The organism is Varunaivibrio sulfuroxidans (assembly GCF_029318635.1).
Lineage (GTDB): Bacteria > Pseudomonadota > Alphaproteobacteria > Rhodospirillales > Magnetovibrionaceae > Varunaivibrio > Varunaivibrio sulfuroxidans.
In genome coordinates this window covers 1851659-2313031 of sequence record NZ_CP119676.1, presented here as the reverse complement: position 1 = coordinate 2313031, position 461373 = coordinate 1851659, and the positions used below count along the sequence as shown (strand labels likewise).

The window sequence follows — 461373 nt, the reverse complement described above, 5'->3', positions numbered from 1 at the left end:
TCTGTTCCAAGGATAGGTCCCGCGGGGATGTGTTGAGCGGTATGTTTTTGACATATCCGCCCTTGATCAGGCCGTTGAGCGTTCCGGGCTGCATGCCTGCCGTGGTGCCGTTGGCGCGCGAGGTCATGGCGCCTTCCTGGCCGAAAATTTCCTGGAGGGTGTATTGCACCCGCTCGCCCAACCCTTTGTCGGCGCTCGTAACCTCATGGAACGCGTTCCAATTTTTTTCCTGGTGATGGCGGGCCATCCAATTCTTTTTATTGGCGGGCACGGGACACGCGGGCGTGGTGTCCGCGGATAGAGAATCCGAGGGATCAAGCGGCGGCGCGATCTTTTTCCGTTCGGACGGCGAGGGAGGGGTTATCCCCGCCCGGCGCACCAAATTCCCGCCCGTGGCGGGGGCGCGGCCGTCCTTCCGTTCAGCAAGGTTAAGAACCCCGGCGCGCCCTTTCTCGCCGAAACTCGGCGCGCCTTCGATGTGCGGCCTGGTCCCGGAATACTCCATGGTTTTGGCCGGACGACCGTTGACGGCATGTATCGCGTCCGCAGATTCGATCGGAGATGCGCCCACGCCGCCCCGACCCGCCGATTCCTGAAGCGCGCGCAAGGACGCTTCCGTCTCGCCCCCGGGCTTGATCACCCCGTCCACGCTCAGCCCTTGCGATTTTTGATAGCCCCGGATGGCGTCGAATAGGGCGCGGTCGGGATAGCCGGTCACCCCCCAGTCGGGCGGGGCGTAGAACCCGAGACCGGCCAACAGGGTTTTCGCATCCCGCACGTCGGTGCGATCGGCGGATGTATTGGCCGCGAGCGGGCGGGTAAATTTCAGCGGGCGGGGGAAAATGGCTTTCGTGGAAAAGCTCGGCGCGAATCTCGACAACGACATGGATACGTCTCCGTTCAGGGCGCGCGAGGTCGCGGCGGGAAGACGCCCGTCAGCCGGCCGCGCGCCGGTCAATACAAAGCCGAAGATAAAGTGTTATCCGCCACTCCGCCGTCCCATCCCCCTCCATCAAAAAGAGAGAAGCCCCCTCAAAGAGGGAGCCTGGAAAAAAACGGGTTATCGCCGAGCCCCCCGAAGAAACGAGGATGCGAAGAAACCGGACGGCCCGTTCACGCGTTTGAGCGTGGGCACCATGCGCGCGCATCCTAGGCCAACACACGCCAGATGTCAAGATAATATTCCTAATACGGCCTTCCCATACAACCGCCCCTTTGCCGGCGCCGAGGGGGAGCCCCGCACGCAGGGGCGGCGCGGGCTAGGCGTCCAGGTGTTTGTCGGCGAGGGCGTTTTCGATCAGGCTCAGGGTCTCGCCGATGCCGTACAGGGCGATGAACGAGCCCATGCGCGGCCCCTGGGATTGACCGAGCAGGATCTCGTAAAGCGCCCGGAACCACGCCTTGAGGTCGGAAAAACAGGCGTGGCGCTTGCCGATTTCGTAGACCTCGGCCTGGATGGCCTCGGCGCTGGCGTCTTCGGGCAGCGCCCTAAGGGCGTCGGCCAGTTCGCCCAGGGCCACCTTCTCCTCGGCCCCGGCGGGGCGACACTTCGCCGCGGGTTTGACGAAATCCTGATAATAGGTCACCGCGTAGCCCACCAAACGGTCCAACAAGGGCGCGTTTTGAGGCGTCGCATCGGGGCGGTAGCGCGTGATGTAGCGCCATAGCACATCCTTGTCCTCGGCATGGCAGACGCCGGCGAGATTGAGCAGGATGCCGAACGTCAGCCGGGCGTCTTCCTCGGGCGGGGTTCCGGCGTGAATATGCCAAACCGGATTGCCCAGCTGCTTGGCCTCGTCCTGGCCGGGAAAGGCGGCGAGGTGCGCCAGATAGTCGTCCACCGTGCGCGGAATGACGTCGAAGTACAGCCGCTTGGCGGCCTTCGGTTTTTGGTACATGAACAAGGACAGGCTTTCGGGCGGCGCATAGCGTAGCCATTCCTCCATCGACAGGCCGTTGCCCCGGGATTTGGAAATTTTCTCGCCCTTGTCGTCGAGAAACAGCTCATAGGTCAGGTTGACCGGCGGACGACCGCCCAAAACGCGGGCGATCTTGCTCGACAGTTTAACCGAATCGATCAAATCCTTGCCCGACATCTCGTAATCGACGCCAAGCGCCACCCAGCGCATCGCCCAATCGGCCTTCCACTGCAACTTGCAGCGCCCACCGGTAACCGGCGTTTCGACCCGGCGGCCGTCTTCGCCTTGATAGACGATGGTGCCGGCGTCTACGTTGCGTTCCAAAACCGGCACCTGAAGCACCCGTCCGGTCTTCTCGCAAATCGGCAAAAAGGGGCTGTAGGTGGCGCGTCGTTCCGCCCCCAGGGTCGGCAGGACGACGTTGAGCACCGCGTCGAAATGCGTCAGAACGCCGAGCAAGGCGGCGTCGAAAGCGCCGGATTTGTATTCCGCGGTGGCGCTTTTGAATTCGTAGTCGAAGCCGAAGTCGTCGAGAAAGGCGCACAGCCGGGCATTGTTGTGATGGCCGAAACTTTCATGGGTGCCGAACGGGTCGGGGATCGCCGTCAGCGGCTTGCCCAGGTGTTCGCGCACCATGTCCTTGTTGGGAATGTTGTCGGGCACCTTGCGCAGGCCGTCCATGTCGTCGGAAAAGGCGAACTGGCGGGTCGGAATATCGCTTAAGGTCATGAAGGCGTGGCGCACCATGGTGGTGCGCGCCACCTCGCCGAAGGTGCCGATGTGCGGCAGGCCCGACGGGCCGTACCCGGTTTCGAACAGGGCATAGCCTTTTTCCGGTGTTTTCCCGCCGATATGCTTAAGCAGGGCGCGGGCCTCGACGAAGGGCCAGGCGTTGGCGTTTTGCGCCAATTCGCGCAACCGGGGCGTGACGGAAAGGGGCAGAGAGGGCGACATGGGGCGAACCTACACAAAAAAAGGACCAAACAACACGCCGCACGCGGATGCATGCAAAAAGCGGACGCGGAAGGCGGAAGGTAGGCCGCCCCACGCCGCGCGTCAATACGAGCCGTGCGCCGATATCGTCATCGCACGGGCGGCGCATAGGGGCGGGAATAAAGAACCGGCGGTTATTTCCAGATCGGCTTGCCCGCCCCGGGCAGGCCGTAGGCTTCCCATTTGCGCGTCACCTCATCGACAACATCTTGATCCATGCGGATTTTCCGCCCCCACTCGCGGTGGGTTTCGGCCCCGATTTTCGCCGTGGCGTCGATCCCCATCTTCGATCCCAGGCCGCTTTCGGGCGAGGCGAAGTCAAGATAGTCGATCGGCGTGCGCTCCACCATGGTCACGTCGCGCACGGGATCGACGTTGGTCGATAGCGCCCACCAGACGTCGTTCCAGTCGCGGGCATTGATGTCGTCATCGACGACGATGACGAACTTGGTGTACATGAACTGACGCAGGTACGACCACACCCCCATCATCACCCGCTTGGCGTGACCGGGATAAGCCTTCTTCATCGATACCACCGCAACCCGATAGGAGCACGCCTCGGGCGGCAGCCAGAAATCGACGATTTCGGGAAATTGCTGCTGAAACAGGGGAATAAAGACCTCGTTGAGGGCCTCGCCCAGGACCGACGGTTCGTCGGGCGGCCGCCCGGTGAAGGTGGACATGTAAATCGGGTCCTTGCGCATGGTGATGGCGCTGACGGTAAAGACCGGAAACGGTTCGACCGCGTTGTAATATCCGGTGTGATCGCCGTAAGGTCCCTCGGGCGCGGTCTCATCAAGCGAGACATGCCCCTCGATCACGATCTCGGCCCCGGCGGGCACCTTCAGGGGTACGGTCTTGCAGTCCACCAGGGCAACCTTCTCGCCGCGCAGAAGGCCCGCGAATTGATATTCGGACAACGTGTCGGGCACCGGGGTGACCGCCGCCAACACCGTGCCCGGATCGGCGCCGATGACGGCGGCCAGCGGCATCGGGGTGTCGTATTTTTTCTTCCAGCGGGCGAATTGCTGCGCCCCGCCGCGATGCTTGAGCCAGCGCATGATGGTCGTGCGCGGCCCGGTAACCTGCATGCGGTAAATGCCCAAATTGAAATCGTCGCGCTTGTCGCCGCCCTTTTCGCCGCCCTCCGGTCCTCGCGTGACCACCAGGGGCCAGGTGATCAACGGCGCGGGTTCGCCCGGCCAGCAGGACTGTACCGGCAGTTTGGTCAAATCGGCGTCGTCGCCCAACAACACGACATCCTGGCACGGCGCTTTGGAAACCTTCTTGGGCTTCATCGACATCACCGTCTTGAGCAACGGTAACATGTCGAACGCCGCGCGCCAGCCGCCGGGCGGTTCGGGCTGGCGCAAGAAGGCCAAGACCTCGCCTACCTCGCGCAGCTCGGACGGCGCACGGTTCATCCCCCAGGCGACCCGCTCCACGGTGCCGAACAGGTTGACCAAAACGGGCATCCCCGCCGACGCCCCATCGGGGCCGAGCACGTTCTCAAAAAGCACCGCCGGGCCTTTTTCCGCCAACAGGCGGGTTTGAATCTCGGTCATTTCCAAAACGGTGGAAACCGGCGCACCGACGCGGACCAAACGGCCTTCCCGTTCCAGGCGTTCCATGAAATCGCGCAAAGAATCAAAAGACATTTTATGTACACCCGTCACCGTATAGAATCACTTAACCAATCATCGCTACAATATGAATCTGAAAATATATATTGAAATATTTTATTTTTTTATTTTTTTATTTTAAGAAAGAAATAAAAAAAGCATCGTATCTGGGCAGAGCCATAAGGTTGCTTTTTTAGATTCAGGACGTGTTGTCTGTAGAATAATTCTAACTATAATATATATTTCATTTTCCGAAGACCCGGGAACGAAAGAGCGCACCCAACCAACGACACAAAGCCGGGGATGACCTCCACGCCGAACGGTAGAAAATTTCATGGCGGCCTCAAAATCGAAATCCACCCAAGCCGAAGCCTCATACAACAAGGCCGATTTCGCCAAGTTGATCGAGATCGGCATCGCCTTGTCGGCGGAACGCGACCATCACCGTCTGATGGAACGCATTCTTCTCGAAACCAAGGCAATGTGCAATGCCGACGGCGGCACTTTGTATTTGCGCGGCAACCTGGACACCGTCTTTGACAGGGAGGGCGTCCCCAGCGAGGTCTTTAGCCCCACGCCGGACGGCGCGCTCCTAAAGTTCGAAATCATGCGCACCGATTCCCTCGGGATCGCCAAAGGCGGCACCACCGGCAAAGACATTCCCTTCCCCCCTCTTCCCCTATATGCTTCCGGCAGTGGCGCACCCAACCACGACATCGTCGCCGCCCACGCCGCCTTGACGGGCAAGACAATCAACATACCCGACGCCTATCAAACGACGCAGTTCGATTTTTCCGGACCACGAAGTTTCGACGAGGCGACGGGATATCGTTCTCAATCGTTTCTCAACGTGCCCCTAAAAAATCACCAAGGCAAGGTCATCGGCGTCCTGCAGTTGATCAATGCCCAGTCCCCCGACGGCGCATGCACGATTGCCTTCCCCACCGCAATCCAGCCCCTGATCGAGGCGCTGGCGTCTCAGGCGGCGGTGGCGCTCGACAACCGACTGCTGCTTTGCGCCCAACGCCGGCTTCTCGACGCCTTCATTCAAGTCATCGGCGGGGCGATCGACGCCAAATCCCCCTATACCGGCGGGCATTGTCAACGGGTCCCCGAACTGGCGAAAATGATCGCGCGCGCCGCCCATGAAAGCAGCGCGCCGCCGTTCGAGAACTTCACCATGACCGAAGACGACTGGTACGAACTGCACTTGGCGTCCTGGCTGCACGATTGCGGCAAGGTCGTCACGCCCGAATATGTCGTCGATAAAGCCACCAAGCTGGAGACCATCTACGATCGCATTCACGAAATCCGCATGCGCTTCGAAGTCATGAAACGCGACGCCGAGATCGATTTTCTCAAAAAAAGCGCGAACGGCGGCGACGTCGATGCGTTGCGCCAAAAATGCGACGACGAACTCCGCCGGCTTGACGAGGACTTCGCCTTCATCGCCGAGTGCAATGTCGGCGGTGAATTCATGGCCGCGGAAAAAATCACCCGCCTGGAGGCCATCGCCAAGCGCACCTGGATGCGCACCTTGGACGACCGCCTGGGCGTTTCCCACGAAGAACTGAGGCGCATGGAGCGCACCGCGCCCGCGCCATTGCCCGCCCGGGAATATCTCCTAGCCGACAAAGTCGAGCACATTTTCCCCCGGCGCGACGGCGATATCGTCGGCACGGACAACCCGTTCGGCTTTCGCATGACCTCACCCGAAAACGAGTACAATCGCGGCGAGATTTACAACCTCTCCATCCCCAAAGGGACTCTAACTCCCGAGGATCGCCACATCATCAACAACCACGCCGTGCAGACCATCGTCATGCTGGAACAAATGCCCTTCCCCAATCACCTGAAGCGCATCCCCGAATATGCCGGGGCGCATCACGAAACCATGCTTGGAACCGGCTATCCCCGCGGTTTAAAAAAGGAAGAAATGTCGCTTCCGGCGCGAATCATGGCGGTCGCCGATATTTTCGAGGCCCTGACCGCCGCCGACCGACCCTATAAGAAGGCGAAAACCTTGAGCGAGAGTCTCAAAATTTTGTCGTTCATGAACAAGGACGAGCATATCGATCCCGACCTGTTTTCTTTGTTCATTGAAAAACGGGTTTATCAGGATTACGCCGATAAATTCCTTAACCCGGAACAAATCGACGCCGTTGACCCGGACGACTACCTCGACACGTCTGAAACATAGGCGCTTACGTCGCGTTTATTTTTTCGTGGACTTTTTCTTTTTTGATTTTTTTGCGGACTTTTTCGCGGGTTTCTTTTTTTTGTCGTCTTTTTTAGCTTTTTTATCTTTTTTTGTTTTTTTAGGGTCTTTCTTGCTGGATTTGGTTTTTTTCCGCGCCGACGGGGCGTCACCGCGCAACGTCGCCGCGTCCTTGGCCCCGCCAAGCACGGCCTTCGCCGCCGCAATCGTCCGCGACGCGCGGACCGGACCAAATCCGTTCAACGCCGTCAATGCCGCCACCGTGGCGCCGGCGACCTGTTCGACGGTAAGAAACCCGCCCTGTCTCAGGACGTCCGCGGCGCTCGGCCCGATGCCCGAAATATCGCTCAGTTGTGCTCCTGCCATTTGGATATCCCTCCCGTTCTCGCACCCGTCTTACCGTCTTTTAAAAAAATCGTTTCCGCATGGCGCGTCCACCTATACGAATAAAGACGATACCCGCTTGAACGGCGCGACTAAAGTTTTATCCCACAAAGAGACCAAAGCTTCATAAAATTGTCACATTAATCCGGTTATCATGGTCGGATGCGTTGAGGGTTTCACCCCATGATCGATTCCCGCTCTCCGTCGGAGCGCGCCCGTCCCGAGGGCGGTTGTCGGCGCCCGCCCCGAGACCTTTACGATAAGGCGCGCGACGAAACACGCGATAGCGCGCGCGTCGCCCGCGCCCTGGGTTACCCCTATGCCATACCGGACGTTTCCTATCGGTTAACGCGGGCGGGATGGCGCCCTCTGGCCGTTTTGCCCAACCGCGACGCACACCCGGAGCTCAGCCCCGTCATCGCCGCCGGGTCGAACGCATCGCCGCAACAGCTCGAACGTAAATTCGACGCCGAAGCCTTAGGCGACGGCATTATCGTCACGCGCGCCGCACTCGACGATTACGACACCGTTCACTGCGCTCATTTTTCCCGCTACGGCGCGATTCCGGCGAACTTGTATCCCGCCCCGGGCGTGCGCGCAGAAATTTACGTCACCTGGTTGACGGCGGACCAACTCGCGCGCATGCACCTGAGCGAGGCGTTGGGCGTAAATTACACCTATCGGATTTTGGACGACGCCGTTCTTCACGATGCGGCGGGGCGGCGCATCACCGCCCCTGGCGCTTATATTTGCCGTCATGGGGCGCTCTCCTTGGACGGAGAGCCCGTCCCCCTGGCCGCCTTTCGGGCCCGGGGGCGGCGTTGGCCCGCACGCGATCAAAAAAGCGTCCTCGCGCGGATGCGCGATATGTTCGCCCCCGGCGCGGCGCTGGAGCATTTCATCTTGCGAATCATCGACGACGACGCCCTACGCGCCCGCTGCACGGCGGCCATGAAAGAAACCGCGCATCCGTTCTCCCCACCCGCCATCCGAGGCTGACCTCAGGAAAACATGCGCCCGGCAACGATAGCCGCGAACACGATGAGACCGAAATCGCGATTGGATTTAAACCGCCGCAGGCAATTTTTCGGCGCGTCGGTATCCAGCGTCGCCACTTGCCACGCCAAATGCAGGGCGGCCGCGACCAGCCCCACATAAAACAGCCAACCCAATCCGGCGAAATATCCCGCCACGCCAATTAATCCGATCGTCATGGCGTAAAAGCCAATCAACCAGCGCCCCGTCGCCTTACCCAGACGCAAGGCGGTGGACTTAATCCCAATAAGGATGTCGTCCTCTTTATCTTGATGGGCGTAAATGGTGTCGTAGCCTAGGGTCCAGAAGATTCCCGCCGCGTACAGCACCAACGGCGCGACGCCTAGACTTGCGCGTTCCACCGCCCAACCCAAAAGCGCCCCCCAGTTGAACGCCAACCCGAGAAAGAATTGCGGCCAATAGGTCACCCGCTTCATGAACGGGTAAATCGCCACCAACCCCAGTGACGACGCCCCCAAAGCGATCGCGAAGGCATTGAACTGAACCAGGACGACGAGCCCCAACAAGCACAACAGCGCCAAAAAAACACCCGCCTGAAAAACGCTTACCGCGCCCGACGGAATCGGCCGGGTGGCCGTGCGCGCCACCTTGCCGTCGAAATTGCGATCGGCGATGTCGTTCATGGTGCAACCCGCCCCGCGCATCACCACAGCGCCGACGGCGAACAACGCCAGAACAACAACATCCGGCGCCCCGCGCGAAGCCAGGGCGACACCCCACCAACACGGCAACAGCAAAAGCCACGCGCCGATCGGGCGATCCAGGCGCATGAGATGCAAATAGGGCCGCACCACCGTCGGAGCGAGGCGATCGACCCAGCCGCCGTCAATAATATCGCTTGCGCCGGAAGGCGCTTTCGGCGCGTGATGAGAGGGACCGTGCACGGTGTTTGACATGGCCTCAGTCATACGCCATCAAACGTCGTGTGAAAACCCCAACAAGTACATGTATGCTCACCATCATGGATCAAACGCCGCGCCCCAAATTCCGTCTTTTCGTCGATACCGCGCTCACCGCTGGGGCGCGGGTCGCCCTCGACCACGAACAGAGCCATTATCTTAAAAACGTCATGCGCGCCGGAAAAAACGCGCCGGTGGCGCTGTTCAACGGCCGCGACGGGGAATGGCTAGGCGAACTCGCCGCCTTGGGCAAGCACCACGGCGAGGTCGCGATTTTACGCCAAATGCACGGGCAACGACGCGAACCGAACGTTCGCCTGATTTTCGCCCCCCTGAAAAAGGCGCGCCTCGACTTCCTCGTCGAAAAATCCGTCGAACTGGGGGTCTCGCGGCTGTCCCCGGTGATTACGCGCCATACCGATGTCGGCCGCGTCAACGTGGCGCGCCTCCGGGCCCAGGCCCGCGAGGCGGCGGAACAATGCGAACGCCTGACGCTGCCCACCGTTGACGCGCCGATCGCCCTCGCGCAGCTTCTCGACCAATGGGAACGCCTGCCGGTCGGCGCCCCCCCCCTGTTCGCCGCCGTTGAACGCCTGTCCGCGCCCCCCATCGCCCAAGCTCTGCAGAACGTCGCAGAGGTGCAAGAACGCGCCTTCCTGATCGGCCCGGAGGGCGGTTTTTCCCGTGATGAAGTCGCCTTACTCGACAAAGCGCCTTTCGTCTTCCCGGTTAGCCTCGGGCCTCGTATTTTGCGCGCCGAAACGGCGGCGCTGGTCGCGCTCGCCTGCCACCTGATGTTGTCGTCCGGCGATGCTTGCATCGACGACGCCACCGACAATGCCCCTTCCTCCACATAAGGATTTGCGAACCATGGCAATCGACTCTGCGCCCCAGGGCGCACCCGTCACCAACAAGGAAACCCTAATCGCGTACATGGCCTCGGGCTGCAAGCCCAAGGAAAAGTGGCGGATCGGCACCGAACATGAAAAATTCGCTTACGACTTGCAAACCCTACGCCCCCTGGAATACGGCGGCGAGAACGGCATCAAGGCCCTGCTCGAAGGTTTGCGTAACTTCGGATGGCTTCCCGTTTTCGAGGACGGCCACCTGATCGCCCTGAAAATGGACGACGGCAGTTCGATCACCCTGGAGCCGGCGGGCCAGGTCGAACTGTCGGGCGCGCCCCTGGAAACGGTTCACCAGACCTGCAAGGAGGTCGGCCTGCACCTCAATCAGGTCAAGGCGATCGCCGCCAAGCTGGGGATCGGCTTCATCGGTTTGGGCTATCAGCCCAAGTGGTCCACCGATACCCTGCCCTGGATGCCCAAAAATCGCTACGAAATCATGCGCCGCTATATGCCGACACGCGGAACTCTGGGCTTGGATATGATGCAGGCGACGTGCACGGTGCAGGTCAACCTGGATTTCGACAGCGAAGCGACGATGGTCGAGATGTTCCGCATCTCCCTCGCCCTGCAGCCGATCGCCACCGCGTTGTGGGCGAACTCACCGTTTCGCAATGGCGCGCCCTCGGGCTTTCTCAGCTATCGCAGCCACATCTGGACCGACACCGATCCCGACCGCTGCGGCATGCTGCCCTTCGTCTTCGACGAAGGGTTCGGTTTCGAAAGATATGTCGAGTACATGCTCGATGTGCCGATGTATTTCGTCTATCGCGACGGCCACTACATCGACGCCTCGGGACAGTCCTTCCGCGATTTCCTGGCCGGCAAGCTGCCCGCCCTACCCGGCGAATATCCGACGCTCTCCGACTGGGAGGATCATCTCACCGTGGCCTTCCCCGAGGTGCGCTTGAAACGTTATCTGGAAATGCGCGGCGCCGACGGCGGTCCCTGGAACCGTTTATGCGCCCTGCCCGCCTTTTGGGTCGGCCTATTGTACGACGAGGCGGCCCGCGCCAAGGCCTGGGACATCGTCCACGATTGGAGCCGGGAAGATCATGCCTTCCTGCGCCGCGAGGTGCCCAAAACGGCCCTCGCCACGGCGTTTCGCGGCGGCGATGTCGGCGATATCGCCCTCGACGTTCTGGAAATCGCCCACGGCGGACTGGAACGCCGCGCCAAAATGGACGGTGTCGGACGCGATGAAACCCACTTTCTCAACCCGCTCTTTCAAATCGCCGAATCGGGTCTCACCCCTGCCGATGACCTGCTGATGGCGTTCGAGCGACGATGGAAGGGAAACATCGATCCTATTTTCAAGGAATATTCCTACTAATCCTTGCTAAGTCTCTGTATTCTCACATAATCAAAATAACTTTGGCGCTGGGTTTCTGGGGAATTCGGCGCCAAGGATCCCTCGTCCCGATTCGGGGCGAGGAAACCGCGCGCATGGCGCGACTGCCGCGCCGTGCGTTGGAAGTTTAAAACTCAAAGGCGCCTGCGACCCCGTCTGTGGGCCGAAAAATTTATAAGATTGATTTGGGAATGGCCCTATGCCCGAAAAGATAATACCGCACGACGACATTGAGCGCGCGCTGCACGGTGGAGAATTGTGCTTTTACTATCAACCTAAAATTTCATTTCTCGATGGAAAAATTTCCGGCGCGGAGGCTTTGTTGCGCTGGAAGCGCGCCGACGGGACTCTCGTCTCGCCCGATTCGTTCCTACCCGACGCCGAGAGCAGCGGTTTCATCACCACCATCACCGCCGTGATGTTGGTCACCCTGATCGACGATATCGAACGTATTCGCAAAACAAAGCCTGACATCCGCATCGCCTTCAACGTTTCGGCGCGGGATCTCTTCTCTCCGTATCTCGCCAAAATGCTGCGCAGTTTCGTCGGCGACAAGCGGATATCGGCGGACAATATTCAGATCGAAATCACCGAATCGGCGTTTCTCGACAAAGGTCCGCAAACCATGGCGACGCTGCGTGAGTTGGTGGCGATGGGCATCGACATCGTGATGGACGATTTCGGCACTGGGTATGCGTCACTCGATATTCTCAGCCAAATTCCGTTTTCGGCGCTGAAAATCGACCAGGGCGTCGTCCGGCGCATGACCGTGGACGCCAAAAACACCCATATCGTGCGCTCCAGCATTTATCTGGCCAGGGAAATGGGGGTAAAAACCGTCGCCGAAGGCGTGGAAAGCGCCGCCGCCTACCGTTATTTGCTGGCGTCGGGGTGCAACGAGGCACAGGGTTTTTGGATGAGCCGCCCCCTACCCCTGGACGATTTGACCGCCCTGATCGCCCGCCGACCGTCGTGGCCGTCGTCGGGGCTCGGCATTCTATATAACGCCTGGGTCAACCACTTATCATACCGACGTAAAATCCTGGAAAGCGTTTTCGCCCTAGCGATGGGCAGCGCCGATCCCAACAGCGATCGAGACGATTGGCGCGCCCTGCCGAGGCTCGGACTTCGGCACGCGCCCGAACATTGCCAGCTGGATCAATGGATTTCGAGCGAAGGCAGGCATTATTTCACCGTGGAGGATTACCAACGCCTGAAGATCCCTCATGCCCTGATGCACGAAACCGGCGAAAAATTAATCAAGGCCGCGCGCGCGCCATCGCCGCCGGCCCTGATTGCCGAAATGACCCAGGCCTTTCTCTGCCACTCCGAAGCCGTGGACGCCGTGGTTTCCAAAATCGTCGGGAAATCGTTCGCCCACGCCCTGACGCCGCCACCCCCCGAACAAGACCCGAAAGGCGATCTCGAAGCCGGTTCGGAATTCACCTCTGAAATCAGTCCGGGCCCGGGCGCGGCGTTCGATTCGCCCCAATCTCAATCGTGATCTTCAGGCCGCCGTCCCGCCCACCGTCAAGGCGTCGATCTTCAAGGTCGGCTGACCGACGCCGACGGGAACGCCCTGGCCGTCCTTACCGCAGGTTCCCACCCCGGGGTCCAAGGCCATGTCGTTGCCGATCATCGACACCCGGGTCAGCACTTCGGGTCCGTTGCCGATTAATGTCGCCCCCTTTACCGGCGCGCCGACTTTGCCGTTTTCGATACGGTAGGCTTCGGTGCAGGTGAAGACGAACTTGCCCGAGGTGATATCGACCTGTCCGCCGCCGAAATTGACGGCGTAAACGCCATCCTTGACCGAGGCCAGAATTTCGCCGGGATCGGCATCGCCGCCCAACATATAGGTGTTGGTCATGCGCGGCAGCGGGGCGTGGGAAAAGCTTTCCCGGCGTCCGTTGCCGGTCGGGGCCATCCCCATCAGGCGGGCGTTCATGCGATCTTGCATGTAGCCTTTCAAAATGCCGTCCTCGATCAGCACCGTGGACGACGACGGCGTTCCCTCGTCGTCGATGGTGATCGAGCCGCGGCGGTCGGCAAGGGTGCCGTCGTCGATCACGGTGACCCCGGGGGCGGCGACCCGTTGCCCCAAAAGTCCGGCGAACGCCGAGGTCTTCTTGCGGTTGAAGTCCCCCTCCAGGCCATGGCCGATCGCCTCGTGAAGGAGAATTCCGGGCCAGCCGGGGCCGAGCACCACCGTCATTTCACCGGCCGGCGCGGGTACCGAATCCAAATTCACCAGGGCCTGACGCAGAGCCTCATCGACCGCGCCGCGCCAACTGACGGGATCGATGAAACGCTCATAGGTGACCCGTCCGCCCGCGCCGTGGCTCCCGCTTTCCATGCGATCGCCCCGGCCGACCACGACCGAAACATTGACGCGCACCAGCGGGCGGATATCGCCCGCGCGCATGCCGCCGCCGCGCAAGATTTGAACCGCCTGCCAACTGCCCGCCAACGACACCGAGACCTGGCGCACCCGCTCGTCACGGGCGCGAGCGTAGGCGTCGATATCGGCGAGCAACTTGACCTTGGTTTCGAAATCGACCAGATCGAGGGGGTTATCGGCGATATACAGGCGGCGATTGGTGCCCTGGGGATTCGCCCCCTCGGTCCCACCGTGGCCGCGCCCCACCGCCTTGACCGTCTCTCCGGCGCGTTTCAGGGCGTCCTCGTCGATCTTGGAGGCATGCGAAAATCCGGTAACCTCGCCGCTTACCGCGCGCAGACCGAAGCCCTGAGTGGTGTCGAAGCTGGCGTTCTTCAACTGGCCGTCGTCGAAGACCAGACTTTCCGACTGGCGGTATTCCAAAAACAACTCGCCATCGTCGGCGCCGGCCAGGGCGTCATCGACGATTTTTTCGGCGCGTTCGCGGGCCAATCCGGTTTGCTGGAAAAAAAGATCATCGGTCGCGGCAAGATCGCTCATATGCTGGCACCTTCAGTTGACTGTGTGAACGCCCCGTCGTCGCCGTTTTCGCGGGCGGGGGAATCGGGGGATAATATGGGGCCAAACGCGGCGGATGTGAAACCCCCAAGGGCTTTTTTTCTGCTTTTGCCGCGCGCGCGCCCACAGGCGTCCCACGGGCATCCCACGGGCGTCCCACCCGCGATCGCGCGATCGCGACGATAAAGGCTTGACCCGCGTCGCGATCGGTTTCATTTTTTAACCATCGTGGTGATTTGGCCGGTCGGCTTGCGGCCACGTAAAACAACCCGCTAAAAGGCCGCGCTCGTTCAATGGGCCTGGCCACGCGGCAGGCTTATTTTTATTTGTCCGGAGCATACCCATGAGCAGCAGATCAAAAGACGAAACCTCCTGGCGTTCCGCCACCCGTCTGGTGCGCGGTGGCCAGCAGCGCAGTGAATTTTTCGAAACCAGCGAAGCGCTGTTCATGACCTCGGGCTATGTTTACGACAGCGCCGAGGCCGCCGAACAGGCGTTTACCGGAGAAAATCCGCGCTACGTCTATTCGCGCTACGCCAATCCCACCAACACCATCTTCGAGACCCGCCTGGCCGCAATCGAGGGGGCGGAATATTGCATGGGCGTCGCCAGCGGCATGGCCGCCGTGTTCGCCGCCCTGATCGCACCGCTCAAGGCGGGCGATCGCGTCGTCGCCGCGCGCGCCCTGTTCGGCTCGTGCGCCTACATCATCGCCGATCTTTTGCCGCGCTACGGGATCGAAACGGAATTTGTCGATGGCCCCGATCTGGATCAGTGGGCGCGCGCCCTGGGAAAACCCGCCGCCGCCGTGTTCCTGGAAACGCCGTCCAACCCGACCCTGGAATTGATCGACCTCAAGGCCGTCTGCGACCTCGCCCACGACGTCGGGGCGCGGGTCGTGGTCGATAACGCCTTCGCCTCGCCGGTTCTTCAGCGTCCGATGGATTTCGGCGCCGACGTCGTCACCTATTCGGCGACCAAGCATATCGACGGACAAGGCCGCTCGTTGGGCGGTGCGATCCTCACCAACGACAAAGCTTATTTCGAAGACCAACTGCGTCCGTTCGCCCGCAATACCGGACCGTCCTTATCGCCGTTTAACGCCTGGATACTGCTTAAGGGACTGGAAACGTTGGACCTGCGCGTTTCCCGTCAATGTGAAAATGCGCTTGAACTCGCCCGCCACCTGGAAACCTTCGCCGCCGTCGAGCGGACCGTCTATCCGGGCCTTGAAAGCCATCCTCAACACGCACTGGCCAAGCGCCAGATGAAAAAGGGCGGCACCATGATCGCCTTCGAACTGAAGGACGGCAAGGCCGGGGCGTTCCGCACCCTCAACGCCCTGAAAACCATCGACATCTCGAACAACCTGGGCGACGCCAAAAGCCTGATCACCCATCCGGCGACGACCACCCACCAGCGCCTCAGCGCCGAGGAACGCGCCCGGGTCGGAATAAGCGACGGTTTGGTCCGCCTATCGGTGGGAATCGAGGACATTAACGACCTCAAGGACGACCTTAGTCAGGCCCTCGCCTGACCGAGGAGACGACCGCGGGACGCGAAAGCGGCCCGGTCACCCTTGAACCCAAGGCAATCCCTCGACCTTCCAGCCATTAACCGTACCGCGATGCCCATGTGCGTCGCGGTCGCCCTCGAAACCGTGGGCGACGTTATAGCACCGCCGGTAACCCAGGGCGGCCATCGCATCGGCCGCCCTGGCCGAGCGTTGGCCGGAACGGCAAAGAAAAAACAGCGGGCGCTCATGGTCCGCGCCGACGGCCTCCGTAAGGGTGCGGGCGAAGTCGGGATTGGGCGCCATTTTCGGATAGGTCAGCCAGGGAACGTACAACGGGTCGCGCGCCAATCCGGCAAGATCGACGATCCCGACATAGGCCCATTCCTCGGGCGTGCGCACGTCGATCAGCACCGCACCGGCGCTATCTTCCAGGGTGGCCCAGCATTCCCGGGCGCTGACGTCGCCTGCGTAAACCAGCGCATTCATCGCATAAGGCCCCTTTCCGTCCGGTAACCCTTTCGTAAAGGGCGAATTTACTTTGTTTTTATGTGGAACCGGCTTTGCAAAAGCGCCGCCCTCCGCTATAAAACGCAACGATCATACCGTATGCCGGGCGACGCCGTCTGGCAAACAATCCGTTCGACCGAAGTTTAACGATGATGGGGCGATACATGACTGATCTCGCGCTGGCCCACGGGCTTGAATTTTCCGCACTGTACGACCGGGCCGGCCTTCACGCCATCGACGCTCTCTTCCTCGACCACCTGAAACAAGGCGACCCGGATCTCCACGGCGCCCTGCTCGACGCGCGTAAAAATCCAGCGGACCTCACCGCCAAGGACACCGCCGATTTGCTGGTCGCCGTCGGCCCCCATCTCGACGACTTTATCGCCGAGTTGTTCGCCATCGCCCCCGAGGTGCGCGCCCTCGCCGCCCGGCACCATGAATTGGCCCCGCTGTACGCCTGCAAACGCCTGTTCGTGCAGCGCCGCGCCGCCAAGGCGGTGCCCGCGGACGCGTTGCCCGACATCGACGGGACGGCCCTGGAACGCACCCTGGCCGAGAAGATCGGCGGGCCATTGACCCAGCTTTCCTTCGCCAAAATGGTGATGGGCTGGCTCGACGACGAGGCCGCCAATGCCGAAAACTTGGCCCTGGCGGCGCGCTACGCGGCGTGGGCGATGCAAACCCCCGCGGGCCGCGCCCGCCATGGCGACGACATCGTGTTCCGCGCCCCGGCGAAAACAAATTTCGATCACCTGGTCGAAACCGCCGCGCGGGATTTGAACGGCGTCCCGGCGATGGCCGGCCCGGACGAACATATCCACGACCGCCCCGGTTTCGCCCTTACCGATCCGGGATGCGATTTGACCGGCGCGCTGGACGAAGCCAATTACTGCGTCATCTGTCACGAACGGGGAAAGGATTCGTGCGCCAAGGGATTAAAGGACAAAAAGACCGGCGCGTTCACCGTCAATCCCCTAGGCATCACCTTGGCGGGCTGCCCGTTGGAGGAGCGCATTTCCGAAATGCACAAGACCAAGGCGGCGGGCCACGCCATCGCCGCCCTGGCGCTGATCACCCTGGACAATCCCCTGTGCGCGGGGACCGGCCACCGCATCTGCAACGACTGCATGAAGGCCTGCATCTATCAAAAACAGGACCCGGTCGATATTCCCCAGGTCGAAACACGAACCTTGAAAGACGTCCTCGATCTGCCCTGGGGCTTTGAAATATACAGCCTGTTGACGCGTTGGAATCCGCTCAACCTCGCCCGCCCCGTGCCCAAGGACGACAGCGGCTATAAGGTTCTCGTGGTCGGAGCCGGCCCGGCGGGCGTGACCTTATCGCATCACTTGATTAACGAAGGGCACGCCGTCATCGCCATCGACGGGGCCAAGCTGGAGCCTCTCGACCCCCAACTCGGTGGCGTGACTCCGTTAGGCGCCCGCGTTCCCTTCGCGCCGATCCGCGACATCGCCGACATCCGCGAGCCCCTCGACGATCGCATCATGGCGGGCTTCGGCGGCGTCGCCGAATACGGCATCACCGTGCGCTGGGATAAAAATTTCCTTAAAATAATGCGTCTTCTGGTTGAACGGCGAGAGAGATTCACTCTCATCGGAGGCGTGCGCTTCGGTGCGCAAATCACCAAGGAAAGCGCCTTCGCCATGGGGTTCGATCATATCGCCCTGTGCATGGGCGCGGGCAAACCGACCGTACTGGGCATTCCCAACGGACTGGCGCGCGGCGTGCGTCAGGCCTCGGATTTCCTGATGGCGTTACAGTTGACCGGGGCGGCGAAAATGAATTCGTTGGCCAACCTCCAGGTCCGCCTGCCCGTCGTCGTCATCGGCGGCGGCCTGACCGCCATCGACACCGCGACCGAGGCGCTGGCTTATTACGTCGCCCAGGTGGAAAAGTTCAAAAACCGCTACGACACCCTCGTCGCCGATCTCGGCGAGGAGGGCGTGCGCCAGGGTTGGAGCGCCGAGGAAACCGCCGTCGCCGAGGATTTCCTGCGCCACGGCGCGGCGATCGCCGAAGAACGCGCCGCCGCCGCCCACGAGAGCCGATCGACCCGCATTCACGCCCTGTTGGACGCCTGGGGCGGAGCGACCATCGCCTATCGCCGGCGCATGACCGCCAGTCCCAGTTACACCCTCAACCACGAAGAAATCGAAAAGGCGCTCGAACAGGGCATTCGCTTCGCCGAGTTGCTTTCGCCCAGCGCGGTCGAGATCGACGCGCACGGCTACGCCCGCGCCCTTAAATTGGCGCGCCAGGAAATCGGCGAGGACGGCCGACCCCGACCCAGCGGCGAAACCGTCGTGCTGCCCGCACGAACGATTCTCATCGCCGCGGGAACCCAACCCAACACCGTTTTGGCGCGCGAGGACGATCGCTTCGCCCGACTGGACGGCAAGTTTTTTCAGGCCGTGGGCGAGGATGGACAGCCCGTGACCCCCGAACGCTCGGCCAAACCCGACGCGGTCGAGGTCTTGATGGAAGTGCGCGACGACGGTCGGGCGATGAGTTTCTTCGGCGATCTGCATCCCTCGTTCGCGGGCAATGTGGTCAAGGCGATGGCCAGCGCCAAGCAGGGTTTCCCTGTGGTCGATACCGTCCTGCGCAAGCGTCCCGTCGAGGGCCCGGGCCCCGAAGACCTGGCCCGGCGTCTGAACGACGGCCTGCGCGCCCGGGTGGTGCGCGTCGAACGGCTGACCCCGAATATCGTCGAGGTCGTCGTCAAGGCGCCGATGGCGGCGGCGGCCTTCAAGCCGGGACAGTTCTTCCGCCTGCAAAATTTCGAGGTCCTGGCCGATGTCAAGAATTCAACCCACATGGCGATGGAAGGACTTGCCCTGACCGGGGCCTGGGTCGATGTCGATAACGGTCTGGTGTCGCTGATCGTTCTGGAAATGGGCGGATCGTCCTCACTGTGCCAGGACCTGAAACCCGACGAGCCGGTCGTCCTGATGGGTCCCACCGGGACGCCCACGGAAACGCCGGGCGGGGAAACCGTCCTGCTCGCCGGCGGCGGGCTGGGCAATGCCGTGCTTTTTTCGATCGGCCAAGCCCTGCGCAAGGCGGGCTCAAAGGTCCTCTATTTCGCCGGTTACAAAAGCCCCGACGACCGCTATCACGTACCCAATATCGAGGCCGCCGCCGACGCCATCGTTTGGTGCGCGGATACCGCCCCCGGGTTCACGCCCAACCCGGACCGCCCTCAGGACACGGCGTTCACCGGCAACATCGTCGCGGCGATGGCCGCCTACGCCAAGGGCGAGCTGGGCGCGCAGCCGATCCCCATGGGCGATGTCGATCGCCTGGTCGCGATCGGGTCGGACCGCATGATGCAAGCCGTCGCCCAAGCGCGCCACGGCGTGCTCAAGCCCTACCTGAAAGCCGATCACGTCGCCATCGGGTCGATAAACTCGCCGATGCAGTGCATGATGAAGGAAATTTGCGCCCAGTGCCTGCAATTGCACAAAGACCCCGAAACCGGCGAGGAAACCGTGGTCTTTTCCTGCTTCAACCAGGACCAAAACCTCGACCGGGTCGATTTTCCGTCGCTACACCAGCGCCTCGGCCTCAACGGCGTGCAGGAAAAATTGACGGCGAAGTGGATCGCCAAATGCCGGACGTCGTAAATCGGGTATCGTAAACCGGGTGTGGAGAAGCAAGAGGCGGTGGGACAGGCCGTTTTCGACCCGCCTCAATTTTTGAGAATCAGCCCTCGTGATGGCCGCTGGTGATCGCGTGCAGGTGCGCGACGAGACCGCGAAAGGCGGCGACTTCCGGTTTGGTACGGGTTTGATCGTCCATCGCGTCAACTTTGCTTGACCGTCGTCTTGGCCGCCGACTTGGTTTTTCTTACATTGGCTTCGCGCGCGATCGCCCGCCAACCGATGTCGCGACGGCAAAAACCTTCGGGCCAATCGATGCTGTCCACCGCTTCATAGGCGCGGACTTGCGCCTCCTTGACCGTTTTGCCCAGCGCCGTGACGCCCAGCACGCGCCCGCCGTTGACCAGGACCCGATCCCCGTCGAGCTTCGTTCCGGCATGGAAAACGACCACGCCCGGATGATGGGCGGCGGCTTTCAGGTCTTTAATCTCGCCGCCTTTTTCATAGCGCCCGGGATACCCCTTGGTGGCCATCACAACGACCAGCGCGCTTTCCTCGCGCCAACGCAAAAGCACCTTGTCCAAGGTCCCCTTGGCGCAGGCCTCCAACATGTCGAGGGCGTCGCTGTGCAACCGCGCCATCAAAACCTGGCATTCGGGATCGCCGAAACGAACGTTGAATTCCAATAATTTCGGGCCGTCCTCGGTGATCATGATCCCGGCGAACAGCACCCCCTTAAAGGGGTGTCCCTCCTTGGCCATGCCTTGAACGGCAGGGGTGATGATGGTGTCCATGATGCGCTGCTGCATCGCGGCGTCCACCACCGGCGCAGGAGAATAGGCCCCCATGCCCCCGGTATTGGGACCGGTGTCGCCATCGAACGCGGCTTTGTGATCCTGCGCCGAGGCCAGAGGGACGGCATGCACGCCATCGACCAGGGCGAAGAAGCTGGCCTCCTCGCCTTCGAGAAATTCTTCGATCAAGACGGTATCCCCGGCGGCCCCGAAGACCCGTTCGGTCATCATGTGGTCGATGGCGGCATAAGCCTCGTTGACGTTGTGACACAAGATCACGCCCTTGCCCGCGGCCAGGCCGTCGGTCTTGATCACGATCGGCGCGCCGTGGCGCATGATGTATTCCTTGGCCTCGTCCGGTTCGTCGAAACGGTCGTAGCGCGCCGTGGGGATTTCGTATTTGGAGAGGAAATCCTTCATGAACGCCTTCGAGCCTTCGAGGCGCGCGGCGGCGGCGCTGGGGCCGAACGCGGCGATGCCCAACGCCTCCAGGCGGTCGGCAAGACCGAGGACCAACGGGTCCTCGGGGCCGATCACCACCAGATCTATTTTGTGGCTGCGCGCAAACGACACCAGCGCGTCGATGTCGTCGGCGGCGATATCGACGCATTCGCCGACATCGGCGATCCCCGCGTTACCCGGCGCGCAATACAGCTTGGCGCAGCGCGGAGAACGCGTGATCGCCCAACACAGCGCATGTTCACGTCCACCCGATCCGACCACCAAAATATTCATTGCGTTCCCGTCCTTGAGTTTTTCCTGCGCCGCGCGGCGCGATAACATCGCGCACCATACCGCCGCACACCCCTTAAAGAAACCCGAGTAAAGAAATTCAAGGCTCACTTCAAGTTTGTTCTCCGCGCGTATCCTCTTCAAGGTATCATACATACACAATGCCCGGAGTGAATACCAAAGCATGAATGACATCGATCACAATCTTCCCGTCCTCTCGGTCGGCGAAATTTCCCAAGATCTGAAACGCACCGTCGAGGCGGCGTTTTCCCGGGTTCGGGTGCGCGGCGAAATTTCCGGTTTCAAGCGCGCCCCTTCGGGGCACCTGTACATGGCGCTGAAGGACGAAGACGCGGTAATCGACGCGGTCTGCTGGCGCGCCACGGTGGGGCGACTTTCGCTCGGCCCGGAGGACGGCATGGAGGTCATCGCCACCGGCCGCCTGACGACCTATCCCGGACGTTCGAAGTATCAAATCGTGATCGAGGCCATGGAACTGGCCGGCGAGGGCGCACTGCTCAAAATGCTTGAGGCGCGCAAGAAAAAACTCGCCGCCGAGGGGCTGTTCGACGCCGACGCCAAACGCCCCATCCCCTTCATTCCCGAGGTCATCGGGGTCGTCACCTCGCCGACCGGGGCGGTGATCCGCGACATTTTGCACCGCCTCGCCGACCGTTTTCCCCGGCGGGTCCTGGTGTGGCCCGTCCAGGTCCAGGGCGAGGCCGCCGCCGCCCAGATCGCCGCCGCCATCGACGGCTTTAGCGCCATCGACGCGGGCGGTCCAGTGCCTCGCCCCGATGTCTTGATCGTGGCGCGGGGCGGTGGATCGCTCGAAGACCTGTGGCCCTTCAACGAGGAAATCGTGGTCCGCGCCGCGGCGAACAGCACGATCCCCCTCATTTCCGCCGTCGGTCACGAAACCGACACCACCTTAATCGACCATGCCGCCGACCGGCGCGCGCCAACGCCAAGCGCGGCGGCGGAAATGGCGGTGCCGGTGCGCGCCGACCTGATCGCTCAGGTGATGGATGATGGCGGACGATTGGCCATGGCGCTTGGACGCGGTCTCAAGGAGCGCCGCCTGCGTCTGAAGGCCGTCGCCCACGGCCTGCCGAAACTGGATATAATCGCCGAGAACGCCCGCCAGCGCCTCGACGATTGGAGCGAACGATTGGCGCGCGCCTTGGGCGGTGGCGCGGCGCGGCGACGGGCGCGCCTGGACGGCCTCGCCGCCCGATTGCGCCCACCGCGCCACCAGATTGGATGGGGACGCGAACGATTGGCGCGCTTCGCCGCGGCGCTGCAAACGGCGATCGGCCACGCCGGCGAAGCTCGGCGACGGCAACTGACCCATGCCGCGCGCCTGCTCGAAAGCTATTCCTATCGCAATGTGCTCGGCCGCGGCTTCGCCCTGGTGCGCGGTCCCGAGGACACGCCCGTTTTCGCCGCCAAGGGCGTTGCCCCGGGCACCCCGCTCACGTTGGAATTTCACGACGGAAAGATCGGCGCGATCGCAGCCAAATCCATCCCGACCCCGGGCGGCGACGGGGCGGCGAAAAGGGCGAAAAGAAAGAAAAAAACCACCCCGGACCAAGCCCTCCCCCGTCAAGGAAACCTACTGTGAGCCCATACCGTTCTACATTCTCTCGGCATGTACGCCTTCACGCCGCCTTCCTTACCGCGCTCGGCATTTTGGTGGCGTCGCCCCTTCAAGCGGCCCGTCCCGACGTGCGCCTGAAGGGGACTTTCTCGCAGGGCGGCATGGTGATCGGCCATGCTCCGCCGGGAACCGCGGTGACGCTGGATGGGCGAACGCTTCTGGTCTCGCCGGGAGGAGACTTCGTCTTCGGTTTCGGACGCGACGCCAAGCCCACCGCCCATCTCGAACTGACGCTCGGGGACGGCGTCCGAGAAAGTCGCACCCTGAGGGTCGCCTCCCGGAAATATCGAATCCAACGCATCGACGGGCTGGCCAAACGCAAGGTCACGCCCAATCCCAAGGACATCGCCCATATCAAGGCCGACAACGCCAAAATCAAGAAAGTACGCACCCTGAACACCCCCGTCCCGTACTTTCTCCAGGGTTTTTCCTGGCCCGTGACGGGGCCGATCTCGGGGGTGTTCGGGTCGCAGCGGGTGCTCAACGGCATTCCCAAGAACCCCCATAACGGAGTCGATATCGCCGCCCCGCGCGGTTCGGTCATCACCGCGCCCGCCCCGGGGGTTGTCCGTCTCGCGGTCCCCAACATGTTTTACACCGGCAAGACGCTGATGATCGACCATGGCTTCGCGATTACTTCGGTCTATGCCCACATGGACAAAATTCTGGTTCATGACGGCGAAAAAGTCCGGCGCGGCCAGCCGATCGGCGTCGTCGGTCAAAGCGGGCGGGCGACGGGGCCGCACCTGCATTGGGGCGTGACGTGGTTTTCCACCCATCTCGACCCCCAGCTTCTGGCGGGACCGATGCCCAAAAAGGGCAAATAGCGCACCCACCGCATACCTTGACCCCCGTCAATCACCCCAGCGCTTGTGCACCCATAACCATTGCGCCGGGTGCTCACGCACCCAACCCTCGATGATGGCGTTGATGCGGGTCATCCCCGCCAGGACGTCGGCGCGCCGATCGGCGCTGCGCCGTAGTGTGATCGGCGGGTGCAAAATGGCGCGAAAGCGCGGCCCGCCGGTGCGCACAATCTGCACCGGGACGATCGGGCAGTCGAACTTAAGGGCGAACTGCGCCAATGCCGGGGCGGTCATCGCGTCGCGCCCGAAAAAGGGCACGGCGATGCCGTCGTTCATTTTCTGGTCGGCGACGATCGCCACGATTTCACCCCGCTTCAACTTTTCCAAAGCCCAGCGCGCACCCTTCGCGCCCTTGGGGATCAAGCTGCCCGCGCCGACCTGCCGGGACAGATAAAAATCCAGCATCAGCGGATTGCTCGGCGGGCGATAAATGCTATGCACGGTGATCCCGTGGCCGGACGCCACCAGCGGACCCAATTCCCAGTTCGCCTGGTGCGCGGTGACGATCAGGCCCGGCCCCTTACGGGCGGCGAGGGCGCGGAGATTTTCGATGCCGACGATTTCGACCGGGCCGTTTTCGGCGGTGACGTCGAGGCGGGAAAGGCGCGGGTATTCGAAAATGGTCCGCCCGAGATTGTCCCACATTTCGCGAATCAGGGCGTTGATTTGCGCTTCGGATTTTTCTGGAAACGCCCGCGCCAGATTATGCCGGGCATGGCGGGTGACGCCGACGCGCGGGCCAATCCGACGGCCAAGAAAGCCGCCGATGGCCGAGGCCGTGGAGAAGGGTAAAAGACCGACGACGGCGAAAAAAATATGAGCGAAAAAGGCCTCGACCCGGTCGCCGAGCGTCGCCGCACGCTCATAGCCGAGGCGCTGCCTTTGTCGCTCGTTTGGATCAATTTTCATCACCGCGCACACCGCATTTCGTCGAGCACATCATCCAGAAACCGCTCCAAGGCCGCGGGGGCTTCCCAGATCAAGTGTATATCGAGAACCCGGACTCTGTCGCGCCAATGCCGAGGGAGGCGCACCGCGTCCTTGGCCGTGGTCACCAAGATCGCGCTCTTCGCCCGCGCCGCCCGCGATAACGCCTCAAGATCATTTTCGCCATAAACATGATGATCTGGAAAGTCCCGTCCCCCCTGGAGAATCGCGCCGACATCGCGCACCGTGGCATAGAATTTAGCCGGGCGGGCGATTCCGGCGAAGGCGAAAACGGCCTTGCCGCGGAGGTCCTCACCGCCCGGCGACGGCGCGATCCGCGCCCGCAGCACCGGCGGCGCGCCATCGAGCGCATCCAACACGCGCTCGGAGCCGGTGGTATCGACCCCGATCAGAACGGCGGCGCGGGCGCGGGCCATGCCGTCCTCGATCGGTTCGCGCAGGGGCCCGGCGGGGATCACCCGCCCGTTACCGAAACCGAACCCACCGTCGATCACCACCAAGGCGGCATCCTTATACAGGGACGGGTTCTGAAACCCGTCGTCCATCACGATCAACTCGGCCCCCGCCTCGACCGCCCGTCGCGCTCCGCGCACCCGGTCGGGCGAAACCCACGTCGGGGCATGGCGGGCCAACAACAGCGGTTCGTCACCGACGTCGCGCGCCCCATGGCGCGCCGGATCGACGCGCACGCATCCCAAATGCGCGCCGCCATATCCCCGGCTGAGAAAATGCACGGCGATCCCTCGGGCGCGCAGCCGTTCGGCGATATCGATCGCCACCGGCGTCTTGCCCGCCCCGCCGGCGACCAAATTACCAATACACAAAACCGGGACAGGAATTTTACGCGAAGCGGTGAACACGGCGCGCAATCGCCCCGCAAGGGCGTACACCCCCGCCACCGGCAGCAGCGCCGCACTGGCAAGCCCGCCCCGCCCGGCTTGCCAAAATTTCGGGGCGCGTATCATGAGCCGCTTCCCTTTACCTCTAAGAACGGCGTTAGGGCTTCGAAGACCCGGTCGAGAACCTGTTCGTGTTCCTTCGCGATGGTCTGTGCGGCATCCCCCATCGCACACCGCGCCCGAACGTCCGCGAACAGAACGTCGAGCGCGCGCTCCAGATCCGCCGCGTCCCTAATGCGCCGCGCCGCGCCTCGGGCGAGGAGATCGGCGGCGATATCGGCGAAATTCTCCATCGCCGGGCCAAACACGATCGCGCAGCCGAACCGCGCCGCTTCGATCGGATTTTGCCCACCTCGCGCCATCAGAGATTTGCCGATGAATGCGATCGGCGCAAGACGATAGAACAGGCCCAACTCCCCGATCGTGTCGGCGAGATATATATCGCACGCGGCGGTCACGGCATCCCCTTGACTGCGCCGGGCGACGCGAAGCCCCATCGCGCGAAGGTCGCGGGCGATTTGATCGCCTCGTTCGGGATGACGCGGGGCGATCACGGTTAATAACTTGGGGTGGCGGTCCTTAAGCACCGCGTGGATGCGCGCCAAGGCGGCCTCCTCGCCGGGATGGGTGCTCGCGCCTAACCATAACGGTCGTCCCGCCAGACGCGCGGCGAGATCGTCGTAGTCCGCGGCGCTCACCGGCAGGGGCGGGGCGGCGTATTTCAGATTGCCGACGCAGCGGCTGTCCTGCGCCCCCAGGGCGGCGAGACGTTCGGCGTCCCCCACGCTTTGCCCCAGGCATAGGGAGAAAGCCCCCAGAAGACGCCCGATCCCGCGGCGCGCCAAAAAAACGTTCCAACGCCGGTACGAACGCGCCGAAACGCGCCCATTGATCAACACCTGAGGGATTGCGCGGCGCGCCGTTTCGCCCAACAGGTTGGGCCAAAATTCCGATTCCACCCAGATCGCCAGATCGGGTCGCCAATGATCGACGAAGCGATGCACATAATCGGGATGATCGACCGGCAGGTACTGATGAAATGCCCCTTCGGGCAAGCGTTCGGCCATGACCTTGGCCGAGGTCACGGTGCCGGTGGTCATCAAAACTTGCCCGCCGCCGGGGGCGTTCAAGATGCGTGCGACCAAGGGCAACGCCGACACCGCCTCGCCGACGCTGGCCCCGTGAACCCAAACCAAGCGGCCTTCAGGGCGGGGCCGCCCGGCGATCCCCAGGCGTTCGGCGAAACGCGCCGGATCTTCCTTGCCGCGCGCCAGACGGCGCCTTAGATAGACCCGCAGCAGGGGCGCGCCCATCCTCATCGCGGCGCGATAAAGCCCGAGGATCATGACCGTCCCTCCTCGTTGCGCGGATCATCCTCTGGAAGAATAGGGGCTGGAAGAATGGGGGCATGACCACATAGGCGATCGGCCTCGGCGGTTAACGCGTTCAGGCTTTCTTCCAACTTTAAACGCAGTCGTTCACGCCGGTCCCGGTCCGCGTCCGCGGGCACGACGATCGGATCGCCCCACATAAACACCCCTCGGGTAAACGGCAAAGCGATGATAAAGCGATCCCACGAAGCCACCACTTTACGCCGGCGCACCGCGTAGGCGGCGGGCAGGATCGGCGCGCCCGACAAGCGTGCGGCATCGATAATTCCCATCGCCGCGCGCATCCGTGGACCGCGCGGGCCGTCCGGCGTAATGCCGATATACGCACCGCGCTTCAAGGTGCGCACCATTTCGCGCAAAGCGCCCGCGCCGCCCTTGCCCGAGGAACCCGCGATCGCGCCGACCCCGAGATGGGCCACCGTGCGGGCGATGATCCGTCCGTCGCGATGGCGCGAAATCAGCATGGATATCGGTTTGGGCGACCGCCAGATATGGTGCATCAATAAAATGCGCTGATGCCAAAACGCGACGATGAAGGGCGCGCCGTCGTCCCAAAAGGATTGCGCGACGTCATCGCCCAAGCGCCGCCAACGGGTGGTGGCGCAGACAAAACGGATATATTGCGCGCCCAGCCAGCACAGAACGCCGCGAACCGTCTCGCGGGAGCCGATGGCCTTTATCAAACGGCGTCCAATTTTCACGCTTTATCCCTCGCCGCACCTTTCTTCGAAAAGCGCGCGTTACATCCCGGCGACGGTCATGGCGTCGATCCTGAGCGTCGGGCAATCGCTGCCGTAACGAAACTCCAAATCGTCGGCGGGCGTCGCCTGCATGAACATGTCTTTCAGGTTTCCGGCGATGGTGATCTCGCCGACCGGATAGGCGATGACGCCGTTTTCGATCCAGAACCCGCCCGCGCCCCGCGAATAATCGCCGGTGATGGCGTTGACCCCGAACCCGATCAGTTCGGTGACGTAAAGCCCGCTTGTGATCTCGCCGATCAGTTCGGCGGGGCTTTGCGAACCGGCCGCCATGTACAGGTTGTGCGATGACGGCGACGGCGGCGAGGACACACCGCGCGAAGCATGCCCGGTCGAGGCCAACCCCAACTGACGGGCCGAGCGCAGATCCAACAACCAACTCGTCAGACGGCCGTCGTCGATCAGCGCGCGCCGGGATGTGGCGACCCCCTCGTCGTCGAACGCCGCCGAACGCAGGCCCCGTCTGCGGTGCGGATCGTCAATAATTTGAACGCCTTTGGCAAACACGGGCGCATCCATTTTATCCTTCAAAAAGGATGTTCCGCGCGCCACGGCGGCGCCGTTGATCGCCCCCGAGAAATGACCCAGGATCGTGCGCGACACCCGAGGATCGAAAATCACCGGGAAGGTTCCCGACTTAACCTTGCGCGGGTTCAGTCGCCTGACCGCTTTCTCGCCCGCGCCGCGGCCGATTTCCGTCGGAGATTTCAGGTCCTCGGCATGCACCGCGGTGGTGTAATCGTAGTCGCGCTCCATGGCGGTGCCCTCACCGGCGAGCACCGAGACGCTGAGGCTGAACGACGAACGTTCGTAGGCCCGCGCGAAGCCGTTGGAGGCGGCGACGGCGATCGCGCTTTTGCCCCATCCCGCCTCGGCGCCTTCGGAATTGCTCACCCCCTTGACAGCGCGCGCGGCGTCCTCGGCCTCGCCCGTCCAGCGCAACAACAAATCGCTGTCCGGTTCGATGGCGTCGCACATGTCGAAATCGGGGAAATTCGTCGCCAACTGGGCCGGGTCGGCGATCCCGCCGAAGGGATCGGCGGGGGCGGAGCGGGCCATCGCGACGGCGCGCTCGACCAACGCGTCCAGGGCCCTGGGCGCGGTGTCCGAGGTCGAAACAATGGCCTGGCTTTTACCGACGAAAACCCGAAGCCCCATGTCCGAGCCCTCGGCGCGGCTGAGATTTTCCAGCGCGCCCAGACGTCGGGCGAGGGAAAGCGACACGCCTTCGGCGAAAATCGCATCCGCCGCATCGGCGCCGCGCGCCCGCGCCTTATCGATAACGTCTTGGATCAGTTCGAGCTTATTGGTCATGTCCGCCATGAGGCCCCCGTTGATTGGGTCAATGTTCGTATGGGTCGGTGTTTCTTTTAAGCGATGGCGCGACCCCGGACAAGGAGAACCCGCCTGCCGGGAACTCTTCCTCAGCGGCGCGCCTGAAAAAACCGGCGCAAAAGATCGCCGCCGCGCCGCTCGTCGATGCCGCCATAGACCTCGGGTCGATGGTGGCAGGTCGCCTGGTCGAATATCCGTGCGCCGTGATCGACACCGCCCCCCTTGGGATCATAGGCGGCGAAATAGACCCGTCGGATCCGCGCCAAGGAAATCGCCGCCGCGCACATCGGACACGGCTCCAATGTGACATACAGGTCGCACTGGGGCAGGCGCGGACTGCCGATAAGCGCGCCACCCCGGCGGATCGCCAGAATTTCGGCATGGGCGGTGGGGTCGGACAGTTCCTCGGTGCGGTTGGCGCATGCCGACAACAACCGGTCGTTTCGATAATCGACCAGGACCGCGCCGACGGGAACTTCACCGCGCGCGCCGGCCTTCGCGGCGGCGTCGAAGGCACGATCCATCCAGCAATTTCGCGAAGACATCATCCCCAACAGTGGCCTTTGGCGCCCCAGTGGTCAAGCCCCGACGCCGCGGTTGCCCATTGGCGCGCGCGGCCCTAAAATCACGGTCATGAAAACATCCCTTATCCCACCCGGACCTCCCCTGATCGCCATCACCCTGGACAGCGAAAACGCGGGCGGATATTCGAAATTTCCCTGGTACGCCCTGCGCCAAAATTACGCCGGGGCGATCGCGGCGGCGGGTGGCGTCCCGGTGGCGCTGCCCCACCGGAGCGCGCTTGCCGACGCCTACCTCGAACGGATTGACGCCCTGCTCGTCACCGGCGGCGATTTCGACATTGACCCCGCCATGTACGGCGCGGATCATCGCCACCACAAAGTCACCACCAAGGACGCCCGCACCGGTTTCGAATTGGCGATGCTGAGAGGAGCGTTGGCGCGCGACATGCCCGTGCTTGCGATCTGCGGCGGACAACAACTGCTCCACGTCGCCCTCGGCGGGGCGTTGGTTCAGCACATTCCCGACGAAATTCCCGGCGCGCTGGCCCACGAGCAACCCAATCCCCGCGACCAAGTCGGCCATAACGTGGACATCGTCCCCGGCACCCGGTTGGCGCAGATCATCGGCGCGGGAACGATCGGCGTCAACAGCGCCCACCATCAAGCCGCCCTCTTCAATGACAAGAGCGGCGAACCCAAGGCGCTGCGCGTCAACGCCCGCGCCCCCGACGGCGTGATCGAAGGCGTCGAGGCGGTCGGGCAAACCTTCTGCATCGGCGTGCAGTGGCACCCGGAATTCGAAATCACCCCCGCCGACAGCCGCCTGATCGCGGCTTTTGTTGACGCCGCCGGCAATTACGCCGATACCAAGGCTCGGCCCCCACATTTGGAAAAACCATGACCGCCTCACGCCCCCCCGCGAAGCCCGCCGCCGCCACGCCGGACGATACGCCCCCATCCGGTGTCACGGCGAAGCCCGAAGGCGAGCGGATCGCCAAGGTGCTGGCGCGCGCCGGCGTCTGTTCGCGCCGTGACGGCGAAAAAATGATCGCCGAGGGCCGGGTCAGCGTCGATGGCCGTGTCCTCGACACTCCCGCCGTCAGGGTCCTGCCTTCCAGCGCCATCCTGGTTGACGGCAAGCCCCTGCCCGAGGCCGACGTCACGCGATTGTGGCTCTACCACAAACCGACCGGACTGGTGACCAGCCACAAGGACGAACAGGATCGGCCCACCGTCTTCGACAAACTGAAGAAACGCCTGCCCCGGGTGGTCTCCGTGGGGCGGCTCGACCTCAATTCCGAAGGGCTTTTGCTGCTCACCAACGACGGCGCGCTGGCCCGTTCGTTGGAGCTACCCTCGCGCGGCTGGGTACGGCGCTACCGGGTCCGCGTCCTGGGCACGCCCAATCCCGAAAAAATCGCCGCCCTCGGTGGCGGCGTCACCGTCGAGGGCGTCACCTATGGACCGATCCAGGTCACCATCGACACCCAGACCGGGCGCAACGCCTGGCTGACGGTATCGCTGAGCGAGGGCAAGAACCGCGAAATTCGCAAGGTGATGGAGCACATCGGCCTACAGGTCAACCGCCTGCTCAGGATATCCTTCGGTCCGTTTCACCTGGGCCGGATCGCGCGCGGTGCGTTCGAGGAAGTGCCCCGGCGTCAATTGCACGACGCCCTGGGCGGCGCGATGCGCCCCGACAGCGCCGCGAAAGACAAAGCCGGGCGCACCGGATGGGCAAAACCGAAAGCCAAGAGCGGACCGCGCTATAAACTTAAATTGAAGCCCCCCGCCAAGGATGACGCCGCGCCGGCCTCTTCGGCGGCGCGCCAAGGCGCCGCCGGAACGAAGACCGCCGCCAAGCCCCAACGCCGGGAAGCCGCTAAAAGCGCACTGGGCGCGGACCGCCCCACGGCGCGCAAGACCACCCCCGACGGTAAGACCATGACCAAACCCGGGACCAAACCCGGGACCAAACCCGGGACCAAACCCGGGACCAAACCCGGAACAAAACTCGGATCAAAGGCCGGACCCAGGCCTGGGCCAAAGACTGCCGCCAAGACAAAACCCCGCGGCTCCCGGTCGTCATGAGGATTGTCGGCGGCGTCCACAAGGGCCGGGCGATTGCCCCGCCCAAGGGCTCCGGCACGCGGCCGACCGCCGATCGCGCCCGCGAGGCGATCTTCAATGTCATCGCGCACGGTTTGGGCTTGCCCGCGCCGATCCAAGAGGCCGCCGTGGTCGATGTCTTCGCCGGCACCGGGGCTCTGGGCCTGGAGGCGCTATCGCGCGGCGCGCGCTTCGCCACCTTCATCGAACACGACCGCCAGGCGGCGCGCATCATCGCCGGCAACGTCGCCACCCTGGGCGAGACGGCGCGCAGTTTGACCCTAAGCATGGACGCCCGGCGGATTTTCGCCCCGCCGCGCAAGGCCGCCGCGCCGTGCGCCATCGCTTTTCTCGACCCGCCCTACGGCGCTAATCTGGCCCCGCTTGCGGTGCAAAAACTCCAGACCCACGGCTGGCTCGCCCCCGGGGCGCTGTGCGTCGTCGAGGTCGCCGCCCAGGAAGAGTTCCCCCCACCGCAGGGCTTCACCCTGCTCAAGGACAAGACCTGGGGCGCCGCCCGCGTTCTCTTTCTACAGTGGAATGGGCGTTAATTATCCGCGGCTCTTTTGTTAAAGCATTATTTTTGCATATAATTTTTCCCTAATGTAGACGCCATAATTGCGTCTATCACAGGTCAAAACGGGACAATTTTACAATTTTTTTATGTGGAAATTGTCCCGATCTTCGGCTAGACAATGAATAGTCCAATCTACGATAAGGGGATATTCATGGCGACTTTGCCACTTTACATCTTGCTCTGTTCCGCCGAACGCGAACGCGTTCAAATGGCCGCGATGGTGGCCTCCATCGCCGCCGTGTCGGAACGCCCGGTCCATGTTTTCGTCTCGATGGGGGCGATCGAAGTTTTCGCCAAAGACCGCAAAGGCGCTGCGCGTTACGCCGAACAGGCCCCGTTTTCACAAACCCTGGGCAAAAAACAAGTGCCCGACCCGATCGACCTGTTCGGCCAAGGGAAAATGCTCGGCGAGATCGGCATGCACGCCTGCTCGATGGTGATGGATGTCCTGGGCTGGGACGACGACGCCCTGACAGACGGCCTGTTCGATGGCCAGATGGGCCTAACCAAGTTTCTTTCCGACGCCGAAACCGGGCAACTGATGACCCTGTGAACCCACCAATCACCGCCAACGGAGAAGACGACACCATGAGCGAACGCACGACCATAGACGCCCGCGGGGCCTTCTGCCCCGGTCCCCTGATGGAATTGATCGCCGCCCTGAAACTGGTGAACATCGGCGATGAAATCGAAATTTTATCGACCGACAAGGGCACCGCCAACGACGTCCCCGAATGGGTCGCCAAGGTCGGCCACGAGATGGTCGGCGTGACGCAACGGGACGACGACGCCTGGAGCGTCGTCGTGCGCAAGGCGAAATAAATTCGCCGCGCCGGACGGAATCCGGGGGGACTCCGCACGCTTACACACGGAAAAAACAGCAAAAACACCGCAAATAGGGAGACCAGCAATGTCAAAGAAAATTCTGATTGTCGGCGGCGGGCTCGCCGGCACGATCATCGCCAACGGGCTATGTCGCCAGTTGGGCGCGGAACTGAAAAGCGGCGCGGTGTCGATCGCCATGCTCGGCACGTCCGACCAACACATGTACCAGCCGGGTCTGCTCTATATTCCCTTCGGCAAAATTCGCGAAAAGGAATTGTTCCGCGAGCAACGCAAAGTCCTCGACCGGCGGGTGCCTTATCACATCGACCCGGCGAAACACATCGACGTCGAAAAACGCCAAGTCGCCACCCGTTCGGGCAAGATATACGACTATGATTATCTGGTGATCGCCACCGGGTCGCGCATTATGCCGCAGAACATCCCCGGAATGGCCGAGGGCGCGCACTGGTTTTACGACCTCGACGGCGCGCGCAAGATGCGCGAGGCCCTCGGCGCGTTCGAAGGCGGCAAGATCGTGATCAACGTCAACGCCCCGCACAAGTGCCCGGTGGCGCCGTTAGAAATCACCTTCATGCTGCACGATTATTTCCAGAAAAAGGGCATCGCCGACAAGGTCGAACTGACCTACACCTATCCGATCGGTCGCCTGCACGCGTTGGAGCCGGTCGCCCACTGGTCGAAACCGGAAATGGACCGCCTGGGCATCAAGTACGAAACCTTCTTCAACACCAAGGAGGTCGATCCCGCGGCCCACACCATCACCTCGGAAGAGGGCGTGACGCTGAACTACGACATGCTGGTCACCATCCCGCCCCACAGCGGGGCCGAGGTCATCACCGAATCGAACCTCGGCGCCGGGGGTTGGGTGCCCACCGATAAGAAAAGCCTGCTGCACGAAGGCTCGGACAACGTCTTCATCTGCGGCGACACCACCAATATTCCGATCTCGAAAGCCGGATCGACCGCCCATTTCGAGGCCGACACCATTATCGACAACCTGACCTCGCTGCTTACCGAGGGGCGCATGGCGCGCGATTACGACGGCAAGGTGTTCTGTTTCGTCGAAACCGGGTTGAGCAGCGGGACCTACGTCTGGTTCGACTACGCCACGCCGCCCAACCCGGGCGCGCCGTCGCAGATGATCCATTGGTTCAAACTGGCCTACAACCGGCTCTATTGGTTGTCCGCCAAGGGCCTGTTGTAAGGAGGGGATGACATGACCGACACAGCCACCGCCGCCATAGCGCAGAACGACCCCGACGGCCCGCTGCGCCTGATCCAGGCGGCCCAGGATTCGCTCAGCGACACCATGGTCGAACGCCTCGCCATCACCGGAAGCAACGTCCTTGAGGTGGTCGATAAACTCAACGACGAAGACACCAAGGACGCCGTGATCGCCCTTATCGAAGGGGTCGGCGAAATGCATCGCAGCGGCGCGATGACCACGCTTTTCGACCTTGTCGCCCTGCTCCACGGGGCGCGCGCGGCGATGACCGATTCGATGGTCGAACGCTTGTTCGTCTTCGTCGAACACATGATGACCAACCTCGCCACCGAGGAAATCGCGACCCTCGCCCACAACGCCAAGGAGGCGATGCAGGAAGCCGCCGACGAACTGGCGACGCGGCCCAGCGAGGGCGGCATGCTGGCCACCGTGCGCATGCTGAGCAAGCCGGAAACCCAGCGCGCGCTGACCTTCCTGCTCGGCTTCGCCTGCAAAATGCAGAAAAAATCCGTCGATCCCGCGTAAGCGGTTTTCATAAGCGGTTTTCAATGGGCGCGACGACGAACGCCCGTTCCCCTCAGCCCTCCCGCGCACCCATCATCCGATGGGTGCGTTTTTTTGCGCCGAACTTCGATTGGCTCCAGCCCCGATTGGCGATGGCCCCGATCAGCGCCGGCCGAACAATTTTTCGATATCCGCCAGTTTCAGTTCGACATAGGTCGGGCGGCCATGATTGCACTGCCCGGAATGGGGGGTCGCCTCCATTTCGCGCAAGAGGGCGTTCATTTCCTGCGCGTTCAGGCCGCGTCCGGCGCGCACGCTGCCATGGCACGCCATCGTCGCGCAGACATCGCCGAGGCGGTCCTTCAACGCCAAGGCGTCGTCGGTTTCGGCGAGATCGTCGGCCAAATCGCGCACCAGCTTTTGCACATCGACCGCGCCCAGCAAGGCGGGAGTTTCGCGCACCACCACCGCGCCGTCGCCGAACGGCTCGACGCCCAACCCCAGTTCGTCCAGCTCCCCGGCGCGCGCCAACACGCGCGCCGCGTCGTCCACGCCCAACTCCACCACTTCGGGAATCAGCAGGCCCTGGCGCTTGATCCCGCCCGACGCCAGCGCCTGTTTCATGCGTTCATAGACCAGGCGTTCATGGGCGGCGTGTTGATCGACAATAACGATGCCGTCTTTGGTTTGGGCGACGACGTAGGTTTCGTGCAGTTGGGCGCGGGCGACGCCCAAGGGATACGCACCGGGATATGCCTCCGCCGCGCCCCCTTCCATAGCCTCGTTAGGCGACGCCCCATCGGCGCGCGCGCTGGGCGCACCATCCAGGTTGGGCAACGGGGCGTGAAAGATCGCGGCGCGCTCGGAAAGTTCCCGGCTTTGCGTATTCGGCGAAAAGCTCCCCGCGCGCGAAAAAGTATTTCCGAACACGCCCCCGCCTTCGGCCTGGAACGCGCCGAGGGCGGTCTCGGACACCGAGGTCGCGGCGCGGTGCCCGGCTTCGGCCAGGGCGTGTTTGAGGGCGCTGACGATCAGGCCGCGGACCAGACCGGCGTCGCGAAAACGCACCTCGGTCTTGGCCGGATGGACGTTGACATCGACCATCTCGGGCGGCAGGTCGAGAAATAGGCTCAACAAAGGATAGCGGTCGTGGGCGAGGAAATCGCGGTACGCCCCGCGTACCGCGCCGAACAACAGCTTATCGCGCACCGGGCGGCCGTTGACGACCAGAAATTGGTGCTGCGCGTTGCCCCTGTTGAGGGTCGGCAGCCCGGCGTAGCCGGTCAGGCGCAGCCCCTCGCGCCGGGCGTCGATAGGCAGCGCGTTGGTGGCGAAGTCGCGCCCCATGATCGCGCCCAGGCGTTCGAGCCGGCCCGTCCACGGATCATCACCCACCGGCGGCAGTTTTATCAGCGTGCGCGTCCCATCGGAAAGGGAAAACCCGACTTCGGGATGCGCCATCGCCAAGCGATTAACGATATCTTGGGCGTGGGACAGTTCGGTGCGCGCGGTTTTCAGAAATTTCAGGCGCGCCGGGGTGGCGAAAAAGAGATCGCGCACCTCGACCCGGGTGCCCCGGCCCAACGCCGCCGGTCGCGCCGCGCCCTTGCGCCCGCCGTCCACGCGCAGCGCCCAGGCGGTTTCCCCCGCCGCCGTGCGCGACGTGATGCTCAGGCGGGCCACCGCCCCGATCGAGGGCAGGGCCTCGCCCCTGAACCCCAAGGTGTGGATATCGGTTAGGCTATCGTCGCTCAACTTCGATGTCGCGTGACGTTCCACCGCCAGGCTCATTTCTTCCGCCGTCATTCCTCGTCCGTCGTCGCTAACCGCGATCAGGGTGCGCCCACCATCGCGCAACACCATGTCGATCTGGCGCGCCCCGGCGTCGAGGCTGTTTTCCACCAGTTCCTTGAGCGCGCTGGCCGGACGTTCGACCACTTCGCCGGCGGCGATGCGGTTGATTAAATTTTCCGGCAGCAGACGGATCGCCGCCGCGCCGGTGATCGCAGTGGGCGTATCTCCGATCACGACATCTCCCCCAGGAAGCGACGCGCCAACTGCTTGCCCTCTTCGACCGCGGGTTGGTCGAAAGCGTTGATCCCCAGCATGTGCGCGACCAGGATCGTCTCCAACATGAAATGCATCAACAACGCCCCCAGCGTCGTCTCGTTCAATTGCGCCAATTGGATTAAGCGCGTCGGGCAGCCGTTGCGCGCCAGAGTGACGGCGGTGGCGTGCTGTTCGGCCTCCAACAAATCACCCATCCGCCTGCGGTTGAGGTAGCCCAGCGCGTCTTCCTTGACCAGGGCGGTGGAAATCAGGCGGCCTTCGCCGGCGACGTCCAGCGTCACCAGGGTGAACATTTTATCCTTCGGGCCATCCAGGTACAACTGCATCTGGCTGTGCTGGTCGCGCGTCCCCATGGCGCGCACCGGCGTCGTTCCGGTGCCCTCCTTGCCCAGGCTTTCCGCCCACAATTGTTGAAACCACAGGCCGAAATGGGAAAGCCGATCGACATAAGGCATCAGCACCGAACTGGCGACGTGACGGTTTTCGATAAACCCGACCTTCAGCGCCGCGCCCACGACCGGGGCGGCGGCGTTCATATCCGAAGCGTCCAGGGTCTGGCGCAAGACATCGCCCGCGCCCCGGCGTATCGCCAACGGATCCAGCCCGGCGATCATCGCCGGCAATATGCCGACCACGGAAAGCACGGAAAAACGCCCGCCGATCTCGGGGTCGTGATCGAGAACCGGCAAATTGAGACGATTGGCCAGCGAACGCAGGGGATTGCCTCCCGGCTCGGTGATCACCAGGGCATGTTCCGCCGCGCGGTCGCGCCCACATTGCATCATGAAGCGATCCAGGCAGGAAATAAATTGAGCCACCGTTTCCGCGGTGCCGCCCGATTTGGAAATGACGATAAATCCGGTGCGCTCCAGATCCATCAGGTCGAACAGGCTCTCGAAGGTATAAGGATCGACATTGTCGATAAAGTGGATCTTCGGGCCACCCCGGGTCGGGCCGAAACCGCTGTCGGCGAGGGCGTAAAGGGTCTGTCCGCCCAAGGACGAGCCGCCGGTGCCGAGCACGACGACATCGGAAAACCGCTTGCGGAAAGTTTCGGCGATGGGGCGCAAGCGGTCCAGATCGCCATGCTGTTCGGGCAGGTGCAGCAATGCCAGATCGCGGGCCCGATAGCGCTCGGACAGCCAAACGTGGGCGTCTTTTGCGCGCGTCATCGCGCCTTGGTACTCGTCCGCGCTCAGCCCCCGCTCTCCGATATGCTCGGCGAAACAGTCGCGAATGGTATGGCGGTAGTGCATGGGCGTGACGCTCTTGATTCTGTTGGGGCTCCGAGCGTGGACATTAGCATATTCCGCGCCCGGAAAAAGCCCAACCGATCGTCAGCGTACCTTGATCTTCCCCTTGGGGTCGCCGGCGACGACGAACGTCAGGGCATCCGCCTTCAGCAGGCGCTTGGCGACCCGGTTGACATCGGCCAACGTCACCTTTTGAATATAACCGTTGCGCTTGTCTAGATAATCGATACCCAAATGTTCCAATTGCATCGCCGTGAGGATCGAGGCGACTGCGTCGTTGGACGTGAAGCGCAGCGCGAACGATCCGGTAAGGTAGGTTTTCGCGTCCTTCAGTTCCCCGGCGGTGGCCCCATCGGTCCCCAGACGCCGCCACACGTCGCGCACGACTTTGATGGTTTCACCCGCCTTGGGACTGGCGGTTCCGGCGTTGCCCATGATTAGAGCGGCGTGGTCGAGGGGATACAACCCACTGCTCACCGAGTAGGCGAGGCCGCGCTTTTCGCGAACCTGGGAGAACAACCGCGATGTAAAGCCGCCACCGCCTAAAATATAGTTCATCACATAAGCGCTATAGAAATCGGGATCGCTGCGGCGCACCCCTTGTTCGCCAAAAACGATCGCGCTTTGCGCGACGTTTTTCTTGACCACCACGACGCGACCTTTGCCTTGCGCCCCGACCGTGGGCAGCTTGGTGGGAGCCCCGTGGGCGGGCAGCGCGCCGAAAATCCGATCCAACGCCGGTGCGAGTTCGGCGGGCGTGATATCCCCGGAAACGCCGATCACCAGATTGCCGCGGGTCATATACTTATCGTGAAACGCCTTCAGGTCGGCGATGGTGATCGCACGCACGCTTTTCGCCGTGCCCGCGACCGAGTGGGCGTAGGGATGGCCGCGAAAAACGGTGGCGAAGAATTTCTTCGTCGCCACCGTGTCGGGATCTTCGGACTCGTAGCGCAGTCCGGCCTCGACCTGAGCGCGGATGCGCGCCACCGCCGAACGATCGAAGCGGGGCGCACTCAGCGCCAGGCGGGTCAAGTCGAAGGCCCGATCGCGATGCGCGGTCAGCGTTTTCAGACTGCCCGCGAAGGTGTCGCGCCCGGCGTCGAAACGCAAGCTGGCCGAGATATCCTGGAGCCGACGTTGAAAGGCCTGACTTTTCAGTTTGCCCGCGCCCTCGTCAAGCAGGCCCGAAACCAGATTGGCCACCCCCGCCTTGCCCTTGGGATCGAGCGCCGCCCCGCCCCTGAAGGCGAAATTCATGGCGATGATCGGATTGGTGTGATCCTCCACCAACCAGGCGACGACGCCCTTGGGACTGACGACGCGCTCGACCGTGATCGCGTGGGCGTCGGAAGCGCCGAACCCCATGGACGAAGACAGCCCGATGACGAAAATGGCGGCATAAAAAAAACGTTTCATGGCGATCACGATCCTTTCTTAGGGGTCGGGGCGGGCGTGGCCCCGCCGCTTTGCGGAGGGGGCGGCGACGCCGTTTTCTTCGATTTGTGCGGCGCGCCCATCAGGCGTGAAACAACGACGTTTCGGCGCCCCAGCACCTCACGCGCGCCCCTCATGACCTGGCGGCGCGACACGCCGCGGATGCGGTCGGGCCAGCTTTCCACGTCGTAGACGCTGCGTCCCTGAACCAGGGCGCCGCCCAACGCCATCGCCCCCGCACTCAGGCTGTCGCGAGCGTAAACGGCGTTGGCGAGCAGGGAACGCCGGGCGCGCTCCAGTTCTTCGGGGGAAATGCCGCGCGCAAGCAGGTCATGGACCTCCTCCTTCAGCGCCGCTTCCAGACGGCTCAAGGGAACGCCCGGCTTGGGGCTGGCGTAGAGCACGAAACGCCCCGGTCCCAGGCTTTGCCCGTCATAGTAGGACCCGGCGTCCACCGCGATTCCGCGCTTCACCACCAAATCCCGGTACAGCCGGGAGGTCGGCCCGCCCGAGAGAATCTCGTTCAACACTTCCAATGGAATCACCGCGTCGCGACCGCCAAACGTATAACTGGGCGCGATGTACGTCATCGATAGGTTGGGTTGGCGCACGCGGGGGTCGGCCAGGGTGATCTCTCCCCCCTTGACCTTATGGGTCAGCGCCAGGGATGGCCGCGGCGGCACCTTGGCCGGCGGAATGACACCGTAATATTTCTCCGCCAGGGGTTTCAATTCGGCCATCGTGACATCGCCCTCGATCACGAGAACGGCGTTGTTGGGGGCGTAATGGCGATGGTAAAAGGTCAAAACGTCGGCCCGCGTAAGCTTGGACAGATCCTTTGGATAACCGATCACGGGGTGAGCATAAGGGCTGCCCGCGAACAAGCGTTGCTGGGTCTTTTCACGCAGAACCGCGGCGGGATTGTTGTCAACCCGCATATGACGTTCCTCGAAAACCACCTTGCGCTCGGTGCGCACGTCCTCGGGGGTCAGCGTCAGATGGGTCATCCGGTCGGCTTCCATCTTCATCACCAGGGGAAGGCGGTCCTTGGCCACGGTTTGAAAATAGGCGGTGTAATCGGCGGCGGTGAAAGCATTTTCCTGACCGCCGTTGCGCGCCACGGTCACCGAAAACGCGCCGCCGGGATACGCCTTCGTGCCCTTGAACATTAAGTGTTCAAGCAGGTGCGCGACGCCGGTCTTGCCCTTGGGCTCGTCGATCGCACCGGCCTTGTACCAGACCATTTGACGCACCACCGGCATGCGATGGTTGGGGATCAACACCACCTCCATACCGTTTTTCAAACGAAAAGTCTGTGGATTGAACACCCCGGCCCGCGCCACGCCCACGGCCATCACGATTCCCGCGAAAAGCACCAGAGATATGATCGCGCACCTGCGCGCAACACCCATAAACATGCCAGAATCCTTCATACAACCGGTTGAAAATCCCACTCAGATGCGCCGCAACCGCGGGCGAGGAGAGCGACGCCATGAAGGCGGTCGGATTGTCATAACGGAAAAATAAGGCGCGAACATGACGATATCGCGCCGAAGAAGTGGCGGGGCGATCGCCTCGACCCGGGTGTAGGTTTGATTGAGGTCGTCGATCGCTTGGGGTATCGTGTTCTTGGAGGTCGGATTATAATGTTACCAAGTTCTGCTTTCGTACCCAAGTGGCTCGGCGGTGTGGTCGCCCGTCTGGAAAAAACCGAAGACGGTGGCGTGCGCGTCGTGTCTTGGGATGCCGCCGGGCGCACTTGGTCACCAGAACCCGACGGTTCTCCTATCGACTTGGCCGCCGTCGCCGAGGCCCCCGGCGCTTCGCCCGACCCGGTCTCGCCGCGAATTTCCGTCGTCGGCTGATCCACGACCGCCTGGCGATTAATCTCCGCTTCGCGTCCTAGTCGTCTACCTCCAATGGCATCGAACGCAAAGGTTGAAATAACCCCCTAGTTGAAAATACCTTCGAGGAGGGCCTTGGGTTTTCTTTCGATGGAGGGGGTTTTACCGTCGGTCACCGGCTTGCCCAGCCCCGCGTTCTCGCGCAGTCTTTTTTCTTCCTTGGCGGCATCGACGACGGTTCCGAACGGCTCGGGCTTGCGCCAGAAAATAATTTTTTCGCCCCAGGTGTGATCCTGTTCGGCCAGAGTCGCGCTTTCGTTATTGACTTCCTGACGGATCAGCGGGTCGGCCTTATCGGCGCCGGTTTTTTGCAGAAGGTCGCGCAAGCCGGGGCTAATCGCCGCCTGCGCCATTTCGCCTTGAGGTTTCCCGCCACCCTGAGCGCCGAACAACGCGGCCTTCGCCGCGCCTTCCGGATTGATGCCGTCGGGGCGCGCCTCGCCGGGGCGAGGGGGGCGCAAGCCATAATCGGGCGGCAAAGTCAGGGGCGCACGCGAATAAACCGCGAATTCATCGGGCGGCGTTTTCGACGTCGTCAACGCCGTTCGCGCGCTGCTACACCCGCCGAGAAAAACAGCTCCCAGCAAGGTCAAGGCAACGACTGTTCGATTGTACGCCATGGTTCCAAACGTCTCTCATTAATCACAACTTCAATCACAACTTCGCCCAACGCCCCCCCGGCGGCCCCGCAAAAAGACGGGGCGACCCTACCGCGAGGCGCGCGGACCCCGGCTTCCCTGGGTATCGTTATTTGTAGGCGTTTCTTTGGGTGCAAACAAGGCGTCAAGCACCAAAATAATCGCGCCCAAGGTAATCGCGCTGTCGGCGACGTTAAACGCCGGCCAGTGATAGCCCGCGAAATGCACGTCGAGAAAATCGGCGACCGCCCCGAAACGCACGCGATCAACGGCGTTTCCGATAGCCCCGCCGATCACGAACGCCAGCGCCACCACCAACCGCACGCGTTTCGTACGGCTCATCCATATCGCGAGCACCCCCGAAATTCCAAGCGCCACGCCGGTCAACACCCAGGCCCCCCAATCGACGCCGGAATTAAATAGGCCAAAGCTAATCCCCCTATTCCAGCCCATCACCAGGTTGAAAAAAGGCGTCACCTCGATCACCCGTGGCGGCTGCATGACCCGGGAGACGATCACCCACTTGCTAAGCTGATCCAGCGCCAAGACAAGCGTCGCCAGAACAACGCCGAGAGCCATCCCCAACCGCACGTTCATCGCCGTTCCCCCGTTTTGTTTTTCATTCGCCCCGCGGCTATTATTCTTCCCATTACGCTTTCCGCCGCACCACGTCGGCGCAACGCATGCATAATGTCGGATGCGCATCATCCTGTCCGACCTCGGGGGTGATTTTCCAGCACCGTTCGCATTTTTCCCCATCGGCAGGGGCCGATACAACCCCGACACCGACGACGTCGGGCAGCGTGAACGCGCCCGCGGGCGGGGTCCCCGCGATCAATTCGGCCCCCGAAGTGATCGCGATCACCCCCAAGTCGATGCCGGTCATGGCGCGCACATAGTCCTCGACGGCAAACACCTGGGGATGACTGTGCAGACTGGAGCCGATGCGCTTTTCCGCCCGCTCGATCTCCAACGCGCCGGTCACGACGCGGCGCAGATCGCGCACCTTAGCCCACTTTCGCGCCAACGCCGGGTCGCCCCAGGCTTCGGGGACATCCGGGAAAAGCTGCAAATGGATGCTTTCCTTAACCTCGGGGTGGCGCGCTTTCCATGCCTCCTCGGCGGTAAAGCAGATGAACGGGGCCAACCAAACGGTCAGATGGTTAAAGAGGATATCCAAAACGGTGCGCGCCGCCCGTCGCACGGGGCTGTCCGACCCGTCGCAATACAAAGCGTCCTTGCGGATATCGAAATAAAATGCCGACAGGTCGGTGGCGCAAAAATTATGCAACTCCGTAAACAAACCGTGAAACTGAAAATTTTCGTTGGCTTGGCGCACACCGTCGGAAATTTCCCACAGGCGGTGCAGGACCCAGCGCTCCAATTCCGGCATTTCGGCGGGACCGACGCGCTCGGCGGCGTTAAAACCGCTCAGGTTTCCGAGAAGAAAGCGCAACGTATTGCGCAGCCTACGGTAGATATCGGAATGGCTTTTCAAGATATCGGGGCCGATGCGCAGATCCTCGGTATAGTCCGAACCGACCACCCACAGGCGCAGGATATCGGCGCCGTACCGTTCCTCGACATCCTTGGGCGACAGCGTATTGCCCTCGGACTTGGACATTTTATAGCCCTTCTGGTCGAGCAGGAAGCCGTGGGTCAACACCGCTTCGTAGGGCGCCCGCCCACGGGTGCCGCAGGCTTCCAACAAGGAGCTATGGAACCAGCCGCGATGCTGGTCCGAGCCTTCCAGATAGAGCGACGCCGGCCACTGAAGATCGGGGCGGTCCTCAAGGACGAAAGCGTGGGTCGAGCCCGAATCGAACCAAACGTCGAGAATGTCGGTGACCTGCTCGAAATCGTCGGCCCGGTGCGCGTCCCCCAGAAAGTCCTGGGCGTCGCGGGCGAACCAGGCGTCGCCGCCCTCTTGCTTGAAGATATCGACGATGCGCGCCATCACCGCCGGATCGCGCAATGGTTCGCCGGTTTTCTTGTTGACGAAAACGGTGATCGGCACCCCCCAGGCGCGCTGACGCGAGACGCACCAGTCGGGACGGCTTTCGATCATCGAACGCAGCCGGTTCTTACCTTTGGCGGGGAAAAACTTGGTGTTGTCGATGGCCGTCAGCGCGGTTTGGCGCAGATCGTGTTTTTCCATCGAAATAAACCACTGCGGCGTGTTGCGGAAAATCAGGGGCGCCTTGGAGCGCCACGAGTGAGGATAGCTATGCTCGATTTTTTCGGACGCCAACAGGCCGCCCCGCTCGCTCAGTTTTTCCATCACCGCGCGGTTGGCCGGGAAGCGCGATTTTTTCTTCTTAGGGTCGAATTCCAAAACCGGGATGCCCGCGAAGACCGGCACATGTTCAAGATAACGGCCATCGGGTCCGACCGTGTCGGGCACGGCGATGGCGTTGGCGATACCCAATTCCCAATCGTCCGCGCCGTGACCGGGCGCGATATGGACGAAGCCGGTACCGGTATCGACCTCGACAAAATCCGCTTCCAGAAGAGGCACGTCGAAATCGAAACCGTCGGCGTCCAGAGGATGGGCGCAAGCCGTCCCGGCAAGCTCCGCCCCTTTGAGATGGGCGACGACGTCGTGGCTTTCGATGCCGGACGCCACGCAGACCTGCGCCGCCAGCGCCTGAGCGAGAACCAAACGGTCGCCGGGACGCGCGGCGGCGGTATCGGACACCGCGCCGACCTCGATCACCACATAATCGATATCCGCGCCGAAAGCGATCGCGCGGTTGGCCGGGATCGTCCACGGCGTCGTGGTCCAGATCACCACGGCCGCGCCGTCAAGTTCTCCGCGGGCGGCATTGCGCACGGCGAAGCGCACGAAAATGGCGGGTGAAACGTGATCGTGATACTCGACCTCGGCCTCGGCCAGGGCGGTTTTTTCAACCACCGACCACATCACCGGCTTGGCCCCTTTATACAAGGAACCGTCCATCAAAAACTTGCCCAGTTCACCCGCAATTCGGGCCTCCGCGGCGAAATTCATCGTGGTGTAGGGATTGTCCCAGTCGCCGATGATCCCCAACCGTTTGAATTCCGCGCGTTGAATATCAATCCAGCGCGCGGCGAATTCGCGGCACTCCTTGCGGAATTCAACGATCGGCACCTCGTCTTTGTCCTTGCCCTCGGCGCGGTAACGTTCCTCGATCTTCCATTCGATCGGCAGACCATGACAATCCCAACCGGGTACATAATTGGCGTCCTTGCCCATCATCTGCTGTGAACGGGAGATCACGTCCTTGAGAATTTTGTTCAACGCATGACCAAAATGCAGATGGCCGTTGGCATAGGGCGGGCCGTCGTGAAGGATGAATTTTTCGCGCCCGCGCGCGGCGTCGCGACAACGCGCGTAAAGATCCACCGCCGCCCATTGCGCGAGTAATTCAGGCTCGCGCTTGGGCAGCCCTCCCTTCATCGGGAAGTCCGTCTTGGGCAAAAAAACCGTCGTTTTGTAGTCCACAGTCATGATCCATTTTTTTCATTATGTTTAGCGCCCGCGCGCCCACCTTCATAAAATCATCGCCGTACAAAGCGCGCCGCCATCAAACGCCGGGGTGGCGCGACAATATCCGTTTCGCTTTTTCGCAATCGCGCCCGATCTGCGCGCGCAACGCTTCCAGGGTATCGAATTTCCGTTCCTCGCGCAGGTAGTCGATCAGTTGAATGCGTAGATGCCGACCGTACAGATCGCCCGCGAAATCGAACAGATGCGCCTCCAGCACGATATCCTCACCGGCGAAAGTCGGGCGTTTACCCAAATTGGCGACACCGTTCAGCCACCGGGTGCTTTCCCCCGCATCGACGCCCGCGCGCACCGCGTAGACGCCGCGCGCCGGTCGAATGTATTCATCGAGATGAATGTTCGCCGTCGCGAAACCGATGGTCCGCCCCCGCGCATCGCCGTGCTCGACACGTCCATCGACCTCAAACGAGCGGCCCAACACGAACGCGGCCTCGCGGGGGTTGGCGTTCATCAGCGCATTGCGCACCCGGGTCGAGGAGTAAATCTCGCCCTGGGCGTCGGTCACCTTGCTGACGGCGGTAAAGTCGAACCCCTTTTCCTTACCCATGTGCAACAGCATATCGCAATCCCCGCCGCGACCGCGACCGAACACGAAATCGTAACCCGCGATGACATGGCGCGCGCCCAAACCATCGCCGAGGACGCGATTGACGAAATCTTCGGCCGGGCGCTGGGAAAAATCCTTGTCGAAATGCTGCACCACCAACACATCGACGCCCAGCGCCTCGATATGGCGGGATTTGGTGCGAAACGGGGTTAGGCGAAACGGCGGATCATTCGGCTTGAACACGCTGCGCGGATGGGGTTCGAACGTCAGCACCGCCCACGGAATGTTCGCCGCGCGCGCAATCGTCCCCGCCTCGCCGATCACCGCCTGATGGCCAAGGTGCACGCCGTCGAAGTTGCCGATGGCGACGGCGCCGCCCAAAACCTCGGGGGGGAGGTCGTTATAGTGTCGAAAAATTCGCATGACGGCGAAAGGTGTCAGCGCGCCCGTTCCGGGTCAAGGGGAAAGCGCATGCAAAAGGTGAAAAAAGCGGTTCCGAGGGACTTGATCAGCGCTTTAGGGACGGCGCCATGACCGTGGCCTCGCCGTCCAACACCACCCGCTCGCCCACCGTGCACACGCAGGCCAATTCCACGAAATGGCGTTCGGGGATCAGTTTGGTGATCGTCGCCCGGGCCACCACCGTGTCGCCGGTTTTGACCGGCGCCTTGAAGCGCAAACCCTGACTGATATAAATGCACCCCGGACCGGGCAACTTGGTGCCGATCACCGTGGAAATGAAACTCGCCGTTAACATGCCATGGGCGATCCGCCCCTCGAACGGGGTCTTGCTGGCGAATTCGTGGTTCAGGTGGACGGGATTGGTGTCCCCGGAAATGCCGGCGAACATGACGATGTCGGCATCCGTCACCGTCTTCCCATAAAAATCGCACATGCCGATTTCGAGTTCTTCGAAATAATAGCCGTGCATCGAATCCTCGCGACATGGAGTCGAGGTCGAGGCCGAGGTCGGGGTCGGGACCATCGCTGTCATCGTTCGGCGTCCTTAGTTTTGGCGGCGTCCTTGCTTTGGCGGCGTCCTCGCTTCGAACGGGCGCGAAGCCGATACGGCGCCGCGCACAACCACCTTGTATTGCGGCGCATCATGTTAACGATGCGAGAAAAGGTATCATCTTTCAGTGAGATGGGCCACGGCATAACAAAAAATTTTGCACTGCAAAAAACATTCTCTCTAAGGTTGTTTTTCGGGCCGCCTCGAAACCAGTCTCGGGCCGCGGCGCAGGGGGCGGCCTCGGGGCGTGGCGGGAGAGGGCGCATCTTCGCGCAACATCCTGGAAGATAACTTTTTCTTTCCCCCGCCCCGTTTTTTCGACACATCCGAAGGCGTCGCCAAAACGTCGGCGTCATCGAACAACGCCGAACGCGCCCCCGCGGTCTTACTTCGCGCCTTAATAGCGCCCAAAGTGCGCAGCACCAACGGGTGACGCTCGGGCGAGAACGACGAAACCATCAGATGACGATGAGAAATCACCCTCAAGTGGCGAAGCACCTGGGCATACCCATGGTGCGCCTCGACCCAGCGCAAATACGCCGACACCGTCCACGGGTGGGCAGGCAATCCCCTCAGGCCCCGCGCCCGACACCATGCGAGAAACGCGATCCATTCACGCGGGGGCGCGGAACGCTTCACGACCGACTCCTTAATCGCAGTAAAAAACGACCTCTAGTGGTTTGAGTTTAACATTTGAGTCCGATGCAATTGGACACAAATGTGTGAAGAAATCAAACTGCAACAAAAAGATAGATAGTGGTCGGCCCGATGGTTCGCGGGAGCGAAACGTCGGAGTCGATCCACTAGGGTCAGGCCCTCTTCATCTGATGCGTCTGGTTTGTGAAAAATGTCACAGACCTAGGAGAAGACTTGCCGGAAGTGCCGTTCACTTTCAAAAGTCTTCGACGACGTTCCTGGGGCATTTTTCACAACTTCCTGCGGGACGGGATGAAGAGGTCCTGACCCTAGTCTACGCGCCCAGTGTGAAAAATCCAATGAGATGACGGAAAAACCCAGGTGAGAAAACGGCGGGAATCGACCTATTGTCCGGACCTCAGGCGTAGATATTCATGTATTTCATGCAAATCACGCGCAAACACGACGACAAATTCTTGTCGTTCGCCACCAGGCATTGGTCATGAATACGCACCACCAGTTCGGGCAACGTCATGCCCATCTTGCGCGACATTTCTTCGAGAACAGTCCAAAACACCCGCTCCAGGCGGATCGTCGTGCTGTGCCCGTGAAGACGAAACCCACGTTTTTCAGGCACGAACTCGCTCACTTGATCCATCGTGCAGGCATTGAACATATGCAGTAGAAAATTATCCGCCGAAATTTCCGAGTATATGGACATCTTAACCGCGCTCCAACGGATCATGGACGAAGGGATGGGCCAGGGGCCCGGCGACGCATAGTCTACCATTATTTTATTAACAATATTAATTTGTATTTTATTAAAAATATCAATTTATCTTTGTGATATGTGCCGTCGCGCGTATAATCCCCATGAAAGGTCCCGGAAAGGCCCGGCAAAAACCCGAAAAATAAAAAAATGTGTTGGCAATAATTACTACCACCTGAGGAAACCCGAGGCTTACAGTTTCCATAATGAGCCGCCAATACCGTTGAACGGGAACATGCCCCCCATCAGGGAGGGCGCGCCAGAAGGACCCGACAACGACGAAAAGCCGAACCGGGGAGGTATCGGCGCGGCCCAGGCGTTCAGGCCCGGGCGTTCGAGGTGGCGTTTCTACAGTGGGGAGATATTGAGGCTATGGACTTTTTCAAAAAAACCCTCGATCCCGTGATCGCCCTGGCGGCAATTGCGATTTTAGATATTTTCCTCTTTCTCGTGGTCGGCGCATGGACGGTCGGCGGCGGCGAAACCATGATGACCGGACTGATCGCCAAGTTTTTCCTGGGCGACACCTTAAAACAGATTCCCTTCTGGGATCTCGTCTTCAAGCCCGATCCCACCTATTGGAAAATCTATATCAGCCTGGGCATGTTTTTCGGCGCCTTCGTGGGCGCCCTCCTCAGCAAAGAGTTTTACTTGCGCTTTCCCCGGCGCATTTCCGAGTGGGCGCTGATCACCATCGGCGGGTTGCTGATGGGCATCGGCATCCGGCTCGCCTTCGTGTGCAACGTATCGACCTTTTTCGGACTCACCCCGGAAATGAATCTGGGCGGCTACCTCGCGATCAGCGGGATTATCGCCGGAGCCTGGGTGGGGTCGATGATTTATAAAAAAATTCTGGAAGGATAAGCGGGATGAACCTGTCCCCTATCGGCGGCGACCTCGCCGCGTTCATTTTCGGTTCCGTCACTGGGCTTTTGGTGCAGCGTTCGCGTTTTTGCAACACCGCCGCTCTGCGCGACGCCATTTTGTTCAAAACCTATCGCAACACCAAGGCGATGCTGGTGGCGATGATGATCTTGACCTTCGGATTTACCTTGTTTTTGACCTTCGGCGAAGGCCATCCTATGCATTTCGATGTTGGGTTGAACACCTTCGCCGGGCTGTTCCTATTCGGTATCGGGATGGTTCTGGCGGGCGCGTGCACGGTATCGACGTGGGTCAAAACCGGCGAGGGCAACGTCGGCGCGTTGTGGGCGTTGTTGTTCACCTTTATCGGCATGTTCCTATTTTCATTAGCGTGGTCATCGAACTATTGGCCGCCCGCGCCGACCTCGATGACGGGCGAACCCAACTTGCCCGCGCTGCAATTGGGCTACGCCAACGCGGCGACATTACAAACCAAATTGGGGATTCCCGCTCTTGTCTTCGGTCTGGCGCAAATCGCCGCCCTGTTCGCCATCTACCGCGCCATCTTGCGCAAGGAAAAAGTTCAGGCCGAGCACCACAAGATAGTGGCCGCCGAACACCACCACGACGACGCCCAAACCAAGAATCACGCAGCCTGAACGACGCCGTCGCATTGCGATGGCGCGATTTAAAGGAGGGAATTTTCCATGGGCCTATTTGGCAAAACCAAGAAAAAAGACGTAGACGAACGCCACGACGTAACCTTGAGCGACGGCGCGACCTACGGTGTGGTGAAGTCCGTCGATTGCCTCGGCGACAGTTGCCCGCGACCACAGTTGATGACCAAAAAAGCGATCGGGCAAATCGATGTCGGCGAGGTCATCGAGGTGATGGTCGATAACCCGTCGTCGGTGGAGGCGCTGCCGCCACTGTGCGACGATCTCGGCGCGACCCATCTGGAAACGGTCAAGGATGCCCGTTGCTGGAAAGTTTACATCCGCAAGGATTAACCCTCGGGATTTGAGTGAGGTTTGGGGAGGAGAACGATCGTGGCCAAGATCTTCATGCGGATATACGCCGCCGCGGCATTGGTGATCACGGTGGTCGGTTTGGCGGCGATGTTTATCGCTCCACCGAAAAGCCTGCGCGCCGATCGCGACGGCGTTCCCTACTTTACGCCCGACGTGCTTAACCCGGCAACGGGAACCGCGGTGCCGATGGGCGCGTTGATCCGCCACTACAAGGGAAATTAAAACCCTCGTCCTCTCGGAGAGGGTCCGACACAAGGAAATGCGAACCATGGCGACACTCGATCTTGAAACGATTTCACAATTGATCTTAGCCGTCGTCGCGTTCGCCGTGATGTACGTCAGCTTTCTAAAGGACACCCTGTAGCCTTACCCAGAGGCGCAACAAAATCGCACGCAAACACGAGAGGAGGCGTTTTCAATGGACAGACCGAGCATCATCTTTTGTGTCGTCACGCTCGCCGTTTCGTTGGGCTTGGCGTGGCTGTTTTTTCCTTTGGCCTCGTTACCCAAAGGCACCCTGCAGGCCGCCCAAAAACCGCAACCGGCGGAAGCCATGGGCGCCGTCGATCTCGGTGACGGATTCGGCTCCGTCGCGGTGAGCGAGCTGATGAATTATTACATCGACAATCCCCCCCAACCGGCCAGCCCCGGCACGCCCGCGGCCCCGGTGGTCCATTTCGGCGGTTGCTGAGATGGACCACGCAATCGGCGCACGGCTCCGCACGATAACGAAGAAACAACGTCAAATCGCCCTGCTGCTTGTTTTCGGCGCCGTCGTCACGCTTTCGCATATCTTCGTCCTCGGGGCGGTGATTGTCCTTTCTCACGCCGAACGCGCATCCGGCGAGCCCCCGACAGCCAAACCCCATAAGAAACCCGAAACCTCGCCGCGCCTCGGCCTGTTCCAATCCAATTTATTTTATCTCACCGCGCTTCCCGCTCTTTCGACGCGGTCGGACCTGCGCATCATCGACACCCGCGCCACGGACCAGTGCGAAAAGGCCTCGCTGCCCGGCGCGGCCTGCCTTGCACCCCGCGACCTGTTCGGCCCCGGCGGGCGACTTGCGACCTTCTCCGATATTCGCTGGTTGCTGGGTGCGCTCGGACTCGACGGCACGCACGAGGCCCTGGTGGTCGGCGACGACGCCCGCGCCCGCGACATCGTCGCCGGGGCGCTTTATCTGGCGGGGCAAAATCGGGTCGCCGTCGTCAACACGCCGCTGCCGCACGCACGCCTGGGCGCGGGCGGCGACACCCGTTCAATGACCCGCGATGTCGTTTACACCGCCCCAATGCGCGATCGGGCGATCGTCACCCACGAGGAACTGCGCCGCCTGATCGCGGGCGGCGCCGCGCAAACCGCGCCACCCGCGTTGATCGACGGGCGCACGGAAGAGGCGTATTGGGGGCGGCGCTTCGCTACGCAACGGGGCGGCCATATTCCGGGAGCCGACAACGTGCCCGTCTCGACCCCGCGCCTGACCGGCCCCGGCGCGCCGATCCTCACCGCGCGCAGGCCCCTGATTGTTTACGGCGACGACCCGGCCCAAGGCCTCGCCCTATTGGCCCGTTTCAAGGGCGCGCCGACACCCGCCGACGCCCGTCCGCGCGATGCGGGACCGATCGCCGATATCGCCGTTTATCTCGACGGCTGGAGCCGCTGGGCGAGCGATCCCACGTTGCCGGTGGATGCCGCCGCCTATGGCGACGCCCCAACGCCTAAAAACGAACATACGAGGAACCCGGCATGACCGAAAACACCCTGGACGTCCTGCTTCACATCACGACCGCGAAAAGCGCCGCCGTCGCCGCCCCTCTGGGGCGCGCGCTCAGCGCCGCCGGGATCCGTTGGGCGTGCTTTCTCACCAATGACGGCGTGATGGGCGCGGATGACGCCGCCTTCGCCGACGCCCTTGAGGGGGCGCAACGTGTCGCGGTATGCGAACATTCCTGGGACATCCACATGAAAGACCCACACGCGAAGGTACGCTCCTGCCCATTCGAAAGGGCAAGCCAGACCGTCAACAGCGCCTTGATGGGCGAAGCCGGTCGTGTCGTCGCCCTGTAAGGACGCGCCCCCACGACCCAACGCGAGGAACCGCGCAGATGAGTGAAAGAAATATTCTGGTTTTGGCCCGACGCGATCATGCCGAGGCCATGCGCATCGCCGCCGGATTGACCATTTTCGGACATCGTGTGCGGCTGGTGTTCATGTCTCACGTGGTCGAGGACACGCCCGTCAACACCGAAATGGCCGAGCTTTTGGAACTGTCGGAGATTACGCCGCAAACCACCGTGGCCGAGATGGAAGGCGAGCTCGATCTCCTCTCTCCCACCGCATTGGCGGAGGCGATCACCCATAGCGATCACGTGATCTCGGCATAACGCCGACAATGAACGGAGGAACGCGCATGACAACCATACTTGTGCTCGACTGCGGCCTTTTCCCGGACGGCGAAACGCTCGATGCGGCGCTGGAGACGCTGGAGGGGATGCACGATATCCAGCGCGTGGATATCCGTAAACTGGCCCCCGACGACGACGCTTGGGCGGCGACGGTGCGCGCCATCATGGGGGCGGCGCATATCGTCACACGATAAAAACGGTAAAAAAACCACCGCCTAAGCGGGGAGCAAGCGCAAAAACAAAATTGAAAAAGAAGGGAGACAATCATGATACGTAAAGGTTCCGCGAAAATGATCAGACATTTGATAAAGGGCGTGGCCTCGGTCGCGTTCATCGCCATTTTTATCGCACTCAGTCCGGTCGCACGTGCGGCGCAGCCCTTGGTCGATGTCGCTTGGGCCAAGACCAACGCCGGCAAGGCGGGGGTCGTCTTCATCGATGTGCGCGCCAAAAGCGATTACCTGCGTGGCCACATTCCGGGCGCGGTCGATACCAACTACGCCAAGGACGGCTGGCGCGTCAGCGAAGACGGCGTGCCGGGGATGTTCCCCAAGGACACCGCGCCCCTGGCGAAGTTGATCGGCGGCCTGGGTATCGGCCCCGACACCCACGTCGTCCTCGTCGCGCCGGGAAATTCGGCCTCCGACATGGGCACCGCAACCCGCCTGTACTGGACATTTAAGGTCCTCGGCCACGACAACGTGTCCATTCTCGACGGCGGCATGAAGGCCTACTTAGCGAACGTGGACAAAAACGGAAAGCCCCTCAATCCATTGGCCCGCGGCATGGCCAAGGTGACGGCGCAAACCTTCCCCGTGCACCTGCAAAAGGCCATGCTCATCAACACCCAGGACGTCAAAAAGGCCGAAGACAGCGGCGTCACCTTGATTGATAACCGCACCGCCGATCAGTACATGGGCGTCAACCGCCACCCCAAATCGAAGGCCAGCGGCACCATCCCCGGCGCGCGCAACCTACCCGAAAGCTGGCTGACGGAAAACAACGGCGGCATGTTCCGTTCCGCCAAAGAACTCAAGGAGCTATACGCGGCGGCGGGCATCCCCACCACGGGCAAGCAAATTACTTTTTGCAACACCGGCCATTGGGCGTCGCTGGGCTGGTTCGCCTCGGCGGAAATTCTAGGCAACAAACAGGCCGAGATGTATGATGGTTCGATGACCGAATGGACCAACAAGCACATGCCGGTCGAACAGAAAGTCAAACTGCAATGAGGGACCGCACCCGGTCCTAAGCCCGAACGGGCCGCAACACGACGGGGCTTCGCGTCGATGGCATCATTTCCTATCTTCCCATCACCGGCGCGGCGCACCCATCGCGGTTTTTTAGGCCGCGCCTTTTCGGGCGCGGTCTTCGGCTGCGCCATTCTTCCGGCTCTTTGCGCCTTCTTTTCCGCGCCGCCCGACGCCCACGCCCAAGGCGACGACGCGCGGCTTTTGGGGGCGCACATATTGGTTATTCGCGGGGATCTTAGACGTTTGGATGAGGGTCGCTTGCCCGCCGCCCAGAAAAAAGGCCTAAGGCGACGCATCACCGGAATGCTGGGGTCCCTCGCCTGGCAGCTGCGCCTCAACGACGACGCGCCAAGCGCCCCTCAAGCGCGTGCATACGCCCAAAATTGGCGCGCCCCCGAGGCGAAAAACGACCTCACGCGATGGCTCGACGCCTTGATCGCGCGTCACCCCCTGGACACTTCACCGTACGATCCCGCCTTGGCGCGCCCCCAAGACCGCGCCAAGGCTTTGGCGCTGCACAACGCATACTGCGCGGCCTGCCACGGCGCCACGCCGCAAGACGCCCCCCCCGAGGACGCGGCGGTGGCGCGACCGGCGCGCAGCCTATATACGATGGTGCGCAACCAATCGCGCCGCGAGTTCACCGCGCGCATGGTTTCCGGCGTGCGCGGCGACCGCGCGACCGGCCTCGCCAACCCGCTTGGCAATGCCCAAATCGCGGCATTGATCGCCTTGTACCAAGACGCGAAACCGCATCCTTAGGCCGCGCGAAAAATACGCGCATCGCGGAATTTCCTGGGGATAAAAACACCCATGGGAACAATCGCTCTTTGTCGCCGTGTATATATTTTCTTATTTTATAACGTCTTGTAACGCATATGGGAATTGAACAAAACGTAATAAAATTACATTGCCCGGACCCTATCCCGGCGTTAACGTTTGAAGCTAGCAGGGCCGACCGGCCCACAAAACCATCACACGAACAGGGCCGCGCGACGAAGACCCTGGCGGGGAGCATAAAATGACATCACGCACAATCAAATGGGGCCGCGCGTTGGTCGCGGCCGTTATCGGCGCGACCGGCCTGCTTGCGGGTTTGGGCACGCTAAGCGCCCCTGCCCACGGCGAAAGCGTTCTGCGCGTCGCCAACATGGGCGAGCCCGCGACGCTCGACCCGCAACTGGTTTCGGGAACTTGGGAAAACCGCATCGTCGGCGACATGTTCTTGGGGTTAATGACCGAAGACGCCGCCGGCAAGGCGGTGCTCGGCGCGGCGCAAAGCTACAAGATCAGCAACGGCGGGCTGACCTACACCTTTAAAATTCGCCCCCACACTTGGTCGGACGGCGTGCCGGTGACGGCGGACGATTTCGTCTTCTCGCTGCGGCGTATCTTGAACCCGGCGACCGCCGCCGAATACGCCTCGCTGCTGTATCCGATCAAGAACGCCGAGGCGGTCAACACCGGCAAGATGAAACCGGACGCCCTGGGCGTCAAGGCGATCGACGCCAACACCTTGCGAATCGACCTCTCCGGTCCGACGCCGTATTTCCTCGGCCTGCTGACCCATTACACCGCCTGGCCGGTGCCCAAGCACGTTATCGAAAAATGGGGCAAGGCCTGGATCAAGCCCGGCCATATCGTCTCCAACGGGCCTTACGTTCTCGACAAGTGGGTGCCCAACTCCTATGTCAAACTGAAGAAAAACCCCAAGTTCTACGACGCCGCCAACGTTCATATCGACCGCGTCGTCTACTACCCGCAGGAAGACCGCGCCGCGGCGCAAAAACGCTTCCGCGCCGGCGAGATCGATGTCGATACCGATATTTCATCGGGCCAAATCAACTGGCTGCGCGCCAACATGGCGAGCGATATCCGCATCGCGCCCTACCTGGGGACCTATTACTACGTCGTCAACACGACCAAGAAACCGTTTACCGACGTGCGCGTGCGCCGCGCCCTGTCGATGGCGATCAATCGTAAGGTGATCGTCGATAAGGTGCTGAAAACCGGCGAGATCGCAGCCTACAGTTTCGTCCCTCCGGGGGTCGATAACTACGGTACGCCGTCCTATGTGACATGGAAGGACATGCCCTACGCCAAGCGCCTCGCCGAGGCCAAGACCTTGTTGAAGGCCGCCGGCTTCGGCCCCGATCATCCGCTGAAGCTCACGCTCAGCTACAACACCTCGGAAAATCACAAGCGCATCGCCGTCGCCGTCGCCGCGATGTGGAAGGGACTCGACGTTCAAACGGAACTATACAATGCCGAGGCCAAGGTCCATTACGCCAATCTCAAGCAGGGCAAATTCCAGGTCGCCCGCGCCGGCTGGATCGCCGACTACAACGACGCCCAGGATTTTCTCTACCTGCTCGACAGTCACACCGGGGCGCTGAACTATGGCCGTTACAAAGACGCCAGCTTCGACCGCTTGATGGCCCAGGCCGCCCAAACGGTCGATCTGAAAAAGCGCGCCGACGTCATGCGCCAGGCCGAGGCCATCGCCATGGCCGACCAGCCGGTAATGCCGATTTACTATTATATCTCCAAGGAGTTGGTCTCGCCCAGGGTCAAGGGATGGATCGACAACACCAAGGACATCCACCGCACCCGATGGCTGACGTTGACGAAGTGACGAACCCGGTCGGAACGGCGCGCAACCGCCGTTCCGGCTATTCTTTTTCCAGGCCGGGGATCGTCCCATGATTTCATACATCGTCCGGCGCACGCTGAGCGCCATCCCGACGCTGTTTATCGTCATTACCGTGTCGTTCTTCATCATGCGTCTCGCCCCCGGCGGCCCGTTCGACCGCGAACGCAACCTGCCGCCGGAAATCGAAGCCAACATGCTGCGGGCTTACAACTTGGATAAGCCGCTGGCCCTGCAATATGTCCATTATGTCGAAAGGCTGCTGGTCTTCGATTTCGGGCCGTCATACATGGTGCGCGATTTCACGGTCAGGGACCTGATCTTGGACGGCCTTCCCGCCAGCATGCAGTTGGGCGGCACGGCGATCGCGCTGGCCCTGGTCTTCGGGGTATTGTTCGGCGCGCTGGCGGCGCTGAGGCAAAACAGCGCCACCGACTACACCGTCATGGGAGTAGCCATGACCGGCATCGCCATACCCAACTTCGTGATGGCCCCGATCCTGACTTTGGTGTTCGGGGTTTATCTGTCGTGGCTGCCGGTCGCGGGGTGGGGAGGCGGCGCCTGGATCAACAAGGTTTTGCCCATCGTCACCCTGGCCCTGCCGCAGGTCGCCTATATCGCGCGGTTGTCGCGCGGCTCGATGATCGAGGTGCTGCACTCCAACTACATCCGCACCGCCCACGCCAAGGGCTTGGGCGGGCGGATCGTGCTGTTTCGCCACGCCCTGAAGGGGGCCCTGCTGCCGGTGGTCTCCTACCTGGGCCCGGCGACGGCGGCGATCATGACCGGCTCGGTGGTCGTCGAAACCATCTTCGAGGTGCCCGGCATCGGGCGCTATTTCGTGCAGGGCGCGCTTAACCGCGATTACCCCCTGGTGATGGGCGTGGTGGTGTTCTACGCCGCCTTGATTATCGTTCTCAATTTGCTGGTCGATGTGATCTACAGCTTCCTGGACCCGAAATTGAGGGCCAAAAAATGATGCAAAAAGACGCCATGGCCGGGGTCGCGGAAATCGCCGGGCGGTCCTTGTGGCAGGACGCCCGCCGCCGCCTGATGCGCAACAAGGCGGCCGTGACCTCGATGATCGTTCTCGCCGTCATTACCGCCATGGCGATTCTCGCGCCGTGGCTAAGCCCTCATCCCTATGACGAGGTTTATTGGGATTTCATCCAGGCGCCGCCCAATTTCGCCCACGGTTTTTGGTTCGGCACCGACGGCAACGGGCGCGATCTGTTCGTGCGCACCCTGTATGGCGCGCGGGTATCGTTGATGGTCGGCGTGTTGGCGACCACGGTCAGTCTGGTGATCGGCGTCACCTATGGCGCCGTGGCGGGCTATTTCGGCGGGCGCGTCGATAATTTCATGATGCGCTTCGTCGATATCCTCTATTCGCTGCCGTTCATGTTTTTCGTGATTTTGCTGATGGTCATTTTCGGGCGCAACATTTTCCTGATTTTCATCGCCCTGGGGGCCGTCGAATGGCTGACCATGGCGCGCATCGTGCGCGGGCAGACGTTATCGGTGCGGCGCAAGGAATATATCGAGGCCGCGCTGGCCGTCGGCGTCAAAAGCCGCGTCATCATTTTCCGCCACGTCATCCCCAACGTGCTGGGACCGGTCATCGTTTACATGACGCTGACCATCCCCCAGGTGATCTTGACCGAAAGTTTTCTCTCGTTCTTGGGGCTCGGCGTTCAGGAACCGCTGACCAGCTGGGGGGTGCTGATCTCCGAGGGCGCGCGGGTCATGGAAACCGCGCCGTGGATGCTGATTTTCCCCGCCGTCTTCCTCGCCGTCACGTTGTTCTGCTTCAACTTCATCGGCGACGGCTTGCGCGACGCCCTGGACCCGAAGGACCGCTAACGATGACGGCCATTCTCGACGTTCGGGACCTCAACACCCGCTTCACCACCCCCGACGGCGAGGTCGCCGCCGTCACCGATCTGAATTTCGCCATCAATCCCGGCGAAAGCGTCGGCGTGGTCGGCGAATCGGGATCGGGTAAGACCCAGGTTTTTTTGTCGATCATGGGCCTGCTCGCCAAGAATGGACGGGCCGACGGATCGGTCCTCTTCGAGGGCGCCGAGATCTTGAACCGCCCCGGCTCCGAACTGGACCGCGTGCGCGGCAATAAAATCGCGATGATCTTCCAGGACCCGATGACTTCGCTCAACCCGCACCTGAGAATATCGAAGCAAATGAGCGAAGTTTTGGTCGAACACAAGGGGATGTCCTGGGACGCGGCGCTGAAGCGGGCGGTCGAATATCTCGACCTCGTCGGAATTCCCCAGGCTGCCCAGCGCATCGCCATGTATCCCCACGAATTTTCCGGCGGCATGCGCCAGCGGGTGATGATCGCGATGAGCCTGCTGTGCGAACCACAATTGCTGATCGCCGACGAGCCGACGACCGCGCTCGACGTCACGGTGCAGGCGCAAATTTTGGAACTGCTCGCCCGCCTGCAAAAAGATCTGAACACCGCCGTCGTCATGATTACCCACGACCTTGGCGTGATCGCGGGCCTGTGCGAACGGGTGCTGGTGATGTACGGCGGGCGCGTCGTCGAGGAGGGCGGCGCCGACGATATTTTTTACGACGCCAGTCATCCCTACACCCAAGGGTTGCTGCGCGCCATGCCGCGCATCGATCTTGGCGCGCAAAAACACCTGTACGCCATCCCCGGCCAGCCGCCCAACCTGCAAAACTTGCCCACGGGCTGTGCTTTTCGCGATCGTTGCGCCCACGCGGTCGCGCCATGCGCGATCACGGTTCCGTCCCTGACGCCCTTCGATGGAGCCGAGAGTGGACGGGCGCGGGCGTGTCATGTCACCCGGGCGGAGATGACCATATGAACGACACCCTCCTCAGCGTCGAAAATCTCAAGGTTCACTTCGATGTCCCCACAAAAGGTTGGCTGGCCCGCCCGATCCCCCTCAAGGCGGTCGATGGCGTCAGTTTCGCATTGAAGGCAGGCGAAACGTTGGGGATCGTCGGCGAATCAGGGTGTGGAAAATCGACCCTCGGACGGGCGATCTTGCAGCTTGTCGCGCCCACGGCGGGCCGCGTCGTCTGGCTGGGCGAGGACATCTCCACGCTATCGCCGCACGCCATGCGCCCCCACCGGCGCGACATGCAAATCATTTTCCAAGACCCGTTGGCCAGCCTCGACCCGCGGATGACGATCGGGCAGATCATCGGCGAGCCGCTACGCACCCACAACCCCAAGATGTCCAAGGACGACCTGCGCGCCGAGGTCCGCGCGATGATGGACCGCGTCGGCTTGCTGGGGACCATGATCAACCGCTATCCCCACGAATTTTCCGGCGGCCAGTGCCAGCGCATCGGCGTCGCCCGCGCCATGATCCTGCACCCCAAGATGATCGTCTGCGACGAGCCGGTCTCGGCGCTCGACGTGTCGATCCAGGCCCAGATCGTCAATCTTCTGGAAGATCTCCGACGCGATTTCAACGTCGCCCTGTTGTTCATCAGCCACGACCTTTCCGTAGTGCGCCACATCAGCGACCGGATCATGGTGCTCTACCTGGGCAAGATCATGGAACTGGCCGATCGCGACGCGCTCTATGCCCGCCCGCGTCATCCCTATACCCAGGCCTTGATTTCGGCGGTGCCGATCCCCGACCCTAAACGCGAACGGGCCAAACATCGGGTCGTTCTCAGCGGCGATCTGCCCTCGCCCACCGACCCGCCGTCAGGCTGTGTTTTTCGCACCCGCTGCCCGCTGGCCGACGAGATATGCGCACGCGAAATTCCGACGCTCCGGGAGCTCGCGCCAGGCCACCGAGTGGCCTGTCATAAGGCCTAAGCCAAAAACACAAAACGCGCCCACCGAAATGCCGGGCGCGCCGCCGCTCATAAATGGGAAAAGAAAAATGGTGCCCCCGGGGAGAGTCGAACTCCCACACCCTTTCGGATAACAGATTTTGAGTCTGTCGCGTCTACCAATTCCGCCACAGGGGCCCTGCCACGAAGCGGCTCATCATAGCCAAGGTTTCGCCCCGGTCAACACCGATTAACGACTTTTCGCTCCCCGCTCGGTTACCCGTCCCGTTTGCCCGTTGCCCCCGCGGCTCGGCGCTGGTAAAGCTCAATTCGGCTTCCCGGGCGCGGCGCGCCCCTATACGAGGATATTTCTTTGCTCAGACACCTGTACGACTGGACCATGGACCTTTCGGCCAAGCCTTATGCGATGTGGGCGCTGGCCGCCGTCGCCTTCATGGAAAGCTCCTTCTTTCCGCTGCCGCCCGATCTTTTGATTATTTCAATGGTCCTGGCCTCACGCTCCAAGGCGTGGAAAATTGCCACCGTCAGCACCCTAGGGTCGGTCGTCGGCGGCCTGTTCGGTTACGCCATCGGGTATTACATGTTCGCAAGCATCGGCCGTCCGGTATTGGATTTTTACGGCTACGCGGCGAAATTTCAGGTTTTTCAGTCTTACTACAATCAGTGGGGCGCGTGGATCGTCGCCGGGGCCGGGTTTACGCCGATTCCCTATAAAGTGTTCACCATCGCCAGCGGCGTCAGCGGGCTCAATCTCGGCGTCTTCACCGTCGCCTCGGGGCTGTCGCGCGGGGCGCGCTTCTTTCTTGAGGCCGGATTGCTGTGGTATTATGGCGAACCCATCCGTCATTTCATTGAAGTGCATCTGGGAAAATTGGCCCTTTTCGGCTTCATCTTGTTATTCGGCGGCTTCGCCTTGATTAAATACGTATTTTAGGGCGGAGCAAGGCGGAACGAAGCGGAGACGTGCAAATATCCATAGGAGCCCTATGACAGACAAACGCAGCTTTCCTCTTTTTTTCGCCGTCGTTAGCGCGGCGGCGTTGATGGCGGCGTATATCGCCCAGTATGGCTTCGGCTTGGAACCGTGCCATCTGTGCTTGATCCAACGCGTTCCCTTCGCCGTGGTTGTCGTGTTGAGTGTCGCGGCGTTGTGGCGACCGACGTGGGCATGGCGGATTTTATACGCCATGGCGGCGGCCTTTTTCATCGGAACCGCGGTCGCGGTCTATCATGTCGGGGTCGAGCAGCATTGGTGGCAGTCCGCCGTAGGCTGCGCGGGGGGACTGCCGGCGCATATGACCCCGCAACAGTTGCTCGCCAGCCTGCACCACAAACCCGTCAAACCCTGCGATCAGGTCGATTGGACGCTGTTCGGCATTTCCATGGCGGGCTGGAATATTGTATTCTCTTTGTTCCTGGGGTTGGCGGCGACAAGCGCCGCCGGGCGGTTGCGCCCCTACCGGCGGCCCATCGACCCCCAATGATCGGACCCGACATGACGTCAAAACAAAAATCCACCTCCTCCCCCAAAGCGAACCCCAACACGCCCCCCCGAAACGGAAAAACGGCGCAGGACGCAAAAACGACGCCACGTGGCGGACGCCTTCCCGGCGACCCCACCCGCGCGCAGTTGGTCGAACGCATCATCCGCGTCGATCAAGCCGGTGAATACGGCGCGGTCAGGATATACGAGGGCCAGCTCGCGGTGCTGGGCGACGGTCCCAGCGGGGCCATCATTCGCCACATGGCGAAACAGGAAGAACATCATCTGGCGACCTTCGACGACTTGGCCCGCGCGCGTGGGGCGCGCCCGACGATGCTTACCCCGCTGTGGCATATTGCCGGGTACGCCCTAGGCGCGGGCGCCGCCCTGCTCGGCGAGAAGGCCGCCATGGCCTGTACGGTCGCCGTCGAAGAGGCGATCGACGAGCATTACGCCAAACAGATCGAGGCCCTGGGCGACGACGAAAAAGACCTGCGCGAGACCTGCCGGAAGTTTCGCGAGGAAGAACTAGAGCATCGCCAAACCGGACTCGATCACGGCGCCCGCCAGGCGCCAGGCTACGACCTGCTATCAACGGCGATCAAAAGAGGCTCGAAGCTGGCGATCTGGCTGTCGGAACGGGTATAAAATACCCGCTCACCCGGGACCGGCCCGGCGGCGGCGCAGCTCAGCGCCGCGTCAGGCTAGAGATGACGCCGCGCAGGGTGCGCACCTCCTGTTCGGTCAGCCCGGCGCGCACGAAAATGTTGCGCAGGTTGCGCACCATGGTCGCCCGCTTCGCCTTCAGGCGCAAAAACCCGCTGTCATCCAAGGCATCTTCCAATTGCCCGAACATGCCGACCATTTCATCGCGGGTCGCGGGCCGGGTGTCGGTGCGGATGGCGCGTTCGATATCGGGCTTTTGCGTCGCCGCCTGAAACCATTCGTAGCCGATCAACAACACCGCCTGGGCCAGATTGAGCGAACTGAACGCCGGGTTCAGCGGCACGATCATCAGTGCGTCGGCCAGCGCCACGTCATCGTTGTGCAGGCCCTTGGATTCGCGCCCGAACAACACCGCCGTCTTCAGGCCCTTTTGATGGTGCGTGCGCATTTGGGCGGCGGCGAAGCGTGGCGTCACCTCGTCCTTGTTCATGTCGCGCGGGCGCGCCGTGGTGGCGTACAGAACTTGCACGTCACCAACCGCCTCGGCGGTGGTGGCGAAGACCCGCGCCGTTTCCAACACCAAGGATGCGCCGGACGCCGTCTTGTTCGCGGTGTCGTTGGGCCAGCCGTCGCGCGGACGGACCAGGCGCAAGTCGGTCAGCCCGGCGTTGAGCATGGCGCGCGCCACCATGCCGATGTTTTCCCCCAGCTGCGGTTCGACCAGGACCACCGCCGGGCCGTCGGTCTTGCGCACCGTGGACTTGGCCGGTCGTCGCGATTGCGTGCCCGCCATCCGCTTACGCGTGCCCACTGGCGACGCCGTTCGAAAACAGCTTGTAAATAATGCTGTCGCGCAGCGCATCGTAGGAGGCGTCGATCACGTTCGCCGAAACGCCGACGGTCCCCCAGCTGCGCCCCGTGCTGTCGCTGGACTCGATCATCACCCGCGTCACCGCGGCGGTGGCGTCGCCGGGAGTCAGGATGCGCACCTTGTAATCGACCAGGCGCAAATCTTCGAGATCGGGATAAATCGGCATCAGCACCTTCCTGAGCGCCGCGTCGAGGGCGTTGACCGGACCGTTGCCTTCGGCCACCGCCATCGCCTTGCGCTTACCGATCGCCACCTTGACGGTGGCTTCGGACAACGTGATCAGTTCGCCGCGGGCGTTCCAGCGCCGCTCATCGATAACGCGAAAGCTGGTGCAATGAAAATAATCGGGCACCGATCCCAAAATGCGCCGCGCCAGAATCTCGAAACTGGCCTCCGCGCCGTCATAGGCGTAGCCGTCGAATTCGTTGCCCTTGACGGTATCAATCAGCTCGGCGAGTTTGCCGTCCTTGGGATCGACCTCGATGCCGATCTCGCGAAAGCGCGCCAGGATGTTGGACCGCCCGGCCTGATCCGAGACCACGATTTGGCGATGATTGCCGACCAATTCGGGATCGATGTGTTCGTAGCTGCGCGGGTCCTTTTCGACCGCCGAGACGTGCAACCCGCCCTTGTGGGCGAACGCGGATTCACCGACATACGGCGCGCGTTTGTCCGGCGCGCGATTGAGCCGTTCGTCGAGCAGGCGCGAGACATGGGTCAAGCGCCGCATCGACTGTTCCGTCACTCCGGTCCGATAGCCCATCTTCAGGACCAAGGTCGGGATGATCGAAATCAGGTTAGCGTTGCCGCACCTCTCGCCCAGGCCGTTCAAGGTGCCCTGGACTTGACGCACGCCCGCGCGCACCGCCGCCAGGGAATTGGCGATGGCGTTGCCGGTGTCGTTGTGGGCGTGAATGCCCAGGTGGGCGCCGGGAATTTTTTGCGCCACCTCACCGACGATGGCGCTGATTTCATGCGGCAGCGTACCGCCGTTGGTGTCGCACAAAACCACCCAGCGCGCGCCGCTTTCATAAGCCTTGACGATACAGGCCAGGGCGAATTCGGGGTTGGCCTTGTAACCGTCGAAGAAGTGTTCGGCGTCGAACAAAATTTCATCGACTTTGGCCGCGCCATAAGCCACCGAATCGCCGATCATGGCGATATTTTCCGCGTGGGCGATACCCAACGCGACATCGACATGAAAATCCCACGTCTTGCCAACCATGCAGACATGACGCACCTTGGCGGACAGCAGCTGGTTCAAGCCCGGGTCGTTATCGACGCCATGGGACGCCCGGCGGGTCATGCCGAACGCGGTCAGATGGGTGAATTTGGTTTCCGGCGGCGCGGCGAAAAAGGCGTCATCGGTCGGATTGGCCCCGGGCCAGCCACCTTCGACATAGTCTATCCCCAACGCGTCCAGGGCGCGGGTGATCGCAACCTTGTCGGCGGGGCCGAAATCGACTCCTTGTGTCTGCGCTCCGTCACGCAACGTGCTGTCGTACAAATAGACGCGCTTGTCGCTCATCGTCACCATCGTTTATCGGTTCAAATCATGAAAGCGCGAGAATGCCTAAAATGCGCCCAGGGCACAAGGTTTTCCCATACGAAAGACGCCCCCCGCACCGCTCCGGCGCGCAAAGGCGGCTTGGCGCGGAGAAAACAAACGTTTATTGTTATTCAAATTTAGAATTTTCGGGCCGGCACACGCCTCGCTGCATGGTACTATAGTCTTGTGTCGTTATGAAGATCGGCCACCATCCGCCGTCGCGGGTGGTCCCCGCAACAGAAAAAGTTCCGACGTCTCACCGGCGCGGACAAATTGAAACGATGCCATGATTGAACCGAGTCGCGACGATTTTGAAACCCCCGAGGAAATGGACCGTTTTCTAGAGTTGAAAGCCCGAGCCCATGGCACGAACGTCAATGAAGACACTCTCCTGGCGACAGACTATCTGAACCATTTCAATGAAGTCGTCATGGTTTTCGAAATGCTGGCGGACATGCCCGAACTGCTGGAGGAGGCCAAGCAATGGCAGCCCAAGCCATATCAGGAACACTTTCGCGACAGCACCATCGCCGACAAGGAATTGGCGATCGAAGCCTATGATTTCGTTCCCGCCAAATATAAAGTCCCGTTTGAAAAAAATATCGTCCAGATCAACCGTCTCCTCCTGACCAGCATCGAACGGCTCGAACACGACATCAACAATGGCGACATGGATTTGGTGCGCGCGAACGCCAGCGCCCTTTCGCAAACGATTCAACGCCTCCTCGATATGGCCAGCGCGAATATTCACGGCAGTGAAACCACCATGGCTCAGGCCGAAATTGACGCCATAATCGGCGCCTAATCCCCGGCGAAGCCTCCCGCGTTAGCGAACATCGACAAGGGAGGGGCGCCGTCTTCAGGCGTGCGGCCCGATTTCGTCCGCCGGCCCGCCTCGCGGGCGGAGGGTATCTGCGGGAGAATTGCGGAACAAGGGCCGCCCGTTTTTCAAAAGCGCCATGAAGGCGCTCAGAGGTAGCGGTCGGCTGTACAAGAAACCCTGGCCGATATCGCTACCCAGGGCGTGTAGGAAGGCGTTCTGGCGTTCGGTTTCGATTCCTTCGGCGACGACCTTAAAGCCCAAATTTTGCGCCATGCTGACAATCGCCTTGGCCATTGTCACGGCGTCGCCATCGTCCGGCAATCCGGTCACGAAGGCCCGATCGACCTTTAATGCGTCGAGAGGAAAACGGGTCAGATAGCTGAGCGACGAATAACCCGTTCCGAAATCATCAATGGATAGAGTAACGCCAATTTTTTTCAGTCGGTTGAGAGCCGCCACCGTTTCCTCGGCGTCATCGACCAACATACTTTCGGTCAATTCCAGGTCGAGGCACCCGGGCGGCAGGCCGACACTACTCAATACCTGCATGACTCGTCCGGCGAGGTCCCGTTCGCGAAACTGCACCGCCGACAGATTGACGGCCACATGCACATCGTGCCGTCCTTGATCGTACCAGTGTTTCGCTTGCCGGCAGGCGGTTTCCAAAATCCAATCGCCGATGGGAATGATCAGACCGCTTTGTTCGGCCACGGGAATAAATTCAACCGGAGAAACCGACCCCAGCTCGGAACTGGTCCAACGCACGAGAGCCTCCGCCCCGATGATCTCGAAGGAACCCATTTTGACTTTCGGTTGGTAAAGCAGTTCCAGTTCGCCGTTTCCCAACGCCTTGCGCAACCCGTTTTCGACCGCCATCCGGCGCAAGGCGTCCATGGAAAGCGAGGCATTGTAAAATTGATAATTATTGCGTCCACACTTCTTGGCGTAGTGGGACGCCGAGTACACATTTTTAACCATCTCTTCCGCCGTATAGGTCTTTGGCGGACACAAAATGATCCCAATGCTGCCCGAGGTGAAAACTTCGCGGTTCTTGACGTGAAAGGCGAGAGAAAGGGTTTCGAGCATTTTCTCGGCGATGGCCGCGGTATGCTGTTCATCGCGCACACCTTTCAAAATAACGGTAAATTCATCCCCCGACAGACGGGCCACGGTGTCCTCGGCGTCCACGCAGGACAGTAACCTTTCCGCCGCCAAACGGAGCACGGCGTCCCCCGTAGAATGCCCCATGGCGTCGTTGATGTTCTTGAAATTATCCAGGTCGATAAACATGACGGCGATGTTTTCGTTTTGATCCTTCGCGCGCACGATCGCCTGATGGAGGCGTTCTTCGAACATGTAACGGTTGGGTAAATGAGTCAAAGGGTCACGGGTCGCCAGAAAGCGCAGCTTGTCCTCGTTTTGCTTGCGCATAGCGATGTTGCGCGACACGCAAATGTAATGCGTCCGGTCCCGCAAATGAAAACTGCTAATCGAAAACTCCAAGGGAAATTTTTTCCCCTCGCTACGTTTTCCCTGGGTTTCCACCCATTGGGCGGGAATGATGACAAGCCCATCGCACAGGCTAAAAATCAACCCGGTTCCCACCTGCCCGGAAAATCTCAGTTCGGGAATCAGGGCGTCAATGCTCTTACCCAGAACGTCTTCCTCGGCGTAAGCGAAGATACGCTCGGCTGCGGGATTGGCGGTTTCGATTACACCGTGTTCATTAAATGTAACAATGCCGTCGCTAACGGCCGCCATAACGCCGCGCAGGTATTCTTCGCGATCGACAACCTCCTTCATCCGCGTGTTGCGGTCGGTCACATCACGAGCGACAATCAAAACCCCAGTGCGACTGCCGTCCTGCAACCGTCCGGCCGCCAGTTCGACCTCGACCCGGCGTCCCGATAAACCTTGCAAAACCAGGGAAATCCGCTGGTCGTGCTCGCAAAGACCGTGCACGCCCTTCTCGCCAAGCAAGGCGCGACTTTCCGGAAGCAAAAGATCGACAAACGGGCGCCCTAAAAGGGTGTCGCTGGGAAGGCCAACCATCGCCGCGCCGGCGGGGTTAATCCGCGTGATACACTCTTCGTGGCACACGCAAACCATGTCCGGGGCCAACTCTACGATATTATCGGCCCCGTCGTCGTCGCCCGAAGCAAAAGTTTCCAGCCTTTTCGCCTCAAGGAGTTCGTTCAACAGGCCGAGAAGCGTCTGGCCGCAACGGTAAATATCGCGCGCGTATTCCCGGTATTGAGGATGCGTCATCGGGCCCAAAATCTCCCGATCCATCATTTCCGAAAAACCAATAATGGTGTTCAGGGGGGTGCGCATCTCCCGACTCAGCGTTCCCAGAACGCCGCTGCCCGCATTCAGGTCCAAGCCAACCGGCGTCTCGTTATCATGCGCCGGGAGGTCAACCGCCTCGCCTTTAGCGGGCCTCACGCCCCGACGCTTCTTAACCATCTTACGCTTCATGCCAGACATCCAGCCCTTCGTGCGTGAAGGGAAATTCACTTCAAAGTTCCCGGCGCGCACATCCGCAACGTCGGGTCACCTCGTATATCCCCCTTTTTCAATACCCACGCTTCGCGCTCCTTGATATCGCGTCCCAAAGTTCGATTACCTTGGTCCGACCGCGCAAAGCCGCACGAAAACTCGAATCCGAACGAGAATTCGGGCCGAATCCCCCCCCCTTCGCCATGCAGCGATGTATCCCATGTCAAAGACGCATAAAATCATTCACGCCACAAATGCGCAATCGTTAAGTGTATTTTTTGCATTTTACACTACGGTTTCATGTTTGATCTCAACCCATGGCCGCCGTGACTTTACGTAGGACCCGCTCTCGCGACGTCTTTTCAGATATTGTCGCCGGCTCCGGCGATGTCAACCGCGCGCTTCAGTTGCGCCGCCAGGTCGTCGCGCCGTCGGCGTCCTCAAGCAGAATTCCGTGTGCCTTCAGTTCATCACGAATGGCGTCGGCCTTGGTGAAGTCACGCGCCGCGCGGGCCTGCAGGCGTTTTTCAATCATTTCTTCAATCCGCGCCGCATCCAATCCCACCTGCCCGGCGGGTTGCCAATCGAACCATTGGGCGGGACGACGTCCCAATATCCCCAGGAGCGCCCCTCCCATGAGAAGGTCGCCCTTGGCGCGCGCGCGGGCGCGATCGTCGCCGGCGACGTTCATCGCGTGGCGCAAGGCGTGCAGGTGGGCGATCGCCTGGGGCGTGTTCAGATCGTCGCAGAGGGCGTCGAGGATGTCCTGGGGGACCCCGCCGTCGAGATCGGCCTGAACGTCCCCACCCTGGCGTAAAGTGCGATAAAAATCGTCAAGCGTCTCCTTGGCGGCGCAAAGGGCGTCTTTACGGAAATCCAAGGGTTGGCGGTAATGGGTCTGCAACAAGGTCAGACGGATCGCCTCACCCGGAAAATCCTTCAGAAGGTCGTGGACGGTATAGAAATTACCCAGCGATTTCGACATTTTCTCACCCTCGACCATCACATAACCGTTGTGCATCCAGTACTTAACGAATGGCGATCCGCCATGGGCGCAGGTGCTTTGGGCGATTTCATTTTCGTGATGGGGAAAAATCAAATCCTGACCGCCCCCATGGATATCGAAAGTCACGCCGAGGTGCTTTTCGCTCATCGCCGAACATTCGATATGCCAACCGGGCCGCCCCCTTCCCCATGGACTGTCCCAGCCGGGCTGCTCGGCGCTCGACGGTTTCCAGAGCACGAAATCGGCGGGATCGCGTTTGTAGGGCGCGACCTCGACCCTGGCCCCGGCGATCATCTCGTCCGCGGAGCGTCGCGAAAGCCGCCCGTAGTTCCGCATCGTCTTAACGGCGAACAGGACATGGCCGTCGGCGGCATAGGCATGGCCCGCGGCCGTCAGCTTGCCGATCATCGCGATCATTTGCGCGATATGTTCGGTCGCGCGCGGTTCGACATCGGGGGCCGTCGCCCCCAAGGCCGCCATATCCTCGTGGAAGGCTTTTTCCGTGCGTTCGGTGACGTCGGCGATGGCTTCCCCGCCGCCGGCGGCGGCGGCGATAATCTTGTCATCCACGTCGGTGATGTTGCGTACGTAGCGCACATGGTCGTCCCCGTAAACATGGCGCAACAGGCGGTTGAGAACATCGAACACGACCACCGGACGGGCGTTGCCGATGTGGGCGTAGTCGTACACCGTCGGCCCGCACACATAAAGGCGCACATTGGCGGCGTCGATCGGTGTGAAAATTTCTTTTTCCCGCGCCAGGGTATTGTACAGGTGGATCGTCATCTTCGCCCCTCGTTCTTAGACTCCACGCAACCGCTCGAGGGCGCGCGCACGACCGATAATCGGCAGCAAGTTTTTCAATTCCGGACCATGGTCCAATCCCGTCAGCGCCAACCGCAGCGGCATGAACAGCGCCTTACCCTTGCGCCCGGTCGCGCCCTTCACCGCCGCGGTCCAGGTTTTCCAGGTCTCCGCGTCCCACGGTTCGCCGGGTAGGAGATCGGCGGCGGCGTGCAGGAATTCCCGGTCTTGCGTCGCGCCCGGATCGATCGCGCCGTAACACACCTTATGCCAGATCGCCGCGTCGCCTAGCCGAGACAGATTAGGGCGCACCGCGATCCAAAACGCCTCCGTCATCGGCTCCAGCCCCGCCAATCGCCCGCGAACCTCGGCGAACGCCATGGCGTGGATCACCTGGGTGTTGATCCGCGACAGGTGATCGGGGTCGAATTTCGCCGCGGCCCGGGAAAAATGCGAAAAATCGAAGCCTTCGGCCAGCGCGTCCAGAGAGCCGAGCGCCTCGATGTCATCGCTTGTGCCCAGGCGCGCCAAATACGACGCCAAGCCGGTCGCCTCGATGCCGTTTTCGCGCAGTTCCCGCAACGACAGAGAGCCGAGGCGTTTCGACAATCCCTGGCCGGAAAGATCGGTCATCAGGGGCAGGTGGGCGAACGTGGGCGCCGGGCTGCCCAGGGCCTCGAACATTTGAATTTGCACCGCCGTGTTGGCGACATGGTCCTCGCCGCGGACCACATGACTGATCGCCATGTCGATGTCGTCAACGGCGCTGGGCAGCATGTACAACCAACTTTCGTCGGCGCGGCGGATCACCGGATCGGACAAGTTGGCGCTGTCGAAGGTCACCGGGCCGCGCACCAAATCGTCCCAGACGATCGCGCCGTCGGACAGCTTGAAGCGCCAATGAGGACGGCGGCCCTCGGCCTCGAAGCGCGCGCGTTCGGCGTCGTCCAGCATGGCCCCGGCGCGGTCGTAGATCGGCGGCTTACCCCGCGCCATCAGACGGCGGCGCTTATAATCCAGTTCCTCGGGCGTCTCGTAGCAGGGATAAACCCGGCCCTGGGCCTTCAACCGCGCGAACGCCTCGTCATAGCGCGCCAGCCGCGCACTCTGGCGTTCCACGACGTCCCAGCGCACGCCCAACCAAGCGAGGTCCTCCTCGATCGCCTGGGCGAAGGCGACGGTCGAACGCTCCGCGTCGGTGTCGTCCAAGCGCAACACGAAACGCCCCCCGGATTTTCGCGCGAACAAATCGTTGACCAGCGCCATGCGCGCGTTGCCAACATGTAAAAGCCCGGTGGGGCTAGGAGCGAAACGAACTGTGCAAGTCATGGCGCCAATGGACCTTTATCGGATGGTGGGATGATGGTTCAAGCTGTGAAGCCGTTGGTGATCGGATAACGCCGATCGCGTCCAAAGGCGCGCGCGGAAATTTTTACTCCGGGGGGAGCCTGGCGGCGCTTATATTCGGCCCGATCAACCATCCGCCAGACGGTTTTCACCATCTCCAGGGGATGGCCGCGCGCGGCGATCTCGTCCTTGGACATGTCCCCTTCGATTAGGCACGACAAAATATCGTCCAGATCCGCATAGGGCGGTAGGGTGTCCTGGTCGGTCTGATCGGGTTTCAATTCGGCCGAGGGCGCCTTGGTGATGATCCGCTCGGGCATGACCGGCCCGCGCGGTCCCTTGAAAATCGCGTTGCCATGGGCGTTACGCCAGCGCGCCAGCGCGAACACGCTTGTCTTGTAGACATCCTTAAGCACCGAGTAGCCCCCGCACATGTCGCCGTAAAGGGTCGCATAACCCACCGACATCTCCGATTTGTTTCCGGTCGAAAGCACCATGTGCCCGAAGGTATTGGACAGCGCCATCAAGGTGACGCCACGCGCGCGCGCCTGGATGTTTTCCGCCGTGGTGTCGCCGCCTTGCGTATTGACCACGGCGCAGGGCGCGCGCTGTTTTTCGAGCATCCCGGAGAACGCCGTCATCGCCGGCTCGATCGAAATCACGTCATACGCCACGCCCAGCAGCGCGGCGGCCTGCGCCGCATCATCAAGACTATCGCGCGAGGTGTAGGGCGAGGGCATCATCACGCAATGCACCCGGTCGGCGCCCAAGGCGTCAACCGCTAGGGCAGCGCTCAGGGCGCTGTCGATGCCGCCGGACATGCCGATGATCACGCCGGGAAAATAATTTTTATTGACGTAATCGCGCAGTCCCATCACCAGGGCGCAATAGATATCCGCGAGAGATCCCGCTTCGGGAACGTCACCGTCAAGGCCGCCGGCGAGATCGCTTTCGGGCATTTCGAGCACGTCCCACCGTCCCCGGTCCGCGCGCCAACGCACGATCCCCAGCGCCTCTTGCCACGGGGCGAGGGACGGCCCCTCCTCGCCGTCGCCGCCAAGCAAAAACGAGCGCCCGTCAAAGACCAGTTCATCCTGCCCACCGACAATGTTCACATAGGCCAGCGCCAGACCGGTTTCCTGGACGCGCCGCTGGGCGAGGGCGCGGCGCACGCCGGACTTGTCCTGCTCGTAGGGCGAGGCGTTCAACACAACAATAAGCTGCGCCCCGGCGCGCTTCAGGGCGAGGGCGGCGTGCGCCGTCCACATGTCCTCGCAGACCATCACGCCCAGCGCCACGCCGCGAAACGAAAGCGCCTGGGGAGCGGGGCCGCACGCGAACACTCTTTTTTCGTCGAACACGCCGTAGTTGGGCAGATCGCGTTTCAACGCGACGCCTGCGATTTCCCCCTTGTCGAGCAAAAGCGCCGCATTGTACAGCACCCCGTCCACCAGCCATGGCGCACCGAGCAAAAGCGCGGGTCCGCCATCTCCGGTCTCTTCGGCCAAGGCGTTCACCTTGCGTATGATCTGGCTTTGAAAACTGCGTTTGAGTACAAGATCCTCGGGCGGATAACCCGCGATCGCCAACTCTCCGGCGACAACCAGATCGGCCCCCGCCAAATGCGCCTTCCCGCGGGCGTCGCGCAGCCGCGCCGCATTGGTGTCGATGTCCCCAACGGTGGGATTAATTTGCGCCAACGCGATGATCAGATCTTGCGTCATGAAATGGTTCAACCCAGCGGTCCCAAGTATTCGCCGGAGGGTATGCGCAGGGTCGCGCGCTGTCAACGTGAAGCCGCGACGGTCCAGAGCCGCGGGCCGTAAATCGGACTATATAATAATAAGTCTCGTTTCGGGACTTCCCGCTTTATACCCGAACCCGTTATCGCGTAGAGTCTATAAGACGTCATTTCGACGCACTGGGGTACAAAGGAACTCTCATGGTTGCGCCCACCGATCATGTCCAATCGTCCGCGCCAAAAGCCGCCACGACAAAAACCGACAGCGAAAAAAGCGGTACCGACATGTGCCGTCACCAGACCTTCATCTTGCTCGACGCCTTTGTCGATTTTTTACTCGCCGAGGCCCCGTCGGCGCAGCCGATCGACCGGGAAATGCTGTTGCGCCGAACGCGGCTTTTCAAAAAAGGCATCACCAAGGAACAGGATGCCCTTTTTCGCGATCAATTCGAGGCTTGCCAGGTGCTCCGCGACCAGGAGGTTTGGGACCGCGTGCGCAAGGACCCGTTCAAACGGCTGCTGACCCACCGCCTATCCCGTCTGTTCCCTCCCGAACACGGCTTCGACGCGCCTCTCGCGGACGGCTTAGTTTCACGCCGGATTTTGCCCGGCCTATTCCTCGCCTTGGAGAAAATGACCGGCAGTTTGGCGTTTCAAGATATCCAGGGGCGGTGCCGTGAAATGCTCCAAGACCTTTTCGGAGACAGCGGCCCCATTAACTGGCAAGTATTTTATGACAATGTCGAAGCCAACAACGCCGTTGACGGTTTCCTCATTGGCATCGTCCCCCACTTCGATGATCTCGCCAAGCGTACCGTCTGGCTGCGCGATCTCATCAATTTCGAGCTTGCGCCGTTTTCCCTATACGCCTTTGAAGGTGAGGGCGCTCACGACTGGGTCTTGGACACGCCGGGCGCCGTCAATATTTTGCGCGCCCTGTTTCACAATCTTCGCCAGCGTCTCGCCTTAGGCGATAGCGGGCGCAGTGCGAACCTCCGGGAAAATGCGCACTGCGAAACCCTGGAGGCTTTTCTTCGCACCCTTTATGCCCCCACCGCGACGCCCCCGCACACCTAAGACGATTTCGCCTTCCGCCCGCCCTCGCTATTGTTTGTTTTTCTCGGCATTCATGTCTATATACCTATGAACGCGGGCGCCCCGACGGCGCCGATCTCAACCGCAACATCCGAGTCAACCATGAGCGACGCGCCCCCCCGGACGGATGAAAAAAAACCACCTCGGTCCGAGGCCCAGGCGCGTAAAAGCCGCGCCTTGGCCGAAGCCGTGGTGACCACGTTCATCGACCGCCTGATCGCCGAGGCGAATCAGCGCGGCGGCGCTTTGACGATGCGCGATCTGGCGCAATTGAGCGACGAGTTCCGCGCCAAAACCGACGCCCTATCCAAGGTCTTCGAGCAGACCCTGGAAGAATCTTCACATGTCCAGAAGGTGATTCGCTGGCAAACGATCAATCGACCGCCCTTCGATCGCCTGATCGTGAAGCGTTTTGAAACCCTTTTTCCACGCCATGGGGAAGCGATCGGAGAGGGCCGGATATCCCGGCGCATGCTGCCGGGGTTTTTCCTGGCGGTCAACATCATGCTCGGCGCCGACGTTGTGAAAACATTCCAAGATAAATGCCAAGAGGTGGTCGATCGCTTGAAAGCGGACAACAACGGCGACATCGACTGGAATTTGGTCGATGCCGACCCTCGGGCGCAGCGGATCATTCTCGATGCGCAAATGCAGATGGTCACGCATTTTTCAGATTTGCGCACGCGCAAGGCCTGGTTCCTGCGCATCATCAACGATCAACTGGCGCCAACCGCCCTGGACGGCCCCGACGTCGGCTGGGAAATGACGCCCGACATGTTTGAAATTTTTCTACGTCGTCTTTTTTCCGATTTGATCGACGCCACCGATAGTGTCGAAGGTCGGCTCAAGGAGATGACCGAATACGGCGCCGACAAACTCGAAGCCGCGGTCGCCTTCCTGCATCAACTGCGAGAGCTGTCCGAAGACGAGCCGGTTTAGGCTCAGTCCTCGCCAATGGCGCGCAGGCGTTTTTTCTCCGCCATGCGGTCGTCTTTCAGCTGTTCCGCGAGCAGGAAGGCCAGCTCCAACGCCTGCGAAGCGTTCAGGCGCGGGTCGCAATGGGTGTGATAGCGGTCCGACAAATTCGCCTCGGTAATCGCGCGCGCGCCGCCGACGCATTCGGTGACGTCCTGGCCGGTCATTTCAAAATGCACGCCCCCCGCGTGACTGCCCTCGCCCTTGTGCACGGCGAAGAAGGCGCGCACTTCCGCCAGGATCGCATCGACATGGCGGGTCTTGAAGCCGTTGGAGCTTTTCACCGTATTGGCGTGCATCGGATCGCACGACCACACCACCTTGCGCCCCTCGCGCGCCACGGCGCGGATCAGGCCCGGCAACACGCGTTCGACATTTTCGCCGCCCATCCGCGTGATCAGGGTCAGCCGACCGGCCTCGTTCTTCGGGTTAAGGGCGTCGATCAGGCGAATCAATTCATCCGCGCCCACCGAAGGCCCGATCTTGCAGCCGATCGGATTGGCGATGCCCCGCATGTATTCGACATGCGCACCGTCGAGCTGGCGCGTCCTCTCGCCGATCCACAGCATGTGCGCCGAGGTATCGTACCAATTTCCGGTGGTGCTATCGACGCGGGTCATCACCTGTTCGTAATTTAGAAGCAGAGCTTCATGCGAGGTGAAAAAATCCGTTTCGCGAATTTGCGGCGTCGTTTCGGACGTCAGCCCGCACGCCGCCATGAACGCCAACGCTTCGTTCAGGCGCGAGCACAGATCGAGATAACGATCCGCCATTGGCAGGTCGGAGACGAAGCCCAGATTCCATTGCTGGACTTTCTGCAAGTCAGCGTATCCGCCCTGAGCGAAAGCGCGCAGCAAGTTTAGCGTCGCCGCCGACTGGTTGTACGCCTGGACCAAACGCGCCGGGTCGGGGATCCGCGCCTCGGGCGTGAACTCCATGGCGTTGACCATGTCGCCGCGATAGGACGGCAGGGTGACGCCGTCGATGGTCTCCATGTCGGCGCTGCGCGGCTTGGCGAACTGACCGGCCATGCGTCCCAACTTGACCACCGGACATGCCGCGCCATAGGTCAGAACGACCGCCATCTGCAACAAAACGCGAAAGGTGTCGCGGATGTTGTTGGGATGAAATTCGGCGAAACTCTCGGCGCAATCGCCGCCTTGCAACAAAAACGCCTTGCCCTCGGCGACCTCGGCCAATTGGCGACGCAGGCTGCGCGCCTCGCCGGCGAACACCAGCGGCGGAAAGTTGCTCAGTGTGGTTTCGACGCCTTTCAGGGCCTTCTCGTCCGGATACGTCGGCATCTGTCGCACCGGTTTGGAACGCCATGAATCGGGGGCCCACTTGATCGCCATCGCTAACCTCTTCACTGTATCACTACCGCCGAACGCACCTCGGGCGGAATAAAGCCTCAGGCTATACCCCCGTTGGGCTTCAAAAACCAGATTTTATTCCCCACCGCGCATAAAACCGCACTCGGCGCGTCGATCGTGACTCGGTGCACCGATCGTGACCATACCTAAAATTGCGACGTTCGGACTTAATCGCGATGATCCGGCAATTTTTCACGCATGGTGACGAATTCCTCCGCCGCCGTGGGATGAATGCCGACCGTGGCGTCGAATTGCGCCTTTGTGGCCCCGCACTTCATCGCTACCGCCAACCCCTGGATAATCTCCGGCGCATCGACCCCGACCATGTGACAACCCAGCACCCGATCCGAATCCCGGCACACCACCAGTTTCATCATCGAATGTTCGTCGCGCCCCGACAAAGTATGCTTCATCGGGCGGAAGCGCGACATGTAAATGTCCACGTTATAGGTCCGCCGCGCCTCGCTTTCGCCAAGCCCCACGCTCGCTACCGGCGGCATGCTGAACACGGCCGACGGGATGTTATCGTAATCCATGATCGTCGGACGATTGTTAAACAGGGTGTTGGCCAGGGCGATCCCCTCGTTGATCGCCACCGGCGTCAATTGAATACGCCCGGTGACATCGCCCAGGGCGTACACCCCGGCCACCGAGGCGCGAAAATAATCATCGACCTCAAGCGCGCCCTGTTCGTTCATCTTCACGCCGAGTTCGTCAAGCCCGATGCCTTTGGTGTTGGGGGTGCGCCCGGTGGCGTACATCACGCAATCGGCTTCGATGACCTCGGTGCCGTGCAGGCGTAACGACAAGGTGTCGCCGTTTTTTTCGATCGAACGCACGACGCACTCGCGCAAAATCGTCACTCCGCGTTTTTCCATTTCCTCGGCCAGGGTATCGCGAACGTCTCCATCAAACCCGCGTAGGATGTTTCCGGCCCGGATCACGACCGTCACCTTCGCCCCTAGGGCGTTGAAAATGCCCGCGAACTCGACCGCGATATACCCCCCACCGACGATCACGATATGTTCGGGCAGGGCGGCGAGGTCGAGCGCTTCGTTGGACGTAATGGCGTGTTCGATTCCGGGCACGTCGGGCAGCGACGGCCGACCGCCGGTGGCGACCAGGATGTTTTCCGTGGTGTAGGTCTTGTCGCCGACCGCCACAGTGTGCGCATCGACAACGCTACCGCGTCCCTCGAAAAGGGTGACGCCGTTTTCACGCAAAATCCGCTGATAGATGCCTTCCAGGCGATCCAATTCCTTGTTTTTGGCCGCGATCAAGGACGACCAGTCGAACCCGGGCGCGGCGACGTCCCAGCCAAAGCCCCGAGCATCGGCGAAATCGTCGGCGTAGTGGGCGCCGTAGATCAACAATTTCTTGGGCACGCACCCGCGCATCACGCAGGTGCCGCCGGTGCGGCTTTCCTCGACCACCGCGACCCGGGCGCCGTACTGCGCCGACATCCGCGAGGCGCGCACGCCCCCCGATCCGGCGCCGATGGTGATCAGATCGTAATCGTATTTTGACATGTGTATCCTTCGCCGCTGCGCGCCTTCTGAGTATCGCACGCTTTGTCTGGGGCCATTCAGGGCCGTTTTAGGGGATTATTTATCGATCCCGCCCATGCACAGGTATTTAATCTCGACAAAATCCTCAAGGCCGTATTTCGAACCCTCACGACCGATCCCCGATTCCTTGACCCCACCGAACGGCGCGACCTCGGTCGAAATGATGCCTTCGTTGACGCCGACGATGCCGTACTCCAAAGCCTCGGAAACCCGCCACACCCGGCCGACATCGCGGGCATAAAAATAAGCCGCGAGCCCGAACGGAGTATCGTTGGCGACGGCGATCGCTTCGCGTTCGTCGGAAAAGCGATAGAGCGGCGCGACGGGGCCGAAAATTTCCTCGTTGGCGCACGCCATTGTCGTCGTTACATCGGCGAGGATGGTGGGCTCGAAAAAGGTTCCGCCCAGGGCATGACGCTTGCCGCCGGTCACCACGCGCGCCCCCTTGTTAACGGCGTCCTCAACCAGCCGTTCGACCTTTTGCACCGCCGCCTCGTTGATCAGCGGACCTTGGGTGACCGGTTCCGCCCCCAGCCCGGGGCCGACCGTCAGGCCCGCCACCGCCGCGCCCAACCTTTCGGCAAAGGCGTCATAAACGCCGTCCTGAACCAATATCCGGTTGGCGCAGACGCAGGTCTGTCCGGCGTTGCGGTATTTCGACGCCATCGCGCCGGCCACCGCGGCGTCCAAGTCGGCGTCGTCGAAGACGATAAACGGCGCGTTGCCGCCCAGTTCGAGCGAAATCTTTTTCACCGTCCCCGCGCATTGGGCCATCAACAGCTTGCCCACCGCGGTCGATCCGGTGAACGAAACCTTGCGTACAACCGGGTTAGACGTTAGTTCACCGCCGACCTCGGCGGCCCCCGATTTGGCGCACGAAACGATGTTGATGACACCCTTCTCAATCCCCGCCCGTTCGGCCAGTTCGGCCAAGGCGAACGCCGAATAGGGGGTATCCTCGGCGGGCTTGATCACCACCGTGCAGCCCGCCGCTAGGGCGGGGGCGCATTTGCGCGTGATCATGGCGTTGGGAAAATTCCACGGCGTGATCGCCGCCACAACGCCGATCGGCTGCTTGATGACGACGATGCGCTTGTCCGGCCCGTGCTGGGGGATGGTGTCGCCGTAGACCCGCTTGGCCTCCTCGGCGAACCATTCGACGAAAGACGCCCCATAAGCGATCTCACCCTTCGCCTCGGCCAGGGGCTTGCCCTGTTCCGCGGTCATCAAGACCGCTAAATCGTCTTGGTTTTGCAAAATCAGCTCGTACCAACGGCGCAATAAATTGGCACGTTCCTTGGCGGTCTTGGCGCGCCATCCCGCCAGGGCGCGCCCCGCCGCCGCGATGGCCCGGCGGGTTTCACCCGCGCCCATGTCGGGAACGGCGCCCAAAACCGCGCCGTCGGCGGGGTTGACGACCTTAAACGTCGCACCATCATCGGCTCCGACCCAGGCCCCATCGATGTATCCTTGTTGGCGGAAAAGAGCGCGATCTTTAAGCTGCATGGCATCCTCTCGAATTTGCTGTTCGCTGTGACGTCGTGTACCCCGTCGCCGTGCGGCGCACCCGCGACGGAGCGCCGATTACTATAATCCTTTGGCTGCGGAACGCACGCCCCTTAGCCGATTTTTTTGCCCGGCCACGCCCCTATTGACCTTCCTGTTATGGTAAGCTTTACAGTCCGTCGCGGTTCCGGAAAAAACCTTCGCCCACGCCAAGGAGAACTCGAACGTTGCGCTGCAAACTTAAAACCCTGTCATTAAACATCGTTCTGCCTTTGGCGCTGGCCGCCTGCGGAGACGAGACCATCTCCCGCATGGACGCCACCAACGCCAAGGCGGTCAGTCGAGGCGAGGTCCTGTATGCGGCGAACTGCGCGTCATGCCATGGCGACAATTTGCAGGGGGAAAGCAAAAACTGGAAAATCCGCAAAAGCGACGGCCTGCTGCCCGCGCCGCCCCATGACGTCAGCGGACACACGTGGCATCATTCCGACGCAATGCTGTTTTCCTATACCAAGTTCGGTGGTGCGGCCATCGCGCCGAAGGGCTTTAAAAGCGGCATGCCCGCTTTCGGCGAAAAGCTTTCCGATCAAGACATCTGGTCGCTGCTTAGTTTCATCAAGAGTCAATGGCCCGCCCAAGCCCAAGCGCGCCAGGAACGCGCCAATCCCCGCAACTGAAGGCCGTCCCGAGGCGTCCTCTTAGAGATCGACGTTCAGCGCCTATTCAGGTTTCTCCCCCTAGGGTGATGATCGATTGATCATTAATGCTTGGCGTCGCCAATAAGGCCGACGTCGGCAGTTGGGCCGAGCATAACGCGCGGAAAATAAGAATAGGAGCACAGAATATGTCCCACACCTTACAGGTATCCCAGGCGACCTCACAAAATACGTCCTACAGTCGCATCGACGCCCAACGCCAAAAGCTCGGTGCGGCGCAAAGCGCCCAGAGCGTCAGCACCGACGGCGCCGACCGCGAACATGACGGCGACGGCGACGACCGCGCCTCCGTCACCCCGACGCGCGGTCAAAGCGTCAACACCGTGGCGTAATTCCGCACAAGCCCCCCGGCGCCGGCGCCGCCCTTCTCGATTAAAGGGCGGCGCCCAATCGGCTGCGCAAAAAGGCGAGATATTCGTTCCCAGAACATATCCCCGCCCCCGTTCGCGCTCAGTGTTTTGGATTCGAATATCACATAATCTTTATAAAATTAATATTATTCAATATATTAGGATATATTTTCATTAGGGTGAACAGAAGTTATCCACATTTTGTTCACAGAATAATATATTAATTTATAATTAACATCGCTCAAAACTGTGGACATGCCCTCTATCATTGCATACGATGATAGTCATGCATGGAATGGGGATTCCTGAGGAGGCTATCTAACAATAATAACGTTCTGAAAAAGGACAAAAGATGGCTTGGCAATTTCTTTCCCCCTCCCGCACCGAGCTTGTGTCCATGATGGAAGATACGCCCGACGTATTTTACCGCGCGGACGCCAATGGCCTACTGATTTTCATATCCGGTGGAATCGAGGATTTTCTCGGAATAAGCGCGGCGCAGGTTCGTGGCGCGGCCTTTTCGTCACTTTTCACCGATCCTCGCGAACATACAGAGTTCGTCCAGGACCTCCTCGCCAATGACGGTTTCCTTCCCACCTATGACATCACCCTAAAACATCGACGCGGACACAATGTCTGGGTGTCCGCCAGCGCCCAAATGCTGATCGACGCCAAGGGATACGTCACCGGCATTCAAGGCACCCTGCGCGACGGCGGACAAAAACGCCTGAAATTCGCTAAATTAAACGCGCAAAATAAAAATTTGAAAAGTCGCCTCGCCCTTAAGGACCGGGCTTTGCGTGAGAAATCCGAGATCATAGCCGATTTGGAAGAACGCCTGAACGAACTTCAGGAAAAATTCCGCGATTTTGCCTCGACCGCATCGAATTGGTATTGGGAAACGGGAATCGACCACAAATTCACATGGCTCTCGCATAGCCTACAGGATTCGTCCCTTCACGATCCCATGAACGCCCTGGGCAAATGCCGCTGGGACCTGGCGGTCGAGAAAAACGACAAAGAGCGCTGGGAAGTCCACATCGCCGACCACATGGCCCAACAACCGTTCACCAATTTCGAATACGAAGCCCAAATGCCCGATGGCGCCACCAAATGGATATCGGCGAGCGGTCGGCCCTTTTTTGGCAAGGACGGCGGCTTTCTCGGCTATCGCGGCGCGGCGCGGGATATCACCCAGACCAAGCTGGACGCCCAAAAAATTGAATTGCGCGAGCGCCAGTTGCGCGAAGCCGTCGAGGCCACGCCCGATGGATTTTCGATCTGGGATCATGAAGACCGCATGGTGATTTGCAACGAACGGTACCTGGACATGTACAGCACCATCTCCGACGAGCTTAAGCCCGGCGTGCCGTTTCAAAAAATCGCCGCCCTAAGCGCGCTGCGCGGGCAATATGAAAACGATACGGATCCCGCCGCGTGGCTTCACCAACGCCTGGAAAACAGGCGTAAATCCAAGGGAGGTTACGAGCAAACTCTGAAGGATGGACGCACCCTTCTGATCAGCGACACGCGCACCGCCGACGGCGGCATCGTCAGCGTGCGCACCGATGTCACCCGTTTGAAAATGGCCGAGAACCGAGTCCGCGATTTCGCCTTCATTTCGTCCGATTTATTTTGGGAAACCGGCCCCGATCATCGCTATACCTATGTCAGCAATGAATTGATCGACGTCACCGATTTCTCGCCCAACAATTTGCTGGGTCGGACCCGCTGGGAGGTCGCGCTGCAAGAGCCGGGCGGCGAACGGATGTGGGAAAATCACCGCAAGATCTTAAACGCGCACAAACCGTTTAGGGAATTCACTCACGCCTACATGCGCAAGGATGGCAAAAAGGAATACATTCGCGTCAACGGAATGCCCGCATTCGATAATAGCGGCGCGTTCCTGGGTTACCGGGGAACGGCGACGGTGGTCACCGGCCAGGTTCGCGCTCAGCGCGCGCTTGTCACCGCCTGCGAAACCGCCGAAACGGCGAACCGGGCGAAATCCGAGTTTCTCGCCAATATGAGCCATGAGTTGCGCACGCCGCTCAACGCCATCATCGGATTTTCCACGATGCTGCGTGAAGAGATCATCGGTCCCATTAGCAATGATAAGCAAAAAGAATACCTGAGCGATATTCTCGGGTCGGGCGAACATCTCCTGGAAATCATCAACGATATTTTAGATGTCTCCGCCATCGAGGTGGATGAGTTGAAGCTCGAAGAAGAAGAAATCGACATCGCCGACACCTTCGATACCGTCGCCCGCATGGTCGAATTGCGCGCACGCCAAAACGGCGTGACGATCGAAAAGCCCAAGCATTTCGACGCCGCGCGTCTGTTGGGCGACAGGCGGCGGGTTCAGCAAATTTTAATTAACCTGATGACCAACGCCATCAAATTCACGCCGGAAGGCGGGCAGATCGAGATGAGGGTCGCCTTGGAAGAGGACGGCGCGCTCGCCCTGAGCGTCCGCGACACCGGAATCGGCATGGATAGCGAGGGCGTTAAGATGGCTCTGTCGAAGTTCGGCCAAGTGGACAGCGGCCTGGACCGTAAAAATGAGGGCGCCGGTCTCGGCCTCCCCCTGGTCAAAGGGTTGGTGGAACTGCACGGTGGAACCATGGATATCGAAAGCAGCCCCAACGTCGGCACGACAATCCGGGCGCATTTCCCCCAACAGCGCGTTGTCCCCACAACATCGGAAAATATGCGCTAGCGAACGGTGGAAAACCGCCCAAACGGGTCGGTTTCGGTCTCCGTGAACACGGTGAAATGGTGAAATATCCACAAGACAGGGCGGCCCTCGTTCATACCGGGGCCGCCCTCGTCCGTGTCGGCGAGCCTTTTCTTGGGGAAAATCGCTTGCGGACGCACACTGATTTTTTCGCCGACCACCGAAATCACGACCCGACACGCCGTAACCGCATTCAGTCGCCGCGCATCATACGGCGCCCTCTCGCTAAGTTGGCCTTAAGTTGTTCCAGCTCCCGCCATACCTGCGTCCAGGAGACCGTCCTCGTGAGTAACGAAACCGCGGCGTACAACATGACCCCCAGGAGTGTCAGGACGGGGACCTTGATAAAGGTCACATCGGGTAAAAACGCGCGCACGCCATAGAGCACGCCATACATGAAAGCCGTATTTGCCGACACTTTGGCGACAAACATGAAATTGACGCGCAAGAGGCGATGCCTCCAAGCGATGGCGTATAAAATGACGAGGGCGAGAACAAAGGCCGACAGCGTCGCCAAAGCCGCCCCGACCGCCCCGAACACGGGGATCAACAACCAGTTGAGCCCCATATTCACCGCAGCGCAAAATAGATTAACCGCCGACGCTAAACCCGGTCCGCGGGACAAGGTGACCGCGGTGCCGAAGAATGCGGCCAGTATGTGAAACACATAAGCAAAGCAAATAAGGCCAATGATGGCGGATCCCGTCAGAAATTCGGGCGTCGCCATGGCGTGCGTCAGACGGTCGCCGACGATAAGCAGCCCCGCCCCCATAGGCAACCCGATGAGCAGAACGATTCCCGCCGTCGTTTCGAAGAAATATTGGCCGCCCTGCGTATCGTTCCGATTAAAATATTCGCTCGCCAAGGGCGAGTACATCGTCCATATCGGCCCGATGACGAGAGCGAAGATGATATAACCCAATCCGTAGCTGAAGGAATAAATCCCGACGCTGGCGATCCCGCTCATCTGAGCTAAAAACAACCGATCGGAAAGATTGATAACCAGTTCGCCATAAGCCGCCGGCAATGCGACGAGGCCGAATTTAACATATCGTCCCGTATCGCGAAAAACGGGCCGGCCCCAACTAAATTTTATAGTAAAGAGCAACATCATCGCGCTCAAAACCGCGAAATCGCCGACCACGACGGCGCGAACCAGGTCATAGATATCACCGCCGCCCACAACGGAAAGCACGACGATCAACACATACACGGCCGCCTGCGTGAACGAAACCAACACAAGCAACCAAACCTGATTTTGAAGGCGCGCCCAAAGGCGCAACGCGTTGATATAAATAACCGTGACGATATTCAAGGCGAGGAACGGAAACAGGATCAAAACCTGCTTATAATCTTTACCGAACAACAAATTGCTGATGGGGACATCCGCCGCCAAAACGACGAAAACGCATATAATCGCGCCGATACCGGCCAACATCAACCAGCCGGTGAAGAGCCGCGCCTGAAACGCGCGGGGCTCTCCGGGCAAGAACCGAACGAGCGCGTTCTCGGTCCCCAGCGTCGCGACCGGCGCAAAAACGGCGGCGAGCAACGCAATCTGAGACCACACGCCGAAATCATGCACCCCCAAATGACGGGTGAGCAACGGAAGTACGATCAGCCCTTTCAGGCGGATAAAAATTTCGGTGACCGCGAGAATGCCCGCGTTATAGAAAAAGCGACGTATCATATCTCGATCACACCGCCGTTAAAGCGATACACACCCCGAGTTGCTTTTTATAATTCAACGCTTGGCGTCAGCCGTCAAAGCGCGCCCCAGCCGCCGCTGTTTATCGCTTCGCCGACGCCGACTGTGACAAGCCGGTCACGCACCTTAAACAACTTTTCCATCAGGGCCGGTTCGGCGCGGGCGTAAGCCTCCTCGTCCGCGATCCTCGACACCACGATGCCCAGCAATTCGGTGATGGCGTTGCCGATGGAATTTTGGCTAATGGTCACGATAAACCGCCCTTCGTCGTCGCGATAGATAATCTGCTTGTAGGCCGGGCGCCAACGAATTTCGTTGGCGAACTGCGGATCGTCCTTGATGCGATCGCGAATTTCCTTGGCGACCGCGTGGAAGTGGTTATTGAACAAAAGAACGTTCTCCACTTGGTCCGGGAAATAAAGATCGGCGGCGATGGCGCCCTCGGGTTTGGCCACCAGAGTAAAAAAGGCCCGGTAGAAATCGAGAAAGCCTTTCAGAACATCATCGTATTCGCGCCAAAAACGAGCCTTCGCCAAACCGTCCACGCCGCCGCGCACCACCCAACTCGGCAGTCCCTGAGGGTAGCCGGTAGCGGCCAATGCACCCGTCTTTGGGGCCATTGGGCTCAGGACCTGCAAATCCAGGACGTCCAGGAACTCATGGTAGACATCGCTCAGGTTATAAGAAAACAGGCTGTTGTGGCCGCCATCGGTAAGGTTGGGATTTTCCGGGTCGGCGGCCGGCGCGTTCATCAAATCGGCCTGGGGAAAGGCGATGAAATGATTGTGGATCATGCGAATAGTGGGGACGCCCGGCTTGCACAGGGGCCATGTGGCGTCCAAGCTGGCCTCGCCGCACATGATCAGCGTTTCGCCCGGATCGGGATATTCCTCGGCCATGTACTGGATGATGGTGTGGCTCATCCGACTGAACACCTTGCCTTCGCGTTCGGACAGCTGATCGCGGCGCACCGGTCGGCCCAGGGGATCCAATATCCGCTGCGAGGTATCGAAAATAACGGAGGTGTCGAATTCGACGCTGTGACCGATCGCCTTGCGGTATAAAAGGAAATCTTCCGGCGTGCGCAACAGCCCGTTGTCATCGGCCAGATTGCGCAAGTTGGCGGCGCTGTTAAAGAACTCGACCGGCGTCATGCCCTCGGGAACGGAGAGTGGAATTTTACGGTGCGGGGTGACGACTTGACGTGGGAAGCCTGTGCTCATGAGGGCGAACCTTTGCTACTGATGGTATTGCCGTGGCGACAAAGAGTAATGCCTTCATCGTCCTCGACAAGGGGGGGTATCCCCCAGACGCATTGCAGAGCGCAGAAAACCCTTTGTTATAAAATAGATCGAGTTTCGCCACGCATCGCAAAATTAGAACCAAAAGAACCGAAAGAAACGGTGACAGCCTAAAACCATTTCCGACCAAGCGTGCGAATCCAACTCGGCGGCGCGGTCCTGTCAAACAATCCCCACGCAATTGCACCACGGCCCGAAGGGGCGACGCTCGGCAAGGTCGCGCGCCTAATCCAATTTTCGACGGCCCGGTTTTACATCGTGTCCCTTACCGTGGAAAAAGAACTTGGCCCGATCGCTTTCCTCGGTTTGAAGCTTGTAGCGTACGCGCATCAAATCCTTCCAACTGACGTATCCGACAAGACGCTTATCCTCACGCGATATCACGGGCAAGTGCCCAACATTTTCCTCCATCAGTCGATCGACAATGGCTTCCAGGTATTCGTCCGGATAGGCCGTCGTAAGCGGGCTTCCTTCAAGCAGCTCACCGAGCGTCGCATTGCGATATTTCCCCGCGCGCCGCCAATGCAGCACCGCGGGCGGATCGGCGATACCCAGGACATGCCCGCCCTCATCGACGACGGGATAGCTAGGGTGGGTCCGCTCCAAGGTGGTCAGGAAAACGGTGGCGGCGCTAAGCGTCATCGACGCGGGGACGGTCTCGACATCGTGGGTCATGACCTCGCTAACATGCGTCAGGGCGAAAGGATCGACGCGATACTCGCGAACAATATGGTGACCGCGCCGGGCGATTTTCTCGGTCAGGATCGAACGCCTCATCAAAAGCACGGTGACCGCATGCGCCGTCGCGCTCGCGGCGAACAACGGCACCAAAATATGCGTGTTGCCGGTCAACTCGGCGGCGAAGAACGTCGCCGTCAGCGGCACACGCATGGTGCCGCCCATCGTCGCCGCCATCGCCAACAACGCCCAAAAACCGGGGCTCGCCTCGGGCATGAACCCACTGATCGCGGCGCCCATCGCGCCCCCCATGATCAACAACGGCGCGAGCACGCCGCCCGACGTGCCGGACCCCAAGGCCACCGCCCAGATAATCGCCTTGACCGCAAGAAGAATGAACGCGGTCATGGCGATGGTCTGGCCGCTCAACATGCGCGTGATGTTATCGTACCCGACGCCCAGCGCGTGGGGCTCGATCAAACCGCCGAGGCCGATCACGACGCCGCCGATCATCGGCCACCACATCCAATGGATCGGCAATTTCAAGAAAGCGTCCTCGGCCCCGTAAACAAGCTGCGTCAACACCCATGACAAAGCCCCGGCGACAAGGCCGACGGCCATCCAGCTGGCGAGCCCGAGGAAGCTGATCGCCATCGTTCCTTCAAACGGGAAAAGCGGCGAGGGCATATGCAACGCCGTGCGCCCGACCTCGGCGATGACCGCGGCGACGGCGACGGGAATGAAGCTGCGGGGCGTCCACTCGAAAAGCAAAAGTTCGACAGCCATCATGACGGCCGCGATCGGCGTTCCGAACACGGTCGTCATGCCCGCGGCGGCGCCGGCCACAAGCAACGTTTTGCGTTCGCTATCGCTAACGGGAAGCGCCTGGGCGATCAACGATCCGATTGCCCCACCGGTCATGATGATCGGCCCCTCGGCGCCAAACGGCCCACCGGTGCCGATCACGATTGCCGATGACAACGGTTTGAGCACCGCGACCTTTGCGTCCAGGCGCGAACGACCGAGCAAGATCGCCTCGATCGCCTCGGGAATGCCGTGACCGCGAATTTTTTCACTGCCGAAACGGGCCATTACACCGACGATAAGGGCGCCGACGACCGGAATAAGCACCGCGATCAAGCCGAGGTGCGAATCCGCAATACTGACCTCTTCAAAGGAGAACCGCCAGAAATAGGCGATATTCGTGAACAGCCGAATCATTTGCAAAAAAGCGATGCCGACGAACAAACTCACCACGCCGACGACGACGGCGATGGCGGCGATCACAAGGACCCGCGTGCCCGTTGTAAAATCAGCAAGAGGGCGGTTGCCAGCGTTTTTGGTGCTCATTATCAATTCATCATGTGAGGAAAATGCCCGGAAGGGTGAGGATCTTAGGGGAACGCGACAAAAAAACCCGCACTCCGAGCGCACTTATATCGTCATATGAAGTAAAAAGACAAGTCGATCGACAATCTTGGCCAACGTGTTTTCCGTTTTTAGCACGGTTCGAGGCCACCGCCGATGACCATACGCGGACGTTTTTGGCCGGCAAGACATGCACGCAATGCGCCCGAAATCCTCTGGTTGACGCAATCATGGCATGGCGGCATGGCAGGGCGGCATGGCATGGCGGCGCGGTTTGGCGGTACGCGCAGACCGCTTAAGCCCGGTGCGCGCGCCTTAACCCCGAAAACGGCATACAAAACTATTCATCCGATGCGCCCGGCGTATTCCAAAAAGATCCTGGCGTATTCCAAAAAGATAATGGCCACCGCATCAAAATGCGCCCCAAGGCGACGCCCCCGCGCAACATCCCGCGCGCGACATCGTCGTTGGCGTTAAATTTAGCACACGCAACCACGACCTTAGGTTGAAATACATTCTGGTATATAGTAGCCTCACCGTGGTTATACGTTTTTGAAACACCTTGGGGGATCCCATGATGGATAAGACAGACGCCGCCACAAACCCGACCCATGATCTCTTGAAAATAGAAGTTGTTCAGTCCGAGCAATATTCCGGAAGCGACTGGTGCGCCGAGGCCTTCAATCCCGACGAAATGTTTCAGGTCGGCCCGGCCGATTTCTTCACCAACGTTTACGAAGGCAACGTCGCCAAACTCAAACGTCAGATCAACAAGGCGAATGTCGCGGATTACAAGACAAAGCACCGCGACACCGGCCTAACCATCGCCGCCATGCAAGGCCACAATGAAATCGCGCAAATGCTGATCGAGGCCGGCGCCGACATCAACGCGCGCAACAAAAACGGCGACACGGCCCTGACCATCGCCGCCCTCAACGGCAACACCGCGATCATCAAAATGCTCCTTAAGGCCGGGGCGGACACAAGCGTGCGCAACCGCCAAAAGATGCGCGCCGTGGATATCGCCACCCAGCGCCTGAAAGAGTTCACTGCCGCCGTCAAGGCACTCGAATAACGGGAAATGCATCCCGCAAGGAAGCACCGTTGCGGAAAAATCGCCACGGGCTTCCTTGGTGCGGCTTCGCCTGTTCATCCATACGCACGGCGCAGGCCATACGCACGGCGCGGGTTTGTTGATGCACGCCACGCGAGGTCGATACCCGAAGCGACGGGATCGCGCGGCTCCAAGGGGTGATTTGTCTATGTACGTTCTTGGTCTTTCGTTTGGCATGCACGATTGCGCGGCGGCATTGGTTGAAGACGGGAACGTGCTTTGGGCCATCGAGGAAGAACGCCTGGACCGCGTCAAACACAGCGGCGCTTTTCCCGAAAACAGCATTGCCTTCGTCCTCGAACGTCAAAATATCACGCTGGACGATGTCGATTGCGTCGCGTTCAATTTTTGCCCGGATATCATCCAACGCGAAATCGTCGAACGCGCCGCCGGGGCGAAGTTTCCTCATAATTTTGAATATTTCCGCGCCATGCGCCATTGGCGGCGCAGCGTCGAGGATGGCGTCACCCATCACCTACGCAAACGCCTCGCCTACACGGGCAATGTCATCGCGGTCGATCATCACATGGCCCATGCCGCGAGCAGCTATTATTGCAGCCCTTTCGCGGATGCCCTGATTTTAACGATCGATGGCGCCGGCGACCGCTATTCGACGGCCGTCTGGCGGGCGCAAGACAAGGATATAGCCTTCGTGATGGGCAATCGCCATCCGCACTCGTTGGGCACGCTGTACAGCGTCGTCACCGCCCACCTCGGGCTGGGCGACTTCGCCGAGGGCAAGACCATGGGGCTGGCCTCGTATGGAGAGGAGGAATTTCGCGAATTGTTCGACGCCCTGATCGTCGCCCCTCCGCGATCCCGACACGCGAACGCGAAGAGCAACTTTTTCGAACTCAATGACGCCTATATCCGTTTGCCCGAAGGGGCCTGGCGCATCGACCGAGCCTTCACCGACCGGGCCTTGGCGATTATCGGCCCACCCCGACCCCAAGACGCTCCGATCACGAAGCGCCACGAAAACATCGCCGCCAGCCTGCAAGGCGCGGTGGAACGCTTCATCTGCACCCGAGTCGCCGACCTGGGCGCGGAACATCGAACCCGCGATGTCTGTCTGGCCGGCGGCGTGGCGCTGAACAGCGTCATCAATGGAAAATTGATCGCGGACGGCTACTGCGACAATCTTTTCGTGCAACCGGCCGCCGGGGATTCGGGAACCGCACTGGGCAGCGCCCTGTTCGTGTCCTGCCAGGTCCACGGCGCGGCGCGCCCCCCCGCGATCCGCCACGTCTTTTGGGGCGCTGAATTCGACGATCGCGCCATCATCCGCGCCCTGGAGGCATATGACCTCGCCCATACCACCGCCAACGATCCCGCCGGCAAGGCGGCGCGGCTGTTGGGCGACAATTTGATCGTCGGCTGGTTTCAAGGCGCGATGGAATTCGGCCCGCGCGCCCTGGGCCATCGCAGCATCCTCGCCAATGCCCGCCATCCGGGCATGAACGATCGCGTCAACGCCGAAGTCAAACACCGCGAAGCCTTCCGCCCGTTCGCCGCCTCCGTTCCCGAACCGGACTGCGCCGCCTATTTCACCCTGCCGGTCCCCTCGCCTTATATGTTGATGGTTTGCGAAGTCCGCGAGGGAGCCTGTCTTCCCGCCGTCACCCATGTCGATAACACCGCCCGGGTGCAAACCCTGAGCGAGGACATCGACCCGTTGTTTTGGCGGCTCCACAAGGAAGTCGAGAAACACACCGGGGTCCCGGTCCTGCTCAACACATCGTTCAACGTCAAGGGCGAGCCTTTGGTGCACACTCCCGAGGACGCCATCCGCTGTTTCCTGGGAACCAATCTCGACGCCCTGGTCATTGGCAATCACATCGTGACCAAGAACGCCGGCGACGTCCTGCCGCCGAAAAACCCATATCGCGCCGCACGGCCCTTCGCCCCAAAGGCGGCCTCGACCAAAGAAACCCTGAATAAGGTCTGCGATTACACCAACTACTGGGCGACGTTCGTAAAATTGAAATTTTCTCCTCAGGGCGACGGCATGGAGAACACGACCTTCCACCGCGAACTGTAGCGCCGCAAAATGATGGGTGGACAAATGGAACGATTGCGCGAAATTTTGGACCGGCACGGCTATCGGATCGGCTGTCACATGGTGAACCCCTCGGCGGACCTGTCGCCGTGGCCAAACTACGACCTTGCGAAGAACAACGTCGTCCTGATGGAAGGCGCGATCAAGACGCTCCTCGCTTTGTTTTATCTGGGCGTCCCCATCGCGGAAGACACCCTCGCGCCTTTCCTTGATGACGTCCTCGTGGCCCGGCTCGACGCCGATGGCGTCCTTACGCGGCGAGGCGGCACGCTGGTCCCGCTAAAAATCATCATCCCCTATCGCGCCCTTTACCTCGTTGTCGATATTCCCCCCTTCTACCCCTCCCGGACGACGGGACGCGGCGATGTCTATCTTGGCGCGGATTCCTATTTGCTGGGCGGTTACCTCCCCAATCGACAGGGGTGCGACGTTCTCGATCTATGTTGCGGCAGCGGCATTCACGCCATCGCCATGGCGGCCCAAAACAATCGCGTCACAAGCGCGGACATCGACCCCGCCGCCGTCGCCCTAACCAACCTCAACGCTCGGCTCAACGGCGTCGCGCACAATGTGCGCTGCGTGCGCAGCGATCTTTTCGACGCCGTTGACGGCGCGTACGAACTGATCGTCACCAAGCCGCCCTGCCAGCCGGTGCCGGACTTCTTGACCGACTATCCGCGCGCCGGGCGGGGGGGCGACGACGGCCTCGCGATCATGCGCCGGGTCTTAGAGGACTGCCCGCGATATTTATCCCGGGGCGGGCGACTGCTGAGCATTTTGCAACTGCTGGGGGACGATCGTGGCGTTCCCTTCACCGAGGAATTGGCCGGCTACGCGCGCACCCGAGGACTTGGCGTGAGCCTCTATCTGACGGGACGCATGGCGGCGGCGCGGCACGTCGATCTCATGGCGGCGTACGCGCCAAACATCGGCGCCCAGGAAATCGCGCGCTGGAAAGACGACTACCGACAGGCCCATCACACCCATCTTTACGACGCCGTCATCACGATCGATAACGACGCCAGCGGATCGTTCGGCGTCACTTCGCGGTTCTTTTTATCCGACGACAGCGTCCTTAACAGCCAAGACAAAGGCCACATCGACGCGCACCTTCCACAGGGCATGGACATGCCCATCCTGCACGGAAAGTTCATCGACCTGTGCGACGGCGCGCGCACCGTAGGGGACATCAAGACCGCGCTAAAGGCCGAATTCCCCCAAAACGAGGAAGCCGCCGACGGCTTGATCCGCCGGATCGATTACTTCGCTCATTGGTTGGTTTCCAACGGGCTGGCGCGAATGGAAGGTCCGTAAATTGAACTCGAACACCTACACCGATCGCGAAATTTATCCTTCGTTTTGCGCGTATGTCGGCGTTCGCGACGCCGGCGGGCGGAACGTTATTTTTGACGCGGTCAGCGACCAAATAATTGCGATCCAACCCACTCTGGTCGAGCTTTTAGACCTGTGCGACGGGGTGCATTCCTTGGACGATATTTACCGCGCCCATGCGCGGCGGAACCGAGCGCGACGGGATCATGCCGACAGCCCGGAAGATGTCCGCGCGGCCCTAGAGACCCTCACCGACCTAAAGGTCATGAAATTCAGGACCTACCGCGAAACGAAGCACGCCAGGATATTGCTGATCAACCCCGGCCTGCCGTTTCCCAGATCGCGCTACACGTTTCAAAAGCTGACGCCGCCGCTGGGCCTGCTTCATATCGCGGGGCAATTGCACAAAGCGGGCCATGACGTCGATATCTACGACATGGCCCTGGAAGACGCCCGACCGGCCGACATCACCGCGTACATCGAGAAGAACGGGACGCCGTGGGATTTGATCGGGATCACCTTGAACATGACGCCAACCTCGGCCGAGGCCCTGCGCATCGCCCGCAACATCAAGGACATCCTGCCTGACACGCCCCTAATCATGGGTGGCAATCATGCCACGATGACCTACCGGGACCTGCTGCGCGACGCGGACGCCGATTTCGTGTGCGTCGGCATGGGGGAAAATTTGATGGTCTCGCTATGCGCGGCGCTGTTCGCCAAAAAGGGGCGGGTCGAAGACGTCGCGGGCCTCGCCTACAAAGTCGGCGAGGCTATTCGCCCACCGACGCCACAGACCGAACGGATCGATTTCGACGCCCTCGCATTCCCCGCCTATCACAAAATCGATTTATCCCGCTATGACACCAACGGCTATATCCCGATGATCACGAGCACCGGATGCCCGTTCAATTGCGCCTATTGCAGCACCTTCAAATTCCACGGTCGCCGCGTCAATTACTACGCACCGCATAGGGTCGTCGCCATGATCGAACGCCTGATCGATGCCTATGAGACCACCAAATTCAATTTTCTCGACGACGCCTTCACCTTCAACCGCAAGCGGATCGTCGCCATTTGCGAACTGTTGATCGAGAAGCGGTTGAATATTCAATGGATGTGCAACACCAGGATCGACATGGTCGATGAAGCCCTGTTGCACATCATGCGCGACGCCGGATGCGAAGGCGTGTTTTTCGGCGTCGAATCAGTCGAGCAGTCGGTCCTCGACAAGGCCAACAAGCGGGTCGATTTTTCCCAAGTCGAAGAGGTCATGAGATGGGCGAAGCAGGCCGGCCTGAAAATACGCCAGAGCTATATCATCGGCCTTCCCGGCGAGACCCGTGAAAGCATCGAACGCATCGGTCGTTTCGTGACCGAAAGCAACCCCGGCCAGGTGCAATTTTCGATGCTCAACATCTTTCCGGGAACCGATTATGCAAACGACCCGGCGGCCTATGGCCTGGAGGTGTTGCCCTTGGCGTGGCGTGAATTCAACATCAACATCCCGCATGTGCGCACGCAACACATGAACGAAGACGATATCCTCGACGCCTATATCGGCCTTCGCATGTCGTTGGGGGGGCGGTAAATGTCGATAACCGCCAAATGGGACATCACGTCGCGCTGCAATCTCAACTGCAAACACTGTTGCGTCGGCGGGGCGCATTATAAAAGCACGACGCCCGAATTGTCCGACGACGGCATCGAGAAAATCATCGACGACCTGCGCCGCAACGACGTGACGCACGTCCAATTCGTCGGCGGGGAACCGCTGCTGCGGAACAATTTTTCGGACATTCTCGCGCTGTCCAGGAAGGCCTTCGACACCGTCACGCTCAACACGAACGGCCTGTTCCTGACGCCGCGCTGGTTCGCGGAAAACCGCGCCCATCTGCCGGACGTCATCATCATCAGCCTGGATGGCCCCGACCGGGAAAGCCACGAATTCATTCGCGGCAAAAATACATACCGTCCCCTGATCGACAATATTCGCCGCCTGACGGCCTTGGTGCGCAAAAGCGACGCCCCGGTTCGCATCACCCTGAACGCCATCTTGTCGCACGCCGTGTTGACGCGGGCGCGCGACTTCGTGGACCTCGCCAAATCCCTGGGCGTTGACGCCTTCGGGATCACCAACATCATCGCCGTCGATAGCGCCCTGGAAAATCTGGACCGCATCGGCGCCGTGACCTGGGAAGAAAAATATGCCTTCCTGATCGACCTCGTCGGCCATGCCAAGGCGCACGATTTGCCTGTTAGCTTCGAGGCGACGCCGATGGGATACGCCTACATCAACGCCGTGTGCGCCACCAAGTACCCGACCGCCTTTCACTGCGGCGCGGGCAGCCACGGCATATACATCCAGGCCGACGGCGCGGTTTATCCGTGCATGCGCTGCAAGTTCGAGATGGGCGCGGCGGCGCAAACGACCGGGTCCGCGCCCCTTGGCGAAAATTCCCTGGATGGGTTTTTGACCTCGGGCTTTCGCGGCGATTTCATCGCCGCCAAGGATGGCGGGCGGGCGGACGACACTCTGTGCACGACCTGCAAATTCGGACCATATTGCACGCCGTGCATGTTCGAGGCCGACGACGACGGCCATGTCCCCGAATGCCTGTATATCCACGAGGCCGTAAAACAGTTGGGAGGCGAGACCTAAAATGCCCCTTCCTCATTTCACGCATAAGGGCCGGATTTTCCTAACCGACGAGTTTGGCTATTTGTATTTGCCCTTCCACGGCATGATCGTCGCCCTACCCTACGACGAGGCCGTTTTCCTGAAACGGTGCGAAACGCAAACACCCGATGCCCTTATCAAATCTGGAGAATACGACGAAACAGACGCCCAAATTTTCACCGAATATCTGGCACGGATTCAAAAAGAAAAAAATTGCTTCAACTATAAATACGACGAAAAATATTACATCAAGGACTTCCAAAACATCGACATCATCTTTAATTTCGTCCTGGACTGCGACGGTGTGTACGCGTTGAGCGACGATGCACGGCAGTTTCTCCACGATATCATTCTCACGCACGCTTATAAGGCGAACGCCGTTCACTTTACCCTGTTGGGCGGCGACGCGGCGGGGCAGGCGGAGGTCCGCGACGCCCTGGACCTGTTGTCCGCCCGGCTCGAAAAGCAATTTATCTATTCTTCGACGCAAGAAGAGCTTCGCCAACAGGAGACGCATATCATAGCGCAAAACGACACCGCCCAGGCGCGCGACGATGAGGCCGCGCCTTATGACCTGCTTGAGCGTTTCTTGACCTGGCTGCACATCGGCACGGTGGATGCGCCGCTCGATATCCCCCACGACCTCGGCGAACGCTTGGCCGCCGCCTTACCCGCCTTCATGGATGCGGCGGCGCACAGCCCGCGCAGGTTCAAGCGCCTGCTGCGCGCCGTGTTGCAATTCGCACAGAACCGGAAACGCTTCTTCAACTGCGCGGCGGGCATCAATAGCGTTTATTGCGACCTCGCGCACGGCGGGGTGCATGGCTGCAAAAAGGACCCCGCACGCATTGGAACGCTGTCGGAGGGGCTGCATGACGCCACCAGGAAAGCGTATTTCCGTGGTTCGGTCATCCACAAGGATAAATGTCTGGCGTGTTGGTGCCGCTATTTCTGCGCCGCCGGCTGCCGGTTGAACGCCGCCCCTCCGGATTGCACCGCCATTCGGGCGGTTTACGAACAAATCGGGCAGCTGAATTTCAAACTCCAAGAGACCAATCGGAAAATTCTAACATCGTCCCTGCGCAATGAAATACAATCATACCACGAATGTTTGTTTACTTTATATCATGATTCTTGTGTAATGGATAAGGTCCCGGAACGGTTGGGAGAACAGCCATGAAGATCGTCGTCGGGGCAAGCACCCCCGAGACCATTAGCGAACGTATCGACGTCGGCGCCGACGAGGTTTTTTGCGGCTATATCCCGGAATACTGGTTGGATGAATTTCAATTCTTCATGAGCCCGGGGCGCCGCTGGGGTCCGATGAGCAGCATGACGAACCTCGACGGCCTGAACGCCGCCGTCGCCGCCGCGCATGACCTGGGAAAAAAGTTTTCCCTGACGCTAAACGCGCAAAATATCACGAAAGGCCAGTTGGCGGTCATCGAACGACTGATCGAAGAGTTGAAAACCACCGATGTGGACCACCTGATCGTTTCCGATATCGCCCTGTTGCGCGTCCTGCGCCGGACCTGGCGCGACATCCCGATCCACCTGAGCACCGGCGGCACCGTTTTCAACGCCAACAGCGCCGCGTTTTTTCAGGATTTAGGGGTCAACCGGATCATCTTTCCCCGGGCATTGAAACTGACCGACGCCTACGACATCGCGGACGCCTACCCGGAAATGGAATTCGAAATCTTCACCAGCCATTCGCGCTGTTTGAACATCGATGGGTTTTGCTACTTCGAACATATGATCGTGTACATGTCCAACGAAGCGCCGCCTTTCATGAATTTCTCCATGTGCAACATCGACTACGACATCGGGGTGCTTAGCGCGCAAAGCCTAAGCGCCGCCGAGAGCGCCCGCATACGCCAAAACATGCAACAAAAATGGCGCTTCAGTTCAAACCCCAAGACATGCCGCGCCTGCGATATGTTCGATTGCGCCAATCATAACATTCGCTATTTGAAAATACCCGGGCGCGACTGCAACAGCGCCGATAAACGCACCATGATGCAGCAAGAGATTTCATTTCTGCGCAGACTCACCGACAGCCTCGACACCTTTCCCAATTCCAGCGCGTACCAGAGTTTCGCCCAGGACCAATTTCATCAAACCTTTCGTGAAAAATGCACGCTGCACGGCCCCTATTGTTTATAAGGAGACGGTCCCGTGGAAAAAGCCATCATCGTCTCGGATCCCGCCCAGATCGACGCCCTTGAGGGTTATGACCGCGTTTACTATGGGACCGAGTTTTGCGACCGCCTCATCCCGTCGAAACGCGACGTTTCACAGGCCATCGAGCACTGCCGTGCGCGCGGACTTAAATTCACCCTGGCCACGCCGTACATCGAACAGAGTGATTTCCAGAAGGTCGAAAATATCGTCGAACTGGTCGCCCATGCCGGAAACGAAAGCGAGGTCGTGATCAACGACCTCGGTCTTTTGCGCCATATCAACGCGCAGCGAGAAAAAGGGACCTCGGCCTACCGGGACCTGACCTTGTTGTTGGGTCGGTTGATGAACAAACTGCCCAGGGACCCGCGCTATATCAATGTCGTCGATCAGTTGAACGAACGCCAGCGCGAAGGAATCTCGTCCAACCACCTTTCCTACATCGGCGATTTCTGGCGCGCGCAGGGAATCGCCCGGTTCGAAATCGACAACGTGATGCACCCCATCGACCTTCCCGCCGAAAACGCCTATTCCCTGTATTATCCCTACTTCTATATCTCCTGCAGCAAAACTTGCCTGACGGCCCAATGCACGCGAGATCATGACATCCGTGAAAAAACGGAGAAGTGCCAGACGGAATGCGCCACATACGGATTCCAGCTGAACCATCCTTCCCTACCGGGGCCGATGTACTATCTAGGCAACACCTTCTATGGCTATAACGATAAAATAGACGAAAAAGTGACCGGCGCACTGTTCAGCCGCCTTGTCGAATACCGTCCCGACATGCGCCTGCAAGGCTCAAATTGAGATGATCAACGCCTTTAGGAAGGACGCGAACGCGTCCATGTCGTCACGGTTTATGTGCACCAAATCGTCTCTTCGGGTGTGCGCCCGTCGCCCCGCGCCCAGGGTCAGAAAATGATAGGTCGCGCCACCGACGATCCCGGCCTGGGCGGCGGCGTGTTCGACGTTGCCTTTTTCTCGGGAAAGTTGGATTTTATCGAACATTCCGCCAAGGTCGTGCGTTCTTAAAAAATCGGCGACCTCGTGCGGTTTATCGGTTCCATAACGCAACGTGCGCCCACATCCGACGGTATCGATTTCGATCATATGATCGGGCTGTTCGGTAACGGTCAACTGCGCGCCATCGCGCGCCGCGAATACCTTGGACAAGCCGTTCCACGATCGGCGCGCGCATTCCCCGTTCAAATCGACCAACAAGGACAGGGCGCCGAAAAGGAGATATTCCTCGGCGTCATAATAAACGAATTCCACATCGGGCAGACACGCGCCCTGTCGATGGAGGTCCTTGAGAACGGCGGTAAGAACGGCGACCCCCGAGGCGTTATCGGACGCCCCCGGAAGATCGGGCGCCTCGAAGGCGCTGTCGTAATGGCAAATCACCCGCACCCTTGGGCGCTTTCCCGCCTCCGCCGACCCCACGCCATGGGCATGACGGACGAACAAATTACGCGCTGTGGTCGGCCTCACCGAGACGTCGATATCCTGGCGCACGCAAAGCCCGCGGCGCGCGCGCGCGCGGAGCATTTCTCCCGTTCGCCGCGATACGCAGGTCACGGGAAAATCGTCCAATGCCGCAATTTCCTCCAGGTCCGCACTTGTGATCGGGGAAAATAGCCCAAGAAGTTCCGCGTCCGTATCCCGGTCGGAGATGAAAATGACGCCGCGATACCCCGCCGTTTTATGGGCAAGGATTTGTTCCACGAGCGCGCCGCCCTCGATATCCGCCAAAAGAACGCGGCCGTGCGGAGGCTCGCCCCCGGTGGACCCGGCGGCAAGCGGCGCTTCCAGTTTTATCTTCTGCCGATAGGGGTAAAACGGCGGACAGCCGAAATAAGGCAGCGCGCAAAAGACCTCGGAGCCGATGCGATGCTCAAGCGCGTCGATGTGCATGGCGCGCAACGGGAATGCCGCCTCGTCGGTGACGTAACCGCACGCGCGCACCTCTTCCCTCAAGAACGCGAACAACCGCCGGGCGCCGCAAGATCCCGCCTCGCGACATCCCACGCTTTCCACCTGATATCTTAGAATGCGCTCGATATCGTTCACGCTCATGAAATACGTTCAATCCCGGCTCGCCGCCCAAAGCGCGAACCCCCGCCATCGGGGCGGGGCATGTTATCATAGTGGTTTGAGTTTAACATTTGAGTCCGATGCAATTGGACACAAATGTGTGAAGAAATCAAACTGCAACAAAAAGATAGATAGTGGTCGGCCCGATGGTTCGCGGGAGCGAAACGTCGGAGTCGATCCAATAGGAACGGGCCGCCCCACCGGCAATTCGTTCCCCCTTGAACGCGAACGGTCCCGGCGGCGAACGGGTCAGCGCGGGGCGAGCGGCGTAATCGAGAGTGGCGTAGGGCCACGCCCCCCTGCGCCTCGGGAAACGAAACGAAAAGACAGGCGCTCCGCCGCCGCGATCGCCGATGACGACAACCCCCGACTTGCGGTTTGGCGCAATTGCGCCCCTTTCTTTTCGCCCAGGCGTTGCGCGACGATGGCCCAGGCCAGGGCGCTCACCGCGTTGCGCGCCACCCCCCGCCCTTCTCCATAGGCCCGGGCGAGGTCGATACAGGCCCCACCGTGACCCTGGCGGGCCGATTTTTCCAACCAAGCGACGCCCTCCTCGGGCGCGGCGACGACGCCGCGCCCATACAAAAGCATGCCCCCCAAGCTATGCTGCGCGTGCGCTTCGCCCTGAACGGCGGCGAGTCGGTACCAGTGCGCCGCCGTCTTCAGGTTTTGCCCCACGCCGAGGCCGCGTTCATACATTTCGCCCAAATTGTTTTGCGCCGCGGGGTATCCCGCGGCGGCGGCCCGGCGGTACAAGCGGACCGCCCCGGCATACCCCGACGGTCCGAAGCGCCTCAGTTTGTTGGCTTCACGGGTGATTTCCCCGGGAGTTTGAAGAGGTATTTCCCCGGGGGCGAGAAGATGCCCTTGACCATCGACGGTGGCCGCCCCGGCCCCGATATCCCCGTCGCCGTCGCCCCCCCAGCCGCAAGCCTGGGCGGGGGAAGAAAAGGTGAGGATCAGTATGAAAAAAAAACCGGCCACAAGACACCCCGGACGCATGAAGGGCGCCATGCCCCCGGGTGCGGGAGGGAACAGGACCTCCCCTTGGCACGTATACGGCATTTGAACGTATCCTTATCCTGTGGCCGGTTAACCGCACATCGCGAACGGCTTCGGCTACCGGTCGTTTACTCAACCGGCGCCTTTAACTGCTCCGATATTCTGGCTCTTTCATCCTTGAGAAAGGCACAGGTCAGGCGCGCGAGCTCGTCATAGAAACGATGCGCCGCCCGTCGTTCGACCTTATCCAAAAAATCGAACACCCACCTTTCGAGATGGCGGTTCAGGAAATCGTCCTGGAAGTGAAGGGCGTCGCGGACGCCCGCCCGGTCCTCCGCCATCCGGGAATTGTCCTCGTGTTCGCACAGATGGCCCAAAAATTCCAACTCGATGCTGATGTGGTCGGGCTCCATCGGCGTCACCGTGTCGATCGCGAAACCAAGGGCTTCGTAGTAGGTTTCGACGGCGGCGGTTTCCGGCCCGCGCAACATGGCGGAGCCACCGGGCATTTGCACCGATTCGTGCGGCGAAATCAGCGTGCCCGGCACCAAAAAAAGGGTGGAGAAGGCGACCGCGAGATCCTCGCCGAGCGCCTTGGGATCTTCCGTGAAAAAATCGTCTCCCAACACCATTCCGGCATCGATCAGGGCCTCCCGCAAGGGCGGCGAACGCAGGGCGGTGATGACCTCCACCGTCGCCTCGTCACGAAACAGCGATCCGAGAAGGCCGTAAAACGACGCCCGCGCGGGGCGCGCCGGACCGTGCGGTGAAGTGGCGGTGGCCTCACGGCCACCACCTTGCTCCATCCCATGCGTAAGGGCGTTCATGCCTTCCTCACTTGGACGACGGTGTCCATCCAACGCAGTTCCCCATTGATGGGATCGGGCGAGTTGGCGATCATCCAGTTGGGATGCACTCCCCGGTCATCCTTCCACCAGATCCGCTGCAGGTCCGGATCGTCGTCACGGCCTTCCGGCGCTTTGTGACCCGAAGCGTAACGACCGTATTGCCAATGACCGAAGTGGTGCGAGATCGCAACCACTCCGATATTGACCGCCGGGGTCACCTTGGCCTCGGTTTCGATCCCACCCACCGGCGACGTGATCTTCACCTTGTCGCCGTCCTTGATGCCGCGGCGCTGGGCATCCTTTGGATTGATCCAGGCGGGGTTATCGTGGTTGACCTCGGTCAGGAACTTGCAGTTCTGCGAACGCGAGTGGATCTGGGTCGCGACCTTGTAGGTCGTAAGCATCATATCGTCGGCCCCCATATTCTCGTGTTCGGGGACCCCCACCCAGGTTGGAAGCGGGGCCAGGCCCTTGTCCTCCATGATGCTGGAATAGATTTCGAAATAGCCCGAGGTATTGACCTTGTCGGGCTTAAATCCCGAGTAGACCTTATCGCCGACGCGGTGCCCGACATAGCCCTTGTAGGCATGTTTGGTATGGGTATAGCCCTTTTTAAGGGCCTCCTCCCGGGAGACGACATGGACCTTCTTCCAGTCCCAATAGACGCCGCTTTGCGGATCGTAGACCACCGTGTCTTTCTGATAGGCGGCGGGGCTCACCTCCACCTTGTAGCTGTGGTACCTGGGCTTCGCCTTTGGATCGTGATAGACGCCCTGCGCCTTCATGTATTCAAAGCCCCCGACGGCGGCGACTTCCGGCGTTTTTTCGCAGGACAGGCGGACGAACTCCTCCTTGGTCTTGAAGCCCAGGGGCGTCCCCAAACGTTCCGCGAGGTCGCAGGCCACGGTGGCGAAATCGCGGCAATCACCAAGCGGTTTGATCGCCGGCTGGCGAATGTAAAATTCGGCGACCTGGGTCGGAGAAACCATGTCCTCCCAATCCCAACGTTCCGTATAGGTCGGTTCGGGCAGAATCAGATCGGCCAGGGCCGCCGATTCGTCATAGAACGGATTGACGCTGACGAAAAACGGCACCAGGGTTTCATCCTTGAGGATGTCGATATTTTCTTGAACCTCGCCATTGGCGTAGACCGGCGTGTACATATAGGTCATGTAAATATCCGGTCGACCGTTGCTGCCGTCCTTGATCATCTTCAGGACGTTATGGCTCATATGATGGTTCGGCGAGACCGCCGCGCCCTTGGGCCCGTCGAGGATATCGAGCTTGCGCGCCTTCGGTTTTTCCGAAATGCCCTTGGGGTAATGCCATTTCGGGCCAACCGCCTTGCAGCGCCCGCCGGGGTTGTCGATGTTGCCGGTAATCGCCGCCAAGGTCTGGATCGCCCGCTCCGTGTCGTGGCCGTTATAATGGGCGATCGCCCCACGGTAGCTGATCACGCACGCCGGATGCGTGGTCGCGAATTCCCGGGCGATACGGGCGATGGTCTCGGCGGGAACGGCGCTGATCTTGGCCGCCCACTGTGGCGTGTAGGGGGCGAAGTGCGCCTTTAGGGACGCGATTTTTTCCGCCGTGGTGGCGTCGTGTTTGGCGGTCGCCTTGCAATACTGCAAGAAGGCCTCGCCGTCGCCTTTATAGAGATCCTCGTTCATCACCACGTTGCACATGGCGAGCACGACGGCGAGGTCGGCTCCCGGCTTAACCGGCACCCATTCCTTGGATTTGGCCGCCGTGTTGGACAGCCGCACGTCGAAGGTCACCAGCTTGACGTTGCGATCGGTGATCGCCCGGATCAACCTGTGCGATGTCGGAATATGGTTGGTTCCCGCCTCCAGCACATTCGAACCGAAGTTGAGCACATAGCGCGTGTTGTCGAAGTCCCAACTGTCGTAGTGGGCGCCCCATGTGTATTCCTGCGCCACCCATTTTCCGCCCTCGCAGATGGAGGTGTGGTTGCCGATGGTCCCGGTGCCGAAGGTTTTGAGGAACTCACCGACCATCTTGCTGGTCGAGGCCTTCATGCGCCCATAATGGAACATGAATTTCTCGGGGGTTCCCGCGTCCCGCAGTTTCTGAAGACGCGCGGTCACTTCGCCCAAGGCCTCGTCCCAGGAAACGCGTTTCCATTTGCCCTCGCCACGGGCGCCGACCCGCCTTAGGGGATAGAGCACGCGGTCGGGGTCGTTGGGCTGATTGACGCCGCCCTGTCCCTTGGCGCACATCACGCCTTCCGAGCGGATCGAGTTGGGTTGCCCTTCAATTTTGACCACGCGGCCATCCTCGACATAGGCGATGTTGGGGCAACGGGTGACGCACTGCAGGCACGCGCTGGGCACGGCTTTGCGTTGTCGTCCGGTCTTGTGGGAAAAATCCTTTCCCCCATTCCATGCCGGCAGGGCTTTGGCCTGTTTCAAAGTCATGGTTCCGGCGACCCCGGCGGCGGCGGACGCCGCGCTCAATTTGAAAAAGTTACGACGATTCAACATGGTTTCTTCCTTCAAATTCCAACCGGGCCGGTGATCTGGCCGGCCACGACGACGATGTAACGCAACATGAAGCCCCCGATCAGCACCAAGGTGCACACGGCGATCTCAATACTTCGCGGCATGACGTACTGTTTCTGATAAAGGAGCGTCGGGATGACGTATTTGAGCTCGATCGCCGCGGGGATGGCCAAGCCAAGAGCCACGAAACCAAGCCAGAACAACGACGTCAACCGACCGCCGAGAATAACCGCGACCGCGGCCTCGGTATTTCCGATCGTCAGGTGAGCGTACATGATAAATAGGAAAACAACGGCGATCTCGAAAGCGATCAGCAGAAGATCCGACGAGGTCATCAGGTACGTGCTTCTTGCGACTTCCTGGTGATGCGTGGCCTCTCTAAAAATGGCCCGCGCCAGCAAGATCGCCGCCACCCCGGTAGACAGCGCCGAAACCAGGAACAACAACGCCAAAATGGGTGAGTTCCAGAACGGACGGGCGGGAAGGGCGCCCAACAAGATACCGGTATACAGGGCGACGCCGACGCCGAGGGGAACCATCGCCCAGGCCAGCATCTTGCGCAGGGAATGGCGCGCGTCGCCGGGACGCGGGTCCTTCATGAAAAAGGTGTAAGCGTAGGCCAGACTGACGAGGATGAACAGCGACAGGAGCCAGGTTCCGATAGACATCGGAGACAGGTTAATCACCTTGAAAAGATTGACGAAGCGAAACCAGTTTCCGGCCTGAAAACTGCCCAGTTCGAAAACGATCATGCCGGTTCCCACGATCACCGGAAAAGGCGCGATCAGCGCGCCCCAGCGCGCGATATCGAAGCCCGACCCCGGACGGTCCCCGCCGCCCGAACGCAGCAGCACCGAGGCGCTGACCGCGCCGGCGCCGGCGCCCAGGCCGCCGAGAAACAGATACAGAATGACGGGAAGACCCCAATGTAACTCATGCATGACTAGACCCTCTCTTGCTGGCGACGGTTGGTTTCAATGCGCACATACGTTCCCAAACGCGCCGCATCGCGCGCATCGGTATGATCCGCATCGATATAAAAAACCATAGGACCCGTTCCCATCTCGGGGCGAAGGACCGTCAGCGCGTTGGCGCGCACGGCCTTCGAGACGACGCTGTCGGGATCGTTGAGATCGCCGAAAATGCGCGCTTTTCCCTGACAGGTATTGACGCACGCGGGAACGAGGCCGTTCTCCACCCGGTGCAGGCAGAAGTCGCATTTGTCGGCGGCCCCCGTCGTCGGGTTGATGAAGCGCATCCCGTAAGGACACGCCTGGACGCAATATTTGCAGCCGATGCACACGTTGCTGTCGATCACCACGATGCCGTCTTCTTTGCGCTTGTACGTGGCGCCGGTCGGGCAGACGGAAACGCACTGCGGTTTTTCGCACTGGTTGCACAGGCGCGGCAGGAAACTCCGCCGAACCTCGGGGAAATCGCCCTTCTCGATGTATTCCACCCAAGAGCGGGTTTCGCCCAGCGGGACGTCGTTCTCCGTCTTGCACGAAACGCTGCAGGCATGGCAACCGACGCACTTGCGCGTATCGATGACCATGGCGTAGCGTTTGGCCGGCGTAGCGCCGAGAGCGGCGGCGGGTGACGCCGCCACGGCAGCCGCGGCGGCGGCGCCGGTCCCCAATTGCTTGAGGGCGCTTCGCCGAGAGACTCCTTTATCTTGATTCATGCATCTTGCCTCGTTCATGGGTTTTTTCCCCCGTCATTGACGCGCGCCGTCCAAAGACTTAAGTGTTTAAGCGGCCCCGGACACAAACCGGAAGCGACCCGCGCCCCCGACAAATCGAGGGCCATCGCCGCGCAATGGTGTTAAGCTTCCATTTCCCACACCGCATCTTTCATGCCACTCGGCAAAAAATATTTATCCGTTTGAAAACAAACATAAAAATTACATTCATATCCAATCCACACAGGGGCCGGGGCGCGATCGCGTTACGCTTTCGAAACCGCGGCGAAAAAAGACGCCAGGGGTGTTACGAAATGGAAACATCGAAAGGAAAACGAGCCATGACGATGTTACGATGGCGAACCCGCCGCGGGTTCATCCGGGGCGCCGCGGCGCTGACGGCGATGGCGGCGATCCCCGGGGCGCTGGCCGCCGAGCGCCGGGACATCCGCTTCGGCGTGACCCCCGCCTTCCTGCACGATCAACATCTACTGCTCGAAAGGTGGCGGGTCTACCTGACCAAGCGATTGGGCCGAAAAGTGGTCTTCGTACAGCGCGACAGCTATCAGGAAACCATGAACCTGCTGCGCCTCAATCAACTCGATTTCGCTTGGATCTGCGATTATCCGTACCTGACGCTGCGGCACATCGTTCGCCTGATGGCGGTCCCCTTGTATCAGGGTCGGCCCACCTACCGGTCGTATTTGATCGTCGGCAGCGCCGATGGCACGACCCGGGGATACCCCGACCTGCGCGGCAAAATCTTCGCCTACGCCGACCCTTATTCGAACACCGGATATCTTTCGCCGCGCTTTGAAATCCGCCGCCAAGGCGATGATCCGGCGCATTATTTCCGCAAGACCTTTTTTACCTGGTCGCACCGCAAGGTCATCGAGGCGGTCGCCGCCGGGCTGGCCAACGGCGGCGCCGTGGACAGCTACGTCTGGGACACCCTGAACAAGGTCGAACCCGAACTGACGGCGAAGACGCGGATCGCCTGGCGCTCGCCGGAATACGGCGCGCCGCCCCTGGTGGCCTCGGACGCCACCGTTTCGGAATCTGATTTCACGAAAATGCAGGCGTTGTTAATGGACATGGCCGACGACCCCGAGGGCCGAAAAATCCTAGACGGCCTCAACATCGGGGGATTCAGCGTTCAAAATCCAGCCATTTACGACAGCGTCGCGCAAATGATGCGCGCCTTCGGGGAGTATTCTCCACGGTGATCCGGCGCTTGTTTGATCTCAGCTTGCGGCAAAAAATCCCCCTGTGGGGGGCGGGGTTGATTATTTTTTCGACCCTATCGGTCTCCGCCGCACTGATGTATCGGTCCTACGACAATTTAAAGGGCGCATTGGTCACCAGTTCCACCGGGCTTGGCCAGACGTTGTCCAAGACCCTTATCCCGACTCTTCTCCACGACAACGTCTGGCGGGCTTTCGAGATTATCCGCGCCCCGTTCAGCGAGACGGTCTCGAAAAGCGGCGTGCGCCCGGAAACCATTTTCGTCGTCAGCCCCGATCGGCGCATCTTCGTCTCAAGCGACCCCGTGCGCTTTCCCATGTTGAGCGACATCACCGAGCACGGCGGTGATTTTCGCGCGATTTTCAAGCATATCCCCGAAAGCGGACTGACCAAGACGGCGGTCTTCGAGCCGGAAAAATCCCAATACCTTTTCGTCGCGGTCCCGATCAACGACGGCGGCCTCAACCTCGGCACGTTGCTTTTGCGCCACTCGCGCTCGGACCTCAATGCGTCTTTTCTCAAGACGGCGTCGGGCGGCGCCGTCTGGGGAATTTTAATTCTCGCCATCCTGCTGCCCTTGAACTGGTATTGGGGGCAGCGCATGGCGGTCCCCCTGCTAAAGCTGGCGGCACGCATGGAAAACATCGAAAACGCCCCGCCGGAACGACTGGATGCGAAAATTTACGGCTATCGCGACGAGCTTGGCCGCATGTTCGAGGCCTATAACTCGATGGTCGATGTGTTGCAGGAAAAAGCCGCCCTCGAACGCGGCATGATCAGCTCCGAACGTCTCGCCGCCATGGGCCGGCTGACGGCGGGAATCGCCCACGAGATCAACAACCCCCTATCGGGCATGTTGACGGCGCTCGATACCCTGAAACGGCGCGGGGACCTCGATGAGCGCACCGGGCGCACCTTCGCCATCATCGAACGGGGGCTTTTGCAAATCCGCGATACGGTGGGGGCCCTTCTTGTCGAGGCGCGGCCCCAGAAACGTTGGCTGGAAAGCCGCGACATCGAAGATGTCCAAACCCTGCTGCGCCACGAAATCACCAAGGAGCACGTCAACTTCGTCTTCGAGTTCACGCTGCCCGGTCGCCTGCCGTTTCCCGCCGGGGCGGTGCGTCAGATTCTGATCAACCTGTTGCAAAACGCGGCGAAGGCCGCGCGCACGCAAGGCGACGGTTGGGTCCGCGCGTCGGTGGCCGTGATCGACAAGGCCTTGGAAATTCGCGTGCGCAACGCCGGCGAGCCCATTCCCCCCGAACGGCTGGAACGCCTGTTCGAACCCTTCGTTTCCTTCCAGGAGGGCGGCCACGGGCTGGGTCTGTGGGTGACCTACCAGCTTGTCGAGCAACTGGGCGGGCGGATCGACGCCCGCAGCGCCGACGGCGAGGTCGAGTTCAAGGTTCGCCTCGCCCTGCCCAAAAACGAGACCGAGAGCACCAACGAGGAGAGGCCATGACCTGCCGGATTTGCCTGATCGAGGATGACGAAATTATCGGCGAGGCCCTGACCGAACGCCTCGAAGTCGAAGGCATGGCCTGCGACTGGTTCAAGGAAGGGCTGAGTGCGATCCAGGCGCTCAAACAACGCAAATACTGCCTTGCCGTCAGCGACATCAACCTGCCGGACATGACCGGAGAGGCCCTATTCACCGCCCTCCAGGATAAGGGGATCGGTCTGCCGCCGTTCCTCTTCATTACCGGCTTTGGTTCCATCGATCAGGCGGTCCGCCTGCTCAAGATGGGGGCCGAGGACTACCTGACGAAGCCGTTCGACGTCGCCGAGCTAATCGAAAAAGTGCGCGGGCGATGCCGCTACGTGGCGCTGGGGGCCCCGGGCGCGCCCCGGCTCGGCGTCTCCGCCGAGATGAAAACCATCGAGGCGGCCTTGTCCAAGCTGTCCGAAAGCGCATCGACCGTCCTGATTACCGGCGAGTCGGGCGTCGGCAAGGAATATGTCGCCCGGGCCCTGCACCAGGATCACGAAGCCGGGACCACCCTGCCCTTCGTCGCCGTCAATTGCGGCGCGATCCCCGAACAGCTTTTGGAGGCCGAACTTTTCGGCCATGAGAAAGGCGCCTTCACCGGGGCCGTGCGCGAAAAACGCGGCCTGTTCGAGCAGGCCCACGGCGGCACCCTGTTCCTCGACGAGATCGGGGATATGCCGCTGGCGATGCAAGTCAAGCTGTTGCGGGCGATCCAGGAACGGCGCATCCAAAGGGTGGGCTCGGAACGCGGCATCGACGTCGATATCCGCCTGATCTGCGCCACCCATCGCGACCTCGATCAAATGGTGCGCGACGGCGAATTTCGCGAGGACCTGTTTTACCGCATCAACGTCGTCAACATCCAAATTCCCCCGCTGCGCGAACGCAAGGACGATATCCTGTGGTACGCCCGAGATTTCCTGCGTCAATTCGCCGGACAAAAGGACGATCGCCCGTTCACCCTGCACTCGAAAGCGGAACAGGCGATGCTTTCATACCCCTGGCCGGGAAATATCCGCGAACTGCGCAATTGCATAGAACGCGCCTGCGTCCTCAGCCCATCGTCGGTGATCACGCCGGAATTTCTGTTCGGCGAAAGCTGGCGCGCGACCCTGGCGCGGATGTCCGATCTCGGCGGCGAAACGTTGGCGGAGTACATCACCCAGTGCGAACGCGACTATGTCCGCCAGGCCTTGGCGGAAAACGAAAATCGCATCGGCGATACCGCCGCCACCTTGGGCATCAGCCGCAAAACCCTGTGGGATAAAATGCGCAAACTCGGCCTCAAGGACGAGACCTGAAGGCTCCCCGCGCGATCGCGCCCCTCGGAAAGCGCACCTTAATTTTTTATTGGAGCTCCTTTGGCGGCGGATAGCGCGCAAGGATCATGCGGTTTGGGATGACGAGGGATTCCTTCGATCGCCATAACGCACTCAACCATTCAAGAATGCCCGTCGGCGCGACATCGTTGATGGCGACATACGTATTGTTTGCGGATATGAACCGTATGGGGGCGCAATACGCATTCGGTTTTGTATCGATCTCGCAGTGCCCCGAAGCCTTCGCGAGGGCTTCTGTCAAGGCGTCATCCACCTTGCCGTCCAGCAACACCACCTGCTGCATGCCACCGCCTGCGCCCATTAAAAAAAGAGACGCATCGACAAAACGACCTCCACCGGGGAAAATAAAGACCATGAGAATTAAAACCCCAGTAGCGCGCCCCGCCATTTGCTGAAGATTTTTAGACGGCCAATGAAGGCTGATCCAGATTGGCAAAAATAGAATCCCGATGACCGTCGACATCATAACCAAGAGAGCGACCCACAATGGGACCTTTATTCCTGCGATACTGGGGACGGAGGAAAGCGCCTGAAAAATTACCTGCGTGACTGTTATAGCCAACACGAGTTGAGCGCATAACATGATCAATCCGTTGACTGATTTTCCGGAACGGTCAGTAAGTAGGCTTTTGATTTTCCGTGGGTTGCAGGCGACGACGCTCACCAAAAATAACCCCACCACCACCAGAATTGCGGCAAGAGGATAGATTCCCTCGCGCATCCCATTTTGTTTAAGAAAACCATATATGCCGGCACCGGATAAGAGGATCGCGAAGGGCGAGACCGCCAGTATCGCACTAGCCAAATTCGTGGTTTTCAATTCCTCTTGCATTTTTTTGACAGCTTCGACGGGAAGATAATAAAGAAAATACAACACCGTGAACCACAGCCCGGTCATCATGCCAAGGGTGAAGAGCCCGGCGCTAATCGACGAGACGAAATCGAAGTAATTGATGCCGCGCTTCACGCAATAAATGGCGATAAGAAATAAATAAACGCTCACCGCAAGGAATGTCAGGGTAGGCTTTTGATCGCATGCCTTGTACCACCCCCATGCGTCTTTCAGAGAGGTGGCGACATCTTTATTCTGATCCGTTTTTTCAGCAGCCATCTCACGCCCCCCCCGTGAATAATCGCCCAACGTCAACTTGCATGCAGACGATTTGACGCCCAAAGAGGATCGTAAAGAGTGCTCGGCATATATTCAAAGCGGGAATATTTCGGGAGGCGTAATTTTTAAAGCCAACCGCGGCGCTTGAAATACCAGAACGGCAGGATCGCAGAAACAACCATCAAGACCAGTGAAAGCGGATACCCGAAATGCCATTTCAATTCGGGGATAAAGGCGAAGTTCATGCCGTAGATGGAGGCGATCAGGGTCGGCGGCAGGAAAACAACGGCGGCGACCGAGAAAATTTTGATGATGGCGTTCTGTTCGATATTGATCATGCCCAAGGTGGCGTCGAGCAGGAAGGTGATTTTTTGCGACAGGAAGCTGGCGTGATCGGTCAGCGAATGGGCGTCACGCGAGAGCGTCTTGTGCCGGGCGCGAATATCCTTGTCGCTTTTACGCTGCGTCGTCACCTGGCCCAAAAAGCCGATCAAACGTTCCAGGGTCATCAGGCTGTCGCGGATGTTCGAGGTCAAGTCGCCCTTAAGGCCGATGTCTTCGAGGACTTTTTGAAAATCTCGGCTTTTCGTCGGGTTGTTCCCGTTGTGCTGAAAGACGACGCGGGAAATTTGGTCGATGTCCCGCCCGGCGCGCTCCAAAATATCGGCGAGGCGGTCGATGATCGCTTCCAGCAAGGCGATCAAGGTGTTCTCGCCGTTGGTGCATCCCATGGCGACGCGCGCCGCGCGCAGGGGGAAGGTTTGAAAGGCGCGCGGGTCGTGATAGCGCACGGTAATCAAACGTTTGCCCGCCAAGACGAAGGTCACCGGCGACATCTTCGGCGTGTCGTTGTCGGTTTGGGCGGGCAGCGTCGCGGTCATGAAGGCGGCGCCGTCTTCGTAATAAAGACGGCTGGAAATTTCGATTTCCTCCATCTCTTCGAGCGCGGGAATACCGATTCCGATGCGCGCTTCCAAAGCGCCCTTCTCCTCGCCGCTGGGATTGGTCAGGTCGGCCCAAATGACGTCGTCGATTTCTTTCAGCGGATCATCGGCGGCGCGCAGATGCCCTCGGTCGTTTACGTATCCCCGGATCATCGGTGTCTCCATCCCGATATTTTGGCTGGACGCCTTCCCCGGCCGAGCCGAGCGGATGGCAGGTGAAAAAAGCGGCGCGGCTCAAGTTATCCCTCGTCCGGTCGGCGATCAAGCCCTGATCGACCTCGCCTGTGCGCCCGGCCTTGCGCGCGCGCCCTCAGCGGCGCATCGCCGCCTGGACGACGACCTCCAAACGGTTGAGAAACGCGGAACGGTCGGCCTTGGAAAACGGCCTCGGCCCGCCGGTGACCGCGCCGGTTTCACGCAGGGTCTGCATTAGGGCGCGGTTGGCCAGCGCCATGCCTATCCCGTCCTCGGTGAAGGTCTCTCCATTGGGTTTGATCGCCAGCGCGCCGCGTTCCAAGCAACGGGCGGCCAGAGGGATATCATTGGTGATGCAGATGTCCGCGCCTTGGATGTGCTCGGCGATCCAGTCGTCGGCCGCGTCCGCGCCCTGGGTGACGATCACCAGCTTGACCGCAGGGCTGGGATAGGGGCGGATGCCGCCGTCGCTGACCATATGCACATCCAGCCGGTGGCGTTCGGCGACGCGAATCACCTCGTCTTTGACCGGACAGGCGTCGGCATCGACATATATTTCCGTCATGATTGAACCGCCACATCAAAGACCGTTTGGAAAGGGCGCGTCTTGACGCACTTTTACCCCGCGCCTTGACGGCGCGCAAGGCGCGTTAATTCGGCGCGCGAAATGACGAAATCCCAAGAGCGGCCCCGCCGTAGACGGCGAAATCGCTCTTGGGATCAAGCATACGATCGGCGTTTTATATTTTAGAACGATCGTATAAAAACATAGCCCTTCGTAAGATTACAGGCTCGCGGCTACCGTATCGACCGCCGCCTTGGTGATAGCGACAATGGTGTCCGCCTCTTCCCGCGTGAGGCACAACGGCGGTGCAAATCCCAAAATATCGCCCTCGGGCATGGCGCGGGCGATCAGCCCGCGTTCCAGGCAGGCCGCCGAAATTTGCGCGCCGACCTTCTTCGCCGGATCGAAAAAAGTCCGGCTGTCTCTGTCGGCGACGAACTCCAACGCCGCCATCAGGCCCTCGCCGCGCACATCGCCGACGATGTCATGATCGGCGAAGGTGTCTTTCAACGACCGATTGAAATAAGCCCCGGTTTCCCGGGCGTTGGTCACCAAATCCAGCTCGTCCACGAGCTTCAGATTGGCGACGCCCGCCGCCGCCCCGATCGGATGCGCGCTATAGGTCCAGCCGTGGCCCATCGCCCCCAAACGATCCGACCCCTGTTCGAGAACGTTCCACACCCGATCGCCGACGATGACGCCCGAAAGCGGCGCGTAGGCGCTGGTCAATCCCTTGGCGATGGTGATCAGGTCGGGCTTGATGTCGTAATGGAGCGCGCCGAACATGCTGCCCAAACGTCCGAAACCGGTGACCACTTCATCGGCGACCAAAAGGACGTCGTACTTTTTCAGCACCGCCTGGATTTTTTCCCAATATCCCGCCGGCGGCGGCACGATGCCTCCGGTACCCAACGCCGGCTCGCCGATGAACGCGGCGACGCTGTCCGGACCTTCCCTTAGGATCAATGCCTCCAAGTTATCGGCGCATTGTTGAGAAAATTCGGCCTCGCTCTGAGACAAATCCTGACGATGGAAATAATACGGGGCATCGGTATGCAAGATCGGCGTGCGCGGCAAATCGAACGTCTGATGGTACAATTCAAGGCCGGTCAAGCTGCCGGTCATCACGCCGGAACCGTGGTAGCCGCGCCAGCGCGAGATGATCTTCTTTTTCCGTGGACGACCGAGGATGTTATTGTAATACCAAATTAACTTAATGTTGGTTTCGTTGGCGTCGGAACCGGAAAGCCCGAAATAGACCCGCGCCATCCCCTCCGGGGCGCGGTCGATGATCATCTTGGCGAGATTGATCGACGCCTCGGTGCCATGGCCGACATAGGCGTGGTAATAGGCCAGCTTGCGCGCCTGCTCGGCGATCGCCTCGGCGATTTCTTGGCGGCCGTAACCGACATTGACGCAATACAGACCGGCGAACCCGTCCAGGCTTTTTTTGCCTTCGGTATCGGTGATGTAGACGCCCTTGCCGGTTTCGATCACCCGCTGCGGGACCTCGCCTCGGGAAAACTGCGCCACGTGCGTGGACGGATGAAAAAAACTGTCGCGGTCATTACGCTCCAATTCGGACATGTTGGCCCGTTCGGGCGCGCGTGCAGGGTCGGTCATTTGTTTTCTCCCAGGTTGATTTAAATATTCGTCGCCATGCAGACGTATTTCACGTCGCTGAAGGCGTCGATGCCCATCGCGCCGCCTTCGCGGCCCAATCCGGATTGTTTCATGCCGCCGAAGGGCACGGGCGCGCCCGTCATCTTGACGCAGTTGACCGCAAGCATGCCAAAGTCCAGGCCCACGGCGAGGCGCTGCGCCCGCGCGCCATTTTGGGTTTGCACATAGGCGGCGAGACCGTATTCGGTGGCGTTGGCGATGGCGATGGCCTCCGCCTCATCTTTGAAGGGCGTCAGGGCGGCGACGGGACCGAAGGTCTCCTCGCTGAAAATTTTCATTTCGGAGGTTACGTCCTTCAACACCGTGGGCTGGAAAAACAACCCGCCCAACGGATGACGCCCGCCGCCGGCAAGAAGACGCGCCCCCTTCTTCAAGGCGTCCTCGACATGGTCGCGGCATTTTTCCACCGCGCCCTCATGCATCAGCGGCCCGATCTCGACGCCCGGTTGCAGGCCGTCGCCGACGACCAGGGCCGCCGCTTTTTCAGCGAAGCGCTCGGCGAAAGCCTCGTAAACGTCGCCCTCAACCAAAATCCTATTGGCCGCCAGACAGTCCTGGCCCGAGGTCTGAAATTTAGCGGCAATGGCGTCGTCCACCGCCTTGTCGAGGTCGGCGTCGGCGAAAACGATAAACGGGGCGTGCCCCCCCAGCTCCATCGACACCCGTTTGACCGTCGGCGCCGCCCATTCAAGCAACAACCGCCCGACCCGAGTCGATCCGGTAAAGCTGAGCGCACGCACGCGCGCATCATCGCACAATACTTTCGCCAACATCGGCGCATCGCCGGTAATGACGTTGAAAATTCCCGGCTCGATCCCGGCTTTTTCCGCCAACACCGCCAACGCCAAGGCGGAAAACGGCGTTTCCGGGGCGGGTTTGACCACCACCGTACAGCCGACGGCCAGCGCCGCCGCCGCCTTGCGCGTGATCATCGCCGCCGGAAAATTCCATGGCGTAATCAAGGCGCAAACACCAACCGGGGCGCGGCTTAAAGCCGTCGCGCGATCTTTCAACGGCGAGGTTACGCCGCGGGGCGCGAGACGTAGCGCTTCATCGGCGAACCAATCGAGAAAACCGGCCGCATAGTCGATTTCCCCCACCGCCTCGCGCAACGGCTTGCCTTGCTCAAGAGTCATGATTAGGGCCAGGTCTTCGCGTTCGTCGCGCATCAATTCCGCCCAGCGACGCAGCTTTTGCGCCCGGACATTCGGCATCGTGCGCGCCCAATCGGAAAAAGCGTCGTGCGCGCCGTCGATGGCGTCCTTAGCCTGATCGGCGCTCAAGGCGGGGACGCTTCCCAAGAAGGCTCCGTCCGAGGGGTTGAAAACGCCGTATGACGCGCCATCACGGGCGGCGATCCAGGCTCCGTTCACGTAGGCGCGTTCGATAAGGAGCCCCTGGGCTTTGAAGTCTTCGATCAGGGCGTGATGCAATGGCGTGGGCGTGGCCTGCGTCCGGGTCATGGCGAGGTGTCCTCCTTGCGCGCGGATTGACGGTTTGCAAAGCGTAGGACAAAGCCCGGCGAAGGTGTTTTCGAAGTGTTGGCGATATTCGGGCCTTTTTTCTTCATAACCGCCCATACACAGAAACTTTTTCCGCCATCACCGATCTCCGGGGGGACGGTCTTCACCCAAAATCGCCGCGATTGGCAGCGTTCCCGGGCGCTTAACCGCCTTGGTGACAACGCAGGTCACGTAACGATCGATGCCGATATCGCTCGCCAGCAGGCGTTCCATCAAAACCTGATAGGCGTCGAGATCGGATGCGATGACGCGCATCAAATAGTCGATGGTGCCGCCGGTGGCCCAACATTCAACGATTTCGGGTTGGGCGAGGACGGCGCGCTCGAACGCCTCGAAATCTTCCTGATGATGACGTTTCAGGGAAATTTCGACCCACACCGTGGCCGCCTTGACGATCTTGGCGAGGTCGATTTCCGCCCGATATCGACTGATGACGCCCTGGCGCTCCAGACGGCGCAGGCGCTCCCAACACGGGCTGACCGAAAGCCCCACCGTTTCGGCGAGCTTCACCTTGGTCATGCGTCCTTCGCTTTGCAAAGCCTGAAGGATCTTAATATCGAGCGGATCGAGTTTAATCATGTCGGCTCCGATGGATGGCGGTCACGTGATGGGGGTCTCTTGCGCAATCACCGCGATACAGTCACCCGCCGCCACCTTTGAAGGGAAATGCCGTCCCGCCAAAAGACCGTCGATCCCGGCCCGGTAAGACACCGGCGCATGTTCGGGGTGGGTGACGTTCCAAACGCGGGCGACGACGTCGCCTTTTTTAAGCCGGTCGCCAAGACCGACGCACGGTTCCAACAAACCTCCGGCATCGGCGATCACGAAACCTTGCGGGTCCGTCATATCGAGGGGCGCGGTGGGCGCGCTTTTGATTTTACCGGATAAAACGCCCGCATGGCGAAGCACGTTGGCGACCCCCCTCTCGGCGATGGCGATGCTTTCGGGCCGCGCCGTTCCGCCGCCGCCCAATTCGGTGGTGACAAAGACCTTGCCTTGGGCCTCGACCGCGGTGTCGTACAACCCCGCCGGATCCATTTCGCGGAGCACGGCCGAATAGGGCGCGCCAAAGGCCGCCATCGCGGCGCGGCAACGTTCTTCCAAGGCCGCGTCGTCATGACGATGCACGGCGGCGAAGGGCAAAAATTCCAACGACTTCCCTCCCGAATGGATATCCAGGACGAAATCGGCCATCGGGATCAGGACGGTGCTGAAATAGTCCGCGATTTTTTGCGTCGCGGTGCCGTCGGGACGCCCCGGGAAGGCGCGGTTGAGGTTGCCGCCGTCAAGCGGCGACAACCGCCGTCCGGCATCGAAGGCGGGCGTGTTCATGGCCGGAACGATGATCACACGACCGGCCACGTCCTTGGTCTTCAGGCGTCGCGCCAACTTGACCAGAGCGATCGGCCCTTCGTATTCATCGCCATGATTGCCCCCGCTCAGGAGCACCGTCGGCCCGTCGCCGGCCTTGATTTGACTGATCGGAATCATCACCGATCCCCAGGCCGAGGCGTCGTGGGAATAAGGCAGACGCAGGTGGCCGTGCCGAACGCCGTCGCGCTCGAAATCAACCGTCGTGACAATCGGATTTTTGACCATGTTTCGCGCCTCAATCCTTGACCATCAGTCCACGTTCGACGTTCGCCAGACATTCGACCGCACCCTCGGTGATCAACAAGGTCTCGGTGATCTCCAGCCCCCAATCGTCGTACCAAAGCCCGGGCATGAAGTGCAACGTCATGCCGGGTTTAAGTTCCGTGGTGTCTCCGGAGCGGAGGCTGATCGTCCGTTCGCCCCAGTCGGGCGGATAACTGAGGCCCGTCGAATAACCGCATCGCGAAGATTTATCGAAGCCGAGCCCACGCAAGGTGGTGAAGAACGCGTTGGCGATATCCTCGCAACGGTTGCCGGGACGCGCCGCCTCCATCGCCCGTTCGGAGGCTTCGAGCAAAGCCTTTTCGGCGTCCAAAATATGTTGCGGCGGCTTGCCGAGGAAAATGCTCCGCGCCATCGGGCAGTGATAACGCTTATAGCATCCGGCGACTTCAAAAAAGGTGACATCGCCCTTTTTGATTTTCGTGCTATCCCAGGTGATATGCGGGGCCGACGCCTCGCGCCCGGTCGCAATCAAAGGCACGATGGCCGGGTAATCGCCGCCCTCCTCATCGACGCCGACAATTCCGCTGTAGGTCAGCTCGGCGGCCAGATCCTTCTTGGTCATCCCCGGCGCGACGATTTCGAAGGCGCGTTTGTGCATCGCCTCGACGATACGCGCCGCCTTCCTCATGTAGGCGATTTCCTGGGGCGATTTGACCAACCGCCGCCAATTCACCAGGGCGGCGGCGTCTTCGAGGCGCGCATCGGGCAAATGCGCGCGCAGCGAGGTGTAGCACTTCGCCGAAAAATAATAGTTGTCCATTTCCAACGCGATCACGCGCGCGCCCCAACCATAGCCCTTGATGATATCGGCTAGATGGTCCATCGGATGGACATCGGGGGACTGCACGTAACGATCGTCGTATCCGATCAACCTGCCGAACGGAAGATACGTCGTTTGTTTGGCGCCGTTGACGTCCATTTCCCGACCGAACCATAACGGCATGTCATCGACCGGCACCAAAACGCACTGGTGAACGTAAAACGACCAACCGTCATAACCGGTCAGCCAACACATGTTCGACGGGTCGGTGACGACCAAAAGTTCGATCCCGCGCCGCGCCATTTCCCGCTGCGTGCGTGCGACCCGATCTTCGTATTCGCCGCGCTCGAAATCGAGAACCGGGGCCTGGCTTTGCGAGGGGTCGAACCATCCCGAAGCCTTGACGTCGCCGGTTTCATGCGGATGGTCGTGACTTTGTCCACTCATGTAGCGCTCCTCATGTCAAAGATGCGTCTGTTGCGCACCGCTCCGGGCTTGGCAGCGGCGATAGGCGAAATCGGCGATGGCGGTGTCCTGCGCGCCGGTGCCGGTCAGATCGACGATGGTGATCTCTTCTTCGCAAGAGCGTCCCGGTTTTTCGCCCGAAATAACGTCGCCCAACGCGTCGAAATGTTGCGTTTCGAGGATCGATCCGTCCTCGATGGCATGGTGCAATTCGCCCAATCGGGCGCATTGGGTAAAACTGTCGGGAACGTACCGATCCGCAGCGGCGATAACGGCGGGCGCGATTTCGTTTTTGTTCGCCGCGTCGGATCCCATCGCCGTAATATGCAGGCCGGGGTGAAGCATGCCCACGTCAATCAACGGCGTCCGGCTAGGCGTCGTACTCACCACCACCTCGGCGGCGCGCACGACATCATCGGGGGCGCGGCAGGCGGCGACCTCGACGGCAAGATGCGCGGTCATTTCCCGAGCGAAGGCGCGCGCCTTCGCCTCGTCGCGCGCCCACACTCGAACCCGTTTGAAATCACGCACCAGTTTCAATGCCTCGATCTGGAGACGGGCCTGCGCACCGGCCCCCAAGACGCCCACGGTTTCAACGCGCAGCGGCGCGAGATGTTTCGCCGCCACCGCCCCCGCCGCCGCGGTGCGCACCGCCGTAAGGTAGCCGTTGTCCAACAAAACCGCCCGGACGACCCCGGTTTCGGCGCTGAGCAGCACCATCAGCCCGTTCAGGCTGGGCAGGCCCTTGGCCGGGTTGTCGAAAAACCCCGGGCTGATCTTGACGGCGAACCCGTCCAAGCCCGACAGGTAGGCTGTCTTGACGTCGAGCTCACCGTTTTTTTCGGCGATCGCCATCGAGAGAACGGGGGGCGTTACGCTCTCCTCGCTCGACAATCGAACGAAGGCGTCCTCGACGATCGCGACGGTCTCCAAGTCAAGCCCGACAGCCAGGCGCAATTCACTTTCACTTAAAATCACGGCTTCGCTCATGACGCTTCCCCGGGTTCGAGCGCACCGCTTAAAACGGCGCGCACGGTCTCGGAATCGACGTTGCGCCCGGAAATCACCAAGGCGACGCGCCGGGCATCCTTGACGCGGCCCGCCAGAAGAGCGCCAACGGGAACCGCCCCCGCGCCTTCGACGACAAGGCCTTCCGCCAACATCAGATGCGCCATCGCGGCGGCGATCTCATGCTCGCTCAACAACACCACGTCATCGACCCATCGGCGCGCCGCCGTGAATGTATAGCGGTTTTCGAGGCCTATTCCCCCGCCCAGGGAATCGGCCAAGGTCGGGACTTCATCGACATCCACCGGATGGCCCGCTTTCAGGCTCGCGGCCATCGCCGCCCCGCGCGCCATACAAACGGCGACGACCCGCACCTTGGGCTTGAGCGCCTTGGCGGCGATGGCCACCCCCGAAACCAATCCGCCGCCGGAAAGGGGAACCACGACGGTATCGACATCGGGCCAGTCTTCGACGATCTCCAGCCCCACGGTGCCCTGGCCGGCGATCACGTCACGGTGATCGAAAGGCGGGATCTCCGTCAGGCCTTCCTCGCGGGTCAGGCGCAGAACCTCGCGCTGGGCGTCATCCTGCCCGCGCCCGACGATCCGCACCTCACCGCCGAGACCGGTAATGGCGTCGATCTTGTTCTGCGGCACGAGGCGGGAAAGGCAAACCACCGCCCGCGTCCCGACCTCCGCCGCCGCATAGGCGACGGCGCGGCCGTGGTTTCCGGTCGAAGCGCAAACCACACCCGCGTCAAGCTCCGTTCGGCTCAACTGCAAGACGGCATTGAGCGCACCGCGCACCTTGAAGGCCCCGGTCGGCTGAAGGGTTTCCAGTTTGAGGCGGATGTCCGCCCCGCCCGCGCCACCCCGCGACAGGGCGTGACTTTTGACGAGAGCCCCGCGTCCGATGAATTTGGCGATGCGTGCAGCGGCGGACCGGATATCGTCCAAATCCGGCAAGGCGCCATCCGTGGGAAAGCGTTCAACAGGTTCTTTAGACATCGAAAAACACCCCGCCTTCCCTTCGATGGATACATTACCATTCCCCGTCTCCACCGCCCGAAGCGGTAAAAAAACGGCCTGAATTTGCAAATACGCCAATTTTGAGTTGTATACAACAGTTGATTTTAATGCGCAGTGATGTCATCGTATAGCCCTGTCGAAAGCCTGAGGCCCGTCGAGTATGGGGAGTATCGGACGCGCCTTTCGCTCTTCGGACCAATTAGGACATTCATTTCGAATGAGGGAGGTTTCTTGATGTCTACGTTTACCCGCCGCGCCGTAAGCGGCGTCATCGCCATCGTCGCCGCGCTTTCGTTCACGCCGTTTCTCGCGTCCGGCGCGCAGGCGCAAAACACATTGGAAAAAATCCGCAAACAGGGCTACATCCGCATCGGTTTCGCCAACGAGGCGCCATATTCCTACGCGACGGCGTCCGGCAAATTGACCGGCGAATCGCCCAGCGTGTTCAAGCATGTCATGAAAAAACTCGGCGTTAACGAAGTTGATGGCGTGCTTACCGAGTGGGGTTCACTGATCCCGGGCCTCAAGGCCGGGCGCTTCGACGCCATCGTCGCGTCCATGTACGTCACGCCGAAACGTTGCAAACAGGTCATTTTCGCCAACCCGACCTATGGCATCGGCGAGGCGTTCATTGTTAAAAAGGGCAATCCCGACGGCATCAATACGTTTGCCGACGCGGTCAAGAAAAAACTGAAAGTCGCCTTCATCGCCGGCACCGCCGAGGTCGGATACGCCGACATGGCGGGCCTCGCGCGCGATCAGCGCCTGATCGTGCCGGACTTCGCGTCGGGCGTCGCCGCGGTGCTCGCGGGGCGGGCCTCGGCTGTCGCGCTGACCTCACCGACGGCGAAGGGTCTCGCCGCCAAGAACGATAAAATCGAGCGCACGACGCCGTTCATCTTCACCCATGACGGCAAAGTTTACAAAGGCGAAGGCTCGTTCGCCTTCCGCAAGGAAGACACCGCCTTGCGCGACGCCGTCAACGCCCAGTTGGCGACCTTCATCGGCACCCCGGAACATCTGGCCATGGTCAAGAAATTCGGCTTCGATAAGACTAATCTTCCGGAGCATACGGCGGCCCAGCTTTGCGCCGGGAAATAATTTCCAAGCCGCCGGCTCGAAACGGGGCCGGCGGCTCTCTTGATTTTAAGCAACATCGTGGTCCAAACATATTATGAACAATGGACATAGCCGCTTGGCCGTCGTCACCATCGTCGGTTTCGCCGTCGGCATGGGCGTTCTCAACTTCACCGGACTGCGCCAATTCGTGCCCGGCCTCCTGCAAGGAGCCTGGGTCAGCGTGCAAATTACATCGGGCGGAGCGCTATTGGCCGTCGTCGCCGCGCTTACCGCGGCCATCGCCAAAGTTTACGGTCCCGCGCCGATCCGCTGGCTCGCCATAACCTATATCGAAATTTTTCGCGGCACCTCGGCCCTCGTGCAGTTGTTTTGGCTCTTTTTCGTGCTGCCGCAATTCGGTATCACCCTGCCCCCCTTCGCCGTGGGCATTACGGCGCTGGGCCTGAATATCGGCGCCTATGGCGCGGAGGTCATTCGCGGCGCCATCGCCGCCGTGCCCAGAGGCCAATGGGAGGCCTCGCGCGCGCTCAACCTGACCCGGATGCAGGCGCTTCGGCGGATCATCCTGCCCCAGGCCTTTGTCGCGATGATCCCGCCTTGGGGCAACCTGTTTATCGAATTGCTGAAAGCAACGGCATTGGTCTCGCTGATTACGCTTCCGGATCTCGCCTTCAAGGCTCAGGAAATGAACCAAAGCACTCTCAAGACAACCCAAATATTCACCATTGTTCTTGCGATGTATCTGGGAATTTCACTGCTTATCACCAGCGCGATGAAAGCCCTCGACCACCGTGTTTCACGCGGGCTGCGCCAGACGAGGACGCAGCGATGAGTTTCTCCTGGGACTGGGGATACACGTGGCAAATTCTGCCCATTTTGGGTCAAGCGTCGATCATTACCGTCGAGGCGACGGTGCTCGGCTTCATGATCGCCCTCGTTCTCGGACTCGCCTTGGCCCTCGCCCGCATGTCCGGCCCTTCGTGGTTGCGCTGGGCGGCGATCGGTTTCATCGAGGCGATCCGCTCGACACCGCTGCTGATACAGATCTTTTTCGCCTATTACGTCCTGCCGCAATTCGGCGTCAGCCTGAGCGCCATGCTCGCCGGCGTTCTGGCGTTGGGAATTCATTACAGCACGTATTGCTCGGAAGTATATCGCGCCGGACTGGAAAACGTCCCCCGGGGGCAGTGGGAAGCTTCGATCGCGCTTAATCTGTCCCCACTAACGACATTCAAGGATATCATTATCCCCCAGGCGGTGCCGCCAATGGTGCCGGTTCTCGGCAATTATCTGGTGGCGCTGTTTAAGGAAACGCCCCTGCTTTCGGCGATCGCCGTCCTGGAGTTGATGCAGACGGCGAAAATTTTGGGATCGGAAAGTTTCCAATACACCGAACCGATTACCCTGGTCGGAGTCTTCTTCCTGGCCTTTAGCTTGATTTCGGCGGCTTTAATCCGCCGCGTCGAATATGCCCTCAAAACCCGAAGGAGTGGCCACCCATGAACGCCGACACCGCCGCTGAAACCCCGATGGTGCGTTTTGAGAACGTCAGCAAGTGCTATGGCAGTTTGAAGGTCCTCGACCATCTTAATCTCGACGTCGCGAACGGCGAGAAGGTGGCGATCATCGGCCCGTCGGGATCGGGAAAAACCACGGTGCTGCGGATGCTGATGACGTTGGAGGAAATCGACGACGGGGTGATTTACGTCAACGGCGGGCCGTTGACCCACATGCCGAGCGGCGACGCCCTTGTCCGCGCCAATCGCACCCATCAACGGCGCATGCGCGCCAACATCGGCATGGTATTTCAACACTTCAATCTGTTCCCCCACATGTCGGCGTTGAAAAACTGCATGGAAGCCCCCGTCACCGTGCTTGGCATGCGCAAGGACGACGCCCGGGAGCGCGCCGTGGAATTGCTCGATATGGTCGGCCTAAGCGACAAGTTGGAACATTATCCCAGCCAACTTTCGGGTGGACAAAAACAGCGCGTCGCCATCGCCCGCGCCTTGGCGATGCGCCCCAAGGTGATGCTGTTCGACGAGGTCACCTCGGCGCTCGATCCCGAATTGGTCGGCGAGGTGCTTCACGTGATTCGCGATCTCGGTAAAGAGCACGACCTGACGATGTTGATGGTCACCCACCAGATGGGTTTCGCGAAAGCATTTGCCGACCGAGTCTGTTTCTTTTATGAGGGAAAGATCGCCGAACAAGGGAGCCCCGAACAATTATTGAACGATCCGCAAAATGACCGCACCAAACAATTCCTCAGCGCCGTCCTTGAAGCGAGTTGAACCGCGCGCCGCGCCGGACGCGCCCAAACGACCGGCGCGAAACGCCGACAGCCGGGGATCCGGGGCGAAGGAACGTTTCGAACGGATTTACCTCAAGATTCGCAGCCGTATTTGCCAGCTGGAATACGCGCCGGGAACCCGCCTTTCCGAAGAAGCGCTGGCGCGCGAGTTTACCGTCAGCCGCACGCCGATCCGCAGCGTCCTCAGCCGCCTCGAAGGCGAGGGTTTGGTTCAGAGCCGCCACGGCGTCGGCACCTTTGTCACCGATGTCGATTATGCCGCCCTGGCCGAGGTTTATCGCCTACGCCTGGAACTGGCGGCGCTGATCGGCAAGCTTAAGCCACGCCAACCCAACGCGCGCGATCTGAAAAAAATAGAAACCATCGCCCGAAAATGCGCCATGATTCCCGAGGCGAAAGCGCCCAAACGGGAATTTTCCAGAATTAATATCGATTTTTTCGAATCCTTGGTCGCAATGACCGCCAATCAGCCGATGCAAGACGTTCTCCGCCGGCTGTTCTACCAATCGGCGCGGATCTGGATGACGGCCATGCCCGAGCAGGAGGTGAACAGGGAAAGTAAGATTTTTCACCGGGAAATCAATGAGATTATCGACGCCGTCAAAGACGGTTGCTTGAAAAAAGTCGGCAAGCTACGGCGCAAGCACATATCGGAGGGCCTAGGCAGACTTCTCATGTACGTCGGCGAACCATCCGACTGAGCCTGCGCTCCCCCGGCGTCTTGCGGCGCCTTGTGGCGTCTTAGGGAGCGCAGGCAAACCGCATACGCCTAAGCGGGGAATAACCGTTCGATGGGCATTTCAGCGGCATCCCGCGCCGGGCGCGACAGGTAAAATTCGGCAAGAAGCTGGCCTTCCCGTTCTTTCGGCGAAGGCTCGACACCGCGTTCAGTCATAGATTCAAGCGCTTGATCACGCTCGTCCTTTGTCGCGAAACGGCGCTGATAAAAGGTTCGACTTTCCAATTTTTCAGTGACATAGCCCCAATCGTTCAGGCTTTCCTCGATGGCGTCGAAGGGAAACATCCTCAGCACGAAATTGGCGATCCAAGGTGGGCGCCCCTGCGTTACCGCCGGAAGCAATTGGTCGAAACTTTTCTCGGTCACGTAACCAACGCAGCCGGTGGACGTCACAAGATTGACCGAAGCCAGCGTCTCGCACGCCTGGGCGGGCAGCGCATCGTTTTCGAGGTTTACCGCCAGGCCTTCATCCAGCAAGCCAATATCTTCGGCAAATTCAATGGCGTGTTCCGCCTGGTCGAGTCCGATCACCTCGATATTTTCGGGTGCATCCAAATTGGCGAAGAAACGCTGATCTTTCTCGATGACTTCTTGGCTCGTAGCCTCCGTCAAACTTTTTTGCCCCCAATGGGCATATAGGTCTTTCAGGGAGAGTTCGTGTTTGAGCAACGCCGCGTTGACCCCGTAGGAGCAGCCCAAATCCAACACATGAAGCGTATCGTCCCGGCGACGTTGAAGATAGCGAATCAGTTTTTGAAAAACCGGCTTGGCGATTTGAGGAATGGCATAATCAAGCTTTTTCAATTCGCTGAAGTAAGCGCGTGGATCGGACTGATTGTAGATATGGTCCATATTCGCCTTGGATGCGTTAATGTCTTCGTAGGACTTCTCGGCGTTCATAGGTTCCTCCCTTGCATCGCCAGCAGGTTCATGATGCCAAACGCAAAAATACGGCGCAAAAAAAACATCACCGCGAAGATGCGGCGCCGCGCGCCAGCGTTGAACCTGTATTGAAAGTATGTCGGGACCCTAACACGGCTCTTGGCTAAAATAAACCAATGGTCATTATATTTTTTCTCAAACAACTCAAAAGATGTATTTTTCAACCAAAATCCGCAAGTCATAACGCACGATATTTCATTTTATAAACAAGGTATTATGATATTTTATCCGTACATTCGCAGTACGCCTCGCGTTCTTCGAAAACGGACGCCCATGGTCCGCCTTCCTTGCCAAACCCACGCGCTTCCCCACGGTTCGGGCGGTCAAAAGGTATAATTCAAAGAGACCATGGCCAGAGGCTGAATGCGTTTTTCGACAAGAGGACCGCGCCCCGCATCGCCAACGAGCCGCGTTATGGCCCCCGTCGCATCGATATTCCAGTGTCGGGTAAGCATCCACGTCAGATCCAAAGCCGCCTTGACAGCCCTTCTTGACCGCGCCAAAATGAGAACGACTATTCATTTTATTATTGATGGCGTTTTCTTTTGGCAATAAATAAAGAATGAGTGATCGTTCTTTTATAGACCGGAAAAGGTGAGGCGCCATGAGAACGGTTGATCAGAAGCTTAGGGATCGGCGGCGGCGACATATTTTAACGGCCGCGATCTCATGCTTTATCCGCGACGGCTTTCATCGCGCGAGCATGCAGGAAATTTGCAAGGAAGCGGGGATGAGTCCCGGCAATCTTTATCGCTATTTCGATAGCAAGGAAGCAATCATCGAGGCCATCGCGGAGGATGAGCGCAAGGAGAACGCCACATATTACGCCAAACTTTTCCGGGCCAAGAATTTCTTGAAAAGCTTGGGAAAGATGCTCGGGGCGTCGCTTAAAAAAGCAAGCGATCCCAACTATGAGCGGATCGCCCTGGAGGTGGCCGCCGAGGCGTCGCGCAACCCCAAGGTGGCCGCGATGTTCGCACAAAACGAAGCGGAAACGAAAGCGTCCCTCGTCCTCGCGTTGCGCGACGCGGCCGCGCGCGGCGAGATTGACGGACAATTGGATTTCGAGGCCGTCGCAACCATTTTAATCGCCGTTGCCGACGGTGCGATCGGACGCATGTCCTTGGATCCGGCGCTGCGAACAACCGCCCTGATGCCGACCATGAAAATCATGATCACGCGCTTCTTGCGCCCGCCCGACGGCCCGTGACAACCGCGTTCGGCTTCGTCGGACTTCATTGCATAGGACGTATCGGCATAGGACATATCGAATGACGCCTCGTTCTTCCTCTCGTATCCCGGCGCTTTCCCTGTCGGACCCATTTCGCCCGCCATGCCCGCCAAATTCGCCGTGCCTCGGAAAATTCGACGTGGCGCGACGCGGCGGCGTCATCCACCGCGCCGTTTGGGCGCGCGCCAAGGCCGCGCTGTTGTCCATCGCCGTATTGGTTTGCGCGGCGGACTCGGCCCTGTGCGCGCAGCCGTCCCTACAAAAATGGCTCGACGCGAAACGCGTCGCCTTGGGATTGCCGGCGATGGGCGCCGTCGTCCTCTCCCTCGATCGCATTCGCGCCCTGGCCGTGTCCGGCGTCCGTCGGCTTGGCGGGAATGACCGTGTCCGACGCGGGGATGCGTGACATCTCGGATCGATCGGGAAATCGATCACCACGACAATGATCGCCCGCCTCGTGGAAAAAGGCGTAATCGATTGGAACAGCAGCATCGCCGATATTTTCCCCGTCCTTACGCCCGACGGCAATCCGGCCGCGAAGATCACGCTTTCGCAGCTTCTTTCACACACCAGCGGATTGACCGAAAATATGGACGACGCGGATTTCGCCAAGTACGAAAAAAGTGGATACGTCGATTGCGAAACGGCGCGTCGGCAACGGCTCTCGATTGCAAAAAAGTACCTGAATGCCCCCCTGCTCGCGAAACCGGGGCAAAAATTCCTCTATTCGAACCTGGGCTACCTCATTGCCGCGGCGATGGTGGAAAAAGCCACGGGACAAAGCTGGGGGCGACTCATCCGCCGGCAGATTTTCGCCACGCTAAACCTGCGCAGTGCGGGATTGGGGCCTCCGGGGTACGCGCAAACACCCGGCGGTCAATCACGCGACCAGCCGCAAGGACATATGCCAGCCGCAAGGACATATGGATGACGCCGACTCCGGAAAGCTCAAACCGGTGGGAAATTTCGACAATCCCTCCGTGATGGGACCGGCGGGAACGGTTCACATGAACCTCCACGATCTCGCCCTCTATCTCCAGGCCCACCTCCAAGGCGCACGGGGCCTGGACAACATCCTAAAGGCGAAAACATACGCCACATTACACTCCCCGAAGCCAGGTACTCGGCAATGGCTCTTGGGGCGGAACGGCTATGGATACGGTTGGGTGTTTAAGCAAGATCTGTGGGGCGGCGACGGTCCGGTCATTTGGCATAATGGGTCGAACGGGGCTTGGTACGCCATCGTCGAGATCCGTCCCAAGATCGACACGGGCTTGATCTTGGCAACCAACGCCGGTTCCGAGAAAATCATGAACGATGTCGATGCCGCGCTTGAGGATTTGCTGGCCTTTTCACGGCGTGGGCCGAAATAGGTTTTTTCGCCTCCCGCACCGAAAAAACAAGGCGCGTTCCCGCTTAGTCCCGGCCTCCGGAATCATCCGGTTTACCCGTGCGAATCGCCGCTTCACGTTCTATCAGGGCGCGTTTGCGTTCGAGTCCCCAGCGATAGCCGCCGAGCGCGCCCGAACCCCGCACAATCCTGTGGCAAGGCACGGCGACGGCTATGGCGTTGGTGGCGCAGGCGCGGGCCACCGCGCGCGCGGCCGTGGGTTGACCGATCATCGTCGCAAGCCGGCTATAGCTCACGGTCTGGCCGCACGGTATCCGCCCCAGCGCCTGCCAAACCCGCTCCTGAAAAGCGGTGCCGCGAATATCGAGCGGCAGTGCGATATTTTGTCCGGGGGTGTCGATCAGCGCCACCACCAACGCCACCCAATCGGACAGCGCCGCATCCCCCGGCGCGCACTGGGCATGCGGAAAGCGCGCCTTCAGTTTTTCGACGCCCACGTCGTGCGTGGCGAACTCGACCATGCAAACCCCTCGCGCCGTGGCGGCGACGAAGATTTCTCCCAGGCTGGATTGCGCCGAGGCGAAACGTACGACCTCGCCTTTGGCGCCTTTTCGGTACGCGCCGGGCGTCAAACCAAGGGAATCATTATCGGCATAGGCCCGTGAACTGTTGGCGTACCCGGCATCATAAATCGCCCCCGTCACGGAGCGCGCCTGCTCCAGCGCGCCGCGCAGGCGCCGTTTACGCAGCGCCATCGCATAGCGTTTCGGAGATAGGCCGACGTGAGCCTTGAAAATGCGTTGGAAATACCCCGGGCTCAACCCCGCGTCGCGCGCAAGCGCCTCCAGGGTGGGTTCCTCTTCCGACCCCTCGATAGCTTGGCATGCCCGGCGAATGGCGTCGCTATGCGAGGGGGTTGACGGGCGTTCCGGTCGGCACCGCTTACAGGAACGAAACCCGGCGCTTTCGGCTTCCCGGGGCGTTTTAAAAAAACGTACATTTTCACGTTTCGCCCGACGAGAAGGGCACCCCGGCGCACAATAAACGCCGGTGGTGATCACGGCATAGACGAACGTTCCGTTCTGTGCGCCGTCTCGCGCGCAAACCATCCGCCATCTCCTCTCGTCGCTATCGGAAAAATCCACCGTTCAACTCCAGCGCACCCATGGCCACTTTTGTCCCCGCCCATAGCGTATCTGTCATCGTCGAGGCGTAGGAATTATCCACGCCCCGGCGCATTGCGGCTTCCCGTTTCTTGCGATCTTATACGAAAAAAGACCTCGCGAGCTCGTTCGAACGCCTTGCGATCCGCCCAAACGCCCGCGGTCCGCCCAAACGCCCGCGGTCCGCCCAAACGAATGGGGGCGGCGCTTACGCGCCGCCCCCATAAATCTCGTCAAGCCCTGGATACGTTAGAGGCTCTTCAAGTCAACCGCGGACATTTTACCGTCGCGGCCTTCTTCCAGCTCATAGCTGACCTTCTGGTTTTCCTGCAAGGAACCCAGACCGGAGCGCTCCACGGAAGAAATGTGCACGAACACATCCTTTCCGCCGTCTTCGGGCTGAATAAATCCGTAACCCTTCGTCGGGTTGAACCATTTCACTGTGCCATTAGGCATTGGTATTCTCCAATTCAAGCGTTGCCTCGAGCGAAAGTGCTAAAGGCGGCAAATTACTCAAAGACTACGCCAAAAGTGGTCCCCCGAAAGGATACTGCGGTCGAAGCGATGACGTATTTGGTTGCCCTAAAATGCCCTCACGCGAACGATTTGGCAAGAGGGTACGACGCATTTCACCGGTTTTTCAACATTTTCTTCACATTTTAAACGCTTCCAAACGGGACGCAAAAGCCCCCCGAACGTCGAGGGCGGTTTCTCTCCCGCGGCGTTTTCGCGCGCGCAAGGGGCGCCGAGGATAAATTTGCATTTTTTCATCCCAACGAAACGCCCCGAGAGAAGTAAAATAAAATATCAAAAACAATAGGTTGTTAAAGAAATATATATTTTTCCACCATCGCCATACTTGCATCGGCGTCGTTTTTGCGTTGCCCCCAAGGCGGATAGGACTTACGTCATTGGAGTTTTGGTCCCCAGGGGAAACATCCCGTTCAGACAAAGGCGATTCGGTATCTTGGCTATTGACGCACACGTCACGCAAGCGTCACAGGCGTCCCATGGTGGCACACTGTCTTTTTCGCGCTTTTTTTCCTGGATGCGAAAATGGCCATGGCGACGAGCGCCATCCTCACCCGGCCCCCGCCGCCGCAAGCCCCCTTCCACACAAGCCGAAAAACGTTCGACCCAATCAAAAAAGACACCCAAGGCGCAAACGCTGTGGCCGAACGAGCGCCTCTTTATTGTCGATCGTCTATGGGGGGATGATCATACCGTCCCCGGCGGGACCGCCTATATCAAGACCTTGCTGCCGTTGCTCAATCTGTCCAAGGAAAAAAGCCTCCTTTTGCTTGGGGCCGGCCTTGGCGGCATGGGACGCGCCATGGTCGAGGAAACCGGCGTATGGGTGAGCGGTCTGGAGCATGACCGTGAACTGGCGGCTATCGGCAAAAACATGGCGATTAGATCCGGCATGAAAAAACGCGCGCCGGTGACCTACAAGGATTTCAACGCCCTTAAGTTAAAACCAAGGTCCTTTAACGCCGTCGTCTCTTTTGAAAGTATGCATCCCGTCAGTGACAAGGCCGCCCTGTTCGCCGCATTGGGCACGGCCTTACGTCCCCAGGGCGAGCTTCTATTCACCGAACTGGTCTTGTCCGAAGCCACGGAGCCCAACGCCGCCGTGCTCGACTGGCTGCGCAGCGAGCCACATAGCCCGCACCCAAGCCGGGCGAGCGAGATTTTTCAACACCTCAAGGCTCTGGACTTTGACGTCCGCCCCCCGGAAAATATCACCGCCGATTACCGCCGCCGTGTTCTGCGGGGTTGGTCGGCTTTTTTGGGAACGACCAACAAGACCGAATTGCGCACGATATCCCAGGCCGTTATTGAAGAGTGCGCATTTTGGGCCAGGCGTATTTCGGCAATCGATAGCGGCGGACTTCACGTTTACAAGTTTCACGCCATCAAAAAGGCCGACAGGCGTCCGCCTCCCCCGCTTTAGGCGCCCCCCGCTTTAGGCGCACAGTGCCAATTTTATCCCTACGCGTCCCCGGGGCGTTCTCTTGCCGCAACACGAAACAATGAAATCTTGATCTTCGATCCGCCGCGCCCCAAGTGAATGAAACGCAACACATAAACTTGGGTTGAGTATATCCACTATGAGGCGCTCACGGGAAATATACAAAACCGGCATCATCCATGGCGCGTTTTTTATTCTTTTAGCGACCCTTATCGTCTCGGGCGCACTGCGGGCACACGCACAACAACTCGACGAGATCCGCTTGACCTTAAAGTGGAAGCATCAATTTCAATTCGCCGGATATTACGCCGCACAAATAAAGGGCTTTTACCGCAAGGCCGGGCTGGACGTCAAAATCGAGGAGGCGAGGCCGGGCGCCCTGCCCATCGACAGCGTGCTCGGCGGACGATCGCAGTTCGGCGTCGCCGGACCGGAATTGCTCAACGCCCGCGTTCACGGCGAACCCGTGGTCGCCCTGGCGCCCATTTTTCAACATTCCCCAACCATTATCATTTCACGCAAGAAATCGCATATTACCACGCCGTCGGACTTGATCGGGCGCACCTTGATGCTGTCCACGTCCAACCCCGAGGCTGAAGTGCGGTCCATTCTCTTCGCCCTCGCCATACCCCTGAATAAGATCAAGGTCGTCCCCCATTCGTGGAACCTAGAGGCCCTGATCAACGGAGACGTCGATGCGATGACCGCGTACAGCACCGACGCCCCTTATATTTTGCGCCGGCGCAACATGACCCCGGAAATTATCCGTCCTCAGGATTATGGCGTCGATTTTTACGGCGACACTCTTTTTACTTCGGAAGATTTCGCCACGCGCGCGCCCGAAGAGGTCGAGGCCTTTCGCCGTGCGTCTATTCAGGGATGGGATTACGCCCTGAAACACCAAGATGAAATCATCCGCTATATCCTGACCCTTCCCGGCGTCGTGGAACGGGGTTTCGACGCCGCACAATTGCGTTTCGAGGCCAATGCGACCCGCCAGTTGATCGATCCCATCAAGGTCGGCATCGGCCACCAAAACCCCCTACGCTGGCGCGCCATGGCCAATCAATACGTCGATATCGGCTTGCTTCCCTCCAATTATTCGCTCGATGGATTCTTTTTCAAGGGCGTTTCAACGGTTTCCAAAACCTATCTTTTTTGGGCCGTCGGGATTTTAGGAGGGCTTGGCGTTCTGCTTATCCTTTCCTATGTCTGGGCCTTTCAATTGCGCCGGGCGGTCTCTGAAAAAACCGCATCCCTCGCGCAAAGCGAGGAACGCTTCCGCGCCATCTTTGACGGCGCTTCGTCGGCAATCGTCACCACCGACCTGGGGGGGAGGCTCACCCGCTGGAACGATGCTTTTCGCACCATGCTCAACGACGATGGCGAATTTTCCCAACAACGCCATCAGGACTTGGTCCACCCCGACGACCTAGAGTCCGTCCAGAATATCTTCGATGCGATCGTCAGTGGACAAGTCCCAACGCAACGCACCGAAATTCGCTACCTGCGCAAAGGCGGCGGTCCGTGTTGGGGAGAGGTTCGACTCTCGGCGCTACGCGCGGAAAATAACGCCATCATCGGGTCCATCGCTGCGATTAACGACATAACCCAACGCAAGCAATCCGAAGAGCGTATCCGCGTCATGGGGGGGGCGCTCTTCAACAGCCCCAACATGGTGATCGTAACCGACACCGCCGGATCCATAGAATACGTCAACCCGATGTTCACCACACTGACGGGATACGACGCCAAGGAGGTGATAGGAAAAAACCCCCGCTTTTTACAATCCGGGGAAACCTCCAGCGAGGTTTATGCCGCCATGTGGCGGACCATCAAGGCGGGGCGCATTTGGCAGGGTGAATTGAAGGACCGGCGCAAGGACGGCTCCTATTTTTGGTCGTCCGTGTCATTTTTTCCGATCGCCGGAAACGACGGTCAAATTTCCCATTTTGTCGCCATGCATCAAGACATCAGCGCGCGCAAACGGGCCCAAAAAAGGGTCGTCGAGGCGCGCGAGCAGGCGGAAATCGCCAATCGCGCCAAGTCCGAGCTTCTCGCCAACATGAGTCACGAACTGCGCACCCCATTAAACGCCATCATTGGCTTCTCACAAATGATTCGAGAGCAGGTCTTCGGCGAGATCGGGCATCCGAAATATCTCGAATACGTCGCCGACATCCAAACCTCCGGACACCATCTATTGGATCTGATTACCGATATTCTCGACGTTTCCGCGATCGAGGCGGGGCGCCTGACGTTGCAGGAACACCCTTGCGACATGGAGAAAATCATATCCGCCGCATCGCGCCTCGTTCGCCCGCGCGCCCAGTCCGGCGGCATCGAGATGCGCACGCATGTCGTCGCCGACATTCCTCTCGTGCGCGGCGACGAGCGGCGGATCAAGCAAATTCTTCTCAATTTGCTCTCCAACGCCGTGAAGTTCACGGAACGGGGCGGCGTGGTCTCGGTCTCCTGCTCCGTCAATACGGATGGAGAAATGGTGGTCAGTATTTGCGATACCGGAATCGGCATGGACGCCCACGGACTGGCCATCGCAAAAAGTGAGTTCGGTCAGGTCGATAGCGGCCTCAACCGCAAGAACGACGGAGCCGGCCTGGGCTTGCCTCTAACCATTTCCCTGGTCGAACTTCACGGTGGCGTCTTTTCCATCGACAGCACCCTGGGTGTGGGAACGACAGCCCGGTTCACCTTGCCCCGGGAGAGGATAATCGCGCAACCCCACGCTCCCGACGCCCCGCAAGGCGGCGAAGACGCCCGTCGCCCCGACACGTCCGTCGGCGCGCCCAGCACGCCGACCGCCCCGATGGCCGTCAACGGCGCCGCCGGAGAATCCTGAATCGCCGCGAGAAGGATCCGCCCCGAGGGCGGATCAGCCCTTGGCCTGTTCGATGAGGTTGAAAAGGCCTTGGGCCGGCGACGCGGCCGGTTTATGTCGGTCGAGATAATATTCAAAAAAGGACGCAAACTCCCCGACGACGCCATTGGGATCGGGGGCGGTTTCGAAGGTGCGAAAAAAAGCAAACGCGGAAAAGTTCGCCGCTGCATGGCGCAGTCCAGCGGCGAGGTCCTGCGCGGAAGCCCCCTCCTCCATATGCGTGTTGGCCAAATCGATCAAAAAATTGGCGAAGGCGACGGCGGCGTCCTGGGGCGGAGCCTCCAAAGGCCGATCTTGCGGGTCTTGCGGGTCTTGCGGGAAATCATCCGAGGGCATAGTGATACCGTTTCCTGCGCGGAGGGAACACGCCGGCGCCGCGCCGCCGGTGACGCCACCACACGGCGCCATCGTTCAAGATATTAGGACAAAAAAGCGCGCTTTGCCTACCGCCGCACAATTATTATTTTTAAATTCACGGACGCCACACCCTATATCCAAATCAACCAAATCCCAACCAGGACCATCAGCGCGCCGGCAATCCGGTTAATCATCCGAACGTTGCCGCTTTTATCCAAAAAACGCCGAAGAGAGCGCCCACCCGAGGCATACAAGAGCAAACAAACAAACTCGGTCGCCAGGATAATTCCCAGTAGGATAGATAGTTGCGGGGCCAGCGCGCGCGCCGGATCGATAAAAGGCGGCAACAACGACACCATGAAAGCCCAGGCCTTCGGATTGGCGACCGCCGTCACAAATCCCTGCAGGACGAGCGCGCGTGCGGTGTAGACCCGAGGAGCGTCCTGCGGCGCCAAGTGAACCGCCATGCGTCCACGCGACAGCCCCAGCCGAACGCCGAGAAACACCAGATATCCGCCCCCCACATATTTAAATGCCGTGAAGGCCTCGGGGGCCTTCATCATTAGGGCGGCGACCCCGATCACCGCCGATGCCGAGACAAGACCGACCCCCACAAGCTCGCCGGCCATCATCCACAACGCCCGGCGCACGCCGACCGTCATGCCCAAGGTCAGCGATAAGGTCATACACATCCCCGGCGTCACCGAAACGAAAAAGAAAGTGGGGATGAAGATAGCCAAGATGGCGGGATCAATCATAAAGAGCGGCTTTCACCTTTTCCTAAATCTTCCTTCTGCGCCGTCGCGGCGGGCCGCTCGGACGGCGCATGACGTGAGACCCGAGTTCCCTCCAGTTATGGGTAGGGTCCGGTTTCAAAACATTGCCCTTTGTGAGCACTTTGATCAAGCTGATATGGGGCATGCCCCATATCAGCTTGATCGGCAAATTCCACCGGCGTTGCTCCGCCATGCGCGGAATGCGGCCGGACGTAATTATAATCATGCTTCCAAGTTGCCAGTACGGCCCTGGCATGGCGCACAGAGCTGAACAGCGTCTCATTAAGGCATTCATCACGCAGCCGCCCGTTGAAGCTTTCCACGAAGGCGTTCTGCGTTGGCTTGCCCGGCTGGGTGTAATGCCACTCGATCCGCCGCTCCTGAGACCACTTGAGGATTGCGATGGAGGTCAGTTCGGTGCCGTTATCGCTGACCACCATGTGCGGCTTGCCCCGCCGCATGATGATCGCATTAAGTTCCCGCGCCACACGCAGACCTGACAGGGATGTATCAGCGACAAGCCCTATACATTCGCGCGTGAAGTCATCGACGACACACAGAATGCGAAACCGCCGTCCGTCATCCAGGGCGTCCGAGACGAAATCCAGGGACCAACGTTGGTTCGGTCCCTGCGGCAGCAGCATTGGTGCCCGTGTGCCCAAAGCACGTTTGCGCCCGCCGCGTTTACGCACCTGAAGGCCTTCTTCTCGATATAAGCGCCTCAGCTTCTTCTGGTTCATGTGTACGCCTTCCCTGGACAGCATAATGTGCAAACGACGATAGCCAAATCGCCGCCGCTCCGCAGACAGCGCGCGTAGGCGCTCACGGATCGGCGCATCATCCGGCTTGATGGACCGATAACGCACTGAACTGCGGTCCGTTCCGGTGGCGTGACACGCCCGCCGTTCGCTCACCTCATATTGCCTACGGAGATAAGCGACGGCCTCTCGCCTGGCGGCGGGCGTCACCACTTTTTTGAATTGATGTCTTTGAGCATGGCGTTGTCCAACATCGTCTCGGCCAACAGCTTCTTGAGCCGGTTGTTCTCCGCTTCCAGCGCCTTCAACCGTTTGGCGTCGGAAATCTCCATGCCCCCAAACTTGGACTTCCATTTATAAAAAGTGGCCTCGCTGACGCCATGGCGGCGGCAAACGTCGACGGTCTTCTGCCCAGACTCCTGCTCGCGCAAAATGCCAATAATCTGCTCTTCCGTGAAACGTGAACGCTTCATTTCCATCTCCTTCTTAGGTGATGGACTCTACCCAAAAATGGAGGAGAAAACGGGGCTCACGTCAGTAGAAATTTTGAACGACCTGACCACCGTCCTTCACGATTGTATTGATCTGTGATCCCTGGTCCTGGGCTGTGATTTCATAGAAGTCCGAGACCCGTTGCAATTCCTTGTCGGAAGCCTCTGACTTGGTTTCACGCTTGCCAAGGTAATACTCCGAAATTTCCTGGATTTGAGTAACGAACCCACCCAAGGCATCAAGGTGGTCGGCCACGAGTGAAATCTGCTCCGCCAAGCTGATCAACTCGGCGATGATGCTGCCTGAGCGCATTTCCTGGACGTAAAGGCGAACGTTTTCACCCTTCACATCATGCCCTGTGCTACGCACGTAATCCTGATATTGGTTGGCGTACGCTTCCAGGCTTGCTGCCAACACAACGAGATCGACAGGCTTCTCGTTCTTGATCTCCAACGTAAGTGTTGGCCCCTCCAATGCGTCCATATGCCCCCCCGGCGTTAATGGCAAATCAAATCACCGCATCAACTATAGGGATACATAGGTGGGTTTACTAGGGGGGGTAGGGCGCGTCAAACAGAGGATTGATGTTGGTCGAGTGGGTAAGTGCCCAGGAGGCGAATACTGCGCTAAGTGTGCCTTGTCGCGCCTTGGGCGGTGCGTTGACGGAAAGAAAGGTCAATCCACGTACTGCACAACCCAATTTCCACCCTGATCCACGATGTCGTATTCATAGCTGGTCTTATTACATATCAGCGTATAGCCGCGCTTGAACGCCATTTTGCTCATGATGAGCACGCTGTCGCATCGGTATCCTCTAGCCCGGACAAGGTTCACGGCTTCCTGCACGGCTTGCATGGACGTGGCGATCTGCGCGTCTTTTTCCAGCTTAAACGTGTGGCCCGGAACACTTTTCGGCCTAGCCTCTGCCGCTTCAATGGCCTTGCGGTTGGCTTCGGCTTTGGCGCGTTCCGCCTTTCGCGCGACCTCCTGCTTGGCTTGTTCGTCCCGCCGCGCCATTTCTGCAACGTATTCGTCCGGACGAAGGTTTTTCATCGCTGCTAGCCATTCTTTGTTACGCCCCTGGGTTTTCAGTTCATCCAGGTAAGCAGCGGGATTGATGGTTTTCAGTATTTCCAGTTCCCGCGCCTGCTCGGCTTTTAATTCCGCATCCTGCAACGTGGAGACCGTTACGGCCCGCACCATGATGGTGAGGGTCAAGATTAACATGCCAAATACCAGGAGCTGGGAACGCATAAGCCGGTAGGGTGGTTTGAAGAACAGCGGGGTCAGCACCACAAAGGCGATGAACGTGGCGATCATAAGCATCGTTGGATAGATGCCCGCCAGCACATAAGCGATCAGCCCGACAACGAGCGTTCCGCCAGCAATGGTGCCCAGCTTTTTCAGCCGCGTCTGTTTTTCCGATTTCATGAGAAGTCCCCCGAGAGCCAGAGCCTGCGGTGCGCCCACCGCAAGGTAACTTCATCTTGATCCCTGGTGATCGGGGAGTTAGTAAGCCGAAACGAGACGGCCCCTGGGTTTTTAGCCGGAGGCCTGGACATAGCCCAGGCTCCCCGACCATAAGGTCAAGGGCACAAAATAACGGTCAGTGCAGACCGCTCGTTTCGGGGTTACTAAGCCCCAGAACCCTGCGTCGGGGTTCCAGGGAATACGTTAAAGGGGAATGCGACCAAAGTGAAGAGAGGAGATAGGTGTTTGTTTTTAGAGGGCTTCTGTTGACACCATCGCCGCATAGTTGATTATAGACAGTGAGATACAAGTCGAATGGCAGGGAGGCCCGCACATGTATCATGCGTTACCCAATAATCATGGGTTGTCAGGTGAAGTGGAAGCATCACCGCTTGTTCGGCGTGATGATGCCACAGGCACACCTAGCCTGACACACGCACAGTACGAAGGTCTGGCTCATGGTGTTGCACGCAGTGAAAGCATGCTGCTTGTCGCTCCAACATCAAGTGGCAAAACAGAAGTTGGCCTGATTGCAATTGCATCATGGCTCCGTGCCGATAGAAACTACATACGTAAAACCGTGTATCTTGTTAGCCATCGTGCCCTGGCCCGTCAAAAACACAAAGATTTGCTCAAGCCAGAAATGCTTGCGGCGTTTGGCATCGAGCCAGCAGATATGGTCATGTCTAACGGGGATTTGACAATCGACGGGAACGGGGCTGTTCCCGAAGCGCCACTAAACGCACGCGTCCTTATTGCCACATACGAGAAGTTCTTGGCGTTGCTCGCCAGTAATGGGCACCAACCGGATATGACGCATTATTGCGTGGTGGCAGATGAATGCCAATTGATTGGCGATAACCATCGTGGCCGAGAGGTTGAAATCCTTCTGACGCTCATCAAGCAAGCCAATTGTGGGCAGTTTGTTGGGCTATCGGCGGTTTTGAGTGAACTTGACGTCAATCATCTGTCAACTTGGTTGGAAATTACCCCCGTTGTTGTTGATACGCGCGAGGTGCCGCTATCGTATGAACTGCGCACTACCACGGCGAAATATGTCTGGCGAACCGATGGCCCTGAGCAAGTTGTAAATACTGGGGAAGCACTTCCACGCGGCACGCTTGATATATTGGCGGAACTATCCCAAGACCCTGCAAACAATCTCCCCGTTGCCGTTTTTTGCATGTCTAAACCACGCGTAAAAGCCCTTGCAGAGGGCTGGGCACAACGGTGTGGAGTTGCACCTGTAGAAGATGCCATTACCAGAGACTTGTTTGGTGAAACAACCTCGTTGGGTGAAAACTTGGCTGCCTTCCTTCCTCACAGCTTTGCAATGCACACCACTGATCTTATTGATACAGAGCGCGCACTTGTCGAAGATCGTCTGGAAAACAATCAAATAGCAGTGGTGTTTGCGACTTCAACTCTGGCGCAGGGCCTGAACTTTCCATTTAAGACCGTAGTGTTTGATCATTGGGCACGCTGGGATAGTGGGCAAGGTGGACGTGTTCCGATTACACGTAGCGAACTTCGCAATATGGCTGGTCGAGCAGGCCGTTTGGGAATGGGTGATACTGAGGGCCGGGTTATCCTTACGGCACAACAAGGATTTCCCGAAAACTTCCCGACGCAGTACCTGGGCAATTCTCTCGATGATCTGATCACCCCACGGCTTGTTCCTGAATGGTTTGATCTGATCGCGTTGCAATTGCTGGCAGCGAAAATTGCGGCCAATATGGATGAACTTCTTGCGTTTATGGATGCAAGCCTGAGCGGATATTTATTGCGCGACAACACACAAAATTTTGACGCGTATCTCCGCAACCATTTAACTGAGGCGCTCACTAAACTCATACAATGGGGATATGTGCTTGGTGCAGATGCACTCACCGTTACCGATCTCGGTCAAGCAGTTGCGCGGTCCGGTTTACAGCCAAAATCGGCGAACTTTTTCCAGAACTATCTTACCCAATACCGAGATCACTTGCTGGCACTCCTGCCCCCCAGCGTCCCCCTAGAAGGGCTAGAGCAACAACAGGAAATCCCTGATTGGAACGTGCAGGATAGTGACCTTGTATTTCTTCTTTCGCACTTGATTTCAACATCCCCAGAGTATGAGGACCGGGATACCACCCGCCGCTATCTCCCGTACCCTCTTGAGGTATGGCGGGAAAGCAATCGTGCAATTAGGCATCAGGCTATTCTTTCAATACAGCCATGGGACGCGGGAATAACCGCCGTCAATGGTTCAGATATTGTTGCGGATTGGGTGCAAGGCGGTTCGATGCGGGACTTTGAACTGAGTTTTGGCGATGACAGAAGGCCCCTAACGGGAGGCCAGATTGCAGGCATGTTGCGTGACCTTGCAGCATTTATGTCAGGTCTTGGTGATGTCTTGGAGGCCCTGACCGCGACAACAAATGCTCATCTTCCAGCACTCTTAACCCTTGTGCCGTCAGATGATGTTCGGCGGGAGTTGAGACGCCTGCTGCGCCGCATCCGTCAGTTGGCGAGACAAATTACAGTTGGCATTCCCGAAGAGGTTTTGTGGATGCTTGAACTCGATGACGCAAATGGCGAACCTTTGTTGAAAAGGTCTGAAATCCTGGCCCTTAACCAACACGACATCACATCTCTAGAAGACCTCTTGGGTGCTGGCAGGGCGGCAGACTTCAATGCGGCAATGACTGAGGTAAACGTGCCGCAAGAAAAACGTGCCGCTATTCGCGTAGCGGCAAGGGCATCTCGGGTTAAGCGGACAGATCAAATCAAAAACCGCCTGCTTAAAGACCTCGGGCCAATCCAATGCCAGGATTTGATTAATACATATTTCACCTCACGGGAAACCATATTCGAAGATGCTGTAGCTTCTTGTTTGGATTGCGTGGAAATTACAATTCTTGAAAGGGATGGAGATGCCCAACTGCGCTTCCCTGATTTCGTAGTGGACATCATTGAAAACTCACCTGTGGTCATGGAAAGCAAGTCCAAAGAGGGGGATCGCGAAGTACCCTTAGGTGAAGCAACGGATGTGGGTGGGAAGGCTGCGGCACATGGTCTAAACCGGCATCCAATGGTAACGATATGTCAGCCGTACGTCGCAACTGATGTTCCTGGTAAGATCAAACGGGCACAGGATTTATCAGTTGTGAATGCTGAGGATCTAGCCCAGGTTCTAGCTGCTTTGAAACTAGGCCGGATTACTAAAGAACGTTTTTACGATTGGATCACTACACCAGGACAGCCCCGGTTTGATGACTTATTCCGGCCCTAGGTCATGGCTGTATCGTGTAAATTAAAGGGAGAGGTGTGAATGGCACTGTCAGTATCCGAGTTTTTCGGCTTTACACCACTTGACCCTCAGGCATCAGAATACGTACAGAACGTGCAGTGCCCCTTTGTTGGGTCGGATTGCATCAAGCCTTCACATGGAGCCTGTGCGGTTCGTCAAATCACTTCTGATGAGGCCGTCATTTGTTGCCCTAACCGCATGTATGCCGAAAACTATGGAATGTTGGAAGACGTTGCGACGGAAGCCTTCGGCCCCGGCGTACAACTTGTTGCTCCTGATCAGGCGTCTATTTTACGCGGTGAAGGCAAATTAACGGACAAGCATGTATGTGTTTTCGGAAGGTATTTCGGTCGTGAACTTCCCCTGCCGAAACCAATGCAGGGTGCTGCGGGTCAACGCAATTATTACATGGACTGGATACTCGCCCGACTTTTGCCAAGTGGAGAGGTGCAAGACCTTACCGCGTTGGAAGTCCAAACCATTGACACAACTGGTAACTACTCTGATCAGGCTGGGTGCTATTTCAACGGACAATCGTTTACCGACCCCCAAGGCCGCACCCCTGGATACAGTAATGCTGGCCTGAATTGGGAGAATGTAAACAAACGCATCTTGCCGCAACTGATCTACAAAGGTCATGTACTCCGGCGTGAACGTCTCTGTAGCAAGGGATTGTTTTTCGTTTGCCCACATCAGGTTTATGAGCGTATCCGGGAAAGGCTTGGAAACCACCTGCATGAATACCAACCCGGTAACGGCACCATCACATTTAGAAGCTATGGGTTGGGAACGGAGCAAACATCTGGCTCTGCACCACTCGTATTTACAGGGCAATTGACGACGACTGTCGATCAGGTCGCTCTCGCTTTTACGGCCCCTATGAACCTTCCGGATCAGAATGTGTACGAGAGTGCTGTGAACAACGCGCTATCGAAGCTCATTTAACTAGGGTCAGCTTCACTGGCTCGTCAATTTGGCTGTCAGCGGAATAAGACGCCACACGTAAAATTTCTTCTGCCACATGTCGCGCAAGGCGAGGGGGAACAGCATTCCCCACTTGAACGTATTGCTCAGTTCTCGGGCCTTCAAAAACATAAAGGTCGGGGAACGATTGCAATCGTGCTGCTTCACGTACTGTGAGTGTACGGTCCTGGTTCGGATGAATACAGGCGCTCCAATGTAAATCGCATTTCGTCAAGATAGTGGACGACAGACCTGTTTTGACTAACCTACCATAACGCTTTGTGTGGTCGCTTCGTTTGGCACGCTTCATTCCGGCAGGCAGAAGGTCAAACGGAATATCTCGCCAGCTTCCACCTTCGGGAATATGTTTCATGCGGTCTAGATTTATCTGACCGAGTTTGGGGGCAACATGACAAGTTACAGTCTTTGCATTCCCGCGCATTTCACGCTGAAACTCATTGGTCGCTTGAGTGCGATATTTAGATGCCCCAGCATCTTCACCATTACCGATAGTGGGAAGGTCTGAAATAGCATCCCATACAGTAACAAAAGGCTTGTCATCATTGACGCCAAAGGTGGGAACAAACTCAGGAATAGGGCTGTTAATTCGATTGCCTACAAAGAAAATTCTCCGCCGTTCCTGAGGGACACCGAAGTCTTCCGCTTTCAAGATTGAGGTATCAACGTCATAGCCCAGTTTGTACAACTCACTCTTGATCTCTTGGACTGCTTGCCCATTTCCCGCAGACGTTATGCCAAGGACATTTTCCATCACCACCCACTCGGGGCGAAGTTCTTGAACGATCCTGAGGTAGTGGCGAAACAGTCCACTGCGGTCGTCATGCATTCCGCGTTGATGATTGTAAACGCTAAAGGCTTGGCAGGGTGGGCCTCCAACGAGGCAGGTGAGCTCACCTTGCTTTAAGCCCGTTTTTTCCATCAATTGCGATGCAGATACCTGCTCAATGTCCCGGCAAATCCCAACCGCGCCCGGATGGGTAACTTTAAATGTCTGAATTGCGTAGGGGTCGCTGTCTACTCCGACAAGTACATCAAAGCCAGCTTGGCGGAAGCCTTCAGATAAGCCACCTGCTCCACAAAATAAATCTACCGCCGTTAGCTTCATGGCCACCTACATCCGCGTTCAATTGAAACTGTAATCTACTACATACTGATTTTTCGACAAGACTGGTACGAAAGTTAAACTAAAATTCTTTAGGCCGTTTTAAGCCCCGTACAGCGCCATCATTTATCTCCCCTAGACGGGGCAGAGAGGGAGAGCCATTGACGCCATATGGGCCACTGCGTCAATTCTATCGATATGTAGCGGGTATGGCAATATGGTGTAGTCAGTGCAATTAATTGCACCAGATGTGGTGAAATTTTGGTGAAATACCCTACACCCCACAGAAACCTTAGAGTTTTGGGAAATTTCAATAAATTCGGGTTTATTACAGCAACACCCCAGCCGCGTTATCAACGAACAGTTCGCCATCGCGGATGTACCTCGACAACATGGCGTCCGAAGCATGGCCCGTTTGCTGTCGAATTTTCCATAACGATACGCCAGCCGTTGCCGCACTGGTCGCAAGGCCGGCTCTTAGGCTATGGCCTGAAAATTCTTGCTGGTTCAACCCGATGGTTTCGACACGCTCCTTGACAACCAACGCAACGGCTTCTCCGGATAAGCGTTGATTGCAAATCTTGCCATGTCGGTCTACCGGTCGAAATACTGGACCACTCTCAATGCCGGAACATGTTAGCCATTCTGTAAGGGCAGACACTGGGCAGCACCGGGATCGCCCATGGGGAATGCCAATCGTTCGACCCTCCCCGTCCTGATCGGTTTTTGAGCGGCGGATGTAAACGATGATGCCTTGGCGGACAGCTTCAATGTCATTGCAATTGATCGAGACAAGTTCGGATCGCCGAAACCCACCCGCGAACCCAATAAGCAGCATGGCGCGATCTCGCGTATCCTTCATGCCGTCGCCCAGCAATTGCGTGATCTGTATGAGGTCTTTGATTAGCAGGGGTCGTGCTGTTCGCTGTGAGGTCGTATGAGCACGCTTAATGCCCCGCAGGGTGGACTTGACCAACTCGGCCTTTGTGGGGCTGATGAGGCCCTTGGCAGAATGCGCCTTGCTGATGGAAGCCAGACGGCGGGTCAGGGTGGCAACGGACAGTGTATGGGCGTGAGCGGCAAGGTACTCGGCCACCACCACGTCGGTTGCAGGGATCGTTCCGCCCCAATTTGCAAAGTGCTTGAGGTCGGACTGATAGGCCCGTTTCGTGTTTGATGAAACCGAGTTGCGGACGTAATCCCTGACACTCCCTGTGGCCTCAACCAAGTCCGTCGACGACCTAGGCTGGGGGGTGTTTTTGGGTCGTGATAAGTGATGATTATCGCGAGTTAGAGTGTCCATCAAAATGTTCTCCTACCACCAAGGATCAAATCGCGTAAAACGGACCTATGGCATTCCTCAGGTCGGTGACACGAGCACAGCAGGGTTATGACCTGACCGACTTCATGCTGCCCTCTGAGTTCTGCGATCAGACCAGATTGCGCCTCCATCTCACCGATATAACGATCCCGCCAAATCTCATTGACCCGCAGTAGGTCATGTTCTTGTGATTGCTGTTGTCCCTTAACCCAGGCCAGAAGTTTCCTGGACGGGGCAAGGTCCGGCAGCCACATATCGAACTGATCCCTGTTGCATCCACGAGGCCAGTATCGCATGACTAACAAACGTGTGCCGTCCGTTGGCTCTGGGCTCAATCGGCAATGCTTTTGAATGCTGATAGGCATTGGGGTTCCCTAGGTGTTGTTTTGGTTGTTTTAAAACCATAACAACTAGAACACTCGGGAAACACAATTTTATTCAATAAAAACAACGCTCTATATGATTTTCAGGCAGCCCGGTCGTTTGGTTTGCGCGTTTTGTGATAATTGGTCCAGCCACGGCTGGAATTACCTACAGTTTTTGTAACTAAATTTTGATTATTACCTTGGAATTTCAACTGGATGGGCAAAAGTGATCTCTACAGCTTAAATGGTTAGTTTGAGAGACGTTTAGTAGTTTCAGTCAATGTCCTTACAGACAGTATTGCCCTAAGCATTTTCGGACATTCGCAGATAGTAATCATTTATGAAGTGATCGATTTGTTTGCTTAATTTCCACGGTGCCTCAGCATAAATAACAGTGGGGTTGTTGTAGTCGATCCGTTCCCTCAACAGGTCGAGCAGGTCGTCCACTTGCCAGGGTGGGATGCCAAACCCCCTGGGACCGGAAACATGAAAATCGGGGATAAACAAGCAGTGCCCGATTAAGTCGTCTGCATTGCCGTTCTCCAACACTTCCGACAGATCACTCATAGGCATGAACCGAACATTCCATTTCTTTTTCAGGTGCAATCGGGATGCAAGGGCAAGCAATAACCGTTCCGGGCAAAGCTTCGAGGGGGTTTGGTGTTCAGGGTCAAAGTCCTGAGCCGAAAAGCACAGACCCATCATGGACCTGTCTTCAAAGTTCTGAACGAAGCGTTTGATGATGGCTCTATGGCTTTTATCTGAATTGCCGGACAGGGGTACCTGCGCCAAACCCGCAAGCAAGCCCCGTTCAATTTCGGTTTTGTCTCTCATGCCCCCCACAGGGCCACACGAAATACGCACCTCATGCCCTGGATGGATTAGGGACGGCAGACGAACCTTGCCTGCTGAGTGATGTGCCCAGTCTCTCGGTTCATCTAACTCGAACGAAGTCCGGGGGAACCGATGCCCGCCATTGAGGGTCTTCAATTCCTTGCGCTCAGCCTCGGGGAGCGCCCCGTGGTTTATCAGTTTGAGGGACAGGTTCCACCAGCGGGTATTGTCCTTCCAGGACTGTGCAGTTGCACGTATATCCCGGAGAGCCTGTTCCTTATATTGCTCGGAAGATCGTGCAGGACGGCGGTTATTCGCCTGTTCCAGGGGCGTCGCCCACTGGATGTTGCCTTTTTCATAATGACCGTTAGGGTCTATTCGGTCTAAGGTCATGCCTTCTGGGCAAAGACCAATGTCTTCGACCAAATCCATCACCGTGATCCGGCATTCAATCCCCCTCCCTCCGTAATCCTTATATTGAGGATGGTTGGGGTTTTCGCAACGCTGTTGAGCATTGCGCCTGGAACCGTATGTAGGGGTGCCTGAAAGCCCATGCGTTGCAGGTCTGCCCTTCTTTGATCCCTTTGATCCTGTTTTCTTTTTTTGTGTTTTCTTTTTTGTCTTTTTCTTACTTATATCAACCTGTTCAAGAAGGTGCTTCCCGCCACCCTTGATAATTTTTATGCCGCCAGAGCCTTTGGTCGAGCTAGGTTTAGACATAGCCCCCCTCCGCGTACATTTTGTTCTGGGTGGTCAGCATATTCCCCGCCCTCCTTGGCTTGACCCTGTATCCTACTTCTTCTTTACATACAGGTGTGAAAGGTCCAGTCCTGGATAACCGATCCGCTTGACGTACTTGTATAAGTGATCGGCCTCGTGACCCTTACCGTATTTCTTGTGAACCGCCGTGTCCCCAGACGTCCAGCCCCCGAGGCGTTCGATGATTTCCACCGGGGCTTCAATGCGCCGCAGTTCATCTCGGAAATTATGGCGGAAGCTGTGAAACGAATAGCTGCGTTCGTTGGGGAAGGTGCCCACCTTACGCGGGATGCCAACACCCTTTTGAAAGCTGGCGAACCGCTTGGTGAAAACGTCACTCCTGTATCCCGACTTAGGTACGGGTATTTCAGGGAAGGCTTTTGTCTCTCCCTTTGCTCGCAGGTCTTCGATGTAATCGAGCAGTCCTATACGGATCAATATCGGGTGGACCGGAAACATGCGACGGCTGGACTTGTTCTTCACCCGCTGATCTTTGGTGTTGGGGAACACATGAAAGTAATGTGTGCCCGCTTCCGTGCATTTCAAATCGTCCAGATTGAACTGACAGACTTCATTCATACGCATGCCCGAGAACAGGCTGATAAGCGGCAACCAGAAGCGACTACGTTTAGGATGGTTCGGCCCCGGCTTGTTCAGCCCCCGATCATCGTCGACGCACCCGGTATAGATCGGGGCGTTGAAGATGGCCTGTAGCTGTTCCAGGGTGAATGGATCCCGCTTCTCTTCATCCGGGACCGAGATCGCAAGCGGCATCAAACCTTCCGCTGGATTGCTGTCGATGTAGCCTTCCATACGGGCAAAATCCAAGACCTTGTTGAGGGTCGAAAGATAGCTATTCTGCGTTTCCCACTTCATCGGCGACAAACCCTGCTTCTCAGCTTTTGCCAACACCTTTGCCAGTGGAAGCTTCTTGAACCGCTTCCTTCGGTTTGGCGGCAGCTTTGACAGGGCATCTACAAACTCACGGCACATCTTCCGTGTCACGTCTTGGATGGGCGTATCCTTGCCCATAACTTCGAGGATCAAATCAGCCCCGACGCGTTTGTCCCGACGACGTTTGTTTCTGATGTTCTTGGTCTCCGCCATACGTTCGTAGTCTTCGATGTATTCATCGCAGACCTTCGATAACGGCATGAGAGGCGTCGCCCTGGCCCCGTTGCTAGCTGATGGGGCGAACAGGGTATCGTAGTGTGACTGTGAGAAGTCCTGGTTATGACGAGCCTGGGCGCGGCGATAGACTTCGAGCAACGCTCGGCGCATAAACTCGAAGAACTCATCGTGAAACGGGTCGTTCAAATCCAATTCGATGTTGTGTTGGGCGAGCAACTTGTCACTGACATCACCAACCTTCAACAGCCCCTCTTCGTTGGAAGGGTCTGCCAGGGTTTGCTCAGAGATACCAAGGTCGATTTCAATGTCCCGCTGGATGCCCTCTGGCACGGGGCCGCGCTTGACCTCTTGTTTTTGAAACTTGAGATCGGTTTCGCGTACATACTCTCGGACAATTCGCAGTGCTTCGTGATGCGACAATGCGGCCCTTGACTGTTCCGGGTCATCGGATTGTCTGGCGGCTGCGTCAAAGCGGTCATTCCACTCGACGTCAAGTTCGTCGCGCATTCGTGCGGCCACTTTGAAGTCTTTGGTTTTGAGCGAAAACTGAACGACGGACTGGCCCACAGCCTTTTCCAGACCCTGGGGGACACGGCGGCGGTAGTACCAAACATCGCCACGCTTCGTCAGATTATGTTTCTTTGGCACCTTTGACATCCCTCATGTGTACCACCGTTGTGTACCAGTTGGGAATGCTAAGGCGTTGTGGGAGTTGGATGTTTAATAATTCCAGCCCCTTAGAGGGGAAATGGTGGGCCCGGCAGGACTCGAACCTGCAACCAGACCGTTATGAGCGGCCGGCTCTAACCAATTGAGCTACGGGCCCGGAAAAAGAATCCAGGCCCCGCTTATAGCAACGTTTTGTGTGGGGCGGAAGTCCGACGTGCGTTCCGGGGAGAAGATGCCGCTCAACGCGAGTCCACCGGGGCATCGACCTTGATGCTCGCGGCGATCTGGGCCAATCCCTCGTCTAGACTATCGACGGTTTCACGAATGATCACTGCCGACGGGGGCATCGGTCCGATTTTCTCGTCGCTGAACGATGTCAGGATTCCCACCGGCAGATCGCGCGTCACTTCCATGCTGCCCAATGCACGCGCCACGTCCAAGCCCCAAATATTAGGAAGCACCGCCGAGACGATTACCGCGTGGGGGCGCATCATCAAGGAAAGCTGCAAGACATCGAAGCCGCCCTGCGCATTAAAAAAACGATACCCCAAATTATGTAATTCCCGTTCGACCGAGGATTTTAACACCCTCGCGCTGATGGCCACCAGGACCTCGACGTTTCCCGGCCCGTCGCCCAGCGCCGGAGTCCACTTCGCCGGGAGTTTCTGTAGAACGATGTCGGAAATAGCCTCACCGGGGTCCTCGCCCTCCTTGAGGATTTCACGCAAGACATCGAAAAAATGATAGCAATCCGTAATGTGGCGCTCGCTCAACTCCTTCAATCCGCTCAGGTAGTCTTCCAGGCGGTGTCCAATCGCGGAGACCGCGGGGTAACCAAACGACCCCCCCATCCCCTTGATGGAGTGGGCTTGACGGCGCACTTCGGCGAGAACCTCCAATCCGGAGCAGTCGCCTTTGCTGCATCTTTCCAAAAGCCGCTCCAGATCTTCTACCCGATCTAGCGCGTCGGCGACAAATTCCACCTTTAGGCGGGCAAGAATGTCATCCACATTTGGGCTCATCGTTATCATGTACGCTCCTGCGGTCATTACGACCAGCCGCCACATCCGACCGTCACGCATCGGCCTTAAGCGGAAAATTTTCAATCTCCTTTCATGTGGGAGCCGACGCCACTTTTTGCTACTTTTTTAGCCGCCCTTAAAAAGGACCATTTCAATGGCGAAGACAGGATGACGAAACGTGGAGATCACGATGGCGATCTCGACGGATAAAGCAGCAAAAATTTGTAATTTTGGTCGCTTTTGCGTTTGCAATAGCGGCGCGAACGTACCGCAGAGGAGCGAAGTCCTAACGAAACGCGCGACTACGCCATATCGTGGCGTCGCCACCGGGTTTCAGGCGACGCCATCGCCGGACGGAGGAACATCCCGGCGATCCCGTTTTCGAGCGAAGAGACGCACGACCAAAGAGAAAAACAAGGGGACGAAGAAGACCGCCAAAATGGTCGCGGAGATCATACCCCCCATGACGCTGGTGCCGATGGCGATCCGCCCGCCGGCCCCCGCCCCGGTGCTGATCGCCAACGGCAAAACGCCAAGGATAAAGGCCATCGAGGTCATGACGATGGGCCGCAACCGCTGCCGGGCGGCCTCCTTTGTGGCCTCCAGAAGATCCATGCCCCCATCGTAAAGACGACGGGCGAATTCGACGATCAAGATGGCGTTTTTCGCCGACAGGCCGATGGTTGTCAGCAGTCCGACTTGGAAGTACACGTCATCGGGCAGGCCCCGGAACAGTGACGCCAGCACCGCGCCCAATACGCCGAGCGGCACCACCAGCATCACCGATACCGGTATCGTCCAACTTTCGTACAGAGCGGCCAAACACAAGAACACCACGATCAACGACAGGCCGTAAAGCGCCGGAGCCTGCGACGTGGACATGCGCTCCTCAAGAGACAAGCCGGTCCATCCATAACTGATGCCGGGCGGCAATTTTGCGGCGATTTGCTCGATTGCGGCCATCGCTTGCCCGGAGCTGACGCCGGGCGCCGGAGAGCCGAGAATTTCCATCGATGGCGTCCCGTTATAGCGCTCCAAACGGGGCGAGCCCGAACGCCACTGCACGCTGGTGAACGCCGAGAACGGCACCATCTTGCCGCGCGCGTTGCGCACGTACCACTTGTCCAGGTCCGCGGGCATCATTCGGGCCGAGGCCTCGCCCTGCATATAGACCCTCTTGATTTTACCATTTTCCATAAAATCGTCCACATAGGTCCCCCCCCATGCGGTTGACAGGGTGGCGTTCACATCGCTCAGGGAGACTCCCAGCGCGCCCGCCTTTTCCTGGTCGATCAGAAGATGGAATTGCGGCGTGTCGCTCATTCCGTTGGGCCGCACGCCGACCAACAGCGGTGAACGGGCGGCCATGCCCAGCATCTGATTGCGCGCCTTCAACAAGGCGTCGTGGCCGAGGCCGCCGCGGTCGAGCAATTGAAGGTCGAACCCGGTGGCGTTGCCCAACTGGGTGATCGCCGGCGGGGAAAAAGCGAAAGCGCGTGCATCCTGGATATGGGCATAGGCCGCCATGGCCCGCCCGATGATCGCTTTGATGCTGGTTTGCGGCGTCGTGCGCTGCGACCAGTCGCGCAATTTAACGAAGGCGATCCCCATATTTTGGCCGCTACCGGAGAAGCTGAAGCCCGATACCGTGAACACACCGGCGACCGTTTTCGCCTCGTCCTTGCGAAAATGCCGCTCGATTTGCGTCAAAACGGCGTCGGTGCGTTCCTGGGACGCCCCCGGGGGAAGTTGGACCATCGAAAACATGATCCCCTGGTCCTCGTTGGGCAGGAACCCCGTCGGCAACCGCATCAAGGCCACCCCCAGCGCCGACACAATCAAAACATAGACAATCAAATAACGCACCCGCCGTCCGATCACATGGCCGACGCTGTCGCGATAAAAACGGCTGGAGCGGTCAAAGGCGCGGTTGAACCAACCGAACGCCCCCCGTTTTCGATAGGCGTCACCGTGCACGGGCTTGAGCATGGTAGCGCACAACGCCGGGGTCAACGTCAGGGCGACGACCACGGACAAGAGCATCGCCGAGACGATGGTGATGGCGAATTGACGATAGATCGCTCCCACCGAGCCGCCAAAAAAAACCATCGGCACAAACACCGCGGACAGCACCAGGGCGATGCCGATCAGGGCGCCGGTGATTTGATCCATGGATTTGCGCGTCGCCTCGCGCGGCGAGAGACCATCCTCGCTCATCACCCGCTCGACGTTTTCCACCACCACGATGGCGTCGTCAACCAGAAGGCCGATGGCCAAGACCATGCCGAACATGGTCAAGGTGTTGATGGTGAAGCCGAAGGCGGAAAGAATGCCGAACGCGCCCAGCAAGACCACCGGCACGGCGATGGTCGGGATCAGCGTCGCACGAAGGTTTTGCAGGAAAAGAAACATGACCAAGAAAACCAGGACCACCGCCTCGCCCAGGGTTTTGAACACCTCGGTGATCGAAACCCTGACGAACGGCGTGGTGTCGTAGGGATAAATGACTTCCAGGCTTTTTGGGAAAAAGGTCTTCAATTCATCGACGCGCGCCCGTATCGCCTTGGCGGTATTTAGGGCGTTGGCCCCGGTCGCCAAGGATATCCCGAGTCCGGCGGCGGGCGCGCCATTGTACTTGGCATGAATCTGGTAACTTTCCGCGCCGACCTCGATCCGCGCCACGTCGCGCAGGCGTATTCGTGCGCCATCGGGGTTGACGCGGATCAGAATATTGCCAAATTCCCGCGCCGTCTTCAGACGGCTCAGGGCAATGATCGGGGCATTGATCTGCTGACCCTTAACCGCCGGGGCGCCACCCAACTGGCCGGCGGAAACCTCCGTGTTTTGGGCGCGGATCGCGGCCTCGACCTCGGTCGTGGTGAGGCCGAAGCTGAGCAGCTTATTGGGATCGAGCCAGATACGCATGGCGTGCTTGGCGCCGAACAGCCGCACTTCGCCGACACCATCGACTCGGCTCAGGGGATCGAGCAAATTGCTCGCTACGTAATCGGCGATATCGCCCTGGGTCATACCGCCGTCCGGCGAGACGAAACCGACCACCATAAGGAAGCTGTTGTTCGCCTTGGCGACCTTAATTCCCTGGCGCTGAACCTCGGCGGGCAGACTGGGGATCGCCAGTTGCAGTTTGTTCTGCACCTGGACTTGGGCGATGTCCGGATCGGCGTCGGGATTGAACGTCAGGGTAATCTCGGCAACCCCGTTGGCGCTGCTGGTGGACGACATATAACGCAAATGATCGAGGCCGTTCATCTGCTGTTCGATAACCTGTGTCACCGCGTTTTCGACCGTTTGCGCCGACGCGCCGGGATATGCCGCGGTAATCTTGACCGACGGCGGGGCAATCGCCGGGTACTGTTCGATCGGCAACCGCAACAGGGCCAAGCCCCCCGCCAACATAATGACAAGAGCGACAACCCACGCGAACACCGGGCGATCTATAAAAAACTTACCCATGCGACGATCCTATTGCGGCGCCGCACTCAGCGCGGCGTGAGGGTTGAGTGCGCGGCGGCGGACTCGGATGTGGGGGGCGTGAGCGCCTTGGTCGCCAGATCATGCACGGTCACCTTGGCGCCCACCGCGACATTCATCGCGCCATCGACGACGACCCTGTCCCCGGACGTCACGCCCCCGGTAACAAGCCAATTTTCCCCGATTGCCCGTTCGATGGTCACGTCGCGCCGCGCGATGGTGTCGCCATCGCCGACGACCCACACATAAGGAGATCCGTCCGGTGTCCGCACGACCGCTTTTTGCGGAATTAGAGCGCCCTTGGGGACGACCCCCCGGCTGACTTCGGCACGCACGAACATGCCCGGCAACAAAACATGGTCGGGATTGGGGAAAACGGCGCGTGAACCAACCGTGCCCGTACTCGGATCGACCACCGCCTCGGAAAATTGCAAAATGCCCTTGTGGGCGTATACCGTGCCTTGGCTGTCGAGAAGAAGGGTCACGGGAACGCTCGGCGTCTTTTCGACGATGCCGCGAGCGATCTTTTCTCTCAGGTCCAGCACCCTGGTGTTCGATTCGGTAAGATCGACATAAATCGGGTCCAACGCCGTGATGGTGGCCAGCGGCGTGGCCTGATCGGCCGTCACCAAACCGCCTTCGGTGACCTCGGAACGGCCGATCAGGCCGGTTATCGGGGCGGTGATGGTCGTGCGCCGCAGATTGATCTTTGCCGTCTCGAGATGCGCCTGGGCTGCATCAAGACCGGCGCGGTCCTGGGCTACCGCGGCGACGGCGTCATCATAGACTTGCCGACTGACGGCCTGGGTGCGCAGGAGCGATTTGTAACGTTCCAACTTTTTTTGGCTTGAGGCGTAGCTGGCTCGGGACTTGGCGACGTCCGCCTGCGCCACATCTACCGCGGCCCGGTATGTGTCCGGGTCGATGCGGTAGAGCGGCTGCCCGGCGTGCACGTTCGATCCTTCCTCGAACAACCTTTTTTGAATCAAGCCCGCGACCTGCGGGCGAACCTCAGCCCTACCGTATGCCACCGTTCGGCCCGGCAGGATATCGACCAGCGGCACCGGACGCACCTCGACGGTTATCACGGAAACCGGTGGTGGTGGCTTTTGGGGCATTTGAGCGGAGGATATCGCCGGCTCAAGGGCGAATGCGGAGGCGAGCGCGAGGACGAACACCGCGGCGAAACGTCGCGAGGAATCTAAAACCACGGCATCACCTTTCAAGAACCTGTGTTGCGGTACGGTACGTATATTTTTATGACCATATCAAGAGCTATTGACGGTCCGCATGCGCGGAAAACCGCTCTTAAGGGGCTGGTCCCGAGAAATTATTAATGTGATTGAGCGTGTTAGCAAAAAACACCACGGAAAGATACCTCGAATACAGGGGGATTCCGGATCAAATTCACGTGATCACGCCAAAATTTTTGGGGGCGCCCTCAGACGCCGCCACTGTGAACGATCTCGTAATAAAGCGCTTCGAGTTCGTTTTTGTGCTTGGTCTCTTCATTGGCTAAATAGGTGAACAGGTCCTGAACCGGGCCGCTTGGCGTGCTTTGCGCCAGGGCGTGATATTGCTCCATGGCGGCATGTTCGCGCATCAGGGCGTATTGCAACACCGCCTGATCGTCGGGATGTTCCCCCAGGTCGGGCAGATGGACGCAATCGGAGAATTTGCGGTCGCTGGCCGGGCGCTCGATTTGTGCGCTTAACGTCTGTTCCAGGTCGCTCCGCTGCGCCAACCCGGAAAACAGATCCAGGTGACGTTGTTCTTCCGCCGCCAGGTCTTCCACCAGATAGCGGAGGTTCTTGCCGACCTTGGGGATCAGATCGGCATAAAAATCCCGCGCGGTACGCTCAAACTCCGTCGCCACATCCAAAATATCTTTCAATTTTGTCAATGGCTTAAGCTTATCATATCCGTGACCGCCGGTCATATCTTGGCCTCCTGTCGCATGAGGGCGCGATCGATGCTTTTGGCGACGCGGTGGCCGTCGGCCACGGCGTGAACGACGTCCGGGCCGTTGACGCAGTCGCCGCCCGCCCACAACCAGGGTACGGAGGTCCGCCCGTCGCCGTCCACCGCGATCCGTCCCCGGTTCCATTGCAGCGCTTCCGTCAGGTCCTGTCCCAACAGGCTCACGTCGGAGGCTTGGCCAATGGCCTCGATGACCATCTCCCCTTCGTGGATTTTCTCGTCGCTTTCGTCGTAACTGGGGGCGAAGCGGCCCTGGTCGTCGAAGATGGCGCGCACCCGCCAGGTTTTTAGGCCGCGCAGGTTTCCGGCCTCGTCGATCACCATTTCCTGGGGACCGCGGGCATCGCAAATCTCTATGTCTTCTTCGCCGCACTCCTTCACTTCGTCCGGGTCGGCGAGGAAATGTTCCCGGTCTTCCAGGGCGGTGACCGTCACTTTGACGTCGCCGTAGTTCAGCTTTTGCAGCCGCGCGACGCTGCGCGCGATGTCCATGGCGACATTGCCGCCGCCGATCACCACGGCTTGGCGCGGCACGTCGATGGTCTCGCCGTCGGTGATGGCGCGCAACAGGTCCACCGCCTTGGCGACGCCGGGATGGTCGGCCCCGGGGATGCGGGTCGAGCGCCCCAGGTGCAGCCCGATCGACAGGACCACGGCGTCGTGGTTCCCATGCAATTGCGCCATCGAGATATCGGCGCCGATCCGGCTGTTGCAGCGGATTTCGACGCCCTGGGCGACGATCACGGCGATCTCGCGATCCATCGCATCATAGGGCAGGCGGTATTCGGGAATGCCGTAGCGCGGCATGCCGCCCGGCTTGTTCAGGGCCTCGTAGACGATCACTTTATGACCCAGGCGCGCCAGGTCGTAGGCCGCGGTCAAGCCCGCCGGGCCGGAGCCGACCACCGCGACGGTCTTGCCCGTCGTCGGCGCGGGGGGGCCGATGATATCGACGTATTTTTCGTACGGCACCTGATCGGTGATATGGCGTTTGAGCCAGCGAATGGCGATCGGATCGCCGTCGTATTGGGCGGCGCAAACCGTTTCGCATTTATGCGTGCAGACTCGCCCGCAGACCTGGGAAAACGGGTTGGTTTCATAAAGCAGTTTCAGGCCCAGTTCGTAATCGCCGGCGCGCACCGCGGCGATGTAGTCGGGAATCGACATGTGGGCGGGGCAAGTGGCGATGCACAGGCCGCAGGCGACGCAGCGGTCGGCCTCGAGCTTGGCCTCGGCGACGGAATAGCCATCGACGATCTCGGCGAACGACGAGATCCGCACATCGGGTTCAAGTTCGCCCATGGGGATGCGCGCGTGCAAATTGAGGCGATGGCCCTCGGGGCGGCGATAGCCCAGCGCGGCGTCGTCCCAGGGTTTTTTATCGACGCCCGGGGTAAAGCGGAAGGCGTCGGGGTCCGCATCCACCCACTGATAGGCGTTGGACATGCTCAGCGACCCGGTCATGCAAATATCGACGCACAACGCGCACCAGCAGCACCGGCCATAGTCGATGCGCGGACGCAATCCCGAATCGCCCTCTTGGGCAGCGATCCCCTCGACCGGAAGCATGTCGATGGCGCCGTTTTGACAGATCGCCTCGCATGTTCCGCAACCGATACACTTTTTGATGTCGTTTTGATGAAAACCGCGATAGCGCGGCGCGCCCGGGCGATCGTTGATCGGATCGGGGATCGTCACCGGATCGCGCAGCAGGTTTTTCCACGCGCTAAAGGGGGAGAGAACGTCGCGTATGCTCATCACTATCTCTCGATCTCGGGTGGATAGGTGTGCAGCGAGACCATCAGCCCCGCCACATCGGAAATGTTGACGTTGACGATCAACCGTTCGAGTAGGGCGACGGCGTGGGTGTACGACGGCCCGCGGACATTGACGCGGCGCGGATAGCCGCTACCGTCGGTGACCAAGTAATAGCCGTACTCGCCGCGCGAACATTCGCCGCGGATATAGGTCTCGCCGCGCGGGATTTTCCAATGCAGCACGTTGGGCAGTTTGGTCATCAGCGGCCCATGGTTGGGCATCTTGGCCATGATCTGGCGGATCAGATCGATCGACATCACGACATCGCGGCGGCGCACGTCGGCGCGCGCATAAATGTCGGAATCACGACCGACGACGGGCTCGAAATCCAATTCGGGATAGACCAGATAGGGCTGGTCCCTGCGCACGTCCTTGGCGACGCCGGCGGCGCGCGCATTGGGTCCGGTGACGCCATAAGGCTCGATCAGCACCGGGTCGATGTAGCCGACGCCGACGGCGCGCTTTTTGAATACGGCGTTGCGGAACATCACTTCGTGGACGTCCTTCAAGATCTCCTCGATCTCCCGCAGGGTTTCTTCGAGCCGGCCCGCGAATCCGTCGGGCAGGCCGTCGCGCACGCCGCCGGGCAGGATGAACATGTGGTAGATGCGCGCCCCGGTCAGTTCCTCGAAACGATCCAGCATCAGATCGCGCGCGTAGGTCGTCCACTGGCCGATGACGCCGAGGCCGAAACTGCCGGCCTGCCCGCCCAGGTACATCATGTAGCTGTTGACCCGCCCCATTTCGAGGATCAAGGCGCGGATCCAGTTGGCCCGCTCGGGGACCTCGATCCCGGCCAGTTCCTCGACCGCCGCGGCGTAACAGTATTCGTTGAAATCGGGTTCGGGAACGCAGATCCGGCAGACGATCGGAAAGCATTGGATGAAGGTGCGCCGCTCCATCAGCTTTTCGAAGCCGCGGTGCAGATAGCCGACGTGGGTTTTCGCCTCGACCACTTCGTCGCCGCAGACGGTCAGCTCCAGCGACATGTTGCCGGTGATGCCGGGGTGTTGCGGCCCCTGCCAAAGCTTCAGATACTTCCCCGACGCGAGATCGATGTCGAGCGTACCGTCGGCCTTGGGGACGGGGTATTGACTGCGGTCCGGCTGATAATAGGTCATATCAAGTCCCATCCGGATAAATTTGCTTTTTCATGTGCTGGGCCGGATCGTTCGTTGCCCGCCCGGGCCGATGGACGAAGGTCTCCTCGGCGAATTTCTTGGTGTCGAAATCGCGGCGATAGGGGGGCAGGTCCGTCCACCCCTCGAGGATAAAGGGTTCGTCCACCCGGGGACTGCCGGGGAAATCGATGCCGAACATCTCGTACAGTTCGCGTTGGTACGTCGCCGCGGTCGGCCAGACGTCGTGAGCGGTTTCCATCGTGGCGTTTTCACGGGGGATCATCACCCGCAATCCAAGGTCGCAGCGCGTTTCCCGGTTGCACAAAAGATAGGTCAGTTGGAAAAGGCCGTCCTCGATCCAGTCCACCGCCGTCAGGAGGACGAGATGGGTGAAACCCTCGCGGTCGCGCAGATGAACCGACAACGCGCGCAGGTGCTGGGGCTGCACGGTGATAAACGCCAGATTTTCGCGCTGAACCGTCAGTTCGCCCAGCTCGAAACGTTCGCCGAGATTGCTATAAAGTGCGCGCATCGTTTGCCTACCAGTTGTAATCGGGCATGTCCCAGTCTTGAATGACCTTCTTCTGGTTCGCCTTGTACCAGTCGAAGTTTTCGGCGTAGAGGTTGGCCCCCTCGGCCTTGCCGGCGCGGATGATCTTTTTCAAATCATCGAAGCCTTTCAGCAGGGCTTCGGGGCGCGGCATGCAGCCCGCCACATAAAGATCGACCGGCAAATATTGGTCGAGCCGCTTGATCGTGTTGTACGAATCCCAATACATGCCGCCGTTGATCGTGCACGACCCCAGGCCCATGACGTATTTCGGGCTCTGCATCTGCTCGTAGGATCGGATCACGCGCTTCAGCGTTTTCACCGAAAGATAACCCGAAATGATGAACAAGTTCGACTGGCGCGGGGTCGGACGCCACTGCACGCCAAAACGGTAGGCGTCGAAGCGCGGCGTCATCAGCGGGCGCATTTCGATGGCCCCGCAGCCGGTGCCGAAGCCCAGGATCCAGATCGATTCGGAGCGCGCCCAGTTGAACAAATCTTCGACGATCTTGACATAGACCGGCGGGTGAACCTTGGGCGCGGCGTCGCAATAATAGTCATTGATCGGATCGACTTCGAATTCGAAACCGTCCGGTCCCTTGACGATGCGTTTTTTCAGTTCGTCCTTCATCTCACCTCACGCCAGGAGCAGGCTCAAAATGCCCAACGGCACGGCCCATACCAAAAACCAACGGATCGATTGTTCGACACGGAAACGCGGGAAAACCACGCCGACGAAAGCCGCGAACAAATAAATCAGGAACGCCTTGAGGAAAAACACCGGCCAACTGGTGGCCCCGCCGAAGAACAGACTCATATAGATGACGATCTTGGCGATGGGAAAGATGGCGCGGTTGGCCTGCATCAAGGCCAGATAGGCGGAATGATACTCGGTCGGCGGGCCGATTGGAATTTCCTGGGGGGCGATGACGACGTCGAAGGGTGGGCGCATCATCGTGCCCAAAAAGGCGAGCATCGCCGCGGCGACCGCCACCGGGTTGGTGAACACGGTCCAATGCAGAATGCCGCCCTGCTGCGCCGCGACGATGTCCGTTATCGACAAGGTGTGATACTGCAAGGCCACCGCGAAGACCGCGAGGGCAAGGGGCAATTCCGCCATGGTGACCTGCGCCAGTCCACGCGAGACGCCGATCGCCGCATGGGGATGACCGCTTTCGCCCGCCCCCAACGCCATCCCTAAGGTGCTGAAGAACACGAAATAGAGCGCCAGGATCAAATCGCCCGCGAACGACAGGTTGGAAAACATCGCCGAGCCGTAGATAACCGGCACGAACATCAACAGGCCAATCCCCCCGGTCAGGCGGAAAACCGGCCCCAGATAAAACATGACGCCATGGGTGACCGAACTGCGCTGGGCGAAATTTTTAAGCAAATCGATATAGTTCTGGTAGATCGGAATGCCGTGGCGTCGCCCCGCCCGCGCCCCGATCTTGGCGATCAGCGCCGACAGCAACAGACCGTAATTGACGACGATGAACAAGGTTAAAAGCGCATAGGGAATTTTCATCCATTCGAACGTCATGACCCACCCCCCAAGACGAACAGATAAACGACCACGACGAAAGCCAGGAAGTGAAAGGCGTAGGTTTGCCCGTTTCCGGTATAAAACCGCCGCGTAAATTCGGCGACATGATGCAAGGTGCCGGCGACGGCGTCCCAGAACCGTGTCACGAAGGGTTGCACCAAGAAGCCCACGGCTTTGCGATAGGGCGCGAAGAAATTCCAGGCGAAGTGGGTGGTCTCGGGGCGATAGGGGCGTTCGGCGGCGAAGACGATATTGAACTGCTTCACCCTCTGGGCCTTGTGGTTAAGCAGCACCAGCCCCGCCAGCACCGTGGCGAAGATCACGACGACGATGATCATGATCGACACCGGACTCCAATAGCCGAAGCCGCTGGTGATCGTCAGCCCCTGCCAATCGAGGCCGTCCTTGGGAAAGAACGGGGCCAGATAGGCGTCTACGCGGCGCAGCGCCAGGCCCGGGAAAACGGCGAACGCCAGGAGGAATGCGACATAAATCATCTGCGGCAAGATAATCCAGAACGGCGCTTCCTTCAGTCGCCGGTGCTCGTCCTTCATCTGGCCGAGGAAGATCGTGTGGATCAGGCGGAAAAGATAGAGGAACGCGACCGGTCCGGATAGGAAGATGACGATCATCGGCAGGCGATAGTCGGCCGTCAGGATGGCGTTGTAAAAAATCCACCGCCCGCCGAAGCCCGACAGCGGCGGCACGCCGGAAACGGCGATGATGCCGACCAGGACCGCGACGAACGACAGCGGCATCAAGGTGATCAATCCGCCCATGCGGTACATGTCGCGCGTGCCGGTGCGCTTGGCCACGCCGCCGACCGAAAGGAACAGCATCGATTTATAGACGTAATGATTGATAACGAACATCAAGGCCATCAGCCAGCCCAGGTGGTTCATCATCGCCAAACCGAACAGGGCGTAGCCCATCTGACCGATCGAAGAATAAGCGAGCAGGCGCTTGGCGTCCTCTTGGAAAACCGCCATTAAATTGCCTAGCAGCGCCGACAGGGCGCCGATCCATAGCATCACATAGGTCAACTCGACGCCGTAAAGGCGGACCTTCCCCATGTTCAACAACAATACCATCAAGCCGAACAGGCCCGCCTTGAGCAAGATGCCCGAGACCATCGGCGAGACATCGGTCTCGGCCTCGGCATGGGCGCCGGGCAGCCAGACATGCAGGCCGATCGCCGCCGTCTTGGTCATGAACCCGATCGCCAAAAGGAGGAACACCCAAGGCGCCAAGACCGCCGGCGTCTGGCCCAGGGCGGCGATCGGAATTTGCATCGCGCCTCCCGCCGCCAGGGCGAACCCGAACAAGATGGCGAACGCGCCGCCCAGCGAGAAAACGATATACGACAGGGCGTGGGGCTCGGAGCGTTTGCCGCGCAGGATCAGAAAATACGAGCCCACCGTGAGCACTTCCCAGGCGGTGAAAAAGGCGAACGATCCCTTGGCGACGATCAACATCGCCAAACCGGCATACATCACCATCGCCGAGGGATAAAAACCGATCCGCCGCCCCCCGGTGGCGAAGCTCGCCAGCAAGATCACCGCGCCGCCGATCAAAATGATGGTGGCGAAGATCACCTGCAATGGGTTGTAGGCCGGATAGCTGACGATGAAAAAGGCCACCATGCCGACGATGGCGAGGGCGTTCTTCGCCCACGCGGGAAGCCCCTCCAAAAGCAAGAAGCCCAGGGCGAACAGCAGGGGTAGGGCGTGCAGCACATTGCCGAGGCCCGAAAGCGCTCCCCAAATATAGCTGACCCCCCACGCCGCAGCGACGGCGAACAGCACCACGCCCAGTTTATGGCGCGCAAAGCGGACGGGTTCGCGCGGCGGCGCGCGTTTGATGATGTAACCGAACCAACGGAACAGATAGCCCGCTTCGAGCAAGGCGGCGAACAAGATCATCCCGACGAGGGCGAAACGCCCTTCGCCGATGAGGATATGCGCCAATTGCCACTTGGCGTAAAAACCGGGAAACGGCGGCAGGCCGATCAACATGGCGATAAAACTGACAAAGGCGAAAATCAGGAGCGGGTTTTGGCGCAGCGCCGCCCAGGCGCTCAACTCGCGTTCGGCGACGAGGCCCGACAGCCAGTACAGACCGGCCTTGGCCACGCCGTGGGCGAGCAAGATCCCCCCGGCGATAAACAGGTAATGTTCCCCCAAGATATCGCGTTGGCCGATAACCGTTAGGACCAGGCCGATCTGCGCCACCGAGGAATAACCCAGCAAGCGCCGGTCGTTGCGCTGCGACAGCGCCAGGATATTGGCTCCGACAAAGGTCACGATGCCGACACCCGTCGCCACCTCCAGCCATGGCGCGCCGCCGATCACAAGCACCTTATCGACCGCGAACAGGGCCGCCGCGCCGGAAGCCGCGGAAAAAATGGCCGAAAACGCGGGATGTGCGGACTCGTAGATATCGAGCGCCCAGCCGTTGGCCGGGAACGGCTTCAGCTCCGCGATCAAGGCGACGATCACGAGGAAGACGGCCAGCGTCCCCCCCTTCATCAACACCGCCGAGGCCCCCGCCAAGCCGTCGATATTCAAGGTGCCGGTGGCGTGGTAGGCGAAAATGATCCCGATCAGCAACAAGATCGAAATGATTTGGGACACCATCAGGTATTTAAAGCCCGCCCCCAGGGCGCGCGCGTCGTCGGAAAGCAACACCAATCCGGCGGTGGAAATCGCCGTCAATTCGATAAACACGAAAAGGTTAAAGACGTCGCGGGTCAAAATGATTCCGCTTAGGGCCAAGATGGCGATCAACAGCACGGCCATCGCGCCGCGCCCAAGCCTCAGCAGAGGTTCCTTCAAATAGATCGCCGAGAGCAACCCCGTGACGCTGACCAGCAAGACCAAGACCGCTTCGGGCGGCGCCATGCGCAAGTTGATGGCGAAGGGCGGACGATGGCCCGCCGTGAAGACATCAACCCCGGCGGCCCCCTTGACGGCGAAAGCCCATACCCAGTCCGCCGCGATCCCGCTCATTAACGCCAGCGCCGCCAGCGTCACGCCATAGGCGAACCCGCGCCGGGTGTCGCGCAACAGCCCCAGCAGGAACGCCGCGCCTAAACCGCCGGCGATGATGAAAATGGGGTTTACCATTTCAGATCCGTATACTTCGAAATGTCGAGGGTGCGTTTGGTCTCATAAAGCTTGTAGGCGTAGGTCAGCATCAACGCCGTCACCCCGAGGCCGATCACGATGGCGGTCAGCACCAGGGCCTGGGGCACCGGATCGATAATCCGCGCGGCGGCGGTGGCGGCATCGACGACGCCACCGAGGATCGGCGCCGCGCGCCCGGGCATGTACCCGGCGGCGACCAGGACCAGATTGGTCCCCGTGCTGGCGATCGTGAACGATATGGTTATGCGCAAAATATTGCGGTTCGTCAGCGCGCCGTATAGCCCCATCAGGATCAAAACAAACCCTATGGTCATTGCGACATAGACCATCAGCGATCCTCCGTTTCCGACAGGCTAACCATCATCGAACTGAACTCGGCGCCGACTTTAAGCCCGATCACCGTGTAAATGACGGGAATCGCGCCGGCCGAAAAAAGCGTACCGAATGCGCCCAGTGGTAGAATGCGGTTGTCGAGAAAACCCCCGGCGAAAACGAGGCCGAGCACCCCAAGCGTGACGTAGACCAACCCCGAAATCGATTCTACGGCGCCGATCAGGCGGTGGCTAAAGCGCCGCAACGGGTTGCTTAACAACATCAAGAGCACCGCGGAGGCGACGATGGCCCCGCCCTGAAATCCGCCGCCCGGGGTCAGGTGGCCGTTGACAAAGACATAGGCCCCCAACAGCACGATCAACGGCGCCAGCAGGCGGCTGCCGGTTTGCAGCAGTTCGCCCGACGGCAGAGGGTTGCCGGGCGGCGCTTCCCCCGGGCGGCGCGCGCGCCTTAAAATAAGGGCGACGATGGCCGCCGTCAGGAACAACACGGTAACCTCGCCCAGGGTATCGAGGCCGCGATAGGTGACGATGATTGCGGTGACGATATTGGCGGCCCCGGTATCGGCCACCGTGTGATCGGCGTAATAGCGCGCGGTGGTGTTCAATTGGGCGTCCGGGCTAAAGCCCAGCAGCAACCCGGCGAACACCACGCCCAGGCCGGCCAACACCAATAGCGCCATGAATTTTTTAATCATTCCCGGCCCCCCGCACGCGCCCCAGCACAAAAAAGAACAAGAACGTGGTCAGGCCGCTGCCGATCGCCGCCTCGGTCATCGCCACGTCCGGCGCGGCGAGGATCAAAAACTGGACCGATGCGAATAGGCTCACCGCGCCGGCGGCAAGGATGGCGACCGCCGTCTTCTTGCTGCGCAGCGCCACGTACGCGCCGCCGGTCATGGCGGCGGCGAGCAATAGGGTCATGATGAACAGGAGCGGGCTCATGGCGTTTCTCCGTCGTCGCCGGCCAGACGATCGACGACCGTCGCCGCCGACTTCGCCGCACCGCTGCGGTGCGCCGCGCGGGCGAGCACTTGCGAGGACAGCGGGTTCGTGAACAGCAAAAACAGCCCGATCAACAACAGCTTCAGCGTCCAATCGGGGTGCAGGAACGCGATCCCGCTCAACGTCAGCATGGTCCCCAAAGTGGTCGTTTTGGTGCCCACCTGAATACGATTGAAAACGTCGGGCATGCGGATTAGGCCCAACCCGCCCAACAGGAGAAACGCCGCCCCCGCGACCAAGAAAAGACCGCCAACGATGCCCAAGCCCGCGTCCATCACGCCTCTCCTTCAAGATAGCGGGCGACGACGATCACCCCAAGGAAGGACAGCAACGCGTAGACGAGGGCGACGTCCAGGTAGATGGCGCGATTTTCGAGCCACGCCACCAGCGCCATGGCGGTAATCGCGATGATGGTCAGAACATCGAAGGCGACCACCCGGTCGGCGGCGGACGGCCCCTTGACGAAGCGCACGAGGGCGAGCAAGAACGCCGCGCCCGCCAACCCCGCCGCCAGATAAATCAGCGCCTCAACCATACATCACCTGCAAGTATTTTTCGAACCCGGCGACGATACTTTGGGTCGCGGCGTCGATATCGTCGGCCTCCACCGTGACCCAGTGAATGAAAAGCCATTCCCCGTCCAGGGCCACCGTCAGAGTGCCCGGGGTCAGGGTGATCGCATTGGCGAGCAGCAGGCGGCCCACCCGGCTTTTCAGGCGGGTGCGGACCTTGACGATACCGGGGCGGATCGGCAACGCAGGGGTCGAGACGATGACCGCGAGCCTAACGTTCGCGATGACCAACTCTTTGAGAAAATAAACGAAAAACAAGCCGCTCGCCCACAAGGACCGGGGCGTGAAGCGAAACTCGAACAAGAAGGAAAGGCCGTCGCGAAACAGCGCCGCGATAACAAACGCCACCAGCACGCCGACGGCCACAACATCGGCCCTCACCGTGCCATTGAGCAGGACCCAAAACAGGAGAAGGGTCGCGAACGCCTCGGCGAAATGCCGCGTCTTGCTCAAAATTTCACTGCCCAAGGTCTCAACTTTCATATCACCTCGACATCGCTCGCGACGCCCGGCCCACTTTCGCCCTTCAACAAGGGAAACCGGCAGGGAAATAGGGCTTAAGTCCGCCCAATGGTGCTTCTGGAAGAGTGTCTTGAAAGAGCGTCCAAGTCCATCCTAATCCGGACTTCTGAATGTTACATCTTGATGTATTATTTTTTACATTAGGGTTCGATGATATACTAAAATGTCATTAAACACACGCACAAAATTCACCTTTTGCATCTTCACCTTTTGCACCAAAAAAAACGGGAGTGACGCCGCGCGGCATCTGTTCCATGGCGCGCTCTTTCGATCATGGAAGAATAATGCGCCACGAAATGCCGGCGCTAAACATCTAGGGTTAGGACCTATTCGCTTGGCTGCTACAGCGGCCATACGATAAGGATCATCGGCACGCCGACCGCCACGACAATAATTTCGACCGGTAACCCCAAACGCCAGTAATCCCCAAATCGAAACCCCCCCGGCCCCAGGATCAGGGTATTGTTCTGATGGCCGATGGGGGTTAAAAACGCGCACGACGCGCCCACCGCCACCGCCATCAGGAAAGGGTCGGCGCTTGCGCCTAGTTTACCGGCCGTACCGATGGCGATCGGACACATCACCGCCGCCGTCGCGGCGTTGTTCATAAAATCCGATAGTGTCATGGTAACGATCAGGATCACCACCAGCGCGGCCACGCCATAGCCCTGGGCAACCCCGTCCAATAATACGCGCGCGATCATATCCGCCGCGCCGCTGGCGGCCAGAGCCCCGGCCACCGGAATCAACGCCCCCAGCAGCACGATCACCGGCCAGTCGATGGCTTCGTAAACCGAACGCCGGGCCACCACGCCGAACGCCATCATCGCCAGCACCCCGGCGGCAAAAGATATGGCCGCGGGCGCCAGTCCGAACGATGCGCCCGCAACCGCCGTCGCCATAATGGCCATGGCCAGGTATGCGCGTTTGCGGTCGGGAATTCGCACCTCCCGTTCCGCCAAGGGCACGCACCCGAATTCGACCGCGAATTCCCCAAGAGCGTCCGCGCCGCCCTGCATGAGGAGCACATCGCCTTCCTTGAGGATTGTATTTCGCAACCGCGCCATGGAGCGACGCCCCTGCCGGGACACGGCCAACAGATTGACGCCGTAACGCTCGCGCAGGCGAAACCCCGCCGCGGACCGTCCGGCCAGACGCGAACCCGGAAGCACGGCCAGTTCCGATAACAGAACTTCCTCGTTCTTGACGGCCTTGACCGCATCCCCGGCCTCGGTTTTCCGGTCCTCGGCCGTATCTGTTTCGGGCATGTCCACAAGCTTGAGGGCGAGATTGGTGAACATGGCGCCCAAGGCTTCCGGTTCGGCTCTGATCACCAGGATGTCGTTCGTGCGCAGCTTGCGCAGGGGATGGGGTGCGGGAATGCGCGACCCGTCGCGGATCAGACCGATGATCTGGGCATCTGCTTCATCGAGCAGAACTTCGGCGTCGCGTACGATCGCGCCGTCGAGCTTGCTTCCCTCCGTCACCTGGGCCTCGGTCAGATAGGCGGCCGTCTCGAAGCCTTCCGCGCCGGCCCGCTCGCGCACCGGGACCAGTCGCCAGCCAACCAACACGACGAACGCCACACCCGCCACGGCAACGGTGAGGCCGACGGGGGCGAAGTCAAACATGGCGAAAGTGTTTCCCATAGCGGCGCCGCGGAACCCGGAAACGATCAGGTTCGGCGGTGTGCCGATCAACGTGGTCATGCCCCCGAGGATGGAACCAAATGACAGCGGCATGAGCAATTGACCCGGTGGCAAGTCGCGATCCCGCGCCGCTTTGATGGCGACCGGCATCAACAACGCCAGCGCCCCCACATTGTTCATGAATGCCGACATCACGGCCGCAAGCGCGGTGAGGATCGCAATCGTCGTCAGCCTGCCGGCCGATTGGACGCGAATGTGTTGGGTCAAGACATCCACCGCGCCGGATGCCTGCAAGCCATAGCTCATCACCAACACGCAGGCGACGGTGACCACAGCCGGGTGGGAAAAGCCCGAGAAGGCCTCCAGGGGCGACGTCAACCCCGTCAGCACGGACGCCAACAACGCCCCCAGCGCCACCATATCATGACGCCAGCGCCCCCACATGAACATGGCGATGGTAGCGCCGAGAATGAGGATGATAACCGTTTGGTCTCGGCTCATGTTCTCCCCTCCCTCCACCTGAGGGAATAGGTTCAAAGGCGGAGCATCGAACTCCATCCTTCAGTGTCAGACAGCGGCCCGCCCGATACAAGGGAAATGCTCGTGTGGCGCGAAGATCCGTAATTTAAACCGGGGTCTCGTTGCCTTCTCCCGATCGGTGTTCGGCCCACGTCCCCGTCCACCACGGGCAATTTGCGCCGTTCAGACACCGGGCGCTTCCTTTCCGACGCCCGCCTTGGGTGTCTCTGGAAACTGGATATCGTTGATAACATACAGCGCATTCAGATAGCGCATCGCCTTCACCATTTGGCGCGCCATGCGCCGGATGTGACTGTTTCGTTCCACGAGCTCGATCAGCCCCGAAACGGGCGAGCGCAACTCCGCCCCCGCAATCAATAGGGCCGACTTAACGTCATCGTACGAACTTTGCACCTGTTCCAAGAGCGCCTCGCAGCCCGCAAGGGAAAAATCTTTGATCTCCGGGTTGGTCAACCCGATCAAACGGACAACTTCCGCACGATAGTGGTTGAGGCTGTTTTGCAGCCCCTCATCGTCCACGATGACGGGTTTAGCCTGCGCCTTGGCCACCACCAACGCTTGATCCGCGCAGGCAAGCAGATGCTGCTCGGCGCGCAGCATCTTCGCCAGTTGTGCGGAAACTTCATCGGTCAGCCGCTCCCTTTCCAACCGGGTAATAAAATCGGCCACGGCGAGAGACAGTTTATCCATGATCATGCGGTCCTTCGCCATCTGTCTGTCCGGTCCGGACTCGGCGCTTAATGCCGCCAGGGCCATGCGCCGCGATATGGTCGCAATGCGCGATATTTCGAGCGTTAAGGCGTTTAAGGCCAACATCGGCGAGACGGTAACGGTCTTGTCCAAATATTTCGCTCGTCCCTCGATTTCCTCCAAGGTGACGAAGCGTCGTTCCAGAAATTTCGCCAATCTGCGGGTTGCGGGCCACATCAGCAGAACGCCGAGGACGTTGAACATGGTGTGAAACATGGCCAGGGTAACGGCCGGAATGTCTTCCAATCCCAGAAATTTTCCCGTGACTTTCACCACCCAAAATAGGATTGGAAGAATCAGCAACGCCACCACGCCCGTACCAATATTGAATATGATATGCGCCGCCGCTACGCGCTTGGCATTGGGGGTCGCGCCGATGACAGCCAATGCCGCCGTCGATGTCGTGCCGATATTGGCGCCGATCACCATGGAGGCCGCGGCGTGAAGGCTCAATATCCCGCCGGTGGCCGCCGTTAGAGTGATGGCGATCGCGGCGCTCGACGATTGGGTGAGCACGGTCATGAGAAAACCGATCCCCACAAACATCAACACCCCCGGAACGCCCTCGACAGTCAGCCGCTGTAAATCAATGCCAACCGCCAAGCCCTCGAAAGCTTGCCTAAGCACATCGATACCCATGAAGAACAAACCGAAACCCGCCAAAGCCGTACCAAACTGCGCACGCCGGCTGTCGCCGCCGGCGAGGCGCAATATCATGCCAACGCCGATTAACGGCAGAGCGAAAGTTTCCACCTTGATTTTGAAACCGATGACGGCCACCAACCAGCCGGTCATGGTCGTGCCGATATTGGCGCCAAAAACGACCCCCAACGCCTGGGGCATGGCGAGCAGGCCGGCATTGACAAAACCGATGATGGCGACCGTGACGGCGCTGGACGACTGAACGACGGCGGTCATCGACATTCCCGTGACAATGCCGTGACCCGGGGAACGGGTCCACTTTCCCAGCATATCGCGCAACGCATTTCCGGCGGCCAGCTTAAGCCCCTCGGTAATCATCGTGACCGCCAGCAGGAAAAGCCCCAGACCTCCTGCCAGAATGCCTAGGGTTACAATACCTTGCCCCATATCATTGCCCTCACAACAGGTTCGACAACAGCGTTGCGACGCCCAAGAAGACAACAAAACCGACCGCGCCGGCGACCGTCGTAAGGAAGATGGACGGCGACGGCGTGACCCTAGGCGTCAAAGCATTATCGGAATAATAACCCCGGCAAGGGGCTGCGGCCACCATGGCGGTAATTATGGCGGAGCCAATGATGAGCCGACATCGTTATGAGCCGACCGATTTTGAGCGATCTGTTTTATCGCCCCCTTGCCGCGGGACAAACCCCGTGGCGTCGCTCAACGCCGCAGAGACCTCCGTCACCGGCACTCCCTCTCTGGATCGAGAATTTCACACAGGGCGTCGAAAAAAAGATAACAATCCTTGATGTGACAATCGTTCAGAGTCTCCAGGCCGCTTAGATAACCTTCCAAACGATAGCCGATCGCGGAGACTGCGGGATAACCGAACGATCCTCCCATGCCTTTGATGGCGTGCGCCTGACGACGAACTTCGGCAAGGACCTCGTCCCCCGACCGCGCGCCGCCGGAGCACGCATCGAGAAGCCGCTTCAGGTTCTCCACCCGATCCAGCATGTCGGCGGCGAATTCCACCTTCAGGCGGGCAAGAATTTCACCCACATTCGGACTTCGCGTTGTCATGCATGCTCCCACGGTTGTTTTGGCCGTGCGGCGCGCGTCGGCGCAACCGGCGCACGGCGAGGTCCTCATCTATGTGGAGGCGGGGTGCGCTTTTTGCTACTTTTTAAATCCCACCGAACGGAGGAGACTTCGATCCGGGCGCGATGCGCGGCGCAAAAAAAAAGCCGGCTGAAAACCGGCTTTTTTTGTAACGGCGACGCGCCCGCTAATAGTCGAGAAAGCTGCGCAACTTGCGCGACCGCGAGGGATGCTTCAATTTACGTAGAGCCTTGGCCTCGATCTGGCGAATACGCTCGCGGGTTACGGAAAACTGCTGGCCGACTTCCTCCAACGTATGATCGGTGTTCATGCCGATGCCAAAGCGCATCCGCAAAACGCGTTCTTCGCGCGGGGTCAGCGACGCCAACACCCGGGTCGTGGTTTCGCGCAGGTTGGCCTGAATAGCCGCATCCAACGGCTGAACCGCGTTCTTGTCCTCGATGAAATCGCCGAGGTGGCTGTCTTCCTCATCGCCGATCGGCGTTTCCAGGGAGATCGGCTCCTTCGCGATTTTCAAAACCTTGCGCACTTTTTCCAGCGGCATCGACAGGCGCCCGGCCAGTTCTTCGGGCGTCGGCTCGCGGCCGATTTCGTGCAACATCTGGCGTGACGTACGCACCAGCTTATTGATCGTTTCGATCATGTGCACGGGAATGCGGATGGTGCGCGCCTGATCGGCGATGGAGCGGGTAATAGCTTGGCGAATCCACCACGTGGCGTAGGTCGAAAATTTATAACCCCGGCGGTATTCGAACTTATCGACCGCCTTCATCAGGCCGATGTTGCCTTCTTGAATAAGGTCGAGGAACTGCAGCCCACGGTTGGTATATTTTTTGGCGATCGAGATAACCAAACGCAGGTTGGCCTCGATCATTTCCTTTTTCGCCTTGCCCGCCTCACGTTCGCCCTTCTGCACGGTCGCGACGATGCGCCGCAATTCGCTGATCTGCAAACCGGCCTCGGTGGAAATGGCGGCGATATTCGCGCGGCAAGCGTCGATATCCGTCGAATTTTTTTCGACATAGCGACCCCAGGCCTTACTTAGTTTGGAAACTTTTTCCATCCAAACGGGGTCAAGCTCGTAGCCGTAATAGTGCTCCAGAAAATCTTCGCGCTTGACCCGCACCGCCACGGCCATGCGCAGCAATTTGCCTTCCAAGCTGACCAAGCGGCGGTTGAGGTCGTACAAGTGTTCGACCAGTTGTTCGATCCGCGCATTGTTCAGGTGTACGGTGTTGACCAACTCATACAATTCGTGGCGCAGTTTGTCGTAGCGTTTCTCTTGGGTCGGCTTGAGCGCCTCGCCCTGGCGCAAGGAATCGAGTCGGGTATTTTGCAACTTGTGCAATTTTTTATAGGTCTTGGCGATATTTTCGAAAGTCTCGACCACCGCCGGCGTCAGCTTCGCCTCCATCGCCGCCAGCGACATATTGTTCTCGCCGTCATCGTCATCGTCGCCGTCACCGTCGCCTTCTTCGGCATCTCCGCTTTCGTCATCGTCGTCGTTATCGGACGCCGGACGCCCCGCGGGGGCGGTATCGCCATCGCCCTCGTCATCGCCCGACGCGGGGGCGACGGTTTCGCCGTTCTCCGCGGCCACCGCGGCGACACTGTGATCGATCCCCGGACCGCCGCCGTAAGTCGCGTCAAGATCAATGATATCGCGCAACAGCATGGTGCCGCTAACCAGGGCGTCGTGCCAATCGACGATGGCGCGGATCGTCAGGGGGCTTTCGCAAACCCCGCCGATCATCATTTCCCGTCCGGCTTCGATCCTTTTGGCGATCGCAATTTCGCCCTCGCGAGACAACAGTTCAACCGAACCCATTTCGCGCAGATACATGCGTACCGGGTCGTCGGTGCGGCCCAGATCGCTTTCACCGACGTTGCCGCTGGCCCCGCCTTCCGCGGCGTCCTCGGCGGGCTTGTCCTCGTCGCCTCCGCTTGCGCCGTCTTCCTTTTCTTCGTTTTCGACGACGTTGATGCCCATTTCGGAGAGCATGCTCATGGTGTCCTCGATCTGGTCGGTCGAGACCTGGTCGGGCGGCAAGGCGTCATTGAGCTCGTCATAGGTGACGAAACCACGCTCCTTGCCGCGCTGAACCATTTTTTTTACGGCGGCATTAAGGGTGTCGAGCAAGGGGCTATCGCCACTTTCTTCCGTACTGCCCTTGGTTTCCGCGGTATTCGCTTTAGTCGCCATCGTATGCCCTGTTTCCCGAAAGTCTCTGGAAATGTCCCGGAATATGAAAGAGGGTGGCCTTACGGCCCGACCTCATCTGTATTTTTTCCCGCCAACATTCGCTCCTGGTCCTGCAAAACCCGCAAGCGCTCAAGGAGCTCGCCCGTCGCCTCTTGTCCAAGCAGGCGCACTATTTCTTGAATTTCCAACGTTACGCTCTTGTGTCTCAATAGCGCGTATGTCTTTTCCCAACCCTCTAGCGCCGTCGCCGTATCCGTCTGAGGACGGGCGAAAAAGGCATGCTCAAAAACCTGCTCTCCCAAAACGGAAGTCAGAATTTGATCGAAGCCGACACCCCTGAGGTGGCGCTCAAGACCCTTAGAGTCAAGGCTTTCGTCCTCGGATAGGCTCTTTAAGACGTCTTGACGAAGTTTGTCAAGCAAAGGCGAGGAAAAGGCCATGCTCCCCAAGCGCTCATCAACCACCTCGGCGATGTCGGGATGGTTGATAATGGTCGCGATCAGGATCATTTCGCGGCGCATAGTCAAATCCGTCTCGTCGTCGCCCCGGTGTCTCGCCGGCCCCGCTTGCGCCGAAACCGGACGTAACGGACGCGGGCCGTCGGTATTTTTTTCCCGCCACCGCCCCCCTTGTGTCGTGGGCCGTGTTCGCGCCATCGTCGCCGCGCCATCGATGCGCGGCCAAATTTTTTCCTTGAAGGCGCGAACGAAATGGCTGCGCACCGTGGCGTCCTGAATTTGCCGCGATAACGCTTCGAGGCGGCTTTGCAACGCCGCGCGCGCTTCCGGGGTTTGGGGGATCGCGCCGCCGCTTTCCAGAGTCCACAAGACCTCGGACAAAGGACGGGCCGCCGCCAGAACATCCCGCATCGCCTGGATGCCGCCCCGGCGCACCAGGCTGTCGGGGTCGTCCCCCTCGGGCAGCCAGGCAAAATGCAACCCGAAGCCGGGTCTCAAAATCGCCAAAACCCGCTCGGCGGCGCGCCGCGCCGCGCGTTTGCCCGCCGCATCGCCATCGAAGCATAAAATCGGATCGGGAGTGATTTTCCATAATTCATGAATTTGATCCTCGCCAAGCGCGGTGCCCAGCGGGGCGACGGCCCCCGTGAGGCCGGCCTGGGCAAGCGCGATGACGTCCATGTAGCCCTCGGTGACGACGACCGTGCCGTGGTTGCGCGCCCCGACACGCGCCTGAGGCAGGCCGTAAAGCACCCGGCCTTTGTGAAACAACTCGGTTTCCGGGGAATTGAGATATTTCGGCTCGCCCGGGGCGATCAGCCGACCACCGAAAGCGATGATCCGCTCACGGCGGTCCACGATCGGAAACATTACGCGCCCGCGAAAACGGTCATACGGCGCCCGCCCACTCTCCTCGGGGCGAATGATCAGGCCGGCGGCGACCATTTGATCTTCGCCGACCCCCTGGCGGATCAAGGCGTTTTTCAGGCCATCGCGGGAATCTGGGGCGAGCCCCAAACGGAAAGCCTTGATCGTCGCGTCGTCTAGGCCGCGCCCCTTAAAGTACGCCAACCCCGCCGCGCCCTGAGGGGCGCGCAGGCAGGCCTCGAAATAGGCGCAAGCGGCCTCCATCACATCGTAAAGAGTGGCGCGGCGGCGCGCGCGAAGACGTTCCTCGGGGCTGTCTTGGGGAACTTCCATCCCCGCTTCGCCTGCCAAACGCTCGACCGCCTCGGGGAAGCTCATGCCCTCGCTTTGCATCACGAAATCGATCGCGGAGCCATGCGCCCCACAACCGAAGCAATGATAGAAGCCTTTTTCTTCGTTGACCGTGAACGACGGTGTTTTTTCTTTATGAAACGGGCAAAGGCCGTGATGCTCGCGCCCCTTGCGCACCAGTTTGACGCGCCGCCCGATAATGTCGGCGAGACCTATTCGCAGGCGGAGTTCATCGAGAAATTGAGGCGAGAACGCCATGCATTTTGCTCTTTAATCCAGGAGTCAAACCCTAGGGTTTGACTGAGGCAAAAGGGTCCGCCGACAGGCGGGTTGTTTTGTCGAAGCAAATCAAACCCTATCAAAAAGACAACCTTGTGGAGCGACCCGACGTTTCGGGATCGAAAAGTCGGAGTCAATCCACGAAGCGTCTACCGGGCCACGAAGCGTCTACCGGGCCACGAAGCGTCTGCCGGGCCACGAGCCGTCTGCCGGTGTCACTCGCAAGCGGACCTCCTCGCAAGCGGACCTCAAGGATAAATCCCAGGCGGCATACCGGCCATGCGAAAAACACCCCCGCGCGAACATTCCACACGCCGAAACCTAACCGGCGAGGTGGGACTTCGCCATCACCGACGCCTTGGCGAAATCCATTTGCCCGGCGAACCGCTCTTTAAGCGCGGCCATCACCCGGCCCATGTCTTTGAGGCCTTGGGCCTCCAATTCCCCGATCACGCCGCGCACTGCGGCGTCGATTGCGTCCGCGTCCATTTGGGCCGGCAAAAAACTCTCGATCACCGCGATTTCGGCGGCTTCGCGTTCGGCGAGATCGGGCCGCCCGCCTTTTTCATACATCTCGATGCTGTCGCGACGCTGCTTGATCATAGACTGCAAAAGACCTAGGATTTCGTCGTCGCGGATGCCGTCTTGGTTGCCCTCGGAGCGCGCCGCGATATCCCGGTCTTTCAACGCCGCCTGAATCAGGCGAAGCGAAGACACCGCGATTTCCGCCTTCGCCTTCATCGCATCCTTCAGGGCGCCGGTAATCTTCTCACGAAGCATGAAATGTAATCCTCAAGATTTTTTGGAAGCGCAGAGATTACCGCAAACATTCCCAAAAAGCAATGATCATCTTTATAGTAACCAATTGTAATAAAACGATTTTTTTATAAATATCATGACTTGACGTTGGCGCGGCTTTCCCGTAGATACTGCCCGACCTTATTGCTTGCCGCGCCCGCGGACGGTAGGGTTAAGCCACAAGAACGCAACATCCGACGAAAAGGACCCCGGCTATGGCCAGATCCTCCTCCGTGCACGCGCAGACGGCAAAGGGAGGGATTCCCGTCGGAGAACGTTCTGACGAAGCGGCGAAGATGCCCTTCGAGGACGCCCGGCCCGAGGGGGCGAACGCCGCCCTGGTGCTTGATGACGGCAGCATTTATTGGGGCCGTGGCGCGGGGGCGTTCGGGGTCGCGATCGGCGAGGTCTGTTTCAACACGGCCATGACCGGATACCAGGAGGCGCTGTCCGACCCGTCGTTCGCAGGCCAGATCATCACCTTCACGTTTCCCCACATCGGCAACGTCGGCGCCAATCGCGAGGACGACGAAACCCAAAAACCAGCGGCGCGCGGGTGCATCCTGCGCGCCGACATCACCGATCCCGCCAGCTGGCGGGCCGGCATGCATTTCGACGCCTGGCTGAAAGAACACGACCTGGTGGCAATTTCCGGGGTCGATACGCGCAAGCTGACCCGACGTATCCGCGACGGCGGCGCGCCGAACGGCGTTATCATTCATCTGCCTCCGGAAGACGCCGACGGCGACATCGATCTTGCCGCGCTGCGCACCATGGCGCAAAACTGGCCCTCGCTGGAAGGCGCGGACCTCGCCAAGGAGGTCACCTGCGAGGCCCCCTACGCTTGGGAAGAGGGCGTTTGGGCCCTGGACCGCGGTTTCGCCCGCCCGCCCGCCGCGCGCCATCATGTGGTCGCCGTCGATTTCGGGGCCAAGCGCAACATTTTGCGCTGTCTGGCCAGCGCCGGGTGTCGCGTCACCGTGGTGCCGGCCGAGACCACCGCCGAGGATATCCTCGCGCTGGCGCCCGACGGCGTATTTCTGTCCAACGGGCCGGGCGACCCGGCGGCGACCGGAACCTACGCCGAGCCGATGATCCAGGGAATTTTAAAAAGCGGCCTGCCCCTATTCGGCATTTGCCTGGGCCATCAGATGCTGGCGCGGGCGCTGGGCGCGACCACCCGCAAGATGCACCTCGGCCACCGCGGCGCCAACCATCCGGTTCAGGACCTGTTGACCGGCAAGGTCGAGATTACCAGCCAGAACCACGGCTTCGTGGTTGACGACGCCAGCCTGCCCGAGGGCGTGACGCAAACGCATATCTCGCTGTTCGACCGTTCGTGCGAGGGTATCGCCCTTGACGGCAAGCCGGTCTTCTCGGTGCAGTACCACCCCGAGGCCAGCCCCGGTCCCCAGGACAGCCATTACCTTTTCGCGCGCTTCGTCGCCCTGATGGATAAAAAATAAATCATGCCCAAACGCACGGATATCCAAAGCATTCTCATCGTCGGCGCGGGGCCCATCGTGATCGGCCAGGCGTGCGAGTTTGATTATTCCGGCGCCCAGGCCTGCAAGGCGCTGCGCGAGGAAGGCTACCGGGTGATTTTAGTCAATTCCAACCCCGCAACGATCATGACCGATCCCGACATGGCGGACGCCACCTATGTCGAGCCGATCACCCGGGCGATGTTGGAAAAGGTGATCGCCAAGGAAAAACCCGACGCCATCTTGCCCACTATGGGCGGGCAAACGGCGCTGAACGCGGCGATGGAGCTGTCCGAGGGCGGGGTTTTGGAAAAATACGGCGTCGAGCTGATCGGCGCCAAGATCGACGCCATCGAAATGGCGGAGGATCGTCAGAAATTTCGCGACGCGATGGACCGCATCGGCCTCAAGAGCCCGCGCAGCACCGTCGCCCACACCCTGGAAGACGCCCGCAAGGCGCTGGACGAGATCGGCCTGCCCACCATCGTCCGCCCGTCGTTCACCATGGGCGGCAGCGGCGGCGGCATCGCTTACAACAAGGCGGAGTTCGAGCAGATCGTCGCCGGCGGCCTGTCGGCCTCGCCGGTCCACGAAGTGCTGATCGAACAATCGGTGCTGGGCTGGAAGGAATACGAGATGGAGGTCGTGCGCGACCGCGCCGACAACTGCATCATCATCTGTTCGATCGAAAATATCGACCCCATGGGCGTGCATACCGGCGACAGCATCACCGTCGCCCCGGCGCTGACCCTGACCGACAAGGAATACCAGGTGATGCGCAACGCCTCGATCGCGGTGTTGCGCGAGATCGGCGTCGATACCGGCGGCTCCAACGTGCAATTCGCGGTCAATCCCGACAACGGCGAATTGATCGTGATCGAGATGAACCCCCGGGTGTCGCGCTCGTCGGCCCTGGCGTCGAAGGCGACCGGCTTTCCGATCGCCAAGATCGCCGCCAAACTCGCCGTCGGCTATACCCTGGACGAGCTGGACAACGACATCACCGGGGGTCTCACTCCGGCGTCGTTCGAACCGACGATCGATTATGTCGTCACCAAGATTCCCCGCTTCACCTTCGAGAAATTCCCCGGCGCCGCGCCATTGCTGAGCACGGCGATGAAATCCGTCGGCGAGGCGATGGCGATCGGACGGACCTTCGCCGAATCCCTGCAAAAGGGTTTGCGTTCGCTGGAAACCGGCCTCACCGGCCTGAATGAAATCGAGATTCCCGGCGCCAAGGCCGACGGCGACGGCGCCGTGCACAAGGACGCCGTCATCGCCGCGCTGGCGGTCCCCAGCCCTGATCGCATCCTGGTCATCGCCCAGGCCTTCCGCCACGGCCTCGGTCTCGCCGAGATTCACGGCGCCTGCAAGTACGAACCATGGTTCCTCGCCCAGATCGCCGCCATCGTCGCCAAGGAAGACGAGATCCGTACCGGCGGTCTGCCGCTCGACGCCGTCGGCCTGACGCGGATCAAGGAAATGGGCTTTTCCGACGAGCGCATCGCCGAACTTCTCGGGATCGAAACCAAGGCGGTCGTCGCGCGGCGCAACCTGCTCGACGTTCACCCGGTCTATAAGCGCGTCGATACCTGCGGCGGCGAGTTCCCCTCCAAAACGCCGTACATGTATTCCAGCTACGAAGGTAACGGCGTCACCCCCGCCGATTGCGAGGCCGACGTCGGCGCGCGGCGCAAGGTCGTCATCCTGGGCGGCGGGCCGAACCGCATCGGTCAGGGGATCGAGTTCGACTACTGCTGCGTACACGCCGCCTACGCCCTGAAAGACATCGGGATCGAGGCGATCATGGTCAATTGCAACCCGGAGACCGTCTCGACCGATTACGACACTTCCGATCGCCTCTATTTCGAACCGCTGACCGGCGAGGACGTGATCGAGCTGATCCGCAAGGAACAGACCCGCGGCGAATTGCTCGGCGTGGTGGTTCAATTCGGCGGTCAGACGCCGCTGAAGCTGGCGAACGACCTTGAGCGCGCAGGTATCCCGATTTTGGGCACCTCGCCGGACGCCATCGACCTTGCCGAGGATCGCGAGCGATTTCAGGACCTGCTGCACCGGATCGACTTGCGCCAGCCCAAGAACGGCATCTCGCGCAGCGTCGCCGAAGCCGAAAAAGTCGCCGCCGAGATCGGCTATCCTCTGGTGGTGCGCCCGTCCTATGTCCTGGGCGGGCGGGCGATGGAAATTGTCCACGACCACACCGCCTTGATGCGCTACATCACCACCGCCGTGAAGGTGTCGGGCGACACCCCGGTGCTGCTCGATTCCTATCTGCAAGGTGCGATCGAGATCGATGTTGACGCCATCGCCGACGCCGGCGGCGACGTTTTTGTCGCCGGGATCATGCAACACATCGAGGAGGCCGGCATTCATTCCGGCGATTCGGCCTGTTCCCTGCCGCCCTATTCGCTGTCCCTCGATCTGATCGAGGAAATCAAGGCGCAAACCCGCGCCCTTGCCCGCGCCCTCAAGGTCCAGGGTCTGATGAACATCCAGTTCGCGATCCAAGGCGGCGACATTTATATCCTCGAGGTCAATCCACGCGCTTCGCGCACGGTGCCCTTCGTCGCCAAGGCGAGCGGCGTCCCTCTGGCCAAGATCGCCGCCCGCGTCATGGCCGGCGAGACGCTGGCCGCGTTCGACCTGAAGGAAGGCGCGCTGATGGACCGCGTCGCGGTGAAAGAAGCCGTCTTCCCCTTCGCGCGGTTCACCGGCGTGGATATCCTGCTCGGGCCGGAAATGAAATCCACCGGCGAGGTGATGGGCATCGACATCGATTTTCCACGCGCCTTCGCCAAGTCCCAACTGGGCGCGGGCGTGCGCCTGCCCGAAGAGGGAACCGTCTTCATTTCGGTCAAGGACGCCGACAAGGACGCGATCGTTCCGGTGGCGCGCAAATTGTTGACGCTGGGCTTCAAGATCATGGCGACTTCGGGCACCGCCAGACACCTCCAAGGCGCCGGCCTCAAGGTTGCGCACGTCAACAAAGTGTTGGAGGGGCGACCCCATTGCGTAGACGCGATCTTGTCGGGCGATGTCCATCTGGTCATCAACACCACCGAGGGCGCCCAAGCGATCGAGGACAGTTTCTCGATCCGCCGCTCGGCGTTAACCGACAACATTCCCCACTACACCACGATCGCCGGGGCCGATGCGGCGGCGGGCGCGATCGGCGCGCTGAAATCGGGAAGCCTTGATGTCACTCCCCTTCAAGGGTATGCTGACGCCTAGGACATAACTGTTCCAGATGCGGGCGGATCGGAGCTAAGCGCCCGGTATTTTTTAAAGTTTTTTCAGAACGTGACCGGCTTATCCGCGGGTTGCGGTCTGTTTTTTTGTTCCACGCACCACGATTTCTCGCGCACCGGGAAGTGGGACGCAAAGGAAAATCACGATGGATAAAATCCCGATGACGCTCGAAGGCCTGAAACGCCTGGAAAGCGAGTTGAAGAACCTTAAAGATGTCGAGCGCCCTGCGGTTATTCGCGCCATCGCCGAGGCCCGCGAACACGGCGATCTGTCGGAAAACGCCGAGTATCACGCCGCGCGCGAACGTCAAAGCTTCATCGAAGGGCGCATCGTCGAATTGGAAAGCATCGTCAGCCATGCCGACGTCATTGACCCATCGACAATGTCGGGCGATGTCGTGCGTTTCGGCGCCACCGTGATGCTCGCCGATGAAGACACCGATGAAGAATCGGCGTATCAAATCGTCGGCGCCCATGAAAGTGACCTTGCGCGCGGGCGCATTTCCGTCGGCTCGCCGATCGCGCGCGCCCTGATCGGCAAGCAACTCGGCGATTCGGTCGAGGTCCTCACTCCCGGCGGGCAAAAATCCTACGAGATCATCAAGGTCGATTACGTTTGAACCCGGCGGTCCTTGCGGCGGGCGACCATCCACGTCCTTTGTCGGGCGTGCTTGCGCATCTCGTACACGGGCTAAAATCCACCAAATCGGCATTTGCGATGCGTGCCCGGCGAGGGTAAGCTAACGACCGCGTTTTTCACGGAAGGGTAAGGTGAGCGTACCGATATGCACGTCTCGGATGAAGGACCTCTTTGGGATCGAATGCATCGCCGCCGCCGATTCGGGCCATGAGCGCGCCCGCCCGGCCCCGCTCGATCCCGGTTGCGCAGACGGCCTTGGAGCATCTTTCCGGGGCGAATGATGACGCGCCGTTGCGGGCCTTCTTAAAAACCTACCCCCTCCACGGCGCGCCGCCGGGAACGGTTCTTTTCGAGCAGGGCGCGCCGGCCGACCGCTTTTTTTTCATCTCCGACGGCCTGGTTGAAACCACCATGCGCACCCACTCGGGCGAGGATACCATCATCGACGCCACGGCGCGCGGCGCGATCATCGGCGGGCTTGCGGTCCTCGGCGGCGCCCACTACCCGGTCAGCGCCCAAACCGTCATCGAAACCCACTATGTCGGCGTCCCTGCAGACCTTTTCCTGGAGAAACTGCGCGACGACGACGCCTTGTTCCTCGATACCCTGGCGCAGGCGGTACACGCCGTCGAGCGCATCGTCGCGGCGACCGGGCGGTTGAAGCTCCAGTTATTATCGCAGCGAATCGCCGGCTATTTGCTCAGCCTATGTCCGGACCGCGCCGATGGCCCGGCGCGGGTCCACCTCCCCTTTTCCAAGCGATCGTGGGCGGCCCATTTGGGTGCGACGCCGCAAAGCTTGTCGCGGTCCTTGCGCCAGTTACAAAAATACGGCGTCACAGTGCGTTCCGGCGCCGTCATGATCGAAAACATCAAAGAAATTCGTGGCTTGTTCGAAGAGGAGGGCGGCATATGAGCGCCTCGCAAGACATGCCGTCGGATAGCGACATTCCATGCGGCGCGCCCTGTCTGCACGGTGACATCGACCTGGCGGCGATCCGCGACGCCCCGCTGTTGCGCGCGGTCCCCGACGACGAGGTCAATCGCCTGCTCGCCCGTGCCCATTGCCGCGATCATCCCGCGGGACATCTGGTCTTTTCCAAAGGCGATAAGATCGACCATTTCTACCTGATCGTATCGGGCAGGGTGAAGCTATTCAACGTCACCCCGAAAGGCAAACAGGCGATCTTAAAGGTCTTCGAAGCGGGCGAGCATATCGCCCTGATCGCCCTGTTTTCGCGCACCGCCTATCCGGCGTCGTGCGAAACCCTGGAGCCGACCCGCCTGATGGGGGTATCGTACCAAGCGCTGAAACAATGTCTGCGCGATTCTCCGGGAATCGGTCGCTTCCTAATCGGCGCCTTGGTCCACCGGGAAAGCGAAATGCTGGCCCAACTGGCCGAAATTAAAACCAAGACCGTGATACAACAATTGGGCGGCTTTCTCATGGGACTGATCGATGCCGCCGACGGCCCCGCCGAGGTCACCCTGCCGTATGCGCGCAAGGAGCTGGCGGCGCAACTGGCCATCGCGCCGGAAAATTTGTCGCGCGCCTTCGCCAAGCTCGCGCAATATGGCGTTCAGGCCCACGGCTCCCGGGTCGAGATCGCCGACGTCGCGACCCTACGCGCGCTCTATCGCGACCGCGCATAAATCCATCGACGGGCCCGCCTTGGTCCTCGCGCGCGCCAATCCACCCCTCCTTGTGCGCCAGAATACCCAAGTAAAAAAATCGGATAAAATTACCCATCGTCATTTAGCCCCTTACGGGTGCGTGATAGACCTGATCCATCCGGACTGTTCGCCATTGGCTCAAGGTCTCGCCGTGGGCGAAAAGGGGGTCCGGGAACTCCTGAAAAAACGAGGAGCTCATGAGCGAAAGATTAACCAAAAACGCCGCGAGGAACATCTTCTTCGGCGGCACCATTTTCTTCCTGGTGATTTTCATCGCCCTGGTCGCCAATTCCGTCTTTTATGCGACCGGCGCGTCTTCCCATCACTCGGAAATCACCCCAAGCATCGCCCTGGGCAAGCGGGTATGGGAACGCAACGCCTGCATCGATTGTCACACCATTTTGGGCGAGGGGGCTTATTTCGCCCCCGAACTGGGTAACGTCTGGGCGCGCTACGGCGGTTTCGACGATCCCCAGGGCGCGCGCGAGGGCATTATCGGCTGGATCAAAAACCAGCCCACCGGCATCGAGGGACGCCGTCAAATGCCGCACTTCAATCTCAGCGACAAAGAATTGAACGGGCTGGTCGATTTCTTCGAATGGACCAACAAAATCAACACCCAACACTGGCCGCCCAACGACGCCGGCTGAGGACATGTGACCAAAAGGACAAGCTATGAAATATCCATCCCAAAAAGTCGCACTGTATTATTTCTCCGGGGCGCTGGTTTTGTTCATCGCACAGGTGTTGGGCGGGCTTCTGGCCGGCACCGTTTACGTGATTCCCAATCTACTGGCGGACATCGTGCCCTTTAACGTGATCCGCATGATCCACACCAACGCCTTGATCGTCTGGTTGTTGATGGGTTTCATGGGGGGAACCTATTACCTGTTACCCGAAGAAACGGAAAACGATCTCTATAGCACCAAACTGGCGATCGTTCAGTTTTGGCTGTTTCTGTTCGCCGGACTGGCCGCCGTCATCGGCTACCTGTTCGGCATCCACGAAGGGCGCGAATTTCTCGAGCAGCCCTTGTGGGTCAAGTTGGCGATCGTCGTCGTCGCCTTAATGTTCATGTTCAACTGCACCATGACCCTGTTGCGCGGCCGTAAAACCGCCGTCGCCAACGTTCTCCTGTTGGGCCTTTGGGGGATTACGGTGTTCTTCCTGTTCGCCTTCTACAACCCCACCGATCTCGTCCTCGACAAGATGTTCTGGTGGTTCGTGGTCCACTTGTGGGTCGAAGGCGTGTGGGAATTGGTGATGGCGGCGATGCTCGCCTTCTTGATGATCAAGATGACCGGCGTCGATCGCGAAGTGGTCGAAAAGTGGCTCTACGTCATCGTCGGATTATCCCTGTTCACCGGCATTCTCGGCACCGGACACCATTACTACTGGATCGGCACGCCGGGCTATTGGCAGTGGATCGGCAGCGTTTTCTCGACGCTGGAGGTTCTTCCCTTCTTCGCCATGGTGGTGTTCACCTTCTACATGGTTTGGAAGGGGGGGCGCGATCATCCCAACAAGGCCGCCCTGCTGTGGGCGCTGGGTTGTTCGGTGACGGCGTTTTTCGGAGCCGGGGTATGGGGCTTTATGCACACCTTGGCGCCGATCAATTATTACAGCCATGGCACCCAGGTCACGGCGGCGCACGGGCATCTGGCGTTTTACGGCGCTTATGTGATGCTCAATATCGCCATGTTCACCTACGCCCTGCCTTATCTGCGCCATCGCGCACCCTATAAGCAGGTCCTCAATATGTGGGCTTTCTGGGTGGTCACCGGGGCGATGTTCTTCATGACCTTCGCCTTGACCTTCGCCGGGGTCGTGCAAATCCAGCTGCAACGGGTGATGGGCGAATACTACATGGATGTCCAGGACCAACTCGGTATCTTTTTCTGGATGCGCTTAGGCGCGGGGGCCGTGGTGGTCGTTGGCGTCCTGATCTTGGTCTATGCCCTGCTCGTGGCCGACAAGGAAGCCCCCCAGCAGGCTTAAAAACCGTCTTTTCCATGTCGTCGCCCTGTGACATGGAAATAACTCGGCGGGCGGGATCGCCGCCATCGCGCGCGGCAATCTCGCCCGTTTTTTTCCCGCCCCGTAAAAATAATAAGCCGAGACAATCGTCGGCCTCGCGGAAGGAACCTCATTGATGAAGCCCCATCCCATCGAAAACGCTCCGCAAGAAATTCCGTACTACCGCCCCGTCGCCAACGAATGCGACCTGTTCGAACACGCGTTCAATCACCGTCTGGCGCTGTTGTTGAAAGGTCCCACGGGATGCGGCAAGACGCGCCTCGTCGCCCACATGGCGGCGCGCCTGGGACGACCGTTGTATACCGTATCGTGCCATGACGACTTGACCGCCGCGGACCTCACCGGGCGTTATCTTCTGCGCGGGGGGGAAACGGTGTGGTGCGACGGCCCGCTGACCCGCGCCGTGCGCACCGGCGGCATTTGTTATCTGGACGAGGTCGTCGAAGCGCGCAAAGACGTCACCGTGGTGCTCCACCCGCTGACCGACGATCGGCGTATTTTGCCGTTGGAACGGTCCGGCGAAACCTTGGTCGCACCCGACGATTTCATGCTGGTGGTCTCCTACAACCCCGGCTATCAGCAAATGATGAAGGCGCTCAAGCCGAGCACGCGTCAGAGGTTCCTCGCGATCACCTTTGATTTTCCCGCCTTCGACGACGAGGTTGCCATCGTCGCGCGCGAGAGCGGCCTCGCGGTCGAACAATGCGCCCCGCTGGTCCGCCTCGCCGCCCGTCTGCGCGCCATGAAGGGCCAGGATTTGGACGAAGGCGTATCGACCCGGTTGTTGATTTATTGCGCCACCTTGGTGCATTCGGGCATGCCCCTGGAGAACGCCGTCCTCGCCGCCATGATCGAACCGCTAAGTGACGAAGCCGACGTCAAGGAAGGTCTCCTCGAAGTCGTTCGCGTGACTTTGGGCTAATGGGAGCGCTATCGTCATGGGACTGTCCACGATCATGCAATTGCTCGAGGTCGAGGAGCAGGCCGGGCGCTATTGGCACCGCCTGGTGGGCGACGTCGCAAGCTATCCCAAATATTCCGACTGCGCCGTGCGCCTGGAAGATATCCGCGTTCAATTGGGCGTTTTCTTTCGCGCCCTGGGCGGTGCGCCGGGGGTCGCCCTAACGGCGGGTTCTCAACATACATCGACCCACCGCCTAACCTTTCTACAGCGCCTGGGCGCCGCCGCCGAGAGGATGGAACAGGCCCGTTTCGACGGTGAAACCTTGATGCTGCCCATCGAAATTGATCTTTTCCCGACGGCGGCGCTTAACCGCGACGCCTATTTCTGGCTGACCGCGTTTTTCACCGCCACATCCGTCGCCGCGGGCGACGTCCCCGAAACCGGCGTCCCGGACACCCCTCTACATCGAGACATCCGCCGCCTTCGCCGCGCCCACGACGCCACACGCACCGTGCTCGGCGAAATTCCCGGTCTTCGCGCCCGCTACCGCCGCCTGTGCGATGGCGTGCTGGCGGCGCGCCCCCAACGTAATTTACCCCCGGTGGAGGCCGCCGTGGAGGCGACCGTCGCCTACATGCTGGACGCGGGCGATCCGACCGCGCTGCTCGACCGCCTGGCGCAGGAAACAGCCCCTCGTGGATATCGGCCGTTCTTGCCGGTCCCACTTTGGGGTATCCCTTCGTCGCGCCGAGAGCAGAGCCGAGCGCAATCCCGGGACGACCCCGCCGCGGGCGGCGAGGGCGAGGGCGACGCGCGACGTCACAAGGCCCAACGCAAAACGCAAGATCAGGCGCAGCGTGACGATCCTATGATCCTCAACAACATGGAAAAAATCCTTTCTCTGGCGGAAATGGTCAACGTCAACCGGGCGATCGACGATGACGATCCCGATCAGGCGAAAAAGGCCGCCGACGATCTCGACGAACTGACCCTGTCCGAGCACAAGAGACGCGCCGCCAGCAAAATCAAGCTGGACCTCGACCTGCCGCCGGACGCCATCGACACGACCCGTCTGAAAGCCGCCGTGACCTATCCCGAGTGGGATTACCGTAGCGCCCGCCTGATGGCCGACCACTGCCGGGTGATCACCGCCACGGCCGAGGAAAATGACGACCTTTGGAAGCCCGACGGGGAAACCCGACGACGCATCCGGCGCATCGCCCGCCAGTTCGAGGCCCTGCGCCCACGCCGAGAAACCTGTTACCGACAGAACGACGGCGACGAATTGGACATGGACGCCCTTGTGCGCGCGCGCTGCGATCTGGCGGCGCGCGGAGAGGGATCGGACCGCATCTATACCAACGTTCGCCAGACGACCCGCGACCTGGCGGTGGCGATCTTGGTCGATGTTTCGCTATCGACCGACAGCTGGGTCGAAAACCGCCGAGTCTTGGATATCGAAAAGGAAGCCCTCAGTATTTTCGCCGCCGGCCTGAACGCCAGCCGTGACGATAACGCCATGTACACGTTCACCTCACGCCGGCGCGATTATGTGCGTATCAGCGAGCTTAAGGGGTTCGATGAGCCGTTCGGCCCCCGAGTGGGACGACGCATCGCCGGCCTGAAGCCGGGCTATTACACGCGCATGGGCGCGGCCATCCGCCATGTCGCCAAGCAGTTGGAGAAACGCGAAAATCGCCATCGCCTGTTGCTGGTGTTGACCGACGGAAAACCCAACGATATCGACCATTACGAGGGACGTTACGGCCTTGAGGATACGCGCATGGCGATCCGCGAGGCGCGGCGCGCGGGAAACGCCGTCTTCGGCGTCACCATCGACCACAAGGCGCGCGCGTATTTTCCCTTTCTTTTCGGCTCGGGGTCGTACCACATCGTCGGGCACGCCGCCAAGATCGCCCAGGCCCTGCCCAAAATTTACGCCCAGTTGGTGAATTGACCATGGATGGCGATCCCCTTTCCGTGGCGACGCACGACGCAAAACCCGCGCACGATACACATAGCGAACACGATACACATGGTGAAAGTGAAACGGGCGGGTGGGGTGCGCTCGATAACTTGCCGGGCAATCCGATGATGTGGATTTTGATCATCAGCGAGCTTTTGGTGTTCGGGGCTTTTTTCCTCGGTTACAGCGTCGCCCGCGCGCTCGACCCCGTCACGTTCGCTTACGCTCAAGATCAGGTCGATCGCTTTGTCGGCGGCCTCAATACCCTTGTTTTGATTACCAGCGGCTATGTCCTGGCCTTGGCGGTGCGCCTGCGCGCACGCGGTCGTGTCTCCTTGTCGCGGCGCCTGACCCTTGTCGCGATGGCCGTCGGATCGGCCTTTTTGGTCATCAAAATCATCGAATACGCCGACATGTTCAGCCACGGCATCTCCATCGAGACAAATACCTATTTCACCTTGTTTTTTCTGATGACCGGGTTTCATTTCATGCACGTCGTCGCGGGCCTCGTGGTGCTGGGTCTCGTGACCTGGAAGAACAGCCTGGAAAACATGGAAACCGGGGCCGCTTTTTGGCACATGGTGGACCTGATTTGGATCGTCATGTACCCCCTTTTGTATCTGATCCGGTGAACCGATGCACTTTCAATCCCCTTCCAACCGTCGTCTGACCTGGACTTGGCTTGTTTTGGTCGGCCTGACCCTAGCGAGCATGGTCGGCGGGCGCGCCACGGCAGGCGATCCCCATCCCCTCGGCGTTTGGGTCGTCGTTGTCGTGCTTGCAATCACGACAGTCAAGGCCGCTCAGGTCCTTTTGAATTTTCTCAACCTGCGCGCCGCGAGCGGTGGCTGGCGGCAGGGTTTTCTCGTCGCGGTCTTCTTGATCAACGCGACGATAGCCCTGATCTATGCCTTTACCCCCTAAAGCCACGCTCGGGCGGACGATTTCAGCCGACCCAGGCCTGTTTCCAAGATTGAAATTGCAAAATATTCCATAACACATACTGCGCATTGCATTTGCCCGAAAGATGGTCGGACCAGATTTTTCGTACCTCGGTCGGATCGAAGAAACCCTCATCGCGCAATCGATTCTCGCTCAGCATGGCCTCGGCCCAATCGCGCAGTTCATGGCGCAGCCAGCTGTCGATCGGCACGCCGAAGCCCATCTTCGGGCGCGCCATCAATTTTTTCGGCACATGGCGATAGAGGACCTGACGCAAAAGCCACTTGCCTTCGCCGCCGCGTATTTTTTGATGCTTGGGCAGGCCCCAGGCGAATTCCACCACCCGATGATCGAGAAGCGGCACCCGGGCCTCAAGCGACACCGCCATCGACGCCCGATCGACCTTGGTCAAAATATCGTCGGGCAGATAGGTCACCGTATCCAGGTACTGCATTCGCTCGACGAAATCGGGGACATCGTCATGCACGGTCTCATCCCACAAAAGGCCACGCGGCTCGCGCGCGCCCGGCACCAGGGCCGCAGGATCACCCCATTGGCTGACCAGACGCAAATACAGGGCCTGCTGGCTGTCCAGGGACAGGATATCGGCCAGTTTATGAATTTTATCGCCGACCTGGGGCGGGCGGATACGATCGGGTAAAACGCTTAAAAGCGTATTCCAGGCGCTCGGTGTCAGCGTCTTCAGGCCGCCCGCGACCAGACCCCGCAACGGCCCCGGCCAATGGCCGAAGCGCCGCCACAGCGCCGCACCCAGGAAATAACGGTTATAGCCGCCGAATAACTCATCTCCGCCGTCGCCCGACAACGAGACCGTGACGTGCCGGCGCGTCATTTCAGACACCAAATAGGTCGGAACTTGAGAACTGTCGGCGAACGGCTCGTCATACCAAGTGGCCATGCCCGCCAATGCATCCCGGGCGTGACCGGGATCGACGTACAATTCGGTGTGCTCCGTGCCCAGATGCGCCGCCACCGCCTTGGCGTGACGGGCCTCGTCATAGCCGTGTTCGTGAAAGCCGATCGAAAAAGTCTTTACCGGGCGGGCGCTTTGCGCCTGCATCAAGGCGACCACCGTCGAACTGTCGATCCCCCCCGACAGAAAGGCCCCCAACGGCACATCGGCGACCATGCGCCGCCCGATGGCGTCCTTGAGCAGGTCTTCCAGGGCGTCGGTGGCGGCCGCATCGGTGGTGGCGACAGGCAGGCCGCCTTCTCGCCGGGCGAGAGACCGCATGTCCCAATAACGCGTTTTGACGGCGGCCCCATCGGCGGCGATGTCCACCATCACGCCCGGTTCCAGTTTTTCAATCCCGCCGTAGATCGAGTGCGGCGCCGGAACGTAGCCATGGCGTACGAAGGCGCATAGCGCGTCGCGGTCAATTTCTCCCCGCCACCCGGGATGCTTGGTGAAAGGGCCGGGCTGCGATCCAAAAAACAGCACCCCCCGGTTCCAGCCCCAATAAACGGGCTTGATCCCCAACCGGTCGCGCACCAAGGTCAGCCGTCTTTCCCGGCGATCCCAAAGCGCCAAGGCGAACATCCCGAGCATCCGTTTCACCGTGCGCGCACCGCCCCACGCCGCCCAAGCCTCCAGGATCACTTCGGTATCGCTGTGACCACGAAAACAGACCCCCGCGCCTTCCAATTCGGCGCGGATTTCGGGAAAATTATAAATCTCGCCATTGTAGATGATGACATAGCGGCCATCGGCGGAGACCATCGGCTGACGGCCCATCGGCGATAGGTCGATGATCGACAACCGGCGATGGCCAAGCGCGACCCCCGTCTCGGGATCGCACCAACTTCCGGCGTCGTCCGGTCCCCGATAGGCGATGGTCTCGGCCATGGCCAAAACCAGCGCATCCATCTCGGCGGCGCTCTGCCCGCCTTTTGGATTTAAATACCCGACAAAACCGCACACGACTTAATGTTTCTCCATAAGATCCCGATAAAGCGCTTCGTACCGCTCGACGATGATGGGCAGCCCATACCTTTCTTCGATGTGGGAGCGTCTTTCGGCGCTCAGGCGGGTACGCCCGTCGTGCCCAAGGGCGTACGTATCCGCCAAGGCGCGGGTCAGCGCGTGGACGTCTCCTGGAGGAACGACACAACCGAAACGACCGACAATATCGCGGCAATCACCGACATCGGAGACGACCACCGGCGTACCGCAAGCCATCGCTTCGCCAACCACGTTGGGAAAACCTTCTGAGTGCGAAGCCAAAGCGAAAACGTCCAGCGCGGATAAGATACCTGAGATATCTTTTCGTTCCCCCAGCATGCGAACGTGGTTTTCCAAATTCCACTCCTGAATTTGGGACACCAAGGGACCGTCCTCCTCACATCCCCTACCGACGAATACGCCGATCAGATCACGTCCTTCCGCGTTTAAGCGCGATAACGCTGCGAGCATCCCGGCGTGATCCTTCATCGGGTCGACCCGCGCGACCATGCCAACGAGGAACGTATTGTCGTTGGCCCCGAGTTGTCGGCGAAGGGTCTTACGGCGCGCGGCATCCGGGCGAAACTGCGCAAGATCAAAGCCGTTGGGGATAACCTCCCAACGTTTAGGGCGATAACCCAAATTTTCATGTGCGCATTTCCCGGCCCGGGAGTTTACCACACACACATCCGGTCCACTCGAAAGCCGGGCGAGCAAATGCGGCATCACCCGTGACAATCGACCATAATGGCGCATGTCCATGTTCGAGCAGCGGATATTCCATGAAATCGCGGAAACTCCCGCCAATTTTCCCGCGATCAAACCGAGGAGATCCGCGTGGTAGAGCCACGTTTGCAAAACATCCGGGCGGATATCGCGCAACAAAGACACCAACCTGAAAAGAGCGAGCGGATTGGGCAGGCCGCGCGCCATGCCGAGATCGTAAACACGCACCCCCCGCTCGCGCAGAAGCGGCGCGAAAAAGCCTTCCGGGATCATGGAGACGACGGTATGGCGGACAGCCGATGTCTGCGTGCCCGCCAGTTTGTTGAGCATGCTTTCCGCGCCGCCGGGCCCTAAGCCTGTGATCAGGTGGCAAACGTCAATCACGGTTCTGTTTTTTTCCTATGCTTTTCAGAAGACATATTCATTGCAGCCATGCCGACGACCACACGTCTTTTCGTTAACTTTCCTCTCGTTCTCAAGCTACCGAATCCACCCCGAATCCTCGGCCCGTAATTCTTGAGCCACAATAGACAGTGAGCGCCATAACCTTCGCTATCGATGCACTTTTTTGACGCGCAATCCGCCTCATCGGTGCCCATCGAGAAAATTTCCGAAGCCCTCATCCCGTTCCACCCTGCAATCCACTTTAAATCGCATCGCACAAAATAGAGATCGGGTAACCGCGTCGCCCGGACACGTAAATCCCACTTGCGACATCATGCGTGTCCGCCGCCGAATCGAGGCTCTTTCATAGTCTCAAAGACCGGCGCCCCGCAACATCCAATCTTACGTCCGAGAATGGCAACGCTTTCCGAAGGCACCGATAAGGCGATTTACGCCGACGGCGAAAACGTTAACGGATGTACAGTCACAAAAATTCGTATAAGAGTATAAAATAAGCGTAGGACATAATAACGCCCGCAGAGAACGCGCCTCGTTTTTTACGTGATCGAGGCGCTTTACGTAGTCGAGATGCGCTCTCGCCGCGTTATTGAAGGGGAGTTTTTCGAGTTGGAGACGAGCGGCATTTCGGTGATCATCCCACACTACAATCATGGCGACGTTATTCGCAGACAACTGAACGCCATCCGCCGCCAGACTCTTGAGGCGGATGAAATTATCGTCGTCGATGATTTTTCCCCCGCCGACAAGCTTGCGGAGGTTATCGAGGCCGCCTCCGAAATACCTACGGCACGGGTTGTGCGAAAAGAAAAAAACGACGGCGCTGCGCGTGCCTGTAACGTCGGCCTTGCCGAATCGAGGGGCGCGTACGTTTGCTTTCTCGCCTGCGACGATGAAATCTTGCCGGATTTGTTTCGTACGGCGGTCCACTTCCTAGATACCCATCGCAAGGCGTCATTCGTGTTTTTCGATCCGGCAGTTATCAATCCGCACAACGGTGAGATTCGCACCTTTCCGCTATTTCTGTCCGACATACCGACATTTATCGATGCAACTGAAATGGAGCGTGTATTATCTAAGAATTTTTTCACGTTTTCGACGAATACGATTATCTTTCGTCGGTCTCGTCTCGATGGCGGAATGCCCGCGAACTTGGGATCCTTTGCGGATAATTTCCTCGATTTTCGCCTAGCACTTACTACGGGCGCCGTATACGTTCCAAAAGTAATGGGCTATTTTTACGAGTATCCAGATTCTTATTCTTCAAAAAAAACCCTTAACGCCACCGTGGTGCGTAAATTGACCAATTCGTTTCTCGAAACCTTAGAGGACAACGAAACGGCAGACCTGTACGCGCGTTTTCGTAACGTCGGTGTTTTACCCGAGCATAGCCTGCGCGCCATACTATGGTTGCTGACGACGCCCCGAGGCCGGCGATACATCACCAGTCGCTTAATCCTTCGGAACCTCACGCGGTCGGCTTGGCGCATCGCAAGGCCGCTCGCACCACACGGCATACGACAATTGATGCGACGCGTATCCGCGAGGCGGGTATAGGCCCAAGCAATTACCCCCCAGCCCGACGACGTTCCGCCCCGAGCGAAGAATTCATACTTTTCAGTTGTATCACTTTCTGCCCACGATAGTATGAAGGCCGCTTTCGGATTCTACCTTAACGAGGAACGGCCCTACGATGGATAGATACGGTATCGACAGCCACAAATTGGCCTATCACCCGCGACGCGTCGCCCAGTTCTTGGACGCCGGCGACAATTGGGAAAAGGCGAAAGACGTCTATCCGATCTATGTCGAGGTATCCCCGGTCGGCGCGTGTAATCACCGCTGCACATTCTGCGCCGTCGATTATATTGGTTACAAAAGCCGGATGCTCGACGCCGACATCTACGCCGAACGCGTGGTGGAGATGGGACGCCTTGGCGTTAAAAGCATTATGTACGCGGGAGAGGGCGAACCTCTTTTGCACAAGAAAATCAACCAAATTGTCAAATCAACGACCGACGCGGGGATCGATGTTTCCTTCACGACAAACGCCGTCGTTCTAAACGAAGCCTTCGTCGAACAGTCCTTGGCCCGGACGTCCTGGATCAAGGTTTCGATGAATGCGGGCACGGCGGAAACGTACTCGAAGATACATCGAACCAAGGCGCGCGACTTCCAAACCGTGGTCGATAACCTCAAGCACGCCGTTTCGGTCAAAAAGAAAGAAGGGCTATCTTGCACCATCGGAGCCCAAACCCTTCTTCTTCCCGAAAACGCCGAGGAAATAGAAACACTCGCGCGAATCTGCCGCGATGAGATCGGCCTTGACTACCTTGTCGTCAAACCATATTCCCAGCATCTGTACAGCAATACGGAAGTTTACAAGGATATTCGTTACGCCCAGTTCATGGACCTGGCCGACACCGTGCGCCAGTTAAACACGGATGATTTTCACGTAATTTTTCGCGAACACACGATGAAAAAGTACGACCAGCCCAATGATGCGCGCTACACCAAATGTAACGCCACCCCATTTTTTTGGGCTTACATCATGGCGGACGGGCAGGTTTCCGGGTGCAGCGCACATTTGCTTCATGAAAAATTTATGTACGGAAATATTAATGATCGAAGCTTTCAATCCATCTGGACGGGACCTGAACGCGAAGCGAGCTTCCAATACGTGCGTCACGATCTGGATATCAAGAATTGTCGGAAAAACTGCCGCATGGACGAGATAAATCGCTATCTTTTCGACCTTCGCGAAGGCCTTATCGAACACGTTAATTTTATTTAAGCTCGATCGTTCATAATATCTATCGACCCGGATATATGAGAGCAAACGCAAACTGCGGAAAGTAGAAACAAGGGGAGTGACCGTTGACAAAAGCACTGGTTACCGGGGGGGCCGGCTTCATCGGAAGCCATTTGGCCGAGTTACTGATTTCCGAAGGGTGCGAGGTCATCGTCGTCGACAACCTGACTTCCGGACGAATGTCGAACCTTTCTTCGATCGCGGAACACGCGGGTTTCACGTTCATAGATGCCGATATCCGGGACATCGCGTCGCTAAAGCCGGCTTTTAAGGATGTCGATTGGGTGTTTCATCTCGCCGGACTAGCCGATATCGTGCCCTCCATTGAAATGCCGGGGCAGTATTTCAGCACCAACGTAACCGGGACCTTCAACGTTCTGGAGTGCGCCCGCAACGCCGGGGCCGAACGTATCGTTTACGCGGCATCCTCGTCGAGTTACGGCATCCCGGAAGTTTACCCGACCCCCGAAACGTCCCCCATTCAGCCCCAATATCCCTACGCCCTAACAAAATACATGGGCGAGGAACTTACGCTGCACTGGGCTCAGGTGTACGGGTTAGATGCCATTTCCTTGAGATTATTCAATGTTTATGGCACACGTTCACGCACGAGCGGGGCTTATGGCGCCGTATTCGGTGTCTTCCTGGCCCAAAAATTGAGTGGGCGGCCGTTTACGGTTGTCGGCGACGGACAACAGACGCGCGACTTTACCTACGTCACCGACGTGGCGCAGGCTTTTTTAGCCGCCGCGCAATCGCACGTTTCCGGCGAGGCCATGAACGTTGGAAGCGGCGGAACGTTTAGTATCAATCGACTTGTCGAATTGTTGGGCGGAGAGGTCGAATTCATCCCCAAAAGACCCGGCGAACCAGATTGTACTTTCGCCGATATCAATAAAATAAACACCCTTTTAGGGTGGCGCGCGCGCATCTCCTTCGAAGAGGGAGTCGGGCACATGCTGGAACATATTACCGACTGGCGGGATGCTCCCGTTTGGGATCCCAAAAGCATAGACCAGGCGACGGAAGCGTGGTTTCAGTATTTGGGCGATTAGAAATTTTTATGACTGGAGATGAGTGAGATCGTGCTGTGTGATATGTCCATCGCCACCCGGGTGGCGGAATTTGGCGCTATATTGAAAAAAACGAACCTTACTAATCGTCGCGGGGAATTGCGCGATCTCGAACAGGCGATGAGCGACCTCGCCAAGCGCTTCATCACGCTCCGCGAAGCGGGGCGAAACCTGTTTCTAGTGGGAAACGGCGGCAGCGCCGGAGTCGCCGGCCATGCCGCGACGGACTTTTTTAATGTGGCGCGCCTAAAGGCCATAACTTTACACGAGGCGTCCCTCATGACGTGCATGAGCAATGATTTCGGCTATGAAAACGCATTTGCGCGAATGTTGTCACAATTGGTCGAGCCTAACGATATTCTGATCGCGATCAGCAGCTCTGGAAATTCCGCTAATATTACAAACGCGGCCAAGCGAGCGACGGAAAAAGGCGCCGAGGTGATCACGATGAGCGGATTCACCTTCGACAACGCCCTACGCGGGATGGGTGACGTTAACTTTTGGTTGGATTCGCACGACTATGGCTTTGTCGAGATCGGACACCAGTTTCTCCTCCACAATATCTCGGATCGGCTGAACGAAAAACTATGCGAAGTCTAGAATGGAAAGCGAAGATGGCCCGCAATGATAAATAACAAAATCGTTTCTCTGGAGGAGCTGTCCGATCGCACCGAATCTTTTCGGGGGGACGGTAAGACGGTTGTCCAATGTCATGGCACTTTCGACCTCATGCATACGGGCCATATTCGCTACCTCCAACGTGCGAAGCTGGAAGGTGATGTTCTTGTTGTCACCGTAACGGCCGATAAGTTTGTCAACAAAGGCCCTGGGCGTCCGGTCTTCAGCGAGCAATTACGGGCAGAAAATTTGGCCGCCCTTGAGTGTGTAGACCTTGTCGCCGTCAACCATGACGTTTCCGCCGTCAATGCGATACACAAGATAAAGCCGAACGTCTACGTGAAAGGCAGCGAGTATCGCTCGCACGGCGAGGACATAACGGGCAACATTCGCCTAGAGCAAGAGGCGACGACGGCCCATGGCGGCAGGGTCTTTTACACCGACGAAATCACCTTCAGTTCAACCAGCTTGCTTAACGAGCATTTTGGCGTTTTTTCCCCGGAAACAAAAGATTTCCTGATGTCTTTCCAAAAAAAATGGCCACAAAAGGACGTGTCCAAGCTCTTGGATTCCCTATCCGATCTTAACGTTCTGGTTATCGGCGACGCCATTATCGATCAGTATCACTACGTTTCTTCCCTGGGGCAAACGGGAAAAGGAAACGTCCTTGCGGTCAAATATGATACGGAGGAGCAATTCGCCGGGGGGTCCATCGCAATTGCAAACCATGTCGCCCAATTTTCCAATTCCGTGACCTTGGTTGCGGGACTGGGCGATCACGATAGCCACGAAGACTACATTCGCACCAAGCTAAACGACAATGTAACGCCTGTTTTTTCTTATTTTGTCAATGCGCCAACAGTGACCAAGCGCCGTTTCGTGGACAGCGATATGTCCAAGCTATTTGAGGTCTACTTTTTCCACGACCAACCCCAGCTTAAAAACAATGGCGCGGACACGTGTACTTGGCTGGAAAAAAGAGTCGCCGACTACGATGTCGTTATCGTTACGGATTTTGGAAACGGTTTCATCACCCGGGAAATGACAAAAATTATCTCGGACAGGGCGCCTTTTCTTGCCGTTAACACCCAGGTCAACAGCGGCAACCGCGGCTATCATGTCATCAATCGATATTCCCGCGCAGACTTTATTTCTCTCAACGAGCCGGAACTCCGTCTGGCTGCTCATGATCGCCATAGACCCCTGGAGACCATCGGTGAAATGATTGCCGCGAGGCTCGACTCTAAGTATCTTGCCGTTACGCGCGGTATGAACGGCGTTATGATGTACGAGGCGGAGCCTCAGACTTTTCATAAGATTCCCGCCCTGTCCTCACGCGTAGTCGACCGCATAGGCGCCGGAGATGCCTTTCTCGCCCTATCCGCTCTGGCCCTTAGCAAGGGATTGGGCGCCGACCTCTCCGCGTTCCTTGGTGCCGTTGCCGCCGCAATTGACGTTCAAATCGTATGTAATCGAGAGCCGATCGACCCTATCGCCATGAAGAAATACATCACGACCTTACTTAAATAACGGAAAAAACCGGTCACATGACAGATACGTCCCCAAGTCAATTGTTTCGTTCAATGCTCCGGATTCGGCGCATCGAGGAAGCCTTGGCCGAGCGCTACACCGAACAGGAAATGCGCTGTCCGATGCACCTGTGCATCGGACAAGAGGCGATTGCCGTCGGTGTTTGCGCATCGCTTAAACGCGAGGACCTCGTTTATAGTAATCATCGTGCGCACGGGCACTACCTTGCAAAGGGGGGAAATCTGAACGCAATGATCGCGGAATTGTATGGACGTGCGAGCGGATGTTGCGGGGGACGCGGGGGCTCGATGCACATGATCGACATGGATGTCGGCTTCATGGGCGCAACGCCAATCGTTGGCGGCACCGTTCCCTTGGCGGTGGGGACCGCTTGGGCGTGCGCACTGAAGGACACGGGACAGGTTACGGTGGTCTTCTTCGGCGACGGCTGTTTCGAGGAAGGTGTTGTTCACGAATCCCTAAACTTCGCCGCGCTGCATCGCCTGCCGATTCTTTTTGTCTGTGAAAATAATAATTTCTCGGTCTACACGCGACGTGAAGAACGCCAACCGGACCGCCCGATCCACCTATTGGCGGGAGCTCACGGCATAACTGCATATTCGGGAAACGGCAACGATGTCCAGGAGGTTCTGAACGCCTCGCGGCGCGCCGTGGAATCGATAAGATCCGGTCACGGCCCCCAGTTTTTGGAGTTTCACACCTATCGTTGGCGTGAGCACTGCGGTCCAAACTTCGACGACCAGCTTGGCTACCGCTCGAAACAGGAAATCGAAGCCGGAATGAACGACTGCCCTATCGCCAATTACGTTGAAAAAATAAACTTTAAAAACACCAGCATCACCCAGCAGGAAGCTGAGATTCGAGCGGAAATCACGGCCGCGTTCGAATTCGCGCTCTCTAGCCAAACTCCGACGATCAAGGACGCCGAAGGAAAAGTCTATGCCTGAAGCGCCATCACACGAGATCACGTTTGCTCAAGCCGTTCGGGAAGGCTTCGAGCAAGCAATGGAGCAAGACCAAAACGTGATTGTCATCGGTGAGGGGGTCCCCGATCCCAAAGCGATCTTTACGACGACGTCCGGATTGCGGGAAAAATTCGGGCATCGGCGCGTTTTCGACATGCCTCTTTCTGAAAACGGCCTGACGGGCGTTTGCATCGGGGCCGCACTGCAGGGAATACGCCCGGTCCTGGTGCATCAACGTATCGATTTCGCCCTTCTATCCATGGATCAATTGGTCAACAACGCGGCAAAGTGGCATTATATGTTCGACGGGAAAGCGTCGGTTCCTCTGGTCGTGCGGATGATTGTTGGGCGCGGATGGGGGCAGGGGCCACAGCACTCTCAAAGCCTACAATCCATGTTTGCCCAGGTTCCGGGGATGAAGGTTGTTATGCCAACAACGGGATACGATGCGAAGGGAATGCTTATCGCCGCCATCAAGGACGACAATCCCGTACTGATCATCGAACATCGATGGTTACATCAAATCAAGGACGTCGTTCCACTTGGTCCGTACGACGCGCCCTTACATAAAGCCAAAGTTTTGCATGAAGGCTCCGACGTCACCGTGGCGGCCTTTTCTTATATGACCGTCGAGGCGCTCGTCGCCGCAAAGGCTTTATTATCGACTATGGGCGTCAGCATCGAGGTTATAGATATGCGCAGCGTTCGCCCGCTGGATACCGAAACCGTACTGTCATCCGTCAAGAAAACGGGACGTTTGATCGTCGCGGACACGGCTTTTCGCACAGGAAGTATCGCCGGTGAAGTGATCGCTCAAATCGTCGAAAAGGGTTTTAACGCGTTAAAAGCGAAACCGGTGCGAATCGCATCCCCGGATTTTCCTGCGCCAACCTCTCAATACATGTCCGAACACTACTATCCCGACGCCCGCACCATCGCGGAGGCGGTTATCGACCTAGTGGAGGGACCGCGGAGCACGGGCGGATACGCCCAACTGAAAATCGACATCCACCCGCGGGGGCGCCACGATACGCCCAACCAGGAATTCACCGGTCCTTTTTAACCTTGATCCAGATCTGACGAGATAAACAACAATGAATCAACTGACCTACGCAAACGTCCCCACGCCGACCCCCGGAGACGATTGGCTGCGCCTGCGCGATGCGGAACGACGCGCCCGCGTTAACGCGGCACTGGAGGCCATGCCCGCATCCACGCGTAAGGCCGTAAACGTCGTGGAGTGCAAAGACGACGGACAAGTTATTTTAAGACTTCTCGAACCGCTCTCCCCGGACAAGCGCGGCACGCTTTTGCTCGATGTGGAAGACCACTTAAAAACTTCCCTCGATAACGCTTTGGTGGTGTGGTTGGAACCGCTCGGGGATAGAAGCTCATTGCGCAAACTGCGTGGAATCGAGGTAAAATCATGAGTGAAGCCATACAAACGCGCGAAGGCGCATTGATTTTAGATTCGCACAAGCTGTCCTATCACTTCGACCGAGTCCAAGCCTGGGAGGCCGGCGAACGGATCGCTCCGGTCAGCGTCGATATGTCGCTAACCAGATCGTGCAGCGCCATGTGTTCGTTTTGCTACGCCATGATGCAAGAATCACAGGCGCGCAGCAGCATCAAAACCGACAGCGCGCTTCATCTTCTCGATGACTTCGCGAGCATTGGCATCCGCAGTGTCTCGCTGGTTTCCGATGGTGAAAGCACACTATCCAAGGCCTATGTCCCCTTCATCCAACATGCCTCGGAACTGGGCATCGACGTCGGCAACGCCACGAACGCGTGGGAGTTCGGCGAAGACAAAATCGATCAAGTTCTACCGCACATGACCTGGATACGCTTTACCGTCGCGGCCGGGCGACCGGAGAGCTACGCCGACATCATGTACAAGGGACCCGAACATACCGAGGTGTTCGATCGCGCCATGAAAAATATCAAGTATGCGGTCGCCCTAAAAAAACGTTTGAATTTGCCGGTAACACTGGGCATTCAAATGGTGCTGATGCCTCACCTTAAGGATGAAATCATCCCCTTCGCCCAATTGGGACTCGATTTGGGCGTCGATTACGCCGTGATCAAACACTGTTCGGACGATGAGCAGCACACGCTTGGCATCGATTATTCTCAATATGAAGGGCTTCACGATCTACTCACCGCGGCCGAGGATATGAGCAACGAACAAACCAAAGTCATCGTCAAGTGGAGCAAAATCCGCGACGGCGACAAACCGACATATAGCCGCTTCTATGGGCCGCAATTTCTTCTCCAAATCAGCGGCAGCGGCCTCGTCGCCCCCTCGGGCATGTTCTTCAATGCGCGCTATTCAAAATTGCACATCGGGAATTTTGTCGAGGAGCGTTTCAAAGATATCTGGAAATCGGAACGCTATTGGAGAGCGATGAACTATTTGGCGTCCCCGTCCTTCGACGCCCAAACCATGATGGGAACTCTGCCGATCCAACACTACGTCAGCGCTGCGCTCGACAACCACGCGAAGGGCATTCAACGGATTCAACCCGGCCAGGACCCTAAGCCCATGCATGTGAATTTTTTGTAACGGGGACCGTCGCCTATATCCGGGGCATTTTTTACTAAAGAGCGTCTTCCCTAGAGGAACCGGTTAAAATGCCAAAGCACAAGTCTTTGCGTTTTTTGATTATGCCAAACGTCGCCAACGCCTATGACCAGCGCATGGTCAAGGGGTTGGCTGACGGCCTCAATGGCATCGGGCATTACGGCGCGGCCATGCCTACGCCGCTTTCGTCTGTGGAAATCATCAAACTGTGCGAGAATTTTTCCATCGATGTGGTGCTTCAAGTCAACCGTATTCGCGATCCCGATGTGCCGCTTCCTCCTCATATCCGCCATATTTCATGGTATCAGGACGTCTACCCGGAAACATTAGACGGTTTTTCAGAAAGTTTTCGTGATTTCGATCTTCTTTATGCGTTGGGAGATCCAGAGGTCCTTGGCATCAATGTCGAGGTTCCTTGTTTCGTGGGGAACCTTTTTACCGGCGTTGATCCGCAGACCTTGACCTTCACGCCACGTCTTTCCGAACAAAATATCGATTTTTCACTTTGTGCCGGACTGCCGGCTCCCGTAACCCCCGCGCCAAGCCCCAGACTGGACATGCTTTGGTTCCTGGACAACCTCATCTACAGCTTTCCGTTAATCGGACGTTCACGCCTGATTTGGCTGTTGAGAAGGATGTTTTTTGGAAAATATATTCCGGTCGATTATGTTCCGCTTGCGATCCTGCAGGTCATACAGCAGGTCGTCGATAGCTTTTACCGGCCCCTGCGCGGGGAACTGAACATCCACAAACTCGCCGCAGCCATGCTCGATCAAGCGGCATTGTACGACGACAAACTTTCCGCGCCGACACCGAAAAAACCGCGCCTGCGCAAAAAACGCGCCTGCGCGCATATCCTCACACCCTACGTCACACAGAGGTCAACATTTAGGGCGAAACTTCTCCGCTATATGACGGGACACGCCAGCATTCAGACGCGCGGCGGAATTTCACCCATTGCGGGCGCCATTAGTTATTTTTCTCAATCATACCCTCGTCTTATGGATCGCGTCGCCTTGGTTAAGCTTGCCGAACGCGTTTCCAGTTCTCTTGAACTATACGGGCCGGGACTGGAGTTGCACGAGTTTGCGCGCCCCTATCACAAGGGCGTTCTTACGACACAAAAAGACCTGCTAGATGTCTACGCACGCTCGAAAATTAATCTGTCGAACAACACCCACGGTTTAGGGCTGCACAGCCGAACGCTGGAGTGTATGGCCGTCGGTGGATTCTTGTTCATGCATGAGTCCCCTCACGACAAAACGGTCGGTGGAATGCTGTCTTCATTCGAACCTGGCGTACATTATGGCGCTTACACGCCTGAAAATTTTGAGGACGAAGCGCGCCGCTGGCTGCATGACGACGCCGGACGCCGTCAAGTAGGAGAGAACGCCAAACGGGTGATCCAAGAACGCCACTGCTGGCGCCACAGGGCGCAACAAATCGTTGACGACTTGGCGCGTTGACGCGCTGTCTTATACGCTATAAAAATTACACTATAACAATTTATAATAATCTAAGTTTCAGCGAGAGAAGGCTCTTCGGTTACCCCAGCGGGGCTAAGTTTTAGAACATCGGCCTCTAAAGATCAGCCTAACGTCAACGGACGGTTACTTTGAAACCGGAGATTTTCTGCAAACTAACGAAACAATGACGAGATACCCGTATCGGATGAAGGCTTGAAACGCATGCACATCTTGCTTGTTGTTCCCCGTTATGGCGATAACTGGGGAGAATTCTATCAGTTCCCGCTGGGACTCGGCTACATTGCGTCCGCGATGAAGCAAGCGGGGCACATGGTATCCGGCCTAAATCTCAATCACCACAGGGGGCGCATCGAGGACCTCGTTACTTCCAAAATCGCCGCGATACAGCCCGATGTTTGCGCGACGGGAGGGCTTTCTCCGTTCTTAAGTCTCGCACAGTCGATATTTTCGGCCGCGCGCAAAGCCAAACCGGGTATCATCAATATCGCCGGCGGCGGCATGGTCAGCGGCGAGCCCGGCGTTATTTTGGATGTCATGGACATTGATTACGGCGTGGTCGGCGAAGGCGAGATCACCATCGTCGAGTTGCTGGCCCGTATTCAAGGCGGCGGCGATCTTTATGAGGTCAACGGCATCGTGTTTCGCGATGAAACCGGACGGACTGTGGAAACCCTGGCGCGCCCCCAAGTCGGCGACTTGGGAACGATAACATGGCCCGATTACGATCTTCTGGAATGCGAAGACAATGTTTCCAATCAACGTGCGTTGGACAGCTATTTTTTTCAAAGACAACCCCATAGCAAGCCCCGCGCCATCGATATGATCACCAGCCGGTCCTGCCCGTTCAAGTGCACGTTCTGTTTCCACCCGACCGGAAAAACCTACCGCGAAAGGCCGCTCGACGATTTCTTCGCCGAGCTAGACACTCTGGTCGCACGCTACGATATCAACATGGTTGGCCTTATCGACGAGCTGTTTTCCTTAAAAAGGCGGCGTCTCCTTGAATTTTGTGCCCGGATCAAGCCGTATAATCTGCAATGGATGGTCCAACTCCATGTCAATAGCGCCACGGAGGAAACAGTCAAAGCCATGCGCGATTCGGGCTGCGCCTACATTAGCTACGGTATTGAGAGCATGAGTCAGCCCGTGCTCGAAAGCATGCAGAAAAAATCGAGAACGCATCGCATCGACGAAGCCTTGACGATGACCTTCGAGAGCAAGATCGGCATTCAGGGAAATCTGCTTTTCGGGGATAGCGCCGAGACATTGGACACGGCCAATGAATCCATGCATTGGTGGGCGCGCAATCGCCAATACCAAATAAATTTAACTCCCCTGATGGTTTTTCCGGGAAGTCCCGATTATCTGAAGTCCCTGGAAGACGGTTTAATCGTGGACCGTGCCGCGTACGTCCAAGACATCCCAAGTGAATTCAATATCTCTAAAATGAACGATAAGAATATGGGGATGGTCGGATTCATAGTGTGGGTCTTCGCCAACTCGCTCTTAAATGTGGCCCCCCTGACGTCCTTTGAGCGTTCGTCGGACCAATCCCCGGGGCGTGACACGGCCTATGACGTCGTCTGGAGCTGCCCGCGTTGTGGTAGTGAGAACGAATACATCGGCGTGATCTTACCGCCACACAGTGGACACACCATAAGGTTTACCTGCCGCGACTGCGCATCTCGATGGGATGTCGAAAACAGGGCGTTCACGCTCCCCGAAAACGGGATTGACGATGCGACCTGCCGCAAGCGACTGCAAAAAGCCGTCAAGTTGTTCGACAGAAAAAAATACGGAGAAAGCCACGCCATCGCCAATCCCCTGATGGGCGAAGCTCCAAGCTTTATCCCCGCCCGACTGTTCATGGCCGAATTCTATCGCCGCGTCGGACCAGCAGAACATATGCTGAAATCGTTCGGCTCCGCCCTCGGCATGGACCCGTTGAGCCCCGATAGACACAGCGATTTCGCGGAAGCCTTAGTCGAAGTCGGCGCACATGGCGCCGCGCGGCTACACTATGAGCAAGCGATTAACCTGAACCCCGACAACGAGAGAGCTCTCTCGGGCCTAGCGTACGTTGACGGACCCGAAGTTTCCGACGCGCAAAGACAAACTTATTTCGTTTCGTGGTCCGATGCCCCCGCTCCAGCGCGCAACAGTTCTTGCAGAGCTTCAGCCGGAGAACTCGTTGCTTGACATTCCATTGAAAGGTACGCACGGTTTCTCGGGTTTGGAGAGCGTGACTACCCGGCTGTGTGATATCGCACTCCTGCGCCCAGAGCAGAAACAGGCCAGGTAAAGAATCCGGGAATAAAAAACGGGCCATTAGACGTGTTACACGACCGCGGGTTTTTTTGAACAGGACATCAAGAGGCAATTTGCATGCATGTTTTACTCGTCGTTCCTCGTTACAACGACCATTGGGGCGAGTTTTATCAAATACCCCTGGGTCTGGGTTACATCGCATCGGCAATGAAAAATGCGGGACACCGAGTAACGAGCCTCAACCTGAACCACTGCCGCGGCAGCGTCAAAAGCCTAATTAAGGCTAAAATCGCCGAAACAAATCCGGATGCATGCGCTTCCGGGTCTCTCGCCCCATTCCTCTTCGCCCTAAAAGATATCTTCGCCGCGGCAAGAGGCGCCAAACCTGAGATTATTAACATCGCAGGAGGGGGCCTGGTCAGCGGCGAGCCCGAAATGAGCCTGAACGTTCTGGATATTGACGTCGGCGTCATCAGCGAGGGCGAGGGAACCATCGTCGAGTTGCTGACGTACTTGGAAAAATCCGGGGATCTGCACGATGTGAACGGCATCGTATTCCGCGATGCGAACGGAAAAATTGTCCAAACGCTCCCCCGTACGCAAATTCGCGAACTGGGCGATCTCGCATGGCCGGACTATGACCTCCTCGAATGCGACAAAAACATCGCCAACCAGCGACCGCATGACAGTTATTTTTTTCATACCCAGCCGGACAGCGAACCGCGTTGCGTTGACATGATTTCAAGTCGGTCTTGTCCCTTTAGCTGTACGTTCTGTTTTCATCCCGTCGGCAAAGTATACCGGGAACGACCGCTGGATGAGTTTTTTGCCGAACTGGATGTCGTCGTCGAACGTTACCAAATAAATATGGTGGCCCTAATCGATGAGCTGTTTTCGCTAAAGCGAAAGCGGCTTCTGGAGTTTTGCGAACGGATCAAACCTTACAACCTGAAATGGATGGTCCAACTTCACGTTAGCAGCGTCGATGAGGAAACGCTGAGCGCCATGTCGGAGGCCGGCTGCACATATGTCAGCTACGGCATCGAAAGCATGAGCCTTCCCGTCCTGCAAAGCATGAAGAAAAAAACCAAACCGGAACGCATCGACGCCGCCTTGGCCCTGACTTACAAATACAAAATCGGGATCCAGGGAAATTTACTTTTCGGTGACAAGGCCGAAACGTTGGAAACGGCCAACGAATCCATGCATTGGTGGGCCCATAACCGGCGGTATACGGTCAACCTCACGCCGCTTGTCGTCTTTCCCGGCAGCCCCGATTATTATCAGGCCTTAAAAGATGGCATGATCGAAGACCGGGAAGCCTACGTGCGCGATATTCCAACCCAGTTCAATATCTCCCTCATGAACGACGATAATATTGAAATGGTCAGGTTCCAGATCTGGGTCTTCGCCAACACCCTCCTGAATCTTGCGCCACTCACCTCGTTCAAAGTTTCGCAGGACCAAATTCCAGATCGCGACCCGGCATATGACATCGAATGGGACTGCCCGCGGTGCGACCATCACAATAATTACCGGGGCACCATCTTGCCTTATGGCGAAGGGCGCACCCTCCGGTTAACCTGCCGCGAATGTTTGACGCGATGGGATATTGAGAACAAAACCCATCTTAATGCAGAGGGCGTTAACGAGGATATCGTGCGGCCATCCCGGCGTCGGCTTGCCGAAGGTTTGCGCCTTGCCGGAGCGCTAAAACGTAAAATCCGGGAAGGAAAATTCCGCGACATCGCCAATAAGGCGTCGGCAATCGCCCTCAACGCCATGCCGTCACGTAAAAGCGCTTCCCCGTCCCAGGACACGCGACCGTCGAAACATGTTATTAAATCCGTCGGCGGCGCCCTCCAAGCAAGCCCCTTTGATCCCCAGAAACATTGCAATTTCGCCGAGGCCCTGATCGGTATCGGGGCTTATGGAGCCGCGCGCATGCACTATCAGCAAGCACTCTTGTTGAGCCCCGACAATTCCAGGGCGAAGGCGGGACTAGCCGTTATCGACGGGCCATCCGTCACCGACGCACAACGCAGGACGTATTTCGTTTCCTGGTCCGATGCACCCCCGCCCGTGCGCAAGGAAAATCCGGAGGCCGTGTCGTGCTCATCGTGACGGCGCCCCGAAAATGAACCCCAGGCAAACGCGCGCCGTTTCGCTCGCTCGGCAATGCAGGAGGGTCGCTTGATGTTAAACCCAATCAGTTCCAACACCGTGGACGACGCCACAAGCCACGTGTTTTACGTGACTTCGTGGGGGTATGGCGCAGACCATTGGTTTTCTTGGTTCGTAAAAGCATTAAACGCGAACCCAGAAATCATGACATATTTAGCGAATGAGGGGTCGAGGCCTAAATATTTTCCGGAAGAACGAACGCGCGCGCAACGTCCTGACCTTATTAAATTCACACGCTTCATGGCTGATGTCGGCATGACCTACCAGGCAATCGGTGACTGTTATTCGTACCGCCCGACGATGATGCATGCCGTCTTGGAGACATGGCCGGATACCGTTCCTGTTATTCATTTGACCCGCCATCCCTATGCATGGCTCTATTTTCACGTCCGCTGGCGCACGACAAACATGCGTATGCTCGGCGGCGAACAAGGACCGCTCGACCACGAGTGGCTGCATGGATGCGATCACGACCTCTTTAACAGTCTCGGCCTGAAACCCTACACCAAAGATGATATCGAAATTTGGACGACATATCAGGGCATGTGGAAGATGAACGACGTCGCTAGCGACGCAAAAATGCCCATTCGCCAAATCCCGATCGAAGATGTAACCAAAAATAGAGCGCTATTTCATGAAATCATTTCCTTTATTACTCATGGACGCGTCACGTACGATGAAAAGCTCTTAGACTTAATATACAGCTGGGTGCACACCCCATTTCGAGGAGAGGAAGAGCTGCGCGTATCGCCCAGGGATCTCCGCGCGCAGTGGCCGCAATGGAAAGCCTTAGCCTTTGAAAAACTCGTAAGCCCGGAAGCTAAACAAGCGTATAGACAGCTTGGTTACAAACTATAGGCGATCGTTATGAACTCCATTGTTCTCTCATCCCCCGTCCTATCGGGAGGAAATTTGATCCGCATTTTAATTTCCGAGATAACGGGATTAGAGCCCCACATTCCGCCGCCACCCCAAAAATATACGGATGAGAATTGGCATTTTGACGGCGAATTTGTAACCACGGAGATCACCCCCGGGGGAAAGCTCGCCGAGCGACTCCGAAGCGAAAATGTGCGGCCAATCTTTCTTGTTCGCAGCCTTTTCGATCTCGTCGTCGATCAGTACCGCTATTATGCCTCTGGGTCACCCAACCCACAAAACCATCACCTTAAGGACCTCCCTCCGGATGATGGCCTCGCCATAATAATCAACGGCGGCGATATCCGCGCCCATAACTTCCCGGGTTTGGGCGTATGGGCCCGCCAGCAGCAGGAAATGCTCCGTTTCGCCATGGAAAATCCCTGCTATGTCCTATCGTATGAAAAGCTTCTTGGCGATCCGCGCGGGCAAATAATCACCCTCGCCAGGTATCTCGACGTAAACGCCACGATGACCAAACGCGAAGAGTGGGCGACAATGTGCACTTCGTTACTCAAAGAAAAAACCACATTATCATTGCAAGGAAGTTCTCGGTTTAGGTACGGATTATCCGGTTGTTCCGATGGCATTTTAAAGGAAATGCACTATCGTATGGTCGATAGAATACTTGAAAAATACGCCCCCGACCTCGGTGGGATCGGCGCGGAACTGGGCTTTCATGAAATTACCGCAAAACCCCCGCGCGTTGTCCGCGAAAAACTGGACCGTTTGTTCGTGGCCACGATCTTTAAGTCCGGAACCAAGCTTCTGGAGCTTATCGTCGAGCGGTTAACGGGCTTGTCGCCCACGTACCTTGGAATGGAGGTTGGGTCCGATTACGAGGATCCAACACCGATACGGTTTGAAAAAAATGAATTCTTCATTTGGCATAATGTGCCAAGCCCCGCGGTCAAGGCCCGCCTACGCAAAGAATGCGCAAAACCGATTTTTCTGATTCGAAACATCTACGACCTCGCCGTCGCCCAGTATTTTCACTTTGCCAAGGACGTAGACAAGGAAATCGGACATGGCACAAAGACGGCTTCATATTTTACATCAATTGGGCAAGACGAGGGCATTTCCTCTGTATTGTGCGGCACTCGGTCCGAGAAGTTTACATGGCACGGTTTCGGCTATTATTTACGCCAAACGCAAGAAATTCTAAAATTCGCGAAGGAATATCCCTGCCACATTATCCTGTTTGACCGCTTGGTCATGTTCAAGAAAACCGAAATCCTCGAATTGGCCGCCTTTCTCGATATCCGCATTGAAGAACACGTGGTTGACGAACTTCTCGAAACGTCCAGCCTTGAGGCTATGCGGAAAGCCAGGACAAAACACGTCGGCTCTGGGAATCATTTTCGCAAGGGGCAGCCTGGCAGCCATATAAACGTACTAAAAGAGCACCATTATCACATGATTAATCATCTCGTTCACGAATACGCCCCTCTGCTGCCAGGGTTATGTCACGAACTCGGCTTTGGAGATCTCATTGACCCGCGCGGAACCAAGGAACGTTACCCTTCTGAAAGAGGAGTTTCGCATTTGACGGATCAAGCTAAGCTCGCCTCGAGGTGAACTCATAAAATTCGAGCTCTTGAAATTTTTCTGTTGATGGACTCGATACCGGCGATCGACCGCCGCGCTTGCTTGGTGGACGCTGGCGTAGGCCCCAAGTTCCCTCCAGTTATGGGTAGAGCTTTCTCAGTCGCCTGAAAGCGCCATATTGCGCATCACGTAGTCGACCAATATATCCAGACTCTCATCGACAGACAGTGTGCCGGTGTCAATCGTCAGGTCGGGTGTTTTGGGGACCTCGTACGGCGCCGACACGCCGGTAAGATTGTCGATCTCCCCTTTGCGCGCCTTGGCGTAAAGGCCCTTGGGGTCCCGCCGCGCGCAAATCTCCACATCGGCACTCAGGTAAATTTCGTGAAAATTATCCCCGACCGCCCTACGCGCCAACGCGCGATCGGCCCGATAAGGAGAGATGAAAGCACTAATGACGATCTGTCCGGATTCGGCGAACAACGCCGCGACCTCTCCTATGCGGCGAATATTTTCCTCGCGGTCATGCGCCGAGAACCCTAGATCGGCGCACAATTTTCGGCGCATGTTGTCGCCGTCCAAAACATAAACCTGATGACCCAGATCAAACAGACGCTGTTCCAGCCTTATCGCCAAGGTCGATTTTCCCGATGCCGAAAGCCCGGTAAACCATACCACCGCCGCCTTGTGTCCATTGCGCGCCCATCGTTGTTCCCGCGTAACCTTATGCTCGACCTCGAAAATATTTGTAGACTTCACAAACATTATGCCTCCTGGCGTGATCAATGCGCGCTGCCAGGCGACAAAATCCCAGCGGTCCCCAGCCGAACACGAAAAACAACGATGGCGCAACTTTTCCATCTCGCATCACGCGATCACGTAAGGACATGGGAGTGCGCTTAACTTTTAAAGGCGGCGCCACTTTCCTTAATAAGCGAATACGCCTATCGGCGAAACCCTTCTCCTCCACGCGCCGCTCTTTCGACGCCATCGCTCACGCCTCATAGTTTCGTAGCGGGAAAAATCGCCGGCGATTTAAAATATTGCACGGCGCGACCCGTGCCGCTAGACAAGACGAGCAAAGCCGTAAAATGGAGTATCGCCAATGAGCCACAATCGCCGAATATCCGTTATTGGGTTAGGCTATGTCGGCCTGCCGGTCGCCGTTGCGTTCGGCAATCTGGGACCGGTCGTCGCCTTCGATATATCGGCGCAGCGGATTAACGAGCTGAAGGCGGGCCATGACACCACCAACGAGGTTGGCGAGCGCGAACTGGCGGCGAGCGAGCTGCTGCTGACCACGAACCCTGACGATCTCGGTAAGGCGGATTTTCACATCGTCACTGTGCCCACGCCCGTCGATGCCGCCAACACGCCCGATCTTTCCCCTCTCGTTTCGGCGTCCACGACCTTGGGGCCGCGCCTGAAAAAGGGCGACATCGTGGTCTATGAATCCACCGTCTACCCCGGCGCCACCGAAAACGTTTGCGTTCCGGTTCTGGAAAAGGCGTCCGGCCTTGTTTACGGCGTTGATTTTTGTGTCGGCTATTCCCCCGAGCGGATCAACCCCGGCGACAAAGAGCATCGCTTCGAAACCATCACCAAGGTCGTTTCGGGTCAAGATCAAGCGACGCTGGATATTGTCGCCGCCGTTTATGGCTCGGTGGTCAGGGCGGGCGTGCACAAGGCCCCCACCATCAAAACCGCCGAGGCCGCCAAGGTGATCGAAAACACCCAACGCGACCTCAATATCGCCTTGATGAACGAATTGGCGCAAATCTTCGACCGGCTGAATATCGACACCAGCGACGTCCTGAAGGCGGCGGGGACGAAATGGAATTTCCTTAAATTTTCACCAGGATTGGTCGGCGGACACTGCATCGGCGTCGATCCTTATTACCTAACCTATCGCGCCGAGCAGGTCGGCCACCATCCCCAGGTTATCCTGGCGGGACGCAAAATCAATGATGGCATGGGTGCATTCATCGCCCGCAACACCATCAAGCTGATGCTGAAAAACACGTCGGCCACACCCGCCAAGGCGATTACGATCCTGGGGCTTACCTTCAAGGAAAATGTTCCCGACTTACGCAACACCAAGGTCATCGACATCATTGAGGAATTGTCCACGTATGGCCTTGGCGTTCAGGTCAGCGACCCCCAGGCCGAGGCCGGCGAGGCCCGCCGCGAGTATGGACTTGATCTTACCCCGATCGAAAAATTGGAGCCTGCAAGCGTCGTCATCCTCGCCGTCGCACACGATGCGTATGTCGAGGGGGGCTGGGATCTCGCGACCGGCCTGCTTGAAAGCGGACGCGGCGTGGTGGTGGACGTGCGCGGCATTCTCGATCGCGATCAAACACCCGAGGGCGTCACCCTGTGGCGGCTATGACGACATCACATCAAATTTTCCGGTCCAGTGGCGTCTCCATTAGTTTGCCTCTATCGTCCCTATTGGGCGCCCAAGACCCTCCGCTTTTGTGCGCCTCGCCGAGGTTTTTCACGCCGGCTCTAGAAATGGAACAAAAATTTCTCTACCCACAAAAATTGGGTTGTTTTTCTTTCTTATAACAAAAATATTGGACTCTCTCGCTTATCGTCTCCATGTTCATGCATCGAAGGCCCCGTTGTTGCGCGGTAACGGTTATTTTCCACGGCGCGCCATGACGGCGACGCGCAAAATCGTCCTGCGGAGTAATTGGGAATGCCCTTAAATAATACCCAGAATACGCAAGCAGCGCCCCCTATCGACACCATCACTATCGACGCCATGGGGCAACGTGGCCCCGTTCCCGTCCTTGCGCTAAAAAAGGCCCTAAAGACCGCCGGCGAGAACGCCTTGCTCGCCGTGCATTGCGACGACCCTCATGCTCACGCCAACATTCAGTCTTTTTGCGCCGCTAGCGGTCATCTTTATCGTGGTCGGCAGGACGGCGACGGCAGCGACGTTTTCATGGTTAAAAAACGCACGCTACGCTGTCAAACTTGCTCGCGCACTCGCGTCGCCCTTGGCGGCATCGCCATTTTAGCGACCTTGGTCTACACCGCTCCCCTCGTCGCCTATCATCAGCCCTCCCCGACCGTGATCGTCGCTTTCGCCATCGCCGTGGGATTCCTGCCTCCCGTGCTGTACAACGGGCTGTCTCTCGTGCGTGAAACCGTGCGGACTCGCGTCATGCCCAAAAAATGACTTCGCCCACCGCGAACCTACATGCTTCGCGGCAAATCGCTTCGTTCCAGCGTCGGGCGCAATTGGTCGGCCAACATCTCGCGCACCGCATCCAAATTACCCGACATCATTACCGCGAGCGGGGCGTCGCCGAGGCTTTCGTGGGGGGCCCGCAACCAAGATTGACGGGCGTCCATACTGTCGAACAGCCCGCGCAAGGCTCGTTGAATGGAGACGATATCCTTCAGGCGGGCGAGAACCGGCGGCGTGACATCATCGGGCGGATAGCGGAACCATTGGGAAATTTCGGCTTCGTCAATACCGGTCAAACACGCCTGCTCGGTTGCGCTCAAACCCAGGTCGTTGGCCGCGGTCAAAAAGAAATCGACAAACTGCTGCATCCCGATGGCGCGCCAAATTCGGTTGCGTTGCGCCGGTGTCAGGGCGTTGCCCAAGGGAGAGTTCGCCCGCAAATGGCCGCCCGCCGGGCTGTCCTCAAGAATGACTTCGGCAAGGTCGTCCAACGGCATCGCCAAAATGCTTTCCCAGCGCTGCCAGATCGACAGCGCGCGCGGCGTCTTCAGGCGCATTCGTTCGAGCTGTTCGCCCGCACGTTTAATGAGATCCGGCTGTGTGCGAAGCAAGCCAACCAGCGCACGGTGGTATTGCAACGCCCGCGTTTCATCGAGGGTAAAATTTGCCATTCCCTAGGCTCGGGAATTCAACGAAAAATGTCCAGCCCAAATTTCACTGAACCGCAAATAAGGTCGATCCGCCATGGCCGTCACCACCACCGCCGCTCCTTTATCCGTGAGGAACGCTTGACAGGCTCGTCCGCTATGGCCACATATGAAGCACGGTTCGCCTTGCCGAGCCGAAAAATGGCGGCGCCCGTTATGGGGCCGCTTTGGTGGGCGCTCCACACTGGAGGCCCGAACAATTCGGACTCGCTCACGTTTGCGAGGAGGACGCGACCATGTCCCGGCTTACCGGTTTTAATAGCCCGCTTTTGCTTGGCTTCGATCATTTGGAGCAAATTCTCGACCGCGTATCGAAAAATTCGGCCGAAGGCTATCCGCCTTACAACATTGAGCAACTCGACGAAAACAGGTTACGCATTACCCTTGCCGTCGCCGGTTTTGCGTTATCCGACCTGAAAGTGTCGATCGAAGACAACCAGCTGGTCGTGCGCGGGCGGCAATCCGAGGACGACAGCGAAAGGGTTTTTCTCCACCGTGGGATTGGGACTCGGCAGTTTCAACGCAGCTTCGTGCTCGCCGAAGGAATTGAGGTTTCCGAAGCGATGATCGACAACGGCCTTTTGCACATCGATCTCAATCGACCCATCGTCGAGCCTGAGGTGCGGACGATCGAAATCAAGGCCGCGCGAAAGAAAAACGGAACCTCGACCATCGAGATGGGTTGACGGCTCCCCCGTCCCCTTGGCGGGACGTCCGAAACCGCAATCTTAATCTCTTGTTCACCACCGCGTGCTTAAGCTTTAAGAAGGCGCGTAAGGAGCATAGAAAATGAACCACAACTCCAATTTTCCGTCCCTCGTCGATCCGACAGCCGCCCCCAAGCAAATGTCGAATCAAGACCTTGCCCTGCTGGGCATCGAAGACGTCGCCTACATCAAAACGGTGAAAGGCGATGACGAGACCCTTTTCGTCATCTGCGCCGCCGACGGCACGCACCTCGCCACGATTAACGATCGGGAAACCGCTTTCGCGACGGTCCGGCAGAACGACCTGGAACCGATCAGCGTTCATTAGGGTCAGGATCGGGGCCAAGGCGTCACCCGGCGTTCTTCGTGGGCGTTTTCGTCCGCTATCTTCCGGTTCGGGCGTCGTCCTCGCCCTTTTTCTGCGTAAAAACAGGCGCAATCCGGCCCTGCACTAAAACAGGCGCACCCCGGTGTGTTATGCCGCCCGGGTCGCCGAAGAATCGGTCAGCAAGGCATATAACGCCGCGGGGTCGTCGGAACCGCGCAATTTGTCGCACGTCGCCCCGTCGCGCAACAACCGCGACACCCGAGCCAGGGCCTTCAGGTGATCGGCCCCGGCGGTTTCCGGAGCCAACAACATGAAAATAAGGTCCACCGGCTGATCGTCGATCGCATTAAAATCAACGGGATTTTCAAGACGGGCGAAAACCCCGTACAAACGATCGAGATTCGCCAGTTTTCCGTGAGGAATGGCGATCGCGTTGCCGACGCCGGTGGTGCCCAAGCGCTCACGCTCCATCAGGACATCAAAAATCGCGCGTTCATGCAGTCCGCAAACTTCCGATGCTTTCCTTGATAATTCCTGCATCGCCTGTTTCTTGCTGGTCACCCGCAAGTTGGCGATTATGCTGGACTCACTCAAAAGATCGCTGATTTCCATGATCCCATCCTGTGGCTTATTCGGCAAGAAAGACGGCCCGAAGCGGCTCAAGGGGCGACATTCGTCGGATCGACCCAACCCACATTGCCGTCGTGGCGGCGATAAACAACGTTGACGCCCCCGTTCGCCCCATTGCGAAAAACAACGACCGGAAGATCGCCAAGATCGAGGCGCATCACCGCTTCGCTAACCGAAAGGGTGGCGATCTCCTGAACCATTTCCGCGACGATCGCGGGATGCGAATCTTCCACCGGTTCCTCGTCGGAGGTTTCCTGGGCGATAATCGCATACTGGGCGGAGGTTACCTCTGGAACACGTTTGTGGTGATCGGTCAAGCGCCGCTTATAACGGCGCAATTGCTTGGAGATTCGCTCCAGGGCGCCGTCGAAGGCGGTGTGTGCATCGGCGCCTTCGCCATGACCCTGCACCGATACTCCGCGCCCGGCATGAACCGTGATATCAACGGAAAAATCGTGCGTCGGCTTGGAAAATACGACCGTTGCGTCAATTGCCTTTTCAAAATACTTGACGACCCCACCGGTTAAATTTTCTTCGACGTATCCGCGCAGGGAATCGCCAACGTCGATTTGTTTGCCTTTAACTGTAATATCCATAAAAATCCGACATCCTGTTGATTGAGCGTCCCGCTCCAGGCGACCACACGAGGCGACCGCACGGGACGCCGTTCCGATTGCGAGGGCACTGCGGCGTCGAGTCCGCCCGATAACCATACCCCAGGGAAGACCGGGAAGGTAGTTCCCGTGCTTCACCAAGTCAAGTTACACATCCGTTCCCCTCCTGTGCGGAAGTTTGACTCTTCCGCGATTTTCCACCCTGAATTATTCAGCCCGTGACACCAGCCTATTATGATTGTTGCCTCTTTTCCCGACGACGCGTCACGGAAGATGGGATGCCCAAGGCGTCACGGTACTTGGCGACAGTGCGACGGGCGATGTCCATACCCTCGTCCTTTAACAGATCGACGATTTTGTCGTCGGATAGTATTTTGTGCGCCGGCTCGCCATCAACAAGGGATTTTATCCGGCTTTTCACCGCCTCGGCGGAGTAGGCGTCGCCGCCGTCGGCGCTGGAAATGGCGGACGTGAAAAAATATTTTAACTCGAAAATGCCCCGCGGCGTGGCGATGTATTTGTTCGACGTCACGCGTGAAACCGTACTCTCGTGCATCCCGATCGCATCGGCGACATCACGAAGGACCAAGGGGCGCAAGGCGCTGACGCCATGAACGAAAAAACCGTCCTGCATGCGCACGATTTCACTGGCGACTTTCATGATCGTCGTGGCGCGCTGATGGAGCGCTTTCACCAACCAACTCGCGGATTGATAACACTCATTGATATAACGCTTTTCCTCGCCCTTGTTTTTTCCCTTGGCCACGGCGCGCGAGACTTCGGCGTAATAGCTGTTGTTGATCAAAACCCGCGGCAAGGTATCACCGTTCAGTTCGATGATCCACTGTCCATCGGCCCCCGCGCGCATAAAGACGTCGGGCACGATCGCCTGGGTGATAGAATGATCGAAACGCCGCCCCGGCTTGGGGTCGAGCGCTTGCAGCTCATTTATCATTTCGCCGAGATCGTCGCCATCGACGCCGCAAATCTTTCGCAACCGCGCATAGTCGCGTCGCGCCAGAAGATCGAGATTGCCAAGCAGGGTCTTCATCGCCGGATCGAAGCGGTCCTTATCGATCAACTGCAAAGCCAGACATTCGCCAAGATCGCGCGCGAACAATCCCGCCGGATCGATCCCCTGCATCACCGTCAAAACCGCCTCCACCGCATCAACGCTTACCCCGAGACGCTCGGCGATATCGGCGAGATCGCCGCGCATATAGCCGATTTCATCCAGGGAATCGATCAGGCTGACGGCGATGATCTCATCACCCGGGGTCGAGACCATCAGACGGACCTGGCTCATCAGATAGTCGCGTAAGCTGACCTCGCCGGCCAAGGTTTGTTCGAGACTGGGCAATTCACCGCCATACTGGCCCGCGCCGCCGCCGCCCGCGCCGCCATTGGAGCGCGCGCCCCAGTCATCCCGATCGCCCGAGGTGCTGTGCCCTTCGGTTTGCGGCGCCGCCGCTTTCTCGCCGCCATCCTCGGCGCTGTTCCAGGTGTTGTCATAATCCACATCCAGCGCGCCCTCGCTGCGGGTATGCTCTCCCGCGGCCCCTTCGTCCAGGTTAAGGTCTCGAACCGCGCCGTGATCGTCTTCGCCGCCGCCGGATGCAGAGCCTCCGTCATCCGCCGGACGCGGGCCCTCGCCGCCGAGCGCACCGTCAAAATCCTGTCCGGAGGAAGAGAAATCGCCGCCCTCATGCGAGCCATCGCGATGATTGTCGCCACGATCGTCGTCGGCTAAAACACCGTCCTCGCGCTCCAACAGGGGGTTTTGCGTCATTTCCTGTTCGACATAGGCCGATAGCTCAAGATTATTCAGCTGCAACAGCTTGATGGCTTGCTGCAACTGCGGCGTCATCACCAAGGACTGGCTTTGACGCAAATCGAGCCGCGGCGACAGAACCATTATCCTCGACCCCTTTCCCCAAAAGTCGGACCCAAAGCCGAATTACAACCTAAAACGGTCGCCCAAGTAAACACGGCGCACATCCTCGTTGCCGACGATATCGGAGGGCGCGCCTTCCATCAGCATTCGCCCATCGTGAATGATATAAGCCCGCTCGATCACGTCGAGCGTCTCGCGCACATTGTGGTCGGTAATCAAAACGCCGATGCCCCGGTCCTTTAGATGTACGACCAACTCACGGATATCCCCAACCGCGATCGGATCGATTCCGGCGAACGGCTCGTCGAGAAGGATAAAATGGGGGTTGGACGCGAGGGCCCGGGCAATTTCGACACGCCGTCGCTCCCCCCCCGAAAGGGCCTGCGCCGGCGTCCGCCGAATATGGGTAATCGAAAATTCCGCAAGTAAGGTATCCAGGGTCGTTTCGCGTTTCTCCCAGGACGGTTCGACCGTTTCGAGCACGGCACGAATATTATTTTCCACCGTCAGCCCCCTAAAAATAGAGGCTTCCTGCGGCAGATAGCCGACTCCCAGGCGCGCGCGACGATACATAGGAAGATCCGTGATATCCTCGCCGTCGAGCACGATGGACCCATAGTCCGGCGAAATCAAACCGGTAATCATATAAAAGCATGTTGTTTTTCCGGCCCCGTTGGGGCCCAAAAGGCCGACCACCTCGCCGCGCTGGAGCGACAGGCTGGCGCCCGAAACCACGGGACGTTTCTTAAACCGTTTGCCCAGATTATGCGCGGACAGTCCACGATTATCGCGCACCAGACGGGGTGCGCCCGCGCCAAGGTCCCCGGTCGCGCCTCCGGGCCGACCTGAATTTGGGGACTTGGCCCCATCGGCTGTAGAGTTGGTCGTTTCAAGCGCCATTGTGGCGATATCCTTTCGGCCCCCAATCGGTCCGCAGGCGGCGGACTCACTTGCCTTGGGGCTTGGTTTTCAATTTAGAATTCGGTATCAAAACGCCATGGACACGCTCCCCCGACGGGCCCTGGCTCTGCGCGCCTCGCCGCCCGCCTTGCCCGTTCCCCATCCCCCCCGGGGCCGGTGCTTTCGCGGGTGCGCCGGGACAACTGAGCAATGTGCTAATACCGGTTTTGAGGTTAACGTCGGCGCGACACCCGTTCAAACGATTGGGACCACGCGTAATTGTAACCGATCCGCTAAGCCGAGCAACCCCGCTGGTCAGATTATAAACCCCGCGCGCCGCAGTGACCACATCCTGCTGGGTGTGAATGACGACGTTGTCAAAGGCCTCGACCTGCCAGATTTCAGTTTTTCCCTGGGCATTTTTGCGGATTCGCGCGGTGATGACGTCCCCCGAGAGCTTTTTGGCGTCCTGAATGACTTGGGCGCTCCCGCGCGCCACCGCAACCTGCTTTTTATCCCAGTACTCGATCTGCTTGCGGGCGGTGATCTCCGTCGTCGCCGTCAGCAGGCGCACCGGATTGCCTTCGGAAAGCACCAGAACGGCGTTATCGACATCGTAGACGGCATGCCCGCCATAGGCGGTTTCGCCGGGAGTCGTAACCTGGACGTGCCCCACGGCGTCAAGACGCCAAATCTCCGTCCCGCCGCCTTTGATCTGACGGTAATAAGCCCGCAGCTCGTCCGCACGGATGGTCACGTTTCCCCGGGTGGCGTGCGCATTGCCCCGCGCGATAAACATCAGGCTGCGCTGCTGCCATTCGATGCCGTTATCGGCCTCGATCTCGATCGGCGAATTTCCCCCGACGCCGTTAAAATTAAGACCTTGAGCATGGGCGGTGGCCACCGCGCTCAATACCACGACGGCGAGCCCGACCCACACGACCCGGAACGCTCTCGGTAGAACTCGATCGAATATTCTCATTGTTGCGTCCCCCCCGACACCCTTGGCCCCTTACGTGGCCCCGGATACAAGGTCAGATAGGTTTTTCCGGTGAAAACAATGGTTTTCCCCTTGTCGAACAGCGTCATCCCCTGAGAGCGAATTTCTCCGATCGGGCCTTGTCCGCGCACCGTGGTGTGGCTAACCACCGTCCCCTGTTTCAGGTTCAATTCGGCCGCATCGGTTTTTAACTCGTATCCCGAATCGTGAAACACGTTGACCTTTCCCTTAAGATCGAGCACCCCTTTTGCGCGCAGATAACGCCCGGTATCGGCGGTCAGCGCCACCCACGAGCCATCTTTAAGCGTAATGTCCGCCTTGGGCAATTCAAGATCGATCACCGCCGCCGACTTGTCGCTGGAACGGGCAAGATCCGCCGTGACGCTAAACGGCTGCCCCTTACCGTCGGTCCCGACATAGCGCACGTTGACCATTCCCGACGTCTCGGTGTCGCTCATGGTCAGGGCCGAAAAGCCGAGACGAAACAGGTTGTCTTTTCTTTGTAGATACGGCCACGCGGCGACCATCGCCAACAGCATCACGGCGATCAAGGGCAAGACGATCTTCATCCAGGCGACGAAACGCGAATACCCCGGCGTATAGGCGGCGCGCGCATGGGTGTCCGCGTAAACCGCATGCTTTTGCGCAAGGGGCGGTCGGCGCGCCGGCGGCGGAGGTTCGTCCCCCGGCGCCCCCGCGGTACGGCGGAAGGGAAATGGCGGCGGCGGGGGAAGGGGGGGGAGGCTCACATCTCACCTCACGCCAAACCCGCGCGCAAACAGTCGTGAATATGCACAATTCCGACGGGACGGTTATCATCCTCGACGAACAAGGCCGTGATGTTGCGCGCGTTCATCACCGCCAGGGCCTCGCTCGCCAACATCTTGGGGCGCGCGGTGACGCCTCCCGGGGTCATCACCTCGCGGGCGCTGAGACCGACCAACTGTGGGCTCATGTTGCGCCTGAGATCGCCGTCGGTAATCACGCCCTTAAGGCGTCCCCCCGCGTCGATCACGCCGACCGCGCCAAATCCCTTGGCCGACATATCGATAAGGACGTCGGCCATCAAAGTATCCTCGGTCAGCAAAGGCACCCGCATGCCGACGTGCATCAGATCCTCGACCTTCAAAAGCCGATTGCCCAATTTGCCGCCGGGGTGAAAATTGTAAAAATCGTCGGCGGAAAACCCCTTGCGTTCCATCAACGCCACCGCCAGCGCATCGCCCAGCGCCAACATCACCGTCGTCGATGTGGTCGGCGCCAGCCCAATGGCGCACGCCTCGGGGCTGGCGGGAATGACCAGAGCGACATCGGCGGCCTCGCTAAGGGTGCTGCCGGCCCTCCCGGTCATCGCGATCAAGGGGTGCCCATAACGTTTGGCATAGGCGACGACATCGGAAAGTTCCGACGTTTCACCCGAATTGGACAAAGCTATAATCGCATCGCCGTCTTGGATCATGCCAAGATCGCCGTGGCTCGCCTCGCCGGGGTGAACAAACTGTGACGGCGCGCCCGTCGACGCCAGCGTCGCCGCGATCTTACGGCCGATATGGCCGCTTTTCCCCATCCCGGTGATGATCACGCGCCCCCGGGTGCGTTCAAGCAGGTCGATCGCCTGGGCGAACGCCCCATCAAGGGCCCGGCCGAGGGCCGTGACGCCCGCGGCCTCGATCTCGAGCACCCGCTTGCCCGCCGCAATGGCTTGCGCATCGCCGGTCCGGGGCGCACGGGTTTCAGGGGCTGCGTATATGCTCTTCATTCTGTGTATTCCCGTCCCGGTCTTCAGGCCCTCTCGATCCGCTGGGCGGGATCGTCATGGCGAAAAATCGACACGCCGCCACGGCCCGGAGTCGACCGTCCGATCGCGTGATCCCAATATGGGCCAGTTGACTAAAATCGTCAACAATATCAAACTATTTAGGATGCGTTCTTAACGTCATCAGCCGACTTGGCGTTGTCAGTGCGCGAAAATATCACAGTCCGCCCAACCGCCAAGATCGAGATCGGCGCGCGTGGGCAAAAAGGCGAAGCACGCCCGCGCGAACTCGGTTCGTCCCTCACGCGCCAAACGGTATTCGAGAATGTCGCGCAAACGATGGAGGTAAAGGACATCCGTCGCCGCATAAACCTGCTGTTCGGGGCTTAGGGTTTCGCTGGCCCAATCCGAGGATTGCTGTTCCTTGGAAATTTCAACCCCGATCAATTCCCGGCACAACTCCTTCAAGCCGTGTTTATCGGTGTAGGTGCGGGTCAACCGCGAGGCGACCTTGGTGCAATAGATCGGCGCACAGGCGACGCCGAGATATTTCTTGATCACCGCGATGTCGAAACGGGCATAGTGAAAAATTTTGGTTACCGAAGGGTCGGCGAACAGAGCCTTGAGATTGGGGGCGTCGTACCCCCCCTTGGCGAACTGCACCAGATGGCACACGCCGTCACCGGCGGACAACTGCACGACACACAAACGATCGCGGTGGGGAAGAAGGCCGAGGGTTTCCGAATCGACGGCGACGCTTGCGCCAAAATCCAATCCGTCGGGCAGATCTCCCTGGTGAATATGAATTTGCGGTGTCTGCATGTGTCCTCGTCCCGTCGGCGGGTCGTTGCGCGACCGCTCGCCGCCGTTTCGCCCCGTCAATAAAGAGGGAAGAGTGGTGCCCAGGAGAAGACTCGAACTTCCACGACCTTGCGGCCACTGGCACCTGAAGCCAGCGCGTCTACCAATTCCGCCACCTGGGCAGGCTACGGGCGGACGCCACGAAACAACGACCGCGAGGCATGCATTTAGCGCCCGCAGCACGACGCGTCAACCGCCAATCCACAGTTTGGTCGGGAATTCACCGTTTTTTTCTCGTCACTCCGCCGCTCGTCTCCATCTCTTGTTCTTGATCCCGAAGGAAGGAGGGGGCTATGCTGACCTGCCGCTTTACGGACGAGGCGCACCATGGGTTTTTTCGACCGATACATCTTACCCACCGCGATCGATCTGGCGATGCGCTCGCCTACCGTGCGGGCCGAGCGCGAACGCTACGTTCCCCAGGCCCGAGGCGAGGTTCTTGAAATCGGGGCCGGGTCGGGACTCAACATGCCTTTTTACGACGCTGAACGCGTCAACACCGTCACGGCCTTGGAACCCCATCCGGGCCTACGCAAAAAAGCGGCGACGGCGGCGCGCACCATGCCCTTCGCCGTTCAGTTTTTGGATCTTGAGGCGGAAAAAATTCCCCTCGACGACAACACCATGGACACCGTGCTGAGCACCTGGACCTTGTGTTCGATCGCCGGCGTCACAACCGCCCTGGCCGAAATACGCCGCGTCCTCAAACCCGGCGGAACATTTATTTTCGTCGAGCATGGCCTCGCACCCGAAGCCGGCGTCGCACGCTGGCAAAATCGCCTCGACACGCCGTGGGGTTGGTGCAGCGGGGGATGCCACCTCAACCGCGACCCGGGCGCGCTAATCCGCGCCGCCGGTTTCGACATCGACATGCTCCACACCGGTTATGCCGACGGGCCGAAAATACTGACCTACATGTATAGGGGCGCCGCGCACACCACCTGACCGTCCGGCGCGGCGACATCCACGCCATCACCCGCTTTGGCCTGCTATCGTTCTTGCCACCACCATCTTCGATCGTAAGGAGAGCACCATGCAACGGCAAATTATCACCGTATTTGGAGGATCCGGTTTTCTGGGTCGGCACTTGGTTCGGCGTCTCGCGCGCCAGGGCTGGACGATTCGCGTCGCCGTGCGCGACGTCGAGGCCGCGGGTTTTTTAAAACCGTTGGGAAATGTCGGACAAATCTTGCCGATCCGGGCCAATATCCTCGACCCCGACAGCGTCGGCGCGGCCCTGAGTGGAGCCACCGCCGCGGTTAATCTTGTCGGTATCCTCTATGAGAAATCGAAGGGGGATTTCGAGCGCATCCACGTGCGGGGCGGAGAAACCATCGCCCGAAGCGCCCAAAATCTTGGGCTTGCGCGCCTGGTTCATATCTCCGCCTTGGGCGCCGACGCCCAGTCGAAAGCCCTGTACGCCGCCACCAAGGCCGCCGGCGAAGAGGCGGTCCGCGCCGCCTTCCCCAATGTGACAATCCTGCGTCCCTCGGTGATTTTCGGCCCCGAAGATCAATTTTTCAACACCTTCGCCGCGATGATGCTCTATCAACCCGTCCTGCCCGTCATTGGCGCAGCGCTGTTGTCCAACACCGCGGCACATGCCGGCGGCCCTCTTTTTCAGCCGGTTTACGTCGGCGATGTCGCCGACGCCATCGGCCACGCCTTGACGCGGGACAGCTGCCGGGGCGAGACTTACAGTCTCGGCGGTCCGCAGGTTTTTTCCTTCGCCCAATTGCTCGCCAAGATGGCGCGCGTGTGCCGCCGCGAACCGATCCTTCTTCCGGTTCCCCTCGCCGCCGCCAAGGCTCTCGCCTTTTTCCTCGAACGGTTACCCCATCCCCCGCTGACGCGCGACCAGGTCGAGTTGTTACGTACCGACAACATCATCCCACGCGGCGCGCCGGGATTGGCCGAACTGGCCGTCACGCCGCATGCGTTGGACACGATCTTGCCCACCTATCTGGCTCGCTTCCGCCCACCCGCACGCCAGCGCGTGCGCACCGACACCGGCACCGGCACCGACAGCGGCATGGAAGTTCGCTGAAAACGCCGCTTCGCAACCAAAAATAGACGCCGCGCCGGGAGGCTCGTTTATGCTTTTTTAGCCGCCTGTACGATTAATTCGCCATATTCGCGCAGGAAAACGGATCCCCGGACGGTGCGCTGAATAAAAACGCTTCTACGGTCGTGTTCATCGGGTTTACGGCGCACCATCCCCATATCGCTAAGACGATCGATGGCGCGCGTCACCGCCGGCTTGGAAATTTTCAAAATCTTCGCCAGGCCGCGCACGGTGTGGGGCGACGGCGTCAAGTAAACGCTGAGCAACAGGGCCATTTGGCGCGCCGAAAGATCCGGGGCGTCGAGACGAACGCTTTCCACGATCGCCCGCCGCCACATGTCCAGAGCCTGCAATTCACTGAGTTCGATCGTCATCTGGCAAAATCATCCCGCACCGAAATTACCGAGACCCCCGCGGGGCGTCCCCTCGTCCGCATTGTCCGCATTTCCCTAACTGCGCCGAGCCCAACAGCGCCGAGCAATGGCCTCGCGCGCATTTCATTTCGAAAGCGTTTTTATTAAATATCCCAGTCGGGGCGCATCGGCAATGCCTAATCCATCGTTTTTCATTCGAAACGATTTTTGAGATAGCGGAAGAACGCACGCAGTCCTTGCGCCTCGCCACCCACCGGGCGACCCGGTCGGCCAGCGACGTTCCATGCCATCTGATCGACATGGGTCCACGGCGTCCCCGACGCGACGAACGCCTGAAGGAACAGCGCCGCCGTAATCGCCCCGCCGTAAGACGAATCGGTATCGTTGCGCAGATCGGCGAGCAGGCTTTCGGTTTGACGCGCATATGGCTGCCACAGCGGCAACGCCCACAGGGGATCGCCTTCGGCGCGAGCGGCGTCAAGCACCGCCGCGACGATGGTGTCGTCGTTGCCGAACAGGGCCGGAATATCCGTTCCCAAGGCGACGCGCGCGGCCCCGGTGAGGGTGGCGAAATCGCAGACCAATTCGGGATCTTCGGCGCACGCCGCGAATAAGGCGTCGGCCAAAATAACGCGACCCTCGGCGTCGGTATTGCCGATTTCCACCGTTTTTCCGCTGCGCGTAAGGACAACGTCGGACGGCCGCAGCGCCGCCGCCGAAACGCTATTTTCCACGGCGGGAATCAAGACCCGAAGGCGCAGCTTCAGCCCCGCCGACATGATCATGTGCGCCAAGCCAAGGACATGGGCCGCGCCGCCCATGTCTTTTTTCATCAGCTTCATATTGCCACCGCTTTTCAGGTTCAGCCCCCCGGTGTCGAAACACACCCCCTTGCCGACCAGCGTCACCTTGGGATCGCTCGCGTTTCCCCAGGTCATATCGATCAAGCGCGGTGCAGCCGACGGCGCGGCGGCGCGACCGACGGCATGGATCGCCGGATAATCGGCGGCGAGGAGATCGTCGCCGACGATCACGGTACATGTCGCCCCATGGCGCGCAGCCAAGTCTTCGGCCGCCGCGGCCAGTTCGCCCGGCCCCATGTGCGACGCCGGGGTGTTAATCAGGTCGCGCACCAACGCCGTCGCCTCGATCTCACGGCGGACTTCCTCGCGCGCGCACCCCTCGGGCCAGATAAGAATCGGCGCGGAGGCATTTTCCCGGTGACGTTCATGGTGGTTCGTTCCCACACCGGGCGCACCCTTCATAGCGTCGAAACGATAGGCCTCCATCGCCCAACCCAATGCGGCGCGATGCGCCGTCTCTGCGGACAGGTCACCGTCCAAGGTGTAGACCCCGACCGGCAAGCCCGCGCGCAACGCCGCCCAATCTTCGATTTGTCCGGCGCCGACGCCGAATAGAACACGGCTCACGGCGCCGGGCGCCGGGGTGTCACCCTCGGTCGCCAAAAACGCTATCGTTCCCGGCTTGGCGTAAAACCCCGTCGTACGCAACCACGTTTGCAGCGCGGACGGTTGACGCAACACCCAATCGGCAAAAGTCTCCTCATCGAGGGCGGTGACCGCAACGGTCGGGGTGTCGGACGTAGCGACAAGACTGGACATGGCTAAGGACAGGGGCACGAAAAAATCCTTCACAGGGGCGGGCGAGGCCGCGGGGAAAATAGTGAGATGGCGATGGCGACCGCGATATCTGGACACCGACCCAACCAATTTACCCTTCCCCCGACCACCATGCCAGCGCCAATGACGCCCGCGCGACGAGGCGCATGACGGCGCGACGCGTACTGAAATTTTACCGCCCATGCGCCCTCTATACCCCCACCCCCCTTGACAGCATGGGGGAAAAACGTCCCAATGGCATTTCGAAACGCCCTAAAGAAACGTCATTGGGACACCTGCGGTCCGGGGTAGCAATGCCCAGAACCCGCAGCTTGGGGCTTAGTGGGGAAACGTCGTCACGTGAGGGTAGGACCGCTACGCCAGTTTTTGGCGATGTTCCGCCGGGCGGCGAACATTGGTTCGCGTCCTCGCGCGTGGACGGCGGCGACATCGGCCAAGTCGCGCCGCGCCGCGATGGCGCGGCTGACGCTGTGGGCGATGTGCCTCAACATCATCGCTTCGATGATTGTTCCCGGCGCGTCTGCAAACGGGGTGGAACGCGCAAAGCTAGACGCCGCCCTCAACGTCGTCGTCGCTTGCACCTCCGACGGATACAAACGCGTCGCCCTGAACCCCGGCGAAAAAATTCCGCCCAGCGATATCGCACAAGGCGGTTTTTGTCCGTTCTGCCTGCCAATTATCAAACACGTGGCCGATGTCCCACGCATTCCAAGCCTCGCCATCATCGGCGCCATCCATTTAAAGCCGATACGTCCGCCGGTATCGAACTTTAAACCCGTCCTCTCCCTTTCCTCCCCGCCTCGATTGCGCGCACCGCCTATCCACGTGTCCTAAATTCGTGGATTTCGGAACGTTCATCGGACGCCGTTCGCGTTTGTGAACGTGCGCCGGGCGCGCCGTTTTCGGCGCCATGACCCTTAATTTCGATACGACCAATATGAACTGGACGTCACCGGGGCGGTGCGCACATCGCGCGCCAGCGCCTCGGGCGCGGCGGACCGGTAACGGGAAAATGAATTATGCGTACTTTGAAGAAAACAGTTTATCTGGCTTGCTTGGTTTGGGCCTTCGCCCTGCCTGTTTTGGGATTTTCCGGCGTCGCCCACGCCCAGATCACCATCACCGACGTCCTGGGGCGCGAGCGCACCATCGCCGCACCGGCGAAACGGGTGTTGCTGGGCTTTTATTTCGAGGATTTTCTCGCCATCACCGGCCCCGGCGCCTACGACCGGGTCGTCGGCATCAGCAAGGCGGCCTGGCACGATTGGCGCAATTCGCAATGGAAAGCCTACGCCAAGGTCATTCCCCGAATTGAAAAGCTGGCCGATATCGGCGGCACGGACAACGCGTCGTTCAACCTGGAATTGGCAATTTCCCTGCATCCCGACGTGGCGATCCTCGCCACCTGGCAATTCAAGGCCCTGGGCGATACGGTCGGTCGGCTCGAAGCGGCGGGAATTCCCGTCGTCGTTGTCGATTATAACGCCCAGACCGTCCCCACCCATGTGTTGAGCACGCAAGTCATCGGCGCCGTGATGGGCGCGCCCAAACGCGCCAAGGAGCTGGCCGACGCTTACGCCGCCGCCGTCACCGACGTCGAGGCGCGGATCGTCAACGCCAACGATAAGCCGATGCGGGTCTATGTCGAGCTCGGCAATAAGGGCGCCGGCGAATACGGCAATTCCTACGGCAACGGCTACATGTGGGGCGGCGTCATCAATCTGGCCGGGGCGAAGAATATCGCCGACGGCAAGATTTCCAAGGTCGGTCCCTTGAACCCCGAATATGTCATCGCTCAGAACCCACAGTTAATCATGATCCCGGGATCGTACTGGGTACACAACGACAAAGCCGTGGTGATGGGGTTCGGCGTCTCGAAAAAGCAAACCGAGGACCGTCTGGCGGGCTACCTGAAGCGGCCCGGTTGGGCCGGACTGGACGCGGTCAAAGCGAAACGCGTCCTGGCCTTGTACCACGGCGGCGCGCGCACGCTGTATGACTACACCTTCTTGCAGTATTTGGCCAAGGCGCTGCATCCCACCGCTTTCAAGGATGTCGATCCCGAAGCCAACCTACGGCGGTTTTACGCGCGCTACCTGCCGATCAAGGCCGACGGGTCGTTCATGGCCACGGTTCATTAAAAAGGAAAGGGCCGGGACGCCGCATCCGCGGCGTCCCGGACAGCGCGCATGACCTCCCTTTCGTCCACCATCATCGTTTATCGCGCGCGGCAGTGGCGGCGCGTTCTCGCCCTGCTCGGCGGTTTTTTCGCGGTCATCGCCGCCGCCGTCGCCGACGTCGCCAGCGGGCCGTCGATGTTGCCCTTCGCCCAGGTCTGGGCGGTCTTGATCCACCCCGGCGCGATCACCGACACCGCCCTGCTGGCCATCGTGTGGGACATCCGCCTGCCGATGACCCTGACCGCGCTGGCCGTCGGCGCGTCATTGGGGGTGTCGGGGGCGGCGATGCAGACCATCTTACGCAACCCCCTGGCCAGCCCGTACACCCTGGGCATTTCGGCGGCGGCCGGTTTCGGCGCCGCCATCAGCATCCTGTTCGGCATTACTATCGCCTACGTCGAGTGGGCCAGCGTCGCGGTGATGGCCTTCGCCATGGCGTTCGTCGCCTGTCTCGGCGTTTGGGCGATGGGACGCGCGCGTGGGTTTTCCACCGACGTGCTGGTCCTCGCCGGGATCGCCATGCTGTTTTTGTTTCAGTCGCTGCAATCGTTGACGCAGTACTTGGCCTCGCCCGAGGTATTGCAGGAAATCGTCTTTTGGCTATTCGGCAGCCTGCTCAAGGCCAACTGGACCTCGGTCAAGGTTTCGGGAGGGATATTCCTGCTCGTGCTGCCCTGGATCGCCCGTGACGCCTGGAAATTGACGGCGCTGGGCCTGGGCGATGAAAACGCGCGCAGCCTGGGCCTCTCGGTCGAAGGACTGCGGCTACGCATCCTGGTTCTGACGTCTCTGCTGACCGCCGGAGCGGTCGCCTTCGTCGGCACCATCGGGTTCGTCGGCCTGGTCGCGCCGCACATCGCCCGCGCCTTCGTCGGCGAGGATCAGCGTTACCTGATCCCCCTGTCCGCCCTGGGCGGCGCGTTCATCATGGCCGGGGCGTCGATCCTATCGAAAATGATCTCGCCGGGGGCGCTGATTCCAATCGGCATCGTCACCGCCGTCATCGGCGTGCCGTTCCTATTCGTTTTGATCGTACGTAAAAAGAAGGTAGCGATATGAACATCGAAATTAGCGACCTTTCCGTGCGCTATGGCGCGACATGCGTGCTCCATCCGCTTTCACTGTCTTTCACCTCGGGCGAGGCGGTCGCCGTTCTGGGCCCCAACGGGGCGGGAAAATCGACCCTTCTGAAGGCCCTTTCCGGGCTTGTCCCGACGACGGGCAGCATTGTTCTCGAACCCGGCGACGGGGACAACGCCGACACTCCCGACAAGGCCACCATCGCCTATCTGCCTCAGGACGGCCTGGCGCGGGTCAATCTGACGGTGTTGGAGGCGGTTCTGCTCGGTCGTCACGACAGCCTCGGCTTGAGGGTCGGCGACGACGCCCTGACGGCGGCCCGGGACGCCCTGGAAACCCTGGGCATCGAACACCTCGGCCAGCGCACGCTCGACACCCTCAGCGGCGGACAGCGCCAATTGGCGGGCCTCGCCCAGGCGGTCTACCGGGCCCCCAGGATCTTGCTTCTCGACGAGCCGACCAGCGCCCTCGACCTGCACCGCCAAATGCTGGTGCTCGACGGCCTGCGCGATCTGGCGCGCCGCCGGATCATGACGGTCGTCTTGGTCACACACGATTTGTCCCTCGCCGCGCGTTTCGCCGAACGCGTTATTTTCCTGAAAAACGGTCGCCTCGTCGCCCACGGTCCCAGCGAAAGCGTGCTTACCGGGGCGCTTCTCGCCGACGTCTACGATATCGAGGCCGAGGTCCTACGCACCCGCAACGGCCACTTGCACATCGCCCCCCTGCGTCCATTGGGCGCGCCCCTCGGCGTGGGCGTGAATGTCGGCGCCGCATGAGCCCGGCGGCCCTTCACGTCTGCGGTCAATGCCGAGTGCGCGAAAAGGCCGGCGCCCGCGGCGTCTCCTCCGGCGCAGACCCGTTGCGGATGCGGATCGAAAGCCTGCTGAGACGCAGCGAGCTGAACGAAGAAATCCAAATCTCGCCCCAAACCTGCCTGGGCAACTGTAAACGCGCCTTGCGCGCTTCGGTCGCCGCGCCGGGTCGCTGGAGTTGGTTGATCGGCGATATCACCGACGCCCAGGACTGCGACGAACTTCTTGTCTTCATCCGCCAATGGCTTGCCGCACCCCAGGGCCTGATCGCCAAACAGGACCGCTCCGCCTGGCTGATCACCCACGCCCTGGGCCGCCTGCCGCCGGTCGGATAAAAAAGAAGAATGGGACCTCATGGGCGTCAGGGGCGCTCTTAATAATTTCCTCAGTGACTAATTTCCCCCTGTGACCCCCTACGCGAAAGAACCCCTAAAATTACGCTTCCGTGTGAAAGGGCTCGACGTCCCGTTTCAGCGCCCATCTTCAAGCGCGGCTTTTGCCAGACGATGGAGCAGATCGCGTTGCGCGGCTTCGAAGGCCTCTTCCTCTCCTGGCGGGCAGAGCATGTTGGCAAGCTGCGGCAAGGTTGACGGCCATGCGGCGAGCCCGATCAGCGTGAGCATCGCGGCGGCGGATTTTGCGCTATCTTCAATCCCGAAAAAAGTTTTCAGCCGTTCTGCCTTGCGCCGATAATGTTGGCGGCGGCGCTCTTCATCGGGCACCGGGCCACCGCCAAATTGCAAAGCCTCCCACAACATCAACCGCAGGAGATCGGGCGCTTGCTCGTGGGCTTGCCCCAGGCGATCGATCAGGGCTTCGGGCGACGCTCCCCATTGTCCAACCGTTTCGGCATGCGCCGCGAGCGTATCGCTCATGACCGCGTCGAAAAGCCCCTCTTTCGAGCCGAAGTTTGCATAAATTCGTTCCTTATTCGCGCCGGATGCCGCCGCGATCCGATTGATGCGCGCCCCGGCAAGCCCAAAATTTGAAAACTCGACGCGCGCCGCATCGAGGATCCTGCGGCGCGTTGCACCTGCATCACGCATGTTTTCTCCCCTTGCCAACCATTCAGTTGGATACTATAGATAGCCAACCGAATGGTTGGATGGAGCGCCGTGCAATGTCGGAACGATCGCCTCGACCCGCCCGTAAAGAAATCATTTTGCTTACAATAGCCGCCATCTTGGTCGTTGGGCAGACGTATATTGTCATTTCGCTGTTCGCGCCGATGGCGGTGGATTTCGCACGCCCGGCGGCAAGCCTCGCCGTCACCGTGACGGTTTTCGGCATTCCCTACGCCTTTGCCGGGCTGTTGGCGGGGCCGCTTGCCGATGTTTGGGGCGCGAAGAAGGTCATCGTCTTGTCCCTGGTCGCAAGCGCGCTTACGACGCTGATCGTGGCCGTCGCCCCTGGTTTCGCGATGCTGATCTTGTTGCGCGCCCTTCAGGGTTTCACCGCCGGTTTCTTCGCGGCGCCCGTGTTCACCTATATCGCCCGCGATCTTCATGAGGAGGTCCGCGCCTTCGCAACGACCGCCATACAGGCCGGAGCGTTGGCGTCGGCGGTGTTGATGCAGCTCTTTGGTCAAGTGATCGAGGTCCGGCTCGGCTGGCGTTTCGCATTTTTCATCCCGGCGCCGGTCATCTTGGGTCTCGCGTTGGCGGCCGAGCGGCTGTTGGCGCGCTCATCGGGCGCCGCCGAGAGGCACGTTGGTAAAGCGCTTCTGGCCTTGCCGGATCTCTTGCTACAATGGCGGCTCCTGGCGTTGTATGGCGCGGCGTTGACTTTGCTCGGCGGCTTTGTCGCCGTCCTATCGGGGCTTTCTTTATATGGTCCGCAAGACTTGCGGGCCGATCCGACGCGCTTGTTTCTGGTGAGGGCTTCGGCCTTACCCGTCATGCTCGCCGTGCCCTTCCTCGTCCTTCGCCTGGGGCGGCTGTCGCTGCGCGCGCGCATTTTTTCGGGATTGGGGCTATCGGCGCTCTCGCTCGCCGTCACGGCTTTGGCCGCGGAGCAAACATGGGCGCTGGCCGGCGGTCTTGCCGCTTGCGTCGCCGGCATCCTAATCGCCGCGCCGGCAATCGTGCAGGGCGTCGCCCAAGCCGCCCCCGAGTCGAGCGGGGCCGCCGTTTCGATTTATGCGTTCACCATTTTTCTGGGAGCAAGCCTCGGTCCGCAATTCGCCGCCCTGCTGGCGCCAACGGGGATGGTCGGTCTCTTGCTGTCGGTCGCGACGTTGCTTGCGGTCGGTTCGCTCTTTGGGGTTATAGGCGCCAAAACCACAAAGCAAAGCTAGGGTCGGGACCTATTCATCTAGAACTGAAATACGGTGCATATATGACACACGGAAAAAGGGCCCCGCACCTGCGGAGCCCTTTTTGAAGCTGGCGGAGGGAGCGGGATTCGAACCCGCGAAACAGTTTCCCGTTTACACGCTTTCCAAGCGTGCGCCTTCAGCCACTCGGCCACCCCTCCACGGGGTTTGCGGACGGCCCGAGTTTCCCCGCCTCGTCCGCGCTGCGCAACCTAACCGAGGGCGCGTCGTCGTGCAACGGTTTTACGTCGATTCGCGGCGACAAATTGTACGGCATGCGTTTTACAATGCGTCCTTGCCGTGCGGGGCGTCAAAGGGCATATCTACACCATGATCCTTTTTTTCAACATCGGATGGGTGCTCCTGATTTTAAGCTTTTTCGGCGCCGCCGCCGAAATTGCCGTGCATGCCGTGACGCCGGTGCGAAGCGTGTTCATTTCCGGCAACGACGTGTGGTACGTGCTGGCGCCCAACGGCCTCGCCCTCGCCCACTTCTGGGTCGAAAGCCACCTCGGGGCCGCATTTTGGGATGTCGTCATCCGCCCCGCCCTGACGCCACCGCTGTGGCTGACGTTCGGTCTCCCCGGCTTTATCTTGCTGTGGCGTTTCCGCCCCCGCCACGGCGACGGCCGCGACGCCAAACGCCAGGAAGAAGCGCTAGGTTTGTACGACGAGCTGGCTCGCGACGCCAAGGAAAACGGCTATGGCGACGGCGACGACATGATGCCCGGCCATGACGATGACGCTTTCGCCCACGATCGTCACGACCTGGAAGGCGACGACGTCTCCACGCCTCCACGCCCGCCCGCGCCTTAAAAAACTGTCGGGCGGGCAGGACAACGGCCTCAGTCATCACCCATTTTAAGGGCCGCGATGAAAGCCGACTGGGGGATTTCGACGCGCCCGAACTGGCGCATTCTCTTTTTCCCTTTCTTCTGCTTTTCCAGAAGCTTGCGTTTGCGCGTGATATCGCCGCCATAACATTTCGCGGTCACGTCCTTACGCATCGCCGACAGGGTTTCACGCGCGATGACCTTGCCGCCGATCGCCGCCTGAATGGGAATTTTGAACAGTTGTCGGGGGATCAGGTCCTTCAGACGCTCGCAGACTTGGCGTCCGCGATTTTCAGATTGCGAGCGGTGACAGATAAACGATAGGGCGTCAACCGGCTCGGCGTTGACCAGGATCGACACCTTGACCAAATCGTTCTCGGCATAGTCGTCCATTTCGTAATCGAAGCTGGCGTAGCCGCGCGAAATCGACTTCAAACGATCGTAGAAATCGAACACCACCTCGTTCAGAGGCAGGCGATAGACCGCCATCGCCCGCGTGCCCACATAGGTCAACTCGATCTGTTGGCCGCGCCGTTCGGTGCACAATCCCAGAACCGCGCCCAGAAATTCATCGGGCACCATGATCGTCGCCTTGATCCACGGCTCGGCGATCGCGGCGATCTGCGACGGGTCGGGCATGTCGGCGGGATTGTGCAGCTCCAGGTCGCTGCCGTCGGTCAGCTTCATCCGGTAAGCGACGCTGGGCGCGGTAGTGATCAGGTCGAGATCGAACTCGCGCTCCAGACGTTCCTGGATGATCTCCAAATGCAAAAGGCCGAGGAAGCCGCAGCGAAAACCCAGTCCCAGGGCCATTGAATTTTCCGGCTCGAAGGCGAAACTGGCGTCGTTCAGACGCAGCTTGCCCAAGCTGTCGCGCAGATCGTCGAAATCCGCCGCGTCGGATGGGAAAAACGAACAAAACACCACGGGAACCGATGGCTTGAAGCCCTTCAACGGCTCAAGGGCGGGGCGTTTTTCTTCGGTAATGGTATCGCCGACGTTGGTGTCGGACACGGTTTTGATCGAGGCGGTGATAAAGCCCATTTCCCCCGGCCCCAACTCGTTCACCTTGACCAGCTTGGGCGTGAAAATGCCGACCTGATCGACGCCGTGGGTGGTGCCCGCCGCCATCATGCGGATCTTCATGCCCTTTTTCAGCACCCCGTCCTTGACACGAACCAGAATCATCACGCCGAGGTACGAATCATACCACGAATCGACCAACAGCGCCTTCAGCGGGGCGTCTCTGTCGCCTTCGGGTGCGGGCAAGCGGGTGACCACCGCCTCCAGCACGCTGTCCATGCCGATGCCCGATTTCGCCGACACCTTGAGGGCGTCCGAGGCGTCCAGGCCGATAACGTCCTCGATCTGCTCGCAAACCCGTTCCGGCTCGGCGGCGGGCAGATCGATCTTGTTCAGGACGGGGATGATCTCGAGGTTGTTGTCGAGCGCCAGATAGACGTTGGCCAGGGTCTGCGCCTCGACCCCCTGGGAGGCGTCAACCACCAGCAACGCACCCTCGCAGGCGGCCAGCGATCGGCTCACCTCGTAGGCGAAATCGACATGCCCCGGGGTGTCCATCAGGTTCAGCTGATAGGTCTCGCCGTCCTTGGCCGTATAGGTCAGACGTACCGTCTGGGCCTTGATGGTGATGCCGCGCTCGCGTTCGATATCCATGCTGTCGAGGACCTGTTCGGTCATCTCGCGATCGGAAAGTCCGCCGCACATTTGAATCAAACGGTCGGCCAACGTTGACTTGCCATGGTCAATGTGGGCGATGATGGAAAAATTGCGGATGTGTTCGATGCTGCTCATGGCCGCGCTTTTAGCATTACGGCGGAAATTTTGCTATAGCCTGAATGCGCGTGAGACGTCCGGTCACGGCAAGGGCGAAACCCCGATCAGATAAACGTGTACGTGTAAAAAACCGACGTAAAAAAGGATGCCGAGCGCAGCCGTCACGGCATCGCGTCCGTCAAAAACCCAGTCGGCGCGCCCGCGCAACAGGGCGACAAAAGGCACGCTCGACGTTCGCCGCGTCAAGCGCTCCCAAGCTTCTTGGCCAAGGCGCTTTTTATACTTCGCGTCCAAAATTATGGGGCCGGCCAAGCCCAGGGCGCATAACAAACCAAAAAGCATGAGCGAGGCGACGTCCCCATTGGGCGCCATGTGCGCGCCTGCCCATAGGCTGACCGCCCACATTAAAGGATGGCGCGTTACCGCCAGCAATCCCGGGCGCTTGGGATCGAACCCCTTGGTGCGCACCGCCAGGGAAAACGGATTGGGCAAAATCAGGCTAGCGGCCAATAAGATAAACGCCACCGGCATGACGAGATTTGGAACCCATCGCATCCAGGGCGTCTGCGTCCATACCTCGACATATGGCGCCTGTGTGTAAGCGATGGCGACCCAAGCCAACAAAGCCAGCGAAAGCGCCATATACGCCGCCAAATACCCGCGCCGTCCCAACACGGCGATCAATTTTTCACGTAGCGGGCGATACGCGGGAATCACATGCGCGGCGATAAAAGCCAGAATTGCTAAAATCAGTGTGGGCATTGGCGTTCCTCAGCTTATGCGGCGCACGATCCCCTAAACCGGATCGCACCCGAGAGGCAAGCGCGAACCTTCCGGAAAGACGACGTCATCGAACGCCGGGGGAATTTTAAAGGTCGCGCCGGAAAAATCCACGGGATGGTAAAATTGGGTTTCGCGAAAAATCGCAGGCCCTTCGAAGCGGGTGTTGCGAAAGGACACCGGACCGCGAAAACGGGTTTCGCTGGCGTCGAAGCAACCGGCGATCAACGCGTCGTCGAAATCCACCGCCAGAAACCGCGCCACGATCAAGTCCAAGTCCCCCGCGAAATGCGCGCCGGTGAAGCGCGCCGGGCCGTCAAAATAGACCTCGGTCAAATCGAGATCCCCCTCGAACGAGGCGCCGGCGAAATCCACCCCCGGCAAGGGGTTTTCCGGGCAGGCGAAGGCGTCCAGGTCGAGATCGGCGGGAACGACAACCCCGCTGAAATTGATCGCCTCGCCCCGACTGCGGGCGATTTCAACCAATTTCAGAAGTTTTTCGGAAAACATGCGCATCGCTCGTTCCCCCGACCTCCGTCTTGCGGCCCTGTCCGGGCTACAGCTCCCGAGGGTCGGCGAGGCCGTGCTGGCGGCAACAAGCGACGACGGTGTTGCGCAACAACACGGCGATCGTCATCGGTCCGACCCCGCCCGGCACCGGCGTGATCGCACCCGCGACCTTGACCGCCTCGCCAAAGGCGACGTCGCCGACCAGACGGGTCTTGCCCGGACCCTTTTCCGGGGCGTCGATCCGGTTCATGCCGACGTCGATCACCACCGCGCCGGGCTTGATCCAGTCGCCGCGGACCATTTCGGGGCGGCCCACGGCGGCGACGACAATATCGGCGCGACGGCATTCGCCGGCCAGATCGCGGGTGCGCGAATGGGCCACCGTCACGGTGCAGCTTTGCTGGATCAGCAGTTGCGCCATCGGCTTGCCGACGATATTCGAGCGGCCGATGACCAGGGCGCGCAACCCGGAAAGGTCGCCCAGGCGGTCTTTCAGCATCATCAAGCAGCCCAGCGGCGTGCACGGCGTCATCGCGTTTTGTCCGGTCATCAGCCGTCCGGCGTTGATAACGTGAAAACCATCGACATCCTTGTCCGGCGAAATTGCGTTGATGACCTTCAGGGAATCGATGTGATCGGGCAGCGGCAATTGCACCAAGATGCCGTGAATATCGGGGTCTTTATTGAGGCCCTCCACCACCGCCAACAGATCCGCCTCGGGCGTCGCGGCGTCCATCTTGTGTTCGCGCGAGACCATGCCCGCCGCGACCGTCTGCTTGGCTTTGTTGCGCACATAAACTTGGCTCGCCGGATCCTCGCCGACCAGGACCACCGCCAGGCCAGGCGTCACGCCGTGGCCGGCCTTGAGCCGCGCGACCTCTTGGGCCACCCGTTCGCGCAAACCCTCGGCGAAGGCCTTGCCGTCAATTATCGAAGCGTCCGTCATGCGTATTTCCCATCGTCTTAAAGCGTCGTTAAAGCGTCAAAATCCAATTTTCCAGCCGCCGCGCCAAATCGGGTCCGTCACCGGCGCAGACGATCACCTTGTTGCGATCGGTGGCCCCGCCGACCACCGCGAGCGACGTCTTGGGCACCCGCCACGCCTTGGCCAGCATTTTCAACAGGTGCGCGTTCGCTTTACCCCCTTCGGGCACGCTTGTCACCTGTGCTTTCAAAACTACGCCCCCCTGGGCATTCTCGGCCAGGGGTCCGATGCGGTTGGCCGCCGCCTTGGGGGTCAGGCGAAGGTGGACCTTAAGCCCGTCCGGGTGGGGTTCGTAAAAAGACGCGCGCTCAGCCAAATTGCCACGCCAAACGCTGCAGGACGTTCTGCAAGAAGACCAGCCCTAAGATCAACACCAACGGCGACAGGTCGATGCCGCCCAGGTTGGGCAGCATATTGCGGATCGGACGCAGCGCCGGTTCGGTGACGCGATAGAGGAAATCGCCGACCAGGTAAACGAAACGGTTGGAACTGTTGACCACGTTGAAGGCGTGCAACCAGCTGAGGATAACCGCCCCGACCAACAGGTATATGTACAGATTGATGATGATGTTGATAACGGTCAGCAGGGGAACGAGGATCACGCTCATCGGGGATTCCGCTTCTGTTAGAGGGCATGCGCCAGGAAACTGGCCTTAACCTAGTCCGCCCCGCCCCACGGCGCAAGGGGGGCGCGCAGGGTGCACGGTGCACGGCGCAATGGATTTTTTTACCTCTCCGCCGATCGGGGTTCTTGACAGAACCCGGCTTTAACGCGCATATAACCCGGCGCGCCGCAAGGGCACCGTCACCGGCGCGCCCGTGGGGCCGTAGCTCAGTTGGGAGAGCGCGTCGTTCGCAATGACGAGGTCAGGGGTTCGATTCCCCTCGGCTCCACCATTTTTTGTCTCGCGCTTATTTCGCTTCGCTCAAACGCTCCGACGGGGCGGCGAACGGTCGCCGGGCCGCAGTCGCGGCCTTGGTTTCGGTTCGAGTTTTCTCTTCTCACCTCCACCATTTTTTGTCTCGCGCTTGTTTCGCTTCGCTCAAACGCTCCGACGGGGCGGCGAACGGTTGCCGGGCCGCAGTCGCGGCCTTGGTTTCGGTTCGAATTTTCTCTTCTCACCTCCACCACTCCCTCCTCTCCCTTGACGCTATCATATGCACCATCCGTCATGCACCCTTGGAGAGATTCAGCGGCATCCTTTGGCCGCCTTGATATCGAGCAACCCTCGATAGCGACGCGAAATGTCGGACAAGGCCACCGTGCCGGACGGGTACACCAGGATGAGACTGGACCATCGCGCGGCGCCCGAAGGCGATGCGAGCCGCCTGGCGTCGGCTTCGGTTTTTATCGATTTCAAAAAGTCCTCGGCCTCGTCGAGCTGAACTCTGAGCATCGTGCAGTTCACCGTGTACTGCGCGGGCGGGCGGCCATCCACCAGGGTCGCCGGGGTCCACTTATCGGCCATCCGTTCGGCTTTTTTCACCATTGCGCGAGGGAGGACGCTTCGGAGTCGCTTCGCGATTGTCATGCCGGTTCGGCTTCCCCGCCCGGCGGCGATACTCGCCCATTTCAGCGCGGCGAGCCGGTTTTCGGGAACGCCCCGTCCCTGTTCGTACATGACGGCGACGATATATTGGCTGTTCCATTGCCCCTGTTTCGCCGCTTTAAGCAGGTAAGCAAACCCCCGTTCGGGATCCTTGGGCACACCATACAATCCAGACTTATAGATGAGTCCCAGTTCAAATTGGGCCAGAGGATTGCCCCCGTCGGCGAGCGGGGTGAGTTTACGCACGGCGGTCACACCGTCTCGCGCCGTTATGTTCGGCCACGCCGTGGTCTCACTTAAGGGCGCCTGACACCCCACGACAACAAGCGCGAGAGCGCACGCCACGACCGCTTTATGCAGGTATATTTTAGACGGATACATTGATTGGCCTCTTTAAATTTTTCTTAAAAAGGACCGTATTCCCGCACCATAAAACAATCAATTATTGATCACCACGAAGCATCTACAACTTTATATTTCATGTATTGAGCGGTCTGCATACCTGTCATCAACCCCAAAGCCGGGCACCATAGCGTACGAAAGGGGGGCTATATGTGGAATATCAAGGCCGTACTTCGGGATGCGGCGATCATTTTCACCCTTACGGCCCTATCGGGCGCGGTCGTCGGCATTTCCTTGATTGGGCACACGCCAATCCCGGCGGGAGGATCGGCGGCGATCGCTTTTGGGAACATCGCCTTTACGACGGTCGGCTTCATCATTTCGGGTTGCCTTTCCAAAAAACATCGCTTCAAACACGGGTTTAAGGTCTCACTGGCGTTGTGGATACTCTCCCTCGTCAATGTCTTTTTCTTTGGCGCAACGCTGGCGACATGGCTAATAGCCCCCGTGGTGTTCCTGGCCTGCATGGCGGTCGGGGTGGGCATCTCGTTTCTTCTTGTCAAAACCCCGAAGGGCGCCGCCGACGAAGAAATCGAGTCGGCGTCAGCCCCGGACTTTGAGCGTGCATCGGCCACGCCGCTTTTTTTCCGGCCCCACGCTATCGAGGAACTCTTCGGATTTGCAAGCGTCCTGCTTGGACATTATCATCCGCAGGAAACCCAAGCGCGTGTCCATTTTACCGATTCTAAGGAGTACACCCCGGCGCTTCCTCGCAAATCTCTTCTTGACAGTCCCTAGACGACCGGTCTATTCATGGCGTCATGACAGTGGCGGAACACAAACAAACCCGGGAGACGTTGCTGCGCGTCGGCACCGAGATGATCGCCCGCGGCGGCTTCAACAGCACCGGCTTGAACGCCATCTTGAGCGCCGCCAAGGTGCCCAAGGGGTCATTCTATCATTATTTTTCCAGCAAGGAAGATTTCGGCCTTGCCGTGATCGACGACTTCGCCGCCGCCTATACTCGACGCCTGGACCGCACCTTGGGCAACGCCGATACCCCACCCCTGCAGCGCATCCGCGATTATTTCGCCGCCGCCATCGCCGACATGCGGGCCTGCGATCACGACCGGGGCTGCCTGGCGGGCAACCTGGGCCAGGAGCTGGCCGGCCAGAACGAGGCGTTCCGTCTTCGCCTGGAAGAGATTTTCGAAGACTGGGCGCGCCGTTTCAGCGCCTGTTTCGAGGCGGCCCGCCGGCGCGGCGACATCGCCGCCGACAGTGATCCCGAACAGCTTGCCGAACTGTTGATTAGCGGGTGGCAGGGCGCGACCTTGCGCGCCAAGGTGCGCAAGTCCAGCGCACCGATGGCCTTGTTCGCCGACCTTTTTTTCAGCCATATCCTAAGACCACCCCCGGGATGACGCACCGAGGGTGTCGGCGATACACCAAGGGTGGCGCCTCAAAATGACCCTGCTTTTCGCAATCCGGGTCGAGTAGACCGGTCTACCGCAGCCACCGCCCGGCACGACATCTTTCACGCGACACACATTCTTGTGACACACATTTGCGAAGATTTTCCTCCCACTCCCGATCTTAACCTTTCGCCTTTTTCATCTTTCCCCCTTTTCAGGAGACAGCCCTATGACTTCCCCCACCTTATTTTCTCCCCTGACGATCGGCGACCTGAACCTGCCCAATCGGACCGTCCTCGCCCCTTTGACGCGCTGTCGGGCGAGCGAGGGGTCCGTGCCCAACCCGATGATGGCCGATTATTATGTTCAACGCGCCTCGGCCGGGTTGATGATCACCGAAGGCGCGCAAATCGCCCCCGAGGGTCAAGGCTATCCCGCCACCCCCGGCATCTACAGCGACGAACAGGTCGCCGGATGGCGGCTGGTCACCGACGCCGTGCACCGGGCGGGCGGGCGTATTTTCCTTCAGCTGTGGCATGTCGGTCGAGTCTCCCATCCCTCCTTTCAGCCCGGCGGGACGCTCCCCGTCGCCCCCAGCGCCATCGCCCCCGAAGGCGAGGTCGCGACCTATGAGGGAATGAAGCCTTATGTCGCCCCCCGCGCCCTGGAAACCGACGAATTACCGGGCATCGTCGCGCTTTACCGCAAGGCCGCGCAAAACGCCAAGGACGCTGGCTTCGACGGCGTCGAGGTCCACGGCGCCAATGGCTATCTGCTCGATCAGTTCCTGCGCGACGGCACCAACCGGCGCACCGACGCCTACGGCGGCAGCATCGAAAACCGCGCCCGCCTCCCCCTCGAAGTCCTGGAGGCGGTGTTGAGCATATGGCCGTCCCGGCGGGTCGGGGTGCGCCTTTCGCCCAGCGGCACGATTAACTCCATGAGCGATTCCGATCCCGCGGCGCATTTCGGCTATTTCGTCGAAAAATTGAACGCCTACGATCTGGCGTACGTGCATATCGTCGAACCGATGGAAGCGGACATTCGCCACGGCGGACCGAACATTCCCGGCGGCTCCTTCCGCCCGATCTACACCGGGACCTTGATGCTCTGCGGCGAATACGACGGCGCGCGGGCGGACGCGGCGGTGCAGGGCGGCGCGGCGGATCTCGTCGCCTTCGGTCGCCCCTTCATCGCCAACCCCGATCTGCCTAGGCGGCTGCAGGAAAACGCCCCGCTCAATACCCCCGACCCGACGACGTTCTACGGCGGCGACGAACATGGTTATCTCGACTACCCCGCGCTGGAAGAAGCCCCGGCGTAAGCCTCGACCCACGGGCGCGGCCCCGCGGCGGATACGTCGCGGGGCCTTTTTCCCGGTCGGGGAACCCCTGCCGCAAGGCTCGCGATGGGACACAAGAACATCAGGGCCGTGGGCGTTTCTTGCATTCGCTCGCCTGCGCCGGTTGTCCCTTGCCCGAAGCCATCGATTGTTGCGGACCGGCGGCGAACATCTTCACCTGGCGGGCCATTTTATCCAAAGTGCGCGCCACCGCCCGATTGACCGACCCGATCGGATAGTCCCCGGTTTCGTCGATTTCGCCGGCGGGAACACCGGTCAGAAGCGCGATCGCCTGATCGACGGTATCGACGGCGTAAACCCGGAATTTTCCGGCGCGCACGGCGGCCTGCACGTCGTGGCGCACCATCAGGTCGCGCACGTTGGCCGACGGGATCAAGACTCCCTCGTCGCCGCGCAGGCCGCGCGCGGCGCAGACGTCGAAAAAGCCTTCGATTTTTTCGTTAACGCCACCAATCGCCTGCACTCGACCGCGCTGATCGACCGATCCCGTAACCGCCAACGATTGGGAAATCGGATACCCCGACAGCGCCGACAGCAGAGCGTATAGCTCCGCCCCCGAGGCGCTGTCGCCATCGACGCCGCCGTAAGACTGCTCGAACGTCAGGGTTGCGGACAAGGCGAGCGGTTGTTTCTGCCCAAAGCGCGACATGATGAAACCTTCCAGAATCATCACCCCCTTGGAATGCAGCGGGCCGCCCAACTCGACATGGCGCTCGATATCGACCACCTCGCCCTTGCCCAGGTGCACGTTACAAGAAATTCGCGACGGCCGCCCGAACGCGAAACCGTCGAGATCGATGACCGATAGGCCATTGATCTGGCCGATCACCGCGCCCTCGGTCTCGATCACCAGGGCGCCGTTCGCGATTTCCTCCCAGATCAATTCACGCAGGCGGTCGGCGCGATAAACCTGGGCGTCGAGGGCCTGTTGAACATGGACTGCTTTGATCAGGCGCGATTTGCGTTCGCCCGCCCAAAAATCGGCCTCGCGCACCAGATCGACGATGGTTCCCATGTGGGTCGATAGTTTTTGCGCATCGCCCGCCTCGCGCGCGGCGAACTCGACGACCCGGGCCAGCGCCTTGCGGTCGAGATGGCGCAGGCCGTCGCGCGCCACCTGGGCGGCGATCAGGCGAGCGTAAAGGAGCGCGCTATCCCGGTCGCGCGTCATTGTTCCGGCGAAATCGGCGGCAACCTTGAACAGCTCGCGAAAATCGGGGTCATGCTCATTAAGCAAGTAATAAAGCTTGGGTTCTCCGATCAAGATCACCTTGACGTCGAGGGGGATCGGCTCGGGATCCAACGAGACTGCGCCGATCCATCCCAGCGACTGGGCCGGCGTCTCAATACGGATACGCCGGGCGCGCAACGCACTCTTCAGGGCGTCCCAAGCATTGGGTTGAGTCAACAACTTGTGCGCGTCGATAATCAGATAGCCCCCGTTGGCAAGATGCAACGCGCCCGGCTTGATCAAATTAAAGTCGGTCATCAACGCACCGAATTGACTGGTGTGCTCAATCCGTCCAACCAGATTAGGCTGGCTCGGATTTTCCTCATCGACGACCGGCGCGCCGGGCGCGCCCTCCTTGGCGCACGTCTCGGTCTCGGACACCTTGAGCTTCACCACAGGCGTCCCTCCCGTGGAGGCTTCGATACCCACCGAGCGATCGACCATCACGTTGACCCGATAGCGGCGAAACGCCATCTGCGCACCCGCCGGGGCGGGGGTCGGCAAAACCGGCGCTTGCTGCGGCTGTTCGGAACCGAGGAAATCGGCGGCATGCTCGACCACATCGCGGCGCACCGCCTCAAGATAGACCCGCACGTCCGGCAAGTCGCTCCACTGCTTCTCCAGTTCGTCGATCAGGTGGCCGACGGCGTTCTGAGTTATGGTGCGGCTCAGCTTCTTGAGTAGGGCGCGTTTCTCTTTTTCCCATTTGGGAATTTCGGCGACGATATCCTCCAGCTCCTCCTGCAATTCGACAAGGGCCTTTTGCAACCGCTCGCGCTCGGCCTTAGGGAGTTTCTGAAAGTCGTCCGGAGCGATGACCTCTCCCGCCTTGAGCGGAACGAGGCCCAGCCCCGTGGGCGTGCGGATCATCGCAACGCCACGTTTTTCGGCTCGTTTTTGTAAGGACGAAAAGGCCTTCTCGTGACGCTTTTTAACATCCTCGTCAATCGCGCCGCGCTGCGCACGGTAGTCGTCACCCTCGAAAGCATCGGGGATCGCCTGGGTCAATTCCTCAACCAGGCGGCGCATGTCTTCGCGTAGCGCACACGCGCGCCCCGCGGGCAGGGGCAGGGCGTGCGGGCGATTCGGCGCGTCGAAATTATGCACATAGCACCAGTCGGAAGGGACGGCGCGTTGTTTGGCGTGGTCCTCAAGAAAACCCCGTATCAGACTGTACTTGCCGGTGCCCTCGGGGCCAAAGGCGAACAGGTTATAGCCGTCGTGCGCCATCTTAATGGCGAAGCGCACCGCCTGAACAGCGCGATCCTGACCCAGTATCCGGTCGATCGGCGGCAGATCGGCGGTGGTCTTAAAGGTCTCGTCGGCGAACGTGCACGACGTGTAAAGAGTTTTCGCGCTAAGCGGTTTTATCGGCTGATTCATAAAGACTTTCCTGATTTGTTCGGCCTGCTTTTTCGCATCGCCACGCCCGCTCCGTGGTCCTTGATGATCTCACGCATCCTCGGGAACGCCACCCTCCAAAGCCGCCATCGCCGCGTCGCTGAAGCCGAAATGATGCCCGATTTCATGAATCAGAACATGGCGGATAATATGGGGCAAGCTCTCGCCGCTTTCGCACCAGTAATCCAAAATCGCCCGACGATAAAGGAATATGATGTCAACATCGGCGGCGCTCGCCATCACCGATTTCTCCCCCAAGGGAACGCCGTGATACAGGCCCATCAGATCGAACGGATTGTCCAGCCCCAGGTCGCCCAACACGTCCGCGGGCGCAAAATCATCGATGCGAAACACCACGTCCACGACATGGCGGCGCAACGCCTCCGGAATTTCGGCGAAGGCTTCGTGGGCGAGGCGTTCGAGATCGTCCAGCGTTGGTGCCGAATCGAACGCGGGAGTCTCGGGCGGGAAAGACGCGGGCGGCGTTGTCATGTTTTAAAGGTACTCCGCCTTGACGCCCAGGCCAAGGGCGCGCATGTCCATCCCGCGTCACGGAAGGTCGCGGAAGAATGAAAAGGAGGGTTGTATCGTGATCGAGAAATTGTCCGCCCATGACCGCGCCTCGGCCTTGGGAAATCTGACGGCGTGGCGCGCCACCGATGAGGGCGACGCGATATGCAGAAGTCTGCGTTTTCGAGATTTTAAGGAGGCTTTCGCCTTCATGACCCGGATCGCCCTCGAAGCCGAGAAAATGGGCCATCACCCCGAATGGCGCAACGCCTACAACCGGGTCGAGATCACGCTAACGACCCACGAGGCCAAAGGCCTCACCACCCGTGATATCGCCTTGGCCAAGGCGATCGACCGCGCCTTCGCGCGGGCGCAAACCTGATTCGAGATCAGCCCGCCTTCGCCTCCACCCCCGCGGATGGTAACGCCTCACGGCGGCGGCGGCGGCGGCGAGGCCCCATGGCGGCGACAAAAATCAACAGCCCTCCGATCCAGGTCCAAATATCCGGCGTTTCGGAAAACATTAAATAGGCGGCCAAGGCCGCCACCGGCAGGCGTACGAAATCCAACCCCACAAGGGACGACGCCTCGGCCCCGCTGAACGCCCGACCGAGCGCCAATTGCCCAGCCGTTCCTAAAATACCAATCACGAAAACATCCCCCAAAACCAAAAGGTCGGGCGTTTGCCACACCGCCAGGGCGAACGGTAGGGAGAGCATCGACATAAACAGCCCCATATAAAAAACGATAACGCCCGACGAATCGGTGCGCGTCATTCTTTTCACCATCAATGCCGACGCCGCCATGAACACAGACGAGGCGAGCGCCAGGCCGTGGGCGACGTCAAGCACCTGAAGCCCGGGACGCGTGATGATCAGCACCCCGACGAACCCCGTCGCGGTGGCGATCCAACGGGCCCCGCCGACACGCTCCCCCAAAAACACGGCCGCCCCGATCAGCGCGAACAAAGGGGCGGTAAAACTCAACGCCGTCGCCTCGGCGACGGGCATCATCGACAACGCGGAAAACCAAAACAGCATCACCGCCAGCCCCGATACCGAACGCGCCAAATGAGCGCGGATATGCGCCGTGCGCACCATCGCCACGCCCCGAATGCCCAAAAGCGGAAGAAAAAGCAGAAATTGGGTCAAGTTACGAAAAAAGACGACCTCGAAAACGGGCATTTTCTGAGTCACGCCCCGGATCGCCACATTGACGACGCCCAAACAGGTACAACCGACCAACATCCACACCACCGCCCGCCCGTGGGCGGAAAGCCGCCATGAAATTCCCATTTTGGGAAAAAGAAAAGTATGACGGCGAACACGCATGGGGGATTCCTTTTCGAGGTAAACGTCATCGTTGCCCCTAATGCCCCTAATGTCGGTATGGAATACCCCCTTGTTCAATCTTAAAATGTTTTTTCTTTAGAAATGCGCGCTTAAGGTGCTGATAACAGCACTGTATTCTTGAAATCTCCGGCCACTAGACAGGGTTAATTTTTCCTGGGGAGATGCCCGGGCGGGACGGGAGACGGTCGCCGGGCCTCAAGAGCGATCGCGGCCAATCCCCGAAACCGCAGGCCCTGGGATCGCTAAAATTCGGGCGTGCAGCCGCGCCTCGCGCCGCGCGATATAGACCCCCGAGGTAAAAATCACACCGGCCCCGACCCAGGTCCACATATCGGGCGCTTCGCCGAAAGCAATATAGGCCACCAGGGCGGCGGCGGGCAGACGGACGAAATCGAACGGCACCACGGCGGAGGCGTCGGCGACCCGAAACGCCCGGTTCAGGCACAGTTGAGCGCTGGTCGCCAAGATGCCGATCACGGCGGCCCAGCCCAGGGCGTGCGCCGATGGCGTCCGCCAGACGAACAGGGCGAACGGCAGCGATAAAATCGTCATGAACATGCCCATGTAGGCGGCGATCACGTTGGGCGCGTCGGTGCGCGACATGCTTTTGATGATCAGCCCCGACGCCGATATGAACACCGCCGCCATGATCGCCAGCATATGCGCCCCATCGAAACTACCGACGCCGGGACGCAAAATAATCATCGCGCCGACGAAGCCGACCGCCGTCGCCCCCCAGCGTCGTCGCCCGACGCTTTCCCCCAAGAACAGCGCCGCCCCCATGGTTGCGAACAGCGGCGCGGTGAAGGTAATCGCGGTGGCCTCGGCGACCGGCATCAGGGCAAGCGCCGAAAACCAGCTGAGCATCGCCGCCAGACCCGACAGGGAGCGCAGAAAATGCCCGCGCAACCGCTTGGTACGCAGCACCCCGACCCCCCGCGACAACACCCACGGCAGCATGATCAGCAACTGCATGGCGTTGCGGAAAAAGGCGATCTGAAACGGATGCAGTTCCTGGGAAATATAGCGCACCGCCACGTTCAACACCCCCAGGCAGACACACGCCGCGATCATCCACAGCGCGCCCTGGGTCGGCGCCGACGGTTTTTTTCCTATCCGTTTCATCGCCGCCTTAATCATTATGCGCCTCCGGGCGCACCTTTTGGATCGGCCCCTCGGCGACAACGCTGGGATCGAGGGTCATCGCCTGGGCATGGCGAACCCGGCGCGCCATCCGGGCTTCACGCCGGGCGATGTAAAGGCTGCTGGAAAAAATCACCACCGCCCCCACGATCGTCCACCGGTCGGGCCGTTCACCCAATAGAACGAAGGCGATGATCGCCCCCACCGGCAGGCGCAGGAAATCCAACGCCATGATCGCCGAGGCGTCGGCGTGACTGAAGGCGCGATTGAAGGCGACCTGCCCTAGGGTCGCCGTCAGGCCCAGCGCCAGCAGCCATTTTCCCTGTTCGAGATCGGGCGTGCGCCACACGGCAAGCGCCAAAGGCAGCGAAAAAACCGTCATCAACGCCCCGGTATAGGCCGCGATGACGTTGGGATCGTCGGTCCGCGTCATGCTCTTGGTCAACAAGATGGAGCCCGCCATGAACATCGCCGACAACACGACCAATCCTTGGGCGCGCCCGACGGCGGCCGCTTCCGGGCGTAAAATGACCATGACCCCGACAAGACCGATCACGATCGCCGTCCAGCGCCGGGCGCGGACATGTTCGCGCAGGAACAGCGCCGCCCCGATGGTGGCGAACAGCGGCGTCGTGAAGCTGATCGCAATCGCCTGCGCCGCGGGCAGCACCGCCAGGGCGGGAAAGAAGCAGACCATCGCCATAACCCCGATCGCCGAACGGGTGACGTGGGTTTTGATTCGCGCCGTGCGCATCACGGAAAATCCGCGCACGGCGAGCCAGGGCGCAAAAAAAATCACCTGCACCAAATTACGAAAGAAAATGATCTCGAAGGGAGGGACCTGCTGCGCCACACGGCGGATGAGAACCGCCAGCGCACCGAACATCAGGCACGCCAGCACCATCCACAACGTTCCACGCGTGCCGGAAGGCAGTTCACGAAGGTACGTATTTTCAAACCAAAATCGTTTCATGCCCTGTCCGAACGCCACATCCGCACCGTTGCGCCCAGGCGCGCGGACCGGTGAAAAAACGGAAGAAACCGAAAATCCTCCCAGTCTAAGACCCTACGCAAGGGGGGCATAAAAAGCCATGCCGATATCATCATGGCCGGGTTGCATCGTGTAGTGTCCGGCCCCATACTCGGACCTATTCCCATGCGCCGCCCTACTGCAGACAAAGAGGTTTAACCATGAGATACATCGTCATGGCCTTCGACGGCGCCGACCCGGACGCCCCGGAACGGCGCCGACAAGCCCGTCCTGCCCACATGAGCCGGGCGGCGAAACTGCACGAGGACGGCGTTTTGCTGCACGGCGGGGCGATTCTCGACGACGCCGGCGCGATGATCGGATCGGCGGTCATTTTCGAGGTCGAGAGCCGCGCCGCGCTGGACACCCTGATCGCCGAAGACCCCTATGCCACCGGGGACGTCTGGCGAAACATCGACATCCGCCCCTTTAAACAAGGTTTTTAGCGCGAGCACCCCCCATGACTCCATCCTCCCCCGTATCCCGCCCCGGTCCCCTGTGGACTCCATCGGCCCAACGCGTCGGCGAAAGCAATGCGAGCGCCTTCATGCAATCGGTGGAAGACGACTGGAACGTCACCATCGACGACTGGAACGACCTTGAGCGCTTCGCCCTCGAACGGCCGGAACGGTTCTGGGTTTCGCTGAAGGACTTCGCCGCCGTCGCCGCCGACACTTGGGGCGACGACGTCCTCATCGACGGCGACAAAATGCCGGGGGCCAAGTGGTTTCCCGATGCACGGCTGAATTACGCCGAAAACCTGCTCAAGCGCCGCGACGACGCCGATGCTCTGGTTTTTTACGGCGAAAATAGAGTCTCATACCGTCTGTCGTTCAAAGAACTGTACGACCGGGTATCGCGCTTCGCCCAGGCGCTTGAGGCGGCGGGCGTAACCGAGGGCGATCGCGTCGCCGCCTACATGCCCAACATGCCCGAAACCATCATCGCCATGCTCGCCAGCGCATCGTTGGGCGCGGTGTGGTCGTCGTGTTCGCCGGATTTCGGCGTCCAGGGCGTGCTCGACCGCTTCGGTCAGATCGAACCGAAGGTCCTGATCGCGGTGGCGGGCTATTACTATAACGGCAAATCCCACGACACCCTGGGCAAAACCGCCGAGGTCGTCTCCCAATTGCCCAGCGTGAAAAAATGCGTGATCGTGCCTTACGCCTTCCCCGCGGCCGATGCGTCTTCCGTTCGCGGCGGCGTGCCGTTCGACGACTTCATCGCCCCCTATGCGCCGGACGCTATCGATTTCGTCATGACCGCGTTCAACCATCCCCTGTTCATCATGTTTTCCAGCGGCACCACCGGAGTTCCCAAATGCATCGTCCACGGCGCCGGCGGCACCTTGCTACAGCACGCCAAGGAGCACCTGCTGCACAGCGACATCAAGCCCGACGACCGGGTCTTTTACTTCACCACCTGCGGCTGGATGATGTGGAACTGGCTGGTCAGCGCCCTAGCGTCGCAGGCGACGCTTCTACTCTACGACGGTTCGCCCTTTTATCCCGACGGCAACGCCCTATTCGCCATCGCCGATAAAGAGGCGATGACCCATTTCGGGACCTCGGCCAAGTATATCGACGCCCTGAAAAAGGCCGGGCTTCGCCCCCGCGACAGCCACCGCCTGAGCACGCTACGCGCGATGCTGTCCACCGGATCACCGCTGGTCGCCGAGGCGTTCGATTATGTCTACGACGCCATCAAGCCGGATCTTCATCTCGCCTCGATTTCGGGCGGCACCGATATCATCAGCTGTTTCCTGCTGGGCAATCCCACCGCCCCGGTGTGGCGCGGCGAAATCCAATGCCGCGGCCTGGCGATGGCGGTCGAGGTGTTCGACGACGACGGTCGCCCCCTCGCCCCCGACGACGGCGGTGACGACGACGCCTCCGAACACCGCAAGGGCGAACTGGTGTGCACCCGGCCGTTCCCGTCGATGCCGATCGCGTTTTGGAACGATCCCGGCGACGCCAAATATAAAAGCGCCTATTTCGAGCGCTTCGCCGGGGTGTGGACCCACGGCGATTATGTCGCCCGCACGATGCACGGCGGCTATGTCATTTATGGCCGCTCGGACGCCACCTTGAACCCCGGCGGGGTGCGTATCGGCACCGCCGAGATTTACCGCCAGGTGGAAAAGATGGACGCCGTCCAAGAAGCCATCGTCATCGGCCAGCAATGGGACGGCGACGTGCGCGTGGTCTTGTTCGTGCGCCTGAAGGACGGCCTGACCCTGGACGACGCGTTGATCCAGAAAATCCGCGCCCAGATCCGGGCCAACTGCACGCCGCGCCATGTTCCGGCGAAGGTCCTGCAAGTTCCCGATATCCCGCGCACCAAATCGGGCAAGATCACCGAGCTTGCGGTGCGCGACGTCGTTCACGGTCGCGCCATCAAGAACAAGGAGGCCCTGGCCAACCCCGAGGCCCTGGAACACTTCGCCAACCGCCCCGAACTCCGAGACTAGGATCAGGACCTATTAATCTGATGGCGCGCCGCGTGACGCTTTGGCGTCGCCCCCCGTTCGCGATCGGGGGGACGTTACGGTGCGGCGATCGCGGGTCCGGCGACCTCGCCGCGAATCCATTCGACGAAGGCCTTGATCTTGGGCCTGTCGGCGCGCGCCCGCGGACACACCACGTAATAGGCGTATTCGGCGGGCAGACTGATATCGAACGGCTTGACCAAGCGTCCGCTCGCCAGGTCGTCGGCGACCAGGGTGCTGCGCCCCAGGAGGACACCCTGGCCTTCAACCGCCGCCTGCACGGCGAGGCCGGAATCGAGGAACCACGGCCCCCGTTCGGGATGATCGCAGCGCACGTCCGCCGCCTCGAACCACAGTCGCCAGTCGATGCCCGCATCCTGCAACAGGGTATGACGGGCGAGATCCTCGGGTTTGTCCAAGGGGATATCCCCCTCCAGTAAAGACGGGCTGCACACCGGCGACATTTCTTCTTGCAACAACGGCCAGGCGACGCACCCCGGCCATTCTCCTTTACCGTAGCGGATCGCCAGATCGTAGCCGGTGCGCTCCAGATCGACGATCTCATAATCTGTGGACAGGCGAACGTCGATATCGGGATGGCGGCGGCGAAAACGCCCCAACTTCGGCACCAACCATTTAGTGGCGATCGAGGGCAGGGTGGTGATGTTCAACACCCCGCCCGCGTCCTGGGCGCGAACATGCTCCAGCGCATCGGCAAGATCGTCCAGGGCCGCACTGACGGCGGGAAATAGAGTTTGCCCGGCGTCGGTCAAAAGCAGCGTCTTTTTCAGGCGGCGAAAAAGCGGCAGCCCCAGTTGGTCCTCCAGGGTCTTGATCTGATGGGACACCGCGGCCTGGGTCACCCCCAGCTCCTCGGCGGCGCGGGTAAAGCTGAGATGGCGGGCGGCGGCCTCGAAGGTGCGCAATTGTTTCAGCGGCGGCAACAGTCTCGGCATGGTCGGAATACCCTCTTAATAATGAATAATTTTTATCCGTTATGGGGGGTTTTCCCCCTTGTCAAAGGGGCGGCGAGAGTCGCGCCCAAGCGCAAATATGCCGCGCCAACCGTCTCAGAACTCTATTTATAACATATCAACCATGATTCTATCGCATGGGCGGGCGCATCCACGCCTAGGTTTCTCTATATCATTAGAAAAACTAATCGTTTAATGAAAATTCGTCGTTTGTGAAGAAGGGTGCGCCGGGACTACCTTGGACCTAACAAAAAACCCCCTACGAGAGTAAACGTCATGAGTACACACACCACTACCGCAAACACCCACGGTCATTTTCTCCCCAACGATGCGCTGAAAAGCGCCGCCGTCCTGACTTCGCTCGTCAAGACCGTCAATACTTGGGTTAAGCGCCACCAGGGCCGCGAAGCTTTGTTGCACCTGGACGATCGCATGCTGGCCGATATCGGCCTAACCCGCGCCGACGCTTATATGGAGGTGCGCAAGCCGTTCTGGCGGCCGTAAGCGACCCAACATCTCTCCGACGTGAAGCCCACACAAAAAAAGATGGGCGCGTTGTTTGTGGTATCGCTGTTCGTAGGGAGGATTTGGCGATACATAAAACAACACGTTGTGGGAGGCGTCGGTGATGAAAATTTTTCTACTCTACGGAGCGACGGTGCTGATTTGGGGCTCGACTTGGCTCGCCATTAAATTGCAGCTTGGAACCGTCGCTCCCGAGGTTTCGGTCGGCTATCGCTTCGCCATCGCCGCCGTCGTGTTGTCCCTATGGTGCTTGCTGCGCGGGAAATCCTTGAGATTTTCCGCGCGCGACCATACGTGGATCGCCCTTCAAGGGCTCTTACTGTTTTCCGGCAATTATTACATCTTTTATCTGGCCAGCGGCATCATGACCACCGGCCTGGTCGCGGTGGCCTTTTCGACCATCGTCGCCATGAATATCTTCTTCGGCGCACTGTTCTTCAAAACCCCGGTCAGTCCCCGCGTGTTCGTGGGCGCACTGATCGGCATCGGCGGCCTCGCCTTGGTGTTTTGGCCTGAAATCCAGGGCTTCGAACTGGCCGGAAGCGGTGTCCACGGGCTGATTCTCAGCCTGCTCGCCACGATAATCGCCTCGCTCGGCAACATGGCCGCCGCCCGAAATATCAAGACCGGGCTTCCCGTCATGCAGACCAACGCCGTCGGCATGGCCTACGGCGCGGGGTTCATGATCGCCTTCGCCGCGTTCAGCGGCACCCCGTTTACCTTCGACATTTCCTGGACTTATGTCGGCTCGATCTTGTATCTCGCCCTGTTCGGGTCGGTCATCGCGTTTGGCTGCTACCTCACCTTATTGCGCCTGATCGGGGCTGGGCGGGCGGCCTACGCCACGGTTTTGTTTCCGATCATCGCGTTGAGCCTGTCGTCGATCTTCGAAGGCTACCGCTTTCCCCATGTCGCCGTCTTCGGCGTCGCGCTCGTGCTGATCGGCAATATCCTCGTGCTCGCCCGGCGCAGCCAGCTTGACGCCGCGATCCGCTTCGTCGCACGCAAAAAAACGGCGGCAACCTCGGAAAATTCCTCCTAACGAGAGGATCCTCCCAAAGACTGCCGCCGTTTTATCACCGCACCGGACGGAACGGTGGTTCTGGGTCAAACTTGGCTTAGGGGCGAATGTAACTCCAGCCCTGCTCCTGAAGTTCCGAAATGCGCACCACGCCCGCCGGAACATGCCGAGCCTGGGGAACCAGAGGTGGCACTTTCCCCTCTTTTTTCGTCATTTTCTTCAGTGTGTTATCACAGGCGGAAAAGCGAATATTATCGAAATTCTCGCCAAAACTGGCGATGCGTTTCTTCACCGGCGACTTATCGGCGCGCAACATGTTCAAACCGGGGCCGAAAGCGACGATTTCGATCTGAACCTCTTCGCCCTTCGCCTTGTAATAGGCATCGACATTGGCGGCGTTGTTGAGCGCCAGATTCATCGTCGGCGCATCGCCGGTATCGACCTGAATCACAATCCGGTGCCCCATCGACGTGGCGGCGTCGGACTGAGCCATGGGCAACGCACCCAAAAACAGCGTAACCAGTGTGACCAAACCCATTATTTTCGTTTTCAACATATAGACCTCCCATTTGAACGAAGTGACCGAATTTTTTATTGCGTTCCTTTTTGTTATTGAGCGGAACGGTGTCGCTATTCTCACTCTCTCCACAAGAGAAAATCAAATTTAGAATTTCTCGAATATATATTGCCCGTTGTAACACATGGAAAATATTAGGGTTGTCCCTAACTTCTCTCAGGGAATCCACACTAAAACGCGAGATATCGCCCTTCTCCCTTACCCACAAAAAAACGGCGGAGACGTCCAGGTTTCCCGACATAAGGACCTGGACGTCTCCGCCGTTTTCTCATTCTCGCGCCGATAATTCCGGCGGCTTCAAATTAGGGGCGCACGTAGCTCCAACCCTGTTCCTGAAGTTCCGAGATACGCACCACACCCGACGGCACATGTTTGGCTTGGGGCACCAGGGGGGGCACCTTACCTTCTTTTTTCGCCATATTTTCCAGGGTGTTGTCACAGGCCGAAAAACGGATGTTGTCGAAGTTCTCGCCGAAGCTGGCGATCCGCGCCTTGACCGGCGATTTGTCGGCGCGCAGCATGTTCAGACCGGGACCATATGCAACGATTTCGATTTGGACGTCCTCGCCCTTCGCTTTGTAATAGGCATCGACGTTCGCCGCGTTGTTCAGCACCAAATTCATCAGCGCCTTATTGTTGTTGTCGATCTGAATCACGATCCGGTGCTGGGCCGGATCGGCCGCACGGGCCTGGGTCGGCGTAAGCGCGCCCAAAAACAGGGCAAGCAACGCCCCCAGGGCCATCATCTTTGTTTTCAGCATAGATACTCTCCAATTTAAACAAACAGACTGGGCTTTTTTTCTTCTGCGGCTCACATCGTGTTCGAGTGGCGCAACTCCACCGTGCGCGCATCAACCGTCAAAAATCAAAGCTAACTTTAGGTTTTTCGGCCATCATACTGCCCCTTTATTTTCCTGGATAATATTGGGGTTGTCCCTAATTTTCCTTAGACATTCTAAAAAGAACCCTCTCAAGGGTTGCGATATCGGGCCATTTTCGTCATCTTCCGACACAATTGGGAAACGCCCTCGGGGACCGGGAGCTTGGAGTAAAATGTGACCATGCGCGGATACTTCGCCATTGGAGCCGAGCGCATCAACAAGGCGATGAACGTCGGCGCGATTTTTCGCACCGCCCACGCCTTCGGCGCCAGTTTCGTGTTCACCGTCGCGGGCGATTACGCCCGGCCTCGAATGAAACGCGCCGACACCTCCGACGCCGCCGGCCATGTACCCTACTACGCCTTTCCCGATCTCGACCACATGATTCTGCCCGCGGGGTGCACCTTGGTCGGTATCGAACTGACCGACGACGCCGTCGATTTGCCCAGCTTCACCCATCCGGGGCGGGCCGCCTATGTCCTCGGTCCCGAGCGGGGATCGCTGTCGCCTGAAATGACCGCCCGCTGCGCGCACATTATCAAAATTCCAACCCGGTTTTGCATCAACGTCTCGCTCGCCGCGGCGATCGTGATGTACGACCGCACGATCGCCCTGGGCCGCTTCGCCCCCCGACCGATGCGCCCCGGCGGCCCGACCGAGGATCTGCCCGAACACGTCCACGGCGGCCCGATTTTCCGCACCCGGGCCGAGCCCTTCCGCGAAGCCGCCCCGACCGGCCCCGGCTTCGACGACCCGTCGCTGGAGAAGACGTAAAGATCACCGCGGGTAGGTAAGGCCAAGTATCATCCCGACAAGTACAAGAAGTATCATCCCGACAAGTAGGAGAAAAAAGATTATATTCCGCCCGAAGGCTATCCACCCGTTGGCGTAGATCTGTCGTGCGGCCTGGCTTTTCATGTAATTTTTCCGTTCCCAAAGAAGGATCATGACGATGGTGGCGGTCAGGCCCCACCAAGGATGCGCCGAAACGCGTGCGCTTAACCCAGCGATCCCCCGGTCCTGTACGACCGGCGCCAATAACGACACGAAAAACAGCATCGACCCGGCCCAACAAAACCCGCTCGCGCCCATGAGGACGAAATAATTAAAGCCGGGCGGGTTGCTTGAACCGACAAGCTTCCGACTCACCGCCCCAAATCCTTTTTCGAAGAACCACGAAAACCCGGCATATAAAAATATACAAACGAAAGCGATGACGATTCCGGCGACGCGCAATTCCCATTCAGCCTTATTGAAGACGCGGTATGCCGAGGAAAGACTAAGCATGGTGGGGTATGGCACAAGCATAATCAAAACGCCCAAAAACTTCGCAATGGCGTAGCCAAAAAAGGCGCTCGCGGGCCCGGCGATATTCAAGGCGCCGCCAAACCGGCTATAAAGACCGTTTCCCTTAAGGTCGTCCGGCAAAAGGACAAGCGGGGCGATAAAAAGCAGGATAAGGCGCCCCAACTTTGTTTCGAGCAGCCACCTGCGCGTCGCCACGCGGGCTTTTTTGATGTTCACTCCCACCCTCAATCCCTCCTCGTTGCCGTTATCGCATTACAACAACGCGCTAAAAGCATCACCCGCCGGGCGGATCACGCCGACGCGTTTGCCGGCGACATTTAACCACGGGCATTCCAGGTCCTCCTTGAGGGCGTCGCGGGCGGGACCGTCGAGCAGGCCCAAGGCGTTAAGAAGGTTCGCCGCAACCATTTCCGAGGCCCGTTTGTCGCCATCGTCGATTTTAAGAGCGATCCCCAGGCCCGCCTCGGGGGCGATCATGGCGTAGACGCCCTCGGCCCCGCTTTTCAGCAACACCCGCCCGCGTGTGGCGATCATGGCGCGGGTATCGAAGCGGCCCCGACCGCCGACCAGATCGGGATGGCTGGCCATCGCTTTGCACACCCGCCGACAAGCGTCGATGCGTTCGGCGGCGAAGACCTGATTCTGGGGCTTGATTCGGGGTTGGGCAAGACGCGCCAGGGCGGCGGCGAACGCGACGAGGGGAAGGGCGAAGGTCGGGATGCCGCAACCGTCCGTCGCGCAAACATGGGGCGTGAGGCGCGCTCCGCTCATCTCCTCGATCACCGCGCGCACCCTTCGCTGCACCGGGTGGTCGGCCTCGATGTAGCCCCGGGTCGGCCCCCCCAAGTGTTTCGCCAGGGTCAAAAAACCGCTGTGCTTACCCGAACACATATGGTGAAAGGCATTGGGAACGCCCCCGCTCGTGCACAGCGCACGCGCCGTATCGGTGTCGTAAGGCTCCATCACGCCGCATTCCAGATCGCCCACCCCGAGGTCGAGGCGCTCCAACCAAGCGCGCACCGCCGCGACATGGACCGCCTCGCCACTATGAGAGGCGCAGGCCAGCGCGATTTCCCGTGGACGCAGGGCGAAGGCGTCGGCCGCCCCGCTTTCGACCAACGCCAGCGCCTGTAACGGTTTGGCCGCCGAACGGGGAAACACCGGACGGTGGATGTCGCCCCGACCGGCGACCGTGCGGCCATCCGCGCCAACCACCGCGAACGCTCCGCGATAAATATTTTCGACAACCTCGCCGCGCTCGGCTTCGATTAAAATCGGGTTCGCGGACAAAATCGGAATTTCGGGAACAGCGGCCTTATCGGCGTTCATGTCTTAACCTTTCGCTCTTTGGAACTGTCGGCGCACTCCCTCGCGATTGGGGTGGAACCGACGATGCCTTGCTTTATCGTCATCGCCGGGCCGCCGCAAGAGGACATTGGCGAACACCGAGAGCCGAGAACCAAGGCGACGCCCTCCCAACGTCGCCCGGAATGCGGGTTTTGATCCGTTTTTCATCTTTGCCAAATGGTGACAATCGGAGTATACGGATGCATCATGATGGATCATCGCATTAATCTGGTCGGCCTTTCGCGTGAGGAAATGGTTGCGACCTTCGCCAGCATCGGTGAAAAGCCGTTTCGCGCCAACCAAGTTTGGCACTGGATCTATCATCGCGGCCAGACCGATTTCGCCAAGATGACGACCCTGTCGAAGTCACTACGCGACAACCTCAAGGAAACCTGCGTCGTCGGCCGCCCCCAGGTGGCGCGCGCCTTGGTCTCCGAAGACGCCTCGCGCAAATGGTTGGTGCGCTTTGACGACGGCAACGAAGTCGAAACCGTGCTCATTCCCGAGACCGACCGCGGCGCTTTATGCGTCTCTTCGCAGGTCGGCTGCACCCTCAATTGTGCGTTCTGCCACACCGGGACCCAACTGCGGGTGCGCGACCTGACGGCGGCGGAGATCGTCGGCCAGGTCATGCTGGCGCGGGACCAACGTGGGGAATGGCCCTCCGGTGTCGATGGACGGCAGATCACCAACATCGTGATGATGGGCATGGGCGAGCCGTTGATGAACTACGACAATGTCGCCAAGGCGCTGCGTATTCTCACCGACGGCGAAGGCATCGCCATTTCCAAGCGCCGGATCACGCTGTCCACTTCGGGGGTGGTCCCCCTGATGGGCCGATTGGGCCGTGAACTGGACGTCGATCTGGCGGTCAGCCTGCACGCCCCCAGGGACGAGGTCCGCGACATCCTGGTGCCGATCAACCGCAAGTATCCGATCGACCAGTTGCTCAAGGCGTGCCGCGATTATCCCGGTGCGTCCAACGCCCGGCGCATCACCATGGAGTACGTGATGATCAAGGACGTCAACGATTCCGATGCCGATGCTCGCGAACTGGCGCGCCTAATGCGCATGTACGCGGTGCCCGCTAAATTCAATCTGATCCCCTTCAACCCTTGGCCGGGGACGGATTACGAATGTTCATCCAACAACCGGGTCCGCAAATTTTCACAGATCCTCAATGATGAGGGCTTTTCCGCCCCGATCCGCCAGCCGCGCGGACGCGACATCATGGCCGCCTGCGGACAATTGAAATCGGCCAGCGAGCACGCCCGAAAACGCGAAAACGCCAGAACCGTCAACGCCGCCTGACGACGGCGCGCATTTCACGACCGCCTCGCGCGCAAGGGCCCGGACGCGGCGCGCCCGAAGGCGGGGCTTTCCTTTTTGTCGGCGTGTTCTAAAATAACCCCGAAAGAAAAAGGGGCGCCCTCGAAAACGATCTGGAGGGCGTCCAAGGAATGTCCAGAGGAACGCCGCATGGCCCGGCCCCGCAAATTTGATCCCGACGATCTTCTCGAGCACGCGACCCAGGCCTTTTGGGCCAAAGGGTACAAGGGCACCTCGATCCAGGATTTGGTTGACGCCACCGGGGTCAATCGGGGCAGCCTATACAACACCTTCGGCGATAAGGCCGGCCTGTTCGCCGCGGTGATGGAGCGCTATGCCGAACGTTCGGCGGCGCAGGGCCTGATCGAGACCGCCCGCGACGGCCCCCCGCGTAAAACCATCCGCCTGTTCTTCAAGAACCTTTACAAACGCGCCAAACACGACGCCCTCAACCGCGGCTGCCTGATGACCAACACCGCCGCCGAATTGGCCAATCGGGACGAACACATTGCCTGGTGGATGCGTGACAACCTGGGCGCGCTGGAGGATGCGTTCACCCTAATCATTCGACGCGGCCAGAAAAAAGGCGAGATCAACCCCGATAAAAAAGCCCGCCCCCTGGCGCGCTTCCTGGTCGGCGTGACCCAAGGTATCTTGGTCGTCGCAAAGGCCAACCCCGACCCCGAGATCATCCGCGATATCGTCAAGAATGCGCTGGACAGTCTGGATTGAGAACCTCGTGGTTTGCGTTTAACGTTTGAGTCCGACGCCATTGGGCACGAATGTGTGAAAAAATCAAACTGCAACAAAAAGATAGATAGTGGTCGGCCCGATGGTTCGCGGGAGCGAAACGTCGGAGTCGATCCACTAGGTTCCCCCGAGCGCTTCTTTTAAATCGTCACAAAAAAACCCCGCTTTTATGATCATATATTTTTTATGATCATATATTTTTGAACGACCATTCAATATTTTTATTATTGAGTATTTGACGGCGGGACGGCGGTTCTGCTTTACTGGCGATGCAATTTTAAACCGATCATTCAAAAAAATCGGTGCGGTGGCCACGCGCCGCGTGTCTATGTACCGCGAACCTCCGACCGGCGCGGCGAAATTGGGCTAAAATCGACCCGAGGAAAATAAGGCGCCGACCTACCCCCCCCGCCCCGAAGGGCCGTTTTTCGGTGATAAGGATTTCCACCATGCACGATCATTCCTTCACTTTGCACACCATCGACACCGCCCCCGAGGGATCGCGCGCGGTTATGACCGAGCGGCGAAGCAAAAATGGTTTCGTGCCCAATTTGCTGGCGGCGATGGCTCTTTCGCCGCGCACCATCACCGCCTACGATGAGGCCTGCCGCCAGCTCGAAAGCAGCGCCTTCAGTGGTGCGGAACAACATTTGATTTGCCTGACCGTCAGTTGCGCCGATCAAAGCCCTTACGGCGTCGCCGCCCACAGCCAGGCCGCGCGGGCGGCGGGACTTTCCCCCGAAATCATCGCGGCGGTACGCGAAGACCGCCCCATATTGGACCCCAAGCTGGCGGTGATCCGCGACTTTACCGCTAAGATGGTGCGCAACCGCGGGCGCGTGTCGCGCGATGACGTCAACGATTTTATCGTCGCCGGACATACGCGCGATCAGGTTCTCGATATCGCCCTCGCGATTGCGACGCAGACGTTGGGCGATTATGTCGAACACCTGACCGCGCCGCCTCTCGACGACGCCTTCGCAAGGCGCGCCTGAGATCCCGTGAGCGGACGCCCTCGGTCCCGACAATAAGACGTTAACGGAGAAACCCATGGCCACCTCCTGCCCAACCCCCGGCGGCGGGCGCGAAATAAATCCCGCAGCGGATGGCGACGCGCCCCAGAACGCGCCCCAGAACGCGCCCCAGGGAAAAACCATTCTCGTTTTTGCCGACCCGATGTGTTCGTGGTGCTGGGGATTCGCTCCGGTTCTCGAAGAAATCGCCGACGCCGCCAAAGGGACGGCGCACCTGGAACTGGTAATGGGCGGTCTGCGTACCGGCGCCCGCGAACCTTGGAACGCCGGGATGCGCGACGACATCGCCGGACATTGGCGACACGTCCATAAGCAAACCGGCCAGCCGTTCGACTTCTCCCGTTTCGACGATCACGGTTTCGTTTACGATACTCTGCCCGCCTGCCGCGCCGTCGTGGCGACGCGCGCCGGCGCGCCCGGGCATACGCCGGAACGGGAAATCGCCTACCTCACCGCCGTCCAAAAGGCCTTCTACGCCGGTGGACGCGACGTCACGAAGAATATCGTCCTCGCCGATATCGCCGAACAAGAAGGCTATCCCCGGGACGCATTTCTGGCTTTGCTAGAGAACCCACAAACCCTTCGACGCACGACACACGATTTCGAAAAAACCCGCACATACGGTGTCGGCGGCTTTCCCGCAGTGCTGTGCGTGGAAAATGGGCAATATGGTTTTTTGACCTTGGGCTATCGCCCGTTCGCGGCCCTGGCCCCGTTGCTCGACGAATGGCTGGCGGCGTAAAGCCCGCATTCGAGCGGCGGCGAGCCCGCCCTCACCAACCGTTACAACGCCGCCAACGGGCGATAATTTCATCCCCTCCATCGACGACGTGATAAGCCTCGTAGGCCGCGCTGGTCATACAAGCGTGGTTGGGCAAAATACGCACCTTGGATCCGATTTCCAAGGTCAGCGGCGTACCCGAAGGAGAGGTCACCCGGCCATGCTCCTGACTCACCGCGCTTATCCGCAAATCGCCGATCGGGCGGCACGTCAAGGGATCGCACACCAGCCCATATCCCGGATCGTCATCGAGAACGGCCCCCGAGCGATCCTTCGACAGGGCGAGGCCACCGGCGTCGATCAACGCCATATTGTCGCCTTCACGACGACCGATGACGCTGGCGAGCACGGAAACCGCAAGGTCGTCGATCCGGCTGGTCCCGATGGCCGCCTGAAACAGGTCCGAGAACATATAAACGCCGGGACGGATTTCGGTAACCCCGCTCAAGTCGCGGGCGAAGGTTGCCGTCGGCGTTGAGCCGACGCTGACGATCGAACAGGAAAATCCCGCCTCGCGCAATCGATCGGCGGCGTCCACCGCGGCCCGGCGCTCGATCTCGGCGACCTCGGCCATGCTTTCGGGGGTGCGGCAATCGTAAGACTGCCCGGCGTGGGTCATCACGCCGCAAATTTTCGCCTTGCCGCCGTCCTCGACGGCGGCGGCGATCTCAAGCAGCGCCGCATCGCCGTCCGCCACACCACCCCGGTGATCTCCGCAATCAATCTCGATGAGCACTTGAAAGGGCGATCCGTGCGCCGCGATGGCGCGCGCGCCTTGCACCGTGTCGGTGACGATTTTCAGATCCAGCCCCCAGGACATCATGCCCGCCGCCTGATCGAGCTTGCCGGGCGCGATGGCGACGGCGTACAGAATATCGTTAAAGCCGTGGCCGCGAAAATAATCCGCTTCACGCAGGGTCGATACCGTAACCGGCCCCGTCCCATCCGCATCGCCGACGTCGCACCCCAAGGCGATGCGCCCGATTTCGGGAGACTTGGCGGTTTTCATATGAGGACGCAACGTCACCCCCAGGCGTCCTGCGCGATCGCGCATCAGCGCCGCGTTGGACAGAAGGCGTCGCCGGTCAAGGATCAACGCCGGGGTGATCAACCCTTCGATATCCATGTTCCCCCCCTATGGATGGGCGCACGTCGTATTTGGACACGTGCGCCCCCTTGCCCTGCTTGACAATTGCCCTATACTGCGCGCGATTTGCCGCGATTTGTAAAGCCTTCATTTCATTCCTCGCGGCTTCAGCCCCAATCAACAAGGGACGTTACCGATGAGCGCAGACATTAAAAGCGCAGACATTAAAAAAGTGGTTCTCGCCTATTCCGGCGGATTGGACACCTCGATCATTTTGAAATGGTTGCGCGATACCTACCGCTGTGAGGTCGTCACCTTCACCGCCGATCTGGGCCAGGGCGAGGAGTTGGAGCCGGCACGCAAGAAGGCCGAAATGATGGGGATCAAGCAGATCTTCATCGAGGACCTGCGCGAGGAATTCGTCCGCGATTACGTCTTCCCGATGTTCCGCGCCAACGCCCTTTACGAAGGCGCCTACCTCTTGGGCACGTCGATCGCGCGACCGTTGATCGCCAAGCGCCAGATCGAAATCGCCCGCGAAGTGGGCGCCGACGCGGTCGCGCACGGGGCCACCGGCAAGGGTAACGACCAGGTCCGCTTCGAGCTCGGCTATTACGCCAACAACCCCGATATCAAGATTATCGCGCCCTGGCGCGAATGGGATCTGACCTCACGCAGCCGCCTGATCGAATACGCCGAAAAGAACCAAATTCCGGTGCCCAAGGACAAGCGCGGCGAAGCGCCGTTCTCCCAGGACGCCAATCTTTTGCACATCTCCTCGGAAGGTAAGGTCCTTGAGGACCCCTGGGCCGAACCCGATTACGACCTGATCCTGTCGCGCATGGTGACCCCGATGGCGGCCCCTGACACGCCCACCGAAATCACCATCGACTTCGACAAGGGCGATCCCGTCGCCGTCAACGGCGAGGCTCTTTCCCCGGCGACCCTTCTCGCCAAACTAAACGCCCTGGGTGGGGCCAACGGCATCGGCTGCATCGATATCGTCGAGAACCGCTTCGTCGGCATGAAGTCGCGCGGCGTTTATGAAACGCCGGGCGGCACCGTCTTGCAGCACGCCCGTCGGGCGATCGAATCGATCACCCTGGACCGCGGCGCGGCGCACCAAAAAGACGCCCTGATGCCGCAATACGCCGAAATGGTCTATAACGGGTTCTGGTTCGCCCCCGAGCGCGAGATGCTGCAAGCGGCGATCGATGCGGCGTCCGCGCCGGTTTGCGGCACCGTGCGCATGAAATTGTACAAGGGCAACGTCATCATCACCGGACGCAAGTCGCCCAATTCGATCTATAACGAAGCGGTGGTGACATTCGAGGAAGATTCGGTCTACGACCAACACGACGCCGAGGGCTTCATTCGCCTCAACGCGCTCCGGCTGCGTTTGCTGGGCAAGGTGCGCAAAGGCGCTTAGACTTCCCGCATCGGCGCGCGGACGCCTCGACGACCCGCCCCTTGGCGGCACAAGGGCGGTGGCGGCGAAGAAAAACGAAACATCCCCGCGCAATTTTACGCGGTACACGATCGTGTTGCGGGATCGTGTTGCGGGGTCGTATTGCGGGGCCGAAGTCACCCGGCCTGCGCGAAACTCGCCCGCCTTGGCGCCGGCGAGGGGCCGCCACCGCCCTGAATCTGATGAAAGCCCTCGATAACGTCCTGGACGGCGCAATCGTCGGCGTATATGCAGTTTTTGTTTTTATTTTTATCGCAGGGACAGCCTACCAACGCCTTCAAGCTCGAATTCGCAAGGGCTGTATTTCCCTGTTCCATATGAAGCAACGCATTTTGTAAAATACTGCCACACGCAAGCGCTTTCGCCATGACCACCACCTTTCCGATCTCTTTTCGAGACGACGCCATCGCTCGGCGGACCGGTTTTTGTTCATTGACACGGTAGACTCCCATATAAGCGCCTTTTTCCATGTTTCACCCCTTTATGGCGTTTTTTCTGTTTTTCTCTCCCCGGCGATGGGGCGGCGGTGGCCGGGACACCCGCGACCGTATTGACTTAACGGCGTCAATCGTGGTCGCCTGAACTTCATGCCCGCAAATCGAAAAACCGAAATGAAACCTCCCCCACCCAATCCACGACGGGTTATCGCCACCGCCGCTGCCCTGGTCTTAGCGGGGGCGATCGCCGGATATTTTTGGGGAACGTCATCGCCGCGCCAGACCCTGGCGGATGTCCGCAAGAATATTGATTACGACTTGAACGCGGTCCGCGAAAACGGCGTCGTTCCCCCCCACCGCTTCTTGGTCAGCCTACGGGCCGATCTTTCCAAAGTTTCCGACCTCCAGGCGCGTAAGGATATGTTTATTCGTATCTTGCTGCCGCACATCATCATGGAAAATCGGCGACTCCGCGCAAAGCGCGCCGCATTGGAGAAAAAAGCCCACGCCGGAGACGCCGACGCCCGAAAGGCCCTTGATCGGGTGGATATCATCCCGACATCCCTCGCCCTCGCCCAGGGGGCCATCGAATCGGCATGGGGAACCTCGCGGTTCACGCGCGAGGGCAATGCCTTTTTTGGTCAACGCACCTACGACGACCGTCAATCGGGAATCGTCCCCGACGGCGGCGACGGATCGTTCAAGGTCCGCACCTTCCCCACCATCGCCGCCGCGGTGCGCGCCTATATGGCGAACCTCAATTCCAATCCGGCCTACGCCGATTTTCGCGCCCGGCGCAGCGCCTTGCGCGCGCGCGGCGCGGCGATCACCGGCCTCGCCCTGGCCGAACATCTGGAACCCTATTCCGAACGCAAGAGGGCTTATATCGAGTCCGTTCGCCAAGTCATCAGGCACAATAATCTGTCGGATTTCAACGCCGTGCGCCTACGCGATTTTCCCCGCCCGTAACCCCGGCATCGTTTCGGATCCGCCATCCTCCCCGGTTCCGCCGCGACGGAATGGCTTGCGCAAAAGGGAGCGCTTCGGGATAATTCCGCTCACGAAATGGGATACTGGGCGAAAGGGGCGCGCGTGGTTAACGTATTATTTGTCTGTCTTGGTAATATTTGCCGTTCGCCGACGGCGGAAGGCGTGTTTCGTCATCTGGTGCGCGAAGAGGGACTGGAGGCGCAAATTCATGTCGATTCGGCAGGCACGCACGCCTACCATATCGGCGAGGCCCCCGACCCGCGGGCGCAGGACGAGGCGAAAAGGCGCGGCATCAACATCTCCGCCCTGCGCGGTCGCCAGGCGACCACCGAGGATTTCGAGCGTTTCGATTACGTTCTCGCCATGGACCGCGAGAACCACCGCAATCTGCAAGCCATATGCCCGCCGCGGATGGCCGAAAAACTGTCCATGTTCCTCGATTTCGCCCCCCATATAGGGGTGCGCGAAGTGCCCGACCCCTACTATCACGGTGGCTTCGACGGCGTGTACGACATGATTGAGGCGGCGGCGCGCGGCCTGCTCGACGACATCCGTAAGAAACACCTGTAGCGGTCGCAGACAATGGAACAAGCCGTTCTCGCCCGCATCGCCGCCGCCGCCCAAAGCGCGGTGGTCGACGCCGCGCCGCTCGGCGGGGGCTGCGTCGGCGATGTCTATCGCGTCACCCTGGCCGACGGGCGCGCCATTGTCGCCAAGGTCGGCGACCCACAAAGCGGCGTGGACATCGAGGGGGCGATGCTTTCGGATTTGCGCCGGCGCAGCCGCCTACCGCTGCCCGATGTCCTGTTCCGTGAACCCGGTCTTTTGCTTGAAACGCTGCTGCCCTCGGGCGGGGCGCTGGGCGCGGCGGCGCAACGCCATGCCGCGGATTTGATCGCCGATCTTCACGGCGTAACCTCGGCGCAAGGCTTCGGCTATTTCTACGACACCGTGATCGGGGGCCTCCCCCAACCCAACCCGTGGACTCCCCGATGGATCGATTTTTTTCGCAGCCACCGTTTGGTACACATGGCGGACGAGGCCCATCGGGCGGACCGCCTACCGCAAGAGATTTGGTTGCGCGTACGTCGCCTCGCCGACCACCTGGAGCGCTGGCTCGACGCGCCCGAGGCGCCGGCGTTAATCCATGGCGATTTGTGGACGGGCAATATTCTGGTTCACCAAAACCGCATCAGCGGCTTCATCGACCCCGCGATTTCTTTTTCCGACCGGGAGATCGAACTGGCTTTCACCACCCTGTTCGCCACCTTCGGGCATGATTTTTTCAACCGCTACAACGAAATACGCCCTATTCGACCCGGTTTTTTCGAGTGCCGCCGGGACATTTATAACCTTTACCCCCTTTTGGTCCACGTCCGCCTATTCGGCGGATCGTACGTCCGTTCGGTGGACACCACCTTGCGCCGCTTCGGCCATTAGAATCGGAAAAAGCATGCTCTCCTTCCCCATCGATCTGGTCATCTTCGACTGCGACGGCGTCCTGGTGGATTCCGAATTGATCGCCAGCCACGTCCTTTCGGCATACTTGAAGACGTTGGGGCTGACCATTAGTCCGGCCCAATGCCGGGCGCGCTTCACCGGCATTTCCTTGCCCGCCGTTCAGGCGCACATTCAACGCGAAGACGCCGTCGCCTTGCCCCCCGACTTCGAGCAGGAGGTCCGCCGCCGTGACCTGCTGGCCTTCGAGCGGGACCTAAAGGCCATGCCCGGCATCGGCAAGGCCCTGAAGAAATGCCCCTTCGCCAAGTGCGTCGCCTCCAGTGGATCGTCGGAAAAAATCCGCCATTCGCTGACCCTGACCCATTTGATCGATTATTTCGATGGCCATCTGTTCAGCGCCGGACAAGTCGCCCACGGCAAACCCGCCCCCGATCTTTTTCTGTTCGCCGCCGAAACGATGGCCGCCGATCCCACCCACACGGTGGTTATCGAGGACAGCCTCGCCGGGGTCCAGGCCGGGGTCGGCGCGGGCATGCGCGTATTGGGCTTCATCGGCGGCGGGCACATCGCTCCCGGTCATGACGCCCGGCTGCGGGACGCCGGGGCGCTTGACGTTTTTGCCGATATGACGCGCCTCAACGCCTTGCTCGCACGTCTCGACGGCGATCAGGGCGCGGCGCCGTCCAGCGGATAGCTTCGCAGCGCCACGTAGCGAACACCGTCTTCGGCCTGATCGCTGCGGTAAAGGGTACAGCGGTCCGCCGCGACGGGGGCGACGCGCACCCGGCCAGCGCGGGCGAGATAGGCTTCGAGGTCCTGCTCACGGACTCGTTTCAGACGGGCCAGCGTCACGTGGGGAAAGAAATCCCGCTCCCGCGCCCCGATCCCCCGGGCCGCCATCAACGCGTCGATCCTTTGCGCCAGCGCCATCAGGTCGGGCCGCGCCTCGACCCCCAGCCACAGGGTGTGGGCCATGTGGCCGTGAGCGGGGATGTTATGTCGAGAAAAAACGCCGACCGCCGTCGGCCTTACGATCAACGGCGGCGCACTAAGCGTCGCCAGGGCGACGTTGATCTCGGCGACGGCGCTTTCATCCACCGCGCCGATGAAACGCAGGGTCAGGTGCAGATTGTCCGACGCCACCCACTTGGCCCCGGGCAATTCCCTACGTAGGGCGTCCAAGCCATCGGGAAGCGGGTGCGGCAATCCGATGGCGACGAAGAGGCGAAACACGGCGTCTCCCTTCATTATTTTCGCGCATATGCCCGCATTATCTTCGCGCATATGCCCGCATACGCGCGCGCGAAGAGACATCAAAGCCGGGGCGAGACTGAACCCGCGATGAACCTGAAATGAATGGGTAATGAACGTCAAGTTCAGGGCCGGTTCACCCGCTATCCTATATCTTGGCGTCAACATGACAACCCCGGACAACACCCGCAAGGAGACCTAAAAATGCGTAAGCCCCTAACCGCTTATCTTTTTATCATCGGTGCGAGCACGGTTTTTTTTCTCGCCATTTCCTACGACAAGGTGCTTTCCGGCGCGATTTGACTCCGTGGGGCGGGCCCCCCCACGGCGAGTCCGCCCCCTATCGCGCCGAAACCGTTCCTGGCTGAATTGAAAATGAACGCCCGGTTCAGGAACGGTTCAAAAGGGGTCTGCTAGACCTGCCGAAGATCATGCGGAGCGCAGGTACGTTTACCGACAAAAGCCCCGCTACACAGGAGAACCCGCCGATGCTCACGCCGACCGCCAACGCCAAGCAAAACACGCAATCGAAAAAGCCCCTCACGGCCTATATCTTCGTGCTGGCGGTCGTCGCATCGTTCTTCGGCGTCGTCTCCTACAATAAGATCGAACGCGGCCCGGATTGGCGCACGGTCGCCCGAAACGAGGTCCAGGCGCAACGGCAAGCCGCGCTGCAAAAGGCCCGCACCGATACCGCTTCGGTCGCATCCGAAGTCAACCGGAAACCGAAACTGTAGTTTTTTCTTCGATACCCTCGGCGCGCACACGCTTTCCCACGCACGACCGGGTGAACCGACATCGGGCTGAAGTTTCCGTCTTATTCTTCGCCCGACCCAGGCGGCGGTTGGTGGGGTCTCCCCTTCCCCTCATGAACCCCACAACCGCCGCCACCCTCCTCTTCTTCGAGATCCCGCAGGCGGCCCGAACTTCAGTATTTCCCAACAAGCCCCCCCCAATAATGCAAACGCGCCGGAGGAAGGTTCCTCCGGCGCGTTTCACTACAAACCCGCATCGGCCACACATCGGAGCAATTTTGTTACGGCGCCGGATTGGGGTTGCTGCGGTGCACCGCTTCGATCTCGTCCAGAACGTCCGCATCGAGCGTAAGTTCGATCGAGGCAATGTTCGAGGCCAACTGCTCCGACGTCGTCGCGCCAATAATGTTGGCTGTCGTGAAAGGCCGTGAATTGACATACGCCAGCGCCATCTGGGCCGGATCAAGGCCGTGCTTACGCGCGATCGCGACATAGGCCTCCGTCGCGGCGACGCCGCGCGGCTGGGTATAGCGGGAATAGTGCGGAAATAGCGTCACCCGCGCACCCTCGGGCGCGGCTCCGTTTAGGTATTTTCCCGACAAAACGCCAAACCCCAACGGCGAATAGGCGAGCAGGCCGCATTGCTCGCGGATCGCCACTTCGGCCAGGCCGACTTCGAAGGACCGGTTGAGCAAGTTATAGGGGTTTTGCACGCTGGCCATCCGCGCCAAACCCAGACGGCCCGACAGCTCCAGGTATTTCATTACCCCCCACGGCGTTTCGTTGGACAGACCGATGGCGCGCACCTTGCCCGCCTTGACCTGATCGTCCAATACCGCCAGGGTTTCCTCAAGCGGCGTGAAGTCGTCATTCCCGTCATGGACGTAATCAAGCTTGCCGAAGAAGTTGGTCTTGCGTTCCGGCCAGTGGAGTTGATAAAGGTCGAGGTAATCGGTCTGCAAGCGCTTCAGGCTGGCGTCAAGCGCCGCTTCGATATGGGTTCGGTTGTGCTTGACCTTGCCGTCGCGCACCCAGTCGAAACCGGGGCCGATGATCTTGCTCGCCAGCACCACCTTGTCGCGCGCGCCGCGATCCTTCAGCCACTGACCGATAATCGTTTCCGTCGCGCCATACGTTTCCCGCGCCGGCGGAATGGAATACATTTCGGCGGTGTCGAAAAAATTGACCCCCTTTTCAAGCGCCATGTCCATTTGCGCAAAGCCGTCTTCGCGGGTGTTTTGTTGGCCCCAGGTCATCGTGCCGAGACAAATACGGCTAACTTCGATGCCGGTGCGCCCGAGCGTCGTATATTTCATGGTGCTGTCCGTTTTTCCGTAATGGGAGAAGGCATATCAGATGAAGAGCGTGAGCACGCCCGTGTAACTATATATGCGCCCACCGGAAATTTCGCCACCCGCGTAGGTGCCAATCATCGGAAAATCACCTAGGATTTCTTCGATCAGTTCGGTTTCACTGACGCCGTCGGCGAACATGCCCGGCCCTCGGCCTAAACAGGACACGTAAATCGCGGCGCGAATCGGCGTGCCGTCGGCGTCAAGACGGGCCTTTAGGCGCGTCAGCATGCGGCGCATGTCTTCCCGTGCGATCTTTGAATCGCGCTTGGCGAACATCACTCTTTCGCCGACCTGAATATCTTGCCCGATGGCGATCCAGCCACGTTGCGGGTCGATTCCCAACAAGCCGCGCACCATGAAATCGCCGGTATCCGAACCTTCGATCGGAATCGCCGCCTGAATCAAACCCCCGGCGCGTTTCAGGTCGCGGGCGATGGTCTCGCCGACATCCTCCTTGAACACCTCCAGGGCGGGACGACCGTCGAGACCGACCAGCACGTTTTCGATGGCGTCGGAAACGACGTGCGCCGCACCTATGGGGACGCACCCCTGCGACAGTCCGGCGGCGACGCCGACTTGGGGGTCGAACAACACTCCGGCCATGCCGCCCTTGGTGACCTCGTCGGCGACCAACGCGCTGTCGCCACGCGCCGAGGCGAAGCCGCCAAGCAGAAACGCCCCGGCCTCGTCACTCAAGGCCTGCATTTGTTCGGGCAGAAATTCGCTGTCGCCGTCGGCGTGAATCAGGCCCGTCACCGGCGTACGCCTTTGCGCCCACGCCATCAGGTCGGCGGGGACCTCCTCTTCGTCTAAAGAGGGAAAGACCTTGAAACTGTCGGGGGGAAAGGCGCCGACCATGATCGTCAACACGCCTTGCTCGAAAAAATCGTCGGTCTGCGCGATAATCCCCACGCCGCTCGCCCCGACCCAGTGGGGAATCCCCGTTTTTTGACGCAAGAATGTCAGAATACTGGATGCGTCTTCCACCAGATCATCGCTAATGTACAAAAATCCAAAATTTATATCGTCGGAAATCGGCCCGATATTTTCGACACAAGCCTTCGCCGCAAGCGCCCATCCGTCGGCTTTGGCGTAGGTCGCGCGAAACGGCGTCTTCATAAGGAAATCTCCTGCTGGAATTGGGCGGGGCGCGCCACGGTATGTTAGCAAACAATGTTATACATGGTGAGCGATAAGGTAAACGTCACCGCAAAAAGACCGCGCCCCCCCGGAAGCGGGATTTTTAGGATTCGCCCCGCCCGGAAACACGCTTAAGTAGCTTTTCGACGGCGGGTAATATCCGCCTCACGATAACCTTCACCCCGTCGGCGTTGGGGTGCTTGGCGTCATTTTGATTAAGTTTCGGGTCCGCCGCCACGCCCGCAAGGAAAAAAGGATAAAAAACGACGTCATGCTTTTGCGCCAGGCGGATGTAAATTTCCCTGAACTGTCGGGCGTAGTCCCGCCCCAGGTTGGGTGGGGCCAGCATCCCGGTGAGTAAAACCGGGATTTTTCGCCGCCCCAGACGGGTCAGAATATCGTCCAGATTGGCGAAAGTCGCGCCCGGATCGAGCCCACGCAAGCCGTCGTTCGCGCCCAGTTCCAAAATCACGGCGTCGGTTTTCTCCGCGCCGGATCCCGCGATCGTCCACGCGAGTCGCGTCCGTCCACCCGCCGTGGTGTCCCCGGAAACCCCGGCGTTGACCACCGTGACGTTATGCCCCCTCGCCCTCAACGCGGCATCGAGACGCACCGTGAAAGTGTCTTGTTCGCGCAGGCCGAGACCCGCCGTCAGACTATCGCCGATGGCGACGATACGGATCGCCGCAGTCCGGGATTTAACGCCGTCGGCATGCGCGCGCGCCGCCCAAAGGGCCGCCGCCACGAGAACCGCCACAAAGAAGCGGGCGGGCGCGTTGACAAGAAAGGATCTCCGGCCATATCCGAATGAGGGTATAAACACCGACACGCTCCATCATTTTCGCGTAACAACCCAGTGGTACCTTTCATGTCACATTCGACCGGCCCGGACAACCGCGCGCCCCATGCCACCTCCACGCCGGACGACACGGGGCACGCGATGGGGCACGCGGTTCAACTGGATAGCGTCCGCCTGACTCTACCCAGTATCGCCGGTCCGGTCGATATATTGCGCGGAATTACACTTGGTGTCGGGATCGGCGAAACCGTCGGCGTCGTCGGACCGTCGGGATCGGGAAAGACGTCGATGATGATGGTCATCGCCGGTCTGGAGCGCCCCACCGCCGGGCGCGTCGTGGTCGCCGGGGAGGAAATTTCCAGCCTCGGCGAGGATCGTCTCGCCCTCTTTCGTCGCCGGAAGGTCGGCGTCGTATTTCAAAATTTTCATCTAATCGCCAACATGACGGCGCTGGAAAATGTCGCCCTGCCCCTGGAATTCGCCGCTCGACGCGATGCTTTTGAGCACGCCCGCGACCGTCTCGATGCGGTCGGCCTGGGCCATCGCATCCATCACTACCCGGGTCAGCTGTCGGGCGGCGAGCAGCAACGCGTCGCCCTGGCGCGGGCGTTCGTCAGCGAGCCCGCCCTGCTGCTCGCCGACGAGCCGACGGGGAACCTCGATGGCGCGACCGGCCACGGCGTGATGGATCTTCTGTTTTCACTGCAGGACGCCGTCGGCACCACCTTGATCCTGATCACCCATGCCCCCGAACTGGCCGAGCGTTGCGGGCGGATCGTGCATATGGCCGATGGTTTGATCGCCTTCGACGACAGGCGAAACGGGCGATGACGGCGAGGCGCGGCGGCTGGGTCTTGGCGGCGCGCATCGCCCGACGCGAATTACGCGCCGGAATGGGCGGGTTTCGCATTTTGATCGCCTGCCTCGCCCTCGGCGTCGGCGCGATTTCCGGGGTCGGCGCCCTGAGCCAATCCCTGCTCGGCGGCATCCACGACAACGCCCAGGTCCTGTTGGGCGGGGACGTCGATATCGCTACTCGTTACGCCCTTCCCTCGCCCGCACAAACGGCCTGGATCGACCGTCGCGCCCGCGCCCGCGCGACAACCGTTCAAATGCGCGCCATGGCGCAAACCGAATCGCGGCGCACCTTGGTCGAATTGAAGGCCGTCGATCGCGCCTATCCGATGACCGGGACCCTCGTTCTCGCCCCGGCGATGACGGCGACGGACGCCCTAAGACCGAAACACGGTATCTACGGGGCCGCCGTCGATGCAGGGCTGCTCACCCGTCTGGGGGTCCAAATCGGCGATAAAATCACGATAGGCGACGCCACTTTTCAAATCCGCGCCGCGATCACGAACGAACCCGACCGAATCGCCTCGGTCTTCAGCCTGGGGCCGCGGGTGATGATTTCCGAGGGGGCCCTGCCCGAAACCGCCCTGATCCAACCGGGCAGCCAGGTCACCTACCACACCCGCGTCTTGCTACCGCCCCGAACCGACGCCACGGCCTGGGCCGCCGCCCTGAAAGCCGCCTTCCCCAGCGCGGGGTGGCGGGTTCACGGCCCCGACGACGCCGCGCCGGGGGTTCAGCGTTTCTTGCAGCGGATGACCCTGTTTTTGAATTTCGTCGGCCTGACCGCGTTGCTGGTCGGCGGCATCGGTGTGCTGTCGGGCACCCAAAGCTATCTTGAAAGCAAGGTCGCGACGATCGCCACCTTGAAATCGATCGGGGCGCCCAGCACCTTGATATTTCGCATTTATGTGGTTCAAATCGGCGTCTTGGCGGGGATCGGCATCCTGATTGGGCTGGTTTTAGGGGCCGGCGCGCCGCCGCTGATGATCGAACTGTTTCGCGGCGCGCTGCCCACCGCGCCCAGGATCGGTCTCTATGGCGGCCCCTTGGCGACGGGCGCGGCGTTCGGCGCCCTGACGGCGCTGACCTTCGCGCTGTGGCCGCTCGCCCGCGCCCGGGAAATCCCCCCGGCGAGCCTGTTTCGCGATGTCATTGTGCCTACATCCGTACGCCCCAAGGGAATCTTCCTGGGGCTTATCGCCCTGTGCGCCCTAGCCCTTGGCGGCCTTGTCGTGCTGACCAGCCCGGAGCCTCATTTCGCCTACTGGTTCGTCGCCGTCTCGGCGGCGGTGTTCGCGATCTTGCGCCTGTGCGCCTGGGCGGTGATGGCGGCGGCGACGCGCATCGGGGCCTCCCCCGGCGTCAACGCCGCCCTGCCGACGATGGCGCGTATGGCGATCGCCAATATATATCGCCCCGGCGCACCAACGACGCGAGTGGTGTTGTCGTTGGGACTCGGCCTGTCGGTACTGGTCGCGGTGGTTTTGATTCAGGGCAATATCGCCCATCAAATCGGGACCCGCCTGCCCGACGAAGCGCCCGCCTTTTTCTTTATCGATATCCAGCCCGATCAGATCGCCGCCTTCGACAAGACCGTGCTAAGCATCCCCGGCGCCCACGACTTGCAACAGGTGCCGACGCTGCGCGGGCGGATCGTCAAAATTAACGGCGTGGCGGTCGAAAAAGCGCGCGTTTCCCCCGACGTCCTATGGGCCGTTCAGGGCGACCGGGCGCTGACCTATGCGGCGCAGCCCGCGCCGGGGACAAAAATCACGGCGGGACAATGGTGGCCCCCGGACTATAAGGGTCCGCCGCTGATTTCCCTGGACAGCGCCATCGCACGCGGTTTCGGGATCGGCGTCGGCGACACCCTGACCCTAAACATCCTGGGCCGCGACGTGCGCGCCCGCATCGCCGCCCTGCGCGAGATCGACTGGCGCACGCTACGCTTCGATTTCGCCATCATTTTCGCGCCCGGGGTTTTGGAAAATGCGCCGCAAACCTATATCGCCGCCCTAAAAATTCCCCCATCGGGGGAAACCGCGGTCGAGCGCGCGGTCGGCGACGCCTTCACCAACATCTCCACCATTCGCGTGCGCGAGGCGTTACAGGCCGCCGATAAAATTCTCTCGTCGATCGCAAGCGCAGTGCGCGCGGTCGCCGCGATCACCCTCTTGTCGGGAATTTTAGTGCTCGGCGGAACCGTCGCCGCGCAACATCAACGCCGAGTCTATGACGGCGTCATTTTCAAGGTTCTCGGCGCCACCCGTAGGCAGTTGCTGGGCGCCTTCGTGCTCGAATTCGGCGTCCTTGGGGTGGTCACCGGCGTCATCGCCGCCGTTGTCGGCGGCGCGGCGGCGTGGGCGGTTATCCGCTTCTTGATGCACGGCGACTGGGTCTTTTTACCCCAGGGCGTCCTCGGCGCCGTGATCGCCAGCATCGCGATCACAATCGGGGCCGGATTCGCCGCGACCTGGAGCGCTCTGGGCGAAAAGGCCGCGCCGTACCTACGCAACGAATAGGGCGCACGCCGCGAATCGCGCCTTTTTGCGCGACTTTCACGCGCACCCTAACTATCGGACGATTATTATACCGATATCTCCGTTCCGCCCTTGATTTGCCACAGTTTCCTGACATATTAACGCTAGGTTTCATTCATCCGTTAGGAGAGCTTTCCATGGCTTACGGTCCCGACAATCGTTTTCAGCTGCGCACCGGCGCCGCGCCCGGTAGCGCGGCCGGCGCAGTCATCGACGAAGGGCTGCGCGCCTATATGCTGCAAATCTACAACTACATGGCCTCCGGCCTGGCGTTGACCGGCATCGTCGCCTACGCCACGTCGAAGTCGCCCCAACTGATGCAGCTCATTTTCGGCACGCCCCTTTCATGGGTCGTGATGCTGGCCCCGCTCGGTTTCGTGCTCGCGATGTCGTTCGGCGTCAACAAGATGCGGGCGTCCACGCTGCAAATTCTGTTTTGGTCGTTCTCCGCCGTCATGGGGCTTTCGCTGGCCTCCATCTTCTTGATCTACACGGGGACCTCGATCGCGCGGGTGTTCTTCATTAGCGCCTCGATGTTCGCCGGAATGAGCCTCTATGGCTATACCACCAAACGCGACCTGTCGGGTATCGGCTCGTTCCTGTTCATGGGCCTGATCGGAATTATCATCGCCAGCGTCGTCAATCTGTTCCTACAGAGTTCGGCGTTGCAGTTCGTGGTTTCGGTGGTCGGTGTGCTGGTCTTCGTCGGCCTGACCGCCTATGACACCCAGAAGATCAAGTCCATGTACTATGAGGCCGACGGCGCGGAAATCGCCGCCAAGAAGTCGATTATGGGCGCGGTGACCCTCTATCTGGACTTCATCAACTTGTTCTTGATGCTGTTGCGTCTTCTGGGCGACCGCCGCTAGCGGAGTCCACGACAAAAAGGGGAACACCACAAAAGGTTAATACCCTAGAAAAAGGCCCGAGGGATCACCCCCTCGGGCTTTTTTTGAGACTGCGCCGCGCATCGCCCCGTCACAAACGTCGCCCGGCATGCTCAGGCGATGCGGCACGGCGGCTCCTCGCCGCGGAAAAAGGCGTCCATGTTGTCGAGCACCAAAAAGCCCATGGCGTTGCGGGTTTCCACCGTGGCGCTGCCCATGTGGGGCAGCATGACCAAATTGGGCAGATCGAAATAGCCCGGGTTGACGTCGGGCTCACCCTCGAAGACATCCAGTCCCGCCGCGGCGACACGTCCCGTTCGCAAGGCGTCGATCAGCGCCGCGTCGTCGATCACCGGCCCACGCGCCGTGTTGACCACCACGGCGCGCTCGGGCAGCAAGGCGATCCGTTCGGCATTGATGAAATGACGGGTGGTGGGCGTTAGCGGGCAATGCAACGAGAGAAAGTCGCTGTGGCGTAGCAGTTCTTCGGGATCACCGTGATAGATCGCGCCCAGTTCGTGTTCGGGCGTGAGACGGTTGCGGTTGTGGTAATGAACCGTCATGTCGAAAGCACGGGCGCGTCTAGCCACCGCCCGACCAATGCGGCCCATGCCGATGATCCCGAGCCGTTTTCCGGTCATCTCGATCCCCATCAACTGGGTCGGATTCCAGCCGGTCCAGCGCTTGTCGCGCAGCATTTTTTCGCCGTCGCGCATCCGCCGGGCGGCGCTTAGCATCAGCATCATCGCCATGTCCGCCGTGGCGTCGGTCAGGACATCGGGGGTGTTGGTGACGACGATCCCCCGTGCGCGCGCCGCCTCCAGGTCGATATGCTCGAACCCGACCGAATAGTTGGCGATCATCCGCACACTTTGAGGAAACCGGTCAATGGTGTCGCGGCGGATCGGATCGGCGGCGCACGAGAGCACGACATCCTTCTTCTCGGCCAAGGCGGCGATCTCCTCGGCGCCCAGAACCTCACCCTCTTTTTGCAGGACCGCGTCATAATCGCGCCTTAGGCGCGCCTCGACGGCGTCGGGCAACTTGCGGGTCACCAGGACACGAGGCTTATCGGTTGCTTTCGACACGGCGCGTTTCCTCTCGTTTTAATATCGTTTCGACGGCGGAGCGTTTGCGCCTCCGGGCCGTGAGGCGGGTTCTCCAATTTTTCTTCCGGCCCGCCTCCCCTCCGGGGGATCTTTCCGGTTTCAGGCGCTAGGGTCAGGACCTCTTACTCTGGTGCGTCTGGTTACTCTGGTGCGTCTGGCGGAGATGAATTTAAGTGTGGGTTAGGCGGAAAACCCTTGCAATAGCCCTCATTGCAAGGGTTTTACAACGACATCCGCGCTTAAATTCATTCCGTCCCGCGGGGGTTTGTGAAAAATGTCCCAGGAACGTCGTCGAAGACTTTTGAAAGTGAGCGGCACTTCCGGCAAGTCTTCTCCTAGGTCTGGGGCATTTTTCACAAACCAGACGCACCAGAGTAAGAGGTCCTGACCCTAGTTACCCCCCCGGCGCAGAATTTCCATCGCCGCGTTGATCTGGCTCATTCGGACGTGGCTACCCATTTCTCCATCGGGGTGATGGATCGTCGCCAAGGCCCGAAACCGCGCCCGGATAACGCGCTGATCGGGATGCGAGCCGGGGGGTAGACCCAAGACGAACAAGGCCTGATCGCGCGTCTCGACACCCCCGCTTAGGGGGTCGAACGACAGTGCCGAGACGATCGTCCGCAGACGCGTAACTTCCTCGGTGCGAGCGCTTAGCAAAGCGTTTTGCGCGGTGACTTCGAGCGCGCGTTGACTATTTTTTTCCGGGGTCGCAAGGTCGAGCAGCAGATGTCCACGAGCGAGCGCCAAGGCGATCGACAACGCGCGGCGCAAAAAGGGTATCGTCAACCCCGGCGCCAGCCGAGCTTGAAGGCGAGGCTTGCGCCGCCACGGCTTGCCCGCGCTAGCGCCCGATTTCAACACGACGGTCTCGCGATCGTCGCGCGCCGGCTCGCCGGGATCGGGGCGCGCCGCAATGATCGTTTCGGGAAAAAGAAGAACCACCGAACGGGCAATATCCCCGACATTGGCGCGCTTGCTTTCCGCCAAGCCTATAATAGCGTCGCGAAACGTACTTGAGCACGTGATCGTATAAGATTTTTTATGCGCCGCGTCGCCTATACCCCGTTCTTGCACTTGGCGGTCGCCCCCATCCCCTTCGCCGTTTGTCACATGAGCATCCCGAGAACTCCAGGAGACGTGACGATCGACGACATGATTTGTCGTAACCTTAGCGGTACGGATCGGTCAGTCAACTACAAATGTATACATTCATCTCTCTGAGGGGCCCAATACGTTCCAGCAAGCACCCGATACCGACATAAACTTAATTGTTAATATGAACAATCTTGTATAATATATTGATATGAGTTGTATTATGCATGGTTAATAAATACTTATAATATTACGCCTCAAGATACCATCCTCCCCTTTTCCGTCCCTACCTAAGGCTTTTTCGGCCCATTCTAGGTCAATATTTTTTACAAAATGGCCATAAGGCCGACCCATTTAAGGCCTTCTCCCGGCAATAACTACTTATGCATATTTTTAATGCAGAGAAAATGGTGGGTTATGAGAAGACCATCTCGAAAGCGGTCTAAAGCCCTCGTCATACCCCTCCCGATTTTCCGAATCTGGACTCTTGACGGAAAACCACCAACGCAAAACGGGGGGACGATGAAAAATAAAATCTCATGATATTTTCCATAATAATACTTAAAAAATATTTTTAAATCGAATGCATTAATGATCAAAATGGATAAAAAGTACGACCCCTTAAGGGGCCGAGCAGAAAAAATATCTTCCTATAATCGTCATGTTATAACATGCCCCCACCCACAATTTTTATCGAGACCGAGCCTCAAGATTCTATTTCATCCGCAACAGAAATGATAATTTTCTGTTTATATTAAGTAAGTTATAGATATCTAGACGGATCTCCAACAGACAGCCCATAGAAACGGTCGAACCGATACGCCGTAGACAACACACCCATAATAAAGTGCATCCACACGGAAATTGCTCGTTCCACGTTTAAAACGGAATCGAAGGCGCGGTATGAAAAATATGCGCCACTCGATCACATTTTTATTTTTTCATAAAAAGTTTATGGGGCTATCCGCCTGATTTTTCCAGAACGATCCGGCGCATCCGACGGCGATATTCCAGGCTTGCCCGAAACGTGTTGAGCACAATCGCCGCAAACACGATCGCACCACCGATGAGCGTTGTGCTCTCGGGTATCTCACCCGCGCCCAACCAAGCCCAAAACGGACCCAAAACCGTTTCGATCAGGGTGAACAACGCGGCTTCGGCGGCGGGAACGAAGCGGGCCCCGGAAAAAAATAAGGACAGCGCCAACGGCAAAACCACCAATCCGATGAGCCCGAGAAGGGCAAAATCGTGACCACTCACGCCCAAAGGATGGGCCGCCGGAGCAAGAACAAGGGCGCTGATAAATCCCGATAGGCACAACGGCGGCACCAAGTCGTTGACGGAAAAACGGCGCAACGCGATCAGGTTCAGGCCTTGCATCAGGGCGGTAAGAAGCGCCAGGGCGTCGCCCATCCTATGACCGCCGCCCAGCGAGCCGGAAACCAAAACCCCGGTTCCCGTCAACGCCAACCCTATCGAGACCCACGTCCGCGACGCCACTTTCTCACCGATGAGCGACCAACCCAAAATGGCGGCGAAAAAAGGCATGGTCGCCAAGATGACCAAGGTGTTCGCGACCGACGTGTGGGTCAACGCGCCGATGAAGCTGATGTTGCTGAAGGAAAACAGACCGACCACGATCCACGTCTTTCCACGAATGGAGGCGAACGCCGGTCGCCGGCGCACTCGCGCGCGCACCAGGAGGTAGGCCAACAGGCTGCATCCCATCAAGCCCGTACGCCAGAACGCAATCTGCCACGGGTCCGCGCTTGCTATCAAACGCACCAGCATGGCGTCGGGGCTGATGATCAAAATACCCAACGCCGACAGCACTATTCCTCGACGGTAATCGTTTCCCATCTTCGCCACGCTCTCAAGTCACGGGACGGCGATGGGTCATGGCGTCTATGCTAAAGATCGCCAAGGCCACCCAGATCAGCACAAATGTAATCAAATGATCTGCGCCGAAAGGCTCCTTAAACACAAAAACCGCGAGCGAGAACTGCAGCGTCGGCACCAAATATTGCACAAGCCCCAAAGTCGAAAGACGAATCAGCTTGGCCGCCCGGGCGAATAACAACAGAGGAAGCGCGGTCACGACGCCGCTGAGAATCAGGAAAACATCCATCGACGAAAGACCGCCCCACGGGCCATTTCCCAAAACGAACGCACCCTCGCCATGGATGGCCAGCCAAACCAGATACGCCACCGCCATCGGGCTTAGAAAAAGCGTTTCGAGGAACAGGCCGTCGAGGGAATTGACCGGCGCGATTTTGCGCAACAACCCATAGCTACCGAAAGTCAGGGCCAAACTTAACGCCACCCAGGGCACGGCGCCGAAACTGACAACCATATTGAAAACGCCGACACCGGCCAAGGCGACCGAAAACCATTGCCATGGACGCAATCGCTCGCCTAAGAAAATAACGGCGAGAATGACCGAAACCAGGGGATTTATAAAGTACCCCAGGCTTCCTTCAAGGACCTGATCGTGTCCCACCGCCCAGATAAAAATACCCCAGTTGGCGGCAATCGCCAGGCCGGACAATAGCGAGCCACGCACCTTTTTCCAGTCGCGCACATGGCCCGCCGCCGTACGCCAACGTCGCCGCATAAGCAACGCCAGCGAAACAAAAAGAACCGACCAAACCACCCGATGGGCCAACACGTCAAAGGCCGACACACCTTCAAATAGCTTGAAGAATAAAGGGAAAAATCCCCAGATGGAAAATGCCGACAGGGCGAAAACACCCCCAAGGGCCGGCGTATCGCCCGCCAAGGCCGTACGCATGCGAGTTGTTTTGTTCATTTTTGGGGATCATCCCTATATCGCCACGCGATTGCGCCGCACGACCTACTTTAAGCGTCGCCAGCATGGAACGCGAAATAGACGAAATTTGCAAATTTCTTTTTTCGCACGCCGCACCGCGCGCATATCGCCGAATACGCCCTGATGCAAACCTTTGTTTTTCGAAAGATGGCCTCTTATCTTTGGATGTGGGCGCACTATTTCAAGGAGGCGGCACATGATCAAGACGATGCTTCGGGTCGTTCACAAGCCCCAAAAACACCGCTACCGGTCCCCACCATCGCGACTTTGCCATATCTTCGGCGCCGCGATCGACGATGAGCGAGGTTCGGTTTCCGTGGAGTACGCTTTGATCGCCGTTATCATTTCTTTGGTTGTTATCGCCGGCCTTTCGGGGATCGGTACGGCCTTGAAAACATTTTTTTCCGATGCCGCCGGCGGATTTTGACGCCCCGGTGGATGACCCGCGCGCCACGAAGCACACCACCGAAAAGAGCCGAGGTGTCGATAGCGCCGGTTTATTCGGGAGGAATGGTGCCGCAGGAGGGATTCGAACCCCCGACCCCATCATTACGAATGATGTGCTCTACCAACTGAGCTACTGCGGCGCGCGAAAATGCGGCCCCTTCTTTACTGCGCCCCGCCCCGTGCGTCAATTAAACTTGTGCGGGAGCCCCTTTTGAGGAGGAATTATTTTTCCCGTCAATAATCTTCACCCCGACTGCCGCCCCGCTCAAGTGCGGGGCGGCGGGCGTTGCGCCCGGCAAATGGATCACGCCGGGCGGCGCACGCCAGCTTTGGGTGTCAATACCCTGGCATTTCGGACAGTGCGCCGACCATTCGGCGCGAACATGACCGCAATCATCGCACACCCATGCCGGATCGGGATCGGCCATCGAGGCGCGAACCAACCATTCGCGGGCGCGCGCTTCATCGCCGTGTTCGTGCTCTTCCAGTTCCGCCATCATTCGACAAACCCGTGCCGAAAGACCGCCGCCAACCTCGGTTTTTTCCTTGATCAGGTCTTCCAAATTTTGCCGCGCCTCACCCCAAAGCTTGGCCTCGAGAGCGATCGCGGCGCTGGCGATGCGGCTTTCGGGGTGATCCGGGTTGGCGCCAATGAGTTTCTCCACCGCGCCGACCTTCTTCAAAGGATCATCCAAGGCCTGCGCCCGCAAGTAGATGTCCACGAGTGCGGGATGGGGGAAAACCGCCCAGGCCTTCTCGATCACGTTCTGCGCCTTACGCACCCGCCCCGCGCCGACCAACGCCTCGCCATAGGCGCAAGCCGCCGGGGCGAAACCGGGGTCGAGGGAAAAAGCCCGATCAAGATATTTTAAAGTGGTGTCGCAATCGTCACTTTCGGGCGACCCGCAGGCCCGGGCGAAAGCAATCACCGCCTGGCGATGGCGGGCCGTTGTGGAGGCCACCAGCTTATGGCGAACCATGCCCTCCAGCGTTTCCTCGGCGCCCATCCAATCACCGGCGCGCACTTGGTGTTCGAACAAGTTCGGTCCGGCCCAATCGCTTTTCGGGTTAAGTCGGAAAGCACGTTGAGCGAGGGCGATCGCGCCCTGCGTATCGTTGCGCCGAACGGCCTGATTTAGGAGCCCGCGAATACCAAGATATTCCGTCTGTGGATCGTCCAGCATGACGCGGAAAAATCCTTCCGCCGCGGTTTCGTCCCCATTCAATTGCGCGGCTTGCGCCTTCAACAGTACCGTCAGGGGCGGGTTGTCCAAAAAGCTATCCGCGCGCGCGGCCTGTTTACGCGCCTGCGCGCCGTCTCCGGCGGCGACCGCCACCATGCCCAAATTCAACGCCCGGTAACCCTTGCGGGCGCGATTTTCCCGATAAGCCCGGCCGAGCTGTCCCGGAGCGCGGCGGACAAATAGCCACACCCGATACCCCAACGCCACCACGACGGCGAACACGGCGAGAGCCAACAAAAGCACCGCGAACGACGTATCGACCCGCCAGCCTTGCCACGACAGCGACACCGCGCCGGGATTATCGGCCAGCCAAACTCCACCGACGGCGAGAGCCGCCAGAAGAAAGAAGAAAAACAGCGCCCGCACCATGATCAGCGCCCCCCAGCCGACTGTAGTCGCGTCAAGGCCAATGTACGCAGTTGCCCGATCGCCCGATCAACCTGAAGGCGGGCGTTAGCGTCGCCCAGCCAGGCCGCGGCCGCCTCTCCGGGCGCCCCTTGCAACCGTTCGAGCGCCCGCACCGCCACTTCGAGGTCCCCCTTGTCCAGGGCGCTCTGCGCCGCGGCCAGGGCGCCATCCACCGGGTCGCCGCCACCGTTCGCGCCCGTGCGCCGAACCGTGACCAGGCGCGCCAAGCCCACCTTGACCCGATCCCACACCCCCGCGCCGCCGGGAGCGATCTTGGCGCGGAGAACGTCCCCCGCCATGGCGTCAAACCGCCCTCGCAGGGCCTCCAGATTGGGAATGCCAACCGCCGCATGGGGGGTTAACAGCTGGACGACGCGGGCAACTTCGGGATCATCGCCGGCGACCGCGTGCAGGGCGTCGAGGGCGGCGCTAAAGGAGGTGTCCGCACGCGTCGCGTCAAACAGTTGCGCCGTCGCCAAAACCAACGCCTCGGAGGAAGACGCATCGGCCGATTGCGCCGTCACCGCGCCCTCGACCTCTCCCAGGCGCCGTTCGACACCTTTCATATCGGTCCGCAGTGTCGCCAAAGTCTCGGCCAAGGCCTTCGTTTGCGCCTGGGCGGCGCCTCCCGACACTCCGCTGTTTTCGGCAATTCGCGCTTCGAGAATGTCCAGCCGCGCCGAAAGCCCCTGCGCCGACTTCCGTGCGGCGGCAAAAGCCGCATCCTCCGCATCAAGGCGTTTTTCCAAAGCGGTTATGCGATCTTGGGCCCGTGTCAAGGCCTGGGCGAACGCATCCAGACGCAAACTCGCCGCGCTGGACGCTTCGGGCTTCGGCGCGCCCTGTTCGACGCTAACCCCGCCGAACATCGGGGCCACGGAGGGCATCCATGCCGACCGGGTAACGTAAGCCCCGCCGGCGAGGAAAAGGACGGCGAAGACGATCCAGAAAACCACGCCGGACATCGGCGTGGAGGCCTTGGTGGGCGCGCCGTCCTCATCGCCGGGTCGGGGGGCGGACTGCGGTGCCCCGTCACCGTCCTTCGTCCGGCCTTTTCCGGGGGAAGATTTTCCTGCCGATTTTTCGGACGCGGGATCCGTCGAACCCGGGGAGGCGTCGCCGGTAGGCGGCGATACCGGTGGTGTTGTGCTCTTCGCCTCATCGCTCATGGCGTGGCCTCATCCTTTTTTGGACTTGGGTGGGTCCGCTTGTGGACCGTCCCCCCCCGTTGGATCAATCAAGACATAAAGCTAGGGTCAGGACCTATTCATCTGATGTGTCTGGTTTGTGAAAAATGTCACAAGCCTAGGATAAAGGCTTGCCGGAAGTGCCGTTCACTTTCAAAAGTCTTCGACGACGTTCCTGGGGCATTTTTCACAAATCCCTGCGGGACGGGATGAATTTAAGCGCGGATGTCGTTGAAAAACCCTTGCAATGAGGGTCATTGCGGCGGGCTTTCCGCCTAACCCACACTTAAATTCACCTCCGCCAGACGCATCAGATGAATAGGTCCCGACCCTAAAGGTTTTCAAGTCTATCACGATTTAGTGGCTCGAATAGGGGCATTTTCCCGATCCCTACGCCGGATAGGCGCAGGGAAGGACCGCAAGGGTCGTCAGGGTGCGAAAAGATCCAACAAGGCGTCTTGTTCGGGGCGCGCGGCGATCCGGATATCGCCCCAGGTCATGGCGTCAATTTTCTCCGCCACCGCCGCGCTCAGACAATAGGCGACGCTGTCGCTCAGGCCTTCGCAGGCATTGGCCTTTCGAACCAATTCGGCGAAGGTCTGCGCCGTGCGCGGCGAATACAAAACCACGGCGTCGAACGCCCCGGCGCGCAGTTCGGCGGCAATCTCCGGAGCCAAGCTTTGCGCCGTTTGCGCCCGATACAACACCGCCCGGCGATAGACGAACCCCTGCCGCTCGACAAGGTCCTTGAGGTCCCCGGCCAGAACGCTGCCTGCAATATGCAGCAACGTCCCCGCCCCGGGCGTCAGGCGCGCGCCGACCCGCTGCGCCAGCGCCGCGACGTCGCCCGCCGCGCTTTCGACGGTGGTGAAGCCAAACTCTTGAGCGACCCGTCCGGTGGCGTCACCCACCGCGAACACGGGTACGGTGCGCTCCGCGCTGCGCCGGGCGAAGGCGCGCACCCCGTTGGCCGACGTCGCCAGCAGCGCCTGCACCCCCGAGACATCCACCGGCGGGCCGTCCAGGTCGTGGATGGTCAGAAGCGGGACCGTGCGTGTCTCCAGCCCCATGGCGTGCAGTCGCGCCGCCAGCGGAGCGGCGTCTTCGGCGGGACGGGTGATTAAGATACGCATTTGCGGCTCCCGTCGGCCTAGGCCACGCCGTCGAAAAATCCCACCGACGCCCGCGCCAGCAAGGATTGCCCCAACGCACGGCCCAGCGCCAGGGCGTCATCCAACGCCGCCGGACTCTCGCCCCGCTGGCGGTGGACCTCGCTGCCGTCAACGCGGGCGATCAAGGCGTGCAGGTCCAGCGCACCATCCTTTAGCGTCGCCCGGGCGGCGATCGGCGTACGGCACGAGCCGTCCAGTTCGGCGAGAAACGCCCGCTCGGCGCTAACACACAAAAAAGTGTCGGGATGATTGAGCGCGTCCAATGCCGCCAACGCCCGCCTGTCTTCGCCACGACACGTAATGCCGATCGCGCCCTGACCGACGGCGGGCGTCATGGCGTCCCAGTCGAGCACCTTGGTGGCGACATGCGCCATATTCATGCGCTTGAGACCCGCCAGCGCCAAAAGGGTGGCGTCAACTTCCCCCGCCGCCAATTTTTTTAGGCGCGTTTGCACGTTGCCGCGAAAGGTCACCACTTTCAGGTCCGGGCGTCGCGCCAATATCTGAGCCTGGCGGCGCAGCGAGGCGCTGCCGACGACCGCCCCCGGCGGCAAATCGTCCAGGTCGGCGGCCTTGGTTGAAATGAAGACGTCGCGGGTGTCCTCACGTTCCAGCATACAAGGTAGGACGATCCCTTCGGGCAGCCAGGTCGGCACGTCTTTCATCGAATGCACCGCGATGTCGATTGCGCCGGAAAGCATGGCGTCGTCGATTTCCTTTGTGAACAGTCCCTTGCCCCCGACATCGGCCAGGGCCTTGTCCAGAACCTTGTCGCCGGTCGTCTTGATGACCACGATGTCGATCGCCCCGTCGGCGCCGAGATCGGGGAACGCGGCGACCAGACGCGCCCGGGTTTCTTCGGCCTGGGCGAGGGCGAGAGGGCTGCCGCGAGTTCCAATGCGAAAGGGGGTGTCGCTATGCATGTTACAAAAAAATCCTGAACAAAACGACCGGTACCGGCGGCCAATAAACAAAAAATCGTGCGCACGCGACGCGCGCACAAGGGTTATAGTCGAACTGTTCGACGTTCGCCACCCGTAGTCCGCGCCCTTGGTGCCCTACGCTTGCCATGGGCTCCCTTTGACGGCATAAAAGATGTTAAGAAGAACCAGGGAGACATCATGGAAACAATCGGCATTATCGGCGCGGGCGCATGGGGCACGGCGTTGGCCATCGCACTGAGACGCGCGGGGCGCGCCGTCACCTTGTACGCCCATGAGCCCGAAGTCGTCGAGGCCGTCAACACACGCCATGAAAATGTACCTTTTTTACCCGGAGTCACTCTGGATTCCGCCATTCGGGCAACGGGCGATTTAGACCATGCATGCAATGGCGACGCTGTTCTCCTGGTCGCCCCATCGCTCTATATGCGCGCCGTCTGTCGTCAGGCGCGGCCTCATTGGAACGCCGGAGTCCCCGCGGTGATCTGCACCAAGGGCATCGAGCAGGAAAGCTGCCTGCTAATGAGCGAAGTGATCGGCGAGACTCTGGGCGACGCCGTCCCCTTGGCGGTGCTGTCCGGTCCCACCTTCGCCGCCGAGGTCGCCGCCGACCTACCCGCCGCCGTCACCCTGGCGTGCGCCGACGCCGAACTCGGCGGGCGGCTGATCGCCGCCATCGGATCGGCGCGCTTTCGTCCCTACCTCAGCCACGACATTATCGGCGCGCAACTGGGCGGCGCGGTCAAAAACGTGCTCGCCATCGCCTGCGGCATCGTCGAGGGCCGGGGTCTGGGCGACAACGCCCGCGCCGCCTTAATTACCCGCGGCTTGGCCGAGATCGCCAAACTGGGCGAAGTCCTCGGCGCGGACATCCGCACCTTGATGGGCCTATCCGGACTTGGCGACCTAACCCTAACCTGCAACGCCATGCAATCGCGCAATTTTTCGCTCGGCCACGCCCTGGGCAAGGGGCGTAAACTGAACGATATCCTGGCCGAACGCCAAAGCGTCGCCGAGGGTGTGCATAACGCCTTTTCGGTGACCGAGCTGGCCCGACGCAATCAGGTCGATATGCCCATCTGCCAGGCCGTCGATGCGGTGATCAATGTCGAGGCCGATCTCGACAGCATCATCTACGGCCTACTGTCGCGCCCCCTGAACACGGAGTAGTATCCACTTACGCAGAAGTAAAGCACACCACCCATCGGGGCTTTGTCCCGCCCACGCCCTCAATCCTCGAAAGATCAGCCCATGCTTTTCGCCATCATCTGCACCGACAAACCCGACGCCGCCGCGATTCGCGCACAGGTCCGCCCCGACCATATCGCCTATCTGAACGAGCACGCCGCGCGCATTTATTGCGCCGGGCCGACCCTGGACGACGGCGGCGAAACAATGAACGGCAGCGTCCTGATGATGGATTTCGCGAATCTCGATCAGGCCCGCGCCTTCGCCGACAACGATCCCTATTTCAAGGCGGGCCTTTTCGATAGCGTAACGGTTCGCCCCTGGAAGAAGGTCTTCCCCGCCGACTGAGCGGCGAGGCGCCCCGGCGTCGTCCGGACCCGGAGCGACGGGGGTGAGCGGAGCCACGGAGGTAAAACGCAATGGCCCATTGGCTGGTCAAATCCGAACCGTCGTGCTGGTCGTGGGACGATCACGTCCGCAAGGGGACCGAGCCTTGGGACGGCGTGCGCAACCACCAGGCGGCGAAGTACCTGAGGGCGATGGAAAAGGGCGACCGGGTTTTCTTCTACCATTCGGTGACACAAAAAAGCATCGTCGGCGTGCTCGAAGTCGTGCGCACCGCCTATCCCGATCCCAGCGATCCCAGCGGGCGCTTCGTCAGCGTCGATCTGAAGGCGCGCGACGCCCTGCCCAGGCCCGTCAGCCTGGCCGAAATGAAGGCCGACCCCCGGCTTGAACATCTCGCCCTTTTTCGCCAATCGCGCCTTTCCGTGGCGCCCATCGACGATGATGCGTGGGAAACCATCCTGTCCCTCGCCGCCGCTCCTTCGACTTCATCCCCGCCGGGCAAAGCGTCATGACCGCCGCCCGCCCGCCGATTCGCCTATGCGCCCTGGACGACATCCCCGACGGCGGCGCATGCGCCCTGATCGCCCCCGTCATCAAAAATTCACCGACCGATACGCATAAAGCGATGCGTCAATCTCTCATCGCCGTGCGCCGGAAAAATTCGGTGTGGCTTTACGTCAACGCCTGTCCCCACGTCGGCGCGCCGTTGAACATGGAGCCGGGGCAGTTCCTCAATTACGATAAGACCCTGATCTTATGCGCCAATCACGGCGCTTTGTTTACCATTGATGGGGGGCTTTGCATTCACGGTCCGTGCATTGGAAAGACCTTGGATAACATTCCTTGCCGAATAGAAAAAGGCGCCGTTTACCTAGGGTCAGGACCTAATTAATCTGATGCGTCTGGTTTGTGAAAAATGTCACACGACTAGGAGAAGACTTGCCGAAAGTGCCGTTCACTTTCAAAAGTCTTCGACGACGCTCTTGGGGCATTTTTCACAAATCCCTGCGGGACGGGATGAATTTAAGCGCAGATGTCGTTGGAAAATCCTTGCAATGAGGACCATTGCGGCGGGTTCTCCGCCTAACCCACACTTAAATTCATCTCCGCCAGACGCATCAGATTAATTAGGTCCTGACCCTAGATGGTTAAGGGTTGGAGTTCTTCATTTAACCCCCGTCTTGACCTTGTCCCTGCTTCTATCCTTGCCCCCGGTGGTGGTTTCGTTCAATAATCCGACGCCGCGACGCCGCGAATATTTCCTGCGCGCCCTGAAAAATAAATTATTCAGACCGCAACGACGACAGCACCGCAACCCAATTTCGCGGAAGCTGACGCGACAAAAATCAACATCCCTTGGGAGGGCCTTCAAACCATGACCGATACCCCCGTTTTTCCCGTTCCGTCCACGATCGCCGCCCACGCCTGGGTCGATAACGACGCTTATCAAAAAATGTACGCCGCCTCGATTGACGACCCGGAAAGCTTTTGGGGCGAGCACGGAAAACGACTGGATTGGATCACCCCTTTCACCAAGGTCAAGGATGTCTCCTTCGACGCGCCCGATGTCTCGATCAAATGGTTTTACGACGGAACGTTGAACGCTTCGGTCAACTGCATCGACCGCCACCTGAAAACCCGCGCCGAGCAGACCGCGATCATTTGGGAAGGCGATGACCCCTCCGAGTCCAAGTCCATTACCTACCAACAGCTTCACGATGACGTCTGCCGACTGGCCAACGCCATGAAGGCGCGCGGCGTTAAAAAGGGCGATGTCGTCACCATCTATATGCCGATGATCCCCGAGGCCGCCTACGCCATGCTGGCGTGCGCCCGCATCGGCGCAGTGCATTCGGTGGTGTTCGGCGGCTTTTCGCCCGACGCCCTGGCGGGGCGTATTCAAGACGGCGCATCCAACTGCGTAATCACGGCGGACGAGGGCGTGCGCGGCGGCAAGTCTATCGCGCTGAAGGCGAATGTGGACGCCGCCCTGGAAAAATGCCCCGGTGTCGAAACCGTGTTCGTGGTCAGCCGGACCAAGGCCGAGATCAATTGGGTCGAAGGACGCGACGTGCGCTATTACAAGGCCGTCGCCGAGGTCCCCGCCGTGTGCGCCCCCGAGGAAATGAACGCCGAAGACCCGATGTTTATCCTCTACACCTCGGGTTCGACGGGCAAGCCCAAAGGCGTGCTGCACACCACCGGCGGTTATATGGTTTACGCCGCGATGACCCACCAATATGTCTTCGATTATCACGACGGCGACGTCTACTGGTGCACGGCGGATGTCGGCTGGGTCACCGGCCACAGCTACATCGTTTATGGCCCGCTGGCCAATGGGGCCGTCACCTTGATGTTCGAAGGCGTGCCCAACTACCCCGACAATTCGCGCTTCTGGCAGGTTTGCGATAAACACCGGGTCAATATCTTTTACACCGCGCCGACCGCGATCCGCGCCCTGATGCGCCACGGCGACGGCCCGGTCAAGGCGACGTCGCGTAAATCCCTACGCCTTCTGGGCTCGGTGGGCGAGCCGATCAACCCCGAAGCCTGGATGTGGTACTATAACGTGGTCGGCGATAAGCGCTGCCCGATCGTCGATACCTGGTGGCAGACCGAAACCGGCGGCATCATGATTACGCCGCTGCCCGGCGCGACCGCGCTGAAACCCGGTTCGGCGAGCACGCCCTTTTTCGGCATCCGCCCCGAGATCGTAGACACCGAGGGCAATCCCCACGAAGGCGCATGCGAGGGCAACCTGTGCATCGCCGACAGCTGGCCGGGTCAGATGCGTACCGTTTTCGGCGACCATCCACGCTTCGTTCAGACCTATTTTTCGGCCTATAAGGGAAAATATTTCACCGGCGACGGCTGCCGGCGCGACGCGGACGGCTATTACTGGATCACCGGGCGGGTCGATGACGTCATCAACGTATCGGGCCATCGCATGGGCACCGCCGAGGTCGAATCGGCCCTGGTCGCCCACGAAAGCGTCGCCGAAGCCGCCGTCATCGGCGCACCGCACGACATCAAGGGCCAGGGCATTTACGCCTACGTGACGCCCAACGCCGGGGTCGCCGTCGATGACGAACTCAGAAAAGAGCTGGTCGCCTGGGTGCGCAAGGAAATCGGGCCGATCGCGGCGCCCGATTGGATTCAATTCACGCCCGGCCTGCCGAAAACCCGCTCGGGAAAAATCATGCGTCGCATCCTGCGCAAAATCGGCGAAAACAATTTTTCCGACCTGGGCGACACCTCGACCCTGGCCGATCCCGGCGTGGTGGACGACCTGATCGAAAATCGCCAGAATCGCTAAACGACAAGGCTCCGCCACAGGGTGGGGGCCTTGTGCCCCCACCAAATCACGCCCCTCTAACACCAGCCCGCACGCCTACCACCACGATACGCCCGCGCCAGATGGGCTGCGATCAAGGCCTCGGCGGCGTCGCGCCCATCGGGCAACGTGACGACGGCGATCACCCGACCCGCGTATTTACCGTAATGCAAATCGCTTAACATCAACGGCCCGGCGCCAATCCATCCGGCCAACGTATCACGCGCGACAATCGCCATCTGCGCTTCCCGCCGACATTTTCCATGCAATTCCGGGGCGTCGATACCCGCAATACGCACGCGCACCACAACCTCCTGATCCAACCATATCCGCGCACGAACGGTCAGGGTGTCTCCGTCGTGCACCGCGACCGGTCGTGCGGACAGTGGGCCGTTGAAAACTTCCTTGGCGCAGCCACGAGACGGTCCTCCCGCCGACCACAAAAATATCGTCGCGATGGCGGCGGCGACCAGTCGCCGCGACCATAACGACGATAGACGGCATCGCGAAGCGCCGACAAAGACGCCCAAACACCGAACGGACGCCGCCGCGACGCAGCGCAAATTATCCGAAACGACACGATCGTTCATGGCATGGGCCTTTCACCATCCCACAACGCCCCTTCATGCTTCATGCCCAAATGTTGCGCCCCCCAGCGGCGGCGCGACGACGTAACGTGTCATAGGCCGGGCGTGGCGCGAACATGAAGCTACGGGGCATGGATATTCATAAAGGACCCTAGTTGGCGCTAAAAACACTTTTTACGTGTTTTATATTTATAATACAATCAAATAATATTCACCTCGCCCCCACGAAAGCCCGCGGCTCCCCTCCCTGTTAAGGGCCATATCTTTTCGATTCCCGGAACTCGGGATGCCACAAAATTATGCGCCGGAAAGTATAGAACAGCCTCTTCCATTATTCGAACAAAATGTGAACATTAAGCTAAAAGAAAAACATTACCGATCCTGAAAAACGGCGGGCTAACCGCCATTTCTCCGCCTCCCGGCCTCTATTTTTCAGGGCGAAACTTCTATAAAAAGCACGCGTATGAAACACTAAGACATTAAAAAAGAATAGTTCCAATCTATCGACGCCATTGACAAAAGGTATTTCCCCATCCTCGTTTTCGGTTCCATCATGATCGCCATGAAACATCCTCTTCGCCCCGGATATTGCGGCGAGGGCGTTAACGCAAAAGCATAAATACCGAACGGTGAACGCCCGACCGTTGGCGCGGCGGGTTTCAGCCCCCCAGGCTTGGCTCCCCGGGCTTGACCTTTGGACGTTCGGTTCGTGACGGAGATCCCTGGAAAAGGTCAAAAAGAGCCTTGCTCTTTTTCTTCCCGCCTCTTTCCCGGGGACCTCCGATCTTTTTCCCGCCACATTGCGCCGCCCGCCACCGCACCGACCAACATGAGGCGCGCCAACATGGGATCCAATTGTCGGGAATCTCGTCGCCGAAGTGGCGCTCCTCTCACAAAATTTTACGGCAGCGAACCCAGGCGGACACACTGGAGCGCTTGGGGTATAGAAAAATCCTATTATTAGGGTTGGCATATCCTATTTTGATTTTGTATTCATTTTAACTATAGTTCAAGCATCGCCGCCGCTCCCCCGGAAAAGCCATAACGTCAAGGAACACACGCCGTGAAGATCGCCCAGCTTCGATATGCCCTGGCCGTGGCGCGGGAAAAAAATTTCTCCCGCGCCGCCCGGCATTGCAACATCAGCCAGCCCTCTCTAAGCGTCGCGGTTCGCCTTCTGGAAGAGGAGCTGGGGACCCCACTTTTCGAACGTTTCAAAAGCGAAATAAAAATCACCAAGGGCGGCGCGCAGATTCTCAACCAAGCCCACAAGGCCCTGGAAGAAATCGAGCGGATCAAAAATATTGCCGATTCGAGCCTTAATTCCATCGACGGATCCTTCCGTTTCGGGGCGATATATTCGGTTGGACCCTACCTGTTCCCGACTTTGGTCCCCGCCTTTCACGCCTTGGCCCCGAAGCTGACACAGCTGGTCGAGGAAAATTTCACCGCGAAGCTGAGCGAACGGCTGAAACGCGGCGACGTTGACGCGATTATCGTCGCCCTACCCTTCGATGAGCCCGGCATCGAGGTCCGCCCCCTATACGACGAGCCATTCTTCGTCGCCGTTCCCGCAGGCCACCGATGGTTGGGGCGCAGCGACCTGCACGGCGATGAACTCGCCGATGAAAAACTTTTATTGCTGGGCGAGGGGCACTGTCTGCGTGATCAAATTTTAGAATTGTGCGCGGCATGCCACCATCTTGAGGATACCGCCCACGGCATGCACAATATTATCGAGGGGAATTCCCTGGAAACCATTCGTCACATGGTTGCCGTAGGCACCGGGATCACGGTGATGCCGGCCACGTCCATCCATAATTTCATCTGTGCCGCGTGGTCGAACTGTCCCGTCGAACGCGAACAAATGCTCGCCTACGTGCCGTTCGCCGACCCCGCGCCATTTCGTCGAATCGCCCTGGCGTGGCGGCAATCCTACCCCAACACTCGGACCATCGAATTGCTGGTGAAGGCCGTGATGAACAACCCGCCCAAGGGCGCGCGACCGATTGCGGCTTAATGGGTGGATGGTTGTTTTTTTCCGGCGAAAGCGGTAGAGCCGACACAAACGTCGGAGCCGTCGGAGCCCGCCTTTTTCAAAAATCCGTACACCGCCCTTTTTGTTCCCAATCGCCGTATCGTGTCGGCTCCGGACCTTTCGGTCCGCCAATTTCCTCGGGCTTCTGACTTGCCGTCTCTTCTTGCCGCGCACCCGTCGGGTTTGTCGTGGCCTTTTTTACCCCCTCGCTTGCAGTGGGAAGGTTCGTGCAAGGGCGTTCCGGTTCGCTCATTAGGAGTATCCGTTCTTCGGTTCAATTTGGTCCAAGCCCGACCCCTGGAGGTGCGCTTTCGAGGAAACGGCAACCTCCGACGAGCCTAAAAAATCGCGCCGGCCTCTAAAAAAATAGCCGTGAACGCGCTTTGGGTATAGCGCATCGCATTTTCATGATATAGCTCGCCACATCTTTTTCCTCAAGTGAGCTTTTCATGCCGCGATCCCTTGCCCTCGACGTGCTCGATGCCGTTTTGCGCCGCAAGCGCCCCCTCGACGAGGCCTTCGAAAGCCACCCGCGGCTGCGCACCCTAGAGCCGCGCGACCGTGCTTTCGCGCGCGCGCTGGCATGGGGTGTTTTGCGTCGCGCCGGCCAACTTGACGACCTCATCGGCAGAGCCCTAAACAGCCCTCTGCCCGCCAAGGCGCGCCAAACCCACGATGTTTTACGCCTGGGCGCGTTTCAGATTCTGTTCCTGGAAACACCCGCCCACGCCGCCGTCAACACCTCGGTCGATCTGGCGCAGAAACACGGCTGCGGTCCCTATAAAAAGCTCGTCAACGCCGTACTGCGCCGCTTAACCCGCGAGGGGAAGGCCTGGCGCGCCGTCCAGGACGAAGCCCTGCTCAACACGCCCGACTGGCTATGGCGCATCTGGTCCGAAACATACGGGCAGGAAACCGCGCGCGCCATGGCGCGCGCCCACTTAAACGAACCGCCGCTCGATCTCAGTATCGCCAAGGGCGACCCTCACGATTGGGCGACCCGGCTGGATGGCGCGGCCCTACCCACGGGTAGCGTGCGTCTGCGCCCCGGCGGCCCGATCACCGCCCTTGAGGGCTTCGCCGACGGCGCGTGGTGGGTACAAGACGTCGCGGCGACCTTGCCGGGACGGCTTCTGGGCGATGTCGCCGGCCTCAGCGTGATCGACTTGTGCGCCGCGCCCGGCGGCAAAACCTGCCAACTGGCCGCGTCCGGGGCGCGGGTGACCGCAATCGACAGGTCCGAAAATCGCCTGCGCAAGGTCAAGGAAAACCTGGACCGCTTAAGGCTCGAAGCCGACATCGTCGCCGCCGACGCCCGAACCTGGCGTCCTTCCACGCCCGCCGACGCCCTCTTGCTGGACGCGCCGTGTTCGGCGACCGGAACAATCCGCCGCCATCCCGACGTCCCCCACGTCAAGACCCCCCAGGACATCGCACGCCTGACCCAAACCCAACGTCAGTTGCTGGACGGCGCCCGCGACATGGTGCGTCCGGGGGGACTGTTGGTTTATTGTACCTGTTCGTTGCAGCCCGAGGAGGGCGAAGCCCAAATCGCGGCCTTCCTCGACGCCGAGCCCGGCTTCGCGCGCGAGGCGATCGATCCGACGGAACTTTCCCTGCCTGTCGGCGCGTTAAGCGCGAACGGCGAGCTACGCACCTTGCCCCATTTCCAACCCGATTCAGTCCCGGGCGCACCTCCTATTTCCAGCGTCGAATCGGGGGGAATGGACGGGTTTTACGCCGCCCGCCTACGCCGCCTATAATCCCGGAGCGGCCTCGCCCGAAACGTTGAGGGCGAACTCGCGAGCGAATGCGCCGAACACTGTGATCGATCTCCTTGCCCCGGCCCGAATGACCTGCTACCCCTTGGTCACCCAACCGACGCCGCGGGCCCACTCGCCGCGCAACGAGGGACCGAGAATGACCGACGACATACCACCACCATCGGTGAACGACCCCCTAGCCGCCACGCCATCGCATCCTCGCGACGGCGCGCCGTGGCTGCACGCCGTATTCGCATCCGCCCCCTATCGCCTGACCCTGTGGGCGCCACCGCCGCGCGGACTGACCCCCTTAGCGGGGCGGCCATGGCCCGGCGCGCCCGACGTCGGGGCCCTTCTGACCGACGGAGAATTCACCTTCGATGGCGAACGCCACCGTCTTGCCGCCATTTACGCCCTGCCGGAAGATGTGTCGCGCCCGTGGTTGGAAAAATTGCATGGTTTTCACTGGCTCAACGATCTTTCCGTCAGCTCGGACCCGCGCGCGCGCTATCAGGCGCGAATCCATATCGACGGCTGGTTGGGGCGGTACCAGAACTACGTCCCTTTACCATGGCGCGCCGATATTTTGAGCGAACGGCTGATCAACTGGATCTGGAATTTTGAGTTCCTCGCCCGGGGCGCGCCGGACGCTTTCGAGCGCCGCCTTCTTGGCGCGATCGAACGGCAATGCCGTCACTTGGCCCGCGTGGCCGGACCGCGTCGCGATGGCGCCGGACGTATCCATCGCGCCAAGGCGTTAATTTTTTGCGCCTGCGCCCTGCCCGGCAAAACCCGCCTCCTCCACCGCGCCCTGAAACAACTGGAGCGAGGGCTGGCTCTTCAGGTTCTTGCCGACGGCGGCCACGTCGAACGCAACCCCGAACGTTTGCTCGATGTTTTGCGCGACTGCATCGACGTACGCGCCGTTCTGCTCGGCGCCGGACAAAACGTCCCCGCCGAGGTGCAGGGCGCGATCGACCGCATCGCTCCGATGGTGCGCGCCATGCGCCATGGCGACGGCGGCCTGGCGCTGTTCAACGGCGCGCATGAGGGTGCGCGCGACGCCATTGATCTTCTGCTCGCGCAGGCCGACACCCGATCGCAGGCCCCCGCGAGCGCGCCACATACGGGGTTTCAGCGCCTTGGCGCGGCCAACACGCTGGTCATTATGGACACCGGCGCGCCATCTCAAGACATCGGCTATGACACGCACGCCGGGACCTTGAGTTTCGAAATGAGCTCGGGAAAGAACCGCATCGTCGTCAACTGCGGGGCCAGAAACGACGCTTCCGACCCCTGGCATGGCGCCCTTCGCGCCACCGCAGCACATTCGACCTTAGGCCTGGGCGGGCATGACTCGTCCACATTCACGCCCGCCGGCGCGGTGCGGCGCGCGGCGCGGGTCACCCACTGCGAACGCCGACCCTCGGACGAGGGCATCTTGGTCGAAGCGGCGCATGACGGATACGTCGAAAAATTCGGATTGATTCATCACCGCGCCCTCTTCCTCGCGCACGACGGCCTGTCGCTACGCGGCGAGGACCGTCTCGATCCGGCCGCCGCACCGCGCGACGACGGCGCCGATCTGCGTGCGATCGCCTTCGATATCCGCTTTCACCTGCACCCCACGGTGCAGGTTTCCCCGGTACAAGGAGGGCACGGCGTTTTATTGAAAATCGGGCGCAAGGAAATCTGGCGGATGCGCGCGAACGGCGCCGAGGTCGCCCTAGAGGAAAGCGTCTACCTGGGGCGGGAGGACGGGCGCAAGCGCTCCGAGCAAATCGTCTTGCGCGGAAAAACAAGCGCCGCGGGCGCCCTGGTGAAATGGGCCTTCATACGCGAGGCTTGAGGCGCGTCGTCACCGCCCCGAAGATAAAAAATCGACTGGCCACACCGTCGCCGGGCGCTATAGTGCAGCTATGTTCACCATCGTCGATACATCCGTGCATCGCCCCGTTCCCCCACATATCCAAGAGGGGGCGTCGCCGTGCGCCTGACGCCCTTTCACAGCCCCCGCAGCACCGTGGCCTTCGTCCACGACACCGCGATGGCCGCCGCATCATTTGTCCTTGCTCTTTTACTGCGCCTAGGGGGGGATTTCGGGCAGATTCCAACCGATATTCTTATCCTCGACACGACGGCGTTCACGACGGTTTGCGCCGGTGTCTTCCTGTCGTTACGCATGTACCGCGGCGTTTGGCGTTACGCCTCATTGCGCGACCTCATTCTCATTACAAAAGCGGTGACGCTGGCGATTCTAATTTTTTTCCTTCTGACCTTTATCATGACGCGCTTGGAATCGGTGCCCCGCTCACTCCCGTTCATCAACTGGTTCGTGCTGATGGCCCTCCTCGGCGGACCGCGCTTCTTGTATCGCTTGATCAAGGACCGCCGCTTCGAATGGACCGTACACCCCACCACGGCGTCCTCCATTCCCGTTTTGCTGGTCGGCGCGAACGATGAGGCCGAACTGTTCCTGCGCGCCCTCGGCCGCGACGGCGGCGCGCCTTACCGCGCGGTGGGAATCGTCGCCGAATCCTCGCGGCGGGTCGGGCGCGACATCCAGGGCGTCGGCGTCATGGGCGCGATCGACGACATCGCCCAGGTCGTCGCCACCCTACGCGCCCAGGGAGAAAGCCCCCAGCGCCTAATCGTCACCCACGACAAATTTTCACGCACGGACATGAACGCCCTGTTGGAGACCGCAGAAAGTCTGGGCATGTCCCTTGCCCGATTGCCCCGCCTGACCGACCTTAAAAGCGGCGCAGCAGATACGTTAACCCTCAAACCGGTGGACATCGCCGATCTATTAGGCCGGCCGCAAACGCCGCTCGACCGCGCCCAAATGGCCGAATTGGTGCGCGGAAAACGGGTTTTGATTACAGGGGCGGGCGGTTCGATCGGTTCCGAATTGGTGCGTCAGGTTTCGGATTTCGCCCCCTGCGAAATCGTCCTTCTGGACAGTTCCGAATTCGCCCTATACACGATCGACATGGCGCTGTTCAAACGTCATCCCGAGATCGCTCGCCACGCCGTTATCGCCGATGTTCGCGACGGCGCGCGGATTAATCGGATTTTCGCCCGGCTCCACCCCGAACTGGTGTTTCACGCCGCCGCCTTGAAACATGTCCCCCTCGTGGAAACCAACATTTTCGAAGGCGCGCGCACCAATGTGGCGGGCACCGCCAATATCGCCGAGGGCTGTCTTGCCGCCGGCGTTGACGTCATGGTCATAATTTCGACCGACAAGGCGGTCAATCCCACCAACATCATGGGCGCAACGAAACGTTTCGCCGAGGCCTACTGTCAGGCCCTCGACCGCGATCGCGCCAAAGACGCCAAAACCAAGTTCGTCACCGTACGCTTCGGCAACGTGCTGGGATCGACCGGCTCCGTGGTCCCACTCTTTCAGCGCCAGCTTGCCGAGGGGGGGCCGATCACCGTCACCCACCCCGACATGACGCGCTATTTCATGACCATCCGCGAGGCCGTCGAACTGGTCTTGCAAGCCTCGGCGATCGGCGTGCGGGATATTCCCGGCGAGGGACGAATTTTCGTCCTCGACATGGGCGCGCCGGTCAAGATCGTCGATCTGGCCCGAACCATGATCCGCCTCGCCGGGCTGCGCCCCGACGAGGACATCGCAATCACCTTCACCGGCCCTCGGCCCGGCGAAAAACTGTTTGAGGAGGTCTTACACGGCACCGAGACCCTGGTGGCGACATCGTGCCCCGGCATTCTGCTGGCGACGCCCAGGGTCAGCGATATCGACGTCCTGCGCAAAGCCTTGGACGCCCTTAACGCCGCCGCGATCGACGAGGACGAGGGCGGCGTGATGGCCGTCATCAAGGCTATCGTTCCCGAATACGCCCCGCCCGCACACCATGGGCGAGATAAAAGGACCCCGGGACGGTCTTTCTCGGAGACGCCCGGCCCGGAAACGCCTGGCCTGGAAACGCCTGGCCTGGAAACGTCTGGACCACGGGAGCGCGAAAAAGAAAAAACCGGATGAACTCGGCCAAGGCGTGTGCTTTTTCCTAGGAAATTCTGGTTTTCACGCGGGCGCGCTGGTATACCCCTAGCGTTTACTCCACCTATCCTTAACGCCATCGCCTTTCCCCGGGAGAAACCGCCCCATGTCCGCCCCTATTCGCCGCGCCCTTATTTCCGTATCCGATAAAACCGGCCTTGCCGAGTTCGGCCAGTTTCTCGCAAAAAACGGCGTTGAAATTCTATCCACCGGAGGGTCGGCCAAAGCGCTGCGCGACGCCGGCGTCGATGTCGTCGAAGTTTCCGAGCATACCGGGTTCCCTGAAATCATGGACGGCCGGGTGAAAACCCTGCAACCGACAATCCACGGCGGCCTGCTCGCGGTGCGCGACAACCCGCAGCACATCCAGGCGATGAAAGATCACAATATCGCCGCCATTGATTTGCTGGTGGTCAATCTATACCCCTTCGAGGCGACAGTCGCCAAGGGCGCCGACTTCGACACTTGCATCGAAAATATCGACATCGGTGGACCGGCCCTCATCCGCGCCGGGGCGAAAAACCACGCCTTCGTCACCGTCGTCGTCGATCCGTCGGATTACGTTCGCGTGATGGATGAAATGACCGGCGGCGCGGGGACGACCTCGGCGGCTTTCCGGCGCACCTTGGCGCATCGCGCTTATGCCCGAACGGCGGCGTACGACAGCGCCATTTCGCGCTGGTTCGCCGAACAGGAGGGAGAGACGTTCCCACAGACCTTCACCCTGTCCGGCGCCTTGAAACAAACCATGCGCTACGGCGAGAATCCACACCAAGACGCCGCGTTCTACGTCAACGGCGAGGACCGCCCCGGCGTCGCCAACGCGGTCCAGTTGCAGGGCAAGGAACTGTCCTACAACAACCTCAACGATACCGACGCCGCGTTCGAGCTGGTCTCCGAGTTCGACGATCTCGCCTGCGCCATCATCAAGCACGCCAACCCATGCGGCGTGTCCCTGGGCGGCTCCCTGAAAGAGGCCTATTTAAAAGCGCTGTCATGCGATAGCGAAAGCGCCTTCGGCGGTATCGTCGCCCTGAACCGCACCCTGGACGGCGCGACGGCGGAGGAAATCGTCAAGATCTTCACCGAGGTCGTCATCGCCCCCGATATCGACGACGACGCCAAGGCTATTTTGGCCACGAAGAAGAACATCCGCGTTCTCAGCGCCGGGGCGATGGCTCCGGCCCATGAGGGCGGCCTGATGATCAAGTCGTTGGCCGGCGGCTTCTTGTTGCAAGGGCGCGACAACAAGGTGCTGGACGACATGAAAGTCGTCACCAAGCGCCAACCCAGCGCCCGGGAAATGGCCGACCTTCGCTTCGCCTTCACCATCGCCAAGCACGTCAAGTCCAACGCCATCGTTTACGCCAAGAACGCGATGACGGTGGGCGTCGGCGCCGGGCAGATGAGCCGGGTCAACGCCTCGCGCATCGCCGCCTTCAAGGCCGAGGCCGCCGCTGCCCAGGCCGGCGACAGCGAAAGCTGGGCCAAGGGTTCGGTGGTCTCCTCGGACGCCTTTTTCCCCTTCGCCGACGGCCTGCTGGCCGCCGCCGAGGCCGGCGCGACGGCGGTTATCCAACCCGGCGGCTCGATCCGCGACGAGGACGTCATCAAGGCCGCCGACGACGCCGGCCTGGCCATGGTGTTTACCGGAATGCGTCACTTCCGTCATTAAGATCGCTCACCTTTTCCTTCAGGATAAACGCGGCGTGGCCAGGGTTCATGGCGCGCCGCGTTTTCTTTGCGTTTGCGCGCAATAAAAATATTTTCTCGGGGATATACAACCAAACATCGTTGGTGTATCACCGACAGGTTAAAGGCCGTTCAACGGCAAGCCTACATTTGCATTCTTCGCGTTTGCGCGCCTTCCGCACCACGGCGTGGTCCGCCATGAATGGAATCGACAAAGGCGTTCACATGCCCGTGCGCATACTGATTATTGATGACGATCTGGACCTCCTTGAATACTTCGACGCCATGCTGAGCGCGGCAGGATACGAGGTCTTGTGTGAACCATCGGCGGAATCCGCCCTCAAGCGTATTTTTGCCGACGCCCCGGACTTACTCTTAATCGACTATCATCTTCCGGACTTGGACGGGTTGTCCCTGCTGCGTACAGTCCGCAAACGCGGTCTGACCGTGCCTGCGATCATGCTCACGGTAAACACCGACCAAAATATCGCCGTGCAATGTTTTCGCAACGGGGCCAACGATTTTGTAACCAAGCCGGCGGACGCCGATTACATTCAGCTGATCATCCGGCGCACCCTGGCGCGCTACAGCATCGACCTCAAAAATGCCCTCCTACGCATGCTGCCCTTCGTTCAACATCGCGACAAATGCGAAAAACAATGCGCATGCGGACTCGAAGACGCCCTCAAAGAGGCGCGCGAGGCGCTTAAGCTTGCGGGAACCGATATCGATTGACCCACCCAATAAAGAGCGGCGCGTGCGCCGTTAAGCGGGCACGCTCTCGGCCAAGGCACGCAGGGAACGGCTGGCCACCGCAACCATCGAAACATCGTTAACGTCGCCGGCCCAAAGTTCGCTGAGCAACTGTTCCGTGCGGTCGATCGCCACTTTGTTCTTGACCGACCAGATCTCAAGGGCCTTGGACAGGTCCGCGCCGCCCATCGCCAAGACCTGGGATGCCAGGGCGACCTGATGGGCGTAGAGTTCCTCAAGCAGGGCGGCGATCGCCAATTTTTGCCAGTGGCTTTGCGATTCCAGGGATTCGCAGGCCGCGCGCAGGCGACCCAGGCGAAACCGCGCGCCAACCTTATAAAACAACTTGGCCATCTTGCAGACGTCGATCTTGTGAGCCTCGGCCAAGCGCACCACGTCGGGCGCACCGACCATATTGACCAAGCCCGCAACCGTCAGGGCAAGATCCTTGGGCACGCCGTCGCCGATATAGACCTGGGCCCGTTTGTGCAGATCGTCGAAATAGGTTTGCGGCAGGACGCCGGCCAGCCCCTTCTTCAGGGTCGCCGTTCCCCGAGAGAACTGATCCACGTAATGGGCGATATCCAATGGATGCACGCCATGGCGCAGGAACCAAAGCGTGACCCGATCGGTCAGCCGGTTGATATCTTGCAGCATGGAGGTCTGGGTATGCGCCGGAACCTTGTTGTCCAACGTTTCGATCTTCTCCCAGATTTCCCTGAGGGCGAACACCTCGCGCGTGATCGCGTAGGCGCGGGCGATGTCCGCCGCCGGCATCCCGGTTTTCTCCATTAGCTGGGTGACAAACGTGCCGCCGACGCGATTGATCATCGAATTGGTGACCCGGGTGGCGATGATCTCGCGGCGCAAGCGGTGTTTGGCGATATCGTTGGCGTACGCGCCTTGCAACGGTGTCGGAAAATAACGCACCAAATCATCGGCGAGATATTTATCCTCCGGCACGTCGGAGGCCAGCAATTCGTCATACAGCCAAATTTTGCTATACGACATCAAGACCGAAACCTCGGGTCGGGTTAGCCCCTTGCCGACAAGCGCCCGCTCGTTCAGAGTTTCATCATCGGGCAGGTATTCCACGGTGCGGTTCAACCGCCCCGCCTTTTCCAACATCCGCATCAGGCGCATCTGATGGTCCAGGATTTCCGTTCCCTGGGTCTGCACCAGGGTAATCGCCTGGGTTTGCAGATAATTGTCGCGTAGGACCAACGCGCCGACTTCGTCGGTCATCTTCGCCAGCAGGGCATTGCGCGCCTTCTTGGACAACTTCCCGTCAGCCACGACGCGATCAAGCAAGATTTTGATGTTGACCTCATGGTCGGAACAATCGACCCCCGCCGAATTGTCGATCGAATCGGCATTCAGCCGCCCACCGTTTAGCGCGTACTCGACGCGGGCGTTTTGCGTCAGGCCCAGGTTGGCGCCCTCGCCGACGATGCGGGCGCGCACTTCGGTGGCGTCAACGCGAATCGCGTCGTTCCCCCGGTCGCCGGTGTCGGCGTGGCTTTCGCGGCCGGCTTTGACGTAGGTCCCGATGCCGCCGAACCACAGCAAATCGACGTCTAGCCTCAGGATCATTTTAATGAGCTCGTTCGGCGTCACCTTGTCGGCGGTAACCGCGAACATTTTTTTCATCTCGGGACTCAATTGGATCGATTTCGCCCGGCGCTCGAAGATGCCGCCTCCGCCGGAAATCGCCGCCGTCTTGTAATCGCTCCAGCCCGAACGCGCCAGGGCGAATAGCCGCTTGCGTTCCTTGAAGCTCGCCTTCGGATCGGGATTGGGATCAATAAAGATGTGCATGTGGTTAAAGGCCGCCTGAAGGCGGGTATAGGGCGACAGCAACATGCCGTTGCCGAAAACGTCACCCGACATATCGCCGACGCCGATCGCGGTGAAGGCCTGTTTCTGGCAGTCGATCCCCATCTCGCGAAAGTGACGCTTGACCGATTCCCACCCGCCACGGGCGGTAATGCCCATTTTTTTGTGGTCGTACCCCTGGCTGCCGCCCGAGGCGAAGGCGTCGCCCAACCAGAAGCCGTATTCCTCGGAAACGCCGTTGGCGATGTCCGAGAAGGTCGCCGTCCCCTTGTCGGCGGCGACCACCAAATAGGGATCGTCGCCGTCGTAGCGCATCATCTGGGTTGGGGGAATGATCTTGCCTTGCCGATCGAGATTGTCGGTCAAATCCAGCAATCCGCGGATAAAGGTTTTATAGCATGCAATACCTTCCGCCAGCTGGGCTTCGCGATCGCCGCTCACCGGCGGGCGCTTGACGAAAAAGCCGCCCTTCGAACCGACCGGAACGATCACCGCGTTCTTGACCTGTTGCGCCTTGACCAGGCCAAGAACCTCTGTACGAAAATCCTCGCGCCGGTCGGACCAGCGCAAACCGCCGCGCGCAACCAGGCCGAAACGCAGGTGCACGCCTTCGACTCGCGGACTGTAAACGAAAATTTCACGAAACGGTCGAGGCAACGGCAACTCTTCGAGATCGGCGCTCGAAAACTTAAACGACATGTAGGGCCTCGCCTCTCGGTCGGCGTCGATCTGGAAGTAATTCGTACGGACCATGGCGTCCACCAGATTGACGTAGCGCCGTAAAATACGATCCTCATCGGCGCTACTCACCAACTCCAAGGTGCCGAGGATATTGGCGCGGATTTGCCCGCCATGACGGTTGGCGCGGGCCAAAGCGTCCTTGGCTTTTTGCGGCTTGAAGCGGGCCTCGAACATGGCCACGATATGGACCGCGATATCGCTGTTGTTGACCAGCGTGCGTTCCATGTATTCCTGGGAAAAGGTAATGCCGGTCTGGCGCAGATATTTGGCCATGGCGCGTAGAAACGTAACTTGACGCCATGACATGCCCGTTTTCAGGATCAAGGCGTTAAAGCCGTCGCTCTCCATGTCGCCTTCCCATACCCGGCGAAAGGCGTCGTGAAAAGGTTGGCGCACGTCCTTTAGGACGCCCGCGCCGCCGTGGGCTTCGAGGCCGAAGTCGTGAATCATCACGACGGTTTCCGGCGCGCCGTTTTCATCCTTGTTGCCCGGACGGACGCGGTAGGGAATTTCGTCCACCACCCGAAGACCCAATCTTTCTAGGATCGGCAGGACGTCGGATAGCGGTAACGGTTGATCGGGATGATAAACCTTGAAGCGGAACCGCCCATCGGCGCCATCGCCATCCTGGTAAAGGTTCATGTTCAGACGATTTTCCTGGCTCGTTTCTTCGACATGAAGAATATCTTCCAGCGAGTCGGCGACGTCGTAACGTTCGCGGTACCCCGCCGGAAAGGCCTTTTGGTAGCGGTGGAAAAGGCGCGTTCCTTCCTGTTCGTCGCAACATCCGATCAGAACGTTGAGCATGCTGTCCGACCACGATCGCGCGGTGTCGATCAGTTTCTTTTCGAGGACATCAACATTGAATTCGGGAATCGCGCCCGGCGTCGTTTCGACGATGACGTGCAGGCGCGCCAAGGCGGTCGATCCCAGTTGGGCGGAGTGAGACGTCACCTTACCGGCGAAAGCGTCTTCGAGAACCGCTTGCATACGCATGCGCAAGTCCGTCGTATAGCGGTCGCGGGGAATGTAGATCAGGCATGAAATGAACCGCTCGAAATCGTCCTTACGCAGGAAAAGCGCCACCCGCTGACGATCTTGCAGGTGCAAGATTCCAAGGGCGATGTCGAGCAGGGTATCTTCCGAAATCTGAAACAATTCATCGCGGGGATAGGTTTCGAGGATATTCAGCAGCGCCTTACCGTCGTGGCTCGATGCGGGCAGCCCGGCGCGATCGAAAGTCCGCGACATCTTGCGACGAAGCAGGGGGATGTCCCTCAGGCTGCGGGTATAGGCCGACGCCGTGAACAGACCGACAAAAACCCGTTCGCCGACCACCTTGCCCTGGGCGTCAAGACGTTTAATGCCGACCGAATCCATGTGCACCGGACGATGCACGGTGGACAGGGTATTTGTTTTGTTGACCATGAGAAGGTCGGGGCGATGGACAAAATCGTGGACTTCGGGCGGCAATGACGCCAACTCGTGGAGCTCTTGAAAGACGATCTTGTCGGGGTTGCGCAGTACGCCCAGACCGCTGCCTTTGTTAATCGAGACTTTCGCCGTGTCGTCGGTGCCGCTGAAGGTGTACTCGCGATACCCGAGAAAAGTGAAATGGTCTTCGTATAGCCAGCGCAGGAAATCGCGAACCTCGCTGATTTCATCCAGGGATACCCCGATGGGCAGGGATTCCAGTTCGTCGATCAACTCTCCCAGGCGCAGGCGCATCGGTTGCCAGCCCTCGACCGCGGCCACGACATCGCCGATGACGTCCGCGATCGCCCGCTCGATTTCCCTGAACAGCGTTTTGGGAATGGCCGCGATCTGCATGTGCATGAACGATTCGTTGAAAACCCCATCGTCGGCGCCCAAAACGCCGGTATCGAGAACGTCGAGCATCCGTCCCCGCGCATCGCGTCGCACCCGCAAAATTGGATGCAACGTCAACAGCACGTTCAAACCCCTGCGGTTTAATTCCGACGTGACCGAATCGACCAAAAACGGCATATCGTCGGTAACAATTTCGATGACGGTATGGCTGATCCGCCATCCATGCTGACTCACGCTGGGATTGTAAACGCGAATTTTCGGTTTTCCGCGCTGGCGCACCGACCCCATGGCGCGGTGCGCGCCGGCCGCGCCGGCCAGCCGTTCGGGCCTGAAGGCGATAACGTCCTCGGGGGGAACGTGTGCGTAGTAACCCCGCAGAAATCTTTCCGCCAAGTCCCCGGCGTCTCCCTTAAGCCCTTTGCGGGCGATGGTCACGGCCTCGCCAATACGCGCGGCCTTGCGCTCCAACTCAGCGTTCATGAATATTGCCTCCGTCACCCAAGGATATTCGGGTGCCTGTTTGTGATTTCGGTTGTATTCAATCCAATTTTTCTATCATGTTTTTCGTCGGGCCATTCCCGATTTTACCGTGTTTTCGCATATCGCCCGCGCGCCGCCTCGAACTTAGAAACGGATCCTTCTTCAGATTATGTGGAACATCGTAACGGGAATACCACCGTATTGTCGTTCGCATGGCGCCCTACGCTCGCGCCACGACGTTTTATGCACACTTTTTCATGCGTACGGCATGGCCGCGATACACATATTCCCGAACCCCCCGCAAGGAGAGCGCGAATAAACGAACAGAGAAGGGATCCGGAGATAAGGAAAAGGGTGCGAAAACACGCACCGTCCAGGCCAAAAGCCGGGACGAGAACCGCCTATAAACACTAATCAAAAAACACATGGCAGAAAGAAAATGGAGCGGGCGATGAGATTCGAACTCACGACTTCAACCTTGGCAAGGTTGCGCTCTACCCCTGAGCTACGCCCGCATACCCCATATCGGAAAGACATCCCGTGGGAAGCGGGCAGATAATACGCAAAGCACCGCGCTTTGCAAGCACCTGTTTCAAGAAAAATGCACGCCGCCCTTCTTTGCCGCCCGAGGATCGCCCACCCGAACGGACGCGAGGGACTTGCCCGCCGCGCGCCATAGGGTATTGTGGACGGCATGAACGCGCCCGCTCAGATAACCCCAGACGCCTTGCTCGCCCTCTTGAAGAGCCGGGGATACCGTTGCTCGACCGTCACCCACCCTCCCTTGCACACGGTCGCGCAAAGCCGCGCCCGCAGGGGCGAGATCGCCGGCGGGCACTGTAAAAATCTTTTTCTCAAGGATAAAAAAGGCGCGCTCTGGCTCGTGGTCACGCTGGAAGATCGTCCGGTCAACCTAAAGGGCCTTAAAGGGCGCATCGACAGCGCCCACCTGTCGTTCGCCAAACCGGATCTGTTGCTCGACGCGCTGGGCGTTGCGCCCGGCTCCGTGACCCCGCTCGCGCTCATCAACGACAGCACCCACCGGGTTCGCCTTGTCCTCGACAAGGAAATGCTCGAACGCCACGATCGCCTCAACTTTCACCCCTTAACCAACACCCGGACGACCACTATCGACACTTCGGATCTGTTAGATTTTTTTCACCTGACGGGCCATCGGCCACGGATCGTTTCGTTAGCCTTCGAAACCGGCGAAAAAGACGGCGCGTCACCCGCCGGGGGACTTGCGGCGGACGGGTAAACCAGCCATTTAAGGGATGGTGGTCCCCACGCGATACAAGGGCGGACCAAGTTGAAGACAAACTAAAATCGAAAATGGGCCGAACCTAAAGACCGGCCGAATTGAAGACAGGAAATTCCATGCCGCTGATTGTCGATCCCAGCCAAACTCAAGACCCGCTTTCCGTCACGAACGCCGGCAACGCCGATCTGGTCAAGCATTCCACCACCCAGGATTTCACGACCGATGTCATCGAGGCCTCCCGCTCGACGCCCGTCATCGTCGATTTCTGGGCGCCGTGGTGCGGCCCCTGCAAGACTCTGGGTCCGATGCTGGAAAAAGCCGTTCAGCGCGCCGGTGGTCTTGTGCGCATGGTCAAGATCAATATCGACGAGCATCCGGCGTTGGCCCAACAATTGCGGGTGCAATCCGTCCCCACGGTATTCGCCTTCAAAAACGGCCAGCCGGTCGATGGCTTCGCCGGGGCGATCCCCGAGAGTCAAATCAAAAGCTTTATCGACCGCCTGACCCAGGGCGCGGCGTCACCGATCGACCAGGCCCTCGAACAGGCCCAAGGCGCCCTCGACGACGGCGACGGAGCCGGCGCCGAAAGTATTTTCGCTCAAGTCGCGGCGCACGATCCGGGCAACGTCAAGGCTATTGCCGGCATGGTTCGGGCGATCGCCCTGCAAAAAGACTTCCCGCGGGCGCACGCTCTGATCGGGGGCCTAGACGCCAAGGCCCGCGCCCAAGCGGACATCGGCGCGGCGCTGTCCGCCCTGGAGCTTGCCGAGGCCAGCGAAAACATCGGGGACCTTGGCGCCCTTGAAGCGCGCCTGAACGCCAATGCGAACGACCACGAAGCCCGGCTGGAGTTGGCCAAGGGATTGTTCGCGACGGCGCAGCCCGAGCGGGCCATCGACACGCTGCTCGATCTGCTCGCCCGCGATCGCCAATGGAACGAACAGGCCGCGCGCAAGCAATTGATTAAAATCTTCGACACCCTGGGCAATGACGATCCTCGTACCCAAGATGGGCGGCGACGCATGTCGAGCATCCTTTTTTCTTGAGGCGCGAATACCATGGGAGGCCTTGTCTTGATTCGTTCCCCCTCGATCCACCCCCGAACAGATGGGCGGCACGTGGGTTCCGTTCGCGCACGTAAGATCCGACGGAGCGCCCCCCATGGTTAAACCGATGACATTCGAGCTTCCCGAAAGCCTGGACGAGCTTCCCGAAAGCCTGGGCGAACTTCCCGAAAGCCTGGGGCTGTTTCCCCTTCCGGGGGCCCTGCTGATACCGCTTGGCCAGTTGTCGCTGAATGTCTTCGAGCCGCGCTATCTGCACATGGTCGAAGATGCTTTCTCGCGCGGGCGGATTATCGCCGTGATCCAGCCCATGGCTTCCCACGACAGCCCGCCTCCCGACGACGTCCCATTGTATACCGTGGGCTGCGCCGGGCGGATCGTCTCCTTCGATGAAACCCATGAGGGAACATACCTGATTACCTTGCTGGGCGTTCATCGTTTCCGGCTTGCCGGACCCGCACGGTTAACCGCACGGGGATACCGCGAAGCCTCCGTCGATTACGGCGCGTTCAATATCGACCGGACGGCCGATCCCGAATCGATATTTACCGACCAAAAAGACACGCGCGAATATTTGGCCGATACGGCACGGGTCTACTTCGAACGCCGTGGGATCGAGGCCGACTGGGACGAGATGGCGCGCATGCCCCTGAATACCCTGGTCACGACGTTAGCCATGAACTGCCCTTTCGACGCCCGTGAAAAGCAGGCGCTTTTAGAGTCCCCCGATCCTGCGCGCCGCCACGCCTTACTGATGTCTTTACTGACGATGGCGAACCACCAGGTGGGCGCTCCTACGAACACCACCCCGGCGCGGCATTGACGCACCGCGGCCTCAACCTATGAACGGTCCGACATACAGAAGGAAATTCGCCCCGATGCAAAACGCACCCGTCGATCCAAAATTATTGGAAATTTTGGTTTGCCCCCTGACCAAGGGCCCGTTGAAGTACGATCGCGAGCACCAGGAGTTGATCAGCGTGAAAGCCAATCTAGCCTACCCCATTCGCGACGGCATCCCGATCATGCTGGCCGACGAAGCGCGCCCGCTCTAGGGGCGACGCAACGCCCGACCCCAACCCAATACCGACGCATACCGCCCACCGGGGCGGGCGTCGTTCGGTAAAACCGATAACTAAAGGATGCTCTCTAATGACCAACAGCCCCATTCCCACCGAAATCCGCGTCAACCGCGAAGAAAAACTTCTCGAGATCGATTTCAACGACGGAAAATCATTTAAAATTCCCGCCGAGCTGCTCCGCGTGGAAAGTCCCTCCGCCGAAGTTCAGGGCCACGGCCCGGATGAAAAGAAAATTATCGGTGGGCGGCGTCATGTCGCGATCTTGGAGGTCGAGCCGGTCGGCAACTACGCCATCGCCATTAAATTCGACGATCTCCACGACAGCGGCATCTACTCTTGGGCGACACTGTACGCGTTCGGCGAAAACCAAGACGCGATGTGGCAAACCTACTTGGAGAATCTGGAGGCTCATGGCCTCAGCCGCGACCCCCGCTAGGTCCGGCCCCGGTCGCCACTAAGGCATCTGGTGGCGACCGGGGACAGTGGCCGGGAGTCCACCCTACAATTTCTCGCCGCGCATCAAACGAGGCAGCGCGCCCAATTGCCCCATGGCGTCGCGCATGAAGAATTTTTTCACCCCCGGCATCTTATTGACCGCCCCCAAGCCCAAATCACGCGCCAAGCGCAGGGGAGTGAAATCATTTGAAAAGAGACGATTAAGAACATCGGTCATCGCCAACATCACGTGATTGTCGAAACGCCGGGCCCGTTCGTAGCGTTCCAATAACGCCGCGTCCCCCAGATCCAGACCCAGGCGTGCGGCATCGACCAAAAGTTCGCTCAACACCGCGACGTCGCGCAGTCCCATGTTCAACCCCTGCCCGGCGATCGGGTGCATGCCGTGGGATGCGTCACCCACCAACACCAGTCGCCGATCCACCGAACGTTGGGCGTATTGCAGAGACAGAGGATAGCTGAAGCGCGGCCCGACCACCCTCAGTTCACCCAAGAAGTCGCCAAACCGTTTGGACAGTTCGGCAAGAAAATCCGCGTCATTCAGCGCCATCATGGCCGGGGCGATGTCCGCCCGCTCGGTCCATACCAACGACGAGCGGCGGCCCGGTTTTTCCTTGGTTCCCAAAAGCGGCAGAATGGCGAACGGCCCGGCGGGCAGGAAATGTTCGTGGGCGATAAAGTTGTGGGAGCGTTCATGCTCCACCGTGCACACGATCGCCGTCTGACGATACGACCAACGGGTGAGCGCGATTCCGGCGGCCTCCCGGGTGGGCGAGCGCCGCCCCTCGCATCCAGCCACCAAGCGCGCCTGAATTTCACGCCCGCTTTCAAGGCGCGCGCGCACCAACCCCGGCGTGCGCGCCAGGGTGTCTATACCGTCGGGGGCGAAATACGCAACCCCGGATTCGTCCTCCAAGCGCAGCTGCAGCGCCTTGCGCATGACCCTATTCTCGACCATAAACCCGAGGGGATCATCTCCGATTTCGGCACAGTCGTAATGTAGAAAAAAAAGAGAACCCCCATCGCTGACGCGAATTTGTTCGATCGGCGCCGCCTCGGACGCGATATTTTCCCACACCCCCAACCCACGCAAAACCTGCTGCGAAGCTTGCGCGATCGCCGAGCAGCGCCCATCGAATTGCGCCCTCAGCACCGCCGCCGGATTCTCTCGATCGACCAGGGCGACGGTGATCCCCGCACCCGCCAAAGCTATGGCCAGAGTGGCCCCGACCAGCCCTCCGCCGACCACCAGAACATCCACTTCAAGCGGGGCGTCTGGCGACGTATCTGGCGACGTCAACTTAGCTTTAACCATGAAAGGCATGCTTTCTATTGCGAAATGTCGCGACGGTGCGCCGCGAACCAAGGTGCATTTTTAACACCCGCCGGAACGTAGGCCAAGCCCGGCGGGCGGACTCGTCCCCAAGATAAAATTCGACCGCACGACAAGAAGGGATATTTTTGCCTCTTTTAGGAGCATAGAGCGTAATCATGGCTAAAATTTAGTCATGTACAATTGCTCATTTTATGATCAAGCCTCATGGAATACCTTGTAATATATTGAATTATATAAAATTTTTAATTTTTTGGCGTCCTGGCATAGCTCTTGTAACAGCATAGGCGGGCGGACCGTACCGCCGCGCGAACATAGCGTTAACCGAGACCGCGCCACCAACACAGTGAGTCGCTCGTATTGCGGGACCCATTCGTGTCGTGGGCCGTCGGTCTCAAACCTCCAGGGGGAGTCACATCGATGAAGCTGATCATGGCCGTCATCAAACCCTTCAAGTTGGACGAAGTCCGCGAGGCCCTAACCGGGCTCGGCGTCGAGGGCATGACCGTAAGCGAGGTCAAGGGCTTCGGCCGGCAAAAGGGTCAGGCTGAAATTTATCGCGGCGCCGAGTACACCGTGAATTTCCTACCCAAGGTGAAACTCGAAATCGCCGCCAACGATGACCGCGTCGAGGCCATCGTCGAGGCCATTCAAAAATCAGCCCAGACGGGAAAGATCGGGGACGGCAAGATTTTCGTCTACGACCTGGGCAAGGCCGTTCGTATCCGTACCGGCGAAGCCGACGGCGAAGCCCTTTAAGGCACAGGAGAGCTAACCCATGTCGAATACACGAAAAATCTTTAAGATCGCCCTTTTCGCCAGCCTTGGCGCGGTATTTTCCGCGGCCCCCGCGCTGGCCGACAACACCACCGAGACCACATACGTCTTCAACACCTTTTCCTTTTTATTCAACGGCGCGCTGGTGATGTTCATGGCCGCCGGATTCGCGATGCTCGAATCGGGCCTGGTGCGCTCCAAGAACACCGCCACCATTTGCCTAAAAAACATCTCGCTGTACGCCGTCGCCGGAATCATGTTTTACCTGATCGGCTACAACATCATGTACACCGGCGTCGATGGCGGTTTCATCGGCACCTTCGCCCCCTGGGCCGCCGACGACGCCGCCGCGCTGGCGGGCAAGTTCGACGCCGGCTATTCCGCATCGTCGGATTGGTTCTTCCAGATGGTCTTCGTCGCCACCGCGGCCTCGATCGTTTCGGGCACCGTCGCCGAGCGTATTAAATTGTGGCCGTTCCTGGTCTTCACCACGGTCCTGACCGCCGTCATCTACCCGATCACCGGGGCGTGGCAGTGGGGCGGCGGCTGGCTGTCCAAGTTGGGCTTCGCCGATTTCGCCGGATCGACCCTGGTCCACTCCGTAGGCGGCTGGGCGGCCCTCAGCGGCGCGATCATCTTGGGCGCGCGTAAAGGCAAGTTCCACGCCGACGGATCGATCCAGCCCTTCCCCGGCTCCAACATGCCGCTGGCGACGCTGGGCACCTTTATCCTATGGCTTGGCTGGTTCGGCTTTAACGGCGGCTCGCAGTTGGCCCTGGGTTCTGCGGCGGACGTCATCGCGATGGCCAATATTTACGCCAACACCAACATGGCCGCCGCGGCGGGCATCGTCGCCGCAATGGCGATGACCCAGATGATGTACAAAAAGGTCGATCTTTCCCTGGCCCTCAATGGCGCCATCGGCGGCCTGGTGTCGATCACCGCCGGTCCCGACACCCCAACGCTGGGTTCGGCGATCATCATCGGCGCGATCGGCGGTATTCTGGTCGTCCTCGCCGTTCCCCTGATCGACAAGCTGAAGATCGACGACGTGGTCGGCGCGCTTTCCGCCCACTTGGTCTGCGGCATCTGGGGCACCATGGCGGTTCCGTTCACCAACCCCGACACCCATTTTTCGACCCAGCTGATCGGCGTCGTGTCGATCGGGGCCTTCGTGTTGGTCACAACGTCCATCGTCTGGCTGGCCCTGAAGTATACCGTCGGCATCCGATGCTCCGAGGAAGAAGAAGAGATCGGCTCGGATAAAGCCGAACTGGGGATGGAAGCCTATCCCGAGTTTGGGCGTGGATCCCATACCGTGTAACTCCCCAAGTTACCCCGCTCACTCTCGGTTTGGCCGGAGGACGAAAGTCCTCCGGTCTTTTTATTTGCGCATAAATTAAGCAATATCGCCTTTTTTGCATAAATATTAAGCCTTAAAAAGGCAGCGTAATCGTACTTTTGAAACATCCCAGACATCGCTTTTGGTCGTGTGTCCCTTGGGCTCACACCAAAAAACCACCCCCAAATCCAAACATGGCATGAATTTTGTTATGCGGTTCCCATCGCACATCTGTCTACAACGCCATGGCTTGGGGAGTTACACATGGATTCGTTACGGACGGGTACCGATGTTTTTTTCGTCCTGATGGGAGCCGTCATGGTCTTGGCCATGCACGCCGGTTTTGCTTTCCTGGAGGTCGGCACGGTACGCCGGAAAAATCAAGTAAACGCGCTCGTTAAGATTCTTGTCGATTTCGCGGTTTCGACTCTTTCGTATTTTTTTGTCGGATATCTGGTGGCTTATGGAGTTACCTTTTTCAACGGCGCGAACGTCCTGATCGGGCATGGAGACGTCCCGGCCCATGTCTTTGGAAAAAGCGGCTACGACCTCGTTAAGTTTTTCTTTTTGCTGACGTTTGCCGCCGCCATTCCCGCCATAATTTCAGGTGGTATTGCCGAACGCGCAAAATTTTTCCCTCAGTTAATGGCCACGGCCATTTTGGTCGGCATCGTCTACCCGACCTTCGAAGGGGCGGTCTGGGGAACCCGGTTCGGCTTTCAGCATTGGATCGGCGCAACCTTCGGATACCCCTTCCACGATTTCGCCGGATCCATCGTCGTTCACGCCATGGGAGGGTGGATCGCGCTCGGCGCGGTGGTCACCTTGGGCGCGCGCCACGGCCGTTACCGCGCCGACGGCGGAATGATCGGTATCCCGCCGTCCAATATTCCGTTCCTCGCCCTAGGGTCGTGGATCCTTGTCGTCGGTTGGTTCGGCTTCAATGTGATGAGCGCCCAATCTATCGACGGCGTCAGCGGACTGGTCGCCATCAATTCTCTAATGGCCATGGTCGGCGGTATCCTTGCGGCCCTGCTCGCCGGGCGCAACGATCCCGGCTTTGTGCATAACGGCGCGCTGGCCGGCTTGGTCGCGGTATGCGCCGGTTCCGACGTGATGCATCCGGTTGGGGCCCTGGCGACCGGGGCCATCGCGGGCGCCTTCTTCGTTTGGGGATTCGGCAAATGTCAGCAGAAATGGCGAATTGACGACGTCCTCGGCGTATGGCCGCTACACGGCCTATGTGGCCTGTGGGGCGGCGTCGCCGCCGGCATTTTCGGGCTTAAAGAATGGGGGGGCTTGGGCGGCGTCGGCTTCACGGCCCAGTTGATCGGCTCTCTGGCCGGGGTAATTTTCGCCCTGATCGCAGGTTTTGCCGTTTACGGCATCCTTTCCAAAACGATTGGAATCCGATTAAGCGAGGAAGAGGAATTCGTCGGCGCGGATATCGCCATTCACCATATCGGCGCGTATCCCGAGGAAGACCTCCGCGGCTAGGGTCAGGACCTCTTCATCTGATGCGTCTGGTTTGTGAAAAATGTCACAAGCCGAGGAGAAGACTTGCCGGAAGTGCCGTTCACTTTCAAAAGTCTTCGACGACGTTCCTGGGGCAGTTTTCACAAATCCCTGCGGGACGGAGCGCCCCGAAAATGGCTTGGATGAACCTCGCCGTTAAGGTCTTATCAATCCTTGTTCGGCTACAACTATTTCATGGCACAAACATCGGACAAAACCGCCGCCCGCACGTTACTGCCCGACGGGGTTATCCTCTTTTTACGGCAGCGAATTCTGCAAGGATTTGGCCTATTTCTGGGCGCCGTAGGCATCGCCTTCGCGCTGGCCCTGGTTTCTTACGCCCCGAGCGATCCCTCGTTCAACAGCGCCACACTCGGACCGGTGCGCAACTGGATGGGCGCCCCCGGTGCAAGCAGCGCCGATCTCGCCCTGCAGGCGCTTGGCTTGGGTTCCGCTCTACTGACCGTGATCTTGCTCTCCTGGGCTTGGTGTTTACTGCGCTATCAACGTATCTCGGCACTGTGGCTACGCTTTAGCGTCCTCGCCGCAACCCTGATCGTCCTCGCAATGGCGCTCAGCGTCGTCCGCACCCCAACATCGTGGCCCCTGGCGACCGGATTGGGCGGGGTCGTCGGATCGGTTTTGCTCGATCGCCTCGTCGCCGTCTTGCAAGGTTGGGGCGCGCCGCCCGGCTGGATCAACACCATGACGCTCGGCATCTTCTGCTTTCTCCCCGCGCCGTTGGGGGCCGCCTTCGCCATGGCGCTGCCCCGGTCGGATTGGCGCGCTATCGCCGGTGGATTGGCGCTGACCAACAGCGCCCTGGGCCGCGCCACCCTGTGGTTGTTCGCCCATGCTCATGCCCTACCGCGGCGCCTCATGGCGCCCCACGACGCCAACGCCGCACCGATCGTCGCCGACCGGCGCAAACCCCGCCGAGAAAAACGAAAAGCCACCGCGCACGCACCGTCCAAAGACAGCCTCGTCGCCCCGAAAAGTCCGCGCGCCAAAGCCGGGCGCAAGGCCGCCCAACAGCGGCAGCGCAGCCTTGACCTTATTCCCGGCGAGACCTATGCGTTGCCTCCGCTCGATTTACTGGACAACCCCGAACCGTCATCCGACGGTGGAACGCTCAACGCCGACGCCCTGGCCCAAAATGCCGCCATGCTCGCCTCGGTGCTGGAGGACTTCGGCGTCAAGGGCGAAATCGTCAAGGTCCGCCCGGGTCCCGTCGTCACGTTGTACGAACTGGAACCCGCGCCGGGCACCAAAACATCCCGGGTAATCGGCTTGTCCGACGATATCGCCCGCTCGATGAGCGCGATCTCGGTGCGCGTGGCGGTCATTCCCGGACGCAACGTGATCGGCATTGAGCTCCCCAACCAGACCCGTGAGATGGTTTACCTGCGCGAAATCCTATCGTCCGATCCGTTCGAACGCGCCGGCGGCAAGCTCAATCTCGCACTGGGCAAGGATATCGGGGGCCTGCCCGTGATTGTCGATCTGGCCCGCATGCCCCATCTCTTGATCGCCGGCACCACGGGCTCGGGAAAGTCGGTCGGCGTCAATACGATGATCCTATCGCTGCTCTACCAATACCCGCCCGAAGACTGCAAGTTCATCATGATCGATCCCAAAATGTTGGAGCTTTCGGTTTACGACGGGATTCCCCATCTTCTCTCGCCGGTGGTCACCGAGCCGGGAAAGGCGGTCGTCGCCCTCAAATGGGCGGTGCGCGAAATGGAGGAGCGTTATCGCGCCATGTCGCAACTTGGCGTGCGCAATATCGGCGGCTACAACGTGCGCCTCGGCGAGGCGCGCAAGAAAGGCGAGGCCCTAACCCGCAAAGTGCAAACCGGTTTCGATGCGGACGGAAAACCGGTGTTCGAGGAACAAGGCCTGTCGATGGACCCGTTGCCGTACATCGTCGTCGTCGTCGATGAAATGGCCGACTTGATGATGGTCGCGGGCAAGGATATCGAGGCCGCCGTGCAGCGCCTGGCGCAAATGGCGCGCGCCGCGGGCATTCATATGATCATGGCGACCCAACGGCCCTCGGTCGATGTCATCACCGGCACCATCAAGGCCAACTTTCCAACCCGAATTTCGTTTCAGGTCACCTCGAAGATTGATTCGCGCACGATCCTTGGCGAACAGGGCGCGGAACAACTTCTCGGTCAGGGCGATATGCTGTATATGGCCGGTGGTGGGCGAATCACCCGTGTCCACGGCCCCTTCGTTTCCGACGAAGAGGTGGAAGATATCGTTTCGCACTTGAAATCACAGGCCAACCCAGACTACATCGACGCCGTGACCGAAGATATCGAGGACACTCCCATGGGGGGCGGCGGCGCGGGTACGTCCAACGCCGACGCCCTATACGACGAGGCCGTCGCGCTGGTCGCGCGCGAGGGTAAGGCATCCACGAGTTTTATTCAAAGGCACCTGCAAATTGGTTACAATCGCGCGGCGCGCATTATCGAAGAAATGGAATCCCAAGGCGTTGTCACAAAGGCCAATCGGGTCGGAAGGCGCGAGGTCTTAATCGGCGATGTCAGTGAATACGGTACCTGAAATACGCAAATCCCCTTTTGTTTCATGGGTCGTCGCGGCCATGCTCGTCATCGCCGCCGTCGTCGCCCTGGCGGCGCTGCTGCTGCCCAGAACCGCCGCCGCCGCGACAGCGCCAAACGGCGGCGCCGAGCCCACTCTAGCCGACCTGACCCCCGGGGATCGTTCCGATATTGCGCGCATTCAAACCTATTTGAACAACATCCACACCCTACAGGCCGGGTTTCTTCAGGTGTCCAGCCAGGGGGGGTATTCCCAGGGGGTCATTTCCCTATCCCGGCCAGGGAAGATGCGCATAACCTACGCGCCGCCGGTGCATGTTCTTATTGTCGCCGACGGCCGGTTTTTAATCTACAACGACACCGAACTGAATCAGGTCTCATATGTGCCGATCGGCTCCACCGCCGCGGATATCTTGCTTAACAAAAATATCAAACTAACCGGCGGCGACCTCAAGATTATCGATTTTGTGAAGGCGGATCACGTTCTGCGCGTCTCTGTGGTGCGCAAGAAAGATCCACTCGGCGGTGTCCTAACATTGGTCTTCGACGATGACCCCCTCACGTTGCGCAAGTGGACAATTAAGGACGCCCAAGGGATTTTGACCACCGTTTCGCTGCAAAACGCCCGCTTCGGAATCCCTCTCGACCCCAAGCTCTTCCACTTCAAAGCACCCTTGATGTCGCGCCCCAAGGATTAACCGTCCCTTCGCCACAGGCGCCCGACATACGCCCATACGCCCATACGCATAGTGGCGTCGCACGTATGATTTTGTCACATGGCTGCAATGCATTCCAGAGAGTAGCCCGCACCCACTGCAAACACCATCTATAGGCTACGAGAGGGTCGCGCTCTATGTTCCGCGACCCGGCGGTCGAACGATCCCCCCTTCTTCGACCGCCCGGTTTCCAATGAAACCGCAGACGCCCGGCTATCCCCCCATAGCCGGGCGTCTTTCGTTTTTTATCCAAGCGCCGTCCACCTTCAAAAATCCCCCGCGACCCCTTACACCACCAGACGATACCCTCCCGGTTCGGTCACCAAAATTTCGGCGTTTGAAGGATCGGCTTCAATTTTCTGGCGCAACCGGTAGACATGGGTTTCCAGAGTATGGGTCGTCACGCCGGCGTTATAGCCCCAAACCTCATCCAGCAGCACATTTCGTGAAATGACCCTTTCCCCGTTGCGGTAGAGAAATTTTAAGATCGCAACCTCTTTATCTGTCAAGCGCACCTTCTTATCCGCGTTTTCGTCCAGTAAAATTTTATTGCTTGGCTGAAACGAATAGGGGCCGATCATGAACACGGCATCGTCGCTACGCTCGAACTGACGGATATGCGCGCGCAACCGCGCCACCAGAACGCCCAAGCGAAACGGCTTGGTGACATAATCGTTGGCGCCCGCGTCAAGCCCCAAGATCGTGTCGGCGTCGGTGTCCGCGCCGGTCAACATAATGATCGGAGCGGTTACCCCACTTTTACGCAAGAGGCGGCAAATTTCACGCCCGTCCATATCGGGAAGGCCGACGTCCAACAAAATGATATCGTAATGCCGTTCGCGAACCGTTTCCAAGGCGCCGGCTCCCGTCGCCACGCCGTCACATTGAAATTCCTCAAGCAAGGTGAGTTGTTCGGTCAACATCGCAAGAAGCGTCTCATCGTCATCGACGATAAGTATCCGTTTGGCGGCCGTCATACTTTCGGACCCTCTCGTTCCTGCGCGCCCTGGGGGCGAACCCAGGCCTTTCAAGGTATGTTATAGCGTTATACCCGTTCCCAGTTTAATTAAAAAACGCAGACATGCAACTCGGACCGGGTGCGGGCGTCGTGTGCGTTCGCTGCGCCCCGGATTTGCCTCGGACTTACTTCGATCATACATCGGACACTCGACGCTTTTCATTGGGCCGCCATCGGGGTATTGTTCGCCTGCGCGCTCGGCGCGCCACACTTGGTCATCGCACCCTTCGTCAACCGGGCGTCCTTCGCCGAACTTAGCGCCCAACCATCCCCGAGACCCCCGAACCTCATGCCCCATCGTACGGAACAAAACGTTATCCCGCGTTCCCGCCAGCCGGTTTCCTTGCTTACGGTCGAGCGCGCCGTTTCCGATCTCAGACGCGGGCGCTTTGTCGTCATCCTTGGTCCCGGCGGTCGGGCGGTCCTGGCGCAGGGCGCCGAGGCGGTGACGGAGAAATCCGCCGCCGCCCTTAAGGAGGCCGCGGGTGGCGACCCTTATCTGGCCATCACCGCGCGGCGCGCCGCCGTTTTGGGAATTGGGTCGTTCCCATCGAAGGTCGTCCGTATTATCTTCGACGCCATACCGGACGCCGGGCGTCTGCATCGCCTTTGCAATCCCCTGGAAACCCTCCACGAAAGCGATATTGCGCGGATCAAGACCGAAGTCATCGACGAGCATAGTAGCGAAAGCGCCGCCGCCGGCCTCAACAAGATCGCGCGGCTCCTCCCCGCCGCCCTGCTCGCCCCGATCACCGCCCCCGACGCCGATGACATCGCCGGATGGGCCGCGCGGCGCGACTATATCCTGATCGACGCCGGGGATATTTTTCAATATGCCGCCGTCGCCGCGCGCACCTTGAAAAAAGTCAGTGAGGCGGATGTCCCCCTTGTCGATAGCGAACAAACGCGGATCATCGCCTTTCGCCCCGAAGACGGCGGCCTGGAGCATCTCGCCATCGTCATCGGCACGCTGGACGCGACGGCCCCCGTCCTGGTGCGCCTGCATTCCGAATGTTTCACCGGCGATCTTCTGGGATCGCTGCGCTGTGATTGCGGGGATCAGCTGCGCGGCGCCATCAAAACCATCGCCGAGCATGGCAGCGGCGTCTTGCTGTACCTCGCCCAGGAGGGCCGTGGCATCGGTCTTGTCAACAAGTTGCGCGCTTACGCCTTGCAAGATCGCGGGTTCGATACGCTGGACGCCAACGAACAGCTCGGCTTCGACGCCGACGAGCGGATCTATCTCCCCGCCGTTCAAATGCTCAAGCAACTGGGCGTTGCGTCGGTACGCCTGCTGACCAACAATCCGCGAAAGGTTGGTGCGTTAACCCATCACGGCATTGCCGTCAGCGAGCGGGTGCCCCACAGCTTTCCGTCAAACCGCCACAACGAAATATACCTGAATACAAAATCGACACGCGGCGGACATCTGTTTTAAGGAAGGCGCGCCACGCCCAAAAATTCGCCGTCGCAATAGGAAAATTCTGCCCCGTCTAAATACGTTCGCCCCATTATTAGTATATTAATTCATTGATTTTACAAAAAAATTAATGTGGCACTTTCCTTGCAAAGGATATTGGACAATCGCGCCCAGTTCCAACGCAAGGTTCACGACACCATGGATTCGCGCCTACTTCTTGAACGCACCGTGCCCGGCGACCGGCCCACCGATCCCACCGCCCGGACGGCGAAGCGCGGCGCCGAATTCGAATCCAGGGCGACGACGCGGGGGGCCGCGTTCTCGTTTTCCGATTTTATCGATATTATCAATCCGCTTCAGCATATTCCTTTTATCTCGAACCTTTACCGCAACCTGACCGGCGACACCATTCGGCCCGGTCCGCGCATTGTCGGCGATGGATTGTTCGGCGGACCTATCGGGCTGGTTGCGAGCATCCTCGACGCCGGCGTACAACAGGTGACCGGCGAGGGCTTGGGCACGCGTACGCTATCCCTGCTTGGTCTCGAACCCGGCGACAGTGGGGCGACGGCGGGCGCGCACCTCGCGAAACACGCCGATCCGGGACGCGCCCCGAAAGAGGATTTTACCGACATCGCCGTCAGTGATTGGGCTCGGGGCGAAATTGCCTATCGCGAAGGGCTTCGCGCGGCGGCCAATGCACAGACGCCTCACATCGTGGGAGCCACCGCCCAAATGCACCGCCGCACACCTTCGGGCGCCCCGCCAAGTACAGCGCCCGACGCATCGATGGCGCAAATTATTTCGAATGCGAATCAAAAAATATCGCCACAAAACCCGGCCAACACAGGCGGCCGCCCGACCGCCGCCATGCTTGGCGGCGTCGTACAATATGAAAAAGCCGCGCAGACAAGAGCCATCGCCATACCGCCTATCGTTGACGTGCTCAATTAGGTCCGGGACTCGCCATCAATCGCGATCTTGGGCATACTGCGGCGATGACGCTGACTGTTTATCCCGACGGTCGTTTTGAGTATCCCCAAGGCATCGTGCGGTGCGCGTTGGGACGCGGCGGCGTGCGCGCCGCCAAGCGCGAGGGCGACGGCGCGACGCCGGCGGGAAATTATCCTCTGCGCCGGGTTTTTTATCGCGCCGATCGCCTGACCCGACCGTGGACGGGCCTGCCCGTCGTCGCCCTCGACACGGACGACGCCTGGTGTGACGATCCTCTCGATCCGCACTACAACCGCCGTGTCCGCCTTCCTTTCACGCCCAGTCACGAGCGGCTATGGCGAGACGATTCCCTTTACGACATCATCATCGAAATCGGCCATAACGATCACCCGACGCGGCCTTTTCTGGGCAGCGCCGTATTCATCCATCTGGCCCGCGCAAATTATGCCCCGACGCGCGGATGCGTCGCCTTGGCCCCGGCCGATATGCTCGATGTCTTAACCTTATGCGACGAAACCACCGCTATCACCATTTTGGCCCCGGGTCGCCCCGCCTAACCTCGCGCGCCGAAGATCGCCGAACCGATGCGAATCGCCGTCGCACCAAAGGCGATGGCGACCTCGAAATCGCCGCTCATGCCCATACTTAGGCCGCCAAGACCATTACGCCGCGCCATCTCGCGCAAGAGGGCGAAATGCAAAGACGGCTCCTCACCCGCCGGCGGAATACACATCAGGCCGACGATATCGAGACCCAGCTCGTCCCGGCACAGGCCCACGAAGGCATCGACGTCCGCGGGTGCGACCCCCGCCTTCTGTGGCTCCTCGCCGATGTTGACTTGGATATAGCAGGGCAACCGCCGCCCGGTGGCGTTCATTTCCCGGCTTAGGGCGCGGGCGAGTTTAGGCCGATCGACGGTTTCGATGACATCGAAAAGGGCCACTGCGGGACGAACCTTATTGGTCTGTAGGGGGCCGATCAAATGAAGTTCGACCTCCGGCGTTTCCGCCTTAAGGCGCGGCCACTTTTCTTCGGCCTCCTGGACCCGGTTTTCACCGAAAACACGCTGGCCGACCGCAAGCAGAGGACTTATCGCCTCGGGGCCATGGGTTTTCGACACGCACACCAGCCGCACGTCCTCGGGCTTACGGTTCGCATCCCGGCAGGCTTGAAGCACGCGGGCGCGGACCGCGTCCAGGTGTGTGGACGGGAAATGGGATTCGGGGTTTTTCTCCACCATGATGTAAATTGCGCTCGCTTTATGTTATCCGGTTGGAACGGCCATCGAGGATGGTCGCACGGCGAGGAGGCCGCATGGAAGGCACCCTAACAGACCGCGGCCCGTTCGACAATTTCAGTGGGCGCGTCCAGCGCGCCCGTGGCGCTCAGGCCGTGCCCGGGTTGTTTTTGATGACCGACAGCCGCCTGCCCGACCCCCTGGCGGTCGCGCGCGGGCTGCCCCGGGGGTCCGCCGTCGTCGTGCGCACGCCAACCGCCGGCCAAAACCGCGCCCTGTTCGCCGCGCTCGTACCGCTTGCCCGGTCGGGCGCGCTGCGCCTATTGGCGACATTGCCGTTAACGCCCATTTCCCGCCGCACCGCCCATGGCGTGCACCTTGACGAGGCATGGGTCAAACGCCACCCGCATCGCCGCCGGCTTTGTTTGCCGAAAAATTTTATTGTCACCGTATCCGCCCATGATCGGGCGGCGGTTATTCGCGCTATCCGCTTTGGCGCGGATGCGATTTTCGCCTCGCCACTGCACGCCAGCGCATCCCACCCCAACAAAAAAAGCCTAGGGTTTTGGCGATTTCACGCCCTTTTCGGCGGCCACAAGGCGCAACGTAGCGTGGAAACCGCAAAAATAATCGCCCTGGGCGGCGTCACCGCGGAGGACATGGCCCGGCTGCGAAGGCAAGGCGTCTGGGCGATCGCCGGAATCGATCTTTTTCGTCGCCCTTGACCGTCACGAGAGGCGACCGCATTGGGCATAAAAAATTTTGATGTTTTTTCCACGATCGGCGCAAGCGCGATAGACGCAAAAAAGGGGAGCGGTCGCCCGCTCCCCCACTTTTTTCAAAGAACCCTTCGCTTAGAAGGAAACTTCGATGCCGCCGATAACGCCGTTGACGGTGGAAGAGGTCGGATCGGTCGCGACCGCAGGGGTTTCGTTCTTCAACTTACCGTTGAAGTACTGAGCAACCAGGCTAACGCCCGCGCCCATGTCGTAACCGGCGCCGAAGGTCCACGCGGTGAACTTATCGTCACCCGCACGGGTCGTTCCTTTGGCTTTTGCGCTGTTGTACGCGGCGGACACGCTGTAAGGGCCGTTATTGTAACCGACGCCGAAGTCCCAACCGTTGCCGTCAAGGCTATCGACAGTGGTGGTGGCTCTGGTTACACCCTTGTAGTGCGAGTACGAGCCGCCGACGGTGAAGCCCCCCATGCCGGCGTTGAGGCCGAAGCGGGTCAGGGTCTGTCCGTCACCGTCATTCACGCCAGAAGTGCTGCCGCCCTGGTATTTGGTGCGCGACAGATCGCTGGTCAGGGCCACGCCGCTGATTTCGCCGTCGTAGGTCACGCCCAAAGCATAGGCTTCGCCGGTATCGCTACGGAGGGCCGCACGCTTGGCGTTTTTGTCAACGTTCTGCGCCGCGTCGTAGCTGGCGAAAGCGCTGAAGCCGGAGAAGGACGGAGTCACGTACTGGATCTTGTTGCCCTTGTTGCCGCCGACGAAGTCGGAGGTGGTGCCACGACCGTTGGTCTTGGTGATGGCGTTGGCATCGTTAACCGTGGAGTTGAACTTCGCCCACGCGGTGACGTCGCTGAAGGCAGCGGGGCCGACGATCGGGGCCTTGACGGCGAAGGTATCGGAAGCCTGCGGCATGGAGCCGATGGTGAAGGCGCCCAGGGTGTCGCCGCTGACGGTCAGGGTGGACACGTCGATGCTGCGCGCAGCGCCGTTGCGGTCGCCTTCGAGCTCAACGCGGGCGGCGACGGTCAGGCCGTTGTCCAGGGTGGTGGACCCCTTGAAGTGGATTTCGGTGTTCGACCACTGGCCGAGCTTCATCCGGGTATTGCTCTTCGTCTGGTCGCTTTTGACGTTGGACACGTATTCACGCATGAAACCGCCGATGCCGAGTTTGATTTTTTCGGCGGCGAGAGCCTGGCTGGAAAGGGCGCCGAGGGCGATGATCGCCGTGGTCCCGAGAAGAATTTTCTTCATAACAACTCCTATGGATTTTCCCTCGTCATACCGATTCCCCCCTAAACGGGCCTGCCGGGTGCGCCCCTTGGGCCTGTGCTTCGCTATGGTTGGCCGATACAACTTTTTAATGACCGCCCCTTTCTGCCGATCCCGTTCCGGACGTCGCCGCCCGGTTTATGAAAGGAATCAGAAAGGGATATGCAATCGAATGACGATAATGGGCCACGTTGGGGCCGCGCCGTCAACACTCCAGTGACGTTCGCGGTGTGATATTTTTGTCGTTGTGTGATTTTTATCACACTTCGTCGCCGCCATCGCGATTTTTCACACGCCAAATATCGCGTGCTTCGTACATTTTTTAAGGTGATTTCAGGCCCCGCCCCTATTTGACGTGACGGCCCCGTGTCGGAGGCATTATAAGAGAGGTCACGCGACATAGAAGTCACGCGCGCAATGTCGCCCGCCCATCGTGATGGATAACGTCTTTGGAGTTCGACCCGACCATGCCTCTTCAATTCCCGTCTTCCCGAACTGCCCTGGTGGCAATGTTGTTTTCGGCGCTGGCGCTCAGCGCCTGCGCGGGCGGAAAGGTCCGGATCCCCGACAAATCCTACAAACGCGCCACCGACATGGGCCGCGTCTATGCCCCGCCGCCATCGATCCTGGGCGAGGGCGGGCTGAACTTCGGCGGCGACAAGACCAAGAACGCCCCCGGCGCGGGCACCGGCATCGCGATCAATACCTTCTTGTGGCGCGCCTCGCTGGACACCGTGGCCTTCGCCCCCTTAAGCTCGGCCGACCCGTTTGGCGGCGTGATCATCTCCGATTGGTACGCCCCGCCCAAAAGCCCGAACGAACGGTTTAAACTGAACATCTTCATCTTGGGGCGCGCCTTGCGCGCCGACGGCATTCGGGTTTCGGTGTTCCGTCAGGTCCGCGACGCGGCCGGGGAGTGGCGCGACGCGGCCGTCCCTAAGGATGCGGGCGCGAAAATCGAAGACGCGATCCTGACCCGCGCGCGTCAGCTGCGCCAGGAGACCCAACGCCAACAATAACGAAGACCGCCCGGCGCGACCCACGCCCCAACACCCGGTCAGCCCCCAACCGATTCACAAAGGGCCGAGCCCCACAAGACAGGCGAACACTGAGAACGATGTCACGATACAATTTCAAAGAAACCGAGGCCAAATGGCAAAAAACCTGGGCCGACCGGCAGACCTTCGCCGCGCGGCAAGGCGATGCCGGCGAAAAATACTACGTTTTGGAAATGTTCCCCTATCCGTCCGGGCGAATCCACATGGGCCATGTGCGCAACTACACCCTGGGCGACGTGGTCGCGCGCCACAAGCGCGCGCGCGGTTATAACGTTCTGCACCCCATGGGCTGGGACGCCTTCGGCCTGCCCGCCGAAAACGCCGCCATCCAAAACAAGGTACACCCCGCCACATGGACCCACAAAAACATCGACACCATGCGCGCCCAGCTCAAAACCATGGGCTTGAGTTATGACTGGTCGCGCGAAATCGCCACATGCGATCCCGAATACTATCGCCACGAACAAAAGATGTTTCTCGACTTTCTTAAGGCCGGCCTCGCCTATCGCAAAGAGTCGTGGGTCAACTGGGATCCCGCCGAACAGACGGTCCTCGCCAACGAGCAAGTCATCGACGGCAAGGGCTGGCGCTCGGGCGCTGCTGTCGAAAAGCGCCAGCTCGGGATGTGGTTTTTAAAAATCACCGATTATGCCGAGGACCTGCTCGCCGAGCTGGAAAATCTGCCGCGCTGGCCCGATAAGGTACGCCTGATGCAGGAAAACTGGATCGGTCGGTCCGAAGGCGCGCGGGTCTTTTTTCCACTTAAGGGGCGAGACGCCCCCTTGGAAATATACACCACCCGACCCGACACCCTGTTCGGCGCGTCGTTCATGGCGATCGCCGCCAACCATCCGCTGGCGCTGGAGTTGGCCAAAAACAACCCCCATATCGACGCCTTCATCGCCGAATGCAATGCCTTGGGCACCAGTGAAGCGGCGATCGAAACCGCCGAAAAACGAGGGTTTGACACCGGCCTAAAGGCCATTCACCCCCTTGATGAAAAGCGTGAAATCCCGGTCTTCGTCGCCAATTTCGTCCTTATGGAATATGGTACCGGCGCGATCTTCGGCTGCCCTGCGCACGATCAGCGCGATCTCGATTTCGCCCGCAAATACGCCCTGCCCGTGCGCGCCGTCGTCGCCCCAAGGACAATCGCCGGCACCAAAGAACAAGACGACTTCGTTGAAAACCTCAATACCGTGGCGAGCGAGGCTTTTACCGACAGCGCGGACGCCTGCGTTCTTATCAATTCCGAATTTCTCGACGGGCTGAGCGTAACCGAGGCCAAGCGCGCCGCGATCGGCGCGCTTGAGGAAAAAGGCCGCGGAAAAAGCACCATCCAGTTTCGATTGCGCGACTGGGGCGTTTCACGCCAACGCTATTGGGGATGCCCAATCCCGGTGATTCACTGCGACGATTGCGGCGCCGTGCCCGTACCCGAAGCCGATCTTCCGGTCACCCTGCCCAACGATGTCACGTTCGATAAACCCGGCAACCCCCTGGACCATCACCCAACATGGAAGCATGTCAACTGCCCCACCTGCGCCAAACCCGCGCGGCGGGAAACCGATACCTTCGATACTTTTTTTGAATCTTCATGGTATTTCGCCCGTTTCTGCGCGCCGGTGGACGACCAACCCTTTACCCGTGACGCCGTCGATTACTGGATGCCCGTGGATCAATACATCGGTGGCGTCGAACATGCCGTTTTACACCTTTTATATTCGCGCTTTTTTATCCGCGCGCTCAAGGATTGCGGCTATCTCGGCGTTAAGGAACCATTTTCCGGGCTGATGACCCAAGGCATGATTTGCCACGAGACCTATCGGGCGGCGGATGGAACCTGGCTTACCCCCGAAGAGGCCGCACGGCTGCCCGAGGGCCAGATTACCGTCGGGCGTTCAGAAAAAATGTCCAAATCGAAGAAAAACGTCATCGATCCCGAGGTTATTATCGGTGAATACGGCGCAGATACGGCGCGCCTGTTCATGCTTTCCGACAGCCCGCCCGATCGCGATCTCGACTGGACCGATTCGGGCATCGAGGGGGCGTGGCGCTATATCAATCGGCTGTGGCGGATGGTCACCGAGCCGGCGCTTTCCCTGCCCCCCGCCGGCACGCCCCGGCCCGCCGAATTGGGCGCGCACACCCTAGGCGCCCTAAAAAATATTCACAAAACCATCGACGCCGTCGGCCATGACCTCGAACAGTTTCATTTCAACAAGGCCGTCGCCCGAATTCGTGAACTCTCCAACCTCCTGGACGGCCTCGACGCCGACGATAAGGGCGCACCGTGGGTCTTGCGTTTGGGGCTTGAGACCCTTGTTCGGCTTCTCGGCCCCATGCTGCCCCATTTGGCCGAGGAGTTGTGGAGCCACCTTCGTCAGGAAGGCCCGTTGCTTGCCGATACGCCATGGCCCGAGGCCGACCCGATCCTGATTGTCGATGACAGCGTAACCATCGCCGTGCAAATTAATGGAAAATTACGAGGCACCGTCGAACTTGCCCGAGATTCCGCAGAAGACGTTGTCGAGCGAGCCGCGCTTTCCCTCCCCGCGGTCAGCGCCCAGCTGGGCGGGCGTCAGCCTCGAAAAATCATCGTCGTAGCCAATCGGATCGTCAATGTTGTTGCGTAATCGAAACAAATTTTCAACCCCCTTCCTCCTTGGCCTCGCCTTGGTTGTCCTTGCCGGTTGCGGCTTTCACCCCCTGCACCTGAGAACAAGCCCCCAAAACGCAGGCCCCCTGGCGCAAATTCGCGTATCGAATATTCCCGATCGCATCGGACAAAAATTCCACAATCTCCTCCTTGAGCGTCTAAATCCCCAGGGTGAGGCGCTGGCCCCTAAGTACAACCTGAGCATTATACTTCAACATTCGGTCGAACAGTTGGCCGTCCAAAAAAGCGCTATCGCAACCCGCGCGAATCTTCGCGTCACGGCGACCTTCGCTCTTCGGGATGGCGCATCTCGCAAAATTGAGGTCAGCGGAACGAAACTTGTCGTCGCGGGGTATGACATCATGTCTTCGGATTATGCAACCTTGATCGCCGAAAAGGATGCCGAGGACCGCGCCCTCACGGAATTGGCCGATGAAATCCGCACCCAACTCGCCGTTTATTTTAACCGCATCGCCTACGAATAACCCGCGCGCGGTGAACGCGCGGCCACGCCGGGAAAGAGGCTATCCGTGAAAATCGCCCCACGCGCCATAGACGCCTTCGTTCAAGCGCCGCCCGCCAACGTTCGCGCCGTGCTCATCTATGGCCAGGATGACGGACTCGTCCGTGAACGAAGCGATATGTTGGTCAAAACCCAGGTGGCCGATCCCGGAGATCCCTTTTGCACCGTTAACCTTAAGGCGTCCTCTCTTAAAACAGACCCCGCGCGACTGGGCGACGAGGCAAACGCCCTCTCCTTTGGTGGCGGAGGGCGTGTGGTGACCGTTGACGAGGGCGCGGACTCCCTCGCCCCGATCTTTGCCGATTTTTTGAAACGGGCAACACCGCAAAGCGCCTTGGTCATCATCACTGCGCCGGCTTTGCCCGCGCGCTCCAAGCTGCGCACACTGTTCGAAAAGACCCCAAACGCAGCCGCACTGGCCTGTTATGCGGACGATTCACGCACCTTAGGCGACCTTATCCGCAAGACATTGGCGCCCCTGAATATGAAACCTTCCGCCGACGCCATGGCGTTTTTGCTTCACAATCTTGGCTCCGATCGCGCCCTAACCCGCAATGAACTTGAAAAGCTGGTGCTCTATAAAGGCGGGCCGGGAACAATTTCACTTGAGGATGTTCGCGCGGCGATCGGAGACAGCGCCGCGTCTTCTCTCGACGATGTGGTCTATGCCTGCGCCGGCGGCAACTTGCAGGCCCTTGACGGGGCCATCGCTCGCGCCTTCGAAGACGGGAATCCCCCGGTTAAAATCCTGCGCGCGCAGTCGTATCACTTCATGCGCATTCATCAGGCGGTCAGCGACGTCCAAAGCGGACAAAGCCCCGCAATGGCGGTTAAGGCGCTGCGGCCACCTGTTTTTTATAAGTTTGTCGATCCCTTCACCGAGCACGTCCGTCTCTGGGCGGGGAAAAAGCGGCTATCGCGCGCCCTCGATCGCCTCCTTGAGGCTGAGATGGACTGCAAAACCACCGGCATCCCCGACCAAGCCGTATGCGCCCGCGCCCTCATGGCCATCGCACAGATAGCCCGCCGTTAGCCTCTACGCGAAACGTTCCTGAAAATACCCAATACGACCTGTCGATAAAAATAACCGGGAGACGCCACCGGAGACGCCGGCCCAGGGCCTTGCACAATACGCCAACCTCCAGACCGAAGGGAAAAAGGAGAGGGATCATGTGCAACGCCAACACACGCCTACGGCTTCGGGGTTAATACGGTCGAAAATTAGGTATCCTTTCGCGCACGTTCCTCGTCGCCGTCATTTTCGGCCTCGTCGGCCTGGTTCTCAGCGTCGGCCTCGATCTCAGTGTCGGAAGGGATAATATTAAGGATATCCTCGGCCATGGCGCGCGCTATGGCGTCGGCGCCATCTTCTTCATCCTCATTTTTATCTTCATCCGACGCGCCATTTTCAAGAAGGCCACCTTCCGGTTCCTGGGCTTCCTCTTGCGCAAAAGCTTCGAAATCCTCGTTATCATCCATATCCTCTGGGCTGTCTTTGGATTCGGCGTGCTCTTCGACCGCATTTTTCCACGACTGCGACCCACCGTCATCCTGAGTTTCAGGCGTCGGCGCATCTTCCTGGAGCCCGAGACCAGGGTCGGCGGTATCCTCGGCCACGACAATATCTTCTTCATTTTCAATATCGCCCAAGCCGATATCGTCCGGGGCCTCTTCAATATCGCCGACATCGCCCAAGGGGTCCATATCGGTGGGGGCGGAGTCGTCTCCATTTTCCGAATCGACGACGCCGACCGCATTTTCCAGGAGAGAATCCAAATCGTCCAAGGTATCTTCAGGCGGGATATCGGCTTCGGGCGGCACATCGACGCGGGCGTCTTCGCTCGAATGCTCTGACAAGGGCTCTATCCCTTCGTCCAGATCAATATCTTCACCCGTGTCATGAGCGCCATGACCGTGAGCACTATGACCGTGAGCGCCGTGGCTTAAGCGGGCGAGAATATCGTCCAGCTGTTCCAGACTCGTATAATGTATCGTTAGAGCGCCGGCATCTCCCTTAAAAGCAATTTCGACCTTAAGCCCCAGCAGATTGGCCAAATCACGCTCAAGGGCCAGGGTATCGGAATCCTTAGCGTGCGTTTTCGACCCCTTCCCCGAAGCCGGCGCCTTGCGTTCGTCCTTCGACGCCGCGCTCTTAACCAGACGTTCGGTCTGTCGTACGTTAAGCCCACTTTTTACCACATTTTTAGCAAGCCCCGTCGGATCGTCGGCCCCCAACAACGCACGGGCATGGCCCGCGCTGATCGCGCCCTGCGCCAATAAGGCCTTGACCTCTTCGGGCAGACCGAGAAGGCGCATGGTGTTCGCGATGTGTGGGCGGCTTTTCCCAACGCTTTCCGCCAACTGTTCCTGGGTGTGGGAAAATTCGTCCATGAGGCGTTGATAGCCCGCCGCCTCTTCTAAGGGGGAAAGGTCTTGCCTTTGGAGGTTCTCGATCAGGGCGACCTCAAGTGTTTCTTGATCGCTTAACTCTTTAATAATAATGGGAACTTCATGAAGTTGCGCCAACTGAGCCGCACGCCAACGACGCTCGCCCGCGATAATTTCGTATTCCTCGGGGGCCTCGGGATCGCGCCGCACTAAAAGCGGCATCAACACGCCCTTTTCCCGAATTGAACGGGCGAGATCTTCCAGATCTTCGGCGTTCATCTGCTGGCGAGGTTGGTATTTTCCAGGATGAAGGAATTCTATCGGCACCGTCTTCGTTGAACGCACCCTATCCAACTCTGTAAAATCCTCTTTCTCTCCACCAAGCAAAGAGGAAAGGCCTCGACCAAGTTTCCTGCGTTTTGTTTCTTCCGACATTATACCGCCTTATGCCCTTCCCGACGTAAGATCTCTCCGGCAAGATGAAGATAGGCTTGCGATCCGGCGCAGGCCATATCGTACATCAAGACGGGCCGTCCATAGGACGGCGCTTCAGAGACCCGAACATTCCGGGGGATTACCGTTTCATAGACCTTATCGCCAAAATATTCTCGCACATCGGCGGCGACCTGTTCGGATAAATTATTTCGCTTGTCGAACATGGTCAAAACAATCCCCTGAAGCTCAAGACCATGGTTAAAAATTTTCTGTACCTGGGCCACCGTACGCATTAAGTGGCTAATTCCCTCAAGGGCGAAAAATTCGCACTGCAAGGGAACCAGGATCGCCTGCGACGCCACCAAAGCGTTCAACGTCAAAAGTCCCAACGCGGGCGGGCAGTCGATTAAAATATAGTCATAATGAGCGGCGCCGTCACCAATGGCGTTGCGCAAACAGTATTCACGCCGCTCGACATCCACCAGCTCTATTTCCGCCGCGGACAAATCCACGCCCGCCGGAATGATATCGAGACCGGGAATAGCTGTTTTTTGAATGGCCTCGCTAAGTGCGATATCCCCAATGATAACCTGGTAGCTGTCCCGCCTCCGACTCGCCTGATCAAGACCCAAACCCGTGCTGGCGTTACCCTGGGGATCAAGATCGATAAGAAGCACCCGCTGCTTAACGGCGGCCAGCGCCGTCGCTAGATTTATGGCCGTTGTCGTCTTACCAACGCCACCTTTTTGATTTGCGATCGAAATAATGCGTGGATGTTCTCGCTCTAACGGGCCTTTTTTTTCCATGGTACTCTTTGCGCTCAATCATCAAGGGCCGGCATTAAGGGCGGGCATATGCTACAAGGGTGGGTACACGGACGGTAAGAACGGATACCCGCTACCGCCGGGAAATATTTTCGAGCTTTAGAACCAAGCCGCTTTCATCAGAAAGACTTTGGCGCCAAGTGGCGTCCATCTTCCACCGTTTTTGTGCTTGCGTCAATTCTTCCGGGCCCTGCCTGCCCTTAAGAAGAAGGCACATTCCTTTTTCTTTGATGTGAGGCCGCCCCAAATCCAACAAGGCATCGAGGCGCGCCAGCGCCCGAGAGGTAAGAATATCACCCTCAAGCGGGGTTATTTCTTCGATCCGGCGGTTGTGAATTTCGACGTTAGCCCCTGTCTCGCGCTTGACTTCCCGCAAAAACAAGCTTTTCCGGGTATCGCTATCAATCAGATGCGCCCTATTCCCTGTGAGAAGCGCAAGAACCATACCCGGAAAACCGGCGCCGCTTCCGATATCAACGATTACCCCAGGTGTTTTGGGCATGTATGCCACTAACTGCGCCGAATCGACGAAATGCCGTCTCCACAAAAAAGGGATCGTCGAGGGTCCGACAAGATTTATTTTGTGCTGCCATTTTCGTAAAAGCTCGGCATAAATTTTTAATTTTTCCAGCGTTTCGGGCATTAGCGAGAAATTTTGTGTGAGAAGCGCCTCACCCCACGCCTGATCTTGTAACAATACCGCGTCTTGATCCGACATTATAAATATAACTTTCTTCCCTGCAGCCTTATGGATACGGTTTGCCTTGGGTTTGATTTTAATTTAATCGATTTTGTTTCACGTGAAACAGCGCGGCCCGTTCGCGTGTCAGCCTGAAATATTGGCTGCGATGGTCCACATTCCGAAATCGCTAGGAGATACGCCACCTACGGTTCACGTGCCCCCTCCGATAGAATACGTCCAGACACCGGGCCCCCTCTCCAAGCAGGCAAAGGCCCAAGTAGACAAAGGCCAAGTAGACAAAAGAAAGAATATTCCCGCGCAGGGACCGTCAATCAGGCCCGCTTACGTGGACGCTGTTCCCGACGCACGTAAGACAACAAAAGCGTCAACGCCGCTGGCGTTACCCCAGAAATTCGAGCCGCCGCCCCCAGCGTTGCGGGGCGGGCCACCCGCAATTTTGCGCGCACCTCGTTAGACAAACCCGAAATACCATCATAGTCCAAGTTTTGAGGAATGAGCAGGGCTTCATCTCGACGAAAAGCCGCGATATCGGCCTTTTGTCGTGCGATATATCCACTGTATTGAGCGTCTATTTCAATCTGTTTAACCGTTGCCGGCCCAGCAGAGGCAAGATCCGGCCACAAGCGAGCCAAATCAGACCAAATAACATCAGGGTACGAAAGCAGATCTTGTGCGCTTCGACGCACGCCGTCTTGATTTATACGGATTCCCTTTCGTGCAAGCTCCGTCGGGGACGCCACCAAGGAAACCATCAAATTTTGTACTCGGGACAATTCCGCCATATGGCGATCAAAAACATTCCGCCGTTCTTTCGAAACGCAGCCGACGGCCACCCCCAAAGGCGTTAGCCGACGGTCGGCATTATCGGCGCGCAAGACCAACCGATATTCCGCACGCGACGTGAACATCCGGTAAGGCTCCTGCGTTCCCAAAGTAACGAGGTCATCAATAAGAACACCGATATAGCCATCCGCGCGGTCTAAAATAAAGGGGGCCGCCGATCCACAAGCCAGCGCCGCATTAAGCCCCGCCATTAAACCCTGAGCCGCGGCCTCTTCGTAGCCCGTCGTTCCGTTAATTTGACCCGCCAGATAAAGCCCCCTAACCCGAAGACATTCTAGGGTGGGCTTGAGTTCCCGCGGATCGACAAAATCATATTCGATCGCATACCCAGGCTGGAGCATCCGCACGTGAGACAATCCCGGAATGGTCGCCAACAAAGCAACCTGAATGTCTTTGGGAAGAGATGTGGATATTCCATTAGGATAGATCGCCTGCGAGTCCAGCCCTTCAGGTTCTAAAAAAATTTGATGGCTTGAGCGATCCGCAAACCGCGTCACCTTATCCTCAATCGAGGGGCAGTATCGCGGACCGGTACCTTCGATCTGACCCGAAAAAAGCGGCGATCGATGCAGATTCTCGCGAATAATTTCATGTGTTTTTTGTGTTGTCGCCGTTATGTGGCAGACCGTTTGCGGCGTGGTGATTTTTTCCGTCAAATAAGAGAAGGGTGTCGGCGGACAATCTCCAGGTTGCTCATCAAGAGAAGACCAGTCAATCGTATCCCGGTCCAGCCTGGGGGGCGTCCCCGTTTTCAGCCGCCCTAAACCGAAACCCAACCTACGAAACGTATAGCTTAACCCCGTAGCCCGCGGGTCGCCGACGCGGCCGGCGGGGATGCGCACATCTCCAAGGTGAATAAGGCCGCGCAAAAATGTTCCCGTTGTAATGACGACGGCGCCCGCGACATAATTTTCTCCAGATGCACCGTATACACCCCGAACGGCGCCGGTATCGTCAAACATAAGATCCTCTACCGGATCCTCTTTGAGCGTTAAATGGTTTTCTTCGTGAATAAACTCGGCGACGGCCTTTTTATATAAGCGCCTGTCGGCCTGGGCGCGGGGTCCATGAACGGCCGGACCCTTACTTTTATTGAGCATACGAAAGTGAATGCCGGCCTTGTCGATTGCCCGGCCCATAATCCCGTCAAGCGCATCGATTTCACGAACCAACTGACCCTTGGCCAGACCACCAATGGCCGGGTTACAAGACATTTCACCCAACGCTGAAAGGCGGTGCGTCAGCAAAAGCGTCCGCGCGCCCATACGCGCCGAAGCGCATGCGGCCTCACATCCGGCGTGCCCGCCGCCAACAACAATAACGTCGTATTTGTTCATGCCAGAAACCTAATAACACCCCCAGAAACTGTCAATAAAAGAGACATCTTTTTTTAGGCGTTTCGGGGATAAGTGAGAGAGGAAAATAAGACATGAACAAGAAATTTCTTTTAATTTCTTCACCGTATTTTTCACAAACGAAAAATGACCAAAGTAAAAACACGTTGGAATAAAAAATACGGTGCAGAAAATAGATGGCGAGAAATCTCCCCTTCAAAAATATTTCCCCGTCATTGGGAGAAAATCAAGGTCATAACCCCGCCCTCCTTAAACAGCCTCTCCTTAAACGACTTAAGGCATCATCCAGGCTCGGGACCTATTAAAATTTTCCGGCGTTCTCTACCGCGTTCTCACTCATTGTTGGCGGAAGGGCCTGCCCATGACTGATCATTTTTGTCTGACGCAAGAGAAATTGGGCCGGTTCGGGCCATGCGTTGCGCCAAAGAAAAATCGCGTGCGGAAGATCGAATACGACGCGGGCCTTTACAAACAGCGCCACGAGACCGAGAGCATGTCTGGAAAACTCAAAGACTGGCGGTGAGTCGCAACACGCCATGGCCGCTGCGCGCGCGCACTCTTTTCGGCGATATGCATTGCCGCATCCGTGATCTTCCACCTCAATCAATGAGTTCTGAATCTCGTCATCTGAAACTAAAATACGGTGCATGTATGACCCTTCATGCGGCACACCCGATAGGAGGGGGCGTGAAGGCGATGCGGTTCATCGGCGAACGTTCTCGACGCAGCGGGCGCGCCGTATGAAGGACCCGCTTTGCCTCTATGATCGTTTGGACGCACGGAAAAAGGGCGTGCGTGTGTTTCACGTGAAACACCAAACAGTCGCTATCCCCCCCTCACCATGTGTCCATGACCCTCGCGATTGAAGGCGGCCCCACTATTACAGACATCACAGGCGAAACGCACGGACAAGGCTTGCCAACGTCACCAAAAATAATTGCTACAAATATCGCCGAGGTGGCAACCTCACTTGCCGATGCAAAAATCACGAAAAACAACATCAAGGAGATCTTCAACATCGACACGACCGGTAATTCGTCCCAGCGCGTTAAGGGACAAACGCAGGTCTTCCGCGCAAAGGTCCAGGTCGGAAGCGTCCAGGGCCCGACGTAGGTGGTCGTGTGTCGCCTGTAAACATTCACGGTGGCGCTGACGGGTAATCCCGGGTCCGGCGGCGCTCTCACACCGGGTCCGAACATTATTTTCAAGAAGGGAGAGAAGATCTTCCATTCCCTCGTTGGTTTTCAGCGAAATGACCACCGAACGACCTCCCGAGTACGGCGGGGGGTAGAACCCGGGAACACGATCAACTTTATTAAAAACAATGATACGCGTCACGTTGGCGATATCGCTGGGTGCGATGCTCTCATGAACACCCTCCTTGCGCGCAACATCTGTCCTCTCCCCTGCATCTCCTCCCTCCCAAGTTGCCGGATCGGAGGCATCATACACAAAAAGGCAAATATCCGCCTCGGCGGCGCGAACTCTCGCCCGACGAACGCCCTCTTCCTCGACGCTATCCGCACCCCGACGAATACCCGCGGTATCGGCAATCACGACGGGATACCCACCAAGATCCAGACGAAGTTCTATGACATCACGCGTCGTTCCCGGTTTTTCCGATACGATGGCCGCGTCCCGATTAGAGAGCGCGTTGAGCAAAGAAGACTTTCCTGCGTTCGGTGGCCCGACAATCGCCAGATGAACCCCAGAACGTAGGCGCTCGCCCCGACGCCCATCATCCAAGTGGCGTTCAATTTCCCGCATGATTTCGTACATCTCATCACGGGCCGGACCACTCAGGGCATCGGAAACGTCCTCTTGATCGGAAAAATCAATAAGCGCCTCGACCCTTACCCGCTGAGAGAGCAGGCGATCGCGCCAGCCATCATAAAGCACGGCCAGGGCGCCCCGCGATTGCCGCAGGGCCTGTTTGCGCTGGGCTTCGGTTTCTGCGTCGATAAGGTCCGCGAGACCTTCGGCTCGGGTAAGGTCCATCTTTCCATTTTCAAACGCCCGGCGCGTAAATTCGCCAGGGTCCGCAAGACGGACCCCTGGAATACGCGACAGGACGTCACTCAGCTTATGCATCACCGCCGAAGATCCATGGACGTGAAATTCAACGACATCCTCGCCGGTAAAGCTCGCCGGTCCTTGAAAAAAAAGGGCTAAGGCGTCATCGATCGCCCCCCCATCGACGGGATCGGTAAGTTCAACGTAGTAGGCGAATCTGGGCTTCGTTGGATGCTGCCCAGTAAATTTAAAAAAAACATCTCGACATGCCGGACCCGAGACGCGAAAGACCGCGACACCCGCACGGCCCGGCGCCGATGCCGGGGCATAAATCGTCCAATCGCTCATTTGTGTCACAGACCCTTAAGCCCCATATACCGCACCCGGCGGGCACGCAAACTCACGCAACAGAAAACAATTCCAAAAACCCGTTTCCCCCTCCAAAAAACCCAGGGGAATTCGATCCGATACAAGAATTTCGGTTATCCAAGATGTCCCCGGTGCGTCTTCCCTCAGTTCATCCCCAACCTAAAAGTTCATTTTCCGTCCTAACCTCATTCCTGGGCCTAACGCTCTTCACCCCTGAAGAGACACCCTCACTCCTGGAGAGGCATCGGGGGAGCGGGACCATCTTCTGGGGCGATCAGACAGCGCGTCACACGCGTACCCTCAATGAGATGACGGATTAAAATCTCATCGACATCTTCTTTATTCTGAACGCGATACCAAACCCCCTCTGGGTAAATAACAAGGACGGGCCCCAGTTCGCAACGATCAAGACACCCCGCAGAATTTATCCGAACATTATCGATCTTAAGTTCCTTGGTCCGCGCTTTCATATAATTGCGCAACCTGACCCCGCCCCGCCCCGCGCAAGATCCGCGCGAATGGTTTTCGGGACGCTGATTGGTACAACAAAAAACATGGCAACGGTAAAATAGAGCCGGATCATCGCTTTGTCTGTTCACGCCGCTCACTCCATATTGATTTTTAGCGCGCCATCGCAAACCAGGGTTTGATTCTTCCGTCGGAACACGGCCCACGTATCGAACATACCCAACACAAGCGAGCACGATCAGCCCTCAAAAATCATGGGCCCTTATCTTTGTCTTCTTTTGGGTCGGAAGGACCACCCGACGTACTGACGCCCTGATTAAAAAACATTTTTTGAAATTGCTCCATGCCCTTCATCGACCCCATAACAAACTGAGGAAGCCATGTGTTCGCCATCTTATCGGGATCCAATGCCGCCATTTTAGCATCCATGTTTTCTTCTAATTTGGACAAAAAGCGTTCCTGTAAGGGTTTTACGTCGGGTAAACCAAAAAAATCACGCGCCTCCTCGGCCGTGCAATCGATATTCATGGTTATTTTCATGGATCGTTCTCCCTAAAAAGCGGCCCCGCCCCATTTTCCAGAATAGAAAACCCACCGATCTTCGCGCCCCGGATAAAGGGGACAAAAAACTTAGGGTTGTTTCCAATACAAATTCACCCAAAGTAAAGCCTAAGGCCGCATGACAATATCACGATCAGGGCCGGGCACTGAAGACCGCCACGTCCAAAGCCGCCGAAGATTCCCAGAACAACATTAGCGTCAAAAAGGGAGCAAAGGAATGCGCGATCTTCGCCGAAACACTCTAAAAGATCAGACCAGCCCCTACCTCAGGCAACACGCCGGCAACCCCGTCCACTGGCAAACGTGGAGCGACAAGGCCTTAAGCCGTGCGCAAAAAGAAAATAAACCGATCCTTCTGTCCATTGGTTACGCCGCCTGCCATTGGTGCCATGTCATGGCCCATGAAAGTTTCGAAAATACCGATACCGCCGCATACATGAACGCGCATTTCATCAACATAAAGGTTGATCGCGAGGAACGGCCGGACCTCGATACACTTTACCAAAGCGCCCTCGCGGCAATGGGTCGCCAAGGCGGGTGGCCGCTGACGATGTTTCTTACACCCACCGGCGCCCCCTTTTGGGGCGGAACATACTTCCCACCCGAAGCGCGCTACGGGATGCCCGCATTCATCGACATCCTTCGTAGTGTTGAGAACAGCTACAAAAACGCCCAAGACGACGTCCAAAAAAACGCCGCCGCCCTGACCGAGGCCTTGTACAAAATGTCTCGTCTCGGCGGTGGGGGGAAAATTAATGAAGATATCATCGAGCGCGTCGCTACCGCCGCGGTGCGTATCGTGGATCCGGTCCACGGCGGAACGCAGGGCGCGCCTAAGTTTCCGCAGGTTTCCTTTTTTAGTTTTCTTTGGGACCACTACCTCGAAACCGGATCTTCACCTCTAGGGGACAGCGTGTGCACGACGCTTGATCATATTTGTCTGGGGGGAATTTACGATCATCTGGGCGGCGGATTCGCGCGCTACTCGACAGATGAAATTTGGCTCGCCCCGCATTTTGAAAAAATGCTTTATGACAATGCCCAGCTGATCGAAATCCTAAGTACCGTATGGCTAAAGACACAAAACCCCACTTACGCGGACCGCGTCGCGCGAACAATCGATTGGCTGATGTCGGAGATGCGCATTTCCTCACCGCACGATCCCGAACTTTTCGCCTTCGCCGGTGCGCTTGATGCCGATAGCGAGGGTCGCGAAGGTCAGTATTATATTTGGAAAAGCGAGCAAATAATCGACCTCCTCGGCCCTCACGCCCCCCTATTTATGGAGACCTACGACGTTCGACCCAGTGGAAATTGGGAGGGATACTCCATATTAAATCGCCTCGCCAATCCCGCTACGCAAACGCCCATCGTGGAAGAGCGCCTTGAAAAAAGTCGTCAAATTCTTTTACAGACGCGAAGCAAAAGACCCCGTCCACAAAGAGACGATAAAATCCTCGCCGACTGGAACGCCATGACCGTCACCGCCCTGGTCAAGGCTGGAATGATTTTTGATCGGGAAGATTGGGTAAGACTAGGTCTTGTGGTTTATACATTTATTTGCCACGAAATGCAGGAGGAGGACACCCTCTATCACACCTGGACCGAGGGGTCCGCCCTCCACCAGGGGGTCCTCGATGACTATGCTCATCTGGCCCGCGCCGCATTGACGATCTATCAGGCCACGGGCAAAAAGTCGTACCTCGATCACGCCGTAACTTTAGTCAAAAGCGCCGAGCGCCGTTTCTGGGATTCGCAAAACGGCGGCTATTTCCTCTCGGATGTGACCGCGCGCGATCTGATCGCGCGGACGAAGCCGGTCTTCGACAACGCCGCGCCATCGGGAAATGGCGTGATGTTGGAGGTGTTGGCCACACTGTACCAACTGACGGGCGATAACGATCTGCGCACCCACGCCGACCGGCTCATTAAGGCGACCATCCCCCAAGACCTCAACGCCCTGGTCAACATGCCCTCGATGATTGTTGGCTGGTCGATCCTGGAAAAGGGGACGACCCTGACCTTGGCGAGGGGAGGGCGCGCGCCAAAAGAATTACAACACACCGGAAAAAATCCGGAAATACAGACAGATCCGATGATACGTGCAGCCTGGACGGCCCCCCTCCCCTACGGAACCATCATGGTTTTAGGTCATCGGGACGAAGACGCCCTCCTGCCCCATCATCCTGCCTATGGTAAAAAATCACTTCATGAAAAGACAACGGCCTATGTTTGCAAGCATGGCGCATGCGGTCTTCCCCTGACGCGCACGGACGACTTGCGCAAGGCCCTCGCCGGGGGCTAACGTGGCGGCATGGATATGGCCATTGTCAAAACCCCGATGGGGGACCTGAGCATTTTTGCCGACGCCGGGGCAATCGTTGCGATCGAGTACGGTCGCGGCGCCACCCTGAGTGACTCCAAAAGTAGCCAGGCATCCCCACTTCTCGAAAACGCCCGTAAACAGTTAGGCGAATATTTTTTAAACCGCCGCCAAAAATTCAGCCTTCCCCTATCCCCTCAAGGTACGCCCTTTCAACACCAAGTATGGCGGATCATGCAGGATATTCCTTTTGGAGAAACCCTGACCTACGGCGCGCTCGCCAAGCGTCTGAGTTCGTCGCCACGCGCCGTCGGTGGAGCCTGCCGCAGCAACCCCATCGCGATCGTTATTCCCTGCCACCGTATCGTCGCCACCGCACCGCGCCGCAAAAATATCGCGCAAGGCTTCGCCCTCGGCGGCTACTCCGGGGGATCGGGGCCCGAAACCAAAAAAAGGCTCCTGCGCCTCGAACAGGCCGTGGGATTTGAATATAGTACCATCTCGGACCGCGCGACCCCTGTTTGACGGCGGCGCACGCACTCACACCCCTATCGACGGGCTCCCCCGGTTGAAGAAAAGGAAAACATCATGACCATGGCCATCCGCATTCATGAACACGGTGGTCCCGAAAAAATGGTTTGGGAAGACATCGCCGTCGCGACTCCCGGACCGGGAGAGGCGCTTGTCGAACACAGGGCCGTCGGTCTGAATTATATTGATATTTACATGCGTACCGGCCTTTACCCCCTGACCCTACCCGCCGTTCTCGGCATGGAGGGCGCCGGTGTGGTGATCGCGGTTGGTGAGGGCGTTGAGAACGTTAAACCCGGTGCGCGCGTCGCCTATGCCGCCCAGCCCGTCGGCGCTTACGCCCAGAGCCGACTTATCCCCGCCGACCGTCTGGTTACCCTACCCGACGATATTAGCGACCCGGTCGCCGCGGCGATGATGTTGCAGGGACTAACCGCGCAATACCTGCTGCGTCGGACATATCGGGTCAAGCCCGGCGACACCGTTCTTATTCATGCCGCGGCCGGCGGCGTCGGTCTAATCGTCTGCCAGTGGGCGAAGCATCTCGGGGCGCGGGTGATCGGAACCGTCGGCAGCGATGAAAAGGCGGAAATCGCCCGTCAACACGGCTGTGATTTTCCGATCGTGTACACCCGGGAAAACTTCACCAACCGAGTTCGTGAGATTACCGGCGGCGCAGGTGTTCCTGTTGTTTACGATTCCATCGGCAAGGATACCTTCATGGGCTCTCTTGACTGTCTTGCTCCAATGGGTGTCATGGTCACTTTCGGCAATGCCTCCGGCCCCGTCGAGCCCATCAATCCCGGCCTCCTCGGTCAAAAGGGGTCTCTTTTTCTGACCCGGCCCTCTCTTTTCACCTATACCGCCAAACGCGACGATCTGGCGGCAATGGCTGCGGAGCTATTTGAAGTTGTGCGGGGAGGTCAGGTTAAAATTGAGGTAAATCAGACTTATCCCCTCAAGCAGGCCGCACAGGCGCACAGCGATTTGGAGGCCCGAAAAACGACGGGATCAACCGTGTTACTCCCATAATCAAGGCATCGGTATTACCTAAGAAAGCCCTGGCGTTATAAAACGCCAGGGCTTTTTATCGAAGTAAAACAGACAAAATATATAATAACTTATTCATTATAAGTTATTATATACTTATCCAATATTTATACATCAAATTAGCTGTTCATGGAATCGAAGAAATCCGCGTTATTTTTCGATGTTTTAAGTTTTCCCATCAGGAAATCCATAGCGTCGGTCACGCCCATCGGCATCAAAATCCGACGTAGGACCCACATTTTCGAAAGGGTTCCCTTATCGACCAGTAACTCTTCTTTTCGCGTTCCCGACTTGGTGATGTCGATCGCGGGGAAGATGCGCTTGTCGGAAACCTTGCGGTCGAGAATGATCTCCGAGTTGCCGGTGCCCTTGAATTCTTCGAAAATTACTTCGTCCATGCGCGATCCGGTTTCGATCAGCGCCGTCGAAATAATCGTCAACGAGCCGCCCTCTTCGACATTGCGCGCGGCGCCGAAAAAACGCTTCGGACGCTGTAGGGCGTTGGCGTCCACACCACCCGTCAGAACCTTTCCCGAACTGGGCACAACGGTGTTGTAGGCGCGCGCCAGGCGGGTAATCGAATCGAGTAAAATAACCACGTCCCGTTTATGTTCGACAAGGCGCTTAGCCTTTTGAATCACCATCTCGGCGACCTGAACGTGACGCGACGCCGGCTCGTCGAAGGTCGAGCTGACGACTTCGCCCTTTACCGAACGGGCCATGTCCGTGACTTCTTCCGGACGTTCGTCGATCAGAAGGACAATGAGGTAGCACTCCGGATGATTGGCCGCCAGGGAGTGGGCAATATTTTGCAGCATCACGGTTTTACCGGTGCGCGGCGGCGCCACGACGAGGGCGCGTTGCCCCTTGCCGATGGGGCAAATCAAATCCAATACCCGGCTTGTCAGATCCTTGTTTTCAGGATCCTCGATCTCGAGATTCAAACGTTCATCAGGATAAAGCGGGGTAAGATTATCAAAATTAATACGATGACGAACCTTCGTCGGTTCTTCAAAGTTGATATCATTGACCTTCAACAGAGCGAAATAGCGTTCCCCATCCTTGGGAGAACGAATTTCGCCCTCGACGGTGTCTCCCGTACGCAAGCCGAAACGGCGGACTTGACTGGGAGAAACATAAATATCGTCCGGACCGGGAAGGTAATTCGCTTCCGGGCTCCTCAAAAATCCAAAGCCGTCCTGAAGAACCTCAAGAACGCCGTCGCCGAAAATAGCCGTTCCGTTCTCCGCCAGACGCTTCAAAATTGCAAACATCATGTCCTGCTTACGCAGCGAGCTTGCGTTTTCGATTTCCAGTTCCTCGGCAAAGGAAAGAAGATCGGCCGGGGATTTTTGCTTAAGTTCCTTAAGGTTCATTGAATTTCAGCTTCGTCGTGAAGAGGGGGGGGGAGGATTTAAGAAAGAGGACCGTTTTATGAGGTCGTCCCGTTCCGCTAGATTAAGATAGGCAGAATTTCATCCGTTGAAATAACGAAGACGGCGGAAAGAGAAACGGGAGGGATGGTCGCGTATCGTTTGACACGCTTTTGGAGCCCTACACTTACCCAAATCAAAACGATATGTCAATCATGCAATAGCAAAAATGATGCACATAAGAGAAAAAAATTAAAATGGTTTTACAACCACCATGACGACAATCACGATCATCAAGATCGTTGGAACTTCGTTGACTGCCCGATAAAAAACTTCGGACTTTGTATTTTTATCGTTGAGAAAATCCTTACGCCATTTCGAAAGCGCCATATGAAAGACCGTCAACAAAGCGACGCATAACAATTTAAGGTGTAACCAGCCATCGGAAAAGGATACCCGCTGCGCAAGCAACAATCCGCCAAAAACGTACGATAAAACCAAGGCCGGATTCATGATCGCCCGAAGAAGGCGTCTTTCCATGATTTTAAAGAGTTCCGACGATTCCGATCCGGCCAGTACCTGGGTGTGATACACATAGAGCCGCGGTAGGTAGAAAAGTCCCGCCATCCAAGCAATAACCGAAATAACGTGAAGGGCCTTAATCCAGAGGTAGGCTTCACCCGAAATCTGAAACACATTTTTCTCCCATATTTAGAAAGTAAAATGAATATAATATTTTTTATAAAAGTAAATAGAATTTATAATTTATTCAAATAAGCGCGCTCAAATTCGATTGAATTTACGATTTACTCAGGGCGCAACGTATCGCGGAATGCGGGCAATATTGCGATTCCTCGCAAGATCCGCTGCATATTTCTTGGGTACAGCGTGCCCCTTGAAACACCAAATGGCGCAATCCTGAGATAAACGCGGGATGGGTTCCCACGGTGTCCACTCGAGAATACGATAAAACGCCCAAGCGTTCGGCAAAATCGCGATATTCAATATCCAATTCCACACGCGTTTCGGAGTGTTCCGAAACAAAAGCGATCGGCGTTACAACAATGGCCACGCCATCGGCGGCTGCACGGGAAATTTCATCCTCGATAGACGGGCCGATCCACTGCATTGGTCCGACCCGGCTTTGGTAACAAATTGCATGATCAAAATCATCAAGACCGCGTGCGTTCAATACATCCAAACAGGCCTTAACCGTGCGCTCAACCTGCCATTGATAGGGATCTCCCCCATCGATAATTTTTTTTGGTAATCCATGGGCTGAAAAAAGAATTCGGATTTTCATCCCCGATGAAGCCTTACGCACCCGATTAAGAACGTCCTCAATACGGGCGCCGACCGCCTCAATAAAACCGGGATCGACAGGATAACAACAAATCGCATGGGTAGGCGCATTTAAACCAATTCGCGCCGCGGATTTTTTCCAATCCCGAATTGATGATCCGCTCGTCGTTGTCGAAAATTGAGGATACAGCGGCAATAAAACGATCTCGTCGGGATCAAATTTTTTTACCTCCCGGGCGGTTTCATCGCTGAAGGGGCGCCAATAGCGCATGGCGATAAATACTAAATTTTGAACGTTTTTATCTTCGTCATTCAAAACCGATTGCAGGGCCGCCGCTTGTTCTCGGGTAAGCTCTAAAAGTGGCGATTTCCCCCCCATATGAGCATAAATTTTCCGAGCGACGGGGGCGCGACGCTTGGCGATCAGTTTTGCAACAAGCCATCGTAGCGGATTGGGTAGGGCGATAATCGCCGGGTCGTTAAACAGATTGAACAAAAACGGCTGCACGCTCTGCGGAGCGTCGGGTCCCCCTAAATTGAAAACGACAACAGCGCGCTTTTTCATCGTTTTTTACCCGCCGGATCCAACCGTCTCGGCCCCACGCACGACATCGACCAATCTGGTGACATGTTCGGGCGGCGTTTGAGGAACGATTCCATGTCCTAGATTAAAAACAAACGGCCCGGATCCTAAAATATCAACAATCCGTCGCGCTTCCCTATCCATCGCCTCGCCACCTGCGACAAGGAGAAAATTATCCATATTTCCCTGAACCGTGCAGTGGGGTTGTAATTGATCACGCGCCCATTTCAGAGGAACGGATGAATCCAGACTCACGGCGTCTACCCCGGTTTTAGCGACAAAATCACGATATAAAACGCCGGCGCCGCGAGGAAATCCGATAATCGGCACCCCCGGACAAGCGGCCTTCACCCGCCGGACAATTTCAATCGTAGGGTCGATCACCCAACGGTGAAATTCCATTTCGGGCAAAATTCCCGCCCAACTATCGAAAATTTGCAGGGCCTCCGCACCATGCGCGACTTGCTCGATCAAATAAGCGGATGTCGCCTCAATCAAAAGATCGATCAGCCTGGAAAATTCCTTCGGAGCACGATAGGCCCAGCTTCGTGTCGCGGCGTAATCCTTACTGCCCTTGCCTTCGACCATATAGGTCGCAACCGTCCAAGGCGCGCCACAAAACCCGATCAGGGCGGTTTCTTTCGGAAGCGATCCGGAAAGTCGGGTCAAGACCTCATAAACCGGGGACAGATGTTCATGCAAATCCTGGAGGTTCAATTTTTCCAGGCCACTTAAATCTCGGATAGGATCGAGTTGCGGACCCTCGCCGGGTAAAAATGAAACGTCCTGACCTAAAGCGTCGGGGATCACCAGAATGTCACTAAACAAAATAGCCGCGTCAAAACCATAGCGGCGTAGGGGCTGAAGTGTAACCTCAACGGCAAGATCCGGCGTGTAGCAAAAATCGAGAAAATTACGCGCTGTTTTACGGATCTTCATATATTCGGGAAGATATCGCCCCGCCTGACGCATAAGCCATAGGGGCGTGGGAGAGACCGTTTCTCCGTTTAAGGCGCGAAGGAAGGGTTTTTTCACAAATTAGGTGTCCTTGAAAACTTAGGAGACGGGCCTGAAAGTCCGATATTGATGAAGGCTTAAGGATACGGAGAACGCCCCTCTACTAACAATCTTTTTATATATATAAAAAATAGATGGTGGTGGTGGCAGTACGGTGAATAACGGGGATTATCCATTATCCACAGTTTGTTCCATATCTTTAAAATCCGGGAAAAACGCAAAAATAAAAAGCTGTGGAAAATTTTAATTTTCGATAAAAAAAAGAGACGAATTTTAAGGAAAATAACGGCCTTTCACGGGGTTATGGATTGGGGATATAATTGTGGAAAATCCGGGTACTGAAAGTCGATCTTCCCTTATTATCATCGTTTTCCCATGCGAGCGTAAAGGTTATACCCCAGGGGGTGCTTTTGATTCGATCATGGGGTGAAAAGGCATAACTTTTAGGCATCGCCGTTTTTTACCGAGTTATCCCTAGTTAGCGCCATTTTATCCCACCGATAATCCACAAAAAAACCCCTCTGAAAGGGTCATTTCAATTCTCTTCAATATCGGCGTTATGATCGGCGTGCCTCTTGAAAGTTTTATCTTATGATTAAATTTCACCTTCATTTGGTTTCCGATTCCACCGGTGAAACCCTAAATGTCGTTTCCCGGGCCTGTTTGGTTCAGTTCGAAGATGTGACCGCCGAGGAACATCTGTGGCCGATGATCCGTAAGCCGCGCCAAATCGAGGAAGTCCTTAATGCCGTTCAAGAAAAACCGGGATTTGTTATTTATACCTTGGTTAACGGAGAACTTAGTGCGCCGCTCGAAAACGGATGTCGGAAATTAAACATTCCGTGTGTCGATTTACTCGATCCGGTCGTTACGGCGATGGGTGAATATTTGGGCGCCAAGGTTCATGCCCGACCGGGACGCCAGCATATTATGGACGCCGAATATTTCGCCCGCATCGAGGCAATTGATTTTGCTTTACGTCATGACGACGGACAGTCTTATCACGATCTTAATGACGCCGATGTGGTTTTGCTTGGGGTTTCGCGAACATCGAAAACGCCGACATGTATCTATTTGGCCAACCGTGGCGTTCGCGCGGCGAACGTTCCGATTGTTCCGGGAAGTAAGATTCCCGATGAAATCAACCACTTGACACATCCGCTAATCGTCGGACTGACCAAGGATCCTCGGCGCCTGGTGCAAATTCGCAAAAATCGTCTCGAACTTTTGGGTCAAAGCGGTCTCAGTGATTACGTCGATCTCAAAACGGTGGCCCACGAAGTGGGTGACGCGCGAAAATACTACGAAGATCATGATTGGCCGGTCATTGACGTGACGCGCAAGTCGATCGAGGAGACGGCCTCGACCATCCTCAAGCTTCAGCAACGCCATCAGGAAAACCTTCGCGATCTCCACTACAGCTAAACGAGACGGGAATACGGATTTGAACGTCAAAAATATATTGCCGCCCGTCGCCCCGATCGCCCGGGGCGGCGGAAAAGCGGCGCGTATCGTCCTGGCTTCGCAAAGTGCGATCCGATCGACACTGTTGAGCAATGCCGGCGTATCCCACCTATGTGTCGCCTCGGACGTTGACGAAGGGGCGATGAAGAGCGCTGGAAAAAACGCCCCCGGCGATCTCGGGGGCGACGATCTCGCCCTTATGCTGGCGGAGGCCAAGGCCGGGCGGGTCGGAAAAATCCACTTTGAGGACTATGTCATCGGAGCCGACCAGATCCTGTCTTGCGAGGGTGAAATTTTTGATAAACCGCTGAATCGGGAGCGCGCGCGTCGGCAGCTACGGCATCTTCAGGGCCGTCACCACGAATTGATCAGCGCCGCGGTGATTTGTTATCAAGGTAAAATCATTTGGCGGCATGTGGGAAGGGCGCGGCTTTCCATGCGCGAACTTTCTCCGTCCGCTCTCGATCTTTATTTGGATCATGCCGGAGAGGACGTCTATCGTTCGGTGGGAAGTTACCACCTGGAAGGTCTGGGGGTGCGATTATTCGATCGGATCGACGGCGATTATTTCACCGTTTTGGGTCTTCCCCTGCTGGCGGTGCTGTCTTTTTTGCGTACACGGGGCATTCTTGAATTATGAGCCATGGGAGCGGAACCGCTTCTTCTGCCGCGTATTTTTTCCCGGATCGTTGTTAACGTCATGCCCCAAAAAGGGCAACAGTACCAGGATCTATTTTTTGGCTTTCGCCGATACGGTAAAGCGGCGCTCTAGCTCGATAAGGTACTGTTTACGCCAAAGCCCGCCGCCATATCCGGTAAGCGATCCGTCCGCGCCAACGACACGGTGACACGGAATGACTAAGGCAATTTGGTTTGCCCCATTTGCCCGCGCTACGCCGCGGGTCGCCGACGGCTTTCCGACAGCCTTGGCAATGTCGCTGTAGCTGCATATTTTTCCCACGGGAATTTGGCGCAATACCTCCCAAACGCTACGCGTAAACGCGCTGCCGTGAAATGCCAAAGGGACGTCGAATTTTGCGCTCTCGGCGCGAAAATAAGCGGCAAGTTCGGCCTCAATTTGATTCGTCGGCCCATAGCGACCGATGCCGAGCCCACCTTTTGAAAGGCGCCGTAATTTTTTTAGTTCCGTGGGTAACCCCTTACGGTCGGCAAACTCCAGGAGGTGTAGCGTGGATTTGTCGCTGACCGCGATCATTGCCCCGATAGGCGTTTCAATCCAGTCGGCCCTAAGCAATCCTCCCTCCATAAGGCTGGATGGTGATTGGCCTAAAAGTCGCGCAAAGGCCGTGCGAAATCCGCTTGGCGAATCGAAATTGGCGTCGATTTGGGCGTCGATCACACGCCCCCCGCGTGAGAGCGTTTCAAATCCGTTGCGGATACGCGATAGCCGCGCCATTTCAAGAAACGTCATCCCGAAATGACGTTTAAAAGTACGGCGTACCGTGGATGGATCAAACCCCCTTGTGATAAGAGTGTCCTCTTTCCATCGATACCCGGGATTTTTCTCAAGTGCATCGAGGAGAATTTCGATCGCCGGATCGGCTTTGGCGGTAGGCGCCAGGGGATGGCAGCGATTGCACGGACGAAAACCCGCCTCGATACAAGCAGATACCGTGTCGAAAAATCGACAATTTTCCGGTTTTGGTTTACGTGCCGGACAGGTAAGACGACAAAACACCCCCGTTGAGGTTACACCGACATAAGCACGGCCATCATAGCTAGGGTCCCGTGCGACAAGGGCCTCATATAGCGTCTCGTGGTTTGGAAGTTGAAACAACATAACGGCGGTATAGCCTATTTTAAATTTCACGTCCGTCTCAAATCGGGCGTGTATTTTTTATATTGCTGTTAAGATTCGCGGTTCGGTCCTTGAAAAAGAGCTTATTTTTGGCCAGGGTTTTCCCGGTTATTTTCCGCGCTGGGATGAGAAACCAGCGAAGGAAAATGTCCAAAGTTAGTGTAATGGATACACGTGGGTCAGGACCTCTTCATCTGAGCGTCTGGTGGAGATGAAATTAAGTATGGGTTAGGCGGAAAACCTGCCGCAATGGCCCTCATCGCGCCGCGCGCCCTGAAAAAATTTCTGTGGTGAAATCGTCTAGAGTTGTGAACGTTTCGGGCGCCGTTATCATGAAACATAACAAACAGATTTGAATGGAGAAAACGATTGGCCCCGGATAACATTCCGCCTTCAGACGGGTACACGCGCGCCGGTGTCGTGGGCTGGCCGGTGAACCACTCCCTGTCGCCGCGAGTTCACGGCTATTGGCTCGAAAAATACGCTATAAAGGGCGATTATGTCCGCCTGGCGACACCCCCCGAAGATCTTAAAAAGACGTTACGTGGTCTTGAAAAAAAAGGATTTCGTGGGGTTAACATCACCGTTCCGCATAAGGAAAACGCGCTTAAAATCGTCGATTGCGCCGATCCGGCGGCGCGCCGGATCGGCGCGGTGAACACCATCGTCGTCGGTAAGAACGGCCGCCTTGAGGGGAGTAATACCGACGGCTTCGGTTTTCTTGAAAATTTAAAATCCGGTGCGCCACGGCATTTGGGGCGGGAGACGTGTGCTGTCGTCCTGGGTGCGGGGGGCGCCGCGCGGGCGGTGGTCGTCGCCTTGCTCGATCAGGGCGTCGGCGAGATTCGAATCGTCAACAGAACCCGGGAGCGCGCCCAACGGTTGATCGACGATGTCGTGAATTTTGGGGGAATTCCCGACGGGGTCCGCTTGGCCGCCCATCCGTGGTCTGGGCGTAACTCCGCCCTCGATGGGGCGCGCGTGCTGGTGAACACGACCGTGTTGGGCATGAACGGGCGACCGCCGCTGGCGATTGAACTTACGGCGATGGCCCCCGGCGGGGTCGTCAACGACATTGTTTACAGCCCCTTGACGACACCGTTATTGACGCAGGCGCGGGCGCGCGGCCTGATCGCCATCGACGGCCTGGGCATGCTTTTACACCAGGCGCGCCCCGGGTTTCGTGCCTGGTTCGGGGCGGTCGAGGGGACCGCCGATGGCCTGCCTACCGTCGATGACGATCTTCGCGCGGCGGTTTTGAAAGGCCTTGAGTGTTAAAGGGAACGTGATGTTTGTGCTCGGCTTGACCGGATCGATCGGAATGGGAAAATCCACGGCGGCGCACCATTTTCGCCGTCTTGGGATTCCCGTTTTCGATGCCGATCGCACGGTGGCGCGGTTGATGGCCAAGGGGGGACGGGCGGTAATGCCGATCGCCGCGCTTTTTCCGTCCGCAATACGTGGCGGCGCGGTCGATCACGCCGCCTTGGCGAAGCGGGTTTTTGAGGACCACGCCGCCCTGAGACGCCTGGAAGAGGTTCTTCATCCCATGGTGGATGAGGAGAGGCGGGTTTTTCTTCAAAAATGGCGACGCCAGAGACGGCCGCTGGTGGTTCTCGATATCCCTCTTTTATATGAAATCGGAGGAGAGCGCCTTTGCGACGGTGTCGCCGTGGTTAGTGCGCCCCTTCCCGTTCAGCGCCGCCGGGTGCTCGCGCGTCCGAACATGACCGAACATCGTTTTCGGGCTATTTTAGCCCGGCAAATATCCGACCGAGAAAAAAGGCGTCGGGCGGATTTCATAATCCCCACCGGATTATCACGCGCCCACGGATTTCGCGCGGTGCGGCGCATTGTCCGGGACATCGTTTTCTGCGTGAAATGACGGGGTTTTCTTCATGGGATCGACGGGTTAGCCACCGGCGATGCTGACGGTAAACCCGACGCCGCGCAGAGCCTGAAGAATGGCGTTGGGAGAAACGGTCTGCGGCGAAAACTTAACGAGCAGCAGGCGTTCGCTTCCCTCCTTGCGGTGTGCCAGGACCGAGGTGTCGATTTCCATGAGGCGAGAAATCGCCCGAGACATGTCGAGTTCGGACTGCGGCGCGGAAAATAAAACGAGAATATCCGATATCATGAGAACGCCTCCCTCTATAAGTTAGCCTTAAAAAATGTACAGAGGGGGGGCGCGTTGCAGGTAGTATTCCATAACCACGTTTATGAATGACGGCTCACCCCAAACAACGGATGAAAATATGCGGGAAATTTCACTCGACACCGAAACCACCGGATTGGACCCTATGGCGGGCCATCGGATTGTCGAAATCGGCTGCGTCGAAATGGTCAACCACATGGCGACGGGCCGGGTTTTTCATCGCTATATCAATCCAGAGCGGGATATGCCCCAAGAGGCCTTTGCGGTCCACGGTCTATCGGAGGCGTATCTCAGGGATTTTCCTGTTTTCGCCGACGTCGCCGCGGAATTTCTCGACTTCATCGCCGCCGACACCTTGGTTATTCACAACGCCCGTTTCGACATGGGATTTCTCAACGCCGAATTGACGAAGCTCGAATATCCGGCCCTCGATATGGCGCGCACCATCGATACCGTGCAGATGGCGCGGCGCAAATTTCCCGGCGCGCAAGCCAATCTCGACGCCTTATGCCGGCGCTTCGCCATCGACAACACGGAGCGCGACCTTCATGGCGCGCTTCTCGATGCGCGCCTTCTCGCCGAAGTCTATCTGGAGCTAATCGGCGGGCGTCAGCCGGGCCTTGAACTTGCCGGCGCGAAAGGCGGGCAGAGCGTGATCCGTGAAACGCGCAAGGGGCGCGCGCCACGCATTCATGCGCCGACTCCCGAGGAGGAGGCCGCCCATGCGGCGTTTGTCGATACCCTGAAAGAGGCCCTCTGGAAGACCTAAAAATCGTCGCCGCGCCCCGATGGGGGGTGCGGCGTGGGGTCTTGGCGTATTTTACCGGCGCGAGGCGATAAATTTACGAATCGTTCGCGGCCTCTTGCTCTTTACGCTGCTGATAAAGCTGGAGGAAGTCTATGGGATTGAGCTGCAGTGCGGGAAAGCCGCCGTCTCGGGTGACGTCACTGAGAATGTTGCGGGCGAAGGGGAACAGTAGGCGGGGGCATTCGATCATCAAAATCGGTTCGAGATGTTCCGCCGGGGCCTCGATGGTGAACAACCCGGCGTACTTCAGCTCGGCGATAAAGGCGACCTGATCTTCGAGGCGGCACTCCCCTTTAAGAATCAGCTCGACTTCGTGTTGCGTTTCATTTTGGCTTTCGACGTGAATGTCGATATTCACATCGATGTTCGGCTGCTGCCCTTGCAGGGCGATATAGATCGCGGGCGCGCCGGGATTTTCAAACGACAGATCTTTGACGTATTGGCCGTTGATCGTGAACTGAATGGTTTGCTCGGTGGTGTCGGTGTCGCTCATTGGTGAGATCCCCTTTTGCAATTTAAGGCTTGGCTATCACGGATAGGTTTGCGCGGCAACCGGGTTTCGGTGGGCCTCAGCGCCGACGTTGATGGGGGAGACGTCCTCGTCCGTCCGCATCCTTGCGCTCGGATGGGGTGACATCGGTATATTCACCGTCGATTGTCGGCCCTTCGCCGGGGGTGAGGGGTGAAGACGATGTCGGGCGCCGGGTAAATTCCCCCGCCCCGCCCCGTGCGGCGAGATGACGCCCCAACATCGCCATTAGGATGCGACGCACGGGAGGCAGAAACAAACTCAGGCCGATGGCGTCGGTCACGAAGCCCGGGGTCAACAAAAGAGCGCCCGCCAACGCAATGCACAGGCCATCGAAGAGATCGGCCACCGGCAACTCGCCGCGATCGAGGCTTTCTTGGACTCGGCGCAGGGTTTGTAACCCTTGGTGACGCAGCAATGCCGCGCCAATGACCGCGGTTACCACGATCCCCAACAGCGTTGGAATGACGCCGATCAGGTCGCCAACCTGGATGAAAACGGCAATTTCCAACGCCGGAACGGCAAGGATAAGCAGGAAAAGGAGAAAAGGCATGCTTGTTCCCGGGGTGTATTGGGCTTATCTAAGCCACGATGAGAGTGTGCGTCGTGGCCGATAGGATGTAGACCGCGCCGCGTGCACCCGTTAACGTGTACTTTATTTGCGCACTGTCAAGATGGACAATGGGCGGCCGATGGGCGGTCTTGTCCTTGGGGGGGCTCCCGGACGGTTGTGTGACAACGCCAAAAGCCCCGCGATCTAAAGGATGGTGGGAAAGGAACAGTGAAAACCATGGGTGGCGATTTTCAGTTTTTCGACATCATTTTATTTGCCATGATCGCGATTTTTCTGATTCTCAGGCTGCGCAACGCCCTGGGGCGTCGGGACGGTCATGAGGGTGGCTACAAGGACCTTTTTTCCGATCCGAACAAAGACAAGCCGCCACATGACGAAACCCGCGACAATATTGTCCACCTGCCGGACAATGGCGTGGAGAATGACGCCGATTACGCATCAACGCACGCCGATGAGGTTTCGCCCGAGCCCGAGCCCGAGGTTTTCGAGGGACCGGCGGCGATCGGCCTCGAAGAAATCCGCAGCATCGACGCAAAGTTTAGCGCCAAGGAATTCATCGGTGGGGCACGCGCCGCTTTCGAGATGATTTTGGGCGCTTACGCCGCCGGGGATACCCAGGCCTTAAAACCCCTTCTGAGCTCCGACGTTTACGAAAACTTCGAGGGCGCAATCAAGGAACGCGTGGCCAACGGGGAATCCCTTGAGGAAACATTGGTGGGCATTATCGGGGCCGAAATCGTCGAGGCCGGTATGACTGGCGACGAGGCCGCAGTTACCGTTAAATTTATCAGCGAGCAAATAAGCACGTTACGCGACAAGGGTGGCGTTATTATCGACGGTGATCCGGCGAAAGTTATTCGCCGCGTCGATTTTTGGACGTTTTCGCGTGATCCTCGCTCGCGCAATCCGAACTGGGTGTTGACCGAAACCCATAGCCCGCATTAAGGGCCGGGGCCCGTATGAAGCTTTACGGCAAGCGCGTTCTGACAGTTGGAATGTTGGTTGCGTTGGCGGGGTGCGCGGCGGCGGTGCCGCCGCCGCCGCCGCCGCCGGCCAAGTTACCGCCCCCTAGCCTGCCGTCCACCCAATTGCCGCGTCTTCAGTTGACGGCATCGGGCTTCGGTCGTCTTGCGGGGTGGGGTGACGACGGCGCGGTGCGCGACGCCCTGGCCGCGTTTCGCGTTTCCTGCGCTAAAATTTTGACACTGCCGCCGACGCAATCGCTCATGCGCGGCGCGCCGCCCGTTTTGCCCGGCGCCCGCGCCGGGGACTGGGCGAAACCGTGCCGCGCCGCCCGGGACACGCCCCTGGCGAAGGTTCCGGCTCGGCGCTTCTTCGAAACGTGGTTCACGCCTTATCTCGTTTCGCTCGGAGGGCGAAGCGAGGGCTTGTTCACGGGGTATTACGAGGCCGAGCTGCATGGTTCGTCGCACCGCCACGGGCGTTATCGCTATCCGGTTTATGGCCTTCCGACAGACCTGGTAACCGCCGACTTAGCCCAGTTTTCTTCCCATTTGCCAAAAAGGAAATTGTATGGCCGGGTGAAGAACGGGAGGTTTGTCCCCTATTATACGCGCGGTGCGATCGATAACGGGGCGCTGAAGGGTAAGGCTCGGGTTTTGTTATGGGTCGATGACCCGGTCGATGCGTTCTTTCTTCACGTCCAGGGGTCGGGAAGGGTGCGCATGGACGATGGTTCGGTGGTCCGTCTGGGTTTCGCCGGACGCAATGGCCACCGGTACCGGTCGATCGGAAAAGTGCTGATCGGCCGGGGTGAGATGACCGCCGATCGGGCGTCGATGGCGTCAATCCGGGCTTGGGTCAAGGCGCGCCCGAAGAAGGGCCGCGCCCTTTTGGCGCAAAATCCATCATACATTTTTTTTAAAAAAACCTCCGGAGACGGGGGGCCGATTGGGGCCTTGGGTGTCCCCCTGACGCCGGGGCGGTCGCTGGCGGTGGATCGGCATTTTATTCCTATGGGCATGCCGATCTGGTTGGAAACCACCCACGCCAAGATTAAGGGCCGCTTGTTTCGCCGCCTGATGATTGCCCAAGATACTGGCGGGGCGATCACGGGGGCGGTACGCGGCGACGTTTTTTTCGGGTTCGGGACGGCGGCGGCGCGTTTGGCTGGATCGATGAAGGATAGCGGGCGATACTATCTTTTGTTGCCGCGACCGCGGCCATGGCCGCGGTGAACGAGCGTTCCAAAATAATTTAAGGATGCCGCGCGGAAACTTTCGCCATCGTATTGCCAATCCACGACGAGGGACGCATTCTTTTAAGATGACGGATAAAACATCACCGGGCGTCGCCCTGTTCATCACGTGCTTAACCGACACCATGCGCCCGAGCATCGGCTTCGCCGCCGTGCGGCTTCTCGAAGATGCCGGTTGTCACGTCAGAGCGCCCCGCGGACAGACTTGTTGCGGCCAACCGGCTTATAACGCAGGCGACCCGGCGCGCGCGCGCGCCGTGGCGCGCACGACGATCGAGGCATTTTCCGACAATGAAAATGAATATGTCGTCGCGCCATCGGGTTCATGTGCGGCGACGGTTAAAAGACATTATCCGGCTCTCTTCGCCGAAGATCCGGTTTGGCGGAAACGGGCCGAGAGTTTTGCGGCGCGTACTTTCGAGCTGACCGCGTTTCTAACCGATGTGTTGGGCGTGAGCGCGGTTTCCGGCGCGGCTTGGGATGGGGTGGCGACCTATCACGATTCGTGCTCTGGGCTGCGCGATTTGGGCGTGCGCGATCAGCCGCGCCGGTTGTTGTCCTCGGTCGCGGGCCTGACCCTGATCGAGGCCGAGGAGGCCGAGGCCTGTTGCGGTTTTGGCGGTATGTTCTCGATCAAGTATGCGGATATTTCCGAGCGGATCGTTGACGCTAAAATTACACACCTGGAGGCCACAGGGGCGACGATGGTTTTGGGTGGCGATTTGGGCTGTTTGATGAACATCGCGGGACGGCTGGCGCGCCGAGGCTCGCCCCTTGAGGTGCGCCACGTCGCCGAGGTGTTGGCGGGCGACACGGCGACGCCGGCGATCGGCGCCCCCCCGGGGAGGGCTTCGCCGGGAGGGCGCCGAGCATGAAGTCAAGCGCCGCAAAATTTAAGGATAACGCCCGCGAAGCCCTCGCCGACGGGGCGTTACAAGATGCCCTGGGCAAGCTGATGGAGAGTGGGTTTCGCGTTAAGCGCCGCGCGGCGCTAGACGAGCTGCCTGAATTCGACGCTTTGTGCGATCGAGCGCGCGATATCAAGAACGAAGCCCTGGACAATCTGGACGCCTACTTGCTTCAGTTTGAAGAAGGCGTGACGCGGGCCGGGGGCCAGGTCCACTGGGCGGCGACGGGCGGCGAGGCGTGTGCGATCGTTCTCGGTATCTGCCGTCGGCAGGGTGCGCGCACCGTCGCCAAGGGTAAGTCCATGATCAGCGAGGAAATCGGACTCAACGACTATCTCGCCGCCCATGCCGTCGAGGCGGTGGAAACCGATCTCGGCGAATATATTATCCAGTTGCGCGATGAGCCGCCCAGCCACATCATCGCCCCGGCGATCCATCTGTCCAAGGCCGAGGTTGGCGAGACCTTCCGCGCGCAGCATACTCAATTGCCCGAAGGGCGCGTCCTGGATGACCCCCGCGCCCTGCTGGACGAGGCCCGCGACGTTCTGCGCGAGACGTTTTTGACGGCCGATGTCGGTATCACCGGAGCGAACATGCTGATCGCGGAAACCGGAACCGCCGTGATCGTCACCAACGAAGGCAACGGGGATCTTAGCCAGGGCCTTCCTAAGACGCATATCTGTATCGCCAGCCTGGAAAAAATCGTCCCCACCCTGGAAGACGCCGCGACCGTTCTGCGCGTTCTCGCCCGCTCGGCGACGGGGCAGGACATCACCGTTTACACGACGTTTTTCACCGGGGCCAGGCGCCCGGGCGATCTCGATGGGCCGGAAAACTTTCATGTGGTGCTTCTCGATAATGGGCGGTCGTCTTTGCTTGGTTCGGACTTTCGCGATGTTTTGCGCTGTATTCGCTGCGGGGCCTGCATGAACCATTGCCCGGTTTATGGCGCGATCGGCGGACATGCCTACGGCTGGGTCTATCCGGGGCCGATCGGCGCGGTCTTGACGCCGGCGCTGACCGGGATTTCCGACAGCGCCGATTTGCCCGACGCTTCGACCCTTTGTGGGCGCTGCGCGGCGGTCTGTCCGGTACGCATTCCCCTGCCCGATCTGCTGCGCCGGTGGCGGGAAAAAAGCCTGCCCAGGAAGAACGGACTTTCCCGGGGGGGGCTCGCTCTCGGGGTGTGGGCGTGGCTGGCGTGCAGGCCGCGTTTGTATCATCGGGTTTTTTCAGGCGTTGTCCGGGGGCTGTTTTGGTTGGGTCGAGGGTGCGCCGGCGCGGTGTTGAAAGACGGTATGGTGGCGCGACTGATTGGTGTGGGCGGCTGGACCCAAGGTCGGGATTTTCCGCTGCCCCAGGGACGAACATTCCAAACTCTATGGCGAAAAAAACACGTTAAGGGAAGTGGTTATGACTGATTCCCGAGGTTTTATCTTAGATAAACTATCTAATAGTTTGAAAAATAATGGATCAAATCTTAAATTCCGCCAGGAACGCGCGGCCCGGCGTATGTGCGAACATCCAGCGGGCCCGCGTCCGGCCCACGGCGTTCCGGCTTCGGGCGACAGTGACGGGCGCGCCGATATTTTTATTGCGCGCGCCCAGCGCGCCGGGGCGCAAACCTACCGCGTTTCCGATATTTCCCAAGTGCCTACGACGCTGCGTTCCGCAATCGAACGATATGCCTTGGAAAACCCGAAATTTCCCCCTTTAGACGTCGTCTCTCTGCGATTGTGCGCCGACCCCCGATTGACGGAACTCGATTGGATAAACGCCGGCATCGCCGTCCAGGGTGGCCGCGCGCAGGGGGCGGATCGGGTCTCGCTTTCGTACGCTTTCGCGGGCGTGGCGGAAACCGGGACCGCTGTGCTGCTGTCGGGGGCGGAACAACCGACAACCTTGAACTTTCTGCCCGAGGTGCATGTCGTTTTGGTAGAAAAGACTTCAATTGTAAGTCATTATGAGGATGCTTGGATGTTGATCAGGAAACAATCAACACAACCACCTATTTTACCAAGAACAATTAACTGGATCACCGGCCCATCACGCACGGCGGATATCGAACAAACTTTATTGATGGGTGCGCATGGGCCGCGACATCTCATCGTGGTCATTGTCGATGCCAAAAGCTAAACGATCAAAAAAATCCGAAAGCCCTAAGAAAAAAAAGGGCTTCGGCGGGAAAGCAAAAAACCGGGAACTCACGCCTACGGAGGCCGATTTGTGGCGCTGGGTGATGGCCGATGTTGCGCCGATGGATTCCACCAGCCCCCTTTACGTCGCCGCCCTGGATGCGTTAAGCGTGGAGAGCGCGGATCAAGACGCCGCCTCCCCACCCCCTCTGGAATTCTGGGGCGGCGCGCCCGGAACCCACCCCCGGAACGCATGCGCCCACCGCTGGCGCGCGCCTTGCCTCGCCTCGATCACGACGCCCAACCCGGCCTCGACAAGGCGACGGCGCAAAAGATGCGGCGCGGCAAGATCCGTCCCCAACGCCGTCTCGATCTGCACGGCTTGACCCAGGACGAGGCGCGGCGCGCCCTGACGGCTTTCTTGCGCGCCGCCCAGGAGGCGGGCTGTCGGGACATCCTGGTGATTACCGGAAAAGGCGTGAAAAAAGACGGCTCGATCGGGGTGCTGCGCGCGCGCACGCCCGGATGGCTGAACGCGCCGGAGAACCGCGGGCGGATCGTGGCGTTTTCTTATGCCGCGCCCAAGGATGGCGGTGAAGGCGCGTTGTATATCCGGCTGAAAAAGGCCTCGGCGTGATAGGCGGAAAATCGCGCCAACGCTTTGGTGGCCAACGCTTTGGTGGGTAGGCAAAAAGGATCAGCGCAATGACGCCGTTCGGGGTAAAAATGAGGGCCCTACGAGAGCAAAAAGGCCTTAAACTCAAAGATATGGCCCAGACGCTAAGGGTTTCCAGCGCCTATCTTTCGGCGCTGGAGCACGGCCATCGCGGTCGTCCCGGTCCCGGTCTGGTGATGCAGGTGTGCGAGTTATTCGGCCTGATCTGGGATGACGCCGAAGAAATCAAGCGGCTGGCGCGCCTTTCCCACCCCAAGGTTACGCTCGACACCTCGGGGCTTAGCCCTCGGGCGACCGAGTTGGCCAACCTGCTGGGCGAGGCTATTGACGATCTTGACGAAGCGACCCTGCAATGGATGATCGACGAAATCAAGTCCACCCGGGGCGGTCGCCCCAAGGAGCCTCTTTTTTGAGCGCCCACCCCCGGCCTTTATAGGATAAACTTACGTAAATCGGCATTTTTAGCGAGGACCGAGACAATCTCGCGCACGGTATCGGCGTCTATGGTGATATTCTCGCCCGACCGTTCCGAGGCTTCGAAACTGATGGTTTCGAGGAGTTTTTCAAGGACCGTGTGAAGGCGTCGCGCGCCGATATTTTCGACGCTGGAGTTGACCTCCACCGCGACATCGGCAATTTCTTCGATGGCCCCGTCACTAAATTCCAGGTTTACCTTTTCAACCGCCATCAGTGCGATGTATTGGCGGATCAGGCTCGATTCGGGTTCTTTTAAGATACGCACCATGTCGTCGCGCGACAGGGCGCTTAGTTCGACTCGGATCGGTAGGCGGCCTTGCAGTTCGGGCAGCATGTCCGATGGTTTGGAGACATGAAACGCTCCCGAAGCGATGAAGAGGATGTGATCGGTTTTTACCGGACCGTGCTTGGTCGCCACCGTGGTGCCCTCGATCAGGGGCAGCAGGTCGCGCTGGACGCCCTCACGCGAGACGTCGGCCCCCGCCCGTTCGGAGCGGGCGGCGATCTTGTCGATTTCGTCGAGGAAGACAATGCCGTTGTTCTCGACCCGGTCGATGGCCTCGCGGATGACCTCCTCCTCGTCGAGCAGTTTGTCGCTTTCCTGGTGGATGAGGATATCGTAGGACTGCGCCACCGACATGCGTTTGGTTTTCTGCGGCGGGCCGCCGAAGGCCTTGCCCATGATGTCGCCCAGGTTCAACATGCCCATCTGCGCGCCGGGCATGCCGGGAATGTCGAAGGTCGGCAGCGACGCGCCGGACGTGTCGGCGACTTGAATTTCGATTTCTTTCTCGCCCAATGTTCCCTCGCGCAGCATTTTACGGAACTTCTGGCGAGTGTCCGCGCTGGAGTCTTCGCCGACCAGGGCGTCGAGTACGCGCTCCTCGGCGTTCAGTTCGGCCTTGGCCTTAACCTGGGTGCGCTGTTTCTCGCGGCTCATGTGGATCGCGGTTTCGACCAGGTCGCGGACGATCTGTTCGACATCCCGACCGACGTAGCCGACCTCGGTGAATTTGGTCGCCTCGACCTTGATGAACGGCGCATGGGCGAGTTTCGCCAGGCGGCGCGCGATTTCGGTTTTGCCGACGCCGGTCGGCCCGATCATCAGGATATTTTTCGGCAGGACTTCCTCGCGTAGACCGTCGGGGATTTGCTGACGTCGCCAGCGGTTGCGCAGGGCGACGGCGACGGCGCGCTTGGCGTCGTTCTGACCGACGATGAAGCGGTCCAGTTCGGAAACGATCTCTCGCGGGGTGAAGTTGCTCATCAGATATCGATGCTCTCAATCGTAAAGTTGGTGTTGGTGTAAACGCAGATGTCGGCGGCGATCGCCATCGCTCGCCGGGCGATGACCTCGGCGCCCAGATCGGGTTGGCCGACCAGGGCGCGGGCCGCGGCGAGGGCGTAATTGCCGCCCGAGCCGATCGCCATCACGCCGTCGTCCGGCTCCAGCACGTCGCCGGTACCGGTCAACACCAACGAAACCTCTTTGTCGGCGACGGTCATCATCGCCTCCAATTTGCGCAAATATCTATCGGTGCGCCAATCCTTGGCCAGCTCGACACAGGCGCGCGTAAGTTGGCCGGGATACTGTTCGAGTTTGGTCTCAAGACGTTCGAACAGCGTGAAGGCGTCCGCCGTCGCTCCGGCGAAACCGCCGATCACCGAGCCGTCGCCAAGGCGGCGGACCTTGCGCGCCCCGCCCTTGATGACGGTCTGTCCAAGCGTAACCTGTCCGTCACCGATAATGACGACCTGTTTCGCCGTGCGCACGCCTAAAATGGTTGTGCCGTGCCATGTCGGCACACTGTCGTTGGTCATGGCGGTCCTTTTTATGCTGTCGGCACCCTCAAGGCGTTTCGCGGGACGCCCCATAAAATCAGGAACGATGTAGGCCTATGAGCCGTCTTGGTCAAGGTGGAGGTTGCGTTTCGGGTGCTGCGTCCCTCACCGAGCCTAGGCCGGGCGGGGTCCATCGAGGTGAAATTCGCGCCTTCATGCTGGCGATGGGCGGCGGTTCCTGTTACAAGTTCACCGAACCCCATAGCGGAGGACTTTCCATGCGCAAGGGCCTGATCGAGCGCACGACACACGAGACCAAAATTGAGGTCGAACTTAACCTGGACGGCGCCGGACAGTATGATATCGAGACCGGAATCGGGTTTCTCGATCACATGCTCGAGCAACTGTCGCGCCATAGCCTGATCGACCTTCGCGTCAAAGCCGTCGGCGACACACATATCGACTTTCACCACACCACCGAAGATTGCGCACTGGCGATCGGCGAGGCGTTTTCTGCGGCCTTGGGGGAGCGTCGGGGGATTACCCGCTACGGCGCGGCGCTGGCGCCGATGGACGAGACGTTGACCCGTGTCGTGCTCGATATTTCGGGCCGCCCCTATCTGGTCTGGAAAGTGAGCTTCCTGCGCGATAAATTAGGCGAAATGGACACCGAGCTGTTCAAGGAGTGGTTCCAGGCGTTCGCCCAGGCGGGCGGCGTCACGTTGCATGTCGAAAATTTCTATGGTGAAAATAACCATCACATCGCGGAAAGCGCTTACAAGGCGCTGGCGCGGGCGCTGCGCCAAGGGATCGAAATCGACCCGCGTAAGCGCGACGACGTGCCCTCGACGAAGGGGGTGTTGGGCGGTTCGCTTTGAGATCCCGGTCGCCGGCGGGAAGAAAAAAGTAACGGCGGGAGACGCGTATGAAAATGTTCACCGTGCATTATCGCACCGCCGATCGGGACGCGGACCTGATCTTGGTCAAGGAGGGGTTTTGCGGGCCGGCGTTTTTTTTCGGGTTTTTGTGGCCGCTGGCGCATCGAATGTGGACCGCGGCGGCGGTTTTTTTCGTCGCCCAGCTTTTGGTTCAGATCGGGGCGGCGCTTTTGGGTTTGGGGGCGGGCGAAAGTGTCGTGCTCAGTGTCGCGTGCGCCGCGATCCTCGCCTATCTGGCTAACGACCTCAGGCGAAATGCCCTGCGCCGGGCGGGCTATCGCGACAGGGCGGTGGTTCTTGGGCGCACCGCCACCGACGCCTTTCGCCGCTATCTCGACCGCGCGCCTCATGATGTTTTGCTGGCGTTGTCGCAATGATGCGCTCTAGAAAGGACGCCGCAAGCACAAAGGGAAAACAATGAAACGACGCCTATTTTCACTGCGCCATGATATAGAGGCGGCCCGCCATGGTTAAGGCGGTGATCATCGACTATGGGTCGGGCAATCTGCGTTCCGCCGCCAAGGCGGTCGAAGTGGCGATGCGCGGCGAGGGCTTGGCGGGGCGCGTGGTTATCTCCTCGCGGCCGGAAGACGTGGCCGACGCGAGCCACGTAATTCTGCCCGGCGTCGGCGCCTTCGCCGACTGCATGAGCGGCCTGCGCGCGGTGGACGGCATGATTGAGGCGATGACGGAAGCCGTGCTCGACGGTGGGCGGCCGTTTCTGGGCATCTGCGTCGGCATGCAGTTGTTGGCCGATACCGGACTGGAGCACGGCTCGTGGCCCGGCTTGGGCTGGATCGGCGGCGAGGTTCGGGCCATCGTTCCCAATGACGCGAAGCTGCCCGACGGTGTGACGCTGAAGGTGCCGCACATGGGGTGGAACGATTTGCGTATGCTGGCCACCGACCACCCCGTCTTAAAGGGGGTTGAAAGCGGACGGCACGCCTATTTTGTTCATTCATATCATTTCGTGCCCAGCAATCCGGCGCATATCCTGGCCCAGGCCGATTATGGCGGCCCGATAAACGCGATCGTCGGACGTGATAATCTTCTGGGGACACAGTTTCATCCCGAAAAAAGCCAAGCGGTGGGCCTGCGCTTTATCGCCAATTTCCTCGAATGGGACCCCTCATCATGACCCGCGTTGCGATCATCGGAAACGCCGGGGGCGGAAAATCCCCCCTGGCGCGGCGGCCAGTGAAGAGCGGGGAGGTGACGACGTACCGGGCCGCTGATCGGGTTCAATGGTTGCCGAAGCCGGCCTCCGTGCGCGCGGTCTGTTGGACTTGGTGAATAGGTATGTCGCGAATCGGGACGTGTTTCATATCCGTTCGGTGCGCGAACTCAAGGCGTTTCGGCGGGCGCACGGCTGTTAAGGGGATGGGTGAAGAAAGATGATTTTTTTTCCGGCGATCGACCTGAAGGACGGACAGTGCGTGCGTTTGTTGCGCGGCGAAATGGACAAGGCGACGGTGTTCGCCGACGACCCCGGCGCGCAGGCGCGCGCCTTCGTCGATCAGGGTTGTGAATGGATTCATGTCGTTGATTTGAACGGCGCCTTCGCGGGCAAACCCGTCAACGCCGACGCGGTTCGGCGTATTTTGGCCGAGGCGCGGGTTCCGGTTCAGTTGGGCGGGGGAATTCGCACCTTGGAGACCATCGATTTTTGGCTGGAGGCGGGTGTGCGCCGGGTGATCTTAGGCACGGTCGCCTTGCGCGACCCGGATTTGGTGTGCCGGGCCTGCGCCCGCTACCCAGGGCGGGTCGCGGTCGGTATCGACGCCAAGGACGGCTTCGTCGCCGTCGAGGGCTGGGCCGAGGTTTCCCGGATTACGGCCCACGATCTGGCTTTGCGTTTCGAAGACGCCGGGGTGGCGGCGATCATCTTCACCGATATCGCCCGCGACGGCCTGATGGCCGGTCCCAATCTGGACAGCACCCTGGCGCTGGCGCAGGCGATTTCGACGCCGGTGATCGCGTCGGGCGGGGTCTCGTCGATGGATGATCTGCGGGCGCTGAAGGCGCGCGGCGGCGCCCTTTTGGAGGGGGTTATCAGCGGGCGCGCCATTTACGATGGGGCGATCAAGGTCGGTGACGCGGTGGCTCTGCTCAGGGACGCCGCCTGAGGAAGGTTTGAAAAATGAGGAAACGGTCATGTTGAAAGCCCGGATTATTCCCTGCCTCGACGTCAATGGCGGCCGCGTGGTCAAGGGGGTGAACTTCGTCGATCTCGTTGACGCGGGAGACCCGGTCGAACAGGCGCGCCTATACGACAAGGCGGGCGCCGACGAGTTGACCTTTCTCGACATCACTGCCAGTTCGGACAACCGCGACACCATTTTCGACGTCGTGGCGCGCACCGCCGAACAGTGCTTCATGCCCCTGACCGTGGGCGGCGGCGTACGTCGGACCGAGGATATCCGTAAACTTTTGCTGGCCGGCGCGGACAAGGCGTCGATCAACACGGCGGCGGTAAAAAATCCGGAATTTGTACGCGAGGCGGCGCAAAAGTTCGGCTCGCAATGTATCGTCGTGTCGCTCGACGCGAAAACCGTGGGGTCGGGAAAGTATGAAATTTTTACCCACGGTGGGCGAAAACCGACGGGGATCGACGCGGTGGCGTGGGCGCGCCGAATGGCCGAATACGGGGCCGGGGAAATTTTGCTCACCTCGATGGACCGCGACGGCACCCGCCAAGGCTTCAATATCGAACTGACCCGCGCCATCGCCGACGCCGTGCCGGTGCCGGTGATCGCGTCGGGCGGCGTCGGCACGCTGGACCATCTGGTCGAGGGCGTGCGCGACGGTCACGCCTCGGCGGTGTTGGCGGCGTCGATTTTCCATTTCGGCACGTTTACTGTCGAGCAGGCTAAGCGGCACATGATCGCGTGCGGTATCCCGATGCGCATGGACGGCTATGAAGACGGAGCGGCGGCATGACGACATCCCCTCGGGACGCCCGTATTCTGGATGGCTTGTTCGAGACCGTTCTCTCGCGCCGGGGTGGCGATGCCTCGGCGTCGTGGACCGCCAAACTGTTCGCCAAGGGACGCCCGGCGATCGCGCAGAAAGTCGGCGAGGAAGCGGTCGAAACGGTGATCGCCGCGATCGCCGAGAAACCGGAAAACCTGACCGCCGAAAGCGCCGATCTGTTGTATCATTTGTTGGTGTTGTGGGCGGACGCCGGGATCGCGCCCGGGGACGTCTGGGCGGAGCTTGCCCGCCGTGAGGGAGTTTCGGGCGTCGCCGAGAAAAACGCCCGCCCGAAGCGTCACGATGGCGAGGAGAGCAAAGATGACATCTGAAATACGTTACGACCGCGATAATGTGTTCGCTAAGATCCTGCGCGGGGAAATTCCCTGCGATAAGGTTTACGAAGACGATCACGTGCTGGCGTTCAGGGATATTGCGCCGCAGGCTCCGGTTCATGTCCTGGTTATCCCCAAGGGTCCGTATATCTCATTGGCGGATTTTTCCACCATCGCGTCGCCGGATGAAATTGCCGAATTTTTCGCCGCGGTGGGCAAGATCGCGTCCGATTTAGGCCTCGACGATCCGGGGTACCGGATTTTGGCCAATCACGGCAGCGACGGTGGCCAAGAGGTGCCGCATTTTCATGTCCATATTTTCGGCGGTAAAAAACTGGGTGCGATGCTGCCCAAATAGAGTTAAAATCGCGTCCTCGCGCCCGAGGTTACGACCGGGACCGCGCTGGGGTCGCGCCAGGGTCGCGCCGGGGTCGCGTATGGGATCGGATCATGGACGCCTACAAAAAAAATGCCGTTTTAACGTGTCCACATTGCGGGCTGAGGCAAGGCGTCGTCATGGCGACGCAGGCCGTCGTTTCCAACGTTCAGTGCAATGGATGTGGACGTACGATCCGGGCGAAGGACGGCGAGCATTGCGTCTACTGCGCCCATGGCGATACCCCCTGCCCGCCCGCCCAGCGGGAAAAGGAAGAAAAAGACTACTGTTGGGGCTGCACCTCGGGTTTGGCCGGTTAGCGCGCCGCCTATTCGGTGACGCGAGCCAGGCCGCGCAGCCGGCGGGTCAGCGTGGTAATTAGGAAATGCAGGACCTTGTCGTTCTCTTGTAGGATCGCCAAGCGGTCGGTCAGGTCGTCTTGCGAAACCACGATCAATTCGGTGTCGGCGTTGGCCCGCGCCGAGGCCATGCGCGGCTGGCTGTCGATCAGCGACATTTCCCCGATCAATTCGCCGCGGCCGACGCTGGCCAGCAGTTGCTCACCGTCACTGCGGGTACGGAAGATATCGATCGTCCCGGAGACGATCAGGTAAGCCTCGTCGCCGGGTTCGCCTTCGCAAAAGAGAATTGCGCCCTGGGCCAAGCGTAATTTTCCGTTTGTGGGATTTTTCTTGGTGGCATCTTTTTCGGCGGGATCCGCGGCCGGTTTTTTTGTAGAAACCCGGGCGGACGTCCCCACCAGGGCTCGGCGTGGCGACGACGCGGCGGCGCTGTTTTTAGGCGCGAGAGCGTCGGCGATTTTGCCTAGCGATAAAGTGAAGGCGCGCTTCAGCTCATGGGACATGACGCTCATGCCGAGCCGCTCGCGTAGCGAGTCGATGCCGGTCAAACGTTCCGCGTCGGCGACGCTCTCGGGAAAAAGGTCATAGATGGTGCGCAACTGGGCGACCAATTGAGAAAATTGGGCGCGCACGACGTCTTCATATTTCTTGCCCAGGTCGGAGCCGGTGAGGTCGAGCAAGACCCCCAGGCGGGCGGCCTGCGTCGGCATTAGATACAGGGCCTGGCGAACGGCGGTGTCGATCGGCAGGTCCGCACCCTCGTCGCCGAGCAGGACCTTGGCGCGCAGGACCACCGCTTCGCTCATCGGGGGGCCGCCGAGCATCCCCGCCGGCTCCACCAGATCGCGGACCAGTGAGATAAAATCCTTGCGATCGCTGTCGCGCCCCTCGCGCGTTAACGGACGCACGCCGCCCAGGCCTTGGGCGACACGGCCCAACAAAATCTTGCGGCTGATGGGAAGATCGTGATGGGCGAACGCCTCGGTCAGTATGTCGAGTTCCTCGGGGGCGTATTTCGGCGCCCGATAATGTCCGCTGGTGACTTGGATGAAGACCCGCCAAGCGTCGATGGCCGTCGGCGGTGCGCCGAAAATATCGCGCAGGGCCTCGCCGCCGTCGAGAATCTCGCCGAGCGCCTCATCGACATAGCGCAAGGACAGATCGTTGGCGGTGGTTTCCAGCAGCTCGATCAAGGCGCGGATCTTCTGGCGCCAGTTGCTGCCCGAAAGGAACATCGCCAGCATGGCGTAGGCGTGGTAGTCCCACTCTTTCTCGGGGGTCGAGGCCTTGATTTTTTTCAGCGCCGTGTCCAGGCCCCTTTCCCCTAGCAAGGCGCAGTGGACCTGGGCCTTTTCGCTGTCGCGCGCGCGGGCCCGGATTTTTTGCGCCGCGCGGTACAGGACATCCAGCCGGTCCGCGGGTTTTTCGTCGTTTTGACGGGCCTGAACGGTGGCGACGGCTTGCATGGCGCCGACATAGAAACCGTCCATGCGTTCCAGAGCGTTGAGGTGGGGGCGGTTGAATAAAAGTTCGAGGGCGGTTATGCCGTGGCGATCCAGGTAGGCGCGGGCCACCCGGCCGATGACCAGACGCGCGGGAAACCGGTAATAGTCCATCAGCCGTTGGCACGGTTCGGCGCTGGTGAGTTGGCCGACCTTCAGGGGCTTTTCGTTGAGCATCACGGAACGTTCGAAAATGACCCGTTCGGTCTTCCAGCCGTCGCGCAGTTCGGTGACCCGAACCCCCGCATACTCACCCGAGGCGACGAAATTTTCGGCCGTTTCCATGGCTTCGGAACGCTTCTGCGTCGAGGTCTCGATAATCCAGCGCGCCCCCTTGCCCGTTAGAACCTCGAAGGTGCTTTGTGTCCATCCTGCCTTGGCCATTCGCCAGGGTGTCTCCCGGTCAAGAGCATCGTTTCTTTATGGTAGGTATTTTTTGCATCGGCCATTTTCAATTTGAATGATCTTATCGGCGAAGCTTTTTTCTTCTTAAGGTTCTGGAAGATTTTGCTTTTGGTCATGCCGTGGCGAGGGCGCCGCCGTGACGGATGCGTCGATAGCCGAGGGCTTCGGCGATGTGTTCGCGCCCAGTTTCCGGCGCTTCGTCAAGGTCGGCAAGGGTGCGCGCGACCCGTAGCACGCGGTGATATCCGCGCGCCGACAGGTGGAATTTCGCCGTCGCCTGACTCAGCAGTGTTTGGGCGTCACCGGCCAAGGCCATGGTTTTTTCCAAGGTCGCGGCGTCGATGCCGGCGTTGGTGAGGGGTGTGTTTTCCGCCGAAATTTCCTTTTCATAACGCTGGCGTTGACGGGCGCGCGCGCGGATCACGTGCGCGCGGATATCGATGCTGCGCCGCGCCGCGCCGGGGCGCGCCAGATCGATGGCGTCAAGTGCGGGAACCTCTACCGTGAGATCGATACGGTCGAGCAGCGGGCCGGAGATACGGGCCTGATAATCCTCGGCGCACTTCGGCGCCCGCGAGCAGGCGAGAGCGGCATCGTCGAGATGGCCGCAACGGCACGGGTTCATGGCCGCGACCAATTGAATGCGCGCGGGGTAGCTGACGTGGGCATTGGCGCGGGCGACGTTGACTTTCCCGGTTTCCAACGGCTGGCGCAGGGCGTCGAGGGCGGTGCGGGAAAATTCGGCGAACTCGTCGAGAAACAAAACGCCGTTGTGCGCCAGGGAAATCTCGCCGGGTCGAGCCCGCCGACCGCCGCCGACCAGGGCGGGCATGGAGGCGCTGTGATGGGGGTCGCGAAAGGGGCGGCGCTGAATAAGGCCGTCGTCGGGCAGTGCGCCGTAGACCGAATGGATCATGCTTACATCCAACGCCTCGGCAGGGGTAAGGTCGGGTAAGATGCCGGGCAGGCGCGCCGCCAACATGGATTTTCCCGAGCCGGGCGGGCCGATCATGAGAAGGTTATGCCCCCCCGCGGCGGCGACCTCCAGGGCTCTTTTAGCGCTTTCCTGACCCTTGACGTCGGCCATGTCCGGCCCCGGCGGACGGTCCCTCTGTAGGCGGGGCGTCGGTGGCGAGAGTACGCAGGCGCCCTTGAAGTGGTTGATCAATCCGAGCAGGCTGTCGGGATTGAGGATCGCGATATCTCCCGCCCATGCCGCCTCGCCGCCTTGGGCGTGGGGGCAGATCAGGCCGCGTTCCAGCGCGGCGGCGTGAATGGCGGCGGGCAAAATTCCGGCGACCCTGGTCACCGCGCCGTCTAGCGCCAACTCGCCCAAGGCGACGAAGTCTTCCAGGGCGTCCGGCGGAATGATGCTCATGGCGCTGAGCAGGCCGAGCGCGATCGGCAGGTCGAAATGGCTGCCTTCCTTCAGGGTGTCGGCGGGAGAAAGGTTGATCGTGATTCTTTTCGGCGGCAGGGCGACTCCGATCGACCCCATCGCTGCGCGGACCCGTTCGCGCGCTTCGGAGACCGCCTTGTCGGGCAGGCCGACAATCGTAAACGAGGGCAGCCCCGAAGCCATCTGCACCTGAACGTCGACGCTAAGGGTGTCGATGCCCTGAAAGGCGACGGTGGTCACACGGGCGATCATGGGGTCCCTCTTTCATCCGCTTCATCCGCCGAAATCGTGCCTTGGCCCACCTTATCGGTTGAAATTTTATTGACGATCGCGATCAAAATAGCCCCCCCCCCTCGCCCGCTCACCTCCCCGGGTGCGAGGAGTCGAGTGTACGGGGATAGGGGAACCAAAACCAGAGAAAATCAATACCCTTAGGGTGATGGAGCGAAATTTTCAGGGCCATTTTTTATGGGAGGTTCGGGCGCGCGGACCCTCCTTGCGTTGGCGTTGGCGGGCGTCCTAACCGCAATATTTTTCCTTGCGTCGTATCGGGCTCCTTGTTCTACTACCGAGCTGTGGGCTCTCAAGTGCGAGCGGCCTTGACCGAACAACGGGGCAAAAGACTCCGAACCTTTAAAATAGCTGTAAACACCGAAAAACCGACAGGGTAGGGCGCGTATTTTTCAAATGCGTTGCTGGAAACGCGCAGGCTGGGCATGGCGGCCCTAGGCCGGTGGTGGGACGCGCGCCGAAGGCGTCGTCGTAAGGTGAGAGCGTAAAATGACGCCGTGGGTTCTCGAGACCAGGGATTTGTCCAAAAAATTCGAGGGCTTTATCGCCGTCGATAAGGTGAACTTGCGTGTTCGGCGTGGGTGTATTCACGCCCTGATCGGCCCCAATGGCGCGGGAAAAACGACGGTTTTCAATTTGTTGACCAAATTCGTCACCCCTTCGGAGGGGCGTATTTTGTTTAATGGAGAGAATATCACCCGAGAGAAGCCCGCCGATATCGCATTGCGCGGAATTATCCGTTCTTTTCAAATATCGGCCGTCTTTCCCAACCTTACCTTGTATGAAAACGTCCGCGTCGCTCTGCAGCGTCGCCTTGGAATTTCGTACTATTTTTGGAGACCGGAATCCACCTTGGATGCATTGCGGGAACGGACTTTGGCGCTGTTGGCGGCGGTTGGTCTTGAGGCGCTCGCCGATACCCCTACTTCGGCGCTGGCGTACGGACAGAAGCGCGCGCTGGAAATTGCCACGACCCTGGCGCTCGAACCCGAGTTGATGTTGCTTGACGAGCCGACGCAGGGCATGGGCGCGGAAGACGTCGAAAAAATTACCGAACTGGTGCGCACGGTTGCGGCTAGCCGCACCGTGTTGATGGTCGAACACAACTTAAAAGTCGTGGCGACGCTCGCCGACACGATTACCGTCTTGCAGCGTGGCGCTATTTTGGCCGAGGGCAGTTATGACGAAGTGTCCAATGACGCCCAGGTGATGGAGGCCTATATGGGGAACGCGCATGCCTGATCAGCGGACTCTCGCCTCACAGGCAAGCCCCGCCCCTGCCGCCGCCGCCGAGGACCTGCTTTCGGTGGCCGATTTGCATGCTTATTACGGCGAGTCCCACGTTCTTTATGGGGTCGATTTCACGGTGCGCCGGGGCGAATTGGTGACCCTGCTCGGGCGCAATGGATCGGGCCGCACCACGATTCTTAAATCGGTATTGGGGCTGGTTGGTCGGCGCTCGGGCTCGGTGCGCGTCGCCGGGCGGGAGGCCATAAACCTGCCCCCGCATCGCATTGCGCGCCTTGGTGTCGGCTATTGCCCCGAGGAACGGGGGATTTTTTCCCGCCTGACGGTGGAGGAAAATTTGCTGCTGCCGCCGGTGGTGAAGGACGGCGGCATGAGTCTGGATGAAATCTACGCCCTTTTCGCCAACCTTTTGGAAAGGCGAAAAAATATCGGCACTCGGCTGTCGGGTGGAGAACAACAGATGCTGGCGATGGCGCGCATCCTGCGTACCGGGGCGGATCTTCTTTTGCTTGACGAGATTACCGAGGGTCTGGCTCCGGTGATCGTTCAATCCCTGGGGCGGCTGATTCGCCAACTCAAGGTGCGGGGCTATACTATTGTTCTGGTCGAGCAGAACTTCCATTTCGCGGCCGACCTTGCCGATCGACATTATGTGGTCGATCGGGGCCGTATCGCGGAAATGATCCCCAAGGAAAAGCTGGCGCAAAGCCAGGAACTGCTTAACGGCTATCTTGGGGTTTAGAGTGAAATAAAAAACAATCAACATGGCGAGGAGTCACATCATGAAAAAAGGGCTTGTGCGAGCCGCGCTGAGCGCGGCGTTTGTGGGGGCGTTTGTGGGTATGTCGGCATTTCCCGGCAGCGCCTTGGCGGCGGGAATTTCCAATGACGTGGTGAAAATCGGAGTGCTCACGGATATGTCCGGGGTTTACTCCGCGATCGGTGGCGAGGGCAGCGTGACCGCCGCGAAAATGGCGGTCGCCGATTTTGGCGGCACGGTGCTCGGCAAACCGATCGACGTCATTTCCGCCGATCACCAAAACAAGCCCGACATCGCCTCGACCAAGGCGCGGCAATGGGCGGATACCGATCATGTTGACATGATCACCGGGCTTTTGAATTCCGGCGCCGCGATCGCGGTGCAAAAGATCGGCACCGAAAAGAAAATGATCACGATGGCCACCGGGGCGGGCAGCACGGCGTTGACCAACAAGGACTGCGGACCCTACGGAATTCATTACGTCTACGATACATATTCCCTGCCCAAGGTCGCCGGTAGCGCCATCGTTCAGCACGGCGGTAAGACATGGTTCTTCCTTACCGCCGACTACGCCTTCGGCCACTCCCTGGAGAAAAATACCGCCGCCTTTGTTAAATCCCAGGGCGGCAAAGTATTAGGCCAGGTCCGTCACCCCCTGGCGACCGCCGATTTTTCCTCGTATTTGCTGCAGGCCCAGGCTTCGGGCGCGAAGGTGATCGGTCTCGCCAACGCGGGCGGCGATTTTGTCAATGCGGTCAAGCAGGCCCGCGAATTCGGTATCGTTCAAGGCGGGCAGACCATCGCCGGGATGCTGGTTTTTCTCAGCGACGTTAAAAGCCTCGGCCTGGATGTCGCCCAGGGCATGGAGTTCGCCACCAGTTTCTATTGGGATCGCGATCCGGCGTCGCGCGCATGGTCGAAGCGTTACTTCGCCAAGACCGGGGCGATGCCGACGATGGATCAGGCCGGGGTCTATTCCGCCACCATGACCTATCTGAAGGCGATCAAAGCGGCGGGAACCGACGATCCCGACGCGGTGATGAAAACATTGCGCGGGATGAAAATCGACGATTTTTTCTCGATCAACGGCCATCTGCGCGCCGATGGAACCATGGTTCACGACATGTTCCTGGTCGAGGTCAAGAAACCGTCCGAATCGAAGGGTCCCTGGGATCTGCTTAAGGTGATCAAGCAGGTGCCGGGCGATCAGGCGTTCATGCCGATGTCCGAAGGGACGTGCCCCCTGGTCAAGGCGGGTGGCGGCGCCGGCACAGGCGGTTACTAAATCTCGTCCACGCGCCCCGGACCGGCGGTTTCCGCCGGTCCGGGGACGCAAGTATGAAGAGCCGATAATGCATTTATCCCTTCAGATGGTTCTGGCGCAGATGATGCTGGGGCTGAACACGGGCGCTTTTTACGCCGTGCTCAGCCTTGGGCTGGCGGTCATCTTCGGCCTGTTGAACATTATCAATTTCGCCCATGGCGCCTTGTACATGTTGGGGGCGTTCGTCGCCTTGCTCGGTTATAACAAACTGGGTCCCCTACTTGGCGTTCCCGGTCTGCACTTGAATTACTGGGCCGCTCTTCTCGTCGCCCCCCTGGTCGTCGGGGCGCTGGGCATGGCGATCGAAAAAACCATGCTCAAGCGTCTTTATAAGGTCGATCACCTTTATGGGCTTTTGCTGACTTTTGGCTTGGCGTTGATCCTGCAGGGGGTGTTCACCAACTATTTCAACGTGTCGGGAACGCCCTACGGCGGCAAACCGGAAATTCTCGGCGGTGCGCTTAACCTCGGGTTCATGTGGTTTCCCACCTATCGATTGTGGTCGATCGGTCTTTCACTGGTCGTCTGTTTCGCCACCTGGTTTGTCGTCGAGCGCACCAAGCTGGGATCGTACCTGCGTGCGGGCACGGAAAACCCCGCCCTGGTGCAGGCCTTCGGGGTCAACGTGCCGCTGATGATCACGTTGACCTACGGCTTTGGCGTCGCTCTGGCGGCGTTCGCCGGGGTGGTGGCGGCGCCGATTTATTCGGTCAGCCCGATCATGGGCTCGGAAATGATCATCACCGTTTTCGCCGTCGTGGTGATCGGCGGCATGGGATCGATCATGGGTTCCATTATCACCGGGCTTTCCTTGGGCATGCTTGAGGGGCTGACCAAAGTGGTCTATCCGCCGGCATCCAATACGGTGATTTTTTTCATGATGATCGTGGTGTTGTTGGTTAGGCCGGCGGGCCTTTTCGGCAGGGAACAGTAGGGAGTCTGGTGTGAATAAAATGCTATGGGCGGGGCTGGTTTTGCTCGGACTGGTCGCGCCGTTTGTGATTTATCCGGTCTTTCTGATGCAATTGCTTTGCTTCGCCCTGTTCGCCTGCGCGTTCAATTTGTTGATCGGCTATACCGGTCTTTTGTCGTTCGGCCATGCCGCCTTTTTCGGTGGTGCGGCTTATATTACGGGTTATCTGGTCAAAACCGCGGGCCTGACGCCGGAACTGGGCATTCTCGCCGGCACGGCGGTGGCGGCGCTGATGGGGCTTGTCTTCGGTTTGGTGGCGATCCGCCGCCAGGGCATTTATTTCGCCATGATTACCCTAGCCTTGGCCCAGGTGGTTTATTTTATCGCCCTCAAGGCCCCGTTTACCGGCGGCGAGGACGGCCTGCAGGACGTTCCCCGGGGCATGTTGTTGGGCATCGTCAACCTGGGGCATGCCTATCGCATCCATGGCGAACCGTTGGAGCTGAACCTGTATTATTTCGTGTTCGCCGTTTTTATCTTCGGTTTCTGGGTGATCTATCGCGCCGTGCACTCCCCGTTCGGCCAAGTGCTCAAGGCGATCCGCGAGAACGAACCACGGGCGCTCTCGTTGGGCTATCGGGTCGATCGCTTCAAATTGCTCGCCTTTGTCCTGTCGGCGGCGCTGGCGGGGATGGCCGGGGCGACGAAAGCGCTGGTTTTCCAACTCGCCTCATTGACCGACGTTAGCTGGCAGGCGTCGGGCGAGGTAATTTTGATGACCCTTCTGGGCGGGCTGGGCACGATATTGGGGCCGGTGGTGGGGGCGTTCACGGTGCTGACTTTGCACTCCGAACTGAGCGCTATCGGCTCGTGGGTGACGGTGGTGATCGGTGCGACGTTTGTCGTCTGTGTGCTCGCGTTCCGTCGCGGGTTTGTTGGCGAACTGGGAAAAATACTCAAACGCGCCTTGTAGGGGGCCGGTTGTTACGGCGGCGCGCGTCGTGTTTGGGATTAACGGAAGTTGGCATTAACCATAAAATAGCCATAAAAATGTAAAATAATTGCTCTACCGTAACAAGTGTGGCTAGTGTGGCCAAAGGCGGTCCGTGAAGAATCCAAAATTTTTGACGATCTTTCAAGGAGGTCCGAATGCAGGTATTCTCCAGAACAATCGTTTGCTACGCCATCTATCGTGACGGCGACCTTTTCGAACAAGGCCGCGCCACCCGCGCGGAGGCGCGGGGACGTGTCGCGCGGCTCGTCCATCTTCACCCGGATTTTGAATGGACGACCGGCACGTCGTTGGTTCCGGGCTTCACTGCGGTTTCAGGCTCCAGCCCCGCCCCGAGGTTCGTTCCGGCGTCGCGGGTTTTGCACTAGGGTCAGGACCTATTAATCTGCTAATCTGCTGCTAGGCCTTTCCCGCCCGTTGCGAGAGATTCAGGCCTGGTCGCGGCGTCGGGATTCGATGGCGTCCCACAGGCGCGCTTCCAGGTGGACATCGTCAAAACGGTTGATTTCCTGAAGTCCGGTCGGTGAGGTGACGTTGATTTCGGTAAGATAGCCGCCGATGACGTCGATGCCGGTAAACACCAGCCCTCGCGCACGCAAATCCGGACCAATCGTTTCGCAAATAAAATGTTCCCGTTCGGTCAGGGTTGAAGGCTCGGGTCTGCCGCCGGCGTGCATGTTGGATCGGGCGTCCCCCTCGGGCGGGATGCGGTTGATCGCGCCCGCGGCCTCGCCATCGATCAGGATGATCCGCTTATCGCCGCCGCGCACGTCGGCCAGATACGCCTGGGCCATGACCGGCTCGCGATTGACGCCTTGGAACATATCCAAGAGAGCGCCGAGGTTTTCGTCGTCCGGGCGCAAATGAAAAACCCCCGCCCCACCGTTGCCGTAAAGCGGTTTGATGATGATGTCCTTGTATCTGCCGCGAAAAGCCTTGATTTGTTCGCGGTCGCGACTGATCAGAGCGGGCGGAATCAGGCCGGGGAAACGGCTGGTGTACAATTTTTCCGGATTGTTGCGCACTTCGGCGGGGTTGTTGACCACAAGGGTCTTGGGGTGGACGTGCTCCAATAAGAAAGTCGCCGTGATGTAGGCCATGTCGAAGGGTGGGTCTTGGCGCATCAGCACGACATTCATGTCGGCGAGATCGATCATGGTTTTCTCGCCCAGGGTAAAATGGTCGCCCTTTTTGCGCCGCACTTCGAGCGGACGCGCGCGCGCCAGGACGCGGACCCCCGCGTTCGCGCTTTCGAGACCAAGATCGTCAGGGTGGTAGACGAACAGCTTGTGGCCGCGTTTTTGCGCCTCAAGGGCAAGCACGAAGGTGCTGTCGGCGTCGATATTGATATCGGCGATGGGGTCCATTTGGATGGCGACATTAAGGCCCATGGGGAGGTTCCTGCGGATGTGGGGCGATGCCATGGCGAGGCATTGCATGGGATGAGATGGTATGTTTCCTAGCGTAGCGGCCGAATTTTCGGGCTTCCCAGGCCGGGTGGACGGGAAAGGCGCGCGCGAAGGTCCTGCAGCAGAACCGAGGTTTGATAGCGCCGGGTGTCGTCGGAGGCTTTTGCGAGGAAAACTTCGAGTGCGTGCACGGCCTCTTCGACCTGTTCGAGTCTGGCGTGAAGCACGCCGGCGTCACGCCATAAAATAGCGCGACCGGGATCGATGGCGCGCAAAATTTCGGTGGCGCGTAAGGCGTTGTGGTGGTCTCCGTCGAGCAGGTATCTGTCCTTGAGGGGGCTATGCATGTGGTACAGGAGTTCGCGGGAGGATAGGGTCCCGCATTGCTCGAACGCCAGTTCCACGCCATCGCCCTCTTCCGCCTTGAGCATAGCGCGCAGTTCGTGTGGCTCCAGTTGTTGGCCGCCATAGTACGGGTCGATGATGATCCGTTGTTGAGCGCCCAGACGGAGCATCGGACGTGTTGGAAAATGGATGGCCTCGGCGGTCCAGCCCAGGGTGTTGGCGACATGTAGATACAGCGCCACCAGGGACGGCGCGGAACCCGCACGCCGATCGATCACGGAGGAAAACAGGGTGTCGTCGGGGTCGAATTCATGATCCAGGTTACCGGCGGCATAACCGTAGCGACGCGCCAGGACTTGGCAAAGTGCTTCGGCCTGAATGACGGTGCGATCGCCGTCATCGCCGGCATAGCTGCGCACGTCGCGCACCAGAACGTCCAGATGGCGCAGGTAGGCGGCCATCGGAAAATCGGAAAGCCGGGCCCCCTGTCCGATCTGCGCGCGACTTATCTCAAGCGCCGCGACGCCGATGACGATGTCGTCATCCGCCATTTTTCCGATTGCCACCAAGGGGTCGTGGCTACGGGGTGGATCGGACTTGCGCCGCGCGGTCATGACGGCCTCTTGATGCGGACGTGATTGACGACGGCGCGGACATAGGCGATCGAACGGGCGTGGGCGAGGACGCGGTCCAACTCACCTTGATTTTGTGCGATGCCGATCATATACACCGTCCCCCCAACCGTTTCGATGGCGTAATTGATGGCCATGACCGACTTGTCGAAGGTTAGCTCGGTTTTCAGTTGAGCAGTGATCCAGCTGTCTCGCGCGGTGTCCAGAAGGCTTCCCTTGTCGGTGACGATGATATCGTTAATGACGTCCCGCACACCATCGACTTTCCACGCCAGGGCGACCGCCTCGGTGCGTATTTTTTCGTCGTGAACTTGGCCGGTCAGCATGGCGCGTCCGTCATAGACCTCCAGCCCGACCTCGGCCGGCAGGTGGTAATCGGCCCGGAGCCAAAGGTCGAGAATGCCGCCCGTGATGCGCAGGTCGCGCGCAGCACCGTCAACGCCGCGCTCTTCGTAGGCGGCGACCCCGGTGGCCGCGCCCGCCCCGACCGCCAAGCCCAGGGGGGTGCATCCGCCGAGGGCGAGCAGGGCGAACAAAAGTCCGTTCGCCGCGCCACGGCGCAGGGGCGTCGAAAAAAATACGGAGGGCGTGAACGTGTTGCGGTTCATTGTGGTGGAATCTCTGCATTGATCTTGGGCGGAGACGTTCGGCGCGCGGACGCTACCGGCGTCCACGCCGATTGTAAGCGGTGAGGGAGACCGGAGGCAACGGTCAAGGCGGCCAAGGTAAAAAATGGAGGCCGCACTATTTTGGGAAAGTTCAAAAAATCGACGAGAGTTCAGGTCGGATGCTACTCTCCCATCCACCAAGCATTTTGTAAATGATGGGTGCGTACGCCACTGACGAAAATGGCGTCGAAGCGCATGTCGAGATCGGCGAGATCGGGGCGGGTTTGCACGAAGGCCTGGGCGGTGTGTTCGATACGGCGACGTTGGCGGGCGGTGATGGCGTCCCGAGCGTCTTCGATGTGGCGGCGTGTTTTGACTTCGATGAAACACAGCCGCTCGCCGCGCCGGGCGATAATGTCGATTTCACCGGTTACGGCGCGCCAGTTGCGGGCGACGATGGCGTAGCCCTTGGCGCGCAAGAAAAGGGTGGCCAGCTCCTCGCCGCGTTTTCCGGTGCTGTGGCTGGTCATGCGTCGTCGGTGGGTGACGCGGTCTCCCGCGGCAGCGCCAAGGCGCGGCGATAAACCCGTTTTCGCGCCACGCCGGTGCGATGCGCCACCTCGTCCACGGCGTCGCGTAGGGTGTGGTCTCGCAGGGCGTCGCCGAGTAGGGCGTCGAGAGCCTCGTCGGAGGGGGCGTCTTTCGCGCGCGCGCCCTCGACGACGACGACGACCTCGCCTTTCGGGGGACCGTTTTGGGTATAGAAATCGGCGAGATTGTGAAGACTCTCCGAACGCGCCTCCTCGAACAGCTTGGTCATCTCTCTGGTCACGCAGGCTTCGCGTTCGCCCAGGACGTGGGCGGCGTCGCCGAGCATTTTGGGCAACCGTTTCGCGCTTTCCATGATCACCAAAGTCGCCTTGATATCCTTGATGTCTTCCAGGGCATGGCGGCGCGCCGCCTGTTTGGGGGGTAAAAAACCGACGAAAAGGAACCTGTCGCTGGGCAGGGCGGAAAGTTGCAGTGCGCTGAGTACGGACGAGGCTCCGGGGACCGTGGTCACGTCGAGACCCTCCTCCCGGCACTGGCGCACCAGCTTGTAGCCGGGATCGGAGACCAAGGGCGTCCCGGCGTCGGAAATCAAAGCCACGCTGTCGCCGTTCCTGAGATGTTCAAGGATCACGGGACGCATCGATGCCGCGTTGTGATCATGGTATGAAATAAGCGTGCGCCGTATGGCGTGCGCCGCCAGAAGTTTGGCGCTGACGCGGGTATCCTCGCAAGCCAGCACGTCGGCTCGGGCGATGACGTCCAGGGCGCGCAGGGTAATATCGCCGGCGTTTCCGATCGGGGTGGCGACGAGATACAGCCCTCCCGGCAAAGCTTGTTTAGGCGGTTTACTCCCCTCTGCCATGGAGTTAGGCTCTGTGGCCGATAGGGAGCCGTGAGATGATGGGGTTGATGCACCGGATGACGTTTCGAGCTTTTTTGAAGAAATATTTCGCCGTGCGGCCATGGGTGCTGATCTCGGGTCTTTTGGGGTTGACGCTGCTGTTGAGCGCGTGTGAGTCTGGCCAATTCTTGCTGGGGAAGCAAGGGGGCAATCAAGGCCCGGTCCTATCCGCCCCACCGTCGAGCGGGACGCGGCCCGCCGCCCCGACGGTGCCCCGTCCCCCCGCACCGAAACCGCCTGCCCAACAGCCGAAATTACCGACGCTGGAGGAAATTCTGAAAGGCCTGGGCACCCCGAAAGCGCCCGGCCAAGCTCAAGGCCCGGCGGGAATTTCCGCACCTCAAGGCGTGCGCACGGCATTGCTGCTGCCCCTGAGTGGAGCCAATGCACGGGTCGGCCAAGCGATGCTTAACGCGGCGCAAATGGCGTTGTTTGATTTTGCCAAGGATGGTTTCGAGATGACTGTCCACGACACCCAGGGTACCCCGGATGGCGCGCGCGCGGCGGCCCAGGCGGCGTTGGCCGAGGGCGCGCGTTTGATCATGGGGCCGCTTCTATCCGGTTCGGTCCGCGCGATCCAGGATATCGCCCGTCCCGCGGGTGTGCCGGTTTTGGCTTTTTCCAACGATCGTTCCGCCGCCGCGCCGGGCGTCTATACGTTGGGATTTTCCCCCGGCGACGAAGTGACGCGTGTCGTCGATTATGCGATTTCAAAGGGTGCAAGCCGATTTGCCCTGCTCGCGCCCGATACCGAATATGGGCGCGTGGTTTCCCGGGCGTTGCGTCAGGCGACCCTTGACCGCGGGGCGCGCGTCACCGCCGCCGCGCTTTACGATCCCGCCGCCCGGGATTATAGCGCCGTGGTACGCCGCATCGCCGATTACGACAGCCGCCACCGGGCGCTGCTCGATCAACGCCGCGCTCTTGAGGTGCGCAATGACGAGGCTTCGCGTTTGGCGCTGAAACGCCTAAAGGGGTTGGTGACTTTGGGCGATTCGCCGTTCGACGCCGTGGTGTTGGCCGATGGCGGCAAGCGTCTGACGGCGATCGCCGCCCTGCTGCCGTTTTACGATATCGATCCGCAAAAGGTGCACATCTTGGGCGCGGGACAGTGGGATGCGCCGGGAATTGGCGCCGAGCCGGCCCTTTTGGGGGGCTGGTACGCCGCCCCGGCGCCGCAACTTCGGGCGGATTTCGTCCAACGCTATAAGCAGGTCTATGCGGTCAACCCGCCCCGTGTGGCGACGCTGGCCTACGACGCCTGCGCCCTTGCCGTGGTTTTGGGCGCCCGCGAGGGAGGTCCGGCCTATAGCCCCGCCGACTTGACGACATCGACCGGTTTCGTTGGGCGCGATGGCATTTTTCGCTTGATGCCTGACGGCAGCGTTCAGCGAGGGTTGGCGGTGCTTGAGGTGGGGCGCCATTCCTCGCGCGTGATCGATCCGGCGCCGAAGGCTTTTCCCTAGGTCAGGACCTCTTCATCTGATGCGTCTGGTTTGTGAAAAATGTCACAGGCCTAGGAGAAGACTTGCCGGAAGTGCCGTTCACTTTCAAAAGTCTTCGACGACGTTCCTGGGGCATTTTTCACAAATTCCTGCGGGACGGGATGAGTTTAAGTGCGGATGTCGTTGGAAAATCCTTGCAATGAGGGCCATTGCGGCGGGTTTTCCGCCTAACCCACACTTAAATTCATCTCCGCCGGACGCATCAGATTAAGAGGTCCTGACCCTAGCCGTTGCGCGGTTTTTCCCGGTCCCGGTCCCGGTTTCGGCCTAGGCGAGCAATGTCGCGATGACGCCGTTCAAGCGCAGTAAACCCGCGGGGGTGGCGCGCAGCGCGCGGTTGTCGAGGGTGATGAAGCCGCCCTCGATTAGGGTGTTCACGGCGCTGCGTGAAAAAACATCGAGGATGGGCGCGCCGGTCTGACGTTCGAAGCGCTCGCGGTCGATGCCCGCGCTCAGGCGCAGACCCGTCATAACCAGTTCGTCGCGGCGTTGCGAAGCGTCGAGCGGCGTTGATTTCGCCGTCCCGTGGCCACGTTGATCGACGCGCTCCAACCAGCGTGCCGGGGTCGCGATCTGGTGGGTGGCGTGGGTCCGTCCGTCCTGCAAAATTCGCCCATGCGCGCCCGGACCGACGCCAATGTATTCGCCGCCTCGCCAGTAGGTCAGATTATGGCGTGATTGTTGGTCCGGGCGCGCATGGTTGGAAATTTCATAGGCGGGCAGACCGGCGTCGGCGCACAGTTGCTGGGTGATCTCGAACAATGTCGCGGCGGCGTCCTCGTCCGCCGTCGTAACCCCGTCGCGGAAATAGGCGGTGCCCGGCTCGATGGTGAGCTGATACAGCGACAGATGACCGCCGGCGACGTCGAGGGCGCGGCCCAGCTCATCGCGCCAGTCTTTGGGAGTTTGTTCGGGTCGGGCGTAAATCAGATCGAAACTGAAACGATCGAAATGATCCGCCGCCGTGCGCACGGCGCGTAGGGCCTCGGCGGCGCTGTGGCCGCGCCCCAGGAAACGCAGCGCGTCATCGTCGAGGGACTGCACGCCGAGCGACACCCGGTTGACCCCGGCGTCGCGAAAGGCTTCGAGCCGCGCGGTTTCGACCGACGTCGGGTTGGCCTCCAGGGTGATTTCGATGTCGCCGTTCCAGGGCCAATGGCGTCGCGCCCGTGCGATCAGGGCGCGCACGGTCTCGGGGTCCATCAGCGACGGCGTGCCGCCGCCGAAAAACAGACTGCCCAGGGGGCGGCCGGGACACAGGACGGCGTAGTGATCGACCTCCCGAAGCAGGGCGTCGCGCCAACGCGCCTGATCGATAGCCGCGCGATCGGAGGCGTGCGAATTGAAGTCGCAATACGGGCACTTGGACAGGCAAAACGGCCAGTGAATATAAAGTGCGATGGCCTCGTCGGTCATTGCGGGACCTCTTTCCGCCAAGGGATCACGCTTTGAGACGGCGGGCGGGTTAGAAACACGCTTCCGTCAACAGATTGAAGGCGTTGGCCCGATGGCTGATGGCGTGCTTGGCGTCGGGTTCCATCTCGCCGAAAGTCAGGTGGTGGCCGTCGGGCAGGAAAATGGGGTCATAGCCGAACCCCTTTTGCCCGCGCATTGGCCAGACCAGGACGCCGAAGACTTTACCCTCGACGCTTTCGCAATGGCCGTCGGGCCAGCATAGCGACAAGGCGCACACGAAATGGGCGCGCCGCGAGGTTCGGCCTTCTTGCGCCGCCCGGGCGAGGGCGTCTTCGATCTTCGCCATGGCGGCGGCGAAGTCCTTGCCGGGTCCCGCCCAGCGCGCCGAGAAAATGCCGGGATCGCCATCCAGCGCATCGACGCACAAGCCGGAATCGTCGGCCAGGGCGACCGCGCCGCTGGCGGCGGCGGCGGCGCGCGCCTTGATCTCGGCATTGGCGACGAACGTCGCGCCGTCCTCGACCGGCTCACCGAGGCCAAGGTCACCCGCCGAAACGACGTCGGCCCCCAGCGGCCTGAGCAGGGCGTCGATTTCCCGCACCTTGCCCGCGTTATGCGAGGCGATCACCAACTTGCCGCCCTCGAAGCGCCGCGTCATGACGTTCCCCTCCCGCCGTTAGATATTCTGACTGAGGACCGCGCGTTGCGCCAGGCACAGCTCGTCCACGCCGAGGCGCGCGAGGCGCATCAGCTCCATGAACTGCTCTTGGGTGAAGGGTTTATCCTCGGCGGTGCCCTGCACTTCGACGATGCCGCCCGACGCGGTGAGCACGAAGTTGGTGTCGGCCTCGGCGTCGCTGTCCTCGATGTAATCGAGATCGAGCACCGCCGCTCCCTTGTACAGGCCGCACGACACCGCCGCCACCTGATCGGTGATCGGGATCGACTTTAGCGCCCCGGTCTTGACCAGCTTCTCGAAGGCCATGAATAGCGCCACGTAAGCGCCGGTAATCGACGCCGTGCGGGTGCCGCCGTCGGCCTGGATGACATCGCAGTCAACCGTGATCTGAATTTCGCCCATCGCCTTCAGGTCGGTGACGGCGCGCAGGCTGCGGCCGATCAGGCGCTGAATTTCCTGGGTTCGTCCCGATTGCTTGCCGCGCGCCGCCTCACGGTTCATGCGTTCCGAGGTGGAGCGGGGCAGCATGCCGTATTCGGCGGTGACCCAGCCGCTGCCCTTGCCGCGCAACCAAGGCGGAACCCGGGTTTCGATCGACGCCGTGCACAGCACGTGGGTGTCGCCGAAGCGCGCCATGCATGAGCCCTCGGCGTATTTGGTGACGCCGGTCTCGAGGCTGACGGTACGCATCTCGTCGGTCTGGCGGCCGGAAGGTCTCATATCGGGGTATCCTTAACACATACGATCAATGGGAGGGCGGCGCGGTAGTGAGGCGAGCCCGCCGCGCCGCGTCGTTCGCTGGAAGCTACCCCGCCGAGCCACCTTGCGTAAAGCCCCCCATTTCAGGATTCGGGAAAAGTCGATATTTTGCTGAATAATGGCGAAAGATGGCCAAAAAGAATGAAGGGCAAGCGTTGACGACGGGTGCGGGCGCGACTACCTTCGCGCCACAAAGGGCTATCGTCGTTCGGCGGACCCATGGGCGCTTAGCGGAGGCGCGCGGCGAAACGCGGATGAACAACGCGGATGAACAGCGAAACGGGATGACATGATTTCCGAACTGAATGAACGCTCGCGTGAAATTTTCAGGCAGATCGTCGATGGTTATCTTGAGACCGGCACGCCGATCGGTTCGCGCACCCTATCGCAAAAACTGCCGCTGTCATTGTCGCCCGCGACCGTGCGCAACGTGATGGCCGACCTCGAGGATATGGGGCTGCTGTTTGCGCCCCATGCCTCGGCCGGGCGGGTGCCCACCGAGGCGGGACTGCGCTTGTTCGTCGATGGTCTCTTGGAAATCGGCAACCTGACCGAAGACGAACGTCAGAGCCTGGAGGCCAAGTGCCAAAGCGCGGGCAATAGTATCGAGGGCCTTTTGGAAACCGCCACCGCCACCTTGTCGGGACTGTCGCGCTGCGCCGGCATGGTGATGGCGCCGAAGACCGAAAGTCCGCTGAAGCATATCGAGTTCGTATCGTTAAGTCCGGGTCGAGCGTTGGTGGTTTTGGTCACCGAAAATGGGGTGGTCGAAAATCGCATTATCGAGGTCCCGTTGGATGTTCGCCCCTCAGCCTTGGTCGAGGCGACCAATTTTTTGTCGGCGCGTCTGGTCGGGCGCACCCTGAGCGAGGCGCGCGACACCATCGCCCACGAACTCGACGGCCATCGTGTCGCCCTCGATGAGTTGACGGCGCGGGTGGTGAAAAACGGTATGGCGGTGTGGTCCGGCGAAGGCGCGCCGGGCGGCGCGTTGATCGTGCGCGGCCAGGCCAACTTGCTGGACGACGTTGACGCCGTCGCCGATCTGGAACACATTCGCGCCCTTTTCGAGGCCCTGGAAACCAAGGAGATGATGGCGCGCCTTCTGGGGCTGACGGACAAAGCCGAAGGTGTGCAAATTTTTATCGGCGCCGACAACAAGCTGTTCGGTATGTCGGGCTGCACGCTGATTGTCGGACCCTACCGCAATAAGCAGGAGCGTATCGTCGGAGCGATCGGCGTGATCGGCCCGACGCGGATGAATTACGCCCGGATTATTCCGATGGTCGATTATACGTCGAAGTTGATCGGTCGTGTGGTTGGTTAACCTTCTGAAAACCCAATGACGGAGAGTATTTGCGAGATGACGACGCAAAAAACCGAGATCCCCGAAGACGGCAATGGCGAAACACCGCCCGAGGCGAAGCACCAGGACGCGGCGCGGCCCGAAGCCGCGGAAACCACGGGGGATGCATCCGCCGAAACCATCGCCAAACTCGAAGCGGAGGTGGCGGAGCTAAAAGATAAAATGTTGCGCGCCCTTTCCGACGCCGAAAACGCCCGGCGGATTGCGGCGCGTGAGAAGGCCGACGCCTCGAAATACGCGATCGCCAATTTCGCCCGCGACATGGTTGGCGTCGGCGATAATCTGCGCCGCGCCCTGGACAGCGTCGGCGCCGAGGAGCGCGCCGCCAGCGAGGTCCTTAATAATTTATGCGTTGGCGTTGAGATGACCGAACGGGAAATGCTCGGCGCTTTCGAACGCAACGCTATCTTAAGGGTCGCGTCCGAAGGTAAGCCGTTCGACCACAACGTCCACGAGGCGCTGTCGCAAATCCCCAACCCGGACGTCCCCGAGGGCACCGTGGTGCAGGAAGTGCGCAGCGGCTATACCATCGCCGGGCGCTTGTTGCGTCCGGCCCAGGTCCTGGTCGCCACCGGCGGGGCGAAGGCCGCGCCCGCGCCGCACGCAGAGAGCCCCGCGGACGGGCAAAAAGCCTATCCCGACGTCGCTCCCGCCAAAGCGGACGAAAAGGGTGGAAAAATTGATGAGGAACTGTAGGCGTTCGGGATGTTGAGCAGTTGCGCGTTTTGCCTCATGGGCCTATATAACGGGCAAATGTAGGCGTTATGTCTGTGCACATGAACCTTTATCAGTACACATGAACCTTTATGCCGCCCGACGGTTTCGATCGTGGCGGTGAACCCTAGGGGACGCGAGGGGCGCTTTTGATAAGGCCCGCGATTGTCCGCCGCAAATGAGAGAGGATACTATGAGCAAGGTTATCGGTATCGATCTTGGAACCACGAACTCCTGCGTCGCCATCATGGACGGTTCCGAAGTCAAGGTTATTGAAAATGCCGAAGGCGCGCGCACGACGCCGTCGATGGTCGCCTTCACCGAGTCGGGCGAACGTCTCGTCGGCCAGTCGGCCAAACGTCAGGCGGTGACCAATCCGGGCAACACGCTCTACGCCATCAAACGCCTGATCGGGCGTGCGTTCGATGATCCCATTACCGCCAAGGACAAGGACATGGTGCCCTACGCCATCGTCAAGGGCGATAGTGGCGACGCCTGGGTCGAGGCCCAGGGCAAAAAATATTCGCCCTCTCAGGTTTCGGCGTTCATTTTGCAAAAAATGAAGGAAACCGCGGAAAGCTATTTGGGTCAGGACGTCACCCAGGCGGTGATCACGGTGCCCGCGTATTTCAACGACAGCCAACGCCAGGCGACCAAGGACGCCGGCAAGATCGCCGGCCTCGAAGTGTTGCGCATCATCAACGAGCCGACCGCGGCGGCGTTGGCCTATGGGCTGGAGAAAAAAGGCAGTGGGATCGTCGCCGTATACGATCTGGGCGGCGGCACCTTCGACGTGTCGATCCTGGAGATCGGCGACGGCGTGTTCGAGGTCAAGTCAACCAATGGCGATACCTTCTTGGGCGGCGAGGATTTCGACATTAAAATCGTCGATTATTTGGCCGACGAGTTCAAAAAGGAAAACGGCATCGACCTGCGCGACGACAAGCTGGCGTTGCAGCGTCTGCGCGAGGCCGCGGAAAAGGCCAAGATCGAGCTAAGCTCGACCAGCCAGACCGAGGTCAACCTGCCGTTCATCACCGCCGATCAGGCGGGGCCTAAGCACCTCAACATCAAGATGACCCGCGCCAAGCTGGAAAGCCTGGTCGGCGACTTGATCAAGCGCACCGTCGGGCCGTGCAAGGCGGCGCTGAAAGACGCCGGTCTGAAGGCCTCGGAAATCGACGAAGTGATCTTGGTCGGTGGCATGACGCGCATGCCCAAGGTTATTGAGGTGGTCAAGGAATTCTTCGGCCGCGAGCCGCACAAGGGGGTCAACCCCGACGAGGTGGTGGCGATCGGCGCCGCCATTCAAGGCGGCGTGCTGAAGGGCGACGTCAAGGACGTCCTCTTGCTCGACGTGACGCCGCTGTCGCTCGGGATCGAAACCCTGGGCGGCGTCTTCACCCGCCTGATCGACCGCAACACCACGATTCCGACGCGCAAGTCGCAGGTCTTCTCGACCGCCGAGGACAACCAGACCGCGGTGACCATCCGCGTTTTCCAGGGCGAACGGGAAATGGCCGCCGACAACAAGATTCTCGGTCAGTTCGACCTCGTCGGAATTCCCGGCGCGCCGCGCGGCATGCCGCAGATCGAGGTGACGTTCGACATCGACGCCAACGGCATCGTCAACGTTTCCGCCAAGGATAAAGCCACCGGCAAGGAACAGCAGATTCGCATCCAAGCCTCGGGCGGTCTCGGCGAGGACGATATCGAACGCATGGTCAAGGAAGCCGAGGAGCACGCCGAAGAGGATAAAAAGCGTCGTGAATTGGTTGACGCCAAGAACCACGGCGAAAGCTTGATGCACTCCACCGAGCAGAATCTCAAGGAGCATGGCGACAAAGTCCCCGCCGAGGACAAGGCCGCCATCGAGACCGCCTCGGCGGCGCTTAAGGAGGCGCTTGAGGGTGATGACGCCGAGGATATCAAGGCGAAGACCGAGGCCCTGACCCAGGCGGCGATGAAGCTGGGCGAGGCGATGTACAAGGCGCAGCAGGAAGCCGGCGAAGATGCGGCTCCGGAAGCGGGCGGTGAAGCATCGGCCTCGGGGGATGATGACGGCGTCGTCGATGCCGATTTTGAAGAGGTCGATCCCAACGCCGATAAGGGCGCGAAGTAGCGCCGCCTTTCCAAAGAATGGCGGCCCGGTCGGAAATTTCCGGCCGGGCCGTTTGGAAAACCGGTGTTCGTGGGATGGTGGACTCGCCTCCGGTTTCGCGAAAATTCTCCATGAGGGATATCGATGGCGAAGGAAGATTATTATCAGCTGCTGGGCTTGGAACGCGGCGCCGACGACGCCGAGATCAAGAAGGCGTATCGCAAACTGGCGATGAAGTATCACCCCGATCGCAATCCGGGAGATGAGGCCGCCGAGCTGAAATTCAAAGCGGTCAACGAGGCCTACGAGGTCCTGAAAGACGGCGACAAGCGCGCCGCTTACGATCGTTTCGGCCATGCCGCCTTCGAGCAGGGCGGCATGGGCGGCGGCGGCGGCGGTTTCGCCGGTGGCGGTGCGGGCTTCGAAGGCTTCGGCGATATTTTCGAAGAAATGTTTGGCGGTTTCGGCGCAGCGCGCGGCCAGCAACAGTCGGGGCGCGGCTCCGATATCCGCTATAATATGACGATTACTCTGGAGGACGCCTTTCGCGGCCTGCAGACTAAGATTCGCGTCCCGACGTCGGTGCCCTGCGCGAGTTGTTCGGGCTCGGGCGCCGAGGGGGGCAGCAAGCCGGTCACCTGCACGACCTGCGGCGGACATGGTCGGGTGCGCTCGCAATCGGGCTTTTTTACCGTCGAGCGGACCTGCCCGTCGTGCGACGGCCAGGGCAAGGTGATCAAGGATCCGTGCCGCGCCTGCGGTGGATCGGGGCGCGTGCACAAGGAAAAAACGCTATCGGTCAACATCCCCGCCGGGGTCGAGGACGGCACCCGGATCCGGTTGACCGGCGAGGGCGAGGCCGGTCTGCGCGGCGCGCCGGCAGGCGATCTGTATATCTTTTTGAGCCTGGAGCCGCACCGTCTGTTCCGCCGCGAGGGCGCGAACATTCATTGCCGGGTGCCGATTGCGATGACCACCGCCGCCCTGGGGGGATCTATCGAGGTGCCGACCGTGGACGGCGCGCTGGCGCGCTTGAACGTTCCCGAGGGCACTCAGCCGGGTCAACAGTTCCGTCTCAAGGGCAAGGGTATGAGTGTGTTGCGTTCGGCGGCGCGCGGCGACATGTTCGTGCGCGTCGATGTGGAAACGCCGGTGAAACTGAATAAAAAGCAAAAGGACCTGCTCAAGGAATTCGCCAATGCGACGTCGGGCGAAACCCACAGTCCGCAATCCCACGGTTTCTTCGACAAGGTCAAGGACCTGTGGGAAGATCTCAAGGATTGATCGCGCGGTCCGAGCGTCTCTTTCATGGGGCGGCGGCAGGGGGGAAAGCAGAATGAAAATCGGAATCGTCGGCGCGGCGGGACGCATGGGCCGAATGCTGGTGGAAGTCTGCCTGGAAACCGAGGGGGCGGATTTAATCGGTGGCGTCGATCGCGCCGACCACCCCGAGTTGGGCGCCGACCTCGGCGCGCTGGCTGGGCGCGGTGAAATCGGCGCGCCTCTTGGCGCGGATAGCGAAGCCCTGTTCGCCGCCGCCGATGTGGTCATTGATTTTACCTTTCCCGAGGCGACGGCGCGCCATGGCGCCATGGCGGCGGCGCTGGGCGCGGCGCTCGTCGTCGGCACCACGGGTCTCGATCCCGACCAGCAGCGCGCCATCGACGATGCGGCGCGCCGGGTCGCGGTGCTCCAGGCGGCGAACTATTCGTTGGGCGTGAACCTACTGCAAGGCCTTGTCGCCCAAACGGCGGCGGTGTTGGGGCCGGAGTTCGATATTGAAATCGTCGAAATGCACCATCGCCATAAAGTCGATGCCCCCTCGGGCACGGCCCTGGCGCTGGGTCGCAGCGCGGCGAAGGGCCGGGGCGTCGATCTCGACCGGGTCGCGGATAAAGTGCGCGATGGCATCGTCGGCCCACGCCAAAGCGGCCATATCGGCTTCGCCACCTTGCGCGGCGGCGATGTGGTGGGCGATCACAGCGTGATTTTCGCCGGCGACGGCGAGCGTATCGAACTGACCCATAAGGCGAGCGCGCGCACCGTGTTCGCCCGTGGCGCGGTGCAGGGCGCGATGTGGTGCGCGGCTCAGCGGCCCGGCCTGTATTCGATGGCGCACGTTTTGGGTTTCAAGTAGGCGCGCCATCGAAACCGCCGGCGAGGGCTTCAGCGCGGACGGTCGGGTTGGCGGGCGGTCCAGCGGTGAACGGTAAGCGGCTCGTTGCGTCCCTTGACGGCAAGTTTGTCGGGGGGGCCGAAATCGCGGATGTCGGCGCGGGCCGCGGTCTGTGTATCGACGATCAACTCGTTTTTTCGTGCGTTCGAGCATAACCGTGCGGCGATATTGACGCTGTCGCCGATAACGGTGAAGTCGCGCCGCGATCTGGGTCCGATCGCCCCGGAGATGACCTCTCCGGAATAAATCCCGACACCGACCCCCCGAGCCAGCCTCTTGAGGCGGGCTTCGTTCAAGATATCGCGGGCGGCGGAGATCGCGCGCCGTTCCCGTTCGGGACCCTCGAAACGCACCAACAGCGCATCGCCGATCATCTTATCGACATCGCCGCCATGCTTGGCTACGATTTCGACTTGAACCGTCATCAGGTCGTTGAGAAAAGAAACGACGTCCTGGGGGCTGTTGGTTTCGGCGAGGCTGGTGAAATCGCGCACATCGGAGTGGAACAGCGTGCACGTGATATTTTTCGAGGCGATTCCATCGGCGCCGTGAGCGGCCTTCGCGGCGTCGAGGGCGCTTGACGAGACAAAAGTTTCCAGGCGGTGACTCAACTCGGCGATGGCGCTTGTGCGCCGGTCGATATCGCCTTGGGCGCGCAGCACCAGAACGCGCAGAATCCATAACAGTCCCAACAAAAGAATGGCGGGCACGGCGATGGCGGGCACGGCGGTTCGAATCAGAAGTTCGTTTGAATAGCTGGCCGGTTCAAACAGCTCGAAAACGATGAGTAAAGCACCGCTCTCGTCGCGATGGGGCACGTACAGCTCGAAATGGTCTCCGCTGGGCAGATCGATGTGGCTGGCCGACGCCCCGCCTCCGGCAATGATTTTCGAAAGCGCCGCCGAGGTTTTATGAGCGGGGGTCTTGGCGCCTTTTGAATCGTAAATCACGGCGCCCGAAGGATCGAATACGCGCAGGCTCGTCAATTTTCGCCGCAGGGCTTCTTCCTGGAAGACCTTGTCCAGGGCGGCAAGGTCGCTTGGCGTGGCGGTATTCGCTAGAAAAGCCTTCCACTGCGTGGGGAGGGCGTTTTCAACGGTTTCCGTGATCAGGTCGGCGCGCGCCTGCGCCTGCTCAAGGTAAATTTTTTGTGCGATCTGTTGGAAGGCGAGCCAGACCAACACCCCCAGGATGACAATGAACAAAAGCATCCCCGGTATGATCCGTTTACGAAAATGGTCGGCTAGGGGAAAAGGCTTGTCGGTTAGGGGGGGCGTAATTTTCTTTGCAGTGGTCATCGGGACCGATCAAAAAACAAAGGTTGAAGGCGGATCGGGTACACCGATGCCGCCCAATACACGAATTCCGTGCGTGTCCGGCGTATACTGCCACGACGGTCAAGCCCCGCGCCATGGTAAAGAAAAAGCATCACAAAAAAGTATACATGCCGTCGCCAATTTTTAGAAAAGCGCTGGATTGCGCCCCGCGCCGACCGATCCAGGCCCTGGATTCGGGACGGAATTTCGATCAGGATACGGACGGAATAGGGAGAAGAGATGAAAAGAGCCGACATCAATGAATTTTATAGCAGATTAAGCGCACAAAACCCTGAGCCGAAAGGAGAGTTGAACTGGATCAATCCATACACCCTGCTGGTCGCCGTGGTCCTGTCGGCGCAGGCGACGGATGTCGGCGTCAACAAGGCTACCGGCCCGCTTTTTAAGAAAATCACGACACCCGCCCAGATGGTCGCCCTGGGCGAGGGTCGGCTTAAGAACTTCATCAAGACGATCGGACTGTTCAACACCAAGGCGAAGAACGTCATCAAGCTCAGTCAAATTTTGCTGGACGAGCATGACGGAGCCGTTCCCACCACGCGCGAGGCCCTGGAAAAATTACCCGGCGTCGGTCGGAAAACCGCCAATGTCGTGCTCAATATTGCGTTTGGCGTGCCGACGATTGCGGTTGACACGCATATTTTTCGGGTTTCCAACCGGACCGGCTTGGCTCCGGGAAAGACGGTGCTCGATGTTGAAAAAAAACTGGATAAGGCGACGCCCACCCGATGGAAGCAGCACGCTCACCACTGGCTTATTTTACACGGTCGCTATGTTTGTAAGGCGCGCAAGCCTCAATGCGGGACGTGCGCCGTCAATGACCTGTGCGCCTTTAAGGGCAAGGCGATTCCGATCTAAACGCCACTCTCGGCCGCTCAGCCCGCGTCCGGTTCCAGCGTGCGCAGGCAGCTGTCTTCGGGTATCGGCGCGCCCTGGCGGGTGTGACTTTCGATGTGCAGCACGTTGCGGTGGGCCGGTGAATCGGGAGGATTTTTCACCGTTTTTTTCCCGGTCGATGGGGGTGGGTATAAAAACAGGTCGAGAATGCATGTCGCGCTGGCGTATTGCCAGATCTGGGCTTGAAGATCGTGACGGACAAATTGCGGAGGGCCGAGGGTCTTTTCCACGGTGAGCGCATCCATGCCGATAAGGGAGGCGGCGTGAATTTGCGGCCGTTCCCGGCTCTTCCGGCGGACCTGGACCGGAGGCGTCTGCGGTGTTGGCCGGGCCTCGAAAACACCCTTGTCCGGCGCGCCTGCGCCTGTCGGAACGGTATGGGTCGGGGGGGTGTCGGGCGTGGCGGTGTGCGGCGTGCGCCCGGCGCAGGCGGTCAGGACGAGAAGACCGGTGATAAGCAGCCCTCGAAGTCCTGGTCGGCGGCGGGCGAAAATGGTCGTCTGGGCATGGGAATAGGAATAGGGCATTGAGGTGAGACCTGAGGAGCGTTCCATGGTTGTTCGGAGGAGAGTCCGGAAGAAAATACGGGGGCGAAGGGAAGATAGATATGCCCGCCGACGTCGTGCGATATGCTCACGTTTTGCCGTTTTCGTCGAGAGGCTGCGTATCGCCACTCAGCACGCCGCCGTTTTCGATGGACAGGCGACCGTAACGCACGGTGCCCTTGACCCGTCCGCCGGCGCGGATAAGCAGTTTTTCGCGCACTGTCAGGGCGCCGTCGAAAAAACCGATAATCTCGGCCTCATCGACCGCGGCCTCGCCCTGAAAAACGCCGCGCTCGCCGACAAGAAGGCCCCGGGCGCTCATCGCCGTTCCGCGAAACTCGCCCTCGACGATTAATTTTTCGCATTTGACGATCTCTCCGGTGATGGCGACCTCGCCGGGGATCAGCAACCGTCGGCTTTCGGTCGCGCCGATGGGCGTACGGTGATCGGGCTTGCGTGGGGCGGGGGATATGTGGGGCGGGATGGGTGATGGTGCTTTCCTTGTCTGGAGGAAACGCGAAAGCGGGCGCTTTTGCCGTCGGGTGCGGGGCCGGACCGGCCTTGCCTGAAAAGGGCCTGAGAGGGATCGTCGGCGCGATGTCCGGACCCTCATCTTTTTTATCGGCTACGTCTTTTTCACCGTCTTTGCGTCGAAACATAGGTTCAGTCTCCCCGCCGGTATCACGCTAACGGCCGCTCGCTCGTGGCCATGGGCCCGATCCCGAAAGATCGGAGTCCCATTGTATGCCGACCGGCGGGCCACGTCACCCGGACAATGTACGGGCGTCTGTGGGGGTCAAAACCGTGGTGTAGCGGTGGCGCCACTTTGCGCGCGCCAGCGTTCGAACAAATGAACGAACGTCGCGGTGGCGACCGCCGGGGCGAGCAAATTGACGATCGGCACCGTCAGCAAGAAGGCGATGATCACGCCCGCGGCGAATAATTTTTTGCTGTGTTCCAGGCGCAAAGCGCGCGCCGCCTTTGGGGGAATGCGGCGAAAGGCGACCAATTCGAAATATTCCCGGCTCAACAAGTATCCGTTGAGCGCGTAATAGATGAAGGGAAAGAGCGGCGGCGCGGCGACAATGAACGGCAGCGTCAACAGATTGAGCCCGACGCTGACCGCGGTGAATTTCAAGGCGGGCATGATGAGCTGGGAAAGTGGCGGCCCGCTGGGCTTGTCCAGGGCGGGGTAATGACGTTCCTCGACGGCGTCGGCGACGCTTTCCAGCATCAACGAACCCACCGCCGTGACCACGGCGGGAAACAAGAACCACGTTAGCGCCAGCGTCGCCAACATGCCCAGGGCGTCAACCAAAACATCGAGCCAATGCAGGGAAAAAAGCGCGCTGGAGGCGATCGCCGTCCAGGCAAGCCCCCACAGGGCGGCGAAAATCAGCACCGACCAGGCGATAGAACTCCAAATTACTTTGCGGGTCTTGGGGTCGGAGAGTTGCTCGAACCCTTTGTAGAACGCACCGATCATGTGGCGTGCGGCTTTCATTCGTAATTACCGTGACTACCTTTATATGTACTTTGCGCAGGCCCGACGCGGCAAGGAAAATGCCCCAAATGAATATTGAGGGGTCCGGCCCCGGCGGTTTGTGCTTCCCCTGGCGGGCGCGCCTTGTATACTGCGCCGCGAAAGAGGCCTTTTTAGACGCGTTCGAACAATCGAGGAAATACGACAATGACGCAGACACGCTTCGATGTCGCGGGGATCGGCAATGCGATCGTGGACGTTCTCGCCCATGCCGATGACGCCTTTATCGGCAAGCATGGCTTAAACAAGGGGTCGATGGCCCTGGTTGACGACGTCCGCGCCGAGGCGCTGTACCAAGATATGGGACCGGGCATCGAATGCTCGGGCGGTTCGGCGGCCAATACCATCGCCGGGCTGGCGCTTTTGGGCGCGCGCGCGGCGTTCATCGGCAAGGTCAGCGACGATCAACTGGGCCGCGTCTTCGCCCACGATATCACCAGCGCGGGGGTGCATTTCGCCACCGCGCCCTCGAAAGACGGCGCGCCCACCGCGCGCAGCATGATCGTGGTTACCCCCGACGCCGAACGCACGATGAACACATATTTGGGCGCCTGCGTCGATTTGAACGCCGACGATGTCGATCCCGACGTCATCGCCGCCGCCAAGGTGACCTATATGGAAGGCTACCTTTGGGACAAGGACACCGCCAAGGAAGCCTTCGTTAAGGCCGCCAAGATCGCCCACGAGGCGGGGCGCATGGTGTCGCTGTCGCTGTCCGACCCGTTCTGCGTCGATCGTCACCGCGACAGCTTCCTCGCCCTGGTGGAAAACCACGTCGATATTCTGTTCGCCAACGAAGACGAGATCATGTCGCTGTATCGGACCGTGACCTTCGACGACGCGCTTCAGAAGGCGCGCGGTCATTGCAAGATCGCCGCCCTGACTCGCTCGGAAAAGGGCTCGATCGTGGTCAGCGGCGAGGAACTGCACGTGGTCGATGCCGAAAGCGTCGCCAAGGTGATGGACACCACCGGTGCGGGCGACGCCTACGCCGCGGGATTTTTGTACGGTTTGACCAACGGACACGGTGACGACTTGGCGCTGTGCGCGCGGATCGGCGGCATTTGCGCCGGGGACGTGATCGCTCAGTTCGGGGCGCGCCCCGCCGATAATTTGAAGGATCGCCTCAACACCATATTGGGCGTTGCCTAAGAATGCTTTTCTCGCCCGCGGCCTCGCGCCGGGACGATCAATTATTCTCATGACGGGCCGACCGCGATGAGGAATTCCGCCCCCCGGGGCCAGAGGAAATGAATATGGATATACGCAATATCGCCATCATCGCCCACGTCGATCATGGCAAGACGACCCTGGTCGATGTCTTGTTGAGACAGTCGGGATCGTTCCGCGAAAACCAACAGGTCGCCGAACGGGCCATGGATTCGGGCGAGTTGGAGCGCGAGCGCGGCATCACCATTCTCGCCAAGCCGACCTCGGTGGAGTGGAAAGGCACCCGTATCAATATCGTCGATACCCCGGGCCACGCCGATTTCGGCGGCGAGGTGGAACGCATCCTGTCGATGGTCGATGGCGTCCTGTTGCTGGTCGATGCCGCCGAAGGCGCGATGCCGCAAACCAAATTCGTCACCGCCAAGGCGTTAAAACTCGGTTTGCGCCCGATCGTCGTGGTCAACAAGGTCGATAAGCCCGAACAGCGCGCCTACGAGGTCCAAGACGAAGTCTTCGATCTGTTCTCGGCGCTCGACGCCAACGACCAACAATTGGACTTTCCGACGCTTTTCGCCTCGGCCAAGAACGGTTGGGCGGCCGCCGAACCGGAAGGCCCCCGGGACAACATGGACGTCATCTTCGAAACCATCCTGAGCCACGTTCCGGCGCCGACGATCGACGAAGACAGTCCCTTTTCCATGCTGGCGGTAACCCTGGAATCCGATCCCTTCCTGGGCCGCATCCTGACCGGGCGGGTCGCTACCGGAATCGCCAAGCCCAACACCACGGTCAAAGTCCTCAACCGTGAGGGAAAATTGGTCGAACAGGGGCGGATATCCAAGCTGCTCGCCTTTCGCGGCCTGGAGCGGGTTCCCGCCGACGAGGTCCGCTCCGGCGATCTGGTCGCCATCGCGGGGCTGACCAAGGCCACCGTCGCCGACACCCTGTGCGACCCTCAGATCGAAACTCCGCTGCATGCCCAGCCGGTCGATCCGCCGACCCTGGCGATGACCTTCTCCGTCAACGACAGTCCGCTGGCGGGCACCGAAGGCACCAAGGTGACCTCGCGGATGATCCGCGACCGCCTGTTCTCCGAGGCCGAGGGCAACGTCGCCCTCAGGGTGACCGAAGCCGAAAACAAGGACGCCTTCGAAGTCGCCGGTCGCGGCGAACTGCAATTGGGCGTGCTGATCGAACAGATGCGCCGCGAGGGCTTCGAGCTGACCATATCGCGCCCCCGGGTGCTGATCCACGAGGACCCCGAAAGCGGCCAAAAAACCGAACCTCTGGAAGAAGTCACCGTCGATGTCGATGAAGAGTACTCCGGCATCGTGGTCGAGGCGCTGTCCCTGCGCAAGGGTCAGATGAAGGAAATGCGCCCGTCCGGCGGCGGCAAGGTGCGCCTGATTTTTCATGTGCCGTCGCGTGGCATGATCGGATATTACGGCGAATTTCTCACCGAAACTCGGGGCACCGGCATCATGGCGCGGGTCTTTCACGACTACGTGCCGCACGTCGGCCTCCTGCCGGGACGGCGCAACGGGGTGTTGGTGTCCAACGCGGCGGGCGCCACGGTGGCCTACGGGTTGGCCGGGCTGGAGGGCCGCGGACCGCTGTTCATCGGCTCGGGCGTCAAGGTCTATACCGGAATGATCATCGGCGAGCATTCACGCGCAGGCGATCTCGAAGTCAACCCGATGAAATCCAAGCAGCTGACCAACGTGCGCGCCTCGGGTACCGACGAGGCGGTGCGCTTGACGCCGCCCCGGCGGATGTCGCTCGAACAGTCGATCGCCTATATCGAAAACGACGAACTGGTCGAGGTGACGCCGAAAAACATCCGTCTGCGCAAGCGCTATCTCGATCCGCACGAACGCAAGCGCAACGCCCGCGCCGAAAAGGCCTAATCCGCCGCCCGCGTCCTTTTTGCGCGTCGCGTTAATACCTTGGCAACCGTCCCCGCCGCACCCTAGCGTGGCGGGGACGGTTTTTTTGTGGAAGATCATCGGGAACGGTCATGAGGACATGGTTAAGCGCGCTTGAGGTTTACCGGGACCGGCGGGTGCTGTCGTTGCTATTTTTGGGCTTTTCCAGCGGCCTGCCCTTTGGCGTCCTCGCCGATCCACTTAGCGCCTGGCTGGTGGACGAGGGGGTCAGCAAAACGGAAATCGGCCTGTTCGCGCTGGTCAGCTTGCCTTACTCGATTAAGTTTTTGTGGTCGCCGATCATGGATAAAATGGCGCTGCCGCTGTTTACCCGGTTGTTTGGCCGCCGCCGGGGCTGGGTCTTGTTCACCCAATTGGTGCTGCTCGCCGCGATCGGGGGTATGGGGATGACCATGCCCGGCGTCGATCCGTGGTGGACGGCGGCGCTCGCCCTGGCGGTGGCGTTCAGCTCGGCCAGCCAGGATATCGTCATCGACGCCTATCGGGTCGAAATTCTACCCGCCGACAAACTTGCCGCCGGGGCCGCGACGGCGGTGTTCGGCTGGCGGCTGGGTCAGGTCGGCGGCGGTGCGGCGGGGCTTATTTTCGCCGATATTTTCCCCTGGCAAGCGGTGTTCTGGGGCATGGCGGCGTTCGTTCTGGTGGGTATCGTCGCCATTTTAATCAATCCCGAACCGGTGGTGCGTCCCAGCGCCGAAAGCGAAGCCCGCGAGCAGGCGGTGGAAGATTTCCTCGAACGCAAAAGTCATTTACGGCCCTGGCTGGCGGAAACCTTGGCCTGGCTTTACGGCGCGGTGGTCTGCCCGTTTGCCGATTTCATGACGCGGCGGGGCTGGGGGGCGATTTTGTTGTTTATCCTGCTCTACAAATACGGCGACGCGATCCTGGCGGTGATGAAGGTCCCGTTTTTCCTGGATATCGGTTTTTCCAAGACCGAGATCGCCGCCGTCGTCAAAATCTTCGGCTTCAACGCGATCATCGCGGGCGGCGTCCTGGGCGGCGTGGTGCTGGCGCGTTTCGGCATGATGCGGGGACTTTTGCTGTGCGGTGTTCTGATGGCGGCCTCCAACCTGGTGTTCGTCGTGCAGGCCTGGGTCGGGCCCGATCCCCGAATGCTGGCGGTAACCGTCGCGGTCGAAAACATCACCACCGGCATGGGAACGACGGCGTTCGTCGCCTATCTGTCATCGTTGTGCACCGTCGCCTACACCGCCAGTCAGTATGCGTTGTTGACGTCGTTCATGGCCTTCTCGCGCACCTTGATGTCGTCGGGCGGCGGCTGGCTCGCCGATCAAGTGAATTGGGTGACGTTTTTCGTTCTGACCACGCTCGCCGCCATTCCCGGTTTACTGTTGTTGCTGTGGATGATCCGCCGCTTTCCACCGCAGGAGGCGTCTCCCCCGCCGGACCGTTAGGTGCAACCCTGGAATTCTTCCATGGACCGCGAGGGGGAAAAATGGCATACAGCATTTTCCGCGCCCGCCCGAGGTCGGGCGCCCAATCCCATCCTTGCGAAGCGGACAGACATCGACCATGGACATTAAAAAAATTCCCATCGGCCTCAACGTACCTTACGACGTCAACGTGATTATCGAAGTGCCGATGGGCAGCGCGCCCGTGAAATACGAGTTGGACAAAGAATCGGGCGCGATGTTCGTCGATCGCTTCCTGCACACCGCGATGCACTATCCGGTCAACTACGGTTTCATCCCCCATACCCTGTCCGAGGATGGCGACCCGGTGGACGCCGCCGTCATGGGGCAGCTTCCGGTGGCTCCCGGGGTGGTGATCGCTTCGCGGCCGATCGGGGTGCTGTTGATGGAAGACGAAAGTGGTATCGACGAGAAAATTCTCTGCGTGCCGGTCGATCGCTTGCATCCGTACTATGAAAACATCTCGACCTATCGTGACGTTCGCCCGGTCCTGCTCGATCAGATTTCGCATTTCTTCACCCACTACAAGGATCTGGAAAAGGGCAAATGGGTCAAGGTCAAAGGTTGGAGCGAGCAGGAATCCGCTTTCGATCTGATCCGCCAGGGCATCGAACGCGCCCAGGCGAAAAAGGCCTGAGCAAAGACCTGAGCAAAGACCGCTATCGGGGCAGTATCGCCATGACCATCGCGCGCAGCGTCTTGGAGAGAATGGATGTCGCCGGCACCGACATCACCACGCTTGCGCTGGACGCTATCGTCAACGCCGCCAACGAGGGCTTGACCGACGGCGCCGGCGTGTGCGGCGCGATTCACCGAGCCGCCGGGCCGCGATTGCTGGAGCGCTGTCTCAAGCTGCGGGGCTGCCCCACCGGCGAGGCGCGCATTACCGAAGGGTACAATCTGCTCGCCGGCTATGTAATCCACGCCGTTGGCCCGGTGTGGCGGGGGGGAAACGACGACGAGGACGCTTTGCTGGCGAGCTGTTATCGCCGCGCCTTGGGGTTGGCCGCGGCCCACGGCCTTGGGCACATCGCCTTTCCCGCGATTTCGACCGGGAACTTCGGGTTTCCCGCCGAACGCGCGGCCAAGATCGCGATGCGCACCGTCGCCGATTTTCTGAGTGAAAACGCGACCCCCGCCCGGGTGACGTTTTGCGCCTACGGGCCGTCGTCGATGGCCATCCTCAAGGGCGCCTTGGCGGCGCTGACGCAGGGCGAGATGCAAGATGCCGAGACGGAAAAAAGGCCGGACTAGAGTGTCCGGCCTTTTTTGTTCATGGCCCGGTATATGACGACGTTACCGCATCGTGGACCGCCAGCGCCCCCATGGTGACGATATCCGCCACGGTGGCGCCCATATGGACGATCTGCGCCGGTTTCGACAGGCCCTGCAGCAATGGGCCGATCACCGTACCGCCGCCGAGCTGTTGCATCAGCGCCGAGGCGACGCTGGCGGCATTCAAGCCGGGCATGATCAGCACGTTGGCCGCCGCCGACAGGCGGGCGAAGGGGTAGGCGTTCATCATCAACTTGTAATCAAGGGCGACGTCCACGTTCATTTCGCCGTCGTATTCAAAATTAACGTCCATCTCGTCAAGCAGCGCCACCGCGTCGCGCACCACTTGGGTGCGTTCGGGCATTGGGTTGCCGAAGTTGGAGAACGACACCATGGCGACACGGGGTTCCTGGCCCAGGCGGCGGACCTGGGCGGCGGCCTGGACCGCGATGTCGGCCAGCTCCTTACCGTCGGGGGTGAAGTTCACCGCCGTGTCGGCGAGAAAAACCGTGCGTTCGCGCGCGACCATCATGGTCAGGCCCAAGATGCACTGGTCGGGCTTGGGGTCGAGGACGCGGGTAATTTCATCCAATGCGACATGATAATTGCGTGTCAGGCCGGTGACCATGGCGTCGGCGTTGCCCATCGCCACCATGCAGGCGCCGAAGACGTTGCGGTCTTGATTGACCATGCGTTGGCAATCGCGCAACAGCGCGCCCTGGCGTTGCAGGCGGGCGTATAGGAAGTCGGTATAGACCTGGTTGTTATCCGACAGGCGGGCGTTGTGAATTTCGAGACCCTCGATATCGGGCAGGCCCAGTTCTTTCATCTTGGCCTTGATGCGATCGACCCGCCCGATCAGGATCGGTTGGCCGTATCCCGCATTGTGAAAGGCGACGGCGGCGCGGATCGATTTTTCTTCCTCGCCCTCGGCGAAGACGATGCGCCGGGGGTTGGCGCGAATTTCATCAAAAATCGCCTGCAGCGTGTCGGCGGTAGGATCGAGGCGCGCGGAAAGTTCGACCTTGTACGCCTCCATGTCGATGATCGGCTTCTGCGCCACGCCGCTGTCCATCGCGGCCTGGGCCACGGCGGGGGGAACGGCGGTGATCAGGCGCGGGTCGAACGGGGCGGGGATGATGTACTCGGGACCGTAGCGCAGGTGTTGCCCGGCGTAGGCGGCATCGACCTCGTCGGGGACGTCTTCGCGGGCGAGACGGGCGATGGCGCGCGCGGCGGCGATTTTCATGTCATCGTTGATGGTCGTGGCGCGGACGTCCAAGGCGCCGCGGAAGATATAGGGAAAACCCAACACGTTGTTGATTTGGTTTGGATAATCGGAACGCCCGGTGGCCATGATGGCGTCGGGACGGACCGCCGTGACCTCGTCGGGGTCGATTTCCGGATCCGGGTTGGCCATTGCGAAAATCAGCGGCTTGTCGGCCATTTCGGTGATCATTTCCTGGGTGACGGCGCCTTTGACCGATAGCCCTAAAAAGACGTCGGCGCCGACCAAGGCTTCCTTCAGGGTGCGTGTGTCGGTTTTGACGGCGTGGGCCGACTTCCACTGATTGAGGCCTTCCGTACGGTCCAGGTGGATGGCGCCCTTGGTGTCGCACATGATGACGTTGTCGTGGTGGACGCCCATCGCCTTGATCAGTTCGACGCAGGCGATCGCGGCGGCGCCCGCGCCGTTGACGACGACCTTGACGTTTTCCAATTTGCGCCCGGTCAGGTCGCAGGCGTTGATCAAGGCGGCGGCGGTAATGATCGCGGTGCCGTGCTGGTCGTCGTGAAAGATCGGAATGTCCATCAATTCGCGCAAACGCTGCTCGATGATGAAGCATTCGGGCGCGCGGATATCCTCCAGGTTGATGCCCCCGAAGCTGGGCCCCAGGTAGCGCACGCAGTTGACGAATTCGTCCACGTCGCGGGTATCGACCTCAAGATCGAGACCGTCGATATCGGCGAAGCGCTTGAACAGGACGGCCTTGCCCTCCATCACCGGCTTCGCCGCCAGCGCGCCCAGATCGCCCAGGCCCAGGACGGCGGTGCCGTTGGAGATTATGGCGACCAGATTGCCTTTGGCGGTGTAGTCGTAGGCCAGGGTCGGATCGCGTTGGATTTCCATGCACGGCGCGGCGACGCCCGGCGAATAGGCCAACGACAGGTCGCGTTGGGTGGTCAGGGGTTTGGTCGCCCGAATTTCGATCTTGCCGGGGCGCCCGCTTGAATGCATCAAAAGGGCTTCCCGGTCACTGACGTGGGCGCTTTCATCTTTCATAACGTATGTGCCTTATATGTTTATTTTAATTAAATAAGATATTGGTGTTTGCGAGCTCTTCGCGCGGCGATGGCGCGAGGGAAGAATTTAGGATTCCGGTGTGTGGACATGAACGTTTTGCGCACCGTTTTCGACGAGGATCTCGCTGGCCTTGTTTTCCTGCGCGACGGTAGTGGCGCGCACCCAAAGGACGATGCTGCCCGCGTCCACGGCGCGGGCGAAATCGTCGGTATGTGGGCTGGCGGTGACCTCGCCCAGCAATTGGCTGGCGGCGACGCCGGCGGTCGCGGCGGCGATGATCCCGGCCAAGGTCGCGGCCACCGGACCGCCCGCCAGCACGATCGCGCCCGAAGCGACCAAGGGCCCCTCGTATTTTATTTCGCCGACCAACGCGCCCAACGCATCGCGCCATGACGTTTCCTGGCCGCCCGCCGCGTCGAGAGATTCGTGAGAGCTGAGCACGCTAAGGTCCGGTCGTTCGAAGCCGGCTTTGAGGAGGGCGGCGACGGCGCTTTCAAAGGCGTCGCGAGAGGTGAAAATTCCGACGGTTTCGCGCGGAGCATTTGCTGCCATGATGGTGTGACTTTCCGGTTTTTTCTGTGGTGATCGAAATCGGGGGCCGATCCCTGTTTTCTGAATTCTGTTTTCCAAGCCGCGTATTTTGATTTTTGTTTTCCAAATTTCGGGGCCACGGGCATTGTGCCCTAAAAATAGAGCCATGGGCATTGTGCCCTAAAAAAAGATATGGGCATTGTGCCCCAAAAAGATAGGGGATGGATAGCCCGAAGCTAGGGGGGTGTGTTATGGTCACAGGAGCGAATTCGAATTGCAAGCCGCCAGTTTACGTCGGCGTCAAATCATGTGTCGTGGGCACGGTCACCACACCTTGTCGGTCGGGCGTCGCGCCGTATCGATCGGGTGTTTCTCTCAACTACGGAATATTCTAAAGCCATGGATAGCCGCGAAGCGATCCCACCGCACGTTTCCGACCGACCGGTTTCGGCGCACGTGGAAACCGGCGCCTCCAACGCCAAGGGCGCGGCGAGATCAGCGCCAAAGGGCGGGGCGCTAACGCCGATGATGGCGCAATACCTGGAAATTAAGGCCGCCCACCGGGACGCCCTGCTGTTTTATCGCATGGGTGATTTTTACGAGCTTTTTTTCGATGATGCGGTGAAGGCGTCGCGGGCGTTGGACATCACGCTGACTAAGCGCGGTAAGCACCTGGGCGAGGATATCCCGATGTGTGGGGTGCCGGTGCATAGCCACGAACAATACCTATCTCGCCTGATCCGCGAAGGCTTCAAGGTTGCGGTCTGCGAACAGGTCGAGGACCCCAGCGAGGCCAAGAAGCGCGGCGCGAAATCGGTGGTGCGCCGCGAAGTGGGGCGGATCATCACCCGGGGAACGCTGACCGAGGATGCCCTTTTGGATGCGCGCAGCCACAATTATTTGGCGGCGCTGGCCCATGTCCAGGGCGGTTTCGGATTGGCCTGGATCGATATGTCAACGGGGGATTTGCAGACCCAGCACCTTGACCGTGGCGGTCTTGGCGCGGCGCTGGCCCGCCTCGATCCGGGCGAGCTGCTGGTTCCCGACGGCCTTCTCGCGCGCGCCGAGACGAATGAAATTCTGACCGATTGGCGCGACGTTCTCAGTGTCCTGGCGCGCGCCCGCTTCGATAGCCTCAATGCCCTGAACCGGCTGAAGGCGCTGTATGGCGTTGGGGCATTGGATGCCTTCGGGGCCTTTTCCCGCGCTGAAATCGCCGCGGCGGGGGCGATTATCGATTATATCGAGTTGACCCAGAAGGGGCGGTTGCCCCGTATTTCTCGGCCTCGGCAGGTTTCCCAAGGGGCGGTGATGGAGATCGATGGGGCGACCCGCCGCAATCTGGAGTTGAGTAAAACCTTGGGTGGAGAACGCAAAGGCAGCCTGCTTGCGGTGATCGATCGTACCGTCAGCAGCGCCGGGGCGCGCGTCTTGGCGCAGCGCCTGGGGGCGCCGCTGAACGATGTGGCGGGGATTGAGCGCCGTCTCGACATGGTCGATTTCTTTTATGCGCAGCGAGACCTCCGTGGCGAGGTGCGCGGCCTTTTGGGGCGCGCCGGCGATATCGAACGGGCGTTGTCGCGCCTGACCTTGGGCCGTGGCGGACCGCGTGATTTGGCGGCGGTACGTGACGGTTTGGCGCTGAGCGCCGACATCCGCACCGCCTTGGCGCCACTGACGCCCCCTCCCGGCATCGCCGACGCTGTTGTGGGCCTTGGCGCGCACGGCGAATTGGTGGCGCGGTTGGAACAGGCCCTGGGCGTCGATTTGCCGGTATATGCCCGCGACGGCGGTTTCGTGCGCGCCGGGTACCGCGCCGAATTGGATGAGCTGCGCCGCCTGCGCGATGAAAGCCGCCGCCTGATCGCCGGCCTTCAGGGCGGGTATGTCGCCGATACCGGAATTTCTTCGTTGAAGATCAAGCACAACAACGTGCTCGGGTACTTTATCGAGGTGCCGGCCAAACAGGCGGAGAAGATCGTTCTCGCCGAGGACAGCCCCTACATACATCGTCAGACCATGGCCAATGCGGTGCGCTACACCACCGTCGAACTCAGCGAGTTGGAGACTAAGATCGCTCGCGCCGGGGATCAGGCGTTGGCTCTGGAGTTGGAAATTTTCGAAGACTTGACCGCCCTGATCGGTGCGCGCGCCCAAGCTATCGCGAACGCCGCCGCGGCCTTGGCCGACATTGACGTCGCCGCCGCGTTGGCGGTGCTCGCCCATGAGCGCGCCTACGCACGCCCCGAAATCGACGACAGCTGCGACTTCGATATCGAGGGCGGCCGTCACCCCGTGGTCGAAGCCGCCCTCGGCGAGGGCGAGGGCCATGCCTTTGTCGCCAACGACTGCCGCCTGGATGACGGGGACGGTCGGCTGTGGTTGTTGACGGGGCCGAATATGGCGGGAAAAAGTACCTTTTTGCGGCAAAACGCCTTGATCGCTGTGCTCGCCCAGATGGGGTCGTTCGTGCCCGCGTCGCGGGCGCGGATCGGCTTGGTCGATCGTCTGTTTTCCCGCGTCGGGGCGGCCGACGATTTGGCGCGGGGGCGTTCGACATTCATGGTCGAAATGGTCGAAACGGCGGCGATCTTGAACCAGGCGGGACCGAAATCCCTGGTCATTCTCGACGAGATCGGGCGCGGCACCTCGACCTACGACGGCTTGTCGATCGCCTGGGCGGTGGTCGAGCATCTGCACGAGGTCAATCGTTCGCGGGCGGTGTTCGCGACCCATTACCACGAATTGACGGCGCTCGGCGCCAAGCTCGCCGGGATGACCTGCCACACCATGAAAATCAAAGAATGGCAGGACGAGGTGGTGTTCCTTCACGAGGTTGGTTCGGGCGCGGCGGCGCGCTCATATGGCATTCACGTCGGCCAGCTCGCCGGTTTGCCCGAGGCTGTCGTTAATAGGGCGGAACAAATATTAAAAACCCTGGAGCAAGGCGAACAATCGTCCGCGGTCACCCGCCTCGCCGACGACTTGCCGCTTTTTTCTCAGGCTCTTAAGGCTGACGCGCCGCGAGGGTGCGAGGGGCCGAGCGCCGCCGAGCGGGCCTTGGACGACGTCGATCCCGACGCGTTGACGCCGCGCGACGCCCTGGACGTGTTGTATCGTTTGAAGGCGTTGCGCGCCTCTTGAGGCCGCGCACGTCAGCCGGACGTTGTTTTTCGGACTGATTCCACTTAAGAATGAAAGTGGCTTATCTTTCCATCCCCTTCGCCGTTAGGACCGAAACCTTCATGCTTCGCATCGCCCACCCGCGCACCGTGATTCACCGTAAGGCGCTGGCCGGCGAATTGGCGGCGTTGGTGGCGTGGTCGGGATATTCCGCCAAGACCCAAAGTAAAGTCCTGGCGATTTTTAAGGATGCGTTGGCGCAAGGCCGGGCCGAAGTACGCCGGCGCTTCGAAGAAGATGGCGCGCTTGGCGTCGATGTTCTGCGCGCCAACGCCTACCTGATTGATCAGTTGGTGCGGGCCATTCACGACTTTGCGGCGACCTATGTCTATCCGGCGGCCAATCCGACGACCGGCGAGAGGATGAGCATCATCGCCACCGGGGGCTATGGTCGGGCTGAACTCGCTCCTCATTCCGATATCGATCTGATGTTTTTGCTGCCCTATAAAAAGACGTCGCATATCGAACAGGTGGTTGAATACATCCTATATATGCTGTGGGACTTAGGGCTGAAGGTGGGGCACGCCACCCGCTCGGTCGGTGACGCGGTGCGGCTGTCCAAGGAGGATGTCACCATTCAGACCAGCCTACTGGAATCGCGCTTGCTGTGGGGCGACGAAGCGCTTTATCGGAAATTTCAGGCGCTGTTCGAGAAAAGCATTCAGTCGGGCGGCCCGGCCTTCGTCAAGGCGAAGCTGGCCGAGCGCGACGCCCGCCATGATCGCATGGGCGATTCGCGCTATGTGCTGGAGCCCAACATCAAGGAAGGCAAGGGAGGATTGCGCGACCTGCAAACCCTGTTCTGGATCGCTCAATTTCTTTACCGGGTGCGCGATATGCGCGAGCTGGTGGCGAAGGGTGTTTTCACCAAGGGCGATGCGCGGCGTTTCGCCAAGGCGCAGAGCTTTTTGTGGGCGGTACGGTGCCATTTGCACTATCTGGCCGACCGTCCCGAGGAAATCATCAGCTTTACCTACCAAAGCACCTTGGCCGAACGCATGGGCTATACCGATCGTGCCGGCTCGCGCGGGGTCGAACGGTTCATGAAACACTATTTTTTGGTCGCCAAGGATGTCGGCGATTTGACGCGGGTGTTGTGCGCGGTGCTTGAGGAAGGCCTGAAAAGCCAACCGGGGCGGTTTTCGTTGCCGTCATTTTCGTTTCGGAAACGAAATGTTGAAGGGTTTCGCCTCGACGGAAATCGATTGACGATCGGCGACGCCGCCGATTTACAGAGCCATCCGATCAAGTTGTTGTCGCTGTTTCGCGCCGCCCAAAAGTTCACCCATGATATCCATCCCGACGCCATGCGTATGGTTGTGCAAAACCTAAAGCGCATCGATAAGGTTCTGCGCGCCGACGCGGCGGCGAATAAGGTTTTTCTCGATATTTTATGTGACGAGAAAGACCCGGTCACCGCTTTGAAATGGCTTAATGAAGCGGGGGTCTTGGGGCGTTTTATCCCCGATTTCGGTCGTGTCGTGGCGCAAATGCAATACGATATGTATCATGTTTACACGGTGGATGAGCACACCATCCGCGCGATCGAGATTTTATCTAAAATCGAGCGCGGGTTACTGGGTGACGACCATCCCGTCTCCACCAATGTGATCGGACACCTCCAGTCGCGCCGCGTGCTTTATCTGGCGGTTTTTCTGCACGACATCGCCAAGGGGCGCGGCGGCGACCATTCGATATTGGGGGCCAAGGTCGCCTTGAAACTATGCAAGCGTTTCGCCCTCAGCGATTGGGAAAGCGAAACCGTGGCGTGGTTGGTGCGCCATCATTTGGACATGAGCCGAACGGCCTTTAAGCGCGATGTGGAAGATCCGAAAACGGCGATCGATTTCGCCAAGCGGGTGCAGTCGCTCGAACGCTTGCGCCTACTTTTAATCTTGACCGTGGTCGATATCCGCGCCGTCGGACCGAACGTGTGGAATGGTTGGAAGGCGACGCTGCTGCGCGACCTGTTCGAACGCACCGAAGAGGTGCTGACCGGCGGCATGAAGGGAGAGCACCGCGCCCAGCGGGTTATGCGTGTTCATGAACGCCTGCGCGAACGGCTCAAGGAATGGCCCGTCGCCGATGTGGAGGCCCATTTGGAGCGTGGTTACGACAGCTATTGGCTTGGCGTCGAAACCGATCTGTTGGTGCGTCATGCCTTCCTGCTTCGCCGCGCGAGGCAAGAAGGGCGCGCGTTCATGGTCGAGGCCAATGTCGATGATGCCCGCGCGGTCAGCGAATTGATGGTTTATACCCCCGATCACCCCGGTCTGTTCGCCCACGTGGCGGGGGCGCTGGCGCTTTCGGGGGCGTCGATCGTTGACGCCAAGGTGACGACCCTGACCGACGGCATGGCGCTCGATACATTCTGGATTCAAGACAGCGAGGGGGGGGCTTACGACGGCGAGGAACGTCTGGCGCGCCTGTATGAACGCATCGAAATGGCCTTATCCGGCCGCCTTCATCCCGTCCGCGAGTTGGCCAAGGCGCGCGCCCAGGCGATGAAATCGCGAACCCGCGTGTTCAAGGTCGCTCCTCGGGTGCTGATCGACAACACGGCGTCGAACACCTTTACCGTTATCGAAATGAACGGACGCAACCGTCTCGGACTGCTCCATGACATTACCGCCGCGTTGACTCAACTGGGGCTACAGATCGCCTCGGCGCACATCGCGACCTATGGCGAGCGCGCGGTCGATGTGTTTTACGTCAAGGACGTCTTCGGCCTGAAGGTCGATCAGCAGGACAAGATCAAGACGGTCCGCCAGCGGTTGTTGAAGGCGTTGGCGCCGCCCGCCGACGCCGCGCCTGCGAAGCCGGCAAAAAAGAAACGCCCCTTGGCCAAGGCGCGCGCCGAATGAGCGCCGGAGATAGAGCCGCGCGCCGAATGAGCGCCGGAGATAGAGCCGCGCGCCGAATGAGCGCCGGAGATAGAACCGCGCGCCGAATGAGCGCCGAGGATGGAGCCACGCGCCGCGTGTGCGCCCGCGCCGCCGCCGCGCGTATGATGCCCGCGCGGCCTTTTTCGCCGCGAGGCCGCTGATGCCCTTATTGCGATCGATCGCCACCGTCGGCGCGATGACCATGATTTCGCGCGTTCTGGGGTTTGTGCGCGATATGCTGGTGGCGGCGACCCTGGGCGCGGGGTGGATGGCCGATGCGTTTTTCGTCGCCTTCAAGCTGCCCAATTTGTTCCGCCGTCTATTCGCCGAGGGGGCGTTCAACCTCGCCTTCGTGCCGCTGTTCGCGGGCAAGTTGGAGGGCGAGGGCGAAGCGGCGGCGAAAACCTTCGCCGAGGAGGCCTTCAGCGTCCTGTTCTGGTCTCTGGCGGGCTTTGTCGCGGTCGGTGAACTGGCGATGGGGGGGGTGGTGACGGTGTTCGCCCCCGGCTTCGTTTCCGAGCCGGAAAAATTTCAGCTCGCCGTCGATTTGGCGCGAATAACCTTTCCCTATCTTTTTTTTATTTCCCTGGTTTCGTTGTTGGCCGGGATGCTCAACAGTGCGGGCAAATTCGCCGCTCCGGCGGCGACGCCGATTTTGCTCAATATCACCTTGATCGCGGCGATTTTCGGGATATCGCCGTGGGCGCCCAGTCCGGCCTACGCCCTGAGTATCGGGGTTTTTATGGCCGGCGCGATTCAACTCGGCTGGCTGGCGATACACGCCCGGCGGGCGGGTATGGGGTTGCGTCTGGTGCGCCCGCGCCTGAGCGCCGATGTTCGACTGCTGGCGCGGCGGATCGCGCCGGTGGCGGTCGGTGCGGGTATTTATCAGCTTAACCTTCTGGTTGATACCGTGATTGCGTCGCTGCTGCCGTCGGGCGCGATTTCGTATCTGTTTTACGCCGATCGGGTCAATCAATTGCCCCTAGGCGTGGTCGGGGTCGCGGTGGGGACCGCCCTGCTGCCCCTGCTGTCGCGCCAGATCAGGGCGGGCCATGACGGGGCGGCGCGCCACGCTCAGAATCGGGCGATCGAATTTGCCCTATTGCTGACGTTGCCGGCGGCCTGCGCGCTGGTCGCATTGGCCCATCCGGTGATTGTCGTGCTGTTTGAGCGTGGTGCTTTTGGTGCGTTGCAGGCTCAGGCGACCGCCCAGGCATTGGCCGTGTTCGCGGCGGGACTTCCGGCATACGTCCTGGTGAAGACCCTGGCGCCTGGGTTTTTCGCCCGCGAAGATACCAAAACCCCAATAAAGATCGGCATTTTCGCCCTGGGCGTCAACGTCGCCCTTAACCTGTGGCTGATGGGGCCTCTCGCCCACGTCGGCATCGCCTTGGCGACGGTGGTTTCGGCGTGGGTCAACGCGGGACTGTTGGGTGGGGTCTTGATGATGCGTGGGCACCTCGATTTTGATCGACGCTTGGCGCGCTTTCTGCCCCGTGCGATCGCAGCCTCCGTCGTCATGGTGTTGGTTCTGTTGGTGACGCTATGGGGTCTGAACGTATGGGGCGCGGGGGACTGGCTGCATGGCGGGCAATTGGGCCGCATCGGGGGGTTGGCGGCCTTGGTTGGGGCGGGGCTCCTCAGTTACGCGCTCGCGGCGCAGGTTTTCGGCGCGGCCGATCTGCGCGACTTGAAAAGGATGCTGGGCGGCGGGAAGTCCGCATCGGCGGGGAAAACGCCCGATGCGTGAGGTGGCCTTTTATGCGTCGTCGATGGCGCCACGCGGGGGCATGTGGGCGAATGACGGCAGCGTGTCGTCGGGGGCGTCCCAGGCTTGCGCGCTGGCGCCATAGATGGAGAAGGCGGGCCGGAAAAGCGCGGGCTCGTCGAGCGCGCCCGCCGGGATGGTGGTCATTTGCGGGTGGGCGTCGTTGATATGGTAGAGATGCACCCCGCAGACCGGGCAGAAATGGCGGGTCAGGTGATTGCCGCTGTCCGCCGCATAGCGAAAGCTCGCGGTCTCGCCGCTGACGTGGACATCGTTTGTGGCGAAGATTATCGCCGAGGCGTGGCCGCCGCCGCTGAATTTCTGACAGTCGGTACAGTGGCAATGCCCGGCGAACATCGCCGGGCCGGTTATGTGCAAACGCACCGCCTTGCAGAAGCATCCCCCGTCGAGGGCGTGTTCGGATTCCATCGGTTTCGCCTTTCGCCATGCGTTGGAAGGTGCTCCACACCATATCAATCAGAGATAGAAAAGCAATTCTTCCGCAAAATCATGCATTGGAATGCGGCCGCGCCGCGCGCCCCCTCACCCTTGACCGAATTTGGGAATAAGGCCATAACCGGATGCTCTTGTTTAATCCTTTGTTTATCCTTTCGCGGACCCATCGACCATGCACAGAGTTTTCTCCGGTATCCAGCCCACCGGCAATCTGCATCTCGGCAATTATTTAGGCGCGACCCGTAACTGGGTCGCCCTGCAGGCGGATTTCGAGTGTATTTTCTGCATCGTCGATATGCACGCGATCACGGTGTGGCAGGACCCCGAGCAGCTGCGCGCCAGCACACGCGAGGTGGCGGCGAGCTTGATCGCCGCCGGGGTCGATCCTCGGCGCCATGTCGTGTTCAACCAAAGCCAGGTCCCCGGCCATGCCGAACTGGCGTGGATTTTCAATTGCGTGGCGCGCATGGGTTGGCTGAACCGGATGACCCAGTTCAAGGAAAAGGCCGGCAAGAACAAGGAAAATGCCTCGGTCGGCCTGTTCGCCTATCCCAATTTGATGGCCGCCGACATTCTGCTCTATAAGGCGACCCACGTGCCCGTCGGCGACGACCAGAAACAACACCTGGAATTGACCCGGGACATCGCCCAAAAGTTCAACAATGACTTCAAGTGCGATATCTTTCCGATTGTCGAACCGCTGATTTTGGGGGTCGCGACGCGGGTGATGAGCCTGCGCGACGGGACCAAGAAGATGTCCAAGTCCGATCCGTCGGACCTGTCGCGAATCAACATGATCGACGACGCCGACACTATCGCCAAGAAAATCCGCAAGGCCAAGACCGACCCCGAGGACCTCCCCGTGAGCGAGGAAGGTTTCGCTGGTCGGCCCGAGGCGCGAAACCTGATGAGCATCTACGCCGCCCTCGACGGGATCGAGATGGACGCGGTGCTCGGTCGTTTCGGCGGCGCGCAGTTTTCCACCTTCAAGCAGGAATTGGCGGATCTGGCTGTCGCCAAGCTGTCGCCGATCCAAGATGAGATGCGTCGCCTGATGGCCGATCCCGGCTATATCGACGGCGTCTTGCGTGACGGGGCGGCCCGCGCCCGCGCCATCGCGGCGCCGATCATGGCCGAAATTCAAGACATCGTCGGCTTCCTCCGCGCCTGAAGGGGGCCTATACTCGCGGTCCGCGCGCCGTGAAGACGCCGACTTGATTTTTTTTCGAAACCGGACCATTTATTAACCGATCAAAGAAGTCGGAAATAGGGTCGAGAATCACGCACCTTCGTGTGCCGAAGATTGATGAGGAAAACCATGTTCATTCAGACCGAAGCCACTCCCAATCCCGCGACGCTTAAATTTTTACCCGGTGCGCAGGTGATGCGCGGCGGCACCGCAAACTTCACCGACCCGGAAATGGCGTCGGCGTCCCCGTTGGCCAAGCGCCTATTCGAAATCGACGGCGTCGGCGGCATTTTCCTGGGCGGCGATTTCATCACGGTGACGAAGGCCGAAGACAAACCTTGGGATATCGTCAAGCCGATGGTTCTGGGCGCGATCATGGAGCATTTCACCTCGGGCAAGCCGGTGATGGGCGAAGACGCCGCGGCCGTCAGCACCGCCGACGATACCCCGGTGGTCCAGCAAATTAAGGAACTGCTGGAAACGCGGGTGCGCCCCGCCGTGGCGCAGGACGGCGGCGACATCACGTTCCATTCTTTCGAGGATGGCGTTGTCTATCTGCATATGATGGGGGCGTGTTCGGGCTGCCCCAGTTCGACGGCGACGCTGAAGAACGGCATCGAAAATATGCTGCGTCACTACATTCCCGAGATCCAGGAAGTGCGCGCCGTCAACTAAGCGCAATTTTTTATGTGGAATTTACCGTGCTCGTCCAAGGTGTTGGACGGGTGCGGTGTGCCACGCACACAATCTGGACTTGCTTTTTAGTCAAATATTTATAAAAAGGTGTCGCATCGTGGGTGCGCGGCGTTTGTCTTCGTCGTTGCGCAAGGCCCATTTGGGGCCGATACTAAAGACGGGCGCGTAAGGCGAAGATGATCGCGGGAAGATGATCGCGGGTCGATTGGAAAATCACCCGGAAGACGGCCCTAGGGCCGATTGAACCGCCCGGCGCGATGCGACGATATTGAAACTGTTGAGCTTATGAGGCCATGCACACGACACGGTTCAAACTGAAGTTGGCCATCGGCCTTGGCGCCTTGGCGACGTCGGTGGCGATGATGGTCTGGGTGAATCCGCCTTCGTTTAACGCCGCCCCTTCCGCCGCGCATAAGCATAGCGCTTTTCGGGCGGCCTCAGACATCGGCGCGCGGGCGGCGCGCGCCGGCAACGTCTCGGGCGGCGTCTCGGCGGTTCACGCGCGCACGCACCATAAGTTGGATTACGCCCTGGACGCCGTGCTGCGCGGCGAGCGCGCCGTGCCCCGACTGACATTGGCGCGCATGCCCGCGACCCTGAGCGACCTGAAACAGGTTTCGCAACGCAAGACAATGTTCTTCAAGGCGGTGTTGCCCCTGGTGTTGCAGGTCAACGAAGAAATTCTTAAAGATCGGCGACGGGCCTGGAAGATTCGTAACGAAAAGCGGCTGGGCCGGCATGTCGCCGCGGCCGATCGTCTGTGGCTGAACGTCATGACCGAGCGTTATGGCGTCGCCCACGGCGATATCGACGCCTTGATGGTGCGCTTGGACGTGGTGCCGCCGTCTCTTGCCTTGGCCCAGGCGGCGACGGAAAGCGGGTGGGGGACGTCGCGCTTCGCGCGTGAGGGCAACGCCATCTTCGGCCAATGGACTTGGTCTCAGGATGCCGGGATCGTGCCTTTGGGACGCGCCGAGGGCAAAACCCATCGCATTCGGGCGTTCAGCAGCTTGATCGATTCGGTGCGCGCCTACATGCTGAACATCAATACCCACCGCGCCTACCGCGCCTTACGGCGGGAGCGTGCCGCGTTGCGTCGCAGGGGCGCACCCTTGGATGGCTCGGATTTGGCGCAGTTTCTGGATAAATACTCACAGCGTGGGGACGCCTACGTCGCCGATTTGCAGACCATTATCGCGGCCAACAACCTAAGCGCCCTCGACGACGCCCGTTTGGTCGGAAGCAACACGTGAGCGAAAACTAAGCTCAAGATCGAAATTTCCCACCGAGGTTTGGCGCAAAGACGTCGCGCCGAACTCGGCCTTGCGGCGAATGCCTTTGGAAAATCAGGGCGAACGAGCGCCCACGAAGCCAGTCGAACAGGACCAACCGGACGCGGAACGCGCGCTTAGTCGGGTGCGCCGGGTACGTAAAACAGCCGCCCAAGCCAACGCCAGCGGCCTTTTTGATCGGACGGCATGGTGCAGTTCATACGCGTGCGGCCCGGCGTCAGCGGCTCTTTCATGCGCACCTCGACCCGGCTGTCGCCGAGATGAACGAGATCCAATTTACCGCTACGCGATGAATAACATGCAATCGCGTCAATATTCTTAATCCCCTCGTCGATGGTGAAGCCGATCAATGGCGGATTGATCTTGGAAACCAGGGAATCGGCGGGCAGCATGTCGCTTACGGGGATCGGCAAGGCATTCAGCGCGGTGCGGAAGCGCGTAATATCGCCGTAGTTTTCGCTCATCGAAAAGCGGGGCAAGGTAAAGAGATCATCACCAACGCCAAAGGCCCCGGATTGTTGGCCGAACGCCGCTTTAAATCCGAATGCGCGCACCTGACGGGTCACCGCCAGGTCAAATTCACCGTAAGGATAGGCGAACAAGGTCGGCTTGATACCGAGCATTTCCTGAAAGCGGCTTTGGGCGCGGGTAAGTTCTTCGTTAATGCGCTTTTCGCTCGCTCCGACCATGTGCAGGTGCGATGCGCTGTGATGGCCGATGGTGACGCCGTTTTCGTGTAGGGTGCGTAATTGATCCCAGGTCATGGTGCGTGGGCCGCCGCGATCGACGGCGTCGGTCGAAACGAAGACGGTAAATGGCAGGCCGGCCTTTTTAAGGCGTGGCCAAGCTTCGGTGTAGATCGACCGGTAGGCGTCGTCCATGGTGATCGCCACGGTGCGATCGGGCAGCGTGCGTCCCTCGCGTAGGGCGTCGATGATGTCGGGTAGCGCCATGACGTGGTAGGCCCCGGACGTCAGTTCGCGAATCTGGGCGTCAAATTGATCGAGGCGGATGTTCGTCGAGGGGTAATCATTTTCGCCGAAACGATGATACAGAATTACCGCCGCGCTCTGCGCGGCGTCGGCGCGTTGCGCCGCGAAGGCGGAAAGGCTCAAAATGCCGAGGGTGAACGCGCTGGCGATACGGCGGACGCCCGCCCTGGGCACGGCGATCGCGATTTTTCGGAATATTTTTAAAACGAACAACATCGGCGGCGGTCTTTCTATTGAGGTGTGCGGGCGCTTGAAGCGTGCCGAGATTATCTCCATTATGAGGTATAGCGCTATTTCATTTTGTAAGTCTGTGATAACGGACATACCAACAAGTTAGAGTCGGGACCTCTTCATCTCCGCCCCACAGGGATTTGTGAAAAATGCCCCAGGAACGTCGTCGAAGACTTTTGAAGGTGAACGGCACTTCCGGCAAGTCTTCTCCTAGACTTGTGACATTTTTCACAAACCAGACGCATCGGATGAAGAGGTCCTGACCCTAGGCGCCTAAAGAATAGGCCGGTGGTTTGGCCGAGACAAAAGAGTCCGCCGACAGGCGGGGTGCTTTGTTGAAGAAAGTCAAACCATATTAAAAAGATAATCCACGAAGCAATCTAGTCTACCGCAGAAAAGGAACAAGGGTATGGATTTCGATGGCCGCCATGTCGTGGTGACGGGGGGAACCGGCGCATTGGGTAGCGCCGTGACTGCGCGTGTGTTGAATGCCGGAGGATATTGCCATATCCCGGTTTTCGACGCCCGTGAAATACAAAATTTCGCCCATAAAGACCATTCTAGGGTGTCGTTGACGCCGGGGGTCGATCTTACCGACGAAGCCGCCGCTGTCGCGTATTTCGCGGCGCTTCCCGGATTGTGGGCCTCGGTTCATATTGCCGGCGGCTTCGCCATGGCGGACCTGACCGAGACCACCAAGGCGACGTTCATGGCCCAATGGTCGCTCAATGCCCTGAGTTGTTTTCTATGTTGCCGCGAGGCGGTGAAGACGATGCGCAGTCATGCCCCGGACGGAGGTGGGCGTATCGTCAATGTCGCCGCGCGCCCGGCGCTGGAACCGCGCGGCGGCGCGGGGATGGCCGCCTACACGGCATCGAAGGCGGCGGTGGCGGCGCTGACGCAGGCCCTGGGTGAAGAGTTGGCGCCCGAAGGGATTTGGGTCAACGCCGTTGCGCCGTCGATTTTGGATACGCCGGCCAATCGCGCCGTGATGACCGGTGCGCAGTTTGAGGCGTGGCCCAAGGTCGATGAGGTCGCCACCGCGATAACGTTTCTGGCGTCGCCGGAAAACGGCGCCGCGCGAGGATCGCTGGTTAGCGTTTACGGCCGCAGTTGATGGAGGGCTTCACGTTATAGGGAGACCGGGTTATTTTTCGTCGGGTTATTTCTCGGTGGGCTTGCGTTCGGAAGGAACATCACTCAAATCGATCGGCACGCCGGGAACTTGCTTCGAAGAACGCACGGAAAGGGCCGTTTTGACATGGCTGACATTTGACGCCGGCGTGAGGCGGGTGGTCAGGAAGCGTTGGTAATCGTCCCAATCGTGGGCGACCACTTTGAGCAGGAAGTCCGTCTCTCCCGCCAACATGTGGCACTCGCGCACCTCGGGCCAAGTATCGACCAAGGCCTCGAAAGCCTCCAGATCTTGTTCGGCCTGACTGTTCAGTCCGACATGGGCGAAAACGGTGACGTTGTAACCCAGGGCGCGGGCGTCCAGTTCGCCGTGATAGCCGTGAATGAATCCGGCGTCTTCGAGGGCGCGGACCCGACGCAGACACGGTGGGGCCGATATACCGACCCGGCGCGCCAGTTCGACGTTTGTCATGCGACCGTCTTCTTGTAGGTCGTGCAAAATACGTCGGTCGATTTGGTCGAGCTTGACGCGTTGTACAATGTTTTCGCTCACGGAGTCCTCCTAGGCGTGTAACTATATTACAAATATGGCGCACGCAAGCCCATTAAAACCCCCCTATGTATTTTTTATTTTCAATGCTATGCAAGGCGGGTCTTATCCATGCGCTTCGCTTGCCACGGACCTTGCGCGCCGGGGTTTTGCTCCGTATCTTAGGGGCCGGGAAGAAGTCCGGGAGAACGTGGCGTTTTCGTCCGGTCTTTGCCGCCGGGCCAGGCCTTCGTCGCCGCAAGGGCGCCCCCCTGCGCCGGGCGCGGTGAGCGTTCGTCGCAGAGCGCTTCGGGAATAATTTTGAATGAGGAAAACGTAGGGTCATGACGACGCACCATCACGCCAAGGTCCTTATCATCGGATCCGGACCCGCTGGGTACACTGCCGCGATATACAGCGCGCGCGCCAACCTTGAGCCTTTGCTGGTAAAGGGGATCCAACCCGGTGGGCAGCTGACCATCACCACCGATGTCGAAAATTATCCGGGCTTCGCCGAGGCGGTCCAGGGACCCTGGCTGATGGAGCAGATGCAGGTGCAGGCCGAGCATGTCGGCGTCGCGATGCGCGACGACACCATCGTCAGCGCCGATCTGTCGGCGCGCCCTTTTCGTCTGGTCGGTGATTCCGGCGATACCTACGGCGCCGACGCCTTGATCGTGTGCACCGGCGCCTCGGCGCGCTGGTTGGGCCTGGAAAGCGAACAGAAATTTATGGGTTACGGCGTATCGGCGTGCGCGACCTGCGACGGCTTTTTTTATCGCGGCAAAAACGTCGCCGTCATCGGCGGCGGCAATACCGCCGTGGAAGAGGCGATTTATCTCACCAACCACGCCGCCAAGGTGACGTTGGTGCATCGCCGCGACGCCCTGCGCGCAGAGAAAATTTTGCAAGATCGCCTTCTGGCCAATCCCAAGGTGGAGGTGGTTTGGGACAGCGTACTCGAAGAGATCGTCGGCGACAGCAATCCGCCGGGGGTCACGGGGGCGCTGCTGAAGAATGTTAAAACCGGAGCCTCGTCGCGCCTGGATGTCGATGGCGTTTTCATCGCCATCGGCCACAGCCCTAACACCGACTTGTTTAAAGGACTTCTCGATATGGATCGGGAGGGCTACATCTTGACTCGACCCGGCACGACGGCGACCTCCGTACCGGGGGTTTTCGCCGCCGGCGACGTGCAGGACAAGATCTATCGCCAGGCGGTGACCGCCGCGGGAACCGGCTGCATGAGCGCGCTTGAGGCCGAGCGATTCCTGGCCGGGCATGACGACTAGGATGGGGGTGATCGCGCGCTCCTCGCCGTGCGCCACGGGTCTTAACGCAACGTCACGATCGGGGGACGCATGGACTGGGATAAATTAAGAATTTTTCACACGGTCGCCGAAGTGGGAAGTTTTACCCACGCCGGCGAGGCGTTGACCCTCAGTCAGTCGGCGGTCAGTCGGCAAATCAGCGCCCTTGAGGAGACCATGCACGCGCCCTTGTTCCACCGTCATGCCCGGGGCCTTATTCTTACCGAACAGGGCGAACTTTTGTATCGGGCGACGCGGGACATCTCGGCCAAGCTGGCGGCGACGTCCCAGCGCATCAGCGACAGCAAAAACCGCCCGCAAGGCCCCCTTAAGATCACCACCACGGTCGCCTTCGGGTCGATTTGGCTCACCCCGCGCATTCGTGAATTCCTCGACGCCTACCCGGATATCGACGTCTCCTTGGTGTTGTCCGAGTCCGAGCTGGACTTGTCCATGCGCGCGGCCGACGTTGCGATCCGCATGCGCCCACCGACCCAACCCGATTTGGTGCAGCGCCATTTGATGGAGATGCGCTACCGGGTCTATGCTGCGCCCGAATATCTCAAGGCGTTCGGCATTCCCAAAACCCCCCAGGATTTGGATAACCATCGCCTGATTATTTACGGTGAAGACGCGAAGCCTCCGGTCTCCAGCCTCAACTGGCTTCTTGGCGAAGGGGCCGGAGAGAAAACGCGCCGTCCGGTCTTGAAGGTCAACAGCATCTACGGTATTTTTCGCGCCGCCCAAAGTGGACTGGGGATCGCCGCTCTTCCCGATTATATCTGTCGGGACACCAGTACCCTGGTCGAAGTCCTGCCTGAATTGGAAGGACCGAGTTTCGACAGTTTCTTCGTCTATCCCGATGAACTGAGGAATTCGAAAAGAATCGCCGTGTTCAGAGATTTCTTGTTGCGGAAAATCGCCGGAGAGATGGCGTAGGCCGAGGCAGTCGTTTTAGCATTAGAATAATCAATAGGTATGCGTTTATTGCATATCGGCATTGCGTCCATTGGGGTAGCCCTGCTTGGATGAACTCCGTATATTCAAAACAGTTGATGTTGCACCGCAACATTTTCTCCCCTTCGGGCTTAGGCCCGAAAACGGGCTCTGCTCGCACCCCTCCTCCCCCCCTTGGGACGCTGAGCGAGTCCGACGTCTCCCAGACGTGAAGCCTCCCTGTTAAACTCGCCGGGCATTTATGCCCGGCTTTTTTTTATTTGTTTTTTTCGCCGCGCCGATTACCGCGTGTGGCGACAACGCCCCGACCAAGGGGGGAAATTCGCGTTTTGCAATTTTTAAAATGCAACTTTCTTCGCGTGCGGTGCATTACGGGATTGTTCGGCAAAAAACGATAGAGGTGAAGGTAAAATTGAAAAAAGGCGATCTTCACGCGCAGGCCATTTCGCCGAGATGTATAAAAACCGCCTCTTTAGGGCGGATGCGCAGAGAATACGGAATATCTTGTGCTTTAGGCATAAAATAACCCCTTCGTGGAGGGGGATCACGAAGGGGTTAGGTGCCGTAAAACTGTATTTTTTTAACACTTATTATTATTTGTAAGAGATCTACGATCCTAATGGGGCGGGGCTTCTCAGGAGGGGGAGGCCGTGGTCCGCATCCACTGGGGTTCTGTAAAAGATATAAGCAAGGGGCGTGCCAATTTTTAAGGGTGATCGGCCGAAAGGGATTTTTCGGGGGTGCGCGCTCAGCTTTTAGGTGGCGTCTTTGTATCGCGTTCCGTCCCCCCCAAAACATGGGGGCGAAGGTCTTCGGGGAAATTTTCGGCGATGTAGTTCTTGAAATATTTTTCCAGCATGGGAAAAGAGGACGACAAGCGCCAGAAATCGTCGCGCTGCACGCGCAAGACCCGGCTGTCTTCCAGGGCGGTCACGCGCCCGGTGCGCAATTGCTGGCGGAACAACACCCGTTCGCCGAAGTGATCGCCGACCTTAAGGTCGCGCCGGTAGGGCGCGCCGCCGTCATCGCGAGGAATCTCCAGTCGGCAACTCCCCGAAACAATGGTGTAGAAGCCGTCGGGGATCATGCCCGGCTCGAAAACTTCCTGGCCTTCGGAGAAACGCATGTATTTTGCCGACGGCTTCTTGACCTCCTGAACCTGCCCTAAATTTCTAGGGGCGAACAGGTCAAGTGCCCAGTTCAAAACCACGCGCAGCTTGGTCACCGCGCCGGGCAGCATGCCCAAATAAAATGTGCGCCACAGCAGCCAGGCGAGAACGCCGTGCAGTTGCACCCCCATGGTGCTGGCGACGGCGCGGTAGTTGCCGATCGACGCCATCGCCCCGCGCGGCACGTAATGGAACGCCTTTAGCGGTGCGCCGGAAATTTGGGCGGCGACATTGGCGGCCAGTTGCTGGCCTTCGCGCACCGCGAACTGGGCGGTCGGCGGGGCGTAATCGCGCGGACCCTCGGGGGTGTCGGTCAGGGGGATCAGCGCCGCATCGCCGACCGCCCATGCGCCGTCTACGCCGGGAATACGCATGAAGCGATCCACCTTCAGGCGACCGCGTTCCTTTTCGATATCGAGCGCCTCGATCAAGGGAGACGGACCGTTGCCGATGGTGGCGACGACGGTTGAACTGGTCAGGATGCGTCCATCGGCCATTTCCACGGTGGTCGCGCTGGCCGATTTAACGGCGGTGTTCAACCACACATCGATGCCCTGGCGGGCGAGGCGCTCCTGGGCGTAATTGGCCAATTTTTCGGGGAGCTCGCCCAAGATACGATCGGAAAATTCAACCAAAACGGTACGCACGTCGGCCTTGGCGATGTTGGGGTAAAATTTCAAGGAACGGTCGATCATATCCTTGATTTCGCCCACCGTTTCGACTCCGGAAAAGCCTGCGCCGACGACCACGAAGGTCAGCAGTCGCGCCTTGATTTGTGGGTCATCGACACTGTCGGCGTATTCCAGGCAGTTGATAACGTGGTTGCGCAGACGCAAGGCGTGGGCGGAATGTTTGATCGGGAAGGCGTGTTCTTCGAGGCCGGGCACCCGCGACAGATGCACCACCTGGCCCAGCGCCAACACCAGATGATCGTAGGTCATGGTTTTGATGCGGCGCTTGGAGCCCTGAACGATATCGACGTTTTTACGGGCAAGATCGATGGCGCGCACTTCGCCCATCACGGTGCGCACGCCGGGCAGCAGGACGCGCAGCGGCGTCACCGAATCCGAGGCCCCGATCGCCCCGGCGGCGACTTCGGGCAGAAGGGGTTGGAAGGTAAAATAGTTGTTTTCGCTGATCAGGCGGATGTCGGTGTCCGGTGGAGCGATTTTTTTTAGATGTTTGGCCGTGAAAACGCCGCCAAATCCGCCGCCCAAGATGATGACTTTCGTCATGAAAATACGCCCCATTACCTTATATGTTCGACAAAGAGCCGCGCCACGGACACCGCCACACAAAATCACGCAAAGCGCCGGGGCATGCCCCCAGCCTACATAGTTTTATCGTATTATGAAACCGTCCGCCGCCAAGAGAACGCGCACGAGATCGGTTTAACGCGCATAGCCTAAGTTGGGGGCGAGCCAGCGCTCGACGTCCTCCACCGTCATGCCCTTGCGCCGGGCGTAATCCTCGACCTGATCCTTGTCGATCTTGCCGATGCCGAAATAGCGCGCCTCGTCGTGGGAAAAATAAAACCCTGAAACACTGGCGGCGGGCGACATGGCGAAGCCCTCGGTCAGGTCGATGCCGGCGTTGCTCGGCGCGTCCAGCAACGCGAACAGAGTCGCCTTTTCGGTGTGGTCGGGGCACGCCGGGTACCCTGGGGCCGGGCGGATGCCGCGATAGCGTTCCTTGATTAGGTCGGTGTTGGATAGGTTCTCTTCGTGGGCGTAGCCCCAGAATTCGCGGCGCACCCGTTCGTGCATGTGTTCGGCGAAGGCCTCGGCCAGACGGTCGGCGAGGGCTTTCAGCAAGATGTCGGAATAATCATCGTGGGCGGCCTTGAATTGGGCCGACTTTTCCGCGATTCCGATGCCCGCGGTGACCGCGAAACCGCCGATGTAATCGGCGACGCCGCTGTCCTTGGGGGCGACGTAATCGGCCAGGCAATTGTTAAAGCGGCCCTCCGATTTTTCCATTTGCTGGCGCAGGAAATGGACTTGCGCGCGAACGGTGTTGCGACCGTCGTCGGTATAGATCTCGACATCGTCCGCGCCGACCTGATTGGCCGGCCATAGGCCGATGACGGCGCTTGCGCCGAGCCATTTTTCGCCGACAATCTTATCCAACATGTTCTGGGCGTCGCGAAACAGGTCGCGGGCGACCTTGCCGACGGTGGGGTCGTCCAAAATGGCGGGATAGTTGCCTTTCAATTCCCAGGTGCGGAAAAACGGCGTCCAGTCGATGCGCTCGACCAGTCGTTCGAGAGGATAGTCCTTGAATACCTTAAGGCCAAGGAAGGTCGGCTTGGGCGGCGGCGTTTTGGTCCATTCGAGAGTATGACGCGCGGCGCGCGCCGCGCTTAAGGAACGTCGATTTTTTTCTCTTTGGCCGCGGGCGTGGGCATCGCGAACGGCTTCGTATTCGGCCGCGATTTCACCGACGTAGCCGTCTTTCAGGGTGTCGGACAGCAGGTTGGAGGCGACCCCCACCGCGCGTGAGGCGTCGAGGACATAAATGACCGGCCCGGCATATTGCGGCGCGATTTTAACCGCGGTGTGCACTTTGGAGGTGGTCGCCCCACCGATCATCAGCGGGATGGTGAAGTCCTGGCGCTTCATTTCCTGGGCGACGGTGACCATTTCTTCCAGAGACGGCGTGATCAGACCGGAAAGGCCGATGATATCGACTTTTTCCGTCTTCGCGGTTTCCAGAATCTTGCTGTAGGGAACCATCACGCCGAGGTCGATGACCTCGTAGTTGTTGCATTGCAAGACGACGCCGACGATGTTCTTGCCGATGTCGTGAACGTCGCCCTTGACCGTCGCCATCAGGATGCGGCCCTTGGCCGTGGGCGCGTCCTGTCCATCTTTCTTTTCCGCCTCGATATAGGGCAGCAGGTAGGCGACCGCTCGTTTCATGACGCGGGCCGACTTGACGACCTGGGGCAAAAACATCTGTCCCGACCCGAACAGGTCGCCGACCACGTTCATGCCGTCCATCAGCGGGCCTTCGATGACCTCGATGGGGCGCGCGAACTGGGTGCGCGCCTCCTCGGTGTCTTCCTCGATGAACTCGTCGATCCCCTTCACCAGGGCGTGTTCGATGCGTTTGACGACCGGCTGTTCGCGCCATGAAAGATCCGGCCCGGTGGACTTCGCGCCATGTCCGCGGGCCTCCTCGGCGACGTCCAAAAGCCGCTCGGTGGCGTCTTCGCGGCGGTTGAGGACGGCGTCCTCGACCCGCGCGCGCAGGGCTTCGGGGATATCGGCATAGATCGTCAGTTGCCCGGCGTTGACGATCCCCATGTTCATACCCGCCTTGACGGCATGGTACAAAAAGACCGAATGCATCGCCTCGCGCAGGGGATTGTTCCCGCGGAAGGAAAACGACATGTTGGACACTCCGCCCGAAACCAGGGCGTGGGGCAAGTTTTGTTTAATCCATCCGGTCGCATTGATGAAGTCGAGCGAGAAATTGCGATGCTCGTCGATGCCGGTGGCGATCGGGAAGATATTGGGGTCGAAGATGATGTCCTCGGCGGGAAAACCGACTTTTTCGGTCAAGATCGCATAGGAACGACGGCAGATGTCGATCATCCGCCGATAACCGTCGGCCTGACCGTCCTCGTCGAAGGCCATGACCACGACCGCGGCGCCGAAACGCAGGATATCGTGGGCCCGCGCGACGAAAGCGTCCTCGCCTTCCTTGAGGCTGATCGAGTTAACTACGCCCTTGCCTTGCACACACTTCAGCCCGGAGACGACGACCTCCCATTTCGACGAATCGATCATGATCGGCACGCGGCTGATGTCCGGCTCGCTGGCGATCAGGTTGAGGAAGGTCACCATCGCCTTTTCGGCGTCGAGCATGGCGTCGTCCATGTTGACGTCGATGATCTGCGCGCCGTTTTCGACCTGCAGGCGAGCGATTTCCAGGGCGGTGGAAAATTCGCCGTTCGCAATGAGATTTTTGAACTTGGTCGATCCGGCGACGTTGGTGCGTTCGCCGACGTTGACGAAGCCGGTGGTCTCGTCGATGACCAGGGGCTCCAGCCCGCTGAGGCGGCTGACCGGGGTGTGGGTGGGCACCCGGCGGGGGGCGACGTCGGCGACCGCCCTGGCGATCGCCTTGATGTGATCGGGCGTGGTCCCGCAGCATCCACCGACGATATTGAGCAGACCGTCCTCGGCGAAGCCGCGCAGCACCTTGGCCATGTATTCGGGGGTGTCGTCGTATTCACCGAACGCGTTGGGCAGTCCGGCGTTGGGATGGACGCTGACGTGGGTGTCGGCGATCGCACCGACCGCCTGAATGTGGGGGCGCAGGTCTTCCGCGCCCAGGGCGCAGTTGAAGCCGGTCGATAGCGGTCGGGCGTGGGCCAGCGAGTTCCAGAACGCCTCGGCGGTCTGGCCCGACAGGGTGCGCCCCGAGGCGTCGGTGATGGTGCCCGACAGCATGATCGGCAGGTGGATATCGTGGGCCTCGAAATGGTCGAGGACCGCGTGCACCGCCGCCTTGGCGTTTAGGGTGTCGAATACGGTTTCGATCAAGATCAGGTCGGCGCCGCCGTCGATCAAGCCGCGCACCGCCTCGCCGTAGGCGGCGCGAAGGTTGTCATAGGTGACGTTGCGCGCGCCGGGGTCATTGACGTCGCCGGAAATCGACGCGGTGCGGTTGGTCGGCCCCAACACGCCGGCGGCGAAGCGCGGTCGCGTCGCGGTTTCGAAAACATCGCAGGCCGCCCGCGCCAGACGCGCGCCTTCGACGTTGAGTTCGTAGACGATATCCTCCAGATTATAGTCGGCCTGGGAGATCGCCGTCGCATTGAAGGTGTTGGTCTCGACGATATCGGCGCCGGCCTCCAGATAGGCCTCGTGAATGCCTTGGATGATTTCGGGACGGGTCAACGACAGCAGATCGTTGTTGCCCTTCAGCTCGCCCACGTGATCGGCGAAGCGATCGCCGCGATAATCGCCCTCCTCGGGTCTATGGCGTTGGATCATGGTGCCCATGGCGCCGTCCAACACTAAAATCCGCTGCGACAGAATTTCCTTGAGAAGGGCGGTTTTATCGAGAGGTTTGGATGACGTGGGCATCGGAAAAATCCTTTTAGGCGTTCAAATCTGAAGTGTTCGGCTCTGGCGTTTAGGCGTCCCCGGGTGTTTTGTTCGGGCGCACGCCCAGGACGTGACAGATAGCGTAGGTCAGATCGGCGCGGTTCAGCGTATAAAAGTGGAAATTCTTGATCCCGGCGCCATACAGCAACCGGCACTGTTGAGCGGCGACCATGGCGGCGACCAGTTTGCGCGTTTCCGGGTCGTTATCAAGACCATCGAACAGGTCGGCCATCCAACCGGGGATGGATGCGCCGGTCGCCGTGGAAAATTCCTTGACCCGGGAAAAGTTGGTGACCGGCAGGATGCCGGGCACGATCGGTACGGTGATTCCCGCCTTATCCGCCTTTTCCAGGAAGCGCAGAAAGACATCGATGTCGAAGAACGACTGGGTGATGGCCCGGCTCGCTCCGGCGTCAACTTTGCGCTTCAGGTTATCCAGATCGGCTTGGGCGCTGACCGCCTGGGGATGGACCTCGGGGTAGGCGGCCACCGAAATTTCGAAGTCGGCGATTTTCTTGAGTCCCGCGACGAGATCGCTGGCGTAGGCGTAGCCTTCGGGATGGGGGCGGTATTCTTTGTCCATGCCCTCGGCGGGATCGCCCCTGAGGGCGACGATATGACGCACGCCTTCGGCCCAGTAGGCGCGGGCGATCGCGTCGATTTCATCGCGCGAGGCGCCGACGCAAGTCAGGTGTGCCGCGGGCTCCAGGTCGGTTTCGCGGCGAATCCGCGTCACCGTGGCGTGGGTGCGCTCGCGGGTCGATCCGCCCGCGCCGTAGGTCACCGAAACATAGGCCGGGCGGACGGGGGCCAACCGTTCGATGCTGGCCCATAAATTCTGTTCCATCTTCTCCGTCTTGGGCGGGAAGAATTCGAACGAGACCTGAACATCGCCTGCCAAGGGGGCGGCGATGAGCGTCTCGGAGGTAACGGTGTGTTTGCTCAAAGGGGACATGGTGTTTCCTGTCTCTTGTTCGCCGGCCCGTCTCTCGTTTGCCGGGATGAACCTTACTGAACCTTAGCTTGGGGCGCTCGCCGCCCGGTTATCGACATCGGCGCGGCGTTGCGGCTTGACGGCCAACCACAGACCGACGGTTAGCGCTCCCCCCGTTAGCTTAAGGGTTTTATCCATCTTCAGTCCGCCCGCATCGACCCATGCGGTGACTTCGTCATCGGAAAACCCAAGGCGGCGATGGGCGTGATTCTCGCGCAGGTGTTCGTATTGATGTGGGGCGAAATCGACAACCAGCAACCTTCCGCCGGCGCGCAGCACACGACCGGCCTCGGTGACGGCGCGTGATGGATGATCCAGAAAATGTAAAACCTGATGGATGCATACGCCGTCGAAGCTCGCCGATTCGAAAGGAAGTTGGTAGGCGTCGGCTTGGCGGACATGGGCGTTGGTGAGGCCCGCCCGCTCCAGATTGGCGCGCGCGAGGCTTAGCATTTCGTGGGACTGATCGACTCCCAGAGCATGGGTGACGCGCGGGGCGTACAGTTCGACCATGCGCCCGGTGCCGGTGCCGATATCGAGAAAATCGTCGATTCCGGACGGCGTCAAGGTATCCATGATGGCGCGCTCGACGAGGATTTCATCGAGATGGAGCGAGCGCACCTCGTCCCAACTGGCGGCGGCGCGCCCGAAATACTCGGCGGCGTCGCGGCGTCGTTGGGCGATAATCAGATCCAGTTGTTCCAGGTCTCGCGTCACCACGGGATCGTCCTCGGACAAAAGGTCGAGCAGGGCGGTCGCCGCGCGCCTGCCCGACCCCCTCATGGTCAGGCGATGGAAGACCCAGCTGCCCTCGCGGTAGCGTTCCAAAAGGCCGGAGTCGGTCAAAATTTTCAGATGGCGCGACACTCTGGGCTGGCTTTGCCCGAGAACGCGCACGACCTCGCTGACCGTCCACTCGCCGCGGGCGAAAAGATTGAGAAGGCGTAGGCGCGTCTCGTCCGCCGCCGCGCGTAGAACCATCAAAAGGGTGTTCATGCACGACCCTCGTGTCTTATCGCATTACGGCGGGTTCGTTTTCTGGGTCCACGGGCTTGTTTCATTGCTGCGTCTCGTTTTCTTACCTTTGGGGATGTTCGCGGACAGGCCCCAGTCGCAGGAGGGGGGCTCTGTCGCGAAAGCTTTGTCTGGAGGGGTTTTTGGCATTTCCCGTATTTTTTTGAATATTTTCGAGCGGACTTGATCGTAATTGTTAATATAAATATATCTTTATGTCTATTGAATTTTAAGAGATTAAATTAATGACATATATCTTTTTCCCTAGATTGAGTTGTAATATTGCAACACTGCGGCGTAGACTCACCGGGATGATGCGCATGCCTCCTGGTCAAGACATTGCGCCTATGGTAACCCAATAGACGAAGGCGATTTTGTTTTTCGAGGGTGGGTGTCCGCTTTTACGGGTGCGCCACGCGAGCCGGGATGTTCTTTAAATATGGGCGGGCGCGTTTTATCCGCCTTAATTTTTTGGGCTGAGATCAGGCGCCCGAACTTTCGGCGGGACGCGATATTCGCCAGTTGGCGGGACCCGATATTCGCCAGTTAAGGATAAAGTTTGACGTCGAGTGGGCAAAAACGGAGTTGAAACCCGCCAGGAGGACGAGCAGATGATAATGTACGCATCAGAGCACACTCTGCACCAGGGTACGCTTCGTCTTTGGTCCTTGTTCGTAACGTTTTTTAGGATGACGCGTTGATTATGTCCGTATCGTTTGTTTCTCGTCTCCGGCGCGGCGCGCGGCTCTGGCGCGCCGCGCCGGGGTTGTCGGTCGCCGCCATCTTGCTGGTGCTTGGCGGGTGCGCCAGCGCGCCCAACCCGAGCGATCCGGTGGCGGTCCGGGAATTCAAGCAAATCAATGATCCTCTCGAACCGCTCAACCGCGCTATTTTTACGGTGAACCGGGGCGTCGATACCATGTTCCTAAGACCCGCCGCGACCATTTACGGCGGCGTTTTTCCGGCGCCGGTGAAGGTGGGCGTTCATAATTTTTTGAGCAACCTGCGCCTGCCCATCGTTTTCATCAATGACGTATTGCAGGGCGAGGGTGTCCGCGCGCGCCAAACGTTGGGGCGCTTTTTAATCAACTCAACCTTCGGCGTCCTTGGCCTCGGCGACCCCGCGACGGGCGTCGGCCTGGCCTATCATGGCGAAGATTTCGGGCAAACCTTGGCGAAATGGGGGGTGTCGGATGGGCCGTATTTGATGTTGCCGCTGTTCGGGCCGTCCAATCCTCGCGACACCACGGGCTTGGTTGTGGATTTCCTTGCGGATCCCTTTAGCCGCTGGGCGGCCAACACGGATGAAGGTTGGACCACATGGGCGCGCCGGGGGACCGACGCGGTGGACACGCGTGCGCGCAACGCCAAGGAGATCGACAGCCTCGAACGGACGTCTCTGGATTATTACGCGGCCATACGCAGCCTTTACCGTCAGCATCGCCGCGACCAAATCAATAACGGGGCGCATCCGACCCCGATGACTTCGCCGGACTTCGGTTCGATGAGCGCCGCGCCGCCGATGTCTTCTCCTTCGGCGTCCTCCGTGCCGCATCCCGTCGATTTCGGCCAGACCGTCCAGGCGGCGGCGCAGACCCGTTGACAACGCGAGGATAATTTACGCCGGGGCGTTCGCACGGTGCTTTCGCCGTGGCCCCGTCGTGATTCGAAGGCCTGTCGTTTCGGCGCGTCGTCGCGCCCCGTATCGTCGCGCCGTTGCCGGATGGTTTGCGTTTAACATTTGGGTTCGACGCCATTGGACGCGGATGTATGAAGAAATCAAACCGCAACAAAAAAAGAGATCGTGCCCAACCCGATGGTTCGCGGGAGTGAAACGTCGGCCCGTCCCGCGGGGGTTTGTGAAAAATGCCCCAGGAACGTCGTCGAAGACTTTTGAAAGTGAACGGCACTTCCGGCAAGTTTTCTCCTAGGCTTGTGACATTTTTCACAAACCAGACGCATCGGATAAAGGGGCCCTGACCCTAGCGACCGAGGGGCTTGTATTTGATGCGGTGGGGTTGTCCAGCATCGGCGCCCAGGCGGCGTTCCAGATCGGCCTCGTAATCTTGATAGTTGCCCTCGAACCAAACCACCTTGCTGTCGCCCTCGAAGGCCAGGATGTGGGTCGCGATGCGGTCCAGGAACCAGCGATCATGGGAGATCACCACGGCGCACCCGGCGAAATCGAGCAGGGCGTCTTCCAAGGCGCGCAGGGTATCGACGTCGAGGTCGTTGGTCGGCTCGTCAAGCAAGATGACATTGGCGCCGGTCTGCAGCATTTTCGCCAGATGAACGCGGTTACGTTCGCCGCCCGATAGCTGGCCGAGTTTTTTTTGTTGGTCGCCACCTTTGAAATTGAACCACGATACGTAGGAACGGCTCTGCACCTCGCGCTTGCCGAGTTGAAGAACGTCCAGGCCGCCGGAAATTTCCTGCCACACCGTGCTTTTGTCGTCCAGGCTATCGCGTGACTGATCGACGTAGCCCAATTTTACCGTTTCGCCGATGCGCAGGGTCCCGCTGTCGGGTTTGTCCTGTCCGGTAATCATTCGGAACAGGGTTGTCTTGCCCGCCCCGTTGGGGCCGATCACGCCGACGATGCCCCCTGGCGGCAGGCGGAAACTCAGGTCCTCGACCAACAACTTATCGCCGAAGGCCTTGGTGACGTGCTCGGCCTCAATGACGATGTCGCCCAGGCGCGGGCCGGGAGGGATCGTGATCTGGGCGGTGCCGCCACGGGCCTCGTTGGCCTGGGCGAGCAGATTGTCGTAGGCGGTGATGCGGGCCTTGCTTTTGGCTTGGCGGGCGCGGGGGGATTGACGAATCCATTCGAGCTCGCTTTGCAAGGTGCGCTGGCGCGAGGTTTCCTGTTTTTCCTCGTGCTCCAGGCGTTTTTCCTTCTGTTCCAGCCACGAGGAGTAATTGCCTTCGTAGGGGATGCCGTGGCCGCGGTCGAGCTCCAATATCCACCCGGCGACGTTATCGAGGAAATAGCGGTCGTGGGTGATCGCCACCACGGTGCCGTCATATTCGTGCAGGAAGCGTTCCAGCCAGGCCACCGACTGGGCGTCCAAATGGTTGGTCGGCTCGTCGAGCAGAAGCATATCGGGATGGCTGAGCAACAGGCGGCACAGAGCGACCCGACGGCGCTCGCCACCCGACAACTTGGTGACATCGGCGTCCGCGGGGGGGCAGCGCAAGGCATCCATGGCGACCTCTAGGGTACGCTCGACCTCCCATCCGTTAACGTGGTCGATTTTTTCCTGCAACTCACCCTGTTCCGCCAGCAGCGCAGTCATTTCATCGTCGTCCATGGGCTCTGCGAACTTCATGGAAATTTCGTTGAAACGGTCAAGCAGCGCCTTGGTTTCGGCCATCGCGTCCATGACGTTTTCGAGCACCGTTTTGTTCGGATCGAGTTGGGGTTCTTGCTCCAGATAACCGATCTTGACGCCATCGGCGGCCCAGGCCTCGCCGCCGACATCCTTGTCGAGACCGGCCATGATCTTGAGCAGCGTCGATTTGCCGGCGCCGTTATTTCCCAGCACGCCGATCTTCGCCCCGGGCAGAAACGACAAGGTGACGCCCTTTAGGATTTCCCGCCCGCCGGGGAAAATCTTGGTCAGGTTTTTCATCACGTAAATGTACTGGTAGGACGCCATCGGGCACTCCACAAAGGGGGGGTTGAATTTGTGCCGGGATAGTACATGAGCGTACGGTGCGGATCAACGTGTCCAAGAAGAGGGCGAAACGCACACTCAATCCACGGTTAGGGCACGCACGATAGCGGGGATATTTTCGGGAGAGACGCGATTGTAGAGTGCGCCGCCAATCACCTTGATATTAGGGCCATGTGGGCAAAACCCCATGCATACGCTAGGTTCCACCTTCACGGCGATGTTTTGGCGGGCGGCTTCGCGCTCCAGGAGTTCCATCAGCGCCGCTCCCCCACGCATCGCGCACGAAGCCCCGGGAGGAAGCCTGCGGTTGACGCAGACGCGTATTGTGAACGGGGGCGATTTGTGTCGGGGGGAAGAATCCTCCGCGGTGTCATCGCTGGTGTCATCGCTGGTGTCATGGGATGAACGGGAGGGGGCGGTGCGCACCGCAGAACCGCCGCTCCGTGTCTCGTTAGCGCTCATGGTTGGCTCGGTCCCGCCCACACGGCTCAAATCGATTTCGGTTCGGTTAACGAAATCGATGGAGTCGAAAAATAAAAAAACAAAGCGGCGGCGGAGGATAACGAAACCCACGATGGGGACAAAGGCACCCATCCGCCCATGACGCGCAGAAGATGAAGACGCGCAGGAGACGAAGACGCGCAGGGGTTAAAAACGGGGAACCCATGGAGATCAAAAAGCAAAAACCAAATTCGCCGGAGAGCGGGTCGCAATTAAGCAAAACGCGTTCTCCGGCGGCTTGGACGTAAACCTTCCCCGAACATCACCGCACCCAGGGGGCGTCCGTCGGGGGGCTTAATCCTGGGCGACGAGGTTTTCCGCGGATACCTTGCCGTTACGGCCTTCGACAAGTTCGTATTCAAGGCGTTGGCCTTCGCGTAGACCGCTCAGACCCGCGCGCTCGACGGCGGAAATATGAACAAACGCGTCTTGATCGCCATCATCGGGGTTGATAAACCCAAAACCTTTGGTTGCATTGAACCATTTAACGCTTCCGGTAGGCATAGCCTCTCCTTATGGTCGTCAGTTGTCTTAAAATCACAAGCGCGGACGGTCGTGGACCGAACGCCTCCATATGCCGGCGCCGTAAAGCCACGCAGCGGAAGACCCGACGCCCAAGACGTCGCGGCGAACCCCCATGACCAGCACGGCACCACCTAAGGTTATAAAGTGCGCCCCATGGTTTGAACAGTGTTTTTTGTATTCTTCCCGCGAAAATAAGGCCGTGGGACCTTTCTCGTGAGAGGCGGGTTGCCCGGATGGGGCTGCGAATATATGCGTAAATAGGACGCAAATACTCTTATTTGTTGAATATTAACACAAAACGGATCGCGCCTAATGAGTGATTCGGCGGCGGAGCAAGACGTTTCGGGGAATTATCGCCGCCGCGCCGTCGCCAGATACCACGACCGGCTCGCATTGACGGCGCGCACCACCGAAAGCATGACCGGGACCTCGACCAGGACGCCGACGACGGTAGCCAGGGCGGCGCCGGAATTGAGACCGAAGAGCGAGATCGCGGCGGCGACGGCCAGTTCGAAGAAGTTACTGGCGCCGATCAGGGCCGCCGGACCGGCGACGCTGTGGGCGACTCCCAGTTTGCGGCCCAAAAAATACGCCAAGGCGGCGTTGGCGTAGACCTGGATCAGGATCGGCACCGCGAGCAGGACGATCACCAGGGGCTGAGCCATGATTTGGTCACCCTGAAAGGCGAACAAAAAGACCAGGGTGGTCAGCAGTGCGACCATGGAAAGCGGGTTGAGCACCTTCAACGTTCGCCCGAGGCCGTCATCGCCGCCGCGGGCAAGGGCCACGGCGCGTAGCGCGCGGGCCACCAGGACGGGGGCGACGATATAGACCCCGACCGAAATCGCCAACGTGTTCCAGGGCACGGCGATGCTACTGATACCCAACAGCAGTCCCACAATCGGGGCGAAGGCGAAGACCATGATGATGTCGTTCAGCGCCACTTGGGTCAAGGTGAACGGCCCGTCGCCGTCGCATAGATGGCACCAGACAAAAACCATCGCCGTGCACGGGGCCGCCGCGAGCAAGATCAGCCCCGCGATATAAGACGGAATTTGCTCGGCGGAGAGCCAGGGGGCGAAAAAATGGCCGATGAACAGCCAAGCGAGGAGCGCCATGGAAAACGGTTTGACGCCCCAATTGACGAACAACGTCAAGGCGACGCCCCGCCAATGCGCGCCGACCCGAGTGAGGGCGCCAAAGTCGATTTTGGCGAGCATGGGGATGATCATCACCCAAACCAATCCGGCGACGGCAAGGTTGACGTGGGCGATCTCCAGGGCGGCGACGGCCTCGAAAAAGGGAGCAAAGAAATGACCGGATCCGATCCCCGCGACGATGCACAGGGCGACCCAGAGACTGAGATAACGACTGAAAAAACCCAATTTCGGCAAGGATTTGGTGGAGGTGGTCATCGTGATATTCCTGTATCTGGCTAGAGAAGGCGACCGCGGCTTATTTTTTTGCGCCGGGGGGTGTTTTTTTGGTCCCCGCGCCGGATGTGGGTGGGGCGATGCGTATGCACAAATCCGGGCGCCCGCCGCAACAATCATCGACCAGGAAGCCGAGCAGCCCATTGAGGGCGTCGATATTCGCCCGGTATATGATCCGCCGACCCTCGCGGTGACGGTCGATCAGGCCTGCAAAGCGCAAATCCTTCAGATGAAAAGACAATGAAGAGGGCGCCATGCCCAAGTCCGCGCCCAGATCGCCGGCGGCCATGCCCTCCGACGCGATCAGGGTTCTAAAAATGTTCAAGCGAATTTCATTGGCCAGCGCGGTTAATATGGCGGCGGCCTCGTCGGTGTTCATCATGCGCACCCTGGTTTCGGCCTCGACATCCGTCGGATTGTATAATCGGTTCGATCGGCTATCGGAAAGTTGTCGAACGCCGATCGTGTCGGCGAATGTCATAAAACAGTCATACCTTTCATACAATATTTCAATTAAATTTGAAATATAGAATTGATTAAATATTCATGATGGATTTGAATCGAAACGCACACCGAATTCGCAGGGGTCGAATTTTCATGATCGCTTTTTAATTTTTCGTTCCTTGGACACAATCGCCCCATCATCTCGCAAACAGCAAAGAGACAGACGACATGACGACACGCATTGGAATTAACGGCTTCGGCCGGATGGGCCGGCTGGTGCTGCGCGCCCTGTGGGACACACCGTATCTACGCTGGCAGACCATCAACGAGCGCGACGGCGACGGGCGGACCTCGGCGCATCTGCTGAATTTCGATTCGGTGCATGGACGTTGGCATACCGAAGCCACCGCCACCGAGGGGGCGATCGTCATTGGCGGGGCGTCCATTGCGCATACCTCGTTTGCCGCGATCGAGGACGGCGACTGGGGAGATTGCGACATCGTCCTGGAATGCACCGGGGCCTTTCGTCGCGCCGCGCAATTGCAGGCGTACTTCGACCAAGGGGTGCAGAAGGTGATTGTCGCCGCCCCGGTCAAGGACGGCGGCGCTCTCAACATCGTTTATGGCGTTAACGATCATCTGTACGATCCGGCGCGCCATCATCTTTTGACCGCCGCCAGTTGTACTACCAATTGCCTGGCGCCGATCGTCAAGGTCCTCCTTGAGACGGTCGGCATCCGCCATGGCGCGATCACCACGATACACGACGTGACCAACACCCAGGTGATCGTCGATCGCCCGCACAAGGATTTGCGCCGGGCGCGCTCGGCGTTGAACAATTTGATCCCGACCTCGACGGGATCGGCCACGGCGATCACGATGATTTATCCCGAACTGAAAGGAAAACTGAACGGCTACGCCGTGCGGGTGCCGTTGCTCAACGCTTCGCTGACCGACTGCGTGTTCGAGGTCGAACGTCCGGTCACCGCCGAGGAGATCAATGCGTTGTTTCACGGTGCGGCGGATAACGGGCTGGCCAACATATTGGGAATCGAGGACCGCCCCTTGGTGTCGAGCGATTATCTGAACGATCCCCGTTCGTGCATTATCGACGGCCCTTCGACGTTGGTGGTCGATAACACCCAGGTCAAGGTGCTGGCCTGGTACGATAACGAATGGGGGTACGTTCACCGCATGGGCGACCTCACGCGGAAGGTGGCGGCGACGTTGTAAGCGGGGGTGTGATGCGTTCGAAACGTTTTAATTATGGGCTGGTCACCGCCGCCTATTGGGGCTTTACCCTAACCGACGGCGCCTTGCGGATGTTGGTGTTGCTGTACTTTTACCGCCTTGGGTATTCTCCGCTCGAAATCGCTTTCCTGTTTGTTTTTTATGAGATCTTCGGCGTCATCACCAATTTGATCGGGGGCTGGATCGGCAACCGATTGGGGCTGAAAATTACGCTGTTCAGCGGTCTGGGTATCCAGATTGGCGCGCTGATCATGCTCGCCGGATTCAGTCCGGCATGGCCGTTGTGGGCGGCCGTCAGCTATGTCACGGCGGCGCAGGCGTTATCCGGTGTCGCCAAGGACTTGACCAAGATGAGTTCGAAAAGCGCCGTCAAGCTGCTCGTCTCGGGGGACGATCATGGCGGCTTGTTCAAGTGGGTCGCCTTGTTGACCGGCTCGAAAAACGCTCTTAAGGGCGTGGGTTTTTTCATGGGCGGGGCGTTGCTTGCGGCGTACGGCTTTCAGGGCGCATTGTATGCGATGGCGGGGGCGTTGGCGGTGCTTTTGGCGGGTTGTGCGGTGCTGCTGGAGGGGACCATCGGGCAGGTCAACCGGGGCCTTAAGTTCCGTGAAATTTTTTCCAAAAATCCCAACATCAACATCCTTTCCGCGGCGCGGCTGTTTTTATTCGGATCGCGCGATATCTGGTTCGTTGTCGGGCTGCCGCTATATCTGGCAGCCACCATGGGGTGGTCCAATGAAGCGGTCGGCGGTTACCTCGCCGCGTGGGTCGTCGGTTATGGCGTGGTGCAGGCGTTGGCGCCGAAAATTCTGCGCAAGGCGGCGGGCGCGCCCGACGACGCACAAAGCCGGCGCTGGATCCTGATTCTGATCGCGGTAACGGCAGCGATCGCCGCCGCCCTCGTCTTGAACGTCATGCCCGTGGTCGCCGTATTGGGCGGCCTGATCGTTTTCGGCTTCGTTTTCGCCGTCAACTCGGCGATCCACTCATATCTGATCTTGGCCTACACCGAAGCCGATAAAATCGCGATGAACGTCGGCTTTTACTATATGGCCAACGCCGGTGGACGCCTAGCGGGGACCGTGCTGTCCGGTCTCGCCTACCAATGGGGGGGGATGTTGGCGTGCCTCAGTCTGTCGGCTCTTTTTTTGCTCGCTTCCTGGGCGACGTCGCTAAGGCTTGATCCTCCCGGCGGGCGCGTTCGGCAAAATTGACGCGCCGGCGTGCAACCCATCACGCCCCGTCATCGTATTGTCACAGGGCGCGGACAAACAATTTGTAGCCAGCGTTCCCGCAAGTGCGCTAGAATCCCCTAGGAACCCGGGCGGGGCGCCCTTTGCGCCGTTTTCGCGGCGCGCTTGGGGCTTCCTCGCGTTGTTTTCTCTCTTTTCACATCCTTTGTTTCCTAAAGGCGTCCATGATCACCAGAGGCACACTCTTTCTTGTTGTCGGCCCCAGCGGCGCCGGAAAAGATGCGGTCATCGCCGGGGTACGGAAAAAGTTTATGTTCGACCACCGGGTCGTCTTTCCTCGGCGCGCGATTACGCGCGTGCCCGACGGAATTGGCGAGGACCACATCCCGCTGTCCGAGGAAATTTTCGAGACGCGTTTGAATGCGGGCCATTTCTGCCTGAATTGGTATGCGCATAATTTACGTTATGGCGTGCCGGTGATCGTCGAGCGGCACTTGCGCGAGGGACGAAGCGTCGTGGTCAATGTTTCGCGCACGGTGATCGACGAGGCGCGGCGTCGCCTAGCGCCGCTTAAGGTGATCGTGATCACGGCCCCGGCCGAGGAGTTGGCGCGCCGCCTGATGGCGCGGGGCCGGGAAAAACGCGGGGAAATCAAAAAACGGGTGGCTCGCGCCGATGCGTTTGTCGTCGAGGGCGCGGATGTCGTAGAGATCGACAATGGCGGCTCGCTGAGCGATAGCGTCGATATTTTTTCCGCCGAGATTACCGGCGCGCTCAACCCCGCAAAAGATATCGCTCGGCAAGCGTGAACGGCGCGCCACGGTCGGGTTGTTGAAAAAGGCTGATGGCGTCGAGCCACAGCGGAGTCTCGGCGATCTCCGTGAAGTGACGGCGCAGCAGGGTCAACGGGCGCTTTTTCTGGCCGTTCTTCAGTTGATCGGTCAACGTCATGTGAAAGCGAAATTCTTCGAAAACGAAGGGATAGCCCCATGCCGCGAGGAGGCTTCGTTGGCGTGGCGTTAAGTCTTGCGCGTGTCTACGCGCAATTTGTTCGGGCGTTTCCGCGCGCCGGAAACCGTCGAACGCACGCACACATTCGCTGGCGAAGCGGCCCAGGGCGCCGTTTTCCGCCATGGGGATCAAGGCGATGAAACGGTTCATTTCCCCGATCTGTAACAGTGGGCCGGGAAAGGGGGGTTGATTTTTGGCGAAATCCGACAAAGCATCTCTCAGATTTTCGGCGCTGCGCCCGTCGGCCAATGCGAACGGAGATTTTAAAGTGGCGTGAAAACCGTAGTGGCGCGGCGCGGCGGTCATCGCCGCGTGTTCCTCGGGAGGAATTTCCTTAAAAGGGGGGGCGAGGTCATATTCGGCGTTATCATCATCGCGGCCCAACCACTGGGCGCCAAAAGTCCACAGCGGAGTTTGACGAGCGGGGGTGAAATATATGGCGAATCGTGGTGCGTTCATGACGATACCTTTTTGCGTATAATCCCGACCTACATCCGTCGTCCTTGCGTCCAGACCGCGCCGACGACGGGAAGGTCGCCAACTTCGCGCACCCGCACCAGATCGGCGCGTTTTCCCGCCGCGATCTCTCCGCGGTCGTTCAGGCCGACCGCCCGGGCGGGGTTTCTGGTCGCCATGGCGATCGCCTGGGGCAAGGAAATGCCTTTCATTTGCCGGTGCATGGCGAACGCCGCCTGCAGCAGACTGCCCGGGAAATAATCCGACGAAATGATATCGAGGCAGTCGTTCGCCGCCAAATCCCGCGCCGAAACATTGCCCGAATGAGACATCCCGCGTACGACGTTGGGTGCGCCCATCAGGATGTTCAACCCCTTCTCTCGCGCCGCCGCCGCCGCCGCCATGGTGGTCGGAAATTCACTGATCACCATGCCGCTTTGGGCCGCCTGGTCGATGTGCTCGGGGGTGGCGTCGTCGTGGCTGGCCATGGGGAGGGCGTGTTCGCGGCACAGGGCGACGATCTGCCCGCGGTATGTATCGGAAAACATTTCGCTAGAGCGGTGGTGACGGGCGATAAAGGCGTCCATCTGGGTGTCGGAAAAATGATACTTTCCCTGATAGTATTCACGGTACTTGCCGACATCCAGGAATTGCCTTTGGCCGGGCGCGTGGTCCATTACGGAGACGAGCCTGACCAAGGGATTGTGACAAAACGGGCGAAACAGATCGACGACCCCCTCAAAACTGAGCTCGCAGCGCATGTGCAGATAATGATCCGCCCGTAAGACCTGATTTTTGCGCCCGACCTGGATGGTTTGCGCCATTTCGTCCAATTGGCGCATCCGCGAACTGTCCTGCATGATGTCGCCGATCGATAGGGCGTCGTAAACGGTGGTGATCCCGGCGCCGATAACCTGGACGTCGTGGGCGATCGCCGCCGATAGGGGCGGCCATGTTACGCCCGGGCGGGGCGTGAAGTGCTTTTCCATGTTGTCGGTATGCAGTTCGACCATGCCGGCGATCAGGTAATCGCCATCAAGGTCGATCGCGCCGGGCAGGCTGGTGTTGCCGCGATCGACGGAAACGATCTTGCCGCAGTGAACCTCCAGAGATCCGGAAATCACGCTGTCGATCGTGACGATGCGGGCATTGGTTAAAATCAAACTGTCGCTCATTGCGTGCGTTCCACCGTGGTCATATCGAGAAATTTAGCGTCAAGTTCCGGGGCGGTCTCGCCGTTACGCACAAAGCATTTTCGCGCGCCATTCACGGTTTATTGCCCCACTCGGGTTGTGCGCGGCAGGCAGACGATGGTGTTGCGCGCGCACAAAATCACGTCAACGCCGCGAGGAGACAGGGTATGATTTTCTCGTAACGAGGACCAGAACCGCTCGGGAACGCCGCCGACCGAAAGCTTTGTCGTTCCATTGATGCCGGGACCGTAAAGACGTTTCCCGGAGCCTTCCTCAAGGGTTTCGACCTGAACGATGACGGTGGTCGAAATTTCGGGTTGTTCGTCCGACCCTGGGCAAAAACGCGCCAGGTCGGCGCTACCCAGGGGATCGGCAAGCAATGCCGTGCGCGCCTCGCCGGGGGTGTTGGTGATCGGGCATGCGCAATGAAATTTCAGGTGGTTGACCGTCTGGGCCGAGGCGGCGATGGCGCCGTCGATCCACAGCGGGGTTTCAAAATCCGCCAATCCGAGGCAAATCGCCGCGGTCGAGGGGTATAAAGGGAACGGAGGTTCGGGAAAATCGCCGAAATTGGCGATACGTCCTGGACGCGACATCGCCTCCAGCATGGCGTGAAAGACACTTTGGCTATCGGGGGTGGGGCTGGAAAATTCGGGCATTGGGCGTGGAGGCGTGCTTGGCGAAGGGGGATGTGTCGTGTTCATAGCCGGTCGTCTCCAAGCGCGTTTCGTGCGCGTACCAGGGTAAAAAACGGACGTCGGTCGGGGCGGTTTTTCGTATCAAGCGCCGCTATCGGGGCGTCGAATGGAATAGTACGCGGACGATGTGACAGAACGTCGGGCGCACAATCGCCGTGCCGATAAAAAACCCAATTTTTTAGGGCGTCCCTTCGCCGCGCCGCTATTTTTTTTCTTCCGCCGAACCCGCCGCGCCGGTTGAGGATTCCGATAGGGGTGCGTCACGAATGGGCAGGGTCACCGTAAAAACGCTGCCCTGCCCGGGGGCGCTGCTGACGGTGAGGCGGCCGCGGTGGCGGTTGACGATGTGCTTGACGATGGCCAGTCCCAGTCCGGCGCCGCCGACGACCCGCGAGCGGCCCATGTCGGCGCGATAAAACCGCTCGGTCAGGCGGGGCAGGTGTTCGGGCGCGATCCCCGGCCCGAAATCACGGACTTCGATACGGATGCCGGGATTCTCGATTTTCGGGGAAGGCTGAAGGGAAACTCGGACGATTTCGCCGCCGCCGTACTGGATGGCGTTGGTGATCAAGTGGATCGCCATTTGCAGGATTTGTTCACGCTCTCCCGACACTTGGGCCGCCGTGTCCAGGCGCAACTCGAGTTTGACACCCGCCGCCTTGGCGCGATTATCGACAATCCCGACGGCCTGGCGCAGCACGGACGGGATATCCACGGCGGCGATCGGCGGCACGTGTTCCTCGGCCTCGACATGGGACAATGTGATCAATTCGTCGATTACGGCATTCATCCGCCGCGCTTCGCGCCCCATGATGTCGAGAAATCGTTTTTGGGCCGGAACATCCGCATTGGCGGGGCCTCGTAAGGTGTCGATAAAGCCCATCAGGGCGGACAGCGGAGTGCGCAGTTCGTGACTGATGTTGGCGATAAAATCGCGTCGCGACGCCTGTGCGGCCTTGATTCTGGTCTGTTCTCTGAATTCCAGGCAAAACGTTTTCGGCGTGTCGTTTCCTCCAAGCGTGCTGAGGCGAAGCGAAAAACTGCGCGCCACCGGAACCGGCCAATCAATATCGACCGTGACTTCCGAGGTGACGCCTTCGATCGCCTGGCGGGCGGCCTGGAGCGCCCCCGGGTGACGTAGGCATGCCGTCAGATCGCGGCCTTCAACCCCATTGCCGAACATCTCCCGGGCCGGGGCATTGGCGATTAGCACCCGTCGTTTTTCGTCGATCAGGAGGATGGGGTTGGATAAGGCGTCGAAAAGACGCCGGAAAGTCTGCGGTTCGGTCTCTTCAGAGCGCACGCCACGGTCGGAGGCGAGATGCGTCGCGCGGGTGTCGTTAGACGCCGTTTCGCATACCCCGTTCCGTGTGTGACGGTCCCGCGGCGTACGCGGTTCCCCCATAAAGGGGGTAACGACAAACCCTCTCAGTCCCATGGTCATTTTATGAAGACTTCTTTCCTGTTTTTTTAAGGAACGCCCGAGCACCGGCTATTATTCCGGCCATTGTTACCCAAGGCGGGTGACAGATTGATGACGTTGGGTCGGGAAAACGAGTATCGTGGCGTATCTTGTTCGCGCTATCGCGCCCGGATCGCGGGGTGGCGGAGTGCATTTTTACGTGACGTAGGGTGCTTGGATGACGGCGAATTCTTCTGCTTCCCCGTATGTGTGGCCCGGGTTGCTGGGCCGGATCGACGCCGCATTGATCAAGCAGGGGCGCAATTGCGCCGCCCCGAGCCTGGACGACCTTGCCCCGGTCGATGAATTTCATCTGCGTGGTCCCGCCGCCACCGGGGCGTTGATCGCGTTGATGGCGGCAGGCGAGAATATGCATATTTTGGATGCCGGTTGCGGCCTGGGCGGTCCGGCGCGCCGCCTCGCCCAGACGACCGGCTGCCGGGTGACGGGGGTCGATCTGAACGCCGAATTTTGCGCTGTCGGCAACACCCTGAGCGCCCGCATGGGGCTGGATGACCGGGTCGTTTTACACCCCGGCGACGCCACCGACCTGCGGATGTTTCCCGCGGCGTCGTTCGATGGCGCATGGTCGATCCACGCGGCGATGAATATCGCGGACAAGGCGGCCCTCTATCGCGCCATTGGGCGCGTTCTCAAGCCCGGTGGAAAGTTGGTCATATACGATGTGCTGAGCGCGGCCCCGGATGGTGGGCGGGTGCGCTATCCGACCCCATGGGCGGGGGACTCCAGCGAGAGTTTTCTGGTTGACGAGCCCCGGTTACGCGCCTTGCTGTGTGGTGCGGGGTTCGGCGTCTGCACCGTGGAGGACCACAGCGCCCAGGCGCTCGCGGCCCTGGAGCGCGGCGTCCATGCGCCGCCCGGCGTTTCGAGGGCGCCGGCGTTGGATTTGAGTCTTATCCTCGGCCCGGTTTTTCAACGGGCGCGTGCCACGATGCATTTTAACCTGAAAGAACGCCGCGTTCGCCTTTGCCTTGTGGTATGTCACCTGTCGTCGTGCGAAAACGGCGACCGGTTCGTTGTGTGAGGGAAGCGCAAGGAAATCAGGTAAATTTTTTTTCCACCAAATCGCAGATCATATGGCCGACGGCGATATGCATTTCTTGAATTCGCGGCGTTTTGTCCGAGGGGACGGTAAGGGCGATGTCGCACAGTGGGGCGAGGTCGCCGCCATCGGCGCCGCTTAGGCCGACGCAGGTCAGTCCGCTTTCCCGCGCCGCTTGGGCGGCGCGCACGATGTTGGCGCTGTTGCCGCTGGTCGAAATCGCGATCAAGACATCGCCCTTTCGGCCCAAACCGATGATTTGCCGGGCGAAGGTTTCGTCAAACCCGTAATCGTTGGCGATGGCGCTGACGGTGGACGAATTGGAATTCAGCGCGACCGCCGCCAGGGGGGCGCGCTCGGCGAGGTAGCGCCCCAACAACTCGGCCGCGAGGTGTTGGGCGTCCGCCGCCGAACCGCCGTTGCCGCAAAACAAGACCTTGCCGCCGTCCTTTAGGCTGGCGGCGATCCTTTCGGCCACCTCGATCAGCGTTGGCGCAAGGGCCTTCAGGGCGATGAAATTTTGCGCCGTTTCGTCAAAGGCGGCTTCGACATACGCGTGGGACGTGGTGGGGGTCATGGTGCTCTCCAGGTGGTGTCTCGGTCAGGGTCACTATAAGTCCGCTTTCACCGCCTTCAAGGGGCTTTGTGCGCAGACTTGCGATACGTGCCGGAACCTGCCAATGTGCGGCCCTCGCGCCGGCAGAAAAACAGGATGGGCATGTCTTACCGTTTGCATTTTACCGTTTGGCAATTCGTGCGCCTGTGCGTGCGTCTCGAAGAGGAAATCGCCGCGCGCGGCGATTTGGATTCGAGCCTCGACGCCGCGGCCGCGAAAACCCTGTTTGACGCCTGGGGAGATATTTGGACCGAGGTGGACGGCGAGTTGGCCCGCCTCGCCGAAGAAGATTTTCCCGCCTACGCCGAGATGATGATGGACCGCGACGTCGTCATCGAGGATGTCCCCGCCGAGCAGGTAAAAACCTGCGTCGCGCTCCTGGATGCCGTGATCGCCGACATGGACGCCACGCTGAAGCACGGCGGCGATGAAGACTTGATCAAGAATCTCACCTTCGAGCGCCAAGAATTGTCCGAACTGAAGGCGGATCTGGCGACGCGGGCGCGCAAGACCGAGCGAACCCCACCACGGGGTTAGGGTCAGGACCTCTTCATCTGATGCGTCTGGTTTGTGAAAAATGCCCCAGACCTAGGAGAAGACTTGCCGGAAGTGCCGTTCACTTTCAAAAGTCTTCGACGACGTTCCTGGGGCATTTTTCACAAATCCCTGCGGGACGGGATGAATTTAAGCGCGGATGTCGTTGGAAAATCCTTGCAATGAGGGCCATTGCGGCGGGCTCTCCGCCTAACCCACACTTAAATTCATCTCCGCCAGACGCATCAGATGAAGAGGTCCTGACCCTAGTGTCCGTTCGTCCCGCCGGTTTCGAAGGCGGGAGAGAAGCCGTCCTCGTCATCCATTGAAAAAGCGATAATGCCGCCCGCCCCGCCCAAGTGTTTTTCCTCAAGCACCGCGGCGATACCCTTGGCCTGGAGCGCGCCCCATTCGATTTTCGCCGCGGCGTCGTTCTGCCCGGCCTCGGCGGCCTGGGCCGACAACGAACGCATGCCCTGTTCGATCATGAAAAACGTGTGCGACAAGGGCAGCGCCTGCTCGGCGGCGAACTCGAACCCGCCGGTGGTCTCGAACGCCTGGGCCAGTTCCGTGAAGGTGGCGATCAGTTGCGCCAATTCGTCGTCCGACTGAACGCGGTTCGCCTCTTGTAGTTGTTCGGACATGTACCGAACAATGCGCCCGAAAACCCTGCCCTCGTCGCCGCTTGCCGTCGCGCCGTCGCCGTTCGTGGTTTCGTCTTGAAAGTCCAAGGTTTTCTCCTTCCGTGCTTTCGCCGGCTCTTTATATGACGCCGTCGTCTTTAAGGGCCTGCAGCGCCTGGGGGTCGAGGTCGAGAAATTCCCCGAGGACGCTGTCGGTGTGTTCCCCCAGCCCCGGTGGGCTTTGGCGGTAGTTGACGGGGGTTTTGGAAAACTTCATCGGGTTGCCGATTAAATCGACCGGCACGTTTCCCGCCGACGTTTGCGCCATGGTGATGCGCATTTCTCGGTGCAGGACCTGCGGATCGGCGAAGACACGGTCCATGGTGTTAACCGGGGCCGAGGGAACGTCGATTTCCTCCAGCCCTGCGATCCATTGGGCGGCCGTTTTCTTGGTCGTTTGCGCGGCAATCAAGTGGGTCAGTTCGGTTCGATTTTTCACTCGGGCGTTGTTGGTGGCGAAGCGCGGATCGTCCGCCAACTCGACGAGGCCCGCGAAAACGCAAAAGCGCTTGAACTGATCGTCGTTGCCCACCGCCAGGATAAAATAGCCGTCGCTGGCCTCGAACACCTGATAGGGCACGATGTTGGGGTGGCCGTTGCCGCGGCGGACCGGAATTTCGCCGGTGCTCAGGTAATTTAGGCCCTCGTAAAACAGCATGCCGACCTGGGAATCGAGCAACGACAGGTCGAGATATTGCCCCTCGCCGCTGCGTTCGCGGTGGTACAGCGCCGCCACGATGGCGTTGCAGGCGAACATCCCGCACATGATGTCGGCGACGGCGACGCCGGCCTTGATCGGCTCGCCGTCGGGCGCCCCGGTTAAGCTCATGAAGCCGCCCATGCCCTGGGCCAAGTAATCGTACCCGGCGCGGTGGGCGTAAGGCCCGCTTTGCCCGAAGCCGGTGATCGAGCAGTAGATCAGGCCGGGGTGTAGGGGGCGCAGGGACGCGTAATCGAGGCCATAGCGGGCGAGGCCGCCGACCTTGAAATTTTCCACCACGATATCGAAGTGGGGAACCAGCTCGCGGATCAGCGCCGCTCCGGCAGGCTTGGCGATATCCACCGCAAGCGATCTTTTGTTACGGTTGGCGCTGAGGTAATAGGCGCTTTCCAAAGTCGGATCGCCATTTGTGTCGTGCACGTAATTCGGTCCCCAATGGCGGGTGTCGTCGCCGCGCCCGGGGCGTTCCACCTTGACCACGTCGCAACCCAAATCACCCAGCCACTGAGTGCACGCGGGACCCGCCAGGATGCGGCTGAGGTCGAGCACGCGCAGCCCCTTCAGGGGGCCGGTGGGTTCGGGCGCGCTGGTGGCGTCGGTGTGTGATGTGGCGGCGTCGCCGTGTGGTGATGTCGGGTTCATGGCGTCATCTTTAGCCCAAAGCATCGCCCTTTGTAAAAGGCTTCGTGCCTTCGTCCGTTTTCGCCTGCGTTCTCGGCGCGTGGGGTGGGGCTACAGAAAGCGCCGGGCGAACAGGTGGTCGAGCGACAGCACGCCCGGCCCCTTGGCCAGGATGTAGATCAGAACGCTCGCCCACATCAGATGATCGGGCCAGTTGCCGGGATAAACGAAAGTCTGAATGACCAGGGTCATGAACAGCATTCCCGCCGCCCCCAAGCGCGCGCCGAGCCCCAGGACCAACATGATCGGGAACAGATGCTCGCCGATCGTCGCCAGATGCGCCGCCAATTCGGGCGACAGCAGCGGGACTTTGTATTCGTCTTGAAAGAGGAACAGGGTCGAACTCGTGATGTGCCAGTTGGCGTCGATCTTGAGCTGACCGGAACGCCAGAAAATACCGGCGACGCCCAGGCGCGCCAGCAAGGCGATCAGGCTGTGAGGGACCCGGTCCAGGAGGGCGAGGGTGGATTTGACGCACAGCCGGTTGTATCGGGTGCGTTCCCAGGGGGTCGTCGTCGCGGTGTCGTGTGGGGCGTCGTGTGGGGTGGGCGGGGTGTCGCTCATGGCGCTGTCCTTCATGCTATGGTCCAGTGGCTTAAAGCGCCCAATGCGACCAGGCGGCCCAAGGAGACCGTGGGGTTGAAATTCTCCGGCGCGGCGGCGTCCCGGGCTGCCCGTTGGACGCTTTCGATGGCCCGGGCGAGGGGCGCGCTTCGCCCCAGGGCCTCGATAAAGGAAATGTCGGCGGCGGGCAGGGCGATGACGTGGACCGTGGCTTCGGGACGGACCACCAAAACGTTCTCGCCGCCGTCGTTAAGGTCGATCTCGTTCTCCGCCTCGCCATTTTCATCGTCTTCGGGAGGCGTTTGGTTGGCGGCCCATATTCGCGCCACCGGATAGTGCGAGCGCACGATCCGGGCCGACGGGTGAACCGCGAACACGACGTCACCGTAGCGATCGGGGGCGATATCACGGAGGTCGTCGGCGCTCAGCGCCGTCGCGTCCAGACTATGATACGCCTTTTGCCAGGCCCATTCCAGCCGCGCCACGTCGGGCAGATAGACCAAGTCCCGCGCCGCCTCGAAATCGGCGAGAAAGGCGCCGAGGTGGGTGCCGAAATCGATGAGCGTGCCGCTGGGCGGCGGAAAGGCGCGAATATAGTGGCGGGCGAGATAAGCGAAAAAATCGTCTCCGACCAGTCTGGCGACGACCGGATAATCGGCGGCGAGCGCCTCGCCGAGAGTGATGAAGGTATTGTTCTTGTATATCTGCAAGCGCCGGGCCGCGGGAATGCCGTTTTCGGTAATGAGGGCGTCCAGCGGGGCGTTCGTGACGCCGTCCTCGCCGAGGACGGCGTCCAGGAAGTTTCTTTGAAGTTCAGACAGCGTGGGCATCCGCCTGCTCCTTCACGCGGCGCCCGGCACGACCTAGGATATCGGCGGCCTTCGCCGCTTCGGCGCAGAGAACCGCAAGCTCGGGTATATTGCAGTCGCGTTCGATCAGCGTCGCTACCGGACCCGTGCGATGCAGCGTTTCGCGGTACATCTCCCAGACTTTGGGACAGACCGCCGATCCGTGATCGTCGATCAAGAGGGGGCGGCTCTCGAAGGCGGTCACGTGATGGCCCGCCAGGTGGATTTCCCGTATGCATTCGGGGTCCAGCGCATCCAGGTATTGGGTTAGGAACAGGTCCGGCTCGACGGTGTGATTGACGGCGCTGACATAGACGTTATTGACGTCGAACAACACCTTGCATCCGGTGCGCCGGACCATCGTCGCGACGAATTCTGGCTCGGACATTTCCGAGTGACCGAATTGCAGGTAGGTCGATGGGTTTTCGATCAACACCGTGCGCCCCAGCGTGTCTTGCATGCGCGCGACGTTGGCGCAGATCGTGTCCAGCGCCTCGGCGGTGTAGGGAAGCGGGGCGAGATCGTTGAGATAAATCTTATCGGCGATGCTCCACGACAGGTGTTCGGAAACCAGCCCCGGCTGATAGCGATCGACCACCGCCTTGACACGCGCCAGGTGGCCTTCATCCAGTCCCTGGGCGCTGCCCAGGGATAGGCCGACGCCGTGAACCGACAGCGGATAATCGCGGCGGATGGCCTCAAGATAACGGTGGGGCGGGCCGCCCGCGCCCATATAATTTTCGCTATGGACCTCGAACCACGAAACCGGCGCTAAAACACCGGTTTTTTTAAAGACGCCTTCCGGGTGTCGCAAACCATCCACGATTTGGGCGCAATGAGGCCCCTTCAGTCCGATTCCGGCGGTGGCCGGAACCGGACTTTCGGTGCGCGAGGGAGGACGCATCGAAGGGGTCATGGTCAATAATCCGTATGGATCAGCTTTTCGGGGTCAGGCTGCCACCGGCGAGTTTAGCGCAGGTGCCGCTGGGTACGACGACGAAGGCGTCGCCCTGGCGGTCGGACTTGGCCGTGCCCGCGCACGATCCGGTCGCCGTCTTGCAATCGTTATGGCCGGCCTTGTTGACGCCATAGCACTTGACGCTTTTCTCGGCGGCGTTGGCGGTGCTCACGGTGGCGGCGCCGAGGACGGCGGCCATCGCGGCGGCGGCGGCAAGGGCGGACATTTTGGTGGCGTTGATTCTCATTAGGCTCTCTCCAGTTTTTTAAAAAGAAGTGATGACGCTCTCGAATTTCTGGCCCCGACCTTAAATGCTCGGGGGCGACGCGCGTTCCGGCGTCTTGAGCAAAAGAATTACCCGCAAACCGCCCGGTAGCCGAATCAACTGCGCTCACTTTTGCGTGAATATGGAACGAAGTTTCGCGCGAAGATGGCCCGGCGGCGCGCGCGCAAATGGAGCCGCAGCGCGAGGCCGATCGTAGGCGTTACGAATATTCCACGGGCGATTTTATGAAAGAGAAAAACGCTATCGGCGGTCCGGATAGGGCGATGGAGCGGGTGAAGGGAATCGAACCCTCGTCGTAAGCTTGGGAAGCTTCTGCTCTGCCATTGAGCTACACCCGCACACCGATTTCCACCCCTTCCCGGCGCGCCACGCGGCGTTCGTTCAGTGCGGAGAATTGGGGGCCATACCAGAATTTCAAAGAGGTCCCGGCGACTATCGTTCTTAGTATAAGCGATGTATAAGCGATCGGCGGCGGTGGTGCAAGATCGCGCGTGGGGCGTATTAAAATTTATCGTTTGGCCCCGGTTCGGTGCGGACGGACACGAAAGTGTTATTTGTTTCCACCCGGCGTCGATAGTATTGACGCAAGAGGCGTTCTCCGAGCTTGGCAATAGAAAGGGAAAACCATGCCCGAGGGCGATATCCTTGAAAGGCCCCGCCTGGATCCTGAAAAATTCCGCGATCCCGCGCGCACGGTGGGCGGCGGGCCGCGCGCCAGTGTGGCGCTGACGGCGCTGAAAACACTATGGTTCAACACCGGCAGTCTGTGCAACATCACCTGCCGCAATTGCTATATGGATTCAAGTCCGAGCAACGATCGTTTGGTCTACCTCCGCCGTGACGAGGCCGCCGACTTCCTGCGCCAGATCGCCGCCCGCGGATATCCGGTCGAAGAGATCGGATTGACGGGCGGCGAGCCGTTCATGAACCCGGACATCATCGCCATCATGGGCGACGCCCTATCCCGTGGTTTTCGCGTTCTGGTGCTGACCAATGGCATGAAACCGTTGTGGCACAAGCGCACCGCCATGAAGGCGCTGATCGCGGCGCACGGCGACGCACTGGCGTTTCGGGTGTCGATCGACCACCACACCCGCGAGGGCCACGAGGCCGTGCGCGGCGCCAACACCTGGGACGCGATGGCGCGCACGCTGGCGTGGCTGATCGACGCCGGGGCCAACCTTGCGGTCGCCGGGCGCACCGTGTGGGGCGAAAGCGAAAGCGAAAGCCGGGCCGGTTACGGCGCGCTTTTCAAGACTCTCGATCTGCCGCTCGACGCCGGGAATCCATCCCATCTGGTGCTGTTTCCCGAAATGGACGACACCCTGGACGTGCCCGAGATCACCACCGCGTGCTGGTCGATTTTGGGCGTGCGTCCGGACGCCCAGATGTGCGCGTCGTCGCGGATGGTGGTTCGGCGCAAGGGGGACGCCGCGCCCACCGTGGTCCCGTGTACCCTGCTGCCCTATGATCGTCGCTTCGATCTGGGTCCATCCCTCGACGCCGCCGAGGCGTACGGACCGGTGGCGTTGAACCATCCCCACTGCGCGCGCTTTTGCGTATTGGGTGGGGCGTCGTGCAGCGTGTAAGCCATTGGATGCGCCGGACGGCCCTCGTGTGTTTCGCGCCGCATGCGATGTGCGCTTATGGCACGCGGGACTCGACATGCCGACGCAGGCTGCTTAGATATGAGGGCTTGGATAGTAATTTCCGATAACGCTCGTCGCCGCTTACCTGGAGGACTCATGAGACAAGCCGAACCGGTATCGCAAGGCCTCTACGAACTGACGACCCGGTCGATCAGGGTGATGGTCGAGCCGTATTATCTGGAAGAGCAATCGACCCCGGAAGAGAACCATTATGTTTGGGCGTACCATGTGACCATTGAAAATAATGGCCATGTCGCGGTGCAGGTGCTTGGGCGGTACTGGCGCGTTACCGACGCCGCCGGGGCGGTGCAGGAAGTTTCCGGCGAGGGCGTTGTCGGCGAAACGCCGGTGCTCGACCCCGGCGACAGTTACGAATACACCAGCGGCACCCCTTTGGGTACGCCGTCGGGCATCATGGCGGGGCGTTACCGCATCAAGGCTGAAACAGGCGAAGAATTTGAAATTGAAATTCCGGCATTCTCTTTGGATAGCCCGCATCAAAAAGGCTTGATTAACTGAAGAATAGAGGCTTAGTTCTAATAATCTTAATGCACAATATAAGGCGCCCACGCATTCGTGCGTAGGCCGTTCCCACCCGCCGACCGTAACCTTAAGGACACTGACCGTGAGCGCCAATTCCCCCGAGAACACCGATCAAAAACCCACGCGTGAAGAGGCCGAAGAGGCGGTGCGCACCTTGCTGCGTTGGGCGGGCGATGATCCCCGCCGCGAGGGTTTACTGGACACGCCGGGGCGGGTGGTGCGTGCGTATGGCGAATTTTTTCGGGGCTATGACGAGGACCCGGAGGATATCCTCAAACGCACCTTCGAGGAGGTCGAAGGCTACGATGAACTGGTCCTGTTGCGCGATATCCGTTTCGAGTCGCACTGCGAACACCACCTTGCCCCGATTATCGGCAAGGCTCATGTCGGCTATCTTCCCGACCGCCGGGTGGTCGGCATTTCGAAATTGGCGCGAGTCATCGAAGCCTACGCCAAGCGCCTACAAATTCAAGAAAAAATGACCGCCCAGATCGCCAACACCATCGACGAGGTCCTGCAACCTCTGGGCGTCGCCGTGGTGATCGAGGCCGCGCACCAGTGCATGACCACACGGGGTGTGCACAAGCCCGGCGTCACCATGGTGACGTCGCGGATGCTAGGGGCCTTTCGCAACGACCCATCGACCCGTCGCGAATTTCTCGCCATGGTCGCCAACGCGCCGTCGCGCACGGTGGACGGGGCCAACACCTAACGCCGGGCCGCGGTTGCGGACCCCAGGGCCATATGCGCCGCGCACCCGCCGGACGGGAATGAATGCGGGCGTGGGGGCGCGCCGTCCATCCGTCCGGCTCCATCCGCGCCGTGAGGCTTGACGTTGGCGTCGCAAAAGGCTCAATTTGACGCCCCGGGCGGCGCTCCGGGTGGGTTCGTGTTTTTCAGGGACCGGCGTCGAATTTTAGGGTTGAGGTTTGAGGGAGTGACGTTCGGGTGATCGGTTTCCGCCCCATCTTCATCGTTATCGGCATGATGCTGGTGACGCTGTCCGCAGGGATGATCATACCGGCCGCGGTCGATGCGGCCGTCGGCCACGCCGATTGGCAAGTCTTCACCGTTTCGGCGGGGGCGACCCTTTTCGTCGGCATCTCGATGACCCTGACGAGCCGTTCCGGGGAAATCCGTCTGACCCCGCGCCAGGCCTTTATCATGACCGTCCTCAGTTGGATCGTGATGACGCTGTTCGCCGCGTTGCCGTTTCATTTTTCGGAACTGAAGCTCAGCTTTACCGATGCCTTTTTCGAGGCGATGTCGGGCCTGACGACGACGGGATCGACGGTGATCGTCGGACTTGATCACGCCCCGCCCGGCATTTTGTTGTGGCGGGCGTTGCTGCAATGGTTGGGCGGGATCGGTATTATCGTCACCGCGATCGCCGTGATGCCGATGTTGCGCGTCGGCGGGATGCAGTTGTTTCGCATGGAATCATCGGACCAATCGGAAAAAACGATGCCCCGGGCGACCCAGATCGCGACGGCGATCGGGGGTATTTATCTGGGACTGACGATCATCTGGGCGGTCGCCTATAAGCTGGCCGGGATGACCGGTTTCGACGCCGTGGTGCACGCCATGACGACCCTCGCCACGGGCGGATTTTCGAACTCCGACGCTTCGGTTGGCCTGTTCGACAATACGGCGATCGATATTGTCGCCATCGTGGGCATGATCGTCGGCGCGTTGCCGTTTATCCTTTATCTTAAGGCGTTGCGCGGCGATGTTCGCGCCTTGATTTTCGACAGTCAGGTGCGTTGGTTTTTAACCATCGCCGCCACGATCGTGCTGATCGCCACCGCGTGGTTGTGGCTGAGCGGTCAAATGGGAATCGCGCCGGCTCTGCGCCACGCCGCCTTCAACGTCATCTCGGTGATGACGGGCACCGGCTACGCTACCCACGATTTCGGCCTTTGGGGCAGCTTGGCGCTGCCGCTGTTCTTTTTCACCATGTTCATCGGCGGTTGCGCCGGATCGACCACCTGCGGGATTAAGATTTTTCGCTTCCAGATTCTGTATGCCGCGACGCGGGTTCAGGTGCACCGCCTATTGCAGCCCCACGGCGTCTTCATCCCCTATTACAACCGCCGCCCGGTGGATGACGAGGTGATCATCTCGGTGCTCAGTTTCTTTTTCGTCTTCGGCCTGTGCTTCGCCGCCCTGGCGATCGGCCTCGGGCTGGTCGGGCTGGATTTCCTGACCGCGATTTCCAGCGCCGCCACCGCGATCGCCAACGTCGGCCCGGCGTTAGGTCCCATCGTCGGCCCGTCGGGGACTTTCCAATCGCTGCCCGACGCCGCCAAGTGGATGCTTTCGGTGGGGATGCTGTTGGGGCGGTTGGAGCTGTTCACCGTCCTGGTGCTGTTCTCGCCGACTTTTTGGCGCGGTTAGGACACGGGTAAAAATCCGTAATGGTGGCCCTTAGCGTATCCATGACGCGAGATGCGCGCGAATATTTTTTTCCATGGTCGTGTCGAAGGCGCGCGTGACCTTATCGACCAGATCGAACCACACTCTTTGTCGGTCGTTCAGCGAGGCGTCCTCGGCGATGGTGCGGGTATGGCTCGCTTGGGCGCGCGCGAATCCGTGGCCGCCGCCGTCGGAAATTTCGAGCACCGCCTTGACGTCCGCGCGATAACGTTCGGATTGCGCGGCGCCGAATAACGTTTCGATTCCGGCCGGGGTTTTAAGAGGTTGCGCGATAACGCTGGCGTTTTCGATGACGAAGGTGGCGACACCGCTATCGCCCACGGCCCTTAGGCGGTCGGCGGCCCACCGCCGAAGGGCCTTTTCGGGCGTCGTCGCGAGGCGGTATTCGATGTGGGGGGGCGCGAGCGGCGCCTGGTATGTCGAACGGACCACTATTTTGGCGACGTTCAGGGCGATCGGCGCCTTGTAGACGAAGCTGATTTCGGGCAGCACCTGCGTCGGCGGCGTCGTTTGGCAGCCGGCGACGGCGAGCGTGGCGACGACGAAGACGGCGCGGATAAAGACGGAGCGAAGCGACATGGGCGAGGTCTCGTATGGAGTGAGCGCTGGCAACGACTATCGGCCCCGACCGCCTTCTTTTCAAGGGGGCTTTTTATGAAGGTTCGTCGCCCTCCGCCGGGCGGTATATGTCATCCAGCGCGGGACCGTCGAAGCGGTAATCGCGTTTGCAAAACTCGCAGACCACCAAAACGGTCCCGGTTTCGTCGATGATCTCGTCACGGGGGAAAGACTTGAGGGTGGCGATCACTTTTTCCCGCGAACACCGACAGCGTTGAAAGAGGGCCTTGGCCTCGAACGCCCGCACGCCATCTTCATGATACAGGCGATAGGCAAGGGTTTCCGGCGACAGCTCGGGAGAGAGGAACTCCTCACTTGTCATTGAACGCAATTTCATCACGGCGCCGCGCCAATCGTTATCGTCGGCCTGGCGACGTTCGGGGTCTCCTTCATTGTCGTTGCGGCCTCGATTTCCGCCGTGGTCGGGCATCTTTTGGATCATCAACGCCCCGGAGGAGATCGCACCGTCCGTGGCGGTGGCGTTAAACAGGGTGATTTCGGTGGGCAACTGTTCGGACTGGCGGAAATATTCGTGGGCGGCGCCGGCGAGGCTGCCGCCGGTCAGCGCGGTGACCCCCTGATAACGTTCCATGTCCGCGCCTTGATCGACGGTGAACGCCATGTGCCCGGCGCCCAGCAGGTGCGCCGTATCGGGGGCGGTGTCGGCGTCTTCCAGCATGTTGACGCCGTCGGCGTCGAAACGGGCGTAACCGCGCATCGCGCCGTCGCTGCCCAAGTCGATCAAGATCATGCTCAGGGGGCCGTCGCCTTGGATTTGCAGGGAAAACATGCCGTCGTATTTAAGCGAACTGGCGAGCACCGCGGTCAGGGCCGCCGCCTCGCCGATCCGGGCGGCGACGAGAGGCGGGTAATCGTGGCGCGCACACAGGTCGCCGATGGTATCGTGCAAGCGCACGAGGCGCCCGCGTACGTTGAAGCGTTCAATTTGGAAGGTTTGCACCAGATCAAACCCGGGAACCGTCGTCATCGCGTCCTCATCATTTTTTCGAAACATGCCTAACCGATCCCGTTAACCCACGAGTGGCGGAGATTTTCGCTTTTCCCGACTACCAATCACGATCGCGGTCAGGACCAAGGCCAGGCCCAGAGCATGGGCCGCGCTAAACGCTTCGCCCAGAAACAGAGTCGCGCTTAGCGTCGCGCTGATGGGCATGACGCCGGTGAACAGCCCCGCCAGCGAGGCGGGCACCCGGACAATCCCGCGATACCACAACATCAGGGAAATGACGCTGGCGGCGAGGGCGTAATACACCAGCCCCAGCGCCATGACCAGGGAAACCCGGCGGATATCGAAGGCGGAATATTGCCACCACGCCAGAGGCAGCGACAAGGCCAGGCCGATTGCGTTGATCCACGCCGCCATGGTGATCGGCGGAACTTTACCCGAAAGCTTTTTGGCGAAAATGGTGAATAGGGCCTCCGAGACGACAGCGCACAGCACCAGGGCGTTACCGAGTAGCGCCGCCGCGCCGCCGCCGGGTACGGGCGCGGCGGCGTGCCGGGCGAACGACGATGCATCGCCCAGATTGATTGCGGCGATGCCCAACACCGCCAGGGCGATGGCGCCGGCGCGCCGGCGGCTCATCGCCTCGCCCAGCATCGCCACCGACAGCACCGCGACCACCGCCGGGATGGTGCTGGTGATCACCCCGGCGCTGGAGGCCGAGGTCAGCCGCACGCCGTGAAGCATGAATGCGGTGAACAGGAAGACGCCGAAAAAAGCTTGCCAGAACAGATCGCGCCATTGGCCGCGGCTAATCGCGGCGGTGGTGCGCCCCTCGATCCCGCGGGCGAGGGGAAATAAGATGACGATGGCGATGAAAAACCGCGCGGCGGCGAAAACAAAAACCGGGACCACGGCGACGATCGCCTTGCCCAGGGCGATGTTCGCCCCGACCACGGCCATCGCCGCCGCCAATTGAAGGTATGCCGCGATCATCCACCTTGCCTCCGCCTCCGCCTCCGTCTCCGTTTGGGGCCGATCCTACGTGGGGGCGAGTTTTCCCCGACTTACGACAAGCACCACGCCAGGATCCCCTTTTGCGCATGGAGACGGTTTTCCGCCTCGTCCCAGATCACCGAGCGGGGGCCGTCGATGACCTCGGCGGTGACCTCCTCACCGCGATGGGCGGGCAGACAGTGCATGAACAGGGCGTCGTCCTTGGCCAACGCCATGCGCCGGGCGTCGATCTGGAAGGGTTGCAGCATGTTATGGCGTTTCCCGGCGTCCTCGTCGCCCATCGACACCCAAGTGTCGGTGACGATCAAATCCGCGTCGGCGCACGCCGCGTCGGCATCCTTGCCTTGCGTGACGTCGCCCCCTTCGCGGGCGGCCCAGGCGAGCACGTCGGCGGGTACGGCGAGCGCCTCGGGGCAGGCTAGGCGCAGGGCGAAGCCGAAGCGCACCGCGGCGTGAATGTAGGATACCGCCATGTTGTTGCCGTCGCCGCACCACGCGACGGTGCGCCCGGCGATAGGGCCACGGTGTTCCTCATAGGTCATGATGTCGGCCATTAACTGGCAGGGGTGGCTGCGGTCGGTCAGCCCGTTGATCACCGGGATATCGGCGTGTTGCTCCAACTCGACGAGTTTTTGCGGATCGTCGGTGCGGATCATGATGGCGTTGACATAGCGCGACAGCACCCGCGCCGTGTCGGCGACGGTCTCGCCCCGGCCCAACTGGGAATCCTGATCGCCCAAAATCACCACGTGACCGCCCAGCTGCACCATGCCGACCTCGAACGAAACCCGGGTGCGGGTGGACGGTTTTTCGAAGATCATCGCCAGCGTTTTGCCGTGCAGGGGCTTATCGTCCCCGCCTTCTGCCCGGGCGCGTTTGAGGTCGCCGCCCAGGTCCAAAATGCGCCGCAGCGTTTGCGCGTCAAGGCGATCGAGA

General features: G+C 59.7%; 419 protein-coding genes, 8 tRNA genes and 1 riboswitch (2 of these 428 only partly in view). Of the genes, 217 read left to right on the top strand and 210 right to left on the bottom strand.

Annotation, left to right across the window (positions count from 1 at the left end; translation table 11 throughout):
- From P3M64_RS10885 to P3M64_RS10875, 3 genes are all read right to left on the bottom strand, one after another.
- Positions 1-886, bottom strand: partial view of a peptidoglycan-binding domain-containing protein gene (locus P3M64_RS10885; protein WP_132939953.1) — the 5' portion only. Its footprint begins 320 nt before the window's first position; the window shows 886 of its 1206 coding nt (coding positions 1-886); its start codon is at positions 884-886; the stop codon falls past the left edge of the window.
- A 373-nt stretch (positions 887-1259) separates the two neighbouring features.
- Complete coding sequence (locus P3M64_RS10880) at positions 1260-2873, bottom strand: lysine--tRNA ligase (RefSeq protein ID WP_132939952.1); 1614 nt, start codon at positions 2871-2873, stop codon at positions 1260-1262.
- Positions 2874-3046: 173 nt separating this feature from the next.
- Positions 3047-4570 (bottom strand): UbiD family decarboxylase, encoded by a 1524-nt coding sequence (locus P3M64_RS10875; RefSeq protein ID WP_132939951.1) that lies wholly within the window; start codon positions 4568-4570, stop codon positions 3047-3049.
- Between the two features lie 298 nt (positions 4571-4868).
- Between P3M64_RS10875 and P3M64_RS10870 the strand changes: the two genes are divergently transcribed.
- The gene (locus tag P3M64_RS10870) at positions 4869-6734 is read left to right on the top strand and encodes an HD family phosphohydrolase (RefSeq protein WP_132939950.1); all 1866 of its coding nucleotides are present in this window, start codon (positions 4869-4871) and stop codon (positions 6732-6734) included.
- 15 nt (positions 6735-6749) lie between these two features.
- On the opposite strand, the gene P3M64_RS10865 is transcribed toward P3M64_RS10870, so the two are convergent.
- Positions 6750-7118: a helix-hairpin-helix domain-containing protein gene (locus tag P3M64_RS10865; RefSeq protein WP_132939949.1), complete on the bottom strand. Its 369-nt coding sequence runs from the start codon at positions 7116-7118 to the stop codon at positions 6750-6752.
- A gap of 201 nt (positions 7119-7319) precedes the next feature.
- On the opposite strand from P3M64_RS10865, the gene P3M64_RS10860 reads away from it, so the two are divergent.
- On the top strand, positions 7320-8135 hold the full coding sequence (locus P3M64_RS10860) for a hypothetical protein (protein ID WP_132939948.1): 816 nt from the start codon (positions 7320-7322) through the stop codon (positions 8133-8135).
- 2 nt (positions 8136-8137) lie between these two features.
- On the opposite strand, the gene ubiA is transcribed toward P3M64_RS10860, so the two are convergent.
- The gene (gene ubiA / locus P3M64_RS10855) at positions 8138-9088 is read right to left on the bottom strand and encodes a 4-hydroxybenzoate octaprenyltransferase (RefSeq protein WP_132939947.1); all 951 of its coding nucleotides are present in this window, start codon (positions 9086-9088) and stop codon (positions 8138-8140) included.
- 53 nt (positions 9089-9141) lie between these two features.
- On the opposite strand from ubiA, the gene P3M64_RS10850 reads away from it, so the two are divergent.
- The 3 genes from P3M64_RS10850 (at position 9142) to P3M64_RS10840 (ending at position 12851) form a co-directional block, all read left to right on the top strand.
- The gene (locus tag P3M64_RS10850) at positions 9142-9948 is read left to right on the top strand and encodes a 16S rRNA (uracil(1498)-N(3))-methyltransferase (RefSeq protein WP_243644854.1); all 807 of its coding nucleotides are present in this window, start codon (positions 9142-9144) and stop codon (positions 9946-9948) included.
- Between the two features lie 13 nt (positions 9949-9961).
- The gene (locus P3M64_RS10845; RefSeq protein WP_132939946.1) at positions 9962-11329 is read left to right on the top strand and encodes a glutamate--cysteine ligase; all 1368 of its coding nucleotides are present in this window, start codon (positions 9962-9964) and stop codon (positions 11327-11329) included.
- A gap of 217 nt (positions 11330-11546) precedes the next feature.
- Positions 11547-12851 (top strand): EAL domain-containing protein, encoded by a 1305-nt coding sequence (locus tag P3M64_RS10840; RefSeq protein ID WP_132939945.1) that lies wholly within the window; start codon positions 11547-11549, stop codon positions 12849-12851.
- 3 nt (positions 12852-12854) lie between these two features.
- Here P3M64_RS10840 and tldD read toward each other — a convergent pair whose 3' ends face one another.
- A complete protein-coding gene (tldD, locus tag P3M64_RS10835) occupies positions 12855-14288 on the bottom strand; it encodes a metalloprotease TldD (RefSeq protein WP_132939944.1) in 1434 nt (477 codons plus the stop codon).
- Between the two features lie 236 nt (positions 14289-14524).
- Positions 14525-14602: riboswitch (SAM riboswitch) on the top strand.
- 47 nt (positions 14603-14649) lie between these two features.
- Between tldD and metZ the strand changes: the two genes are divergently transcribed.
- Positions 14650-15843, top strand: coding sequence for an O-succinylhomoserine sulfhydrylase (gene metZ / locus P3M64_RS10830; protein WP_132939943.1), 1194 nt, complete (start codon positions 14650-14652; stop codon positions 15841-15843).
- 36 nt (positions 15844-15879) lie between these two features.
- Here metZ and P3M64_RS10825 read toward each other — a convergent pair whose 3' ends face one another.
- Entirely contained in the window at positions 15880-16308 is a 429-nt protein-coding gene (locus P3M64_RS10825) for a rhodanese-like domain-containing protein (RefSeq protein ID WP_207893205.1), read from the bottom strand.
- 185 nt (positions 16309-16493) lie between these two features.
- Here P3M64_RS10825 and P3M64_RS10820 point away from each other — a divergent pair, with 185 nt between their 5' ends.
- The gene (locus P3M64_RS10820) at positions 16494-19976 is read left to right on the top strand and encodes an FAD-dependent oxidoreductase (RefSeq protein WP_132939942.1); all 3483 of its coding nucleotides are present in this window, start codon (positions 16494-16496) and stop codon (positions 19974-19976) included.
- A 179-nt stretch (positions 19977-20155) separates the two neighbouring features.
- Here P3M64_RS10820 and purD read toward each other — a convergent pair whose 3' ends face one another.
- Positions 20156-21481, bottom strand: a complete 1326-nt coding sequence (gene purD / locus P3M64_RS10815; RefSeq protein ID WP_132939941.1) for a phosphoribosylamine--glycine ligase — start codon at positions 21479-21481, stop codon at positions 20156-20158.
- A 181-nt stretch (positions 21482-21662) separates the two neighbouring features.
- On the opposite strand from purD, the gene xseA reads away from it, so the two are divergent.
- Together xseA and P3M64_RS10805 are read left to right on the top strand one after the other, a co-directional pair.
- A complete protein-coding gene (xseA, locus tag P3M64_RS10810) occupies positions 21663-23102 on the top strand; it encodes an exodeoxyribonuclease VII large subunit (RefSeq protein WP_132939940.1) in 1440 nt (479 codons plus the stop codon).
- The gene (locus tag P3M64_RS10805; RefSeq protein WP_132939939.1) at positions 23099-23965 is read left to right on the top strand and encodes a M23 family metallopeptidase; all 867 of its coding nucleotides are present in this window, start codon (positions 23099-23101) and stop codon (positions 23963-23965) included. Before xseA ends, P3M64_RS10805 begins: the two co-directional genes overlap by 4 nt.
- A gap of 27 nt (positions 23966-23992) precedes the next feature.
- Here the strand turns inward: P3M64_RS10805 and P3M64_RS10800 are convergent, their stop codons facing one another.
- The 6 genes from P3M64_RS10800 to P3M64_RS10775 form a co-directional block, all read right to left on the bottom strand.
- The gene (locus P3M64_RS10800; RefSeq protein ID WP_132939938.1) at positions 23993-24913 is read right to left on the bottom strand and encodes a lysophospholipid acyltransferase family protein; all 921 of its coding nucleotides are present in this window, start codon (positions 24911-24913) and stop codon (positions 23993-23995) included.
- Positions 24913-25914 (bottom strand): tetraacyldisaccharide 4'-kinase, encoded by a 1002-nt coding sequence (gene lpxK, locus P3M64_RS10795; protein WP_132939997.1) that lies wholly within the window; start codon positions 25912-25914, stop codon positions 24913-24915. Before lpxK ends, P3M64_RS10800 begins: the two co-directional genes overlap by 1 nt.
- Positions 25914-27197, bottom strand: a complete 1284-nt coding sequence (locus P3M64_RS10790; RefSeq protein WP_132939937.1) for a 3-deoxy-D-manno-octulosonic acid transferase — start codon at positions 27195-27197, stop codon at positions 25914-25916. The genes lpxK and P3M64_RS10790 overlap by 1 nt, the downstream gene beginning before the upstream one ends.
- Complete coding sequence (locus tag P3M64_RS10785) at positions 27194-27943, bottom strand: lysophospholipid acyltransferase family protein (RefSeq protein ID WP_243644852.1); 750 nt, start codon at positions 27941-27943, stop codon at positions 27194-27196. The genes P3M64_RS10790 and P3M64_RS10785 overlap by 4 nt, the downstream gene beginning before the upstream one ends.
- Before the next feature lie 39 nt (positions 27944-27982).
- A complete protein-coding gene (locus P3M64_RS10780; protein ID WP_132939936.1) occupies positions 27983-29326 on the bottom strand; it encodes a TldD/PmbA family protein in 1344 nt (447 codons plus the stop codon).
- 101 nt (positions 29327-29427) lie between these two features.
- Positions 29428-29862: a nucleoside deaminase gene (locus tag P3M64_RS10775; protein ID WP_132939935.1), complete on the bottom strand. Its 435-nt coding sequence runs from the start codon at positions 29860-29862 to the stop codon at positions 29428-29430.
- 109 nt (positions 29863-29971) lie between these two features.
- Here P3M64_RS10775 and P3M64_RS10770 point away from each other — a divergent pair, with 109 nt between their 5' ends.
- From P3M64_RS10770 to P3M64_RS10740, 7 genes are all read left to right on the top strand, one after another.
- The gene (locus P3M64_RS10770; RefSeq protein ID WP_132939934.1) at positions 29972-30763 is read left to right on the top strand and encodes a gamma-glutamyl-gamma-aminobutyrate hydrolase family protein; all 792 of its coding nucleotides are present in this window, start codon (positions 29972-29974) and stop codon (positions 30761-30763) included.
- Complete coding sequence (locus tag P3M64_RS10765) at positions 30760-31953, top strand: pseudouridine synthase (RefSeq protein ID WP_132939933.1); 1194 nt, start codon at positions 30760-30762, stop codon at positions 31951-31953. Before P3M64_RS10770 ends, P3M64_RS10765 begins: the two co-directional genes overlap by 4 nt.
- Positions 31950-32522 carry a 16S rRNA (guanine(966)-N(2))-methyltransferase RsmD gene (gene rsmD / locus P3M64_RS10760; protein WP_132939932.1) on the top strand — a complete coding sequence of 191 codons (573 nt, stop codon included), beginning with the start codon at positions 31950-31952 and terminating at the stop codon, positions 32520-32522. The genes P3M64_RS10765 and rsmD overlap by 4 nt, the downstream gene beginning before the upstream one ends.
- Positions 32523-32699: 177 nt before the next feature.
- A complete protein-coding gene (locus P3M64_RS10755; protein ID WP_132939931.1) occupies positions 32700-33101 on the top strand; it encodes a DsrE/DsrF/DrsH-like family protein in 402 nt (133 codons plus the stop codon).
- Between the two features lie 35 nt (positions 33102-33136).
- A complete protein-coding gene (locus P3M64_RS10750) occupies positions 33137-33370 on the top strand; it encodes a sulfurtransferase TusA family protein (RefSeq protein WP_132939930.1) in 234 nt (77 codons plus the stop codon).
- 88 nt (positions 33371-33458) lie between these two features.
- The gene (locus tag P3M64_RS10745; protein ID WP_132939929.1) at positions 33459-34598 is read left to right on the top strand and encodes an NAD(P)/FAD-dependent oxidoreductase; all 1140 of its coding nucleotides are present in this window, start codon (positions 33459-33461) and stop codon (positions 34596-34598) included.
- A gap of 12 nt (positions 34599-34610) precedes the next feature.
- On the top strand, positions 34611-35144 hold the full coding sequence (locus tag P3M64_RS10740; protein WP_132939928.1) for a DUF1641 domain-containing protein: 534 nt from the start codon (positions 34611-34613) through the stop codon (positions 35142-35144).
- A 141-nt stretch (positions 35145-35285) separates the two neighbouring features.
- Here the strand turns inward: P3M64_RS10740 and mutL are convergent, their stop codons facing one another.
- From mutL to P3M64_RS10720, 4 genes are all read right to left on the bottom strand, one after another.
- A complete protein-coding gene (gene mutL / locus P3M64_RS10735; RefSeq protein WP_243644849.1) occupies positions 35286-37151 on the bottom strand; it encodes a DNA mismatch repair endonuclease MutL in 1866 nt (621 codons plus the stop codon).
- Positions 37148-38449, bottom strand: coding sequence for a glucose-6-phosphate isomerase (locus tag P3M64_RS10730; RefSeq protein ID WP_132939927.1), 1302 nt, complete (start codon positions 38447-38449; stop codon positions 37148-37150). The genes mutL and P3M64_RS10730 overlap by 4 nt, the downstream gene beginning before the upstream one ends.
- A gap of 81 nt (positions 38450-38530) precedes the next feature.
- On the bottom strand, positions 38531-39865 hold the full coding sequence (locus tag P3M64_RS10725; protein ID WP_132939926.1) for a M16 family metallopeptidase: 1335 nt from the start codon (positions 39863-39865) through the stop codon (positions 38531-38533).
- A 5-nt stretch (positions 39866-39870) separates the two neighbouring features.
- On the bottom strand, positions 39871-41301 hold the full coding sequence (locus P3M64_RS10720; RefSeq protein WP_243644847.1) for a M16 family metallopeptidase: 1431 nt from the start codon (positions 41299-41301) through the stop codon (positions 39871-39873).
- Positions 41302-41529: 228 nt separating this feature from the next.
- Between P3M64_RS10720 and P3M64_RS10715 the strand changes: the two genes are divergently transcribed.
- A complete protein-coding gene (locus P3M64_RS10715) occupies positions 41530-41748 on the top strand; it encodes a hypothetical protein (protein ID WP_132939924.1) in 219 nt (72 codons plus the stop codon).
- Positions 41749-41834: 86 nt separating this feature from the next.
- On the opposite strand, the gene P3M64_RS10710 is transcribed toward P3M64_RS10715, so the two are convergent.
- The 7 genes from P3M64_RS10710 to P3M64_RS10680 form a co-directional block, all read right to left on the bottom strand.
- Complete coding sequence (locus P3M64_RS10710) at positions 41835-42407, bottom strand: DUF3035 domain-containing protein (protein WP_132939923.1); 573 nt, start codon at positions 42405-42407, stop codon at positions 41835-41837.
- Positions 42408-42494: 87 nt separating this feature from the next.
- Positions 42495-43022 (bottom strand): signal peptidase II, encoded by a 528-nt coding sequence (lspA, locus tag P3M64_RS10705; RefSeq protein ID WP_243644845.1) that lies wholly within the window; start codon positions 43020-43022, stop codon positions 42495-42497.
- Positions 43023-43074: 52 nt separating this feature from the next.
- Positions 43075-45915 (bottom strand): isoleucine--tRNA ligase, encoded by a 2841-nt coding sequence (gene ileS / locus P3M64_RS10700; RefSeq protein ID WP_132939922.1) that lies wholly within the window; start codon positions 45913-45915, stop codon positions 43075-43077.
- A 76-nt stretch (positions 45916-45991) separates the two neighbouring features.
- Positions 45992-46942, bottom strand: a complete 951-nt coding sequence (locus P3M64_RS10695; RefSeq protein ID WP_132939921.1) for a bifunctional riboflavin kinase/FAD synthetase — start codon at positions 46940-46942, stop codon at positions 45992-45994.
- An 85-nt stretch (positions 46943-47027) separates the two neighbouring features.
- Positions 47028-47513, bottom strand: a complete 486-nt coding sequence (locus P3M64_RS10690; RefSeq protein WP_243644841.1) for a MaoC family dehydratase — start codon at positions 47511-47513, stop codon at positions 47028-47030.
- Between the two features lie 198 nt (positions 47514-47711).
- Complete coding sequence (locus P3M64_RS10685) at positions 47712-48170, bottom strand: hypothetical protein (RefSeq protein ID WP_132939920.1); 459 nt, start codon at positions 48168-48170, stop codon at positions 47712-47714.
- Between the two features lie 415 nt (positions 48171-48585).
- Positions 48586-48888, bottom strand: coding sequence for a ribbon-helix-helix domain-containing protein (locus P3M64_RS10680; RefSeq protein ID WP_165886395.1), 303 nt, complete (start codon positions 48886-48888; stop codon positions 48586-48588).
- A gap of 420 nt (positions 48889-49308) precedes the next feature.
- Between P3M64_RS10680 and P3M64_RS10675 the strand changes: the two genes are divergently transcribed.
- The 16 genes from P3M64_RS10675 to P3M64_RS10600 all read left to right on the top strand — a co-directional run bounded on the left by P3M64_RS10675 (position 49309) and on the right by P3M64_RS10600 (position 60963).
- A complete protein-coding gene (locus P3M64_RS10675; protein WP_132939918.1) occupies positions 49309-49800 on the top strand; it encodes a YeeE/YedE thiosulfate transporter family protein in 492 nt (163 codons plus the stop codon).
- A gap of 5 nt (positions 49801-49805) precedes the next feature.
- Positions 49806-50459 carry a YeeE/YedE thiosulfate transporter family protein gene (locus P3M64_RS10670; RefSeq protein WP_132939917.1) on the top strand — a complete coding sequence of 218 codons (654 nt, stop codon included), beginning with the start codon at positions 49806-49808 and terminating at the stop codon, positions 50457-50459.
- 48 nt (positions 50460-50507) lie between these two features.
- Positions 50508-50810 carry a sulfurtransferase TusA family protein gene (locus tag P3M64_RS10665; protein WP_132939916.1) on the top strand — a complete coding sequence of 101 codons (303 nt, stop codon included), beginning with the start codon at positions 50508-50510 and terminating at the stop codon, positions 50808-50810.
- 39 nt (positions 50811-50849) lie between these two features.
- Positions 50850-51053, top strand: coding sequence for a hypothetical protein (locus P3M64_RS10660; RefSeq protein WP_132939915.1), 204 nt, complete (start codon positions 50850-50852; stop codon positions 51051-51053).
- A 196-nt stretch (positions 51054-51249) separates the two neighbouring features.
- On the top strand, positions 51250-51522 hold the full coding sequence (locus P3M64_RS10655) for a hypothetical protein (RefSeq protein WP_132939914.1): 273 nt from the start codon (positions 51250-51252) through the stop codon (positions 51520-51522).
- A 1-nt stretch (position 51523) separates the two neighbouring features.
- Entirely contained in the window at positions 51524-52582 is a 1059-nt protein-coding gene (locus tag P3M64_RS10650) for a rhodanese-like domain-containing protein (RefSeq protein WP_132939913.1), read from the top strand.
- Complete coding sequence (locus P3M64_RS10645) at positions 52579-52899, top strand: hypothetical protein (protein ID WP_132939912.1); 321 nt, start codon at positions 52579-52581, stop codon at positions 52897-52899. The genes P3M64_RS10650 and P3M64_RS10645 overlap by 4 nt, the downstream gene beginning before the upstream one ends.
- A 38-nt stretch (positions 52900-52937) precedes the next feature.
- Positions 52938-53216, top strand: a complete 279-nt coding sequence (locus tag P3M64_RS10640) for a hypothetical protein (RefSeq protein ID WP_132939911.1) — start codon at positions 52938-52940, stop codon at positions 53214-53216.
- A 26-nt stretch (positions 53217-53242) separates the two neighbouring features.
- Entirely contained in the window at positions 53243-53431 is a 189-nt protein-coding gene (locus tag P3M64_RS10635; RefSeq protein ID WP_132939910.1) for a hypothetical protein, read from the top strand.
- A gap of 96 nt (positions 53432-53527) precedes the next feature.
- Positions 53528-54469 carry a sulfurtransferase gene (locus P3M64_RS10630; protein ID WP_165886394.1) on the top strand — a complete coding sequence of 314 codons (942 nt, stop codon included), beginning with the start codon at positions 53528-53530 and terminating at the stop codon, positions 54467-54469.
- 57 nt (positions 54470-54526) lie between these two features.
- On the top strand, positions 54527-55252 hold the full coding sequence (locus tag P3M64_RS10625) for a hypothetical protein (protein ID WP_132939908.1): 726 nt from the start codon (positions 54527-54529) through the stop codon (positions 55250-55252).
- Between the two features lie 259 nt (positions 55253-55511).
- The gene (locus P3M64_RS10620; RefSeq protein WP_132939907.1) at positions 55512-57125 is read left to right on the top strand and encodes a peptide ABC transporter substrate-binding protein; all 1614 of its coding nucleotides are present in this window, start codon (positions 55512-55514) and stop codon (positions 57123-57125) included.
- A 67-nt stretch (positions 57126-57192) separates the two neighbouring features.
- On the top strand, positions 57193-58119 hold the full coding sequence (oppB, locus tag P3M64_RS10615; protein WP_132939906.1) for an oligopeptide ABC transporter permease OppB: 927 nt from the start codon (positions 57193-57195) through the stop codon (positions 58117-58119).
- Positions 58116-59003, top strand: coding sequence for an ABC transporter permease subunit (locus P3M64_RS10610; protein WP_132939905.1), 888 nt, complete (start codon positions 58116-58118; stop codon positions 59001-59003). Before oppB ends, P3M64_RS10610 begins: the two co-directional genes overlap by 4 nt.
- A gap of 2 nt (positions 59004-59005) precedes the next feature.
- Positions 59006-59992, top strand: coding sequence for an ABC transporter ATP-binding protein (locus P3M64_RS10605; RefSeq protein WP_132939904.1), 987 nt, complete (start codon positions 59006-59008; stop codon positions 59990-59992).
- Entirely contained in the window at positions 59989-60963 is a 975-nt protein-coding gene (locus P3M64_RS10600; protein ID WP_132939903.1) for an ABC transporter ATP-binding protein, read from the top strand. The genes P3M64_RS10605 and P3M64_RS10600 overlap by 4 nt, the downstream gene beginning before the upstream one ends.
- A 68-nt stretch (positions 60964-61031) precedes the next feature.
- On the opposite strand, the gene P3M64_RS10595 is transcribed toward P3M64_RS10600, so the two are convergent.
- Positions 61032-61118 (bottom strand) — tRNA-Leu (locus tag P3M64_RS10595).
- Between the two features lie 175 nt (positions 61119-61293).
- Between P3M64_RS10595 and P3M64_RS10590 the strand changes: the two genes are divergently transcribed.
- The 3 genes from P3M64_RS10590 to P3M64_RS10580 are packed head-to-tail and all read left to right on the top strand — an operon-like array spanning position 61294 to position 63072.
- On the top strand, positions 61294-61875 hold the full coding sequence (locus P3M64_RS10590) for a YqaA family protein (protein WP_132939902.1): 582 nt from the start codon (positions 61294-61296) through the stop codon (positions 61873-61875).
- A gap of 52 nt (positions 61876-61927) precedes the next feature.
- Positions 61928-62425: a disulfide bond formation protein B gene (locus P3M64_RS10585; protein WP_132939901.1), complete on the top strand. Its 498-nt coding sequence runs from the start codon at positions 61928-61930 to the stop codon at positions 62423-62425.
- A gap of 11 nt (positions 62426-62436) precedes the next feature.
- Complete coding sequence (locus P3M64_RS10580) at positions 62437-63072, top strand: demethoxyubiquinone hydroxylase family protein (RefSeq protein WP_132939900.1); 636 nt, start codon at positions 62437-62439, stop codon at positions 63070-63072.
- A gap of 40 nt (positions 63073-63112) precedes the next feature.
- Here the strand turns inward: P3M64_RS10580 and P3M64_RS10575 are convergent, their stop codons facing one another.
- On the bottom strand, positions 63113-63901 hold the full coding sequence (locus tag P3M64_RS10575; protein WP_322111149.1) for an RNA methyltransferase: 789 nt from the start codon (positions 63899-63901) through the stop codon (positions 63113-63115).
- A complete protein-coding gene (cimA, locus tag P3M64_RS10570; protein WP_132939899.1) occupies positions 63888-65489 on the bottom strand; it encodes a citramalate synthase in 1602 nt (533 codons plus the stop codon). Before cimA ends, P3M64_RS10575 begins: the two co-directional genes overlap by 14 nt.
- A gap of 307 nt (positions 65490-65796) precedes the next feature.
- Here cimA and P3M64_RS10565 point away from each other — a divergent pair, with 307 nt between their 5' ends.
- Positions 65797-66315 (top strand): hypothetical protein, encoded by a 519-nt coding sequence (locus P3M64_RS10565; protein ID WP_243644834.1) that lies wholly within the window; start codon positions 65797-65799, stop codon positions 66313-66315.
- A gap of 54 nt (positions 66316-66369) precedes the next feature.
- Here P3M64_RS10565 and P3M64_RS10560 read toward each other — a convergent pair whose 3' ends face one another.
- The 4 genes from P3M64_RS10560 to P3M64_RS10545 all read right to left on the bottom strand — a co-directional run bounded on the left by P3M64_RS10560 (position 66370) and on the right by P3M64_RS10545 (position 73713).
- Positions 66370-68778 carry an EAL domain-containing protein gene (locus tag P3M64_RS10560; protein ID WP_165886393.1) on the bottom strand — a complete coding sequence of 803 codons (2409 nt, stop codon included), beginning with the start codon at positions 68776-68778 and terminating at the stop codon, positions 66370-66372.
- A gap of 457 nt (positions 68779-69235) precedes the next feature.
- Positions 69236-70624: a cysteine--tRNA ligase gene (cysS, locus tag P3M64_RS10555; RefSeq protein WP_132939897.1), complete on the bottom strand. Its 1389-nt coding sequence runs from the start codon at positions 70622-70624 to the stop codon at positions 69236-69238.
- 15 nt (positions 70625-70639) lie between these two features.
- Entirely contained in the window at positions 70640-71971 is a 1332-nt protein-coding gene (gene gltX, locus P3M64_RS10550) for a glutamate--tRNA ligase (protein WP_132939896.1), read from the bottom strand.
- A 38-nt stretch (positions 71972-72009) separates the two neighbouring features.
- Positions 72010-73713, bottom strand: a complete 1704-nt coding sequence (locus P3M64_RS10545) for an NAD+ synthase (protein WP_132939895.1) — start codon at positions 73711-73713, stop codon at positions 72010-72012.
- A gap of 218 nt (positions 73714-73931) precedes the next feature.
- Between P3M64_RS10545 and P3M64_RS10540 the strand changes: the two genes are divergently transcribed.
- Together P3M64_RS10540 and P3M64_RS10535 are read left to right on the top strand one after the other, a co-directional pair.
- On the top strand, positions 73932-74807 hold the full coding sequence (locus P3M64_RS10540) for a hypothetical protein (protein WP_132939894.1): 876 nt from the start codon (positions 73932-73934) through the stop codon (positions 74805-74807).
- Positions 74808-74927: 120 nt separating this feature from the next.
- Complete coding sequence (locus tag P3M64_RS10535) at positions 74928-75764, top strand: hypothetical protein (protein ID WP_132939893.1); 837 nt, start codon at positions 74928-74930, stop codon at positions 75762-75764.
- Positions 75765-75766: 2 nt separating this feature from the next.
- Here P3M64_RS10535 and P3M64_RS10530 read toward each other — a convergent pair whose 3' ends face one another.
- The 3 genes from P3M64_RS10530 to gabD all read right to left on the bottom strand — a co-directional run bounded on the left by P3M64_RS10530 (position 75767) and on the right by gabD (position 80247).
- Positions 75767-77155 (bottom strand): class II 3-deoxy-7-phosphoheptulonate synthase, encoded by a 1389-nt coding sequence (locus tag P3M64_RS10530; RefSeq protein WP_132939892.1) that lies wholly within the window; start codon positions 77153-77155, stop codon positions 75767-75769.
- 185 nt (positions 77156-77340) lie between these two features.
- Positions 77341-78702: a glutathione-disulfide reductase gene (gene gor, locus P3M64_RS10525; RefSeq protein WP_132939891.1), complete on the bottom strand. Its 1362-nt coding sequence runs from the start codon at positions 78700-78702 to the stop codon at positions 77341-77343.
- A gap of 75 nt (positions 78703-78777) precedes the next feature.
- Positions 78778-80247, bottom strand: coding sequence for an NADP-dependent succinate-semialdehyde dehydrogenase (gabD, locus tag P3M64_RS10520; protein WP_132939890.1), 1470 nt, complete (start codon positions 80245-80247; stop codon positions 78778-78780).
- Between the two features lie 227 nt (positions 80248-80474).
- Here gabD and P3M64_RS10515 point away from each other — a divergent pair, with 227 nt between their 5' ends.
- The 3 genes from P3M64_RS10515 (at position 80475) to P3M64_RS10505 (ending at position 84035) form a co-directional block, all read left to right on the top strand.
- Positions 80475-80924, top strand: a complete 450-nt coding sequence (locus P3M64_RS10515; RefSeq protein WP_243644832.1) for a c-type cytochrome — start codon at positions 80475-80477, stop codon at positions 80922-80924.
- A 167-nt stretch (positions 80925-81091) separates the two neighbouring features.
- Positions 81092-81295 carry a hypothetical protein gene (locus tag P3M64_RS10510; RefSeq protein ID WP_132939889.1) on the top strand — a complete coding sequence of 68 codons (204 nt, stop codon included), beginning with the start codon at positions 81092-81094 and terminating at the stop codon, positions 81293-81295.
- 415 nt (positions 81296-81710) lie between these two features.
- Positions 81711-84035, top strand: coding sequence for a PAS domain S-box protein (locus P3M64_RS10505; protein ID WP_165886392.1), 2325 nt, complete (start codon positions 81711-81713; stop codon positions 84033-84035).
- Here P3M64_RS10505 and P3M64_RS10500 read toward each other — a convergent pair.
- The 4 genes from P3M64_RS10500 to P3M64_RS10485 all read right to left on the bottom strand — a co-directional run bounded on the left by P3M64_RS10500 (position 84032) and on the right by P3M64_RS10485 (position 89090).
- Positions 84032-84223 (bottom strand): hypothetical protein, encoded by a 192-nt coding sequence (locus tag P3M64_RS10500; RefSeq protein WP_132939887.1) that lies wholly within the window; start codon positions 84221-84223, stop codon positions 84032-84034. The two genes, P3M64_RS10505 and P3M64_RS10500, sit on opposite strands and share 4 nt — an antisense overlap.
- A 23-nt stretch (positions 84224-84246) precedes the next feature.
- Complete coding sequence (locus P3M64_RS10495; RefSeq protein ID WP_132939886.1) at positions 84247-85743, bottom strand: oligosaccharide flippase family protein; 1497 nt, start codon at positions 85741-85743, stop codon at positions 84247-84249.
- Between the two features lie 74 nt (positions 85744-85817).
- A complete protein-coding gene (locus tag P3M64_RS10490) occupies positions 85818-86984 on the bottom strand; it encodes a hypothetical protein (RefSeq protein WP_132939885.1) in 1167 nt (388 codons plus the stop codon).
- A 303-nt stretch (positions 86985-87287) separates the two neighbouring features.
- Positions 87288-89090: a chloride channel protein gene (locus tag P3M64_RS10485; protein WP_132939884.1), complete on the bottom strand. Its 1803-nt coding sequence runs from the start codon at positions 89088-89090 to the stop codon at positions 87288-87290.
- 592 nt (positions 89091-89682) lie between these two features.
- Between P3M64_RS10485 and P3M64_RS10480 the strand changes: the two genes are divergently transcribed.
- The 8 genes from P3M64_RS10480 to P3M64_RS10445 all read left to right on the top strand — a co-directional run bounded on the left by P3M64_RS10480 (position 89683) and on the right by P3M64_RS10445 (position 99284).
- Positions 89683-90183, top strand: a complete 501-nt coding sequence (locus tag P3M64_RS10480) for an ankyrin repeat domain-containing protein (protein ID WP_132939883.1) — start codon at positions 89683-89685, stop codon at positions 90181-90183.
- A 187-nt stretch (positions 90184-90370) separates the two neighbouring features.
- On the top strand, positions 90371-92263 hold the full coding sequence (locus P3M64_RS10475; protein WP_165886391.1) for a carbamoyltransferase family protein: 1893 nt from the start codon (positions 90371-90373) through the stop codon (positions 92261-92263).
- 24 nt (positions 92264-92287) lie between these two features.
- The gene (locus tag P3M64_RS10470) at positions 92288-93595 is read left to right on the top strand and encodes a methyltransferase (protein WP_165886390.1); all 1308 of its coding nucleotides are present in this window, start codon (positions 92288-92290) and stop codon (positions 93593-93595) included.
- Between the two features lies 1 nt (position 93596).
- Entirely contained in the window at positions 93597-95204 is a 1608-nt protein-coding gene (locus tag P3M64_RS10465; RefSeq protein WP_132939880.1) for a B12-binding domain-containing radical SAM protein, read from the top strand.
- The gene (locus P3M64_RS10460; RefSeq protein WP_132939879.1) at positions 95205-96275 is read left to right on the top strand and encodes a radical SAM protein; all 1071 of its coding nucleotides are present in this window, start codon (positions 95205-95207) and stop codon (positions 96273-96275) included.
- A gap of 1 nt (position 96276) precedes the next feature.
- Complete coding sequence (locus P3M64_RS10455; RefSeq protein WP_132939878.1) at positions 96277-97473, top strand: hypothetical protein; 1197 nt, start codon at positions 96277-96279, stop codon at positions 97471-97473.
- Complete coding sequence (locus P3M64_RS10450; RefSeq protein ID WP_132939877.1) at positions 97470-98459, top strand: peptidase U32 family protein; 990 nt, start codon at positions 97470-97472, stop codon at positions 98457-98459. The genes P3M64_RS10455 and P3M64_RS10450 overlap by 4 nt, the downstream gene beginning before the upstream one ends.
- A gap of 12 nt (positions 98460-98471) precedes the next feature.
- The gene (locus P3M64_RS10445; protein WP_132939876.1) at positions 98472-99284 is read left to right on the top strand and encodes a hypothetical protein; all 813 of its coding nucleotides are present in this window, start codon (positions 98472-98474) and stop codon (positions 99282-99284) included.
- On the opposite strand, the gene P3M64_RS10440 is transcribed toward P3M64_RS10445, so the two are convergent.
- From P3M64_RS10440 to dsrO, 6 genes are all read right to left on the bottom strand, one after another.
- The gene (locus P3M64_RS10440) at positions 99276-100553 is read right to left on the bottom strand and encodes a M28 family peptidase (protein ID WP_132939875.1); all 1278 of its coding nucleotides are present in this window, start codon (positions 100551-100553) and stop codon (positions 99276-99278) included. The genes P3M64_RS10445 and P3M64_RS10440 overlap by 9 nt on opposite strands.
- A gap of 267 nt (positions 100554-100820) precedes the next feature.
- Positions 100821-101636, bottom strand: coding sequence for a tetratricopeptide repeat protein (locus tag P3M64_RS10435; RefSeq protein ID WP_132939874.1), 816 nt, complete (start codon positions 101634-101636; stop codon positions 100821-100823).
- Positions 101637-101701: 65 nt separating this feature from the next.
- The gene (locus tag P3M64_RS10430; protein ID WP_132939873.1) at positions 101702-102400 is read right to left on the bottom strand and encodes a TorD/DmsD family molecular chaperone; all 699 of its coding nucleotides are present in this window, start codon (positions 102398-102400) and stop codon (positions 101702-101704) included.
- Positions 102397-104925: a molybdopterin-containing oxidoreductase family protein gene (locus P3M64_RS10425; RefSeq protein ID WP_132939872.1), complete on the bottom strand. Its 2529-nt coding sequence runs from the start codon at positions 104923-104925 to the stop codon at positions 102397-102399. The genes P3M64_RS10430 and P3M64_RS10425 overlap by 4 nt, the downstream gene beginning before the upstream one ends.
- An 11-nt stretch (positions 104926-104936) precedes the next feature.
- On the bottom strand, positions 104937-105884 hold the full coding sequence (gene nrfD / locus P3M64_RS10420; protein WP_132939871.1) for an NrfD/PsrC family molybdoenzyme membrane anchor subunit: 948 nt from the start codon (positions 105882-105884) through the stop codon (positions 104937-104939).
- A gap of 2 nt (positions 105885-105886) precedes the next feature.
- Positions 105887-106627, bottom strand: coding sequence for a sulfate reduction electron transfer complex DsrMKJOP subunit DsrO (dsrO, locus tag P3M64_RS10415; RefSeq protein ID WP_132939870.1), 741 nt, complete (start codon positions 106625-106627; stop codon positions 105887-105889).
- Positions 106628-106965: 338 nt separating this feature from the next.
- Here dsrO and P3M64_RS10410 point away from each other — a divergent pair, with 338 nt between their 5' ends.
- Genes P3M64_RS10410 through P3M64_RS10400 form a run of 3 tightly spaced genes read left to right on the top strand, consistent with a single transcriptional unit; the run spans position 106966 to position 110662 of the window.
- Complete coding sequence (locus tag P3M64_RS10410; protein WP_207893204.1) at positions 106966-107850, top strand: substrate-binding domain-containing protein; 885 nt, start codon at positions 106966-106968, stop codon at positions 107848-107850.
- Positions 107847-109334 (top strand): sensor histidine kinase, encoded by a 1488-nt coding sequence (locus P3M64_RS10405; RefSeq protein ID WP_132939869.1) that lies wholly within the window; start codon positions 107847-107849, stop codon positions 109332-109334. Before P3M64_RS10410 ends, P3M64_RS10405 begins: the two co-directional genes overlap by 4 nt.
- The gene (locus P3M64_RS10400; protein WP_132939868.1) at positions 109331-110662 is read left to right on the top strand and encodes a sigma-54-dependent transcriptional regulator; all 1332 of its coding nucleotides are present in this window, start codon (positions 109331-109333) and stop codon (positions 110660-110662) included. Before P3M64_RS10405 ends, P3M64_RS10400 begins: the two co-directional genes overlap by 4 nt.
- A gap of 46 nt (positions 110663-110708) precedes the next feature.
- Here the strand turns inward: P3M64_RS10400 and P3M64_RS10395 are convergent, their stop codons facing one another.
- From P3M64_RS10395 to eutB, 10 genes are all read right to left on the bottom strand, one after another.
- Positions 110709-111812 carry a hypothetical protein gene (locus P3M64_RS10395; protein ID WP_132939867.1) on the bottom strand — a complete coding sequence of 368 codons (1104 nt, stop codon included), beginning with the start codon at positions 111810-111812 and terminating at the stop codon, positions 110709-110711.
- A gap of 125 nt (positions 111813-111937) precedes the next feature.
- A complete protein-coding gene (corA, locus tag P3M64_RS10390) occupies positions 111938-112909 on the bottom strand; it encodes a magnesium/cobalt transporter CorA (RefSeq protein ID WP_132939866.1) in 972 nt (323 codons plus the stop codon).
- Between the two features lie 157 nt (positions 112910-113066).
- Positions 113067-113516 carry a YaiI/YqxD family protein gene (locus P3M64_RS10385; protein WP_132939865.1) on the bottom strand — a complete coding sequence of 150 codons (450 nt, stop codon included), beginning with the start codon at positions 113514-113516 and terminating at the stop codon, positions 113067-113069.
- A gap of 219 nt (positions 113517-113735) precedes the next feature.
- Positions 113736-115139 (bottom strand): aspartate aminotransferase family protein, encoded by a 1404-nt coding sequence (locus tag P3M64_RS10380; RefSeq protein WP_132939864.1) that lies wholly within the window; start codon positions 115137-115139, stop codon positions 113736-113738.
- 20 nt (positions 115140-115159) lie between these two features.
- Positions 115160-116662: an NAD-dependent succinate-semialdehyde dehydrogenase gene (locus tag P3M64_RS10375; RefSeq protein ID WP_132939863.1), complete on the bottom strand. Its 1503-nt coding sequence runs from the start codon at positions 116660-116662 to the stop codon at positions 115160-115162.
- 138 nt (positions 116663-116800) lie between these two features.
- Entirely contained in the window at positions 116801-117301 is a 501-nt protein-coding gene (locus tag P3M64_RS10370) for an Lrp/AsnC family transcriptional regulator (protein WP_132939862.1), read from the bottom strand.
- A 21-nt stretch (positions 117302-117322) separates the two neighbouring features.
- On the bottom strand, positions 117323-118321 hold the full coding sequence (gene doeB, locus P3M64_RS10365; protein ID WP_132939861.1) for a N(2)-acetyl-L-2,4-diaminobutanoate deacetylase DoeB: 999 nt from the start codon (positions 118319-118321) through the stop codon (positions 117323-117325).
- A gap of 10 nt (positions 118322-118331) precedes the next feature.
- The gene (gene doeA / locus P3M64_RS10360; RefSeq protein WP_132939860.1) at positions 118332-119588 is read right to left on the bottom strand and encodes an ectoine hydrolase DoeA; all 1257 of its coding nucleotides are present in this window, start codon (positions 119586-119588) and stop codon (positions 118332-118334) included.
- A gap of 15 nt (positions 119589-119603) precedes the next feature.
- Positions 119604-120596: a cyclodeaminase gene (locus P3M64_RS10355; protein ID WP_132939859.1), complete on the bottom strand. Its 993-nt coding sequence runs from the start codon at positions 120594-120596 to the stop codon at positions 119604-119606.
- Positions 120593-121621, bottom strand: coding sequence for a hydroxyectoine utilization dehydratase EutB (gene eutB, locus P3M64_RS10350; protein ID WP_132939858.1), 1029 nt, complete (start codon positions 121619-121621; stop codon positions 120593-120595). Before eutB ends, P3M64_RS10355 begins: the two co-directional genes overlap by 4 nt.
- Before the next feature lie 255 nt (positions 121622-121876).
- Between eutB and ehuB the strand changes: the two genes are divergently transcribed.
- From ehuB to P3M64_RS10325, 5 genes are all read left to right on the top strand, one after another.
- Entirely contained in the window at positions 121877-122743 is an 867-nt protein-coding gene (gene ehuB / locus P3M64_RS10345) for an ectoine/hydroxyectoine ABC transporter substrate-binding protein EhuB (protein ID WP_132939857.1), read from the top strand.
- A gap of 73 nt (positions 122744-122816) precedes the next feature.
- Complete coding sequence (ehuC, locus tag P3M64_RS10340) at positions 122817-123554, top strand: ectoine/hydroxyectoine ABC transporter permease subunit EhuC (RefSeq protein ID WP_207893203.1); 738 nt, start codon at positions 122817-122819, stop codon at positions 123552-123554.
- A complete protein-coding gene (gene ehuD, locus P3M64_RS10335) occupies positions 123551-124225 on the top strand; it encodes an ectoine/hydroxyectoine ABC transporter permease subunit EhuD (RefSeq protein WP_132939856.1) in 675 nt (224 codons plus the stop codon). The genes ehuC and ehuD overlap by 4 nt, the downstream gene beginning before the upstream one ends.
- The gene (gene ehuA, locus P3M64_RS10330; RefSeq protein WP_132939855.1) at positions 124222-125016 is read left to right on the top strand and encodes an ectoine/hydroxyectoine ABC transporter ATP-binding protein EhuA; all 795 of its coding nucleotides are present in this window, start codon (positions 124222-124224) and stop codon (positions 125014-125016) included. The genes ehuD and ehuA overlap by 4 nt, the downstream gene beginning before the upstream one ends.
- The gene (locus tag P3M64_RS10325; protein WP_276157021.1) at positions 125003-125737 is read left to right on the top strand and encodes a GntR family transcriptional regulator; all 735 of its coding nucleotides are present in this window, start codon (positions 125003-125005) and stop codon (positions 125735-125737) included. Before ehuA ends, P3M64_RS10325 begins: the two co-directional genes overlap by 14 nt.
- 68 nt (positions 125738-125805) lie before the next feature.
- Here P3M64_RS10325 and P3M64_RS10320 read toward each other — a convergent pair whose 3' ends face one another.
- Together P3M64_RS10320 and P3M64_RS14430 are read right to left on the bottom strand one after the other, a co-directional pair.
- A complete protein-coding gene (locus P3M64_RS10320; RefSeq protein WP_132939853.1) occupies positions 125806-126675 on the bottom strand; it encodes a hypothetical protein in 870 nt (289 codons plus the stop codon).
- 365 nt (positions 126676-127040) lie between these two features.
- The gene (locus P3M64_RS14430) at positions 127041-127172 is read right to left on the bottom strand and encodes a MipA/OmpV family protein (RefSeq protein ID WP_132939852.1); all 132 of its coding nucleotides are present in this window, start codon (positions 127170-127172) and stop codon (positions 127041-127043) included.
- Between the two features lie 149 nt (positions 127173-127321).
- On the opposite strand from P3M64_RS14430, the gene P3M64_RS10315 reads away from it, so the two are divergent.
- The 4 genes from P3M64_RS10315 to P3M64_RS10300 all read left to right on the top strand — a co-directional run bounded on the left by P3M64_RS10315 (position 127322) and on the right by P3M64_RS10300 (position 129321).
- Positions 127322-127927, top strand: coding sequence for a TetR/AcrR family transcriptional regulator (locus P3M64_RS10315; protein WP_132939851.1), 606 nt, complete (start codon positions 127322-127324; stop codon positions 127925-127927).
- A gap of 160 nt (positions 127928-128087) precedes the next feature.
- Complete coding sequence (locus P3M64_RS10310; RefSeq protein ID WP_132939850.1) at positions 128088-128354, top strand: hypothetical protein; 267 nt, start codon at positions 128088-128090, stop codon at positions 128352-128354.
- A 36-nt stretch (positions 128355-128390) separates the two neighbouring features.
- Positions 128391-128879, top strand: coding sequence for a serine hydrolase domain-containing protein (locus tag P3M64_RS10305; RefSeq protein ID WP_132939849.1), 489 nt, complete (start codon positions 128391-128393; stop codon positions 128877-128879).
- The gene (locus P3M64_RS10300) at positions 128872-129321 is read left to right on the top strand and encodes a serine hydrolase (protein ID WP_132939848.1); all 450 of its coding nucleotides are present in this window, start codon (positions 128872-128874) and stop codon (positions 129319-129321) included. The genes P3M64_RS10305 and P3M64_RS10300 overlap by 8 nt, the downstream gene beginning before the upstream one ends.
- 43 nt (positions 129322-129364) lie before the next feature.
- Here the strand turns inward: P3M64_RS10300 and ada are convergent, their stop codons facing one another.
- Both ada and P3M64_RS10290 read right to left on the bottom strand, forming a co-directional pair.
- A complete protein-coding gene (ada, locus tag P3M64_RS10295) occupies positions 129365-130444 on the bottom strand; it encodes a bifunctional DNA-binding transcriptional regulator/O6-methylguanine-DNA methyltransferase Ada (protein WP_276157020.1) in 1080 nt (359 codons plus the stop codon).
- A gap of 267 nt (positions 130445-130711) precedes the next feature.
- Positions 130712-130918 carry a cold-shock protein gene (locus tag P3M64_RS10290; RefSeq protein ID WP_132939846.1) on the bottom strand — a complete coding sequence of 69 codons (207 nt, stop codon included), beginning with the start codon at positions 130916-130918 and terminating at the stop codon, positions 130712-130714.
- Positions 130919-131429: 511 nt separating this feature from the next.
- Here P3M64_RS10290 and P3M64_RS10285 point away from each other — a divergent pair.
- Entirely contained in the window at positions 131430-132416 is a 987-nt protein-coding gene (locus tag P3M64_RS10285; protein WP_132939845.1) for a class I SAM-dependent methyltransferase, read from the top strand.
- 157 nt (positions 132417-132573) lie between these two features.
- The gene (locus P3M64_RS10280; RefSeq protein WP_132939844.1) at positions 132574-135294 is read left to right on the top strand and encodes an ABC transporter substrate-binding protein; all 2721 of its coding nucleotides are present in this window, start codon (positions 132574-132576) and stop codon (positions 135292-135294) included.
- A gap of 33 nt (positions 135295-135327) precedes the next feature.
- On the opposite strand, the gene P3M64_RS10275 is transcribed toward P3M64_RS10280, so the two are convergent.
- From P3M64_RS10275 to P3M64_RS10255, 5 genes are all read right to left on the bottom strand, one after another.
- The gene (locus tag P3M64_RS10275) at positions 135328-135669 is read right to left on the bottom strand and encodes a hypothetical protein (RefSeq protein ID WP_132939843.1); all 342 of its coding nucleotides are present in this window, start codon (positions 135667-135669) and stop codon (positions 135328-135330) included.
- A 152-nt stretch (positions 135670-135821) separates the two neighbouring features.
- On the bottom strand, positions 135822-136448 hold the full coding sequence (locus P3M64_RS10270) for a LysE family translocator (protein ID WP_132939842.1): 627 nt from the start codon (positions 136446-136448) through the stop codon (positions 135822-135824).
- A 95-nt stretch (positions 136449-136543) separates the two neighbouring features.
- Positions 136544-137697, bottom strand: a protein-coding gene (locus P3M64_RS10265) for an IS3 family transposase (protein WP_276157019.1) whose coding sequence is annotated in 2 segments (ribosomal slippage) — positions 136544-137436 and positions 137436-137697 — 1155 coding nt in all. Because the reading frame shifts where the segments join, the coding sequence is not laid out codon by codon here.
- A gap of 61 nt (positions 137698-137758) precedes the next feature.
- Positions 137759-138199, bottom strand: a complete 441-nt coding sequence (locus P3M64_RS10260) for a hypothetical protein (protein WP_132937436.1) — start codon at positions 138197-138199, stop codon at positions 137759-137761.
- 192 nt (positions 138200-138391) lie between these two features.
- Positions 138392-139147 (bottom strand): hypothetical protein, encoded by a 756-nt coding sequence (locus tag P3M64_RS10255; protein ID WP_132937437.1) that lies wholly within the window; start codon positions 139145-139147, stop codon positions 138392-138394.
- 373 nt (positions 139148-139520) lie between these two features.
- On the opposite strand from P3M64_RS10255, the gene P3M64_RS10250 reads away from it, so the two are divergent.
- Both P3M64_RS10250 and P3M64_RS10245 read left to right on the top strand, forming a co-directional pair.
- Positions 139521-142460 (top strand): DEAD/DEAH box helicase, encoded by a 2940-nt coding sequence (locus tag P3M64_RS10250; RefSeq protein WP_132937438.1) that lies wholly within the window; start codon positions 139521-139523, stop codon positions 142458-142460.
- Between the two features lie 39 nt (positions 142461-142499).
- On the top strand, positions 142500-143423 hold the full coding sequence (locus P3M64_RS10245; RefSeq protein WP_132937439.1) for a NotI family restriction endonuclease: 924 nt from the start codon (positions 142500-142502) through the stop codon (positions 143421-143423).
- Here the strand turns inward: P3M64_RS10245 and P3M64_RS10240 are convergent.
- The 28 genes from P3M64_RS10240 to P3M64_RS10105 all read right to left on the bottom strand — a co-directional run bounded on the left by P3M64_RS10240 (position 143416) and on the right by P3M64_RS10105 (position 176393).
- Positions 143416-144567 carry a DNA cytosine methyltransferase gene (locus P3M64_RS10240; protein WP_132937440.1) on the bottom strand — a complete coding sequence of 384 codons (1152 nt, stop codon included), beginning with the start codon at positions 144565-144567 and terminating at the stop codon, positions 143416-143418. The two genes, P3M64_RS10245 and P3M64_RS10240, sit on opposite strands and share 8 nt — an antisense overlap.
- 325 nt (positions 144568-144892) lie before the next feature.
- Positions 144893-145792, bottom strand: a complete 900-nt coding sequence (locus P3M64_RS10235) for a site-specific integrase (protein WP_207893069.1) — start codon at positions 145790-145792, stop codon at positions 144893-144895.
- A gap of 74 nt (positions 145793-145866) precedes the next feature.
- Positions 145867-146181: a DUF488 domain-containing protein gene (locus tag P3M64_RS10230; protein WP_243644683.1), complete on the bottom strand. Its 315-nt coding sequence runs from the start codon at positions 146179-146181 to the stop codon at positions 145867-145869.
- Between the two features lie 372 nt (positions 146182-146553).
- Complete coding sequence (locus tag P3M64_RS10225) at positions 146554-147804, bottom strand: hypothetical protein (protein WP_132937443.1); 1251 nt, start codon at positions 147802-147804, stop codon at positions 146554-146556.
- Positions 147805-147876: 72 nt separating this feature from the next.
- Positions 147877-149622, bottom strand: a complete 1746-nt coding sequence (locus P3M64_RS10220; protein WP_165886182.1) for a site-specific integrase — start codon at positions 149620-149622, stop codon at positions 147877-147879.
- A 101-nt stretch (positions 149623-149723) separates the two neighbouring features.
- Positions 149724-149800, bottom strand: a tRNA-Ile gene (locus tag P3M64_RS10215).
- 82 nt (positions 149801-149882) lie between these two features.
- A complete protein-coding gene (locus tag P3M64_RS10210) occupies positions 149883-150653 on the bottom strand; it encodes an Hpt domain-containing protein (protein ID WP_276157018.1) in 771 nt (256 codons plus the stop codon).
- 345 nt (positions 150654-150998) lie between these two features.
- Positions 150999-154139, bottom strand: a complete 3141-nt coding sequence (locus P3M64_RS10205) for an efflux RND transporter permease subunit (RefSeq protein ID WP_132937446.1) — start codon at positions 154137-154139, stop codon at positions 150999-151001.
- 26 nt (positions 154140-154165) lie between these two features.
- Positions 154166-155368, bottom strand: coding sequence for an efflux RND transporter periplasmic adaptor subunit (locus tag P3M64_RS10200; protein WP_165886184.1), 1203 nt, complete (start codon positions 155366-155368; stop codon positions 154166-154168).
- Positions 155369-155598: 230 nt separating this feature from the next.
- The gene (locus P3M64_RS10195; RefSeq protein WP_132937448.1) at positions 155599-156096 is read right to left on the bottom strand and encodes a ferritin family protein; all 498 of its coding nucleotides are present in this window, start codon (positions 156094-156096) and stop codon (positions 155599-155601) included.
- The gene (locus P3M64_RS10190; protein ID WP_132937449.1) at positions 156093-157895 is read right to left on the bottom strand and encodes an FAD-dependent oxidoreductase; all 1803 of its coding nucleotides are present in this window, start codon (positions 157893-157895) and stop codon (positions 156093-156095) included. The genes P3M64_RS10195 and P3M64_RS10190 overlap by 4 nt, the downstream gene beginning before the upstream one ends.
- A 2-nt stretch (positions 157896-157897) precedes the next feature.
- The gene (locus tag P3M64_RS10185) at positions 157898-159076 is read right to left on the bottom strand and encodes an NADH-quinone oxidoreductase subunit D-related protein (RefSeq protein WP_132937450.1); all 1179 of its coding nucleotides are present in this window, start codon (positions 159074-159076) and stop codon (positions 157898-157900) included.
- A 1-nt stretch (position 159077) separates the two neighbouring features.
- On the bottom strand, positions 159078-159608 hold the full coding sequence (locus tag P3M64_RS10180) for an NADH-quinone oxidoreductase subunit C (RefSeq protein WP_132937451.1): 531 nt from the start codon (positions 159606-159608) through the stop codon (positions 159078-159080).
- Between the two features lie 7 nt (positions 159609-159615).
- On the bottom strand, positions 159616-160257 hold the full coding sequence (locus P3M64_RS10175; RefSeq protein ID WP_132937452.1) for a NuoB/complex I 20 kDa subunit family protein: 642 nt from the start codon (positions 160255-160257) through the stop codon (positions 159616-159618).
- A gap of 6 nt (positions 160258-160263) precedes the next feature.
- Positions 160264-161169, bottom strand: a complete 906-nt coding sequence (locus P3M64_RS10170; RefSeq protein ID WP_132937453.1) for a respiratory chain complex I subunit 1 family protein — start codon at positions 161167-161169, stop codon at positions 160264-160266.
- Positions 161166-164297, bottom strand: coding sequence for a proton-conducting transporter transmembrane domain-containing protein (locus P3M64_RS10165; protein WP_132937454.1), 3132 nt, complete (start codon positions 164295-164297; stop codon positions 161166-161168). Before P3M64_RS10165 ends, P3M64_RS10170 begins: the two co-directional genes overlap by 4 nt.
- Complete coding sequence (locus tag P3M64_RS10160; RefSeq protein WP_132937455.1) at positions 164291-164647, bottom strand: sodium:proton antiporter; 357 nt, start codon at positions 164645-164647, stop codon at positions 164291-164293. The genes P3M64_RS10165 and P3M64_RS10160 overlap by 7 nt, the downstream gene beginning before the upstream one ends.
- Positions 164647-165348 carry a Na(+)/H(+) antiporter subunit B gene (locus tag P3M64_RS10155; RefSeq protein ID WP_132937456.1) on the bottom strand — a complete coding sequence of 234 codons (702 nt, stop codon included), beginning with the start codon at positions 165346-165348 and terminating at the stop codon, positions 164647-164649. The genes P3M64_RS10160 and P3M64_RS10155 overlap by 1 nt, the downstream gene beginning before the upstream one ends.
- On the bottom strand, positions 165341-165595 hold the full coding sequence (locus P3M64_RS10150) for a hydrogenase subunit MbhD domain-containing protein (RefSeq protein WP_132937457.1): 255 nt from the start codon (positions 165593-165595) through the stop codon (positions 165341-165343). Before P3M64_RS10150 ends, P3M64_RS10155 begins: the two co-directional genes overlap by 8 nt.
- Positions 165592-165930 carry a monovalent cation/H(+) antiporter subunit G gene (gene mnhG, locus P3M64_RS10145; RefSeq protein WP_132937458.1) on the bottom strand — a complete coding sequence of 113 codons (339 nt, stop codon included), beginning with the start codon at positions 165928-165930 and terminating at the stop codon, positions 165592-165594. Before mnhG ends, P3M64_RS10150 begins: the two co-directional genes overlap by 4 nt.
- A complete protein-coding gene (locus P3M64_RS10140) occupies positions 165930-166190 on the bottom strand; it encodes a monovalent cation/H+ antiporter complex subunit F (protein ID WP_132937459.1) in 261 nt (86 codons plus the stop codon). The genes mnhG and P3M64_RS10140 overlap by 1 nt, the downstream gene beginning before the upstream one ends.
- On the bottom strand, positions 166183-166710 hold the full coding sequence (locus tag P3M64_RS10135; RefSeq protein ID WP_132937460.1) for a Na+/H+ antiporter subunit E: 528 nt from the start codon (positions 166708-166710) through the stop codon (positions 166183-166185). Before P3M64_RS10135 ends, P3M64_RS10140 begins: the two co-directional genes overlap by 8 nt.
- A 380-nt stretch (positions 166711-167090) precedes the next feature.
- Positions 167091-168899, bottom strand: coding sequence for an SLC13 family permease (locus tag P3M64_RS10130; RefSeq protein ID WP_132937461.1), 1809 nt, complete (start codon positions 168897-168899; stop codon positions 167091-167093).
- A gap of 201 nt (positions 168900-169100) precedes the next feature.
- Complete coding sequence (locus tag P3M64_RS10125; RefSeq protein ID WP_132937462.1) at positions 169101-170777, bottom strand: Na/Pi cotransporter family protein; 1677 nt, start codon at positions 170775-170777, stop codon at positions 169101-169103.
- 297 nt (positions 170778-171074) lie between these two features.
- Positions 171075-171416 (bottom strand): Hpt domain-containing protein, encoded by a 342-nt coding sequence (locus P3M64_RS10120; RefSeq protein WP_165886185.1) that lies wholly within the window; start codon positions 171414-171416, stop codon positions 171075-171077.
- A 205-nt stretch (positions 171417-171621) separates the two neighbouring features.
- Positions 171622-173658 (bottom strand): RNA polymerase sigma factor RpoD, encoded by a 2037-nt coding sequence (gene rpoD, locus P3M64_RS10115; RefSeq protein WP_132937464.1) that lies wholly within the window; start codon positions 173656-173658, stop codon positions 171622-171624.
- Positions 173659-173717: 59 nt separating this feature from the next.
- Entirely contained in the window at positions 173718-175592 is a 1875-nt protein-coding gene (gene dnaG, locus P3M64_RS10110) for a DNA primase (RefSeq protein ID WP_132937465.1), read from the bottom strand.
- Between the two features lie 342 nt (positions 175593-175934).
- Entirely contained in the window at positions 175935-176393 is a 459-nt protein-coding gene (locus P3M64_RS10105) for a GatB/YqeY domain-containing protein (protein WP_132937466.1), read from the bottom strand.
- A 314-nt stretch (positions 176394-176707) separates the two neighbouring features.
- Here P3M64_RS10105 and carA point away from each other — a divergent pair, with 314 nt between their 5' ends.
- The 11 genes from carA (at position 176708) to P3M64_RS10050 (ending at position 189308) form a co-directional block, all read left to right on the top strand.
- On the top strand, positions 176708-177877 hold the full coding sequence (gene carA, locus P3M64_RS10100; RefSeq protein ID WP_132937886.1) for a glutamine-hydrolyzing carbamoyl-phosphate synthase small subunit: 1170 nt from the start codon (positions 176708-176710) through the stop codon (positions 177875-177877).
- Between the two features lie 3 nt (positions 177878-177880).
- A complete protein-coding gene (carB, locus tag P3M64_RS10095; RefSeq protein ID WP_132937467.1) occupies positions 177881-181147 on the top strand; it encodes a carbamoyl-phosphate synthase large subunit in 3267 nt (1088 codons plus the stop codon).
- 163 nt (positions 181148-181310) lie between these two features.
- A complete protein-coding gene (gene greA, locus P3M64_RS10090; RefSeq protein ID WP_132937468.1) occupies positions 181311-181784 on the top strand; it encodes a transcription elongation factor GreA in 474 nt (157 codons plus the stop codon).
- 227 nt (positions 181785-182011) lie between these two features.
- Positions 182012-182719, top strand: a complete 708-nt coding sequence (locus P3M64_RS10085) for a Crp/Fnr family transcriptional regulator (RefSeq protein WP_132937469.1) — start codon at positions 182012-182014, stop codon at positions 182717-182719.
- Positions 182716-183456, top strand: coding sequence for a Crp/Fnr family transcriptional regulator (locus P3M64_RS10080; protein WP_132937470.1), 741 nt, complete (start codon positions 182716-182718; stop codon positions 183454-183456). The genes P3M64_RS10085 and P3M64_RS10080 overlap by 4 nt, the downstream gene beginning before the upstream one ends.
- 218 nt (positions 183457-183674) lie before the next feature.
- A complete protein-coding gene (locus P3M64_RS10075) occupies positions 183675-184127 on the top strand; it encodes a c-type cytochrome (RefSeq protein WP_132937471.1) in 453 nt (150 codons plus the stop codon).
- A gap of 25 nt (positions 184128-184152) precedes the next feature.
- Entirely contained in the window at positions 184153-185475 is a 1323-nt protein-coding gene (locus tag P3M64_RS10070; protein ID WP_132937472.1) for a cbb3-type cytochrome c oxidase subunit I, read from the top strand.
- Between the two features lie 154 nt (positions 185476-185629).
- Positions 185630-186436, top strand: coding sequence for a CbbQ/NirQ/NorQ/GpvN family protein (locus tag P3M64_RS10065; RefSeq protein WP_132937473.1), 807 nt, complete (start codon positions 185630-185632; stop codon positions 186434-186436).
- 16 nt (positions 186437-186452) lie between these two features.
- The gene (locus P3M64_RS10060) at positions 186453-188375 is read left to right on the top strand and encodes a nitric oxide reductase activation protein NorD (protein ID WP_243644651.1); all 1923 of its coding nucleotides are present in this window, start codon (positions 186453-186455) and stop codon (positions 188373-188375) included.
- Positions 188376-188377: 2 nt separating this feature from the next.
- Entirely contained in the window at positions 188378-189016 is a 639-nt protein-coding gene (locus P3M64_RS10055) for a cytochrome c oxidase subunit 3 family protein (protein ID WP_243644652.1), read from the top strand.
- A 4-nt stretch (positions 189017-189020) separates the two neighbouring features.
- Positions 189021-189308: a cytochrome C oxidase subunit IV family protein gene (locus P3M64_RS10050; RefSeq protein WP_132937474.1), complete on the top strand. Its 288-nt coding sequence runs from the start codon at positions 189021-189023 to the stop codon at positions 189306-189308.
- A 22-nt stretch (positions 189309-189330) separates the two neighbouring features.
- Here P3M64_RS10050 and asnB read toward each other — a convergent pair whose 3' ends face one another.
- Positions 189331-191268, bottom strand: coding sequence for an asparagine synthase (glutamine-hydrolyzing) (gene asnB, locus P3M64_RS10045; protein ID WP_132937475.1), 1938 nt, complete (start codon positions 191266-191268; stop codon positions 189331-189333).
- Positions 191269-191271: 3 nt separating this feature from the next.
- Complete coding sequence (locus P3M64_RS10040; RefSeq protein WP_132937476.1) at positions 191272-192399, bottom strand: glycosyltransferase family 4 protein; 1128 nt, start codon at positions 192397-192399, stop codon at positions 191272-191274.
- 561 nt (positions 192400-192960) lie between these two features.
- On the opposite strand from P3M64_RS10040, the gene P3M64_RS10035 reads away from it, so the two are divergent.
- The 14 genes from P3M64_RS10035 (at position 192961) to P3M64_RS09970 (ending at position 210455) form a co-directional block, all read left to right on the top strand.
- Entirely contained in the window at positions 192961-193974 is a 1014-nt protein-coding gene (locus P3M64_RS10035; protein WP_132937477.1) for a glycosyltransferase family 2 protein, read from the top strand.
- Positions 193975-194110: 136 nt separating this feature from the next.
- Complete coding sequence (locus P3M64_RS10030) at positions 194111-195211, top strand: radical SAM protein (protein WP_132937478.1); 1101 nt, start codon at positions 194111-194113, stop codon at positions 195209-195211.
- Positions 195212-195294: 83 nt separating this feature from the next.
- On the top strand, positions 195295-196284 hold the full coding sequence (locus P3M64_RS10025; protein ID WP_132937479.1) for an SDR family oxidoreductase: 990 nt from the start codon (positions 195295-195297) through the stop codon (positions 196282-196284).
- 18 nt (positions 196285-196302) lie between these two features.
- A complete protein-coding gene (locus tag P3M64_RS10020; protein WP_132937480.1) occupies positions 196303-196902 on the top strand; it encodes an SIS domain-containing protein in 600 nt (199 codons plus the stop codon).
- Positions 196903-196926: 24 nt separating this feature from the next.
- Entirely contained in the window at positions 196927-198450 is a 1524-nt protein-coding gene (locus tag P3M64_RS10015; protein ID WP_132937481.1) for a PfkB family carbohydrate kinase, read from the top strand.
- 17 nt (positions 198451-198467) lie between these two features.
- Positions 198468-199418, top strand: coding sequence for a thiamine pyrophosphate-dependent dehydrogenase E1 component subunit alpha (locus P3M64_RS10010; RefSeq protein WP_132937482.1), 951 nt, complete (start codon positions 198468-198470; stop codon positions 199416-199418).
- Positions 199411-200499, top strand: a complete 1089-nt coding sequence (locus P3M64_RS10005) for an alpha-ketoacid dehydrogenase subunit beta (RefSeq protein ID WP_132937483.1) — start codon at positions 199411-199413, stop codon at positions 200497-200499. The genes P3M64_RS10010 and P3M64_RS10005 overlap by 8 nt, the downstream gene beginning before the upstream one ends.
- Before the next feature lie 31 nt (positions 200500-200530).
- Positions 200531-200866 carry a hypothetical protein gene (locus P3M64_RS10000; RefSeq protein WP_132937484.1) on the top strand — a complete coding sequence of 112 codons (336 nt, stop codon included), beginning with the start codon at positions 200531-200533 and terminating at the stop codon, positions 200864-200866.
- Complete coding sequence (locus P3M64_RS09995) at positions 200863-202002, top strand: radical SAM/SPASM domain-containing protein (RefSeq protein WP_132937485.1); 1140 nt, start codon at positions 200863-200865, stop codon at positions 202000-202002. Before P3M64_RS10000 ends, P3M64_RS09995 begins: the two co-directional genes overlap by 4 nt.
- A gap of 68 nt (positions 202003-202070) precedes the next feature.
- Positions 202071-203486, top strand: coding sequence for a glycosyltransferase family protein (locus tag P3M64_RS09990; RefSeq protein ID WP_132937486.1), 1416 nt, complete (start codon positions 202071-202073; stop codon positions 203484-203486).
- A gap of 222 nt (positions 203487-203708) precedes the next feature.
- The gene (locus P3M64_RS09985; protein WP_132937487.1) at positions 203709-205706 is read left to right on the top strand and encodes a B12-binding domain-containing radical SAM protein; all 1998 of its coding nucleotides are present in this window, start codon (positions 203709-203711) and stop codon (positions 205704-205706) included.
- A gap of 186 nt (positions 205707-205892) precedes the next feature.
- Complete coding sequence (locus P3M64_RS09980) at positions 205893-207899, top strand: B12-binding domain-containing radical SAM protein (RefSeq protein WP_132937488.1); 2007 nt, start codon at positions 205893-205895, stop codon at positions 207897-207899.
- A gap of 72 nt (positions 207900-207971) precedes the next feature.
- Positions 207972-208817 (top strand): hypothetical protein, encoded by an 846-nt coding sequence (locus P3M64_RS09975; protein ID WP_132937489.1) that lies wholly within the window; start codon positions 207972-207974, stop codon positions 208815-208817.
- 9 nt (positions 208818-208826) lie between these two features.
- Entirely contained in the window at positions 208827-210455 is a 1629-nt protein-coding gene (locus P3M64_RS09970; RefSeq protein ID WP_132937490.1) for a sulfotransferase domain-containing protein, read from the top strand.
- 126 nt (positions 210456-210581) lie between these two features.
- Here the strand turns inward: P3M64_RS09970 and cysC are convergent, their stop codons facing one another.
- Positions 210582-211184, bottom strand: a complete 603-nt coding sequence (cysC, locus tag P3M64_RS09965) for an adenylyl-sulfate kinase (protein ID WP_243644653.1) — start codon at positions 211182-211184, stop codon at positions 210582-210584.
- A 346-nt stretch (positions 211185-211530) separates the two neighbouring features.
- On the opposite strand from cysC, the gene P3M64_RS09960 reads away from it, so the two are divergent.
- Together P3M64_RS09960 and P3M64_RS09955 are read left to right on the top strand one after the other, a co-directional pair.
- Positions 211531-212817 carry a nucleotide sugar dehydrogenase gene (locus P3M64_RS09960; protein WP_132937492.1) on the top strand — a complete coding sequence of 429 codons (1287 nt, stop codon included), beginning with the start codon at positions 211531-211533 and terminating at the stop codon, positions 212815-212817.
- Positions 212818-213129: 312 nt separating this feature from the next.
- Entirely contained in the window at positions 213130-213615 is a 486-nt protein-coding gene (locus P3M64_RS09955; RefSeq protein WP_132937493.1) for a sulfurtransferase TusA family protein, read from the top strand.
- Between the two features lie 17 nt (positions 213616-213632).
- Here P3M64_RS09955 and P3M64_RS09950 read toward each other — a convergent pair whose 3' ends face one another.
- Complete coding sequence (locus P3M64_RS09950; protein ID WP_132937494.1) at positions 213633-214298, bottom strand: antitoxin Xre/MbcA/ParS toxin-binding domain-containing protein; 666 nt, start codon at positions 214296-214298, stop codon at positions 213633-213635.
- 272 nt (positions 214299-214570) lie between these two features.
- Between P3M64_RS09950 and P3M64_RS09945 the strand changes: the two genes are divergently transcribed.
- Together P3M64_RS09945 and P3M64_RS09940 are read left to right on the top strand one after the other, a co-directional pair.
- Positions 214571-215020 carry an Hsp20 family protein gene (locus P3M64_RS09945; protein WP_132937495.1) on the top strand — a complete coding sequence of 150 codons (450 nt, stop codon included), beginning with the start codon at positions 214571-214573 and terminating at the stop codon, positions 215018-215020.
- 103 nt (positions 215021-215123) lie between these two features.
- Positions 215124-215369 (top strand): DUF1150 family protein, encoded by a 246-nt coding sequence (locus tag P3M64_RS09940; RefSeq protein ID WP_132937496.1) that lies wholly within the window; start codon positions 215124-215126, stop codon positions 215367-215369.
- Positions 215370-215516: 147 nt separating this feature from the next.
- On the opposite strand, the gene ptsN is transcribed toward P3M64_RS09940, so the two are convergent.
- The 9 genes from ptsN to P3M64_RS09895 all read right to left on the bottom strand — a co-directional run bounded on the left by ptsN (position 215517) and on the right by P3M64_RS09895 (position 223146).
- Positions 215517-215981 carry a PTS IIA-like nitrogen regulatory protein PtsN gene (gene ptsN, locus P3M64_RS09935; protein WP_132937497.1) on the bottom strand — a complete coding sequence of 155 codons (465 nt, stop codon included), beginning with the start codon at positions 215979-215981 and terminating at the stop codon, positions 215517-215519.
- Between the two features lie 47 nt (positions 215982-216028).
- A complete protein-coding gene (gene hpf / locus P3M64_RS09930; RefSeq protein WP_132937498.1) occupies positions 216029-216595 on the bottom strand; it encodes a ribosome hibernation-promoting factor, HPF/YfiA family in 567 nt (188 codons plus the stop codon).
- Between the two features lie 250 nt (positions 216596-216845).
- The gene (gene rpoN / locus P3M64_RS09925) at positions 216846-218528 is read right to left on the bottom strand and encodes an RNA polymerase factor sigma-54 (RefSeq protein ID WP_132937499.1); all 1683 of its coding nucleotides are present in this window, start codon (positions 218526-218528) and stop codon (positions 216846-216848) included.
- A 42-nt stretch (positions 218529-218570) separates the two neighbouring features.
- Positions 218571-219407 carry an LPS export ABC transporter ATP-binding protein gene (lptB, locus tag P3M64_RS09920; RefSeq protein ID WP_132937500.1) on the bottom strand — a complete coding sequence of 279 codons (837 nt, stop codon included), beginning with the start codon at positions 219405-219407 and terminating at the stop codon, positions 218571-218573.
- Between the two features lie 46 nt (positions 219408-219453).
- On the bottom strand, positions 219454-220389 hold the full coding sequence (locus tag P3M64_RS09915; protein ID WP_132937501.1) for an LptA/OstA family protein: 936 nt from the start codon (positions 220387-220389) through the stop codon (positions 219454-219456).
- Positions 220386-221156, bottom strand: a complete 771-nt coding sequence (gene lptC / locus P3M64_RS09910) for an LPS export ABC transporter periplasmic protein LptC (protein WP_132937502.1) — start codon at positions 221154-221156, stop codon at positions 220386-220388. Before lptC ends, P3M64_RS09915 begins: the two co-directional genes overlap by 4 nt.
- Before the next feature lie 8 nt (positions 221157-221164).
- Positions 221165-222166: a KpsF/GutQ family sugar-phosphate isomerase gene (locus P3M64_RS09905; protein ID WP_132937503.1), complete on the bottom strand. Its 1002-nt coding sequence runs from the start codon at positions 222164-222166 to the stop codon at positions 221165-221167.
- A 198-nt stretch (positions 222167-222364) separates the two neighbouring features.
- Positions 222365-222985 carry a ribonuclease D gene (locus P3M64_RS09900; RefSeq protein ID WP_132937504.1) on the bottom strand — a complete coding sequence of 207 codons (621 nt, stop codon included), beginning with the start codon at positions 222983-222985 and terminating at the stop codon, positions 222365-222367.
- A gap of 74 nt (positions 222986-223059) precedes the next feature.
- Positions 223060-223146, bottom strand: a tRNA-Leu gene (locus P3M64_RS09895).
- A gap of 205 nt (positions 223147-223351) precedes the next feature.
- Between P3M64_RS09895 and P3M64_RS09890 the strand changes: the two genes are divergently transcribed.
- Positions 223352-223969, top strand: coding sequence for a class I SAM-dependent methyltransferase (locus tag P3M64_RS09890; RefSeq protein WP_132937505.1), 618 nt, complete (start codon positions 223352-223354; stop codon positions 223967-223969).
- A gap of 88 nt (positions 223970-224057) precedes the next feature.
- On the top strand, positions 224058-225071 hold the full coding sequence (locus P3M64_RS09885) for a complex I NDUFA9 subunit family protein (RefSeq protein ID WP_132937506.1): 1014 nt from the start codon (positions 224058-224060) through the stop codon (positions 225069-225071).
- Between the two features lie 47 nt (positions 225072-225118).
- Here P3M64_RS09885 and P3M64_RS09880 read toward each other — a convergent pair whose 3' ends face one another.
- Positions 225119-225463, bottom strand: a complete 345-nt coding sequence (locus P3M64_RS09880) for a MarR family transcriptional regulator (RefSeq protein WP_132937507.1) — start codon at positions 225461-225463, stop codon at positions 225119-225121.
- Between the two features lie 191 nt (positions 225464-225654).
- Positions 225655-227103 carry a leucyl aminopeptidase family protein gene (locus P3M64_RS09875; protein ID WP_243644654.1) on the bottom strand — a complete coding sequence of 483 codons (1449 nt, stop codon included), beginning with the start codon at positions 227101-227103 and terminating at the stop codon, positions 225655-225657.
- 339 nt (positions 227104-227442) lie between these two features.
- On the opposite strand from P3M64_RS09875, the gene P3M64_RS09870 reads away from it, so the two are divergent.
- From P3M64_RS09870 to P3M64_RS09850, 5 genes are all read left to right on the top strand, one after another.
- Positions 227443-227937: a DUF2946 family protein gene (locus tag P3M64_RS09870; protein ID WP_132937508.1), complete on the top strand. Its 495-nt coding sequence runs from the start codon at positions 227443-227445 to the stop codon at positions 227935-227937.
- 185 nt (positions 227938-228122) lie between these two features.
- Positions 228123-229244 (top strand): ABC transporter substrate-binding protein, encoded by a 1122-nt coding sequence (locus P3M64_RS09865; protein ID WP_132937509.1) that lies wholly within the window; start codon positions 228123-228125, stop codon positions 229242-229244.
- Positions 229245-229292: 48 nt separating this feature from the next.
- Positions 229293-230342: a FecCD family ABC transporter permease gene (locus P3M64_RS09860; protein ID WP_132937510.1), complete on the top strand. Its 1050-nt coding sequence runs from the start codon at positions 229293-229295 to the stop codon at positions 230340-230342.
- Positions 230339-231142: an ABC transporter ATP-binding protein gene (locus tag P3M64_RS09855; RefSeq protein ID WP_132937511.1), complete on the top strand. Its 804-nt coding sequence runs from the start codon at positions 230339-230341 to the stop codon at positions 231140-231142. Before P3M64_RS09860 ends, P3M64_RS09855 begins: the two co-directional genes overlap by 4 nt.
- Positions 231139-231513: a DUF1636 family protein gene (locus P3M64_RS09850; protein WP_132937512.1), complete on the top strand. Its 375-nt coding sequence runs from the start codon at positions 231139-231141 to the stop codon at positions 231511-231513. The genes P3M64_RS09855 and P3M64_RS09850 overlap by 4 nt, the downstream gene beginning before the upstream one ends.
- Positions 231514-231648: 135 nt before the next feature.
- Here P3M64_RS09850 and P3M64_RS09845 read toward each other — a convergent pair whose 3' ends face one another.
- Positions 231649-232224 (bottom strand): TetR/AcrR family transcriptional regulator, encoded by a 576-nt coding sequence (locus P3M64_RS09845; protein ID WP_132937513.1) that lies wholly within the window; start codon positions 232222-232224, stop codon positions 231649-231651.
- 74 nt (positions 232225-232298) lie between these two features.
- Here P3M64_RS09845 and P3M64_RS09840 point away from each other — a divergent pair, with 74 nt between their 5' ends.
- Positions 232299-233474 carry an MFS transporter gene (locus tag P3M64_RS09840; protein ID WP_165886186.1) on the top strand — a complete coding sequence of 392 codons (1176 nt, stop codon included), beginning with the start codon at positions 232299-232301 and terminating at the stop codon, positions 233472-233474.
- An 89-nt stretch (positions 233475-233563) separates the two neighbouring features.
- Here P3M64_RS09840 and P3M64_RS09835 read toward each other — a convergent pair.
- A tRNA-Ser gene (locus P3M64_RS09835) sits at positions 233564-233653 on the bottom strand.
- Positions 233654-233822: 169 nt separating this feature from the next.
- Here P3M64_RS09835 and P3M64_RS09830 point away from each other — a divergent pair.
- Complete coding sequence (locus P3M64_RS09830; protein WP_132937515.1) at positions 233823-234308, top strand: hypothetical protein; 486 nt, start codon at positions 233823-233825, stop codon at positions 234306-234308.
- Between the two features lie 29 nt (positions 234309-234337).
- On the opposite strand, the gene lepA is transcribed toward P3M64_RS09830, so the two are convergent.
- The 6 genes from lepA to P3M64_RS09800 form a co-directional block, all read right to left on the bottom strand.
- Positions 234338-236140, bottom strand: a complete 1803-nt coding sequence (lepA, locus tag P3M64_RS09825; RefSeq protein WP_132937516.1) for a translation elongation factor 4 — start codon at positions 236138-236140, stop codon at positions 234338-234340.
- Positions 236141-236203: 63 nt separating this feature from the next.
- Positions 236204-236884: an NnrU family protein gene (locus P3M64_RS09820; RefSeq protein WP_132937517.1), complete on the bottom strand. Its 681-nt coding sequence runs from the start codon at positions 236882-236884 to the stop codon at positions 236204-236206.
- Positions 236885-236917: 33 nt separating this feature from the next.
- Positions 236918-237418 carry a pentapeptide repeat-containing protein gene (locus P3M64_RS09815; RefSeq protein ID WP_132937518.1) on the bottom strand — a complete coding sequence of 167 codons (501 nt, stop codon included), beginning with the start codon at positions 237416-237418 and terminating at the stop codon, positions 236918-236920.
- A 40-nt stretch (positions 237419-237458) separates the two neighbouring features.
- The gene (folD, locus tag P3M64_RS09810) at positions 237459-238358 is read right to left on the bottom strand and encodes a bifunctional methylenetetrahydrofolate dehydrogenase/methenyltetrahydrofolate cyclohydrolase FolD (protein WP_132937519.1); all 900 of its coding nucleotides are present in this window, start codon (positions 238356-238358) and stop codon (positions 237459-237461) included.
- 28 nt (positions 238359-238386) lie between these two features.
- Positions 238387-238713, bottom strand: coding sequence for a DUF167 domain-containing protein (locus tag P3M64_RS09805; protein WP_132937520.1), 327 nt, complete (start codon positions 238711-238713; stop codon positions 238387-238389).
- A complete protein-coding gene (locus tag P3M64_RS09800; RefSeq protein ID WP_132937521.1) occupies positions 238706-239005 on the bottom strand; it encodes a YggT family protein in 300 nt (99 codons plus the stop codon). Before P3M64_RS09800 ends, P3M64_RS09805 begins: the two co-directional genes overlap by 8 nt.
- A gap of 213 nt (positions 239006-239218) precedes the next feature.
- Here P3M64_RS09800 and P3M64_RS09795 point away from each other — a divergent pair.
- Positions 239219-239294, top strand: a tRNA-Ala gene (locus P3M64_RS09795).
- A 293-nt stretch (positions 239295-239587) separates the two neighbouring features.
- Here the strand turns inward: P3M64_RS09795 and P3M64_RS09790 are convergent.
- Entirely contained in the window at positions 239588-240193 is a 606-nt protein-coding gene (locus P3M64_RS09790; protein WP_165886187.1) for a tetratricopeptide repeat protein, read from the bottom strand.
- A gap of 390 nt (positions 240194-240583) precedes the next feature.
- On the opposite strand from P3M64_RS09790, the gene P3M64_RS09785 reads away from it, so the two are divergent.
- The 3 genes from P3M64_RS09785 to P3M64_RS09775 all read left to right on the top strand — a co-directional run bounded on the left by P3M64_RS09785 (position 240584) and on the right by P3M64_RS09775 (position 243028).
- Positions 240584-241087, top strand: a complete 504-nt coding sequence (locus P3M64_RS09785; protein WP_132937523.1) for a hypothetical protein — start codon at positions 240584-240586, stop codon at positions 241085-241087.
- Positions 241088-241116: 29 nt separating this feature from the next.
- Positions 241117-241713, top strand: coding sequence for a TetR/AcrR family transcriptional regulator (locus P3M64_RS09780; protein ID WP_207893070.1), 597 nt, complete (start codon positions 241117-241119; stop codon positions 241711-241713).
- Positions 241714-241933: 220 nt separating this feature from the next.
- Positions 241934-243028, top strand: coding sequence for an alkene reductase (locus P3M64_RS09775; protein ID WP_132937525.1), 1095 nt, complete (start codon positions 241934-241936; stop codon positions 243026-243028).
- 100 nt (positions 243029-243128) lie between these two features.
- Here P3M64_RS09775 and P3M64_RS09770 read toward each other — a convergent pair whose 3' ends face one another.
- Together P3M64_RS09770 and P3M64_RS09765 are read right to left on the bottom strand one after the other, a co-directional pair.
- On the bottom strand, positions 243129-245681 hold the full coding sequence (locus P3M64_RS09770) for a Lon protease family protein (RefSeq protein ID WP_132937526.1): 2553 nt from the start codon (positions 245679-245681) through the stop codon (positions 243129-243131).
- Between the two features lie 69 nt (positions 245682-245750).
- Entirely contained in the window at positions 245751-246191 is a 441-nt protein-coding gene (locus tag P3M64_RS09765; RefSeq protein WP_132937527.1) for a metallopeptidase family protein, read from the bottom strand.
- A 97-nt stretch (positions 246192-246288) separates the two neighbouring features.
- Here P3M64_RS09765 and P3M64_RS09760 point away from each other — a divergent pair, with 97 nt between their 5' ends.
- On the top strand, positions 246289-246591 hold the full coding sequence (locus P3M64_RS09760) for a 4a-hydroxytetrahydrobiopterin dehydratase (RefSeq protein ID WP_132937528.1): 303 nt from the start codon (positions 246289-246291) through the stop codon (positions 246589-246591).
- Between the two features lie 7 nt (positions 246592-246598).
- Here P3M64_RS09760 and P3M64_RS09755 read toward each other — a convergent pair whose 3' ends face one another.
- From P3M64_RS09755 to P3M64_RS09745, 3 genes are all read right to left on the bottom strand, one after another.
- On the bottom strand, positions 246599-247540 hold the full coding sequence (locus P3M64_RS09755) for a DMT family transporter (protein ID WP_132937529.1): 942 nt from the start codon (positions 247538-247540) through the stop codon (positions 246599-246601).
- A gap of 216 nt (positions 247541-247756) precedes the next feature.
- Complete coding sequence (locus P3M64_RS09750) at positions 247757-248701, bottom strand: DMT family transporter (protein WP_132937530.1); 945 nt, start codon at positions 248699-248701, stop codon at positions 247757-247759.
- Positions 248694-249677: a DMT family transporter gene (locus P3M64_RS09745; protein WP_132937531.1), complete on the bottom strand. Its 984-nt coding sequence runs from the start codon at positions 249675-249677 to the stop codon at positions 248694-248696. The genes P3M64_RS09750 and P3M64_RS09745 overlap by 8 nt, the downstream gene beginning before the upstream one ends.
- A gap of 218 nt (positions 249678-249895) precedes the next feature.
- Here P3M64_RS09745 and P3M64_RS09740 point away from each other — a divergent pair, with 218 nt between their 5' ends.
- Positions 249896-250180: a YciI family protein gene (locus P3M64_RS09740; protein ID WP_132937532.1), complete on the top strand. Its 285-nt coding sequence runs from the start codon at positions 249896-249898 to the stop codon at positions 250178-250180.
- 14 nt (positions 250181-250194) lie between these two features.
- Positions 250195-252204, top strand: a complete 2010-nt coding sequence (locus P3M64_RS09735; protein ID WP_132937533.1) for an acetoacetate--CoA ligase — start codon at positions 250195-250197, stop codon at positions 252202-252204.
- 74 nt (positions 252205-252278) lie between these two features.
- On the opposite strand, the gene P3M64_RS09730 is transcribed toward P3M64_RS09735, so the two are convergent.
- Positions 252279-253178, bottom strand: coding sequence for a transcriptional regulator GcvA (locus tag P3M64_RS09730; protein WP_132937534.1), 900 nt, complete (start codon positions 253176-253178; stop codon positions 252279-252281).
- 294 nt (positions 253179-253472) lie between these two features.
- Here P3M64_RS09730 and P3M64_RS09725 point away from each other — a divergent pair, with 294 nt between their 5' ends.
- Positions 253473-253700 carry a DUF1127 domain-containing protein gene (locus P3M64_RS09725; RefSeq protein WP_132937535.1) on the top strand — a complete coding sequence of 76 codons (228 nt, stop codon included), beginning with the start codon at positions 253473-253475 and terminating at the stop codon, positions 253698-253700.
- 124 nt (positions 253701-253824) lie between these two features.
- Positions 253825-254763 carry a DMT family transporter gene (locus P3M64_RS09720; protein WP_132937536.1) on the top strand — a complete coding sequence of 313 codons (939 nt, stop codon included), beginning with the start codon at positions 253825-253827 and terminating at the stop codon, positions 254761-254763.
- Positions 254764-254839: 76 nt separating this feature from the next.
- Here the strand turns inward: P3M64_RS09720 and P3M64_RS09715 are convergent, their stop codons facing one another.
- Both P3M64_RS09715 and P3M64_RS09710 read right to left on the bottom strand, forming a co-directional pair.
- Positions 254840-255280, bottom strand: a complete 441-nt coding sequence (locus P3M64_RS09715; RefSeq protein ID WP_132937537.1) for a DsrE family protein — start codon at positions 255278-255280, stop codon at positions 254840-254842.
- A 341-nt stretch (positions 255281-255621) separates the two neighbouring features.
- On the bottom strand, positions 255622-256080 hold the full coding sequence (locus P3M64_RS09710; RefSeq protein ID WP_207893071.1) for a DsrE family protein: 459 nt from the start codon (positions 256078-256080) through the stop codon (positions 255622-255624).
- A gap of 300 nt (positions 256081-256380) precedes the next feature.
- Between P3M64_RS09710 and P3M64_RS09705 the strand changes: the two genes are divergently transcribed.
- Positions 256381-256974 carry an RNA methyltransferase gene (locus tag P3M64_RS09705; RefSeq protein WP_132937891.1) on the top strand — a complete coding sequence of 198 codons (594 nt, stop codon included), beginning with the start codon at positions 256381-256383 and terminating at the stop codon, positions 256972-256974.
- Positions 256975-256977: 3 nt separating this feature from the next.
- Here P3M64_RS09705 and P3M64_RS09700 read toward each other — a convergent pair whose 3' ends face one another.
- A complete protein-coding gene (locus tag P3M64_RS09700; RefSeq protein WP_132937538.1) occupies positions 256978-257724 on the bottom strand; it encodes a hypothetical protein in 747 nt (248 codons plus the stop codon).
- 36 nt (positions 257725-257760) lie between these two features.
- Entirely contained in the window at positions 257761-258837 is a 1077-nt protein-coding gene (locus P3M64_RS09695) for an asparaginase (RefSeq protein WP_132937539.1), read from the bottom strand.
- 225 nt (positions 258838-259062) lie between these two features.
- Here P3M64_RS09695 and rlmN point away from each other — a divergent pair, with 225 nt between their 5' ends.
- The 4 genes from rlmN to P3M64_RS09675 all read left to right on the top strand — a co-directional run bounded on the left by rlmN (position 259063) and on the right by P3M64_RS09675 (position 262710).
- Positions 259063-260166: a 23S rRNA (adenine(2503)-C(2))-methyltransferase RlmN gene (gene rlmN / locus P3M64_RS09690; RefSeq protein WP_132937540.1), complete on the top strand. Its 1104-nt coding sequence runs from the start codon at positions 259063-259065 to the stop codon at positions 260164-260166.
- Between the two features lie 168 nt (positions 260167-260334).
- The gene (locus P3M64_RS09685; RefSeq protein ID WP_132937541.1) at positions 260335-260916 is read left to right on the top strand and encodes a TetR/AcrR family transcriptional regulator; all 582 of its coding nucleotides are present in this window, start codon (positions 260335-260337) and stop codon (positions 260914-260916) included.
- 467 nt (positions 260917-261383) lie between these two features.
- Positions 261384-261929, top strand: coding sequence for a carboxymuconolactone decarboxylase family protein (locus P3M64_RS09680; protein WP_132937542.1), 546 nt, complete (start codon positions 261384-261386; stop codon positions 261927-261929).
- Between the two features lie 55 nt (positions 261930-261984).
- Positions 261985-262710: a DsbA family protein gene (locus P3M64_RS09675; RefSeq protein ID WP_132937543.1), complete on the top strand. Its 726-nt coding sequence runs from the start codon at positions 261985-261987 to the stop codon at positions 262708-262710.
- 31 nt (positions 262711-262741) lie between these two features.
- Here the strand turns inward: P3M64_RS09675 and P3M64_RS09670 are convergent, their stop codons facing one another.
- On the bottom strand, positions 262742-263875 hold the full coding sequence (locus P3M64_RS09670) for an alanine racemase (protein WP_132937544.1): 1134 nt from the start codon (positions 263873-263875) through the stop codon (positions 262742-262744).
- Between the two features lie 157 nt (positions 263876-264032).
- Here P3M64_RS09670 and P3M64_RS09665 point away from each other — a divergent pair, with 157 nt between their 5' ends.
- A complete protein-coding gene (locus P3M64_RS09665) occupies positions 264033-265265 on the top strand; it encodes an argininosuccinate synthase (RefSeq protein ID WP_132937545.1) in 1233 nt (410 codons plus the stop codon).
- Positions 265266-265420: 155 nt separating this feature from the next.
- Here P3M64_RS09665 and P3M64_RS09660 read toward each other — a convergent pair whose 3' ends face one another.
- Positions 265421-265672, bottom strand: coding sequence for a hypothetical protein (locus P3M64_RS09660; RefSeq protein WP_132937546.1), 252 nt, complete (start codon positions 265670-265672; stop codon positions 265421-265423).
- Between the two features lie 243 nt (positions 265673-265915).
- Between P3M64_RS09660 and P3M64_RS09655 the strand changes: the two genes are divergently transcribed.
- The 4 genes from P3M64_RS09655 (at position 265916) to P3M64_RS09640 (ending at position 268886) form a co-directional block, all read left to right on the top strand.
- Positions 265916-266710, top strand: coding sequence for a glucosaminidase domain-containing protein (locus P3M64_RS09655; RefSeq protein ID WP_165886188.1), 795 nt, complete (start codon positions 265916-265918; stop codon positions 266708-266710).
- 123 nt (positions 266711-266833) lie between these two features.
- On the top strand, positions 266834-267301 hold the full coding sequence (locus tag P3M64_RS09650; protein WP_207893072.1) for a low molecular weight protein-tyrosine-phosphatase: 468 nt from the start codon (positions 266834-266836) through the stop codon (positions 267299-267301).
- Between the two features lie 12 nt (positions 267302-267313).
- Entirely contained in the window at positions 267314-268171 is an 858-nt protein-coding gene (locus P3M64_RS09645; RefSeq protein ID WP_132937549.1) for a fructosamine kinase family protein, read from the top strand.
- A 13-nt stretch (positions 268172-268184) separates the two neighbouring features.
- Positions 268185-268886: an HAD family hydrolase gene (locus tag P3M64_RS09640; RefSeq protein WP_132937550.1), complete on the top strand. Its 702-nt coding sequence runs from the start codon at positions 268185-268187 to the stop codon at positions 268884-268886.
- Here the strand turns inward: P3M64_RS09640 and thpR are convergent.
- Positions 268859-269425, bottom strand: a complete 567-nt coding sequence (gene thpR, locus P3M64_RS09635) for an RNA 2',3'-cyclic phosphodiesterase (protein WP_165886189.1) — start codon at positions 269423-269425, stop codon at positions 268859-268861. The two genes, P3M64_RS09640 and thpR, sit on opposite strands and share 28 nt — an antisense overlap.
- 506 nt (positions 269426-269931) lie before the next feature.
- Between thpR and P3M64_RS09630 the strand changes: the two genes are divergently transcribed.
- Positions 269932-270180, top strand: a complete 249-nt coding sequence (locus tag P3M64_RS09630; protein WP_132937552.1) for a hypothetical protein — start codon at positions 269932-269934, stop codon at positions 270178-270180.
- A gap of 299 nt (positions 270181-270479) precedes the next feature.
- Here the strand turns inward: P3M64_RS09630 and P3M64_RS09625 are convergent, their stop codons facing one another.
- From P3M64_RS09625 to P3M64_RS09615, 3 genes are all read right to left on the bottom strand, one after another.
- The gene (locus tag P3M64_RS09625; RefSeq protein WP_132937553.1) at positions 270480-271514 is read right to left on the bottom strand and encodes an NADP(H)-dependent aldo-keto reductase; all 1035 of its coding nucleotides are present in this window, start codon (positions 271512-271514) and stop codon (positions 270480-270482) included.
- A gap of 36 nt (positions 271515-271550) precedes the next feature.
- The gene (locus tag P3M64_RS09620; RefSeq protein WP_132937554.1) at positions 271551-272672 is read right to left on the bottom strand and encodes an FIST signal transduction protein; all 1122 of its coding nucleotides are present in this window, start codon (positions 272670-272672) and stop codon (positions 271551-271553) included.
- 124 nt (positions 272673-272796) lie between these two features.
- Entirely contained in the window at positions 272797-273438 is a 642-nt protein-coding gene (locus P3M64_RS09615; RefSeq protein ID WP_132937555.1) for an arylesterase, read from the bottom strand.
- Between the two features lie 123 nt (positions 273439-273561).
- Between P3M64_RS09615 and P3M64_RS09610 the strand changes: the two genes are divergently transcribed.
- The 3 genes from P3M64_RS09610 (at position 273562) to P3M64_RS09600 (ending at position 277756) form a co-directional block, all read left to right on the top strand.
- Positions 273562-274323 carry an ABC transporter ATP-binding protein gene (locus P3M64_RS09610; RefSeq protein ID WP_456119827.1) on the top strand — a complete coding sequence of 254 codons (762 nt, stop codon included), beginning with the start codon at positions 273562-273564 and terminating at the stop codon, positions 274321-274323.
- Entirely contained in the window at positions 274320-276869 is a 2550-nt protein-coding gene (locus tag P3M64_RS09605) for an ABC transporter permease (RefSeq protein WP_132937556.1), read from the top strand. Before P3M64_RS09610 ends, P3M64_RS09605 begins: the two co-directional genes overlap by 4 nt.
- A gap of 155 nt (positions 276870-277024) precedes the next feature.
- Entirely contained in the window at positions 277025-277756 is a 732-nt protein-coding gene (locus tag P3M64_RS09600) for a Bax inhibitor-1/YccA family protein (RefSeq protein ID WP_132937557.1), read from the top strand.
- 131 nt (positions 277757-277887) lie between these two features.
- Here P3M64_RS09600 and P3M64_RS09595 read toward each other — a convergent pair whose 3' ends face one another.
- The 4 genes from P3M64_RS09595 to rarD all read right to left on the bottom strand — a co-directional run bounded on the left by P3M64_RS09595 (position 277888) and on the right by rarD (position 282787).
- A complete protein-coding gene (locus P3M64_RS09595) occupies positions 277888-278862 on the bottom strand; it encodes a 2-hydroxyacid dehydrogenase (protein ID WP_132937558.1) in 975 nt (324 codons plus the stop codon).
- A 411-nt stretch (positions 278863-279273) separates the two neighbouring features.
- Positions 279274-279996 carry a J domain-containing protein gene (locus P3M64_RS09590; protein WP_276157017.1) on the bottom strand — a complete coding sequence of 241 codons (723 nt, stop codon included), beginning with the start codon at positions 279994-279996 and terminating at the stop codon, positions 279274-279276.
- Positions 279997-280938: 942 nt separating this feature from the next.
- A complete protein-coding gene (locus P3M64_RS09585; protein WP_243644684.1) occupies positions 280939-281838 on the bottom strand; it encodes a DMT family transporter in 900 nt (299 codons plus the stop codon).
- A 13-nt stretch (positions 281839-281851) separates the two neighbouring features.
- On the bottom strand, positions 281852-282787 hold the full coding sequence (gene rarD, locus P3M64_RS09580; RefSeq protein WP_207893073.1) for an EamA family transporter RarD: 936 nt from the start codon (positions 282785-282787) through the stop codon (positions 281852-281854).
- A 217-nt stretch (positions 282788-283004) separates the two neighbouring features.
- On the opposite strand from rarD, the gene P3M64_RS09575 reads away from it, so the two are divergent.
- A complete protein-coding gene (locus P3M64_RS09575; protein WP_207893074.1) occupies positions 283005-283235 on the top strand; it encodes a Flp family type IVb pilin in 231 nt (76 codons plus the stop codon).
- A gap of 84 nt (positions 283236-283319) precedes the next feature.
- Here P3M64_RS09575 and P3M64_RS09570 read toward each other — a convergent pair.
- From P3M64_RS09570 to hemC, 5 genes are all read right to left on the bottom strand, one after another.
- Positions 283320-283395: transfer RNA gene (locus tag P3M64_RS09570), tRNA-Thr, on the bottom strand.
- A 48-nt stretch (positions 283396-283443) separates the two neighbouring features.
- Positions 283444-284868 carry a heme biosynthesis protein HemY gene (locus P3M64_RS09565; RefSeq protein ID WP_132937560.1) on the bottom strand — a complete coding sequence of 475 codons (1425 nt, stop codon included), beginning with the start codon at positions 284866-284868 and terminating at the stop codon, positions 283444-283446.
- Positions 284869-284870: 2 nt separating this feature from the next.
- On the bottom strand, positions 284871-286076 hold the full coding sequence (locus P3M64_RS09560) for a COG4223 family protein (protein ID WP_132937561.1): 1206 nt from the start codon (positions 286074-286076) through the stop codon (positions 284871-284873).
- 446 nt (positions 286077-286522) lie between these two features.
- The gene (locus P3M64_RS09555) at positions 286523-287227 is read right to left on the bottom strand and encodes a uroporphyrinogen-III synthase (protein WP_132937562.1); all 705 of its coding nucleotides are present in this window, start codon (positions 287225-287227) and stop codon (positions 286523-286525) included.
- Between the two features lie 17 nt (positions 287228-287244).
- Positions 287245-288189 (bottom strand): hydroxymethylbilane synthase, encoded by a 945-nt coding sequence (gene hemC / locus P3M64_RS09550; RefSeq protein WP_132937563.1) that lies wholly within the window; start codon positions 288187-288189, stop codon positions 287245-287247.
- 198 nt (positions 288190-288387) lie between these two features.
- Here hemC and P3M64_RS09545 point away from each other — a divergent pair, with 198 nt between their 5' ends.
- The 5 genes from P3M64_RS09545 to acs all read left to right on the top strand — a co-directional run bounded on the left by P3M64_RS09545 (position 288388) and on the right by acs (position 293059).
- Entirely contained in the window at positions 288388-289377 is a 990-nt protein-coding gene (locus P3M64_RS09545; protein ID WP_132937564.1) for an NAD(P)H-dependent glycerol-3-phosphate dehydrogenase, read from the top strand.
- 81 nt (positions 289378-289458) lie between these two features.
- The gene (locus P3M64_RS09540) at positions 289459-289743 is read left to right on the top strand and encodes a YciI family protein (protein ID WP_132937565.1); all 285 of its coding nucleotides are present in this window, start codon (positions 289459-289461) and stop codon (positions 289741-289743) included.
- A 71-nt stretch (positions 289744-289814) separates the two neighbouring features.
- Positions 289815-290255 (top strand): EVE domain-containing protein, encoded by a 441-nt coding sequence (locus P3M64_RS09535; protein WP_132937566.1) that lies wholly within the window; start codon positions 289815-289817, stop codon positions 290253-290255.
- Positions 290252-290635, top strand: a complete 384-nt coding sequence (locus P3M64_RS09530) for a Rieske (2Fe-2S) protein (protein WP_207893075.1) — start codon at positions 290252-290254, stop codon at positions 290633-290635. The genes P3M64_RS09535 and P3M64_RS09530 overlap by 4 nt, the downstream gene beginning before the upstream one ends.
- A 483-nt stretch (positions 290636-291118) precedes the next feature.
- A complete protein-coding gene (gene acs, locus P3M64_RS09525) occupies positions 291119-293059 on the top strand; it encodes an acetate--CoA ligase (protein WP_132937567.1) in 1941 nt (646 codons plus the stop codon).
- Positions 293060-293115: 56 nt separating this feature from the next.
- Here the strand turns inward: acs and P3M64_RS09520 are convergent, their stop codons facing one another.
- On the bottom strand, positions 293116-293667 hold the full coding sequence (locus tag P3M64_RS09520; RefSeq protein WP_207893076.1) for a thermonuclease family protein: 552 nt from the start codon (positions 293665-293667) through the stop codon (positions 293116-293118).
- A 1060-nt stretch (positions 293668-294727) separates the two neighbouring features.
- Between P3M64_RS09520 and P3M64_RS09515 the strand changes: the two genes are divergently transcribed.
- Positions 294728-295684, top strand: coding sequence for a hydrogen peroxide-inducible genes activator (locus P3M64_RS09515; protein WP_132937568.1), 957 nt, complete (start codon positions 294728-294730; stop codon positions 295682-295684).
- A gap of 76 nt (positions 295685-295760) precedes the next feature.
- On the opposite strand, the gene P3M64_RS09510 is transcribed toward P3M64_RS09515, so the two are convergent.
- Positions 295761-295955, bottom strand: a complete 195-nt coding sequence (locus P3M64_RS09510; RefSeq protein ID WP_243644656.1) for a DUF1674 domain-containing protein — start codon at positions 295953-295955, stop codon at positions 295761-295763.
- A gap of 196 nt (positions 295956-296151) precedes the next feature.
- Between P3M64_RS09510 and rsmB the strand changes: the two genes are divergently transcribed.
- From rsmB to P3M64_RS09485, 5 genes are all read left to right on the top strand, one after another.
- Positions 296152-297465 (top strand): 16S rRNA (cytosine(967)-C(5))-methyltransferase RsmB, encoded by a 1314-nt coding sequence (gene rsmB / locus P3M64_RS09505; RefSeq protein ID WP_132937569.1) that lies wholly within the window; start codon positions 296152-296154, stop codon positions 297463-297465.
- 157 nt (positions 297466-297622) lie between these two features.
- Positions 297623-299314: a heparinase II/III family protein gene (locus P3M64_RS09500; protein ID WP_165886190.1), complete on the top strand. Its 1692-nt coding sequence runs from the start codon at positions 297623-297625 to the stop codon at positions 299312-299314.
- A 138-nt stretch (positions 299315-299452) separates the two neighbouring features.
- Positions 299453-301477: a polysaccharide biosynthesis protein gene (locus P3M64_RS09495; RefSeq protein WP_243644657.1), complete on the top strand. Its 2025-nt coding sequence runs from the start codon at positions 299453-299455 to the stop codon at positions 301475-301477.
- 124 nt (positions 301478-301601) lie between these two features.
- Complete coding sequence (gene purH, locus P3M64_RS09490; protein ID WP_132937571.1) at positions 301602-303170, top strand: bifunctional phosphoribosylaminoimidazolecarboxamide formyltransferase/IMP cyclohydrolase; 1569 nt, start codon at positions 301602-301604, stop codon at positions 303168-303170.
- A 242-nt stretch (positions 303171-303412) separates the two neighbouring features.
- Positions 303413-303922, top strand: a complete 510-nt coding sequence (locus tag P3M64_RS09485; protein WP_165886191.1) for a response regulator — start codon at positions 303413-303415, stop codon at positions 303920-303922.
- Between the two features lie 30 nt (positions 303923-303952).
- Here the strand turns inward: P3M64_RS09485 and P3M64_RS09480 are convergent, their stop codons facing one another.
- Together P3M64_RS09480 and P3M64_RS09475 are read right to left on the bottom strand one after the other, a co-directional pair.
- Positions 303953-308827: an NAD-glutamate dehydrogenase gene (locus P3M64_RS09480; protein ID WP_132937573.1), complete on the bottom strand. Its 4875-nt coding sequence runs from the start codon at positions 308825-308827 to the stop codon at positions 303953-303955.
- A 440-nt stretch (positions 308828-309267) separates the two neighbouring features.
- Positions 309268-309342: transfer RNA gene (locus tag P3M64_RS09475), tRNA-Gly, on the bottom strand.
- A 179-nt stretch (positions 309343-309521) separates the two neighbouring features.
- On the opposite strand from P3M64_RS09475, the gene P3M64_RS09470 reads away from it, so the two are divergent.
- The 5 genes from P3M64_RS09470 (at position 309522) to P3M64_RS09450 (ending at position 312670) form a co-directional block, all read left to right on the top strand.
- Positions 309522-310085: a prolyl-tRNA synthetase associated domain-containing protein gene (locus P3M64_RS09470; protein ID WP_132937574.1), complete on the top strand. Its 564-nt coding sequence runs from the start codon at positions 309522-309524 to the stop codon at positions 310083-310085.
- 119 nt (positions 310086-310204) lie between these two features.
- On the top strand, positions 310205-311134 hold the full coding sequence (trxA, locus tag P3M64_RS09465) for a thioredoxin (RefSeq protein ID WP_132937575.1): 930 nt from the start codon (positions 310205-310207) through the stop codon (positions 311132-311134).
- 115 nt (positions 311135-311249) lie between these two features.
- Positions 311250-311975, top strand: a complete 726-nt coding sequence (locus P3M64_RS09460) for an LON peptidase substrate-binding domain-containing protein (protein WP_165886192.1) — start codon at positions 311250-311252, stop codon at positions 311973-311975.
- A 55-nt stretch (positions 311976-312030) separates the two neighbouring features.
- The gene (locus tag P3M64_RS09455; RefSeq protein ID WP_132937577.1) at positions 312031-312207 is read left to right on the top strand and encodes a Trm112 family protein; all 177 of its coding nucleotides are present in this window, start codon (positions 312031-312033) and stop codon (positions 312205-312207) included.
- Positions 312208-312304: 97 nt separating this feature from the next.
- Positions 312305-312670 carry a gamma-butyrobetaine hydroxylase-like domain-containing protein gene (locus P3M64_RS09450; RefSeq protein ID WP_132937578.1) on the top strand — a complete coding sequence of 122 codons (366 nt, stop codon included), beginning with the start codon at positions 312305-312307 and terminating at the stop codon, positions 312668-312670.
- A gap of 63 nt (positions 312671-312733) precedes the next feature.
- Here P3M64_RS09450 and ubiH read toward each other — a convergent pair whose 3' ends face one another.
- Positions 312734-314005, bottom strand: coding sequence for a 2-octaprenyl-6-methoxyphenyl hydroxylase (gene ubiH / locus P3M64_RS09445; protein ID WP_132937579.1), 1272 nt, complete (start codon positions 314003-314005; stop codon positions 312734-312736).
- A gap of 438 nt (positions 314006-314443) precedes the next feature.
- Here ubiH and P3M64_RS09440 point away from each other — a divergent pair, with 438 nt between their 5' ends.
- The 5 genes from P3M64_RS09440 (at position 314444) to P3M64_RS09420 (ending at position 320928) form a co-directional block, all read left to right on the top strand.
- Positions 314444-314782, top strand: coding sequence for a P-II family nitrogen regulator (locus P3M64_RS09440; protein ID WP_132937580.1), 339 nt, complete (start codon positions 314444-314446; stop codon positions 314780-314782).
- Between the two features lie 19 nt (positions 314783-314801).
- Positions 314802-316124: an ammonium transporter gene (amt, locus tag P3M64_RS09435; protein WP_132937581.1), complete on the top strand. Its 1323-nt coding sequence runs from the start codon at positions 314802-314804 to the stop codon at positions 316122-316124.
- Between the two features lie 282 nt (positions 316125-316406).
- Complete coding sequence (locus tag P3M64_RS09430) at positions 316407-317639, top strand: ammonium transporter (protein WP_132937582.1); 1233 nt, start codon at positions 316407-316409, stop codon at positions 317637-317639.
- A 213-nt stretch (positions 317640-317852) separates the two neighbouring features.
- Positions 317853-320231: a DNA translocase FtsK gene (locus P3M64_RS09425; RefSeq protein ID WP_132937583.1), complete on the top strand. Its 2379-nt coding sequence runs from the start codon at positions 317853-317855 to the stop codon at positions 320229-320231.
- Positions 320232-320271: 40 nt separating this feature from the next.
- Positions 320272-320928: a LolA family protein gene (locus P3M64_RS09420; RefSeq protein WP_132937584.1), complete on the top strand. Its 657-nt coding sequence runs from the start codon at positions 320272-320274 to the stop codon at positions 320926-320928.
- Positions 320929-321233: 305 nt separating this feature from the next.
- On the opposite strand, the gene P3M64_RS09415 is transcribed toward P3M64_RS09420, so the two are convergent.
- Positions 321234-321923 carry a response regulator transcription factor gene (locus P3M64_RS09415; RefSeq protein ID WP_132937585.1) on the bottom strand — a complete coding sequence of 230 codons (690 nt, stop codon included), beginning with the start codon at positions 321921-321923 and terminating at the stop codon, positions 321234-321236.
- A 330-nt stretch (positions 321924-322253) separates the two neighbouring features.
- Between P3M64_RS09415 and ribA the strand changes: the two genes are divergently transcribed.
- From ribA to P3M64_RS09400, 3 genes are all read left to right on the top strand, one after another.
- Entirely contained in the window at positions 322254-323402 is a 1149-nt protein-coding gene (gene ribA, locus P3M64_RS09410; RefSeq protein WP_132937586.1) for a GTP cyclohydrolase II, read from the top strand.
- A gap of 114 nt (positions 323403-323516) precedes the next feature.
- On the top strand, positions 323517-324338 hold the full coding sequence (locus P3M64_RS09405) for a hypothetical protein (RefSeq protein ID WP_132937587.1): 822 nt from the start codon (positions 323517-323519) through the stop codon (positions 324336-324338).
- A 44-nt stretch (positions 324339-324382) separates the two neighbouring features.
- Entirely contained in the window at positions 324383-324895 is a 513-nt protein-coding gene (locus tag P3M64_RS09400) for a L,D-transpeptidase family protein (RefSeq protein WP_132937588.1), read from the top strand.
- On the opposite strand, the gene P3M64_RS09395 is transcribed toward P3M64_RS09400, so the two are convergent.
- Positions 324892-325578, bottom strand: coding sequence for a YggS family pyridoxal phosphate-dependent enzyme (locus tag P3M64_RS09395; RefSeq protein WP_132937589.1), 687 nt, complete (start codon positions 325576-325578; stop codon positions 324892-324894). The genes P3M64_RS09400 and P3M64_RS09395 overlap by 4 nt on opposite strands.
- 74 nt (positions 325579-325652) lie before the next feature.
- Here P3M64_RS09395 and P3M64_RS09390 point away from each other — a divergent pair, with 74 nt between their 5' ends.
- Positions 325653-326300: a thiamine phosphate synthase gene (locus P3M64_RS09390; RefSeq protein ID WP_165886193.1), complete on the top strand. Its 648-nt coding sequence runs from the start codon at positions 325653-325655 to the stop codon at positions 326298-326300.
- Between the two features lie 129 nt (positions 326301-326429).
- Here the strand turns inward: P3M64_RS09390 and P3M64_RS09385 are convergent, their stop codons facing one another.
- Complete coding sequence (locus P3M64_RS09385; protein ID WP_132937591.1) at positions 326430-327563, bottom strand: porin; 1134 nt, start codon at positions 327561-327563, stop codon at positions 326430-326432.
- 527 nt (positions 327564-328090) lie between these two features.
- Between P3M64_RS09385 and P3M64_RS09380 the strand changes: the two genes are divergently transcribed.
- The 4 genes from P3M64_RS09380 to holA all read left to right on the top strand — a co-directional run bounded on the left by P3M64_RS09380 (position 328091) and on the right by holA (position 332854).
- Positions 328091-328600 carry a DUF3576 domain-containing protein gene (locus tag P3M64_RS09380; RefSeq protein ID WP_243644685.1) on the top strand — a complete coding sequence of 170 codons (510 nt, stop codon included), beginning with the start codon at positions 328091-328093 and terminating at the stop codon, positions 328598-328600.
- Positions 328601-328698: 98 nt separating this feature from the next.
- Entirely contained in the window at positions 328699-331275 is a 2577-nt protein-coding gene (leuS, locus tag P3M64_RS09375) for a leucine--tRNA ligase (protein ID WP_132937593.1), read from the top strand.
- A complete protein-coding gene (lptE, locus tag P3M64_RS09370) occupies positions 331262-331783 on the top strand; it encodes an LPS assembly lipoprotein LptE (protein ID WP_132937594.1) in 522 nt (173 codons plus the stop codon). The genes leuS and lptE overlap by 14 nt, the downstream gene beginning before the upstream one ends.
- 45 nt (positions 331784-331828) lie before the next feature.
- A complete protein-coding gene (gene holA / locus P3M64_RS09365) occupies positions 331829-332854 on the top strand; it encodes a DNA polymerase III subunit delta (RefSeq protein ID WP_132937595.1) in 1026 nt (341 codons plus the stop codon).
- Positions 332855-333042: 188 nt separating this feature from the next.
- Here holA and P3M64_RS14380 read toward each other — a convergent pair whose 3' ends face one another.
- From P3M64_RS14380 to P3M64_RS09325, 7 genes are all read right to left on the bottom strand, one after another.
- On the bottom strand, positions 333043-334644 hold the full coding sequence (locus P3M64_RS14380) for a ParB/RepB/Spo0J family partition protein (protein ID WP_132937596.1): 1602 nt from the start codon (positions 334642-334644) through the stop codon (positions 333043-333045).
- Entirely contained in the window at positions 334644-335450 is an 807-nt protein-coding gene (locus tag P3M64_RS09355; RefSeq protein WP_132937597.1) for a ParA family protein, read from the bottom strand. Before P3M64_RS09355 ends, P3M64_RS14380 begins: the two co-directional genes overlap by 1 nt.
- A 91-nt stretch (positions 335451-335541) precedes the next feature.
- Positions 335542-336186: a 16S rRNA (guanine(527)-N(7))-methyltransferase RsmG gene (gene rsmG, locus P3M64_RS09350; protein ID WP_132937598.1), complete on the bottom strand. Its 645-nt coding sequence runs from the start codon at positions 336184-336186 to the stop codon at positions 335542-335544.
- A gap of 296 nt (positions 336187-336482) precedes the next feature.
- Positions 336483-338351, bottom strand: coding sequence for a tRNA uridine-5-carboxymethylaminomethyl(34) synthesis enzyme MnmG (gene mnmG, locus P3M64_RS09345; RefSeq protein ID WP_132937599.1), 1869 nt, complete (start codon positions 338349-338351; stop codon positions 336483-336485).
- A gap of 319 nt (positions 338352-338670) precedes the next feature.
- Positions 338671-339018 carry a hypothetical protein gene (locus tag P3M64_RS09340; protein WP_132937600.1) on the bottom strand — a complete coding sequence of 116 codons (348 nt, stop codon included), beginning with the start codon at positions 339016-339018 and terminating at the stop codon, positions 338671-338673.
- Positions 339019-339335: 317 nt separating this feature from the next.
- On the bottom strand, positions 339336-340730 hold the full coding sequence (gene mnmE, locus P3M64_RS09335; protein WP_132937601.1) for a tRNA uridine-5-carboxymethylaminomethyl(34) synthesis GTPase MnmE: 1395 nt from the start codon (positions 340728-340730) through the stop codon (positions 339336-339338).
- 741 nt (positions 340731-341471) lie between these two features.
- Positions 341472-341759 (bottom strand): DUF6489 family protein, encoded by a 288-nt coding sequence (locus P3M64_RS09325; RefSeq protein ID WP_132937602.1) that lies wholly within the window; start codon positions 341757-341759, stop codon positions 341472-341474.
- 238 nt (positions 341760-341997) lie between these two features.
- Between P3M64_RS09325 and P3M64_RS09320 the strand changes: the two genes are divergently transcribed.
- The 3 genes from P3M64_RS09320 (at position 341998) to P3M64_RS09310 (ending at position 345666) form a co-directional block, all read left to right on the top strand.
- Positions 341998-344085: a thioredoxin domain-containing protein gene (locus P3M64_RS09320; protein WP_132937603.1), complete on the top strand. Its 2088-nt coding sequence runs from the start codon at positions 341998-342000 to the stop codon at positions 344083-344085.
- Between the two features lie 9 nt (positions 344086-344094).
- Positions 344095-344628, top strand: a complete 534-nt coding sequence (locus tag P3M64_RS09315) for a methylated-DNA--[protein]-cysteine S-methyltransferase (protein ID WP_132937604.1) — start codon at positions 344095-344097, stop codon at positions 344626-344628.
- A 63-nt stretch (positions 344629-344691) separates the two neighbouring features.
- On the top strand, positions 344692-345666 hold the full coding sequence (locus P3M64_RS09310; protein ID WP_132937605.1) for a quinone oxidoreductase family protein: 975 nt from the start codon (positions 344692-344694) through the stop codon (positions 345664-345666).
- 137 nt (positions 345667-345803) lie between these two features.
- Here the strand turns inward: P3M64_RS09310 and rho are convergent, their stop codons facing one another.
- The 4 genes from rho to hemE form a co-directional block, all read right to left on the bottom strand.
- The gene (rho, locus tag P3M64_RS09305) at positions 345804-347060 is read right to left on the bottom strand and encodes a transcription termination factor Rho (RefSeq protein ID WP_132937606.1); all 1257 of its coding nucleotides are present in this window, start codon (positions 347058-347060) and stop codon (positions 345804-345806) included.
- Positions 347061-347309: 249 nt separating this feature from the next.
- A complete protein-coding gene (hemJ, locus tag P3M64_RS09300; RefSeq protein ID WP_243644686.1) occupies positions 347310-347684 on the bottom strand; it encodes a protoporphyrinogen oxidase HemJ in 375 nt (124 codons plus the stop codon).
- A gap of 172 nt (positions 347685-347856) precedes the next feature.
- A complete protein-coding gene (gene hemH, locus P3M64_RS09295) occupies positions 347857-348924 on the bottom strand; it encodes a ferrochelatase (protein ID WP_132937607.1) in 1068 nt (355 codons plus the stop codon).
- A gap of 6 nt (positions 348925-348930) precedes the next feature.
- Positions 348931-349914 carry a uroporphyrinogen decarboxylase gene (gene hemE / locus P3M64_RS09290; RefSeq protein WP_243644687.1) on the bottom strand — a complete coding sequence of 328 codons (984 nt, stop codon included), beginning with the start codon at positions 349912-349914 and terminating at the stop codon, positions 348931-348933.
- Positions 349915-350550: 636 nt separating this feature from the next.
- Here hemE and P3M64_RS09285 point away from each other — a divergent pair.
- Together P3M64_RS09285 and P3M64_RS09280 are read left to right on the top strand one after the other, a co-directional pair.
- A complete protein-coding gene (locus P3M64_RS09285; protein WP_132937609.1) occupies positions 350551-351384 on the top strand; it encodes a pyruvate, water dikinase regulatory protein in 834 nt (277 codons plus the stop codon).
- A gap of 19 nt (positions 351385-351403) precedes the next feature.
- Complete coding sequence (locus P3M64_RS09280; RefSeq protein ID WP_243644658.1) at positions 351404-352063, top strand: Maf family protein; 660 nt, start codon at positions 351404-351406, stop codon at positions 352061-352063.
- Positions 352064-352153: 90 nt separating this feature from the next.
- On the opposite strand, the gene P3M64_RS09275 is transcribed toward P3M64_RS09280, so the two are convergent.
- Positions 352154-353254, bottom strand: coding sequence for a bifunctional transcriptional activator/DNA repair enzyme AdaA (locus tag P3M64_RS09275; protein ID WP_243644659.1), 1101 nt, complete (start codon positions 353252-353254; stop codon positions 352154-352156).
- Positions 353255-353611: 357 nt separating this feature from the next.
- Between P3M64_RS09275 and P3M64_RS09270 the strand changes: the two genes are divergently transcribed.
- Positions 353612-354520 (top strand): shikimate dehydrogenase, encoded by a 909-nt coding sequence (locus P3M64_RS09270; protein ID WP_243644660.1) that lies wholly within the window; start codon positions 353612-353614, stop codon positions 354518-354520.
- A 10-nt stretch (positions 354521-354530) separates the two neighbouring features.
- Positions 354531-355127 carry a dephospho-CoA kinase gene (gene coaE / locus P3M64_RS09265; RefSeq protein WP_132937610.1) on the top strand — a complete coding sequence of 199 codons (597 nt, stop codon included), beginning with the start codon at positions 354531-354533 and terminating at the stop codon, positions 355125-355127.
- Positions 355128-355154: 27 nt separating this feature from the next.
- On the opposite strand, the gene P3M64_RS09260 is transcribed toward coaE, so the two are convergent.
- On the bottom strand, positions 355155-355379 hold the full coding sequence (locus P3M64_RS09260) for a hypothetical protein (RefSeq protein ID WP_132937611.1): 225 nt from the start codon (positions 355377-355379) through the stop codon (positions 355155-355157).
- A gap of 118 nt (positions 355380-355497) precedes the next feature.
- Here P3M64_RS09260 and dnaQ point away from each other — a divergent pair, with 118 nt between their 5' ends.
- The gene (gene dnaQ / locus P3M64_RS09255; protein WP_132937612.1) at positions 355498-356166 is read left to right on the top strand and encodes a DNA polymerase III subunit epsilon; all 669 of its coding nucleotides are present in this window, start codon (positions 355498-355500) and stop codon (positions 356164-356166) included.
- Positions 356167-356239: 73 nt separating this feature from the next.
- Here the strand turns inward: dnaQ and secB are convergent, their stop codons facing one another.
- Together secB and P3M64_RS09245 are read right to left on the bottom strand one after the other, a co-directional pair.
- The gene (gene secB, locus P3M64_RS09250) at positions 356240-356698 is read right to left on the bottom strand and encodes a protein-export chaperone SecB (protein WP_132937613.1); all 459 of its coding nucleotides are present in this window, start codon (positions 356696-356698) and stop codon (positions 356240-356242) included.
- 76 nt (positions 356699-356774) lie between these two features.
- Entirely contained in the window at positions 356775-357287 is a 513-nt protein-coding gene (locus tag P3M64_RS09245; protein WP_132937614.1) for an FxsA family protein, read from the bottom strand.
- 237 nt (positions 357288-357524) lie between these two features.
- Between P3M64_RS09245 and P3M64_RS09240 the strand changes: the two genes are divergently transcribed.
- The 7 genes from P3M64_RS09240 to P3M64_RS09210 all read left to right on the top strand — a co-directional run bounded on the left by P3M64_RS09240 (position 357525) and on the right by P3M64_RS09210 (position 363658).
- Positions 357525-358253 carry a Tim44/TimA family putative adaptor protein gene (locus P3M64_RS09240; RefSeq protein ID WP_132937615.1) on the top strand — a complete coding sequence of 243 codons (729 nt, stop codon included), beginning with the start codon at positions 357525-357527 and terminating at the stop codon, positions 358251-358253.
- Positions 358254-358267: 14 nt separating this feature from the next.
- Complete coding sequence (mltA, locus tag P3M64_RS09235; RefSeq protein WP_132937616.1) at positions 358268-359506, top strand: murein transglycosylase A; 1239 nt, start codon at positions 358268-358270, stop codon at positions 359504-359506.
- A gap of 88 nt (positions 359507-359594) precedes the next feature.
- Entirely contained in the window at positions 359595-360401 is an 807-nt protein-coding gene (locus tag P3M64_RS09230) for a (Fe-S)-binding protein (protein WP_132937617.1), read from the top strand.
- Complete coding sequence (locus P3M64_RS09225) at positions 360398-361855, top strand: LutB/LldF family L-lactate oxidation iron-sulfur protein (protein WP_132937618.1); 1458 nt, start codon at positions 360398-360400, stop codon at positions 361853-361855. The genes P3M64_RS09230 and P3M64_RS09225 overlap by 4 nt, the downstream gene beginning before the upstream one ends.
- A 91-nt stretch (positions 361856-361946) precedes the next feature.
- Complete coding sequence (locus tag P3M64_RS09220; protein WP_165886194.1) at positions 361947-362570, top strand: LutC/YkgG family protein; 624 nt, start codon at positions 361947-361949, stop codon at positions 362568-362570.
- Between the two features lie 252 nt (positions 362571-362822).
- A complete protein-coding gene (locus tag P3M64_RS09215; RefSeq protein ID WP_276157016.1) occupies positions 362823-363206 on the top strand; it encodes a Smr/MutS family protein in 384 nt (127 codons plus the stop codon).
- Positions 363207-363274: 68 nt separating this feature from the next.
- Complete coding sequence (locus P3M64_RS09210; protein WP_132937621.1) at positions 363275-363658, top strand: helix-turn-helix domain-containing protein; 384 nt, start codon at positions 363275-363277, stop codon at positions 363656-363658.
- Positions 363659-363675: 17 nt separating this feature from the next.
- Here the strand turns inward: P3M64_RS09210 and hslU are convergent, their stop codons facing one another.
- The gene (gene hslU / locus P3M64_RS09205) at positions 363676-364989 is read right to left on the bottom strand and encodes an ATP-dependent protease ATPase subunit HslU (RefSeq protein WP_132937622.1); all 1314 of its coding nucleotides are present in this window, start codon (positions 364987-364989) and stop codon (positions 363676-363678) included.
- A complete protein-coding gene (gene hslV, locus P3M64_RS09200; RefSeq protein WP_132937623.1) occupies positions 364989-365543 on the bottom strand; it encodes an ATP-dependent protease subunit HslV in 555 nt (184 codons plus the stop codon). Before hslV ends, hslU begins: the two co-directional genes overlap by 1 nt.
- Before the next feature lie 239 nt (positions 365544-365782).
- Here hslV and hisB point away from each other — a divergent pair, with 239 nt between their 5' ends.
- The 8 genes from hisB (at position 365783) to P3M64_RS09160 (ending at position 370446) form a co-directional block, all read left to right on the top strand.
- A complete protein-coding gene (gene hisB, locus P3M64_RS09195) occupies positions 365783-366382 on the top strand; it encodes an imidazoleglycerol-phosphate dehydratase HisB (RefSeq protein ID WP_132937905.1) in 600 nt (199 codons plus the stop codon).
- Between the two features lie 47 nt (positions 366383-366429).
- Entirely contained in the window at positions 366430-366819 is a 390-nt protein-coding gene (locus tag P3M64_RS09190) for a DUF2628 domain-containing protein (protein WP_132937624.1), read from the top strand.
- A gap of 89 nt (positions 366820-366908) precedes the next feature.
- Positions 366909-367580, top strand: a complete 672-nt coding sequence (gene hisH, locus P3M64_RS09185) for an imidazole glycerol phosphate synthase subunit HisH (protein WP_132937625.1) — start codon at positions 366909-366911, stop codon at positions 367578-367580.
- Between the two features lie 256 nt (positions 367581-367836).
- The gene (gene hisA / locus P3M64_RS09180; protein WP_132937626.1) at positions 367837-368568 is read left to right on the top strand and encodes a 1-(5-phosphoribosyl)-5-[(5-phosphoribosylamino)methylideneamino]imidazole-4-carboxamide isomerase; all 732 of its coding nucleotides are present in this window, start codon (positions 367837-367839) and stop codon (positions 368566-368568) included.
- Between the two features lie 28 nt (positions 368569-368596).
- On the top strand, positions 368597-369382 hold the full coding sequence (gene hisF / locus P3M64_RS09175; RefSeq protein WP_132937627.1) for an imidazole glycerol phosphate synthase subunit HisF: 786 nt from the start codon (positions 368597-368599) through the stop codon (positions 369380-369382).
- Positions 369379-369747 carry a phosphoribosyl-ATP diphosphatase gene (locus P3M64_RS09170; RefSeq protein WP_132937628.1) on the top strand — a complete coding sequence of 123 codons (369 nt, stop codon included), beginning with the start codon at positions 369379-369381 and terminating at the stop codon, positions 369745-369747. Before hisF ends, P3M64_RS09170 begins: the two co-directional genes overlap by 4 nt.
- On the top strand, positions 369737-370108 hold the full coding sequence (locus tag P3M64_RS09165) for a histidine triad nucleotide-binding protein (protein WP_132937629.1): 372 nt from the start codon (positions 369737-369739) through the stop codon (positions 370106-370108). The genes P3M64_RS09170 and P3M64_RS09165 overlap by 11 nt, the downstream gene beginning before the upstream one ends.
- A 92-nt stretch (positions 370109-370200) precedes the next feature.
- The gene (locus tag P3M64_RS09160) at positions 370201-370446 is read left to right on the top strand and encodes a GDCCVxC domain-containing (seleno)protein (RefSeq protein WP_132937630.1); all 246 of its coding nucleotides are present in this window, start codon (positions 370201-370203) and stop codon (positions 370444-370446) included.
- An 8-nt stretch (positions 370447-370454) separates the two neighbouring features.
- Here the strand turns inward: P3M64_RS09160 and P3M64_RS09155 are convergent, their stop codons facing one another.
- A complete protein-coding gene (locus P3M64_RS09155) occupies positions 370455-372374 on the bottom strand; it encodes a cyclic nucleotide-binding domain-containing protein (protein WP_132937631.1) in 1920 nt (639 codons plus the stop codon).
- A 133-nt stretch (positions 372375-372507) separates the two neighbouring features.
- Entirely contained in the window at positions 372508-374046 is a 1539-nt protein-coding gene (locus P3M64_RS09150; RefSeq protein WP_132937632.1) for a YifB family Mg chelatase-like AAA ATPase, read from the bottom strand.
- Between the two features lie 528 nt (positions 374047-374574).
- Between P3M64_RS09150 and P3M64_RS09145 the strand changes: the two genes are divergently transcribed.
- From P3M64_RS09145 to P3M64_RS09120, 6 genes are all read left to right on the top strand, one after another.
- Entirely contained in the window at positions 374575-375327 is a 753-nt protein-coding gene (locus P3M64_RS09145; protein WP_132937633.1) for an ABC transporter ATP-binding protein, read from the top strand.
- Positions 375320-376075, top strand: coding sequence for an ABC transporter ATP-binding protein (locus tag P3M64_RS09140; protein WP_132937634.1), 756 nt, complete (start codon positions 375320-375322; stop codon positions 376073-376075). The genes P3M64_RS09145 and P3M64_RS09140 overlap by 8 nt, the downstream gene beginning before the upstream one ends.
- Before the next feature lie 40 nt (positions 376076-376115).
- Positions 376116-377378 (top strand): ABC transporter substrate-binding protein, encoded by a 1263-nt coding sequence (locus P3M64_RS09135; protein ID WP_207893077.1) that lies wholly within the window; start codon positions 376116-376118, stop codon positions 377376-377378.
- A 67-nt stretch (positions 377379-377445) separates the two neighbouring features.
- Positions 377446-378351 carry a branched-chain amino acid ABC transporter permease gene (locus tag P3M64_RS09130; protein WP_132937635.1) on the top strand — a complete coding sequence of 302 codons (906 nt, stop codon included), beginning with the start codon at positions 377446-377448 and terminating at the stop codon, positions 378349-378351.
- Between the two features lie 19 nt (positions 378352-378370).
- On the top strand, positions 378371-379303 hold the full coding sequence (locus P3M64_RS09125) for a branched-chain amino acid ABC transporter permease (RefSeq protein WP_132937907.1): 933 nt from the start codon (positions 378371-378373) through the stop codon (positions 379301-379303).
- Positions 379304-379479: 176 nt separating this feature from the next.
- Positions 379480-379710, top strand: a complete 231-nt coding sequence (locus P3M64_RS09120) for a hypothetical protein (RefSeq protein WP_132937636.1) — start codon at positions 379480-379482, stop codon at positions 379708-379710.
- Between the two features lie 60 nt (positions 379711-379770).
- Here P3M64_RS09120 and gshB read toward each other — a convergent pair whose 3' ends face one another.
- The 5 genes from gshB to rsmI form a co-directional block, all read right to left on the bottom strand.
- A complete protein-coding gene (gene gshB, locus P3M64_RS09115) occupies positions 379771-380733 on the bottom strand; it encodes a glutathione synthase (RefSeq protein WP_132937637.1) in 963 nt (320 codons plus the stop codon).
- A 68-nt stretch (positions 380734-380801) separates the two neighbouring features.
- Positions 380802-381710, bottom strand: coding sequence for a transglutaminase family protein (locus P3M64_RS09110; RefSeq protein ID WP_132937638.1), 909 nt, complete (start codon positions 381708-381710; stop codon positions 380802-380804).
- Complete coding sequence (locus P3M64_RS09105) at positions 381707-382336, bottom strand: BON domain-containing protein (protein WP_132937639.1); 630 nt, start codon at positions 382334-382336, stop codon at positions 381707-381709. Before P3M64_RS09105 ends, P3M64_RS09110 begins: the two co-directional genes overlap by 4 nt.
- 182 nt (positions 382337-382518) lie before the next feature.
- The gene (locus P3M64_RS09100) at positions 382519-382866 is read right to left on the bottom strand and encodes a YraN family protein (RefSeq protein WP_132937640.1); all 348 of its coding nucleotides are present in this window, start codon (positions 382864-382866) and stop codon (positions 382519-382521) included.
- Complete coding sequence (gene rsmI / locus P3M64_RS09095; protein WP_243644661.1) at positions 382863-383750, bottom strand: 16S rRNA (cytidine(1402)-2'-O)-methyltransferase; 888 nt, start codon at positions 383748-383750, stop codon at positions 382863-382865. The genes P3M64_RS09100 and rsmI overlap by 4 nt, the downstream gene beginning before the upstream one ends.
- 35 nt (positions 383751-383785) lie before the next feature.
- Between rsmI and P3M64_RS09090 the strand changes: the two genes are divergently transcribed.
- A complete protein-coding gene (locus tag P3M64_RS09090; RefSeq protein WP_132937642.1) occupies positions 383786-385255 on the top strand; it encodes a penicillin-binding protein activator in 1470 nt (489 codons plus the stop codon).
- A 306-nt stretch (positions 385256-385561) separates the two neighbouring features.
- Here the strand turns inward: P3M64_RS09090 and hemW are convergent, their stop codons facing one another.
- The 3 genes from hemW to rph are packed head-to-tail and all read right to left on the bottom strand — an operon-like array spanning position 385562 to position 388109.
- The gene (hemW, locus tag P3M64_RS09085) at positions 385562-386710 is read right to left on the bottom strand and encodes a radical SAM family heme chaperone HemW (protein WP_132937643.1); all 1149 of its coding nucleotides are present in this window, start codon (positions 386708-386710) and stop codon (positions 385562-385564) included.
- A gap of 49 nt (positions 386711-386759) precedes the next feature.
- Positions 386760-387368: an RdgB/HAM1 family non-canonical purine NTP pyrophosphatase gene (rdgB, locus tag P3M64_RS09080; RefSeq protein WP_132937644.1), complete on the bottom strand. Its 609-nt coding sequence runs from the start codon at positions 387366-387368 to the stop codon at positions 386760-386762.
- A gap of 18 nt (positions 387369-387386) precedes the next feature.
- The gene (gene rph, locus P3M64_RS09075) at positions 387387-388109 is read right to left on the bottom strand and encodes a ribonuclease PH (RefSeq protein ID WP_132937645.1); all 723 of its coding nucleotides are present in this window, start codon (positions 388107-388109) and stop codon (positions 387387-387389) included.
- 328 nt (positions 388110-388437) lie between these two features.
- Between rph and hrcA the strand changes: the two genes are divergently transcribed.
- The 5 genes from hrcA to dapB all read left to right on the top strand — a co-directional run bounded on the left by hrcA (position 388438) and on the right by dapB (position 394466).
- A complete protein-coding gene (gene hrcA / locus P3M64_RS09070; protein WP_132937646.1) occupies positions 388438-389475 on the top strand; it encodes a heat-inducible transcriptional repressor HrcA in 1038 nt (345 codons plus the stop codon).
- Between the two features lie 36 nt (positions 389476-389511).
- Entirely contained in the window at positions 389512-390210 is a 699-nt protein-coding gene (gene grpE, locus P3M64_RS09065) for a nucleotide exchange factor GrpE (RefSeq protein ID WP_165886197.1), read from the top strand.
- A 211-nt stretch (positions 390211-390421) separates the two neighbouring features.
- Complete coding sequence (gene dnaK, locus P3M64_RS09060; RefSeq protein ID WP_132937648.1) at positions 390422-392350, top strand: molecular chaperone DnaK; 1929 nt, start codon at positions 390422-390424, stop codon at positions 392348-392350.
- Between the two features lie 123 nt (positions 392351-392473).
- Positions 392474-393613 (top strand): molecular chaperone DnaJ, encoded by a 1140-nt coding sequence (gene dnaJ / locus P3M64_RS09055; RefSeq protein ID WP_132937649.1) that lies wholly within the window; start codon positions 392474-392476, stop codon positions 393611-393613.
- 52 nt (positions 393614-393665) lie between these two features.
- On the top strand, positions 393666-394466 hold the full coding sequence (dapB, locus tag P3M64_RS09050) for a 4-hydroxy-tetrahydrodipicolinate reductase (protein WP_132937650.1): 801 nt from the start codon (positions 393666-393668) through the stop codon (positions 394464-394466).
- Between the two features lie 29 nt (positions 394467-394495).
- Here the strand turns inward: dapB and P3M64_RS09045 are convergent, their stop codons facing one another.
- Complete coding sequence (locus tag P3M64_RS09045) at positions 394496-395716, bottom strand: adenylate/guanylate cyclase domain-containing protein (protein WP_165886198.1); 1221 nt, start codon at positions 395714-395716, stop codon at positions 394496-394498.
- A gap of 345 nt (positions 395717-396061) precedes the next feature.
- Between P3M64_RS09045 and nth the strand changes: the two genes are divergently transcribed.
- Positions 396062-396700: an endonuclease III gene (nth, locus tag P3M64_RS09040; protein WP_132937652.1), complete on the top strand. Its 639-nt coding sequence runs from the start codon at positions 396062-396064 to the stop codon at positions 396698-396700.
- A 17-nt stretch (positions 396701-396717) separates the two neighbouring features.
- On the opposite strand, the gene P3M64_RS09035 is transcribed toward nth, so the two are convergent.
- The 3 genes from P3M64_RS09035 to P3M64_RS09025 form a co-directional block, all read right to left on the bottom strand.
- The gene (locus P3M64_RS09035) at positions 396718-397266 is read right to left on the bottom strand and encodes a hypothetical protein (protein ID WP_132937653.1); all 549 of its coding nucleotides are present in this window, start codon (positions 397264-397266) and stop codon (positions 396718-396720) included.
- A gap of 106 nt (positions 397267-397372) precedes the next feature.
- Positions 397373-397693 (bottom strand): bactofilin family protein, encoded by a 321-nt coding sequence (locus P3M64_RS09030; RefSeq protein WP_276157015.1) that lies wholly within the window; start codon positions 397691-397693, stop codon positions 397373-397375.
- A gap of 387 nt (positions 397694-398080) precedes the next feature.
- A complete protein-coding gene (locus tag P3M64_RS09025; RefSeq protein ID WP_243644662.1) occupies positions 398081-398788 on the bottom strand; it encodes an EI24 domain-containing protein in 708 nt (235 codons plus the stop codon).
- Positions 398789-398974: 186 nt separating this feature from the next.
- Here P3M64_RS09025 and P3M64_RS09020 point away from each other — a divergent pair, with 186 nt between their 5' ends.
- The 5 genes from P3M64_RS09020 to P3M64_RS09000 all read left to right on the top strand — a co-directional run bounded on the left by P3M64_RS09020 (position 398975) and on the right by P3M64_RS09000 (position 404630).
- Positions 398975-399979 (top strand): adenosine kinase, encoded by a 1005-nt coding sequence (locus P3M64_RS09020; protein WP_132937655.1) that lies wholly within the window; start codon positions 398975-398977, stop codon positions 399977-399979.
- Positions 399980-400083: 104 nt separating this feature from the next.
- Entirely contained in the window at positions 400084-401904 is a 1821-nt protein-coding gene (gene typA, locus P3M64_RS09015) for a translational GTPase TypA (protein ID WP_132937656.1), read from the top strand.
- Positions 401905-402014: 110 nt separating this feature from the next.
- On the top strand, positions 402015-403358 hold the full coding sequence (locus tag P3M64_RS09010) for an AmpG family muropeptide MFS transporter (protein WP_132937657.1): 1344 nt from the start codon (positions 402015-402017) through the stop codon (positions 403356-403358).
- A gap of 118 nt (positions 403359-403476) precedes the next feature.
- The gene (gene ppa / locus P3M64_RS09005) at positions 403477-404013 is read left to right on the top strand and encodes an inorganic diphosphatase (protein WP_132937658.1); all 537 of its coding nucleotides are present in this window, start codon (positions 403477-403479) and stop codon (positions 404011-404013) included.
- Between the two features lie 41 nt (positions 404014-404054).
- On the top strand, positions 404055-404630 hold the full coding sequence (locus P3M64_RS09000; protein ID WP_243644663.1) for a macro domain-containing protein: 576 nt from the start codon (positions 404055-404057) through the stop codon (positions 404628-404630).
- A gap of 19 nt (positions 404631-404649) precedes the next feature.
- Here the strand turns inward: P3M64_RS09000 and P3M64_RS08995 are convergent, their stop codons facing one another.
- Both P3M64_RS08995 and P3M64_RS08990 read right to left on the bottom strand, forming a co-directional pair.
- Complete coding sequence (locus P3M64_RS08995; protein WP_132937659.1) at positions 404650-406935, bottom strand: NADP-dependent malic enzyme; 2286 nt, start codon at positions 406933-406935, stop codon at positions 404650-404652.
- Between the two features lie 87 nt (positions 406936-407022).
- The gene (locus P3M64_RS08990; RefSeq protein WP_132937660.1) at positions 407023-407508 is read right to left on the bottom strand and encodes a hypothetical protein; all 486 of its coding nucleotides are present in this window, start codon (positions 407506-407508) and stop codon (positions 407023-407025) included.
- Positions 407509-407886: 378 nt separating this feature from the next.
- Between P3M64_RS08990 and mutS the strand changes: the two genes are divergently transcribed.
- The 3 genes from mutS to murJ all read left to right on the top strand — a co-directional run bounded on the left by mutS (position 407887) and on the right by murJ (position 415308).
- A complete protein-coding gene (gene mutS / locus P3M64_RS08985; protein ID WP_407702153.1) occupies positions 407887-410631 on the top strand; it encodes a DNA mismatch repair protein MutS in 2745 nt (914 codons plus the stop codon).
- A 56-nt stretch (positions 410632-410687) separates the two neighbouring features.
- Positions 410688-413534, top strand: coding sequence for a [protein-PII] uridylyltransferase (locus P3M64_RS08980; protein ID WP_322111126.1), 2847 nt, complete (start codon positions 410688-410690; stop codon positions 413532-413534).
- 181 nt (positions 413535-413715) lie between these two features.
- Positions 413716-415308 (top strand): murein biosynthesis integral membrane protein MurJ, encoded by a 1593-nt coding sequence (murJ, locus tag P3M64_RS08975; RefSeq protein WP_132937661.1) that lies wholly within the window; start codon positions 413716-413718, stop codon positions 415306-415308.
- 9 nt (positions 415309-415317) lie between these two features.
- Here the strand turns inward: murJ and P3M64_RS08970 are convergent, their stop codons facing one another.
- A complete protein-coding gene (locus tag P3M64_RS08970) occupies positions 415318-415755 on the bottom strand; it encodes a GFA family protein (protein ID WP_132937662.1) in 438 nt (145 codons plus the stop codon).
- A gap of 199 nt (positions 415756-415954) precedes the next feature.
- On the opposite strand from P3M64_RS08970, the gene trpS reads away from it, so the two are divergent.
- The 3 genes from trpS to P3M64_RS08955 all read left to right on the top strand — a co-directional run bounded on the left by trpS (position 415955) and on the right by P3M64_RS08955 (position 418920).
- Complete coding sequence (gene trpS / locus P3M64_RS08965) at positions 415955-416953, top strand: tryptophan--tRNA ligase (RefSeq protein ID WP_132937663.1); 999 nt, start codon at positions 415955-415957, stop codon at positions 416951-416953.
- 147 nt (positions 416954-417100) lie between these two features.
- Entirely contained in the window at positions 417101-417646 is a 546-nt protein-coding gene (locus P3M64_RS08960) for a NifU family protein (RefSeq protein ID WP_132937664.1), read from the top strand.
- A 314-nt stretch (positions 417647-417960) separates the two neighbouring features.
- Positions 417961-418920: a glucosaminidase domain-containing protein gene (locus tag P3M64_RS08955; protein WP_132937665.1), complete on the top strand. Its 960-nt coding sequence runs from the start codon at positions 417961-417963 to the stop codon at positions 418918-418920.
- Positions 418921-419075: 155 nt separating this feature from the next.
- Here P3M64_RS08955 and P3M64_RS08950 read toward each other — a convergent pair whose 3' ends face one another.
- Positions 419076-420167, bottom strand: coding sequence for a polysaccharide deacetylase family protein (locus P3M64_RS08950; protein ID WP_165886199.1), 1092 nt, complete (start codon positions 420165-420167; stop codon positions 419076-419078).
- 424 nt (positions 420168-420591) lie between these two features.
- Here P3M64_RS08950 and P3M64_RS08945 point away from each other — a divergent pair, with 424 nt between their 5' ends.
- Entirely contained in the window at positions 420592-421299 is a 708-nt protein-coding gene (locus P3M64_RS08945; protein WP_132937667.1) for an SDR family NAD(P)-dependent oxidoreductase, read from the top strand.
- Between the two features lie 45 nt (positions 421300-421344).
- Here P3M64_RS08945 and P3M64_RS08940 read toward each other — a convergent pair whose 3' ends face one another.
- On the bottom strand, positions 421345-421869 hold the full coding sequence (locus tag P3M64_RS08940) for an Lrp/AsnC family transcriptional regulator (RefSeq protein ID WP_243644664.1): 525 nt from the start codon (positions 421867-421869) through the stop codon (positions 421345-421347).
- 320 nt (positions 421870-422189) lie between these two features.
- Here P3M64_RS08940 and trxB point away from each other — a divergent pair, with 320 nt between their 5' ends.
- Complete coding sequence (gene trxB, locus P3M64_RS08935) at positions 422190-423137, top strand: thioredoxin-disulfide reductase (RefSeq protein ID WP_132937668.1); 948 nt, start codon at positions 422190-422192, stop codon at positions 423135-423137.
- 69 nt (positions 423138-423206) lie between these two features.
- Entirely contained in the window at positions 423207-424094 is an 888-nt protein-coding gene (locus P3M64_RS08930; RefSeq protein ID WP_132937669.1) for a LysR family transcriptional regulator, read from the top strand.
- Positions 424095-424860: 766 nt separating this feature from the next.
- Here P3M64_RS08930 and P3M64_RS08925 read toward each other — a convergent pair.
- From P3M64_RS08925 to P3M64_RS08910, 4 genes are all read right to left on the bottom strand, one after another.
- Positions 424861-426516, bottom strand: a complete 1656-nt coding sequence (locus tag P3M64_RS08925) for an FAD-dependent oxidoreductase (RefSeq protein WP_165886200.1) — start codon at positions 426514-426516, stop codon at positions 424861-424863.
- 156 nt (positions 426517-426672) lie between these two features.
- Entirely contained in the window at positions 426673-430380 is a 3708-nt protein-coding gene (gene metH / locus P3M64_RS08920) for a methionine synthase (protein WP_132937671.1), read from the bottom strand.
- A gap of 49 nt (positions 430381-430429) precedes the next feature.
- A complete protein-coding gene (gene metF, locus P3M64_RS08915) occupies positions 430430-431356 on the bottom strand; it encodes a methylenetetrahydrofolate reductase (RefSeq protein ID WP_132937672.1) in 927 nt (308 codons plus the stop codon).
- 63 nt (positions 431357-431419) lie between these two features.
- A complete protein-coding gene (locus tag P3M64_RS08910; protein ID WP_132937673.1) occupies positions 431420-432391 on the bottom strand; it encodes an ArsR/SmtB family transcription factor in 972 nt (323 codons plus the stop codon).
- A gap of 721 nt (positions 432392-433112) precedes the next feature.
- On the opposite strand from P3M64_RS08910, the gene P3M64_RS08905 reads away from it, so the two are divergent.
- Positions 433113-434012: an MlaA family lipoprotein gene (locus P3M64_RS08905; RefSeq protein ID WP_132937674.1), complete on the top strand. Its 900-nt coding sequence runs from the start codon at positions 433113-433115 to the stop codon at positions 434010-434012.
- Positions 434013-434391: 379 nt separating this feature from the next.
- Here P3M64_RS08905 and ettA read toward each other — a convergent pair whose 3' ends face one another.
- From ettA to P3M64_RS08880, 5 genes are all read right to left on the bottom strand, one after another.
- Positions 434392-436071, bottom strand: coding sequence for an energy-dependent translational throttle protein EttA (ettA, locus tag P3M64_RS08900; RefSeq protein ID WP_132937675.1), 1680 nt, complete (start codon positions 436069-436071; stop codon positions 434392-434394).
- 96 nt (positions 436072-436167) lie between these two features.
- Positions 436168-436551 (bottom strand): (2Fe-2S) ferredoxin domain-containing protein, encoded by a 384-nt coding sequence (locus P3M64_RS08895; RefSeq protein ID WP_165886201.1) that lies wholly within the window; start codon positions 436549-436551, stop codon positions 436168-436170.
- 333 nt (positions 436552-436884) lie between these two features.
- Entirely contained in the window at positions 436885-437094 is a 210-nt protein-coding gene (locus P3M64_RS08890; protein ID WP_132937677.1) for a cold-shock protein, read from the bottom strand.
- 371 nt (positions 437095-437465) lie between these two features.
- A complete protein-coding gene (gene arsB, locus P3M64_RS08885) occupies positions 437466-438530 on the bottom strand; it encodes an ACR3 family arsenite efflux transporter (RefSeq protein WP_207893078.1) in 1065 nt (354 codons plus the stop codon).
- Between the two features lie 40 nt (positions 438531-438570).
- Entirely contained in the window at positions 438571-439029 is a 459-nt protein-coding gene (locus tag P3M64_RS08880) for an ArsR/SmtB family transcription factor (RefSeq protein ID WP_243644665.1), read from the bottom strand.
- A gap of 191 nt (positions 439030-439220) precedes the next feature.
- On the opposite strand from P3M64_RS08880, the gene P3M64_RS08875 reads away from it, so the two are divergent.
- The 3 genes from P3M64_RS08875 (at position 439221) to phnN (ending at position 442245) form a co-directional block, all read left to right on the top strand.
- The gene (locus tag P3M64_RS08875; protein ID WP_132937678.1) at positions 439221-440225 is read left to right on the top strand and encodes an ArsJ-associated glyceraldehyde-3-phosphate dehydrogenase; all 1005 of its coding nucleotides are present in this window, start codon (positions 439221-439223) and stop codon (positions 440223-440225) included.
- Between the two features lie 11 nt (positions 440226-440236).
- Entirely contained in the window at positions 440237-441457 is a 1221-nt protein-coding gene (arsJ, locus tag P3M64_RS08870; protein ID WP_132937679.1) for an organoarsenical effux MFS transporter ArsJ, read from the top strand.
- Positions 441458-441660: 203 nt separating this feature from the next.
- On the top strand, positions 441661-442245 hold the full coding sequence (gene phnN / locus P3M64_RS08865; protein ID WP_132937680.1) for a phosphonate metabolism protein/1,5-bisphosphokinase (PRPP-forming) PhnN: 585 nt from the start codon (positions 441661-441663) through the stop codon (positions 442243-442245).
- Here phnN and P3M64_RS08860 read toward each other — a convergent pair.
- The 4 genes from P3M64_RS08860 to P3M64_RS08845 form a co-directional block, all read right to left on the bottom strand.
- Complete coding sequence (locus tag P3M64_RS08860; RefSeq protein ID WP_132937681.1) at positions 442211-442906, bottom strand: DUF1045 domain-containing protein; 696 nt, start codon at positions 442904-442906, stop codon at positions 442211-442213. The genes phnN and P3M64_RS08860 overlap by 35 nt on opposite strands.
- 29 nt (positions 442907-442935) lie before the next feature.
- The gene (locus P3M64_RS08855; RefSeq protein ID WP_132937682.1) at positions 442936-444078 is read right to left on the bottom strand and encodes an alpha-D-ribose 1-methylphosphonate 5-triphosphate diphosphatase; all 1143 of its coding nucleotides are present in this window, start codon (positions 444076-444078) and stop codon (positions 442936-442938) included.
- Positions 444079-444176: 98 nt separating this feature from the next.
- A complete protein-coding gene (gene phnH, locus P3M64_RS08850; protein WP_132937683.1) occupies positions 444177-444800 on the bottom strand; it encodes a phosphonate C-P lyase system protein PhnH in 624 nt (207 codons plus the stop codon).
- Positions 444801-444996: 196 nt separating this feature from the next.
- Entirely contained in the window at positions 444997-446238 is a 1242-nt protein-coding gene (locus tag P3M64_RS08845; protein ID WP_132937684.1) for an ATP-binding protein, read from the bottom strand.
- 196 nt (positions 446239-446434) lie between these two features.
- Between P3M64_RS08845 and P3M64_RS08840 the strand changes: the two genes are divergently transcribed.
- On the top strand, positions 446435-447301 hold the full coding sequence (locus P3M64_RS08840) for an SAM-dependent methyltransferase (RefSeq protein WP_132937685.1): 867 nt from the start codon (positions 446435-446437) through the stop codon (positions 447299-447301).
- A 16-nt stretch (positions 447302-447317) separates the two neighbouring features.
- Here P3M64_RS08840 and P3M64_RS08835 read toward each other — a convergent pair whose 3' ends face one another.
- Positions 447318-447896, bottom strand: a complete 579-nt coding sequence (locus P3M64_RS08835) for a D-sedoheptulose-7-phosphate isomerase (RefSeq protein ID WP_132937686.1) — start codon at positions 447894-447896, stop codon at positions 447318-447320.
- Positions 447897-448037: 141 nt separating this feature from the next.
- Here P3M64_RS08835 and P3M64_RS08830 point away from each other — a divergent pair, with 141 nt between their 5' ends.
- Complete coding sequence (locus tag P3M64_RS08830; protein WP_132937687.1) at positions 448038-448472, top strand: hypothetical protein; 435 nt, start codon at positions 448038-448040, stop codon at positions 448470-448472.
- A gap of 263 nt (positions 448473-448735) precedes the next feature.
- On the opposite strand, the gene P3M64_RS08825 is transcribed toward P3M64_RS08830, so the two are convergent.
- The 7 genes from P3M64_RS08825 to P3M64_RS08795 form a co-directional block, all read right to left on the bottom strand.
- On the bottom strand, positions 448736-449200 hold the full coding sequence (locus tag P3M64_RS08825; protein WP_132937688.1) for a hypothetical protein: 465 nt from the start codon (positions 449198-449200) through the stop codon (positions 448736-448738).
- Positions 449201-449231: 31 nt separating this feature from the next.
- Positions 449232-450515 carry a CaiB/BaiF CoA transferase family protein gene (locus tag P3M64_RS08820; protein ID WP_132937689.1) on the bottom strand — a complete coding sequence of 428 codons (1284 nt, stop codon included), beginning with the start codon at positions 450513-450515 and terminating at the stop codon, positions 449232-449234.
- A 90-nt stretch (positions 450516-450605) separates the two neighbouring features.
- Positions 450606-451118 carry a DoxX family protein gene (locus P3M64_RS08815; protein WP_132937690.1) on the bottom strand — a complete coding sequence of 171 codons (513 nt, stop codon included), beginning with the start codon at positions 451116-451118 and terminating at the stop codon, positions 450606-450608.
- Between the two features lie 11 nt (positions 451119-451129).
- Entirely contained in the window at positions 451130-451948 is an 819-nt protein-coding gene (locus P3M64_RS08810; RefSeq protein WP_132937691.1) for an HvfC/BufC N-terminal domain-containing protein, read from the bottom strand.
- The gene (bufB, locus tag P3M64_RS08805; RefSeq protein ID WP_207893079.1) at positions 451932-452882 is read right to left on the bottom strand and encodes an MNIO family bufferin maturase; all 951 of its coding nucleotides are present in this window, start codon (positions 452880-452882) and stop codon (positions 451932-451934) included. The genes P3M64_RS08810 and bufB overlap by 17 nt, the downstream gene beginning before the upstream one ends.
- A gap of 19 nt (positions 452883-452901) precedes the next feature.
- Entirely contained in the window at positions 452902-453171 is a 270-nt protein-coding gene (locus P3M64_RS08800; RefSeq protein ID WP_207893080.1) for a BufA1 family periplasmic bufferin-type metallophore, read from the bottom strand.
- A gap of 303 nt (positions 453172-453474) precedes the next feature.
- Positions 453475-453548 (bottom strand) — tRNA-Gly (locus tag P3M64_RS08795).
- Positions 453549-453836: 288 nt separating this feature from the next.
- Here P3M64_RS08795 and P3M64_RS08790 point away from each other — a divergent pair.
- From P3M64_RS08790 to P3M64_RS08775, 4 genes are all read left to right on the top strand, one after another.
- On the top strand, positions 453837-454799 hold the full coding sequence (locus tag P3M64_RS08790) for a radical SAM protein (RefSeq protein WP_132937692.1): 963 nt from the start codon (positions 453837-453839) through the stop codon (positions 454797-454799).
- 156 nt (positions 454800-454955) lie between these two features.
- Positions 454956-455378 (top strand): Co2+/Mg2+ efflux protein ApaG, encoded by a 423-nt coding sequence (apaG, locus tag P3M64_RS08785; protein ID WP_132937693.1) that lies wholly within the window; start codon positions 454956-454958, stop codon positions 455376-455378.
- Between the two features lie 106 nt (positions 455379-455484).
- On the top strand, positions 455485-456114 hold the full coding sequence (gene folE, locus P3M64_RS08780; RefSeq protein WP_243644666.1) for a GTP cyclohydrolase I FolE: 630 nt from the start codon (positions 455485-455487) through the stop codon (positions 456112-456114).
- 236 nt (positions 456115-456350) lie between these two features.
- Entirely contained in the window at positions 456351-457799 is a 1449-nt protein-coding gene (locus tag P3M64_RS08775; protein WP_243644667.1) for a TrkH family potassium uptake protein, read from the top strand.
- A 30-nt stretch (positions 457800-457829) separates the two neighbouring features.
- Here the strand turns inward: P3M64_RS08775 and P3M64_RS08770 are convergent, their stop codons facing one another.
- The 4 genes from P3M64_RS08770 to argF all read right to left on the bottom strand — a co-directional run.
- The gene (locus tag P3M64_RS08770; RefSeq protein ID WP_132937695.1) at positions 457830-458417 is read right to left on the bottom strand and encodes a hypothetical protein; all 588 of its coding nucleotides are present in this window, start codon (positions 458415-458417) and stop codon (positions 457830-457832) included.
- Positions 458418-458490: 73 nt separating this feature from the next.
- Complete coding sequence (hslO, locus tag P3M64_RS08765; RefSeq protein WP_132937696.1) at positions 458491-459471, bottom strand: Hsp33 family molecular chaperone HslO; 981 nt, start codon at positions 459469-459471, stop codon at positions 458491-458493.
- A gap of 15 nt (positions 459472-459486) precedes the next feature.
- On the bottom strand, positions 459487-460416 hold the full coding sequence (locus tag P3M64_RS08760; protein ID WP_132937697.1) for a DMT family transporter: 930 nt from the start codon (positions 460414-460416) through the stop codon (positions 459487-459489).
- Positions 460417-460487: 71 nt separating this feature from the next.
- Positions 460488-461373, bottom strand: the 3' portion of a protein-coding gene (argF, locus tag P3M64_RS08755; protein ID WP_132937698.1) for an ornithine carbamoyltransferase. 26 nt of this gene lie beyond the right edge of the window; the window shows 886 of its 912 coding nt (coding positions 27-912); its start codon lies beyond the right edge, outside the window — the gene reads right to left on this strand; the stop codon is at positions 460488-460490.

Excerpts from the sequence above, each read along its gene's own strand:
- P3M64_RS10880 (WP_132939952.1), bottom strand. The coding sequence starts at position 2,873 with ATGTCGCCCTCTCTGCCCCTTTCCGTCACGCCCCGGTTGCGCGAATTG.
- P3M64_RS10875 (WP_132939951.1), bottom strand. The coding sequence starts at position 4,570 with ATGTCTTTTGATTCTTTGCGCGATTTCATGGAACGCCTGGAACGGGAA.
- P3M64_RS10870 (WP_132939950.1), top strand. The coding sequence starts at position 4,869 with ATGGCGGCCTCAAAATCGAAATCCACCCAAGCCGAAGCCTCATACAAC.
- P3M64_RS10865 (WP_132939949.1), bottom strand. The coding sequence starts at position 7,118 with ATGGCAGGAGCACAACTGAGCGATATTTCGGGCATCGGGCCGAGCGCC.
- P3M64_RS10860 (WP_132939948.1), top strand. The coding sequence starts at position 7,320 with ATGATCGATTCCCGCTCTCCGTCGGAGCGCGCCCGTCCCGAGGGCGGT.
- ubiA (WP_132939947.1), bottom strand. The coding sequence starts at position 9,088 with ATGTCAAACACCGTGCACGGTCCCTCTCATCACGCGCCGAAAGCGCCT.
- P3M64_RS10850 (WP_243644854.1), top strand. The coding sequence starts at position 9,142 with ATGCTCACCATCATGGATCAAACGCCGCGCCCCAAATTCCGTCTTTTC.
- P3M64_RS10845 (WP_132939946.1), top strand. The coding sequence starts at position 9,962 with ATGGCAATCGACTCTGCGCCCCAGGGCGCACCCGTCACCAACAAGGAA.
- P3M64_RS10840 (WP_132939945.1), top strand. The coding sequence starts at position 11,547 with ATGCCCGAAAAGATAATACCGCACGACGACATTGAGCGCGCGCTGCAC.
- tldD (WP_132939944.1), bottom strand. The coding sequence starts at position 14,288 with ATGAGCGATCTTGCCGCGACCGATGATCTTTTTTTCCAGCAAACCGGA.
- metZ (WP_132939943.1), top strand. The coding sequence starts at position 14,650 with ATGAGCAGCAGATCAAAAGACGAAACCTCCTGGCGTTCCGCCACCCGT.
- P3M64_RS10825 (WP_207893205.1), bottom strand. The coding sequence starts at position 16,308 with ATGAATGCGCTGGTTTACGCAGGCGACGTCAGCGCCCGGGAATGCTGG.
- P3M64_RS10820 (WP_132939942.1), top strand. The coding sequence starts at position 16,494 with ATGACTGATCTCGCGCTGGCCCACGGGCTTGAATTTTCCGCACTGTAC.
- purD (WP_132939941.1), bottom strand. The coding sequence starts at position 21,481 with ATGAATATTTTGGTGGTCGGATCGGGTGGACGTGAACATGCGCTGTGT.
- xseA (WP_132939940.1), top strand. The coding sequence starts at position 21,663 with ATGAATGACATCGATCACAATCTTCCCGTCCTCTCGGTCGGCGAAATT.
- P3M64_RS10800 (WP_132939938.1), bottom strand. The coding sequence starts at position 24,913 with ATGAAAATTGATCCAAACGAGCGACAAAGGCAGCGCCTCGGCTATGAG.
- P3M64_RS10790 (WP_132939937.1), bottom strand. The coding sequence starts at position 27,197 with ATGATCCTCGGGCTTTATCGCGCCGCGATGAGGATGGGCGCGCCCCTG.
- P3M64_RS10780 (WP_132939936.1), bottom strand. The coding sequence starts at position 29,326 with ATGGCGGACATGACCAATAAGCTCGAACTGATCCAAGACGTTATCGAT.
- P3M64_RS10775 (WP_132939935.1), bottom strand. The coding sequence starts at position 29,862 with ATGGATCGTGCCTTCGACGCCGCCGCGAAGGCCGGCGCGCGCGGTGAA.
- P3M64_RS10770 (WP_132939934.1), top strand. The coding sequence starts at position 29,972 with ATGAAAACATCCCTTATCCCACCCGGACCTCCCCTGATCGCCATCACC.
- P3M64_RS10765 (WP_132939933.1), top strand. The coding sequence starts at position 30,760 with ATGACCGCCTCACGCCCCCCCGCGAAGCCCGCCGCCGCCACGCCGGAC.
- rsmD (WP_132939932.1), top strand. The coding sequence starts at position 31,950 with ATGAGGATTGTCGGCGGCGTCCACAAGGGCCGGGCGATTGCCCCGCCC.
- P3M64_RS10755 (WP_132939931.1), top strand. The coding sequence starts at position 32,700 with ATGGCGACTTTGCCACTTTACATCTTGCTCTGTTCCGCCGAACGCGAA.
- P3M64_RS10750 (WP_132939930.1), top strand. The coding sequence starts at position 33,137 with ATGAGCGAACGCACGACCATAGACGCCCGCGGGGCCTTCTGCCCCGGT.
- P3M64_RS10745 (WP_132939929.1), top strand. The coding sequence starts at position 33,459 with ATGTCAAAGAAAATTCTGATTGTCGGCGGCGGGCTCGCCGGCACGATC.
- P3M64_RS10740 (WP_132939928.1), top strand. The coding sequence starts at position 34,611 with ATGACCGACACAGCCACCGCCGCCATAGCGCAGAACGACCCCGACGGC.
- P3M64_RS10730 (WP_132939927.1), bottom strand. The coding sequence starts at position 38,449 with ATGCACTACCGCCATACCATTCGCGACTGTTTCGCCGAGCATATCGGA.
- P3M64_RS10725 (WP_132939926.1), bottom strand. The coding sequence starts at position 39,865 with ATGAAACGTTTTTTTTATGCCGCCATTTTCGTCATCGGGCTGTCTTCG.
- P3M64_RS10720 (WP_243644847.1), bottom strand. The coding sequence starts at position 41,301 with ATGTTTATGGGTGTTGCGCGCAGGTGCGCGATCATATCTCTGGTGCTT.
- P3M64_RS10715 (WP_132939924.1), top strand. The coding sequence starts at position 41,530 with ATGTTACCAAGTTCTGCTTTCGTACCCAAGTGGCTCGGCGGTGTGGTC.
- P3M64_RS10710 (WP_132939923.1), bottom strand. The coding sequence starts at position 42,407 with ATGGCGTACAATCGAACAGTCGTTGCCTTGACCTTGCTGGGAGCTGTT.
- lspA (WP_243644845.1), bottom strand. The coding sequence starts at position 43,022 with ATGAACGTGCGGTTGGGGATGGCTCTCGGCGTTGTTCTGGCGACGCTT.
- ileS (WP_132939922.1), bottom strand. The coding sequence starts at position 45,915 with ATGACTGTGGACTACAAAACGACGGTTTTTTTGCCCAAGACGGACTTC.
- P3M64_RS10695 (WP_132939921.1), bottom strand. The coding sequence starts at position 46,942 with ATGCGAATTTTTCGACACTATAACGACCTCCCCCCCGAGGTTTTGGGC.
- P3M64_RS10690 (WP_243644841.1), bottom strand. The coding sequence starts at position 47,513 with ATGACAGCGATGGTCCCGACCCCGACCTCGGCCTCGACCTCGACTCCA.
- P3M64_RS10680 (WP_165886395.1), bottom strand. The coding sequence starts at position 48,888 with ATGTCCATATACTCGGAAATTTCGGCGGATAATTTTCTACTGCATATG.
- P3M64_RS10675 (WP_132939918.1), top strand. The coding sequence starts at position 49,309 with ATGGACTTTTTCAAAAAAACCCTCGATCCCGTGATCGCCCTGGCGGCA.
- P3M64_RS10670 (WP_132939917.1), top strand. The coding sequence starts at position 49,806 with ATGAACCTGTCCCCTATCGGCGGCGACCTCGCCGCGTTCATTTTCGGT.
- P3M64_RS10665 (WP_132939916.1), top strand. The coding sequence starts at position 50,508 with ATGGGCCTATTTGGCAAAACCAAGAAAAAAGACGTAGACGAACGCCAC.
- P3M64_RS10655 (WP_132939914.1), top strand. The coding sequence starts at position 51,250 with ATGGACAGACCGAGCATCATCTTTTGTGTCGTCACGCTCGCCGTTTCG.
- P3M64_RS10650 (WP_132939913.1), top strand. The coding sequence starts at position 51,524 with ATGGACCACGCAATCGGCGCACGGCTCCGCACGATAACGAAGAAACAA.
- P3M64_RS10645 (WP_132939912.1), top strand. The coding sequence starts at position 52,579 with ATGACCGAAAACACCCTGGACGTCCTGCTTCACATCACGACCGCGAAA.
- P3M64_RS10640 (WP_132939911.1), top strand. The coding sequence starts at position 52,938 with ATGAGTGAAAGAAATATTCTGGTTTTGGCCCGACGCGATCATGCCGAG.
- P3M64_RS10635 (WP_132939910.1), top strand. The coding sequence starts at position 53,243 with ATGACAACCATACTTGTGCTCGACTGCGGCCTTTTCCCGGACGGCGAA.
- P3M64_RS10630 (WP_165886394.1), top strand. The coding sequence starts at position 53,528 with ATGATCAGACATTTGATAAAGGGCGTGGCCTCGGTCGCGTTCATCGCC.
- P3M64_RS10625 (WP_132939908.1), top strand. The coding sequence starts at position 54,527 with ATGGCATCATTTCCTATCTTCCCATCACCGGCGCGGCGCACCCATCGC.
- P3M64_RS10620 (WP_132939907.1), top strand. The coding sequence starts at position 55,512 with ATGACATCACGCACAATCAAATGGGGCCGCGCGTTGGTCGCGGCCGTT.
- oppB (WP_132939906.1), top strand. The coding sequence starts at position 57,193 with ATGATTTCATACATCGTCCGGCGCACGCTGAGCGCCATCCCGACGCTG.
- P3M64_RS10610 (WP_132939905.1), top strand. The coding sequence starts at position 58,116 with ATGATGCAAAAAGACGCCATGGCCGGGGTCGCGGAAATCGCCGGGCGG.
- P3M64_RS10605 (WP_132939904.1), top strand. The coding sequence starts at position 59,006 with ATGACGGCCATTCTCGACGTTCGGGACCTCAACACCCGCTTCACCACC.
- P3M64_RS10600 (WP_132939903.1), top strand. The coding sequence starts at position 59,989 with ATGAACGACACCCTCCTCAGCGTCGAAAATCTCAAGGTTCACTTCGAT.
- P3M64_RS10585 (WP_132939901.1), top strand. The coding sequence starts at position 61,928 with ATGACAGACAAACGCAGCTTTCCTCTTTTTTTCGCCGTCGTTAGCGCG.
- P3M64_RS10580 (WP_132939900.1), top strand. The coding sequence starts at position 62,437 with ATGACGTCAAAACAAAAATCCACCTCCTCCCCCAAAGCGAACCCCAAC.
- cimA (WP_132939899.1), bottom strand. The coding sequence starts at position 65,489 with ATGAGCGACAAGCGCGTCTATTTGTACGACAGCACGTTGCGTGACGGA.
- P3M64_RS10565 (WP_243644834.1), top strand. The coding sequence starts at position 65,797 with ATGATTGAACCGAGTCGCGACGATTTTGAAACCCCCGAGGAAATGGAC.
- cysS (WP_132939897.1), bottom strand. The coding sequence starts at position 70,624 with ATGACGATCCACCTGTACAATACCCTGGCGCGGGAAAAAGAAATTTTC.
- gltX (WP_132939896.1), bottom strand. The coding sequence starts at position 71,971 with ATGACTTGCACAGTTCGTTTCGCTCCTAGCCCCACCGGGCTTTTACAT.
- P3M64_RS10545 (WP_132939895.1), bottom strand. The coding sequence starts at position 73,713 with ATGACGCAAGATCTGATCATCGCGTTGGCGCAAATTAATCCCACCGTT.
- P3M64_RS10540 (WP_132939894.1), top strand. The coding sequence starts at position 73,932 with ATGGTTGCGCCCACCGATCATGTCCAATCGTCCGCGCCAAAAGCCGCC.
- P3M64_RS10535 (WP_132939893.1), top strand. The coding sequence starts at position 74,928 with ATGAGCGACGCGCCCCCCCGGACGGATGAAAAAAAACCACCTCGGTCC.
- P3M64_RS10530 (WP_132939892.1), bottom strand. The coding sequence starts at position 77,155 with ATGGCGATCAAGTGGGCCCCCGATTCATGGCGTTCCAAACCGGTGCGA.
- gor (WP_132939891.1), bottom strand. The coding sequence starts at position 78,702 with ATGTCAAAATACGATTACGATCTGATCACCATCGGCGCCGGATCGGGG.
- gabD (WP_132939890.1), bottom strand. The coding sequence starts at position 80,247 with ATGCAGCTTAAAGATCGCGCTCTTTTCCGCCAACAAGGATACATCGAT.
- P3M64_RS10510 (WP_132939889.1), top strand. The coding sequence starts at position 81,092 with ATGTCCCACACCTTACAGGTATCCCAGGCGACCTCACAAAATACGTCC.
- P3M64_RS10505 (WP_165886392.1), top strand. The coding sequence starts at position 81,711 with ATGATGGAAGATACGCCCGACGTATTTTACCGCGCGGACGCCAATGGC.
- P3M64_RS10495 (WP_132939886.1), bottom strand. The coding sequence starts at position 85,743 with ATGATACGTCGCTTTTTCTATAACGCGGGCATTCTCGCGGTCACCGAA.
- P3M64_RS10490 (WP_132939885.1), bottom strand. The coding sequence starts at position 86,984 with ATGAGCACAGGCTTCCCACGTCAAGTCGTCACCCCGCACCGTAAAATT.
- P3M64_RS10485 (WP_132939884.1), bottom strand. The coding sequence starts at position 89,090 with ATGAGCACCAAAAACGCTGGCAACCGCCCTCTTGCTGATTTTACAACG.
- P3M64_RS10480 (WP_132939883.1), top strand. The coding sequence starts at position 89,683 with ATGATGGATAAGACAGACGCCGCCACAAACCCGACCCATGATCTCTTG.
- P3M64_RS10475 (WP_165886391.1), top strand. The coding sequence starts at position 90,371 with ATGTACGTTCTTGGTCTTTCGTTTGGCATGCACGATTGCGCGGCGGCA.
- P3M64_RS10470 (WP_165886390.1), top strand. The coding sequence starts at position 92,288 with ATGGAACGATTGCGCGAAATTTTGGACCGGCACGGCTATCGGATCGGC.
- P3M64_RS10460 (WP_132939879.1), top strand. The coding sequence starts at position 95,205 with ATGTCGATAACCGCCAAATGGGACATCACGTCGCGCTGCAATCTCAAC.
- P3M64_RS10455 (WP_132939878.1), top strand. The coding sequence starts at position 96,277 with ATGCCCCTTCCTCATTTCACGCATAAGGGCCGGATTTTCCTAACCGAC.
- P3M64_RS10450 (WP_132939877.1), top strand. The coding sequence starts at position 97,470 with ATGAAGATCGTCGTCGGGGCAAGCACCCCCGAGACCATTAGCGAACGT.
- P3M64_RS10440 (WP_132939875.1), bottom strand. The coding sequence starts at position 100,553 with ATGAGCGTGAACGATATCGAGCGCATTCTAAGATATCAGGTGGAAAGC.
- P3M64_RS10435 (WP_132939874.1), bottom strand. The coding sequence starts at position 101,636 with ATGCCGTATACGTGCCAAGGGGAGGTCCTGTTCCCTCCCGCACCCGGG.
- P3M64_RS10430 (WP_132939873.1), bottom strand. The coding sequence starts at position 102,400 with ATGAACGCCCTTACGCATGGGATGGAGCAAGGTGGTGGCCGTGAGGCC.
- P3M64_RS10425 (WP_132939872.1), bottom strand. The coding sequence starts at position 104,925 with ATGTTGAATCGTCGTAACTTTTTCAAATTGAGCGCGGCGTCCGCCGCC.
- nrfD (WP_132939871.1), bottom strand. The coding sequence starts at position 105,884 with ATGCATGAGTTACATTGGGGTCTTCCCGTCATTCTGTATCTGTTTCTC.
- dsrO (WP_132939870.1), bottom strand. The coding sequence starts at position 106,627 with ATGAATCAAGATAAAGGAGTCTCTCGGCGAAGCGCCCTCAAGCAATTG.
- P3M64_RS10410 (WP_207893204.1), top strand. The coding sequence starts at position 106,966 with ATGACGATGTTACGATGGCGAACCCGCCGCGGGTTCATCCGGGGCGCC.
- P3M64_RS10400 (WP_132939868.1), top strand. The coding sequence starts at position 109,331 with ATGACCTGCCGGATTTGCCTGATCGAGGATGACGAAATTATCGGCGAG.
- P3M64_RS10395 (WP_132939867.1), bottom strand. The coding sequence starts at position 111,812 with ATGGCTGCTGAAAAAACGGATCAGAATAAAGATGTCGCCACCTCTCTG.
- corA (WP_132939866.1), bottom strand. The coding sequence starts at position 112,909 with ATGATCCGGGGATACGTAAACGACCGAGGGCATCTGCGCGCCGCCGAT.
- P3M64_RS10385 (WP_132939865.1), bottom strand. The coding sequence starts at position 113,516 with ATGACGGAAATATATGTCGATGCCGACGCCTGTCCGGTCAAAGACGAG.
- P3M64_RS10380 (WP_132939864.1), bottom strand. The coding sequence starts at position 115,139 with ATGACCGACCCTGCACGCGCGCCCGAACGGGCCAACATGTCCGAATTG.
- P3M64_RS10375 (WP_132939863.1), bottom strand. The coding sequence starts at position 116,662 with ATGACCCGGACGCAGGCCACGCCCACGCCATTGCATCACGCCCTGATC.
- P3M64_RS10370 (WP_132939862.1), bottom strand. The coding sequence starts at position 117,301 with ATGATTAAACTCGATCCGCTCGATATTAAGATCCTTCAGGCTTTGCAA.
- doeB (WP_132939861.1), bottom strand. The coding sequence starts at position 118,321 with ATGGTCAAAAATCCGATTGTCACGACGGTTGATTTCGAGCGCGACGGC.
- doeA (WP_132939860.1), bottom strand. The coding sequence starts at position 119,588 with ATGAGTGGACAAAGTCACGACCATCCGCATGAAACCGGCGACGTCAAG.
- P3M64_RS10355 (WP_132939859.1), bottom strand. The coding sequence starts at position 120,596 with ATGAGCGAAGCCGTGATTTTAAGTGAAAGTGAATTGCGCCTGGCTGTC.
- eutB (WP_132939858.1), bottom strand. The coding sequence starts at position 121,621 with ATGTCTAAAGAACCTGTTGAACGCTTTCCCACGGATGGCGCCTTGCCG.
- ehuB (WP_132939857.1), top strand. The coding sequence starts at position 121,877 with ATGTCTACGTTTACCCGCCGCGCCGTAAGCGGCGTCATCGCCATCGTC.
- ehuC (WP_207893203.1), top strand. The coding sequence starts at position 122,817 with ATGAACAATGGACATAGCCGCTTGGCCGTCGTCACCATCGTCGGTTTC.
- ehuD (WP_132939856.1), top strand. The coding sequence starts at position 123,551 with ATGAGTTTCTCCTGGGACTGGGGATACACGTGGCAAATTCTGCCCATT.
- ehuA (WP_132939855.1), top strand. The coding sequence starts at position 124,222 with ATGAACGCCGACACCGCCGCTGAAACCCCGATGGTGCGTTTTGAGAAC.
- P3M64_RS10320 (WP_132939853.1), bottom strand. The coding sequence starts at position 126,675 with ATGAACGCCGAGAAGTCCTACGAAGACATTAACGCATCCAAGGCGAAT.
- P3M64_RS14430 (WP_132939852.1), bottom strand. The coding sequence starts at position 127,172 with ATGCTTACCCGACACTGGAATATCGATGCGACGGGGGCCATAACGCGG.
- P3M64_RS10315 (WP_132939851.1), top strand. The coding sequence starts at position 127,322 with ATGAGAACGGTTGATCAGAAGCTTAGGGATCGGCGGCGGCGACATATT.
- P3M64_RS10305 (WP_132939849.1), top strand. The coding sequence starts at position 128,391 with ATGATCGCCCGCCTCGTGGAAAAAGGCGTAATCGATTGGAACAGCAGC.
- P3M64_RS10300 (WP_132939848.1), top strand. The coding sequence starts at position 128,872 with ATGGATGACGCCGACTCCGGAAAGCTCAAACCGGTGGGAAATTTCGAC.
- P3M64_RS10290 (WP_132939846.1), bottom strand. The coding sequence starts at position 130,918 with ATGCCTAATGGCACAGTGAAATGGTTCAACCCGACGAAGGGTTACGGA.
- P3M64_RS10280 (WP_132939844.1), top strand. The coding sequence starts at position 132,574 with ATGAGGCGCTCACGGGAAATATACAAAACCGGCATCATCCATGGCGCG.
- P3M64_RS10275 (WP_132939843.1), bottom strand. The coding sequence starts at position 135,669 with ATGCCCTCGGATGATTTCCCGCAAGACCCGCAAGACCCGCAAGATCGG.
- P3M64_RS10270 (WP_132939842.1), bottom strand. The coding sequence starts at position 136,448 with ATGATTGATCCCGCCATCTTGGCTATCTTCATCCCCACTTTCTTTTTC.
- P3M64_RS10260 (WP_132937436.1), bottom strand. The coding sequence starts at position 138,199 with ATGGACGCATTGGAGGGGCCAACACTTACGTTGGAGATCAAGAACGAG.
- P3M64_RS10255 (WP_132937437.1), bottom strand. The coding sequence starts at position 139,147 with ATGAAATCGGAAAAACAGACGCGGCTGAAAAAGCTGGGCACCATTGCT.
- P3M64_RS10250 (WP_132937438.1), top strand. The coding sequence starts at position 139,521 with ATGTATCATGCGTTACCCAATAATCATGGGTTGTCAGGTGAAGTGGAA.
- P3M64_RS10245 (WP_132937439.1), top strand. The coding sequence starts at position 142,500 with ATGGCACTGTCAGTATCCGAGTTTTTCGGCTTTACACCACTTGACCCT.
- P3M64_RS10240 (WP_132937440.1), bottom strand. The coding sequence starts at position 144,567 with ATGAAGCTAACGGCGGTAGATTTATTTTGTGGAGCAGGTGGCTTATCT.
- P3M64_RS10230 (WP_243644683.1), bottom strand. The coding sequence starts at position 146,181 with ATGCGATACTGGCCTCGTGGATGCAACAGGGATCAGTTCGATATGTGG.
- P3M64_RS10225 (WP_132937443.1), bottom strand. The coding sequence starts at position 147,804 with ATGTCTAAACCTAGCTCGACCAAAGGCTCTGGCGGCATAAAAATTATC.
- P3M64_RS10205 (WP_132937446.1), bottom strand. The coding sequence starts at position 154,139 with ATGGGTAAGTTTTTTATAGATCGCCCGGTGTTCGCGTGGGTTGTCGCT.
- P3M64_RS10195 (WP_132937448.1), bottom strand. The coding sequence starts at position 156,096 with ATGACCGGCGGTCACGGATATGATAAGCTTAAGCCATTGACAAAATTG.
- P3M64_RS10190 (WP_132937449.1), bottom strand. The coding sequence starts at position 157,895 with ATGAGCATACGCGACGTTCTCTCCCCCTTTAGCGCGTGGAAAAACCTG.
- P3M64_RS10185 (WP_132937450.1), bottom strand. The coding sequence starts at position 159,076 with ATGACCTATTATCAGCCGGACCGCAGTCAATACCCCGTCCCCAAGGCC.
- P3M64_RS10180 (WP_132937451.1), bottom strand. The coding sequence starts at position 159,608 with ATGCGCGCACTTTATAGCAATCTCGGCGAACGTTTCGAGCTGGGCGAA.
- P3M64_RS10175 (WP_132937452.1), bottom strand. The coding sequence starts at position 160,257 with ATGAAGGACGAACTGAAAAAACGCATCGTCAAGGGACCGGACGGTTTC.
- P3M64_RS10170 (WP_132937453.1), bottom strand. The coding sequence starts at position 161,169 with ATGACGTTCGAATGGATGAAAATTCCCTATGCGCTTTTAACCTTGTTC.
- P3M64_RS10165 (WP_132937454.1), bottom strand. The coding sequence starts at position 164,297 with ATGGTAAACCCCATTTTCATCATCGCCGGCGGTTTAGGCGCGGCGTTC.
- P3M64_RS10160 (WP_132937455.1), bottom strand. The coding sequence starts at position 164,647 with ATGGTCTATGTCGCAATGACCATAGGGTTTGTTTTGATCCTGATGGGG.
- P3M64_RS10155 (WP_132937456.1), bottom strand. The coding sequence starts at position 165,348 with ATGATTAAAAAATTCATGGCGCTATTGGTGTTGGCCGGCCTGGGCGTG.
- P3M64_RS10150 (WP_132937457.1), bottom strand. The coding sequence starts at position 165,595 with ATGAGCCCGCTCCTGTTCATCATGACCCTATTGCTCGCCGCCGCCATG.
- mnhG (WP_132937458.1), bottom strand. The coding sequence starts at position 165,930 with ATGGACGCGGGCTTGGGCATCGTTGGCGGTCTTTTCTTGGTCGCGGGG.
- P3M64_RS10140 (WP_132937459.1), bottom strand. The coding sequence starts at position 166,190 with ATGGTTGAGGCGCTGATTTATCTGGCGGCGGGGTTGGCGGGCGCGGCG.
- P3M64_RS10135 (WP_132937460.1), bottom strand. The coding sequence starts at position 166,710 with ATGAAAGTTGAGACCTTGGGCAGTGAAATTTTGAGCAAGACGCGGCAT.
- P3M64_RS10130 (WP_132937461.1), bottom strand. The coding sequence starts at position 168,899 with ATGAGCCGAGACCAAACGGTTATCATCCTCATTCTCGGCGCTACCATC.
- P3M64_RS10125 (WP_132937462.1), bottom strand. The coding sequence starts at position 170,777 with ATGGGGCAAGGTATTGTAACCCTAGGCATTCTGGCAGGAGGTCTGGGG.
- P3M64_RS10120 (WP_165886185.1), bottom strand. The coding sequence starts at position 171,416 with ATGACAACGCGAAGTCCGAATGTGGGTGAAATTCTTGCCCGCCTGAAG.
- rpoD (WP_132937464.1), bottom strand. The coding sequence starts at position 173,658 with ATGGCGACTAAAGCGAATACCGCGGAAACCAAGGGCAGTACGGAAGAA.
- dnaG (WP_132937465.1), bottom strand. The coding sequence starts at position 175,592 with ATGGCGTTCTCGCCTCAATTTCTCGATGAACTCCGCCTGCGAATAGGT.
- P3M64_RS10105 (WP_132937466.1), bottom strand. The coding sequence starts at position 176,393 with ATGCTTCGTGAGAAGATTACCGGCGCCCTGAAGGATGCGATGAAGGCG.
- carA (WP_132937886.1), top strand. The coding sequence starts at position 176,708 with ATGCCCTTCGAGGACGCCCGGCCCGAGGGGGCGAACGCCGCCCTGGTG.
- carB (WP_132937467.1), top strand. The coding sequence starts at position 177,881 with ATGCCCAAACGCACGGATATCCAAAGCATTCTCATCGTCGGCGCGGGG.
- greA (WP_132937468.1), top strand. The coding sequence starts at position 181,311 with ATGGATAAAATCCCGATGACGCTCGAAGGCCTGAAACGCCTGGAAAGC.
- P3M64_RS10085 (WP_132937469.1), top strand. The coding sequence starts at position 182,012 with ATGAGCGCGCCCGCCCGGCCCCGCTCGATCCCGGTTGCGCAGACGGCC.
- P3M64_RS10080 (WP_132937470.1), top strand. The coding sequence starts at position 182,716 with ATGAGCGCCTCGCAAGACATGCCGTCGGATAGCGACATTCCATGCGGC.
- P3M64_RS10075 (WP_132937471.1), top strand. The coding sequence starts at position 183,675 with ATGAGCGAAAGATTAACCAAAAACGCCGCGAGGAACATCTTCTTCGGC.
- P3M64_RS10070 (WP_132937472.1), top strand. The coding sequence starts at position 184,153 with ATGAAATATCCATCCCAAAAAGTCGCACTGTATTATTTCTCCGGGGCG.
- P3M64_RS10065 (WP_132937473.1), top strand. The coding sequence starts at position 185,630 with ATGAAGCCCCATCCCATCGAAAACGCTCCGCAAGAAATTCCGTACTAC.
- P3M64_RS10060 (WP_243644651.1), top strand. The coding sequence starts at position 186,453 with ATGGGACTGTCCACGATCATGCAATTGCTCGAGGTCGAGGAGCAGGCC.
- P3M64_RS10055 (WP_243644652.1), top strand. The coding sequence starts at position 188,378 with ATGGATGGCGATCCCCTTTCCGTGGCGACGCACGACGCAAAACCCGCG.
- P3M64_RS10050 (WP_132937474.1), top strand. The coding sequence starts at position 189,021 with ATGCACTTTCAATCCCCTTCCAACCGTCGTCTGACCTGGACTTGGCTT.
- P3M64_RS10030 (WP_132937478.1), top strand. The coding sequence starts at position 194,111 with ATGGATAGATACGGTATCGACAGCCACAAATTGGCCTATCACCCGCGA.
- P3M64_RS10020 (WP_132937480.1), top strand. The coding sequence starts at position 196,303 with ATGAGTGAGATCGTGCTGTGTGATATGTCCATCGCCACCCGGGTGGCG.
- P3M64_RS10015 (WP_132937481.1), top strand. The coding sequence starts at position 196,927 with ATGATAAATAACAAAATCGTTTCTCTGGAGGAGCTGTCCGATCGCACC.
- P3M64_RS10010 (WP_132937482.1), top strand. The coding sequence starts at position 198,468 with ATGACAGATACGTCCCCAAGTCAATTGTTTCGTTCAATGCTCCGGATT.
- P3M64_RS10005 (WP_132937483.1), top strand. The coding sequence starts at position 199,411 with ATGCCTGAAGCGCCATCACACGAGATCACGTTTGCTCAAGCCGTTCGG.
- P3M64_RS10000 (WP_132937484.1), top strand. The coding sequence starts at position 200,531 with ATGAATCAACTGACCTACGCAAACGTCCCCACGCCGACCCCCGGAGAC.
- P3M64_RS09995 (WP_132937485.1), top strand. The coding sequence starts at position 200,863 with ATGAGTGAAGCCATACAAACGCGCGAAGGCGCATTGATTTTAGATTCG.
- P3M64_RS09990 (WP_132937486.1), top strand. The coding sequence starts at position 202,071 with ATGCCAAAGCACAAGTCTTTGCGTTTTTTGATTATGCCAAACGTCGCC.
- P3M64_RS09985 (WP_132937487.1), top strand. The coding sequence starts at position 203,709 with ATGCACATCTTGCTTGTTGTTCCCCGTTATGGCGATAACTGGGGAGAA.
- P3M64_RS09980 (WP_132937488.1), top strand. The coding sequence starts at position 205,893 with ATGCATGTTTTACTCGTCGTTCCTCGTTACAACGACCATTGGGGCGAG.
- P3M64_RS09975 (WP_132937489.1), top strand. The coding sequence starts at position 207,972 with ATGTTAAACCCAATCAGTTCCAACACCGTGGACGACGCCACAAGCCAC.
- P3M64_RS09970 (WP_132937490.1), top strand. The coding sequence starts at position 208,827 with ATGAACTCCATTGTTCTCTCATCCCCCGTCCTATCGGGAGGAAATTTG.
- P3M64_RS09960 (WP_132937492.1), top strand. The coding sequence starts at position 211,531 with ATGAGCCACAATCGCCGAATATCCGTTATTGGGTTAGGCTATGTCGGC.
- P3M64_RS09955 (WP_132937493.1), top strand. The coding sequence starts at position 213,130 with ATGCCCTTAAATAATACCCAGAATACGCAAGCAGCGCCCCCTATCGAC.
- P3M64_RS09950 (WP_132937494.1), bottom strand. The coding sequence starts at position 214,298 with ATGGCAAATTTTACCCTCGATGAAACGCGGGCGTTGCAATACCACCGT.
- P3M64_RS09945 (WP_132937495.1), top strand. The coding sequence starts at position 214,571 with ATGTCCCGGCTTACCGGTTTTAATAGCCCGCTTTTGCTTGGCTTCGAT.
- P3M64_RS09940 (WP_132937496.1), top strand. The coding sequence starts at position 215,124 with ATGAACCACAACTCCAATTTTCCGTCCCTCGTCGATCCGACAGCCGCC.
- ptsN (WP_132937497.1), bottom strand. The coding sequence starts at position 215,981 with ATGGAAATCAGCGATCTTTTGAGTGAGTCCAGCATAATCGCCAACTTG.
- hpf (WP_132937498.1), bottom strand. The coding sequence starts at position 216,595 with ATGGATATTACAGTTAAAGGCAAACAAATCGACGTTGGCGATTCCCTG.
- rpoN (WP_132937499.1), bottom strand. The coding sequence starts at position 218,528 with ATGGTTCTGTCGCCGCGGCTCGATTTGCGTCAAAGCCAGTCCTTGGTG.
- lptB (WP_132937500.1), bottom strand. The coding sequence starts at position 219,407 with ATGGCGCTTGAAACGACCAACTCTACAGCCGATGGGGCCAAGTCCCCA.
- P3M64_RS09915 (WP_132937501.1), bottom strand. The coding sequence starts at position 220,389 with ATGAGAATATTCGATCGAGTTCTACCGAGAGCGTTCCGGGTCGTGTGG.
- P3M64_RS09905 (WP_132937503.1), bottom strand. The coding sequence starts at position 222,166 with ATGAAGAGCATATACGCAGCCCCTGAAACCCGTGCGCCCCGGACCGGC.
- P3M64_RS09900 (WP_132937504.1), bottom strand. The coding sequence starts at position 222,985 with ATGCAGACACCGCAAATTCATATTCACCAGGGAGATCTGCCCGACGGA.
- P3M64_RS09890 (WP_132937505.1), top strand. The coding sequence starts at position 223,352 with ATGGGTTTTTTCGACCGATACATCTTACCCACCGCGATCGATCTGGCG.
- P3M64_RS09885 (WP_132937506.1), top strand. The coding sequence starts at position 224,058 with ATGCAACGGCAAATTATCACCGTATTTGGAGGATCCGGTTTTCTGGGT.
- P3M64_RS09880 (WP_132937507.1), bottom strand. The coding sequence starts at position 225,463 with ATGACGATCGAACTCAGTGAATTGCAGGCTCTGGACATGTGGCGGCGG.
- P3M64_RS09865 (WP_132937509.1), top strand. The coding sequence starts at position 228,123 with ATGCGTACTTTGAAGAAAACAGTTTATCTGGCTTGCTTGGTTTGGGCC.
- P3M64_RS09860 (WP_132937510.1), top strand. The coding sequence starts at position 229,293 with ATGACCTCCCTTTCGTCCACCATCATCGTTTATCGCGCGCGGCAGTGG.
- P3M64_RS09855 (WP_132937511.1), top strand. The coding sequence starts at position 230,339 with ATGAACATCGAAATTAGCGACCTTTCCGTGCGCTATGGCGCGACATGC.
- P3M64_RS09850 (WP_132937512.1), top strand. The coding sequence starts at position 231,139 with ATGAGCCCGGCGGCCCTTCACGTCTGCGGTCAATGCCGAGTGCGCGAA.
- P3M64_RS09845 (WP_132937513.1), bottom strand. The coding sequence starts at position 232,224 with ATGCGTGATGCAGGTGCAACGCGCCGCAGGATCCTCGATGCGGCGCGC.
- P3M64_RS09840 (WP_165886186.1), top strand. The coding sequence starts at position 232,299 with ATGTCGGAACGATCGCCTCGACCCGCCCGTAAAGAAATCATTTTGCTT.
- P3M64_RS09830 (WP_132937515.1), top strand. The coding sequence starts at position 233,823 with ATGATCCTTTTTTTCAACATCGGATGGGTGCTCCTGATTTTAAGCTTT.
- lepA (WP_132937516.1), bottom strand. The coding sequence starts at position 236,140 with ATGAGCAGCATCGAACACATCCGCAATTTTTCCATCATCGCCCACATT.
- P3M64_RS09820 (WP_132937517.1), bottom strand. The coding sequence starts at position 236,884 with ATGCCCACACTGATTTTAGCAATTCTGGCTTTTATCGCCGCGCATGTG.
- P3M64_RS09815 (WP_132937518.1), bottom strand. The coding sequence starts at position 237,418 with ATGCGCATGTTTTCCGAAAAACTTCTGAAATTGGTTGAAATCGCCCGC.
- folD (WP_132937519.1), bottom strand. The coding sequence starts at position 238,358 with ATGACGGACGCTTCGATAATTGACGGCAAGGCCTTCGCCGAGGGTTTG.
- P3M64_RS09800 (WP_132937521.1), bottom strand. The coding sequence starts at position 239,005 with ATGAGCGTGATCCTCGTTCCCCTGCTGACCGTTATCAACATCATCATC.
- P3M64_RS09775 (WP_132937525.1), top strand. The coding sequence starts at position 241,934 with ATGACTTCCCCCACCTTATTTTCTCCCCTGACGATCGGCGACCTGAAC.
- P3M64_RS09770 (WP_132937526.1), bottom strand. The coding sequence starts at position 245,681 with ATGAATCAGCCGATAAAACCGCTTAGCGCGAAAACTCTTTACACGTCG.
- P3M64_RS09765 (WP_132937527.1), bottom strand. The coding sequence starts at position 246,191 with ATGACAACGCCGCCCGCGTCTTTCCCGCCCGAGACTCCCGCGTTCGAT.
- P3M64_RS09755 (WP_132937529.1), bottom strand. The coding sequence starts at position 247,540 with ATGCGTGTTCGCCGTCATACTTTTCTTTTTCCCAAAATGGGAATTTCA.
- P3M64_RS09750 (WP_132937530.1), bottom strand. The coding sequence starts at position 248,701 with ATGATTAAGGCGGCGATGAAACGGATAGGAAAAAAACCGTCGGCGCCG.
- P3M64_RS09745 (WP_132937531.1), bottom strand. The coding sequence starts at position 249,677 with ATGAAACGATTTTGGTTTGAAAATACGTACCTTCGTGAACTGCCTTCC.
- P3M64_RS09740 (WP_132937532.1), top strand. The coding sequence starts at position 249,896 with ATGAGATACATCGTCATGGCCTTCGACGGCGCCGACCCGGACGCCCCG.
- P3M64_RS09735 (WP_132937533.1), top strand. The coding sequence starts at position 250,195 with ATGACTCCATCCTCCCCCGTATCCCGCCCCGGTCCCCTGTGGACTCCA.
- P3M64_RS09730 (WP_132937534.1), bottom strand. The coding sequence starts at position 253,178 with ATGCCGAGACTGTTGCCGCCGCTGAAACAATTGCGCACCTTCGAGGCC.
- P3M64_RS09725 (WP_132937535.1), top strand. The coding sequence starts at position 253,473 with ATGAGTACACACACCACTACCGCAAACACCCACGGTCATTTTCTCCCC.
- P3M64_RS09720 (WP_132937536.1), top strand. The coding sequence starts at position 253,825 with ATGAAAATTTTTCTACTCTACGGAGCGACGGTGCTGATTTGGGGCTCG.
- P3M64_RS09715 (WP_132937537.1), bottom strand. The coding sequence starts at position 255,280 with ATGGGTTTGGTCACACTGGTTACGCTGTTTTTGGGTGCGTTGCCCATG.
- P3M64_RS09710 (WP_207893071.1), bottom strand. The coding sequence starts at position 256,080 with ATGCTGAAAACAAAGATGATGGCCCTGGGGGCGTTGCTTGCCCTGTTT.
- P3M64_RS09705 (WP_132937891.1), top strand. The coding sequence starts at position 256,381 with ATGCGCGGATACTTCGCCATTGGAGCCGAGCGCATCAACAAGGCGATG.
- P3M64_RS09695 (WP_132937539.1), bottom strand. The coding sequence starts at position 258,837 with ATGAACGCCGATAAGGCCGCTGTTCCCGAAATTCCGATTTTGTCCGCG.
- rlmN (WP_132937540.1), top strand. The coding sequence starts at position 259,063 with ATGATGGATCATCGCATTAATCTGGTCGGCCTTTCGCGTGAGGAAATG.
- P3M64_RS09685 (WP_132937541.1), top strand. The coding sequence starts at position 260,335 with ATGGCCCGGCCCCGCAAATTTGATCCCGACGATCTTCTCGAGCACGCG.
- P3M64_RS09680 (WP_132937542.1), top strand. The coding sequence starts at position 261,384 with ATGCACGATCATTCCTTCACTTTGCACACCATCGACACCGCCCCCGAG.
- P3M64_RS09675 (WP_132937543.1), top strand. The coding sequence starts at position 261,985 with ATGGCCACCTCCTGCCCAACCCCCGGCGGCGGGCGCGAAATAAATCCC.
- P3M64_RS09670 (WP_132937544.1), bottom strand. The coding sequence starts at position 263,875 with ATGGATATCGAAGGGTTGATCACCCCGGCGTTGATCCTTGACCGGCGA.
- P3M64_RS09665 (WP_132937545.1), top strand. The coding sequence starts at position 264,033 with ATGAGCGCAGACATTAAAAGCGCAGACATTAAAAAAGTGGTTCTCGCC.
- P3M64_RS09660 (WP_132937546.1), bottom strand. The coding sequence starts at position 265,672 with ATGGCGAAAGCGCTTGCGTGTGGCAGTATTTTACAAAATGCGTTGCTT.
- P3M64_RS09655 (WP_165886188.1), top strand. The coding sequence starts at position 265,916 with ATGAAACCTCCCCCACCCAATCCACGACGGGTTATCGCCACCGCCGCT.
- P3M64_RS09645 (WP_132937549.1), top strand. The coding sequence starts at position 267,314 with ATGGAACAAGCCGTTCTCGCCCGCATCGCCGCCGCCGCCCAAAGCGCG.
- P3M64_RS09640 (WP_132937550.1), top strand. The coding sequence starts at position 268,185 with ATGCTCTCCTTCCCCATCGATCTGGTCATCTTCGACTGCGACGGCGTC.
- P3M64_RS09630 (WP_132937552.1), top strand. The coding sequence starts at position 269,932 with ATGCTCACGCCGACCGCCAACGCCAAGCAAAACACGCAATCGAAAAAG.
- P3M64_RS09625 (WP_132937553.1), bottom strand. The coding sequence starts at position 271,514 with ATGAAATATACGACGCTCGGGCGCACCGGCATCGAAGTTAGCCGTATT.
- P3M64_RS09620 (WP_132937554.1), bottom strand. The coding sequence starts at position 272,672 with ATGAAGACGCCGTTTCGCGCGACCTACGCCAAAGCCGACGGATGGGCG.
- P3M64_RS09610 (WP_456119827.1), top strand. The coding sequence starts at position 273,562 with ATGTCACATTCGACCGGCCCGGACAACCGCGCGCCCCATGCCACCTCC.
- P3M64_RS09605 (WP_132937556.1), top strand. The coding sequence starts at position 274,320 with ATGACGGCGAGGCGCGGCGGCTGGGTCTTGGCGGCGCGCATCGCCCGA.
- P3M64_RS09600 (WP_132937557.1), top strand. The coding sequence starts at position 277,025 with ATGGCTTACGGTCCCGACAATCGTTTTCAGCTGCGCACCGGCGCCGCG.
- P3M64_RS09585 (WP_243644684.1), bottom strand. The coding sequence starts at position 281,838 with ATGGGAAACGATTACCGTCGAGGAATAGTGCTGTCGGCGTTGGGTATT.
- rarD (WP_207893073.1), bottom strand. The coding sequence starts at position 282,787 with ATGAACAAAACAACTCGCATGCGTACGGCCTTGGCGGGCGATACGCCG.
- P3M64_RS09575 (WP_207893074.1), top strand. The coding sequence starts at position 283,005 with ATGATCAAGACGATGCTTCGGGTCGTTCACAAGCCCCAAAAACACCGC.
- P3M64_RS09565 (WP_132937560.1), bottom strand. The coding sequence starts at position 284,868 with ATGGTGCGGGCGCTGTTTTTCTTCTTTCTTCTGGCGGCTCTCGCCGTC.
- P3M64_RS09560 (WP_132937561.1), bottom strand. The coding sequence starts at position 286,076 with ATGAGCGATGAGGCGAAGAGCACAACACCACCGGTATCGCCGCCTACC.
- P3M64_RS09555 (WP_132937562.1), bottom strand. The coding sequence starts at position 287,227 with ATGCGTATCTTAATCACCCGTCCCGCCGAAGACGCCGCTCCGCTGGCG.
- hemC (WP_132937563.1), bottom strand. The coding sequence starts at position 288,189 with ATGCATAGCGACACCCCCTTTCGCATTGGAACTCGCGGCAGCCCTCTC.
- P3M64_RS09545 (WP_132937564.1), top strand. The coding sequence starts at position 288,388 with ATGGAAACAATCGGCATTATCGGCGCGGGCGCATGGGGCACGGCGTTG.
- P3M64_RS09540 (WP_132937565.1), top strand. The coding sequence starts at position 289,459 with ATGCTTTTCGCCATCATCTGCACCGACAAACCCGACGCCGCCGCGATT.
- P3M64_RS09535 (WP_132937566.1), top strand. The coding sequence starts at position 289,815 with ATGGCCCATTGGCTGGTCAAATCCGAACCGTCGTGCTGGTCGTGGGAC.
- P3M64_RS09530 (WP_207893075.1), top strand. The coding sequence starts at position 290,252 with ATGACCGCCGCCCGCCCGCCGATTCGCCTATGCGCCCTGGACGACATC.
- acs (WP_132937567.1), top strand. The coding sequence starts at position 291,119 with ATGACCGATACCCCCGTTTTTCCCGTTCCGTCCACGATCGCCGCCCAC.
- P3M64_RS09520 (WP_207893076.1), bottom strand. The coding sequence starts at position 293,667 with ATGAACGATCGTGTCGTTTCGGATAATTTGCGCTGCGTCGCGGCGGCG.
- P3M64_RS09510 (WP_243644656.1), bottom strand. The coding sequence starts at position 295,955 with ATGAGCGAACCGGAACGCCCTTGCACGAACCTTCCCACTGCAAGCGAG.
- rsmB (WP_132937569.1), top strand. The coding sequence starts at position 296,152 with ATGCCGCGATCCCTTGCCCTCGACGTGCTCGATGCCGTTTTGCGCCGC.
- P3M64_RS09500 (WP_165886190.1), top strand. The coding sequence starts at position 297,623 with ATGACCGACGACATACCACCACCATCGGTGAACGACCCCCTAGCCGCC.
- purH (WP_132937571.1), top strand. The coding sequence starts at position 301,602 with ATGTCCGCCCCTATTCGCCGCGCCCTTATTTCCGTATCCGATAAAACC.
- P3M64_RS09485 (WP_165886191.1), top strand. The coding sequence starts at position 303,413 with ATGCCCGTGCGCATACTGATTATTGATGACGATCTGGACCTCCTTGAA.
- P3M64_RS09480 (WP_132937573.1), bottom strand. The coding sequence starts at position 308,827 with ATGAACGCTGAGTTGGAGCGCAAGGCCGCGCGTATTGGCGAGGCCGTG.
- P3M64_RS09470 (WP_132937574.1), top strand. The coding sequence starts at position 309,522 with ATGAACGCGCCCGCTCAGATAACCCCAGACGCCTTGCTCGCCCTCTTG.
- trxA (WP_132937575.1), top strand. The coding sequence starts at position 310,205 with ATGCCGCTGATTGTCGATCCCAGCCAAACTCAAGACCCGCTTTCCGTC.
- P3M64_RS09460 (WP_165886192.1), top strand. The coding sequence starts at position 311,250 with ATGGTTAAACCGATGACATTCGAGCTTCCCGAAAGCCTGGACGAGCTT.
- P3M64_RS09455 (WP_132937577.1), top strand. The coding sequence starts at position 312,031 with ATGCAAAACGCACCCGTCGATCCAAAATTATTGGAAATTTTGGTTTGC.
- P3M64_RS09450 (WP_132937578.1), top strand. The coding sequence starts at position 312,305 with ATGACCAACAGCCCCATTCCCACCGAAATCCGCGTCAACCGCGAAGAA.
- ubiH (WP_132937579.1), bottom strand. The coding sequence starts at position 314,005 with ATGGTTAAAGCTAAGTTGACGTCGCCAGATACGTCGCCAGACGCCCCG.
- P3M64_RS09440 (WP_132937580.1), top strand. The coding sequence starts at position 314,444 with ATGAAGCTGATCATGGCCGTCATCAAACCCTTCAAGTTGGACGAAGTC.
- amt (WP_132937581.1), top strand. The coding sequence starts at position 314,802 with ATGTCGAATACACGAAAAATCTTTAAGATCGCCCTTTTCGCCAGCCTT.
- P3M64_RS09430 (WP_132937582.1), top strand. The coding sequence starts at position 316,407 with ATGGATTCGTTACGGACGGGTACCGATGTTTTTTTCGTCCTGATGGGA.
- P3M64_RS09425 (WP_132937583.1), top strand. The coding sequence starts at position 317,853 with ATGGCACAAACATCGGACAAAACCGCCGCCCGCACGTTACTGCCCGAC.
- P3M64_RS09420 (WP_132937584.1), top strand. The coding sequence starts at position 320,272 with ATGCTCGTCATCGCCGCCGTCGTCGCCCTGGCGGCGCTGCTGCTGCCC.
- P3M64_RS09415 (WP_132937585.1), bottom strand. The coding sequence starts at position 321,923 with ATGACGGCCGCCAAACGGATACTTATCGTCGATGACGATGAGACGCTT.
- ribA (WP_132937586.1), top strand. The coding sequence starts at position 322,254 with ATGCCCCATCGTACGGAACAAAACGTTATCCCGCGTTCCCGCCAGCCG.
- P3M64_RS09400 (WP_132937588.1), top strand. The coding sequence starts at position 324,383 with ATGACGCTGACTGTTTATCCCGACGGTCGTTTTGAGTATCCCCAAGGC.
- P3M64_RS09395 (WP_132937589.1), bottom strand. The coding sequence starts at position 325,578 with ATGGTGGAGAAAAACCCCGAATCCCATTTCCCGTCCACACACCTGGAC.
- P3M64_RS09390 (WP_165886193.1), top strand. The coding sequence starts at position 325,653 with ATGGAAGGCACCCTAACAGACCGCGGCCCGTTCGACAATTTCAGTGGG.
- P3M64_RS09385 (WP_132937591.1), bottom strand. The coding sequence starts at position 327,563 with ATGAAGAAAATTCTTCTCGGGACCACGGCGATCATCGCCCTCGGCGCC.
- P3M64_RS09380 (WP_243644685.1), top strand. The coding sequence starts at position 328,091 with ATGTTGTTTTCGGCGCTGGCGCTCAGCGCCTGCGCGGGCGGAAAGGTC.
- leuS (WP_132937593.1), top strand. The coding sequence starts at position 328,699 with ATGTCACGATACAATTTCAAAGAAACCGAGGCCAAATGGCAAAAAACC.
- lptE (WP_132937594.1), top strand. The coding sequence starts at position 331,262 with ATGTTGTTGCGTAATCGAAACAAATTTTCAACCCCCTTCCTCCTTGGC.
- P3M64_RS14380 (WP_132937596.1), bottom strand. The coding sequence starts at position 334,644 with ATGTCGGAAGAAACAAAACGCAGGAAACTTGGTCGAGGCCTTTCCTCT.
- P3M64_RS09355 (WP_132937597.1), bottom strand. The coding sequence starts at position 335,450 with ATGGAAAAAAAAGGCCCGTTAGAGCGAGAACATCCACGCATTATTTCG.
- rsmG (WP_132937598.1), bottom strand. The coding sequence starts at position 336,186 with ATGTCGGATCAAGACGCGGTATTGTTACAAGATCAGGCGTGGGGTGAG.
- mnmG (WP_132937599.1), bottom strand. The coding sequence starts at position 338,351 with ATGAACAAATACGACGTTATTGTTGTTGGCGGCGGGCACGCCGGATGT.
- P3M64_RS09340 (WP_132937600.1), bottom strand. The coding sequence starts at position 339,018 with ATGCACCGTATTTTAGTTTCAGATGACGAGATTCAGAACTCATTGATT.
- mnmE (WP_132937601.1), bottom strand. The coding sequence starts at position 340,730 with ATGAGCGATTGGACGATTTATGCCCCGGCATCGGCGCCGGGCCGTGCG.
- P3M64_RS09325 (WP_132937602.1), bottom strand. The coding sequence starts at position 341,759 with ATGAAAATAACCATGAATATCGATTGCACGGCCGAGGAGGCGCGTGAT.
- P3M64_RS09320 (WP_132937603.1), top strand. The coding sequence starts at position 341,998 with ATGCGCGATCTTCGCCGAAACACTCTAAAAGATCAGACCAGCCCCTAC.
- P3M64_RS09315 (WP_132937604.1), top strand. The coding sequence starts at position 344,095 with ATGGATATGGCCATTGTCAAAACCCCGATGGGGGACCTGAGCATTTTT.
- P3M64_RS09310 (WP_132937605.1), top strand. The coding sequence starts at position 344,692 with ATGACCATGGCCATCCGCATTCATGAACACGGTGGTCCCGAAAAAATG.
- rho (WP_132937606.1), bottom strand. The coding sequence starts at position 347,060 with ATGAACCTTAAGGAACTTAAGCAAAAATCCCCGGCCGATCTTCTTTCC.
- hemJ (WP_243644686.1), bottom strand. The coding sequence starts at position 347,684 with ATGGCGGGACTTTTCTACCTACCGCGGCTCTATGTGTATCACACCCAG.
- hemH (WP_132937607.1), bottom strand. The coding sequence starts at position 348,924 with ATGAAAAAGCGCGCTGTTGTCGTTTTCAATTTAGGGGGACCCGACGCT.
- hemE (WP_243644687.1), bottom strand. The coding sequence starts at position 349,914 with ATGCGTCAGGCGGGGCGATATCTTCCCGAATATATGAAGATCCGTAAA.
- P3M64_RS09285 (WP_132937609.1), top strand. The coding sequence starts at position 350,551 with ATGATTAAATTTCACCTTCATTTGGTTTCCGATTCCACCGGTGAAACC.
- coaE (WP_132937610.1), top strand. The coding sequence starts at position 354,531 with ATGTTTGTGCTCGGCTTGACCGGATCGATCGGAATGGGAAAATCCACG.
- P3M64_RS09260 (WP_132937611.1), bottom strand. The coding sequence starts at position 355,379 with ATGATATCGGATATTCTCGTTTTATTTTCCGCGCCGCAGTCCGAACTC.
- dnaQ (WP_132937612.1), top strand. The coding sequence starts at position 355,498 with ATGCGGGAAATTTCACTCGACACCGAAACCACCGGATTGGACCCTATG.
- secB (WP_132937613.1), bottom strand. The coding sequence starts at position 356,698 with ATGAGCGACACCGACACCACCGAGCAAACCATTCAGTTCACGATCAAC.
- P3M64_RS09245 (WP_132937614.1), bottom strand. The coding sequence starts at position 357,287 with ATGCCTTTTCTCCTTTTCCTGCTTATCCTTGCCGTTCCGGCGTTGGAA.
- P3M64_RS09240 (WP_132937615.1), top strand. The coding sequence starts at position 357,525 with ATGGGTGGCGATTTTCAGTTTTTCGACATCATTTTATTTGCCATGATC.
- mltA (WP_132937616.1), top strand. The coding sequence starts at position 358,268 with ATGAAGCTTTACGGCAAGCGCGTTCTGACAGTTGGAATGTTGGTTGCG.
- P3M64_RS09230 (WP_132937617.1), top strand. The coding sequence starts at position 359,595 with ATGACGGATAAAACATCACCGGGCGTCGCCCTGTTCATCACGTGCTTA.
- P3M64_RS09225 (WP_132937618.1), top strand. The coding sequence starts at position 360,398 with ATGAAGTCAAGCGCCGCAAAATTTAAGGATAACGCCCGCGAAGCCCTC.
- P3M64_RS09220 (WP_165886194.1), top strand. The coding sequence starts at position 361,947 with ATGTGCGAACATCCAGCGGGCCCGCGTCCGGCCCACGGCGTTCCGGCT.
- P3M64_RS09215 (WP_276157016.1), top strand. The coding sequence starts at position 362,823 with ATGCGCCCACCGCTGGCGCGCGCCTTGCCTCGCCTCGATCACGACGCC.
- P3M64_RS09210 (WP_132937621.1), top strand. The coding sequence starts at position 363,275 with ATGACGCCGTTCGGGGTAAAAATGAGGGCCCTACGAGAGCAAAAAGGC.
- hslU (WP_132937622.1), bottom strand. The coding sequence starts at position 364,989 with ATGAGCAACTTCACCCCGCGAGAGATCGTTTCCGAACTGGACCGCTTC.
- hslV (WP_132937623.1), bottom strand. The coding sequence starts at position 365,543 with ATGACCAACGACAGTGTGCCGACATGGCACGGCACAACCATTTTAGGC.
- hisB (WP_132937905.1), top strand. The coding sequence starts at position 365,783 with ATGCGCAAGGGCCTGATCGAGCGCACGACACACGAGACCAAAATTGAG.
- P3M64_RS09190 (WP_132937624.1), top strand. The coding sequence starts at position 366,430 with ATGAAAATGTTCACCGTGCATTATCGCACCGCCGATCGGGACGCGGAC.
- hisH (WP_132937625.1), top strand. The coding sequence starts at position 366,909 with ATGGTTAAGGCGGTGATCATCGACTATGGGTCGGGCAATCTGCGTTCC.
- hisA (WP_132937626.1), top strand. The coding sequence starts at position 367,837 with ATGATTTTTTTTCCGGCGATCGACCTGAAGGACGGACAGTGCGTGCGT.
- hisF (WP_132937627.1), top strand. The coding sequence starts at position 368,597 with ATGTTGAAAGCCCGGATTATTCCCTGCCTCGACGTCAATGGCGGCCGC.
- P3M64_RS09170 (WP_132937628.1), top strand. The coding sequence starts at position 369,379 with ATGACGACATCCCCTCGGGACGCCCGTATTCTGGATGGCTTGTTCGAG.
- P3M64_RS09165 (WP_132937629.1), top strand. The coding sequence starts at position 369,737 with ATGACATCTGAAATACGTTACGACCGCGATAATGTGTTCGCTAAGATC.
- P3M64_RS09160 (WP_132937630.1), top strand. The coding sequence starts at position 370,201 with ATGGACGCCTACAAAAAAAATGCCGTTTTAACGTGTCCACATTGCGGG.
- P3M64_RS09155 (WP_132937631.1), bottom strand. The coding sequence starts at position 372,374 with ATGGCCAAGGCAGGATGGACACAAAGCACCTTCGAGGTTCTAACGGGC.
- P3M64_RS09150 (WP_132937632.1), bottom strand. The coding sequence starts at position 374,046 with ATGATCGCCCGTGTGACCACCGTCGCCTTTCAGGGCATCGACACCCTT.
- P3M64_RS09145 (WP_132937633.1), top strand. The coding sequence starts at position 374,575 with ATGACGCCGTGGGTTCTCGAGACCAGGGATTTGTCCAAAAAATTCGAG.
- P3M64_RS09140 (WP_132937634.1), top strand. The coding sequence starts at position 375,320 with ATGCCTGATCAGCGGACTCTCGCCTCACAGGCAAGCCCCGCCCCTGCC.
- P3M64_RS09135 (WP_207893077.1), top strand. The coding sequence starts at position 376,116 with ATGAAAAAAGGGCTTGTGCGAGCCGCGCTGAGCGCGGCGTTTGTGGGG.
- P3M64_RS09130 (WP_132937635.1), top strand. The coding sequence starts at position 377,446 with ATGCATTTATCCCTTCAGATGGTTCTGGCGCAGATGATGCTGGGGCTG.
- P3M64_RS09125 (WP_132937907.1), top strand. The coding sequence starts at position 378,371 with ATGCTATGGGCGGGGCTGGTTTTGCTCGGACTGGTCGCGCCGTTTGTG.
- P3M64_RS09120 (WP_132937636.1), top strand. The coding sequence starts at position 379,480 with ATGCAGGTATTCTCCAGAACAATCGTTTGCTACGCCATCTATCGTGAC.
- gshB (WP_132937637.1), bottom strand. The coding sequence starts at position 380,733 with ATGGGCCTTAATGTCGCCATCCAAATGGACCCCATCGCCGATATCAAT.
- P3M64_RS09110 (WP_132937638.1), bottom strand. The coding sequence starts at position 381,710 with ATGACCGCGCGGCGCAAGTCCGATCCACCCCGTAGCCACGACCCCTTG.
- P3M64_RS09105 (WP_132937639.1), bottom strand. The coding sequence starts at position 382,336 with ATGAACCGCAACACGTTCACGCCCTCCGTATTTTTTTCGACGCCCCTG.
- P3M64_RS09100 (WP_132937640.1), bottom strand. The coding sequence starts at position 382,866 with ATGACCAGCCACAGCACCGGAAAACGCGGCGAGGAGCTGGCCACCCTT.
- rsmI (WP_243644661.1), bottom strand. The coding sequence starts at position 383,750 with ATGGCAGAGGGGAGTAAACCGCCTAAACAAGCTTTGCCGGGAGGGCTG.
- P3M64_RS09090 (WP_132937642.1), top strand. The coding sequence starts at position 383,786 with ATGATGGGGTTGATGCACCGGATGACGTTTCGAGCTTTTTTGAAGAAA.
- hemW (WP_132937643.1), bottom strand. The coding sequence starts at position 386,710 with ATGACCGACGAGGCCATCGCACTTTATATTCACTGGCCGTTTTGCCTG.
- rdgB (WP_132937644.1), bottom strand. The coding sequence starts at position 387,368 with ATGACGCGGCGCTTCGAGGGCGGCAAGTTGGTGATCGCCTCGCATAAC.
- rph (WP_132937645.1), bottom strand. The coding sequence starts at position 388,109 with ATGAGACCTTCCGGCCGCCAGACCGACGAGATGCGTACCGTCAGCCTC.
- hrcA (WP_132937646.1), top strand. The coding sequence starts at position 388,438 with ATGATTTCCGAACTGAATGAACGCTCGCGTGAAATTTTCAGGCAGATC.
- grpE (WP_165886197.1), top strand. The coding sequence starts at position 389,512 with ATGACGACGCAAAAAACCGAGATCCCCGAAGACGGCAATGGCGAAACA.
- dnaK (WP_132937648.1), top strand. The coding sequence starts at position 390,422 with ATGAGCAAGGTTATCGGTATCGATCTTGGAACCACGAACTCCTGCGTC.
- dnaJ (WP_132937649.1), top strand. The coding sequence starts at position 392,474 with ATGGCGAAGGAAGATTATTATCAGCTGCTGGGCTTGGAACGCGGCGCC.
- dapB (WP_132937650.1), top strand. The coding sequence starts at position 393,666 with ATGAAAATCGGAATCGTCGGCGCGGCGGGACGCATGGGCCGAATGCTG.
- P3M64_RS09045 (WP_165886198.1), bottom strand. The coding sequence starts at position 395,716 with ATGCTTTTGTTCATTGTCATCCTGGGGGTGTTGGTCTGGCTCGCCTTC.
- nth (WP_132937652.1), top strand. The coding sequence starts at position 396,062 with ATGAAAAGAGCCGACATCAATGAATTTTATAGCAGATTAAGCGCACAA.
- P3M64_RS09035 (WP_132937653.1), bottom strand. The coding sequence starts at position 397,266 with ATGCCCTATTCCTATTCCCATGCCCAGACGACCATTTTCGCCCGCCGC.
- P3M64_RS09025 (WP_243644662.1), bottom strand. The coding sequence starts at position 398,788 with ATGAAAGCCGCACGCCACATGATCGGTGCGTTCTACAAAGGGTTCGAG.
- P3M64_RS09020 (WP_132937655.1), top strand. The coding sequence starts at position 398,975 with ATGACGCAGACACGCTTCGATGTCGCGGGGATCGGCAATGCGATCGTG.
- typA (WP_132937656.1), top strand. The coding sequence starts at position 400,084 with ATGGATATACGCAATATCGCCATCATCGCCCACGTCGATCATGGCAAG.
- P3M64_RS09010 (WP_132937657.1), top strand. The coding sequence starts at position 402,015 with ATGAGGACATGGTTAAGCGCGCTTGAGGTTTACCGGGACCGGCGGGTG.
- ppa (WP_132937658.1), top strand. The coding sequence starts at position 403,477 with ATGGACATTAAAAAAATTCCCATCGGCCTCAACGTACCTTACGACGTC.
- P3M64_RS09000 (WP_243644663.1), top strand. The coding sequence starts at position 404,055 with ATGACCATCGCGCGCAGCGTCTTGGAGAGAATGGATGTCGCCGGCACC.
- P3M64_RS08995 (WP_132937659.1), bottom strand. The coding sequence starts at position 406,935 with ATGAAAGATGAAAGCGCCCACGTCAGTGACCGGGAAGCCCTTTTGATG.
- P3M64_RS08990 (WP_132937660.1), bottom strand. The coding sequence starts at position 407,508 with ATGGCAGCAAATGCTCCGCGCGAAACCGTCGGAATTTTCACCTCTCGC.
- mutS (WP_407702153.1), top strand. The coding sequence starts at position 407,887 with ATGGATAGCCGCGAAGCGATCCCACCGCACGTTTCCGACCGACCGGTT.
- murJ (WP_132937661.1), top strand. The coding sequence starts at position 413,716 with ATGCCCTTATTGCGATCGATCGCCACCGTCGGCGCGATGACCATGATT.
- P3M64_RS08970 (WP_132937662.1), bottom strand. The coding sequence starts at position 415,755 with ATGGAATCCGAACACGCCCTCGACGGGGGATGCTTCTGCAAGGCGGTG.
- trpS (WP_132937663.1), top strand. The coding sequence starts at position 415,955 with ATGCACAGAGTTTTCTCCGGTATCCAGCCCACCGGCAATCTGCATCTC.
- P3M64_RS08960 (WP_132937664.1), top strand. The coding sequence starts at position 417,101 with ATGTTCATTCAGACCGAAGCCACTCCCAATCCCGCGACGCTTAAATTT.
- P3M64_RS08955 (WP_132937665.1), top strand. The coding sequence starts at position 417,961 with ATGCACACGACACGGTTCAAACTGAAGTTGGCCATCGGCCTTGGCGCC.
- P3M64_RS08950 (WP_165886199.1), bottom strand. The coding sequence starts at position 420,167 with ATGTTGTTCGTTTTAAAAATATTCCGAAAAATCGCGATCGCCGTGCCC.
- P3M64_RS08945 (WP_132937667.1), top strand. The coding sequence starts at position 420,592 with ATGGATTTCGATGGCCGCCATGTCGTGGTGACGGGGGGAACCGGCGCA.
- trxB (WP_132937668.1), top strand. The coding sequence starts at position 422,190 with ATGACGACGCACCATCACGCCAAGGTCCTTATCATCGGATCCGGACCC.
- P3M64_RS08930 (WP_132937669.1), top strand. The coding sequence starts at position 423,207 with ATGGACTGGGATAAATTAAGAATTTTTCACACGGTCGCCGAAGTGGGA.
- P3M64_RS08925 (WP_165886200.1), bottom strand. The coding sequence starts at position 426,516 with ATGACGAAAGTCATCATCTTGGGCGGCGGATTTGGCGGCGTTTTCACG.
- metH (WP_132937671.1), bottom strand. The coding sequence starts at position 430,380 with ATGCCCACGTCATCCAAACCTCTCGATAAAACCGCCCTTCTCAAGGAA.
- metF (WP_132937672.1), bottom strand. The coding sequence starts at position 431,356 with ATGTCCCCTTTGAGCAAACACACCGTTACCTCCGAGACGCTCATCGCC.
- P3M64_RS08910 (WP_132937673.1), bottom strand. The coding sequence starts at position 432,391 with ATGAACACCCTTTTGATGGTTCTACGCGCGGCGGCGGACGAGACGCGC.
- P3M64_RS08905 (WP_132937674.1), top strand. The coding sequence starts at position 433,113 with ATGTCCGTATCGTTTGTTTCTCGTCTCCGGCGCGGCGCGCGGCTCTGG.
- ettA (WP_132937675.1), bottom strand. The coding sequence starts at position 436,071 with ATGGCGTCCTACCAGTACATTTACGTGATGAAAAACCTGACCAAGATT.
- P3M64_RS08895 (WP_165886201.1), bottom strand. The coding sequence starts at position 436,551 with ATGAGCGCTAACGAGACACGGAGCGGCGGTTCTGCGGTGCGCACCGCC.
- P3M64_RS08890 (WP_132937677.1), bottom strand. The coding sequence starts at position 437,094 with ATGCCTACCGGAAGCGTTAAATGGTTCAATGCAACCAAAGGTTTTGGG.
- arsB (WP_207893078.1), bottom strand. The coding sequence starts at position 438,530 with ATGACCACCTCCACCAAATCCTTGCCGAAATTGGGTTTTTTCAGTCGT.
- P3M64_RS08880 (WP_243644665.1), bottom strand. The coding sequence starts at position 439,029 with ATGACATTCGCCGACACGATCGGCGTTCGACAACTTTCCGATAGCCGA.
- P3M64_RS08875 (WP_132937678.1), top strand. The coding sequence starts at position 439,221 with ATGACGACACGCATTGGAATTAACGGCTTCGGCCGGATGGGCCGGCTG.
- arsJ (WP_132937679.1), top strand. The coding sequence starts at position 440,237 with ATGCGTTCGAAACGTTTTAATTATGGGCTGGTCACCGCCGCCTATTGG.
- phnN (WP_132937680.1), top strand. The coding sequence starts at position 441,661 with ATGATCACCAGAGGCACACTCTTTCTTGTTGTCGGCCCCAGCGGCGCC.
- P3M64_RS08860 (WP_132937681.1), bottom strand. The coding sequence starts at position 442,906 with ATGAACGCACCACGATTCGCCATATATTTCACCCCCGCTCGTCAAACT.
- P3M64_RS08855 (WP_132937682.1), bottom strand. The coding sequence starts at position 444,078 with ATGAGCGACAGTTTGATTTTAACCAATGCCCGCATCGTCACGATCGAC.
- phnH (WP_132937683.1), bottom strand. The coding sequence starts at position 444,800 with ATGAACACGACACATCCCCCTTCGCCAAGCACGCCTCCACGCCCAATG.
- P3M64_RS08845 (WP_132937684.1), bottom strand. The coding sequence starts at position 446,238 with ATGACCATGGGACTGAGAGGGTTTGTCGTTACCCCCTTTATGGGGGAA.
- P3M64_RS08840 (WP_132937685.1), top strand. The coding sequence starts at position 446,435 with ATGACGGCGAATTCTTCTGCTTCCCCGTATGTGTGGCCCGGGTTGCTG.
- P3M64_RS08835 (WP_132937686.1), bottom strand. The coding sequence starts at position 447,896 with ATGACCCCCACCACGTCCCACGCGTATGTCGAAGCCGCCTTTGACGAA.
- P3M64_RS08830 (WP_132937687.1), top strand. The coding sequence starts at position 448,038 with ATGTCTTACCGTTTGCATTTTACCGTTTGGCAATTCGTGCGCCTGTGC.
- P3M64_RS08820 (WP_132937689.1), bottom strand. The coding sequence starts at position 450,515 with ATGAACCCGACATCACCACACGGCGACGCCGCCACATCACACACCGAC.
- P3M64_RS08815 (WP_132937690.1), bottom strand. The coding sequence starts at position 451,118 with ATGAGCGACACCCCGCCCACCCCACACGACGCCCCACACGACACCGCG.
- P3M64_RS08810 (WP_132937691.1), bottom strand. The coding sequence starts at position 451,948 with ATGCCCACGCTGTCTGAACTTCAAAGAAACTTCCTGGACGCCGTCCTC.
- bufB (WP_207893079.1), bottom strand. The coding sequence starts at position 452,882 with ATGACCCCTTCGATGCGTCCTCCCTCGCGCACCGAAAGTCCGGTTCCG.
- P3M64_RS08800 (WP_207893080.1), bottom strand. The coding sequence starts at position 453,171 with ATGAGAATCAACGCCACCAAAATGTCCGCCCTTGCCGCCGCCGCCGCG.
- P3M64_RS08790 (WP_132937692.1), top strand. The coding sequence starts at position 453,837 with ATGCCCGAGGGCGATATCCTTGAAAGGCCCCGCCTGGATCCTGAAAAA.
- apaG (WP_132937693.1), top strand. The coding sequence starts at position 454,956 with ATGAGACAAGCCGAACCGGTATCGCAAGGCCTCTACGAACTGACGACC.
- P3M64_RS08770 (WP_132937695.1), bottom strand. The coding sequence starts at position 458,417 with ATGTCGCTTCGCTCCGTCTTTATCCGCGCCGTCTTCGTCGTCGCCACG.
- hslO (WP_132937696.1), bottom strand. The coding sequence starts at position 459,471 with ATGTTTCGAAAAAATGATGAGGACGCGATGACGACGGTTCCCGGGTTT.
- P3M64_RS08760 (WP_132937697.1), bottom strand. The coding sequence starts at position 460,416 with ATGATCGCGGCATACCTTCAATTGGCGGCGGCGATGGCCGTGGTCGGG.